Below are 347,301 nucleotides of genomic sequence, written 5' to 3' on the forward strand. Positions count from 1 at the left end.
AGATGAGGGCGTCCCGAGGGGTGCGCCGGGCGTCCCTCTTGGTCTAGCCTGTGCGTTGTCGCGACCTCGGTGGGTGTGACCCGTGCGGGCAGAAACGTCGACCTTCAGCGAAAGGACGAAGACATGTCGCGATCTTCCTCCACCTTTTCGTTTGTGGTTCCCTCTTGGGCGCTGATCCCTAGGGTTCCTTCCTGTACCTCTCCGACCTGTGTCCCGGGCTTTGCCACCTGGTCGAGTTGGGGATCCGGGTCGGAGGGTGACCTCCGTGCCGAAGTTGTTCACCGGGACAGCACGGTCGACGGCGAGCAGCGGTTCACCGGGCGCGTGCAGGCGGGGTTCCCACGGTGTCCGCCACGAGGCCGAATGGTCGCCCGCGACGGCTGTCCGCACACCGATCCTGGCCTCGGCGTCTGACAGCTGAGCACCGGTCCCGATCCGCTCGGAGGATGAACGGCATGCACCCCAACCTGCTCCGGCTGGATGACCTCGCCGTGCACGTGGCCACCGACCCGCATGTCCAGGCGGTCCTGGGCCTGGGCTCGGCCGGGGTCCAGACGCACCGGTTCGACGACCACTCCGACATCGACTTCTTCCTCATCACCGACACCATTGACACCAAGGACCGGTACCTGCAGGACACCAGCTGGCTTCAGGGTTTCGGTGGCCAGGTCGCCTTCAGCTTCGTCAACGACCCGAACGGGAGAAAGGCGCTCCTGGCCGACGGGCTGTTCCTGGAGTATGCGATCTTCACCCCGGAGCAGCTCGCCGCCCTGCCGGTCACCGGGGCGCGTGTGGTTTGGTCACGTGGACGGGTGGACCCGCTCGCCCTCGGGGCGGCCTTGCCGGCCGCCACCGCGATGGACACCGTGGACTTCCACCTCAACGAGGCCCTGACCAACCTCTACGTCGGTCTGCACCGCGAGCTGCGGGGTGAGCACCTGGCCGCCATGCGGTTCATCCAGGTATACGCCGTCGACCGCGTCCTGGCGCTGGTGCGGCTCGACCCCGCCACGGAGCTGGACCACCCGGACCCCTTCGAGGCGACCCGCCGCATCGAGAATGCCTCTCTACCCGGAGGTCTCCCGCTGCACCAGATGATCCGCGGCTACACGGACAACCTCAACGCCGCACGAGCAGTCCTGGCATGGCTCACCACTCACCACGACACCGCCCCCGCCATCGTCGCAGCGATCCGGGAACTGACCACGACGCTCGAAACCCGGAGCCAGACCGACAACGCATAGTGCCACCTGCGGCATGAGCGCGCGTCTTTCGGGCTCGAGAAGGCCGAGGTGCAGGAGGATGCACGCATGGCATGGTGGACCCGGTTTTGGCGAGCTGACAGCAGCAGGGAAGCGAACGGCTCCGTCCTTCACGATGCGGATTGGGCTGTGTGTGTAGACGGTGTCGCCCGTCAACACCTGGAGGAAGACATCGCCAACCGGTGGCTGGGCCTGACACGGCCGGCTATCCACTTCACCACCGCCGGTGAAGGAAACGACCCGCTCGTGCGGCTCGGGGGACGGCCGCTGGCGCCGGCAGACTTCAGCTGGCCGGTATGGGAAGGCCATGGACCCCTCAGCTATATCGCAGGCCTTGACCTGCAGGCGGTCGCCAGGGCAGGACTCGAACATGGCCTGCCTCTGCCGGACACGGGCTGGCTGCACTTCTTCTACTTCGACGGCTCCTACGACAACTTCGACTCCGTCGTCGGCTCCTGGGACCCGGCCAGCCTCGCTGGAACCCGTGTCATCCACGTCCCTGGCGATGCTGCGCCACTAGCGGAAGCGGTACCCCCGGATGGAGTGCTGGAATTCGGTCAACGCAACCTGGCCGGACAGCAGGTCCTCACGTTCCCAGGCTGGGAGCACCCGGTGCTGCGCAAAGAGTTCCGGCCACCAGGTGCTGACCACCGCCGGTGGATGTCGCACCCGGTGAATAGCGACGTCTTCACCGAGGCCCTGTCGGACCTCTACCCCGACGGACCACGTCACCAACTCGGCGGATGGGCAGACCCTGTCCAAGGCCCGGTCGAGCTCGAGGCGGTAGAGGCAGCCGGTGGGACACCCGTCATTGAGTCAACTACTGCCGACGAAGACGCCGCGCTGCGATGGAACCTGCTGCTGCAGATCGACACGGACGACGACGCCGAGATGATGTGGGGCGACTGCGGAATGCTCTACTACATGACCGACGCAGGCCATGATGAGCGCATCACCCCAGAGCGCACCTCTTTCACCTGGCAGTGCAGCTAGGCACGCAGACCTGATTTTTGGCGTGGCATTGAGATCGCGGAGGGCGGCACTAGCGCATGGACAGCCCCGGTGCTAGAAAGTTCCGTCCGCCGTTGACGGCGACGACGTTCAGAGGCCGGGCCTGCACGCGGCCAGCCTCGACGACCGGCTCCTGGCAGGTTGAAGACCTGGAGCGCCTGGGTCCCAGATCCGTGAAGTTCCACGCTGGCTGATGCTTGTCGGCCTGCTACATTCTGCTGCAGTTCTCGTCTTCAACAGGGGGATGAGGCTTGAGGGGTAGGAGGTTCTTTACAACATGTTGAGGCGCGCTCGACGCATTCTGCTCGCGACTACTACTGGCGCTTTCCTCTTTGCGGCTGTAAGCCCGCAGGCACACGGCGTGCCCGTGCGTTGCCACGACGACCCGGGCGGTCCGCCCGTCGTGATGTCTGTTCCGGTTGAGTGGGAGCAGGCCGACACGGGAGCGTCGGCGCTTGGGGGAGATGTCGAGAACGAGATTCAGTGTGGAGGGATTCCTGGACGGCTTCTCCTCTCCTCGACTCGCGTCAACACTTCCGCGTTCACCGTCAAGAAGGGTGCAAGCATCCACGAGCAGCGTGGCCAGTCTTGGTTCATCCAGCGCGACTACTCGGGACACGGTGGCGCTTACTGGAAGCTGTTCAGTAATCTCGGGAAGCGGGTCGCGACTCTCGCCGTTGACGGGCGGATTCTGCGTGGGTGAGGTGGCGAGGGTCTCGTACTCAATCGATGACGGTGTCACTGTTCATCGTGTTGCCTGGGGTGGGCGCCTGTTCACCTTGGTAGGCAGCATGCGATCCGGATTTACCTTCTTGGAGGCCGCGGACCAAGAGAGCATTGGGGTCAGCTTTTACGCTAGGACTGACTCTCTTGGCCGCATTGTGATCGAGGCGATCAGACCAGGCATCGCTTCAGGTGACGACGAGTTGATTGCTAAGGTTATCTCATCTGTCGCTGATGGAACTCAGTGGGTTGTCTCTCCGGTGCCCACGCCTCGCGGGCAGGTGATTTCATCTCTGTGCACGTCTTTGATTAACCTTCCTCCCTCCCTCGTGGCGCCCCTTGACGAGAATGAAGACGGCGCGTTAGACGACACTTCTCTGGTCGAAGAAGCATTAGGGTGCGATGGTGAAGAGGCTAATATGCGACGGCTGCGCTTTTGGCGACTCGAAGAGTCGCTAGTGGTCGCTGTGGCACCAGTCGAGGGAGCCACCTTCCTCCTCCTGCAGGTGATAGACGGGCAGGGATTGCTGACGGGGGAAGTTCGCGTCTCGGCCGATCACCACTCACCTCCAACGTACTACCGGTCGCGGTTCGATCCGCTTAGTAGTGGCGAGCAGCCTGATGAGGAGTTGCAGTCCCTCTTGTCGAAGGTACGAGACTCGCTCTGGGAGGGTGCGGAGTAGAAAGAATACCCTGGCCTTCCACTCGCCCGCGCAAGGTGCCTATCGACCTTGTTGCCGCGTGCTCGTCGCGTCGGCATGTGAGACCTGGGTGCTGCCCACGGCTCACCGATGAAGTTTGCGACGAGAGCAAGGCAGCCGCCGCGGGGTGGTTAAAACGATGAGCAGCGCGGGAAAGAGCAAGCGCGGTTCGCCGGGGGCGGCGGCGATGGAGCATCGCCCTGAGCGGAGAGGAAACTCGCAGCCCTTTCCCTTTCTACCCACTCCTCGGCGCGCCTGACTCGCGAGCCGTCCTCGGCGTATCCACCGGCCAGGGGCCGCAGCCAAGCATCCGGACATCGGCGGATCCGGTCTGTCACGACCGCCTGGACAAGTCGACCGTCGAGGTTGCGGTCTGCCCCGCGATCCTGATCGGGCCGCGATCAGCCTCTTAGACCTTGCCGCTGCCAGATTGAGTGCCTGGCGGGCGCACGCCGAACGCGCCGTCCGGCCCCTCAGGTCGGGTGTGAGCTCCGGTCCCAGGGGCCGGCGAGGCCCGCAAACTCGGCACCGCGGTAGGTCGGATCCAGCGAGGCGGTCGGGGTCGAGAACCCGAGATGCCACTTCACGGCACAGCTGAGCCGCTCGGCTGCGTCCTCGATGTCCCTGCCCCGGTAGCAGGGGTCGAGCAGGACAGCCCGCAGGTAGCGGGGTGGTGACGACCTGACCGTGGACGTGCGCTTCGACATACCTATCGAGGGGCCACGTCGCTGGAGCGCATCAGCCGGACCGGGCGGCAGACCGCGCCCGTCCCGGTCACCGCGTCGGGCTCGAAGACGGAGTCGAGGAAGCTGAACGTGCACCTGCCGGAGACCTCATCCCGCAGCCGGAGGTATGCCGGCCCGAACCGGACGGAGCCGCCGTAGGGTCGTCGTCGACGTTCAGGGCACCGTAGACGGGCGGCTGGCCGGGGGCGGCGCCGTCGTAGCGTCGGTCGAAGAGGCGGCACTCCCAACGCCAGCGGTCGCCACTCTCGTGGGCCGTCCGGCCCCCGTTGGAGATTCCCGTCTCGAACTGGCTGCGGTAGCGCCCGTCCCGGGCGATCGCCTCACCTGCGTTTCGTCGAGCGGACCGTCAGTGCACTCGGGCTGCCGGCCGGGCAGCGGCTCGTCCCGAGGGGCTCATGTCCTGGGTAGCCGCGCTGGACAATGGTCAGGCTTCGAACCTCTGCCAGGTGCCCTCAGAGACCACCTCGACGGCGCCGTCGACAACTCTGATGGCCGTCTCCTCGTCGATGGCGTAGGCGGGCACCCCGACCTCAGCTGCCCAGCGCTCCGCGTGGGCCAAGGTGTTGGTCGGGAAGGCGTCCAGGTGGGGGAAGATCGCGAAGTCCACCACCCCGAGGGTGCGGTCGTCCGACGCCGACGGCCACTCCACGAAGCGGTTGCCGATGCGCGGCGTCATCACCATGCTGCCGGCACTGACTCCGACCCACACCGTGTCGGGCAGCGATGGCAGCAGAGCGGCCAGGCCAGACTCGCGCATCCAGTGGCACAGGTACGTCGCGTCCCCACCATCGACCAGGAGGACGTCGGCCTCCCGGACCCAGGAGACCCAGCGCTGTGGGTCGATGGTGCTCAACGCGGTGAGCTCGAGGACTCCTACTGACGCCCAGCCCAGGCCCGAAAGGTGCTTCGACCGGTCACCGGCAGCCACGAGGCCCTGCACGGAGGTCGGACCGCACATCGGGTGACCCCATTGCGCCGTCGGGATGACGAGGGCACGACACTGAGCGACAGGCCGGTCAAGTAGGGTCTCAAGGCTGGAGCGGATGCTCGCGTTGGTGACACCGCCCGATGTCAGCAGCAGCTTCACAGTGCCTCCAAGGTCGCCGCGCAGAAGGTGGATGCCCCTGTAGACCGGGCCCCTCACCGTGACTCATCGTAGGCACGGACGGAGTCGTGAAGGATGTCCACGCTCTGGCTGTGCTCCGGTGAGTTCTGCTCCACTCGTGCGGGGCCAGGCTCGACGACCTTGCCGGACGCTCGACGACGGACCCGGAGGGCACATGGGTGACGTCTCTCACCTCAGCGCGTGACCGGCTCACAGCCCATTGCCGCGCGGGAGCGAACCACGGCGAGCGCACGAGACGTCGTGCACCGGCCGCCGAATCTCACCGATAGCTCGTACACCCGATGATGTGGCCTGCCGTGCGCGGCGTCAGGAGGCGAAGCTGCCGACCCGCTCCGCCAGCGCATCCTCGAGCAGCGTCACCAGAGCCTCGAGCTGCACGTCAGAGGAGTCCTGGATGTCTACGTCGGCACCGTCGAGTGCTCGGGCGGCCAGTCCGGCCTTGCTGTCGATCAGCTCCGCGATCCGGGAGTCGAGGGTCTGCGCAGCGATGATCCGCCAGGCCGTGACCGGCTCGTCCTGGCCGATGCGGTGAACGCGGTCGATGGCCTGGGTCTGCTCGGCGTCGGTCCAGGACAGCTCGGCGAGGACGATGTTCGAGGCGACCTGCAGGTTGATGCCGACGCCGGCAGCCGTGAGGGAGCACACGATCACGGCCACGTCGGGGTCGTGGGTGAAGGCGTCGATCTGCTGCTGCCGCACCGATGCCGACTGGTCACCGCGGACGGAGGCGTAGCGGATGCCTCGCTTGGCGAAGGTCGCCTCGGCCGTGTCCATCACATCGATGTGCTTGGCGAAGAGCACCACCTTGCCCGCGCTGCGGGCGAGCTGGGCGGCATAGTCGGCCGCGAGCCCGGCCTTGGCCTGACCGATCCGTCGCATCATGGAGAACACGTTCTCGTCGGACTTCTTGGACGTCTTCCGTGCCCGTTCCCTGGCCGCCACCTGGCGCACGAGGGCGTGGTCGACCTCGCCGGTGACGATCTCTGGCCGCGACGCCAGCGCCCGGTCGTACTGGGCGACGAGGCGACGGGCCAGGCTCTGCTCGGCCGCCCGGATGGAGCGGCCCGCCTCGTCATCGATCTCGACCGGGACGTCGGCCACGCGCCGCGCGGGCAGGTCGGCGGCGACGTCGACCTTGCGCCTCCGCACGATCCCCCGGTCGACGACGGCGGCGCGGGCAGCGGGGGAGAAGCCTCGGTCGGCCGGGGTGAGGCCGTTCTCCTCGAGGGCCAGCATCAGCTCCCCGACCGGCTTGGTCTCGTCGATCCAGCCGAGGAACCGCCAGATCGCGGTGAAGTCCTCGATGTCGTTGATCAGCGGTGTCCCCGTCAGGGCCATGAGCAGCGCGTCGGACCTGCGCGAGCGGATGCGCTCGGACAGGTGCAGGACGTTCTGGGACCGCTGGGACCGGGGGTTCTTGATGTAGTGCGCCTCGTCGACCACCATGCCTCGCAGGCCCAGCTCGCCGAGCCAGCCCACGTGCCGGTCGAGGACCTCGTAGTTGACGATGATGATGTCCGCGAAACCGTCGATCGTGTCGCCGTCGCCGTGCACGACTGTCGCCGGATGGTTGGGCGTCCACAGGGCGGCCTCGCGTGCCCAGTTCATCTTCACGACGTTCGGCACCACGACGAGCAGCGGGTAGGCGTCAGCAGCCTCGGCAGCCAGCAGCGCCTGGGCGGTCTTGCCCAGGCCGGGCTCGTCGGCGAGCAGGAACGTCCGGTGCCCGGCGGCTGCCGCCGCGACCAGTCTCGCCTGGTGCGGCATGAGGTCAGGCCCTCCGGTCGTGCCGGTCGAGCCCGGGTGCGGCAGGTCCATGCACGACATCGCGCCGCCGTCCTCGAAGGACCTCAGCAGCGGCTCGATGAGCTCCCAGCCGACGAGGCGGCGCGGCTTGACGGCCTGCCGGGCGGCGGCCGAGTAGTCCGGGGGGAGGAAGGGGTTGGCGAGCTGGCGGGAGACCACCGACCGAGGCACCACCCGACGCTGCTCGGCCGCCGTGGGCTGCACCTGCTCGGGAGGCTCCACCGGCTCAGCGGGCTCGTGCGGGACCTCGATGCCGGCAGCCTCGAGCAGCTCACGCCGCAGGGACCGGGCGCGGTCGGAGACGACGGCGTCGTCGGCGAGCAGGCCGAGCAAGGAGGTGTCGCGCGCCGCGGTGGTCGCCAGGATCGTGGCGATGCCGTCGAGGCGCTTCAGCTCCTCCGCGCGGTTGGGACCAGGCCTGGATTCGTCGCCCATCACGCGGGCTCGCTCCTCGCGCACGAGGAGCCCCACCACCTGGAACTTGGTCCTGGTCGACGGCTGGGCGCGGCCGCGCTGCACCGCGGACTCGACCTCGCGCACGACCCTGGCCAGCACCGGGATGATGCCGTCGTTGTCGTGGCGGGGCCGGCGGCGGGCGCGCGTGCGTGAGCCGTTGTGGCGTTGGGCTCCTCGAGCCACAGAATCCTCCTCGAAAGCGGTCGGCCATGCGCGGTGCCTGCACCGAGCCCCCACCGCGCCCCGCGGTGGGGCGAGGCCGTCTGCACAGCCTCGGCTGGGACGTCGACGTGGGCCGCGAACTGGTCCAGCGGATCTTCACGAGATCGACGCGACGGACGTGTTCAGCCACCTGACGCCTCCCAGCCTACCGCCTCCCGGAGGCGGCACGCGCCACGGCCACGCTCCGGCACGTCACGTGGCGTGGCCGCGCCGAGAGCGCGCGGGCGGGGCCTTCGCCGAGGAGCAGGTCCGGGGAGGCGCGTCGGTGACGCGTTGAGACCGGTGCTCGAGGGTCGACTCAGCGCGGGATGCTGAGACGAGCCTGGTCCGGGACCTGCGAGACCGGGCTGCCGGGGGAGACCGCGCGGTGCGGGCGGGTGCGGCGCGACCGGCCGGGGCGACGCAGCGACGGGCCACCCAGGACGACCGGCACCATGGCGAGCGCGTGCTGGTCATGGGAGGTGGGCTGGGGGTTCTGGGTCGTCGTCATGCCTTCCAGTGTGCCGACGACAAGACTATGCGTCCAATGAACAGGTGACATATCACCTTTGCTCTGGAAGCATAGATAGATGGATCTCCGTCACCTTCGCTGGTTCCAGCACGTGGCCGACGGCGACACCCTGACCGAGGTCAGCGACCTCGAGGGGGTCAGCCAGTCCGGCCTCTCGCGCGCGCTCAGCAGGCTCGAGGTCGAGGTCGGCACACCCCTGCTGCGCCGCTCGGGCCGCACCCTGCGCCTGACACGGGCCGGTCTGGACTTCAAGCGGCACGTCGACGTGGCGGTTCATGCCCTGGACGACGGGTTCGCCGCTGTCCAGCAGCTCCTGGACCCCGAGTCGGGGACCGTCAGCCTCGCGTTCCAGCCCTCGCTCGGGACCTGGCTCGTGCCAGGCCTGGTGCGCTCGTTCACCCGGGCGCACCCCGGTGTCGAGGTGGAGCTCACCTCCAAGCACGACAACGAGCTGGACCCGGCGGTGGGCGGGCGCACCGGTGTCGAGCTGGAGCTGACGACCCGCCCGCCCCAGGACCAGACCGTCCGGTGGACCGTGCTCGTCCGCGAGACCCTCCTGCTGGCGGTCGGGCCCGAGCACCCGTGGGCGGGCCGGTCTGAGGTCGACCTGGCCGAGGCTGCCGACCAGGTCTTCGTCGCGTCCCACCCGATGTCACACCTGTGGGAGGCCACCCAGGACCTGTGCCGGCGCGCCGGGTTCACCCCGCGGGTGGGGTTGGCCTGCGAGGACCTGCCCACCACGAGGGCCTTCGTCGCAGCCGGGCTCGGGGTGGCCGTGCTCCCGGTCCCGGACGCCTGGGTGCCCACCCACGAGGGCCTGCGGCTGCTGGCACTGCGCAACCCCGGCGCCTACCGAGACGTCGGCATCGCCTGGTCGACGGAGCAGCCGATGCTGCCCTCGGCCCGGCTCCTCCTCGACCACGCCGTGGGCGAGGTGGGGACAGGCAGCCGGCGCTGAGGCTCAGACGCGCCGGGCGAGCTCGGCGCCCCAGGCGCGGGCGCGCTCCACCTCCCCGACGAGCAGCGGACCCTCCATCCCGTCGACCCAGAACATCTCCGGCTCGACGACGATCTCGTAGCCCAGGTGCCGCAGCTTGCGAGCGGCGGCGCGGCTGGCGGTGCCGGGGAGGTTGGGGTGGCGCACGTGGGTGTCGAAGGTCGCGGCGAGGCGCCCGCTCGCGACCGTCCCGGCATCCAGCCATTCGCGGACGCCGGTGCCCAGCTCGGCGCCACCGCGCTCGTGCGCGTCCTCACGGGTGCCCGGCCGGCTCAGGCCGAAGGCGTGAGTGGGTGCACCGACGACCAGCAGGTCTGCGTGCACCTGGTCCAGGGGCGGGGCCGAGGCGACGGGCACGACCGTCGAGGTCGCCCCCGCGCCGAAGCCGTCACCGATCGCCTCCGCGATCTGGCGGGTGTTGCCCCAGGCGGACTCGTACACGACGAGCACCGTGGGAAGGTCGCGCCCTGGCAGGGTGTGCGGCCGGGAGTGGGTCTGCGTGAGCGTGGTCGGCATGGTGCACCTCCTCGTGCACCCTCCAGCCCATCACCAGCGGATCTGCGCCGCTGCGACCTGGGTCACCTCGCGGGTGTCTGGTGCGTCACCCCGGCCGCAGGGGTATGACGCACACCGTGGTCGCGCCATAGTGGGACCATGGGAGAGCACCACCCCGAGCGCCGGGACGCGCGCAGCTACTACCGTTTCCCGCTGCCCGAGGACGCCCGTGACAGCGTCACCCTGCTCCGGCTGGAGCCGGCCTCGGACGGGCGGCTGCGCATCCACCTGCACCGTGGGATCAACCAGGCCGCCTTCGGTATGCGGTTCGCCGGCCTCTCCGAGCCGCGCTGGCAGGCCGTCGCCGAGCCGACGCGGACGCTGGTCACCCCGACCCCGGGCGCCCCGGGGCTCACCGGCCCCGAGACGGTGCTCGCCGACCTGGGCAGCTTCCTGGCCGGGGTCGTCCTCGGCGACGGGGGCATCTACCCGTGGTACCTCGAGGGCCTCATGCGCAACGAGCAGTGGCTGCTGCACCTGCGCCAGCTCTGCGTGCTGCACGAGCGGCTCGCGCCGGTCCGCACCAGCCCGGTCGCCGACGACCCACGCGTCGTGGCCCGCGTGGGGGAGATCGTCACCGCCGCCGAGCCGCACGCCCAGGCGCTGCTCGGGTGGCTGCAGCAGGCGCGCGAGATCCGTGAGGAGGCTCGAGCCACCGCCGAGGCCGAGCTGCACGAGCGCAGGGTCCGGGCGGTGCTGGACCACCTGGCCGGACCCGCACGGGAGGACGCGCGCTCGCGACCCAACCCCGAGCTGCGCCGGATCAGGACGCCCTAGCCGCCAGCCGCCGGGGCACCTCCGCCAACGCCAGCCGCACCCACGTCCGCACCTCCTCGGTGACCGGCCGGGTGAGCAGGCCCGCGTCGTCCACCCACTCCATACCCTCGTCGACGGAGGGGACGGGCAGGTCCGCGTCCGGGCCGACGCCGTCGGGGACGGCGAAGTAGATGAGGTCGATGTGCTGGTGCCCGGGGGAGATGTCCTCCACCTGGACGCCCTCGGGGCGCAGGAGCTGGAGGGGGGACCCCGGAGCGTCGTGGTCGATGCCCGGTGCCCCCACGAGGCGCACCGCCAGCCCGGTCTCCTCCAGCGTCTCTCGGCGGGCGGCGTCGTCGGGCAGCTCGTGCGGCTCGATGTGCCCGCCCGGCGGCAGCCACAGCCCGAGCTTGCGGTGGGGGTGCAGCAGCACGTGACCGCGGTGCACCACGAAGGTCGCCACCGTGAAGTGCTTGGTGATGCCGTCCGGCGGCTCCCTGTCCTCGACGTGTCCCACGCGGGCGACGATAACCGTGCTGGTCCGCCGTGGTGCTGGCGGTAGGGTTGGGCGGCACACCGACCGCACAGCCACCGAGGAGCGCATCCGTGCCCAGCCAGATCACCGTCAGTGTCGCAGGCAGCGAGCGAGCGGTAGACCAGGGCACGACCGCTGGTGACCTCTTCGACGACGACCGCCAGGTCGTCGTCGCCCGGGTCGGCGGTGAGCTGCGGGACCTGGCGCACGAGCTCCAGGACGGCGACGTCGTCGAGCCGGTGCTGGTCACCGAGGACGAGGGCCTGGCGGTGCTGCGCCACTCGTGCGCGCACGTCCTCGCCCAGGCGGTGCAGCAGACCTTCCCCGAGGCCAGGCTGGGCATCGGCCCGCCGATCCGCGACGGGTTCTACTACGACTTCGACGTGGCCGAGCCGTTCACCCCCGACGACCTCAAGGCCCTCGAGCGGTCGATGCAGAAGATCGTCAACAGCGGTCAGACCTTCGCCCGGCGCGAGGTCTCCGACGACGAGGCCCGGCGCGAGCTGGCCGGGGAGCCCTACAAGCTCGAGCTCATCGGGCTCAAGGGCGGGTCCGCGGACGAGGCGGCCGAGGGCGCCGCCGTCGAGGTCGGCGGGGCCCAGCTGACGATCTACGACAACCTCGACCGCACCGGTCAGGTCGTCTGGGGCGACCTGTGCCGGGGCCCGCACGTGCCGACCACCAAGCTGATCGCCAACGGCTTCAAGCTCATGCGCAGCGCCGCCGCCTACTGGCGCGGGTCGGAGAAGAACCCTCAGCTCCAGCGCATCTACGGCACGGCCTGGGCGTCCAAGGACGACCTCAAGGCCTACCTGGAGCGGCTGGCCGAGGCGGAGCGCCGCGACCACCGCCGGCTCGGGGCGGAGATGGACCTCTTCTCCTTCCCCGAGGAGGTCGGGCCCGGCCTGCCGGTGTTCCACCCCAAGGGTGCGATCTTGCGGCGCACGATGGAGGACTACGTCTGGCAGCGGCACGTCGACGCGGGCTTCTCCTACGTCACCACCCCGCACCTGTCCAAGGAGGGGCTCTTCCACACCTCCGGCCACCTGCCCTACTACGCCGACGGGATGATGCCCGAGCTCGACGACGACGGGCAGGCCTACCGCATCAAGGCGATGAACTGCCCGATGCACAACCTCATCTACCGCTCCCAGCAGCGGTCCTACCGCGAGCTCCCGCTGCGCTACTTCGAGTTCGGCACCGTCTACCGCAACGAGAAGTCCGGTGTGCTGCAGGGCCTGACCCGGGTGCGCATGATCACCCAGGACGACAGCCACTCCTACGTGACCAAGGAGCAGGCGCCCGGGGAGATCCGCCACCTCCTGGACTTCGTGCTGGGGCTGCTGCGCGACTTCGGCCTCGACGACTACTACCTGGAGCTGTCGACCCGCGACGAGAGCGGCGAGAAGAAGGACAAGTTCATCGGCTCCGACGAGCAGTGGGCCGAGGCCACGGCCGTGCTGGAGGAGGTGGCCCGCGAGTCGGGGCTGGAGCTGGTGGCCGACCCCGGTGGGGCGGCCTACTACGGCCCGAAGATCTCGGTCCAGGCACGGGACGCCATCGGCCGGACCTGGCAGATGTCGACCATCCAGTACGACTTCAACCAGCCCGAGCGCTTCGGCCTGGAGTACTCCGCCGCGGACGGCTCCCGCCAGCAGCCGGTGATGATCCACTCGGCCAAGTTCGGTTCGATCGAGCGGTTCATCGGCGTGCTCACCGAGCACTACGCCGGCATGTTCCCGCCGTGGCTGGCCCCCGTGCAGGTGCTGGGCGTCCCCGTCGCCGAGGACTTCGACGACTACCTGCGCGACGTCGCCGGCCGGCTGCTCGAGGCCGGGGTACGGGTCGAGCTGGACCTCTCCGACGACCGCTTCCCCAAGAAGATCCGCAACGCCAGCAAGAGCAAGGTGCCCTTCATCCTCATCGCCGGCGGCGAGGACCGTGACGCGGGCGCGGTGTCCTTCCGCTACCGCGACGGGTCGCAGAAGAACGGCGTGCCGGTCGCGGACGCGGTGGCCGAGATCGTGGCGGCCGTCCGCGGCAGGATCCAGGTCTGAGGGGACCTGGCCGGGTATGGCGTCGCTGGGGGAGGAGAGCGCCCGCGTGCGGGTGCGCCGGCTGGGCGAGGACGAGGCGTTCCTCCTGGGCGCCCTGCACCTGCAGGCGCTGCGCCGGCGCGGCGTCGACCCGGCCGCGGCAGGCTCGGGCAACCACGTCCAGGCGCTGGGCGCAGCGTGGCGCTCCCGCTGCGAGGACCTGCCGGCGTGGGTCGCCGAGTGCGACGAGCGGCACGTCGGGCTGGCGGTGTGCCGGGTCCCGGTCCTGCCCCACGTCGGGCGGCCCCTGCCCGTGCTCGTGGCGGTCGAGGCCCTCGGCGCGCCCGGGCCCGAGCCGGTCACCCTGGCCCTGGTGCGGGCCGTGGTGACCTGGTTCGGGCGCGAGGGCTATCCCAGCGTCGACGTCTCCGATGAGGTCACCCTCCCCGGGCCCGTGCTCGACGCGGCTCGGGCCGACGTGCTCGGTCACCGTCGCGTGAGCCTGCCGACCCGTCCCTGACGGACAGGCCCTGCCCGGGTCACCCGGGAGCTGGGGCAGCGGCGGCACCCGCCAGGTGCACGAGGCGTAGCAGCCGCCTGCCGACGAGGACCGCGAAGACGGACCACGGCACCAGCGAGGCGACCGCGAGCACGACGCCGACGGTGCCGACGTTGGAGGGCACCGCCATGAGGGCCGCGGCCGCGAGCCCCCACAGCGACGTCGCACGCGAGAAGACGTCGCTGCGGTACATCAGGACCGCGAGCACGAGGAGCGCGACGAGGTTGAGCACGTAGTAGACGTCGAAGGCGGTGCCGGTCCAGGTGGCCAGCATCCCCTCACCCGTCGCCAGCAGGGCGGCCTGCCCCTGCGGGTCCGCCCCGGCGTGCGCCCGGGCGAGCAGGAGCATCTCGACGAAGCGGGGCGAGGCCAGGTAGGCCGCCATCCCGAGGGTGCCGAACCCCAGCGCGACCGCCACCGCCGACCGGCTGACCCGCCACAGGACGACGGCGAGGGCGAGGTAGAGCAGGAAGGTGAGCAGGTTGCTCACGACGTAGAGCAGGTCCAGCCCGAGCAGGCCCACGAGCGGCTGGCCGACCAGGACCTCGAAGGCCTCGGCGGCCGTCCGCGGAGGCGGCCACACCAGGAAGACGGTCACCTGGACCACGATCAGCGCCACCCCGGCCAGGGCCGCCCAGGCCCCGGTGCGGACGAGCCCGCGCCAGAGCCCCACGTCATACCCGACCTCTGCCGGCCCGACGCGGGGAGCAGCCGGGTCCGGAGCAGACCGGACGGTTCGTGCGGCGCTGGTGTGCGACCCCATGGCGGTCACCTTCCCTCGGCTACTACCCAGGGTAGTCGCCGCGCGGGCCGCCGGGGAGGGTCAGGCCTGCTCGAGCACGAACACCGGGATCAGCCGCTCGGTGCTCCGCTGGTAGTCCGCGTAGGGCGGGAAGGCCTCGACGGCGCGCTCCCACCAGGCGTCGCGCTCCGGGCCCCGGTCGAGCAGGCGGGCGTGCCGCACGTGCTGCTCGGTCCCGTCCTGCACCAGGACGTCACCGTGGGCGCGCAGGTTGTGGAACCACACCGGGTGCTCGGGCGCGCCGCCCTTGCTGGCCACGGCGAGGTAGCTGCCCCGGTGCTCCACCCGCATGAGCGGGACCCGGCGCAGCAGCCCGGTGCGGGCGCCGCGCATGGTGACGACGACGATGGGGCGCCCCTGGATGGTGGCCACGGAGGTGTCGCGGGCGGCGTCGACGGCGGCGAGCTGGCGCGCCACCCATTCGCTGCGCTCGGGCATGAAGCTCTCGGGGGCGCCGGACCGGAGGTCCGGCGCGGAGGGACGGACGGGATCGGGAGACAGGGCCATGGCGGGTGCAACAGCGGCCGGGGCGTCGCTCTTCCCCTGATCAGCGACCTGCGTAGGATTCCGGCATGAGCGACGCAGACTCGACGGTGCCGGAGGCCCGGGGACTGCCGGGTGCCGCCGACGGCTTCGAGCGGCTGTGGACACCGCACCGGATGGTCTACGTCAAGGGGGACCGTCCGGCCGCCGAGCAGGGCTCCGGGTGCCCCTTCTGCACCGCACCGGGCCTGCCCGACGAGGACTCTCTCGTGGTGCACCGCGGTGAGCACTGCTACGTCGTGCTCAACCTCTTCCCCTACAACCCGGGGCACCTGCTCGTCTGCCCCTACCGTCACGTGCCGCTCTACGTCGACCTCACCGAGGCGGAGACGACCGAGTTCACCGAGCTGACCAAGCGCTCGATCCGGGCGATCGGCGCCGCCAGCGGGGGACCGGCGGGGTTCAACATCGGGATGAACCAGGGGGAGGCGGCCGGGGCCGGGGTCGCCGCCCACCTGCACCAGCACGTGGTCCCGCGCTGGGAGGGCGACGCCAACTTCCTGCCGATCGTCGGGCGGACCAAGGCGCTGCCGCAGCTGCTCGAGGACACCCGTCAGCAGCTGCTGGCGGCCTGGCCGCAGGACTGAGCCACGATGCTCAACCGCTACGCCCGGGGGGCGTTCACCCGCATCTTCACGCCGCTGGCGCTCCTGCTCCTGCGCCTCGGCGTCCACCAGGACGTCGTCACGGCCGTCGGCACGCTCGGTGTCGTCGTGGGGGCCCTCTGGTTCTACCCGCAGGGCGAGCTGTGGTGGGGCACCCTGTTCATCACCGCTTTCGTCTTCGCCGACCTGGTCGACGGGACCATGGCGCGGATCGCGGGCCGGTCGAGCCCGTGGGGCGCCTACCTCGACTCCACCCTGGACCGCCTCGGCGACGCCGCGGTCTTCGGCGGGCTGGTCCTGTGGTTCCTCGGCGACGGCGACCGCCCGCTCGACGGGTGGCTGGCGCTGGGCTGCCTGGTCGCGGGCTTCCTGGTGTCCTACGCCAAGGCACGGGCCGAGGCCTGCGGTTGGGTCTGCGAGGGGGGCATCGCCGAGCGGGCCGACCGCCTGGTCGCCGTGCTGGTGACCACCGGCTTCACCGGGCTCTTCCTGCCGTCCTGGGTGCTGACGGTCGTGCTCGCCCTGCTGCTGCTGGCGTCCCTGGTGACGGTGGTGCAGCGCATGGCGATGGTGCGGCGACAGGCTGTGGCGGCGTGAGCCTGCGTCAGCTCCACCGCAACTACGGAGCCGTGCGGCCCGAGCTGGGCCGCGCGGCGCACCTGGCCGTCTCGGCCCGGGGCACCCTGTCCTACGCCGCCTACTGGGCCCGGCTCGCGAGCCTGCCGTTCCTGAGCCGGCGGCAGGTCGACGCGATGGTGCACGCCAAGGGGCTCGAGGATGTGCTCGAGGGTATGCGGCAGGGGCGCGGCCAGGTCTTCGTCCTGCTCCACCAGGGTCACTGGGAGCTCGCCGGCGCCTGGGCGGCGCACCGTCTGGGCGGGCTGGCGACGGTCGCCGAGGTCCTGCCCCCGCGACGCGTGATGACGCGGGTCACCAGCCGGGGCCGCGCCGCGGCGGGGCTCGACGTGGTGCCGGCGACCGGCGGGGCGGGCAGGCGGTTGGTCGAGGTGCTCCGCGGCGGGGGAGCGGTCGCGCTCCTGGCCGACCGCGACCTGAGCGACCGCGGCGTCCACCACCGGCGGGTGCCGGTCCAGCTGGCCGGGGTGCGGACGACGCTCGCCGCGGGACCGGCCGAGCTGGCGCTGGCCACGGGCGCCGAGCTGCGTCCGGTGAGCGTCGTGACGGGCGGGCGTCGGGGGCCCCGGCACCGGGTGACCTTCGGGCGGCCCTGCGTCGGCGGCCCGGGATCGCGGGAGGAGCGGGTCGCGGCCCTCATGCAGGAGTGCGCCGACGTCCTCGGCGAGTCCGTCCGGCGGCACACCAGCGACTGGCACCTGACCGCGCCCCTGGAGAGAGGCGCCGGATGAGGATCGGGCTGGTCTGTCCCTACGACCTCAGCCGCCCCGGCGGCGTGCAGGCCCAGGTCCTCGGCCTGGCCGAGGGCCTGCTGGAGCGGGGCTACGACGTGAGCGTGCTGGGCCCCGGCCAGCTGCCCGGGCCCGCACCTGGCCACGTCGTCAGCGCCGGGCCGAGCCGAGCCGTGCGCGCGAACGGCTCGGTGGCCCACCTGGCGGTCGGCCCCTCCGTGCCTCGTCGGGTGGAGCGGTGGCTCGAGCGTGCACGTCCGGACGTGGTCCACGTCCACGAGCCGGCCACCCCGGGGCTGGCCGTGACGGCGGTGCGGCGGGCACGGGCGGCGGGCCTGCCCGTCGTGGCCACCTTCCACGCCTCCCGGCCCGTGGGCCGGGCGGCCCGTGCCGGCGGCCCGCTGGTCCGACGCGTCCTCGGCCCTCTAGCCGTCACCTCCGCGGTCTCCCGGCAGGCCTGGCGGGTCGCCCACGAGCAGTACCACCTCGACCCGGTCATCGTCCCGAACGCCCTCGACGTCGGGTCCTACCGACGGCCCGACCCCCTTCAGGCACAGGGAGGCGACCCCCACGACGCGCCGCAGGGTGACCGCCGGCCGACGGTGCTCTTCCTCGGCCGCCGCGACGAGCCGCGCAAGGGCCTGCCCGTCCTCGTCGAGGCCCTGCCCGAGCTGCGGGCGCTCGTGCCGGGGCTGCGGGTGGTCCTGGCGGGGCCGGGCAGGGTCACCGTCGCGGGAGCCGACGACGTCGGCGAGGTGGACGAGTCCGGGAAGCGGGCCCTGCTGCATACCTCAGACGTGCTGGTCGCCCCGCACACCGGACGGGAGAGCTTCGGCATCGTGCTCGCCGAGGCGATGGCGGCCGGCACCCCCGTGGTCGCCAGCGACCTGCTCGCCTTCCGCGACGTCCTCGGGGACGCCGGGCTGCTCGTGCCCCCCCGCGACGCCTCCGCGCTGGCGCGGGCCGTGGCCTCCGTGCTGACCGACCCCGCCCTGGCCGCCGACCTGCGCCGACGGGGCGCCCGCAGGGTGCAGCGGTTCGACTGGCCGGTCGTCGTCGACCGGTGGGAGGAGCTCTACGACGGCTCCGTGTCCGGAGCACGCAGGGCGGGCTCGTAGACTGGTACGTCGCCGCCCGCGCACGGGCGGCCGGCCGGACACGGCACCACCACGACCCGTCCCAGCAGCGCCCCGGCGGCGCGCTGGCCGAACCTCCCGAGAGGCACCGATGAGCGAGCCCACCACGCACACCACCGGCACCACGCGAGTGAAGCGCGGCATGGCCGACATGCTCAAGGGCGGCGTCATCATGGACGTCGTCACCCCGGACCAGGCGAAGATCGCCGAGGACGCGGGCGCCGTCGCCGTCATGGCGCTGGAGCGGGTGCCCGCGGACATCCGGGCCCAGGGCGGCGTCTCGCGGATGAGCGACCCGGACATGATCGACGGCATCATCGAGGCCGTCTCCATCCCCGTCATGGCCAAGGCCCGGATCGGCCACTTCGTCGAGGCCCAGGTGCTGCAGAGCCTCGGGGTCGACTACGTCGACGAGTCCGAGGTCCTCACCCCGGCCGACTACGCCAACCACATCGACAAGTGGGCCTTCACCGTGCCCTTCGTCTGCGGTGCGACCAACCTTGGCGAGGCGCTGCGCCGCATCACCGAGGGCGCCGCGATGATCCGCTCCAAGGGCGAGGCCGGCACCGGCGACGTCTCCAACGCGGTGACCCACATGCGGACGATCCGGGCCGAGATCCGACGGCTGCAGGGGCTGGCGGAGGACGAGCTGTACGTCGCGGCCAAGGAGCTGCAGGCCCCCTACGAGCTGGTCAAGGAGGTCGCCGGCGCGGGCCGGCTGCCGGTCGTGCTCTTCACCGCCGGCGGCATCGCGACCCCCGCGGACGCGGCCATGATGATGCAGCTCGGCGCCGAGGGTGTGTTCGTCGGCTCGGGCATCTTCAAGTCGGGCAACCCCGCTGAGCGGGCCGCCGCGATCGTGAAGGCCACCACCTTCTACGACGACCCCGACACCCTGGCGCAGGTCTCCCGCGGCCTGGGCGAGGCGATGGTCGGCATCAACGTCGACGACATCCCCGTCCCGCACCGCCTCGCCGAGCGCGGCTGGTGACCACGGCGACCGACGAGCGGGCGCGCACCACCGCGCCGGGCGCACCAGAAGCCCGGGGCGAGCGCCCGCTGGTCGGCGTCCTCGCCGTCCAGGGTGACGTCCGCGAGCATCTGGCCGCCCTCGAGCTGGCCGGGGCCCGCACCCGGACGGTGCGGCGCCCGGCCGAGCTCACGGACCTGGACGGACTGGTCGTCCCCGGCGGTGAGTCGACCACCATCGACCGGCTCAGCCGGCTCTTCGGCCTGCACGAGCCGCTGCGCGCCCGGATCGCCGACGGGCTGCCGGTGTTCGGGTCCTGCGCCGGCATGATCCAGCTGGCCGACCGGATCCTGGACGGTCACGCCGAGCAGCAGACCTTCGGCGGCATCGACATGACGGTCCGCCGCAACGCCTTCGGGCGCCAGGTCGACTCCTTCGAGTCCGACCTGCACGTCGAGGGGGTCGAGGACGAGGGCCGCACCTTCCGGGCCGTCTTCATCCGTGCCCCGCGCGTCGAGGACCACGGGCCCGGCGTCGAGGTCCTCGCCCGCGTCGACGACGCGGTGGTCGCCGTGCGGCAGGGCAACCTGCTCGCGACGTCCTTCCACCCGGAGGTCACCGACGACCACCGCGTGCACGAGCTCTTCGTCCGGATGTGCGCGGCGGCACGGGTGGCCGACGCGCGCTGAGCGTCCCGCAGCGCGAGGACGGGAAACGGGATTCGGTGGTCCGTGGGCTCACGGGTAGAGTCGGAGGCCGTTCAGGTCCGGTCGAGGTAGGTGGGTGAGAGCTGATGTCGGGTCACTCCAAGTGGGCGACGACCAAGCACAAGAAGGCGGTCATCGACGCGAAGCGCGGCAAGCTCTTCGCCAAGCTGATCAAGAACATCGAGGTCGCGGCCCGCACGGGTGGTGGTGACCCGGCCGGCAACCCCACCCTCTTCGACGCGATCCAGAAGGCCAAGAAGTCCTCGGTCCCCAACGACAACATCGACCGTGCGGTCAAGCGCGGCTCCGGCGCCGAGGCCGGTGGGGCGGCCTACGAGGCCCTGACCTACGAGGGCTACGCGTCGGGTGGCGTCGCGCTCTACATCGAGTGCCTGACCGACAACAAGAACCGTGCTGTCATGGAGGTCCGCACCGCCCTGACGCGCAACGGAGGCTCGATGGCCGACAGCGGGTCGGTGGCCTACCTGTTCAACCGCAAGGGGCAGGTCGTGGTGCCCAAGGAGCAGGAGTCGGGCGAGCTGACCGAGGACGGGCTGCTGGAGATCGTGCTCGAGGCCGGTGCCGAGGACGTCCAGGACCTGGACGACGCCTTCGAGGTGCTCAGCGAGGCCGGCGACGTCGTCGCCGTGCGCACGGCCCTGCAGGACGCGGGGGTCGACTACGACTCCGCCGAGGTCACCTTCGTGCCCACGATGGAGGTCACGGTCGACGCCGACGGTGCCCGCAAGGTGATGAAGGTCGTCGACGCCCTGGAGGACTGCGACGACGTGCAGAACGTCTACACCAACGCCGACATCCCGGACGCGGTCCTGCAGGAGGTCGAGGCGGACTGAGCGTCCGCCCCGGCGGGGCGTGTCGCAGGCCGGTGCGTCCGCGGTCCCGGGGTAGCGTAGGACTCCGAACACCTGTCCACACACCGCCGCGCGGCGCCGCGAGGAGCGCGCGGAGGACGGCATACCGGAGGAGGCCCGCGTGCGCGTGCTCGGCGTCGACCCCGGCCTGACCCGGTGCGGCCTGGGTGTGGTGGAGGGCCTGCCGGGACGCCGGCTGCGCATGGTCGCGGTCGGGGTGGTGCGAACCCCCGCGACCGACGACCCGCAGGAGCGTCTGCTGTCGGTGCAGACCGAGATCGACCAGTGGCTTTCCGACTGGCAGCCGGAGGCGATCGCGGTCGAGCGGGTGTTCGCCAAGGCCAACATCAAGGGGATCATGGGCACCGCCCAGGCCTCCGCCATCCCGATGCTCGCCGCCGCCCGGCTCGGGCTGGCGCTGGGGCTGCACACCCCCTCGGAGGTCAAGGCGGCGGTGACCGGCAACGGCCGCGCGGACAAGGCGCAGGTGACCAGCATGGTCACGCGGATCCTGGCCCTGGACGTCGCGCCCCGGCCGGCCGACGCCGCGGACGCCCTCGCCCTGGCGATCTGCCACCTGTGGCGCAGCGGCGCCGACGACCGCCTCGCGGCCGCGGGAGGGGGCAGCGCCAACCTCATCCAGCAGGCGGAGCGCCGGGCCCGGGAGGCCGCGCCCAACCGGCTCGCCCAGCTGCACGCCCAGCACCGCACCGCGGCACGCTCCGCGGCCGCCAGGTCCGGCGCCGCCGGCGTCCGGGCCGGCGCCGCCCGCCCGACCACACCCTCAGGAGGAACCTCCCAGTGATTGCTTCGGTGCGCGGTCCGGTCCGCCACGTCGGCCTTGACCACGTCGTCGTCGAGGTCGGCGGCATCGGGCTGCTCGTGCACACCACCCCCGGCACGGCCGCCGAGTGCCGGACCGGGCAGGAGGCCACCCTGGAGACCAGCCTGGTGGTGCGGGAGGAGTCGCTGACCCTCTACGGCTTCCGCGGGGCGGACGCCAAGGCGCTGTTCGAGCAGGTGCAGACCGTCTCCGGCGTCGGGCCCCGGCTGGCACTGGCGATGCTCTCGGTCCACGCTCCCGACACGGTCCGGCGGGCGATCGCTCAGGGCGACCTGGCCGCCCTGACGAAGGTGCCCGGGATCGGGCGCAAGTCCGCCGAGCGGCTGGTCCTGGAGCTTAAGGACAAGATCCTCGCCGTCGGCGTCGACCCGGCCGACCTGTCCGTGCAGCCCGGCGGCGCGGCGGTCGACGACGGGGTCCTCGGCCAGGTCCGGGAGGCCCTCGAGGGCCTGGGCTGGTCGGCGAAGCAGGCTTCCGACGCGGTCACGAGGGTCACCGGGGCCCAGGACGCGCCGGCCGGTGTCTCCGACATCCTCCGGGCCGCCCTCCGGGAGCTGGGCCGGTGACGCAGGCCTTCGACGACGGGTCCCGCGAGGTCGACTTCGGAGCGGGGGAGGACCCTGGTGTCGGCCGCATGCTCGACCCGGGCTCCACCGACGACGAACGACGCGTCGAGGCGGCCCTGCGCCCCCGTCGGCTGGACGACTTCCCCGGCCAGCAGCGGGTGCGCGACCAGCTCGGCCTCGTCCTGGAGGCGGCCCGCCGCCGGCAGGCCCCGCCCGACCACGTGCTGCTCTCCGGGCCGCCCGGCCTGGGCAAGACGACCCTGGCGATGATCATCGCCGGCGAGCTGGAGCAGCCGATCCGCATCACCAGCGGCCCGGCCATCCAGCACGCCGGAGACCTGGCGGCGGTGCTGTCCTCGCTCGTGGAGGGTGAGGTGCTCTTCCTCGACGAGATCCACCGGATGTCCCGGCCCGCCGAGGAGATGCTCTACCTGGCGATGGAGGACTTCCGCGTCGACGTCATCGTCGGCAAGGGCCCGGGCGCCACCGCGATCCCCCTGGAGCTGCCCCCCTTCACGGTCGTCGGTGCGACGACGCGCGCGGGGCTGCTGCCGGCGCCCCTGCGGGACCGCTTCGGCTTCACCGGGCACCTCGACTTCTACGCCGCCGCCGACCTGGTCACCATCCTCACGCGCAACGCCGAGCTGCTGGGCATCGAGGCCGACGAGGCCGGCATCACCCAGATCGCCTCACGCTCCCGCGGGACGCCCCGGATCGCCAACCGCCTGCTGCGCCGCGTGCGCGACTGGGCCCAGGTGCACGGCCAGGGGCGGGTCGACGAGGCCGCGGCCCGGGCGGCCCTGGAGCTCTTCGACGTCGACGCCCTGGGCCTGGACAGGCTCGACCGCGCGGTCCTGGAGGCCCTGTGCACCCGCTTCGGCGGTGGGCCGGTCGGGCTCTCGACGCTGGCGGTGGCGGTGGGTGAGGAGCCCGACACCGTCGAGACGGTCGCCGAGCCCTACCTCGTCCGGGAGGGCTTCATGGTCCGCACCCCGCGCGGGCGGGCGGCCAGCCCCACCGCGTGGGAGCACCTGGGCCTGGCGGCGCCACGCGACGCGGCCGCCTTCACCGGTGCAGCCTCCGGCGGCGGACGGCTGGCGGGAGCCGACGCGCAGGAGGCCCTGCCGCTGGACGACGACCTGCCCTAGCGCGGCGACGGACACGACATACCTGGTCTTTGGTGGCGTCCCCGCGCTCACCTAGACTCCCTCCGGTGCCTGCGTCATGATCGGCGCGGGCCGGTGCCTGAACAGCGGCACCACATTCCAGACGAGAAGGTTCACCGATGACGCCACTGGCCACCGCCGCACCCGGGTCGGGTGGGGGCCTGTCCACCATCCTGCTCCTGGCGCTCCCGTTCGCGGTGCTGCTCTACCTGATGTTCACCCAGCGCAAGCGCGCGCGGGCGGTCGCGGAGGCGCAGGCCGGGCTCGAGGTCGGCCAGGAGGTCATGGCCGCGGCCGGCATCTTCGGCACGATCTCGGCCATCGAGGGGGACGTGGTGCACCTGGAGGTCGCCCCCGGTGTCGTCCTCCGGGTCGCGCGTCGCGCCATCGTGCCCGACGCGTCCCGCCCCGCCGGCGGCGCGCAGCCGGGGGAGACCGCCTGATGTCGCTGTCCACCCGGGGGTCGCGGCGCGAGGAGGACCTGCCCGGCCTGTCCGACCAGGGCGGCCGCCGTCAGGGCCGCGGCGCCGGAGGACGCGGCAAGAGCCGGGCCCGCCGCAACCCGCGCACCCGCGGCCCGGTCCGCACGCTCGTCACCCTCCTCGTCCTGACCATCGCACTCTTCGCCGGCATCGGCGCCGCCCACCTGTGGGCCACGCCCCAGGCGGCGCTCACCCCGCAGCTGGGCCTGGACCTCGCCGGCGGCCGCCAGGTGGTGCTCGCGCCCGAGACCGAGGACGGCGCCTCGATCGGCACCGAGCAGCTCGACCAGGCCATCGACATCATCCGGCGTCGCGTCGACGGCACCGGCACCGCCGAGGCCGAGGTCACCCGCCTGGGCCAGAACATCTCGGTCGCCATCCCGGGCAACCCGACCCCGTCGCAGCTGGAGGCCCTCAGCCGGTCCTCGCAGATGTTCTTCCGTCCGGTCCTCGTGGCCGCGCCCGCGTTCCCGGCCGGCGAGGAGCCGCAGGCGCCGCGCGAGCTGCCGCTGCCCTCCCCGCAGCTGCAGGAGCGCGTCGAGCAGCTCTCCCCGCCCGAGGACGCCGGGGACGACGCGCAGCAGACCGAGGAGAACCGCGGCGGCGAGAGCCTGCCCGCGCAGGCCACGACCGTCGAGAACCGCGGCGGCGCCGGCCTGCTCGCCGCCGGGGCCGACGACGCCGCCGAGACGACCGAGCCGGCACCGCCCGCAGAGGAGGCGCCGCCCGCCAGCAACCCCTCCGACCTCGCGCAGGTCACCCCCGAGCTGCAGCAGCAGTTCACCGAGAGCCAGTGCGGCGACGAGCTGTCCGACGCGGCCGCCAACGCTGCCAGTGACCAGCCGCTGGTCGTGTGCAACGCCGAGGGGACCGAGAAGTACATCCTCGGCCCGGCCGAGATCTCCGGTGGCGCGCTGGTCGACGCCACCTCCGGCCCCGAGCAGACGCAGGGCGGCGGGGTCACCGGCCGCTGGGAGGTCGTGCTGACCTTCGACGACGAGGGCGGCCAGACCTTCGCCGACGTCACCTCCCGACTCATGGGCTACCCCCAGAACTCCGCGCAGAACCGCTTCGCGATGGTCCTGGACGGTGAGGTCATCTCCGCGCCGACCGTCAACAGCGTCATCCCCAACGGCGTCGCCACGATCACCGGCGACTTCACCGTGGAGGAGGCGCAGACGCTGGCCAACCAGCTCAAGTTCGGCGCGCTGCCGCTGAGCTTCGACGTGCAGACCTCCGAGCAGATCAGCCCGACCCTGGGTGGTGAGCAGCTGCGCTGGGGCCTCATCGCCGGGGCCATCGGCCTGGTGCTCGTCTTCGTCTTCATGCTGGTGCAGTACCACGCCCTCGGGTTCGTGGCGATCGCCTCGCTGGTCGTCGCCGGGACCCTGGCCTACGGCGCGGTGACCCTGCTGGGCTGGGCCACGAACTTCCGCCTGACGATGGCCGGGGTCACGGGCCTGATCGTCTCGATCGGCATCACGGCGGACAGCTTCATCGTCTACTTCGAGCGCATCCGCGACGAGGTGCGCGCCGGACGGCCGCTGCGGTATGCCGTGGACACCGGCTGGGCACGGGCGCGGCAGACGATCATCATCTCCGACGTCGTCAACCTCCTGGCGGCCGGCGTCCTCTACTTCCTGTCCGAGGCGGGCGTGAAGGCGTTCGCGTTCATGCTGGGCCTGACCACGATCATGGACCTCGTCGTCGTGATGATGTTCACCCACCCGGTCGTCAGCATCCTGGCCAACTCGCCGTTCTTCGGGGAGGGCCGCAGGTGGTCGGGCATGGAGCCCGAGCGCCTGGGCGCCAAGCGCTCGGCCTACCTGGGCCGTGGCCAGATCCGCGAGCCCGATCTCGTCGCGCCGGGACGCAGACGGCATACCCGTGAAGAGCTGGAAGGCGGTGTGGTCTGATGTCGCGCTTCAGCCAGCTCGGTAACGACCTGTACTCGGGCAAGAAGTCCTACGACATCGTCGGGCGGCGCAACCGCTTCTACCTGATCTCCCTGGTGCTGACCGTGGTGTCGCTGGTCGGCCTCCTCGGCCTCGGCCTCAACTTCGGCATCGAGTTCCGCGGCGGCACCGAGCTGCGCGTCTCGGCCGTCCAGGACATGGACGGCTACGAGAGCCGCGCCGGCGACGTGGTCGACGCCGCCGCTCCGGGCGAGACGACGACCGTGACGCGGATCGGTGACGACACCGTGCGCGTCCAGACCGGGGAGATGGAGGACCTCGAGGCCGAGGAGCTGCGAGCCGACCTCGCCGAGGAGTTCGGCGTCCCCGTGGAGTCGGTGACCAGCTCGCTGGTCGGACCCTCCTGGGGCGAGACCGTCACCCAGCGTGCGCTGATCGCCCTGGGCGTCTTCCTGGCCCTGGTCACGGTGGTGCTCAGCCTCTACTTCCGCACCTGGAAGATGGCCGTCGCGGCGCTCGTCGCCCTCGTGCACGACGTCCTGTTCACCCTGGGGATCTACGCGCTGATCGGCATCGAGGTCTCGCCCGCCTCGGTCATCGGCTTCCTGACGATCCTGGGCTACTCGATCTACGACACGATCGTGGTCTTCGACAAGGTGCGCGAGAACACCGACCACGCCTTCGACACGCGCCGGATGACCTACGCCGAGGCCGCCAACCTGGCGGTCAACCAGACGATCGTCCGGTCGATCAACACCTCGATCGTCGCCCTGCTGCCGGTCGCGGTCATCCTGCTGGTCGGCATCACCCTCATCGGGCCGGGGACGCTCGTGGACCTGTCCTGGGCGTTGTTCATCGGCATCGCCGTCGGCACCTACTCCTCGATCTTCATCGCGACCCCGCTCCTGGTCCACCTGCGCCAGGGTGAGGCGGAGATCAAGAAGCACGACTCGTCGGTCACCCGGCGGGCCGAGCGCGCGGCGCGCCGCTCCGGCGGTGCCGCCGGTGCGGAGACGCACACCGAGGCCGACACGGTGCTCGGGCCCCCGTCCGTGGCCGACGAGGCCGAGCCGGCACAGGTCCCCGCGGGCACCGGGCCGCGCCCGTCGGAGACGGAGGGCGCGCAGGCGCGGGCGCAGGGACGCCAGCTGCACCCCTACGCCCAGCGCGGCCCGCGCAACCAGCCGCGGCGCAAGCGGCGCGGCTGAACCGGGCAGGTGCGGCACATGGACACGGACCCCCAGGCGCACCCCGCGCATGTCGACCGGGCCACCCAGGACCACGGGCTCGCCCGCGACGTGCTGGCCGGCATGCGGGACATCCCCGACTTCCCGATCAACGGCGTGGTGTTCAAGGACTTCACGCCGCTGCTGCTCGACCCGTCCCTGCGTGACCGCATCGTGGCCGACACGGTGCACCGCCGGCAGGGCAGGGTCGACGTGGTGGCCGGGATCGAGGCCCGCGGCTTCATCCTCGGCGCCATGATCGCCCACGCCCTCGGTGTCGGCTTCGTGCCCGTGCGCAAGGAGGGCAAGCTGCCCTCGGCCGTGCACTCCCGCTCCTACGCCCTGGAGTACGGCACGGCCACGCTGGAGATCCACCAGGACGCGGTCTCCAACGGGGAGCGCGTGCTGATCGTCGACGACGTCCTGGCCACCGGCGGCACCCTGGCGGCCACCTGCGAGCTCATCGAGCGGTGCGGAGCCAGCGTGGCCGCGATCGAGCTGGTCCTGGAGATCGGCTCGCTGCAGGGCCGTGACCGGCTCGAGCGCTACGACGTGTCGTCCATCCTCACGGTGTGACCCGCACAGTCGGGGGCCGGTGTCCCGCCGCGCGCGGTGCCCCGGGGACGGGGCCGGGCCGCACAGCGCGAGCACCTATGATCTCGTCATGAGCGACACGGCGCCGAGCTCCCCGACCACCCGGTCGGGTGGCGGGCTGCGCCCGCGCTGGGCCCGGCTCGGCGGCCGCTCCTCCACCACCAACCCTGCGCTCGAGCCGCTCCTGCGTTCCGTGCGGGCCACCCACCCCAAGGCCGACCTCAGCCTGATCGAACGGGCCTACGCCGTCGCGGCCCGGGCCCACCAGGGGCAGAAGCGCAAGAGCGGCGACGCCTACATCACCCACCCGTTGGCGGTGGCGACGATCCTGGCCGAGCTCGGCATGACCCCCTCGACGATCGCGGCGGCGCTCCTGCACGACACGGTCGAGGACACCGCATACTCCCTCGAGCAGCTGCGCACCGACTTCGGCGACGAGATCGCGATGCTCGTCGACGGGGTGACCAAGCTCGACAAGATGACCTACGGCGACGCCGCGCAGGCCGAGACCGTGCGCAAGATGGTCGTGGCCATGGCCCGCGACATCCGGGTGCTGGTCATCAAGCTGGCCGACCGGCTGCACAACGCCCGCACGTGGCGCTACGTCTCCGCGGAGTCTGCCGCGCGCAAGGCGTCGGAGACCCTGGAGATCTACGCCCCGCTGGCCCACCGCCTGGGGATGAACACGATCAAGTGGGAGCTGGAGGACCTGTCCTTCGCCCAGCTCTACCCCAAGGTCTACGACGAGATCGTGCGGATGGTGGCGCAGCGGGCGCCGGCGCGGGAGGAGCTGCTGGCCAAGATCCGCGCCGACATCGCCGAGGAGCTCAAGACCAGCAAGATCCGGGCGACCATCACGGGCCGGCCCAAGCACTACTACTCCGTCTACCAGAAGATGATCGTGCGGGGGCACGACTTCGACAAGATCTACGACCTGGTGGGCGTGCGCGTGCTCGTCGACTCGATCCAGGACTGCTACGCGGTGCTCGGCGCCCTGCACAGCCGGTGGAACCCGGTGCCGGGGCGGTTCAAGGACTACATCGCGATGCCGAAGTTCAACATGTACCAGTCGCTGCACACGACGGTCATCGGGCCCGAGGGCAAGCCGGTCGAGATCCAGATCCGCACGCACCAGATGCACCGCCGGGCCGAGTACGGCGTGGCGGCGCACTGGAAGTACAAGGAGCAGGCGCCCGACGGCACCAAGGCCCTGGCCGGCTCGGACGGGGCCCCCGGGGCGCTGGAGGGTATGCAGTGGCTGCGCCAGCTCATCGACTGGCAGCGCGAGACCGCCGACCCGGGGGAGTTTCTCGACTCGCTGCGCTTCGAGATCGGCTCGGCGGAGGTCTACGTCTTCACCCCCGGAGGTGACGTGATGGCGCTGCCCGCCGGTGCGACTCCGGTGGACTTCGCCTACGCCGTGCACACCGAGGTGGGGCACAGGTGCGTCGGCGGCCGGGTCAACGGCAAGCTCGTGCCGCTGGACTCCGAGCTGGTCAACGGCGACACGGTCGAGATCATCACGAGCAAGGCCGAGGACGCGGGCCCGAGCCGTGACTGGCTGACCTTCGTCAAGAGCGCCCGCGCCCGCAACAAGATCCGGCAGTGGTTCACGCGCGAGCGGCGCGAGGAGATGATCGACTCCGGCAAGGACCAGATCGCCAAGGTGCTGCGCAAGCAGAACCAGCCGCTGCAGCGGCTCATGTCGCACGACACCCTCACCGCCGTCGCGGGCGAGCTGAACTACAAGGACATCGACGGCCTGTTCGCGGCGGTGGGTGAGCACCACATCTCCGCTCAGCACGTCGTGGGGCAGCTGGTCTCGACGCTGGGCGGGGAGGACGGCGCCGAGGAGGACCTGGCCGAGGCGACCACCCCGCCGCGACGCGGTCGGGCGCAGGCCAAGACCGACCCGGGCGTCACGGTCGTCGGCACCGACGACGTCTGGGTCAAGCTGGCCAAGTGCTGCACGCCCGTGCCCGGCGACCCGATCATGGGCTTCGTCACCCACGGCCGTGGCGTGTCGGTGCACCGCACCGACTGCACCAACGCCGAGCAGCTCGAGGTCAAGCAGCCCGAGCGCATCCTCCCGGTGGCGTGGGCCCCGACGGCCTCCAGCCTGTTCCTGGTCAACCTGCAGGTGGAGGCGCTCGACCGGCCCCGGCTGCTCTCAGACATCACCAACGTGCTCTCCGACCAGCACGTCAACATCCTCTCGGCCTCCGTGCAGACCGGGCGCGACCGGGTGGCGCTGTCGAAGTTCACCTTCGAGATGGCCGATCCTTCGCACCTGGAGTCGGTCATCCGGGCCGTGCGGAGGGTCTCCGGCGTCCTGGACGCCTACCGCGTCACCGGCACAGCCTCCACCGACCCGCACCGGCGGGGGCGGAGCGCCTGACCCGACCGGGGACGGCGCAGGCACAGCCGACGCCCGACCGGGGACGGCTCAGGTACGGCATACGCCCGACCGGGGACGGCGCCGGTTCGCTCCGCGAGCAGACCACGTCCTCGGTGACCGCTGCGGCGTGCACCCGACGTCGCCGGTCGGGCTGGGGGCGTGCACCCGACGTCGCCGGTCGGTGAGGGCGGGGGTGGTGGGTCAGGCGCGGGGTGCCAGGAAGGCAGCCAGCGCCGCGGCGTAGGCGGCCTGGTCGAGCGTGCCGCAGATCTCCCGCGTGGAGTGCATCGAGAGCACCGGCGCGCCGAAGTCGACCGTCGTGGCCCCCGTGAGCGCCGAGGTCATCGGTCCGACGGTCGACCCGCAGGGCAGGTCGGAGCGCGTCACGAAGGTCTGCATCGGCACCCCGGCCTGCTCGCACGCCAGCGCGAACGCTGCCGCGCCGAGGGAGTCCGTGGCGTAGCGCAGGTTGGTGTTGACCTTGAGCACGGGCCCGCCGTTCATGAGGATCGGGTGCTCCGGCTCGTGGCGCTCGGCGTAGTTCGGGTGCGTGGCGTGCGCCATGTCGCCCGAGGCGATCACCGACCCGGCCAGGGCGCGCCAGTAGTCCTCGCGGGTGCCGCCGGCGGCCAGCACGATGCGCTCCAGCCACGCCGGCAGGAACGTCGACTGCGCACCGCGCTCGGACATGCTGCCGACCTCCTCGTGGTCGAAGAGCACGATGAGCGGGATCGACGGCGTGCGCCTGGTCGCGTCGGGGGCGGACTCCACCGCCTCGAGCAGCGCCCGCACGGCGGCGTAGCTCGTGGCCAGGTTGTCCAGCCGCGCGGAGGCGATGAGCTCGCCGTCGGTGCCGATGCGACGGGCGGGTGTCAGGTCGTGGGTCATCGCGTCGAAGCCGAGCAGGTCCTCGGCGTCGACCTCGACCAGCCCCGCCAGCCACTCGCGGAACGAGCGCCTGCCCACGCCCAGACCCCAGTGCGGGGCCAGGTGCTGCTGGTCGTTGAGCTGCAGCCCCTCGGAGCGCACCGTGCGGTCCAGGTGGATCGCCAGCTGGGACACCCGCAGCACCGGGTCGTCGGTGCGGAACAGCCGGTCGCTGAAGCCCCCGGGCGCCCCGGCGTCGCGCACGGTGACGCGGCCGGAAAGCCCCAGGTCACGGTCGAGCCAGGAGTTGGTCAGCGCACCGCCGTAGACCTCCACGCCGAGCATCTGCCACCCGGCACGCGTCCAGTCGGGCCGCGGCTTGATCCGCAGGTTGGGCGAGTCGGTGTGGGCCCCGACCACCCGGTATGGCGTCGCCGGGGTCCGCGCGTCGCCCACCTCGGCGGTGGACCAGGCCAGGAGGGACCCGCCGCGGCGCACGACATATCTGCCCGGTGCGGTCGGCGTCGCCTCGGTCTCGGCGAGCTCGGTGAAGCCGGCCTCGCGCAGGAGGGCGGCAGCGGAGTCGACGGCGTGGAACGGTGAGGGGGAGGCGTCGAGATAGCTGCACAGCCCGTCGGCGACCTGGGTCACGCGGGTAGCGGCCTCCGTCACGGGGGCGGTCACGACAGGTTGCCGCGTGCCGAGTCGAGCCAGAGCCGCTTGGTGGCCAGCTCGGCCTCGAGCGCTTCGGCCCGTCCGTCGTCACCGGCGGCCCGGGCGGCCGCCAGGTCAGACTCCAGGCCCTGCACCGCGCGCTCGAGCTGCTCGGCCATCGACTGGGCGCGGGCGGTCAGCTCGGGGTCCGACCGCTTCCACTGCTTGTCCTCGAGGTCGCGGACCTGCTGCTCGACGGCCCGCAGCCGGCCCTCGACCCGTCGGATGTCCGCACGCGGGACCTTGCCGGCGGCGTCCCACCGGTCCTGGATGCGGCGCAGCTCGGCCTTGGCCGACTCCAGGTGCTCCTCGTCGACGGTGATCGCCTCCGCCTCGGCGAGGAGAGCCTCCTTGACCACGAGGTTCTCGGCGTACTCCGCCTCCTCGGCGGCCACGACCTGGTCCTTGGCGTCGAAGAAGGTGTCCTGGGCGGCCTTGAAACGTGCCCACAGCGCGTCGTCGTCGGAGCGGGCGGCCCGTCCGGCGCGCTTCCAGTCCTGCATGAGGCGCTTGAACGCACCGGCGGTCGGGCCCCAGTCCTTGCTGGTCGCCAGCGCCTCCGCCTCACGCACGAGCTTCTCCTTGAGGGCCTTGGCCTGCCCGTGCTGCTCGTCGAGCTGGGCGAACCAGGTCTTGCGCTTCTTGTCGAAGGCGGTGCGGGCGTGGCTGAACCGCTTCCACAGCGCGTTCTCCACGTCCTTGTCCAGGCGCGGGCCGGAGCGCTGGTGCGCCTTCCACTCGTCGAGCAGCTCGCGCACCCGGCTGGACGCCTGCTTCCACTGCACCTTCGCGGGATCGGTGTCGGCCAGCGTCTCGGCCTCCACCACGAGCTCCTCCCGCCGCACCACGGCCTCGGCCTTGGCGGCCGCCCGCTGCTGGGCCTCCGCGGCCGACTTGGCCGCGACCGACTCGTCCAGGGCGGCGACCGTGGCCTCCAGGGCGGCGAGGTCGCCGACCACGTGCGCGTCGCCGATCTGCTCCTTCAGGTGCGCCAGCGACTGTCGTGCGTCGTGGGCGGAGACCTCGGTGTGCGCGAGGCGCTGGGCGAGGAGATCGGCCGAGGCGACCAGCTCGTCGTACTTCCGGGCGAAGTAGGCCAGGGCCTCCTCGGGCGAGGCGTCCGGGTAGGAGCCGACCTCGCGCTCGGTGCCGTCGGCCAGGGTCACGTAGACCGTGCCGTCCTCGCCGACCCGGCCATGCCTGACCGACTCGCTGGGAGCCGTCGGGGCGACGGACTCGGCGGGCGTCGCGGACGTGGCCGCCCCGGGGCCACCGGCGTCACCGGCCGGTGCCGGAGGGCGGGGGACCGCGGGCCTGCGCGCCGCCAGCATGGCGGGCGAGGGCGGGGTGGGGACTGGCTTGGGCGTCTGCTCGGACACGTGGTGGCCTCTCTCGACCGCGGGCTCGACCATCGGGGTCTGCTCGACTGACATGGCGTGGGACGACACTACCGAACCGAACCGAGCCGGGCGGTCGGAGGTCGGCGTAGGGTCGCCCTGTGTTCGTCCGCAGCATCGTCGCCGACGCCTTCGGCACCAACTGCTACGTCCTCGCCCCGGGCCCGGGCGAGGAGTGTCTCGTCGTCGACCCCGGGATCGGGGTGACCGACCGCGTCGCGGAGGTCCTCGCCGAGCACCGGCTGCGTCCGGCCGCGGTGCTCCTGACGCACGGCCACGCCGACCACGTCTGGTCGGTCACGCCGGTGTGCGGGGGCACGACAGCCGCCTACATCCACGGCGACGACCGCTACCGGCTGGAGGACCCGCTCGCCCTGCTCGGCGAGCCGGTCCGGGCGGCCCTCGAGCAGCAGTTCGGCCGGGCCGCGACCTGGCGCGAGCCCGAGACGGTCGTCGAGGTGACCGACCGGCAGACCCTGGAGCTGGCGGGGCTGCAGGTGGACGTCGCCCACGCCCCGGGGCATACCGAGGGCTCCGTGGTGTTCGGCCTGCCGGCCCTGCCGCACGGGATCCCCGCGGACGACCTGGACCGCACCGTGCTCTCCGGCGACGTCCTCTTCGCCGGGTCGATCGGCCGTACCGACCTGGCCGGGGGAGACCCCGCCGCCATGCAGCGGTCCCTGCGTGACGTCGTGCTGCCGATGGCCGACTCCACCCTGGTGCTGCCCGGGCACGGCCCGGCGACCACGATGGCCCGTGAGCGCACCACCAACCCCTACCTGCAGGGGCTTGCCGGCTGACCACGGTCGCCACGCCGGCCCGAGCGGGCACCTCGCGGGCCGCCCCTCCACTCACGACGCGTCGTTGCGAGAGCCACCTGATGCATCACGTGTTCCTGACAGCAAGGCGTCGCAGGTAGCCGGTCCGCTGGCCGGGAGGCCGCTCGGCCCTCGATACACTCGCCCGGTGATCACCCCCCGCACGCCGTCCGGTGTCCTCGAGCTGCTGCCCGCCGAGCAGATCGCCTTCCAGCGCATGCTGGACGCCATCCGCTCCGGCTACGAGCGGTTCGGGTTCCTGCCGATCGAGACGCCGGTCTTCGAGCGGTCCGACGTGCTGCTCACCAAGACAGGGGGCGAGACCGAGCGCCAGGTCTACTTTGTGCAGTCGACCGGGGCGCTGGAGAAGTCCCGCGAGGCGGACACGTCCGCCGAGGGGCCCGCGCTGCCCGAGATGGCGCTGCGCTTCGACCTGACGGTCCCGCTGGCCCGCTACGTCGCCGAGCACGAGCACCAGCTCACCTTCCCCTTCCGCCGCTACCAGATGCAGCGGGTCTACCGCGGCGAGCGGCCCCAGCGCGGCCGGTTCCGCGAGTTCTACCAGTGCGACGTCGACATCATCGGCAAGGACGAGCTGTCGGTCCGGCACGACGCCGAGTGCCCCGCGATCATCCACGCTATCTTCACCGACCTGGCGATCGGCTCGTTCACGATCCAGGTCAACAACCGCAAGCTCCTGCGCGGGTTCTACGAGGACCTGGGCATCACCGACGCCGAGCAGCAGGCGGCCGTCCTGCGCGAGGTCGACAAGCTCGACAAGCGCGGCCCCGACCACCTGCGCAGCACGCTGACCGGTGCGGGCTTCGGCCTGGCCGACGAGGTCGTCGAGCAGATCCTCGCCTTCGTGCAGGTGCGCTCCACGGGCCATGACGACGCCCTTGCACGTCTCGCCGAGGTCGAGCGCGGCTCCCGCGGCAGCGCCTCGCTCGCCGAGGGTGTCGCCGAGCTGCGTGAGGTGCTCACCCTCGTGCGTGCCCTGGGCGTGCCGGAGAGCGACTACTGCCTCAACTTCTCGATCGCGCGCGGGCTGGACTACTACACCGGCACCGTCTACGAGACAACGCTGGACGAGCACCCGCAGATCGGCTCGATCTGCTCCGGCGGGCGCTACGACAACCTGGCGGGCCAGTACACCAGGTCGCGCCTTCCCGGTGTCGGCATCTCGATCGGGCTGTCCCGCCTCTTCTGGCAGCTGCGCGAGGCGGGGCTGCTGGAGGCCTCGACGGGGGAGTCCACCGTGCAGGCGCTGGTGCCGCAGGTCGACGCCGAGCTGCTCGACGACCAGCTCGCCCTCGCCTCCCAGCTGCGCCACGGCGGGATCAACACCGAGGCCGTCCTGGACGGGGGCAAGCTCGGCAAGCAGCTGCGGTATGCCGATCGCGCCGGGATCCGTTTCGTCGCCATCCTGGGACGCCAGGAGGTCGCCGACGGCACGGTGACGTTGAAGGACCTGCGGCGGCAGGACCAGTTCACGGTGCCCCGCACCGAGGTCGTCTCGGCCCTGCGGGTCGAGCTCGCCCAGCCGCAGGTCTGAGCGGCCGGGCGGAAGCTGGAGGCGCGGGTGCCTCCCTAGCCCCCGGAGACGTCGACCGACAGGATGCTGATCGGCTGGGCCGGCGGGCTGCCGTTGGGGTCGTCGGTCTGGCCACCGGCCGCGGCCACGCCCTCGACGATCTCCATCCCCTCGGTGACCCGGCCGAAGACGCTGTAGCCGCCACCCTCGGTGGGCAGCTGGGTGTCGTCGTAGACGATGAAGAACTGGCCTCCGTTGCTGTTCGGGTCCGAGGTGCGCGCCATCGCCAGGGTGCCGGGCGGGTAGAGCCCGTCCGCCGGGGCGTTCTCGATGCCGTAGCCGTAGCCCGGGCCGCCGGCCCCGGTGCCGCTCGGGTCGCCGCACTGGAGCACGAAGATGCCCTGGGTCGTCAGCCGGTGGCAGGGGCTGTCCTCCCAGTAGCCCCGCTCAGCCAGGAACTCGAAGGAGGCCACCGTCTGCGGAGCGTCGGCGGCATACAGCTCCACGACGAGGTCCCCGCACGTCGTCTCGACCGTGGCGGCGAGGGTCGCGGGGTCGCCGCTCTTGGGCGTCGGCAGCTCCTCCGGCCCGAACATGAGGGGCTCGGCGGGTGGCTCGGGCGGGTCGGCGCATTCGAGCGGGCCGGCGGCCGACCCTGTGCCCGAGGGCGCGGAGGCGTCAGTGCCGGGGAACGTCGCCTCGCCGCCTCCGCAGGCGGAGAGCGCGAGGGTGGCGGCGGACAGGGCGAGCAGGGCGCGGCGCATCGTTCTCCTGGGCGGCTGGGGTGGCGAGGATGCTACCCCAGTCCCGGCCGGCCCGGCCGGGACTCACTCCATGGTGCGATGCAGGCTGCCCGCCCCGCCTCCGCCACCGCCGCCGCCACCACCGGCGCCACCGAGCAGGACCTGCGGCTTGGAGAGCAGGTCCTGGCCGGGGCCGGTCACCAGGCGGTGCGCCGGGGTGTCGGGCGTAGCCCCCGCGCCGACGGTCACGCCGGCGGTGAGGACCAGGGCGGTGACGAAGCTGCCCGCCGCCAGGCGGGTGAAGGTGGTGTGCATGGTCGTCCCTTCCGGTACGGGCGCCGGCGCACCGGCGCGGGCCCGCGGCGGCGCGGTCCCTGCGTTCACAGTGCGCCGTGGGGGTATCGGCCCGGCGCCGGTGCGGTATCGAGCGGGTATCGCCGGCATCGACGGGCTCGTGGGCCGGGTGCCGCAGGCGCGGAGGGGCCGGGGGAATGTGTTAGCGTACTAGCGCGTTAGCACACCCGGCCGCGCCTGGTCCTGGCCCTGCACCGCTCCCCACCTCCGGAAGGCTTCTCCAGAATGAAGCGACGCAGCACCGTCGACGACACCGCCCTCGCGCGGCTGTGCGACGTGCTGGCGCGCCTGGACGGTTCCGAGGCGGTCCAGAGCTTCCTGGAGGACCTGTGCACCCCCGCCGAGCTGGAGGCGCTGTCCGACCGGTGGTGCGTCGTGCCGCTTCTGGCCGAGGGTGTGTCCTACCGCCAGATCCACGAGCGCACCGGCGTCAGCGTCACCACCATCGGCCGCGTCGCCCGTCATCTCGAGGGCGGGGCGGGAGGCTATCGCGCCGCGCTCTCGGTCCGCTCGGCCGCAGCCGGCGGGGAGCCGGAGCATCTGGCCCGCTGAGCCCCGCCCCGCGACCGTGGCGCCCGACAAGACCGTGCGGTCACGTCCGCGCCCCTGACCATCCAGCACCCGTCGGGACCCCTGCCCGCCTCCCCGTCCGGAAGGACACCATGACCCCGCCCGCCCAGCCCCGCGAACGCCTCCGCGTGGCCATCCAGAAGTCCGGCCGCCTCGGCGAGCCGGCCCGCGAGCTGCTGGCCTCCTGCGGCCTGACGTGGCGCGAGAGCCGCGACAAGCTCTTCCTCTACGGCGAGTCGCTGCCCGTCGACCTGCTGCTGGTGCGCGACGACGACATCCCGGGCCTCATCGCCGACGGCGTGTGCGACGTGGGCATCGTGGGCCGCAACGTCCTCGTCGAGCACGGCCTGGAGCGCGAGGCGCAGGGACGCCCCGCCGACCTGACGGAGTGGCGCCAGCTCGGCTGGGGCACCTGCCGGCTCGACGTGGCCATCGACGACGCCGAGGAGTGGACCGGGCCCCAGCAGCTCGAGGGGCTGCGCATCGCCACCTCCTACCCGCGCACCCTGGGCCGCTGGCTGCAGGAGCACAGCGTCGACGCCGAGCCCGTGGTCCTCAACGGCTCCGTGGAGATCGCGCCCAGGCTCGGCCAGGCCGACGTGGTGTGCGACCTGGTCTCCACCGGCGGCACGCTGCGCGCCAACCAGCTCAAGCCGGTCACCACGATCCTGCACTCCGAGGCGGTCATCGCCGGTCCGTCGGCCACCCTGGACGACGGCCGCCAGGAGATTGCCGACCTGCTCATGCGACGCCTCGACGGGGCGCTGCAGCTCAAGGAGTCACGGCTGCTCATGCTGAGGGTCTCCCGCGACGGCCTGACCGACCTGCTGCCGCTGCTGCCCGACGGCCACGAGCCCACGATCACGCAGGTCGACGACCGCGACGAGGTGTCGGTCCAGGTGCTCGTGCACGGCTCGGTGTCCTGGGCCAAGCTCGAGCAGCTCAAGCACGCCGGTGCGCACAACCTCATGGTCCTGCCGGTCGAGGGGATGCTGGCATGAACGTGCTGACGTGGGCCGACCTGACCGCCCCGGAGCAGGCGGACGCCCTTCGCCGCGCCACCGCCGCGGCCGGTCCGGAGGTGACGGCCGGGGTGACCGAGATCCTGGAGCAGGTCCGCTCTGCAGGAGACGCGGCCCTGCGCGAGCTCACCGCCCGCCTCGACGGGGCGCAGCCGGAGGCCATCGAGGTGAGCGTCGCCGACCGCGACGCCGCAGCCGCGGGTCTCACCCCGGCCCTGCGGGAGGCCATCTCCGAGGCTGCCGGGCGCATCCGCGCCTTCCACGAGGCCGGCATGCAGCCCGGGTATGCCGTGGAGACCGCGCCGGGCGTGGTCTGCGAGCGCGTCGTCCGGCCGATCCGCAGGGTGGGCCTCTACGTGCCCGCCGGCTCTGCGCCGCTGCCCTCGACCGCGCTGATGCTCGGGGTCCCCGCCCAGCTCGCCGGTTGCCGCGAGGTCGTGCTGTGCACGCCGCCGCGTCCCGACGGCACCGCAGACCCGGCCGTCCTGACCGCCGCCGCCGAGTGCGGGATCACCCGCATCTTCCTGGTCGGTGGGGCGCAGGCGGTCGCGGCGATGGCCTACGGCACCGAGTCGGTGCCCGCCTGCGACAAGATCTTCGGCCCGGGCAACGCGTGGGTCACCGAGGCCAAGCGGCAGGTCTCCACCGCCGAGGGCGGCCCGGGGATCGACATGCCGGCCGGCCCCTCGGAGGTGCTGGTGATCGCCGACGCCGGCGCGGACGCCGAGTTCGTCGCCGCGGACCTGCTGAGCCAGGCCGAGCACGGCCCGGACAGCCAGGTCATCCTGCTGACCGACTCCCGGGAGCTGGCCGAGGCCGTCGCCTCCCAGGTCGAGGCGCAGGTCGAGGCGCTGCCGCGCGCCGACATCGCCCGCAAGGCGCTGTCGGCCAGCCGGCTCGTCGTCACCCCCGACCTGGAGACCGCGTTCGAGGTCTCCAACGACTACGCTCCCGAGCACCTCATCCTGTCCGTGCGCGACCCGCAGAGCTGGGTCGGCAGCGTGGACCGCGCCGGGTCGGTCTTCCTGGGCGACCACACGCCCGAGACCCTCGGCGACTACTGCTCGGGGACCAACCACGTGCTGCCGACGGCCGGCGCGGCCCGGTTCACCGGCGGCGTCAACGTCGCCGCCTTCCAGATCGCGATGACGGTCCAGCGCGCGACGCCCGAGGGCCTGGCCGCCGTCGGGCCGTGCGCCGTGGTGCTCGCCGAGGCCGAGCAGCTGCACGCCCACCAGCGGGCCGTGACCCGGCGGCTGGAGCGCCTGGCCCCGGCCGGGGAGGGACGATGAGCTCGGAGAGCCGGTCCCGGCCGGCGGCCGGTTTCCCCGCGCAGCTGGTCCGGGAGGACCTGCGCGGGTTCACCGGCTACTCGTCGGCCCGCACGAGCGCCCCCGGCGTCCCGGCGCGCATCTGGCTCAACGCCAACGAGTCCGGTGCACCGAGCGCGGCCGACCCCGGGGGCACCAGCCGGCGCTACCCCGACCCCCAGCCACCCGCCCTGGTCGAGGCGTTCGCCGACCTGTGGGCGACCACACCCGACCGCATGGTGGTCGGGCGCGGCAGCGACGAGATGATCGAGCTGCTGGTCCGGGCGCTGTGCCGCCCCGGCGGCGACGGGGTCGTCGTGAGCTCGCCGACCTTCGGGATGTATGCCGTGTCCGCGCGCCTGCACGGCGTCCCGGTCACCGACGTCCCGCAGTCCGACGACGGGCTGACCTGGCGGGTGGACACCCAGGCTCTGGCCCGGGCCGCCCGCGAGGCGGGGGCCCGCGTCGTCTTCGTCGCCTCGCCGGGCAACCCGACGGGCACCGTCGTGCCGCTGCGCGAGCTGGCGGCGCTGGCCGACGAGCTGGCCGACCAGGCGGTGGTCGTGGTCGACGAGGCCTACGGCGAGTTCGCCGAGCAGCGCTCCGCCGTGGCCCTGCTGGAGGAGCACCCGACCCTGGTGGTGCTCCGCACGCTGTCCAAGGCGCACGGGCTCGCCGGTGCCCGGGTCGGGATCGCCCTCGCCCACCCGGACCTCGCCCTGGTGCTGCGCCGCGTCCAGGCTCCCTACCCCGTCCCCGTGCCGGTGGCCCGGCTCGCTCTGGCCGCGCTCTCGGAGGAGGCCCTGGCCGCCACCCGCGAGCGGGTCAACGCGACCCTGCGGCGGCGGGACCGGCTGGGGCGGCGCCTGCGCGAGCTCGACGGTGTCCGGGCCGTCTACGCCAGCGACGCCAACTTCCTGCTGGTGCGCCACGACGACCCCGACGCGCTGCTGCATACCCTCGCCTCCGCCGGGATCGTGGTGCGCGACATGCGCCACCTGCCCGGCCTCGACGACGCCGTGCGGATCACGATCGGCACCGACGACGAGATGACCGACCTCGACTCCGCCCTCGACATCCCCCTGGGAGTGACCGACCGATGACCACCCGCCCCATCTGCTTCGTCGACCGCGACGGCACGATCATCGCCGAGCCCGAGGACTTCCAGGTCGACAGCCTGGCCAAGCTGCGCCTCGTCGACGGCGTCATCCCGGCGCTGCTGCGCATCCAGGACGCCGGCTACGACCTGGTCATGGTCAGCAACCAGGACGGGCTGGGGACCGACTCCTTCCCGCAGGAGCACTTCGACGCCCCCCACGACCTGCTCCTGCAGATCCTGAGCAGCCAGGGTGTGCGCTTCCGGGAGATCCTCATCGACCCGCACGCGGAGGGACCGGACGCACCGTGGACCCGCAAGCCGGGCATCGGCATGGTCGTCCACCTGCTCAAGGACAGGAGCGTGGACTGGGAGCGCAGCGTCATGGTCGGCGACCGGGAGACCGACCGCGAGTTCGGCACCAACCTGGGGATCCGCACCTACCTGCTGCCCCCCGCCGCCGGCACCGGCGTCGACCCGCAGGCGGCACCGGACCCTGCGGCCACCGCCACCCTCACCTGGGACCGGATCGCCCACGAGCTGGCCGTCCGGCCACGCACCGCGCACGTGGAGCGCAACACCGCCGAGACGCGGATCACCGTCGACGTGGACCTGGACCGCGCCGGGGGTGCGGACGCCGCCACCGGGATCGGCTTCTTCGACCACATGCTCGACCAGCTCGCCAAGCACGGCGGCTTCTCGATGACGGTCCGCTGCGACGGGGACCTGCACATCGACGACCACCACACGATCGAGGACGTCGCGCTGGCCGTCGGGGAGGCCGTCCGCACGGCGCTGGGCGACAAGCGCGGGATCGGCCGCTACGGCTTCACCCTGCCCATGGACGAGGCGCAGGCCACCGCAGCGGTCGACCTGTCCGGGCGCCCCTTCTTCCGCTACGAGGGCAGCTTCGACCGGCCGACGGTGGGGGAGTTCCCCACCGAGATGGTCGAGCACTTCTGGCGCTCCTTCGCCGACGCGATGCGCTGCACCCTGCACCTGTCGGTGACGGGGGAGAACACGCACCACCAGATCGAGGTCGGCTTCAAGGCCGTCGCCCGCGCGCTGCGGATGGCGCTGGCCCGCCAGGGTGACTCCACCGAGCTGCCCTCGACGAAGGGCGTCCTGTGAGCCTGCGCGTGGCGCTCGTCGACTCCGGCGGCACCAACATCGGCTCGGTCAGCTACGCCCTGGAGCGTCTCGGCGCGACGGCCCGCCTGACCGCCGACCGCGGCGACATCCTGGCCGCCGACCGGGTGGTCCTGCCCGGCGTCGGGGCCGCCGGGGCGGCCATGCGCCGGCTGCGCGAGCTGGACCTCGTCGAGGTGCTCCACGAGGTGCACGCCCCCCTCCTGGGCGTGTGCCTGGGTATGCAGCTGCTCTTCGGCCGCTCGGCCGAGGACGGCGGCGTGCAGACCCTGGGACTGGTGCCCGGGTCCGTGGAGCCGATCCGCGCCGACTACGGTGTCCGGGTGCCGCACATGGGGTGGAACGCGCTCACCGAGCTCGTCGACGACCCGTTGCTGGCCGGGATCGGTGAGGGGGAGCGCGCCTACTTCGTGCACTCCTACGCCGCCCCGGTCGGACCGTCCACCCTTGCCGCGACCACCCACGGGGACACCTTCACCGCCGTGGTCCGGTCGGGGCTGCGCTGGGGCGCGCAGTTCCACCCGGAGAGGTCGGCGGCCGTCGGCGCACGGCTTCTGCGAAACTTCCTCACGGAGGTCGACCGATGATGACCGACCTGCCCGACCGAACACGGAGTGATTCAGCTGTGAGCACCACCCGACCGTTCACCGTCTACCCGGCGATCGACGTGCGCAGGGGCACCGTCGTCCGGCTGCTCAAGGGGGACTACGACCAGGAGACCCGCTACACCGACGACCCCGTGACGGTCGCCGAGGGCTACGCCCGTGCCGGCGCCCGCTGGCTGCACCTGGTCGACCTCGACGCGGCGCGGGAGGGTCGCTACACCCTGGACGCGACGCTGGGCAGCATCGTGGACCGCACCGGCCTGATGGTGCAGACCGGCGGCGGGGTGCGCAGCGCCGACGACGTCCAGCGGCTGCTCGACGCCGGCGCCACCCGTGTCGTCGTGGGGTCCCTGGCGGTCCGGGACCCGGAGACCGTGGTGGGCTTCCTCGAGCGCTTCGGGCCTGAGGCCATCACCGTCGCCCTCGACACCCGCATCGCCGAGGACGGCACCTGGCGCCTGCCCGTCGACGGCTGGACCGACGTCGCCGAGCAGGACCTGGTCACCTGCCTGCACCGCTACGACGACTCGGGGCTGCGCCACGTGCTCACCACCGACATCGGCCGCGACGGCACCCTGGGCGGTCCCAACTTCCACCTCTACACAGCCCTGACCCGCTCGGCGCCGCAGCTGCAGGTGCAGGCCTCCGGCGGGGCCCGCAACGTCGACGACGTGCGCGCGGCCCGCCGCACGGGGTGCGCCGGGATCATCCTGGGCAAGGCGCTGCTCGAGGGCCGGCTGAGCGTCACCGACGCCATCCAGGAGGAGGGGCTGTGACGCTGGCCCGCCGCATCATCCCCTGCCTCGACGTCCGGGACGGCCGCGTCGTCAAGGGCACCCGCTTCCGTGACCACGTCGACATGGGAGACATCGTCTCCCTGGCCACCCGCTACGCCCGCGAGGGCGCCGACGAGCTCGTCTTCTACGACATCACCGCCAGTCCCGAGGGCCGCGCCGTCGACCTCGACTGGGTCACGCAGGTGTCCCGGGCGATCGACATCCCGTTCTGCGTCGCCGGCGGCATCCGCTCCGTCGACGCGGCGCGCGCCGTCCTGCACGCCGGTGCGGACAAGATCTCGGTCAACACCCCCGCCACCCAGCGCCCCGAGCTGGTCACCGAGCTCGCCGACGCCTTCGGCGTGCAGTGCGTCGTGGTCGGCGTCGACAGCCTGCGCGACGAGGACGGGGTATGGCGTATCCGCCAGCTCACCGGCAACCCCGACGCCACCCGGGCCCTGCCGGTGACCACCCTGGACTGGGTGCGCCACGTGCAGGAGCGTGGGGCCGGCGAGATCGTCCTCAACTGCATGGGCTCGGACGGCGTCAGGCAGGGGTATGACGTCCAGCAGCTCGCGGCGGTGCGGCAGGTGTGCCACGTCCCGCTCGTGGCCTCCGGCGGCGCCGGAGCGCCGGAGCACTTCGTCGAGGTGTTCCGGGACGCCGACGTCGACGGGGCCCTGGCGGCGACCGTCTTCCACAGCGGCGACATCGAGATCCCGGCGCTGAAGCGCCGGCTCGCCGAGGCCGGGGTGACCGTGCGCACCGTTCCGGAGCTGACGGCGTGAGCGTGGCGCTGCTCCCGGCCGGGACCACGGTGGACCACGTCGACTTCGCCAAGAGCGGTGGTCTGGTGCCCGGGGTCGTGCAGCACGCCCGCACCGGCCAGGTGCTCATGGTCGGCTTCCTCGACCGGGAGGCGCTGGAGACCACCCTGCGCACCGGGCTGGCGACCTTCCGCTCGCGCAGCCGCGGCACGAGCTGGACCAAGGGGGAGACCAGCGGCAACACGCTGACGGTCGAGCGGGTCGAGGTCGACTGCGACCGCGACACCCTCCTGCTGCACGCGGTCCCGGCGGGCCCCACCTGCCACACCGGCGACGCCACCTGCTTCGGCCCCGCCGCGGTCACCGGCTCGTTCGTGCACGAGCTCGACGACGTCGTCCGGGTCCGGGACCTCGAGCGGCCCGCTGGGTCCTACACCACGTCGCTGCTCGAGGGCGGCGTCCGCCGGGCGGCCCAGAAGGTGGGGGAGGAGGGCGTCGAGACCGCCCTCGCCGCGGTCGCCCAGGGCGACGAGGAGCTGCTCGCGGAGTCGGCCGACCTCGTCTACCACCTGCTCGTGCTGCTGCGCGCCCGTGGTCTCGGGCTGTCCGACGTGGAGCGGGTGCTGCGCGAGCGGCACGGCTGAGGCGGGGGCCAGGTGGGCTCGGCCGCGCCCACCCGCGTGCGGGGAACCGCGCGCACCGGCGTGCCGAGAAGCTGCGCCCACCCGCGTGCCGACAACAATGTCTCGCGCGGGTGAAGCTTCCCGCGTACGAGCGCTCTTTCCCCGCGCGGGGGAATCTTCCCGCGCACGAGCGCTCTCTCCCCGCGCGGGCACGTGTGTCTGCGCGAGAGGGTGGTCAGCGCGAGGGCGGCCTGCTGCGCAGACCGACCTGCGCGAGCTCCAGGTCCGCCAGCGCCCGCACCACCGCCCGGTCCCCGGACCGCCAGCCCTCGACCGGGTCCGGGTGCACCTGCCGCAGCCGGCGCGGGCTCTCGCGCACGAGCGCGCGCAGGGCCAGCAGCTCCTGGGTGCGCGGGTCGTCCAGGTCCCGCCCCAGGGCCGCCGCCCGCCGTGACCAGGACAACCGCACGACGCCCCACAGGAGCAGGACCAGCAGGACCGGCGTGGCGACCGACACGAGCGAGACGACCAGGGCCACCGTCCGCACGGAGGCCTCCAGGCGCTCGCCGGCCGCGACGAGGTCGGTGCCCACCCCGGCGGCGCCGGTGAAGGGTGACCCGAGCGAGCCGCCCACGACCGGCACCTCGACCACCCTGTCGGCCGCCTCGGTCATCCGGTCGCGCAGCGAGGTGCCGGCGTCCCGCAGCGGACCGGCGGGGGCGGCCAGCGTCATGACCAGCGCGTGGACCCAGCGGCCGACGAGGACCCACGCGACGACCCAGGCCAGGACGAGGAGGTCCGCGAGGACCTGACGGGACCGCCGGACGGGGGCATCGGCATACCAGCGCATGCGGCCAGTGTGACCCAGCAGGAGGTGCGGGCCGCGGACCTCCGGCGAGGCTGCCCCTCCGTCCCGCAAAGCCCTGGGATGATCGGCGGCGTGAGCTCGTCCGCACCGGCCCGGCCGCACCAGGCCCAGGCACGCCGCACGCCGCTGCGGCGCGCCGTCGACGGCTGGCTGGACCACCTGCGCGTCGAACGGGGCCGCTCCGAGCACACCCTGCGCGCCTACCGCCGCGACACCGACCGTTACCTGGCCTTCCTCGGGACCGCGGGGGTGTCGGCCCCCGAGGACGTGCGCGAGCAGCACGTCACCGACTTCCTCGCGCACCTGCGGCGCGGTGACGAGGAGCACCCGGCGCTGGCCGCCACCTCGGCCGCGCGCGCGATCGTCGCCGTCCGGGGCCTGCACCGCTTCCTCGCGGTGGAGGGGGAGGTCGAGGCGGACCCGTCGCGGGAGGTCCAGCCCCCGGCGCCCCCGCGACGCCTGCCCAAGGCGCTGCCGCTGGACGAGGTCGAACGGCTGCTGCAGGCCGCGTCGGTCGGCGACACCCCGGCCGCGCTGCGCGACCGGGCGCTGCTGGAGGTGCTCTACGGCTGCGGCGCCCGGGTGAGCGAGGCGGTCGGCCTGGACGTGGACGACCTGGAGCTGGGGCGTGCGGAGGACGGCACCGGGGGAGTGGTGCGCCTCTTCGGCAAGGGCTCGAAGGAGCGCATCGTGCCGCTGGGTCGCTACGCCCGGAACGCCCTGGACGCCTGGCTCGTGCGCGGGCGGCCGGAGATGGCGCGCGCCGGACGGGGCACCCCCGCAGTCTTCGTCAACGCCCGGGGCGGCCGGCTGTCGCGCCAGTCCGCCTGGACCGCCATCCGGGCCGCGGCCGAGCGGGCCGGCCTGCGGGCCGAGGTCTCGCCGCACACCCTGCGCCACTCCTTCGCCACCCACCTGCTGGACGGCGGCGCCGACGTGCGCGTCGTGCAGGAGCTGCTCGGGCACGCGTCGGTGACCACCACGCAGATCTACACCCACGTCTCGACCCAGCACCTGCGCGAGGTCTACGCGCAGGCGCACCCCCGGGCCCGCGGCTGACGCCAGGGCCGCGCCGCGGGCTGGTCGGCGGGATCGGGCGACCCTCGACCTCAGGTCGAGGTTGACGCACGGCCGGGTCATCGCCGTGCAGCCGTTAGTGTCTCCCTTGATCGGCGGGACGCCGACAGCGCAGATGCGATCGAGGCTGGAGAGATACGTGAACCGCGAGGCAACCGCGACGTACGAACGCCTGCCCGGCACCGAGGACACGGGTGTGGGCCAGGACGGGCCGACCGGCCGACCCCTGCCCGACTTCCCGGTCCCCGCGCCGCTGAACGGCCACGGCCCCGCACGCATCATCGCCATGTGCAACCAGAAGGGCGGCGTCGGCAAGACCACCACCACGATCAACCTGGGTGCGGCGCTGGCGGAGTACGGCCGCAAGGTCCTCATGGTCGACTTCGACCCGCAGGGCGCGCTGTCGGTCGGTCTCGGGGTGCGCACCCACGAGCTCGACGTGACCGTCTACAACCTCATGGTCGAGCGGGGCCACGACATCCGCGACGTCATCCAGACCACGCGGGTCCACAACATCGACGTGCTGCCCGCCAACATCGACCTGTCCGCCGCCGAGGTGCAGCTGGTGGGGGAGGTCGCGCGCGAGCAGATCCTCTCCCGGGTGCTGCGCCCGGTCCTCGACGACTACGACGTCATCCTCATCGACTGCCAGCCCTCGCTCGGGCTGCTGACCGTCAACGCCCTGACCGCCGCGCACGGCGTGGTGATCCCGCTGGAGTGCGAGTTCTTCGCCATGCGCGGGGTGGCGCTGCTCATCGAGACCATCGAGAAGATCACCGACCGGCTCAACCCGCGGCTGGAGATCGACGGCATCCTGGCCACGATGTACGACGGGCGGACGCTGCACTCCCGCGAGGTCGTCCGCAGCGTCGTGGACCACTTCCAGGACCAGGTCTTCCACACGGTCATCAGCCGCACGGTGAAGTTCCCCGACGCGACCCTGGCGGCAGAGCCGATCACCTCCTACGCCAGCACCCACGCCGGGGCCGAGGCCTACCGCCAGCTGGCGCGCGAGCTCATCGCGCGCGGCGGCGCGCCCTGACGGTGACCACCGCCCCGGCGGCGGCACCGCCGCCGGCCACCCCCGGCGGTGTGCTGACCCGCACGCGGGCCGGTTTCGAGGTGCACCTCGACGTCTTCTCCGGCCCCTTCGAGCTGCTCCTGGGACTCATCGCCAAGCACCGGCTGGATGTCACCGAGATCGCCCTGGCCAGGGTGACCGACGAGTTCGTCGCCTGGATCCGTGCCGCCCAGGCGGCGCAGGACGACTGGGACCTGTCCGAGGCCAGCGAGTTCGTGCTGATCGCCGCGACCCTCCTCGACCTCAAGGCCGCCCGGCTGCTGCCGAACGCCCGTGAGGACGACGAGGAGGACCTCGCCCTCATCGAGGCCCGCGACCTGCTCTTCGCCCGCCTGCTGCAGTACCGCGCCTTCAAGCAGGTCGCCGGCGAGCTGCGCCTGCGGATGGAGGGGGCCGGGCGGATCTTCGCCCGCGACGTGGGCGTGGAGGAGCGCTTCGCCTCCCTGCTGCCCGAGCTGGTCCTCACCGTCACGCCGGAGCAGCTGGCGATGATGGCCGGCCGGGCGATGATCCCCCGGCCGCCGCCCACCGTGGGCGTGGGCCACCTGCACGCGCCGCAGGTCTCGGTGCGCGAGCAGGCGTCCCTGGTGGTGCACCGGCTCCGCGAGCGCGGCACCGCCACCTTCCGCGAGCTCGTGGCCGACGCCGACAGCACGCTGGTCGTCGTCGCCCGCTTCCTGGCGCTGCTGGAGCTCTTCCGCGACACCGTCGTCGCCCTCGACCAGCCCGAGGCGCTCGGCGAGCTGACCGTGCGCTGGACCGGCCCCGACAGCGGTGACGTGGAGGTCGGCGACGAGTTCGACGAGGATGGGGGCACGACGAGCGATGGGTGAGCACGTGGACGACCAGCAGGGTGAGCCGGCGCAGCCGGCGGACGAGGGCGAGCAGGCCGTCGCCCTCGCCCTCGACGACCTCCCGGGAGGCGCCCGCGCGGCGGTCGAGGCGGTGCTGATGGTGGTCGACGAGCCGGTCACCGAGGAGGCGCTCGCGGCCGCGCTGCAGCTCTCCCCGCAGGACGTCGGAGCGGTCCTGGACGAGCTGGCCCAGGAGTACGCCCACGCCGAGCGGGGCTTCACCCTGCGGCGCCTGGGTGGCGGGTGGCGGTTCTACAGCCGCCCCGAGCACGCCCCGGTCGTGGAGCGGTTCCTCCTGGGCGGTCAGCAGGCCCGCCTCACCCAGGCGGCTCTCGAGACGCTCGCCGTCATCGCCTACCGGCAGCCCATCAGCCGGGCCCGCATCGGGGCGATCCGCGGCGTCAACGTCGACGGCGTCGTGCGCACGCTGCTCGCCCGTGGCATGGTGACCGAGGTCGGTCAGGACCCCCCGGCCGGGGCGGTCCTCTACGGCACCACCGACCTCTTCCTCCAACGCATGGGACTGGACTCCCTCGACGACCTGCCGGCGCTCGCCCCCTACCTGCCCTCGGCCGAGGTGCTGGAGGAGCTCGCCGCGGAAGGACTGGCATGAACGACGGACGCAGGAACGGCGGATCCGGGCGCGGCGGCGGCACGCCCCGCGGCGGCGGTCAGGGAGGCCGCGGCGGCGGCTCCCGGGGCGGCGGTCAGGGAGGGCGTGGCGACGCCCCCCGTGGCGGCGGGGCAGGACCGCGTGGCTCCGGGCGACCGACACGTCGCTCGACCGACGGAGGGACGGCCGGGCCGCGGCGGGCCGGGGCCGCCACGCCGCCTCGCCGGCGTCCGCAGCCGTCGGCGCCGACGCCCGACCTGGACGTGCACGACCCGGAGGGCGTGCGGCTGCAGAAGCTGCTGGCCGCCGCCGGGTTCGGCAGCCGCCGGGCCTGCGAGAAGCTGATCGAGGACGGCCGGGTCCAGGTCGACGGGCAGGTCGTGCGCGAGCAGGGGGTGCGCGTCGACCCTGCCCGGCAGGTCGTCCACGTCGACGGTGACCGCGTGGTCGTCGACTCCGACAAGGTCTACCTGGCCTTCAACAAGCCCGCCGGGGTGGTCTCCACCATGCAGGACGACGAGGGCCGGCCCTGCCTGGCCGACTACGTCGGGCACCTGTCCCAGCGTCTCTTCCACGTCGGGCGGCTCGACTTCGACACCGAGGGCCTCCTGCTGCTGACCAACGACGGGGAGCTGGCCCACCGTCTGCAGCACCCTGCCTACGGGGTGCCCAAGACCTACGTCGCCCAGGTGCACGGCGTCGTGGGCCGCGACGTGGGGCGCCGGCTGCGCGACGGCGTCGAGCTCGAGGACGGCCCGGCGAAGGTCGACTCCTTCAAGCTCGTCGACTCCCTGCCCGGGCACTCTATCGTCGAGGTGGTGCTGCACGAGGGCCGCAAGCACATCGTGCGGCGCATGCTCGACCAGGTCGGCTTCCCGGTGGAGATGCTCGCCCGCACCCAGGTGGGCCCGGTCCAGCTCGGCGAGCTGCGCCCCGGCCGTTACCGGGCGCTCGCGGCCGAGGAGGTCGCCCAGCTCTACCGGGCCGCCGGTCTCTGACCGGCCCCTGGGGCGTCCGGCGTGCCGCAGGTATGCCGTTAGGCTGGGTGGGTGCCTGCCTCCCCGATCACCATCGCCATCGACGGTCCCAGCGGCTCGGGCAAGTCGTCGGTCTCCAAGGCGGTCGCACGGACCCTTGGCCTGGCCTACCTCGACACGGGCGCGATGTACCGCGCGCTCGCCTGGTGGTGCCTGGAGCGTGGGACGGACCTGACCGACCAGGCCGCGGTCGCCCAGGCGGCCCGTGACCTGCCGCTGCACGTCGGCACCGACCCGGACGCCGCCGACGTCCGCGTCGACGGCACCGACGTCACCGAGGCCATCCGCCAGACCCGCATCTCCAGCCAGGTGTCCGCCGTCGCCACCAACCTGGACGTGCGCGCCGAGCTGCGCCGTCGTCAGCGCGAGCTGATCGACTCCCTCCGTGCCGAGCGCGGGGGCGTCGTGGTCGAGGGGCGCGACATCACCACGGTCGTCGCACCTGACGCCGACCACCGCATCCTCGTCACCGCCTCCGAGCAGGCCCGGCTCGCGCGCCGCGCCGCCGAGCTGCACGGGGGCACCGCCGAGGAGCACCTGGCCGCCACCCACGACCAGATCGTGCGGCGCGACCGGGACGACGCCACCGTGAGCGCCTTCTTCGAGCCCGCCGACGGCGTGACCGGCCTGGACACCTCCGACCTGACCTTCGAGCAGTCGGTGCAGGCCGTCCTCGACCTCGTGACCGGTCGACTGGCGCCGCAGCCGGCACCGCAACCCCATACCCCCGACCTCCAGGAGCACCGATGAGCCTGCCCGACGCACCCGCCAGCAGCGACAAGATCGCCGCCTACGCCCACCCCGAGCGGCTGGTCACCACCGAGTGGCTCGCCGAGCACCTCGGCGACGACGGTCTGGCCGTCCTGGAGTCCGACGAGGACGTGCTGCTCTACGACACCGGTCACATCCCGGGGGCCCTCAAGCTGGACTGGCACACAGACCTCAACGACCCATTGACGAGGGACTACGTCGACGGCGAGCGGTTCGCCCAGGTGATGGGCGAGCGCGGCATCGCCCGCGACACGACGGTGGTGATCTACGGCGACAAGTCCAACTGGTGGGCCGCCTACGCCCTGTGGGTCATGACGCTCTTCGGGCACGAGGACGTGCGCCTGCTCGACGGCGGCCGCGCCGCGTGGATCGCCGAGGGCCGCGAGCTGACCACCGAGGTGCCGGCCGTGGAGCCGGCGACCTACCCCGTCGTGGACCGCGACGACACGCAGGTCCGCGCCTTCAAGGACGACGTGCTGCAGCACCTCGGCCGCCCCATGGTCGACGTGCGGTCCCCCGGGGAGTTCTCCGGGGAGCTGCTGCACATGCCCGACTACCCCCAGGAGGGGGCCATGCGCGGCGGCCACGTCCCGGGGGCGCGGTCCGTGCCCTGGGCCCGGGCGGCCAACGAGGACGGCACCTTCAAATCCCGCGAGGAGCTGGAGGCCATCTACCTGCAGGAGCAGGGCCTGGACCCCTCCGACGACGTCGTGGCCTACTGCCGCATCGGTGAGCGCTCGAGCCACACCTGGTTCGTCCTGACCCACCTGCTCGGCTTCGACAAGGTCCGCAACTACGACGGCAGCTGGACCGAGTGGGGCAACTCCGTCGGCGTGCCGGTGGAGCGCTGAGGATGACGGAGCAGGACACGACCGACGCGCGCGCCGCCCTGCCGGCCGCCATGGCCGACCTGGCCGAGGACTTCCACGCGGTCAGCCAGAAGGACCGCCTGCAGCTGCTGCTGGAGCTGAGCAACGAGCTGCCCGGGCTGCCCGAGCGCTACGCGGGCCGCCTCGACCAGATGGAGCGCGTCGACGAGTGCCAGTCGCCGCTGTTCCTGGCCGTGGAGGTCGCCGACGACCCCGCGCGGACGGTGTCGCTCTTCTTCGACGCGCCGGCGGAGGCGCCCACGACCCGCGGGTTCGCCGGGATCCTGCACGAGGGGCTCGACGGGCTGCCCGCGGACGAGGTGCTCGCCGTCCCCGACGACGCGCCCTACCGCTTCGGGCTGGCCGAGGCCGTCTCGCCGCTGCGCATGCGAGGCATGGTCGGGATGCTCGGACGGATCAAGCGACAGGTCCGCCTGCGCCGCGAGGCGCTGGGCGCCGGTGGTCAGGCATGAGCGAGCCGCACGAGGACGCCGTCGAGGTCGAGTGGACCGGCGGGCTGGACCCCGATGCCGATGTGGCCCCCACCGAGGAGGACCTGCAGCTCGAGCGCGCCCTGCGCGCCGGTCTGGACGACTTCGAGCTCTCCGACGACGACCGCACGCTGGTCGAGACCGGCGAGCTGCCCCCGGGCGAGCAGGACGAGGCCGAGCTGCGGCCGGTCGTGGCCATCGTCGGACGGCCCAACGTCGGCAAGTCCAGCCTGGTCAACCGCATCCTCGGCCGGCGCGAGGCCGTCGTCGAGGACGTCCCCGGCGTGACCCGTGACCGGGTCGCCTACGACGCGGACTGGTCCGGCCGGCGGTTCACGCTCGTCGACACCGGGGGCTGGGAGGTCGACGCCACCGGCATCCACCTGCGGGTGGCCGAGCAGGCCGAGGTCGCCGTCGAGCTGGCCGACGCCGTGATGTTCGTGGTCGACGCCACCGTCGGCGCGACGGACACCGACGAGCAGGTCGTGCGGCTGCTGCGCCGCTCCGGCAAGCCGGTCGTCCTCGTCGCCAACAAGGTCGACGACCAGCGCTTCGAGGCCGACGCGGCAATGCTGTGGTCCCTCGGCCTCGGCCAGCCGTGGCCGGTCTCGGCCCTGCACGGCCGGGGCACCGGTGACGCGCTCGACGCCCTGCTCGACGTGCTGCCCGACACGACCTCGGTCCCAGGGGCCTACCCCCGCGGCGGCCCCCGGCGCGTGGCCCTGCTGGGGCGCCCCAACGTCGGCAAGTCCTCGCTGCTCAACCGGCTGGCGGGGGAGGAGCGCGTCGTCGTCGACTCCGTCGCCGGCACCACCCGCGACCCCGTCGACGAGCTGGTCGAGCTCGGTGGCAAGGTATGGCGCTTCGTCGACACCGCGGGCATCCGCCGCCGGGTGCACCAGACCCGCGGCGCGGACTTCTACGCCTCCCTGCGCACCCAGACCGCCCTGGAGAAGGCCGAGGTGGCGGTCGTGCTGGTCGACGTCTCGGAGCCGCTGACCGAGCAGGACGTACGCGTGGTCCAGCAGGTCGTCGACTCGGGACGGGCGCTCGTGCTGGCCTTCAACAAGTGGGACACCCTCGACGAGGAAAGGCGCTACTACCTGGAGCGGGAGATCGAGCGCGACCTCGTCCAGATGCAGTGGGCGCCCCGGGTCAACATCTCGGCCTCCACGGGGCGCAACGTCGCCAAGATGGTCCCCGCCCTGGAGACGGCGCTCGCCTCGTGGGACCGACGGATCCCCACCTCCCGGCTCAACGCCTTCTTCGGCGAGGTCGTCGCCGCGCACCCCCATCCGGTGCGCAGCGGCAAGCAGCCGAGGATCCTCTTCGCCACCCAGGCGGACACCCGCCCGCCGAAGTTCGTCGTCTTCGCCTCCGGCTTCATCGAGGCCGGCTACCGACGCTTCCTGGAGCGCCGTCTGCGGGAGCAGTTCGGCTTCGAGGGCACCCCGATCGAGATCTCGGTGCGGGTGCGCGAGAAGCGTTCGCGGCGCTGAGCACCGGCCCCGTGGCGCCCCCGGCGCTCAGGGGCGGACGGCGATTCGGTGCAGGGGTCACCATGCGTTAAGGTGATCCTCGCCCTTAGGGGCCTCGGGCTGTGGCGCAGCTTGGTAGCGCACTTGACTGGGGGTCAAGGGGTCGCAGGTTCAAATCCTGTCAGCCCGACCGAGAAGGTTGCAGACGAAGGCCCTGCCGGAGAGATCCGGCAGGGCCTTCGTCATCCCCGGTCGGCGGCCGCCCGCGCCGCGGCCACGTCGATCTTGGACTGGGTGAGCATCGCCTCGAACGCCCGGGCGGCCCGGGCCGGGTCCGGGTCGGTGGTGAGCCGGTCGAGCTCGGCGGGGTAGACCTGCCAGGACAGGCCGAAGCGGTCCTTGAGCCAGCCGCACGGGCCGGGCTCCCCACCGCCGGCCAGCAGCGCGTCCCAGAGGCGGTCGGTCTCGGCCTGGTCCTCCGTGCGGACGACGAGCGAGACCGCCTCGGTGAAGGTGAACTGCGGCCCGCCGTTCAGGGCGGTGAAAGGGCGGCCGTCCAGCTCGAACTCGACGGTCATCGTCGACCCCACCGCCTTGTCGCCCGGCGGCTGGGCGGGGTAGCGGTTGACCGAGACGACGCGCGAGCCCGGGAACACCGAGGTGTAGAAGCGGGCGGCCTCCTCCGCCTGGTCGTCGAACCACAGGCAGGTCGCGAGCGTGGTCATGGGTGCTCCTCTCGTCGGCCCCCGGGCGGGGGTGTGATGGTGGTTGGACCGTGAGCGGCGCCGGAAGTGATCGACGCCCCGGCAACTACACTGCGGCTATGACCACGGGTACGGGGGAGGCTCCGCAGACCCGGCGGGACGGCCCTGTCCCGCCGGTGAGCGGACGTGTGCTCACCCTGCCCAACGTGCTGAGCATCGTGCGCCTGATCGGCGTGCCGGTCTACCTGTGGTTGCTCGTCGAGGGCGAGCTGGCCTGGGCGGGCCTGCTGCTGGTCGTCTCGGGGTTCACCGACTACCTCGACGGCAAGATCGCCCGCCGCTACGGCCTGGTCACGCGCCTGGGCCAGCTGCTCGACCCCATCGCCGACCGGCTCTACATCGCGACCACGCTGCTGAGCCTGGCGTGGTTCGACGTCATCCCCTGGTGGCTGGTGGTCGTCCTGGTCGCCCGAGACGCTCTGATCCTGGCCATGTACCCCGTCGTGCGCGCCTACCGGCTGCCCATCCCGCCGGTGCACTTCACCGGCAAGGCCGCGACCTTCAACCTGCTGGCCGCCTTCCCCATGCTGCTCTTCGGCCACGTGGAGGGCTGGTGGCAGACGGCCGCCCTGGCGACCGGCTGGGCCCTGGCGTGGTGGGGCACGGTGCTGTACTGGGTCACCGGGTTCGTCTACCTCTGGCAGGTGCGCGCCATGGTCGGGCAGCGTCGCGCGCAGAGGAGCCGGGTATGAGGTTGCCCCGCGCCGGGGTCGCCGAGCGCAACCCCGACCCGGCGGCGTCGATGGCGCTGCTGGAGCAGGTGCTGGACCCGCCCGTGGGGCCGGGCTACCAGTCTGCCGCGGCCGCGCGCGAGGAGGAGGGCCTGCCGCCGTCCTCCGGCTACTCCACGGCGTTGATGTTCGTCACCTCGCTGGTGCTGGGCACGCTGGTCACGGTCTCGGCGGTGACGCTGCGGGCCCCCGACCCGGTCGCGGCGGAGACCCGGGCCCAGCTCATCAGCCGCATCGAGGCCGCCCAGCAGGCCGGCGACGAGACCAGCGAGCGGGTCGACGAGCTGCGCGCGCAGATCCTGGAGCTGGAGCAGGCCCAGGTGCGCAGCGCCCAGGGACCCGCCGCCGAGGGCGGTATCGCCGCGGCCAGCCTCCAGGTCGGCGCCCAGGCGGTGCGCGGCCCCGGGGTGGTCGTCGTCCTCCAGGACGCACTGCCTGGCGACTCCGGCAGCCCGGGCGAGCCGCAGAACCCCGAGCGGGTCAACGCGCGCGACATCCAGCTCGTGGTCAACGGGCTGTGGAGCGCCGGTGCGGAGGCGGTGTCGGTGAACGAGCACCGGCTGACCAGCACCTCGGCCATCCGCTTCGCGGGCGAGGCGATCATCGTCGACTTCCGCGGCCTGGCACCGCCCTACGAGATCAGGGCCATCGGGGACCCCGAGCGCCTGGCTCAGGAGACCTCCACGGGGATGACCGGTGCCTACCTGGCCGAGGTGCGCAACCAGCTCGGCATCCGCGCCGAGGTGACGACGCAGGAGGAGATCACGATCGGTCCCGCAGAACGTCTGACGACCCGGGTCGGGCGCGTCCCCGACGAGGCGACGGGGCAGGACCGATGATCCCGGTCCTGGGCCTGCTCCTGGGCGTGGCCGTCGGGCTCCTGGTGAGCCCGGAGGTGCCGCTGTGGCTGCAGCCCTACCTGCCGATCGCGGTCATCGCCGCGCTCGACGCCGTCTTCGGGGCGACCCGCGCGGCGCTGGAGGGCATCTTCAACGACCGCGTGTTCGTCATCTCCTTCCTGTCCAACGTCGTCGTGGCCGCGCTCATCGTCTTCCTCGGCAACCAGCTCGGGGTGGGGGCCCAGCTGTCCACCGGGGTCGTGGTGGTGCTGGGGCTGCGCATCTTCTCCAACGTCGCGGCCATCCGACGGCACCTGCTGGGAGCCTGATGACCACGCAGGACGCACCCGGACGCCAGGGGAGGACGGCGCGCCGTCCGCACGGCCCCGGGCCGACGACGGCCCAGGCCCGCCGGCGGTTCAAGGACCTGCTCGCCGGGGCCCGTCCCAACCGCGGTCAGGCGGTCGCCGCCGTGCTCCTGGCCCTCCTGGGCGTGGCCCTCGTCGCGCAGGTGCGCAGCACCGAGGAGGCGGGCCTGAGCCAGCTGCGGCAGTCCGAGCTCGTGGCGCTTCTCGACAACGTCTCCGGGCGGGTGGACGCGCTCCAGCAGGAGGTGGTCCAGCTGGAGGCCGACCGCCTCCGCCTGCAGGGCGAGCAGGGCGGCGAGGCCGCGGCCGTGGCCGCGCAGGAGCGCCTGGAGTCCTACGCGATCCTGGCCGGCACCGTCCCGGTGGAGGGGCCAGGGATCACCGTCTACGTCAACGACCCGGAGGGCGGGGTGACCCAGACCATGCTGCTGGACGCCATCCAGGAGCTGCGCGACGCGGGCGCCGAGGCGATCCAGGTCGGTCCGCACCGGGTCGTCGCCTCCACCTACGTGGGCACCGACGCCGAGGGCCAGGTGACTCTCGACGGGTCCCCGCTGCTGCCGCCCTACCGGATCGTGGCCATCGGTGACTCCCACACCCTCGCGGGCGCCATGGCGATCCCCGGGGGGTTCTCCGACAGCCTGCGCGGGGCCGGCGCCACGGTCGAGGTCGTCGAGACGGACTCCCTGCTCATCGACGCGTTGCGCACCGTCGAAGAGCCCCGTTACGCTCAGCCCGTCCCGTCAGACCCCGAGCCGTGAGGCTGCCCGGGTCGTAGGGTGGCCCCACCGACCTGGGCGCTCGCCAGAGGCGCCCGCCCGTCCTGTCACCGAGGAGAGCGATGAGCACGCTGAACTACCCCGACGACCTTCGTTACACCACCGACCACGAGTGGGTGCGCGAGCAGGGGGACGGGGTGGTGCGCATCGGCATCACCGCCTACGCCCAGGACGCCCTCGGCGACGTGGTCTACGTCTCGCTCCCGTCCGTCGGCGACACGCTCGCGGTGGGTGACTCCGTGGGCGAGGTGGAGTCCACGAAGTCGGTGAGCGACATCTACGCCCCGGTCGCCGGCGAGGTCACGGCGGTCAACGAGGCCCTGGACGCCACCCCCGAGCTGCTCAACTCCGACAGCTACGGCGAGGGCTGGATGTACGAGGTGCGCGTCGAGGACGCGGCCGCCCTGGAGGGCCTGCTCGACTCCGGGGCCTACCAGGCCCAGCTCGACTGACCCGACCCAGGACCGACCACCACCCCGACCCGCACCGCCGCCCGCCCGTCCTGCACCCGAGGGTCGGAGGGGAGGCTGCACTACAGTGGAGGCCGGTGGCCGCAGCAGCGGCCACCGGTCCCTTCCGTCCCTCGGACACCACGCACCACCAGGAAGGTCACCCGTGAGCGACCGCGACCGTGAGCACCACGACTTCGGCACCGATCCGACCACCGCGCGGATCCCGCACGGCGCCGAGGTGCCGCCTGCCGAGTACACCTTCGACGACGAGGCTCCCCGCCTGTCGACGGAGGACCAGCGCACCGTCGACGCGCTGCGTCCCGGCACGGCCCTGCTCATCGTGCTGCGCGGTCCCAACACCGGTGCCCGTTTCCTGCTCGACGCCGACGAGGTGAGCTCCGGGCGTCACCCGAGCAGCGACATCTTCCTCGACGACGTCACCGTCTCCCGCCGGCACGCGGTCTTCGCCCGCGACCCCGAGGGGTATGTCGTGCGCGACGTGGGCTCGCTCAACGGCACCTACGTCAACCGCCAGCGCATCGACGAGGCGGTCCTGCACCAGGGCGACGAGGTGCAGATCGGCAAGTTCCGCCTGGTCTACTACCTCGGGCGCTCGTGACCTCGACCGCCCGCGCCGACGCAGGCGGCGCCCACGGCATCTCCATCGGTGCCGTGCTGCGCCAGCTGCAACCCGACTTCCCGGACCTGACGATCTCCAAGATCCGCTACCTGGAGACCGAGGGTCTCATCACCCCGGAGCGGCGCTCCTCGGGGTACCGGCTCTTCGCCGACTCCGACATCGCCCGGCTGCGCTTCATCCTCACCGCCCAGCGCGACCGGTTCTGGCCGCTGAAGGTGATCAAGGACGCCCTCGACCGCCTCGACCGCGGCCTGGACGTGCCGGGACTGACCTCGCCGGGCGACGAGGCCCCGACGACGGGGGAGGAGGAGACAGGGGGCGAGGGGTCGGCCGTCGTCACGGACCTCAGCGCCGCGGCGCTGCGGCGCAGGCGCGCGATCCGCCTCACGCCGGCCGAGCTGCGGGAGCGCACGGGGCTCGACCGCGCTGCCTACGGCCAGCTCACCGCCTTCGGGCTGCTGCAGACCGACGGGTCGGGCCGCCACCAGGCCGACGACCTCGACGTCGCCACCGCCGCCGCCGTCCTCGCCCGCTCCGGGCTCGAGGCGCGTCATCTGCGCTCCTTCCGCATCGGTGCCGACCGCGAGCTCGGCCTGGCCCAGCAGATCCTCGAGCCGCTGCGCCGGCGCCAGGCGCGCGGTGCACCCGGCCCCGACCCGGACGACGTCGAGGCCGAGCTGCTCTCCACCATGCTGGCTCTGCACGTCGCCCTCGTGCGCTCCGGCCTGTCCCGCGGGCACTGACCCACCCCCGGGCCGCCCCCCCGAGGCTCGACGCGCGGGCGCCCCCGCTCCCAGCGATCGGGGGTACCGTGGGACGGGTGAAAGAGCTCGACGTGCTGGGCGTCCGGGTCGAGATGCCGACCAACAGTCCCATCGTGCTGCTCCGCGAGCGGGAGGGGCAGCGCTACGTGCCGATCTGGATCGGGGCGCCCGAGGCGACGGCGATCGCCTACGCCCAGCAGGGCGTGGAGCCGCCGCGGCCGCTGACGCACGACCTCATGGTCACGGTGATCCGCGAGCTCGGGCACACCCTGACCGCGGTGCACATCACCGAGGTCCTGCAGAACACCTTCATGGCCGAGCTGCACTTCGACGACGGGACGGTCATCTCGGCCCGGCCCAGCGACGCCATCGCCATCGCCCTCCGGGCCGCGACACCGATCCTGGCCCGCGAGGAGCTCCTCGACGAGGTGGGGGTCACGATGGCTGTCGAGGAGGAGGACGAGGTGGAGCGCTTCCGCGAGTTCCTCGACAACGTCTCGGCCGAGGACTTCGAGGAGTAGCGTGGAGGGTCACGGCGCGTCGGTCGTTGACCGGGGGGCACCCGCACCCTACGGTCGAGGTGTGCAGTTGATGCACATCAGTCACACGAGTCACACTGACCACATCCCCGAGGAGGACCGGTGAGCGCTGGCGCTGACGCCCCCGGCACGCAGGCCGAGGCCGGCCGGGACACCCGGCCCTCCCAGGGGGTCCTCTTCACCGAGGACATCCCCGCGCTGGACGAGTCGGTCGGCTACCGCGGCCCGACCGCCTGCGGGGCGGCAGGGGTGACCTACCGTCAGCTCGACTACTGGGCGCGCACCGGGCTCCTGGAGCCCTCGGTGCGCAACCCCAGCGGATCGGGGACGCAGCGGCTCTACTCCTTCCGGGACATCCTCGTCCTGAAGATCATCAAGCGGCTGCTGGACACCGGGGTCTCCCTGCAGCAGATCCGGGTGGCCGTGACCGCGCTGCGCGAGCGAGGGGTGCACGACCTGGCCCGGATCACGCTGATGAGCGACGGCGCGAGCGTCTACGAGTGCACCAGCGACGACGAGGTCATCGACCTCGTCCGCGGCGGCCAGGGCGTCTTCGGCATCGCGGTCGGCAGCGTCTGGCGCGAGGTGGAGGGCCAGCTGGCCGAGCTGCCGAGCGAGCGGGCGGGCGAGGAGCTGGCCGAGCACCCCGGCGACGAGCTGTCGGCGCGCCGCCGGGCCCGGCGCACCTCCTGACGGCGGGCCTGCGACGGCGGCGCCCACGGGGGTCCGCGCGGGAGAGTCGGGTCGGTGCGGGGCAGGGCACCTGCTAGGTTGGACGCTGCCGACGAGGCCGCGCGGGAGAGTCCTCCCCGGGTACCGGTGAGGCGCCGAAGGGGCATACTCCCCGACAAGCTCTCAGGCGTCCAGGACCGCGCGGATGAGGCAACTCTGGAAGGCGTCAGCGACTGGCCCGACAGAGGGGGAGCGCTGACCTGCGCCTGCCCGAGGAGCCGTATTGAGCACCGACACCACCCCCGCCCCCGCCGCCGACGCCGAGACGGTCGTCACCGACGACGCCTCGCCGCTGGGGCCCAGCACGCTGACAGACTTCGTGGGCCGCCACGTCGGCCCGCGCGAGGAGGACGTCGCCCGCATGCTGGGCACGCTGGGCTACGACAGCCTGGACGCGCTCGTCGAGGCAGCCGTCCCGCCGGCCATCCGCTCCACCGAGCCCCTGTCGATCGCGGCGGCCCCCTCCGAGCAGGCCGTCCTCGCCGAGCTGCGCGACCTGGCCTCCCGCAACCGGGTCCTGACCTCGATGATCGGCCTGGGCTACTACGGCACCCAGACCCCGCCGGTCGTGCTGCGCAACATCCTCGAGAACCCGGCGTGGTACACCGCCTACACGCCCTACCAGCCCGAGATCTCCCAGGGGCGCCTGGAGGCGCTCCTCAACTTCCAGACGATGGTCAGCGACCTGACCGGCCTGCAGATCGCCGGCGCCTCGCTGCTGGACGAGGCGACCGCGGCCGCCGAGGCGGTCGCCCTGATGCGCCGCAACAGCAAGGCCGCCCAGGACGCCGTGCTCGTCGTCGACCGCCACCTGCTGCCGCAGACGCTGGGGGTGGTCACCACCCGCGCCACCCCGCTGGGCATCGACGTCGTCGCGACGGACCTCGACCAGGTGGGCGACGCCGACGCCCTGCGCGCGGCGGCCGGTGACCGCGAGGTGATGGGCGTGATCGTGCAGTACCCCGGCGCCGACGGCCAGATCCGCGACTGGCGGGCCCTGACGGAGGCCGCGCACGAGCTCGGCGCCCTCGTGACGGTCGCGGCGGACCTGCTGGCGCTCACGCTGCTGACGCCCCCGGGGCAGTGGGGTGCCGACGTCGCGGTCGGCACCACCCAGCGGTTCGGCGTGCCGATGGGCTTCGGCGGCCCGCACGCCGGCTACATGAGCGTGCGCAAGGGCCTGGAGCGCTCTCTGCCCGGCCGCCTCGTCGGGGTGAGCAAGGACGCGGACGGCAACCCGGCATACCGCCTCGCGCTGCAGACCCGTGAGCAGCACATCCGCCGTGACAAGGCGACCTCCAACATCACGACCGCGCAGGTGCTGCTCGCGGTGATGGCGGGCATGTATGCCGTGTGGCACGGGCCAGAGGGCCTGCGCCGCATCGCGCTGGAGACGCACGCCAAGGCGCGCACGCTGGCGGACGCGCTGACCGCAGGAGGCCTGGAGCTGGCCGGTGAGGACTGGTTCGACACCCTCTCGGTCCGCGTCCCCGGCCGGGCGGCAGAGGTCGTCGCCTCCGCCCTGGAGCGCGGTGTCAACCTGTGGCAGGCCGACGGGGACACCGTCCTGCTGTCCACCGACGAGCTGACGACCCTGACCGACCTGCAGGCGGTCGCGGAGGCGTTCGGCGTGCAGGCCCCGTCGCAGGTCCGCACGGTCGACGCCCCCGCGTGGTCCGGGCTGGCCCGCGGCGAGGACCACCCCTACCTGACCCACCCCGTCTTCACCACCTACCGCAGCGAGACGGCCATGCTGCGCTACATCCGCAGCCTCTCCGACAAGGACTTCGCCCTGGACCGGGGCATGATCCCGCTGGGGTCGTGCACGATGAAGCTCAACGCGACCACCGAGATGGAGGCCATCACCTGGCCCGAGTTCGCCTCGCTGCACCCGTTCGCCCCGAGCGACCAGAGCGAGGGCATCCGCGAGATCGTCCGGCAGCTGGAGGAGTGGCTGTGCGAGGTCACCGGCTACGACCACGTCTCGATGCAGCCCAACGCGGGCTCGCAGGGCGAGTTCGCCGGCCTGCTGGCCATCCGCAAGTACCACGAGGCCAACGGTGACGACCAGCGCAAGGTCTGCCTCATCCCGCTGAGCGCCCACGGCACCAACGCCGCCAGCGCCGTCATGGCGGGGCTGCGGGTGGTGCCGGTCAAGACCGGCCCCGGCGGCGACGTCGACATGGAGGACCTGCGCGCCAAGGTGGCCGAGCACGGCGAGCAGCTGGCCGCGATCATGATCACCTACCCCTCGACGCACGGCGTCTACGAGGACACCATCACCGAGCTGTGCGAGCTGGTGCACGAGGCGGGCGGGCAGGTCTACCTGGACGGCGCCAACCTCAACGCGCTGATGGGCATCGCCAAGCCGGGCCGGTTCGGCAGCGACGTCTCCCACCTCAACCTGCACAAGACGTTCACCATCCCGCACGGCGGCGGCGGGCCGGGCGTCGGGCCGATCGGGGTGCGCTCCCACCTGGCGCCCTACCTGCCCAACCACCCGGTGGTCGGCGACGCCGGCCCCGAGACCGGTGTCGGCGCGATCTCGGCGGCGCCCTGGGGCTCGGCGAGCATCCTGCCGATCTCGTGGGCCTACATCCGGCTGGTCGGGGGTGCGGGGCTGACCCGTTCCTCCCAGGTGGCGGTGCTCAACGCCAACTACGTGGCCGCGCGCCTCCACGAGCACTACCCGGTCCTCTACACCGGAGCCGACAACCTCGTCGCGCACGAGTGCATCCTCGACCTGCGCGGCCTGACCAAGGAGACCGGCGTGACGGTCGACGACGTCGCCAAGCGGCTCATCGACTACGGCTTCCACGCCCCGACGATGTCCTTCCCGGTCGCGGGCACGCTCATGGTCGAGCCCACCGAGAGCGAGGACCTGGGCGAGCTGGACCGGTTCGTGGACGCCATGATCGCGATCCGTCAGGAGATGGACGCGGCGGCCGGGTCGGTGGAGGGCAGCGTCCTGCGCAACGCGCCGCACACCGCCCTGTCCATCGCCGGTGACTGGGACCACCCCTACGACCGCATGACGGCCGTGTTCCCGCAGGGTGTGGACCCCTCCCGCAAGTACTGGCCCTCGGTTCGCCGGATCGACGGCGTGTACGGCGACCGCAACCTCGTCACCACCTGCCCCGCACCCCGGGAGCACACGGACTGACCCTGCACGGGTGAGGTGAGGAGGGTCCGGTGCGCGTGCGCGTGCCGGACCCTCGTCATACCCGGCCGGAATGTGTTTGGATCTGCCCATGGGTCAAGAGGTCAGTCACAGCGATTTCACCCGGGAGCACCGACTGGCCTTCCGGGAGAAGGTCCTGCAGGACCTCGACGTCTTCGAGCGGATGCTGGAGGGCAGCCGCTTCGACTTCACCCGCCCGCAGATGGGCCTGGAGATCGAGCTCAACCTCGTCGACGAGCACACCATGGCCCCGGCCATGGTCAACCGGCAGGTGCTCGAGGAGATCCACGAGGGGGACTTCCAGTCCGAGGTCGGCCGCTACAACATCGAGATGAACGTGCCGCCGCGGCCGATGGCCGGGGACCAGGCGGTGCGGCTGGAGCGCTGGCTGTCGCAGTCGCTGCGGCGCGCCGGTGACGCGGCCCGCCCCCACGGCGCCCGGGTGGCGGCCATCGGGATCGTGCCCACCCTGCCCGCCTCGCTCTTCGACGGCCCGTGGATCTCCGACGGCGTGCGCTACCAGGCGCTCGAGGACGGGCTGCTGCGGGAGCGCGGCGAGGGGTTCGAGCTGGAGATCCAGGGCCCGTCGGGGGAGCGGCTCGACAGCTACCACGACGGCATCGGGCCGCTGTCCGGGTGCACCTCGGTCCAGCTGCACCAGCAGGTGACCCCCCAGGACTTCCCGGTCTACTGGAACGCCGCCTCGATCATCTCCAGCCTGCAGGTGGCGATGGGTGCCAACTCGCCCTACCTCTTCGGGCGCCGGTTGTGGGCCGAGACACGCATCCCGCTGTTCACCCAGATGACCGACACCCGCTCGGTGGAGCTGAAGTACCAGGGCGTGCGGCCCCGCGCCTACTTCGGCCGGGCCTGGATCACCTCGATCTTCGACCTGTTCGAGGAGAACGTGCGCTCCTTCCCGGCGCTGCTGCCCGAGGTCTCCGACGAGGACCCGGGCTCGCTGCTGGACTCCGGCGAGGTGCCGCAGCTCTCCGACCTCAAGCTGCACAACGGCACGGTATGGCGCTGGAACCGCCCCATCTACGACACGAGCCAGGGGGTGCCGCACCTGCGCGTGGAGAACCGGGTGCTGCCCGCCGGACCGACGGTCGTCGACATGGTCGCCAACGCCTGCTTCTACTACGGGCTGCTCGAGTCGGCCACCACCAGCGGACGCCCGATCTGGACGAAGATGGGGTTCGCGACCGCGGAGAAGAACTTCGACGACGCCGCCCGCCACGGGATCTCCAGCGTGCACACGTGGCCCGGGCTGGGGCGCATCCCGGTGGTGGACCTCGTCGCCGACCACCTGCTCGACGTCGCCGACGACGGGCTGGCGGCGCTGGGCCTGCGCCGCGAGGTGCGCAGCCACTACCTGTCGGTGATCGAGGGCCGGTGCCGGGCGCGCCAGAACGGCGCGAGCTGGCAGGTGAGCACCACCGAGGCCTTCGAGGCCGCCGGGTACGGCCGGGATGAGGCGCTGCGGGAGATGTTCCGTCTGTACGTCGACCACAGCGAGGACAACGTGCCGGTGCACACCTGGGAGGTGCCCACGGTGGAGCCCCAGCCGGGGGAGGGCGAGGACGCCTCCACCGACGAGCCGGCCGACCGGCGTGCCGACGACGTCGCCTGAGCGACGACGAGGTCGCCCCGGGCGACCCGACGGGGTCAGCGGCGCCGGTTCCAGGCCTCGATGACGGGGCTCTCGTGGTGGTGCCCGAGCACCCCGACCGAGCCGACCTCGAAGGTCAGCCGGTCACCGAAGCGGGGCGCCTGCTGCAGGTAGACGGCGGTGAGGATGCGCAGGGCGTGGCCGTGCCCGACGAGGCACACGTCTCCCTCGTGCAGCATCGGCCAGACGCGGTCCAGCACCCGGCTGGCGCGCGCGGCGACCTCCTCGACGGTCTCCCCGGGGGTGTCACCGGGGACGACCCCGTGCTCGAAGACCGTCCACGGGTAGCCGAGCTCCTCGCGGATGTCGGCGGTGGAGCGTCCCTCGTAGCCGCCGTAGTCCCACTCGACCAGGTCAGGGTCCAGCTCGTCGACCTCCAGCCCGGCCAGCTCGGCGGTCCGGCGCGCGCGCAGGAGGGGGGAGGCGCGCACGTGGACGAACTGCCTGCCGTCCAGGGCACGGACGATGTCGCCCGCAGCGGCCTCGCCCTCGGGCAGCAGGGGAAGGTCGGTCAGCCCGGTGTGCTGCCCCGAGCGGGACCACTCGGTCTCCCCGTGGCGCACCAGCACCAGGCGGCCGGCCGGGACGGGAGGTCGGGAGGAGGCCGGGGCGCGGCCGTCCGTGTCGGGAATAGGTCGGTCCGTCATGGCTGGCAGACTACGGCCCATGCCCTCCGACGCGACGCGCTCCGTGACCCTGACCCGCACCGGCCCGGGCACGTTCCTGGCCGAGAACGCACGGGGCGGCACCCTGACCCTGGCCGCCGGCGGTGCGGGCGCGACCGACTTCAGCCCCGTCGAGCTGCTGCTGGTCGGCATCGCCGGCTGCTCGGGCATCGACGTCGACGCCCTCACCTCCCGGCTCGCCGAGCCGCTGACCTTCACGATGACCGCCTCCGGCGACAAGGTGCGCGACGAGCACGGCAACCACATGGGCCCGATCACGGTGACCGTGTCCGTCGACTTCCCCGAGGGCCCGGACGGCGACCGGGCGAGGGACCGGCTGCCGGACGCCGTCGAGAAGTCGCGCGACCGGCTGTGCACGGTCTCGCGGACCGTGCAGCTGTCGGCACCGGTCACCTACGAGCTGCGCTGAGCCCGGGGTCGTCGGGGGCACCGTGACGACGGGGCGGCTGCGCCGCACCCTCGGGCTGCGGGACGCCGTGACCGTCGGCCTGGGGTCGATGGTCGGGGCGGGTGTCTTCGCCGTCTGGGGGCCGGCGGCCGGAGCCGCGGGCGGCTGGGTGCTGGCCGCGCTCGTGCTGGCGGCCGTCGTGGCCACCTGCAACGCGCTGTCGTCGGCCGCGCTCGCCGTCCGCCACCCCTCCGCAGGGGGCACCTATGTCTACGGCCGGGAACGGCTCGGGGAGGTCTGGGGCTACCTGGCCGGCTGGTGCTTCGTCGTGGGCAAGACCGCCTCCTGCGCGGCGATGGCCATGACGGTCGGCGCCTACCTGGCCCCGGGCGCCGAGCGGGTGACCGCCGTCGTGGCCGTGCTGCTGGTGACCGGGCTCAACCTCGCCGGGGTGCAGCGCTCGGTGTCGGCCTCGCGGGTGATCGTCAGCGTCGTGCTGTGCGCGCTCCTGGGCGTGGCGGTGGCGGCGGTGCGGCCCCGGGACGGGGGTATGGCGCTCGATCCCACGCAGGTGGCCGGGGGCGAGGTGGACGCCTACGGCGTGCTGCAGGCCGCCGGGCTGCTGTTCTTCGCCTTCGCCGGGTATGCCCGGATCGCCACCCTGGGGGAGGAGGTCCGACGGCCCGAGCGTGTCATCCCGCGGGCGGTCGTCCTGGCGCTCGCCGCGGTGCTCGTCCTCTACGCCGGGGTCGCGCTGCTGGTGCTGGGCGTGCTCGGGCCGGAGCGGGTCGCCTCGTCGCCGGCGGCCGTGGCGGACACCGCGGCCGAGGTCTGGGACCCGGCGTGGGTGTGGACGCTGCGCGTCGCGGCGGGGCTCGCGGCGCTCGGGGCCCTGCTCAATCTGGTCCTCGGCATCTCCCGCACGGCGATGGCGATGGCGCGCGACGGCCACCTGCCGGGCGGGCTGGCCAGGGTGAGCGGCTCGGGGGCCGTCCCGCGCGCCGCCGAGGCGGCCGTGGGCGTCGTCGTGCTGCTCGTCGTGCTCGTCGTCGACCTGCGCGGCGCGATCGGCTTCTCCAGCTTCGGCGTGCTGCTCTACTACGCGGTGGCCAACGCCGCGGCGTTCACCCTGCGCCGGGAGTGGGCCCCGGGTCAGGTGGTGCCCGTCGTCGGGCTGGTGGGCTGTCTCGCGCTGGCCGTGTCGCTGCCCGGGGCGTCGGTGCTGGGGGGCTCAGCCGTCGTGCTGGCCGGCCTGGCCACCTACGGCCTGCGTCGGCGGCACCGGGACGGGGGCGCTGCCGCCTGAGGGGCCCCCGGTCTCGTCGGTGGACAGCGGGGCGGTGTGCAGGTGGCCCGCCTCGCGCAGCTGCTGCATGACGGTGTGCGAGCCCTTGACCCCCATGAGGGCACGCGGGTGGATCGGCTGGCCGGTGCGCAGCACCGAGATGCGGCCCTGCGGCTCGAGCACGGCCAGCGCCACCTGGGAGGGGTGGCTGACGCCGGCCTGGCGCATCGCGCTCCACAGCATGGGCATCGTCAGCCCGTAGGTGTGCAGGGCCTCGGTGCGGACCTTGCCGGCCACCGCGAGCACGACCGCGCGGGCGCGTGGCGTGGGGCGGCGCAGCTGGGGGATGGGCAGGCGGCGCAGCCCGTGGAAGGCGACCTCGATGGCTCCCAGGGTCCCGAGGGCCAGCAGCCCTCCGGCCAGGGTCGGCACATGGCCCATCGTCGACCGCCCGACGATCGCGCCGAGCACGGTCACCACGGCCAGGTCGACGCTGCGGGGGCTGGAGTAGAGCCGTTGCCCCCACAGCCGCAGGACCGCGCCGAAGACGAAGTACATCGTCAGGGTGCTGACGACGACGCCGACGGCTCCGGCGGGGGTGATGCCGAGGTGGTACCAGAGGTCCTGCATGGTGAGCCATCGTGGCAGACGGGTCCGCTAAACCGGTGGCGGTCACGCCGCGCGGTGCCCGACACTGGTCCTCGTGACCGAGACGACGACGCAGACCACCGACCGGCCGGGGGGCACCGCATACCGCTGGGCACCCCTGTCCGAGGCCGACGTGCCCGCCTGGGCCGAGCTGGTCAACCACCTCGCCCGGGTGGACGGGACCGAGGAGTTCTACCGGGAGGAGGACCTGAGGGAGGAGCTGACGTTCAGCGGGTTCGACCCCGGGCGCGACAGCGTGGCGGTGTGGGACGGCGACGTCATGGTCGCCTTCACCACGGTCTCTGTCCCGCGGACCCCTGACCATGAGGGGTCGGGGCGCGGCTACCTCGACGGGGGTGTCCACGCCGACCATCGTCGCCGCGGTCTGGGCCGGGCCCTGCTGGACCGGATGGAGCCGCGCGCCGTCGAGCTGGTGGGGGAGCGCCACGGCACGGCACCGGCCTACCTCCGGGCCGGAGGCGGGCTGCACGGGTCCTCGGCGTCGGCGATGCTGGCCCGGCGCGGCTACCGTGTCGTGCGCTACTACAACGAGCTCGTCCGCCCGCTGGACGGCCCGGTGGAGGTCCCGCCCGTCGAGGGCGTCACCCTGGTCTCCCCGGGGGCCGAGCACGAGGAGGCGGTGCGGCTCGCGCACAACGACGCCTTCCGCGACCACTGGGGGTCGGGGGAGCAGTCGGCCGAGTCCTGGCACGAGCGGTGGACGGGGCGGGCGGCCCGCGGTGACGTCTCCACGGTGGCGCTCGACGTCGACGGACGGGCCCTGGCCTACGTGCTGTGCGCCGAGTGGGTGGACCGCGAGCTCTACGTCAACCTCGTGGGGACGGTCCGGGACGCGCGCGGCCGCGGGCTGGCGCGGGCCGCGCTGCTGCGCACCATCGACCTGGCCGCCCGCTCCGGCGCCTACGACACCATCGAGCTCGGGGTCGACTCGGAGAACCCCTCGGGTGCCACGCGCCTGTACGAGAACGTCGGCTTCACCCTCAAGCACCAGGTGCTCGCCATGCAGCGGGACCTGCCCCTCTGAGCACGGCGTGCCGGCCCCGTTAGGCTCGGCGCGTGAGCGAGGTCGAGGGTCTGCACAGCACGCTGGTCGGCGAGGGCGACGGCCCGGTCGTCGTCTTCCTGCACGGTCTCTTCGGCCGGGGGCGCAACTTCGGCACGGCGGCGCGGGATTTGCAGCCGCAGCTGCGGGGCCTGCTCGTGGACCTGCCCAACCACGGGCGCTCCGCGTGGACCGACCGGGTCGACTACACCCAGATGGCGGACGCCGTCGCGGACCACCTGCGCAGCGGGGTCGCCGCGGACGGCCCGGTGCACGTCGTCGGCCACTCCATGGGGGGCAAGACGGCGATGACGCTCGCGCTGGCCCACCCCGAGCTGGTGGACCGCCTGGTCGTGGAGGACGTCGGGCCCACCGGCACGGGGGAGACCAGCGAGTTCGAGCACCTGCTCGGGGCGCTGGCCCGCATCGACCTGGACGGGCTCGGGAGCATGGGCGACGCCGACCGGCAGCTGGCCGCGGACGTGCCGCAGCCGGCGCTGCGCGGGTTCCTGCTGCAGAACCTGCGCCGGGACGGGGACGGCGGGTTCGCCTGGCAGCCCAACCTGGAGGTGCTGCTGCGCGACCTGCCGGTGATCACCGGTGACATCCCGCGGCTGGGTGGCGAGGCCGTCTTCGACGGGCCGGTGCTGTGGGTGGCCGGCGGGGACTCCGACTACGTGACCGAGGAGGCCGAGCCGGTGATGCGCCGGCACTTCCCCCAGACCCGCCGGCTCACCGTCAAGGACGCCACCCACTGGGTGCACTCCCAGAAGCCCGACGTCTTCGCCCAGGTGCTGCGCCGGTTCCTCCTGCCGGACTGACGACCAGGCACCCCGGGGCGTGGGTCGCTAAGGTGGCGCCATGGCGCGCTTCGTCGACATCCACCCCGTGGATCCGCAGCCTCGCCTCGTCGCCCAGGTGGCCGACGTGCTGCGCGAGGGCGGCCTGGCTGCCTTCCCGACCGACGCCTGCTACACCCTCGGGGCCAGGCTCTCCGACGCCGGCGCCAAACAGCGCATCATCGACATCCGGCGCCTGGACGACAAGCACCACTTCACCCTCATGTGCGCCGACTTCGCCCAGCTCGGCCAGCTCGTGCAGCTCGACAACAGCGTCTTCCGCGCGGTGCGGGCAGCCACCCCCGGCGCCTACACCTTCATCCTGCCCGCTACCGGGGAGGTCCCCCGGCGCCTGCTGCACCCGCGCAAGCGCACGGTCGGCGTGCGCCTGCCCGACCACCGCGTCTGCCAGGCGCTGCTGGCCGAGGTGGGCGAGCCCCTGCTGACCAGCACCCTCCTCCTGCCTGGCGCGGAGGAGCCGCTGGCGTTCGGCTGGGAGGTCAAGGAGGCCCTCGACCACCTGGTGGACGTCGTGGTGGAGGGTGACCAGACAGGACAGGAGCCGACCACCGTGGTCGACTTCTCCGAGGGCTACCCCGAGGTGGTGCGGGTCGGCTCGGGCGACCCCGAGCCGTTCCGGTAGGACACCGCAGCCACCCGCGGTCCCTGACCCCCCTGCCCGGCGACGCGAAGGAGACGCGACCATGACGACGACGGCGACGACCACGCCCACCGTGCTGACGATCGAGACCAGCTCCCTGGGCGACCGCAGCTACCTCGTGCACGACGGTCAGGTGGCCCTCGTCATCGACCCCCAGCGCGACATCGACCGGGTCCTCGCACTGGCCCGGCAGGAAGGGGTCAGGGTCACCCACGTCTTCGAGACCCACATCCACAACGACTACGTCACCGGCGGCTACGCCCTGGCCCGGGAGACGGGCGCGGCATACCACGTCAACGCCGACGACGACGTCTCCTTCGACCGCGTCCCGGTCCGTGACGGGGACGTCGTGGAGGTCTCGGACATCCTCCGGCTGCGGGCGGTGCACACCCCGGGACACACCTTCACGCACCTGTCCTACGCGCTCGAGGGTGACCACCCCTACGTCTTCACGGGCGGCTCCCTGCTCTTCGGGTCCACGGGCCGGCCCGACCTGCTCGGGGAGGAGCACACCGAGGAGCTGGCGCGCCTGCAGCACCGCTCCGCCCACCGCCTCGCCGGGGAGCTGCCGGAGGCGGCCCAGGTGATGCCCACCCACGGCTTCGGGTCCTTCTGCTCGGCGACCCAGACCGAGGGCGACGCCTCGACGATCGGGAAGGAGCAGGAGAAGAACCCGGCGCTGCTGCTGACCGTGGAGGAGTTCGTCCGGCAGACGCTGGACGGGCTGGACCTCTACCCCGCCTACTACGCCCGGATGCAGCCGGCCAACGTCGCCGGCCCGGACGCGCCGCGGCTGGACCCGCCCGGTCGCGCGGACAAGGACGAGCTGCGCCGCCGCATCGAGGCGGGGGACTGGGTGGTGGACCTGCGCACCCGCACCGCGTTCTCCGCAGGACACCTGCCGGGGTCGTTCAGCTTCGGCCTGGACGGGCAGTTCTCCACCTGGCTCGGCTGGATGCTGCCGGCGGGGGTGACCGTGACCCTGCTCGCCGGGTCCGCCGAGGATGTCGCCGAGGCCCAGCGCGAGCTGTCGCGGATCGGCGTCGACGACCTGGCCGGCGCCGCGACCGGGGGCCCGGCCGACTGGACGGCGGGGGAGCCCGCCACCCTGCCGCTGGCCACCTTCGCCGACCTGGCCCAGGTGCGTCACCACCGTCCGGTGAGCGTGCTCGACGTCCGCAACCCCAAGGAGCACGCCGACGGGCACCTCGAGGGAGCGGTCAACGTGCCCCTCGGTCAGCTGGTCGACCGGCTCGACGAGGTGCCGGAGGGCGAGGTCTGGGTCCACTGCGCCAGCGGCTACCGCGCGACCATCGGGGCCTCGGTCCTGCAGGCCGCCGGCCGGGACGTGGTGGCCGTCGACGACTCCTTCGAGGAGAACGCCGGGTCGGCCGGGGTGCCCCTCGTCGAGGCGCCCGAGGAGGGGTGAGCGTTCGCCTCAGCCCTCGGGCTGCCAGGTCAGCGTGCCCGCCTCGGCCCCGAGCTGGCTGACCGACAGCTCGGTGATCGTGCGCTCGATGTGCTCGCGGCGCTCCACCGTGGGCCCGTCGGCGACGAAGTGCAGCGCGGGGGTGCCCCCGCCCTCCTCGACCCGGATGCGCACCGAGCCGCCCTCCCGGAAGGGGATGGTGTAGCCGTCCTGCTCGCGCAGCGTGCCACGGTGCTTGTTCGCCTCGTCGATGATGCGCTCCAGGAGCACCTGCGGGTCGGCGATCGACAGCGACGTGGTGCTGCGCTCGTGCGCCCCCTCGGGCGCGGCGTCGAACGTGTTGGCCATCCTCGATCAACTTCCTTGTCGTCGTACGGGACGTGGGCCCCCATCATGTCAGAGCGACCCCGCCGCACCGCGCAGGGGAGGGCAGGTGCTAGACAGTGGGACATGGCCACGACAGCACTCAAGGGAACCCCCGTCCGCACCGTCGGCGAGCTGCCGGAGGTCGGCAGCCCCGCCCCCTCCTTCGTCCTGACCGGGACCGACCTGACCGACTTCGCCAAGGAGGACCTGGCGGGACGCCGGGTCGTGCTCAACATCTTCCCCAGCATCGACACCGGCGTGTGCGCAGCGTCGGTCCGGACGTTCAACGAGCTGGCCGCCGAGCTCGACGACACGGTCGTGGTGTGCGCGTCCAAGGACCTGCCCTTCGCCCAGAAGCGCTTCTGCGGCGCCGAGGGCATCGAGAACGTGTCCGCAGCGTCGGCCTTCCGCTCCGGCTTCGGCGACGCGCTGGGGGTCACGATGGCCGACGGGCCGATGGCCGGCCTGCTGGCCCGGTCGGTCGTCGTCCTCGACGCCGACGGGACGGTCCTGCACACCGAGCTGGTGCCGGAGATCGGCCAGGAGCCCGACTACGACCGGGCGATCGCCGCGCTGGGCTGAGGCGCCTCGTCCCGCACCAGCTCCACGAGCACCTCGGAGTGCCGGCTCTGCGGGAACATGTCGAACAGCCTGGCCCTGCGGGCGCGGAGCGTGGGCATCGCGGCCAGGTCGCGCGCCAGGCTCGTGGCGTTGCAGGAGGAGTAGAGCACCCGCGGGACGCCGGAGGCCTCCAGCCACCCGGCCAGCGGCCCGATGCCGCGCCTCGGTGGGTTGACCACGACGCACGCGGGCGGCGCCTCGGCGGCCAGGTATGACGTCGCGTCGCCGACCTCGAAGCGCACCTGCCCCAGGCCCTGCCCCGCCGCGCTGGCGCGGGCGCTGGCGACGGCCTCGGCCGACCGCTCCACCCCCAGCACCGCACGGCCGGGCGTCGCCAGGTGGAGCGCGAAGCCTCCGACCCCGCAGTACAGGTCCCACAGCGTCTCGGGCCCGGCCTCCTCGACCCAGGCCCGGGCCTGGCGGTAGAGACCGGCCGCCACGACGGTGTTGGTCTGGAAGAAGCTCTGCGGGCGCAGCTGCAGGGTGACGTCGTCCAGGCGCATCGGCAGGGTCTGCGCCGGGGTCAGGACGATCTCCTCAGGGCCCTCCAGGACGGCCTTGTGCTCGGGCTGCAGGTTCACCGAGACCACCCGCGTGCCCGGCAGCGCGGCCACGAGAGGCTCCAGCAGCTCGCGGACCCGGGGCAGCTGGCCGGGGGAGCGGAGCACGAGCCGGACCATCAGCTCCCCGTCGGGGGAGGAGGTGACGAGGAGATGCTTGAGCTCGCCCTGCCGGGAGGGCACGTCGTAGGGCACCAGGCCCGAGGCCGACACCAGGTCGGCCAGCACGGGCACGGCCCGCGCGAGCGGGGGCTCGTAGAGGCCGCAGTGCCGCAGGTCGACACCGCCTCCGTCGCCGTCCAGGACGCCGAAGGTCGGCCTGCCCCGGGTGCCGGCGACGACCAGCTTGGCCTTGTTGCGGAAACCCTGCTCGGGCCCGGCGAAGGGGTCCGACCAGGCGGAGCCGGGCACGTGCTCACGCAGCGTGGTGGCCACGGCCTCCTGCGTGCGGGCCAGCTGCACCGGGTAGGGCACGCCCATCAGCGCGCAGGAACGGCATACCCCCGCGTCGAAGTAGTCGCACTGCACCCGCCCAGCCTAGGTGGCGCAGGTGTCAGGGCCGTCCGCCCGTGCGCATGGAGTCGAGCGACCACCGGCCGGCCCCGGTGAAGGCGAGCGGGAGGGACAGCGCCGCGTAGAGCAGCGCGGCCTCACCGGTGAGGCCTCCTGCGGAGGTGAGCGGCTCGTAGTCCAGGCGGAGGGCGACCTCGAGCACCCAGATGGCCATCAGGGAGGCCGCCACGAGGAACCCGGCGGGGCGGGTGAACAGCCCGACCGCCACGAGCACCGGCAGGGCGACCTGCCCGATCATGATCATCCACGCGAAGAGCTCGGGGGCCTGGCCACCCAGCACGTTGGCGTCGACCTGGCGCACGAAGGCCGGCATGTCGGCGGCCTTGGCCACGCCGTGCGGCAGGAGCAGCAGCAGCCCGAGCCGCAGCAGCAGGAGGCCGAAGTCGAGCCCCCGGCCGTGCAGCTCCTCCTCGCGCACCAGGTCGGCGTCCCAGTCGTCGTAGACCTCGCGGTGGTAGGGCGGGTCGTGCCGCTGGGGCGTGTCGTCGTGGTCCTCGCGCATGGGCGGTGCTCAGCCCCCGAGGGCGCCGCGGAGCAGGTCGGCGTCCTCCGCCAGGGCCTCGCCGCTGCGCGGCGCTGTGCTCGACATGTCGAAGTCGGCCGGGCTCGAGGCGGGGAAGACGTGCACGTGGGCGTGGGGGACCTCGAAGCCCTGGATGATGACTCCGGCCCGCTCGCCGCCGAAGACCTCGAGCTGGGCGCGGCCGATCCGTGCCGCGACGTCCATGAGGTGGGCCATGGTGGCGGTGTCGAGGTCGGTCCAGCGGTCGACCTCCTCCCGCGGCACCACGAGCGCGTGGCCGCGGGTCAGGGGGGAGACGTCGAGGAAGGCCGCGCAGACGTCGTCGGACCACACGACCTGACCGGGGATCTCGCCCTGGATGATCTTGGTGAAGAGGGTCGCCATGGAGGGCAGCCTAGAGCCGCTCGGACAGGAAGGTGACCGCCCGGTCGAGGTGGGGCTCGACCGGGGCCCCGACGAAGCAGTGGTCCGCCCCGTCGGTGACCTCCAGGGTGCTGTCCGCTCCGGACGCCAGCAGGGCGGCGTGCAGCCGCTCGCTCTCGCCGACCGGCACCAGGGCGTCCGCGCGCCCGTGCACCAGCAGCACCGGAGGCGCGGCGGGGTGCACCTGGGTGACGGGGGAGAGGGCCGTGACCAGCGTGGGGTCACCGCCGAAGGCGGCCGCCGGGTCACCGGCCGCGAAGAGCCCGACGATCCAGTCCAGCTCGGCGGGGCCGTAGAACAGCACCGCCGCCGCGACGTCCACGGGGCCGTCACCGACGCCCAGGGTCCCGAGCAGCCGGGCGTCGGGGTGGGGGGCGCTGCCGAGGAGGGCGACCATGGACGCCAGGTGCGCACCGGCGGACTCGCCCCAGACCCCGACCCGCGCCGGGTCCAGGCCCAGCTCGTCGGCGTGCCTGCGCAGGTAGCGCACCGCGGCGACGCAGTCGTGCACGCAGGCCGGGAAGGGCGCGTCCTCGAGCAGGCGGTAGTCGACGGTGGCCACTGCCATGCCGGCGGCGACCACCTTCTCGAACACGCTGTTCTGGCGCCACTGCAGGGGCAGGTATCGCCGGTCACCCTCCGTCCAGCCGCCGCCGTGGACCCAGACGACGACCGGCACCGGGCCCGACGCGTCCTCGGGCACGTGCAGGTCCAGGACCATCGGGCGGTGGCCGGGGACGATCGCGTAGGTCAGTCCCGTCCAGGACCGTGCGCCCGCGACACCGCGGCTGCTGACCGGCGGGAGGAAGGACGCCGGCGGGAAGGGACCCTCTCCCGGCGGCGCGAGGTCGACGATGTCCATGCCGGGAGGATCTCACGGCCCCACCGCGCGCCGACGGAAGCGCACGCCCGGGGGTACGGTGCGGGGACCGAGCACGGCCCGGACCACCGCAGGAGAGGAGCACCGTGGAGGAGCAGGGACCGCTGGCCCACCTCATACCCGCCCCGATCAGGTATGACGCGTCCCTGCGCCAGCGGGTCGCCGGGCACCTGGCGGGGCACGAGCGCCGTGCGGTGCCGCTGGGGGAGCGGCGGCACGCGGCCGTGGCGCTGCTGCTCGTGGACTCCGGCCCCGAGACGGCCAAGACGGTCGCGCGGACCGCCGACGGCAGCGTGGCGCACGACCCGCTGCTGCTCCACGACGGGCTGCTGAGCGCCGCGGGCGGCGCGGCCTTCGTGCTGTGCCGGCGACCGCTGCAGCTGCGCCGGCACGGGGGCCAGTACGCCCTGCCCGGCGGCCGGCTCGAGCCCGGGGAGGAGGTGGTCGAGGCGGCGCTGCGGGAGACGCACGAGGAGGTGGGCGTGGACCTCGGCCCGGAGTCGGTCCTGGGCCTGCTCGACGACTACGTGACCCGGTCCGGCTTCGTGATGACCCCGGTCGTCGTCTGGGGCGGCGAGGTCGAGCTGCGGCCGGACCCGGGGGAGGTCATGGCCGCCTACCGGGTCGGGCTGCACCAGCTGCTGCGCCGCGACTCGCCGCGGTTCGACCAGATCCCCGAGAGCGATCGACCGGTCGTGTCGGTGCCGCTGGGCGGCACGGTCGTCCATGCGCCCACGGCGGCGGTGCTGGTCCAGCTCGGCTGGCTCGGCCTGTCCGGTCGCCCCGACCCGGTGCACCACTTCGAGCAGCCGGTCTTCGCCTGGCGCTGACGGTGGCGCAGGCCGACGACCCTGCGCCTACGTGCGGGGCAGGTCGCGCAGCAGCCGCGCGTGGTGGTCCCGCCCGAACTCGTCGTACTGGTCCGGGTCGTGCCCCAGCCGCTCGCGCAGCCGCCACCGCGCGAGGCACAGCCCGCCCATCTCCGCCTCCAGCAGGCCCTCGTCCTCGGCCAGGGTGATGCCCCGGTTGAACCACCCCAGCGCCCGGGCCGTCTCGCCGAGCTCGACGCAGACCTCGCCCATGTACTCGTACGTGGAGGCCTGCCGGGGCCGGCTGCGCCGCAGCCGCTGCTCCAGCTCGTCGGCCTGGTCGTGCTCCCCGCGCCGGTGGAGCAGGTGGATGACCAGGCAGCGCGGGTCCAGGGCGACGGGACCGGGGCTGGCCGCCGCGCGCCGGTAGAGCTCGAGCGCCGCCTCGTCGTCGCCCGCCAGCTCGTGCTGCTCGCCGGCCTGCGTCAGGAGCTCGCGGGGGCTGACCTCGTCCAGCGGGTGCGGCTCGTCGGCCCACGTGCGGAAGCGCTCCGCGAGGTCGTGACGCTCGTGCGGCGTCGCCGTGCCGGCACCCAGGACGAGGTCGTCGAGCTGCTCCTCGGTCACCGGTTCACGCATGCTGACAGGGTATGCGGTCGCCCTCGGCCGTCCGGGTGCGCTTGGATGGCGGTATGAGCACCGACGCCGACCCGCGCTCCGCCGTCCCGGTCCACCTCATCCCCGACGGGTCGCTGCAGCCTGCCGACCCGACCCCCGGGATGGCGCGGCGGATGGCGGCGCACTCGGAGGGGATGTGGACCGGGACCGTCGACACCGAGCCCGGCGCCACGAGCGGGTGGCACCACCACGGCGAGCACGAGACCACCCTCTACGTCGTCTCGGGCCGGATGCGGCTGGAGTCCGGGCCGGACGGCCGGGAGGTGGTCGAGGCGGGCCCGGGGGACTTCCTGCGGGTGCCGGCCGGGGCGGTCCACCGCGAGTCCAACCCCTCGGACGAGACCGCCCGTGCGGTGATCGTGCGCTGCGGCTCCGGCGCGCCGACGGTCAACGTGGACGGGCCGGCGACGTGACCGCCAGGACCCCGGAGATCCTCGACGCGCTGCGGGGCCTGCGCCAGACCCGACGGTTCCTCGACACCCCCGTCGACCCGGACGACCTCGAGCGGCTGCTGGAGGTCGCGCGCTGGACCGGCAGCGCCAAGAACAGCCAGCCGTGGCACCTGGTGGTCGTCACCGACCGCGCGACCAACGAGACGCTTGCCGGCTACGGCGACTTCACCGCCTTCCTGGCGGGAGCGCCCGCCTCGATCGTGGTCGCCGTCGAGGGGGAGGGGCGCTCGGTCGCCTACGACGACGGGCGCCTGCAGGAGCGGGTGATGCTCGCCGCCGCAGCGCTCGGGCTGGGCTCCGGCACGGCCTGGTTCAGCAGCGCCGGGGCACGGCGGCGCGTGCGTGAGCTGCTCGGGCTGCCGCAGCACCTGGAGCCCTGGTCGGCCATCGCACTGGGCCGCACCGACACGACGCAGGCGCAAGCCGCCCCGCAGCTGTCCGGGCGAAGGCCGCTGGAGGAGATCGTCAGCTGGGGGCGCTACGGCGACCCGCGGCCGGAGGGCGACTGAGGGGAGGGGTGGCGGTGGTGGTGGCCGTCGGGGTGAACCGGCTCCCCTGGGTGCGTACTTGACATAATGTGACTTATCGGCGTTTGCCGGACCTTGCTGTTGCGCCATGACCTCTGCCACGGTGAGGCATGCCGATACGGCCGTGCGCACCGTCCGACCTGCCCGTCGCTGACGCGCCGTGGTTGCAGCCGGACGCCGGGCTCGGCGAGAGCCGCAGCCTGGTCGAGGAGGTCGACGGCCGTGTCGTGGCGGCGGGTCTGCGCGTGCGTTCCACCAGAGATGATGCCGACCTCGTGGAGCTCATGTGCGAGCCCGGGCACGGCGCCGAGCTGCTCAGGGCGCTCGTCGCCGCCGACGACCGTCCCGTGTGGCTGCGCGTCGTCCCCGGCACTCCGACAGCGCACGCCGTCGCCGAGGTCGGGCACGTCGAGGTGATGCAGAGCCTGCCACCGGCGGCGATCCCCAGCGGCGACCCTGACGTGCATGCCTGGGCGCACGGTCGCCTCGGGTCCGCCGAACGGGACGGCATCGTGCTGCGCCGCGGCACGGAGCTCACTCTTGACCAGCTCCTCGACCTGTGGATGGAGGCCTACCTGCCGGCCCACGAGAGCTTCGCGCCGGTCAAGGACGTCGCGGAGACCCGCGAGACGTTCCGCACCTGGTTCTCCCGGGGCCTGGACCGGGAGGCCACCTTCGTCGCCCTGGCCGGTGACGGTCGCGCCCTGGCCGGATCCATGATGACCTCCGAGATCGACGGGATCCTGGTGCCGGCGATGATCGAGCTGGCACCCGAGCACCCGTCGGGCACGACCGGCGCCGCCGCCTGCGTGGCCGCCACTCTCCTGGCCGTCAGCCCGCGGGCCGTGGAGCTCGAGGGTCACGTCGACCAGAGGCTCTACATGAGCGTCCTGGAGACGATCCCGCACCGCTCGGCCGGCGTGCTCACCCCGATGGACATGGTGCGGATCCAGGGCGTCGACGCACCGCGTCCGTGACGCCTGCCGTTCTCTACGGTTTTCGCTAGAGAACGGGCACCGGGGTCAGCGCCACCCGAGCGCCGGGGCCACGTCCCGGACGACGCTGGCGATGATGTGGGCGTTGTAGTCCACGCCCAGCTGGTTGGGCACGGTGAGCAGCAGGGTGTCCGCGGCGGCGACGGCCTCGTCCTGCGCCAGCTGCTCCACGAGCCGGTCGGGCTCGCCGGCGTAGGTCTTGCCGAAGCGGGCGCGACCACCCTCGAGCATCCCGACCTGGTCCTGGCTGCGCGTCTCCAGACCGAAGAACCGGCGGTCGAGGTCGGAGACCAGCGGGAAGACGCTGCGGCTCACCGACACCCGCGGCTCCCAGCCGTGGCCGGCCTCCTGCCAAGCCTGCCGGAACAGCTGGATCTGCTCGGCCTGGAGCTGGTGGAAGGGCACGCCGGTGTCCTCGGTCAGCAGCGTGGAGCTCATGAGGTTCATCCCCTGCTGCGCCGTCCAGACCGCCGTCGACCGGGACCCCGCGCCCCACCAGATCCGGCGCCGCAGCCCCGGGGAGTGCGGCTCGAGCCGCAGCAGGCCCGGCGGGTTGGGGAACATCGGGCGGGGGTTGGGCTCGGCGAACCCCTCCCCCTCGAGCACCTCCAGCAGCCGCGCGGTGTGCCGACGGGCCATGTCGGCGTCGCTCTCCCCCGCCCGCGGCACGTGGTCGAAGTGCTCGTAGCCGGCGATCACCTGCTCGGGCGACCCGCGGCTGATCCCCAGCTGCAGCCGCCCTCCGGAGAGGAGGTCCGCCGCGCCGGCGTCCTCGGCGAAGTAGAGCGGGTTCTCGTAGCGCATGTCGATGACGCCGGTACCCAGCTCGATCCGGCTCGTGCGTGCCGCGGCGGCCGCCAGCAGAGGGAAGGGCGAGGCCAGCTGTCGGGCGAAGTGGTGCACCCGGAAGTAGGCGCCGTCGGCGCCGACCTCCTCGGCGGCCACCGCCAGCTCGACGGACTGCAGGAGCGCGTCGGCGGCGGAGCGCACCAGCGACTGCTCGTGCGGCGTCCAGTGCCCGAAGGAGAGGAACCCGATCTTCTTCACACTGTCCTCAACGTCCTCACCTGCGGGACATTCCGGTGTTCGGCACGGGCGCGTCGTCGTGGCGCACCTCGAGCCCGAGCATGCCCGCCAGACTGCGCACCTCGCGCTCGACGGCCGCGGTCCGTGACCGGCTGAACGGCTCGTCCTCGTGCAGGGCGTGCACGACGAGCACCCCGGCGCGCCGGTCGGCCGTAGCGTCCAGCTTGCCCACGAGCCGGTCGCCGTCGAGCACGGGCAGGGCGAAGTAGCCCCAGCGGCGCTGCCGGGCCGGCTTGTACATCTCCAGCTGGTAGTCGAACCCGAAGAGCTCACCCATGCGGCGCCGGTCGAGGACCAGCCGGTCCAGCGGCGAGAGCAGCGCCACCCGGGGAGCCCATGGCGCGTCGAGGTATGCCGTGTCCACGCGCCAGGTGCCGCGGACCCCGTCCACGACGGCCTCCTCCCCCGTCTGACCGACGTCCGTCGGTTCGACCGGGCAGGCGGGTCCCTTGGCCCGGGCGATGCCGAGCGCGGCGAGACGCCGCCGGTCCCGCTCGGCCCAGGCATCCCCCAGCGGCACGGCCTCGACCGGCGGGTAGACCCGCTCGGCCAGGTCCCACTGCCGCTCACGCCCCTCGCGGGAGGCCACGGCGACGTCCCCGCAGGCCTCCATGACGTCGAGCATCAGCACGACGTTCTTGTCGTTGTTCCACCCGCTGGAGCGCCACGGCACGACCGTGGTGTCGGGCAGCGCCCGAGCCGGCAACGGCCCGTCGGAGCGAAGCCGCTGCAAGATGTCCTGCCGGCAGCCCGCGTTGGCCTCCAGCCAGCGGACGTTGCCCTCGTGCCAGCCCGGCACACCGTCGCCGCTGGTCCGCGCCGTCATCTCCGCCGTGTACAGCGCGACGTCCTCGGCCGGCCGCAGGAAGCCTCTCAGCTCCACGAGCCGGCCGTCGCCGACGAGCCGGTCGAGGTCCTCCGGCCGGTAGGAGCGTCCCAGCCGGCTCCAGCAGGCGAGGTCGGCGTTGGGCGCCACCCGGTCGGTCAGGTCCACCTGGACCGCCGAGAGGTGCCGCAGGACCCCCAGGAGGTCCGTCGGCCGGGGTGCGTGCAGCAGCTGCGCCCGGACTGCGACCCGGCGGGCGTCCCTGCGGCTGAGCTGCAGCATGCTCCGACCCTAGCGCCGGCCCCGGACCGGACCTGTCCGCGAGAGGTCAGGCCCAGCACGTCGGCACCGGGCCCGGTGTCCACACCCTCGCCAGGTGGCAGGTCGGCGTCCACAGCCGACCCGCGGGCCCTGGCACGGTCCCCGTCCACGGACGAGGCTTGGTGCATGAGCGAGAGGACGGCGGCACCGGCCAACGAGGTGCACCTGGTGGGCCGGGTGAGCGGGGAGCCCGCCGTCCGCTCGATGCCCAGCGGCGACGAGCTGGTGCAGCTGCGCGTGGTGGTCCCCCGGCCGGTTCGGCGCGGGGAGACAAGGCACCAGGAGGGCGCGCGCACGCAGGTCGACACGATCGACGTCGCCTGCTGGCAGGCCAGGGTGCGCCGCACCGCCGCCCGGCTCCCGGACGGACAGGGTGTGGAGGTCACCGGCAGCCTGCGCCGGCGGTTCTTCGCGACCGCCACGGGGCGCGCGTCCCGCTACGAGGTGGACGCGAAGAGCCTGCGGCGGGTCGACCTGGTGCCCTGAGGGCCAGGTGGCGCGGCGCTCACAGGACGCGGCGCACGAGCGGCACGCGCCGCAGCACCAGGACGAGCACGGTCGTCACGACGCCCACCACCACCGCGCGCACCAGCAGCACCGGCCACGCGGCCACCGGGTCCCCGAACAGCCCCGTGTCAAGGCCCACCAGGAGCACGAGGTAGTGCAGCGCGAAGATGCCCAGGGTCGCCGAGGCGACCGGCGCCACGGCACGCACGACGGGCGGTCGCGCCAGGCCGGCCAGCGCTCCCCCTGCCCGGACGGTCGTCTGGGCGAGCAGCACGACGAGGACGGAGAGCACGGCCACCGTGGGGCTGTAGTAGTGCGCGCCGACCCACTGCTCGAGCCAGGCCGGGGCGGCGGGGTTGCGCCACTGCCAGGTCAGCAGGGTCATCCAACCCACCACGACCGCGGCGGCGGGGAGCACCGTGCCGCGCGGGAGCCGCACCCCGCGCAGGGCCCACCCCATGAGGTAGGCACCCAGGTACGGGAGCCACCAGGTCCACGCCGTGTGGCTCAGACCCACCCGGGAGCCGTCCGGGCCCAGGGGCCAGGTCGACAGGACCGGCACGGCATACGCCGCCAGTGCTGCCAGCACCCACTCGCGCCGAGCGGTCCGCGCCACCCACGGGACGAGCAGCGGGGTGAGCAGCGAGAGCCCAAGCACGATCCACAGGAAGTACAGGTGCGGGGCGACCGCGCCCACCAGGACGTCCGCCAGCGCCGCCCGCGGCCCCCGCCACCACCCGTCGCGAGTCAGCGCGAGGTAGGCCACGTAGACGGTGTTCCACGTCAGGACGGCCGGCACGACCCTCCACGCGCGGCGACGCAGGTAGGCCGCGCTGCCCGGGAAGCGCGCCGGGTCCAGGCCCAGCGCGCCCGCGAGCATCACGAACACGGGCACGGCCCACAGGAACGGCAGGTCCAGCGCACGCGCGACCCACCCGTCGACGGTCGTGGTCGAGCCCGGTCCGGAGGCGGTGGCGCCCACCGTGTGGATGAGCACGACGCCGGCGATGGCCACCACCCGCAGCCAGCTGACCCAGGCGAGCGGGTGGGGGGGGGCGCCGTCATGGCCGCCACTGTGCCACGCGTCGTCCTAGCCTGGAGCCCATGAGCACCACGACTCCCCCGCTGACCCCCCACCTGCACGCCTCGGGCCGCTCGCGGCTGGTGGCCTACGACTTCGGCGCCCACCTGGCCGAGTGGTCCGTCGACGGGGTGTCCCGCGTGTGGCTCTCGCGGGAGGCGGTGCTGGACGGGTCCTCCCCCGTCCGGGGCGGTGTGCCGATCTGCTTCCCCTGGTTCGCCGGCGGACCAGACGGGGACCTGTCACCCTCCCACGGCCTGGTCAGGACCGCCGTGTGGCGTCCCGTGCCGGCGGAGCACGACGAGGTCTGGGCGTGGGAGATCTCCTCCGACGACGTCGCGGGCGCGCCCGGCGCCGAGCACGTCCCCGGGCCGTTCCGGGCCCGGTACGCGGTCAGCCTCCGCGGGGCCGAGGGGGCCGAGGAGCTGCATCTGGCGCTGCGTGTCACCAACACCGGCCACCGGGACTACCGTGCCGAGGCCGCCCTGCACACCTACCTGGCCGTGGAGGACGTGCGCCAGGTGCAGATCCTCGGACTCGAGGGGGCCGCCTACCTCGACAAGGTGTCGGGCCGGCGCGAGGTCCAGGACGGGCCAATCCGTCTGGACGGCGAGACAGACCGCATCTACGACCGCGCCGGGCCGGTGGTCGTCGACGACCGCGCGGCCCTCGGCCACCACGAGGTGCGCCCCGTCGGGGCCGCCCAGACGGTGGTCTGGAACCCGTGGGACAGGAAGGCCGCGGACCTGCCCGACCTCGGCGACGACGAGTGGCTGCGGTTCGTGTGCGTGGAGACCGCGGCCCGCGGCGAGCACGCCCTGGCCCTCGCGGCCGGCGACACGGTCGAGATCGCGGCGACGCTGAGCCACCACCACTCCCCCGCGTCGTGAAAGGCTGGAGGGCGTGACCGACAGACCCACAGACCCCGGACCCTCCGAGCGCGTCGTCGCCCAGGACGGAACCGGGCAGGAGTACCTCGAGGCCAGGCCGAGCATCAGCACCCCCGGCGCCCACCCCGACCAGGAGGGCGGCGTCGACCGAGGGATGCTCATCCTCGAGGGCCTGCGAGGAGCGGCCGCCTGGGCCTGGCGCTTCCTGCTGGTGATCGCCGCGCTGGCGGTGCTCTTCTACCTCGTCGGCAAGCTCTGGGTGGGCGTGCTGCCGCTCATCCTCGCGCTCATCGTCAGCACCGTGCTCTGGCCCCCGGTGCGGTTCCTGACCCGCCGCCGCTGGCCGGCGGGCCTCGCCTCGATGGTCGTCCTGCTCCTGGCGCTGGGCACCTTCCTGGGCAGCCTGGCAGCCATCGCCCCGGGCATCGTCTCGCAGGGTCAGGACATCGTCAGCCAGGCCAGCGAGGGTGTGCAGGTGCTGCGGGACCAGCTCGAGGGCCCGCCGTTCAACCTGCAGAACGAGCAGGTCAGCGGCTACCTCGACCAGGCCAGCACCTGGCTCCAGGACCAGGCCAGCAACATCGCCTCCGGGGTGCTCAGCGGCGTCGCCACCGCAGGCTCGCTGCTGGTGACCCTCGCCATGGTGCTGGTCCTGACCTTCTTCTTCCTCAAGGACGGCGTGCGGTTCCTGCCGTGGCTGCGCCGTTTCGTCGGCCCGACCGCCGGCCTGCACCTCACCGAGACCCTGTCGCGGATGTGGACCACGCTGGGCGGCTTCATCCGGGCGCAGGCCCTGGTGGCGCTGGTGGACGCGGTGGCCATCGGCATCGGTCTGCTCATCCTCGGCGTCCCCCTGGCCTTCGGCCTGGCCCTAATCACCTTCTTCGCCAGCTTCATCCCGATCGTCGGGGCGATCGCGGCGGGGGCCCTCGCCGTCCTCGTGGCCCTGGTCTCCGTGGGCTTCGGCACCGCGCTCTGGGTGCTGGTCCTCATCCTTCTTGTGCAGCAGCTCGAGGGCAACGTGCTCCAGCCGATCCTGCAGAGCCGCGCGATGGACCTGCACCCGGTGATCATCCTGCTCGCCGTGGCGGCCGGCGGCACGATCTGGGGCATCGTCGGGGCCTTCCTGGCCGTGCCGGTCACGGCGACGGCCGTCAGCGCCGTGCGCTACGCCAGCGAGCACCTCGACCTGCGCGCGGGCACCCTGCGGGCGGACGAGGTGCGGACCCTGACGCCCGAGGGGGCGCGCGCGGTGGCCCTCGCCGAGGAGTCGGCCCCGGTCTTCCGCCTGCGCGCCCAGGAGGCGCACCGCCGCATCGAGGAGGAAAGGGACGCGGCCCGGTCGGGGCCCGCCCTCGGGGCCGCGAGCCTCGCCGGTGCCGCCGGGATCGCAGCGGCGCTCAAGGAGCGGGTCATGCGCACCCGCCCGCCGTGGTCGTCGCAGGACAGCGGTGTGGAGGTCGACCCCGACCCCGCGGCGTCACCGGCGGACGCTGACGCCACCGCGCCCCAGGAGCCTGCGGCTACCGCACCCCCGGCGCAGGACCCCGGCGACACCGTGCCGCCGCCGCAGGACGCCGAGCGCGGTTGAGCGCCCAGCGCACGACGACGGCCGGCCGGGGAGGTTCTCCCCGGCCGGCCGTCGTCGTGTCGCCCCGGCTCAGCTGCCGGTGGCGTCGTTCCAGGCGTCCTTGACCTTCTCACCGGCCTGCTTGGTGTTGGCGGTGGTCTGCTCGGCGCGGCCCTCGGCCTCCATCTGCTCGTTGTCCGTCGCGTCGCCGAGGTGCTCCTTGCCCTGACCCTTGGCCCGGTCAGCGGCGTTCTCGATCTTGTCGCCAAGTCCCATGCTCACTCCTCATGCATCGTCGGGTTCGGACGTCCCACTGTTGTTCGACCCGCCCTGCGCCGCAACCTGAATCGTCGCCGAGCTGTGGGACGCTTCGCCCATGACGACGACGAGCGAGGTGCTGCGGGCCGATCCCGCGGTCGAGCGGACCCGCGGGCACCAGCGGGCGTGGGGCTGGTACGACTGGGCGAACTCCGCCTACGTGACGACGACCGGCACGGTGCTCATCAGCCCCTACCTGACCTCCCTGGCCCGCAACGACGCCTGCCCCGACCTGCCCGCGGGCCAGACCTGCGACGCCACGCTGTCGGTCCTCGGCCTGCCCGTCGCCGTGGGCTCGATCGCGCCCTACACGATCACCGTCGCCACGATCGTCTCGGCCGTGGTGCTGCTCTTCGTCGGGGCGATCGCCGACCGGCACCCGCGCCCGACCTGGCTCCTGGGCGGGCTCGCCTGGGCCGGTGCCACCGCGGCGTCCCTCATGTTCTTCCTCCAGGGCACCAACTGGCAGCTGGGCGTGCTGCTCATCGTCATCGCCAACCTGTGCCTGGGTGCCTCCACGGTGGTCTACGACGCCCTGCTCAACCGCATCGCCCATCCTGACGACCGGGACAGGGTCTCCTCGCGGGCCTGGGCCCTGGGCTACCTCGGCGGCGGCCTGCTGCTGGTGCTCAACCTGGTGGTGCTGCAGACCTACGAGAGCCTCGGCCTGAGCTACGGCATGGCGATCCGGCTCTCGCTGCTGTCCGCAGGCCTGTGGTGGGCCGTCTTCACGCTCATCCCGGTCATCGGCCTGCGCCGGATCCGGGGCACCACCGCCACCCCGGTGGAGCGCAGCGCCGGCGTCGTCGGCGGGACGGTCAGCCAGCTGCGCGACACCTTCGGTGAGCTGCGCCGCTACCCGCACACCCTGACCTTCCTGCTGGCCTACCTGTTCTTCAACGACGGCATCCAGACCGTGATCACCTCGGCCAGCCTCTACGGCACCGAGGCGCTCGGCTTCGACACCGCGCAGCTGACGATCACCATCCTCGTCGTGCAGTTCGTGGCCTTCTTCGGTGCGCTCTTCTTCGGCGTCGTCGCCGGGCGCGTCGGGGCCAAGAGGACGGTCCTGGCCGGGATCGTCATGTGGACGCTCGTCGTGGCCTTCGCCTACTTCGTCCCCCGCGGCGCCTTCACGGTCTGGCTGGTCTGCGCCGTGCTGATCGGGACCGTCATGGGAGGCACGCAGGCGCTGTCGCGCTCCCTCTACTCCCAGCTGGTCCCCCGGGGCCGGGAGTCGGAGTTCTTCAGCTTCTACCAGGCGATGGAACGGGGCACGAGCTGGTTCGGGACCCTGGCCTTCGGCCTGACCTACCAGCTGACCGGCTCCTACCGGCCGGCGATCCTGGTGACGATCGTCTTCTTCGTCGTCGGCGGGCTGATCCTGACGCGCGTGCGGATGCGCGAGGGGATCGCCGCGGCGGGCAACGAGCAGCCGCGCATCGTCTAGCGCGGCCGGCCGGCCGGGGCCCACGACCACGACGGCCCCGACCTGCCTGGGCAGGTCGGGGCCGTCGGGTATGCGGTGGGTCAGGCGCTGCGCCTGCGGCTCGGCTTCTCGCCGCGCCGGGTGCGGAGCAGCTCCAGGCGCTCCTCGAGCAGCTCCTCGAGCTCAGGGATGGAGCGGCGCTCGAGCAGCATGTCCCAGTGCGTGCGCTGGGGCTTGGACGGCTTGACGTCGGGCTCGGGCCCGTCGACGAGCTTGGCGTCCAGCCCGCAGCGGCACTCCCACAGCGGCGGGATCTCGGCCTCGACCGAGAAGGGCAGCTCGCTGACGTGACCGTCCGGGCAGACGTAGCGGGTGATCTGGCGCTCGCTGAACGTGACTCCCTCGTCGCTCTCGAAAGACAGCCAGCTCAGGTTGGTGCCGCGCAGGGACCTCTCAGCCATGTGCACTCCAATCGTGTCCAGGACACGGAGAATTCGTTCGGTCGGTCGTGTGACGTGACGTCACGGAGTAGAACGCGGTCCGTGGCCACGGTGTTCCCACCGGTGCACGCTGCAGGACCGGCCGTCACCGGACGGCGCGCAGAGGAGGGGTGACGTTCCATGATAGCCAGCCGTGGCGCGGGGAGCCAGTCGGACCGCGCCGCGCGCGGGACGCGCAGACCGGCGCGGAGGGCGGCGGCGCGGAGGCCGACACAGAGGCTTCAGGGCCCGAGCCGGGACGGCCCCTCCCCCGGTGCGGTGCCCGGGGCAGGTTCCTCGGCGACGACCTCGCCCTCGATGACCTGCCCCCTGCCCGGAGCCTCGCTGCGACGGGACCGGGCCGGTCCGCCCGGTGTCCCGCCCAGACGGAGGGCCTGCTGCGCCACCAGGACCTGCAGCAGGCGCCGGGCGAGCGGGCGCGTGAACGGCAGCACCAGGAGCAGTCCGACGACGTCGCTGAGGAACCCCGGCAGGATGAGCAGGAAGCCGCCGGCCATCACCAGGATCGCGTCCGTCACCTCGTCCGCGGGCATCCGCCCCGACTCCACCGCCCGCTGCAGGGCTCGCACGGTGCGCCCCGTCTCGCGACGGGCCAGCCAGGCGCCCACGAGCGCCATCGCGACCAGCAGCCCGACCGTCCACAGCAGCCCGATCGAGCGTCCGACGGCGACGAGGACCACGATCTCGAGCAGGGGCAGCAGGATCAGCGCGGCGAGCAGCCAGCGCAGGATGCCGGGCCGGCGTCGCGAGGTGGGTGCAGCGGTCACGTGTTCTCCTCCAGGTGGTGCCACCCGGTGGAACGCCCTGCGCGCCCGAGACGTTCCCGCAGCTGCCGGGCCCGGCGCTGCACACCCCATACCCCCACGCGCACCGCGGCCTCCCGCACGATCGACCGGTCCATCTTGGAGGTGCCCACCTCCCGCTCGATGAAGGCCACCGGGACCTCGACCACGCGCAGGCCGCGGTCGAGCGCGCGCAGCGTCAGGTCGACCTGGAAGCAGTAGCCCTGCGAGGCGACCGCGTCGGTGTCCATCGAGCCCAGCGCAGCCGCCCGGTAGACCCGGTAGCCCGCGGTGGCGTCGCGCACCGGGATGCCCAGGGCGAGCCGGGCGTAGGTGTTGGCGCCCACCGACAGGACCCGGCGGTCCAGCGGCCAGTTGTGCACCGATCCGCCGGGCACCCAGCGCGAGCCGATGACGACGTCCGCGTCAGCCGCGGCCGCCAGCAGCGCCGGCAGCTGCTCGGGCCGGTGGGAGCCGTCGGCGTCTATCTCCACCACGGCGTCGTAGCCCCGCTCGAGGGCCCACCGGAAGCCCGCGAGGTAGGCCGGGCCCAGGCCCTCCTTGCCGGGGCGGTGCAGCACGTGGACCTGCGCGTCGCGGGCGGCCAACCGGTCGGCGACCTGGCCGGTGCCGTCGGGACTGTTGTCGTCGAGGACCAGCACGTCGGCCGCCGGGACCGACGCCCTGATGCGGCCGACGATCATCTCCACGTTGCCGACCTCGTTGTAGGTCGGCACGCACACGCACACGCGCTCCACGGGGGGCCGGCTCGGGGTCACCGGGGCAGCCTACGTGCCGGGCGGGGCCCGGGCCGCCACAGCATCCCCAGCAGCACCACGAGCCCGGCGGCGGGCACGACCCACGGTCCGGTGCGCACGGCCAGGGTCTGCTCCGAGCGCAGCGGCAGCTCACCGAGCAGCGTGGCCTCGGTGTAGAGGCCGGTCCGCTGGTGCACCGTGCCGTCCGGGCTGATCAGGCCGGAGACGCCGACGTTGCTGATGTGCACGACCGACCGCCCGTGCTCGACGGCACGCACGCGCGAGGCGGCGATGTGCTGCACCGCCTGGTCGCCCTCGCCGAACCACGCGTTGCTCGTCGGCACGACGAGCAGCTCGGCTCCCCCGGTGACCACGTCCCGCACCGCAGGGTCGACGACCACCTCGAAGCAGATCCCGAGGCCGAGCTCTACCTCTCCCCCGTCGCGCAGCGGCACGGTCAGCACACCCGGCTCCTCCCCCGCGGCGAAGTCGGTGATCCGGTCCACCCACGGGCTCAGGTGGCGCATGAGGGGACGCAGCGGCATCACCTCTCCGAAGGGGGCGAGGTAGATCTTCTCGTAGGTCCCGTCCAGGCCCTTCCCGGGCAGATAGCTGAGCAGCATGTTGAAGGGCGCCGACCCGCCCTGGCGCGAGGTCGCCCCGACCAGCACCGGAGCGTCGACCGCGTCGACCGCCTCCATGATGCGTCGCTCGACCTCCTCCCCGTGCTCGGGGTGGAGGGGGTCGAGGTCGCTGGCGCCCTCGGGCCAGAGCACGACGTCGGGGTATGGCGCCGCGCCCTCCTCGATCTGCTCCGCCAGGTCCGTGGTCCGGTCGGTGTAGCGGCGCAGCATCTCTCCCCGGTCCGCCGTCAGGGTGCGGGTGTAACCCTCCGGGATGTCGCCCTGCACCGCCGCGACGCGCAGCGGCTCCCCGGCCGTGGGGCGGGGCACCAGCAGCGGCGCGAGCACGAGGGCCAGGAGGGCCACCGAGGCCGCCAGGGCCGCCCGGGGCCGGGCGTGTCGCGGGTCGGCCAGCCGCTGCACGGTCAGGGCCAGCAACCCGCCCGCCAGGGCCACCAGGAAGCCCAGGCCCGGGACGGCGACGAGGCTGACGGCGCCCAGCATCGGGGAGTCGGCCTGGCTGAAGCCCAGGCGGGCCCACGGAAATCCGCCGAAGGGGGTGACGGCGCGCCCGTACTCCATCAGGACCCAGGCGGCGGCCCCGACGAAGGGTCTGACCGCTCCCCCGCGCTGCAGCAGCGTCAGGAGCACCCCGAGAGCTGCCGGGTAGAGGGCGGAGGCGGCGCTCATCGCGAGCCACGGGGCCGCCCCGGCGTAGGTGGAGGCCCAGGTGAACATCGGGGTGAACCACGCCAGGCCGAGCACGAGCCCGCCTAGGCCCCCGACCCACCACCGCGCCCCCGCCGTGGCCAGCGCCAGGGCGCCGCAGCCGACGACGGCGAGCCACCACACGTCATACCCGGGAAAGGCCAGCCAGAGCGCCACCCCGCCCAGCAGGGCGAGCAGGAGGCGGTGAGGCAGCACGGGGCACAGCCTACGTGCGCGCACAGGGAAAGACCCCGGCACGTCGTGGCGGCACCGGTAGGGTTCGGTGCCGCGCCCGTACGCGGGGGTGCGGCCGGGCCCCGGCACCTTTGGGGCCGGTCCGTGGCGGCTGGCGGCCGTCCTCGGTTCCGTTGTCTACTCGGTGCGCGGGGCCCTGGCACCCCCAGGTACGTCTTCGACGTGTCACGGGGACGTCATGCAACGTAGGTCGGGCGGACACCCGCTGTCAACCCTCCCGCTGACCTGCTTAGACGCTTGAATGCGCTGGTCAGCGGCGGAGGAACCGGGGTGACCCGCGGGTCAGTTTCTCCTGATGTCGGCGTGTCACGCACGACACGCCGGGGCGGGTGGGGTAGGCGTCACACGACGCACCCTGGGAGCCACCTGTGCGCCGGGGGTCGGGGTGCCGGCGGCGCGCACGGGGTCGTGGCCCGCGTGACGAACCTCACGCGGGCGGGGGTACCACCACGGTCCCCCGCGCCCGTGTCGCCAGGACAGGCGGCTCCAGGACGTCCGCGGCCGACACGCCGCGCGAGGGGTCGTCGGCCCCGCGTGCGGTGACGAGCACCTCGAACTCCATCTCCCGGCTGCGGGACCCGACCCGGACGAGGCGTGCCCGCACCTCGAGGCAGTCGCCCGCCCGCACCGGCGCCAGGAACTGGACGTCGGAGTAGGACGCGAAGAGGCCCTCGTCCCCGTCGGTGCGGATGCACAGCTCGGTGGCCACGTCGCCGAACAGCGCCAGGCTGTAGGCGCCGTCGACGAGGTTGCCGGCGTAGTGGGCGTGCGAGAACGGCACGTAGCGGGCGTGGGTGACGCCCATGCCGACGACGGCCGGCCGCCCCGCCGGGGTGCCCTGGACGGACGGGGTGCTCATGCGCTGGTCCTCTCGGTCTGGCGGGCGCCGCGCGGCTGGTCACCGGTCAGGGCGTGCACGAGGTAGGAGGCGACCTCCGAGGGGGTCGTGCCCTTGCCGAAGATGCGGTCCACCCCCAGGGCGGCGGCCGTGCCCTCCTCGAAGCGGGGCCCGCCGGCGATCAGGAGCGGCACCGTGCCCGCGGGGTAGGCCTCCCGGAAGGCGGCGGACATCTGGGTGGTGTTGTGGATGTGCGCGTCCCGCTGGGTGACGACCTGGGAGACGAGCACCGCGTCGGCGTTCTCCTCCCGGGCGCGCTCGACGAGATCGGGCACGAGGACCTGCGCACCGAGGTTGACCACGTGGATCTCGGAGTAGTACTCCAGGCCCTTCTCCCCCGCGAACCCCTTGATGTTGAGGATCGCGTCGATGCCGACGGTGTGCGCGTCGGTGCCGATGCACGCACCGACGACCACCAGCGGGCGGCGCAGCCGCTTCTTGATCGTGGTGTTGACGTCCTTGGCCGACAGCAGCGGGAAGTCGCGCTCGACGACCTGCACGGCCGACAGGTCGACGAGGTGGGTGACGCTGCCGTAGACGACGAAGAAGGTGTGGCTCGGTCCCATCGCCTTGGCGTGCACCAGCAGCGCCGGCGACAGGCCCATCTTGCCGGCCAGCTGCAGGGCGGCGCCCTCGGCGCGCTTGTCGTGCGGGACCGGCAGGGTGAAGGAGACCTGCACCATGCCGTCGCCGGTCATGTCGCCGTAGGGGCGGACGACGGTGGGCTGCTCGCTCATCGGGTGCCCTCCTCCAGCATCGTGGTCGCGGGGTTGTCGTAGCCGTCGGCCCGTCGGGCGACCCCGTCCAGGCCCTTGCCCTGGTCCTTGGGTCGCTTCATCAGGCCGAAGGTGCCGTCGCCGATGGCCTCCAGCAGCGGGGTGGAACCGGACGCCTTCGCCACCTTCTCGTCGGTGATCTTCTCGAGCAGCTCCACGGCCTCGGAGAGGACCTGCCGGGCGCGGGTCTGGATGAAGCCGTCACGCGGCGGGTGGAAGTCCTCGGTGAGACCGCCGGCGGCGCGCTGCACGTAGCGCACGTTCTGCAGGGCCAGGTCGCGGTCGGAGAGGAACGGCGTGACGACGGCCTCGGTCATCATGCCCACGAGGAGGATGGACTGACCGGTCATCGCGCCGACGAGGTTGAAGAAGCCGTCGAGCAGGTAGCCCTTGAAGATGTCGCCGGTCATGTGCTTGGTCGGCGGCATCCACTTCAGCGGGGCGTCCGGGAAGAGCTGGCGGGCCAGCAGCGCGTGGGCCAGCTCCATCCGGAAGGAGTCGGGCAGGTCGGGGTTGATCTCGAAGGCGTGGCCCAGGCCCAGCTGCCAGTCCTCCAGGCCCGCCTCGCGACCGAAGTACTCGTTCATCAGCTGGGAGACGGTGACCGTGTGCGCGGCCTCGACGGCGTCGGCGGTGGTGAGGTAGTTGTCCTCGCCGGTGTTGATGATGATGCCGGCGCGGGCGTGGATCTGCCGCGAGAAGCGCTGGTCGACGAAGGTGCGGACCGGGTTGATGTCGCGGAAGAGGATGCCGTACATCGAGTCGTTGAGCATCATGTCGAGCCGCTCCAGGCCCGCGAGCGTGGCGATCTCCGGCATGCACAGGCCCGAGGCGTAGTTGGTCAGCCGCACGTAGCGGCCCAGCTCCTTGCTCACGTCGTCGAGCGCCGCCCGCATGAGGCGGAAGTTCTCCTGCGTGGCGTAGGTGCCGGCGAAGCCCTCGCGGGTGGCGCCCTCGGGCACGTAGTCCAGCAGCGACTGGCCGGTGGACCGGATGACGGCGATGACGTCGGCGCCCTCGCGCGCCGCGGCCTGCGCCTGCGGGATGTCCTCGTAGATGTCGCCGGTGGCGACGATGAGGTAGACCCAGGGCCGTTGCGGCGGGTCGCCCAGGCGTCCGACCAGCCGGTCGCGCGCCGCGCGCTGGCGGTCGATGCGCTGCAGCCCGGGTCGGACCGCGGCGCGGGCGGCCCGGCGGGCGCCGCTGAGCTCACCCTTCTTCTCCGGTATGCGGAAGCTCACCGAGCCGGCGGACGCCTTCTGGGCCAGGGTGAGCAGGTCGGGCGCCTCGTCGCGGCGCAGCGCGTCCCACACCGGGGTGGTCACGCCGTGCTCGAGACCGACCTGGTCGCGGACCGCGTCGACCAGGTGGTTGACCCACGGCACGCGCTCGTGGTCGGCACCGGCCAGCCCGGCCAGCCGCAGGGTGGCTCTCTCGACCGACACCGTGGTGTGGCTGCGGGCGATGTCGACGACGGGCCGACCGAGGCGGCGGGCCAGGGTGCGCGCCTTGCGCACCACCCTGGGATCGAGCTCCAGCCGCGGGGGCGGGGCGACGGTGGTGGGGCTCACTCAGGCTCCTTCTCGCTGGTAGGCGGTGACGCCGGCGACGACGGTGCGCCGCGCCACGGGCAGGGGGTGGTCGGGGGCGTCCAGGACGGGCAGGCCGGTGGCGGGGTCGGTCCGGACGGGGTGCCCGGAGCCGTCGTCCCAGACGACGTAGGTCGCCGGCGCGCCGACGCGCAGCTCGCCACCCTCGCGTCCGGCCAGCTCGTAGCCGGCGCGGGTGTGGGCCGCGACCGCCTCGGCGACGGTGAGGCGCTGGCCGGGGTTGTGGTGCCAGGCGGCGGCACGGACCGCCGCCCACGGGCCGAGGGGCGTCACCGGGCTGTCGGAGCCGAGGGCGACGTGCACCCCCGCGTCGAGGAGGGTGCGCAGCGGCACCGCCCGCAGCGCCCGCTCGACGCCCAGGCGTGCGGCATACATGCCGTCCTCCCCGCCCCAGAGGCCGTCGAACATGGGCTGCACGCTGGCCCAGATGCCGAGCTCGGCCATCGTGGCGACCACGTCGGGGTCGGGCAGCTCGACGTGCTCCCAGCGGTGCCGCACCGCGCGCAGCGCCTCGAGGCCGACCACGTCGGCCGCCGCGCGGAAGCCCTGGGCCATGGTCCGCAGGGCGGCGTCACCGATGACGTGACCGCCGGCCTGCAGGCCGGCGCGGGTGCACGCGACGGCGTGGTCGCGGACCTGCTCGGCCGTCAGGTAGCCGTAGCCCGTGTGCGGCTCCTCGGCGTAGGCCTCCTGCAGGTGGGCGGTGAAGGACCCGAACGACCCGTCGGCGCACAGGTCGCCGGCCAGGCCCAGCACGCCGAGGAACTCGGCCAGCTCAGCCGCGGTGGTGGAGTCGTCGGCCAGCTCGCCCCAGTAGGTGACGACGTCGGGCACGTCGGGCCGCTGCCCGGCCTCCAGGACGTGCCGAATGTCGTCGTGGCTCGTCAGGTGGGAGGCCCCGGTCTCGTGCAGCAGGGTCAGGCCCCGCCGGGCGGCCGTGCGCAGGGCCAGCTCGAGGTGACGCTCACGGTCCGCGGGGGTCATCGAGGAGGTGAAGGCGTTGGTCACGGCGGCGAAGGCGTCCCGGCGCACGACGCCCACGCCATCCCAGCCGTCGAGGTCACGGGCACGGGCGATCGTCGCCATCGCCGTGGAGACGCTGGCGGAGTGCGCGTCCACGCGCGGCATGTAGACGACCCCGCCGTAGGAGGCCCGGTCGAGCTCGGCGGAGGTGACGGGGCGCTGCTCGGCCCACCGGGTCTCGTCCCAGCTGTGCGCGTAGATCGGCCGGCCGCGGGTGCGCCGGGCGGCGTCCTCGACGAGCCGCAGCGCCTCGGCGACCGAGGACGTGCCGGACAGGTCGACACCGTCCAGGCCCTGGCCGGTCATGGTCAGGTGGACGTGCGCGTCGCAGAAGCCGGGGGTGACGAGGGCACCACCCAGCTCGACGACCTCGTCCACGGTGTCGCCCCCCGGGGCCTCGTCGTCGGGCCCGAGCCACGTGACCCGGTCGTCCTCGACGAGCATGGCGGCCGCCGCTGCTCCGTCGGCCGCCGCGACCACACCACCGCGCAGAAGAGTCCTCACGCGGGCCCAGTCTGCTCTGCCGCGAGGCGCGACTCAAAGAGGCCGCGCAGCGCGTCGTCGCCGCGCAGCAACGAGAGCGCGTAGTCGGCGTGCCCCGGCGTGTAGCCGTTGCCCACCAGCATGGTGACGTCGGCGGCCAGGCCCTCGGCCCCGAGCGCGGCGGCGGCGAAGCTGGTCGCCATGGAGAAGTAGATGACGGTGCCGCCCTGCGCGGTGACCATGATCGCCGGCTGCTCGCAGCCGGGGACGTCCACGCACACGACCGTCACGTCGACCGGTCCCCCGGCCTGCCGGACAGCGGCCTCCAGGCCCAGCGGCGAGCGCGCGTCCGCGACGGCGACCTCCTCGGCCAGGCCGGTCCCGCGCAGCAGCTCCGCCTCGCGCGCGTCCGGCACGACCGCCACCCGACGTCCGGCCCCGGCGTCGCGGGCCGCCGCGAGCGACAGCGACCCCGACTTGCCCGCGGCACCCAGGACGGCGACGGAGGGCACGTGCCCTCGCGCCACATACCCCTGGACCACGCGCTGCGCGAGCGCGGGCGCGCCGCACACGTCCATGACCATGAGGGCGAGCTCGGGGTCGAGGTCGTCGGGCAGGACCGCGGCGATCGAGCGGCCGAAGAGGATGGCGTGCCCCGACGCCGGCACCCGCTCGGACATCCCGTCCCACGAGGCCAGGCCGTCGGTGATGGCCAGCGGGGTCAGCGACAGCGAGACGAGGGTGGCGACCCGGTCGCCCACCTGCAGGCCCAGCGGGCTCTCCGGGCCGACCTGCGCCACCGTGCCGATGAGCATGCCGCCTGAGCCGGTGACGGGGTTCTGCATCTTGCCGCGCACGGCGACGATGTCGAGCACCTCCTGGCGCACCGCGCCCCCGTCGACGCCGTCCGCGCCCGTGTGCTTCTCGCGCAGCTGGCGGTAGGAGGCGGCGTCGAGGTTGAGCACCTCGACGTCGATGCGCACCTCGTCCGGGGCGGTCTCGGGCGAGGGGTCGAGCACGCGCGCGGCCTGCGGCAGCGTCACCCGCTCCCCCGTGGGGTCGAGCACGCGGTGCACCCCGAACGGGGAGTGCGTCACGGCGCGGACCGTCATATTTCCTCCTGAACGATCTTTTTTCGGGACATCTTGCGGTGAGACTTCACTTTGACAGGATGATGTCCGTATCCTGCCACGCATGAGTGTCGAGATCGAGCAGCCCTACCTCTACGCGCGCCGGGAGCTCGTCGAGCCCGACTGGACCCGTTTCCCCGGGTGGCGGGAGATCACCGCCGAGCAGTGGGCCGACGTGCAGTGGCAGCGGGTCAGCTGCGTCAAGAACATCCGCCAGCTGCGCACCGTCATGGGCGACCTCCTCACCGAGGAGTTCTACGCCGACCTCGAGCGCGACCAGGCCGAGCGCGCGACCATGTCGATGCTCGTCCCGCCGCAGATGCTCAACACCATGGTCAGCGAGGTGACCTGGGCCGACGGGCGCATGCCCGCCGCCGGCGAGGAGTTCACCCGCGCCTTCTACGCCGACCCGGTGCGCCACTACATGCTGCCGGTCTTCTCCGACCGGCGCACCGACTGGGCCTCCCACCCCTACGCCACGCGCGACTCGCTGCACGAGCACGACATGTGGGTGGCCGAGGGCCTCACCCACCGCTACCCGACCAAGGTGCTCGCCGAGATGCTCCCGACGTGCCCGCAGTACTGCGGCCACTGCACCCGCATGGATCTCGTCGGCAACTCCACCCCCCAGGTCACCAAGCTCAAGCTGGCGGGCAAGCCGGTCGACCGGCACACGGCGATGCTCGACTACCTGCGCGCCACCCCCGGCGTGCGTGACGTCGTCGTCTCCGGCGGCGACGTGGCCAACATGCCGTGGAAGAACCTCGAGGCCTGGCTCGACCAGCTGCTCGACATCGAGTCGATCCGCGACGTCCGCCTCGCGACCAAGGCCCTCATGGGTATGCCGCAGCACTGGCTCGCCCCGGATGTCGTGGAGGGCGTGGCGCGGGTCGCGCAGAAGGCCCGCGCCCGGGGTGTCGGCCTGGCCATCCACACCCACGTCAACTCGGCCCAGTCGGTGACCCCGCTGGTCGCCCAGGCCTCCCGCACCATGCTCGACGCCGGCATCCGGGACGTGCGCAACCAGGGCGTGCTCATGCGCGGTGTCAACGACACCGTCCCGCAGCTGCTCGACCTGTGCTTCGCCCTGGCCGACGACGCGATGATCACGCCCTACTACTTCTACATGTGCGACATGATCCCCTTCAGCGAGCACTGGCGCGTCTCGCTCTCGCACGCCCAGCACCTGCAGCACTCGCTGCTGGGCTACCTGCCCGGCTTCTCCACGCCGCGCATCGTCTGCGACGTGCCGTTCGTGGGCAAGCGCTGGGTGCACCAGGTCGACACCTACGACACCGAGCGCGGCATCTCCTACTGGCGCAAGAACTACCGCACCTCGATCGAGGGCGAGGACGTCGACGTCACCAGCGCCGAGTACGTCTACTACGACCCGATCGACACCCTGCCTGCCAGCGGCCAGGAGTGGTGGCGCCAGCACACCGCCGAGCACCACGACGGTGCCGAGCAGGCCGCCTACGAGCACGCGCGCGCCTCCCGCCAGGCGTCGGTCGACCAGCTCGGCTGACGGCATACCCCAGCCGGCCCGCGACCCCACCGACCGGTGCGGGTCGCGGGCCACGATCGTCCCGGCGTCTCGTCGGTGCTCGCGTGTAGATTCACGGGGCGTGACGACCTCCCAGCACCCCGCCGACGGCCACGACCTGATCCGCGTCCAGGGGGCGCGCGAGAACAACCTCAAGGACGTCAGCGTCGAGCTGCCCAAGCGGCGTCTGACGGCCTTCACCGGGGTCTCGGGGTCGGGCAAGAGCTCGCTGGTCTTCGAGACCATCGCCGCCGAGTCGCAGCGGATGATCAACGAGACCTACTCCACCTTCGTGCAGGGCTTCATGCCGACGCTGGCACGCCCGGACGTGGACCTGCTGGAGGGGCTGACGACGGCCATCATCGTCGACCAGGAGCGCATGGGGGCCAACATCCGCTCCACCGTCGGCACCGCGACCGACGTCAACGCCATGCTGCGCATCCTCTTCAGCCGGCTGGGCGAGCCCCGGATCGGGTCGGCCAAGGCCTTCTCGTTCAACGTCGCCTCGATGACCGGTGCCGGCGCCGTGACCCTCGAGAAGGGCGGTCAGCAGGTCAAGGAGCGCCGCGAGTTCAGCGTCGCCGGCGGCATGTGCCCCCGGTGCGAGGGCACGGGCAACGTGACCGACGTCGACCGCACCGCGCTCTATGACGAGTCGCTCTCGCTCAGCGAGGGCGCGCTGACGATCCCCGGCTACAGCATGGACGGGTGGTACGGCCGGATCTACCGGGGCTCGGGCTTCTTCGACCCTGACAAGCCCATCAAGGACTTCACCGAGCGCGAGCTGACCGACCTGCTCCACAAGGAGCCGACCAAGATCAAGGTCGACGGGATCAACGTCACCTTCGAGGGGTTGATCCCCAAGATCACCAAGTCCTTCCTGTCCAAGGACCGCGAGGCGATGCAACCCCACATCCGGGCCTTCGTCGACCGGGCCGTCACCTTCACCACCTGCCCCGACTGCGACGGCACCCGGCTCAACGACCGCGCCCGGTCCTCGAAGGTGCGGGGCATCAGCATCGCCGACGCCTGCCGGATGCAGATCAGCGACCTGGCGGCGTGGGTGCGCGAGCTCGACGAGCCGTCGCTCGCGCCCCTGCTCAAGGGGCTGCGGGAGACGCTCGACTCCTTCGTCGAGATCGGGCTGGGCTACCTCTCGCTCGACCGTCCCTCCGGCACGCTCTCGGGCGGTGAGGCCCAGCGGACCAAGATGATCCGGCACCTGGGGTCATCGCTCACCGACGTCACCTACGTCTTCGACGAACCCTCGATCGGGTTGCACCCGCACGACATCCAGCGGATGAACGACCTGCTGCTGCGGCTGCGCGACAAGGGCAACACCGTCCTGGTCGTCGAGCACAAGCCGGAGATGATCGGGGTCGCCGACCATGTCGTCGACCTCGGACCCGGGGCGGGCACCCACGGCGGCGAGGTGGTCTATGAGGGCTCCGTCCAGGGGCTGCGCGGCAGCGGCACGCTGACCGGACGGCACCTGGACGACCGCGCCCGCCTCAAGGACTCGGTGCGCGCGCCCGCCGGGACGCTGGAGATCCGCGGTGCCGCGACCAACAACCTGCAGGACGTGGACGTCGACATCCCCACCGGGGTCCTGGTGGCGGTCACCGGGGTGGCGGGCAGCGGCAAGAGCTCGCTGATCCACGGCTCGTTGGCACGGCGCGAGGGCGTCGTCGTCGTCGACCAGGCGGCGATCAAGGGGTCGCGCCGCAGCAACCCTGCGACCTACACCGGCCTGCTCGAGCCGATCCGCAAGGCGTTCGCGAAGGCCAACGGGGTCAAGCCCGCCCTCTTCTCCCCCAACTCCGAGGGCGCCTGCCCTGTCTGCAACGGGGCCGGGGTGATCTACACCGACCTGGCCATGATGGCCGGAGTCACGACGCCCTGCGAGGAGTGCGAGGGCCGGCGCTTCCAGGCCTCGGTGCTCGACTACACCCTGGGCGGGCGAAACATCAGCGAGGTGCTCGAGATGCCGGCCCTGGAGGCCGAGACGTTCTTCGGCCAGGGCGAGGCGCGCATCCCGGCCGCCCACACGATCCTGCAGCGCCTCGTCGACGTCGGGCTCGGCTACCTCACGCTCGGCCAGCCGTTGACCACGCTGTCCGGCGGTGAGCGGCAGCGCCTCAAGCTCGCCGCCCAGATGGGCGAGAAGGCCCAGACCTACATCCTGGACGAGCCGACCACCGGCCTGCACCTCGCCGACGTCGAGACCCTGCTGGCGCTCCTGGACCGCCTCGTCGAGGCCGGCCGGTCGGTCATCGTCATCGAGCACCACCAGGCGGTGATGGCGCACGCCGACTGGATCGTCGACCTCGGGCCGGGAGCGGGCCACGAGGGCGGCCGTGTCGTCTTCGAGGGGACGCCGGCCGACCTGGTCGCGGACCGCTCGACCCTCACGGGGCGGCACCTCGCGGAGTACGTCGGCGCCTGACACGACCTGCCGGACCTGGCCGTCCTCGCGGCCCCGTCTCGACGACCGTGAAGCGCCGGCGCCGTCGAGGAGGTGCTGAGGACGGTCGCCCGCCTCGGCTTGCTGCACGTGCCCAGCAGCGCCCGTGGCGCGCCTCGCTAGGTGCGTGCGATGGCGGCGGTTCTTCCCCGCACCACGTCGAGCAGGTCATCGGGGCTCACCTCGAGGTCGAACCCCCTCTTGCCCCCGCTCACCAGGATCGTCCCGTGCTCCAGCGCCGACTCGTCGAGCACCGTGGGAAGCGTTCTCTTCTGCCCGACCGGGCTGATCCCGCCGACGACGTATCCCGTGACCCGCTCGGCGACGGACGGCTCGGCCATCGTCGCCTTCTTGGCTCCCAGCGCCGCAGCGATGGCCTTGAGGTCGAGGAGCCGGTCCACCGGGACGATCCCGACGCCCAGACCCTTGTCGGTCTCCACCAGCAGGGTCTTGAAGACCTGCGCGGGAGGCACCCCGAGCGCCTCGGCTGCCTCTAGCCCGTAGCTCGTCGCCGAGGGGTCGTGCTCGTAGGGGCGCACCTCGTAGCGCACGCCCGCCCGGTCCAGCGACACGGTGGCGGGGGTGCCACCCGTCGTCCTCTTCCTGCCCACGAGGAGAGGGTATGGGTCGGCAGGCCGAAATGTGGGACCGGGTGAGGCAGGGTGGAGCCGGGTCAGGCAGGAGTGGGGCTGACGGTCACAGTGCGTAGTCGTCCGTCGGCAGGGACCCGAGCCGGTCCTCCCACGGGGTGGACAGCACGATCGTGGTGATGGTGGAGCAGGAGCCCTGCTGCCGGATCCGGGCGAGCAGCTCCTCGAGGTCCTGCGGGCGACCGACCCGGATGAGCAGCACGTAGTACTCGTCGCCGGCCACCGACCAGCACGCCACGATCTCCTCGATGTCCGCGAGCCGCTCGGGGATGTCGTCCGGTGCCGACGGGTCGAACGGCGTGACCGACATCAGGGCGGTCATGGGCAGGCCCACGGCCGGGTAGTCGATGACGGCACGGTAGCCCTTGATGATTCCCCGCTCCTCCAGCCGCTTGACCCGCTGGTGGACCGCCGAGGTGGACAGTCCGACCTGGCGTCCGAGGTCGGCGAACGAGATGCGCCCGTCCTGCGCCAGGGTCTGGACGATGTGGCGGTCGAGGGGCTCCATGGCCACAGCGTAGTTGTGCCGGCCTGCCGGATCCGTGCGTGTCAGAAGGGTGGGGGCTCGTCGGGGTCGCGGTGGGTCCAGGGGGTGTCAGGCACCGTGTCGGCCTCGGGTGAAGCGGCGTCGGTCGGGATGCCGAGGATCTCGGCGACGGTGGGGCGGTCGGGAGGTGGGCCGTGGCGGCGAATGCCGTGGGGGTTGGTGTGCGAGACCCAGACCCATCCGCCGAGGGATGGGTCGTGGTCGGTGGCGCCAAGGGCGTCGTCGGGGGCGGCCAGGGTGGAATGCGGGTCGCGGTGGGTCAGCGCGGCGTAGAGGGCCTGGCCGGCCAGGTCGAGGCGCTCGGCGTGGTCGTCCCGCTGGGAGGGATGCACCTGACGCTGGTCGGGGTCCAGAGGTGCGCGGGCGTCGAGGTACTGGCGGTAGTCGTGGGCGCGGGTGGTCTCGGACTGGCCGAGCAGGGTGGTCCACGCGACGTCCCGGTTGGCAGCCATCACAGTGCGCCACCAGCCCTTGGTCTTGAAGCCGTGGACGCGGCGGTCCTTGCAGTTGAGGTTGCTCTCGCTGGTCGGACCGCCTGCGGCGAAGGGGTGCTCGTGGTCCAGGTCGCAGCGGGCCGCGGGGATGCGGCTGCCGGGGGCGCGGGAGGTCACGTCGGCGGCACGGACCTGGCGACGCATGTCGGCATCGGGACGGTAGGAGGCGATGCTCCGCTCGATCAGCCGTCCGTCGGCGGGGTCGGTCAGCAGCCGGACCAGCGTCGTGCCCGGCGCCATGGCCAGCACCCGAGCGTGCTCCGGAGTGATGAACCCCTCTCCGGGAACCCCCAGGACCTGTCCGACCGCGCCCCGCCGCCCCCGTCGGTCACGCGGTGGATCGGTGTCTCGGGGTGGGCCGGTGCTTCCCGGTGGACACACGTCCGACATGCCTCGGCTCCTGCCACCGCGTGTCGCACATGTGTGCGACAGGAGGCGTCCTTCCACAGGAGTCCTCAGAGCGGGTCAGGCCCGCGCCCGCTCCCCCGCCCTGGACCGGCCCGACCTGTCCTGCCGCAGGGACACCGCATACCCGGCCAGCGTGAGCAGCAGCCCCGGCAGGAACCACAGCGGCAGGGGTGCAGGGGCCACCCAGACGGCATACCCCATGAGCACGAGCGCGACGGCGCCGGCGATCCGCCAGCGTCCGGCGCACAGCGCGACGGCGAGCGCGGCCATGACGATCACGGTCGGCAGGGCCAGGCGCAGCACTGCGGTGACGTCGGGGTCCGGCGGGCGGTCGAGGGGGTTCTCCTCCAGGGCGCTGTCCCAGAGCGGGCCGAAGAGGAGGGCCGCCGCGGCCGCGAACGTGACGAGCGCGCCGATCCACGCCATCCGTTCCCCGGGTCGCTCACGCAGCACGGCGTCACGCTAGCAGGGCCTAGCCTAGGGCCTCATGAGCGCACCCGCGGACCCCGGCACCACCCAACGCCTCCTCCTGCTCGACAGCGCGTCGCTGTACTTCCGGGCCTACTTCGGCATGAAGGACCTGCGCGAGGCGCCGGACGGGACCCCCACGAACGCCGTGCGCGGCCTGCTCGACATGATCGGCACCCTGGTCACGCGCTTCTCCCCCACCCATCTGGTGGCGTGCTGGGACAACGACTGGCGACCTGACTTCCGCGTGCAGGCGATCCCGACGTACAAGGCCCACCGCCTCGTGCCCGGCACGCAGGACAAGGAGGAGGCACCGCCCGAGCTCGAGGCCCAGGTGCCGATCATCCGTACCGCGCTCGAGTCGTTCGGGATCCCGGTGGTCGGCTCGGACGGCTACGAGGCCGACGACGTCATCGGCACGCTCACCCACCGGCACCGCGGACGCGGCCCGGTGGCCGTCGTCACCGGGGACCGCGACCTCTTCCAGCTCGTCGACGACGAGGCGGACGTGACCGTCGTCTACACCGCGCGGGGCGGGGTCCGCGACGCGGAGGTCGTGCGGGAGGCGGACCTGAAGGAGCGCTACGGCGTCGCCGGGGGTATGGCGTACGCGGACATGTCGATGCTGCGTGGCGACACCAGCGACGGGCTGCCCGGCGTCAAGGGCATCGGGGAGAAGACCGCGGCCCAGCTGATCGCGCAGTACGGCTCCCTGGCCGGGCTGCGCGAGGCCCTCGCGGCCGGCGACCCCGGAATCAAGGGCGCACGCCGGACCAACCTCGAGGCGGCCTCCGACTACCTCGACGTCGCGCCCCGGGTGGTCCTCGTCGCCCAGGACGCGCCGGTGCCGGACATCCCGCTCACGGTCCCGCGCGAGCTGGCCGACCCCGAGACCCTCCAGCAGCTGGTCGAGACCTACGACCTGGGCAACCCGGTCGGTCGGCTGATGAAGGCGCTCGACCTGCGCCCCGCATGACGGCCGCGGACGCCGACCGCACCGCCCGTCTGGGCCTGGGCGCGCTGGTGCTGTGCACGGCCGTCTTCCTCGGGGTATGGGGCTGGGCCTGGGCGGCCCTCCCTCCGGACGGCGTCGTCCACCACATCGGCCTCGACGGGCCCGACCGCACCGGGACCCGCGGTGGCATCCTGTGGCCGTTGCTGCTCCTGGGCCCCCCGCTGATGCTCGGGATCCGCTGGCTGATCGCGGTGGTGGTCCGCACCGGTGACGGCACCGGCCTCAACTACCCGCACAAGGCGTACTGGCTCGCCCCCGAGCGCCGGGACGCGTTCCGGCGCAGGGTCGTGGGCGAGCTCGACCTGGTCTGGGGTGCCACGCTCCTGCTGCTCGCGGGCGGGCTGGTGGAGGTCGTCCGGGTCACCGAGGACCGGGACGCGCCCTCGGTCATGTTCCCCACGCTCGGGGTCTATCTCGCCTTCGTCGGATGGTGGATGTGGTGGATCGTCAGCCGCTCCCGCCCGCCGCGGCGTCCTTGACGCTCCCGGTCAGCGCCGCTGCGGCTCGTTCGGCGGCCACTCGCCGTCGTCGGAGCCGTCGTCGTAGGAGTAGAGCAGCTCCTGCAGCCGCAGGTGGGCCTCCTCGACCCGGGGCACGTCGTGCAGCACCATCCCGGCCTTCTCCGTCGCGTCGGAGACCACGAGCGTGCCGCAGCCCAGCACGCGGTCCAGCACCCCCTTCTCCAGGGCGATGTCGTTGATGCGGTGCAGCGGGATGTCGCGGCCGTGCCTGGTCAGGATCCCGTGCCGGTGGCTGATCCGCCGGGTGGTGATGGTGAAGCGTTCGCTGCGCCAGCGGAGCACCGGCAGCCCCACCAGCCAGGCGGCGAGGCCGAGCGCGAGGGCGCCGGCGGCCCACATCGTCGGCGAGTAGGCGTCGGTGCCGCGCAGGAGCCACCACAGCAGGACGAGCGCCACCACGAGCAGCAGCGCCCACAGGCCGGCCACGAGGAGCACCTTGGGGTGCGTGCGCAGGCGCAGGACCACCTGCTCGCCCTCGGTCAGGTGGTCCTCCCGCGGCGCCATCTCAGACGACCCGCTCGAAGACGGCGGCCAGGCCCTGGCCGCCCCCGATGCACATGGTCTCCAGGGCGTAGCGGCCCTCGCGCCGGTGCAGCTCGTGGGCCAGGGTGGCCAGCATGCGGGCACCCGTCGCCCCGACCGGGTGGCCGAGCGAGATGCCCGACCCGTTGGGGTTGAGGCGGTCCCAGCCGGCCGGGTCGGTCATGCCCCACTCCGTGAGCACCGCCAGCGCCTGGGCGGCGAAGGCCTCGTTGAGCTCGATGAGGTCCATGTCGTCCATCGTCAGGCCGGCGCGCTCCAGCGCGGCGGCGGACGCCGGGACGGGCCCGATGCCCATCGTCTCCGGTGCCACCCCGGCGACGGCCCAGGAGCGCAGCGCGACCAGGGGCGTCAGGCCCTTGGCCTCGGCGGTCCGGCGGGTGGTGACGACGCAGAGCGCGGCGGCGTCGTTCTGGCCGCTGGCGTTGCCGGCGGTGACCGTGGCCTCGGGGTCCTGCCGCCCCATGATCGGCCGCAGCCCCGCCAGCGTCTCCAGGTCGGTGTCCGGACGGATGTGCTCGTCGCGGTCGACGACGGTCGTCCCCCTGCGCGAGGTGACCTCGACCGGGACCAGCTCCTCGGCATACCGTCCCTCGGCCTGCGCTGCCGCGGCTCGCTGGTGGGAGCGCACGGCGAGGGCGTCCTGGTCCTCCCGGGAGATGCCGTAGTCACGCCGCAGGTTCTCCGCCGTCTCGATCATCCCCCCGGGTATGGGGTGGCGCTCGCCCCCGGCGGTGGAACGCGCCCGGGCCAGCCGGTCGGCCAGCTCGACGCCGGCGCCCTTGACGCCCTGCCGCAGGAGCGCGTAGTGCTCGACCTGGCTCATCGACTCCGCTCCCCCGGCGACGACGAGCTCGGCTCCCCCGCTGGCGATCTGCGACGCAGCCGTCAGCACCGCCTGCAGGCCCGAGCCGCACCGCCGGTCCAGCTGCATCCCGGGCGCGGAGTCCAGGCCGGTGTTGAGGGCCAGGATGCGTCCGAGGGCGGGGATCTCACCGCTGGGGTTGGCGTTGCCGACGACGACGTCGTCGACGTCCCCGTCCTGCAGGCCGGTGCGCTCGAGCAGGGCCGCGAGCAGCTGGGTGCCCAGGTCGGCGGCGGACAGGGACGACAGGCTCCCCAGGAAACCACCCACAGGGGTGCGCACCGGTGAGCAGACGACGATCTCGGTCACGGTCGGGACTCCTTCGGTCGGGTCCGGCCAGCCTAGTCCCGCCGCCGGGCGGGACATCGTGGCCATACCGCGAGGCCCGCCGATCGCATAGCATCGTCGGGTGCGGTCCGGCGCCGGACCGCCCGTCGTCACCCGGGGAGCAGGGCCCCGGGGCGGCACGTGGAAGGGGCAGCACACCATGTCGCAGCGTCCATCCCGGCCGGAGCGCCGGAGCATCGGCACCCTCCGGCGCGCGACCGGGGCGGTGTGCGGTGCCGTCCTGGTCCTGACGGCCGGGCTCGCCGGCGCGGCCGCCTCCCCCTCGGAGCCGGGCATCCCCGGGGGTAGCAGCACCGCGGACGCGGCGAGGGCCAAGATCCGCCCGGCGGTCGCCGAGGAGCTGCGCAGGGACGGCGAGGCCACCGTCCTGGTCCGCTTCGCCGAGCGCCCCGACCTTGACGCGTTCGCGCAGATCGGGTCGTGGGAGGTGCGCGGCCAGGCCGTCTACGACGCCCTGGTCGACGCCGCGGAGTCCAGCCAGGCCGACGCGCGGGCGCGCCTGGACGCGGCCGGCGTCGACTACGAGCGCTTCGTCGTCAGCAACGCCCTCCTGGTGCCCGCCGGTGACCAGGAGCTGGTGACCTCGCTCGCGGCCGACCCCCAGGTCGAGGGGGTCTACGTGCCCGCGAGGTATGACGTGCCCGACCAGCTCACCGAGGAGAGCCGGTTCTCCCCGGCGGCCGTCGGCTGGAACGTGGCGGACGTCAACGCCGACGACGTGTGGACCCGGCTGGGCGTCGACGGCGACGGCATCGTCGTGGGCAGCATCGACACCGGTGTCGACCACACGCACCCCACCCTGCGCGACGCCTACCGCGGCCGGAACGCCGACGGCACCCTGACGCACGACCACAGCTGGTTCGACGCGGCCGGCACCGGTGCCGTCGCCCCGACGGACGGCAACGGGCACGGGACGCACACCACCGGCACGATGGTCGGCGACGACGGGGGCAGCAACCAGATCGGGGTCGCCCCGGGCGCCCGCTGGGTCGCCGCCAACGGCTGCTGCCCGAGCAACGCCGCGCTGATCGCCGCCGGCGAGTGGATGCTCGCGCCGACGAGGCGCGACGGGACCGACCCCCGGCCCGAGCTGCGGCCCCACGTCGTCAACAACTCCTGGGGCACCACGGAGCCGTCCACGGACCCCTTCATGGTGGACGTCGCCCAGGCGTGGGCGGCCGCCGGGATGTTCGCCGTGTTCTCCAACGGCAACTCCGGCCCCGGGTGCACCACCTCGACCACGCCCGGCAGCCTCGCGCAGAACTACTCCGTCGGCGCCTACGGTGCCGACCACCTCGTCGCCCCGAGCTCCTCCCGGGGCGCGGGCGAGGGGGGTGCGGTCAAGCCCGACGTCGCCGCCCCCGGTGTCGGCGTGCGGTCGGCAGCGCCGGGAGGCGGCTACGCCACGGGCAGCGGCACCTCGATGGCCGCACCGCACGTGGCGGGTGCGGTGGCGCTCCTCTGGTCGGCCGTCCCCGACCTCGTGGGCGACGTGCCGGCGACCCGGGCGCTGCTCGACGGCTCGGCGGTCGACTCCCCCGACGCGCAGTGCGGCGGGGCACCGGGCAACAACAACGTCTACGGCGAGGGCCGGCTCGACGCCCTCGCGCTCCTGACGGCGGCGGGGGTGGTCGTCCCCGAGGTCGCCCGGGTCGCCGGGACGAACCGCTACGAGACGGCCGCCCGGGTGGCCGACGCCTTCGCCCCCGGGACCGGCACGGTCTTCGTCGCCTCCGGCGCGGCCTTCCCCGACGCCCTCGCAGCGGCCGCGCGCGCGGGCAGCCTCGGCGGCCCGGTGCTGCTCACGGGTGCGGCGAGCCTGCCCCAGCCGACGCGCGTCCAGATGGAGCGGCTGCGTCCGTCCACCGTGGTGGTCGCCGGCGGCCCCGGCGCCGTGCAGGACGTCGTCCTGGACCAGATCCGCGCGCTCCTGCCCTCGGCGACGGTCACCCGGCGCTCGGGCACCGACCGCTACGGCACGGCGGCGAGCATCGCCGCGGACGTGCCCTCGGCCGCAACGGTCATGGTCGCCAACGGCCTCGCCTTCCCGGACGCCCTGGCCGGCGCCGCCGCCGCGGGGGCGCAGGACGCCCCGCTGCTCCTGACGCAACCCTCGTCGCTGCCGCAGGCGACCCGGGACCAGCTGGACCGGCTCGCCCCGGTCGACATCGTGGTCCTGGGCGGCCCCAACGCGGTGTCGGCCTCCGTCGAGCAGGAGCTCGCCGCCTACGGCCAGGTGAGCCGGGTCGCCGGCACCGACCGTTACGGCACGGCCGCGGCGCTTACGGCGGACCGCACGGACACCCAGGATGTCTACGTCGCGACCGGCGTGGACTGGCCCGACGCCCTGGCCGGTGCCGCCCGCGCCGCCGCCACCGGATCCCCGGTGCTGCTCACCCGGACATCCACGCTGCCCGTGGTGACGGCGGACGCCGTCGGGCGGCTGGACCCGGCGCGCGTCGTCGTGCTCGGCGGGACCGGCGTCGTCACCGACGCCGTGCTCACCGACCTGCGCAGGCCGCGCTAGGCGTCGCCCGGTCAGTCGAGCCGGTCAGCCGCCACCACGCCGCGCATGACGGCGTCGCTGGCCCTGCGTGCCGTGCGTGCCACCGAGGGCTCGGCGGCCTGGGCGACCTGCCCGAGCAGGTCGACCACCTGCTTGCACCGGCGCACGAAATCACCGGCGGACATGCCACCGTCGCGCAGCACCTCGTCAAGACCGCGCCCGGACGCCCAGCGGTGCACCATCCAGGCGATGCCGGCGTCCAGCTCGCGGTCGCCCTCGAGGTCGTGCGCGCTCTTGAGCGAGGTGACCTCGCGCCAGATGGCGCCCATCTCGCCGATGACCTCCTCCACGTCGACGGTCGGCATCCGCGGGTCGACCAGCTCGTCGCCGCGTGACTCGTGCACGAGCGCAGACACGGCCGCAGCCAGGTCGGCGGGGGCCAGCCGGTCCCACGAGCCACGACGGAGGGCCTCGGCCACCACCAGGTCCAGCTCGGTGTAGATCCGGCGCAGGCGCTGGCCCTCGAGGGTGACCTCCTGGCCGTCGGGGGTCAGGTAGCCCAGCTCGGAGAGCAGGTCGCAGATCCGCTCGAAGGTCTTGGCCACGGTGTTGGTGCGCTCGGCCACCCTCCGCTGCAGGTCGTCGGTCTCCTTGCGCAGCTGCCACCACCGCGCCGCCCACCGGGCGTGCTCCTCCCGGTCGGGGCAGGCGTGGCTCGGGTGGGCCGTGAGCTGGCGGCGCAGGTCGTCCACCCGCGCCTCCGCGCTGCGGTACGGCGTGCCGCCGTCGGACCGCGCGTCCGCGTCGGCACGGCCGGCACCGTCGGTCCCGCCCCGCGCGGAGCCGGCGCGCGCGTCATACCGGCGGCCGGGCATGGGCTCGCGGACCTTCTCGCGCATGGCCGCGGCAAGGTCCTTGCGCGCCTTGGGGCTGCGGGCGTTGAAGTGGCCCGGGACCTTCAGCGTGCCGATCACCTCGGGCACGTCCCTGAAGCCCGCGATGGTCAGCTGCTGCACGCTGCCGTTGGAGGTGAGCACGGTCCGCTCGAAGGCCGACCGGTTGCCCTTCACCGGCAGGACGACGGCCATCGTGCCCTTGCGCCCGCCCTCGAGCTGGATGACGTCGCCGATCGACAGCTCGTCCAGCGCCTCGCCGATGTCGGCGCGCCGCTGCGCCTGGCGGCGCCGCGCCTGCTTCTTCTCCAGCTCGCTCAGCTCGTGGCGCAGACGGCCGTACTCGCGGAAGTCGCCGCGGTCGCAGCTCATGGCCTCGGCATAGCCGTCGAGGGCCCGCAGGTTCTCCTTCACCCGGGTGGCCAGGCCGACGACGGAGCGGTCGGCCTGGAACTGCGCGAAGGAGCTCTGCAGCAGCTCGTGGGCGCGTTCGCGGCCGTACTGCGCGACGAGGTTGACCGCCATGTTGGAGCTGGGCCGGAAGGAGGACCGCAGCGGGTAGGTGCGGGTCGAGGCCAGGCCGGCGACCTCCATCGGGTCGACGCCGCGCCGCCACAGGACCACCCCGTGGCCCTCGACGTCGATCCCGCGACGTCCGGCGCGACCGGTCAGCTGGGTGTACTCCGCGGGCGTGACCGGAGCGTGCGTCTCGCCGTTGAACTTCACGAGCTTCTCCAGCACGACCGTGCGCGCCGGCATGTTGATGCCGAGCGCGAGGGTCTCGGTGGCGAAGACCGCCCGCACCCGCCCCTCGGTGAACAGCTCCTCGACGGTCTCGCGGAACAGCGGCAGCATGCCGGCGTGGTGGGCGGCGAAGCCCCGGGTCAGGCCCTCCACGAAGTCGTGGTAGCCCAGGACGCCCAGGTCGGCCGGGTCGACCTCCGCCGCCCGGCGGGCGACGCGGTCGCGGATGCGGCGCCCCTCCTCCTCCGGGATCAGGCGGGTCCCGCGGCCGAGCAGCTGCTGCACCGCGGAGTCGCACCCCGCGCGGCTGAAGATGAAGGTGATCGCCGGCAGCAGCCCCTCGCGGTCGAGGCGGTCGATGACCTGGGCGCGGCTGGCCACGCCCCCGGGCAGGACGCCGCGCTCGCCGAAGGGCACCGCGTCGTCGTAGCGGCGGCCCCGGTCCTCCCGCGGTCCGCGGTCGTCGCGTCCGCGACGTCCACCCTCACCCCGCCCCTCGCCCCGGCCACCGCGACGGGGCCCGGCGGGCCCGTGGGTGGCGTAACGTCCCCTGACGGCGCCGCGCCGGCCACGCGGCGCGCCCGCGTCCTCGCGGGACCACCCGGTGGAGCGCTCCGCCTGGGAGATGCGGTCGAGCAGCTCGGGGTTGACGCGGGTGGTGCCGTCGCGCCGGCCGTCGCCGCCCTCGGTCACGAAGAGGTCGAACATGCGGGTGCCGACCATCATGTGCTGCCACAGCGGCACCGGCCGGTGCTCGGCGACGATGACCGCCATGCTGTCCGCGTCGTCCTCGCCCCTGCCGCGGACCGAGCGCAGCCAGTCGCCGAACTCCTCGGCGTTGCTGACCGTCGCCGACAGCGAGATGACCTGCACCGACGGGGGCAGGTGGATGATGACCTCCTCCCACACCGCCCCCCGGAACCGGTCGGCGAGGTAGTGCACCTCGTCCATGACCACGAAGCCGAGCCCCTCGAGGGTGGGCGAGGCGGCATACATCATGTTGCGCAGCACCTCGGTCGTCATGACGACGACCGGGGCCTCCCCGTTGATCGAGGCGTCGCCGGTGAGCAGCCCGACGTTGGCGGAGCCGTGGCGGGCGACGAGGTCGTGGTACTTCTGGTTGGACAGCGCCTTGATCGGCGTCGTGTAGAACGCCTTGCGACCGGTCTCCAGGGCCAGCGCGACGGCGAACTCGCCCACGACCGTCTTGCCCGCGCCGGTCGGGGCGGCGACGAGGACGCCCGACCCGCCCTGGACGGCGCGGATGGCGTCGAGCTGGAAGGGGTCGAGCTCGAAGCCCAGGGACGTGGCGAACCGGCCGGCCGGTGAGCTCTCCCAGGCCGCTCGGGCGCGGGACATGGCGTAGCGCTCTGCGGGGCTGGACATGCCCTCCAGGCTATGCCAGCGGCGGGCCGATCACCTGCAGTGACGACGGCCGCACCTCGACGGTCAGCGGCAGCGCCCCGACAGCCTCCCCGTCGCCGTGGGCGACGACGTCACCGGGGCCCTCGACGCGCACCGACCGCGCGCGCACGATGTCGACGGCCTTGTTGCGGGTATGGCGTCCCTCGCGCACCTCGCTCAGCAGCCCCAGCGCCTCGCGGGGCCGGACCGGTCGGATGACCACGAGGTCGAGCAGCCCGTCGGTCGGGTCGGCGTCCGGCGCGATGTGCAGGCCGCCCCCGACGTAGGGCAGGTTGGCCGCGACGACGACGAGGGCGTCGACCTCGAAGGGCTCGCCGTCGATGGTGAGGCGGTAGTGCAGCGGCTCCTGCCGCGGCAGCAGGGCGATCTCCACCAGGGCGGCGACGGTGTAGCTCGCGGCCCCGAGGTGGCGGGGCAGGCGGGTCGCCCGGTGCGCGATGCGCGCGTCGAGGCCGCCGAGGAGGTTGCCGAGCACGGAGCGGCCCGCCTCGGGAAGGAAGAGGGTGTCCACCGGCCGCGGCTCGCACTGCAGCAGGACCTCGAGCGCGGCGTCACGGGCCAGCGGGACGCCGAGCGAGCGGGCCGCGTCGTTGCCGGTGCCGGCCGGCAGGATCCCCACCGCCGTGGCGGTGCCGGCGCACAGGTCGGTGGCCAGGCTCACGACCCCGTCGCCCCCGGCCACCGTCAGCACGTCCACCCCGTCGGCGACCAGGGCGCCACAGGCGGCGCGGGCCTCCTCCAGCGAGGAGGCGACCACCTCGACGACCTCGTGACCGTGCGCCCGCAGCCGCTGCACGGCCAGCGCACCCAGCTCCGCGGCGCCCCCGCGCCCCGCCCGGCGCCCGTGCGCGACGGCATACCTCATGACAGGGGGGTCGCCTCGTCCGGCGACAGGCCGGCGTAGCGGTCGGCCGGGTCCTCGCCGCGCCGGCGGCGCCGGCGCTCCAGGAGGAAGGCCACGCCCACGGCGCACCAGAAGAGGAAGAAGACCGGGGCCGCCATCGCCAGCATCGTCCAGGCGGAGGGGTCGGGCGTCATGAACGCCGAGAAGACGAGGATGGCGAAGAGCGTGACCCGCCAGCTGCGCAGCATGTTGCGCGCCGAGAGGATCCGCAGCTGGTTGAGCGCGACCAGCACGACCGGCAGCAGGAAGGCCAGGCCGAAGGCGAGCATGAAGTAGAGGACGAGCGAGAGGAACTCGGCCATGCCCGGGAGGTTGCCGACGCCCTCGGGGGTGAACCCGAGCAGGATCGCCACCAGCCGCGGGAAGGTGAAGGAGGCCAGGCCGGCACCGGCGAGGAAGAGCGGGATGCTGACGAAGAAGTAGGCCAGCGCGATCCTGCGCTCCTGCGGGCGCAACCCGGGCAGCAGGAAGGCCCACAGCTGCCACAGCCAGACCGGGCTGGCGAGCAGGATGCCGGTGAAGATGGCCACCTTGAGCTGGGTGGCGAAGGGCTCGGTGATGTTCTGGAAGCGCAGGGCGACCAGCTCGTCGCCGCGCTCGCGGGCGACCGCCTGCACGGGTGCGGCGATGACGTCGACGATGTCCTGGTAGAAGTACCAGCCGACCACCGACAGGGCGGCGATCGCGATGCAGGAGACCAGCAGCCGGTTGCGCAGCTCACGGAAGTGCTCGCCGAGCGACATCCGTGCGTCAGGGTTGGCCTGCCTCCTCGCGGCGCGCGCCATGGATGAGAGGAGCCCGGCGCTCAGGCGCGCGGGGAGCCGTCGTCGCCGCGCTCCTGGAGGCGGCGGTACTCCTGCTGGGCCGTGTCCTGGGAGGAGGCGTCGAGCCGGTCGGTGGTCTCGCCCGGCACGGGCGGCTCACCTGCCTTGCGGTCCTTGCGGGCCTCGTTGTCGTCCTTCATCTGGTCGACCTCGGACTTGAAGACACGCATCGACTCACCCATCGAGCGGGCGATGTTGGGGAGGTTCTTCCAGCCGAAGAGCAGGACGAAGGCGATGATCAGGACGACGACGTGCCAGATCTGGATGCGCATGGTGGAGGTCTTCCCCTTCGACAAGGACGGGCGTCCGCGCAGGACGGACACGTTCGCTCCTCAGTCTAGCCCTGCGCCCCCGGCGGGCCCGGGGGCGTCCGCGTCGAGCGCGGCGCGCGCCTGCCGGGCGACCTCCGTGGCCACCTCCTGCGGCGCGACCACACGCACTCCCCCGCCCTGGCGCCGGACCAGCCGGTGCAGCCAGCGCGGGTCACCGACCCGCATGCGGACCTCCAGCCGGCCCTCCCCCAGCTCGGTGACCGACTCCACCGGGAAGCTCTCGGCGACCCACGCCGAGCCGGGCGCCAGGTGCAGGGTGACGGCGAGGTCGTCGGGCGAGCCGAGGAAGGCCCCACGGGTCAGGTCACGCTCGGGCAGGTCGACGGGAGGGCTGGCCGGCTCGTCGAGCACCGTCAGGTCCTCGACCCGGTCCAGGCGGAAGAGCCGGACGCCGTGGGCCCGGTGGCACCAGCCCTCCAGGTACCACCGTCCGTCGACGGAGACGACCCGCAGCGGGTCGACGTCGCGCTCGGTCGTCTCGTCGCGGCTGGCCACGTGGTAGCGCAGGTGGACCCGGCGGCGCTCCGTCAGCGCCTCGCGGACGGCGGCGACGAGCTCCGCCGGCAGGGTCGGCTCCAGGTCGACGCTCACGTGTCCCGCGGCCTCGGCGGCGTCGCCGGCGGCCTGCTCCAGCTTGGCGAGGGCACGGTCCACCGCGTCGCTCTGCGCCAGGCCGGGCGTGGCCGCGAGGGCGCGCAGCGCGACAATCAGCGCCAGGGCCTCGTCCCGGCCCAGGCGCAGCGGCCGGGCGATCGAGTCGGCGTTGGAGACGTAGACGCGCCCGTCCTCCCACTGCGCGTCGATGAGGTCGTCGGGGTAGTGACCGGGCGTGCCGCAGACGAAGAGGACCTGGAGGTCGTCGACGACCTGCTGCTCGCTGACCCCCAGCTCGGCCGCGGCGCTGGCCAGGTCGATCCCCTGCCGGTTGAGCAGCCAGGGCACCATCGTCAGCAGCCGGCCGAGCCGGGAGGTGGCGCTCTCGTAGGTGCTCATCGCGTCTGCTCCTCGTGCGCGTCGACGACCGCCTGCAGGATGGCGCGGACCTGCTCGCGCAGCTCCGCAGGGCGCACGACGCGGACGTCCGGCCCGGCGGCGGCCACCTCCTCGGCCAGGGCGCGCAGGCTGCGGACCTGCACGTCGAGGACGTCCCAGCCCTCGGGCGCCGCGGCACCCGTGCCCTCCGCGGTCGTGGCGCCCCGGCGCAGCGAGGACGCCGCCCCCTCGCGCACCAGCAGCCTCGCCCGCTCGCCCGGCGCGGCCGCGTCGTCGCCGGAGGAGGCCCGGATCATCGTGAGGGCGTCGTGGTCCTGCGGCACGGCATACCCCCCGGGCCGTCCGGCCTTCCTCGGCACGCCGCTGACCCGGTCGAGGCGGAAGACCCGGGGGGCGTCGCGGTCGAGGTCGTGACCGGTGACGTACCACCGGCCGTGCCAGCTGGTCAGCGACCACGGCCGGACGTGCCGCTGGGTGAGGTCGCCGGTGCCACCCCGGTAGTCGAAGCGCAGCGGCGTGCGGGACAGCACCGCGTCGCGGACCGGTTCGAACGCCGGCTCGCTGGTGTGCAGCAGCGGCTCGATGCCGGCCACCGACGCCTCGTCGCGGACCACACCGGCCGCCTCGAGCTTGCGCAGCGCCTGCGCGGCGGGACCGGCCAGGCTGGCCTGGCTCCACGACCGGCTGGCCAGGCCGACGACGGCCAGCTCGTCGGCCTCGAGGGCCAGCTCGGGCAGGGCGTACTCCCGCTCGTCGATGCGGTAGCCCGGCTCGTCGTCGAAGAAGGGGTCGATCGGCTCGGTGCGCAGCGGGATGCCCAGCGCGCGCAGCTCGTCCTTGTCGCGCTCGAACATGCGCTCGAAGGCCTCGTCGTTGTCGCTGTAGGCGGGCACCGCCTCACGGATCCGGGCCTTCGACAGCGGCTGACGGGTCGACAGCAGCGCGATGACCAGGTTGAGCAGCCGCTCGGTCTTCGCCGCCGCCGGGGACGGCCCCTTCGATGTCGCCTTCGCCATAGGGCGCCACGCTACCCGACCCACTAGACACCTGTGCGACACCGACCCACCCCCCGGCCATCGCCTACCCTCGACCCGTGATCCAGTTGCGTGACGGCAGGGTCGTCGAGATGCTCCCCGGCTGGCCCGGCGTGGTGGCCGTCGCGGTCGACGTCGCCGACCTCGGCACGGTCCGCGCCCTCGCCTACCCCGACGTCGTCGGCACCCCGGAGCCCGGCGACCGGGTGCTGCTCAACGTCACCGCCCTCGAGCGCGGCCTGGGCACCGGCGGGTATGCCGTGGTCGTGGCGGTCCCCGACCGCCCCGACGCCTGGCCGTCCCGGGAGGGGGACGACGCCGGCCACCTCGTCAAGGCGCGCTACACCCCGCTCCAGACCATGGTCCTGGGCGCCGACGACCCGGAGGGCGCGCACCACGCCCGGCTGCAGGACGCCGACGACGTCGAGGGCATGCCGGTCGTCGCGGCCGACCTGCACTCGGCGCTCCCCGCCGTCCTGGCCGGCATCCGCGCCGAGCGGCCCACGGCGCGCGTCGCCTACGTCATGACGGACGGCGGCGCCCTGCCGGCCGCGTTCTCCCGCTCGGCGGCCGAGCTGCGCGCCGCCGGCTGGCTCGCTGCCGTCCTGACGGCGGGCCAGGCCTACGGCGGTGACCTCGAGACGGTCACGGTCCACAGCGCCCTGCTCGCCGCCCGCCTCGTCGTGGGCGCTGACGTCGTCGTGGTCGCGCAGGGCCCGGGCAACCTCGGCACGGACACCCGCTGGGGCTTCTCGGGCGTGTCCGCCGGGGAGGCGCTCAACGCGGCCGCGGTGCTGGGCGGGCGCCCCGTGGCCTCGCTGCGGGTCTCGGAGGCCGACCCGCGCCCCCGCCACCGCGGCCTCTCGCACCACAGCGCGACCGCCTACGGCCGGGTGCTGGCCCGCCCCGCCGACGTCCCCGTGCCGGTCGGCCCGACCGGTCGCCCGGCGACCGACCGCTGCCTGGAGGCGCTCGGTCCCCAGGTGGCCGACCTGACCCGGTCGGCACCGCACCTGCGTCCGGTCGAGGTCCCCGTCGACGGGCTCCTGGACGCCCTGGCCGAGACACCGGTGCGCCTGAGCACCATGGGACGGGGCCTCGAGCAGGACGCCGCCTCCTTCCTGGCCGCGGCGGCCGCGGGCGTCCACGCCGCCAGGCTCACCCTCTAGGGTGGGGCGATGCCGCGCCCCGACGTCGACCTCACCGCATACCTCGAGGAGCTCCTGGAGCGCGTCCACGACGACGACCACGGTGAGCCGCACGAGCTGCCGGTGCTCGCGTCCGCGGACCTCGACCGCACCGCGGTGGCCCTCGTCGACGTCGACGGTCAGGTCTGGCGTGCCGGTGACGCCGACCACCGCTTCCCGATCCAGTCGATGAGCAAGGCGGTCGTCTACGGGCTGGCGATCGACAGCGTGGGCATGCAGGAGGTGCTCCGGCACATCGACGTCGAGCCCTCCGGCGACGCGTTCAACCGGATCAGCCTCGACGACGGCTCCAACCGCCCGGCCAACCCGATGATCAACGCGGGGGCGATCACCGCCCACTCCCTCGTCGAGGGCCCCGACGCCGCCGAGCGGTTCGTGCGGATCCGCGAGCTGCTCTCGGCCATGGCCGGGCGCGAGCTGCACGTCGACGAGACGTGCTACGCCCAGGAGATCGAGTCGGCCCACCGCAACCTGGGCATCGCCCACCTCGTCAAGGCGCTCTCGGAGCTGCCCGACGAGCCGCACGACGTGGTCGACGGCTACACCCGGCAGTGCGCCCTGGAGGTGAGCACGGTCGAGCTGGCGCGCATCGGGGCCACCCTGGCCAACGACGGCGTCGTGCCGGGCACCGAGGAGCGGGTGCTCAGCTCCCGGGCGGCACGGCACGTGCTCGCGGTCATGCTGACCTGCGGCATGTACGACTCGGCCGGCGACTGGGTGTCCTCGGTCGGCATCCCGGCCAAGAGCGGCATCAGCGGCGGGATCATCGGCTCGGTGCCCGGCCGGTGCGGCATCGCGACCTACTCCCCCCGCCTCGACGTGCACGGCAACTCCGCGCGCGGCATCGCCGCCTTCGAGCACCTCACCGTCGACCTCGACCTGCACGTGCTGCGCCCCCGGCACCGCGACGGGTGACGGGGGCGCTCGCGCGTCCGGCGGGGCGGGAGGCTCAGCCGGTGGGGGGTGCCGGGATCAGCGCACGTCGACGAGGTCGACGACGAAGATCAGCGTCTCCCCGCCCTTGATGGCGCCGCCGGCGCCGCGGTCGCCGTAGCCCAGGTGCGGCGGGATGGTGATCTTGCGACGGCCGCCGACCTTCATGCCGAGCAGCCCCTGGTCCCAGCCCTGGATGACCTGGCCGACGCCGACGGTGAAGTCCAGCGGCTGGCCGCGGTTCCACGACGCGTCGAACTCCTCGCCGGTGGACCAGGCGACGCCGACGTAGTGGGCGGAGATCTGCCGGCCCGCGGTGGCCTCCTCGCCGGAGCCGACCTCGATGTCCTCGACGACGAGCTCGCTGGGCGGGGTCTCGCCGGGGAAGTCGATCTCGGGCTTGGCCTTCTTGACCTGGCCGAAGGGTGAGTCGCTCATGGGTGTCCTCCTCGATGGATGGGTATGGGGCGGGCGCTCAGTAGGCGCCGAGGATGTCGACCACGAAGACCAGCGTCTCCCCGGCCAGCTCGTGGGCCGGCGGCGCGGTCGCGCCCTCGGTGTCCTCGGGGGCCTCGCCGTAGGCCTGCTCTGCCGGGATGACGAGCAGGACGCGGGAGCCGACCTTCTGGCCGACCAGGCCCTCGTCCCAGCCCTGGATGACGTTGCCAACGCCGATCGGGAACTGGGTGGGCTCGCCGCGCTGGTAGGACTCGTCGAAGACCTCTCCGTCGGAGAACTTCACGCCGGTGTAGTGGACCTTGATGGTCTGGCCCGCCTGCACCTCGGCGCCCTCGCCCTCGATGAGCAGCTGGGTGACCAGCTCGGAGGGCTCCTCGGCGTCCTCGGGGATGGTGATGGTGGCCGCGTTCTCGCCGTCGGCCTCGACCTCGGGCAGGCCCTCCTCGGGCTCGACGGCCTCGCCGGTCGCCTCGGTCAGGGGCGCGGAGGAGTCGACGATCTCCATGTAGAACACCAGCGTGTCCTGCGGCCCGACCTCGAGCTGGGGGTTGCCGTTGGAGCCGAAGCCGGCCTCGGCCGGGATCGTCATCAGCAGCGTCTCGCCCACCGAGCGGCCGGGCAGCTGCTCGAGGAAGGCCGGGAAGAGCAGCTCGTTGTTCAGGTCGATCGTGACCGTCTCGTCGGTCTCGAAGGTCGACGCGAACGGCTCGCCGTCCGCGCCGTTGAGCGCGACGTAGCGGACCTGGACCTCGTGGTCGGCCTCGACCTCGTCGCCGTCACCCTCCTCGACCGTCTCGACCTCCGTGGAGCCGACGACGAAGGGCAGCTCGCTGTCGGCGAAGGCCTCACCATCGCGCTGGATCTGCGGCTCGTCACCGCTGGTGTCGACGGACAGCTCGGAGATGTCCCCGGTCGGCGCCATCGAGGTCGCCGCGGCGTCGTCGGTCGTGGCCGTCTGGTCGGCGGTGTCGCCGTCGCTGCCCTCGGTGCTGCACGCGGACAGGAGCAGGAGAGGGGCGGCGGCCAGGGCGGCCAGCCGCAGTCGGGGAGAACGCACGCGCGATCCTTACGTCGAGGTCAGATCTGGTCGGCGGAGCTCGCCGTGCAGGCGGTCCGACCGGCACAGCCTAACCACCCCAGCCTGGGCATCCGGTGTGAGCCGCCCGGGCCCTCACCGGTCGGCCGCGCGGCGGATGTGCTCGATGAGGTCGTCGACGCGCTCGTCCACGCTGGCGAAGGGGTCCTTGCACACGATCGTGCGCTGCGCCGAGTCGTTGAGCTTCAGGTGCACCCAGTCCACGGTGAAGTCGCGCCGGTGGTCCTGCGCCGCCCGCACGAAGTCGCCGCGCAGCCGGGCCCTGGTCTGCGGCGGCTCGTGCATGGCCCGCGCGACACGGGCGTCGTCCACGAGCGTGCGCGCCGCGCCGGAGCGCTGCAGGATCGGCACCAGGCCGCGCCGGGGGTGGACGTCGTGCCAGGCCAGATCCAGCTGCTGGAGCCGCTCGTCGTGCGGCTCCAGGCCGTGCCGTGCGGCGTAGGAGTCGAGCAGCTTCTTCTTCATCACCCACTCGATCTCGGTGTCGACCAGCCCCAGGTCGTCGGTCTCGACCGCGTGCAGTGTGCGCTCCCACAGCTCCAGCACGTCGCGGTAGGGCGGGAGGTCGGCGATGCCGGCCGCCCGGGCGTGGCGCTCGGCGAGCTCCAGGAGCGTGCGCTGCATACCCAGGGCGGTGATCGTCCCGCCCCGGGCGAGCGGGACGGCCCGCCGGCCGGTCGGGTCGCGGCTGATGTCGCGGATGGCCTGGACCGGGTTGGCCAGGGCCAGGTCCGGCACGACGGTGCCGGCCTCGAGCATCCGCAGCACGAGGTCGGTGGTGCCAACGCGCATCAGCGTGGTCGTCTGGCTCATCGTCGAGTCACCGACGATGACGTGCAGGCGCCGGTAGCGCTCGGGGTCGGCGTGCGGCTCGTCGCGGGTGTTGATGATCGGGCGCGAGCGGGTGGTGGCCGAGGAGAGTCCCTCCCACATGTGGTCGGCGCGCTGGGAGACGAGGTAGGTGGCCCGGTCCCCCACCACGTGCAGCCTCCCGGCCCCGCTGACCAGCTGCCGGGTGACCAGGAACGGCACCAGCGTGTCGGTGATCCGCTCCAGGCGCGGGGTGCGGGCGATGAGGTAGTTCTCGTGGGAGCCGTAGGAGTTGCCGCGGGAGTCCACGTTGTTCTTGAGCACGTAGACCGTGGCGTCGAAGCCCTCCTCCGCCAGGCGCTGCTCGGCGTCGTCGGCCAGGTCCTGCACGATGAGCTCGCCGGCCTTGTCGTGGGCGACGAGGTCGAGCAGGTCGGTGCACTCGGCGGTCGCGTACTCCGGGTGCGAGCCGACGTCGAGGTAGAGGCGCGAGCCGTTGACCAGGAAGACGTTGCTGGAGCGCCCCCACGCCACGACCTTGCGGAAGAGGTAGCGCGCGACCTCCTCGGGCGACAGGCGGGAGGTGCCGCGGAAGGTGGCGTTGACGCCGAACTCGGTCTCGATGCCCATGATCCGGCGGTCCACGGGTCAGCCCTTCCCGCCGGAGGGCGTCAGGTGGGCCTCGACCTCGGTCACCGGGACCCGGGAGAAGGCCCGGCGCGGCCGGAACCGGTCGAGCAGCGCGACCTCCAGGTCGCCCGCCCCGAGCTCGCGGCCGCCGGCCCGGCCGAGCTCCTCCACGGCCCGCCGCAGCACCGTCGCGAGCTCCGCGGAGGCGTCGAGCCCCTTTGACAGGGCGGCCGTCAGCGCCTCGGCGGCCCCGCCCATGGCGACGAGGCCGGGCTCGTCGGTGACCGAGCCGTCGTAGGTGAGCCGGTAGAGCTGGTCGGCGGCCGGGTCCGTGCCGACCTGGGCGACGGTGATCTCGACCTCGTAGGGCTTGCTCTCGGTGGTGAAGACGGTGCCGAGGGTCTGCGCGTAGGCGTTGGCGAGCGCGCGCGCCGTGACGTCGCTGCGGTCGTAGGCGTAGCCGCGCAGGTCGGCGTACCGGATCCCGGCCACCCGCAGGTGCTCGAACTCGGTGTACTTGCCCACGGCGGCGAACCCGATCCGGTCGTAGATCTCGGACACCTTGTGCAGGGTGCGCGAGGGGTTCTCGGCGACGAAGAGGATCCCCTCGCGGCAGCTGAGCACGACCACGGAGCGGCCGCGGGCGATGCCCTTGCGCGCGTAGTCGGCCCGGTCCTTCATGAACTGCTCGGGCGAGACGTACATGGGGATCGTCACCGGGCACCCCCCGGGTTGTCCCGGCGGGCCGCGACGAGGTCGGTGACGACCTGCTCCAGCGTGCCGGCGTCGACGAAGCGGGTGCCGTCGGCGGAGACGACGGCACAGGTCGGCCAGATCTGCCGGCCGAGGTCGGGGCCGCCGGTCCCGGAGTCGTCGTCCGCGGCGTCGTAGAGGGCCTCCACCGCGGTGCGCACGGCCTCCTCCTGCGCCAGCGCGGGACGCCAGAGCTTCTTGAGGGCGCCGCGCGCGAAGAAGGCGCCGGAGCCGATGCTGTGGTGGGCGCTCTCCTCGTAGCAGCCGCCGGCCAGGTCGTAGGAGAACAGCCGACCGGTCCCCCCGGTGAGGTCGAAGCCGGCGAGCACCGGCAGCACCGACAACCCCCGGAAGGCGTTGCCGAGGTTGCCGCGGATCATCGCCGAGAGCCGGTTGGCCTTGCCCTCCAGCGACAGCAGCGTGCCCTCGATCTTCTCGTAGTGCTCCAGCTCGACCTGCAGCAGCCGCACCAGCTCGACGGCGATGCCGGCCGTGCCGGCGATGCCCACCACGGAGTAGTCGTCGGCGGCGAAGACCTTCTCCATGTCGCGGTTGGCGATGACGTTGCCCATCGTGGCGCGGCGGTCACCGGCCATCACCACGCCGTCCGCGCAGGTCAGCGCCACGATCGTGGTGCCGTGCGGGAGGTCGACGCCGCCGGGCGGGCCCGGCTCCCCCGGCGCGGCGCCCGGCAGCAGGTGCGGGGCCTGCGCCCTCAGCAGCTCGGTGAACGAGGACCCTCCCGGGCCGTGCACCAGCTCGCGGCTCACTGGCCGCCCTTCTGCACGAAGCCGTGCACGAAGTCGGTGGCGTTGGTCTCCAGCACGCCGTCGATCTCGTCCAGGAGGGAGTCCAGCGCCTCGTCACGCTCGGCACCCTGCGCCTGCGGGGCGGCCGGGGGCGGAGTGGGCGCCTCGGGCTCGGGCGCGTCGTCGTCGCGGCGCCGGGAGCGGTACTGCTGCGAACCTGCCATGTCTCGATCCTCTCAGACGTCCTCGCTCGCCAGCTCGGTGAGGAGGGTGGCCGTGCGGGTATGCCGTTCGAGCAGCCCGGAGATCCGCTCGCGGGTCGCGGCCGTGGGCTCGGGCACCTGCACGCGGCGCAGCCGGCCGCGCTCGTCGAGCATGACGACCGAGTCCCAGGAGGCGGCGCGCACGTCGTCGCCGTAGCGCCGCACGCACTCGCCGCGGAACCAGGCCCGCGTGTCCTCCGGCGGCTCGGTGACCGCCGCGGCCACCGCCCCCTCGGGCATCAACCGCTCGAGCCGTCCCGCGGCGCGCAGCTTCTGCGCCAGACCCCGCTGCGGGTCCAGGTCGTGCCACTGGATGTCCATGGCGGCCAGCCGCGGGTCGCCCCAGCCCGCTCCGCTGCGCTCCCGGTAGCGCTCCAGGAGGGACAGCTTGGCCACCCACTCCACCTGCCCCGCGCACTCTGCGGGGTCGCGGCGCAGCGCGTCGAGGACCTGCCGCCAGCGGGTCAGCACCTCGGTCGTGTCGTCGTCGGGCCGCCACGCGTCGTGCCCCGACGCGACCGCGCGCTCGACCGCCTCGAGGTAGGTCTCGAGCACGTCCACCCCGGTGAGCCGTCGGCCGTCGACCGTCTCGACCGTCGCGCGCAGCGTCGGGTCGTGCGAGACCTGGCGGACCGCCTGCACCGGGTCGGCCAGGGCCACGTCGGGCACGCCGTCGGGGTGGGTCTCGACCAGCCGGAGCACCGCGCTGAGCGAGCCGACGGCCAGCAGCGTGGTGACGTCGGCCATCGTCGCGTCCCCGACGATGACGTGCAGCCGCCGGTGCACGTGCGGGGTGGCGTGCGGCTCGTCACGGGTGTTGACGATCGGGCGCCGCAGGGTGGTCTCCAGGCCGACCTCGGCCTCCAGGTAGTCGGCGCGCTGGCTGAGCTGGAAGCCGGGTCGCTCGCTGACCTGGCCGAGCCCCACGCGTCCCGCACCGGCGATCACGGGACGCGCGACGAGGAAGGGGATGAGCTGGCGGGCCAGCCGCTCGAAGGGGATGCTGCGCGGCACGAGGTAGTTCTCGTGGGTCCCGTAGGAGGCGCCCTTGCCGTCCACGTTGTTCTTGTAGAGGCGCACCTCGCGCCCCTCCTGGGCGAGGGTCCGCAGCGCGGCGAGGCCGACCAGCTCGCCGGCGCGGTCGTAGCGCACCGCCTCCCGCGGCGAGGTCACCTCCGGCGAGGAGTACTCCGGGTGGGCGTGGTCGACGTAGAACCGGGCACCGTTGGACAGCACCGAGTTGGCGACCGTCGGGTCCTCGACGTCCGTCAGCTGCGAGACGTCGGCCAGGGCACGGGCCATCTCGTAGCCCCGCGCGTCGCGCAGCGGCGTCTCGTCGGCATAGTCCCACCCCGAGCCCGTGGGCATCGCCGCCCGCGGCCCCGCGCCGGCGGCGTAGGCCCGCACGACCTGACCGGAGAGCAGCATCGGCGTCAGCAGCTCGCCGCGCGCGTCCACCTGCGTGCTGGTGATGCCCAGCTCGGTCTCGATGCCCATCACGCGGCGGACGCTCATGGCCTCACCCTACGAGCCGGGCGAGGACGGACTGGACCAGGGCGCCGTACTCGCGCACGACCGCCTCCTCCTCGTCCGGGCCCCGGTCCAGCAGGCGGATGGTCCGCACGCCGGCGGCCAGGCCGATCATCAGGCAGGCCAGCTCCTCGGCGTGCCGGACGTTGTCGCCCTCCAGCGGGAAGCGGCCCAGGAAGCGGTCGCGGAAGTCGGCCAGCGCGGCGGCGCGGTCGGGTGCGTCGTGGAGCAGGTACATCGCCCGCAGCCAGGGCTCGGCCGCGTCCTCGTCGCGACGCTGCAGCATCCGGCGGACGAGCAGCTCACCCATCCCCTCGAGGGGGGTGTCGGGCAGCAGCGGGGAGGGTTCGGCGGGCGTGGCCAGGGCGTAGAGCTGCTCCTTGGACCCGGCGATCTTCATGACCAGCGCCGGGCTGACCCCGGCCTGGGCGGCGACCTCGCGGATGGTCACGGCGGCGTACCCGCGCTCGCCGAAGAGCCTCCGGGCGACCTGCAGCACCGCCTCGCGCGTGTCCGTGCCCCGGGTGGTGCTCATCCCCGCTCCCTGCCCAGCACGGCGGGCTCGCGCGGCACCCCGGTCTCGAGGTCCACGTCCAGGGTGGCCGAGGTGGAGTGGACGGTGAGCGCCCGCGACCGGGTCCTTCCGGTGGCGTGGTCGACGGCCGTGAGGACGTAGCGGCCCGGCGGTGGCAGGCCGATCTCGTAGGCGCCGTCGGGGCCGGCGGTGGTGGTCCCGACGTACTCCCCGGAGTGCCGGATGAGCGAGATCATCGCCCCGCCCAGCGGATGGCCCGCGTCCGTCACGTGCCCGGAGAGCAGCAGCCGACGGGTCATGGTCACCGGCGTCGCCTCGCCCGACTCCAGATGGACGAGGCTGGACTGCGGTGCCCAGCCGTCGGCGGAGACCACCAGGAGGTAGTCCCCCGCGTCGGGCAGCGCGAGGGCGAAGCGTCCCTCGTTGTCGGTGCGGCCCCAGTCCACGTGGCGGCCGTCGGGGTGCAGGACGGTGGCCACCGCCTGGCGCAGCGGGCGCCGCTCGGGCGAGAGCACCCGGCACCGCACGAGCAGCTCGGGCAGCTCGCCGTCCACCTTGACGTGCGTGCGCTCGCCCGTGGGCGCGGGCGCACCGGCCCGGTCGGCGACGACCTCGCGCACCCGCTGGGGACGGCGGATGAACGCGGCGATGAACCCACCCCCCAGCGCCGCGGCCGCACCCGCCCAGAAGACGGCCTGGTAGGCGCCCAGCGTCGGCGCGGTCACCCCGCCCGCCGTCGTGAGGGTCGAGGCTGCGAAGACGGCCGCCACGACCGCGGAGGCCGAGGAGGTGCCGATCGAGCGGAGCAGGGTGTTCAGGCCGTTGGCCGACGCGGTCTCGGTGATCGGCACCGCCCGCATGATCAGGGTCGGCATCGCGGCGAAGGCCAGGGCCGTGCCCAGCGAGGCGACGCCGGAGGTGACCATGACCTCGGCCACCGAGCCGTGCAGCAGCGAGCGGGCGATGAAGCCCACCGCCATGACCAGCGAGCCGGAGATGAGCACCACCCGGGGGCCGTAGCGGCGGATGAGAGCGGCCGAAACCGGCGACATGGCCACCATGAGGATCCCGCTGGGCAGCATCCACAGGCCGGTGGCCACGACGGACAGCCCGAAGCCGTAGCCCGTCTCGACCGGCATCTGCACCTGCTGGACCGAGGTGAGGAAGTTGGCGAACATCGCGAAGCCGACGAGCACGGAGGCGGAGTTGGTCAGCAGCACCGTGCGCCGCATGGAGGTCCGGATGTCCACCAGGGGCTGGCCGGTGCGCAGCTCCCACGGCACCCAGGCGGCGAGCACCAGCCCGGCGGCGGCGAGCAGCGACAGCGTCAGCGGGGACAGGAAGCCCCACGAGCCGGCCTTGCTGACCGCCAGCAGGAAGCAGGTCAGCGCGACCGAGAGGAGCGCGGCGCCGACGTAGTCGAAGCGGCCTCGCGTCCGCACCGTCGACTCCGGCACCACGAGCAGGACCGCGACGAGCATGACGACCGCGAAGCCGCCGGAGACGTAGAAGAGGGTGTGCCAGTCCCAGCGGTCGTAGATCACGCCGGCGAGCGGCATACCCACCGCTCCCCCGATGCCGAGCGTCGCCGACATCAGTGCCACGCCCGAGCCCACCCGGTCGGCGGGCAGGTGGTCGCGCATGATGCTGATCCCCACGGGGACGAGGCAGGCGCCGAGGCCGGTGAGTCCGCGGCCGAGGATGACCACGGAAAGGCTCGTGCTCAGCGCGGCCACGACCGAGCCGATGATCACCGACCACATGCAGATGACGAGCATGAGCCGCTTGCCGAACATGTCGGCCAGCCGCGAGACGATGGGCGTGCCGACGGCGGCGGTGAGCAGCGTGACCGTGACGAGCCAGGAGGCGTTGTCGCTGGTCGTGCCGAGGATCTCGGGGAAGTCCGGCAGCAGCGGCAGGACCAGCGTCTGCTGGAGCGAGACGAGCGTGCCGCACAGGGCGAGGACGGCGATCACGAGGCCGGTGGAGGGGGTCTGACGGGCCGCCGCCGACTGGGGTGAACGCATGTTCACGATGATACGTCGTGCGAGCATGTCGTCGTGACCAAGCCGGCCGTCTTCCTCGACCTCTTCGTCGTCCTCGTCTTCGCCGCGGCCGGACGGGCGAGCCACGACCTGTCCGGCGACGTGCTCGGCGTGCTGGCCACCGCCTGGCCGTTCCTCGTGGGTATGGCGCTGGGCTGGGCCGGCGCGGCCCTCCTGCCCGCCCCCGTCCGGCGCTGGTGGTTGGACGGGTTCGTGGTGTCGCTGTCGGCGCTGGTCGTGGGCATGCTCCTGCGCTGGGCGACCGGCGAGGGCACGGCGCTGCCCTTCGTGATCGTCGCCACGGGCATCCTGGTCGGCGGCCTCGTCGGCTGGCGGGCGGTCGCGGCGGTCGTGGCGCGACGCTCTCCCGACCGGGACCGCGCCACCGCCTGACCACGACCCACTCACGTGAGTGGCGCGTGCACGCCATACCCGCTGTGACCGTGCATGACCCACTCACCTGAGTGGCCCGTGCATGGCCTGCGGCCGGACGGCGTGCATGGCCCACTCACCTGAGTGGCCCGGGCGTGGGGCCATCGCCTGTGGACAAGCTGGAGGGCGGGGTCGCTAGAACCGGCACCCTGGACCGGATGACGCCCTTCCGACCGGACCGGCCCTTTCTCCACCACGAAGGGGTGCAGGCCGGGATCTCGCGCCGGCGCCTCGCCTCGGACGAGTTCCGGCGAGTCCTGCCCGGGATCTACGTCGCCGCGGTCGTGCCGCTCGACGCTGCGACGATCGGGAGGGCGACGCTGCTGGCGGCGGGGCCGAGGGCCTTCCTCTCGCACTTCCAGGCCGCTCGGCTGCACGACGGGGTCGTGCCGGAGACGGACGTGCTGCACGCCAGCGTCCGCGGGCACGCCCACCGCTCGCGCCGCCCGGAGCTCCAGGTGCACCGGTCGTGGCGGACCCCGTCGGCCTTCCGGGGACTACCGGTCACCTCCGCCGAGGACACCTTCGTTGACCTCGCAGCACACCTGCCTCTGGTGGACCTTGTCGTCCTCGGCGACTCGCTCGTGCGGAAGAACCGCACGACCCCCGAGCTGCTCGTTCACGCCTCCGGCGCCGCCCCGGCCCAGCTGAGGCGTCGGGCGGTGCGAGCAGCCCGGCTGGTCCGCCAGGACGTGGACTCACCGATGGAGACACGCTCGCGGCTCCTCGTCGTGCTCGCCGGGCTTCCGGAGCCGGAGGTGGACGTCTGCTTCCTCAGCAGGCACGGCGACCTCCGTCGCAGGCTCGACATGGCCTACCGCAGACACCGTCTGGCCCTGGAGTACGACGGCCGCCAGCACGCAGAGTCGCAGGCGCAGTGGGAGTCGGACGTCGCCCGACGGGAGGAGTTCGACGGTGCGGGCTGGCGCATCATCACCCTTCTCGCCAAGGACATCTACCGAACACCCGGACGGACCCTGGACCGGATCGTCGCGGCGATGCAGCGGGCCGGATGCATCCGCCGACGCTCGACGCGCGCTGGCGGCGTCACTTCCCCGGTCACGACGCGCTCCGGTGAGTGGCCCGCGCACGCCATACAGGCCGAGGTCACGCACGGCGCCCTCACGTGAGTGGCGCGTGCACGGTATGCCGTCGCGCCGACGGTCCGCCTACAGGTAGTGACCGGGCGTCCCCTGCTCCACCGACCGGCCCGGGTGCGTGCCGGAGGCGTCGCCGACGAGGGTGCGGATGTAGACGATCCGCTCCCCCTTCTTGCCGGAGATGCGCGCCCAGTCGTCGGGGTTGGTGGTGTTGGGCAGGTCCTCGTTCTCCTTGAACTCGTCGAGGTAGGCCCGCTCGAGGTGGGTCAGCCGCAGGCCCTCCTCGCCCCGGGTCAGCAGGTCCTTGATGGCCAGCTTCTTGGCCCGGTCGACGATGTTGTGGATCATCGCGCCGGAGGCGAAGTCCTTGAAGTAGAGCACCTCGTGGTCACCGCCCTGGTAGGTCACCTCGAGGAAGGCGTTCTCCGGGCGCGCCGCGTACATCCGCCCGACGACGGCCTCGATGAGCGCCGCGACCGTGGCCTGCCGGTCGCCGCCGTGGTCGGCGACCTCCTCGGTGTGGAGCGGCACGTCGGGCGTGAGGTACTTGGTGAAGATGTCCCGGGCCGCGTCCGCGTCCGGGCGCTCGATCTTGATCTTCACGTCCAGGCGGCCGGGCCGCAGGATGGCCGGGTCGATCATGTCCTCGCGGTTGGACGCACCGATGACGATGACGTTGTCCAGGCGTTCCACGCCGTCGATCTCCGCCAGCAGCTGCGGCACGATCGTGGTCTCGACGTCGGAGGAGACGCCTGACCCGCGCGTGCGGAAGAGCGACTCCATCTCGTCGAAGAAGACCACCACCGGCCGCCCGTCCGCCGACTTCTCCCGGGCCCGCTGGAAGATCGAGCGGATGTGCCGCTCGGTCTCCCCGACGTACTTGTTGAGCAGCTCAGGGCCCTTGATGTTGAGGAAGTAGCTCGACTCGTACTCCTGGCCCAGCCGCTCGGCGGTCTGCCGGGCCAGCGAGGCCGCGACGGCCTTGGCGATCAGCGTCTTGCCGCACCCGGGCGGGCCGTAGAGCAGCACGCCCTTGGGCGCCCGCAGCTGGTGGGCGGCGTAGAGGTCGGCGTGCAGGAACGGCAGCTCGACGGCGTCGCGGATCTGCTCGATCTGCCCGGTCAGCCCGCCGATGTCGTCGTAGGAGATGTCCGGCACCTCCTCCAGCACCAGCTCGGCCACCTCGGGCCGCGGGATCCGCTCGGTGACGAAGCCGGTCCGGGAGTCCATGAGCAGGCCGTCGCCGAGACGCACCTTCTCCTCGCGCAGGGAGCCGGCCAGACGGCATACCCGCTCGTCCTCGCCGCGCACGATGACCACCACCCGGTCCTCGCCGAGCAGCTCCTTGGCGATGACGACCTCGCCGGCGCGCTCGTAGCCCCCGAGCGCGACGACCGCCTGCGCCTCGTTGAGGAGGACCTCGCGGCCGGGCCGCAGGTCGGCGGTGTCCACCTCCGAGGAGACGTGCGTGCGCACCCGTCGGCCGGCGACCGAGAGGTCCACGGTGCCGTCGCCGACCAGCCGGAGCACCTGGCCGAAGGTCAGCGGCGGGCTCGCCATGGCGTCGAGGTCCTCGCGCAGGCCCATGATCTGGCTGCGCGCGGTGCGGAGCGTGTCGGCGAGCTGGTCGTTGTGCGCCTTGAGCTCGCCGACGCGCGAGGTGAGCGTGCGCACCTGCTCCTCGAGGTGGCGCTCCCGGAAGGGGCGCTCGCCGGGGCTGCTGCTGTGGGTCGGTGATGTCACCGGGCCTCCTGACCGTGGTCGGGCTAGATTCCCAGCGTATGAGACGTCCACCGCTGCGCCGACCGCCGGTCGTCACCTGCGCCCTGGCGGGCCTGGCGCTCGCGGTGTCCGGCTGCGACGCCGGCACGGGCACGACGTCCGCTCCGACGACCACCCGGTCACCCCCAGCCACCCCGACGGACGGACCCATGGACGACGACACCGACACCGGGAACGGACCCACGACCGGCACCGAGGACGCACCGGAGGGCACGAGCGAGGCCACCGCGGGGGGCACCCAGCAGGTGCTGACGGCAGGCGCCCTGCTGACCAACGGCGACTCGGGCGCCGTCGTGCGCCTCGCCCCCGGCGAGGAGGTGGTCCTGCGGCTGACGCCCCCCCTGCAGGGCGGCACCCCGCAGGTCAGCGACGCCGAGGTGCTCGAGGTGGTGCCGGTCCAGCACTTCGCCGACCCGGGGTATGCCGAGTTCGAGCTGCTCGCGCAGGCCGCCGGTCGCGCGAGGGTCGAGGTGCGCGGCGCGGGGGCCGACGGCCCCGTGCTCCTGCTGCTGGTGGAGGTGCAGGGACGCTGACGTGCGAGGGCCCCCGCCACGCGCGGTGACGGGGGCCCTGCGGGACGTGCGGGGGATCAGCCCTCGAACCGGAAGTCGGCCCGGTGCTGGGTGCCGTCCTCGAGGGTGATGATGAGCTGACGACAGGTGCCGGCCCAGGACTCGTCGGTCTTCCAGTTGTACTGGTAGCGGTCCTGGCCCTTGCTGTAGGTCAGCCCACGGTTGCCCGTGGCGCTCGTGGGGAAGGTCGGTGCGTACTGCACCGGCTCCAGGGTGTCGCAGCTGATCTGCTGGCTGGACGGGCTGTGGGCGTCCCGCAGCACGTCAAGGCCCAGGTCGCCGCCGAGGTTGAATTGGACCGGTGCCGCCGACCCGGCGTCGACCACGTTCAGCGAGTCGCCGGAGTACTTCGCCCCGACCAGGCCCGCACCGGGTGCGTCGCAGTGCGGGGGCACGTCGAACGCCTCGGTGTTGTCGTCGCGGTTGGTGGTGCCCTGGACCGCGCTGTAGCCCAGGCCGCGCCGGGCGAACGCCGACCAGATCGTGCAGCTGTCGCCGCCGCCGAGCGCGGCGTCGGCCGCGAGGATGCCGTCACGCCCGGCGAGGAAGCCCGGGTAGCAGCCCTGCAGCTTCAGGCCGTCCATGACGTACTGCATCGCCCGGGTGTTGCCCGCGGTGTCCCACGCGGCATAGATGTCCGCGGTGAACCCGTGCTTGTCGATCAGGTCCCAGTTGAGGTCCCACAGGGTCGCCGCCCACGCGTGACCGACCCCGTGCGGCGCCGCCAACGAGCCGCCGTCGACCCAGCCGCCGGACTTGATGCGGTCGTAGGTGAAGGGCTGGACCGCCATGTCGCGGGTGTAGGGCGCCGGGCGGATGCCGGCGCCGTGCCGGTCGTCCTGGAAGAGGGCGTAGGGGCCCATGCCGCGCGGCTGCTCCGGGTCGTCGAGCACAGGGTCGAGAAGCATCGTGATCGCCAGGTAGTCGCTCCAGCCCTCACCCATCTGCTCGTGGCCCGACAGGCAGTTGATGCCCGGACCGCCGGTCAGGCGGTTGGAGACGCCGTGGCCGTACTCGTGGATGATGATCCCGTTCTCCAGGTCGCCGTCCCGGATCCCCGGGTGGCTCGACATCTTGTGCACCGACGCCGCGGTGGTGCCCGCCGCGACCTGGGCGCGGATGGCCTCGCCGTCCTCCTGCGTCACCGAGATGGCCGGGATGGCGACGGCCGGGTCCATGCTGCCCGACAGCGTCGGGGCCGGGGCCTGCGCCTCGTCGTGCGCGATGACGACCGCCACCGCCCCGCCGTCCTCGGCGTTGCGCACCTGGTCGTACGGCGCGCAGGTGTCGGTCCGGAAGGTCACCACGACCGCGCCGGGCGCGGCGAACGGCACGCAGGTGTCGTCCACGACCACGGCCGTGCCGGGGTAGCCGGCGTTGGTCGGCGCCGGGGTGAACCGGGCGTAGTTCGCGCCGTAGGTCGTGGCGTCCGTCCCGGTGCCCAGGGTCAGCCCGTTCTGCGGGCCGAACTGGTTGCCGGGCCACAGGTACATCTGCATCCGTGGGCGACCGCCGTCCGCGGCGGGAGTGGAGAAGTTGGCGTTGTTGGCACCACGCCCGTCGGCCGCCTCGGCCCGCACGTCGTCGCCCCCGGCACCGTCCCCGGTGTAGTTGGTGACCTGGAAGTTGCCCGACGCCTCGTCGAAGCCGTAGCGGGCCAGGACGTCGTGGATGACGTTGTTGGCGTAGAAGAGGTTGGTCACCGCGGCGTCGCGGTAGGTCTGGGCGTGCTCGGTCAGGTCCATCGCGAAGTCGAGGTCCAGGCCGGCCCCGCCGTCCGGGCTGCTGCCCGGGTCGGGCTGGTTGTCGGCGTCCTGGTCGGTGTAGGCGTGGACGTTGTTGCCCTGGGTCGTGGTGTGCTCCGCACCCGGCACGCCGTCGGTGTCGTGCCAGCCGAACGGGGAGGAGTGGGCATCGGCCGGCTCGGTGACCAGCACCCGGTCACCGTCGTTGGGGCTCTCCCGGGGGAACGCCAGGACCCGGTAGCTCGAGCCGTCGGCGACCGGGTCCGGCGACCCGAGCGCGACGCCGGCGACCGCGGCGCGGGAGGCCGGGGCGGAGAACTGGTGCGGCGCCCTGGCCAGGTGGGTGAGGTCGCTGGTGGTGTGGTGGTCGGTCCAGTCCTCGACCTGCAGCGTCTCGCCGGTCTGCGCGTCGACCGTGACCTGCCAGAGCGAGGCCGAGGCGTCCTCGTCGATGACGAGCTCCCACGCGAGCCGGAGGCCGTCCGGGGTCGGCTGCCAGACCAGGCGCGCCGGGACGTCGTCCTCGGCGGCGGCCGACGACAGCACGGTCGCCTGCTCGGGGCCGCCCTCGCGCTTCTCGACCTTGGGGCGCGGGGCCTCGATGTCGAGCTCGTCGGTGGCCGCGCTCATCGCGCCGGCCGCGTCGAGGGAGGTGGCACCGCCGGCCTCGCGAAGGTCGGCGACGAGCGACTGCGCGACGTGCAGCACCTCGCCCGCGGCGGTCACGCTGACGGTGGCGACGCCGCCGAGCACCTCACGGCCCTGGTGGTGCTGGACGAGGTTGACGTAGGTCACGCCGTTGTGCTCGGAGGTGTGCTGGGACATGACCTGCAGGTCGGCGACGTCGGCGGCGGCGACGCCGTACTCCGAGGCCTTCAGGCGCAGGAAGTCCTTGGCGACCTCCTCCGCGGGCGCCGACGTGGGCTCGGTGAGGAAGAACGCGCTACCGGTGCCGGGTGGCGCCTGCTCGGCCTCCGGGACGGCCAGGGCACCTCCCGGGACCATGAGGGCGAGCGACAGGGGGACGCCGAGGCCGGCGGCCAGCAACGGGGTACGTCGCATGGAGGCTCCTTGGGGCAAGGGGGACGGCGGCGGCCACCCGTGCCAGGGGGCATGACGGAGCCCGCCTCCTCTCGACCTTGAGGGAGGTGGGCCCGGTGGGAGGACGCCGTCGCGTGGACTCCTCGAACCTACGCACCAGGGCCTCTGCAGGGGGTCAAGCCTCGGTCAGCGTTCGGTCAAGATTGGCCCTCTGGCCGGTCAAGACCGGTCCGGCCCAGGCGGGGTCAGGCCTCGGGTATGTCGTCGCGCGCGGTGGCGGTGGCGCGCGCGTCGCGCACGGTGCGGCGCAGACGCTTGTCGGACACCGGGCGCTCGCCCAGCTCCTCCGGCCCCCACTCCTCCTCGACGACGGGGGTGTAGTCCTCGCCGTAGGCACCGGGGGCGGGACGCTTCTTGCGCAGGTGGGCGTCGACGCCCGGGGCGAGCCGGCGCAGGGTGAGCAGGAAGCCGGTGTGGCCGTGCATCCGGTGCTCGGGCCGCACCGCCAGACCCTCGAGGTGCCAGCCCCGGACGAGCGACTCCCACGCCTGCGGCTCGGTCCAGCCACCGGCGCGGCGGGCCGCCTCGGCGACCCGGGACAGCTGGGTGGTGGTGGCCACGTAGCAGATGAGGACGCCACCGGGGACGAGTGCGTCGCCGACGACGTCGAGGCACTCCCACGGGGCGAGCATGTCGAGCACGACCCGGTCGACGGTCCCCGGTTCCAGCGTCTGCGGCAGGGCCTCGACGAGGTCGCCGACCGTGACGGTCCAGGCCGGGTGGTCCTGCCCGAAGAACGCCCGCGCGTTGGCCCGTGCGATCTCGGCGAAGTCCTCGCGCCGCTCGAAGCTGTAGAGGGCTCCGGTGTCGCCGACGGCCCGCAGCAGCGACAGCGACAGCGCGCCCGAGCCCACGCCCGCCTCGACGACCGTGGCGCCGGGGAAGATGTCGGCGAAGGTGACGATCTGGCCGGCGTCCTTGGGGTAGACCACCTGGGCGCCGCGGGGCATCGACAGCACGTAGTCGGAGAGCAGCGGGCGCAGGGCCAGGTAGTCGACGCCGGAGGTGTGGCGCACGACGCTGCCGTCGGGCGCGCCGATGACGTCGTCGTGGCTGATGTGCCCACGGTGGGTGTGGAAGTTCTTGCCGGGCTCGAGGGTGATGGTGTGCAGCCGACCCTTGGGATCGGTCAGCTGCACCCGGTCACCGGGGCGGAAGGGGCCGCGGCGCAGGTCGGCGCCGGTCGCGGGGGTCGTCACCGGGTCAGTCTACGAGCGCGCGGAGGCGCGTCCTGCCCGGTTCAGGTCCGTGGACGCGACGGCGCCCCAGGGCCGGCCGTCGTCGTCGAGCAGGCAGACGACCCCTGCACCGGTCGCGCGCATGACCTCGAGCACCTGCTCGAAGAGCGTGTCCGGGCCCGCCCGCACCGCCCAGCCCTCCGGCATCCGCAGCGCGACGGCGGACGCGGGGACGCGTGCGCGGTCGGCGTCGGGCACCGAGGCCATGGTGGCCGGATGGACGAGTGCCTCCGGCTCGCCACCGTCCGGTTGAACCACCCACAGCTGTGCCTGCTCCCAGGGCACCTCGGCCAGCGGGGTCTGCGGCGCCACGACGGCGACGGGACGGGCGACGTCCCCGAGCCGGAGCCGGGCGGCGGTGCGTCCGTGCCGGCCGGCACGGACGGCCTGCCCGGCCCCCTGCCACAGGAACAGGGCGATGATGAAGACCCACGCGAAGCGGGTGATGCTCACACGCTGCCCGTCGAGGACGAGCGGCGACAGGCCCCACAGCACGACGAGGACCGCCACGGCTCGCCCCGCCCAGCCGGCCACCCACGTCGCGGTGCTGCGGTCGCCCGTGATGCGCCATGCCAGCGCCTCCAGCAGGAACCCGCCGTCGAGCGGCAGCCCCGGCACGAGGTTGAAGATCGCGACGAAGGCGTTGGCCCAGGTGAAGGCGAAGGCGAGCAGCAGCGGCACCCCGCCGTCCAGCACGCCCATGAGCCACCAGCCCAGGAGCGCCAGGACGCCGTTGGCCAGCGGCCCGACGACCGCCACGGCCGCGCTGCGGGCGGGAGTGGCCCCCGCGGCGTCGTGGGCGGTGTGACCGCCCCAGAAGTCGGCGACGACCCGGGAGACGCGGAAGCCGACGCGCTGGGCGACCAGGGCGTGCGCGGCCTCGTGGGCGAGCACCGACAGCAGGAGCAGCAGGGCGAAGAGCAGCGCGACGACGTAGGAGAGCAGCCCCAGCCCCACGATGGCCTCGACGGTCGGACCGAAGACGAGCACGATGACGGCGGCGACGAGGAACCAGCTGCGCCCGATGTAGACGGGCACACCGGACAAGCTTGCGATACGCCACCCGCGGCTGCTGCCCGTCATGCTGCGCAAGCCTATGCCCCAGCCTGCACCGACGACGCCACCCGCACGGTCGGTCGCCGGACCTGTCGGAGCCGGGACGTACAGTGACCGACCATGGAACCCGCCCTCTCCCCGTCGCGGGCGGCCGACTTCATGCAGTGCCCGATGCTCTACCGCTTCCGGGTGGTCGACCGGCTGCCCGAGCCGCCGAGCGCCGCGGCGGCCCGCGGGACGCTCGTCCACGCGGTCCTCGAGGAGCTCTTCGACCTGCCCCCGCACGAGCGGACCAGCGAGAACGCCACCGGCCTGCTGCCGGCCGCGTGGGCGCGCATGGTGGAGGCCGAGCCCGGCCTCGCCGGACTCCTCCACGTCGAGGAGGGCGCGAGCGTGACGGTCGAGGACTGGTTCGAGCAGGCGGCGGCCTTCGTGGAGCGGTGGTTCACCCTCGAGGACCCGACCGTCCTGGAGCCCGCCGAGCGAGAGCTCTACGTCGAGGCCAAGGTCGACGACGTCACGATCCGCGGCTACGTGGACCGGCTGGACCGCGCCGCCGACGGCCGGCTGCGGGTGGTCGACTACAAGACCGGCCGCGCGCCGTCGGAGACCTTCGAGGCCAGGGCGTTGTTCCAGCTCAAGTTCTACGCCCTGGCGTTGTGGCGCAGCCGTGGCGTCCTGCCCGCCCGCCTGCAGCTGGTCTACCTGCGCGACGGGCAGGTGCTGTGGATCGACCCGACCGAGGAGGACCTGCTCGCCACCGAGCGCAAGATCCGGGCGCTGTGGAAGGCGATCGAGCTGGCCGCGACCACCGGGGACTGGCGTCCGCGGACGGGTCGCGCCTGCTCGTGGTGCGCCCACCAGGCGGTCTGCCCCGCGTGGGGAGGCACCCCTCCCCCGCTGCCGGAGGACGCGACGCTGCGCGCGCTCGACCCCCGTTCCACCGGCCGCACCGACAAGCGCGCCGAGGACGCGGACTGACCCGGCTCCCGCCTCAGCCCGTGGGGCCGCCGTCGTCGCGACGGCGCAGGTAGCGCTCGAACTCCCGGGCGATCGCGTCGCCCGAGGCCTCCGGCAGCTCGACCGTGTCCTGGGCGTCCTCGAGCTGGCGGACGTACTCCGCGACCTCGTCGTCCGTGGACGCGAGCTCGTCGACCCCGTGCTCCCACGCCCGGGCCTCCTCGGCCAGCGCCGTGTCGTCGATGACGCAGTCGAGCAGCTCCTCGACCCGCCCGAGCAGGGCCAGGGAGGCCTTCGGCGAGGGCGGCCCACCCGCGTAGTGGGGCACGGCGGCCCAGCACGACATCACGGGCAGGTCCAGCTGCTGCGCCTCGTCGGCCAGCACGCCCACGATGCCCGTGGGCCCCTCGTAGGTGCTCGGCTCGACGTCGTCGAGGCTCTCGAGCAGGTCCGGGTCCTCGGAGGTCACGCTCACCGGGATGGGCCGGGTGTGCGGCACGTCGGCCAGGAGCGCACCGAGCACGACCATCATCTGGGCACCCTGGTGCACGGCGTAGGCCAGGATGTCGACGGCGAAGGAGCGCCAGCGCACGGACGGCTCGATCCCCATCACGAGCAGGACGTCGCGGCCCATGGGGGTGTCGCGCGCGAGCAGGATGCGGGTGGTGGGCCAGCGCACCGTGCGACGCCCGTCGACCCGGACCGTCTGCGGGCGGTTGACCTGGAAGTCGTAGTAGTCCTCCGGGTCGACCGCCGCGACGACCTCCGCGTCCCAGACCGACGCCAGGTGCTCCACCACGGCGGAGGCGCTCTCCCCCGCGTCGTTCCACCCCTCGAACGCCGCGATCACGACGGGGTCGCGCAGCTCGCCGGTGTCGCGCAGCTCGATCATGCTCACCTTTCCCGCAGGGGCGGCCCGCTCCTGCGGGACCGCACGTGCTCACCCTACGTCTCCGGCGGCTACCGTGGGGCCGTGCCGACGTTCTCCGAGCCCAGCCCCGCCCTGCCCGCCGCCGTGCTCTGGGACATGGACGGCACCATCGTCGACTCCGAGCCCTACTGGATGGCCGAGGAGGAGGCGCTGGTCGCCGCCGCCGGCGGCACCTGGCGGCACGAGGACGCGCTGGAGCTGGTCGGCAACGACCTGCTGGTCTCCGCGCGCATCATCCTCGAGCGCTCACCGGTCACGGGCTCGCCGGAGGAGGTGGTCGCGGCCCTGCTGGGCGGTGTCTCCGCCCGGATGCGCGAGACGCTGCCCTGGCGTCCCGGCGCCGCGGAGCTGCTGGCTGAGCTGGGGCGCCTGGGTGTCCCCTCCGCCCTGGTGACGATGTCGTGGACCCAGCTGGCCGACGTGCTGGTCGAGCGGCTGCCCGAGGGCACCTTCGCGACGGTGGTCACCGGCGACCAGGTGCGGCTGGGCAAGCCCCACCCCGAGCCCTACCTCGAGGCCGCCCGCCGGCTGGGCGTCGACCCGGCGGACTGCGTGGCGGTGGAGGACTCCCCCACCGGCGCCGCGTCCGCCACCGGTGCGGGCGTGCCGACGGTCGTCGTGCCGCACATCGTCGAGGTGCCGCCGATGCCGGGAGCGGTGCAGGTGCAGAGCCTGGCCGGTCTCGACCCGGCCGGCCTCACCGCGCTGGCCCGTTCGGCCCGGGCCCGGCACGACCGGGCCGCCAGCGAGGACCTCAAAGCCTGACGCCGAGCAGCGCGTCCACGGCCTCGGGGACGAGCGGGGACGCCGTCTGGCCGTCCAGGACGGCCCGCGCCCAGGCGTCGACCTCCGCCAGCGCGCGAGGGCTGCCCAGGTCGTCCGCGAGGGCGGCGCGCATCCGCGCCACGGTCTGCGCCCCCAGCTCCGCCGGGTAGCCGGCGGTCGCCCGCCCGGCGGCCTCCCGCCAGACCCGGAGCCGCTCCTGGGCCCGCTCGAGCAGCTGGGGGGTCCACTCCCACTCCGACCGGTAGTGCTGCGCGAGCAGAGCCAGCCGGATGGCCATCGGGTCCACGCCCTGGACGCGCAGGGCGGAGACCAGGACGAGGTTGCCCTTGGACTTGCTCATCTTCTCGCCCTCGTAGGCCACCATCGCCTGGTGCACGTACGCCTGGGCGAAGGCCGCGCCGCCCTGGAGCGCGGCCGCCTGCACGGCGCTCATCTCGTGGTGGGGGAAGATCAGGTCGGTGCCGCCGCCCTGCACGTCGAAGCTGCTGCCCAGGTAGCGCTGGGCGATGGTCGAGCACTCGATGTGCCAGCCGGGGCGCCCGCGTCCGAGGGAGCCGCCCTCCCAGTGCGGCTCGCCCTCGCGACCGGCGCGCCACAGGAGGGGGTCGAGCTCGTCGCGCTTGCCCTGGCGGTCGGGGTCGCCACCCCGCTCGGCGAAGACGTCCATCATCTGGGCGTGGCTCCAGCCGGACACCTCGCCGAACGTCGGCTGCGTCGAGAGGTCGAGGTAGAGGTCGACCCGGCTCGCGCCCTCGACCGTCACCTCGTCCTCGGGCACGGCCACCGGGTAGGCCGTGCCGTCGGCGACGAGCTGCTCGATGGCGGTGACGTCGTCGGGGATGCCCTCGACCGCCCCGACGTAGTGGTCCGGCGGGATGACCCGCAGGGCCTCCATGTCCTCGAAGAACAGGTCGATCTGGCTCCAGGCCAGCTCCTGCCAGTCGACCCCGTCGCGCTGCGCCCGCTCCAGCAGGGGCTCGTCGACGTCGGTGACGTTCTGGACGTAGAGCACGTCCAGGCCGCTGTCGCGCCATACCCGCTGCAGAAGGTCGAAGGTGACGTAGGTCGCGGCGTGCCCCAGGTGCGTGGCGTCGTAGGGCGTGATCCCGCAGACGTAGAGGCGGGCGGTGCCGTCGGCCGGGCGCGTGCGGACCCGCGAGCCGGTCGCGGTGTCGTGCACCGTCAGGGGGCCGCCCCGCTGCTCGAGGGCGAGGGCGGGGACGTCGACGGGTGACCAGGTCTTCACGACGCCACAGCCTAGACGTCGCCCCGGCGGCTCCCTGCATCCGCATCCGCGTCAGCCAGCACGCCCGCCCGCGCGGGTGCTGCGCGGGTCGCTCGTCCTCGGGGTCTCACCACAGCGGCCAGGGCAGCGGGTAGCGGTCGCCCGGCGGCAGCGGCATCGCCCCCTCCGCGAGCAGCGCGGCCGCGCGGGAGCGCAGCGCCTCCAGCTCGCCGGGCTCCAGGAGCGTCGTCAGGGAACGCGGGCTCGCGTCCTCCAGGGCGGCCTGCAGCCTCGTCAGCGCCAGCAGGTCCTCCTGGCGCAACGGGGCGCCCGCCCAGCCCCACAGCACGGTCCGCAGCTTGTCGTCCTCGTGCAGGCAGAGGCCGTGGTCGAAGCCGCGCAGCCTGCCGGCGACGTCCAGCGTCAGGTGGGCGGCCTTGCGGTCGGCGTTGTTGAGCACGACGTCCAGGACCGCCATCGAGCGCAGGGACGCGTCGTCCGCGTGGGCGACCACCACGTCCTCCCCCTCGGGGCCGCTGCCGGACACCACCGCCAGCCACGCGTCGGTCACGTCGGCCGGTGCCAGCACCTCCACCAGGCCCGCTGAGGGGTCGGCGAGCCGGTCGGGCTCCTGGGTGACCCACCACTGCAGGGACCCCGGTCCGAGCGGGGCGTCCTCCCGCAGCACGGTGGGCGGGACCACGTCCCAGCCCCCGGCGCGCGAGACCAGGTATGCGGCCACCTCCCGGGCGGCAAGGGTGCCGGGCGGGAAGTCGCGCAGCGGGCGCTCGCCGCGCACCGGCTTGTAGACGGCGCGGTGCCCCGTGGGACGGCCGGCCGGGTCGGTGAGGTCGACGAGCAGGGTGAGGTTGGAGGCCTCGGTGAGCACCCCGAGCGGCTCGACGGTGCTGCCGTGCAGGACCTCGAGCGCCTCGTCGTCGTCGAGCAGGTCGGCCACGTGCGTCGAGGGTCCGGCGCCTCAGCGCCGGTAGCCGTTGGCCCGCGGGCAGATGTGGCCGGAGGGGTCCAGCGGCTGGCCGCAGAACGGGCAGGACGGCCGCCCGCCCTCGATGGCAGCCCCGCACCGGATGGCGAAGGCGCGGGCCCGGGCCGGCTCCAGCACGACGACGAGCGACTGCGGCGGCAGACCGGTCCACGGCCAGTCCTGCTCCGGGTCGAGCTCGACCAGCTCGTCGGGCTCGGGCCGGTCGTGCGCCTCGAGCACCACACGGTGCCGCCCGGCGTCCCACGCCACCGAGAGCCGCTGGATGCGGAAGTCGTCGTCGAAGGGGGTGTCCATGGGGGCGGTGTCGACGAACGCCGCGGCGGCCTCCTCCGAGCCCTCCACGGGCGCGACCTGGTCGAGCAGCTCGGCCAGCGAGGTGCCCAGCAGACGCACCTGCTCCTTCTCCAGCGACACGGTCGTGCGGCGCTCGCCCTCGCTGGCCTGCAGGAAGAAGGTGCGCTGGCCGGGCGGGCCGACGCTGCCGGCGACACATCGCTGCGGGGGGTCGTAGACGGACTGCGGCATGGGCCCCACCCTACGGCTGCCCGGGCCGTCCGCCGGTGGCACCTGCTCCCCCGCCGACCTCGGCGTCACCCCCGGGTCCGTCCGCGGCCAGCCGGGCGGTGAGCGCCGAGAGGTCGACCGGGTCGCCGCCGGTGTCGTTGGTGCGCAGCACGAACGGCCGCCGCGGGGTGCGGTGCACGATGCTCACCGAGGCCGGGTCGATGACGATGCGCTGGAACTCGTCCAGCGGGGTGGCCAGGGCGTCGGCCAGCACCGCCTTGATGACGTCACCGTGGCTGACGGCCACCCAGACCGCGCCCGGTCCGTGGTCGGCCTCCAGCCGCTCGTCCCAGGCCCGGACCGCCGCGACCGCCCGCGCCTGCATCTGCGCCATACCCTCGTGGTCGAAGTCGGGCGAGGCGGGGAAGGTGACGCTCGAGGGCGTGTCCTGCACCTGACGCCAGAGCGGCTCCTCGGCCAGCTCCCTCAGGGGCCGGCCGGTCCAGGCGCCGTAGCGGGCCTCCCCCAGGTCCTCCTCGGTGTGCAACGGCGCGGGCCGGTCCGCCGGCACACCGGCGACCACGGCGGCGGCGGTCTCGCGGCAGCGCTGCAGCGGGCTGGTGACCACCGCGACCACCCCTGCCGGCCCGAGCCGGGCGGCGACGCGGGCTGCCTGCTCGGCGCCCGTGGGGTCGAGGCCGAGCCCCGGGGTCCACCCCGCGAGGACGCCGTCGGCGTTGGCCTTCGTGCGCCCGTGGCGCACCAGGATGCAGACGGCCATCAGGACGACGCGCCGGCCGGGGCGGGGATGCTGCCGTCGGCCACCAGCCTCCCGTGCGCCTCGACCGCGACCTCCAGGGCCTGCATCCGCGCGGCGGCGTCCTTGCCCCAGGGTGCGACGGTCAGCGTGCTGATGCCCGCCTCGGCGTAGCGCCGCATGCGCTCGGTGACGCGGTCCACATCGCCGAGCAGGGAGGTGTCGTCGACGAACTGCGGGGGCAGCGCCGCCGCGGCCTCGGCCCACCTCTTGTCGAGATAGAGCTCCTGGACGCGCGCGGCCTCCTTCTCATAACCCATGCGACCGGCGAGCTGGTTGTAGAAGTTCTGCTTGCGGCTGCCCATGCCGCCGACGTAGAGGGCCGGGTAGGGGCTGACCACGCGGGCACACTCCTCCAGGTCCTCCCCCGTGGCCATCGCCACGGTGGCGCTCGTGTCGAAGGCCGCCGGCGGTTCCTGCCGCCTGGCCAGGCCGGCCTCGAGGTGGCGGCGCTGCTCGACAAAGTAGTCGGGCGCGACGAAGACGCCCAGCCAGCCGTCGGCGATCTCGCCGGCCAGCTCGAGGTTCCTCGGGCCCACCGCGGCCAGGTAGAGCGGGATGCGGCGTCGGTGGGTGGAGGTCAGCCGCAGCGGCTTCCCGGGGCCGTCCGGCAGCGGGAGCGTGAAGTGCTCCCCCTCGTAGGCGACGGGCTGGTGGGAGAGCGCGAGCCGGACGATGTCGGCATACTCCCTGGTCCGCGCCAGCGGCTTGTCGAAGCGCACGCCGTGCCAGCCCTCCGAGACCTGGGGCCCGCTGACCCCCAGGCCGAGGCGGAAACGACCGCCGGAGAGGCTGTCGAGCCCGGCGGCCGCCATCGCCGTCGCCGCCGGTGTGCGCGCCGGGATCTGCATGACCCCGGCACCCAGGCCGATCTGCTCGGTCCGCGCCCCGATCCACGCCAGCACGCTGACCACGTCGGGACCGTAGGCCTCGGCGGCCCACACCACGTCGACCCCGAGCTCGTCCGCCCTCAGCGCGAGGGCGAGGTTCTCCTCGTCACGGCCCTGCCCCCAGAAGCCGCACGACAGCCCCAGACGCACCTCTCAGCCCCTCGGGCTCTCGTCGACGTCGAACTCCTCGTCGTCCAGCCCGAGATACTGGTCGTCAGACTCGTCGTCGTCCTCGTCCTCCTCGAAGCCGTCGTCGTCCTCGTCGTCGAAATCATCGTCATCGTCATCATCATCGTCGTCGTCGACGAGCTCCTCGTCGTAGACCTCGAGCGGCGTGACCTCGCCGTAGGCGTCCATGAGCGCGTCGTCGTAGGCGCTGAAGGCCTCGGCCACGCGCTCGTAGGCCGCGATGACCGCGGGGTCGTCCTCACCCCGGCGGACCGCGGCGGTCTCCAGATGGGTCTCGAGCGCGGCGACGAAGGCGGAGAGGGCGGCGCGGGGGTCAGCGGTCATGAGCAGACCGTAGCGCGAATCGCCGACACCCGTCGGCAGGGGCGTGCCGAACGCCCGTGGGACTGCCTATGCTGTCGCTCACCATGGTGGAGTACGAGTTCAGGGAGCTCCGTTTCCAGCGCGACAGCAGCTCGGCAGAGGTCCGGCAGGCGCTGACGGAGGCGGCCGAGTACGGCCACTGGGAGCTGGTCCGGGTCACCCTTTTCTGGGGTGGCGCCCGCCGGGCCACGCTGCGTCGCAAGATCATCCGGGTGCGCCGCACCGCCTGAGTCGGCGGGCGCCCCCTGCCCGTGCTGGGCGCTCAGCAGTCCGCGACGAGTTGGCCCAGCACCCGCGTGCCGAAACGGATCGAGTCGACCGGCACCCGCTCGTCCACGCCGTGGAACATGCCGACGAAGTCCAGGTCGTCGGGCAGGCGCAGCGGCGCGAAGCCGTAGCCGGTGATGCCCAGCCGGGACAGGTGCTTGTTGTCGGTGCCGCCGGACAGGCAGTACGGCAGCACGTGCGCGCCCGGGTCCTCCTTGAGCAGGGTCCGCTTCATCGACTCGACGAGCTCGCCGGAGGAGGGGGCCTCCAGCGCGACGTCCTTGTGCACGATCTCGACCTCGACGTGCTCGCCGGCGAGCTCGCGGATCGTCGCGAGCAGCTCCTCCTCGTGACCCGGCAGGAAGCGGCAGTCCAGCGAGGCGCTCGCCTTCTGCGGGATGACGTTGTGCTTGTAGCCCGAGGTCAGCATCGAGAAGTTGGCGGTGTCGCGCAGGGTGCCCTCGACGAAGCGCCGGGCTCCGCCCAGCCGACCCAGCAGCTCCTCGAGGTTGTCCTCCGACCAGGTGCTGCCGACGATCTGGGCGACCCCGTCGAAGAGCTCGCGGACCGAGGCGATGTAGGTCCGCGGCCACGGGTGGGCGTCGATGCGGGCGATGGCCTCGGCGAGCCGGACGATGGAGTTCTCCTCGTTGGGCACCGACCCGTGGCCGGCCCGGCCGCGGGCGTGCAGGCGCAGCCAGGCGATGCCCTTCTCTGCGGTCTGCAGCAGGTAGGCGCGGGTGGGGGCGCCCGTGGCGGCGTCGGGCAGGGTCACCGAGAACCCGCCGACCTCCGAGATCGCCTCCGTGCAGCCCTCGAACCACTCCGGGTGCTGTGCCACGACGTGCCCGGCACCCTTGTCGCCCCCGGCCTCCTCGTCGGCGAAGAAGGCCCAGACGATGTCCCGCGGGGGCTTCTCCCCCGACCGGGCCAGCTGGCGCAGGGTCGCGATCAGCATCGCGTCCATGTCCTTCATGTCGACCGCGCCCCGGCCCCAGATCATACCGTCGCGCTCCTCGGCGGCGAAGGGGTCGACCGACCAGTCCGCCGCCTCCGCGGGCACGACGTCGAGGTGGCCGTGGAGCACGAGGCCCCCGCGTCCCGGGTCGCGTCCCTCGGTGCGCACGACGACGCTCGCCCGTCCCGGGTCGGACTCCGTCAGCTGCGGGTCGAGCCCGACCTCCTGCAGCAGGCCCATGACGTACTCGGCCGCCGCGCGCTCCCCCGGCCCCGTGCCGTCGCCGTAGTTGCTGGTGTCGATCCGGATGAGCTCCTTGCAGATCCGGACGGCCTCGTCCTCGGCGGTGGTGGTCATGGGCGTGCTGGGGGTCTGCGTCATACCCGCCACCCTAGATCCCGGCGCGCGACCGCGGACGGGGGTATGCCGTGCTCCCCGCCCGCGGTCGCGTCGCCTCAGGTGCTGGCCTCGGCGAACAGCTCGAGGTGGTTGCACTCCCGGCAGCGGAACGCCCGGACCACCAGCTTGGGGGCGCCCATGCTCGAGAACCCGCCGAACAGGCCGGTGTCGCGGGCGCCCTGGACCCACCGCACGTAGCCCTTGGAGCTCTCGCCGGTGTCGGCGAGGTAGCCCTCGTCGAGCAGGCCCTCGGCCCCGCACGCGGTGCAGCGGGAGCGGGCTCGCTCCCAGCCGGACCGCCCCTCCCCGCCGAGGCGCAGGTGCCCCTCGGGGGTGCGTGGGTCCGGACGCGGGTCGGGGCTCGCCGGCCCGCTCATCCGGCCTCCCCGGCGGCGAGCTTGGACTCGACGCAGCTGACGAACTGGCCCAGCAGCTTGTCCGACACCGACTGCATCACCCCGCGCCCGAACTGCGCCGGCTTGCCGGTGATGTTGAGCTCGGTCAGGACGTCCGCCCGGGTGCCGCTGCCGTCGGGGGCCAGCTGCACGGTGACCTTGGCGCCGGCGTTGCCGAGCCCGCGCAGGCCCTTGCCAGTGCCCTCGATGACCGCCCGGTGAGCGCCGTCGTCGCGCTCGACGAACCGCCCCTTGCCGTCGTAGGTCACGGCGATCGGGCCGAGCTTGACCTTGACGTTGCCGGCGAAGGACTCGTCGTCGGCCTCGGTCACCGTCGCGCCCGGGAAGCACCCGCCGACCGTCTTGAGGTCGGTGAGCAGCGCCCAGGTCTGCTCCGGCGGCGCCTCGACGGTGAAGCTGTGCTCCAGCTGCATGGCCACCGGCTCAGCCTCCCGCCGCCGCGAGGACGGCACGCCGGGCGAGCACGCCCGCGACGTGGCGCCGGTAGTCGGCCTGGCCGTTGAGGTCCGAGGGCGGGTCGGTGCCCTCGCCGACGCGGGCGCAGATGGCCCCGAGCGCCTCCTCGGTCGCCGGCTGCCCCGCGAGCGCCTGCTCGACGGCGGCGGCGCGCAGCGGCCGGGAGCCCATGTTGGTCAGACCGACCTTCGCCTCGGCGATCGTCCCGCCCTCGGCCCGGACGGCGGCTGCGACGCCGACGATGGCCCACTGGTGGGAGACCCGCACGAACTTGGCGTAGTGGCTGCCCCACCCGGTGTGCTTGGGGATCACCACCGCGGTGAGCAGCTCGCCGTCGCCGATCGCGGTCTCGAAGATGTCGACGAAGAACTCCTCGGCCCCGACGGTCCGCTCCCCGGCCGTGCCCCGGATGACCATCCGGCCGTCGAGGGCCAGCACCGGCGCACCTACGTCCCCGGCGGGGTCGGCGTGGGCGAGCGCGCCGCACAGGGTGCCGCGGTGCCGGATCTGCGGGTCGGCCACCTCGGAGACGGCCTGGTGCAGCAGACGCAGGTGCTCACTGACCAGGGGCGAGTCCAGGACGTCCTGGTATGTCGCCCCCGCGCCGATGCGGATCGCGTCACCCTCGTCGGTGATGCCCTTGAGCTCCTCGATGCCGGAGATGTCGACGACGACGCCCGGGGCGTTGAGCCGCATCCGCAGGACGGGCAGCAACGACTGCCCGCCGGCCAGGACCTTGGCGTCGTCACCGTGCTCGGCGAGCAGGGCCACCGCCTCCTGCACCGTCGCCGGTGCGGCGTAGTCGAACTCCACGGGGATCACAGCTGGCCACCTTCCGTGCCGGGGTTGTCCTGGTTGGGCGCGTCCTCCTCGAAGTGCGGCATCGCCGACTCCTCGGTGGCACCACCTCGACCACCGCCGTGGATGGCCCGCCACACACGCTCAGGGGTGCACGGCATCGTGATGTCCTGCACGCCCATCGGCCGCACCGCGTCGACGATGGCGTTGACGACCGCCGGTGTGGAGGCGATGCAGCCGGCTTCGCCGACGCCCTTGGCGCCCAGGTCGTTGGACGTGGCCGGCGAGACGGTGCGGTCGGTCACGAAGCTGATCGTGTCGGCCGACGTCGGCAGCGTGTAGTCGACGAACGACCCCGAGACCAGCGTCCCCTGGTCGTCGTAGACCGCCTCCTCCCACAGCGCCTGCGCGATGCCCTGCACCAGACCGCCGTGCACCTGTCCGTCGACGATGAGCGGGTTGACGACGTTGCCGATGTCGTCGACGCAGACGTAGGAGCGCATGGTCGTCTCGCCCGTCTCGGTGTCGACCTCCATCGCGCACAGGTGGGTGCCGTGCGGGAAGGAGAAGTTGACCGGGTCGAAGGTGGCGTCGGCGTCCAGGCTCGGCTCCATGCCGTCCGGCAGGTCGTGCGCGGCGAAGACCCGCAGCGCCAGGCCCGCCAGGCCCAGGCCCTCCTGGTCGGCACCGGCGCCCCGGACGGTGAACCTCCCGTCCGAGAACTCCAGGTCGTCGACGTTGGCCTCCAGCACGTGCGCGGCCAGCGGCTTCGCCTTCTCGATCACCTTCTTGGCGGCCATCACGACGGCCTGCCCGCCGACGACCAGGGAGCGCGAGCCGTAGGTGTCGAGCCCGCGCGGGCTGATCTGGGTGTCGCCGTGGAGGACCTCGACGTCGTCGAAGGGTACGCCCAGCTGGTCGGCGACGATCTGGCTCCACGCCGTCTCGTGGCCCTGGCCGTGCGCCGAGGACCCGGTGATGACCTCGACCTTGCCGCTGGGCAGCATCCGCACCGAGGCGTGCTCCCAGCCGCCGGCACCGTAGGACAGGGCGCCCAGGACCCGGCTGGGTGCCAGGCCGCACATCTCCGTGAAGGTGGAGATGCCCAGGCCCAGCTGCACCCGGTCGCCGCTCTCGCGGCGCCGTGCCTGCTCGGCCCGCAGCTCGTCATACCCGAAGAGCTCCTTGGCCCGCTCGGTGGCCGCCTCGTAGTTGCCGGAGTCGTACTCCATACCGGCGACCGTGCTGAACGGGAACTCGTCGTGGCGGATCCAGTTCTGCTCGCGCAGCTCGAGGGGGTCGCGGCCCAGCTCCGCGGCGAGCTCGTCCATGAGCCGCTCGATCGCGAAGGTGGCCTCGGGACGTCCGGCCCCGCGGTAGGCGTCGGTCCACGTCTTGTTGGTGAAGATGTTGCGGCACTCGAAGCGGTAGGACTCGAACTTGTAGATCGAGTTGAACATGAAGGCGCCGAGGATCGGCACGCCCGGTGTGACCAGGCCCAGGTAGGCGCCCATGTCGGCGAGCAGCTCGACCTTGAGGCCGGTGACCGTGCCGTCCCGCCGCGCCGCGAGCGTCAGCTTCTGCCACTGGTCGCGCCCGTGGTGGGCCGAGAGCAGCGACTCGCTGCGCGTCTCCGTCCACTTGCACGGCTTGCCGGTCTGGCGGGCCATGAGGAAGGTGATGATCTCCTCGGGGGTCACCTGCAGCTTGCCGCCGAAGCCCCCGCCCACGTCCGGGGCGATGACCCGCACCTTGGACTCCGGAACACCCAGGGTCAGGGCCAGCATGAGGCGCAGGATGTGCGGCACCTGCGTGGAGGTCCACATGACGAACTGCTCCCCGGTGGGGTCCACGACCGTGGAGCGCGGCTCCATGAAGGAGGGGATGAGGCGCTGCTGGCGGTACTCCCGCTCGATGAGCACCTCCGCGTCGCGGATGGAGTCCTCGACGTCGCCACCGGAGCCGGCCTCGGCCGAGTCGAAGACCCAGGTGGCGCTGACGTTGGTGCCCAGCTCGGGGTGGGCCAGCACCTCGTCGGCCGCGGCCTTCTTCAGGTCCACGACGGCGGGCAGCTCCTCGTAGTCGACGTCGACCAGCTCGGCGGCGTCACGTGCCTGAGCCGCGGTGCGCGCCGCCACGACCGCCACGACCTCGCCGGCGAAGGCGACCCGGTCGACCGCGACCGCCGGGTGCGCCATGCACTTCTGGTCGTCGGTGATCGGCCACGCGCACGGCAGCTCGCCCTGGTGGTCCTTGAGGTCGCGTCCGCAGAGCACGGAGATGACGCCCGGCGCCTGCTGCGCCGCGGACATGTCGACGTTGGTGATCCGGGCGTGCGCGTAGGGGCTGCGCACCATGGCCAGGTGCAGCATCCCGGTCAGCTGCATGTTGTCGGTCCACCGGGTGCGGCCGGTGATGAGGCGCTGGTCCTCCTTGCGCCGGCGGTCCTTGCCGACCTCGCGGACGGCGGCCGTGGGCTCCTCGGTCACGGTCATGCCTGCTCACCCCCGGTGGCGGTGGCGCCGGCCGCCTGCAGCACGGCCTTGACGATGTTGTGGTAGCCGGTGCACCGGCACAGGTTGCCCTCCATGTGCTGGCGGACGTAGGCCTCGTCCGGCGAGGGGTTCTCCCGCAGCAGGTCCGTGGCCTGCATGATCATGCCGGGGGTGCAGTAGCCGCACTGCAGGGCGTGGCAGTCGCGGAAGGCCTCCTGCAGGGGGGTGAGGGTCTCGCCGTCGGCCAGGCCCTCGATCGTGGTCACCTCGTGGCCGTCGGCCTGGACCGCCAGCACGTTGCACGACTTCACGCTGCGCCCGTCGAGGTGCACGGTGCAGGCCCCGCAGTTGCTGGTGTCGCAGCCGACCACGGTGCCGGTCTTGCCCAGCGACTCCCTCAGGTAGTGGACGAGGAGCGTGCGGGGCTCCACCTCGTCGGAGTAGGTCACGCCATCGACTCTCACGGAGATGCGGGTCATCGGTTTCCTCCACGGGGAACAGGGGACGTCGTCGTCCCTTGGCATCCTTGCCTGCCGCAGGCCACTCCCGCAAGGGGTGCTCGAGCCCGGTCAGAAGAGCACGAAGCAGCTCACGCCGAAGAGGATGAGGAAGCCGAAGAGCGCGAAGCTCATGAAGTTGTTCTCCGCTGCGCTCGGTGCCCGGTCCTCAGGCACCCACTCGTCGGCTGCAGCCCACGTCGGCCGGTGCTCTGGGTCCGCGTCGTGCATGCTGCTCATGACATGGCTCCGATCCGGTTCAGCTCGGTGACGGTCGCGACCGTGAGGATCGCGAAGACGATCGTGATGAAGACGGTGTAGGTCCAGCGCTGCGGGTGGTCGGCCCGCCAGAAACGACGCAGGCTGATCACCCCGTTCGCCGCCGCGACCAGGCACAGTGCCAGCCCGACAGGGGCAGCGACCCACCCGGACAGGCTCAGCAGCGGGACCAGGACCGGGACGGCGACGTAGGTGATGAGGCAGCGCAGTGCCGAGATGACGACCGAGATCCGGAAGGTGCGGTGCGCGCCCTCGCCCGACCTGAGGTCGACCGCGCGGACCCCCAGCACCCGGCGCATCACCCGGTCCGCAGCAGCGTCCGAGCGGAAGCCGCTGCGGGCGGCCGGCCCGAGGACGTCGGGTGCCACGTCGGCGCGGGCTGACGAAGTGGTGGCGCTCACCCGTCCTCCTCCCGGGTCTCCTCGCGGCCGCCCGACCGCGCGTCACGCACCAGCTGGCGAGCACCGAGCAACGCCGACGCCAGTCCGAGCCCCCCGACGACGGCACCGACGAAGAAGCCCCAGTAGAGGGGACCCATCCGCACGGACGGGTCCTCCGCCCCGATCGTGCTGCCGATGAGGATCCCGAAGAACGGAGCCAGCATCGCCACGATGATCCCGCCGGCCACCGGCCAGAACCCGCGTGGCGTGGGGACCAGACGCACGGGCCTGCCCGGGGGCGCCGGGGTGTCGTCGTAGACGAGCTCCTGGCCGTCCCTCTCGGTCGTGGGGTCGGTACTGGTCATCGCGGGTGCCCTTCTGCGCGGTCGTCGACGACGGACATGCCGTTCCTGGCGGACGGGACGGTGGAGGTCGGGTGCTCCGCGGTGCTGCCGGCACCGGCGGAGAACCGGTCCAGGGCACCCATCAGCGGGCCGATGATGTCCATCGGCAGCGGGAAGACCACCGTGGAGTTCTGGTCGGCGCCCAGCTCGAGCAGGGTCTGCAGATAGCGCAGCTGCAACGCCGCGGGTGCCTCGCTGAGCGTCCTCGCCGCGTCGCGCAGCTCCTCGGAGGCCTCGAGCTCGCCATGGGCGCTGATCACCTTGGCCCGGCGCTCGCGCTCGGCCTCTGCCTGACGGGCCATCGCCCGCTGCATCATCTCCGGGATCTCCACGTCCTTGATCTCCACCACGTCGACGTCGACGCCCCACGGCACCGCCTGCTGGGCGATCGACCGGTAGAGGTCCTCGTTGAGGTCGGCGCGGTGAGCCAGGAGGGTGTCCAGGTCCGCGCGCCCGACCACCGAGCGAAGGGTGGTCTGGGCGAACTGTGAGGTGGCCACGGCGTGGTTCTCGACCGCCATGACCGATCGCACGGGATCGCACACCTTGAACATCACGACCGCGTTGACGCGGGCCGTCACGTTGTCACGGGTGATGACCTCCTGCGGCGGGATGGTCAGGGTGACCACGCGCTGGTCGACCCGTACCGACCGGTCGAAGAACGGCAGCATCACGACCAGGCCGGGACCCAGGGCCCCCCGCAGGCGGCCCAGGCGGAAGACCACGAGACGTTCGTACTCGCGGACCACCTTCAGGGACGCGATGAGGAGGGTGACCAGCAGCGCGACGACGACGATGACGACGACGACGGAGCTAGGCATCCTCGCGCACCTCCCTCCGGTCGGAGGCGTAGCGGGTCCGACCCAGCTCGAGAGGGACGGGCGCGAGCGTCGGGCCCGGCCCGTCGTCGGCCCGGCGGTCGGAGCCGTAGGTCGTCCGCCGGCGCTGCAGGGTCTCCAGCGCGGCGGTGCGCTCCTCCAGGTTCTCGTCAAGCGACCTGAAGAGGACGCCCTCCGGGTCGACGGGGCTGCGACGCAGGTGGGACCACAACGGCAGACCTCCGAGGGCCACCAGCAGCCCGACACCCAGCAGGAGGAGCTGGCTGGTCCACTGCTCGACGGCGAGGATCGTCGCCACCGGGAAGAGCACGGCCAGGACCGCGACGGCGCAGGCGATGCCGCGGTGGAACCGCGCGGACTCCGAGGAGGGCCAGGAGTCGACGGCCCGCCCCAGCTCTCGGCCGTCGTCCGTGGTCGTGCAGCTGTCCTTGACGGGGCAGGCGTTGCAGACGCTGGGGCGGCCGCGGTAGCGCATGACCCGGTTCTCCGGGTCGAACGACTGCGGCCAGAGCCACTGGTCCTCGGGACACAGCCAGGCGTCATGGTCCTCGTGGTAGGTGAAGCCCGAGGTCTGGTGCTCCTCGTTGAAGGCGTGGGCGCGCCTGGCGAGCAGGTCGATCCCGTAGGCGACCAGCAGGAGGACGAGGGAGTACCCGCCCGCGAGCCAGCCGGAGAGCTCGATCGCGCTCACGACGGTGTCCCCTCCTCGTCCTCGCGGCGACGGTCGGAGGCATACCGGCTCGGTGGCAGCTGCGCCGTCTCCTCGCCGCCGGCCGGGGTGCCGACCGGCACCGCGGCCCGCCCCGTGCGGTCCTCGAGCGCCGAGGCGCTCTCGACGACGAAGAGGGTCTCCGGCTCCATGCTGGTGACCGTGGCCCGGACGCCGTACCGCACACCGAGCCAGGTGATCCAGATGAACGGCACGATGCCGCCGATGAGGAAGAGCACGTCGCCGGGCATCCGCATCCACTCGATGACGAGGTTGCCGGGCTGGGTGAGGTAGGCGAGGGTCCGAGCCTCGTAGTAGCCCTGGTTCACCGAGGCCCACAGCTGCATCGTCCCCAGCGGGAGGAGGGTGGCGAACATCATCCAGGCCAGACCGATGTTCAGCGACCAGAACGAGAGCCGCGCCAGCCGGTCGGGCCACCTGTCCGGCGGGATGATGTACCGCAGCGCGAACATCGCCAGACCGACGGCCATCATGCCGTACACGCCCATCATGGCGCCGTGGGCATGGTTGGCGGTGAGGGCAGTGCCGATCTGGTAGTAGGAGACGATCGGCAGGTTGACCAGGAAGCCGAAGACACCCGCGCCGAGGAAGTTCCAGAAGCCGACGGCGACCAGGAACATGACGGCCCAGCGGTGCGGGAAGGGCGCGCTGGAGCGAGACTCCTGCCGGGCCCCCAGCTGGAGGAACGTCCAGGCCTCGATGGTCAGGAACGTCAGCGGGATGACCTCCAGGGCGGAGAAGACCGCGCCGAGGGCCATGTGCTCGACCGGGGTGCCCGAGAAGTAGAGGTGGTGCATGGTGCCGATGACTCCGCCGGCGGAGTAGAGGATGACGTCGAGGAAGATGATCTGGATGGCGATCTTGCGGCGCACCACGCCGAGCATGACGAACAGGTAGGCGACCATCACCGTGGTGAACAGCTCCAGGAAGTCCTCCACCCACAGGTGCACGACCCAGAAGCGCCAGAACTCGGCCACGGTCAGGTGAACGGTGTTCATCGCCAGCAGGCCCACGGCGTAGAAGGCCGGGATCGCCAGCGCGGCATAGGTGAACAGCCAGGGCATGTTGAACTTGGACTCGGTCCGCAGACGCGACCGGATCGCGCGCACGATGATGAGGAACCACAGGAACAACCCGATCACGAGAAGGATCTGGAAGAACCTGGGGAGGTCGAGGTACTCCCACTGCTGGGAGAAGAAGATCGACCCCTCGGCCCAGTCGGGACCGTAGATGCTGATGGCGGTGCCGCCGAACATCCCGGCCACGACGAGCGCCAGGGCGCCCAGCAGGCCGTAGGACAGATAGTGCTGTCCCTTGGGCTCCCGGCCCGAGATGATCGGGGCGAGGAAGATCGCCGAGGCCAGGAAGGCGGCGGCCGTCCACAGCAGCGAGAGCTGCACGTGCCAGGTGCGCGCGAGGTTGAACGGGAAGATCTGGGCCAGGTCGAAGCCGAAGAAGCCCTCGAGCTCGACCCGGTAGTGCTCGACCGCTGCGCCCACCGTGGCCTGGATGAGGAACAGGACGGAGACCACCAGGAAGAACCAGGCCGTGGACTTCTGCGCAGGGGTGATCCCGACCTCCCCCGGTTGGAGGAACCTCAGGCTGGAGGTGTCGTTGCCCTTCCATCCCAGGTTCGAGCTCCACCGGCCGTAGATCCCGAACAGGATGCCCAGACCCGCCAGCAGCGCGACCAGGGAGATGCCTGACCAGACGAGGATGTCGGCGGTGGGGTGGTTGTCGACGCGGGGCTCGGGTGGCCAGTTGTTGGTGTAGGAGTAGTCCAGTCCTGGCCGTTCGGCCGCGCTCGCCCACGCGGTCCAGCTGAAGAAGGCGGTGAGGTCGTGGATGTCCTCGGGATCGGTGATCTTGTCGGCCACCAGCCCGTGCTTGGTCGTCGGCTCCCCGAAGAACTGCGCATAGTGGTCGGTGATGCTCTCGAAGGCGCTGACCTGCTCGGGGGTGAGCACGAGAGTGTCGCTGCTCTCGTCGTACCGGTTGGTGCGCTGCATCTCCACCGTGGCGGCCTGAGGGTCCTGCACACCGGCCTGCACGAGCTGCTCGTGGATGTGCACGCTGCTCAGCCGGAGGTACTCGGCCGTGTAGTCAGGGCCGAGGTAGGCACCGTGGCCGACGATCGAGCCGTACTGCTGCAGCCCCCGGGTCAAGAAGATGTTCTGGCCATTGGTGATCTCCTCACCCGTGTAGACCACCTCGCCGGCCTCGCCGACCACCTGCTGGGGTTGCGGCATGGACGCGGTGTAGGTCCGGTAAGCCAGGACACCCATCACGAAGAAGCCGAAGATGAAGACGAGCGCGACGCCCTGGACCCAGCCTTTGGAGATGGCCAGCTCGTTGCGCCCGGGCTGCCGGGCTTCCCGATTGTCGATCATCACCATGGTCTGAACCGCCCGTCCGAACGGCGGGACCACACCGTTCCCACCGGCCTCATGAGTTTGCTCTGACCTCAGGAACAGTAGCCCAGAATCCCGTGGCGGGGGGGTTCTTGTGAACTCTTTTACGCGTGGATCTGGAATTCTTTACCTTTTACTGACCTTCGCCGCTCCCGTGCGCGCCGTGGATCGGGCCCTCGGTCTCCGACAGCGGCTCCCCGCCGCCACCCCAGCGCTCTGCGACGATCTCGGCGGCGATGCTCACGGCCGTCTCCTCCGGGGTCCGCGCCCCCAGGTCGAGGCCGATCGGGCTGCGCAGCCGCGCCAGGTGGTCCTCGTCGAGCCCGGCCTCGCGCAGCCGGGCCAGGCGGTCCTCGTGGGTGCGGCGCGAGCCCATGGCCCCCACGTAGGCCAGGTCCGGCGCGCCCTCGCCGAGCAGGACCTCCAGGAGGGGGACGTCGAACTTGGGGTCGTGCGTCAGCACGCACGCCACGGTCCGTGCGTCGAGCCGGCCGGCGGCGATCTCCTGCTGGACGTAGCGGTGCGGCCAGCTCACCACCACCTCGTCGGCCTCCGGGAACCGGGAACGTGTCGCGAAGATCGGCCGGGCGTCGCAGACGGTGACGTGGTAGCCGAGGAAGGAGCCCACGCGGGCCACCGCGGCCGCGAAGTCGATGGCGCCGAAGACCAGCATCCGCGGCCGTGGGGCGTAGGAGGCGACGAACACCCGCAGCCCCTCCCCCCGCCGCTCGCCCTCCGGGCCGTACTCCAGGGTCGACGTGCGCCCCTGCGCGAGCATGCCGCGGGCGTCGTCGGAGACCGCGGCGTCGAGCCGGTCGGTGCCCAGGGTGCCGGAGGACGGCTCGCCCTCGGGGCGCAGCACCAGGTGGCGCCCCAGCAGGTCCGGGTCGGGATGGGCGACGACGGTCGCCACCGCGACGGGACGGCCGGCCAGGATGTCGCCGGCCACCTCGCCGAGCTCGGGGAAGTCGTCCCGGGAGACCCGCTCGACGAAGACGTCGAGGATGCCACCGCAGGTCAGGCCCACCCCCATCGCGTCGTCGTCGGAGACGCCGTAGCGCTGCAGCACCGGCGCGCCGGAGCCGATGACCTGCTGCCCGAGCTCGTAGACCGCTCCTTCCACGCACCCGCCGGAGACCGACCCCACCGCCTCGCCGTCGACCCCGACGAGCATGGCGGCGCCGGGCTGCCGGGGCGCCGAGCGCCAGGTGCCGACGACGGTGCCCAGGGCGACCGTGTCTCCCGCCTCCCACCAGGCCAGCAGCCTGTCCAGCACGTCACGCATGTCTCAATATCCCATGCCGTTCGCGCGCCTCGGCGACGGTGTCGAGCACCTCCTGGAAGGTGGCTAGGGAGTGCCCCGCGACGAAGTCGTCGACGTAGGGCAGGCAGGCGACGATGCCCGCCTGCACCGGGGCGTAGCCCTCCTTGCCCCGGTGCGGGTTGACCCAGACGACCCGGTGCGCCAGGGCGCCGAGCCGGCGCATCTGCTCCCCGAGCAGCTCGGGCCGCTCCCGCTCCCAGCCGTCGCTGAAGACCACGATCACGGCGCCACGGGCCATGCCGCGGCGGCCCCACCGCCCGACGAAGGCCCCGACCGACTGCCCGAGCCGGGTGCCGCCGGACCAGTCCGGCACCGCGTCCCCCGCGGCCAGCAGCGCCCGGTCGGCGTCGCGCTCGCGCAGCGCCCGGGTGACGTGCGTCAGCCGGGTGCCCACGGTGAAGACCTCGGTGGTGCGGGGCGCCGCCTGCACCATGCGGTGGGCCAGGCGCAGCAGCGAGTCGGCGTAGGCGCTCATCGAGCCGCTCACGTCCACCAGCAGCACCACCCGCCTGGCCCGGGTCGCGCGGCGACGGAAGCGGATGCGCGACGGCTCGCCGAGGTTGCGCAGGTGCGTGCGCACGGTGGCCCGCCCGTCGACGGCGCCGCGGTGGCTGGGGGTGTGCCGCCGGGCCCGCCGCACCGGTGGGCGCGGGCGCAGGGTGGCGAACTGCCGGCGCACGGCGGCCCGCTCGGCCGGCGACAGGGTCGCGACGTCCCGATGGCGCAGCACCTCCTCGGTCGAGGCCACCGCGGCGACCATCTGGTCGGACGGCTCACCCCGGCCTCCCGACGGGTCCGGCTCGTCCAGGGCGGCCTGCAGGGTGGAGGTGCGGGGCGGCTCCTGGCCGCTCACCGCGTGCATCGGGCGGCCGCCGAACCAGCCGGTGAACACCCGGTCGAACGGCTCGACGTCCGCCGGGGAGGCGGTCAGGGTGCCCCGGCCCGCCCAGTAGACGTGCTCGCGGCTGTCCAGGCCGACCGCCGCGCACGCCGCCAGGAAGGTCCGCTCGCGGTCGGCCGTGACCGGCAGCCCCGCCGCGCGGCAGGCACGGGCGAACCCCCCGAGCGTCTGGCCGATCTCCCAGCCCTCGACCTCGGTGCCCTCCGCCCCGGCGCCCGTGCTCACGGCATACATCTCAGCGTGTCAGCGTCCGCTCCAGGGCCATGCGCACCCGCTCGGCGTCCTCGCGGTACTTCACCGCGGCGCCGAGCGTGCGGGCCGCCGTCTCGGGGTCGAGCCGGCTGGCCCCGAGGGCGTGCAGGGCGCGCGCCCAGTCGAGCGTCTCGGCGACGCCGGGCGGCTTGACGAGGTCCTCGTCGGTGCGCAGCTGCTGCACCAGGGCGACGAGCTGCCCGGCCAGCGCCTCGTCCACCTGCGGCAGCCGGGTCCGCACGATCGCCAGCTCGCGCTCGAGACCCGGATGCTGGATCCAGTGGTAGAGGCAGCGCCGCTTGAGCGCGTCGTGCAGCTCGCGGGTGCGGTTGGAGGTGAGGACGACGTAGGGCGGGGTCTGGGCGCGCACCGTGCCCAGCTCGGGAATGGTCACCGTCCACGTGGAGAGCACCTCGAGCAGGAACGCCTCGAACTCGTCGTCGGCGCGGTCGACCTCGTCGACGAGCAGCACGCAGGGCGCCTCGCGCAGAGCCCGCAGGACGGGACGCGCCAGCAGGAAGCGCTCGTCGAACAGGTCCGCCTCCAGGTCCTGGCCGGTGACCGCGGGGAACGCCCCGGGGACGGCGGCCGCGGCCGTCTCGACGGCCCGCAGATGCAGGATCTGCCGCGGGAAGTCCCAGTCGTAGAGCGCCTGGCTGGCCTCGATCCCCTCGTAGCACTGCAGCCGCACGAGCGGAACCTCGAGAAGCTCGGCGAGCGCCTCGGCCAGCGCGGTCTTGCCGGTGCCCGGCTCACCCTCGAGCAGGAGCGGTCGCTGCAGCGAGTGCGCCAGCCACGCGACGGTCGACAGGCCGTCGTCGGCGAGGTAGCCGGTGCCGGCCAGCCCGGCGCGCAGGGACCCGGGATCGGCGAGGACGTCGGCGGCAGGCATGCCGCGAGTCTAGGGAACGTCCACGTCGGCGCCCGTGGCCAGGTCCCCGCACTCCACCAGGTATGGCGCGGCGCGCCGCAGGTAGGCCCGCGCGCCCGCGTCGCCGCGTGCCTCGTCGAGGACGGCCTGCCAGTGGTCCCGGCCGAGCAGGACCGGGTGCCCGGGGCGGCCGTCGTAGGCCGCCCGGGCGAGGACGTCGGACCCGCCTGCGGCCGACGCCAGGACCCGGCCCACCACGCCCGGGCCGACGTCGGGCAGGTCCACGAGGTGCACCAGCACCCGGCCCGGGACGGTGCGGCCCCGCGTCACCAGCGCGGTGAGCCCGGCACGCAGGGACTCGCCCATGCCCTGCTCCCAGGTGCCGCACCGCGTCGCCGACACCCTCGGGTCGCCGAGGCCGTGCAGCAGCGCCTCCACGTCCTCGGCCACGGCGCCGGTCACGACCAGGACCTCGGGGCAGCCTCCGTCGAGCAGGTCGCGGACCGCGCGCAGCACCCACGGGCCGGATCCGGTGTCGACGAGGGCCTTGGGCCTGCCGTAGCGGCGTCCCGCGCCCGCGGCCAGCAGCAGGCCGGTCGTCGCGTGCGCTCCGTGGGCGGGAGGGGTCATGCCGCCCAGTGTGCCGGGCACAATGGCCTCATGAGCATCCCGGTGGACCTGGCGGCCCTCGGCGAGGCGCTCGCGCGCCACGACGTCGCCTACCTGCTGACCTCAGGCGACGGCCGGCCGCACGTCACCCAGGTGGTCCCCCGCCTGGTCGACGGCGCGCTGGTGCTGGCGGAGCCGGGGCGCACCGCCCGGCGGGTGGTGGGCCAGCACCCCGCGGTGTCGCTGCTGCTCCCGCCCCGGGACACCGGCGGCCACACGCTCATCGTGGACGGCGAGGGTGCGCTCGCTGACGACGGCGCGCTCCGGGTGACCCCGTCACACGCGGTGCTGCACCGGGCCTCCTTCGTGACGGGCACGGTCCCCGGCGGGCACGACAGCGGCTGCGGCAACGACTGTCGTCCCGTCGGCTGACCGGGCCGCCCGCCCGGCCGTCTGCCTAGAGGACGTCGTCCGCGGGGCCCCCGGGGACCGGCCGCTGCTCGTCCGGCAGCAGCCGCTCGGCCTCCTGCTCGACCGTGTCGTCGACGTCCCGCTCGTCGTCGGGCAGCACCTCGTGCGGGACGGCCAGCTCCTCGGCGCGGTCGTCCTCAGGCACCAGGTCACGGGGGTCGACCAGCTCCCCGTCGGTCGTGTCGCGCGCCTCATCCCGACCGTGCGGGCGTCCGGGCTGACCACTCATCGTCGTTCCTCTCCGGTGGCTGCTCGATGGGTCATCCCCAGTCTGGCCGCGACCGGCCCACGAGGCACCTCGAGACCGCCGGACGGTGCGGCGCCGGTGGGGCGGTGCCGGTGGGGCGGTGCCGGTCGGCGGCACCACGTCATACTGGCCACGAGGAGGCAGGGATGGGCACACGGCACGCAGCGTCGGCACAGGAGGACCTGTGCGTGGCGCGGGTCCCGCTCTTCTCCGGCCTGACCCACGACCAGCAGCTGGAGGTCGCCGCGGTCGCCAGGCCGACACGGGTCGACAGGGGTGAGCAGCTCTACGCCGCCGGCTCGGGGATCTCGCAGCTGGTCGTCGTGCACACCGGGCGCGTGAAGATCTCGCGGCTCAGCGCCGACGGCCACGAGCAGATCGTGCGGGTGCTGGGCGCGGGCGACTTCGTGGGTGAGTCGGCCTTCCTCACGGGCGCCCGTCCCGACCACGTCGCGACGGCGCTCGAGCCAGGCAGCATGTGCGTCTTCCGCCACGCCGACCTCGACCGGCTGGTCCGCGAGCACCCCAGCATCGGGCTGCGGATGCTGCAGGGCGTCAGCCGTCGGCTCGACGAGACCGAGACCCGGCTGGCCTCGGTCATCTCCGGCGACGTCTCCTCGCGCCTGGCGGGTTACCTGCTGTCCCTGCCGGCCACCTACGGCCCGCACGGCCCGACGGTGACCCTCCCTCTGCCGAAGAAGGACGTCGCCTCGCTGCTGGACACCACGCCCGAGTCGCTGAGCAGGCAGCTGCGCAGGCTCGGCGACTCCGGGGTCATCGCGCAGCACGCCGGGCGCCGGGTCACCCTCACCGACGTCGACGCCCTCACCCAGCTGTCGGCTCCCGTCTGAGGACGGACGTCGGCTTCGTCACAATCCTCCCAATCGGCTGCGACATGCCGTAGTATTTCCTGCGTAGCTGCCTCACCCGAAGGGTCCTCACCTCATGCGTGCACGTGTCTCCACCTCCGCCGTCGGCCTGGCGCTCGCCCTCACCGTCTCGCTGTCCGCGTGCTCCACCGGTGCGCAGGAGCAGGCCTCCCCCGCCGGGGGGTCTCCCTCGCCTGCGGCGACGGTCGACACCGACCAGCTCCTGGCCGAGGTCGGCCTGGACGGCAGGTCCGGGCAGGAGATCGTCGAGGAGCTCGAGCGCAGTCCCGAGCCCCGTCCCCTCGCCGTCGGCGCCTCCGTGCGCGAGGACCACGTTCTCGTCAGCGACGGCACGCAGGAGGTGGCCGTCCCCCTGCCCGAGGACGCGTTCTACGTCTCGGTCGCACCCTTCGTCGAGGAGACGCACGAGTGCTTCTACCACTCGCTGGCCACCTGCCGCGGCGAGCTCGCCGGCGAGGAGGTGTCGGTGCTCATCAGCGACGGCGACGGGCAGGTCCTCGTCGACGAGACCGTGACGACGGGAGCCAACGGGTTCACCGGTTTCTGGCTCCCCCGCGGGATCGAGGGCGGCACGATCGAGGTCACCGCCGACGGCCTCGAGGGCAGCGTCCCCCTCGCCACGACGCCGGGCAGCCCCACCTGCGTGACCACCCTGCAGCTCGCACCCGTCGAGGCCTGACGCGGGTATGGAGCGTGCCGCGCGCACCCGGCCCAGCGCCCGGTGCCCCATCCGTCCCGGCGACGCCTGCAGCCTGTGCATGCCGGGCGTGACCGGACCGCAGGACTGCGGGCTCGTCTACCTCGTCCAGGACGACCCGGAGATGGCTGCCGAGCTGGCCGCTCGGCGCAGCAGCGTCGCACAGCAGGAGCGTCTCGCGTCCGGCCGGTAGCGCAGCCGCCATCCCGCGGACCCGGTCGGTCCCTGAGCGCCGGCCGGGCCGGGCAGGCCACGCCGCTCGAGGCGCCGACGCAGCATCCTGGCCGCCCGCCCGGTGACGACCTCCTCGTCACCGCCTGAGCAGTCCCTGCGACCAGCCTCTCACCGGTCCCGCTCGACCATGTAGGTCACCAGGTCGCGCACGAACCACCGGGCCGGTGTGCCGGGCAGTCCCGCGAACGCCTCCTCGAAGCTCTGCGCCGCCGCCCGCGCGATGCCGCGGCCGAACTCGTCGGCGAACGCGACGCTGCCGTGGTCGTGCATCAGTGCCACGATCTGCTCCACCTGGTCCGACGAACGCTGCGCGGGCGGCAGAGCGAGGAAGCGCCGCACCCGTTCGCGGTCGGCCGGTGCCGCGGCCGCGAGCAGGTGGATGAGCACAAGGGTGCGCTTGCCCTCCCGCAGGTCCCCCAGGGCCTCCTTGCCGTAGACGGCCTGGGAGCCGACGAGGTTGAGGACGTCGTCGCGGATCTGGAAGGCGGCCCCGAGGAAGAAGCCGAACCGGGTCATCGCCGCCAGGTCGACCGCTCCCCGCGATCCGATGAGTGCTCCGACCCGCAACGGCAGCAGGGTCGTGTACCAGCAGGTCTTCTGCAGGATGAGGTCGAGGTAGTCGTCCGGGCAGAGGTCGGTGCGGCCGTCCCGCATCCACCCCAGCTCCCGGGCCTGCCCGCTGACCGTCTGCCGTGCCATCACGTCGAACTCGGACCAGACCCGGGAGGCCAGGCGCGTCCCGAGGAGCCGCTCGTTGTCGCGCAGCGCGCCCAGCGCGACGACGGCGAGCCCGTCGCCGGCGTTGATCGCACCGGCCCGGCCGTAGCGCCGGTGCAGGGTAGGTCGCCCGCGGCGCAGCTCGCTGTCGTCCTCGACGTCGTCATGGACCAGCATCGCGGTGTGCACGAGCTCGATCGCGGCCGCCGAGGGCATCGCCTCCTCCTCGCGGCCACCGTAGGCAGCGCAGGTCGCCAGGCACAGGGCGGGTCGCAGACCCTTGCCTCCCCGACCGAGGTAGTCACCCGCGGGCGTGAGCAGGTAGGGGGAGAGCGCGTCGTCGTCCAGGTAGGCGGCCGCGGCGCTGCGGGCCGCGCCGCCGAAGGAGGCCAGCCGCTCGCGGAACTCCGCGGACGTGCTCATGGGCCGTCCTCGGCCGGCGACGTCCGCACGTGCAGCAGCAGGGGTAGGCACTGGCGTGGCGTGGCTGTGCTCGTCACCACCCCGTGGAAGTGGCCCGGCGGTGTGCCGGCGGGCACACGCACCTGCACCCGGACCTCCACGGAGCCCCCGGCGGCGACCTCGATCCCGGCGCTCGACGGCACCCCGACCGTCGGGGCCGGGAGGAGGTGCCCCTCCGCCGAGGTCAGGCTGCTCACCCGCACGCGAGCCCGGACCGGGGCCGTCGTGGGGTTGTGGATCCAGAGCGACCCCCCGGTGCTGCTCCCGGCGGGCACGGCCGGCAGCTCGAGCGCCTCCGCGGGCTGCGGCCCCGGTGCGGGCCCGCCGACGGCGGGCAGGTCGAGGGTGCGCGGACCGTCCCGGTCGGCCAGGTAGCGGTCCACCGTCGCGATGCAGCGCTCCGCCACGGCGCTGGCCGAGGCGAGCCCCAGGACCTGCACCCTGTCGACGATCTCGCCCGCGACGGCGGCCGTCCCCGCGAGGCCGCCGCCGACACCGCGCTGCCTGCTCACGGGACGTCCCCGCCCGCCGGGCCGCCGAGCGTCGCGGCCCGCACGGCCCGGGCCGCCAGCACCCCCGACCGCACCGCCGCCTCGAGGCAGCCGGCGTCGAGCCCGCAGGCCGTCCAGTCCCCCGCCACCACCAGGTTGGCCACCCCGGTGGCGCCGGGGGCCATGCGGTGCCGGCCGCTGCCCGGCAGGGACTGCACGTAGCGGTCCGAGGGGTCGGTGTTCGCCCGCAGGTACTGCGCGTCCAACCGGTCCGGTCCGACCCGGCCCTGGCCGTCGTGCAGCAGCTCCCAGCGGAAGCCCGCGCCGTCCGCCGCCGCCGGCCACAGCACCCGGACCTGGTCGTCGAGGAAGCGGGTCAGCGTCTGGCGGACGTGCCGCTCCCCGGTCGCGTGGTCTGGGACGTCGGGCATGGTCCCGCAGAAGTAGGCCAGGCCCTGCGGTGCGGGGGCCGGCCAGTCCTCGCGAACCAGCAGGTGCGGCATCGACGCCCAGGTGTCGAAGGTGTCCCCGAACCCGCTCAGGGTCACCCCCGCGGGCCCCTGCCAGCCCAGCGCGCTCTCGGGCTGCTCCAGCCACAGCTGGGCGGACATGGTGGCCACGGTCGCGACCTCGCGGCACATCGCCCCCCACGCCGGTATGCGGTCGAGGAGCTCGGCGGCGACGTGCGGCACCATCCCGAGCGAGACCGCCAGGACGGCGACGTCGAAGTCACGGCCGGCCTCCAGCAGCTCCCGGCCTACGCCGGGCGCCGCGGCGCCGCCGGCGGGGTGGGTCTCCAGGTCCGGTCCCGGGTCGCCGTCCAGCTGAGAGACCACCGGGCCCGCCGGCCAGCACGGCAGACCGTGGTGGCGCACGAGGGGCTCGTAGTCGACCCGGCCGGGCGCCAGGTCCGCCTGCCGGGCCAGGTCGACCGACGCCACCCGCCGCCCGTCCGGCCCGAGGTGCACCTGGTCGAGCCTGCGGAAGAAGCGGAAGCGCACCCCTCTGCGCACGAGCGCCTGGTAGAGGGGGGCGAAGACGACGTCACCCATCCCGGCCTGCATCCGCCAGAAGACCGCGCCCTTGGCGTCGAAGAGCATGCGGCCGGCCAGCTGCAGCCCCAGACCCGCGGCGAAGCGTGGACGGGATCGGTCCCCTCCCTCGTAGGCCAGGGCGAGGTCGTACATGCCGCGCACCACGGGCGAGTCGAGCGTGGTGGGCGCGGCGCCGTGGAGCGCGAGCCACTCCCGGTAGTCGAGGTGGTCGATCCGCTCGTACCCCTGCCCGGACAGCAGCCCGTCGGCGAGCATCCCCAGCAGGGTTGTCGACACCAGGTCCACCAGCTCCCAGGTGCGCCACGCTGCCGGGCTGGCGCGCACCGTGGCCCGGAGCTCGTCCCGCACCGTCACAAGGGTCGTGGTCAGGGGCGCGGACCAGGCCTCGTCGAGGTCGTCGCTGCCCAGCAGGGCTGCCGCCCTCTCGGCCAGGACGGTCAGCGCGGCCAGGGAGGTCAGGGCACCGGCCCGGACGGCCAGGCCGGGGTCGACCGCCGCCGCACCGCGGGGCCGGGGCGAGGTGCTCAGGTAGGGCTCGGTCGGGCGCGCCCGCGCACCGGTCACCCCGTGGAAGTCCGCGAGGAGCCGCAGCCCGCGCACGGCGACGTCGAGCGGACGCAGCGGGCGGTCCTCCGCGCCGGGCTCGCCCGGCAGCCGCCCGTCCCCCGTGAACCGGGTGACGAAGGCCTCGGGTCCGGCCGGTCCCCCGACGTCCACCAGGCCCACGTCGCCGGACGGGACGAACGCGTCGCGCCAGGTGCTGATCGGGCAGCCGGGGTCGGTGGTGGCCCGGTCCAGCTCGCCGTAGACCTCGCGCAGGACGCGGAAGGTCGCGTCGTAGTAGCCCAGGAGCACGTGCAGCCCGTGCTCCTCGACCCGGCCGTGCTCGCCCCTGCTGCTGGCGCCCTTGCCGCCCAGGCGCCAGCCCCGCTGATAGACGGTGACGGACTCGAACCGGTCGCGCCACGCTCCCGAGGTCAGCTCCCAGGCGGTCGTCAGCCCCGCCATCCCTCCCCCGAGGATCACGACGCGGTCCCGGCCCATGGTCAGGGGGCGAGGACGTGGTCGGCGGCCTCGGTCTCCGGTGAGCTGTAGGTCGCGGGGACGGCCGCGCGGGCGCCGACGAGGGTCTCCCGCCACCCGGTGGGCCGGTCCTGCGGCGGCAGCTGCGCCAGGTCGACCGCGGCCCGCAGCCGGGACACCGCCGCCCCCTGCTCGGTGGCCAGGGCGACGGCGGCGAGCAGGTTGGGCACCGCCTCCGCCGCGCCCAGGCCGCGCGCGAGGGCGAAGGCGGCACGGCGCCGCAGGATCTCCGGCACGTGCAGCATCTCCCCGGTGCGGTGCGCGGTCGCCAGCGCGTCGTCGACCAGCTCTACCGCCCGCGCCAGGTCGCCGGCCTGAGCGCTCATCGCGGCGAGGGAGGACAGCATCGAGGCCAGGAACGCCTCGTGCCCCATCATCCGCAGGGTCTGCACGGTGCTGGCCAGGTATGCGGGGTCCGGCGCGCCGTCCGGCGGCCCGGCGAGATAGGCCGACCCCAGGACCATCCAGTAGGCGTAGCCGTGGCGTTGCCCGACGGCCAGGATGTCGGCGGCCACGGCCCGTGCGGCCTCGGGGTCGCCCTGGAACTGGCGGATCCAGGCGATGTAGGTCTTGACGAAGCCGATGGTGAAGGGGCCGCGGGGGAAACCCAGCGCCTCCGCGCGCCGGATGGCCTCCGCCTCGTGCCGGGCCGCCACCGCGGGCTCCCCCCGCAGCGCCGCGACGCAGGCCAGGCCGACCTCGGCCGCGGCGCACGGGTCGTTGGGCAGCGGCCACCAGGCTGCCAGGTCCTCGCCCTGCTCCTCGCGGCTGCGCAGGCCCTGCACCGACCGTTCGAAGTAGGACTGGGCGGTCGGCAGGTGGCCCAGGTAGAGGTGGGCGTAGCCGGCGCAGCCGTCCACCTCGGGCTGGAACCAGGACAGGGCGCGGTGGCGGGTCATGGTCAGCAGGCGCTCGGCGAGGCCGAGGGCCGTGGGGACGTCCCCGTTGGTCAGGCGGTAGGAGTAGATGCCCACGACCGAGGCGAGGACCTCCGGGCGGGTCCCCAGCCCCTGGGCGAGCTGCTCGGCCCGGTCGTGGTCGTCCTTGACCTCGGGTGCGGCATACCCGCGCAGGGAGGAGACGCTGAGGATGCGGAGCATCCGCGCACCGAGCTCACCGAGGTCGCGCTCCTCCGAGGCATCCATCTCGGCGTAGAGCTCGAGGGCACGCGTGGCGAGCCGGGTCGCCTCCTGGTGGGCGCCGCGGGCCTGGGACGCCTGCGCCGCCACGAGGTAGAGCGCCGCCGCGCGGTCGGCCAGGCCGGCCAGGTCCAGGTGGGTGGCGACCAGCGCCGGCTCGGTGCCGGAGGCGGCCATGACGTCGGCCACGGCCGCGTGGGTGTCCTGGCGCACGTCAAGGACCTGCGTCTCGTAGGCCGCGTCGCGCATGAGCGCGTGCCGGAAGCGATAGGTCCCGGCAGCGGGCGTCGTCTCGAGGACCCCTCGCTCGAGCAGCAGCTCCAGCTGGTCGGTGACGGCCGGCTCGTCCCCCACGACGGCGGCGACGACCGAGGCCCGGAAGACGGGGCCCACGGTGGCCGCGACCTGCACGATGCGTCGGTCGACCCCCGGCTCCTTGAGCCGCCAGGTGAACAGCTCCTGCAGCCGGAGCGGGATCGGCTCGGTGCGGTTGTGGGTCAGGGACGAGCGGGTGAGCTCCTCCAGGAACAGTGGGTTGCCCTGGGCCTGCCCGACGATCTCGGCACGCTCGGGCTCGGGCAGCTCGGCGCCGGAGCCGGCGCTGAGGTTGGCGACGAGCCGCAGGGAGGCCTCCTCGTCCAGGCGCCCCAGCTCGATCTGCACCACCTGCTCACGCCACGGGACGGTGTCGGGTTCGCGGGTGGTGACGACCGTCAGCAGGGCGGGTGGCGGTTGCTCGGTGAGCCGCCGCAGCAGCTCGAGGGTCGTCGGGTCGGCCCAGTGCAGGTCCTCGACCACGAGCAGGTGGGGGTCGCGGGCCGCGAGCGCGGCCAGCCACTCCACCAGCCGTTGCTGGGTCAGCTCGAGCACAGCACTCGGGTCGAGCTCCAGGGGCGGGTATGCCGTGGAGGCCGGCAGCTGCAGCAGCGGCCCGAGCACGGGCACGAAGGCGGGCAGGTCGAGCCCCAGCCCGGCCAGGTGCTTCTCCAGCGCGGCTGCGGAGGGAACCGCCTCCGCGGACTGGTCGCCGGCGCCCACGGTCCTGGCCAGCATGCGGGCGACCGGCCACAGCGGCACGTTGGAGTAGTAGGGCAGGCACCCCGCGCCGACCACCCGGCCCCCGCGGGCCTGGACCCGGTCGAGGAGCTCGACGACGAGCCGCGACTTGCCGATGCCGGCCTCGCCGCCGAGGAGGAACACCAGTCCCGGCGCCTCCCGTTGCTCGAGCAGCGTGTCCCAGGCCGCCGTCAGGCGTGCCGCGGGCTCCTCGCGGCCGACGAGGCCGGCCTGGCGGTAGCGGTCGGCGGTGAACCGGGCGGCGGCGTAGCGGGGACGCTCGACGGCGAAGATCTCCACGGGCCGGGTGATGCCGCGCAGCCGGTGCTCGCCGAGGGACCGGGTGAAGAAGTCGGCGTCGACCAGCTCGTGGGTCACGTCGCTGACCACGACCATGCCCGGCTCCCCCGCCCCCTGCACGCGGGCCGCGAGGTTGGGCGTCACCCCCAGGATGGAGTCCCGCGACAGGACGTCGGTGCCGGTGTCGGTGCCGGTGATGACGACCCGGCCGGTGTGGATGCCGACCCGCAGGTCCGCCGACGCCCCGACGCGGCGCTGCAGCTCGGCCCGCCCGTCGCGCATCGCCACGACCATGTCGAGCCCGGCCAGGACCGCGCGCCGGGCGTCGTCCTCGTGCACCTCGGGGTAGCCGAAGCCGGCCAGGACCCCGTCCCCGTAGAACTGCACGAGCGACCCGCCGTAGCGCCGCACGGCCGCGCCGACCGCAGCCCGGTAGAAGGCGAACAGGTCGCGCATCTGCTCGGGCTCCACCTGCTCCGAGAGCTGGGTCGAGCCGACCAGGTCGGAGAAGAGCAGCGTCATCAGCGCCCGCTCCCCCCACGGGCCGGTCTGCCGGGCGGCGATGCGCTGCAGCACCGAGGCGGCTCTCTGGTTGTCCGGGTCGACCGCCCGGACCTCCTCGGCGGTGGCGCGCGCCTGCTCGAGGTCACCGGCGCGCAGCGAGACCTCCGCCCAGCTCACCAGGCGGTCGAGCAGCGAGCCCAGCCGGGACTCCGCGGACGTGCCTGTCTCGACCACGCCTCATACCTCTGTCGACCGCGACACGTAGAGCTGGACAGGCACGGGCGCCCCGCCCGGAAGGGTCACCTCTCCGACGTAGAGCCCGGGCGACCACGCGGCCGCCTGGACCTGCAGCCGGACCGCGTGCCCCTGACCGAGCGGCTCGACCGTGGTGGTGACGGCTCCGGCCGGGATCCGGGCCGCCCCCGCCTCGATCGCGACCAGGTCCGAGACCACGGGTGCCGGCACCTCCTGGCCAGCGGGGACGCCGAGCGGGATGACGGTGCCCTCGACGCCCGCGGGCCTGGCGCCGCCACCGCCGGTGAACGCGTGCGCACGTGCTGCGGCGCCCCCACCGGTGCGCCCGGGCGGGGCGATCCCCCGCTCCAGACCCTCGTCGGCGACCTGGGCCAGCGCGGTGATCCCGTGCATCCAGGCCTGCGACCAGTCCTTGGCCAGCTGGGAGAAGATCCGTCGCTGGTGACGGGCCAGGTCGGCGGCCCGGACGTCCGGGCGCATGGCCTCCCCCGCCATCTCGTCCAGCAGGCTGACGTAGGTCCGGCTGGAGTCTCCCAGGAAGTCGATCCACTCCTCGGCCGGCTCGAGCCACGAGCAGTTCATGGTGGTCCCGGGCGTATGTGGCTCCTCCTCGCCGCCCGCCGGCCTGCTGCTCTGCCCGCCCTCGACGGCGGCCCGCACCCAGTCGGTCCAGAAGGGGCACACCAGGCGCGCCAGGTCGTCCCAGAGGTCCTCGCGGAAGCCGACGATCTTCAGCGCCCGGACCTGGCGCACGCCGCCCACGTCGACGACCGACAGGAAGCCGCGGTCGACGTCGATCTGGTCGTCCAGGCTGAGCGCGAGGTCGTAGGTCATCCCGGCCGAGCGCCCGCTCTCGCACCAGTAGTCGCAGTGCAGCAGCGTGTCGACCCGCCGGACGAGCTGGACCTCCTCGTGGAAGATGCCGTGCCAGTGCTCGTCCCCGCGCGGCGGAGCAGGCAGGTCGACGGGGGCCTGCGAGCCCACGACCTCCATCCCCTTGAACAGCATGGGGCCGCGCCTGGGCCAGCTGCGGGGGTCGACCCAGTCGGCCACGTCCGCGAAGGCGGCGTCGGTCTCGAACTCCGAGTAGACCCACGTCGCCCGCAGTCCGCCGACGTCCACCGTCCGCACGGTGCACACGTCCTCCCCCACGAACGCGGTCTCGTGGTGCGGCAGCGCCTGCCCGGACGGTGTCGTGGAGAACGGGACGGCCTCGCTCGTGGACAGCTTGAGGTCGTCCAGGAGACGGTCGGCCTGCACGCCGGAGCGGGCACCGGCCACGGAGGCGGCGAGCTCGCGGTACTGCGGCTCGGCCGACTCCCAGTCCGGGAACCCGCCTCGGGCCAGATCGCCCAGGACGCCGACCCGGGCGGAGACCGGCACCTGCTCCAGCGACGCCCGCGCGAGGGTGTGCAGGGCCTGACCGGTAGGTGCACGCCGGAAGCCGGGCGGCAGGTCGGGGTCGCGGACCCGCGCGTGCAGGTTCAGCAGCGCGGTGTGGTGCTCCTCCACCGTCGTCCAGCCGGAGTCGTCCTCGAGGCGCTCGGCCATCATTCACCCACCTTGTCGTGAACCACCGAGTGGGCCTGGTCCCCTGCACAGGATCATGCCGATCCCTGCAGTCTAGGGACGTGAGGGGTGCCGCGTCGATAGTCCTGCGGGTCCGCGCTCGACCGGGGCCCCGGCAGGCACGCGAAGACCCCCGGCCGGAAGGCTCGGGGGTCTCGTCCTGCGTCGGTGTCCGGAGGGGGACTTGCCCACATGGGACACACACCCTGGACATCCAGATCGGAGCGTAACGCAGGTCAGAGGAGCATGCGAGGCACACCCATCTCGACGGCACTCGGGTGAACCCGCGCCGCGGACCGACGTCATGCCATGACGGGCGGGAGTCCCTCACTCCCCCCGTCCGCTCCCCAGTGACCCGTCGCTCCATGGCATGACGTCACGACCCGTGACGTACCTGGCTTGGGAACGCACAGGTCCGTGACATCGCTGTACCGCCGATGTCCGGATGCTTGGCTGCGGCCCCCCTGAGTCCTCAAGCGGCTCCACGATGCCAGACCGGCCAGACAAGGTATGACCCTGACACCCGAGTCATCACTTGGTTAGATTCAATACAAGAGCGGCGTCATCACCGTACGGTATATGCATGACAGACCGTGGTGCGGAGTCGACTGGCACTACTTCCGGCTCTCCGGCAGACGGTAACCGGCCGGCATTGAATGATGTCGCGTCCTCGCAGCCCCTGGTCGAGACGCTGAAGAACGCTCACACCCGTGTCCGCGAGGCCGAGAACGCGTTATCGGAAGCAGTCCGCGAGAGGGACCAACTGGTTCGTAAGGCGGTAGAAGAGGGCCTGTCAAAAGGTGCCGTTGGTCGCGCTCTAGGAATCACCAGACAGGCCGTATACGGCCTATTGCGCCGCACACCACAGGCGCATGGGACGGCTACGGACGAGCGGAGTCCCGATCTCCTTGCTCTGCGGAGGCAAGCCAAGGCGGCTACGTCGTGGCTCAGCGTCGCCATTCAGCAGACTGAGCGAGCCGAGTCAGAGGAAGTGGATGGGATGGTAGACGGGATGCTTGCCGTCCTTGCCCTGTATGTTGCAGCGAGTTGCGCAATCCGCGCATTGGGTGACGACCACCCTGCAGTTCAGCAGTTCCTTGGGGATAAGGAAGTCGGGCACGAGCCACTAAAGAACAGTCGCGACCTGCTGGCGCATTTTGATGCCTATGTGGCCGGTGACGGGAATCTTCAGCGCGCCGAGATCGACGGCCAGCGCCGACCTAACCCCCCGGACGCGAGACCCCCGCTTATGCCGATGTGGGGCGGTGGTCCCGAACAGCAGCTCACATTTATAACGAAGACTTGGGTGCGATCCGATGACGGGAAAACACTCCTCCTAGATGGGGAACCGCTCCGCCAGGCGGGGGTGCCATGCATGGAAACACTTGACATCACCATTGACCTTCGAGATTCGCTCCGTGCGACAGGGGAAATCGTTGGTGAATGCTGCAAGGGGGCCGGTTTGGCCGACCGTCGGGACGTCCGAGACCTACTGGCTAGGGCTGCTTCCTCGGCGGACGGCTAGCGGCCACCACTCTCAGCGGACACTGCGGTTGCCGGCTGAAATGTTGTCTCACCCTCCGTTGCTGCCCCTCAAGTGAACGAAGAGTTGCGCTAAAACGAGTGAGGTTGGCCTGATCGGGCTTGAACGTGAAGTCTTTATTGGCCATATCCCGGGCACAATCATCACACAAAGAACCGCGCTTGCCTCGACCTGTTGACAAGCATGATGTGACCGGCGCCGACAGATTATCGGTGACTCGGCTGAGTCTCAACTTCGAGGAGGCGTTACCTGTCGACTTCACGGCGGCGATCTTGCGGCCAGCGCCCTGTGGTACCAGTCCGACGATATGTGGCGGAATGACCCGCAGTTGGGCACCTACACGGGCAGGGCATCGCCAGCCAGTCCGCGGAGCGTCGTAAGGTGGTCCCGCCCAGCCCATCAGACTACAACCGAGACGCGGGAGACTGGATGCCTAGAGCTAGAGCTCGTGGGGGGTACGTCGGAGTTCGGGTCACCGCCGACGGGCTGGCCGTGGAGTCTCCGGGTGGTGGCCTCGAGTTGGTGGGCTTCGAGAGCTACGTGCGTCGAAACACTCACGAGCGTCCCTTCGCCGTGGTGAACGACTTCATCGGTACCTCCGTGGCGCTCGCCCTCGGGGTACCCGTTCCGCCAAACGCGATCCTTGAGTACCGGTCCGAGAGGGGGCATCTTTCTCTCGCCTACGGCAAGGGTGGGATGACTACTCCGCCACTCACCTCCAGCGCACTCAAGGAGGCGGTCAAGGGGGACCCGTGGGCTGCCACCGGGATCGTCGTACTGGATCAATGGATCTTGAACGAGGACCGGTACGAGAACGTCCTCCAACTCCCGGGACGCGAGCTGGTGGCGATTGACCACGACAACGCGCTCCTGGGGCACGAGAACCCGCTTGATCCCACCGCGGCGCTGCTCGCATCCCGGGACCGAGTCCTCACCCGTCACGAGCTCGTCGAGCATCTGCCCTCCTGGGACAACGTGCTGGGATGGGTTGCACGCGCCAAGGCCATCACAGACGCGGAGCTGAGACGTATGTGCCTGCGCTGCTACGACTCCGACCTGGTCTCGGCTAGCCTGCGAGACGCGCTGGCAGACTTCCTGATCTACCGGCGGCAGTCTGTCGGTGCGATGATGGAGACTCTGCGGAAGAGCTACTCGGTCTTCACCGACGACCTGCTGACCAGCGAGGAGGCTGACCCCGATGACGACGGCGACGTCGCCCCAATGGTACCTGGTCAAGTTAATCCCTGACCTCTACCGAAACGAGCCCAAGAACGTCGGGCTTATTGTCACACGCGGCCGCGAATACCATGCCCGCTTTGTGGGCGAGCGCGACGACCTGAGCATTGACCGGCGTCGGATACCGGGAGCGGCGCCTGACCGTGAAGTTTACGAGGCTTGGATTCAGTACCTTCGCGATCGGGCGGCTGCAGGACAACTCGAGCGCAGTATCGAGCGCATGCATGAACGTATTGAATCGTTTACAGTCGAGCGCCGCGGACGCATCCTGGGACACGATTCGACTCCATTGCCCGTTCTGGTGGAGCAGATCTTCCCGCGGCTTGTCACAACGCCGGACGAGCCGGCCACATCGACATCGCTTGCCAGAGCAGCCAAGGCAGCCATTGACCAAGTGGCCGTGCAGATCACCGAGGATGTGGACCTCGACCTGACGGATCGTCTGGGTGTAGAGCACGAGGTGCACTTCGACTTCAAGGCCGTCAACGGTCACATCACCTTGATGGATCGCCTCACCCTTGACTCGCGCCCGCGCATGCGAGCCCGGAACACGCACGACCTCATGTTCAGGATCGATCTCGCGCGAGACGGCGGCTTTGACCGGTTCATAGCGATGCATAAGGAACCGGCAAGCAACGCGGACATGGAAGAGCTAGAGCGCGTCAACGCCTATGCATACCTGTTGAACGTTGATGAGCCAAACGCAGCTCAGAACTTGGCGGACCAGCTCGGTGTTGGGCTCATAGGAGACGTCCGCGGGTCCGGCAGCGTTCTCTGACCCGTGACCCCTGGGTTCAGTCGACTTGCCCCGACAAGGTGATGGGCCGAGAGCCTTGGGCGCACGCGAGATCCACTATCTCCCCCGGGGGGAAGACACGGTGTGGAATCCGACACGGTAGGCGAAGGGTTGCAGCACCCCCCGTGGGGTGCCGCCAGACGCGCGCACCTGCCGCGGGTCGTACGGACCCTGGTACACGGGAAGGGAGACTTCTCCTATGAAGAACTCCTCCCGGATGACCGCCGCCGAGGTGGTGCAGATCGTCGCCTGGCTTCACGCCAACGGGGTGGTCTATCAGGTCAACGGCGGATGGGGTGTCGATGCGTTGGTCGGACGGCAGACTCGCTCCCACCAAGATCTCGACGTGTTCATCGACGAAGATCACGAGGCCGAGTTCATGGCCTGGCTCACCTCCCGCGGCTATCGGGTCACCGAGGATTGGCGACCAGTCCGCGTGCAGCTATCGAGTCACTCAGGGCAAGTAGACGTCCATGCAATGCGCTTGGACCCGGCCGGCAACGGAGTCCAGCAAGGTCTGGACGGCGAGGTGTACCTCCACCCTTCTGAGCAGAGAGTTACCGGCCTAATCGACGGCCAAGCGGTCGTCGTGGCCAGTGCCGGGCGAGCCCGCGAGCTTCGAAGGGGCTATCCCATGCGTGCCGTAGACCTCCACGACCTTGCCGTACTCGACGAGCTGTAGGCATCCTGTTCTGCCGCCGGTCGGATGCGTCGGGAACTGGCTTGAGATGTGGCGCGGAACACTCCTTGCCCGATGGAGATCGTCATCGGTAGACGTCCGCGCGGTGCTCGATCGCAATGATGGTCACGTGCGCATCGATCCGGTAGATGATCCGGTACGAGCCCCGTCGTGCGCTGTGCAGCCCCTCGAGGTCGAAGCGCAAGGCCTTGCCGACGCGCTGGGGAGTGCTCGCGAGGGGACCGTAGATGAACTCGATGGCCGCCGTGGCCACCTTCTCGGGCAGTCGCTGCAGGGCGCGCTTGGCCGTCGGCGTCCACGCGACCTCGTACTGCTCCACCATCAGACGCGCAGCGTCGCAAGGACGTCTTCCTTGCTGAGGACCTCGGCCTCGCCGGCCGCGAGCTCGGCAAGACTGTCTCGGACCTGGGTGATGAGCTTGGGCCGGCTCACGACCTTCAGCGTCTCCTCCAACGACTCGAGGTCATCGGCGCTGATGACCACCGCCGCCGGCTTGCCGTGACGAGTGATCACGACCCGGTCATGCTCCCGCTCGACCTGGTCCACCACCTCGGACAGTCGATTCTTCACATCCCGCAGGGCCATCGAAGCATCTACAGTCATAGCCACAAGTGTAGCCACATCACGCCTCAGGTCAATACCCTGACGCGAAGATTCAGGTGCGCGGTCCCGGGCAAGGCGTCTGGAGAGTGACCTCATAGCCAAGGGCTTTGAGCTGGGCGACGGCACGGTTCTTAGCGCGCTCCGGGCGACGCCGGGTGTAGTAGTCGCTGCCGAGGTCCTCGTAGACCTCACCGGTGCTGAGCATGTGCCAGATCACTGTGAGCATTGCATGTTGAATGGCGACGTTCGCCTTCATCGGCCCTCTTCGGCTGGAGATCCGTCGGTACTTCGCACCGAGATAGGTCGGGGTCCTGGCTGCCGCGAACGCTGCCGCGCCCAGGGCGCCCTGAAGGTAGGGATTGCCTGGGTCTGGTCCGGGACGACTTCACCTTTCCTGCGGACTCGTTGTTGCCGGGCGTGGTGCCGGCCCAGGAGGCGAGGTGGTTCGCCGTCGGGAACTGGGCCATGTCGGCTCCGGTCTCGGCGATCACGACGTCGGCGGTCAGGACGCTGATTCCGGGGATCGTGGTGATCAGGTCCCTTGCGGCGCGAAAGGGTTTGATCAGTTCCTCGATCCGCTCGGTGAGCTGGTCGATCGCGGTCGTGTGCTGGTCGATCAGGTCCAGGTGAATGCGGGCCATGAAGGCGTGGTGCTCTACGAAGCGTCCTTGGAGTGCCTCGGTCAGCGCGGGGATCTTGATCCGCAGCCGTCGCCGGGCTAGGTCGGCCATGAGGACCGGATCGCGTTCGCCCTCGATGAGGGCTTCGAGCATCGCCCGGCCCGAGACACCGAGGATGTCCGAGGCCACGGAGGAGAGCTTGATCCCGGCATCCTCCAACAGTTTCTCCAACCGTTGGACCTCCCGTGAACGCTCGCGGATGATCGCCGTCCGGGTCCGCGTCAGGTCGCGCAGCTGTCGCACCGGCTCGGGTGGCACGAACGAGCCACGCACGAGGCCATGGGCTCCCAGCTGCGCCAGCCAGGTCGCGTCGCTGACGTCGGTCTTGCGCCCGGGCAGGTTCTTCACCTGGCGTGCGTTGACGAGCAGCACCTCGACACCGTCCAGGTCCTCAAGCAGGTAGTAGAACGGCTTCCAGTAGTCGCTGGTGGCCTCCATCACCACGCAGGTGACCTGCTCGGCGGCCAGGTGCTCTCGCAGGGCGAGGATCTGGCGCGTCATCGACGACCAGGTGCTGACCGTCTCGATCGCCTTCCGCCGTCCCGTCCCGGCCACCCGGACGCAGACCTTGGCGTCGGTCTTCGAGATGTCCATGCCCGCGCAGCGGGTGTGCATGACTTCCATCCTGGAGCTCCTTCTCCTCACGACGCCTGGCGAGAACCATCGTTCGTCGTGTGGAGGGCAGGGATGTTCGGAAGTCTGACGCGCGGGCTCGCTGGCACCAATCCACGGGAGTCAAGCGACATGCGACGGCTTAGGGTGGGTGTGGGCAGGCCGGGGTGTTGGAGCGCTCAGCGACTCCTGTGACCCCCGGTCTGCCTTGTGGTTGGTGGCCCGGTAGTAGCGCTTCTTCGGCGCCTTGCTGGGGACCTGGTACTTCTCGGTGACGATGCGTTTGCCCTCGGCCTGGGTCAGGGCGTGCCGTCGACGTCGCAGATCTGGTACGGCTGCCCGGTGCGCCAGCAGGTCGCGATCCGGGTCAGCAGGATGGTCGCCAGGTGGCACACTGCCGAGTCGTGGTGGCGGTGGTCGGCAGCCATGAGCCGGGCGTACTTCGCGGCCAGCTGGGGGTCGAGCTTGCGGGCCTGATCGGCGGCCATCCACACCGCCTCGCGCAGCAGCGGGTCCCCGGCCTTGGTCAGCCCACCGGTACGTTCGGAGGTGCCGGACTGGCTGACCTTGGGCACGAGGCCGGAGTAGGAGCGGACCGCGGCCAGGGAGGTGAACCGGTGCGGGTCGCCCAGGCGGCCGGCGATGATGCCGGCCAGCACCGGCCCGACGCCGGGAGCGGAGCGGACGATGCCGGCCGGGTCGGCCTCGGCGTAGAGGTTGGCGATCCGCTCGTCCAGGTCGCTGATCTGCGCGGTCAGGGCGATGGCCTGCTCGGCCTCGACGGCGATGTCGGCGGCCAGCTCGGCGAAGTCGATGCCGTCGCCGTCCCACAGCCGCAGCGATTCCTGGGCGGCGGCGATCAGCTCGGCGGCCTTGCCCTCGCGCCAGTGGCCGCGGGAGTAGCGGCGCAGGAACCGGGCCAGTCGGGCCTGCCCGAGGCGGATGACGACGGTGGGGTCGGCGTAGCGGGCCAGGAACGCCAGCGTGGCCTTACCGTAGTCGGTGCCCTGCGCGTCGTACCAGCCCGGGCCGAGCAGCTCGAGCTGGGCGTCGAGGCGGTTGAACACCGCGGTGCGTCGCTTGGCGATCGAGGAGCGCTGCTTGACCACCCGGCGCAGCGGGTCGGCCGGTCCGTCGCCGACGTGCTCGCGTAACCCCTCGGGGTGCAGCAGCGGCAGCCGGGCCAGGACCACCGAGTCCAGCCGGTCGTTCTTGGTGTGCTTGGAGAAGTACTCGCGCAGGTCCGCCGACTGGGTCGTGGGCACCATCACCACCTTCACTCCGCGGCGGCGGAACCACGCTGCGACCGGGATCCAGGCGTTGCGGGTGGGTTCCATCACGACCGTCAGCTCGCCCGGGTCGCGGCCGATGTCGGCCCACAGCCGTTCCAGCTCCACGGTGCGGGAGAAGAACTTGCGCCCGCGCCACACCAGCCTGCCGTCGGGGCCGGCCAGCGACGCCACGTGCGCCGCCCGGCAGGCAAGGTCGATTCCCAAGGTCATGCCCACGTCCAGCTCCTCTGCTCGTGATCGGGTCATCCACCTCGATGAGGAGTCGGCTGGGCCCAGACATTCTGCAAGTAGGAGTCCCCAACTGTGTGGGGCTTCAAGTTCCCGAACAGGGACACCGCTCACCATCGAGAGCCCCTGCGAGGGCCTCTCAGTACAAAGGGATCACCGGGTGTCCCAGCCGCTAGATCAGACCCCCGCAGGGATGCCAATCAACCTAAATGCCGCACCCCGTGGGCCCGCCGCTACGCTCGTCCCATGGCTCGTGGGGAGGCCGGCGGGGTCCTCGACGTCAGACTGCTCGGCAGGGTGGCCGTTCGCACCGCAGCAGGGTGGCGCGACGACTGGCCACGTCCGGCCGCCCGACGCCTGGTGGCCCTCCTGGCCATCTCCCCCGCCCGGTCGGCCCCGCGGGAGGTGATCGCCGACCGCCTGTTTGGCCATCTGCCGACGGACCGGGCCCTGCGCAACGTGTCCAAGGCGCTGAGCCAGGCACGGACCGTGGTCGGCCCCGGGGTGCTCCTGGGCGATTCCGTGACTGTCTGGATCGCAGGGTCGGTGGAGGTGCGCACCGACCTCGCTCGCGACACCGAACTGGCGCAACGTGCCCTGGATTCTCCGCCGCCGAGTGCGGTCTGGCCAGAGCTGCGCGCCGTGCTGGCCCGGGCCGACCAGCTGCTGTCCGAGGACCTCTACGAGGACTGGGCTCAGGAGGAGCGGCGCGCCCACGGGGTACTGGCCGGGGAAACGGCGCTCGCGCTCGCCCGCAGCAGCGGGCGCGAGGCGGACTGGAGCCGGGTGCTGGCCGACGACCCGTGCGACGCCGAGGCCTGGGAGGCGGTGCTGACCGCCGCGGCCGCACGCGGCCCGGTCGAGCTCGACACCGCTTGGGCCGAGTGCCGGCTCGTCCATGCGCAGGAGCTGCGGCGGCCGCCCCCGCCCCCCTTGCGCCGCCTCGCGGAGGGCCGGGAGGAGCGCGGGGAACGCGCGGACGGACCCGACCTCACTGTGGGCCACGAGGCCGAGCTGCGGTGGCTCGCGGAACGGGTGCCGGCCGCGGCCCGGGGCGGGGAGAGCTGGTTGCTCCACGGGCCGGCGGGGATCGGCAAGACGCACCTGCTGCGAGGGGCGGCCCGTGACCTGCGCCACCAGGGGTGCCTCGTCCGGTGGGCCACCTGCGTGGCGGACGACAAGGGAGGACCTTTCGCGCCACTGGTCTCGGCGCTGCGGCTCGGGCACACCGGATCCCGTCCCGTGATCCAGGCCCTGGAGCGGGGTCGCCCCGGCAGCCCGCAGGGCTGGTCCGCGGTCCGCCTGGCCGACGACGTCGCCGCCGTGCTCGACGCGTATGCCGAGCCGCTGGCCCTGGTCGTCGACGACGTGCACTGGGCAGACGCCGCGCTGCGGTCGCTGCTGTCCCGGCTCTGTACGTTCACGAACGGTCGGAGGTGGAGCCTGCTGCTGGCCGGCCGCAGCGACGAGAGCGACCACCCGCTGCCCACCGTGCCGTCGACCACCGCGACGTTGCGCATCACGCCGTTGACCTCCCAGGAGACCGCTCGCCTGGCACGCCGGCTGATCGACCAGGACCGTGCCACCGACCCGGTGGCCTCGGAGTCGGTCGTGCAGAGCCTGGTGGCCCGCAGCGGCGGCAACCCGTTCTTCCTGACCGAGCTGGCACGGGGCGCGGGCGGAGCCCCCGTGGCGGGAGGGGACATTCCGGAACGGATCCATGTCCTGCTGCGCCGGCGGCTGTCCCCGCTCAGCACCACCTCACGCCAGGTGCTGGAGGTGCTCACGCTGGCAGCTGAGCGAGCCACCGTCCCGCTGCTGGTACACGTAGTGGGTGAGCAGGAGGTGGACCGCGCTCTTGGCGAGCTGCGGTTGCACTCGCTGCTCGACCCCGTGTCTCCCGCCCCGCGGCCGGTCCATCCGCTGCTGCGCGAGGTGGTGGTCGCAGACCTGACGGCGGTGCGTGCCTGTGAGCTGCACGACCAGCTGGCGCACGCCCTGGGACACCTCGCCGGGGAGACTGGGCGGCGTGACCTGGAGGAGGCCGCCGCCGGCCACACGCTCGCCGCCTGGACCGCATACCCGACCGGGGAGAGGGCGCCCGGCGCCGCCGCCGCCGGGTTGACCAGCGGTGGCCGCGTGCTGCGCGCCTTCGCCCCCGAGGCGGCCGCGAGGATCCTGGAGGAGGCCCTCGCGGCCTTCGCCGACAGCACTGCCGAGGCCAGGCGAGACCTGAGGGCCGCTGCCGTGGACGGCTGGCTGGACCTGGGACGGTGCCGCCTGCTGCTCGGCGACCCGGAGGGTGCGGAACGGGCTCTGCGGGCAGGGCTAAAGCTGGCCGAGCAACCGCTGGAGCGCGCGCGATGCTACCGCCGGCTGGCCGGCCTGCACTACCGCACCGGACGCATGGCGGAGACGGCCGGAGTGCTCGAGGTCGGCCTCCTGGCGGTGACCGACGAGCTGGCCCGCGCGGTGCTCGAGACCGAGCTGGGGTGGACACTGCACCGGCGCGGTCGCGCCTTAGAAGCGCTTCCGATCCTCGAGCGTGCCACCAGGGTGTTCGAGGACGGGGGCAGCTGGGACCTGGCGGCCTGGTCCCTCGACTACCTCGCCATGACCCACGTGGCTCTCGGGGCCCCGGAGCACGGCTTGGCGCTCCTGGACCGGGCGCTCGCCCGGGACGGGGTGGGTGCCGACCACCACCGGCGCGGGGTCATCCTGATCCACCGAGGCCGGGTGCTCCTGCAACTGGGCAGCCTCGACGCGGCCTTGGGTGCCGTCGAGGAGGGCATCCGGATCCTCCGCCGCAGCCGGGACAGGTATGTGCTCAGCGTCGGCCTGCGCATCGCCGCCGACGTCCACGAGGCCCGCGGCGACCCGGCCGGTGCCGTCCGGGCCCGGACGGAGGAGCTGAACCTCCTCCGCGGCACGGCGAATCACCGGCACGCAGCCGTGGCGCAGGCGCACCTGGCCAGCCTCTACCGCAGGCTCGGACGCCCGGAGGAGGCCGACCGGGCCGCGCGTGCCGCCCAGGACGCGGTGGAGCGATCGGCCGACCCCGACGTGGCCGAGGAGGTGGCGCGACGCCTCGCCGACGGGAACACGGCGGGAACACCCGACTCCTAGCGTCCGGTCATCCGGCACCCGCCGGGAGAGCGAAGGAGGAGTCTGATGAGCATCATCCAGGGGCCACAGTCCGTCGAGGAGACCAGGCAGGTGCTGGAGGCCTACGCGGCCGAGCACGACACGTCGCTGATCGCGCCGGACGCGGTCTTCCACGACGTCGCCTCGGGGAAGGACTACGTCGGCCGTGAGGCCATCGCCACGATGCTGCACCACGTCTACCACGTCGCCCTCCAGGCGCGGGCGGAGGTGGTGCGCACCACCGTGGGAGAGGGAACCGCGGTCCTCGAGGGGTTCGTCGTGGGCACGCACACCGGGGAGTTCGCCGGTGTGGCCGCGACGGGGCGGCAGGTGCGCGTCCCGCTGGTCGTCAGCTACCGCATCGCTGACGGCTACGTGCAGGAGGCCGACGTCTACCTCCTGGTGTCGAACTTCCTGCAGCAGGTCGCCTGACGCCGGGCGCACGGGACACGGAGAAAAGATCATGGTCATCCGGCTCGTCGCACCCGTCGTTCTCCTGAGCGGCCTCGGTCTGGTGTTCCCGACCGCGGTCCCCGGGACCCCACCCCCCTCCTGGACCCACGAGCGGGTCCTTGAGTGCGAGGAGGGAACGGTGCACACCTACCTGACCCCTGCCGGTATCGGCACTCCCTTCCACGTCGTCGGCACGGACGAGGTCATCATCCCCATGCATGTCGAGATCGTCCTACCATCGGGCGAGGGTCCATTTGTGACCATCGACATCCCAGGGTTCGACGCCGAGGACCCGGACGCCGTCCACTGCTGGTATGTGGATCCGGCCGGTCTCGAGGTGGACCTCTGGGGAGTCCGCCGCTAGAGGCAGCCAACCCTGACGCGGACCCGTAGACGGGGCCAGGGCCTGGGCGGCAGGGTGCATCGGTTTGCGGGCCGATATGGACTCTCACCCGCTCGAGGTACGGAGCTGACGAAGATGCGCTTGGACCCGCGTCCACAACGCGTGCGCCTAGGGCTCGCAGGGTCGACGGTGACCTCTCCCACGACCTTGACACCTCGCCCAAGGACATTTCGATCGCCGCCGATCCCGGGCAAGGCCCGGTTCGCAGGCGGATGACGATCCTCATGGTGCTGGGGTCGATCTCGAGCGGGGGATCATCTTCTTGCAACAGGCTGAAGAGCACCCCGAGGACTAGTCCTCCCCGTCACCGCTGCCGCGATCGTTAACGCAGATCTGACCATCGCGTGGGGGTTCAAGTCGCCGATCGTCGAAAATTGCCGCGTTTCCGCTGGCCAGGGCCATGACTTGTGTCCGGAGGGGGACTTGAACCCCCACGCCCGTTAAGGGCACTAGCACCTCAAGCTAGCGCGTCTGCCATTCCGCCACCCGGACAGGTGGTGCCACCTCGCTCGTGGGGAGCGGGGCAACGACGGACAAGATTAGCACGCTCAGGAGGGTGTTCCGGACACCTCCACCCACGCCGGCGGCGGGGCCGCGGACAGCCCGGGGTCGTCCGCGGAGAAGGTCCGGACCGGTCCCGGCGGGGTCGTCGGGCCCTCGAAACGGACGGTCACCCGGCCCAGCCCGCTGCCCCAGACCCAGCCGCGCCCGTGCTCCTCGTGGACGACGTCCTGCCCCGTCGACCAGCCCTCGCGGCGCCGGCCGGACAGCGGTGACGCGGCGGCTCGCGCGGCGGCGGCGGCCAGGTCGTCCCCCGGCTCCGCCCCGCCACCCACGTCCGGCAGGTCCAGGGTCGCTTCGGGGTAGGCCAGACCGCCCTCGAGCGAGAGCTCCTCCTGGGCGTGCCCGGTCAGCCCCGAGACGCCGAGCCCGAGCAGGCGCAGCCCCTGGCTCACGTCGAGCCCACCCAGCAGACGCACCCCCTCGCGCAGGATGACGGTCGCGTCACCGGTGGCGAAGGGCAGCGACGCCGAGCGTGTGACGGTGGTGAAGTCGTGCGAGCGTGCCTTGACCGTGATCGTGCGGGCGAAGAGGGACGAGGCACCCAACCGCCGGCCCAGGCCCTCCGCCAGCCGCGCCAGCTCGGCCTCGAGCAGTGTCCGGTCGGTGACGTCGGTGTCGAAGGTCTCCTCCGAGGAGATGCTCTTGGCCTCCCGCTGCACCACCACCGCGCGGTCGTCGTCGGCGCGCGCGAGCCGGTGCAGCGAGGCCCCCTGCGCGACGCCGAAGATCGCCACCAGGTCGCTCTCGCTCACCCGGGCGAGGTCCCCGACCGTCTCCACCCCGAAGGTCCGCAGCCGGGCCGCGGTCGCCGGCCCGACGCCGGCCACGGCGCGGACGGGGAGGGGGTGGAGCACGTCCAGCTCCTGCCCGGGACGCACGACGGTCGTGCCTGCCGGCTTGTCCATCTCGCTGGCCAGCTTCGCCAGCATCTTCGAGGTGGCCACCCCTACCGAGGCGGTCAGCCCGCCGGTCGCCTGCGTGATCTCGGCCAGCAGCCGCCCGCACCACTCCTCGAGCCGCCCCTGCTCCCACCCGGGTGGGTCCACCGCGGCGGCGAGGTCGACATACGCCTCGTCCACCGAGACCTGCTCGACCAGGGGGGAGCGCGAGCGCAGGATCTCCATCACCACCCGCGAGGTGGCGCGGTAGGCCTCGAAGCGGCCGGAGAGGAAGGCGGTGCCGGCCGGGCAGCGGCGCCGGGCCTCGACCATCGGCATCGCCGAGCGCGCACCGTAGACGCGGGCCTCGTAGGACGCGGTCGACACCACGCCCCGCCCGCCCAGCCCCCCGACCACGACGGGCCGGCCGCGCAGCGAGGGCTTGTCGCGCTGCTCCACGGCGGCGAAGAAGGCGTCGAGGTCGAGGTGCATGATGCACCGCCGGGGGTCGGACGCCATGCGGATACTGTGGCACGCCGCCCCGCCCGCCCCTGCCCGTCCCGGTGCCGGAGGACACCGACCGCCCGCGCGTGCGTCCCCGGGAGGCCCTCACTATGGTCGGGAGCATGACTCTCGAGCGCCCGTCCGCACCCCACCCGCACGAGCACCTGCCCTCGGCCCCGGCCGAGCTGGAGGTCACCAGCGAGGACTTCGCCGACGGCCAGCCACTGCCCGAGTGGGCCGGCTTCGGCTACGGCAACACCTCCCCCCAACTGTCGTGGAGCGGCGCCCCGGAGGGGACGAGGTCCTTCCTGGTGGTCTGCCACGACCCGGACGCGCCGGTCATCGGCGGCTTCCACCACTGGGCCGTCGTGGGGATCCCCGCCGAGGTGACCTCCCTGGAGCGCGGCGCGGGTGCGTTCGGCCAGCAGCTCGGCGGCGGCGCCGTCACCCTGGCCAACGACTACGGTACGCGGGACTTCGGCGGCTGCGCACCCCCGGAGGGGGACGGGGCCCACCGTTACGTCTTCACGGTGTGGGCGCTGGACACGGACAACACCGGTCTGGACGCGTCGACCTCGGTGGCCAAGGCACAGTTCTCCACGCTGGGCAACGTCCTGGCCCGCGGCTCGATCACCGGCACCTACCAGCTGTGAGGCTGGACTGGGTCCCCGCCCTGGAGCGCCCCGACCTCCTCGCCGCCCCGGTCCGGCGTGCTCTGGAGGGTATGGCGCAGCAGGGCCCGGTGGACGTCGCCGGCGTCAAGGTCGCCGAGATCGACCCCGACCTGGCCGACACCGCGGCGCTCGTGGAGGCCAGCGGCATGCCGATGGACGACATGGCCAACTGCATCGTCATCTCCGGCCAGCGGGCGGGCGAGGAACGCGTGTGCGCCGCGCTGGTCCTGGGCACCACCCGGGCCGACGTCAACCGCACGGTGCGCAAGGCCCTGGACGTGCGCAAGTGCTCCTTCCTGGCGACGGACGAGGCCGTCGAGCGCACGGGTATGGAGTACGGCGGCATCACCCCGCTCGGCCTGCCCGACGGCTGGCGCGTGCTCGTCGACGCCGCGGTGCTCGACCGCGACGCCGTCGTCATCGGCTCGGGCGTGCGCCGCTCCAAGCTGAGGATGGGCGGGCGGACCGTCGCGCACCTGCCCGCAGTCGAGATCGTCGACGGCCTGGGCCTGCCGGCCTGAGACGTGCGGACGGTGGGTCGACGCCGTCAGGAGGCGGGACCGCCGCGCGGGCGAACGGCCCAGAACGCGACGGCGGAGGCGGCGGCCACGTTGAGGGAGTCCACTCCCCCGCCCATCGGGATCGTCACGACAAGGTCGGCGGCCCGGACGGTCCGGGACGACAGACCGTCACCCTCGGTCCCCAGGACGAGCGCGAGCCGCTCCGGGGGCGCGGCCTCGAGCTGCTCGAGGGGCACGGCGTCCTCGGACAGGGCCAGCGCGGCGACGGTCAGGCCGAGGTCGCGCAGGGCGTCGACCCCGTCCGGCCACGGGTCGATCCGTGTCCAGGGGACCTGGAAGACGGTGCCCATCGAGACCCGGACGCTACGGCGGTAGAGCGGGTCGGCGCACCGGGGCGTGACCAGGACCGCGTCGACGCCGAGCGCGGCGGCGGACCGGAAGACGGCCCCGACGTTGGTGTGGTCGACGATGTCCTCGAGCACGGCCACCCGCCGCGCGCCCGCCAGGACGCTGTCGAGCGACGGCAGCTGCGGGCGGTGCATCGCGGCGAGCACGCCGCGGTGCAGGTGGAAGCCGGTCATCTCCTGGGCCACCGCCGGCGCGGCGACGTAGACCGGCGCCCCCTGCTCCTGCGCCGTGCGCAGCAGGTCGGGCCACTCCTGCACCCACCGGGGCGTCATCAGCAGGGAGCGCAGCCGGTGCCCCGCAGCCAGGGCACGCCGGATGACCTTCTCCGACTCGGCCATGTAGAGCCCCCGCTCGGGCTCGACGACACGGCGCAGGGCGACGTCGGTCAGGGAGAAGTAGTCACGGAGCCGCTCGTCCCCCGCGTCGGGCACCCAGGTGCACGACCCGGGCAGGTCCGGAGGGACCGCATACCCCGCGCTCACGTGACCAGCAGGTAGCCGATGGCCACGACGCCGATGGTGACGATGACGGTGCGCAGCAGCCACGGGGCCAGCGCCCGCCCGACGCGCGCACCCACGACCCCACCGAGCAGGGAGCCCACGGCGATGGCCAGCACGACCCACCAGTCGATCACCGAGGGCTCGACGAGGAGGAAGACCACGGCCGCCACGAGGTTGACGATCAGGCCCAGCACGTTCTTGATGCCGTTGATGGTCTGCACGCCGTGCGGCAGCAGCACGCTCATGACGCCGACGAGGATGACGCCCTGCGCCGCCCCGAAGTAGCCGCCGTAGACCCCGGCGACGAGGATGCCGGCGACCAGGGCGACCCAGCGGCCGGGAGTGAGGGCGTGGCTGGTGTGGTGCCGCCGCGCCCAGCTGTTGATGCGCGGCCCGAGGATCACCAGGAGCACGCCGAGGAGGATGAGGGCCGGCACGATCGCCTCGAAGGCGGCGGGCGGCAGCACGAGCAGCAGCAGGGCCCCGATGACCGACCCCAGCAGCGAGACGGGTGCCAGGCGCGCCAGCATCGAGCCCAGGCCGCGGATCTCGTGCCGGTAGCCCCAGGCGCCGGACATCCCCCCGGCGACCAGGCCCAGGGAGTTGGAGACGTTGGCGGTGACGGGCGGGTAGCCGAAGAACAGCAGCGTGGGGAAGGTGACGAGCGTGCCCGAGCCGACGATCGTGTTGATCATCCCGGCCCAGAACCCGGCCAGAGCGATCGCGGCGAACTCCCAGCCGGTCACCCGCGCACGTCGCCAGCGAGGGCAGGCTGCTGGTCGAGGGCCTCCGTGGGCGGCAGGGCCCGGGCGGCGAAACGCTCCCCGTGCCGGTCCACGACCAGCGGTATGCCGAAGGTGCGAGAGAGGTTGTCCGCGGTGAGCGTCACCTCGATCGGGCCGGCCGCGACGACCTCGCCCCCGCGCAGCATGAGGATGTCGGTGAAGCCCGGCGGGATCTCCTCGACGTGGTGCGTGACCAGGACCATCGCCGGTGCCTCGAGGTCGTGCGCCAGCAGGCTCAGGCGCCCGACCAGGTCCTCCCGTCCGCGCAGGTCGAGGCCGGCGGCGGGCTCGTCGAGCAGCATGAGCTCGGGGTCGGTCATCAGCGCGCGGGCGATCTGGACCCGCTTGCGCTCACCTTCCGACAGCGTCCCGAAGCGTCGCTGCGACAGGTGGGCGACGCCGAGCGCGCGCAGCAGCTCCTCGGCCCGGCGCTCGTCGGACTCGTCGTACTGCTCTCGCCAGCGTCCCAGGACGCCGTAGGCGGCGGTCACCACGACGTCGCTGACCCGTTCCTCGTCGGGGATCCGGTCGGCGACCGCGGCGCTGGAGACCCCGATCCGCGGGCGCAGGTCGAAGACGTCGACCGTGCCGAGCACCTCGCCCAGGACACCGGCAACCCCGGTCGTGGGATGCATGCGGGCGGCGGCGAGCTGCAGCAGCGTGGTCTTGCCGGCGCCGTTGGGTCCGATGACCACCCACCGCTCACCCTCCTCCACCGACCAGGAGATGTCGCGCAGGAGGTCGGCGTTGCCACGGCGCACGCCGACACCGGCGAATTCGAGGACATCGCTCATGATGGGGGCCACTCTAGCCAGCCGGTCGTTGCCTACCATCGGCGACATGCCACACCAGGAGCTGCCCGCGTGCGTGCGCGTCTCGTTGTGGGCCACCGCCGTCCTGGGCGGACGCCTGCCCGCCCCGGACCTGCCGCGACGTGCCCTCCCCGACATCGACGAGTGCCTCGGCCTGGTCGAGACGGTGCGGGTCTGGGCCGACCTGGGCGAGCGCACCGTGCTCGTCGCGCTCCCCCGCCCCGGTGACCTGACGGGTATGCCGCAGGGCCCGGCCGAGCTCGCTGCGCACGCCTCGCGCGCCGAGGAGTGTGTCTTCGTGCCGGGCGTCGGGGGTGCCCTGGTGCCCGACCTGGAGGTCTTCGGTCCCGTGGGGGACGAGGGGTGGCTGTCCCGGTGGACCCGCTACGACGCGCAGCCGGTGGCGACCCACCGGATCGAGGCGCTCGACCTCGGCCAGACGGAGCTGGCGCTGCGGCAGGAGCTGGCGGTCCTGACCGAGGAGCTCGGGCGGGCCGGGGCGCCGCCGTTCGGCGCGGTCGCCGAGCGGGGAGCAGCCGGGGCACGGGCGGCCGCGGGCGGGGCGTTGCTGTGGGGTCTGCCGGAGGGCCTGCCCGGGCGCGCGCTGCGCGTGCTGCAGCTCGCCGGCACGGTGCTCAGCCTCGCCGACGCCGGCCTGGGCACCGCGACGGCGTCCGTCGACGCGTCCTCGGTGAGCCGCCGCAGCGAGGTGCTGCGGCGGTTGCAGACCTCCGCCTCGCGTGCGCTGTCCGACGCCGCCAACGCCGCGGCCCTCCACCTGGCCTACCGCTCCTGAGTCGGCCTAGCGGGTCAGCCCGGGCCGTGCCTGCTGCTCGTCGGTTGCGGGGCCCAGCGCCTGCGTGACGGCCGCGAGCGCCTCCCTGGCGTCGCCGAAGAGCATCCGGGTGTTGGCGCGGACGAAGAGCGGGTTGGCCACGCCGGCGTAGCCGCTGGCCATCGAGCGCTTGAGCACGACCACCTCGCGCGCTCGCCACACCTCCAGCACCGGCATGCCTGCGATCGGTGACCCGGGCTCCTCGACAGCGGCCGGGTTGACGGTGTCGTTGGCGCCGACGACCAGGACCACGTCGGCGTCCGGGAGCACGGCGTTGGCCTCGTCGAGGTCAAGGACGATGTCGTAGGCGACCCGGGCCTCGGCCAGCAGCACGTTCATGTGCCCGGGGAGCCGGCCGGCCACCGGGTGGATGCCGAAGCGCACCTGGGTGCCCGTGGCGCGCAGGCGGGCCGTGAGCTCGGCGACGGCATGCTGCGCCCGCGCGACGGCCATGCCGTAGCCGGGCACGACGACCACCGACCGGGCGGTGCGCAGCAGGTCGGCGACCTCCGCCGGGCTGCTCTGCCGGTGCTCCCCCGCGACGTCCGAGGCCTCGGGGAGCACACCTTCGCTGCCGAACCCGCCGGCGATGACGGACAGGAACGAGCGGTTCATTCCCCGGCACATCAGATAGCTGAGGATGGCGCCGGAGGAGCCGACGAGGGCGCCGGTGATGATGAGCAGGTCGTTGCCCAGCAGGAAGCCGGCAGCGGCCGCGGCCCATCCGGAGTAGCTGTTGAGCATGGACACCACGATCGGCATGTCGCCGCCGCCGATGGAGGCCACGAGGTGCCAGCCGAGGCCCAGCGCCACCGCGGTCATGAGCAGCAGCGGGAGGACGCCGTGCGTTCCGAGGAACCACCCCAGCAGGAGCGCCGAGGCGACGAGCGCGAGCAGGTTGAGCAGGTGCCGGCGCGGCAGCACGAGCGGGTTGGCCGAGATGCGGGCGCTGAGCTTGAGGGCCGCGACGACAGAGCCGGAGAAGGTCACGGCGCCGATGAGGACCCCGAGGAAGACCTCGACGAGGTGGGTCGCCGTCTCCGCGCCGCTGCCGGCCGGTGGCGGCGCGAGGTAGGCGTTGTAGCCGATGAGCACCGCCGCGACACCGACGAAGCTGTGCAGGGTGGCGACGAGCTGCGGCATCCCCGTCATCTGCACCACCCGGGCGCGCCACAGCCCCACGGCGGCCCCGGCGGCCATCGCGAGGCCGATGAGGACGAGGGTCAGCCCGGGCCGGGCGGCGCGCTCGGCCGCCAGCCAGACGGTCGCCGCGAGCGCGAGCGCCATACCCGTCACCCCCAGGGTGTTGCCCCGGCGTGCCGTCTCGTGCCGGGAGAGGCCCGCGAGGGAGAGCACGAAGAGGACGGCGGCCACGAGGTAGGCGCCCTGGACGAGGTGCCCGGTCATGCGGCGTCCTGGCGGGTGAACATGCGCAGCATCCGCCCGGTCACGGCGAACCCGCCGACGACGTTGATGCTGGCCACGACGGTCGCGGCCAGCGCGAGGGTCCGGACGAGCAGGTCCTCGCTGCCCACCTGCAGCAGCGCCCCCACCAGGATGATGCCGCTGATCGCGTTGGTCTCGGCCAGCAGGGGCGTGTGCAGCGCGGAGGTGACGCTGCGGATGACGTAGAACCCCACGATGACGGCCAGGACGAAGACCGTCAGGTGGGCGACGAGCTCAGGCGGGGAGACGCCGGCGAGGAGTCCGAGGAGCACGACGGCCAGGCCCGTCGCCACGGCTGTCCGGCGGGGGGCGCTACGCGCGGCCGCGGGGCCGGCGGGCGGCGGGGCCTGGCCCGCCGTCGGGGCCGCGGCGTCGTCCGGGGTGCTGGCCGGGGCGGCGGGAGTGCCCGCCGAGACCCTCACCGGCGGGGGCGGCCACGTCACCCGGCCCTGGTGGGTCACCGTGAGCGCGCGCTGCACCTCGTCGTCGAGGTCGAGGACGAGGCGGCCGTCCTGCCCCGGCGTGAGCAGCGCGACGAGGTTGGCCACGTTGGTGCCGTAGAGCTGGGACGCCTGGGTCGGCAGCCGGGCGGGAAGGTCGGTGTAGCCGACGACCCTGACCCCGTTGTGGGTGGTCACCACCCGGCCGGGCTGCGTCAGCTCGCAGTTGCCGCCGTTGCGGGCGGCCATGTCGACGACGACGCTGCCCGGGCGCATCCGGGCGACCGTCTCGGCGCTGACCAGGCGTGGCGCCGGGCGTCCAGGGACCAGGGCGGTGGTGATGACGATGTCCGCCTCGACGCACTCGCGGGCGTAGACCTGAAGGACCCGCGCCTGGAGGTCGGCGTCCAGCTCGCGCGCGTAGCCGTCCGCGCCGGCCGTCCGGTCCCCGAGGGGGACCGCCACGAACTCGGCGCCCAGCGAGCGCACCTGCTCCTCGACCTCGGGTCGGACGTCGAAGGCGCGCACGACCGCCCCGAGGCTGACGGCGGTGCCGACCGCGGCGAGCCCGGCGACGCCGGCGCCGATGACGAAGACCCGCGCGGGCGGCACGGTCCCGGCGGCGGTGACCTGGCCCGTGAAGACGGAGCCGTACTCGTAGGCGGCCTCGACGACGGCGCGGTAGCCGCCGATGTTGGTCATCGAGGAGAGGACGTCGAGGGACTGGGCCCGCGAGATCCTCGGCACCGCGTCGAGCGCGAGCGCGGTCACCCCCTGCTCGGCGAGGGACTCGAGGAGCTGGGGGCGGTGCGCCGGGCTCAGCTGGGCGGCCAGCACGGCACCGGGCCGCAGCAGCGCCACCTCCTCGGTGTCCGGTGGCAGGACCCGCACCACCAGGTCGGCGCGCCACGCCGCCGTGCCCGGCTCGACCGAGGCACCGGCGCCGGCGTAGAGCTCGTCCGGGAAGTTGGCGCGCTCCCCCGCGCCGGCCTGGACGACCACGTCGTGCCCGAGCGCCAGCAGGCGGCCGACGGTCCGGGGCGTGGCGGCCACCCGGGTCTCGCCGGGGGCCGACTCCTTCGGTATGCCGATCAGCACGTGGGCTCCTTCGCCTGGACGCCGACGATGGTTGCTCAGAGCCGCGGGGGCCGACCCTCCACCGCGGCGCGGTAGACCTCGAGCGTGCGCTCGGCGATCGAGGACCAGGAGAAGTCCTCCACGGCGCGGCGCCGGCCCGCCTCGCCACGACGCCGGGCCTCGTCGAGGTCGGCCAGTGAGGCCACCAGGGCGTCGCCGAGGTCGGCGACGAAGCGGTCCTCGTCCACCGGCGTGCCGGTGCCGTCGGTGACCTGCTCGATCGGGACGAGCCAGCCCGTCCCGCCGTCGACGACGACCTCGGGGATGCCGCCGGTGGCCGTGGCCACCACCGGCAGCCCGCAGGCCATCGCCTCGAGGTTCACGATGCCCAGCGGCTCGTAGACCGACGGGCAGACGAACACCGAGGAGTGCGACAGCACGGCGACCACCTGGTCGCGCGGCAGCATCTGCCCGATCCACACCACCGGCGCCGCCGCGGGCCCACGGTCGGAGCGCAGCTCGTCCACCAGGGCGATGACCTCGCGCTCGATCTCGGGGGTGTCGGGGGCTCCGGCGAGCAGCACGACCTGCACGTCGTCGTCGAGCCGGCGCAGGGCCCGCAGCAGGTAGGGCAGCCCCTTCTGCCGGGTGATGCGCCCCAGGAAGACCACGGTCGGGGCGTCCGGGTCGAGGCCGTGCGAGCGCACGACCGTCCGTGCGTCCTCAGAGGTGTCGCGCTGCCACCGCTCGGAGTCGATGCCGTTGTGCACGACGTGCACGCGGTCGGGGTCGACGGAGGGGTAGGCGGAGAGGATGTCGCGGCCCATGCCCGCCGAGACGGCGATGATGGCGGCCGCGCCCTCGTAGGAGACCTTCTCGGCCATCGAGGAGATGCCGTAGCCGCCGCCGAGCTGCTCGGCCTTCCACGGCCGCAGGGGCTCCAGGGAGTGGGCACTGACGACGTGCGGGATGCCGGCGAGCAGGCCACCCAGGTGACCGCCGAGGTTGGCGTACCAGGTGTGGCTGTGGACGAGGTCGGCTCCCCCGGCCGCGACGTCGCGGGCCATGAGCAGGTCGACCCCGAGCGTGCGTAGGGCCCCGTTGGCCTCCTCGAGGCCGGCGGGCACCGCATACCCCTGGGTGCCGGGCTCCTCCACCGGCTCGTCGAAGGCGCGCACGTGCACCTCGACCCCGTCGAGACCGCGGAGGGCCCGCGTCAGCTCGGCGACGTGGACACCCGCCCCTCCGTAGATGTTCGGCGGGTACTCACGGCTCAGGATGTCGATGCGCACGCCCTCAACCTAGCCAGAGGGCCGCTCCCCTCGCCAGACCAGCGCGGATGCCCCTAGGTTGGGCACATGGCGCAACGAGGCAGGCAGAAGGTCCTGGCGATCGTCCTGGCGGGCGGCGAGGGCAAGCGGCTCATGCCGCTGACCGCCGACCGCGCGAAGCCGGCGGTGCCCTTCGGCGGCATCTACCGCCTCATCGACTTCGCCCTGTCGAACATCGTGAACTCGGGCTACCTCAAGATCGTGGTGCTGACGCAGTACAAGTCGCACTCCCTGGACGCCCACATCACCAAGACCTGGCGGATGTCGACGCTGCTGGGCAACTACGTCGCCTCGGTGCCGGCGCAGCAGCGGGTGGGCAAGCACTGGTACTCCGGGTCGGCCGACGCGATCTACCAGAGCCTGAACCTCATCCACGACGAGCGGCCCGACATCGTGGTGGTGGTCGGTGCCGACCACGTCTACCGGATGGACTTCGCCCAGATGGTCCAGCAGCACACCGAGACCGGTGCCGCCTGCACGGTCGCCGCCATCCGGCAGCCGATCTCGCTGGCCGACCAGTTCGGTGTGATCGACGTCAACGAGGACGACCCGCGTCGCATCCGTGAGTTCCTCGAGAAGCCCGAGCACCCCCGTGGCCTGCCCGACAGCCCCGAGGAGGTCTTCGCCTCGATGGGCAACTACGTCTTCACCGCGGACGCGCTGGAGGAGGCGGTGCGGGCCGACGCCGAGCGCGAGGGCTCCAAGCACGACATGGGCGGCGACATCGTCCCGGCCTTCGTCGACCAGGGCGACGCGTGGGTCTACGACTTCAAGGACAACGACATCCCGGGCGCCTCGGAGCGCGACCACGCCTACTGGCGCGACGTGGGGACGATCGAGTCCTACTACGACGCGCACATGGACCTCATCTCGATCCACCCGGTCTTCAACCTCTACAACGAGGCGTGGCCGATCTACACCAACTACGGCCCGCACCCGCCCGCCAAGTTCGTGCACGGCTCCGGCGACCGCATCGGGCACGCGGTCAACTCCGCGGTCTCCCCCGGGTGCGTCATCTCCGGCTCGACCGTCAGCGACTCGGTCCTCTCGCCCCGGGTGAAGGTGCACAGCTTCAGCCACGTCACCCACTCGGTGCTGATGGACCGCGTCGAGATCGGTCGCTCGTGCCAGATCCACCGGGCGATCATCGACAAGGGCGTGTTCGTGCCGGCCGGGGTCCACATCGGCGTCGACCGCGAGGAGGACCTCGCGCGCGGCTTCACCGTCACCGACTCCGGCATCACCGTCGTCGGCAAGGGCACGGTCATCGAGGGCTGAGGGCGCTCGCAGCTCAGTCGTCGATCTGTGCCCTGCCCTCCCGCTGCAGCGCGGCCAGCCCGTCCCGCATGGCCTGCACCCGCTCGGGAGGGTGCCCGGTCCAACCGGTCAGCTCTGCGACCACCCGCAGCGGGTCCCGGGACCGGTAGGAGCGGGTCGGGTTGCCCGGGTACCTCTTGTCCGTGACGTTGGGGTCGTCCTCGATGTCGCCCGTCGGCTCCACCACGTAGATCCGGCCCGGCCCCTCACCGGCGGACAGCTCCGCGCCCCAGGTCGCCGCATCCAGCGTCTCGGTGAGGTAGACGTGGTTCATCACGCGCCCGCCCTCGAAGTTCGACTCCCGCCCCGGCATCACCAGGTCGCCGACCGCAAGGTCTGCCTTGGTGCCGTGCAGGTAGACCCCGGCCCGGTACACCTCGAACGGCACCGGCTCTGCGCCCTCGCTCATGCCGGTGCTCAGCTCCTCCGGGTGAGGGTGGACTCCTTGTGGGCCGCCCGCTTGGAGCTGGAGGCGGACTCCACGACGTAGGCGGGCTCCTCCTCGCTGGCGGTGAACTTCTGCCCGTCGAGCTGGAAGTCGGACGTCCGTCGCTCGACCACCGTCCCCTCGGTCCGCCCCTGCGGTGTGTTCCAGACGACCCGGTCGCCCTTGCTGAACGCCATGGACCCCATCGTCGTCGCCTCCGGCCCGCGCGTCGACCGGGGACGACCGCAGGTGCCGGACCGTGGTGCCGACATCCCGGGCCTGTGCCATCGTGTCGCAGCAGGAGGCCGTCCGGCCGCGCTCCTCCGAGGAGGTCTGGACCCATGGCGTTGAGCTTCGTCGACGCGCCGACCCCGGCAGAGTGGGACGCGCGGATCGCCGCGACCCCCAACGGGGGCAACATCTTCCAGAGCCACGCCCTCGGCGAGGTCAAGCGGATGGCCCGGTGGGAGCCGCGCTACGCGGTCTCGCACGGCGTGGCCATGACCCTCCACGCCAAGCGGGCGCCCGGGTTCGGCACGGTGTGGTACCTGCCCAAGGGGCCCTGCGTCGCGGACGCCGGGATGCTCGGACCGATCGTCGGCGACCTGCGCGCCGCCGCCCGCCGCGAGGCGGTGGTCTTCGTGCGCACGGAGCCGGAGATCCGTGAGACGCCGCAGGCCGTCAGGGCGTTGGAGGAGATGGGCCTGGTGCGCACCGAGCCGGTCCAGCCCTCCTCCTCCACGGTGCTCTTCCCGCTGCCGTCGTCGACCGAGGACCTGCTCGCCGCATACCCCTCGAAGATGCGCAACCAGGTGCGCCGCGCGGTCAGGGACGGTGTCGAGGTGGTGCACGCGCCGGACGACGACACCACCTACGAGCAGATGTGGGGCCTGTGGGAGGGCGTTATCCGCGACCAGGGGCTCGGGGTGCGCGGCAAGGACTACTTCGTCAGCTCCTGGCGCACGATGGTGCGTGCCGGGGTGGCCCAGCCGGTCATCGCCTACCACGACGACCGCCCCATCGCCTGGGCGCTGGCGACCTGCCTGGGGAAGGTCGCCGCCTACAAGGAGGGCGCGAGCCTGCGGGAGCGCCCGGTTCGCGGGGCCAGCGAGCTCGTGCAGTACGAGGCGATGCGATGGGCCGTCGAGCGTGGCGCCCGCGTCTACGACCTCGTCGGCACCCCGCACTCCACCAGGGTGGACGACCCCTCGGACCTGCGGCACAACATCGGCGTGTTCAAGCGCAACTTCCACAAGGAGGTCACCGACTGGGTCGGCGCCTGGGACCTCGTCCTCCGCCCACGCAGGTATGCGGTGTGGGAGCGGGTCGGTGAGCGCGTGGTGGGCAGGCTGCAGCGGCGCGAGCCCGGTGACACCTTCTGGTGAGCAGCGCGGTCAGAACCCGGTGGCGTGGTAGCCGCCGTCGACGTGCACGATCTCCCCGGTCGTGGCCGGGAACCAGTCCGACAGCAGCGCGACGCAGGCCTGGGCGGCGGGCACCGGGTCCTTGACGTCCCACCCCAGCGGCGCGTGCTCACCCCACCGGGCGAACTGCTCGAACTCCGGGATCGACTTGGCGGCGGTCGTGGCGATGGGGCCGGCGGAGACGAGGTTGGCGCGGATCCCCCTGGGCCCCAGGTCGCGGGCGAGGTAACGGTTGGTCGCCTCGAAGGCGGCCTTGGCCACCCCCATCCAGTCGTACATCGGCCAGGCGTACTGGGCGTCGAAGGTGAGCCCGACGACGCTGCCGCCCTCGCTCATGCGGGGCAGGCACGCGGCGGCGAGCGCCTTGAGCGAGTAGGCGCTGACGTGGACGGCCGTGGAGACGTCCTCCCACGGGGCCTCCATGAAGTTGAAGGCGCCCCGCGGTGCGAAGCCGATGGAGTGCAGGACCCCGTCGAGGTGGTCGGTGTGCTCACCGACGCGGTCGGCGAGGGTCGCGAGGTGCTCGGTGTCGGTGACGTCCAGCTCGATGACCGGCGCCGGCTTCGGCAGCCGCCTGGCGATGGTCTGGGTGATCCGGAAGGTCCGCCCGAAGGAGGTCAGCACCACCTCGGCGCCCTGCTCCTGCGCGAGCCGGGCGACGTGGAACGCGATGGAGCTGTCCATGAGGACACCGGTGATGAGCAGCTTCTTGCCGTCCATGAGCATGGGCAGACTCTAGTCGTTGCCCCCGGCGGTTCCCGGCAGCGGCGTGGCCGGGGTCAGTGACCCATCCCCAGGCCGCCGTCGACGGGGATGACGGCGCCGCTGACGTAGGCGGCGTCGGGCCCGGCGACCCACCGCACCACGCGGGCGACCTCGTCGGCCGTCGCGAACCGGCCGGCCGGGATGCTGGCCCGGTAGGACTTCTGCAGGTCCTCCGAGAGCTGCTCGGTCATCTCGGTCTCGATGAAGCCCGGAGCCACGACGTTGGCGGTGATGCCCCGGCCGCCCAGCTCGCGGGTGATCGAGCGGGCCAGCCCGACGAGGCCGGCCTTGGACGCGGAGTAGTTGGTCTGGCCCGCGCCGCCGAGCAGGCCCACGACCGACGAGATCAGCACGATCCGGCCGTGCCGGGCCCGGATCATGCCCTTGACCGCACGGCGGGCGCAGCGGAAGGCGCCGGTGAGGTTGGTGTCCAGCACGGCGTCGAAGTCCTCGTCGCTCATCCGCATGAGCAGGCCGTCCTTGGTGATGCCGGCGTTGGCGACGAGGACCTCCACCGGGCGCCCGAGGATCTCCTCGGCCTCGGTGAAGGCCCGGTCCACGGACGCGGTGTCGGTGACGTCGCACACGACGCCGCGCAGCCCCTCCGGAGGCTGCCCGCTGCGGTGCGTGACCACCACGTCGTGGCCCGCCTCGGCGAAGCTGCGCGCGATCGCCAGGCCGATCCCGCGGTTGCCGCCCGTGACGAGGACGGCCTGGGGCTGGGGGGCTGCGGTGGTCGAGTCGTTCACGGGGACACCGTAGTCGTATCGTGGACAGGTGCCCACCACCCCGTCACGCTCAGGCTCCGGGCGCCGCCCGGTGCAGGCCGTGACGACCGCGCGCCTGTCGGTCGAGGAGGACCGGCACCGGCGGATGCGCAACTACCTGGTGGCCATGGGTCTGCGCATCGCCGGGTTCCCCGTGGCGGTGTGGCTGCTGCTCAACGGCTACGTCGCGCTGGGTGTGGTGCTCGCCGTCCTCGCCACCGTCATCCCCTCGATCGCCGTGGGCGTCGCCAACGCCGTCGACCGCCGGGGCACGTCCACGCAGGACGCCACGCCCGTCTCCCCCGTCCAGGGCCTGGGCCCCGCGCCCCGGGCTACCGAGGAGACACCCGCGCCGTCGGAGCCACGCGGCGAGCAGATCCGGGGCACGGTGGTCTCGAGCCGGGAGACGCCCCACTCCGACCCGGCCTCCCCCGGGCGGCACGGGCCCGCCGACGCGGACGGCCACCGGGAGGCCTCGTGATCGGCGCCCACGCGCGCCGCGCGGCCGACGGGCTGGTCTGCAGCGCCAAGGCGTGCCGCAGCGCCGCCACGGACGCGGTCGTGTGGCGCAACCCCTCGCTGCACACGGCGGACCGGCGCAAGGTGTGGCTGGCGTGCGAGGAGCACCGCGACCACCTGCGCAGCTTCGTCCAGGTCAGGGGCTTCCTCATCGAGGTGGTCCCGGTGGAGGCGCTGACGGAGGCTGACGGCTGACGTGCTCCGGGTCCTGAGGCGTCCCCGGTGGATCGCCTATCTCCTGCTGGCCGTGCTCTTCGGCGTGCTCGCCAGCGGCCTCGGCCTGTGGCAGTGGGGTCGCTACGAGGACAAGGCGGACCGGCGCGACCTCGTCGAGGCCAACTACGGCGCACCCCCGGTGGCCCTCGAGGAGGTCCTGCCCGGGCCCGGCAGCGACCTCCCGCCGGGGGACGAGTGGCGGCGCGTGCGCGCGACCGGCACCTACGACGCCGACGCCGAGCACCTGGTGCGCAACCGGCCCCAGCAGGGCGTCTTCGGGTATGAGGTGCTCGTGCCCCTCGTGCTCGCAGACGGCACGGCCGTCGCGGTCGACCGCGGCTGGGTGCGTTCGGGGCAGACGGCGGCCACCCGCCCGGAGGTGCCACCGCCCCCGGCCGGCGAGGTGACCGTCACCGGCTGGCTGCGTCCCTCCGAGCCGGACCTCGGTCGCGACCTGCCCGCCGGTCAGCTGGCCTCCATCGACCTGAGCGGGCTGGAGGAGGCCACCGGCCTGGACCTCGTGCAGGCCTACCTCATCCTGGAGTCGGAGGACCCGCCCGCCGAGCGCCCGGCCGCGCTCGCCGCCCCCGACACCCGCCTGGGGTCGCACTTCGCCTACGCCCTGCAGTGGTGGATCACCGTGCCGGTCGGGGTCGTCCTCGTCCTGGTCATGGCCCGCCAGCAGGCGCGCGACGAGACCGGTGAGCCCGCCCGGCAGACCCGGCCCCGCAAGGTGCGCATCTGGGACGAGGAGGACGTGTAGCCTAGCGACGTCCCCGGGGCCGCACGTCCGCCGGCGGACCCACCGGGCACGGGGCGCGCGAGCCGTGCTGGCACGATGGGCGCATGGATCTCGGACTCGCCGGCCGCGTCTACGTCCTGACCGGAGCCTCGCGCGGGCTCGGGCGGGCCACCGCCGAGCAGCTTGTGCGCGACGGGGCCGACGTGGTCGTCTCCTCGCGCTCGGCCGAGGCCGTCGAGCGGGCCGCGCGCGAGCTGTGCGAGGTCGGGCCCGGCACCGCGGTCGGCGTGGCCGCGGACCTGGCCGACGAGGACAGCGCCGAGGTGCTGCTCGCTGCCGCCGACGACCACTACGGGCGGCTGGACGGCGTGGTCGTCAGCGTGGGCGGACCGCCTGGCGCGACCGCCTCTGCGGCCACCGACGAGCAGTGGCGCACCGCCTTCGACAGCGTCTTCCTCGGTGCCGTGCGGCTGGCCCGCACGGCGCTGGAGCACGCCCGCGCACCTCTCGCCGTGACGCTCGTGCTGTCGACGTCGGTGCGGGCCCCGCTGGCCGGGCTGGCGATCTCCAACGGGCTGCGGCCCGGCCTGGCCATGGTCGCCAAGACCCTGGCCGACGAGCACGGACCGCGCGGCCACCGCGTCAACGTCCTCCTGCCGGGGCGGTTCGAGACCGACCGGGTCACAGAGCTCGAGGCCGGCGCGGACGACCCCGGGGCCCTGCGGGAGCGGATGGCCGGTGCCGTCCCGCTGCGCCGCTACGGCCAGCCCGAGGAGTTCGGCGCCGTGGCCGCGTTCGTGACCTCGCCGATGGCCTCCTACATGACGGGGTCAGTGGTCACCGTCGACGGCGGGTCCACCCGCGCCCTCTGAGGCCGGCCTTTCCGCCGGCCCCTGCCGCAGCGCCTCCAGCGCGTGGGCCAGGGTCACCGCGTCCCAGGGACCGACGTGCCGCGTGCCCCCGACGAAGAACGTCGGCGTGCCGCGGGCACCGCTGGCCTCGGCGCTGGCGACGTCGTCACGGACGCGGGCGGCGACCCCGGGGCTGTCCAGGTCACGCACGAACCGGTCGACGTCCAGGCCCAGGTCCCGGGCGTAGCCGAACAGGTCGTCGGGGTCGAGGGCGTCCTGGTGGCTGAACAGCAGGTCGTGCATCGGCCAGAAGCGCCCCTGCAGGTCGGCGGCGACTGCGGCCCGGGCGGCCAGGTCGGCGCGCGGGTGCACGTCGTGCAGCGGCAGGTGCCGGAAGACGTAGCGCAGCTCGGTGCCAAACCGGCGGCGCAGCTCCTCGGCCACCCCGGTGGCGCGGGCACAGAAGGGACACTCGTAGTCGCCGTACTCGACAAGGGTCAGCGGCGCGTCCACAGGCCCGCGCAGGTGGTCGACCTGCTCGTCCACGGGCCGGGCCAGGCGGCGCGGCAGGTCCGCGTCCCCCTCACCGCGCCAGACCGCCGCGAGCCGGAAGGTCACCCACGCCAGCGCGGTGGACAGGACGGCGGAGAGCAGCACGCCCACGGTCGCCTGGTCGCGCAGCGACGGGTCCTCGAACGCCAGCCCCACGACGAGCAGGGAGACGGTGAAACCGATGCCCGACAGCGCCGCCCCCCCCGAGCACGTGACCCGGCCCGACCCCGACCGGCAGCTGCCCGACGCCGGCCCGCACACCCAGCAGGGCAGTGACCCCGATGCCGACGAACTTGCCCAGGACGAGACCGACCACGACCGCCCACGTCAGGCGGGAGCTGAGGGCCTGCGCCAGGACGCCGTCACGCAGGTCCACGCCCGCGTTGGCCAGCGCGAAGACCGGCACGACGACGAAGCTCGACCACGGGTGCAGAGCCGCCTGCAGCCGCTCGTTGACCGAGATCGACCGCTCCAGCTCGGCGCGCGCCGAGCGCCCCACCTGCACCACCGGCGACTGGACGAAGGCGCGGACGCGCTCGGCGACCCCCTGGACCACCTCTCGTCGAGGGAGGCTGGCCCCGACGAGGAGCCCGCCGACCATGCCGGCGATGGAGGCGTGCAGCCCGGCCTCGAGGGTGGCGACCCACAGGGCGACCCCGACCACGGCGTAGGGCGCGGTGCGCCACACCCCCAGCCGGCTGAGCGCCGCCAGGGCCGCGCCGAGCACCGCCATCAGCACGAGGGCCACCGGGTCGAGGGCGCCGGAGAAGGCCACGCCGATGTAGGTCACCGCCACCACGTCGTCGATGACCATGAGCGTCAGCAGGAAGACGCGCAGCTGGGTGGAGACCCGGGGCCCGACCACCGCGAGCGCACCGAGCAGGAAGGCCGTGTCGGTGCCGATGACGGCCGCCCAGGCACGCGTGGCCTCCCCGCCCGGGGCGAGAAGGAGGTAGAGCAGGGCGGGCAGCACCATGCCGCCGACGCCGGCAAGCAGGGGTATGGCGACGCGCCGCCGGTCCGTCAGCTCGCCGATGGCCAGCTCACGCCGGACCTCCAGCCCGACGACGAAGAAGAACACGGCCATCAGACCGTCGTTGACCCAGTGGGCCAGGTCCATGGACAGCTCGTACCCGCCGAGCCGCACCCCGGCCTCGGTGCGCCACAGCGCCTCGTAGGCCGCCGACCACGGGGAGTTGGCCCAGGCCAGGGCGAGCACCGTCGCCACGAGCAGCAGGCTCGCGCCGCCGGCCTCGGTGGCCAGGAAGGAGCGCAGCGGTGCGGACAGCTGGCCGACCAGCGCCCGGCGCGGGCGGCTCTGCCCGGCGGGGCGCCGGCTGTCGGGGACCCGCGTCATGTCGGCCACCTCCACGTCCGGGGACACCGCCGTGGCGGCTGGTGGACAGGGTAGTGCCGCGTGCCCGGCCCGTGCCGGGACAGGCCGGGTCGCTCAGTCGCGGAACTGGGTGTCGTGCAGGGCGCGGTAGAGACCGCCTGCCGCGAGCAGCTCAGCATGGGTGCCGCGCTGCACCACCTCGCCGCGGTCCAGGACGAGGATGAGGTCGGCGTCACGCACCGTGGAGAGCCGGTGCGCGATGACGAACGACGTGCGCCCGCTGAGCGCCTCGTCCAGCGCCCGCTGCACCGCGGCCTCCGACTCGCTGTCCAGGTGGGCGGTCGCCTCGTCCAGGACGACGACCGCCGGTGACTTCAGCAGCAGCCGGGCGATCGCCAGCCGCTGCTTCTCCCCGCCGGACAGGCGGTGCCCGCGGTCGCCCACGACCGTGTCCAACCCGTCGGGCAGGCGCGCCACCAGGCCGTCGATCCGCGCTGCCCGCAGCGCCTCCCAGATCTCGGCGTCGCTCACGTCGGGCCGGGCGTAGCGCAGGTTGGTGCGCACGGTGTCGTTGAACATGTGCGCCTCCTGGGTCACCACCCCGACGGTGCGGCGCAGGGAGTCCATCGACGCCCGGCGCAGGTCGACCCCGCCGATAAAGACGCTGCCCCCGGTGGGGTCGTAGAGCCGGGCGACCAGCGCGGTCAGGGTGGTCTTGCCCGCCCCCGAGGGGCCGACGAGGGCCACCATCGCACCGGCCGGGACGTCCACGTCGATGTCGCGCAGCACGGCGTGGCCGTCCAGCGTCTCGGTCTCGGGACGCTGCTCGAGGGAGGCGATCGAGACCTGCTCGGCCGCGGGGTAGGCGAAGGACACGCCTTCCAGCCGCACCCCGACCGGGCCGTCCGGGATCTCCTCGGGCTCGTCCGCCTCGCGCACGAGCGGCTGCAGGTCGAGCACCTCGAAGATCCGCTCGAAGGAGACCAGGGCCGTCATGATGTCGACCCGGACGTTGGACAGCGCGGTCAGCGGTGCGTAGAGCCGGGAGAGCAGGGCCGCCATCGCCACCAGCGTGCCGGTGGTCAGCTCGCCCGCCACGGCCATGAGCCCACCCATCCCGTAGACCAGCGCGGTGGCCAGCGAGGCCACCAGCCCGAGCCCGGCCATGAAGACGACGCGGTTGACCGCGATGGACACGCCGGCGTCGCGCACGCCCGCCGCGCGCACGGCATACTCCTGGTCCTCCTCCGCCGGGCGGCCGAAGAGGCGCACGAGCAGCGCGCCCGCCACGTTGAAGCGCTCGGTCATCCGCGTGTGCATGTCGGCGTTGAGGGTCATCTGCCGCCGGGTCAGCTGCGAGAGCCGCGCACCCATGAGGCGGGCAGGGACGAGGAAGACCGGGAGCAGCAGCAGCGCCAGCAGTGTGATCTGCCAGCTCATGGTGAGCAGCGCCGCCAGGATGAGCAGCATCTGCACGAGGTTGCTCACCAGGCCGGACAGGATCGAGGTGAAGGCGCTCTGGGCGCCGATGACGTCACTGTTGAGGCGGCTGACCAGGGCCCCGGTCTGCGCGCGGGTGAAGAAGGCGATGGGCTGGCGCAGGACGTGCGTGAAGACCTCGGTGCGCAGGTCGAGGATCAGCCCCTCCCCGATCCGTGACCCGAGCCAGCGGGTCACCACGGTCACGACCGACTCCAGGACCGCGATCGCGGCCACGAGCAGGCCCAGCCGGACCACGACGTCGCGCGCCCCCTGGTCCACGCCGTCGTCGATGATGCGCTGCAGCAGCAGCGGAACCGCGGTCACCAGGGCACCGGCGATGATCGTCAGGACCAGGTATGCGGTGATCTCGCGCCCGAACGGGCGTCCGTAGCGGGCCACCCGGCGCGCGGTCCCCGAGCGCAGGTGGTGGTCGCGGACCGACGGGTCCTTGGTGAAGCTGCGGATCGACGCACCGCCGCGCATGCCGACATGCATCGTCATCGTGGGCTCCTCCTCAGGCCAGGGCGACCAGGTCCTCGTAGCCGCGGCCCCACAGGTCCTCCACCCCGTCCGGGAGCAGCAGCACCTTCTCCGGCTCCAGGGCGGTGACCGCTCCCTCGTCGTGGCTGACGAGGACGACCGCACCCTCGTAGGAGCGCAGCGCGGCCAGCACTTCTTCCCGCGAGGCGGGGTCGAGGTTGTTGGTGGGCTCGTCGAGCAGGAGCACGTTGGCCGCCGAGACGACCAGGATGGCCAGCGCCAGGCGGGTCTTCTCGCCGCCGGAGAGCACGCCGGCGGGCTTGTCGACGTCGTCACCGGTGAAGAGGAAGGAGCCCAGGACCTTGCGGGTCTGCGTCTCGTCCAGGTCCGGCGCGGCGGACTTCATGTTCTCCAGCACGGTCCGGTCGACGTCGAGCGTCTCGTGCTCCTGGGCGTAGTAGCCCAGGCGCAGCCCGTGCCCGTGGACCACCTCGCCGGTGTCGGGGGCGTCGATGCCGGCCAGCAGGCGCAGGAGCGTGGTCTTGCCGGCGCCGTTGAGGCCGAGGACGACCACCTTGGAGCCGCGGTCGATCGCCAGGTCGACGTCGGTGAAGATCTCCAGCGAGCCGTAGGACTTGGACAGCCCCTCGGCGGTCAGGGGCGTGCGCCCGCAGGAGGCCGGGGTCGGGAAGCGCAGCCTGGCCACCCGGTCGGTCGCCCGCTCGGCCTCCAGCCCCGAGAGCATCCGCTCGGCCCGGCGCGCCATGTTCTGGGCCGCGACGGCCTTGGTCGCCTTGGCGCGCATCTTGTCCGCCTGGGCGAGCAGGGCGGCGGCCTTCTTCTCGGCGTTGGCGCGCTCGCGGTGACGGCGCCGCTCGTCGGCCTCGCGCTGCTGCAGGTAGGCCTTCCAGCCCATGTTGTAGACGTCGATCACCTGGCGGTTCGCGTCGAGGTAGAACACCTTGTTGACGACCGTCTCGATGAGCGCGACGTCGTGGGAGATGATCATCAGCCCGCCGGCGTAGGCGCGCAGGTGCTCGCGCAGCCAGACCACGGAGTCGGCGTCGAGGTGGTTGGTGGGCTCGTCCAGCAGCAGCGTCTCGGCCCCGGAGAAGAGGATGCGGGCCAGCTCGATCCGGCGCCGCTGGCCGCCGGAGAGCGTGCGCAGCGGCTGACCCAGCACACGGTCGGGCAGGCCCAGCGAGCTGGCGATGGAGGCAGCCTCGGACTCCGCGGCATACCCGCCCCGGGAGGTGAACTCCCCCTCGAGGCGGCCGTAGCGGCGCATCGCCTTCTCCCGCACCTGCCCGTCGGCGCTGCCCATGGTCTCCTCGGCGGCACGCATGTCGCGGATGACCGTGTCCAGGCCGCGGGCGGAGAGGATGCGGTCGCGGCCGAGCACGTCCAGGTCGCCCGTGCGCGGGTCCTGGGGCAGGTAGCCCACCTCGCCGGTGCGGGTGATCGACCCGGCCGCGGGCTGGCCGCCGCCGGCGAGGACCTTGGTCAGCGTCGTCTTGCCGGCGCCGTTGCGCCCGACCAGGCCGACCCGGTCACCCGGACCCACGCGAAAGCTCACGTCGTCCATGAGCAGGCGCGAGCCCACACGGATCTCGACGCCCGAGGCGGTGATCATGGCGGGCTCCTCCCGGTCGGCGCGCAGCACCGCACGACGGGCCTGCGGTGGTGGGGTGGGGTGGACCCGCGCGGCGACGCGGTGCGGGCGGCAGGTCCGCTGGATAGTCTACGCGCTAGGCGTCCGGTCGACCGACGGGCGCAGGACCGGCGCACCACGGAGGCAGCATGACGTTCAGGGAGAACGCCAACATCGGCGCGGGCCGCGCGAGCCGCGGCGGCGGGGGTGGTGGCGGGCTGGCGGTGGGCGGCGGCATCGGCACACTGCTCCTGGCCCTGGTGGTGATGCTCTTCGGCGGCGACCCCGGGGCGATCCTGGGCGGTGGGCAGCAGACCCAGCAGGGCAGCACCCAGGGCGGCGACCTGGACGAGTGCACGAGCGGCGCCGACGCCAACGAGAACGTCGACTGCCGGATGAAGGCGACGATGCTCTCGCTGGAGGACTACTGGACCTCGGCCTACCCCGAGGCCGACCCCACGAGCGCGACCCTCTTCAGCGGGTCGGTCGACACCGGCTGCGGCCAGGCCTCCAGCGCCGTCGGGCCGTTCTACTGCCCGCTCGACCGGAAGATCTACCTCGACACCTCCTTCTTCTCCCAGCTGGAGAGCCAGCTGGGCAGCGACGGCGGTAACTTCTCCCAGATGTACGTCCTGGCCCACGAGTACGGACACCACGTCCAGAACAACACCGGCGCCCTGCAGGCCTCCCAGCAGGACCGCCAGGGCCCGGAGTCCGGTGCCGTGCGGGTCGAGCTGCAGGCCGACTGCTTCGCCGGCGCCTGGGCCGGCAACGCCACCCGCACCCGCGACAGCGACGGCAACCTGCTGCTGGAGCCGCTGAGCCGCGAGGACATCGAGTCTGCCCTGTCGGCGGCGGCCGCCGTCGGGGACGACTCCATCCAGGAGCGGATGCAGGGACAGGTCACCCCGCACACGTGGACCCACGGCTCGTCCGAGCAGCGCATGGGCTGGTTCATGCGGGGCTACGAGTCGGGCGACCCCAACCAGTGCGACGTGCTCAACGCGGGCAGCGTCGACGACTACTGAGCGTCCCGCGAGCTCGGGTGTGAGGCACGTCATACCCAACACAGGGAATGGCTTGGCATAACGCGAGGTTGCTGCCTGCGGTGCCGCGGTCGACCGCGGCCCGGGCCGGCCACCGGCCCGCGACCGTCCCGTCCTTCCTCGCGAAAGGCTGCCTCGTGCTGTCTCGTCTTCCCCGGGTGTCGTTCGGCACCCAGGTCCTCGTCGGCCTGGTGCTCGGCGTCGTGCTCGGCCTCGTGGCCCGCTCCATGGGCGCCACCGGCGACAACCCCAACTGGCTCTCGGAGACGCTGAGCATTATCGGTTCCTCCTTCGTGACACTGCTGCGCGCGATCGTGCCGCCGCTGGTGTTCCTGGCGATCGTCTCCTCCATCGCGAACCTGCGTGAGGTCACCGGCGCGGCCCGCCTGGCCTGGAACACCCTGCTCTGGTTCGCCATCACGGCGCTGGTCTCCGTCGGCATCGGCATGGTCGTCGGCTGGGTCGTCGACCCCGCCCGCGGCGCCGGTGTCACCGCCGCCGACGCGGCCGCGCCCGGGAGCACCGGGTCCTGGCTCGACTTCCTCACCGGGCTGATCCCGGCGAACGTGCTCGGGCTGAGCGCCCGCGGCGGCGACGAGGGCGCGGTCTCGCTGTCCTTCAACGTCCTGCAGATCCTCGTCGTGGCGATCGCCGTCGGCATCGCCGTGCTCAAGGTCGGCAAGGAGGCCGAGCCCTTCCTGACCTTCACCCGCTCGGCCCTCACCGTGGTGCAGAAGGTCCTGTGGTGGGTCATCCTGCTCGCCCCGCTGGCGACCGTCGGCCTGCTCGGCAACGCCGTCGTCTCCTACGGCTGGAACACCATCGGCTCCCTCGGCCGCTTCACCGTCGCGGTCTACGTCGGCCTGGCACTCGTCCTGGCCGTGCTCTACCCGGTGCTGCTGGGCGTCCACGGCCTGTCGGTCAAGCAGTTCTTCACCGGGGCCTGGCCGGCGATCCAGCTCGCGTTCGTCTCGCGCTCCTCGATCGGCACCCTGCCGGTCACCCAGGCGGTCACCGAGCGCAACCTCGGCGTGCCGCGGGCCTACTCCTCCTTCGCCGTGCCGCTGGGCGCGACCACCAAGATGGACGGCTGCGCCGCGATCTACCCGGCGATCGCCGCGATCTTCGTCGCGCAGTTCTTCGGCGTCAGCCTCGGCGTCACCGACTACCTGCTCATCGCCTTCGTGTCGGTGATCGGCTCGGCGGCGACCGCGGGGGTGACCGGCGCCACGGTCATGCTCACGCTGACCCTGTCCACGCTGGGCCTGCCGCTCGAGGGCGTCGGCCTGCTGCTGGCCGTGGACCCGATCCTCGACATGGGCCGCACCGCCACCAACGTGGCCGGCCAGGCGCTCGTGCCGACGATCGTCGCCAAGCGTCAGGGCATCCTCGACGAGGACGCCTACAACGCCTCCCGCCGCGGCGAGCCGTGGCGCGAGACGGGTGCGGACGAGGCGCGCGAGGTCGTCCCGGCCACCGCCTGAGCAGCCGCACCGCGCGTCCGGCCCGGGCGCGCACGCACGAGGGCCGCCGGCACCGGGCCGGCGGCCCTCGGTGCGTCCTGGTCAGGCGTTGACGACCTCGACCAGCACGGCCCGCGCACGGCCCACGGCGTCGTCGAGCACCGCGCGGCGCGGGTCGGGCAGGTCGGGCAGGTCCCTGCGGGGTATGCGGTGCAGCCGGCCGAGCGCGCCCGTCGCCAGCTCCTCCAGCGCCGCGGCGGTCAGACGCCGGTCTCCGCCCAGCACCAGTCCCCCGACCTGCCCCCCGGCCGCCTCCCCCTCGGCGAGCACGCGTGCGGCGTGGCCTGCGACCGCGTCGACGAGGACGTCGGCCTGGTTGGCGCGCCGCCGGGCGAAGCGCTGCTGGGACCAGCCCCCGGCCGCCGTCCGCGACTGGACGTGGCGCGTGCCCACCTTGTGCGCGAGGAGGCTGCCGTCCGGGGAGACCACCGCCGCGGCATACCCGCCCCGGCGCACGAGGACCACGAGCAGGGCGGGCGGGCGCGCCCACTCCCCCGGCTCCCACGCCGCGCCGGGCGGGTCGTCGACCGGTGCGTCGGTCCACGAGGTGAGCCTGGCCCACGAGCCGTCGGCGGCCGTGAGCAGGCACGACGACGGGGAGGTGGCCCGGTCGGTCGACCGAGCCACCTCCCCGTGCGAGGCGGCGAACCGCCGGACCCATCCGTCGAGGCGCTCGGGGGCGACCCGGACGGCGGTCATGTCCAGCAGGTCAGGTGCGAGCCGCTCAGACGTTGAAGCCGAGGGCGCGCAGCTGCTCGCGGCCGTCCTCGGTGATCTTGTCCGGGCCCCACGGCGGCATCCAGACCCAGTTGATGCGGTGGCTGGGCACGAGGCCCTCCAGCGACTGGGCGACCTGGTCCTCGATGACGTCGGTCAGCGGGCAGGCCGCGCTGGTCAGCGTCATGTCGATGACCGCGTGGGCCTGGGGGTCGACGGTCACGCCGTAGACGAGGCCGAGGTCGACGACGTTGATCCCGAGCTCGGGGTCGACGACGTCGCGCAGCGCCTCCTCGATGTCGGCGACGTTGGGCGGCTGGGGAAGGGTGGTCTCACTCATCGTTCCTCCATGGTGGGGGCTGAGGGGGTGCTGGTGCTCGCCGACGAGATGTCGGCACCCGCACGGGCGAGCGCGTCGAGGTAGGCCGACCAGGGCAGCAGGGCGCACTTGACCCGGGCCGGGTAGCGGGCGACGCCGGCGAAGGCGACGCCGTCGCCGACCTGCTCCGGGTCACCCGGGTCGGTGCCCTTGCTGGTCAGCATGGCATGCAGGTGCCGGTAGGTGGTGAGGGTGTCCGCGAGGGGGCGGCCGAGGCACTCCTCGGCCAGGACCGAGGCGGACGCCACGGAGATCGAGCAGCCGAGGGCGTCGTAGGAGACGTCCTGCAGCACCGGACCGGCGCCGTCGGGCCCCTCCACGAGGTGGACCCGCAGACTGATCTCGTCGCCGCAGGTGGGGTTGACGTGGTTGACCTCCACGTCGTAGGGCTCGCGCAGGCCGGCGTGCTGCGGGCGCCGCGCGTGGTCGAGGATGAGCTCGCCGTACAGGTCCATCAGCCGGCCACCCCGAAGATCTGCGGCGCCCGGTCGAGCGCCGCGGCGAAGGCGTCGATCTCCTCGGGCGTGGTGTAGACCGAGAAGCTGGCGCGGGTGGAGGCCGGGACGCGCAGGCGGCGGTGCAGGGGCCAGGCGCAGTGGTGGCCGGTGCGGACCGCGACCCCGGCGTCGTCGAGGACCTGCCCGACGTCGTGCGGGTGGATGCCGTCGACGACGAAGGAGACGGCACCGACCCGGTCGGCCGGGTCGGTGGGGCCCAGGACCCGCACCCAGGGGCGCTCGGCCAGGACGGCCAGGGCGTGGCGCACCAGGCTCTGGTCGTGCGCCTCGACCCGGTCCATCCCGAGCGCGGTGAGGTAGTCCAGCGCCGCGGCCAGGCCGACGGCCTGGGCGGCCATGGGGACCCCGGCCTCGAACTTCTGCGGCGGCGGTGCCCAGGTGGACCCCTCCATCCGCACGACCTCGATCATCGACCCTCCGGTGAGGAAGGGTGGCATGGCCTCGAGCAACCTCCGCCGGGCCCACAGGACGCCGACCCCCGAGGGGCCCAGGGTCTTGTGGCCGGTGAAGACCAGCGCGTCCACACCGGACTCCGGGGTGGTCAGGCCGGTGATGTCCAGGTGCGGGGCGGACTGGCAGGCGTCGACGAAGACCAGCGCACCGACGGCGCGGGCCGCGGCCACGACGGGCGCCAGGTCGACGTGGGTGCCGAGCACGTTGGACACGTGCGTCACGGCGACGACCTTGGTGCGCTCCCCGACGACGGCGGACGGGTCCTGCAGGTAGCCGTCGTCGGTCACGCCGACCCACCGCAGGGTCGCCCCTGTGCGGCGGCACAGCTCCTGCCACGGCACGAGGTTGGCGTGGTGCTCCATCTCGGTCACCACGACCTCGTCGCCCGGGCCGAGCCGCAGCCGGTCGGCCCACTCCTCGTCGACGCCGTCCAGCGCGCCCGGCGCGGCCGCGTTGGAGAAGGCGTAGGCGAGCAGGTTCAGGCCCTCCGTGCCGTTCTTGGTGAAGACGACCTGCCCCGCGTCGGCACCGAGGAAGCGGGCGACCGTCTCCCGGGCGCCCTCGAAGGCCTCGGTCGCCTCCTCGGCCAGCTGGTGGGCGCCGCGGTGGACGGCGGCGTTGTGCCTCTCGTAGAACTCACGCTCGGCGTCGAGGACGACGCGCGGCTTCTGCGAGGTGGCACCGCTGTCGAGGTAGACGAGGGGCCGGTCCTCGCGCACGGTGCGCGCGAGCAGGGGGAAGTCCGCCCGGATGCGGGCGAGCTCCTCGGTCCCGAACGGCTCGGCGGCCTGCCGGCCCCACGTCATACCCTGATCCTCCCTCAGACGCCCGCGGTGAGGTAGCGGTCGTAGCCCTCGTTCTCGAGCCGGTCCGCCAGGTCGGGGCCGCCGGACTCGGCGACCCGGCCGTCGACGAAGACGTGGACGAAGTCGGGCTGGATGTAGCGCAGGATGCGCGTGTAGTGCGTGATGAGCATGACGCCCAGGCCGGTGGTCTCCTTGACGCGGTTGACGCCCTCGGAGACGACCTTGAGCGCGTCGACGTCGAGGCCGGAGTCGGTCTCGTCCAGGATCGCGATCTTGGGCTGGAGCAGCTCCATCTGGAGGATCTCGTGGCGCTTCTTCTCGCCGCCGGAGAAGCCCTCGTTGACGTTGCGCTCGGCGAAGGAGGCGTCCATGCGGAGGTTCTCCATCGCGCCCTTGACGTCCTTGACCCAGGTGCGGAGCTTGGGGGCCTCGCCGTCGACCGCGGTCTTGGCGGTGCGCAGGAAGTTGGAGACGGTGACGCCCGGCACCTCGACGGGGTACTGCATCGCCAGGAACAGCCCGGCCTGGGCGCGCTCGTCGACGCCCATCGCCAGGACGTCCTCGCCGTCCAGCAGCACCTGGCCGCCGGTGACGGTGTACTTCGGGTGGCCGGCGACGGCGTAGGCCAGCGTCGACTTGCCCGAGCCGTTGGGGCCCATGATGGCGTGCGTCTCGCCGGACCTGATGGTCAGGTCGACGCCGCGGAGGATCTCCTTGGGGGCGTCGTCGGCCTCGACGGTGACGCGCAGGTCGCGGATCTCGAGGGTGGTCATGCGTGCTCCTTCGTGCGGGAGGTCAAAAGGGGTATGGGGTGTGCTGGGACGGGTCAGTCGGCCAGCGTGACGTAGACGTCGTCGCCGTCGAGGGTGACCGTGTGGACCGCGATCGGGGCGGTGGCGGGCAGCTGCTTGGGCTCACCGGTGCGCATGTCGAACTGCGACCCGTGCAACCAGCACTCGATCAGCCCGTCCTCGACCTCGCCCTCGGCGAGCGAGACGTTGGCGTGGGTGCACGTGTCGTCGAAGGCGTGGACGGTGCCCTCGGAGTCGCGGGCGATGGTCACCCGGCGACCGCCGATGTCGGCCACGACCGCGCCCACGTCGGGCAGGTCGTCGACGCTGCAGACGTGGACCGCCTCACCCGTGCGCAGCTGCTCGCTCATGCGCTCGCCGGCTCCAGGCCGATCGTCAGCTCCAGCTCCTCGTCGATCGCGGCCATGAGGGTGTCCACGACCTCCGGGACGCCGATCTTGGCGATGATGTCGGCGAAGAAGCCACGCACGACCAGGCGGCGCGCCTCGTCCATCCCGATGCCGCGCGACATCAGGTAGAAGAGCTGCTCGTCGTCGAAGCGACCGGTCGAGCTGGCGTGCCCGGCACCGGCGATCTCCCCGGTCTCGATCTCCAGGTTGGGGACCGAGTCGGCGCGGGCGCCGTCGGTGAGCACGAGGTTGCGGTTGAGCTCGTAGGTCTCGATGCCCTCGGCCTCCTTGCGGATGAGGACGTCGCCGACCCACACGGTGCGCGCCGTGTCGCCCTGCAGCGCACCCTTGTAGGTGACCAGGGAGGTGCAGTGCGGCGCGTTGTGGTCGACGAAGGACCGGTGCTCCAGGTGCTGCCCCGCGTCGGCGAAGTAGACGCCGAGCAGGGTCGCGTCGCCGCCGGGGCCGGCGTAGCGGACGTTGGAGTTGACCCGCACGATGCTGCCGCCGAGCGTGACGGCGATGTGCTTGTAGGTCGCGTCGCGGCCGACGAGGGCCTCGTGCTGGCCCAGGTGGACCGCGTCGTCGTCCCAGCGCTGCAGGGTGACCACGGTCAGCTGCGCCCCGTCGCCGACGATGACCTCGAGGTTGCCGGTGTGGTCGGCGCTGCCGGTGTGGTCGAGCACGACCAGGGCCTTGCTGTGACGACCCGCCTCGAGCACGTAGTGGGCGTTGCTGCGACGGCCCGCACCGTTGCCGTGCACCCTCACGCGCACCGGCTCGGCATACTGCGCCTCGGCGGGGATGCTGAGGTGGAGCGCCTCGGGGGTGTTGGCGCTGGCCACGGCGGCGCCGCGGTCCTCGGGCACCAGCACGGTGCCGCGGGGTGCCTCGCCCGGGGCGAGGGAGCCGCGGATCGCCTCGGCCGGGGCCTCGACCTGGAAGTCGGCCGCGTGGTCGCCGGTGGTGTCGGTCGGGCTGTCCGACAGGACGTTGCCGAGCCGGTCGACCGGGGTGAAGCGCCACTCCTCCTCACGGCCGGTCGGCAGGCCGAAGGCGTCCGCGTCGAAGGACCGCTGGCGCGCGGCACGCGACTGGTCGGGGATCCGGTGGTCGCCGCCCAGCTGGCCGGCGGGGTCGACATGGGTCTTCTCGGTGTTCTCGTCGATCAGAAGCGACATCAGCCGACGGCTCCTTCCATCTGCAGCTCGATGAGGCGGTTGAGCTCGAGGGCGTACTCCATGGGCAGCTCACGGGCGATGGGCTCGACGAACCCGCGCACGATCATCGCCATGGCCTCGGTCTCGGACAGGCCTCGGGACATCAGGTAGAACATCTGGTCCTCGGACACCTTGGAGACGGTCGCCTCGTGGCCCATCTGCACGTCGTCCTCGCGGACGTCGACGTAGGGGTAGGTGTCGGACCGGGAGATCTGGTCGACCAGCAGCGCGTCGCAGACCACCGAGGACCTGCTGTGGTGGGCACCCTCGTTGATCTGGACCAGGCCGCGGTAGGACGAGCGGCCGCCGCCACGGGCCACCGACTTGGACACGATGGTCGAGGAGGTGTGCGGCGCGGCGTGCACCATCTTGGAGCCGGCGTCCTGGTGCTGGCCCTCGCCGGCGAAGGCGATGGACAGCGTCTCGCCCTTGGCGTGCTCGCCCAGGAGGTAGACGGCCGGGTACTTCATGGTGACCTTGGAGCCGATGTTGCCGTCGATCCACTCCATGGTCGCGCCCTCGTCGCAGGTCGCGCGCTTGGTGACCAGGTTGTAGACGTTGTTGGACCAGTTCTGGATCGTCGTGTAGCGCACGCGGGCGTTCTTCTTCACGACGATCTCGACGACGGCGCTGTGCAGGCTGTCGGTCTTGTAGATCGGTGCGGTGCAGCCCTCGACGTAGTGCACGTAGGAGCCCTCGTCGGCGATGATCAGCGTCCGCTCGAACTGGCCCATGTTCTCGGTGTTGATCCGGAAGTAGGCCTGCAGCGGGATCTCGACGTGCACGCCCTTGGGGACGTAGATGAACGAGCCGCCCGACCACACCGCGGTGTTGAGCGAGGCGAACTTGTTGTCACCGGTCGGGATGACCGAGCCGAAGTACTCCCGGAAGAGCTCCTCGTGCTCGCGCAGGCCGGTGTCGGTGTCGACGAAGATGACGCCCTGCTCCTCCAGGTCCTCGCGGATCTGGTGGTAGACGACCTCGGACTCGTACTGCGCGGCGACGCCGGCGACGAGGCGCTGCTTCTCGGCCTCGGGGATGCCCAGGCGGTCGTAGGTGTTCTTGATGTCCTCGGGCAGGTCCTCCCAGCTGGTGGCCTGCTTCTCAGTGGACTTCACGAAGTACTTGATCGTGTCGAAGTTGATGTCCGACAGGTCGGCGCCCCAGTGCGGCATCGGCTTCTTGTCGAACAGGCGCAGGCCCTTGAGGCGGGTCTGCAGCATCCAGTCGGGCTCGCTCTTGCGGCCGGAGATGTCGCGGACGACGTCCTCGCTCAGGCCGCGCCGTGCGGAGGCGCCGGCCTCGTCGCTGTCGGCCCAGCCGTACTCGTAGCGCCCGAGGTCCTTCAGACCCGGGTTCAGCTCCTCGATGTTCGTGCTCATCGCGTTGACCTCTCGTCGGCGGGGTGGTCGGTGGTGCGGTCGGTGGTGCGGGGTATGACGTAGGGGCGGGCCTTGGCGCGCTCCTCGTCGCTCGGGGGGCCGGTGCCCACGGCACCGGTCGGGACGAACGTGGTGCAGACATGCTCGCCGCCGGCCAGCGTGGCCAGCCGCTGCACGTGCACGCCGAGGATGCGCGAGATCGCGTCGGTCTCGGCGTCGCAGAAGTGGCGGAACTCGCTGGCCACCGACCGCACAGGGCAGTGGCCCTGGCACAGCTGGATACCGGCGAGCCCGGTGCCCTGGCCGACCGGTCGGGCCGAGGCAGCATACCCCTCGACCGACAGGGCGGCGGCCAGCGCCTCGGCGCGGGCGTCGACGTCGTCGGGGTCGGCCCCGGTGTCGGCCAGCTGCTGCTCGACGGCGGCGCGCAGCCGGGTCTCCAGGACCGACATCTGCTGGTCGGCGAAGCTCTCGACCGCCTGCTCCCCCACCGTGTCGGCGAGGTAGTGCAGGGCCGCCGTGGCGACGTCGTCGTAGGTGCTGCGGAACTGGTCCTGGCCCAGCGCGGTGAGCACGTAGGAGCGGGCGGGACGGCCGCGGCCGCGCTTGGCGCGGGCGGGTGCCTCGTACTCGGCGATGACTCCCGCGAGCTCCAGCGCGTCCAGGTGACGGCGGACCGCGGCCGGGGTCAGGCCCAGCTCCTTGGCGAGCGTGCTCGCGCTGACCGGGCCCTGCTCCCCCACGGCTCGACGCACCCGGTCCCGCGTGCGGGACTCGCTGTGCATCTCGACCAAATTCACTACTCCATTGTGACCTATTTGCAGGACAGGTCCAAAGGCAGGGTGGCCTAACCCCTCCGCGGGCGGTGTGGGGACGGGGTGCCCCGGCGGGGCAACTAGAGTGCGGACCGTGCATCCCACCCCGTCCGAGGCGCTCGTCATGCAGGACGTGACCCGTCGCTTCGGCACCGTGAACGCCCTGCAGGGGCTGTCCTGGAGCGCCCGCGCCGGGGAGGTCACGTGCGTGCTGGGGCCGAACGGGGCCGGCAAGACCACGTCGGTCGAGATCGCCACCGGCCTGCAGCGTCCCGACTCGGGGACGGTGCGCGTGCTGGGCGAGGACCCGTGGCGGGCCGACCCCGAGCACCGGGCCCGGGTCGGGGTGATGCTGCAGGACGGTGGCCTGCCCCAGTCGGTCCGCCCCGTCGCGCTGCTGCGCCACCTCGCACGCTTCTGGGGCCGACCCGCCGACCTCGACGCCCTGGTCGCGCGGCTGGGCATCGACGGCTTCGCCGGCACCACGGTCCGGCGCCTGTCGGGCGGCCAGCGTCAGCGGGTGGCCCTGGCCGCGGCTCTGGTGGGGCGACCCGAGGTCGCCTTCCTCGACGAGCCGACGGCGGGCCTGGACCCGCACTCCCGACGCGAGGTGCACGCCATCGTCCGTGAGGCCGCCGGGGCGGGCACCGCGGCCGTGGTCACCACCCACTCCTTCGACGAGGCCGAGCGCCTGGCCGACCACGTGGTCGTGATCGCCTCCGGCCGGGTCGTGGCCGACGGCACCCTCGCCGAGGTCGCGGGCGAGGACGGCCTGGAGCAGGTCTACTTCGCCCTCACGGACGGGGGCGCGCGATGAGCGACCCGGCCGCCCGGGCCGGGGTCGAGGGCGCAGCCGACGACGAGGCCACCGGGCGTACCGCACCGGCCGCACCGGCCACCGGGCGTGCGGCACCTGCCCGCACCCGGGTCCTGGCCCAGGCGAGGTTCGAGGCCGTCGGGCTGCTGAGCCACGGCGAGCAGCTGCTCGTCTCGATCGTCCTGCCCCTGCTCGCCCTCGTCGCCCTCGCGCTCGTCGACTACCCCGAGCTCGCCGTGGGTCCCTGGGACGGTGCGCGGCGCATCGACGTGCTCACCCCCGGGGTCCTCGCGCTGGCAGTGATGTCGACCGCGTTCACCGGACAGGCCATCCTGCTGGGGTTCGAGCGGCGCTGGGGCGTGCTGCGGCTGCTGGGGACCACCCCGCTGGGCCGGGGCGGCCTGCTCGCCGCCAAGGCCCTGTCCGTGCTGGCGGTCCTCGCCGTCCAGCTCGTGGTCATCGGCGCGGTCGCGGCGCTGCTGGGCTGGCGGCCCGACCCGTTCGGGCTGGTCGTCGCGCTGGTCACGGTGGTCCTGGGCGCGACGGTGTTCGCGCTGCTGGCCGCCTGCCTCGGCGGGACCCTGCGCGCGGAGGCGGTGCTGGCCCTCGCCAACCTCGTGTGGGTGCTGCTGGCGGCCGGGGGCGGGGTGCTGCTGCCCGCCCGGGTCCTGCCCGAGCCGTTGGCGCTCCTCGTCGGCCTGCTGCCCTCGGCCGCGCTGGGTGACGGCCTGCGCACCGCGCTCGTCGACGGTGGGGTGGACCTGCGGGCGTTCCTGGTCCTGCTCCTCTGGGGCGTGCTCGCGGCCGTCGTCGCCCGCCGCTACCTGCGCTGGTCGGACTGACCGACCCGTCGCCCCCGCCCGCCTGACCCGACGACTCACGACGCGTCGTTGTCAGGACGTCGTGATGCATCGTGCGTTCTCGACAAGAACGCGTCGTGAGTGGCCGCAGGGCCGGCTGCGGTCAGGCGTCGGTGAGGACGTCCTGGCGCGCCGTGCGGCCCGCTGTCTCCCCCGCCGGGCGGGAGACGGCATACACCTTCTCGACCGCGAGGGTGATGACCGCGGCGAGCGCGGCGGCGCCGGCCATGTGCAGACCCACCGCGAGCACAGGGACCCCGTTGAAGAACTGGTAGTAGCCGAGCGCCGCCTGGGCCAGGAGCAGCGCTCCCAGCAGCAGCAGGACGCGGCGCACCGGGGCGGGCCAGCCCCGCCGGAGCGCCACGGCGAGGGCCGCCAGCGTCGCGGCCACCATCACGTAGACGGGCACGACGTGCACGCGCGTGACGACGTAGGGGTCGAAGGCGTGCCGGGCGACCTCACCGGCGTCCCCGGAGTGCGGGCCGGTGCCGGTGACCAGCGTGCCGAGGTAGATCGTCAGGGCGCCGCTGACCGCGATCGTCCCCGCCAGGCCGCGCGCCAGGCCGCGCTCGGGACCTCCGAGCTGGCCGGCGCGCTCGGAGACGGCCACCTGCTCCAGCGACACCCGGCGGGTGCGGGCGACCAGCACCGCGGCGAGCGCGACGAGGACGGTCGAGATCACGAAGTGCACACCGACCACCCAGGGGTTGAGGCCGGTGCGCACGGTGATGCCGCCCACGGCCGCCTGCAGGATGATGCCCAGGCCGATCGCGACGGCGATCCGGACGAACGACGGGTGGCGGTCGCGGGTGCGCCAGACGGCCAGGAAGGTCAGCACCGAGATGGCCACCAGCAGGAAGGTCAGGGTCCGGTTGCCGAACTCGATGTAGCCGTGGACCCCCATCTCCGGGGTGTTGGTCCAGGAGGCGTCGGTGCACCGTGGCCAGGTCGGGCACCCCAGGCCGCTGCCGGTGAGGCGCACCGCTCCCCCGGTCACGATGAGGAGGGCGTTGGCCAGCATGGAGGCCCAGGCCGTGGCGCGGACCCACCCGGTCACGGTGGTCGGCATCAGGAACGCGCGGACCGCTCCGCCACCCCTGGGGCCGGGGCCGGCCGCCGTCGGGGTGGTCGAGGTCGGGGACGTCATGCGGGTCCTCCTACAGCGGCAGGGGGAGGTACAGGAGCGGGTCGACCGCCACGCCCAGGAACAGCAGGGTCAGGTAGCTGATCGAGTAGTGGAACAGCCGCATCGCCCCGAGGGCCTTGCCGGTGACGCCGCGGCGGGCGCGCCCCAGGAGCCGGTGGGACTCGACGACGAAGAGCGCGCCGGAGACCAGGGCGACCACCGTGTAGATCCAGCCCATGGGGGCCACGGGCACCAGGGCCAGCGAGGTGAGCACGGTGACCCAGGCGTAGACGACGATCTGCCGGCCGACCGCGACGTCCTCGGCCACCACCGGCAGCATCGGCACGCCCGCGGCGGCGTAGTCCTCGCGGAACCTCATCGACAGCGGCCAGTAGTGCGGGGGCGTCCAGAAGAAGACCACCAGGAACAGGATGAGCGCCGCCCAGGACAGCGAGTCGGCCACGGCCGACCACCCGATGAGCACGGGCATGCACCCGGCGACCCCGCCCCAGACGATGTTCTGGCTGGTGCGGCGCTTGAGGATGATCGTGTAGAAGACGACGTAGAGCGCGATCGCCCCGAGCGCCAGCCAGGCCGACAGCCAGTTGACGACCAGCCCGAGCCACAGGACGGAGGCGACGCCGAGGACCGCACCGAAGAGCAGCGCCGAGCCCGGCGTGACGGTCCCCGTCACGAGGGGGCGGTTGGAGGTGCGGTGCATCCGCGCGTCGATGTCGCGGTCGAGGTAGCAGTTGAGGACGTTGGCCGACGCCGCGGCCAGGGTGCCGCCGACGAGGGTGGCCACGATGAGCCAGATGGGCGGTATGCCGCGCTCGGCGAGGAACATCACCGGGAAGGTCGTGACCAGCAGCAGCTCGATGATGCGGGGCTTGGTCAGGGAGACGTAGTCGCGGACCACGTCGCGCCAGCCCCGCGCTCGCGGGTCCCCGTCGCGGACGTCGACAGGAGCGTCGGGCGCGGGGCGCGGGTCGAGCGAGGTCACGGTGTCCTTCGGGTGGCGGCGTCGTCCGGGGGGACGCTGGCGTGCCTCGATGGTACTCCGTGGCAGGTGCCCGACCCGAACCGCGCCACCCCTCCCTGACGAGGCAAGAGTCTGCAACGAGGGCGGCACGGAGGACGAGCGGCTAAGGTCGGGGCTAGGCCGTCCGGACCCGGCTACGGGCCGAGAGCGGCGCACCCCGTCCCCGCACCCGTAGGAGCATTCGTGAGCGACACCGCCCCCGCCCTGACCGCCGACCGCGACGCCAGCCTGGCCAGGCCGACGGCCGACGCGGTCGGCTGGACCGACGTGGACGTCCGCGCCGTCGACACGGTGCGGGTGCTCGCCGCGGACGCCGTGCAGAACGTCGGCAGCGGCCACCCGGGCACCGCGATGAGCCTGGCCCCGCTCGCCTACCTGCTCTACCAGAACGTCATGCGGCACGACCCGTCCGAGCCGCACTGGCTGGGGCGCGACCGGTTCGTGCTCTCGGCGGGTCACTCGAGCCTGACCCAGTACATCCAGCTCTACCTGTCCGGCTACGGCCTCGAGCTCGACGACCTCAGGGCGCTGCGCAGCTGGGGCAGCGCGACCCCGGGCCACCCCGAGGTGCACCACACCACCGGCGTGGAGATCACCACCGGGCCGCTCGGCTCGGGCCTCGCCTCCGCGGTGGGTATGGCGATGGCCCAGCGCCGCCAGCGCGGGATGCTCGACCCCGACGCGCCCGAGGGGCAGTCGCCCTTCGACCACCACGTCTGGGTCATCGCCTCCGACGGCGACATCATGGAGGGCGTCTCCTCCGAGGCCAGCTCCCTGGCCGGCCACCAGGAGCTGTCGAACCTGACCGTCGTCTACGACCAGAACTTCATCTCCATCGAGGACGACACCGACATCTCCTTCAGCGAGGACGTCGGCAAGCGCTACGAGGCCTACGGCTGGCACGTGGAGACCGTGGACTGGCGTCAGGGCGCCGGGGAGAGCGGCGACGCGGTGGACACCCGGGGCCAGGGCCCCTACACCGAGGACGTGGACGCGCTCCACGCCGCGCTCCAGGCCTCCCGCGAGCGCACCGACAAGCCCACCCTCGTCATCCTCCGCACGATCATCGCCTGGCCCGCGCCCGAGGCCCAGGACACCGGCGCCTCCCACGGCTCCGCCCTGGGCGAGGACGAGGTGGCCGCGACCAAGAAGATCCTGGGCTTCGACCCGGCCGTCTCCTTCCCCGTCGAGGACGCCGTGCTCGAGCACACCCGCTCGGTGGTGGAGCGCGGCCGGCAGGCCCGCGCCGCCTGGCAGGAGCGCTTCGACGCCTGGCGTGCCGCCAACCCCGAGCGCGCCGCGCTCCTGGACCGCCTGCAGGCCAAGCAGCTCCCCGAGGGGCTGGAGCAGGCCCTGCCGACCTTCGACGCCGACGCCAAGGGTATGGCGACGCGCAAGGCCTCCGGAGAGGTGCTCTCGGCCCTGGCCGACGTCATGCCCGAGCTGTGGGGCGGCTCCGCCGACCTGGCCGGGTCCAACAACACCACGATGAAGGGCGTGCCCTCCTTCGTGCCCGACGGCAAGGCCACCGAGATGTTCCCGGGCCACCGCTACGGGCGCACCATGCACTTCGGCATCCGCGAGCACGGCATGGGCATGATCCTCAACGGCATCGCGCTGGAGGGCCTGACCCGGCCCTACGGCGGCACCTTCCTGGTCTTCTCCGACTACATGCGCCCCGCCGTGCGGCTGGCCTCGATCCAGCAGCTCCCGGTCGTCTACGTGTGGACCCACGACAGCATCGGCCTGGGCGAGGACGGCCCCACGCACCAGCCGGTCGAGCACCTGGCGGCGCTGCGCGCCATACCCGGGCTCGACGTCGTCCGCCCGGCCGACGCCAACGAGACCGCGGTCGCGTGGCGCACCATCCTGGGGTCGGTCGACCACCCGGCCGCGCTGGCCCTCACCCGGCAGAACGTCCCCACCTTCGACCGCTCGGTGATGGCGTCCGCGGAAGGTGTCGCGCGCGGTGGCTACGTGCTGGCCGAGGCCGAGGGTGGCACCCCCCAGGTGGTCCTCATCGGCACCGGCTCGGAGGTGCAGCTGGCCGTCGAGGCGCGCGAGACCCTCCAGTCCGCCGGCATCCCGACCCGCGTGGTGTCGATGCCCTGCCGCGAGTGGTTCGACGAGCAGGACCAGGCCTACCGCGACGAGGTGCTCCCGCCGCAGGTGCGGGCACGCGTCTCGGTCGAGGCAGGGGTGTCGCAGGGCTGGCGCGAGCTGGTCGGTGACGCCGGCCGCATGGTCAGCCTGGAGCACTTCGGGGCCTCCGCCGACTACGAGACCCTCTACCGCGAGTTCGGGATCACCGCGGAGGCGGTCGTCGAGGCCGCCCGCGCCTGCCTCGACGCCGTCTCGGGCGGCGCGGACGCGGCCCCGGCCACCACCACCCCGCACGAGCCGACCGGCGAGGAGAGCACCCTCGGTGACGCCGGCGAGGGCGGCACCCGATCCACCGACGAGACGCAGAAGTGAGAGAGGCAACGATGAGCGACCAGAACCAGGGCAAGCCGACCCCGTCCCCCACCGAGGTAGCGACGGCCGAGGAGACGCGAACCGCGCTGCACGAGCTTGCCGACGCCGGTGTCTCCGTCTGGCTGGACGACCTCAACCGCCCGATGATCCAGGACGGCGACCTGGCCACCTACATCGACCGCGGCGTGCTGGGCGTCACCACCAACCCCACGATCTTCGCCACGGCGCTGTCCGAGGGCGAGGCGTACACCCCCCAGATCAAGACGCTGGCCGCCGGCACCACCGAGGAGGCGGTCTTCGCCCTCACCACGGAGGACGTGCGCAACGCCTGCGACGTGTTCACCCCCGTCTTCGAGCGCACCGGTGGCCTGGACGGGCGGGTCTCCATCGAGGTGGACCCGCACCTGGCCAAGGACACGGCCGGCACCGTCGAGCTGGCCAAGCGGCTGTGGGCCGAGATCGACCGGCCCAACCTCCTCATCAAGATCCCGGCGACCGTCGAGGGGCTGCCCGCGATCAGCCAGACGCTGGCCGAGGGCATCAGCGTCAACGTCACGCTGATCTTCAGCCTGGACCGCTACCGCGGGGTGATGAACGCCTACCTGACCGGCCTCGAGCAGGCCCGGGAGCGCGGCAAGGACCTGTCGTCCATCTACTCGGTGGCCTCGTTCTTCGTCTCCCGCGTGGACGGCGAGATCGACAAGCGCCTGGAGGCCATCGGCACCGACGAGGCCCTGGCGCTGCGCGGCAAGGCCGGGCTCGCCAACGCCCGGCTCGCCTACCAGGCCTTCGAGGAGGTCTTCTCGACCCCGCGCTGGCAGAACCTCGCCGACGACGGCGCCAACGTCCAGCGCCCGCTGTGGGCCTCGACCGGGGTGAAGAACCCCGACTACCCGGACACGCTCTACGTGACCGAGCTGGTGGCGCCCCACACGGTGAACACCATGCCGGCCAAGACCATGGAGGCCACCGTCGACCACGGGAAGATCAGCGGCGACACCGTCAGCGGGTCCTACGCCGAGGCGCAGCAGGTGCTCGACGACCTCGCCCGCGTGGGGGTGTCCTACACCGAGGTCGTGGAGCTGCTCGAGACCGAGGGCGTCGACAAGTTCGAGACGTCCTGGCAGGAGCTTCTGGACACCGTCTCGGAGGAGCTGGCCAAGCACCAGGAGGGCGCGTGAGCGCCCTGACGGTCGAGGCCCTCGGCGCCGCCGCAGACGCGGTCGAGCAGCACCTGGGCCCCCTCGTGGAGGAGCGTTTCGCCTCCCGCCTGTTCGCCCAGGACGCCACCCTGTGGGGCCCGGAGGCGGAGTCCGAGGCCGCGGTCCGCCTCTCGTGGGTGGGTCTGCCCCGGTCCTCCCGCCCGCTGGTCGGCGAGGTGTCGGCGCTGCGGGAGCAGCTGCGCGAGCGCGGTGTCAGCCGCATCGTGCTCTGCGGGATGGGCGGCTCCAGCCTGGCGCCGGAGGTCATCTGCGCGACCGCCGGGGTGCCGCTGGTGGTGCTGGACAGCTCCGACCCGGACATGGTGCGCGCCGCGCTCGAGGAGGACATCAGCGCCACGGCGGTGGTGGTGTCCTCCAAGTCCGGGTCCACCCTGGAGACCGACTCGCAGCGCAGGGCCTTCGTCCAGGCCTTCACCGACGCCGGCATCGACCCCACCGAGCGTGTCGTCATCGTCACCGACCCCGGGAGCCCCCTGGACGAGCAGTCCCGGGCGGACGGCTACCGGGTCGTCAACGCCGACCCGGACGTCGGCGGACGCTACTCGGCCCTGACCGCCTTCGGGCTGGTTCCCTCGGGCCTGGCCGGTGCGGACATCGCGGCCCTGCTGGACGAGGCCGAGGAGGTCGCCGACCTGCTGGCCGACGACGACCAGGGCAACCCGGGCCTGCGCCTGGGCGCCGCGCTGGGAGGCACCGAGCCGCTGCGCGACAAGCTCCTCTTCGCCGACGCCGGGTCGGGCATCTCCGGCCTGGCCGACTGGGCCGAGCAGCTCATCGCCGAGTCCACGGGCAAGGAGGGCACGGGTGTGCTCCCGGTGGTGGTGCCGGCCCACGCCGGACCCACCGACGGGCTGGAGGACACCACCGACTGCACCGTCGTGGCCCTCATCGCCGACCCGGACACCGACCTGGACGGCGACGACGGCCACGACGAGAGCGGCACGGCGCCGGCGGGAGCGGCGGCCGGCTCGCAGGTGAACGTCGCCGGCCCCCTGGGGGCGCAGTTCCTCCTCTGGGAGGTCGCGACGGCGGTCGCCGGACGCCTGCTCGGCATCAACCCCTTCGACCAGCCCGACGTCGAGAGCGCCAAGCAGGCCGCCCGCGACATCATGGAGCAGGGGGCCGGGGAGGGCGACGACCCGGTGGCCGTCGACGACGCGGTCGAGATCCGCGCCGGCAGCTGGCTGCCCCCCGGCACCTCGACCCTGCAGGAGGCCGTGGAGGCCCTGACGCGGCAGCTGGACCCCGCGCGCGGCTACCTGGCCGTGATGGTCTACCTCGACCGGCTCCGCCTCGCCGGCCTCGCCTCGGTGCAGGCCGACCTGGTGCGCCGCACGGGCCGGCCGGTCACCTTCGGCTGGGGCCCGCGGTTCCTGCACTCCACCGGCCAGTACCACAAGGGCGGACCCGCCCAGGGTGTCTACCTGCAGGTCACCGGTGCGCCGGAGCAGGACCTCGCCGTGCCCGGCAAGGACTACACCTTCGGGGAGTTCATCACGGCCCAGGCCGCGGGCGACGCCGCGGTGCTCGCCGAGCACGGCCGGCCCGTCCTGCGCCTGCACCTCACCGACCAGGCGCGTGGCCTCGAGCAGCTGCGCGCGGCACTGGGCTGATGCCCGGCACCCCGGCGGAGGTCACACCCGACCTCAACCCGCTGCGACATCCTGACGACAAGCGGCTGCCGCGGATCGCGGGACCGTGCAGCATGGTGATGTTCGGCGTGACGGGTGACCTCGCCCGCAAGAAGCTCATGCCGGCCATCTACGACCTGGCCAACCGCGGGCTGCTGCCGCCGGGCTTCTCCCTCGTGGGCTTCGCCCGCCGGGAGTGGGCCGACCAGGACTTCGCCAAGGTCGTCCACGACTCGGTGCGGGCCCATGCCCGCACCGAGTTCCGGGAGGAGGTCTGGCGGTCCCTCGCCGAGGGGTTCCGGTTCGTGCCGGGCGCCTTCGACGACCCGGACGCGTTCCGGCTCCTCGCCCGCACCGTGCACGAGCTGGACGAACAGCGGGGCACCGGGGGCAACCACGCCTTCTACCTGTCCATCCCGCCGGCCTGGTTCGGGCCGGTGTGCGACCAGCTGCAGGCCAGCGGGCTGTCCGACCCCCGGCCGGGCACCTGGCGGCGCGTGGTGATCGAGAAGCCCTTCGGCCACGACCTGGCCAGCGCCCAGGAGCTCAACGCCATCGTCGAGAACGTCTTCCCGCCGGACTCGGTCTTCCGCATCGACCACTACCTGGGCAAGGAGACGGTGCAGAACCTGCTGGCGCTGCGCTTCGCCAACCAGATGTTCGAGCCGGTGTGGAACAGCCACTACGTGGACCACGTGCAGATCACCATGGCCGAGGACATCGGTATCGGCGGCCGGGCCGGCTACTACGACGAGGTCGGTGCCGCCCGCGACGTCATCCAGAACCACCTGCTCCAGCTGCTCGCCCTGACCGCCATGGAGCCACCGATCGCCTTCACCGCCGACGCGGTGCGCGCGGAGAAGGAGAAGGTGCTCGCCTCGGTGCGCCTGCCCGAGGACCTCACCACGAGCACCGCGCGGGGGCGGTACACCGCGGGCTGGCAGGGCGACGAGAAGGTCCCCGGCTACCTCGAGGAGGACGGGGTCGGGGCGGGGTCCACCACCGAGACGTATGCCGCGGTCAAGCTGTGGGTGCACACCCGGCGGTGGGCGGGGGTCCCCTTCTACCTCCGTGCAGGGAAGCGGCTGGGCAAGCGGGTGACCGAGATCGCCGTCATGCTCAAGCGGGCGCCGCACCTGCCGTTCACGGACACCGCGACCGAGGAGCTGGGCCAGAACGCGGTCGTCATCCGGGTCCAGCCCGACGAGGGCGTGACCATCCGCTTCGGCTCCAAGGTGCCCGGCAGCCAGATGGAGGTGCGGGACGTGACCATGGACTTCGGCTACGGCGCCAGCTTCACCGAGTCCAGCCCGGAGGCCTACGAGCGGCTCATCCTGGACGTGCTCCTCGGCGAGCCCCCGCTCTTCCCCCGCCACGAGGAGGTCGAGCTGTCCTGGAAGATCCTGGACCCCATCATCGACAGCTGGTCGCGCAGCCGCTCCGGGCCCGACGACTACCCCGCCGGGACCTGGGGCCCGGACGACGCGGACGAGCTGCTGCGCCGCGACGGCCGTGAGTGGAGGCTCCCGTGATCCGCGACCTGCCGAGCACCTCGACCAGCGCGGTCTCCAAGGAGCTCCTGCGCCTGCGCAACGAGGTGGGCGCCATGGCCATGGGCCGCGTCCTCACCCTGCTGGTCACCGTGGACGAGGACCAGGCCGACGCCGCCATCCGCGCGGCCAACGACGCGACACGGCAGCACCCGGCGCGGATCCTCGTGCTCGTCCTGGCCAACAGCCGTGGCAGGGGCCGCCTCGACGCCCAGATCCGGGTGGGCGGCGACGCGGGCGCCAGCGAGATCGTCGTGCTGCGCCTCTACGGCGACCTCACCCGCCAGGAGGCGTCCGTCGTCACCCCGCTGCTGCTGCCCGACTCCCCCATCGTCGCCTGGTGGCCGGGCGAGCCGCCCGCCGACGTGGCCGGCTCGCCGCTGGGGCAGATGGCGCACCGGCGGATCACCGACGCCACCGTCTGCCCCAGGCCCGCGACCCAGCTGAAGCGCCGGGACCGCCACTACGCCCCCGGGGACAGCGACCTCGCGTGGACGCGCATCACCCGGTGGCGGGCGCTCCTGGCCGCCTCGCTGGAGTCCGCACCCTTCGAGCCGGTCACGGGGGCGGCCGTCACCGCCGAGCCCGACCACCCGGGAGCGGCCCTGCTCGCCGGCTGGCTGGCGGCCATGCTGCGGTGTCCCGTCACCCGTGTGCGCAGCGCCGCCGGCAGCGGCCTGGTCAGCGTGCGCCTGGAGCGCGTCTCGGGTCCGATCGACCTGGTGCGCACCGAGGACGGCACGGACACCGCCACGCTCAGCCGTGTCGGCAGCCTGCCCCGTCTCGTGGCCCTGCACACCCCCTCGTTGGCGCAGACGCTGGCCGACGAGCTGCGCCGGCTCGACCCCGACGAGGTCTACGCCGTCGCTCTGCGCGAGGGGCTGCCTCTGGTCAGCCGCGGGTCCACCCGGAGCCGCGCCGCGCAGGCGGGCGACGTGCCCGCCGGGCCGGAGGACGTCGACACCTCCGACCGTGCGAGCGTCTCGAGCCGCGCCCTGGGACGTCGCTCCCCCTCGGAGCGGGCCGCCGACGAGGCCGTGCAGGCCCGCGTGGAGGAGGCCCTCGAGACGGCCCGGGCCGGAGAGGTCCGGACCTTCCCGGACAAGGGCGCCGTCGCCCGGACCGTCGTGGACGAGCTGGACCGCCGGGTCCACGACGCCGTGGCCACCCGCGGACAGGCCCACCTCGTGCTGACCGGTGGCTCCATGGGAACGGCCGTCATGGAGGACCTGGCCGGGCGCGCGCGGTCCGGCGACCTGGAGCGTGCCGTCTGGCAGCAGGTGCACCTGTGGTGGGGCGACGAGCGGTTCGTGCCCGAGGGGCACGAGGACCGCAACGACGCCCAGGCCGACGACGCCGGGCTGGGCGACCTGCCCGTGCGCCGCGAGCACGTCCACCGGGTGCCGGCCGGGTCCGACCCCGAGCAGGCCACGGAGGCCGCCGCACGGTATGCGGCCGAGCTGGCCCGGCACGCACCGGAGGGGTCGGGCGTCCCCGAGCTCGACGTCGTGATGCTGGGCGTGGGGCCGGACGCCCACGTCGCCTCGCTCTTCCCCGGCCGTCCCCAGCTGGGGGTGGAGGACCGCACCACCGCAGCCGTGGGGGACTCGCCGAAGCCGCCGCCGACGCGGGTGACGCTGACCCTGCCCGCCCTGGCGCAGGCCTCGGCGGTGTGGCTGCTGGTGGCCGGTGCGGACAAGGCCGAGGCCGTGGCGCTCGCCCGGGGCACGCGGGACGACCCCCAGGTGCCCGCGTCCTGCGTCCGCGGACGGCACGAGACCGTGTGGTGGCTCGACGAGGCCGCCGCCGCCTCGCTCGACCAGGTCTAGGGGACCGGCGGCTCAGCCCTCGGCGGAGCCGCCGCCCACGCCGCGGCGGCGCATGGCCTCCAGGGCCTCCTCCAGCAGCGCGGCGCCGTCGGAGTCGCTCCGGCGCTCCTTCACGTAGGCCAGGTGGGTCTTGTAGGGCTCGATCCGGGGCGCCTCCGGCGGGTGGGCCGGGTCCGTCCCGGCGGGCAGCCCGCACCGCGGACAGTCCCAGGTCTCCGGGACCTCGATCTCCTCGCCCCGGGCGAAGCTGGGTGTGGTCTCGTGGCCGTTCGCGCACCAGTAGCTGACGACGATGCGCGGCGCGGTGTCCCCCCGTTCGGACTCTCCCATCGGGCCCGAGCCCACCCTGCTGCCGCGGATCGCGTTGGTCCCTGCCATGCGGTGCCTCCTTCATACCCCTGTGTCGGCTGCGTCGGCGACGGACCCGGACACAGCCGTGTTCCAGGTGGGCAGAGTAACCCGGCAGACCCCGTGCTCACCAGGGTCGCGCCGTCACCGGCGCGGCGGAGGAGCTGTGCCGGTCAGCCGAAGCGGACGAGCAGGCCGAGCCCCACGATGACCGTGATCCACACGAGCGCGACCGCGACGGTGATCCGGTTGAGGTTGCGCTCGGCCACCGACGACCCGCCCAGGCTGCTGCTCATGCCACCCCCGAACATGTCGGACATGCCGCCCCCGCGCCCCTTGTGCATGAGGATGAGCAGCACGAGGAAACAGCTGGTGATCACCAGCAGGGCGTTCAGGAACCAGCGCACGTAGTCCACGCGGGACACACCTCGTCATCGGGTCGGAAAGCTTGTCTGTCGCCCCGCGGCCGCGAGGGGCCGCGGGGCGACGTACAGCCTAACCCAGGCGGTCCGGCGCGCCCGACGCGGCGCGCGGCCCGGTCACCTCAGGCGGAGCCACCGTGATGCTGGCGGTAGCGGCAGATCGCGGCGAAGTCGTCCACGACGAGCGAGGCACCCCCGACGAGGGCCCCGTCGACGTCCTCCTGCGCCATGATCTCGGCCACGTTGGCGGCCTTCACCGAGCCGCCGTAGAGGATGCGCAGCCCGTCGGCGACCTGGTCGCCGACCAGCTCACGGACGGTGCCCCGGACCGCCGCGCACACCTCCTGGGCGTCCTGCGGCGTGGCCACCTCGCCGGTGCCGATCGCCCACACGGGCTCGTAGGCCACGACGACCCGGGAGACCTGGTCGCCGTCGAGACCGTCGAGGGCGCCGGCCAGCTGTCCCACGACGTGCTGGACGTGCCTGCCGGCCTGCCGGACGTCCAGGGGCTCACCGACGCACAGGATCGGCGTCAGACCGTGCCGCAGCGCCGCCCGCACCTTGGCCGCGACGACCCGGTCGTCCTCGGCGTGGTACAGGCGTCGTTCGCTGTGCCCGACGGCGACGTAGGTGCACCCGAGCTTGGCCAGGAAGGCGCCCGAGATCTCGCCGGTGTAAGCCCCCTCGTCGTGCTGGGAGAGGTCCTGCCCCCCGTAGCGCAGGTCGAGGTTGTCACCCTGGACCAGCGTCTGGACCGACCGCAGGTCGGTGAAGGGCGGGAGGACGGCGACCTCCACCGCGGCGAAGTCGTGCCGGGCGTCCTTGAGCGTCCAGTCGAGCTTCTGCACCAGGTGCGTGGCCTGGAGGTGGTCGAGGTTCATCTTCCAGTTGCCCGCCATCAGGGGCGTGCGCGGGGTGCTCTTCGTCTGCGCCATCAGTCCTCCAGCACCGCAAGGCCGGGGAGCTCCTTGCCCTCGAGATACTCCAGGCTCGCCCCGCCGCCGGTGGAGATGTGCCCGAAGTCGTCGTCGGCGAAGCCGAGGTCGCGCACGGCCGCGGCGCTGTCACCGCCACCGACGACCGTCATCGCGCCGTCCCTGGTCCGGTCGACCAGAGCCGTGGCCACCGCCTTGGTGCCCGAGGCGAAGGGAGCCATCTCGAAGGCGCCCATCGGGCCGTTCCAGAACACGGTGCGGGCGTCGGCGAGGGCCTGGGTGAAGAGCTGCTCGGACTCCGGCCCGATGTCCAGGCCCATCATGTCGGCCGGGATCGCGTCGGCCGCGACCACCTCGTGACGGGCGTCGGCCGAGAAGGCGTCGGCCACGACGACGTCGACGGGCAGGACGATCTCCACGCCCTTCTCCGCGGCGGTCTCGAGGTAGCCGCGGACCGTGTCGACCTGGTCCTCCTCCAGCAGGCTGGTGCCGACCTCGTGGCCCTGCGCGCGCAGGAAGGTGAACACCATGCCCCCGCCCACGAGCAGCTTGTCGGCCACCGACAGGAGGGACTCGATGACACCGAGCTTGTCGCTGACCTTGGCACCGCCGAGGATGACCACGTAGGGCCGCTGCGGGTCCTCCCGCAGCCGCCGCATGACGTCGACCTCGGCGTGGACCAGGCCGCCCGCCGCGTGCGGGAGCAGCCGAGCGACGTCATACACCGACGCCTGGGCGCGGTGGACGACCCCGAAGCCGTCGGAGACGAAGGCGTCGGCGAGCCCGGCGAGCTGCCGGGCGAACTCGGCGCGCTCGCCGTCGCCCTTGGCGGTCTCGCCGGCGTTGAAGCGCAGGTTCTCCAGGACGACGACGTCACCGTCGGCCATGGCGCGCACCGCGGTCGTGGCCCGCTCCCCCACCGTCTCCTCGACGAAGGTCACCGGTCGACCGAGCAGCTCGCCGAGCCGCTCGGCGACCGGTGCGAGCGAGTAGCGCGGGTCGGGCTCGCCCTTCGGACGGCCCAGGTGGGCGGTCACCACGACCCGTGCGCCCGCCTCCGCGAGCGCACGGATCGTCGGCACCGAGGCCCGGACCCGGCCGTCGTCGGTGATCGTCGTGCCGTCGAGGGGCACGTTGAGGTCGCTGCGGACCAGCACCGTGCGGCCCGCGAGTCCGCCGAGGTCCTCCCCCAGCTGCTCGATCGTGCGCATCAGGCTCAGAGCTTGGAGCCGACGAGGGCGACGAGGTCGACGAGACGGTTGGAGTAGCCCCACTCGTTGTCGTACCAGCCCACGACCTTGACCTGGTTGCCGATGACCTTGGTCAGGCCGGCGTCGAAGATGCACGAGGCCGGGTCGGTCTCGATGTCCTTGGAGACGATCGGGTCCTCGGTGTAGCGCAGGATGCCCTTGAGCGGGCCCTCCGCGGCCTTGCGCATCGCGTTGTTGACCTCCTCGACGGTGGTCTCCCGACCCGCCTCGAAGGTCAGGTCAGTGGCCGAGCCGGTCGGCACCGGCACCCGCAGCGCGTAGCCGTCGAAGCGGCCCTTGAGCTCGGGGAGCACCAGCGCGACGGCCTGGGCCGCACCGGTCTTCGTCGGCACGATGTTCAGGGCCGCTGCACGCGCACGGCGCAGGTCCTTGTGCGGCCCGTCCTGGAGGTTCTGGTCGGCCGTGTAGGCGTGGATCGTCGTCATCAGGCCACGCACGATCTCGAACTCCTCGTGCAGGACCTTGGCCATCGGGGCCAGGCAGTTGGTCGTGCAGGAGGCGTTGGAGATGATCGTGTGCGCGGCGGGGTCGTAGTCGTCGTCGTTGACCCCGAGGACCAGGGTGAGGTCCTCGTTCTTGGCCGGCGCCGAGATGATGACCTTCTTGGCGCCGGCGTCGATGTGGGCCTGCGCCTTGGTGGCGTCGGTGAAGATGCCGGTGGACTCCACGACGATGTCGGCACCCAGGTCGCCCCAGGGCAGGGCCGACGGGTCCTTCTCGGCGAACGCCTTGACCGCCTTGCCGTTGACCCGGATCTCGTCCTCGGTCGCGCTGACCTCGCCGTCCAGTCGGCCCAGGATCGAGTCGTACTTGAGCAGGTGGGCCAGCGTCTCGTTGTCGGTGAGGTCGTTCACCGCGACGATCTCGATGTCGGCTCCGGACGCCAGCACGGCCCGCATGAAGTTGCGGCCGATGCGCCCGAATCCGTTGATGCCTACGCGAACGGTCATGGAAGAACCTTCCCTCGTCAGGTGGCGGGCGCGCGGGTGCGCGCCGCTGGTGGTCGACGACGTCGTCAGCCACCAACCTATCGGCCCTGCCGCGACCCTTCCAAAGGAGGGGGCACCCTGCCGGAGGGGCTCAGTCCTCGAGCATGTCGGCCGTGAGGTTGGCCTCGGTCCCCTCGATCCCCAGGTCCTCCGCGCGCTTGTCCGCCATCGCCAGCAGGCGGCGGATGCGTCCGGCGACGGCGTCCTTGGTCATCGGCGGGTCGGCGAGCTGGCCCAGCTCCTCCAGCGAGGCCTGCTTGTGCTGCAGCCGCAGCTCGCCGGCCACCCGGAGGTGCTCCGGGACCTCCTCGGCGAGGATCTCCAGCGCCCGCTCGACGCGGGCGCCGGCGGCGACCGCCGCCCGGGCGGACCGGCGCAGGTTGGCGTCGTCGAAGTTGGCCAGGCGGTTGGCCGTGGCCCGCACCTCGCGGCGCATCCGCCGCTCCTCCCACGCCAGCACGGCGTCGTGCGCGCCGAGGCGGGTCAGCATCGCCCCGATGGCGTCGCCGTCGCGGATCACGACCCGGTCCACCCCGCGCACCTCGCGCGCCTTGGCCTGGATGCCGAGCCGGCGGGCGGCCCCGACGAGCGCCAGGGCCGCCTCGGGGCCCGGGCAGGTGATCTCCAGCGAGGACGACCGCCCGGGCTCGGTGATCGAGCCGTGGGCGAGGAAGGCCCCGCGCCAGGCCGCCTCCGCGTCGCAGACGGCGGCGCCGACGACCCGGGGCGGCAGGCCGCGCACCGGACGGCCGCGGTGGTCGATCAGCCCGGTCTGCCGGGCCAGCGACTCCCCGTCGGAGGTGGCGCGCACCACATACCTCGTGTGCTTGCGCAGCCCGCCCGGGCTCATGACCATCAGCTCGCTGCTGCTGCCGTAGACCTCCGCCATGAAGGCGCGGAGCCGGCGCGCGCTCTGGGCGGTGTCCAGCTCGGCCTCGATGACGATCCGGCCACCGACGATGTGCAGCCCGCCGGCGAAGCGCAGCATCGTCGAGACCTCCGCCTTGCGGCAGCACGTCCTGGTCACCGGGAGCCTGCTGAGCTCGTCCTTGACCTTCGCGGTCATCGCCACAGCCGTCAACCTCCTGGTGCGCTCGGGCGGGGTGGTGGTCAGTGACCCTGGCTGGTTCCCACCCGCGTGCGGCAGGCTACCTTGTCCGCGGCTCATCGACGTCCTCCCGGCCGGGTCCGTGACGCTGCGCCCGCGACCGGGAGGGGCGCGGCGCTCATGGGGTCCGCACCCCCAGCACGTCGCGGTAGGCGGCCGCCAGGCGCAGGGTGTCGTGCAGGCCGGGAGACCTCGCGCTCCCCACGTCGGTGACGACCAGGCGGGCCCCGAGCAGGTCGACCGCGGCCTGCAGCGCCTCCCGCTCGGCCCGGGTCCGCACCACCTGCGGGTCGGCGATGACGTGGTCGAACGTCAGGCCCGGCGCGTGCTCGACGACCGTGTGGACGTGCTCGGCGACCGTGTAGCCGCTGGCCTCGTCGTCGGTGAGGCTCACGTTGAGCGTCAGCACCCGGACGGCCGGGGTGTCCTGCAGCGCCTGGCGCAGGTCGGGGACGAGCAGGTGCGGCATCACCGAGGTGAACCACGAGCCTGGGCCCAGGACGACCACGTCGGCCAGCTTGATCGACTCGAGCGCCTCCGGACAGGCCGGGGGTGCCTCCGGCAGCAGCCGGACCCGCACCACCTTGCCGGGGTGCTTGGCGACCCGCGACTGGCCACGGACCGAGATCTCGGTCGGCTCCCCCATGTCGTCGGGCACCAGGATGCCGGCCTCGATGTCGAGCGGGACGAGGGACATCGGCAGCACCCTGCCGCGGGTGTTGAGCAGGCGGCCGACGAGGTCCAGGCCGCGGACGTGCTCGTCCGGCAGGAGGTCCCACAGCGCGGTGATGAGCAGGTTGCCCAGAGCGTGCCCGCCCAGCTCTCCGTGACCGCGGAACCGGTGCTGCAGCACCGCGGACCACTGGTGGCCCCACCCGGTGTCCTCGCAGAGCGCGGCCAGCGCCATGCGCAGGTCACCCGGTGGCAGGATGTCGAACTCCTGGCGCAGGCGACCGCTCGAGCCGCCGTCGTCCGCGACGGTGACGACGGCCGTGATGGCCTCGGTCATGTGCCGCAGGGCCTGCAGCGAGGCGGACAACCCGTGACCGCCCCCCAGCGCCACGACGCGTGGTGCGCTCATTCCCGGCCCAGGTCCCGGTGAAAGGTGGTCAGCTGCACGCCCACGTCCTCCAGGTCGGCCAGCCGCAGCGCCAGCTCCTCGGCGATGGCCACCGAGCGGTGCTTGCCGCCGGTGCAGCCCGCCGCCACGGTGACGAAGCGTCGTCCTTCGGCCAGGTAGCCGGCCACCGCCGTGCGCAGCATTCGCTCGGTGTGGTCCAGGAAGCTGCCCGCCAGGTCCTGGCCGAGCACGAAGTCACGGACGGCGCCGTCCTTGCCGGTGTAGGGACGCATGGCCGGGTCCCAGTACGGGTTGGGCAGGAACCGCAGGTCGAGCACGGTGTCGGCGTCCAGGGGGATGCCGTACTTGAACCCGAAGGACATGACGGCCAGGCGCAGGCGCACCTTGACCCCGGTCTCGATGAGCGAGTCCACCTTCGCGCTGAGCTGGTGGACGTTGTAGTTGCTGGTGTCGACCACGACGTCGGCGTTGGACCGCAGGTCGGACAGCATCCGCCGCTCCCGGCGGATCCCGTCGAGCAGCAGTCCCTCCCCCTGCAGCGGGTGCGGCCGGCGGACCGCGTCGAACCGGCGCACGAGCGCCTCGTCGGAGGCGTCCACGAAGACGACCCGGGGGCGCCAGCCACGCTCCGCGAGCGCCTGGAGCGCGGTCGACAGCTCGGTGGTGAAGTCACGGCTGCGCACGTCGACCACGGCCGCGACCTTCTGCCGCTGCGGGTCGTCGGCGGTGACCTCCATCAGCTCCACGATCATCGAGGGCGGCAGGTTGTCCACGACGTACCACCCCCGGTCCTCCAGGACGTCGCCCGCGGTGGTCCGGCCGGCGCCGGACATGCCGGTCAGGATGACGACGTCGTGGCGGCGGCTGCCGTCGCCGGTCGTCTCGGGCGGCAGCTCGGCGGTGCGGTCCTGGGGGGTCACGGTCCACCTGTCGTCTCGGGGGGCTGGCGGGCGGCACGGCCCGCGGAGGAGGTGGGCACCGGCGGTGGACGCCTCACTCCAGGACCTCGCCGGTACTCAGGTTAACCGCCGGGCCCGGCTCGGTGCCGTGGAGGCGGGCGACGACGGCCGTGGCGACCGCCGCGCCGATCCCCGGCACCTCCTGGAGGTCCTCGACGCTGGCCCTGCGCAACGCCTTGACCGACCCGAACCGGGCCAGGAGCGCCTGCTGGCGGGCCTTGCCCAGACCGGGTATGCCGTCGAGCTGGCTGGTGGTCATCGACCGTGAGCGTCGCTGCCGGTGGAAGGCGTTGGCGAAGCGGTGCGCCTCGTCGCGGACGCGCTGCAGCAGGTAGAGGCTCTCGCTGGTGCGGGGCAGCACGACGGGGTGGTCCTGGCCGGGCACCCAGACCTCCTCCAGCCGCTTGGCCAGCCCGACGACGGCCACGTCCTGCACCCCGACCTGCCGCAGGGCGGCCTGCGCGGCGTTGACCTGCGGCAGGCCACCGTCGACGACCACCAGGTTGGGCGGGTAGCGGAACTTGGCGCTGCGCGCGTCGTCGCCCGCCGGCGCCCCTGCCGCGTCGGCGGCCCCTCCCCCCGGAGGTCCGGGCTCGGGCAGCGCACGGCTGCCGGCCGAGAGAAGGTGACGGAACCGCCGGGTCAGCACCTCGTGCATCGCGGCCGTGTCGTCGCCGGTGCCGTCGCGCACGATGAACCGGCGGTACTCGGACTTGCGTGCCAGACCGTCCTCGAAGACCACCATGGACCCGACGACGTCGCTGCCCTGGACGTGGCTGATGTCGAAGGACTCGATGCGCAGCGGCGCCTCCTCGAGCTCCAGCATCTCCTGGAGGTCCTGCAGGGCCTGGGAGCGCAGCGTCAGGTCGCCCGAGCGGGCCACCTTGTGGCGGGCCAGGGACTGCTCGGCGTTGCGGGCCACGGTCTGCATCAGCGTGCGCTTGTCGCCGCGCTGGGGCACCCGCACCCGCACCCGCGACCCCCGCAGCCCGGTGAGCCACGCCTCCAGCTCGGCATGGTCGGCGGGGGTGACCGGGACGAGCACCTCGCGCGGCACGTCCTCGCCGCGCTCCCCGCCGTAGACCTGCTGCAGCAGGTGCTCGACGATCGACCCGAGGTCCTCGGCCCCCTTCTCCGAGACCCAGCCCCGCTGCCCGCGGACGCGGCCACCACGCACGTGGAAGACCTGGACAGCCACCTCGAGCTCGTCGTCGGCCAGGGCGTAGACGTCGGCGTCCGTGGCGTCGGGCAGCACCACGGCAGAGCGCTCGAGCGCCCGCCGCAGGGCACCGACGTCGTCGCGCAGCCGGGCCGCGGTCTCGAAGTCGAGCTCGGCGGAGGCGTCCTTCATCTGCCGCTCGAGGCGCCGGACGAAGCGCTGGGTGTCGCCGGCCATGAAGTCGCAGAAGTCCTCGGCGATGTCACGGTGCTCCTCCGCGCTGACCCGGCCCACGCAGGGCGCCGAGCACTTGTCGATGTAGCCCAGCAGGCACGGCCGACCGCTCTGCTCGGCCCGCCGGAACACACCCTTGGAGCACGTGCGGACCGGAAAGACCCGCAGCAGGGTGTCGAGGGTCTCGCGGATCGCCCACGCGTGCGCGTAGGGCCCGAAGTAGCGGGTCCCGGGCCGCTTCGCACCGCGCATCACCTGGGCCCGGGGGTACTCCTCCCCCATGGTCACCGCGAGGTAGGGGTAGGACTTGTCGTCGCGGTACTTGACGTTGAAGCGGGGGTCGAACTCCTTGATCCAGGAGTACTCGAGCTGCAGCGCCTCGACCTCGTTGCGCACGACGGTCCACTCGACGCTGGCCCCCGTCGTGACCATCTGGCGGGTCCGGGGGTGCAGGGCCCCCAGGTCCTGGAAGTAGGAGGAGAGCCGCGAGCGCAGCGACCGGGCCTTGCCGACGTAGATAACCCGGCCGTGCTGGTCGCGGAACCGGTAGACGCCGGGCTCGGTCGGGATCTCGCCGGGGCGCGGACGGTAGCTGGCGGGGTCAGCCACGGATCTGGAGGTCGTCCCCGTCGCGGGTCACCGTCAGCGCCCGCAGGCCGGTCGGGGCAGGGCCGCCGACCACGTCGCCCGTCGCCGGGTCGAACTCGCTGCCGTGGCAGGGGCAGACGAGGACACCGTCGTCGAAGGAGGACGTCGCGCAACCCTGGTGCGGACAGGTGGCGTCGAAGGCCCGGTAGTCGTCCTGCGAGGGGTGGGTCACCACGACCTTGGCGTCGCCGTAGTAGGTGGCTTCGCCGACGGCCGTGTCGGCCACCGGGACGGTCACGGTCCCGTCGTCGGCCACGGTGGGCCCGGTGGCCTGCCCGTCGCCGCTGCCGCAGGCGGTCAGGGCCGCCGAGGCCGGGGCCAGCGCGGACAGCCCCGCCGCGGCACACAGCACCGTCCGGCGGGAGGCGCAGCACGAGCCGCCCGTGCCGCCGGAGGTCACCGGCGACCCGCCCCGCGCGGGGCCGGTGTCGGTCGGCTGGTCGGGCATCGGCCCCTCCTCAGGCGCTCGTGCGGCGTCGGTCGGCGGCGACGCCGTGACCGCGTCGGTCGGACTCGAGCAACGGTGCGAGGAAGGCCCCCGTGTGGCTCGTCGGGTGGTCGGCGACCCGCTCGGGCGTCCCCTCGACCACGACCGTACCGCCGCCGCTGCCGCCCTCGGGGCCCATGTCGACCAGCCAGTCGGCCGACTTGATGACGTCGAGGTTGTGCTCGATGACGATGACCGTGTTCCCCTTGTCGACCAGGCCCTGCAGCACGCCCAGCAGCCTGTTGATGTCCTCGAAGTGCAGACCGGTGGTCGGCTCGTCGAGCACGTAGATGGTCCGGCCCGAGGAGCGCTTCTGCAGCTCCGCCGCCAGCTTGACCCGCTGGGCCTCGCCGCCGGACAGCGTGGTGGCCGGCTGGCCCAGGCGCACGTAGCCCAGGCCGACCTGGACCAGCGTGGTCAGGTGGCGGCTGATCACCGGCACCGCCGCGAAGAACTCGGCCGCCTCCTCGATGGGCATGTCGAGGACGTCGGCGATCGTCCTGCCCTTGAAGTGCACCTCGAGGGTCTCGCGGTTGTAGCGCCGGCCGTGGCACACCTCGCAGGGCACGTAGACGTCGGGCAGGAAGTTCATCTCGATCTTGAGCGTCCCGTCGCCCGAGCATGCCTCGCACCGACCGCCCTTGACGTTGAACGAGAAGCGGCCGGGCAGGTAGCCCCGCACCTTGGCCTCGGTGGTCTCCGCGAAGAGCCGGCGGACGTGGTCGAAGACACCCGTGTAGGTCGCGGGGTTGCTCCGCGGCGTCCGGCCGATCGGGCTCTGGTCGACGTGCACCACCTTGTCGAGGGCGTCCAGCCCCTCCACCCGCCGGTGCCGGCCCGGGACGTGGCGCGCGCCGTTGAGCTGGTTGGCGAGCACGTGGTAGAGGATGTCGTTGACCAGCGTGGACTTGCCCGATCCGGAGACGCCCGTCACCGCGACGAGGTTGCCCAGCGGGAACGAGACGTCGACGTTGCGCAAATTGTTCTCCCGCGCGCCGCGCACGGTCACGACCCGGCCGTCCTGGGGCCGTCGCTGCGCCGGCACGGGGATGGACCGGCGGCCCGAAAGGTACTGGCCCGTCAGCGAGGTGGGGTGGGTCCGCAGCCCCTCGACCGAGCCGCTGTGCACCACGTGGCCGCCGTGCTCCCCCGCGCCGGGGCCGATGTCGACGACCCAGTCGGCCATCCCGATGGTGTCCTCGTCGTGCTCGACGACGATGAGCGTGTTGCCGAGGTCGCGCAGCCGCGTCAGGGTCTCGATCAGCCGGTGGTTGTCGCGCTGGTGCAGCCCGATGCTCGGCTCGTCCAGGACGTAGAGCACGCCGACCAGGCCCGAGCCGATCTGCGTCGCCAGCCGGATGCGCTGGGCCTCCCCTCCGGAGAGGGTGCCCGCCGGGCGCGCCAGGGACAGGTAGTCCAGGCCCACGTCGAGCAGGAAGCCCAGGCGCGCGGCGATCTCGCGGTTGACCTGGGCCGAGATCGCCTGCTCCCGCGGCGTCCACTCGACCGAGGCGAGGAACTCGGCGCACTCGTCGATCGGCATCTCGCAGACCTCGGCGATGCTGCGGCCACCGATGTGCACGGCCAGGATCTCCGGCTTGAGCCGGGCCCCTTTGCACGCCGGGCACGGCACCTCGCGCATGAAGCCCTCGTAGCGCTCGCGGCTGCTGTCGGACTCCGTCTCGGAGTGCTTGCGCTTGATGTAGGGGATGACCCCCTCGAAGCCGGTGGAGTAGCTGCGCTCGCGCCCGAAGCGGTTGCGGTAGCGGACGTGGACCTTGTGCTTGTAGCCGTGCAGGATCGCGTCCTTGGCCCGTCCGGGCAGCTGGCGCCAGGGGACGTCGAGGGCGAACTTCAGGTCCTCGCCCAGCCCGCCGAGCACCCGCTGGTGGTACTCGTTGAGCCCGGCGGTGGTGGACCAGGGGATGATCGCCCCCTCGAGGATCGAGGTGTCCTCGCTGCGGATGACCAGCTCGGGGTCGACCTCGAGCTCCGAGCCGATGCCGGTGCACTCGGCGCACGCCCCGAACGGGCTGTTGAAGGAGAAGCTGCGCGGCTCCAGCTCGTCGACGCTCAGCGGATGCTCGTTGGGGCAGGCCATCCGCTCGGAGAACCGGCGCTCCTGGGGCAGGGGACGCCCGTCGGCGTCGACGGGGGCCGGGCGCCCCGAGGCCGTCTCCTCCCCGGGCGAGGCCGGGGCGTCGGGGAACTCCGCGACCACGAGCCCGTCCGCCAGGCGCAGCGCGGTCTCGACGGAGTCGGTGAGCCGCCGCAGGTGCGCGCTGTCGGGCGAGCCGTCGGGCGTCTGCCTGGCGACGAGGCGGTCGACCACCACCTCGATCGTGTGCTTCTTCTGCTTCTCCAGGGTGGGCGGGGCGGACAGCTGCACGACCTCGCCGTCGACCCGCGCCCGGGCGAAGCCGGAGGCCTGCAGCTCGGAGAACAGGTCGACGAACTCCCCCTTGCGGCCGCGCACGACGGGGGCCAGCAGCTGGAAGCGCACCCCGTCAGGCAGCTCGAGGAGCCGGTCGACGATCTGCTGGGCCGTCTGGCGCTCGACGGGCTCGCCGCAGACCGGGCAGTGCGGGCGACCCACCCGGGCGAAGAGCAGGCGCAGGTAGTCGTAGACCTCGGTGATCGTGCCGACGGTCGAGCGAGGGTTGCGGTTGGTCGACTTCTGGTCGATCGACACCGCCGGGGACAACCCCTCGATGAAGTCGACGTCGGGCTTGTCGAGCTGACCCAGGAACATCCGCGCGTAGGCCGACAGGGACTCGACGTAGCGGCGCTGGCCCTCGGCGAAGATCGTGTCGAACGCCAGGCTGGACTTGCCCGACCCCGACAGCCCGGTGAAGACCACCAGCGAGTCGCGCGGGATGTCCACGGAGACGTCCTTGAGATTGTGCTCGCGGGCACCCCGCACCTCGATCCGGTCGTGGCGCGGACGGACGGGCGCAGGCGTGTTGACGGGAGTGGTGGGCACGGGTCAACTGTAGGTCGCTCCGCCGACACACCCGAACCAGAACGACCTTTCATGCACACCCATGCATATGTATGCTGCTCCCACTCCTTCGTCGGGCAGCGCCGCCCGCACGTTCCGTCCGGCGCCCCTGGTTGCCCAGTCCAGATCGGGATCCCCATGTCCTCGACGACGTCCACCAGCCCTGCCGTCCTCGGCCCACCGGGTCAGGGACTCTACGACGGCGCCCACGAGCACGACAGCTGCGGCGTCGCGTTCGTGGCCATGCTCGACGGCGTGCCCCGGCACTCCGTGGTCGAACAGGCCCTCACGGCGCTGCACAACCTCGACCACCGCGGTGCCGTGGGCGCCGAGGAGAACACCGGGGACGGTGCCGGCATCCTCACCCAGCTGCCCGACGCCTTCCTCCGCGCGGTGCTGCCCTTCGAGCTGCCCGAGCCCGGCCGCTACGCCGCGGGCATCGTCTTCCTGCCCGGCGACGGCACCGACCGCCAGGTGCAGGAGCAGGTGGAGCAGGTGGTCGCGGGCTCGGGCCTGCGGGTCCTGGGTTGGCGCGACGTGCCCGTCGTCAGCGAGATGATCGGGCCGACGGCCCTGTCCGTGATGCCGGTGATGCGCCAGCTGGTAGTGACCGGCGACGGCGCCGCAGCGCACGAGACCGGGCTGGACCTCGAGCGCAGGGTGTGGCTGTGCCGCAAGCGGATCGAGCGGAGCACGACGGCATACCCCGTGTCGCTGTCCACACGCACGATCACCTACAAGGGCATGCTCACCACGGACCAGCTGCCGCGGTGCTTCCCGGACCTGCTCGACGAGCGCTACGCCAGCGCCGTCGCGGTCGTGCACTCCCGCTTCTCCACCAACACCTTCCCCTCGTGGCCGCTGGCGCACCCCTACCGGGTGATCGCCCACAACGGGGAGATCAACACCGTCAAGGGCAACCGCAACTGGATGAACGCGCGCCAGTCGCGGCTGGAGAGCGAGGTCTTCCCAGGCCCTCTGGCCGACGCCCTGCCCATCTGCACCCCGGACGCCAGCGACTCCGCGACCTTCGACGAGGTGCTGGAGCTGCTCCACCTGGGCGGGCGCTCGCTGCCGCACGCGGTGCTGATGATGATCCCCGAGGCGTGGGAGAACCACGCCACGATGGACCCGTCCGTCCGCGCGTTCTACGAGTACCACTCGATGCTCATGGAGCCCTGGGACGGCCCGGCCAACCTGGTCTTCACCGACGGCACCGTCGTGGGCTCGGTGCTGGACCGCAACGGGCTGCGCCCCTCCCGCTGGTGGGTCACCGACGACGGCATGGTCGTCCTCGGCTCCGAGACCGGCCTGCTCCCCGTCCCGGACGAGAAGGTGGTGCGCAAGGGCCGCGTCAAGCCGGGCCGGATGTTCCTCGTGGACCTGGAGCGCGGGGAGATCGTCGACGACGACGCGCTCAAGCGCGACCTCGCCGCACGGCAGCCCTACCGAGAGTGGCTGGACGCCAACCTCGTGCGTCTGGAGACCCTCCCCGAGCAGGTGCACGTGCGGCACACCCACGCCTCGGTCGCCCGGCGCCAGCAGATCTTCGGCTACACCGAGGAGGAGCTGCGGGTGCTGCTCGCACCGATGGCGCAGACCGGCACCGAGCCGATCGGGGCCATGGGCACCGACACCCCGATCGCGGCCATCTCGGACCGGCCCCGCCTGCTCTTCGACTACTTCGTCGAGGCCTTCGCCCAGGTCACCAACCCCCCGCTGGACGCCATCCGCGAGGAGATCGTCACCTCCCTGGGCGGTTCCACCGGGCCCGAGCCCAACCTGCTCGAGGAGACCCCCGCGCACGCCCGTCAGGTCGTCCTCGACTTCCCGGTCATCGACAACGACCAGCTGGCCCAGCTGCGCCGGCTGACCATCGAGGGCCACCACGACCTCGGTGCCACGGTCGTCCGGGGCCTCTACCGCGTGGACGGCGGCGCCGCCGCGCTCGAGGCGCGCCTGACCGAGATCTGCGCCGAGGTGGACGCGGCGGTGGCCGACGGTGCGTTCTTCGTGGTCCTCTCCGACCGGCACGCCGACCGGGAGCAGGCGCCGATCCCCTCGCTGCTGCTCACCAGCGCCGTGCACCACCACCTCGTCCGCAACAACACCCGGACACGCGTCGGCCTGCTCGTGGAGGCCGGTGACGTGCGGGAGGTGCACCACGTGGCCACCCTCGTGGCCTACGGCGCGGCTGCGGTCAACCCCTACCTGGCGATGGAGACGGTGGAGAACCTCTGCTCGGCCGGCCAGCAGCTCGACGGGCTCGACCCGGACGTCGCGATCCGCAACCTCATCAAGGCCCTCGGCAAGGGCGTGCTGAAGGTGATGTCCAAGATGGGCATCTCCACCATCGCCTCCTACCGCGGCGCCCAGACCTTCGAGGCGGTGGGGCTGTGCCGCGAGCTCGTCGGCCGCTGGTTCACCGGCACGACGAGCCAGATCGACGGCGTCGGGCTGGACGTCCTGGCCCAGGAGGTGGCGCTGCGGCACGCCACCGCATACCCCCTCTCGGGCATCAGCCCCTACCACCGCACCCTCGAGGTCGGCGGTGAGTACCAGTGGCGGCGCGAGGGCCCGCCCCACCTGTTCAGCCCCGAGGCCGTCTTCCGGCTGCAGCACTCGACCCGCGAGCAGCGCTACGACATCTTCGAGCAGTACACCCGGCTCGTCGACGACCAGTCGGAGCGGCTGATGACCCTGCGCGGCCTGTTCTCCCTGCGACCCGACCGTGAGCCGGTCGACCTCGACGAGGTCGAGCCGGTCAGCGAGATCGTGAAGCGGTTCGCCACCGGCGCGATGTCCTACGGCTCGATCAGCCAGGAGGCGCACGAGACCCTCGCGATCGCGATGAACCGGCTGGGCGGCAAGTCCAACACCGGCGAGGGCGGCGAGGACGTCGAGCGCCTGCTCGACCCCGAGCGCCGCTCCGCCATCAAGCAGGTGGCCTCCGGCCGGTTCGGCGTGACCTCCGCCTACCTGGTGCACGCCGACGACATCCAGATCAAGATGGCCCAGGGCGCCAAGCCGGGCGAGGGCGGCCAGCTGCCGCCCGGCAAGGTCTACCCGTGGGTGGCCAGCACCCGGCACTCCACGCCGGGCGTGGGGCTGATCTCACCACCCCCGCACCACGACATCTACTCGATCGAGGACCTCAAGCAGCTCATCCACGACCTCAAGAACGCCAACCCCCGGGCCCGCATCCACGTCAAGCTGGTCAGCCAGGTCGGCGTCGGCACGGTGGCCGCGGGCGTGGCGAAGGCGAAGTCCGACGTGGTGCTGATCTCCGGCCACGACGGCGGCACCGGCGCGAGCCCGCTGACGTCGCTCAAGCACGCCGGCACCCCGTGGGAGCTGGGCCTGGCCGAGACGCAGCAGACGCTGCTGCTCAACGGGCTGCGCGACCGGATCGTGGTCCAGTGCGACGGCCAGCTCAAGACCGGTCGCGACGTGCTCGTCGCCGCGCTGCTCGGGGCCGAGGAGTTCGGCTTCGCGACCGCCCCCCTGGTCGTCTCCGGCTGCGTGATGATGCGGGTCTGCCACCTCGACACCTGCCCCGTGGGCGTCGCCACCCAGAACCCCGAGCTGCGCGCGCGCTACACCGGCAGGGCCGAGCACGTCGTCACCTTCTTCGAGTATGTGGCGCAGCAGGTCCGCGAGCTGCTCGCCTCGCTCGGCTACCGCAGCCTCGACGAGGTGGTGGGGCGGGCCGACCTGCTCGACACCAGCGCCGCCGTGCAGCACTGGAAGGCCCAGGGGCTCGACCTCTCGCCGGTCCTGCACGTGCCCGCCCTGCCGGAGGGCGCGGCCCGCCGGAGCGCGGCCGCGCAGGACCACGGGCTGGACGTCGCGCTGGACAACCTGCTCGTCGAGGCCGCGCGGCCCGCGCTCGAGCACGGCACCCCGGTCCGCGCCGAGTTCCCCGTCACCAACGTCAACCGGACGGTCGGCACGCTGCTCGGCCACCACGTCACGGTGGCGGCCGGCCCCGACGGGCTGCCGGACGGCACGGTCGACCTGACCCTCACGGGGTCGGCGGGGCAGTCCTTCGGCGCCTTCCTGCCCCGCGGCGTGACCCTGCGCCTGGTCGGCGACGCCAACGACTTCGTCGCCAAGGGCCTCTCGGGCGGCCGGGTCGTCGTGGCGCCCCCGCCGTCGGCGCCCTTCGCCGCCGACGAGCAGGTCATCGCCGGCAACGTGATCTGCTACGGCGCGACGTCCGGCCAGGTCAACCTGCGCGGCACGGTCGGCGAGCGCTTCTGCGTGCGCAACTCCGGCGCGACCGCGGTGGTCGAGGGGGTGGGCGACCACGCGCTGGAGTACATGACCGGCGGGCGCGTACTCATCCTCGGTCCCACCGGCCGCAACATCGGTGCGGGCATGTCCGGGGGCACGGCGTTCGTGCTCGACCTCGACCCCGACCTGGTGAACCCGCTGGCCGCCGCGAACCGCGACCTGCACCTGACGCCGCTGGCGCAGACCGGGCACGTGGACGAGGTGCGTGCCCTGCTCTCCGAGCACCTGGACCTCACCGGGAGCACCGTCGCGCAGGGCCTGCTGGCCGACGGCTCCTGGGCCGACCGCATCAGCGTCATCACCCCCCGCCAGTACGCCAGCGTCCTGCGCATCCGCCAGGAGGTCGAGGAACGCGGCGAGGACCCCAACGGCCCGCACGCCTGGCAGCTCATCCTGGAGGACTCCCGTGGCTGACCCCAAAGGCTTCCTGACCCACCGCGAGCGGGAGAACCGGCCCAGCCGTCCCGTGCCGGTCCGCATCCAGGACTGGAAGGAGGTGCACGGCGAGCAGGACACGAAGGTGCTGCAGCGCCAGGCCGGTCGCTGCATGGACTGCGGCATCCCGTTCTGCCACACCGGGTGCCCGCTGGGCAACCTCATCCCGGAGTGGAACGACCACACCCGCCGGGCCAACTTCGCCGACGCCATCGAACGGCTGCACGCGACGAACAACTTCCCGGAGTTCACCGGGCGGCTGTGCCCGGCCCCCTGCGAGACGGCCTGCGTGCTGGGCATCAACCAGCCGCCGGTCACCATCAAGCAGATCGAGGTCTCGATCATCGACCGGGCCTTCTCCAACGGTCGCGTCACGCCGCAGGAGCCGGAGTGGCTCAGCGGCAGGACCGTCGCGGTGGTCGGGTCCGGACCGGCCGGGCTGGCCGCCGCCCAGCAGCTGGGCCGGGCGGGGCACACCGTCGTCGTCCACGAACGCTCGGACGCCGTCGGTGGCCTCCTCCGCTACGGGATCCCCGAGTTCAAGATGGAGAAGTCGGTGCTCGACCGGCGCCTGGTGCAGCTGCGCGGGGAGGGGATCCGCTTCGTGACGGGCATGACGGTCGGTGGCGACGGGCCCGACGACCTGTCCCTGGCAGACCTGCGCGAGCGTTTCGACGCCGTCGTGCTGGCGACCGGGTCCACCGTGCCGCGGATGCTCGACGTGCCCGGTGCCGACCTCGACGGCGTCCACGCGGCGATGGACTACCTGGTCCCCGCCAACCGCGAGGCCCTCGGGTCCGAGCGTGGGATCGACGCCGAGGGCAAGGACGTCGTGATCATCGGCGGCGGCGACACCGGGGCCGACTGCCTCGGCACGGCCCACCGTCACGGTGCCCGCAGCGTCACCCAGCTGGAGATCCTGCCCACGCCCCCCGCGGACCGCCCGGCCTCCCAGCCGTGGCCCACCTACCCGATGCTCTACAAGGTCTCGGAGGCCCACGAGGAGGGCGGCGAGCGCGCCTACGGCGTCTCCACCGTGGAGGTCCTGGGCCAGGACGGCCGGGTCAGCGGGCTGAGGCTCGCCGACGCCCGCTTCGTGGACGGCCGCGTCGAGCTCGTCCCGGGCACCGAGCGGGAGATCCCGGCCCAGCTGGTCCTGCTGGCGATGGGGTTCGTGGGCCCCGACGAGACCGCGGCCCCCGCCGACGTCGTCCCGCGCACCACCCGCAACACCTACGAGCGGGACGCCTCCTTCGCCACGCCGCTGGAGGGTGTGTTCGCGGCGGGTGACTGCGGACGTGGGCAGTCGCTCATCGTCTGGGCCATCGCCGAGGGACGGGCGGCGGCGGCCGCTGTCGACCGCTACCTCACCGGGACGACGACGCTGCCCGCACCGGTCCGACCGACCGACCGTCCGCTCACGGTCTGACCGGCTCCGCCCGCCCCGTCCGGGCCCGCCCGGCACGGGACCGGCCTGCGTCACCAGGTATGCCGTTCCCGCCTCCGGAGGGGTGGGAACGGCATACGCTGAGGATGGGCCGGACGGAGCAGGCAGCCCGGCGCAGGTGCACGGCCACCGGAAGGAGAGGCCGGGATGGACACGCTGTCGGCGACGGGGAGAGAAGACCACCTGCCCGGTGAGGACCGGGTCCTGGTCGTCGGTGCCGGACCGGTCGGACAGACGGCAGCCCTCCTGCTGGCGCGGCACGGCATCCCCGTGACCGTGCTGGAGGCCCGGCGGGCCCGGGACACGACCGGCAGCCGGTCCCTGTGCCAGCAGCGCGACGTGCTCGACGTCTGGTCGTGGTGCGGCGCCGGGGCGATCGTGCGGGAGGGTCTCACGTGGACGCGCACCCGCACCTTCTACCGCGACGTCGAGCTCGCAGCGGTCGAGACGCGCGATCCCGGGGCGAGCCCGTTGCCGGCCTTCGTCAACATCTCCCAGGCCCGCACCGAGGCCGTCCTCGACGCGCTCCTGGCCGCCTCACCCCTCGTCGACGTGCGCTGGGGCTACGAGGTGGAGGCTCTCCAGGAGGGCCCCGACGGTGTCACTGCGGTGGCTCGCACCGCCCGGGGAACGCAGCGGGTCACGGGCAGGTATGCGGTGGCCTGCGCGGGCGCACGGGGCCGGACGGTGCGCGGCTCGCTCGGAGTGAGCTTCCCGGGGCGTACCTACGAGGACACCTTCCTGGTCGCCGACGTGCGCACCCACCTGCCGGGATGGGAGGAGGAGCGCCGGTTCTACTTCGACCCGTCCTGGAACCGCGGACGTCAGGTGCTCATCAACCCCTGCCCCGGCTCGGTGCTGCGCATCGACTGGCAGGTCGACCGGGAGGTGGACCTGGCCCAGGAGCAGCAGGAGGGCAGCCTGCACCGCCGCATCTCCCAGGTCGTCGGTGGCCGACCCTACGAGCTGGCCTGGGCCTCGCTCTACCGGTTCCACGCCCGGGTCGCCTCCCGTTTCCGCGTGGGACGGGTCTTCCTGGCCGGCGACCTGGCCCATCAGTTCTCCCCCTTCGGCGCGCGGGGGCTCAACGCCGGCGTCGCCGACGTCGACAACCTGGCCTGGAAGCTCGCCGCCGTCCTGCAGGGGTGGGCACCGCCCCGGCTGCTGGACAGCTACGAGCACGAACGGACCGGCGCCGCGCGCGAGAACGCCATCGTCACGGCCGCGACGATGGACTTCCTGATCCCCCGGTCCGAGGCGGACCGGGCGCGGCGCCGGGCGGTCCTCGAACGGGCGGTGCACGACCCGCGGGCCCGCCGGCAGGTCGACTCCGGCCGCCTCTACGAGTCGTTCTGGTACGTCGACTCGCCGCTGACCACGCCGGACCCCGGCCGACCGTGGCCCGGGCGCCCCACCGTACCCGGGTGCCCGGCCCCGGTGCCGGGGGTCATCGTGCCGGACAGCGAGGTCGTCGGCCCCTCCCTGCCGCCGGACACCGGCGTCGGGGCCGGGCCCGTGCGTCTGCGGGACCTCGTCCGCGGCCGGGTCTCGGTGCTCACCGCCGACCCGGACCGGGCCGCGGCCGCCCTCCGGGCGCTGCGTGGCGCCCTCCCCCCGAGGACACCGGTGGGCGCCGTGGACCTGTCCGGGCTGGAGGGGGCCCGTGCGGTGCAGGAGGCCCTGGAGTGGGAGCGGGGAGACCTGTGGCTCGTCCGGCCGGACGCGCACCTGGTGGCCCGGACCAGCAGCGTCGAGGGCCTGGTCGCCGCCGCGAGGACGCTGCTCTGCCTGGACGAGCCGCTCGACCGCCGCGGTCCCTCCGGGGTGGCGCCGGGCCCGCCGGGTGGTCCGTAGACTCGCCGCATGAGTGCAGACTCCGAGGACCGCGGTCACGTCTCGCCCGGTGCCGCGCCGTGGCGGCTCGACCTGCCCGGCGCGGTCGTGCACAAGCTCAGCGTGTCCGACATGGACAACAACGTCTACCTGGTCGGCTGCACCGTCACCGGTCAGCGCCTGCTCGTCGACGCCGCCGACGACGCGCCCCGCATCCTCGACCTGCTCCGCGAGACCGCACCGCAGGCGGACCCCGACGGGACGCTCCTGGGGCAGGTCGTGACCACGCACCAGCACTGGGACCACCACCGGGCGCTGGCGGCGGTCGTCGAGGCCACCGGTGCGACGACGCTGGCCGGTGCCGAGGACGCCGACGCCCTGCCGGTACGGGTCGACCGGCGCCTGGCCGACGGTGACACCGTGGCGGTCGGCGACCTCCGTCTCGACGTCGTCGGGCTGCGCGGGCACACCCCGGGGTCGGTGGCGCTGGCGCTCACCGCCGGGGGTGACGTGCCGCGGACGGTCATCCTCACCGGCGACAGCCTCTTCCCGGGCGGGCCGGGCAGGACCCCGGACCAGGCCGCCTTCACCTCGCTCATGGACGACCTCGAGGCGCGCGTCTTCGGGATGTACGACGATGCGGCGCTCGTGCTGCCCGGGCACGGCGACAACACCACCCTGGGGCAGGAGCGGCCGCACCTGGCCGGCTGGCGGGCACGAGGCTGGTGACGGCTCCCACCCCGACCCCGGCCACCGCACCCGGGGTCCACCCCGTCGTGCTCGTCCTGCTGGCCGTCGTCTCGGTCCAGTTCGGCGGCGCGCTGGCGGTGACCCTGCTGCCGCTCGTCGGGGTCTTCGGGTCGGTGGCGCTGCGTCTGGGCCTGGCGGCGCTCATCCTCGGCCTGGCGATCCGTCCACGGCTGCGCGGACGCAGCCGGAAGGACTGGGCCGTCGTCGGCCTGTTCGCGCTCGCGCTGTCGGCGATGAACCTCACGTTCTACGGCAGCCTCACCCGGCTGCCGATCGGGGTCGCCGTCACCATCGAGTTCCTCGGGCCCCTGGCCCTGGCCGCCGTGCTCTCCCGCCGCGCCCGGGACCTCGTCGCGGTGGCGGCAGCCCTCGTGGGTGTCGTCCTCATCTCCGAGGCCCTCACCACCCCCTGGTCCGAGCTGGACCTGGTCGGCATCGGTCTCGCCGCGGCTGCCGGCGCCTGCTGGGCGGCCTACATCGTCCTGAGCCGCCGGACCGGGGCCCGGTTCGCCGGGCTCGACGGCATCGCCCTGTGCATGCTCATCGGCACCGTGCTCACGCTGCCGGTCGGGCTGGCCACCGCAGGGTCTGCCCTGTGGCAGCCGGAGGCGCTGGTCAAGGGCCTCGGCATCGCCCTGCTGTCGTCCGCGATCCCCTACAGCCTCGAGCTCCTCGCGCTGCGGCGCCTGTCGCCCGGGACCTTCGGGGTGCTGCTGAGCCTGGAGCCCGCCGCGGCCGCACTGGCGGGGCTTCTCGTGCTCAGCCAGGTGCTGTCCCTGGTGCAGGTCCTGGGGATGACGCTGGTGGTCGTGGCGAGCGTGCTGGTGCTGGGCCGCAGGGGGTCACCCGCGACGCAGGCAGAGGCCTAGCGGTCCTCTCCCGGCCGGTCGCCCTGCTCGCCGCCGGGCCCGGGGTCCCCCGGCGCGGAGCTGTCGCCGCCGGGACGCCGCTGACGGTCCTCGTGCCGTTGCTGGGTCTCGCCGAAGAGGCTGACGTCGTCCAGGTGGAGGTCGTGCTCCTCGCGTCCGCCGACGGACGCGGGCACCCGGGCCCGGCCGCGGGTCTTGGCCAGGCTGGCGATGGCGGTGACGCCGAGGATCACCACGATGGCGCCGAGGGAGAACCAGATGGGGATGTCCCACACCGGCACGTGCTCGCCGCCGTTGATGAAGGGCAGCTCGTTCTCGTGCAGGGCGTGCAGGATGAGCTTGACGCCGATGAAGGCCAGGAGCACCGCCAGCCCCAGGCCCAGGTAGACCAGACGCTTGAGCAGGTCGCCGAGCAGGAAGTAGAGCTGGCGCAGGCCCATGAGGGCGAACACGTTGGCCATCAGCACCAGGTAGGGCTCCTGGGTGAGGCCGAAGATCGCGGGGATGGAGTCGAGCGCGAAGAGCAGGTCGGTGGTGCCGAGCGCGAGGATGACGATGAACATCGGGGTCAGCACCCGCTTGCCGTTCTCCACCACCCGCAGCTTGGTGCCGCCGTCCCAGGACTGCGTCACGGGGAAGCGCTTCTCGATGGCGCGCAGCAGGGCGTTCTCCTGGAACTCCTCGTCCTCCTCGTCGGCGTGCCCGATGTTCTCCTTGGCGAGCTTGACCGCCGTGTAGATCAGGAACGCACCGAAGAGGTAGAACACCCACGACCACTGGTTGATCGCCGCCGCGCCCACGAGGATGAAGATCGCCCGCATGATCAGAGCCATGACGATGCCGACCATCAGGGCGTACTGCTGGTACTTCCGCGGCACGCCGAACTTGGCCATGATGATGAGGAAGATGAACAGGTTGTCGACCGACAGGGAGTACTCCGTCAGCCACCCGGCGAAGAACTCACCGGCCAGCTGGCCACCGTTCGTCACCAGCACCCCCAGGCCGAAGAGAACGGCCAGCGCGACGTAGATCGACAGGGCGATGCTCACCTCGCGCCGCGACGGCTCGTGCGGACGACGCCCGAGCACGAGCAGGTCGAAGGCGAAGATCACGGCGACGATGACGAGGGTGAGGATCCACACCCACGAGGGGACGGTCATGCAGGCACCTTCCGGTCAGGCTCGACGGACCGGAGGTCTCTCCCGCACCGCGGACCCGAGGAGGGTCTGTTTCCGGTGCCGGCTCCCCGGGTCCGGCCGCCGCAGCGGTCCGGGCCGTCCTGACGAGGACGCCGCCGGGGATACTCCCCTCCGATGGACGCCGACCATTCTCGCACAGGCAGGAGCGCCCGGCCGCCGGACCGGACCGCGCCCGGGAGGATCAGCCGGTCGCCTCCCGCATCTGGCGCAGCTCCTTCTTCAGGTCCCCGATCTCGTCCCGCAGGCGGGCGGCCAGCTCGAAGTGCAGGTCGGTCGCGGCCTGGTGCATCTGGTCGGTGAGCTCGTGGATGAGCTGGGCCAGCTCGGTGGCGGGCAGACCGTCGGTCGCCCGGCGGTCGAGAGCCGAGCTGCCGACCGACGCGGCCGCGCCGCGTCCCCGGCCGGTGCCCCGGCTCTGGCGCCGGCCGCTGCCCATGAGGGCCTCGGTGTCGGCGTCCTCCCGCTCGAGCAGGTCGGTGATGTCGGCGATCTTCTTGCGCAGCGGCGTGGGGTCGATGCCGTGCTCGGCGTTGTAGGCGAGCTGCTTCTCGCGCCGCCGGTTGGTCTCCTCGATCGCCTCCTCCATCGACGGGGTGACGGTGTCGGCATACATGTGCACCTGACCGGAGACGTTGCGCGCGGCACGGCCGATCGTCTGGATAAGGGACCGGGCCGAGCGCAGGAAGCCCTCCTTGTCCGCGTCCAGGATGCTCACGAGGGACACCTCGGGCAGGTCCAGGCCCTCGCGCAGCAGGTTGATGCCGACGAGCACGTCATACTCCCCCAGCCGCAGCTCGCGCAGCAGCTCCACGCGGCGGAGCGTGTCCACCTCGGAGTGCAGGTAACGCACCCGCACCCCCTTGTCGAGGAGGTAGTCGGTGAGGTCCTCGGCCATCTTCTTGGTCAACGTGGTGACCAGGACCCGCTCGTCCTTGGCGGTGCGCTCGCCGATCTCGTGCAGCAGGTCGTCGATCTGTCCCTTGGTGGGCTTGAGCACCACCTGCGGGTCGACCAGCCCGGTGGGCCGGATGATCTGCTCCACGACGCCGTCGGACTTGGCCAGCTCGTACTCCCCCGGCGTCGCCGACAGGTAGACCGTCTGCCCGGTCCGCTCGAGGAACTCCTCCCACTTCAACGGCCGGTTGTCCATCGCGCTGGGCAGGCGGAAGCCGTGGTCCACGAGGGTGCGCTTGCGCGACATGTCGCCCTCGTACATGGCCCCGATCTGCGGCACGGTGACGTGGGACTCGTCGATGACGAGGAGGAAATCCTCGGGGAAGTAGTCGAGCAGGCAGTTGGGCGCCGTGCCGGGCGCGCGGCCGTCGATGTGGCTCGAGTAGTTCTCGATGCCCGAGCAGGAGCCGACCTGGCGCATCATCTCGATGTCGTAGGTCGTGCGCATGCGCAGACGCTGGGCCTCCAGCATCTTGCCCTCGCGCTCGAACCTGGCCAGCTGCTGCTCGAGCTCGGTCTCGATGCGTGCGATGGCCCGCTCCATCCGCTCCGGGCCGGCGACGTAGTGCGAGGCGGGGAAGACGTACATCTCCTGCTCCTCGCGCACCACCTCGCCGGTGAGCGGGTGGAGCGTGTAGAGACGGTCGATCTCGTCGCCGAAGAACTCGACGCGGACGGCCAGCTCCTCGTACTGCGGGATGATCTCGACGGTGTCGCCCCGCACCCGGAAGGTGCCCCGGGTGAAGGCCATGTCGTTGCGGGTGTACTGCATCCGGACGAACTGGCGCAGCAGGTCGTCGCGCTCGACGGTCTGCCCCACCTTGAGCCGCACCATCTGGTCGACGTACTCCTGAGGGGTGCCCAGGCCGTAGATGCACGACACCGAGGCCACCACGACGACGTCGCGGCGGGTGAGCAGGCTGTTGGTCGCCGAGTGCCGCAGCCGCTCCACCTCGTCGTTGATGGAGGAGTCCTTCTCGATGTAGGTGTCCGTCTGCGGGACGTAGGCCTCGGGCTGGTAGTAGTCGTAGTAGGACACGAAGTACTCGACCGCGTTGTGCGGCAGGAGCTCGCGGAACTCGTTGGCCAGCTGGGCGGCCAGCGTCTTGTTGGGCGCCATGACCAGGGTCGGGCGCTGGACCTGCTCGATCAGCCAGGCCGAGGTCGCCGACTTGCCGGTGCCGGTCGCGCCCAGGAGCACCACGTCCTGCTCCCCGCGGTTGATCCGCGCGGCGAGGTCGGTGATGGCGGCGGGCTGGTCACCGCTCGGCTCGAAGTCCGAGACGACGCGGAAGGGGTTGACCGTGCGCTGCAGGTCGGTCGTGGGTCGCATACCTCAACGCTAACGCCCGGCACCCACAGACCCTTCCCCCGCCGGGACGCGACCCCGACCGGCTCAACCCCCGGTGGTGGCCCGGTCTGCGCGCCGCTGGTCGTGCAGGAGGTCGGCCCAGGTGCGCGCCAGCACCGGCGGCAGCCCGGGCCTGCCCAGCACCTCCTCCAGCGCCGCCAGCTGGGCGCCCGTCCACCGGAACCTCGGGGTGGCGCGGCCCACGACGAGGGCCAGCGCCTGTCCACGTCCGGCCACCCCGGGCGCCCGGTCCAGGTATGCCGGGACGAGCGGGTCGGTGAGCTCGCGCTGCTCGGGCGACCACAGGCCCCGGGCCAGGGCGACGATCTCCCGGTTGGACGTGCCCTCCGCGGTCAGCCGGTGCAGGGCCGCAGCCTTCGCGTCCGCACGGGGCACGGCGGCGGAGGCGGCGAGCGCCGCCAGCCGGGCGAGGCTGCTGCCGTCCCGGCCGAGCTCCTTGCGCACCGGGCCGTCGACGTCCTCCCCGAGGGTGGCGAGCCGCACGAGTGCGTCCCAGCGGTGCGTCGGGGCCAGGGGTCCGCGCGGACCGCCGTCGGCGAGCCAGGCGCGCAGCAGGTGCCGGTCGTGCGCCGTGGCGACGACCGTGCCCGTCGCGGTCTGTACCACGGCCTCCGGCGCCCCGGACCGGTCCAGGACGGCGCGGGCCACGGCGCAGAGGCGCTCGAGCAGCGCCGGGACCTCGGCCGGGACGGCCAGGGCCTCGACGACGCCCACCGCCCGGGACAGGACGTGCTCGAGCGCGAGCGCCGCCCGGTCCTGCGGGAGGTGGCGCTCCACCAGGGTGACGAGGTCGTGCACCGGGAGCTCTGCCCGGGCGGCCTCGTCCAGGAGCGTGGCCCACACCATGATGCGGGGGTGCTCGTCGGGGACGCGGGAGAGGCGGTCGGCGACCAGCTCGCGCGAGCGGTCGTCCAGGACCACCCTGGCGAACGTCTCCCCCGTGCTGTTGGGCACCACGAGGTCCGCCTCCGGCAGCGCGACGACGTCGCCGGCCAGGTCGACGACCTGCTCCCACGCGGCGACGAGCCCGCCGTCGGGGGACGGGCGGTAGCCGTGGACCCGGAGCCGGTGAGGTCGGGCACCCTCCCGCCGGAGGAACGGCATACCGTGCCCCTCACCGCCCCCCGGACGGAGCACGCGCACGGTGTCGTGGCCGGTGGTCCGCAGCCAGTCCTGCGCCCAGCCGCGCACGTCACGGTCGGTGGCCGACCCCAGGCTCTCGACCAGGTCCTCGAGCGTGGCGGTGCCGAACCGGTGCCGGCTCAGATGCCGGTCGACACCTCGGAAGAAGGTCTCCTCCCCCAGCCAGAACGCCAGCTGCCGCAGGCAGGAGTTGCCCTTGGCGTAGGAGATGGAGTCGAAGTTGTTGAACGCCGTGTCCACGTCGGGCACGTCTTCGGGACGGGGCGCCACGGGGTGCGACGTCGGCCGGCCGTCCGCCGCGTACCCCCCAGCCTTGCTGGAGATGTCGAACTCGGCGAAGGCGCTCTCGCCCGGCAGCGCCGCGCCACCGACCAGGAAGCCCATGTAGTCGGCGAACGACTCGTTGAGCCAGGTGTCCTCCCACCAGCGGAAGGTGACGAGGTCGCCGAACCACATGTGCGCCATCTCGTGGGCGATCACCCTGGCACGGCGCCGGGCGAGCGCGGGCTCGGTGACCGCGGGGGGCAGCATCTCGTCGCGGAAGGTGACGCACCCGGGTGTCTCCATGGCGCCCCAGTTGTGGCCCGGGACGAACACCTGGTCGTAGGTGCCGAACGCGTAGGGCTCGGTGAAGCGGCCGGCGTAGTCGTCGAAGGCCGCCTCGGTCACGGTCCGCAGCTGCGGGAGGTCCCGGTCGAGATCCGGCTGCTGGGAGGGGCGGCAGTGCCACCCGAACTCCTGCCCCGCGTGCTCCCAGGTGCGGGAGGCCCAGGCGCCCGCGCACACCGCGACCAGGTAGGTGGCGACCGGCGGGATGGGGCCGAACCGCCAGGTCCCGCCCGCGTCCGGGCCGGAGCACGTGCCGTTGGACAGCACGCGCCATCCGTCCGGAGCCGTGACGGAGACGGTGAAGGGGGCCTTCAGGTCCGGCTGGTCGAAGCAGGCGAAGACGCGTCGGGCCACGTCCATCCCGCCGTAGCAGCCGACGTAGACCTCACCGTCGACCGGGTCGACGAAGCGGTTCATCCCGTCACCGTCGGTGACGAACGGCAGCCGCGCCTCGACCACGGCGACGTTGCGCTCCCCCAGGTCCGAGAGGTGGACGCGGTCGTCGCGGTAGCACGTCGACGGCAGCTCCACGCCGTCCAGCCACACCCGCACCTCGCGGGCGTGCTGCAGGTCGAGGAAGGTCGCGGTGCCGGCGTCGGCGGAGAACGTCACGGTGGTGCTCGCGACGAACGTCTCCTCGGCCCGCAGGTCGAGGTGGACCTCGTAGGAGACCTCCCGGACGGTCCGGGCGCGGGCACGGGCATCAGGCAGGGTCAGCGGCACCCGCCGACCCTACCGGCGCCGCGGGTATGCCGCCGCCGCGGAGATGCGGAGGAGCCCGGCCCCCGAGGGGGCCGGGCTCCTGCGTCGAACGGTCTGGGGCGGAGCCCCAGCGGGGGTGCACGGGGGCGGAGCCCCCGTGCGATCAGTTGCCGGTCAGCTTCTCGCGCAGCGCGGCGAGCGCCTCGTCAGAGGCGAGCGTGCCGGTGCCCTCGTCGACGGTCTCGGAGGAGTAGGACGCCGTCGCGGGAGCGACCTCGACGCCGGCCTCGGAGTCGGCCTCGGCCGCGGACTCGACCTGGGCCTTGTGGGCCTCCCAGCGGGCGTGGGCGTCGGCGTACTCCTTCTCCCACTTCTCGCGCTGGGACTCGAAGCCCTCGAGCCACTCGTTGGTCTCGGGGTCGAAGCCCTCGGGGTACTTGTAGTTGCCCTGCTCGTCGTACTCGGCGGCCATGCCGTAGAGGGTCGGGTCGAACTCCTGCGCCACGGCCTCGTTGGCCTGCTTCAGCGACAGCGAGATGCGGCGACGCTCCAGGTCGATGTCGATGACCTTGACGAAGACCTCGGCACCGACGGTGACGATCTGCTCCGGCAGCTCCACGTGGCGCTCGGCCAGCTCGGAGATGTGGACCAGGCCCTCGATGCCGTCCTCGACGCGCACGAACGCACCGAACGGCACGAGCTTGGTGACCTTGCCGGGGACGACCTGCCCGATCGCGTGGGTGCGGGCGAAGGTCTGCCACGGGTCCTCGAGGGTCGCCTTCAGCGACAGCGAGACGCGCTCACGGTCCATGTCGACGTCCAGCACCTCGACGGTGACCTCGTCACCGACCTCGACGACCTCGCCGGGGTGGTCGATGTGCTTCCAGGACAGCTCGGAGACGTGCACCAGGCCGTCCACGCCGCCACCGAGGTCGACGAACGCACCGAAGTTGACGATGCTGCTGACGACACCAGAGCGGACCTGGCCCTTCTGCAGCTCCTTGAGGAAGGTGGTGCGGACCTCGGACTGGGTCTGCTCGAGCCAGGCGCGGCGGGACAGGACCACGTTGTTGCGGTTCTTGTCCAGCTCGATGATCTTGGCCTCGATCTGCTTGCCCACGTAGGGCTGCAGGTCGCGGACGCGGCGCATCTCCACGAGGGAGGCGGGGAGGAAGCCGCGCAGGCCGATGTCGAGGATGAGGCCGCCCTTGACGACCTCGATGACGGTGCCGGTGACGACGCCGTCCTCCTCCTTGATGCGCTCGATGGAGCCCCAGGCGCGCTCGTACTGGGCGCGCTTCTTGGACAGGATCAGGCGGCCTTCCTTGTCCTCCTTCTGGAGGACCAGGGCCTCGACCTCGTCGCCGACCGAGACGACCTCGGACGGGTCGACGTCGTGCTTGATGGCGAGCTCGCGCGAGGGGATGACGCCCTCGGTCTTGTAGCCGATGTCGAGCAGGACCTCGTCCCGGTCGACCTTGACGATGACTCCCTCGACGATGTCGCCGTCGTTGAAGTTCTTGATCGTTGCGTCGATCGCTGCGAGCAGCTCCTCCTCAGAACCGATGTCGTTGACAGCGATCTGGGAGATGGCCTTCTCGGCCGTGGTGGCAGTCATGTAGTAGGGGCTCCGATTGTGGACAATGGATGAAGATGGACGTTGGTGCAGGTGGCACGACCGCAGGCACGCGTGAGCGCACGCGACGCGCCGGTCAAGCCTATCGGGGCGATGCCCCGCGGTCAAAGCCGTGGCCTGGGAGACTGGGGCCGTGACCCCCGCCCAGCCTCCTCCCCCGTCCCCCGACCGGGTCTCCCGCCGACCGGTCGCGCACGAGGAGGCGGTGCGGGCCGGACGCGGATGGTGGGACGCCGAGGCGGACGACTACTACGCCGAGCACGGTCGCTTCCTGGGCGACGCCAGCCTGGTGTGGGGCCCGGAGGGGTGGACCGAGGAGGACCTCGGGCTCCTGGGGGACCTCCGCGGGCTCGACGTGCTCGAGGTGGGCGCCGGTGCCGCGCAGGGTGGCCGCTGGTGCGCCTCCCGCGGGGCGCGGGTCGTCGCCACCGACGTGTCCGCCGGCATGCTCGGGGTCGCACGGCGGATCGACGCGGGCACCCCGACCGGCCCCCACCCGCCTCCCGCGTACGTGCAGTGCGACGGCGCCCGGCTCCCCTTCGCCGCCGCCAGCTTCGACCGCGTCGTCACCGCCCACGGCGTGCTGGCCTTCGTCCCCGACCTGGTCGGTGCGCTCACGGAGTGGGCCCGCGTGCTGCGACCGGGAGGGCGCTGCGTCTTCTCCCTGCCGCACCCGGTGCGCTGGGCCTTCCCCGACGTGCCCGGTGACGAGGGCCTGAGGGTGACCCATTCCTACTTCGACCGCCGCCCGTACGTGGAGGAGACCGACGAGGGCGTCGTCACCTACAGCGAGCATCACCGCACCGTCGGCGACCTCGTCCGGGCGGTGACCGCGGCGGACCTGCGCCTGGTCGACCTCGTGGAGCCCGGGTGGCCGGCTGGGCGCGAGCACGTGTGGGGGGGATGGAGCCGCCGCCGGGGCGAGCTCCTCCCCGGCACGGCCATCCTCGTGTGCGACCGCCCTTCGGAGGCCGGCGCGCGGCCGTGACCTGCGACGGGGACGAGGCGGACGAGGCCTGGAGCACCCAAGGTCACGATCCGGACACGGTCCGGCGAAGGTCTGTCGAGGAGGCACCGGTTCGCTTATGCTCCACCCCAGCCATGCACCGCCGCCGGTGCGTGGAGTCTTGCCCGTGACCCCAGGCTGGAGGAGCAGTGCCGCCCACCACCCCCTACCGGGAGCGTCCTCGTGCCCGGAGCCCCCTGCACCTGCTGGGGCTCCTGCTGACGACGCTGTTCGTCTTCTCGGTGTTCGCCCCGCTCTCCGCGACCGCGCAGGCGCCCGACGACCCCTCGCAGGTCAACGTCGAGGAGCACGACCAGAACATCACGGTCAACGTGCGCAACGACAACGAGCCGGTCCCTGACGTCCGCGTGGTCGTCAGCGGCGGCGGCTACGAGGCCGAGGCCACGACCAACGAGCGGGGTCAGGCCCGGGTCGGGGTCCCGACGACCGACACCTACGAGGTCCTCCTCGACGAGGAGAGCCTGCCCGAGGGCATCACCGTGACCGGGGACAACCCGCTCAGCGTCGAGTACGGCTCCCAGTTCTTCCAGCCCGGCAACTTCTTCCTGGGTGAGGGTGAGCGGCAGACCGCCAGCTTCTTCTCCCAGTTCGTCGAGCGCCTGATGAACGGCGTCAACTTCGGGCTCATGCTGGCCCTGGCCTCGATCGGCCTGTCGCTGATCTTCGGCACGACGGGCCTGACCAACTTCGCGCACGCGGAGATGGTCACCTTCGGTGCGGTGATCGCGCTGACCTTCAGCGTCTTCGTCGACTGGCCGATCTGGCTCGCGATCATCATCGCGGTGGTCGCCAGCGGCGCCCTGGGCTGGGCCGTGGACGCCTCGATCTGGCGCCCCCTGCGCAGGCGGGGCATCGGTGTGGTGCAGCTGATGATCCTCACGATCGGTCTGTCCCTGGCGGGTCGTTACGTCTTCCAGTACTTCATCGGTGGTGGGACCCTCCAGCTGCCCGGCGCGGGCGGCACCCGGCACCAGATCATCGGGCCGATCCGGCTGAGCACCATCGACATGGTGAGCATGGGTATCAGCCTGGTGGTGCTGCTCGGTGTCGCCTACTGGCTGCAGCGCACCCGCACGGGCAAGGCGACCCGGGCGGTCGCCGACAACCGGTCCCTCGCGGCCGCGAGCGGCATCGACGTGGAGGCCGTCACCCGGATCGTGTGGGTCGCCGGCAGCGCCCTCGCCGGCCTCTCCGGCGTGCTGTGGGCCTACTTCCGCCCGGGGATCAAGTGGGACATGGGCGTGCAGATCCTGCTGCTGATCTTCGCCGCCGTCGTCCTCGGCGGCCTCGGCACCGCGTTCGGCGCCCTGCTGGGCGCCCTGGTCATCGGTGTCCTCGTCGAGGTGTCCACGCTGTGGATCCCCTCCGACATCAAGTACGTCGGCGCCCTCGGCGTCCTCATCATCATCCTCCTCGTCCGGCCCCAGGGACTCCTGGGCCGACGGGCCCGCATCGGATAACGGAGGGACTGCGATGGACTGGGGCCAGATCCTCAACAACACCGCGAGCTTCATCCTCTCGGCCGAGACCATCGGCTTCATGCTCGCCGCCATCGGCCTGGCGATCCACTTCGGCTACGCCGGCCTGCTCAACTTCGGGATGGCGGGCTTCATGGCGATCGGCGCCTACGGCTACGCGATCTCGATCCTGTCCTTCGGCCTGCCCTGGTGGGCGGCGATGGGGGTCAGCGTCCTCGGCGCGGTGGTCTTCGCGGTCGTCCTGGGCATCCCCACCCTGCGGCTGCGTGCGGACTACCTGGCGATCGTGACCATCGCCGCCGCCGAGATCGTCCGCCTGCTCTTCCAGACCCAGCTCTTCGACAGGTGGACCAACTCGGCCGACGGCCTGGGCGGCTACCACGAGAGCTTCCGGGCCGCCAACCCCCTGCCGGCCGGCACCTACGGCTGGGGTCCGTGGTACTACACCGACCAGGGCTGGTGGGCCAGGGTCTTCGGCCTCGTGCTCGTCGCCGTCGCCGTCCTCGTCGTGTGGCTGCTCATGCGCAGCCCGTGGGGGCGGGTGCTCAAGGGCATCCGCGAGGACGAGGACGCGGTCCGCTCGCTGGGCAAGAACGTCTTCCTCTACAAGATGCAGGCGCTCATCATCGGCGGGGTGATGGGCGCGCTCGGTGGCGTGGTGATCGCCCTTCCCTCGGCGGTGATCCCGCAGTACTACCTGCCCAGCCTGACCTTCTTCGTCTGGACCGCCCTGCTGCTCGGCGGCGCCGCGACGATCTTCGGCCCCGTGCTGGGCGCGGTCCTGTACTGGGTCCTGATGGCCTTCCTCGCCGGTGTCCTGCCCGCCATGGCCAACGCCGGCTACCTGCCGATGACCGCCACCCAGGCCGGCAACCTGCGCTTCGTGGTGGTCGGTGTCGCCCTGATGCTCCTGGTCGCGTTCCGGCCACAGGGCATCCTGGGGAGCAAGAAGGAGATGACCTTTGTCAAGTAACGAGCACCCCGCCGCCCCCTCCCCCCGGGAGCCCCAGGAGGACGGCCACCGGGACGACGCCGAGGTCACCGACCACACGGGTGACTTCGGCGACGACCGGTCCTCCGGCGACACGCTGGACGTCGCACCCACCCACGAGGTGCACACCAGCCACGACCTGGCGACCGGGCCGCCCGCCCCGGGTGTCGGCAAGAAGGACCCGATCCTGGTCGCCGACCACATCTCGCGCTCCTTCGGCGGCATCAAGGCCGTGGACGTCGAGCACCTCGAGATCCCCCGCAATGCCATCACGGCGCTCATCGGCCCCAACGGCGCGGGCAAGACCACCCTGTTCAACCTGCTCTCCGGGTTCGACCAGCCGGACAGCGGTGAGTGGTCCTTCAACGGCCGCTCCCTGGCCGGTATCCCCGCGTGGAAGGCAGCCCGCCGCGGCCAGGTGCGCACCTTCCAGCTGACCAAGGTGCTGCAACGGCTGACCGTCCTGGAGAGCATGAAGCTCGGCGCCACCGGGCAGACGGGTGAGCGGATGCTCGCCAGCATCTTCCCCTTCCTCTGGCGCGCCCAGGAGAAGGACATCGAGGCCCGTGCCCTGGAGCTGCTGCAGAAGTTCAAGCTCTACGACAAGCGCGCCGACTACTCCGCGGCCCTGTCCGGCGGGCAGCGCAAGCTGCTGGAGATGGCGCGCGCCCTGATGACCGACCCGGAGTTCGTGCTGCTGGACGAGCCCATGGCCGGTGTCAACCCGGCCCTGGTCCAGTCGCTGCTCGACCACGTCATCGACCTCAAGAGCGAGGGGATGACCGTGCTCTTCGTCGAGCACGACATGCACATGGTCCGGCACATCGCCGACTGGGTCGTGGTCATGGCCGAGGGGCGCATCGTCGCCGAGGGGCCTCCCGACGTGGTGATGTCCGACCCGGCGGTCGTCGACGCCTACCTGGGCAGCCACCTGGACCAGGACATCGGCGTCATCACCGGCCGTTACGACGAGGAGGGCAACCGCATCTCATGAGCACCACGGACACCGACCTCGAGCCGGCCGACCGGCCCGCCGCGGACTCCCGCGAGCTCGTCGTGGAGGCGCGCGACGTCACAGCCGGCTACCTGCCCGGCATCGACATCCTCACCGACACCAACCTGCAGGCCTACGACGGCGAGCTGATCGGCATCATCGGCCCCAACGGGGCCGGCAAGTCGACGCTGCTCAAGGCCATCTTCGGGCTGGTCAACGTGCGGTCGGGCACCATCTCGCTGCGCGGCGAGGACATCACCAACCTCAAGGCCAACAAGCTCGTGGCCAAAGGCGTCGGCCTCGTGCCGCAGACCGAGAACGTCTTCCCGACGCTCACCATCCGGGAGAACCTCGAGATGGGCGCCTACCAGCGTGCCTCCCAGGTCAGGGAGAGCCTGGACTTCGTGATCGACATCTTTCCCGCCCTCGGGGACCGGCTCAACCAGGTGGCCGGTTCGCTCAGCGGCGGCGAACGGCAGATGGTCGCGATGTCGAGGGCGCTGATGATGCGCCCCGACGTCCTGCTGCTCGACGAGCCGTCGGCCGGACTGTCGCCGGTCCGGCAGGACGACGCCTTCATCCGCGTCTCCTCGATCAACCAGGCCGGGGTGACGGTCATCATGGTCGAGCAGAACGCCCGGCGCTGCCTGCAGATCTGCGACCGCGCCTACGTGCTGGACCAGGGCCGCGACGCCCACACCGGCACGGGCCGCGAGCTGCTCAGCGACGAGAAGGTGATCGGCCTCTACCTGGGCACGCTGGGGCAGGAGGACGCCTCCTAGCCATCCGTCGCTGCTGCGCGGGCACAGCCGCACGAGGGCCCCGGGACATGGTCCCGGGGCCCTCGCCCTGTCTGCACATCCGCCCACGGCACTGCACGTCAGCCCGCACGACGAGGGCCCCCGGGACGGTGACCGTCCCGGGGGCCCTGCGCGGTGCGCGGGTCCGGCTCAGTTGAGGCGGACCAGCTGGTTGTTGCCGTCGTACTCGAAGATGCCGATGGTCGCCTCGGTCGGGTCGCCCTTCTCGTCGAAGGTGATCGGGCCGGACGGGCCGTCGTAGTCGACGACGCCGCCGTCGACGATGATCTGCGCGGCCTCGGCGAAGTCCGTGGCCGTCTCACCGCCACCGGTGCCGCCGGAGACCTCCTGCATCTTGGCGGCGATGTCCGGGCCCTCCACCGAGTTGGCGGACAGCGCGGCCAGGGCGGCCAGGATCACGGCGTCGTAGGACTCGGCCGCGTAGTTCCAGTTGGCGAGCTCCTCGTTGCCCTCGGCGGTCCAGACCTCGTTGAGCTGGCTCTCGAAGTCGTCCTCCAGGTCGGGGCCCGGCTGGGTGCCCTTGGAGCCCTCGAGCAGGCCCGGGTCGAAGTCCTCGCTGTAGTCGGCGATGTTGCCGTCGACGAAGTACAGCTTGCTGGTGTCGAAGCCCGCAGCGTCCAGCGCGGGGATGATGGTCTTGGCCTCCTCGAAGGTGATCAGGGCGATCGCGTCGGGGTTCTGGGCCATGACCGAGCTGATCTGGGCGTCGAACGTCGTGTCACCGGCGTTGTAGGACTCGCTGGCCACGATGCTGCCGTTGGCGGCCTCGAAGGTCTCCTTCAGCTGGGCCTCCAGACCGGTGCCGTAGGCGTCGTTGAGGTAGATGACGCCCAGGTTGACCACACCGTCCTGGGCGATGAGGTTGCCCAGCACCTCGCCCTGGAGCAGGTCCGAGGGCGCGGTGCGCCAGTAGAGGTTGTTGTCGTCCCAGTCGGTGAAGTCCGGCGAGGTGTTGGCCGGCGAGATCATCAGCCGCTCGGCGGCCACGACCTCGTCGATGAACAGCTTGGACACGCCCGAGGACGCGGCACCGACGATGACGTGGGCGCCGGCGTTGAGCAGCTGCGGCACGGTCGTCGCGTAGGCACGGTTGTCGGGGTCACCGGAGTCACCGAGGGTGACGTTGACGGTGATGCCCATGTCGGCGTCGTTGATGTGCTTCTCGGCGAGCAGGACGCCCGCCTCCTCCGGCGGGCCGAGGAAGGCCAGCGCGCCGGTCTGGGGCAGGACGGTGCCGACCTCCAGCGTCAGGTCACGCTCTCCGGCCTCACCGGTCGACTGGGTTTCCTCGGTCTCCCCGGGGGCGGCGGCGTCGCCGGTGTCCTCGGGGTCTTCTCCTCCACCGCCGCAGGCCGCCAGCACAAGAGTGGCAGCAGTCACAGCAGCGATCCCGCGGGCGGTCACGGACGCTCGAGAGCGAAGAGAGGTTGGGCTCATGGTGCTCCTCTTGTCGTTGTGGCAGCGACGATGCCGCCACGGTGTGCCCTGAACCTAGGGTGCCCTCCCGCCCCTGGCAAGGGTGCCGCGCCCGATCGTTCCCACATCGTTATCTAGCGTCACAGGGGCGACGCCGAGACCGCGGCGGCCGCTTCCGGCGCTGGTCAGGGCGGTGGGGGCCGATCCTCAGTGCGCCGCGTCGTGCCAGGTCCGGCCCACGCCCACGCTCACGTCGAGCGGGACCTGCAGGTCCGCGGCGGAGCCCATCTGCTCGCGCACGACCTGCTCGACCCGCTCCTGCTCCCCGGGGGCCACCTCCAGGACCAGCTCGTCGTGGACCTGGAGCAGCATGCGGGAGCGCAGGCCGGCCTCCTGCAGGCCGCGCTCGGTCCGCAGCATGGCCACCTTGATCAGGTCCGCCGCCGATCCCTGGATGGGGGCGTTGAGCGCCATCCGCTCGGCCATCTCGCGGCGCTGCCGGTTGTCGCTCACCAGGTCGGGCAGGTGGCGCCGACGCCCCAGGATCGTCTCGGTGAAGCCGCTGCGCCGGGCCTCGGCGACGACGTCACGCAGGTAGTCGCGCACCCCTCCGAACCGCTCGAAGTACTCGTCCATGAGGCCCTTGGCCTCGCCGGTGGAGATGCCCAGCTGCTTGGAGAGCCCGAACGCCGACAACCCGTAGGCGAGGCCGTAGCTCATGGCCTTGACCTTCGAGCGCATCTCGAGGGTGACGTCCTCGGGGTCGACCCCGAAGACCCGGGACCCGACGAACCTGTGCAGGTCCTCCCCGGTGCGGAAGGCCTCGATCAGCCCCTCGTCCCCGGACAGGTGCGCCATGATCCGCATCTCGATCTGGCTGTAGTCGGCCGACATCAGCGACTCGAAGTCACCCTGCCCGTCACGGCCGACGACGAAGATCTCCCGGATGCGCCGACCCTCCTCGGTGCGGATCGGGATGTTCTGCAGGTTGGGCTCGGTCGAGCTCAGCCGGCCGGTCGCCGCGATGGTCTGCTGGTAGGTCGTGTGGATGCGCCCGTCGTCGGCGACCGACTTGATCAGCCCCTCGGCGGTGATCCGCAGCCGGGTCTTGTCCCGGTGGCGCAGCAGCGCCTCGAGGAAGGGGTGCTCCGTCTGGGCGTAGAGGCCCGCCAGGGCGTCGGCGTCGGTGGTGTATCCGGTCTTGGTGCGGCGCGTCTTGGGCAGGGCCAGCGTGTCGAAGAGCACGGTCTGCAGCTGCTTGGGGGACCCGAGGTTGACCGTGTCGTCACCGATCGCGTCCCAGGCGTCCTGCTGTGCCTGCGTCATCGCGTCGGCGAACTCGCGCTCCAACCGCTGCAGCCCGTCGACGTCGACCGCGATCCCGGCCCGCTCCATCCGCCGCAGCACGCCGACGAGCGGCAGCTCGACGTCGCGCAGCAGCGCCTGCTCCTCGTCGTCGGCCAGCTCGGTGTCCAGCGCCAGCGACAGGTCGTGCACCGCCCTGGCGTGGACCATCGCGGAGCGGGCAGCCGCCGCCTCGGCCGTGTCGTCCGCACCGAAGGCCAGCTCCAGCTGTCCCTGCGCCTCGGGCTCGTCGTCCAGGCGCAGCTCGCGCCGCAGGTAGCGCAGCGCCAGGTCGGCCAGGTCGTAGGAGCGCTGGTCCGGCCGCACCAGGTAGGCGGCCAGAGCCGTGTCGCTGACGATGCCCTCGACGGGCAGGCCACGTTCCTCCAGCGAGCGGACCTGGCCCTTGGCCTCGTGCAGCACCTTCTCGCGCGCCGGGTCCAGGAGGAACCCCGCCAGCGCGGTCTCGTCGTCAGGTCCGAGGTCGACCAGGTCGACGAAGGCCGCCTGCTCCGCGCCGGCCAGGCCCACGGCCGTGGCCTCCCCCGGGCCGGCGGCGGTCCTCGGTGCGGCGTGCACCACGACGGCCGTGCGCGACCCGGCACCGGCATACCGGTCGAGCCAGGAGGCGACCTCACCCGCGGGGAGGGCCTGCCCCTCGACCTCGATGCCCTCCTCGGCCTCGGTCTCGGCCGACTCCAGGGTGCTGAAGAGCCGGTCCCGCAGGACGCGGAACTCCAGCCCGTCGAAGACGCGGTGCACCTCCTCGCGGTCCCACCCCCTGGCCTGCAGGTCGTCGACGCCGACCTCCAGCGGCACGTCGCCCACGAGCTGGTTGAGGCGGCGGTTGCGCAGCACCTGGTCCAGATGGTCGCGCAGCGCCTGCCCGGCCTTGCCCGTGAGCTGGTCGGCGGCGCTGACGATGCCGGACAGGTCGCCGTGCGCGGCCAGCCACTTCGCCGCGGTCTTGGGGCCCACGCCGGGGACGCCGGGCAGGTTGTCCGAGCTCTCCCCCACCATGGCGGCGAGGTCGCTGTAGCGCTCGGGCCGCACGCCGTACTTCTCCTCGACCTTCTCGGGCGTCATCCGCCACGTCTCCGAGACCCCCCGGACCGGGTAGAGCAGCAGCGTCCGGTCGTCGACGAGCTGGAAGGCGTCGCGGTCCCCCGAGAGGATGAGCACCTCCATGCCCTGGGAGCGGGCCTGCCCGGTGAGGGTGGCGATGATGTCGTCGGCCTCGTAGCCGTCGACCTCGACGTGGGTGATGCGCAGCGCGTCGAGCACCTGCTTGATGAGGTCCACCTGCCCCACGAACTCGCTCGGGGTCGCCGCCCTCCCGGCCTTGTACTCGGCATACTCCTGCGTCCGGAAGGTCTGGCGCGACCGGTCGAAGGCCACCGCGACGTGGGTGGGCGCCTCGTCACGCAGCACGTTGATGAGCATCGAGGTGAACCCGTAGACCGCGTTGGTGCTCTGCCCCGTCGTCGTGGAGAAGTTCTCCACGGGCAGGGCGTAGAACGCGCGGTAGGCCAACGAGTGTCCGTCCAGCAGCAGCAGTCGACTCACGCATGGCAGCCTATGTCCCATGCCCGACACCTCCGCTCCCCTCCCCCTGTCCGCGATCCCCGGGATGTCCTCCGGGCAGCCCGGTGGCACCCTCTCGGAGCGGATGGGTATGGAGTTCCTCGAGATCGCGGCGGAGCGTACGGTCGCGCGGATCCCCGTGGCGGGCAACACCCAGCCCTACGGCCTGCTGCACGGTGGCGCGTCGGCCGTGCTGGCCGAGAGCGTGGGCTCGGTGGCCGCCGCGGTGCATGCCGGCGCCGACCGGATCGCCGTCGGGGTCGACCTCAGCGCCACGCACCACCGCGCGGTGCGGGAGGGCTGGGTGACCGGCGTGGCCACCCCGCTCTCGCTGGGCCGGTCGGTGGCCAGCTACGAGATCGTCGTGCGGGACGACGACGGCCGGCGCGTCTGCACCGCACGCCTGACCTGCATGCTCCGGGACAGGGCCCCCGGCGCCTGACACGCCGGTGAGGCCGGGGGCCTGTGGGCCGGACCGGTCGGAGGGCGCCGGGCCCGGCCACCTACGCTGTGCGCCATGGATGGTGGCTTCCCCGGGCTCGGCACCCTGGTCAACGTGGTCGCCGTGCTCCTGGGCGCGGTGCTGGGCATGCTCGCCGGCAACCGGCTGCCCGAGCGCGTGCGCGCGGTCGTCACCGACTCCCTCGGTCTCGTCACCCTCCTGGTCGCCGGGCTCTCGGCCCTCGAGGTGACCTCTCCGGCGCTCGAGGAGGCCGTGGGCGGCGGCGTCCCGGTCCTGATCGTGCTGGGCAGCCTGCTGGTCGGCGGCATCGTGGGTGCGCTCCTGCGCATCGAGGAGCGGCTGGAGTCGCTGGCCGGCGTGGTGCAGCGGTGGGTGCACCGCCGCCACCTTCCGGTCGTCGACGACGACCGTGACGCGGGGCACGCTCAGCGCGAGCGCTTCATCGAGGGGTGGCTGACCGCCTCGCTGCTCTTCTGCGTCGGACCCCTGACCATCCTCGGGTCGCTGTCGGACGGGCTCGGCCGGGGCATCGACCAGCTCGTGCTGAAGTCGGCGCTCGACTTCTTCGCCTCGGTGGCCTTCGCCTCCACCTTCGGGCTGGGGGTCCTGCTCTCGGCGGCCTCCGTGGCGGTGGTGCAGGGCTCGCTGACCGTGCTGGGCGTGACCCTGGGCGAGGTGGTCCCCGAGGCGCACGTGGCAGCGCTGACCGCGACCGGGGGCCTGCTGCTCGTCGGCATCGCGCTGCGCCTGCTGGCCGTCCGGCAGATCCCGGTCGGAGACCTGCTGCCGGCGCTGGTGGTGGCGCCGCTCCTGGTCAGCGTCGTGGCGCAGCTGCGCTGACGCCGCGTCCCCGGCTCACTTCTTCGCGGGCATCCCGGCGATCACGGCGTCGGCGACCTCGCGCATCGACAGACGGCGGTCCATGGCCGCCTTCTGGATCCAGCGGAAGGCGTCGGCCTCGGTCAGCTTGAGCTGGGTCATCAGCAGGCCCTTGGCCCGGTCGACGCGCTTGCGGGTCTCGAAGCGCTCCCCCAGGTCGGCCACCTCGGCCTCCAGCGCCTTGCGCTCGGCCCACCGGGCGCGGGCGATGTCGATGGCGGGCAGGACGTCCGCGGCGCTGAACGGCTTGACGACGTAGGACATGACCCCGGCGTCGCGGGCGCGCTCGACGAGGTTCTTGTCGCTGAAGGCGGTCAGCATGATGACGGGGGCCAGCCCGTCACGACCGATCTGCTCGGCGGCCGAGATGCCGTCGATGCCGGGCATCTTGATGTCCATGACGACCAGGTCCGGCTCGGTCTCCTTGACCAGGGCGACCGCCTGCTCACCGTCGGCGGCCTGGCCGACGATCTCGTGCCCGGCCTCGACCAGCATCTCCGCGAGGTCCATCCGGATCAGCGCCTCGTCCTCCGCCAGGACGATCCGCAGCCCGTCCTCGGAGCGCGTCTCCTGCGAGCCTGCCTCCTGCTCGGCGGGTTCCGGTGTCTCGTCCGCTTCGACGGCGACGGCCTCGTCGCCGTCGCCGGGGTCCGTGGGCTGGGTGCTGGCGTCGGTCACGTGCAAAGCCTATCTGTGTTCTCGAGCCTCCGACCACGTCGGAGAGGTCTGGTCGTGTGCCGGGAGCGGGACTCGAACCCGCACGCCCTCGCGGGCAGAGCATTTTGAGTGCCCCGTGTCTGCCGTTCCACCACCCCGGCGGGCAGGGTCGTCTGGACCACGGGACAGCATACCCGCGGGCCCGCGGCCCGGACGCGGCACGTCGCCGCCCCCGGCCTAGACGACCGGGTCGTCCTGGTAGGCGGGCGCGTTGCCGTAGATCGCGTCACCGACGCGGTGCAGCCGCAGCGCGTTGGTCGTGCCCGACACCCCGGGCGGGGAGCCGGCCACGATGACGACGAGGTCACCCTTCTCGCACCGTCCCTCGCGCAGCAGCGCGTCCTCCACCTGCATGACCATCTGGTCGGTGTGCCAGACGAAGGGCACGAGGAAGGTCTCCACGCCCCAGGTCAGGGCCAGGCGCGAACGGGTGGCCTGCTCGGTGGTGAAGGCCAGCATCGGCACCGCGGGACGCATCCGCGCCATCCGTGTCGTCGTGTCACCGCTCTTGGAGAAGGTCACGAGGAACTTCACCGTCTCCAGGGAGTCGGCCAGCGTGATCGCGGCCCGCGTCACCGCGCCGCCGGGGGTCTTCGGCTTGGTCGTGATCGGCAGAATCCGGTGCAGCCCGTGGTCCTCGGTGCTCCCGATGATCGTCGCCATCGTCTCCACCGCCCGGATGGGCCAGGCACCGACGGAGGTCTCGCCGGAGAGCATGATGGCGTCGGCCCCGTCGAGGACCGCGTTGGCGCAGTCGCTGGCCTCGGCCCGCGTGGGGCGGGGGTTCTCGACCATGGACTCGAGCACCTGGGTGGCGACGATGACCGGCTTGGCCTTCTCGCGGCACAGCTGGATGGCGTCCTTCTGCACCAGCGGCACCTGCTCCAGCGGCAGCTCCACGCCCAGGTCGCCGCGGGCCACCATGACGCCGTCGAAGGCGTCGACGATCTCGGCGAGGTTGTCCACCGCCTGCGGCTTCTCGATCTTGGCGATGACGGGCAGGACGCGCCCCTCCTCGTCCATGATGCGCCGGACGTCGTCGTAGTCGGCGGCCGAGCGGACGAAGGACAGCGCCACGAAGTCGACCCCGGAGCGGACCGCCCAGCGCAGGTCCTCCTCGTCCTTCTCGGACATGGCGGGCACGCTCACCGCGGTGCCGGGCAGGTTGATCCCCTTGTTGTTGGACACCACGCCGCCGACCACCACCTCGGTGACCACGTCGGTCTCGGTCACCGCCACCGCCCGGAGCATGACCTTGCCGTCGTCGATCAGCAGGTCGTCACCCGTGCTCACGTCGCCGGGGAGCCCCTTGTAGGTCGTGCCCACCGTGTCCTTGTCGCCGCGCACGTCCCGGGTGGTGATCGTGAACCGGTCGCCGGGGGCCAGCGTAACCGGGCCGCCGGCGAAGGTGCCGGTGCGGATCTTGGGGCCCTGCAGGTCGGCGAGGATCGCCACCGCGTGGCCGGTCTTGTCACCGGCCTTGCGCACGCGCAGGTAGCGCTGGTAGTGCTCGTCGTAGGTGCCGTGGGAGAGGTTCAGGCGAGCCACGTCCATACCGGCCGTGACGAGAGCCGTGATCTGCTCGGGGGAGTCGGTCGCAGGACCGAGGGTGCAGACGATCTTCGCTCGACGCATGGGACAACCCTAAGCCTCCCCGGCCCGTGCGACGGACGCCCACCCCGCCACCGTGTCAGGAGGCCGCCGGTGCGCCCTCCGGGCGCAGGGCACCCCTGGCCGGGTAGTCGCCGACGCGTCCTCGCCACACGTACAGAGCCACGCCGAGGCCGAAGATCGCGACGGACACCCAGACGTTGACCCGCTGACCCAGGACGAGCTGGGCAGGGTCGGTACGCATGATCTCGAAGAAGAACCGCCCGAGGGTGTAGCCCATGAGGTAGAGGGCCAGGACCTGACCACGCGCGAACCGCAGCCGCCGGTCCAGCAGGAGGATGACCACCGCGACGATGAGGCACCACAGCGACTCGTAGAGGAAGGTCGGCTGGAAGGTGCCCAGGACCACCGCCTCGCCCGAGGGGTCGCGCACCGCCTCGCCGCCGGACATCCGGTGGATCTGCACGGCCCAGGGGGCGTCGGAGGGTCCGCCGTAGAGCTCGTTGTTGAACCAGTTTCCCCAGCGGCCGAGCGCCTGGGCCACGAGCAGGCCGGGGACCATGGCGTCCCCCAGGTCGAGGAAGGACAGCCCCCGGCGCCGCGCCGCCCACCAGGCACCGAGCGCGCCCAGGGCGACGGCGCCCCAGATGCCCAGCCCGCCCTCCCAGATCTTGAACGCGTCCCAGATGTTGCCGTCCTCGCCGAAGTACGGCCAGGGGCTGGAGACCACGTGGTAGATCCGGCCGCCGAGGATGCCCAGCACGATCGTGGGCACCGCGATGTCGTAGATCTCCTGGCCCGTCCCGCCGCGCGCCCTGGAGCGGTGCGAGGTGAGCCACAGCGCGGCGAAGATGCCCAGCAGGATCGACAGCGCGTAGCCGCGGACGGGCAGCGGGCCCAGCCACCAGACGGACTGCTCGGGGCTGGGGATCGCGGTGACCAGGGCCGTCGGGAGCGCGACTCCCCCGGGCAGCATCAGGAGTGCGCCTCGAGGATGCTGTCGAGCGCGCCGGGGTCCTGCATGAGCCGGCTCATCTCCTCGTTGCCGATGGTGGTGCCGTTGACCACCATCGTGGGGGTGCCGGTGACGCCGTCGCGGTTGGCGCGCTCCTGCATGGCCTCGACGTAGTCGGCGTGGGTGTCGTCGGCGACGCACTGCTGGAAGGTCTCCAGCTCACCTCCGGCGAGGCCGGCGTCCTGGGCCCACTGCACGAACTGCTCGTCGGTGTAGCCCTGCCCCTCCTGGCCCATGTTGGCGTAGACGGAGGCGTGGAAGGGCACGAACACCCCGGCGTCGTCGGCGCACAGGGCCGCGTTGGCCGCCCGGGTCGAGGAGTCGTTGCCCAGGGAGCCGTCGAGGAAGGACATGATCTGGAAGGTGAGGTTGACCTCTCCTGCCTCCGCCTTCTCCGTGAGCTGGTCACCGACCGAGTTCTCCAGCCGGCCGCACCAGGGGCACTGGAAGTCCTCGTAGATGCGCACCTGCGCCACGTCTGCGTCCACGCCCGGTCCGACGCTGACGCCCCCGCCGTCGGGCAGCGTGCTGGAGCTGCCCGTCGCGTCCAGGCCCCCGCCCCGGGTGGCGGCCCACACGAGGACACCGATGAGCACCACGAGCAGCACGACGACCCCACCGATCAGCGCCAGCGGCGGGCCGCCCCTGCTGACCTGCTTGACCTCGGGAGCGGGCGGACGTGGCATGGTCATCGACCTTTCGTGAGCAGGGCGTCGAGGGACAGCGGGGTGCGCGGCCGGACGACCAGCCACGCGCCGAGCGCGAGCAGGCCGACGTCGCGCAGGATCTCGGACAGGTAGCGGGTGTCCTCGGGGTCCACCGGTCCCCCGGTCCCGAAGCAGCCGCAGTCGATCGTCAGGCCGCGCGCCCACGCCGAGACGATCCCGACGATGAAGACGGCCATGAGCAGCGAGCCGGCGACCGCGGCGGCGCGGGTCAGCAGCCCCGTCACCAGCAGCAGCCCGGCGGCGATCTCGACGACCGGCAGCATCGTCCCCACGAACCGGGCGACGTCGTAGCTGAACAGCTGGTAGGCGAGCACGCTCTGCACCGAGCCGGTGATGTCGACGATCTTGATCGTCCCGGCCACCACCAGGACACCACCCAGCACGAGTCTGGCGACCAGCCCCACCACGCCGGGCCAGGCGGGGCGCCCGCGCGCTCCCGGGTATGCGGTGCCGCTGGCCGTCACCGTCGAGGGGCCCGCGCCGCCGGCCGGACCCTCACCGGCCCCGGGCGTGCTCATCGGCCGTCGCCCCCGGGACGTGGCGGGGTCATCGCCGCACCCCCCGGGCCAGCTCCGCGGTCAGCTCCCGCAGCCTGCCGAGGGTGGGGTCCTCTCCCACGGTCCGGACCAGGGCCGACCCCACGATGACGCCGTCGGCGAACCGGGCGACCTCGGCGGCCTGCTCGCCCGTGCTCACCCCGAGCCCGACGCACAGCGGCAGGTCGGTCACCGCCCGGGTGCGCTCGACGAGGGCGGCGGCGCTGCCGCCGACGGAGGTCCGGGCGCCGGTCACGCCCATCGTCGAGGCCACGTAGACGAATCCCCGGCACGCCTCCGCGGTCATCCGCAGGCGGTCGTCGGTCGAGCTCGGCGCGACGAGGAAGACGGGGTCGAGGCCGTGCTCGTCCGCCGCGGCACGCCATACCTGCGCCTCGTCGGGGATGAGGTCCGGGGTGATCATGCCGGCGCCGCCCGCCGCGGCGAGCTCGGCGGCGAACCGGTCGGGGCCGTGACGCAGGACCGGGTTCCAGTAGGACATCACGACCGGAACGGCCCCGGCCTCGCGCACCGCCCGCACCACGTCGAAGACCTGCGCCAGCCGGAAGCCGTTCGCCAGCGCCTGGCTCGCGGCCTGCTCGATCACCGGGCCGTCCATGAGCGGGTCGGTGTAGGGCACGCCGACCTCGATGACGTCGGCACCCGCCGCGGCGACGGCGCGGACGGCGGCGACTGATGTGTCGAGGTCCGGGTAGCCGGCCGGCAGGTAGGCCACCAGCGCGGCCCGCTCCTCGGCACGGCACCGGGCGAAGACGTCGTCGAGCGCGCTCACCAGCCGCTCCCCTCCGCCTCGGCGACGGGCTCGTCGGCCTTGAGCTGCTCGGCCTCGACCAGGTCCTCGGCGTCGACCAGGCCGAACCAGCGGGCAGCGGTGTCCACGTCCTTGTCGCCGCGGCCGGAGAGGTTGACCACGACGACCGGGGGCCGCTCCGGGTCTGGGTTCTCCTCCGTCAGCCGACGCCCGACCCGCAGGGCGCCGGCGAGGGCGTGGGCGCTCTCGATCGCCGGGATGATGCCCTCCGTCCGGCACAGGAGGGCGAAGGCGTCCATCGCCTCGGTGTCGGTCACCGGGGCGTAGGTGGCACGACCGGTGTCGTGCAGGTAGGCGTGCTCCGGCCCGACCGACGGATAGTCCAGCCCGGCCGAGATCGAGTGCGTCTCCCGGGTCTGGCCGTCGTCGTCCTGGAGGACGTAGGTGGCCGCGCCGTGGAGCACGCCCGGCACACCGCCGGAGAAGCGCGCGGCATGGCGGCCGGACTCGACGCCCTCGCCGCCGGCCTCGAAGCCGTGCAGCCGGACCTCGGGGTCGTCGCGGAAGGCGTGGAAGATGCCCATCGCGTTGGAGCCGCCACCCACGCAGGCGCACACGGCGTCGGGCAGCCGCCCGGTACGGGCCAGGATCTGCTCCCGGGCCTCGACGCCGATGACCGAGTGGAAGTCGCGCACCATCGTGGGGAACGGGTGGGGGCCGGTGACCGTGCCGAGCAGGTAGTGCGTGTCCCCCACGTTGGTGACCCAGTCGCGCATGGCCTCGTTGATGGCGTCCTTGAGGGTGGCGCTGCCCGTCGAGACGGGCACCACCTCGGCGCCCAGCAGGCGCATCCGTGCCACGTTGAGCGCCTGCCGCCGGGTGTCGACCTCGCCCATGTAGACCACGCAGTCCAGGCCCATGAGCGCCGCGGCGGTGGCGGTGGCCACCCCGTGCTGGCCGGCGCCGGTCTCGGCGATGACGCGCTTCTTGCCCATGCGCACGGTGAGCAGCGCCTGGCCGAGCACGTTGTTGATCTTGTGCGAGCCGGTGTGGTTGAGGTCCTCACGCTTGAGGAAGACGCGGGCGCCGCCCGCGTGCTCGGCGAACCGCGGCACCTCCGTCAGCGGGCTCGGGCGCCCGGTGTAGTCCCGGTGCAGCCGCGCCAGCTCCTCGCCGAAGTCGGGGTCGCCCAGGGCGTCGTGCCACGCCCGGTCCAGCTCCTCGAGCGCCGCGACGAGGGCCTCCGGCACGTAGCGTCCGCCGAAGCCGCCGAAGCGTCCGGCCGGGGCGTTCACGACCGGCCCTCCTGGCCGCGGTGGTGGCCGGCCCCGTGGACCGCGGGGTGCGAGGCCGCCGCGAGCAGCTCGGCGACGGCCTCGCGCGGGCTGCTGCCCGTGACCAGGGCCTCCCCCACCAGCACCGCGTGAGCGCCGGCCTCGGCGAGCGCCATCACGTCCAGCGGGCCGCGCACACCGGACTCGGCCACCCGGACGACGCCGTCGGGGACCCCGGGCGCCAGCCGGGCGAACGTGCCGCGGTCCACCTCGAGGGTCTTGAGGTCGCGGTTGTTGACGCCGACGATACGTGCGCCGGCGTCCAGGGCCCGCTGCAGCTCCGTCTCGTCGTGCGCCTCGACGAGCGCGTTCATCCCCAGCGACTCGACACGCTCCAGCAGCCCGACGAGGACCTCCTGCGGGAGCGCGGCCACGATGAGGAGCACGAGGTCGGCCCCGTGCGCGCGGGCCTCCCACACCTGGTAGGGGTCGACGACGAAGTCCTTGCGCAGGACAGGCACGTCCACCCGCGCCCGCACCGCGTCGAGATCGGCGAGCGACCCGCCGAAGCGACGCCTCTCGGTCAGCACGCTGATGACGCTGGCCCCGCCCGCGGCGTAGTCCGCGGCCAGGGACGCGGGGTCGGCGATCGCGGCCAGCGCGCCCTTGCTGGGGCTGCTGCGCTTGACCTCGGCGATGACGTGCACGCCCGCACGCGGGGCGAGGTGGGCGTAGGCGTCGAGCGGGGTGGGTGCTCGGAGCGCCTGCTCCTTCAGTGCCTCCAGCGGCAGTGCCGAGCGCCGCTCGGCCAGGTCCTCCCGGACCCCTTCGATGATCTCTTCCAGCACGGTCGACACCTCCCCAGCGTAGACGTCGTGGTGGGGTGCTCCGTCCTCCGGGTGCCTCGGCGGGCGGGCGGGCCCCGGTGCCTCAGGAGCCGGCGTGACGGTCCGCGGAGCCGATGCCCGCCTTCGCCATGGCGTACCACCCGAGGGCACCGAGGAGGAAGACCACGACGCCGCCCCACATCAGCTCGACCGGCCCGAAGACCGCCGCGTAGCAGGCGACCGCCGCGGCGAGCAGCATGACGGCCGTCCCGGTCCAGGCGGCGGGGCTGTGGCCGTGGTCTTCGTCGTGCATGGAGGAGCTCCTCGGGTTCGGGGGCCGCAGGCCCGGCTGTCGTCCGGCCTCATTGTGCCAGCCTGCCGCCGCGACCGGGTCAGAGGTCGGTCGGGTCCCGGCCCTCGGTGAGGTCCCGCCAGTCGGCGGCCGCCTGCCGCCGCTCCGACTCGGCGTCGTCGCCCGCCGGACCCGGGAGCTCGCGGCCGACGCCGGCCGGACCGGCCGCGGACGACTCTCGCGCGGCGGCCCGTCCCGGGCGGGGCGTCGGACGCCGCCCGGGCCGCACGACCGGCAGCGTGCCGAGGCAGGTGACGACCGCCGCGAGGACCGCCACCCAGAGCCAGCCCGTGGGCGTGGCCGAGACCACTGCGCCCCCGGTAACCGCCCCCGGGCCCTCTCCCCCGGTCGCCCCGAGCACGCCGAGCGTGACGCCGGCGGCGACGGCAGGGGCGGTGAGCGCGGCGACACCGCGCGCCCCCCGCAGTCCGGCCAGCCCGGCCACCACGGCCAGCGCGCCGGCCAGCGTGACCGGGGCCAGCCACGGCACCAGGTCGGCTCCGACGACCGAGCCCCGGGAGCGTGGGGCGCCCTCGGCGACCTCCACGACGGTGCGCACCCACGGCTGGGTGGTTGCCAGCAGGAGCAGGCCCGAGCCCAGGAGGGCCAGGACCGCCCGTGCCCGCCGGCTCACCCGAGAGGGTCCCCGCTGCGCTGCTGCGCGGTCCACGACTCGTGCATGCGGGTGTAGACGCCCCCGCGCCCGACGAGCTCGCGGTGATGGCCGACCTCCACGATGCGTCCGCGGTCCACGACCACCACCAGGTCGGCCGCCTCTGCGGTCGAGAGACGGTGCGCGATCGCGACGGACGTCCGGCCCCGCGTCAGGCCCTCCAGGGCGCGCTGCACGCGGACCTCGGTCGAGGGGTCGACCGCGCTGGTGGCCTCGTCGAGCACCAGCAGGTCGGGGTCGGCCAGGTAGGCGCGCGCGATGGCGACCAGCTGGCGCTCACCCGCGGACAGTGACTCCCCCCGCTGCCCGACGTGGGTGGCGAGCCCGTGCGGCAGCCCGTCCACCCAGGAGTCCAGGCCGAGCTCGGTGACGGCCAGCGCGATCTCGTCGTCGCTGGCCCCTGGCCGGCCGAAGCGGATGTTGGAGGCCACGTCGTCGTCGAAGAGGAAGCCCTCCTGCGGGACCAGGACCACCCGGCTGCGCAGCGAGTCGAAGGCCAGCCGGCGCAGGTCCACCCCGTCCAGGAGGACCCGCCCCTCCGTGGGGTCCATGAGCCGGGTGAGCAGCTTGGCCATCGTGGTCTTGCCCGAGCCGGTCTCCCCGACGATCGCGACGCGGGTGTGCGGTGCGATGCGCAGGTCGACGTCGCGCAGCACCGGTTCGCCACCGGGGTAGGCGTAGGTGACGTCCTCGAACTGGACGGTGATCGGGCCCCGTTGCTGGTGCACGCCGCCGACGCCGGGGTCGGACACGTCCGCCGGGGTGTCGATGACCCCGATGACGCGCCGCCAGCCGGCCACCGCGTTCTGCAGCTCGTTGAGGATCTCGGTGGCCATGAGGACCGGCTGGGTGAAGAGGTTGACCAGGAAGAGGAAGGCGAGCAGCTGTCCGAGCGTGATGTCCCCGCGGACCGCCAGCACCGTCCCCGCGGCCAGGACGACGGCGGTGGTGATCCCCGCGAAGCCCTGGCCCGAGACGAACGCCATCACCGAGCGCACCTGGGCACGGATCGCCGAGCGCCGGTGCTCCTCGATCGCCCGGTCGATGCGCGCGGCGGTGCGGTCCTCCACGCCGTAGGCGCGGATGGTCAGCGCACCGACGATCGACTCGCTGATCGCACCGAGCATGTCGCCGACCCGGGTCCGGACGGCGCCGTAGGCGCGCCCGAGCATCGGCTGGAAGCGCCGCACGAGGAAGACCAGCGGCACGAAGCACAGATAGACGACCAGGGCGAGCACCGGGCTGTAGAACAGCATGAGCAGGGTCGCCAGCATGATCTGCGCCGTGGAGATCAGCAGCATCAGCCCGCCGAACTGCACGAACATCGAGATGGTGTCGACGTCGCTGGTCACGCGGGAGACGAGGGAGCCGCGGCGCTCGGTGCTCTGGGTCAGCACGGACAGGTCGTGGATGTGCCGGAACGCCCGCAGGCGCAGGGTGGCCAGCCCGGACTCCGCCGCCGTGAAGAGCCGGACGTTGACCAGGTACTGCGCCAGGCTGGTCACCACGACGGCTGCCCCGGCGACGAGGATCGCGCGCAGCACGAACCCCAGGTCGGGACCGCCGTCGGCCAGGATCCCGTTGTCGGTGGTCTGCTGGACCACGAACGGGATGAGCACCCGCCCCAGCGTGGCCACCACGGCCAGCACGACCGTCAGCCCCAGCCCGCGGCGCAGCTCGGGCGAGAGCTCCAGCCCGCGCCTCAGCGTGGCGAGCGTGCCCAGGTCGCTCTGGGCCTCGATCCGGCTGCTCATGAAGCTGTCCTCGCTCACGCGTCCTCCTCCGCACGCTCGACGGCGGCGCGCTCGGCGGCCTCACGCGCATAGGCGTGGACCAGGTCGGCATACCCCCCGCACCGGTCCACCAGGTCCTCGTGGGAGCCGCGGTCGACGACCCTGCCGTGCTCGACGTAGACGACCTGGTCGGCCAGCATGATCGTGGCCATCCGGTAGGCGACGACGAGCACGGTCATCCCGGTCCGCGCCTCGCGCAGGCCGGCCAGCACCGCCTGCTCGACGGAGGGGTCGACGGCACTGGTCGCGTCGTCCAGCACGAGCAGGCGCGGCTGCCGCCAGATCGCCCGCGCCAGCGCGATGCGCTGGCGCTGGCCGCCGGAGAGGTTGCCGCCGCGCTCGCCGATCACGGTGTCCAGGCCGTCGGACATGGCGCGCACGAAGCCGTCGGCCTGCGCGATGCGCAGGGCCTCCCAGACGGACGCGTCGGTGGATCTGTCGTCCTCGCCGAGGGTCACGTTGCCCCGGACGGTGTCGTCGAACATGAACGTCTGCTGCGCGACCACGGTCGCGGTGGCCGGGATCACCCCGCGGGCGAGCTCACGCACGTCGGTGCCGTCCAGCAGCACCGTGCCGGTGCCGGGGTCGATGAGCCGGACCGCGAGGTTGACCAGGGTGGACTTGCCCGACCCCGTCGGTCCGACGAGCGCCGTGGTCGACCCCGCCTCCACCTCGAGGGACACCTCGTGGATGGCCGGCTCCTGCTCGCCGGCATGGGTGTAGGTGACGTGCGACATCGCGGACCGCGCCGGTCCACCCCCCGCGGGCAGCCGGGCCGGGCCGTGCTCCATCGCCCCCTCGGACCGCAGCACGTGCTGCACCCTGTCGTGGCCCACGACGGAGCGCGGGAGCTCGGCCAGGACCCACCCGAGGGCGCGCACGGGGAAGGCCAGCAGCGAGAAGAGGTAGGCCATCTGCACTACCTGCGCGGCGTCCAGCTCGCCGCGCGAGACCTGCCAGGTGCCGACCCCCAGGACCGCCAGGGTGCCGAGCGTGGGGATGGCCTCGATGACCGGCTCGAAGGTCCCGCGGGTGCGGCCGACGAGGATGAGCGCGTCGCGCAGCTCGTGGGTGGACCCGCGGAAGCGCTCGGTCTCCTCGTCCTCGCGGCCCATGGCCTTGACGACCAGGCCGGCCTCGAAGGACTCGTGCGCGACCTCGGCCACCTCGGCGCGCAGCTGCTGGGCGCGCGTGATCCGCGGGGCCATGAACTGCTGGAAGACGAGGTTGGCCGCGAACAGGCCGGGGAAGACCAGCAGCCCGATGAAGGCCAGGAACGGGTCGACCACCACCATCATCACGCCGGCGATGAGGAGCATGAAGATCACGCCGATGGCCATCGGCAGCGGGTTGAAGACCTGCCAGGTGGCCTCGATGTCGGCGTGCGCGTTGGACAGCAGCTGCCCGGAGGGGTGGGCGTGGTGCCAGGACAGGGGCAGGCGCAGGTACTGCCGGGTGACACGGCGCCGGTAGCCGGCCTGCAGGTTGAAGCCGGCCACGGTCGCGTAGACCCGGCGCAGGATGACGCCGACGACGTTGACCACGAGCACCGCGAGGAGGACCCCCAGGATGGTCCACAGCCCGGCGGCGGTGACCACCCTGCTCGTCACCGCGGGCTCGATGACGTGGTCGGTGACCCAGCCGATCGCGCCCGCGGTGCCGACCGTCGCTGCCGCCCAGAGCATGGCCCCGAGCACGGCCACGGCGAACGGGCGCGGCTGGTCCTTGATGCCGCTCCAGACGACCTTGAGGCCCCGGCGCAGGACGGCACGGTTGGCCGTGGGCCGGGGCACGGGTTGGCTGGCGACGGACATGCTGAGGACGGACCTCCGCGGCGAGAGGGTGGAAGGGGGATGCGGTGAGCCATCTTGTCACGCCCGTCCGGGGTCGGCGGTCACGGTCGGACGTGGTGAGATGGAGATATGCAGCCCGTGACCGCGATGCGCCGACTCTTCGCCGACACCGCCGCCTCCCTGGGGCCCGACGCACCCACCCTGTGCGCTCCGTGGACGGTGCGCGACCTGCTCGCGCACGAGATTCTCCGGCAGTCGCGGCCGGACGCCCTTCCCGGGATCGGGCTGCCGGTGGACGCGCTGCGACGGCGCACCGCGACCGTGCAGGCCTCCATCGCCGACGACGACTTCGCCCGCCTCGTCGACCGGGTCCGGCAGGGTCCGCCGCCGTGGTGGCCCACCCGGGTCCCCGCGCTGGACAACCTGGTCAACCTCGCCGAGCTGGCGGTGCACCAGGAGGACATGCTCCGGGCCCGACCCGGCTGGTCGCCCGGGCCGTCCACCCACGACGAGGCGACCATGGAGGAGCTGTGGACCGCCTTCCGGCGGGCCGCGCCTCTGGCCTACCGGTCCGCGCCGGTCGGCGTGGTCGCCGTCGCCCCCGGCCACGGGCGGGTGGCCGTGCGACGTCCGCGCGCCACCTCCGGCACGGTCGTGCTGCGCGGGACGCCGCTCGAGCTGCTCCTGCACGCCTTCGGCCGTGACCGGGTCGCGCAGGTGCGGGTCGAGGGCTCCGAGGCCGACGTCGCCGCCCTCGCCGGCCACTCGCGTGAGTTCTGAGCGGCCCCCGGACGGGTCTGCTCCCCTGCGACCGGAGGTGCGCACGACCTTCGACGCGCTCTGGCCCGGGCTCAGCGCCCGGCTGCTCACCGTCGCGCGCGAGGGTCGGGAACCTCGTCGTCCGGTGCTCGTGGGGGTGGACGGGCGCAGCGGGTCCGGCAAGACCGACCTCGCGGCCGGCCTGGCCGAGGCGGTCCGCGAGCTGGGCCTGGGGTGCGCCGTGGTGCACCTGGACGACCTCTACCCGGGCTGGTCCGGCCTCGCTGCCTCGCTCACGCCGCTGTGCGCCGACGTCGTCGCGCCCCTGACCCGGGGGCAGGACGGGGCCTACCTCTCCTGGGACTGGGACGCCTCTCGCCCGGGGCCCCGACGGAGGGTGCCGGCGCGCCGGGTGGTCGTCCTCGAGGGTGTCGGGGTGCTCGCCGCACCGTGCGCCGCAGACCTCGACCTGCGCGTCTGGCTGGAGGCTCCCGCCTCCGTCCGGCAGGCGCGCGCCCTCGACCGCGACGGTGACGTCTTCGCGCCGCACTGGCAGGAGTGGTCCGACCAGGAGGACGCGCTGTTCGCCGCGGGCAACCCGCCCGCCGACGTCGTGGCCGACACCGTGACGTCGACGGTGCGCTGGGCCACACTGGGCCCATGAGCCCCGTCCGCGAGCCCGGCCGGCGTCCGGGAGGGCGTCTGCTGGGGCGGGTGCGCGGCCAGGTCGGCCGGGAGGCGACGGTGGCCAGGCTCGTGCGGCTGCGGGCGCGGGCCTGGCTGATCGTGCAGGCGGGCGTCGGCGCCGGGCTCGCCTGGTGGGTGGCCAAGGACCTCCTCGGTCATCCCCTGCCGTTCTTCGCGCCGGTGACCGCGCTCGTGTGCCTCGGGCTGACCTACGCCTCACGGCTGCGGCGGATCGTCGAGCTCACGATCGGCGTGGCGATCGGCATCCTGACCGGTGACCTGTTCGTGCACGCCTTCGGTTCCGGCGTCTGGCAGATCGTCGCGGTGTGCGTCGTGGCCATGTCCGTCGCGGTCCTGCTCGGCGGCGGTCAGCTGCTCATGATGCAGGCCGGGATCCAGGGAGCCATCCTGACGACGCTGGTGGCGGGCGAGGGAGAGGCGCTGAGCCGCTGGCTCGACGCCGTCGTCGGCGGCGGGGTCGCCCTCGTCATCGCGATGGTCGCGCCGGTGCGCTCGACCACCGAGCGACCCCGCCAGCGCGCGATCACGATCGTCGGCCACCTCGCCGAGGTGCTGACCGAGACCGAGCAGGCGCTGCGCAACCGGGACCAGGACCGTGCCACGGCGGCGCTGGCCCGCGCGCGTGAGCTCTCCGTGGAGCTGGAGGTGCTGCGCGAGTCCACGAGCGAGGCCTTCGCCGCCGCGCAGCTGGCCCCGCTGCTCTCGGGCGTGCACAAGGAGGACGTCGCGGAGATCCGGGCGCTGCAGGGACCGCTCGACCTCGCGGTCCGCAACGTGCGGGTCCTGGCGCGCAGGGCCGAGCTCGCGGTGGAGGAGCACGAGTTCGTCCCCGGCACCTACACCGACATGGTGGGTGACCTGGCCCAGGCCACGGCCACGATCCAGGAGCAGCTCGAGCAGCACGGACCGTTGTCGGCCGCCCGGGAGGACCTGGTCGTCCTCGCCCGGCGGTCGACGTGGGCCCACCCGCGCGCGGGGCTGTCCGCCGAGGTCATGCGGGCCCAGGTCCGCTCCACCGTCGTCGACCTGCTGGTGCTCTCCGGGGTGCCGCTGGCCGAGGCGCGGCGCCGGGTGCCTGCGACCCGGGAGGAGTACGACCCCGCCTCCCCCGACGACGGGGGCGACCTGCCGCCGCCCCGCGCGCGCGGTCGACGGCCCTAGCGACCGCCCCGCCCGCCTGCTCAGGCCCCGGTGCCGCGGTGGTGGTGCTCGATGAGGGCGGCCAGCCGCGAGGCCTCCTGCTGCGCCCGCCGGCCGTCGGAGCGCTGGATCGCCATCACCGCCAGCTCCTCGGTGTCGGTCAGCTCGAGCACGGCCCACGGCGCTCCGCCCGAGAAGCCGACCCGCAGGATCTGGGCCCACTCCAGCTCGCGCGTGCTGACGAGGTTGACCACGCGCAGCCCGGCCGGGCTGGGCACGGCACGGATGACGGCATACCTCCACAGGAAGGCGGCCCCCAGCACCCCGAGGAGACCGATCGCGACGCGGTTGAGCAGGTGCAGCTCGGGCGACTGGCCCAGCGGCATCGGGGAGAGGAGCGCGACCGCGCCGAAGACGAGGACGCAGGCCACCGCCATGCCCCGCGCCACCCACGCACCCACCACGGGCCGGAAGGTGTCGTAGGGCGCGCGGCGCGGCTGCGGGGAGGTCACCTGACCAGCGTACGGTCCTCCTCGGTGAGGGGCGGACCCCCTCCCGTGGGGGCCTCCACGCGCGCCGCCCGGCGCCACACCACGAAGCCCCACAGCACGAACGCGCCGTAGACGGCGTAGAGGACCGCCGAGGGGTAGTAGCCCGAGTGCCACAGCAGCGGGACCCCGACGACGTCGACGGCGATCCACACCAGCCAGAAGTCCACCCACCCGCGGGCCATCGCGTAGGTGGCCAGCATCGAGCCGACGAAGATCCAGGCGTCGGTCCAGTAGTACCACCGGGGGGCCGGCCAGCCGGCGCCGACCTCGGCGAAGACCCACTGCGTCAGCACGACCAGGGCCGCCGCGCCCAGCAGGTATGCGGTGCGCTCGCGGACGGTGGCCCACCGCGGGGTGATGGCCGGCTCGTGCCTGCCGCGCGTCCTGCGCGAACGCTGCCAGGCCCACCACCCGTAGAGGCTGGTCAGGACGAAGAAGACCTGCCGCGCGGCCTGGCCGAAGAGGCTGTGCTCCTGCGGGTTGGCGAACCACACGCCCATGAAGACGGTGAAGAGCAGCAGGTTGCCGACGATGCCGACCGGCCAGGCCCAGACCGTGCGGCGCATGCCCAGGACGGCCGAGGCCAGGCCGAAGGCGTTGCCGACGACCTCGCGCCAGGCGATCGAGTGCCCGGCGACGGTGAGCCGGGCGTCGAACAGGTCGTTCCAGACCTCCACGGGCACCTCCTCGGTCAGGGTCGGACGGCCGGGCGGGGTGTTCGCAGCAGCGCCCGGCCGCGAGGTTCAGGCGGTGCGGTGGCCGGCGCACGCCTCGCGGGCGAGCCGGCGCAGGTCGGCGATCCGGCCCGCGGCGTCGTCGGCGCCGTAGACGGCCGAGCCGGCGACGAAGACGTCGGCCCCGGCCTCCACGCACCGCCCGATCGTGTCCTGGGAGACGCCTCCGTCGACCTGGACCCAGATCTCACCTCCGCGTCGCCGGACGGCCTCGCGGACCGCTGCCACCTTGGGCATCTGGTCGTCCATGAAGGACTGCCCGCCGAACCCGGGCTCCACGGTCATGACCAGCACCATGTCCACCTCCGCGAGCAGGTCCTCGTAGGGCTCGAAGGGGGTCCCCGGCTTGAGCGCGAAGGCGGCCCGCGCGCCGGCCGCGCGGACCGCGCGGGCGGTCGCGACCGGGTCGGCGGCGGCCTCGACGTGGAAGGTGACCGACCGGGCGCCGGCCTCGGCGTAGCCGGGGGCCCACCGGTCGGGGTCCTCGATCATGAGATGGCAGTCCAGCGGCACGGGGCTGACCCGTGCGAGCGCCTCCACCACCGGCTGCCCGAGCGTGAGGTTGGGCACGAAGTGGTTGTCCATGACGTCCACGTGCGCCCAGTCGGCGTCGGCGATGCGCCCCAGCTCGCGCTCGAGGTTGGCGAAGTCGGCGGCGAGGATCGAGGGGCTGATCTGCAGGTGCGGCTCCGGCATGCGGCTCACCCTAGTTCCGGGCGGTCACCGGCGCCGCAGCAGGGCGACGAACATGCCGTCGGTGTCGTGGCGGTGCGGCCACAGCTGGGCCCACGGGCCCTCCCCCGTGCCCGGCAGCGCCGTCCCGGAGCGGTCCCGCAGCCACGGCCGGACGTCGACGAGGTCGACGTCGTCGCGCCTCTTGAGCACGTCGCGGACGACCAGGTGCGTCTCGGCGATGTGCGGCGAGCAGGTGGACCAGGCCACGAGCCCTCCTGGCCGGACGGCGTCGAGGGCCGAGCGGAGCAGGTCGCGCTGCAGCGGCCCGAGGTCGGTCAGGTCCGCGGGCGTGCGGCGCCAGCGGGCCTCGGGGCGGCGGCGGAGGGCACCCAGCCCGGTGCAGGGAGCGTCGACGAGGACGCGGTCGTAACGCCCCGGCTCCTCCCGTCCCACCTCCCGGCCGTCCCCGACGGTCACCTCGACGTCGGCCCCCGAGGAGAGCGGGCCGGCGAGCGTGCCCCGCACCAGCTCGGCGCGGTGAGGGCTGACCTCGTTGGCGCGCAGCGACACGCCGCGCTGCACGGCCAGGGCCGCGAGCAGCCCGGCCTTGCCCCCGGGTCCGGCGCACAGGTCCAGCCATCGCTCGTCCGGCCCGTGGAGGGGTGCGTCGGCCAGCGCCAGCGTCAGCAGCTGGGAGCCGGCGTCCTGGACCGCCGCCCGGCCCTCGCGGACGGCGGCGAGGTCACCGGGGTCGCCGGCCGGCAGGGTCCAGGCCGTAGGCGCCGACGCCGAGCGGACCGCGCCGGCAGCCAGCAGCTCCTCGTCCGGCACGAGGCCGGGCCGGGCGACCAGCGTCAGGGGGCCGGGACTGTTGTGGGCGGCGAGGAGGCTGGGCAGCTCCGCCGCGGCCTCCGGGTCGTCCCCGCCGTTGGCGACGAGGGCGGCGCGCAGCGCCCGCACGACCCACTCCGGGTGGGAGTGCTCCAGGGCCGCCCGGGCCAGCGGGTCGTCCACCTCGGCCGTCAGCAGCTCCACCCAGGCGTCCCGGTCCCGCTCGGTGACCCGGCGCAGCACCGCGTTGACGAAGCCACCCGCCCCCTGGCTCACCTGCTGGCGGGCCAGGCCCACCGTGGCGCTGACGGCGGCGTGGTCGGGCACCCGCATGCCGAGCAGCTGGTGGACGCCCAGCCGCAGCACGTCGAGCACCGGAGGGTCGATCCGCACGGCCGGACGGTCGGCCGCGTGCGTGATCACCGCGTCGTAGAGCCCCTGCATCCGCAGGGTGCCGTAGGTCAGCTCCGTCGCGAAGGCCGCGTCGCGCCCCGACAGACGCGCCCGGCGCAGCGCGCGTGGCAGCTCGAGGTTGGCGTAGGCGGCGTCCTCGTGCACGGCGCGCAGGACCCGGTATGCCGTCTCGCGCGCCGGGTCGGTGCGGCGGGCCCGCTGGGCCGGGGTCTGGGCCGAGCGCTGCCGGGGGCCGGACCGGCGGCCCGAGCCTCCTCCGCGGCGGTCGCCGCCGGCGCGGGCTTGGCGCCCGCCCTGCTCACCCATCGAACCGCTCCCCCGGCTCGGGACGCACGCCCCGGGCCCAGTCGGACGCGGCCATGACCTTCTTGCCGTGCGGCTGGACCTTGCCCAGGCGCACCGGCGCGGTCCCGGTGCCGACCAGCACCTCGCGGCGGCCGGCGACCAGCTCCCCAGGGGCGAGCGCCGTCAGGTCGTCCCCGGCCGCGTCGGCGGGCGGCGCCGGGTCGACGGGCAGGACCTTGAGGCGCTCCCCGCGCCACGTGGTCCAGGCGCCCGGGGCCGGGGTGCAGCCGCGCACGAGCCGGTCGACGGCGAAGGCCGGCCGCGTCCAGTCCACCCGGGCGTCCTCCACCTCGATCTTGGGCGCCAGGCTGACGCCCTCGGCCGGCTGGGGCTCGGGCACGAGCTCGCCCCGCTCGAGCGCGTCGAAGCTCGCCACCAGCAGGCCGGCACCCGCGGTCGCGAGCCGACCGAGCAGGTCACCGCTGGTGTCGCGCGGCCGGACCGTCTCGGTCAGCCGCCCCAGCACCGGCCCGGTGTCCAACCCCTCCTCCAGCACGAAGGTGACGGCACCGGTGACCTCGTCACCGGCCATGACCGCGTGCTGGACGGGTGCGGCGCCCCGCCAGGCCGGCAGCAGCGAGAAGTGCAGGTTGACCCAGCCGTGCCGGGGCAGGGACAGCAGCTCCGGCGGCACCAGGGCCCCGTAGGCCACGACGGCGCAGACGTCCGGCGCCCATGCCTCGAGCTGCTCGCGCACCCCGTCGTCGCGGAGGCGGGACGGGGCCAGGACGGGGACACCGGCCGCCTCGGCCGCCTCGCGCACCGGCGACGGCCGGGAGCGCCGGCCCCGGCCCGCCCGGGCGTCGGGCCGGGTCAGGCAGCCGACCACCTCGTGCGAGGAGGCCAGCAGCGCCTCCAGCGAGGGGCGGGCCACGTCCGGGGTGCCCGCGAAGACGACCTTCACCTCATACCTCCACCCCGCTCAGACGTCGTCCCGCTCCTCGGAGATGGAGCCGCGGAACTCGTCGACGTCGTTGATCTGCAGCTCGGCGATCTCCTCACCCTGGGCGAGCAGCAGCTCGTGCCGCTCACGACGGCGGCGGTTCTGCTCGACGGGGTCGGGCACCGGCGCGGCCGCGATGAGCCGCTGGGTGTAGTCCTCCTGGGGGTTCTCCATGATCTGCTCACGGGGCCCCGCCTCGACGACCTTGCCGTTCTGCAGGACGACGACCTTGTGGGCCAGCAGGTCGATGACCGCCAGGTCGTGGCTGATGAACAGGCAGGCGAAACCGAACTGTTCCTGCAGCTCGGCGAAGATCTTGAGCACCCGCGCCTGCACCGAGACGTCCAGGGCCGAGGTCGGCTCGTCCGCCACGAGCAGCTCGGGGTCGAGCGTGAGGGCCCGGGCGACACAGATGCGCTGGCGCTGCCCGCCGGACACCTCGTGCGGGTAGCGGTTGTAGACCTCCCGCGGCAGGTGCACGGCCTCGAGCAGCTCGTGCACCTTGTCCTGACGACTCTTGCGGTCGCCCACGTTGTGCACGACGAGCGGCTCGGCGATGCACTCACCGATCGGCAGCCGCGGGTTGAGCGAGGCGGCCGGGTCCTGGAAGATCACGCCGATGCGCTTGCGCAGGGCCTTCTTGTCGCGCTTGTTCATCCGGGTGATGTCCTGCCCCAGGAGGCGGAACTCCCCGCTCGCGGCCGGGATGAGGCCGAGGGCGCACCGGCCGATCGTCGACTTGCCCGAGCCGGACTCCCCGACCAGGCCGACGATCTCGCCCTTGCGGACGTCGAAGCTGACGTCGTCGACCGCGCGGAACGGCGGCTTGCCCAGGCGCTGGTACTCGATGACGAGGTTCTTCAGCTCGATCGCCAGCGGCGCCTGCGCGTCGACCTCCTCGTTGACGCGGATGCCCATCTGGCCCCGCCCCGAGCCCATCCGCGGCACCGACCCGAGCAGCATCTTGGTGTAGGCGTGCTGCGGCCGCAGCAGCACCTCCTCGACGGTGCCGCGCTCGACGATCTCGCCCTTGAACATGACCGCGACCCGGTCGGCCATGTCGGCCACCACGCCCATGTTGTGGGTGATCAGCAGGATGCCCGTGTTGAGCTTGTCCTTGAGCGAGCGCAGCAGGTCGAGGATGTCGGCCTGGACGGTCACGTCCAGGGCGGTCGTGGGCTCGTCAGCGATGATGACCTTGGGGTCGCAGCTGATCGCCATCGCGATGACGACGCGCTGGCGCTGCCCGCCGGAGAGCTCGTGGGGGTACTTCTTCATCTGCCGGGCGGGCTCGGGGATGCCGACCATCTCCAGCAGCTCGACCGCGCGGTCGAGGGCCGCCTGCCCCCGGGCGACGTGGTGCAGCTCCATGGCCTCGACCATCTGCGTGCCGATGGTGAGCACCGGGTTGAGCGCCGTCATCGGCTCCTGGAAGACCATGGCCACGTCGTTGCCGCGCAGGCGCCGCATGGTGCGCTCGGTCAGCCGGCCGACCTCGCGGCCGGCGACGTTGACGGCCCCGCCGATGGTGGCGTTGCGCGGCAGCAGGCGCATGGCCGTCATGGAGGTGACGGACTTGCCCGAGCCGGACTCGCCGACCAGGGCCACGACCTCGCCGGGCCGGACCTTCAGGTCCACCCCCTTGACGGCGTGGACGCTGCCGAACTCCGTCTTGAACCGGACGTCGACGTCGTCGAAGGCGAGGACGACCTCCTCACCGTCCGTGGGCGTGCCGGTGCCGGTGTAGACCTGGCCGGTGTAGCTGTCGGTGGGGCTGGACATCAGTCGGCGGTCCTGTTCTGACGGGGGTCGAAGGCGTCGCGCAGGCCGTCGCCGAGGAAGTTCACGGACAGCGCGATCGCGAGGATGATCATGCCGGGCCACCAGAAGAGCCACGGCCGGGACTGGAAGCTGGTCTGGTAGGTCGAGATCAGCAGCCCCAGGGAGGTGTCGGGCGGCCGCACCCCCCAGCCGAGGAAGGACAGGGCCGACTCGGTGAGGATCGTCGCGGCGATCGCCAGCGTGGCGCTGACGATGATGGTGCCGATGGTGTTGGGCAGGATGTGCTTGAAGATGATCCGCCCGGACCCGGTGCCGATGGCCTCAGCCGCCGTCACGAACTCCCGCTCGCGCAACGAGAGCACCTCACCCCGGACGAGCCGGGCCAGGCTGGTCCAGCCGATGACGCTGAGCAGGAAGGCCAGGGGCCAGATGCCACCGTTGGCCATCTTGCCGAAGACCGCGGCCAGCACCAGCGCCGGGATGACGATGAACAGGTCGGTGATGCGCATGAGGATGGCCTCGAGCCAGCCGCGGTAGTAGCCCGCGATGGCGCCGATGACCACACCGATGACCGTCGAGACGAGGCCGACGGTGAAGGCGACGATGAGTGAGCGCTGCGTCCCGCGCATGGTCAGCGCGAAGTAGTCCTTGCCCGCGTTGTCCTGACCGAAGGGGTGCTCGCCCCACGCCGGCGGCCACAGGCCGAGGGTGGGACGGCCCTGGTTCTCGACCAGCGCCCCCTCCCAGTAGTTCTTGCCCCACCAGCCCGGGATGACCCCGTAGCCGATGGAGGTGAAGGCGAAGACCGTGATGGCCAGCAGCCCGATGAGCGAGACCATGGCGCCGCGGTGGCGCAGGAAGCGCCGGCGGACCAGCTGCCCCTGGGAGTAGGACTTCTCCGACAGGTCGATCTGCTTCTCGACCGAGTAACCCGCGTCGGGGCCCTCGCCGAGGTCGCTGACGTCGTCGGCGGTGTCCGGGTCCTGCGGTGCGGCCTTGTCCTGCGGGAAGGGGACGGGCGAGAGACCCTCCCGGCCGGAGCCGGGGACCGGAGGCCGGTCCTGGTCGGGCCGGTCGCCCTCCGGCGGCGTGGTGTCGTCGGGCTTGTCGTTCATCGGGTGGTCCTAGCTGTACGGGCCGCACGGGCGGCCTGCGACGGGAGAGCGGTCCTCACGGCGGGGCTCACCGCCGGATCCGCGGGTCGAGGAAGGCGTAGGCGATGTCGGCGAGCATGTTCATGAAGACGGCGGCGCCACCGGCCACGAGGTAGTAGGCCATGACGGGACCCGGGTCGACGAAGTTCAGGCCGGTGCGGAACATGTCGCCCAGGCCCTTCCACCCGAAGACGGTCTCGGTGATGACGGCCCCGCCGAGCAGGTTGGCGAAGTCGAACGCCACGATCGTGGTGATCGGGATCAGCGCGTTGCGCAGGGCGTGCTTGGAGTAGACGACACGGTCCGACAGGCCCTTGGACCGGGCGGTGCGGATGTAGTCCTGGTTGATCGTCTCCAGCATCGAGGCGCGGGTGTAGCGGCTGTAGGCCGCGATCGAGATGAGTGTCAGCACGATCGTGGGCAGGACCAGCTGCACGCCCCAGTTGTAGAGGAAGATGTAGAAGTTGCCCTCGAGCCGCTCGAAGGGGATCCGCGAGTCCCCGATCGTGCTGATCGGGCGCGGGGCGACCTGCAGGAAGGCGTTCCAGTTGCGCAGCAGCTGGTCCATGAAGACGAGGAAGGCGAAGGCCAGGGCGGTGCCGGTGCAGACCACCATGGCGACCCTCTTCTCGAAGCCGCCGAAGAACCAGCCGATGGCGGCGCCGACCGCGGCGGCCAGGGCGGCGAGCCCGATGACGCGCAGCCAGGTCGGGTCCTGCATCAGCGGCCCCGTGGCGAAGTAGGCGACGACGCCGGTCGCGACGGTCGCCAGGCCGGCGTAGAGGATCCGGCGCTGCTCCAGGCCCACGGTGAGCGTGAGGAAGAACGCCAGAGCGACGAGCCCGCCCAGCACGATGAGCGGGAGCCCGAGGGCCGGCTGGCGCCACCAGCCCACCTGGTCGAAGAGGAAGACCGCCGCGAAGACGACGATGGCGGTCGCCAGGAAGGTCAGCGCCTGTCGCCGGATGTCACCGCCGAGGACGGAGGCCACCAGGAGGGCGAAGACCAGGGCGACCACGGCGATGGCTGTCGTGCTCAGCGCCGGGTCGGCGATCCAGTTGTTGAACCGGATGGCGCCGAAGTCCTTGAGCAGCACCGCTGCCCAGAACACCGGCAGGGAGAAGAAGAGGAAGGCGAAGAAGGTGATCGCGTAGTCGAAGCCGGAGTACTGCCGGATGGCCGAGAGCACGCCGAGCGCCACACCGATGACGATGGCAAGGACGACCGAGAGGGTCACCAGGCGAAGGCTGGCCCCGGCGGAGCTGAGCAGCAGGGTGTTGATGTTGGCGCCGTCACGGGAGGTGCCGAGGTCGCACTGCAGCACCAGGCACTTGCTGGCTCCCCCGAGCCAGGTCAGGTAGCGCTGCCACCACGGCATGTCCAGGTTCATGTTCTCGATGCGCGCCGCGATGAGCTGGTCGCGGTTCTCGGCGCGCGTCTCGCGCAGGTCCTGGAGCGGGTCGCCGGAGTTGATGGTCGCGAAGTACATCAACGCTGATCCCAGGAGCAGGACCACCGCGGAGATCGCTATCCGGCGGAGGATGAACTGGAGCACGGGAGAGTAAACCTTCCTGCGGGAGCCACCGTCGGCGGTGGCTCGTGACCGAGGCAGACTAACCGACGGGTAGCGGCGTTGGCCACGTTCACGGGCAAGGGAGCGTCACCGCAGGGCGGTTGACGTCGGGTGAGGGGGTCCGGGCGCAGAGCGGGGCGGGAGGGCATCATGCCCTCCCGCCCCGTACTGGCGACCGGCACCGGCAGCTCAGCTACCGGTGGTCGGCCGGGGAACGGCCTGGGTCAGTTGGCGCGGACCCACTGCTCGGCGTTCCACGACACACCGGTCTGGACCGAGGTGTGGCGCACGTTCTCCAGCGAGGAGTCGTAGCCGACGACGCCCGGGTGGGCGAAGACCGGGATGCCGTAGAGGGTGTCCCACAGCTCCTTCTCGATGACCTTGATCTGCTCCAGGTGGACCGCCGGGTCGTTGGAGGTGGCCAGGACGTCCCAGGCCTCGTCGACCGTCTCGTTGGAGTAGCCGCCGTAGTTCTGGCCGCCGTCCGTGGAGTAGATCGGCTGACCCGAGGCGATCTGCCCCGAGCCGGCCCACGCGAAGAGGGCGACCTCCCAGTCACCGGTCTCCAGCGGACCGCCCTGCTGGAAGAAGGTCGGGTCGCCGGCGTCGACGATGTTGAAGCCGGCCTCGTCGCAGGACGCCTTGATCGTGGTGACCTCGTCGGTGCGGCGCTGGTTGGGCGCCGAGTAGCCGATGCGGACCTCGACCGGGGTCTCCAGACCGGCCTCCTCCAGCTTGGCCGCGGCACCCTCGATGTCGACCTCGTCGTAACGACCGTCGTAGGCCGCGTCGAGGACCTCCTGGTAGTCGTCCTGGAAGGGGAACTTCTCGCGCAGGTTCATGACCTGAGCCTCGGGGTTGATCGGCTGGATCAGGTTCTGCACGATCTGCTGGCGCGGGACGCACATCGCGAACGCCTCGCGGGCCGCCAGGCCACCCTCGTCGTCGGAGAAGACCGAGCCCTCCGCGAAGTTGAAGTCCAGGTGCTCCCAGGTCATCTCGTCGCCCTGGAGCAGGCTGACGGTGTCGCCCATGTTGTTGAGCTGGTCGACGGTGTCGACCGTGGCCTGCGGCTCGATGACGTTGATGTCACCGTTCTGCAGGGCCTGCACGTGGGTCTCCGGCGCGGCGAACTTGAACACCAGGTTGGCCGTCGCCGGCGGGGTGCCCCAGAACTCCTCGTTCGGGACCAGGCCCAGGGACTGGTCCTTCTCCCAGACCGAGCCCTGCAGGGTGTAGGGACCGCTGGAGGGGACGATGGCCTCGTCGGCGATCTCGTAGTCGTTGAACACCCAGCCGGTGTTCCAGAACTCCGAGGCCTGCCCGACGGTCTCGCCGTCGCCGTCGATGATCGCCTGGGTCAGCTCGGCCGGGTCGAGGCCGGACTGCTCGGCCACGACGTGGGCCGGCTTGGCGGCGGAGACGACGAGCTCCCAGTCCGGGTAGGGCTCGGGGTAGACGACGGTGAAGGTCTTGCCGTCGACCTCGGCCTCGGGGACCTCGGGGACGTACTTGCCGAAGGTGTCGGACACCGGGTCGAAGCCGAGGGCCTCCGCACCGCCGAGGGCCTCGGGGTTGGACGACGCCCACTCCAGCAGGTAGTCGTTGGCCGTGACGGGGGTGCCGTCGGACCAGACCGCCTCGTCGGAGATCGTGTACTCGACGGTCAGCGGGTCCTCAGAGGTGGTCTCGTAGGAGCCGAACCACTCGTTGGGGTAGATCGCCCCGTCGGTGCCCCAGTACCAGAAGCCGCTCTGCACCTGGTTGTTGACCACGGCGTTGTAGGTCGAGTTGGTCGCAGAGGTGTCGCCGTTGTAGGCGTTGTACTGCTCCGAGCCGGTCGAGAACGAGATCTCGTCCTCGGCGGTGGTGACGTCACCCAGGTCGGCCTTGCCGGTCGAGCCGTCGCCCTCCCCGCCGGCCTCGTCGCCGGACGTGGCCGTCTCGTCGTCGGTGTCTCCGGTCTCGGAGTCGGTGTCGGTGTCACCACCCTGCTCGGCAGCGGTGGTGTCCTCCTCCGGGGTCTCGGTCTCGGACGTGCAGCCGGCCAGGGCCAGGGCACCGGCCGCAACGACAGCCATGGTCGCGCGCCTGATCTTCAATGTTCCTCCTAGTGAGAAGCTCGGACCGGGGGTCACGGTCCACGGTGGCCGCGCCCAGGTCGGCGCCGAGCCGGGGGGTTGCGCACTGAACATAGGCACGTGCCGGGGGCCTGGGCTAGCGATGTGTCCGCACGGTGACCCGATCGTTACGCATTTGAGACTTACTCGACCTGCCCCTACGTCAACCGGATGCGGTGACCATCGCCTCACCCGGCGCGGGACGTCGCCGCAGGTCAGAGCAGCCCGTCACCGGGGTCGAGGACGGCACGCACCACCTCGTCGGCCTTGCGGGCGCTGCGGGACGCACGCACGGCCCTGACCCCGGCGGCGAGGCTGCCCGGCGGGTCGCCGTCCCCGGCGTCCCCCTCCCGGACGAGGACCTGCGCCTCGTCGCGCTCGTCGGCGAGCGGGCGGCCGAGGACCACGTGGCCCGCCGCACCCAGGGCCTCCACGACCTCATCCACCGCCCGGGCGGGGCCGCGCACGGCGGCGTGGCGCCGGGCGGGCGGCAGACCCAGCGCCGTCCGGTCGGCGAGCTCCCGGGTGGCCAGCCCCACCGGGTCCCACCGGACCAGGGCCTCCACCGCCGGCACCCCTGCGTGCGGCGGGGCGCCGCACAGCACGACCCGGGCCGCTGACGCACCGCCGGCGCCCGTCGGCCGGACCAGACCCGCGGCCGCCGTCCAGCGCCGCAGCGCCTCCACACCGGCGTCGATGGTGGCGCGGTCCAGGAGCCGCCAGGCGTCCAGGAGGGCGACGGCGTGGTAACCGCTGGGAGCCCACGGCTCGGCTCCGGGCGTGGCGACCACCAGGGCCGGTGCGTCGTCGACCCGGGCGACCACGTGCTGGCCCCCCGAGCTGATGACCCGCACGGACGGGAAGGCTCGGCCCAGCTCCTCCGCAGTGCGCTGCTCGCCGAGCCCGGCGGAGCGCAGCCGGCTCGACCCGCAGCTGCGGCACGCCTGCCCGGCACGCGCCGGCGTGCCGCACCAGCGGCACGCCGGTGTGCGGCCGCCGCCGCCGATCCCCACCGGCCCCTCGCAGCGGCTGCACCGCACCGGCGCCCGGCACTCCTGGCACGAGAGCGAGACCACATACCCCTGCCGCGGCACCTGGACCAGGACCGGTCCGTGCTCGAGCCCCTCCCGCAGGGCCCGCCACGCCACCGAGGGGATGCGCGCGCTCCGGGCGGCCGCGTCACGGTCCTGCTGGTGGCCCTCGCCGGCCACCACCACGGCCGGGGCTACGGCACGGACGGTCCCTCGCGCCGCGCTGACGTCGGGCAGCTCCCCCCGCTCCACCCACGACTGCAGCTCCACGCTGCGGCCCAGGCCTCCTACGAGCAGTCCGGCGCCCTCGGTCCTGGCCCGCACCCGCAGGACCTCCCGCACGTGGGGATAGGGGGCGCGGGGCTCGTGGTGCAGGTCGTCGCCGTCGTCCCAGCACGCGAACAGCCCGGCGTCGCGGACCGGCGCCCAGGCCGCCGACCGTGTCCCGACGACGACGCGGGCGTGGCCGCGCAGCACCGTCAGGAACGCGCGGTAGCGCGCCTCCGGCCCCAGGTCGGCGGTGAGCTGGACGCACTCGCCCTCCCCCACCAGCGCCTCCACCTCGGGCACCAGCCGGGCGACGTCACGGTGGTCGGGCACGACGACCACCGCGCTGCGGCCGCTGCGCCAGGTGGCGGCCACCACCTCCGCCAGGGCCGTGGCCCAGCCCCGCCCGTGCGGCTGCGCGGGAAGCGCGAGCCAGGCCGCCGACGGCGACTCCCCCGCGGCGAGCCGGCGGAGCAGGGCGGGACCTGCCGGGTATGCGGCCCACGCGCCGCCGAGAGTCCCACGGTCGCGGGCGGTCGGGTCGGCGTCGGCAGGGTCGACCCGACCGTCCTCGGCGGGCCCTGGGGAGACGCCGCGCTCGGCCCGGGCGTGCCGAGGTGGGACGGCCAGCCGCAGGACGTCCGCCAGGCTGCCGCCGTAGTGGTCGGCGACCTCGCGCGCGGCCGCGGCCACGGAGGGCGTCAGCACGGGTTCGGGGCTGACCACCCTGCGCAGCGGTGCCAGCCGTCCCGTGTGCTCGGCGACGTCGTGCCGGGCGAGCAGGAAGCCGTCGTGGTCGCGCCCGGCGAACCGCACGCGCACCCGGGCGCCCGGGCGTGCCTCGTCGTCCAGCTCGGCCGGCACGAGGTACTCGAAAGGGCGGTCGAGGTGCGCCAGGGGTGTGTCGACGACGACCGTGGCCACCGGTGCGGCGGTCGCCGTCGGACGCTCGGCGACCGGGGCCCTGCTCGGCGCCCGGCGACGGGCGACCGGCACCGGGACCAGCGCCAGCTGCTCGCCGGCGTCCTCCGCGGCACCTGACCTGTCCGTCATCACACCGCGCGGCGGAGCTCCTCGACGCGGTCCAGCCGCTCCCACGTGAAGGGGTTGTCCACGCCGTCGGCCACGGTGCGGCCGAAGTGGCCGTAGGCGGCGGTCGGCCGGTAGATCGGCCGGAGCAGGTCCAGCTCGTGGACGATCGCCGCCGGGCGCAGGTCGAACACCTTCGTGACGGCGTCCTGGATGCGCTCGGTGGGCACGGTCTCGGTGCCGAAGGTCTCGACGTAGAGCCCGACGGGCTGGGCCGTGCCGATGGCGTAGGCGACCTGGATCTCGCACCGGCGCGCCAGCCCCGCGGCCACGACGTGCTTGGCGACCCACCGCATGGCGTAGGCGGCCGAGCGGTCGACCTTGGACGGGTCCTTGCCGGAGAAGGCGCCACCACCGTGCCGGGCCATGCCGCCGTAGGTGTCGACGATGATCTTGCGTCCCGTCAGACCGGCGTCACCCATGGGGCCGCCGATCGTGAAGATGCCGGTCGGGTTGACGAGCAGCCGGTAGCCGTCGGTCGTCAGGTCGACCCCCGACTCGTGCAGCTCGGCCAGGACCGGGCTGATCACCCGCTCCCGGATGTCGGGGGCCAGCTGGTCCTCCAGCGAGATGTCACGTGCGTGCTGGGTGGACAGCACCACCGTGTCGAGGCGGACCGGTCGGTCGTCCTCGTAGGCGATGGTCACCTGGGTCTTGCCGTCGGGCCGCAGGTAGTCCAGCTCGCCGCTCTTGCGCACGTGGCTCAGCCGCTCGGCCAGCCGGTGGGCCAGGTGGCCCGGGATCGGCATCAGCTCGGGGGTGTCGTCGCAGGCGTAGCCGAACATCAGCCCCTGGTCGCCCGCCCCCTGCACGTCGTAGGGGTCTGCGCCGCCGTCCTCGCGGCTGGCCATCGCGGTGTCCACCCCGACAGCGATGTCCTCGGACTGGTCGCCGATCGAGATCTCCACCCCGCAGGTCCGGCCGTCGAAACCCTTGTAGGAGTTGTCGTAGCCGATCTCCAGGATGGTGTCGCGCACGATCTTGGGGATGTTGGCGTAGCCGCTGGTGCGGACCTCGCCGGCCACGTGGACCAGCCCGGTCGTGACCATCGTCTCCACGGCCACGCGGGAGTGCGGGTCCTGGCGCAGCAGCTCGTCGAGGATGCTGTCGCTGATCTGGTCGCAGATCTTGTCGGGATGTCCCTCGGTGACGGACTCGGACGTGAACAGGCGGGCCATGGGTCTCCTCGCGGGTCGCAGCGGCTGCTGGCTCGAACCGGAAGTCTACGGTCCGCCTCCGACGGACCATCGAGGCCGTCCCGACCCGCGCGGTCCGGGGACGGGCGCCGCGGCTCAGGGCAGCTGCGGTACGACGGTGTCCCAGATCGCCTCGGCGACCGCCGTCTTGGTGACCGGGCCCACGGTCACCGTCTCCTCGGTGCCGGGCCTGAGGAGGTGGACCGTGCTGGTGTCCTCGCCGAACGTCTTGTCGGTGCCGACCTCGTTGGCCACCAGCAGGTCGCAGCCCTTGCGCGCGAGCTTGGCCCGGGCCAGGTCGAGGACGTCCCCGGTGCCGTCACCGGTCTCGGCCGCGAACCCCACGATGTAGGGACGGTCGTGCTGGCCACGGTCGCGCACCAGGCCGGCCAGGACGTCGGGGTTGCGCACGAGCTCGATGGTCGGCGCGCTCTCGTCCCCCTGGCCGTGGCTCTTCTTGATCTTGGCCTCGGCGTAGCGCGCGGGGCGGAAGTCCGCCACGGCGGCCGCCATCACCACGGCGTCCACGTCACCCGCGGCCACGGCCGCGGTCACCGCCTGCTGCAGCTCCAGCGCGGTGCCGACCGCGACCACCTCGCAGCCGTCGGGCACGGCCAGGGCGACGTTGGCCGAGACCAGGGTGACCCGGGCACCGCGGCGCGCGGCGTCGGCGGCGACGGCGTACCCCTGCTTGCCGGAGGAGCGGTTGCCCAGGAAGCGCACGGGGTCCAGCGGCTCGCGCGTCCCGCCTGCCGAGACCACCACGTGGCGTCCGGCCAGGTCCCCGCCGGTGCCGCTCCCGGGTGCGCCCGCCCCGCCCGGGACGGCCGCCAGGGCGGCCGCGACGATGTCCTCCGGGTCAGGCAGCCGGCCGGGGCCGGTGTCCGTGCCGGTGAGCCGCCCCGAGGCCGGGTCGACCACCGTCACGCCGCGCGCCCGCAGGGTGGCCACGTTGGCGACCGTGGCCGGGTGGTCCCACATCTCGGTGTGCATGGCCGGGGCCAGCACCACCGGGCAGCGGGCGGCCAGCAGCGTGGTGGTGAGCAGGTCGTCGGCCAGGCCGGAGGCGGCCCGCGCCAGCAGGTCGGCCGTCGCCGGCGCGACCAGCACCAGGTCGGCCTCCTGGCCGAGCCGGACGTGGTTCACGGAGGGCACGTCGTCCCAGACCTCGCTGGTCACGGGCCGACCGCTCAGGGCCTCCCAGGTGGGCGCACCGACGAAGCGCAGGGCCGCCGCGGTCGGCACGACCGTGACCTGGTGCCCCGCCTCGGTCAGCAGCCGCAGCACGAGGGCGGCCTTGTAGGCGGCGATGCCGCCGCTGACCCCGAGGACGACCCGCACCGTGTCGGGTCCCTGCCGTCAGTTCTCGGGCGAGCTGGTGTGCAGCTTGCCCTGGTCGATCTCGTGCAGCGCGATGGACAGCGGCTTGTCGGTGGCGTCCGCCTCGACGAGGGGCCCGACGTACTCGAGGAGACCCTCGGAGAGCTGGGAGTAGTAGGCGTTGATCTGGCGGGCCCGCTTGGCGGCGTAGATCACGAGGGCGTACTTGCTGTCGGCCCGCTCCAGGAGGCTGTCGATCGGCGGGTTGGTGATGCCGTCGGGGTGGGCGATGGTGCCGGTCACGTTCGTCACGAATCCTTTGCTGGGGTGGGGTCAACCATCAATGATACGAGGTGCTCGGCCGCCCGGGCGACATCGTCGTTGACGATCGTCACGTCGAACTCCTCCTGGGCGGCCAGCTCCTCCCTGGCGGTGCGCAGCCGGACCTCCCGTTCCTCGGGGGTCTCGGTGCCCCGGCCGACCAGCCGGGAGACGAGCTCGTCCCAGGACGGCGGGGCGAGGAAGACGAAGAGCGCCTCGGGCATGACCCCGCGGACCTGCCGCGCACCCTGCAGGTCGATCTCGAGCAGCGCCGGCCGCCCGGCGGCCAGCGCCTCCTGCACCGGCAGGCGCGGCGTGCCGTAGCGCGAGCGCCCGTGCACGTGGGCCGACTCGAGCAGCTGGCCCTCGCGCTCCAGCCGGTCGAACTCCGCCTCGTCGACGAAGTGGTAGTGCCGCCCGTCCACCTCGCCCGGGCGCGGCCGACGGGTGGTCGCCGACACCGACAGCCACACGTCGGGGTAGTGCTCGCGGACGTACGCCGCGACCGTCCCCTTCCCCACCGCGGTGGGTCCGGCGAGGACGACCAGACGCCGGCCCGACCCGGTGGGCGAGGGCCGGCCGTGGGCTGGGCGCGTGCTCAGCTCTCGCCGAAGCGCTCCAGGAGCTGGGCCACCTGGTTGGCGCCCAGACCCCGCACACGCCGGCTCTCGGAGATGCCGATCTCCTCCATCATCTGCCGGGCGCGGACCCGACCGACCCCGGGCATCGACTCGAGCAGCGCGGAGACCTTCATCTTGCCGACGACGTCGTTCTCCTTGCCCTGGTCGATGACTTCCTTGAGGGATCCCTGCGCGTTCTTCAGACGGTTCTTCACGGCGGCTCGCTCTCGGCGGGCCGCCGCCGCCTTGGCGAGCGCCTCGGCTCGCTGCTCGGGCGTCAGCTGGGGAAGGGCCACGCTCCAACTCCTCGGTCTGCGGTCTGCCGCGGACGAAGCGCCCGCTAGCAGGGAACCTACCGAGTGGGGAGGGCGTCTGCCAACCCGAAGGAGCCGGCGGGCGGGGTCGTGTCCCCGGGGTTTTTTGTGCAGGTCAGGAGCCCAACGCCCGCTGCAGCCGCGCCGACCAGTCGCGGGCGAGGGCGCGCAGGCCCTCGGGATCGGGTCCGGCGGAGGAAACCCCGCGGCTGATCGGCACCAGCACCCGCTCGCGCAGGGCTGCGAACGTCCGGGCGACATCCTCGGGCCCGGCGCCCTGGGCCCCCACCCCCGGCGCCAGCACGGGGGCGCCCGTCGCGGCGAGGTCGATGCCGAGCTCAGCGGGCGTCCTGGGCAGCGTGGCACCCACCACGAGGCCGATGTCGCCGAAGGGCATCAGCCCCGTGTTGTCGGCGGCGACGGCAGCGGCCACCCGCGCCGCGACCGGCGGGTCGCCGACGAGCTGCACGTCGGCTCCCTCCGGGTTGGACGTCAGGCCGAGCACCCAGACGCCACGCCCGCCGGCGCGGGCCAGGTCCAGCGCGGGCCGCAGGGAGCCGTAGCCGAGGTAGGGGCTCAGCGTCACGGAGTCGGCGGCCAGCGGGGCGCCGTCGGCCAGGTATGCGGTCGCGTAGGCGCCCATGGTCGAGCCGATGTCCCCACGCTTGACGTCCAGCACGGTGAGCACGCCCCGCTGCCGACAGGCCTGCAGCACCTCCTCCAGGACGGCCACGCCCGCCGACCCGTGCCGCTCGTAGAAGGCCGACTGCGGCTTCACCGCGGCGCACTCCCCGGTGACGGCGTCCAGCACCGTGCGGCTGAACGTGCGCAACCCCTCCGCCGAGTCGGGCAGCCCCCAGTCGGCCAGCAGGTGCGCGTGCGGGTCGAGACCGACGCAGAGCGGTCCCCGCTCCTCCATCGCGGCGGCCAGTCGGGCTCCGAAGTGCGGGCTCATGAGGGCTCCTGTGCGAGGTCGGTCCGGGACTGTGTCGGCGGGACGTCGTCGCCCGCTCGTGGGAGACCGGCCGCCACGGCGTCGCGGACGGTCCACAGCACCGAGGGGTCGGCCCACAGCGCACTGCCCAGCTGCACCGACGCCGCTCCCTCCGCGAGGGCGTCCAGCGCGGCGGCCGGGCCGTGCACGCCGCCCGCCGCGACCAGGGGCGCACCGGGCCAGCGCTGCTCCGCCGCGGCGACGCGCAGGGCTCGCAGGCCCGCGAGGCAGACCGCCGCGGTCGAGGGGCCGGACCACCAGCGCCGGGGGCCGAGCCGGACCTGCCCGGACACCACGACCGCGCTCGCGCCCCCGGCGACGGCGGCGCGAGCGCACGCCACCAGCGCGGGGTCGGTCGCCGACACCCGGGCCAGCAGCCGCTGGTCTCGGGGCGCAGCCTCCCGCACCCTGGACATGCAGCGCAGGACGGTCTGGTCGTCCGCCCCACGCAGGTCGACCTCCACGGCCATGACGGCGTCCCCCTCCAGGCTGCGGTGCACCTGCTCGACGACCGCCGCCAGGTCGCCCGTGGTCGTCCCCCTCACCACCAGGCAGCCACCGAGGCCGCGCGTCGCGGCCCAGCCCAGCAGCTCCCGGGCCGCGTCCACCGACACGGCGGTCGCGTCGTCGTGGTCCAGCCCGCCGACCCCGACCCGGTGCACGACCGAGCCGGGTGCCCGGGCCCGGCGCACCCCGGCCTCGACCGGACCGACGGGCACGGGGATGCCCGAGAGGTCGCCGAGACGTGCGAGGGCACGAGGGTCGCTGACGGCACCGACACCCAGCAGCACCGGTGGCAGCGGTGCGGGGCCCCGCGCGCTCACCGGGCCGGCTCCTCGACGAGCCACTCCCCCGGCACGACCGGGCCCTCCAGGCAGGGACGCAGCACGCGCCCCGCCCTCCCGGCCTGCCGTGGTCCTCGGCCGTCGTCGTGCACCAGCAGGTCGCACGCTCCGCACAGCCCGGTGCCGCACACCACGGCGGGGCCGTCGAGGTCGAGCGCGGCAGCCCGGACGGGCAGACCGCGCCGCAGGGCCTCCTCCGCCACGCCCCGCAGGAGCGGCACCGGGCCCGCGGCGTAGACGACGGCGGGGTCCGCCGCGGGGTCGTCCAGGACGCGCCGGAGCGTGGCCGGCAGGTCCTCCGGCAGCGCGAGCAGCACGGCACGGGCGTGGCGACGCAGGTGGACCAGGTCGAGGTGGAGGTCCGGGTCGGAGGCGCTGAGCAGGACGTGCACCGGGCAGCCCCGGTCCCGCAGGACCTCCACGAGCCAGCGCAGCGGCACCGCGCCTCCCCCGTGCCCGACGAGCAGGACGGGCACCGGCGCGGACGGTGCCGGGAACCCACGGCCCAGCGGACCGAGCAGCCTGACCCGCTCCCCGGTGGCGGTCTGGCGCTGCACGGGCAGCAGCAGGTCCACGCTCGCGCCGTGCACGGGGTCCACGTGCGCACCGGCCAGCCAGTGCACCTCCGGCAGGACCCGGCCGGTGGCCGGGTCGGTGGGCACGGCCACCAGCTGGCCGGGTCGGGCGTGGACCCACGGTGAGGCGTCAGGGACGGTGAGGCTCACGACGTCGTGCGCGCCGGCGGCGCGCACGCTCGTGACGACGGCCTCGGTCCCGACCACCTCGCCCGCCTCGCTCAGCGGGTGGACGGGTCGGCGCCGTCGCGGCCGAACAGGTCCAGGGCGGCCGCGTGCTCCTGCAGCGAGGCGACGCTCAGCGGCCCCGCGCGCATGGCCTCGATGCCGAGGACGGCGACGGCCAGCTGCTGCACGGTGGTGATGATGGGCTTGTCGAGGCTGGTGGTCGCCGCCCGGATGGCGTAACCGTCCGCGCGCGAGTCCCGCCCCGACGGGGTGTTGATCACCATGTCCACCTCGCCGGCCGTGATGCGGTCGACGATGGTCGGCTCACCCTCGGGCCCGGGGCCGTCGCTGTGCTTGCGCACCACCTCGGCGGGTATGCCGTTGCGGCGCAGCACGTCCGCGGTGCCTGCTGTCGCCACCACCGTGAAGCCCAGGTCGACCAGGCGCTTCACGGGGAAGATCATGGAGCGCTTGTCGCGGTTGGCGACCGACACGAACACCGTGCCCTGCGTGGGCAGGCTCGAGCCGGCGCGCAGCTGGCTCTTGGCGAAGGCCGCACCGAAGCCCGCGTCGATGCCCATGACCTCACCTGTGGACCGCATCTCGGGGCCCAGGATGGAGTCGATCGCCTGGCCGGTCTGGGTGCGGAACCGGCGGAAGGGCAGGATCGCCTCCTTCACGGCGAAGGGCGCGTCGGCGGGCATGGCGCCGCCGTCGAGATCGCGCGGCAGCACTCCTTCGTCGCGCAGCTCGGCGACGGTGGCCCCGAGCATCACCCGGGCGGCGGCCCGGGCCAGCGCCACCCCGGTCGCCTTGGCGACGAAGGGGACGGTGCGGCTGGCGCGCGGGTTGGCCTCCAGCACGTAGAGCACGTCCTGGGCGAGCGCGAACTGGACGTTGATCAGCCCGCGCACCCCGATGGCGTCCGCCAGCCGGCGGGTCGCCTCACGGACCTCCTCCAGCTCGCGCCGCCCCAGCGTGAAGGGCGGCAGCACGCACGCCGAGTCGCCGGAGTGGATGCCGGCCTCCTCGATGTGCTCCATGATCCCGCCGACGTAGAGGTCCGTGCCGTCGAAGATCGCGTCGACGTCGATCTCGACCGCGGTGTCCAGGAACCGGTCCACCAGGACCGGGTGCTGCGGGGAGGCGTGGGTGGCCCGCCCCACGTAGGCGGCGAGGGTGTCGTCGTCGTAGACGATCTCCATCCCCCGGCCGCCCAGCACGTAGGAGGGACGCACGAGCACCGGGTAGCCGATCTCGTGCGCGACCCCGAGGGCCTCCTCCACGGAGAAGGCGATGCCGTGCCGCGGCGCGGACAGACCGGTCTCGGCCAGGATGCGGCCGAAGGCGCCGCGGTCCTCGGCGAGGTGGATGGCCTCCGGGGAGGTCCCGACGACCGGCACCCCCTCCGCCTTCAGCGCCGCGGCGAGTCCCAGCGGGGTCTGGCCACCGAGCTGGACGACGACCCCGGCCAACGGGCCGGCCTGGCGCTCGGCGTGCACGACCTCGAGGACGTCCTCCAGGGTGAGCGGCTCGAAGTAGAGCCGGCTGGAGGTGTCGTAGTCGGTGGAGACCGTCTCGGGGTTGCAGTTGACCATCACGGTGTCGAAGCCGTGCTCGCGCAGGGCGAGCGAGGCGTGGACGCAGGAGTAGTCGAACTCGATGCCCTGGCCGATGCGGTTGGGCCCCGAGCCCAGGATGATGACGGCCGGCCGCTCCCGAGGCGCCACCTCGGTCTCCTCGTCGTAGCTGGAGTAGTGGTAGGGGGTCAGGGCCACGAACTCCCCCGCGCACGTGTCGACGGTCTTGTAGACGGGCCGCACGCCGAGCGCGTGCCGCACCCCCCGCACCACGGACTCCGAGAGCCCGGTCAGCTCGCCGATCTGCGCGTCCGAGAAGCCGTGCCGCTTGGCGCGGCGGAGCAGCTCGGGGGTCAGCCGACCGCCGGCGGACGCGCGGGCGTGGGAGCGCACCTCCTCGGCGACCTGGTTGAGCAGGGCGATCTGGTCGAGGAACCACGGGTCGATGCCGGTCGCCTCGTGCACCTCCTGGACCGAGCACCCTCCGCGCAGGGCCTGCTGCACGAGGACGAGGCGCCCGTCGGTGGGGGTGCGGGCCTGGTCGAGGAGGGCGCGCGCCATACCCGCCGACGGTGCCTCCTCCTCCCGCCAGTGGAAGGAGGAGGACGAGCGCTCGACCGACCGCAGCGCCTTCTGCAGCGCCTCGGTGAAGTTGCGGCCCAGGGCCATCGCCTCGCCGACCGACTTCATGGTGGTCGTCAGCGTGGGGTCGGCGGCGGGGAACTTCTCGAACGCGAACCGCGGCACCTTGACCACGACGTAGTCCAGGGTCGGCTCGAACGCCGCCGAGTACCAACGGTCAGCCTCGCGCAGCTCCTCGCCGGAGGCGGTCCGGGGGGTCCCCGGGGGGCGAAGCCCCCCGGACGAGGTGATGTCGTTGGGGACCTCGTCGAGGGTGTAGCCCAGCGCCATCTTGGCGGCGATCTTGGCGATCGGGAAGCCCGTGGCCTTGGAGGCCAGCGCCGAGGAGCGGGAGACGCGGGGGTTCATCTCGATGACGATGACCCGTCCGTCGGCGGGGTTGACGGCGAACTGGATGTTGCAGCCGCCGGTGTCGACACCGACCTCGCGGATGACGGCGATGGCGATGTCGCGCAGCTGCTGGTACTCCACGTCGGTCAGGGTCATGGCCGGAGCGACCGTGATGGAGTCCCCGGTGTGCACGCCCATCGGGTCGAGGTTCTCGATCGAGCACACGACCACCACGTTGTCGGCGTGGTCGCGCATGATCTCCAGCTCGTACTCCTTCCAGCCGAGGATGGACTCCTCCAGGAGCACCTCGGTGGTCGGGCTGTCCTGCAGCCCGGCGCCGGCGATGCGGCGCAGCGTCTCCTCGTCGTGGGCGAAGCCCGAGCCGAGCCCGCCCATCGTGAAGGAGGGCCGGACCACGACGGGGTAGCCGAGGTCCTCGACCGCGGCCAGGACCTCGTCCATGGTGTGGCAGATCGAGGAGCGGGCGACCTCCGCGCCGCAGCGCTCCACCACGCCCTTGAACAGCTGACGGTCCTCGCCGAGCTGGATGGCCCGCACGTCGGCACCGATGAGCGGGCAGCCGTACCTCTCCAGGACGCCCGCCTCGTGCAGCGCGATGGCGGTGTTGAGCGCGGTCTGCCCGCCCAGGGTGGCCAGCACCGCGTCGGGGCGCTCCTTGGCGATGATCGACTCGACGATCTCGGGCGTGATCGGTTCGACGTAGGTCGCGTCGGCCACGCCCGGGTCGGTCATGATCGTCGCCGGGTTGGAGTTGACGAGGACGACCCGGACGCCCTCCTCGCGCAGCACCCGGCAGGCCTGCGTCCCGGAGTAGTCGAACTCGGCGGCCTGGCCGATGACGATCGGGCCGGACCCGATGACCAGGACGCTCCTGATGTCCTCACGCCTGGGCACGGTGGTCCTCCATCAGCTGGGTGAAACGGTCGAACAGGTACTCCGCGTCGTGCGGGCCCGCGGCGGCCTCGGGGTGGTACTGGACGGAGAAGGCCGGGACCTGCTCGCAGCGCAGGCCCTCGACCACGTCGTCGTTGAGGGCCACGTGCGAGCAGCGGACCGGTCCGTACGCCGTGTCCGCCGGCTGGTCGGTGGGCACGCCCTCCGGCCAGGCGATCGCGAAGCCGTGGTTGTGGGCGGTGACCTCGACCTTGCCGGTCGAGCGGTCCAGGACGGGCTGGTTGATGCCGCGGTGGCCGAAGGGGAGCTTGTAGGTGCCCAGGCCCAGGGCCCGTCCCAGCAGCTGGTTGCCGAAGCAGATGCCGAAGAAGGGCAGGCCCGCGTCCAGGACCTCGCGCAGCAGGCCCACCTCGTGGTCCGCGGTCGCCGGGTCGCCGGGGCCGTTGGAGAAGAACACGCCGTCGGGCTCGGTGGCCCGGACGTCCTCGAAGGTGCTCGTGGCCGGCAGCACGTGCACCCGCACGCCGCGGCTGGCCAGCAGCGCCGGCGTCGTCCCCTTGATGCCCAGGTCGAGGGCGGCGACGGTGAAGCGGGTGGGCACGCCCTCGGGGGGCGAGACGACGTAGGCCTGGTCGGTGCTGACCTCGGCGGCCAGCGCGGAGCCGGCCATCCGCGGCGCCTCGGTCACGGTGCGCAGCAGCTCCTCGTGGGGGCGGCGGGCGGCCGGGCCGGAGAAGATGCCGACCCGCATCGCGCCGCGGTCGCGCAGGTGCCGGGTCAGCGCGCGGGTGTCCACGCCGCTGGCGCCGACGACGCCCGCGTCGCGGAGGGCGTCGGCGAGGTCGCCCTGGGAGCGCCAGTTGGAGGGGCGCAGGGCGGGGTCGCGGACGACGACCCCGGCCGCCCAGATCCGACGGCTCTCCATGTCGGCGCTGTTGACGCCGGTGTTGCCGATGTGCGGGGCGGTCATGACGACGACCTGCCGGTGGTAGGACGGGTCGGTGAAGGTCTCCTGGTATCCGGTCATCCCGGTGGAGAACACCGCCTCGCCGACGGTCTGCCCGACGGCCCCGTAGGCCTCGCCGCGGAAGACGCGTCCGTCCTCGAGGACGAGCACCGCCTCCTGCGGCACGCCCGGCGCGCCGCCCTGGTCCGCCCGGTCCTGCACCGGGTGCTGGGTCATGCTCACAGCTCCTCCTCGGGAACGTCCTCGGTGCCCCAGACCAGGCCCTCGCGGGCGGTGACCCGGCCACGCAGCATCGTCAGGTGCACGGCGCCGACCAGGTCGCGGCCGTGCCAGGGGTTGTTGCGCGACAGCGACCGCGACAGTGTCGCGTCGACGGTGGTCTGCCGGTCGGGGTCGACGAGCGTCAGGTTGGCGGGGGCCCCGGCCACGACGCCCTGCCCCTGGGTGCCGAGCCGCGCGATGCGGGCCGGGGCGCTCGACATGGCCCTGGCCACGTCCGCCCAGCCCATCCGGCCGGAGCGGACCATGACCGTGCTCACGACCGGCAGCGCCGTCTCCAGGCCGAGCATCCCGAACGCCGCGTCGACGAACGCGTGCTCCTTGTCCTGCCGGACGTGGGGGGCGTGGTCGGTGGCGACCACGTCGATCGTGCCGTCGGCGAGCGCCTCCTGCAGCACCTGGGCGTCCTCGGTGGGGCGCAGCGGCGGGTTGACCTTGTAGACCGGGTCGTAGCCGGCCAGCAGGTCCTCGGTGAGCATCAGGTGGTGCGGCGTCACCTCGGCGGTCACGTCGATGCCCCGCCCCTTGGCCCAGCGGATGACCTCGACGCTGCCCGCCGTCGAGACGTGGGCGACGTGGACCCGGGAGCCGGTGTGGCGGGCGAGCATGACGTCGCGCGCCACGATCGTCTCCTCGGCGACGGCGGGCCAGCCCGGCAGCCCGAGCCGGCCGGACAGCTCTCCCTCGTGGCAGCAGGAGGTCGCGCCTGCCAGGCGCGGGTCCTGGCTGTGCTGGGAGACGACCCCGTCGAAGGCCTTGACGTACTCCAGCGCCCGGCGCATGAGGCGCGCGTCGTGCACGCACCGGCCGTCGTCGGAGAAGACCCGCACCCGGGCGCGGGACCGCGCCATGAGGCCGATCTCCGCCAGCTCCTCCCCGGCCAGCCCCTTGGACACCGCGCCCACCGGGTGGACGTCGACGTAGCCGGCGCGCCGGCCCAGGTCGAGCACCCGCTCGGCCACCTCGGTGTTGTCCGTGACGGGGTCGGTGTTGGCCATCGCGAAGACCGCGGTGAAGCCCCCCGCCGCGGCGGCCTGCGACCCCGTGGAGACGGTCTCGGCGTCCTCCCGGCCGGGCTCGCGCAGGTGGGTGTGCAGGTCGACGAGGCCCGGCAGCAGGACCAGACCGTCGGCCGACAGCCGCTGCGTGCCCGCGGGGGCGTCGGCCGAGGCGTCGGAGCCCACGGCGGCGATGCGGCCGTCGACGACGAGGACGTCCTGGGTGCCCTGGCCGAGGACGTCGGCACCCCGGACGAGGACGGGTCGGGTGGTGGTGCGTGCGGTCACTGGTCGCTGCCTTCCCCGGCGAGGAGGTGGTAGAGGATCGACATGCGCACCGCCACGCCCGCCGAGACCTGGTCCAGGACCAGGGAGCGGGCCGCGTCGGCGGCGTCGGCGGAGATCTCCAGGCCACGGTTCATCGGGCCCGGGTGGCAGATCACGGCGTGGTCCTGGAGCAGGCCCAGGCGCCGCTTGGTGAGGCCGTAGGTGACCGCATACTCCTTGGCGGTCGGGAAGTAGCCGCCGCTCATCCGCTCGCGCTGGACGCGCAGCATCATCACGGCGTCGGCGGTGGGCAGCACCGCGTCGAGGTCGTAGGAGGTGGCGAAGCCGTCGGTGCCGGACCAGGTGTCGATCCCGCTGGGCATCAGGGTGGGTGGGGCGACGAGGGTCACCTGCGCGCCCAGCCGCTGCAGGCACAGCAGGTTGGAGCGCAGCACGCGCGAGTGGGTCAGGTCACCCACGATGACCACGTGCCGTCCCTCGAGGTCCCCCAGCGCCCGCCGCATGGAGTAGGCGTCGAGCAGCGCCTGCGAGGGGTGCTCGTGCGTGCCGTCGCCGGCGTTGACGACCGAGCAGCCGACCCAGTCCGCGATCTGCATCGGGGCGCCGCTGGCCGGGTGGCGCACGATCATCATGTCCACGCCCATGGCGTCGATCGTCAGCACCGTGTCACGCAGGCTCTCCCCCTTGGACACCGAGGTGCCCTTGCCGGTGAGGTTGATCGTGTCGGCGCTGAGCCACTTGCCCGCGATCTCGAAGCTGCTCCGGGTGCGGGTCGAGTCCTCGAAGAAGAAGTTGATGATGGTGCGGCCGCGGAGCGTGGGCAGCTTCTTGACGTCGCGGTGCTGCACCTCGTGCATCGACACCGCGGTGTCCAGGACGGAGAGGATCTCCTCGCGGGACAGGTCCGCGACCGACAGCAGGTGCTTCACTCGCCCTCCCCCTGCCGGTCCGCGGGGCCGGCGATGCGCACGCCCTCGGCGTCGACGCCGTCGTGCTCGGCCAGGCGCACCATGACCCGCTCGCTGTGCGAGGTCGGCAGGTTCTTGCCGACGTAGTCGGCGCGGATCGGCAGCTCGCGGTGGCCGCGGTCGACGAGGACGGCCAGCCGCACCGCCCGGGGACGGCCCAGGTCGGCCAGCGCGTCGAGGGCCGAGCGCACGGTGCGGCCGGAGTAGAGCACGTCGTCGACGAGGACGACGACCTTGCCGTCCACCCCGTCCCCCGGGATGTCCGTCGGCTCGACCGCCCGGGTGGGCTGGGAGCGCAGGTCGTCGCGGTACATCGTCACGTCGAGGGAGCCGACCGGGACCTCGGTGCCCTCCACCTGGCGGAGGGCCTCGCCCAGGCGCCGCGCCAGGTGGGCGCCGCGGGTGGGGATGCCGAGCAGGAGGAGACCCTCGGGTCCCTTGTTCGCCTCGAGGATCTCGTGCGCGATACGGCGCACGGCCCGGTTGATGTCGTCGCTGCTCAGGACCAGACGTCCTGGGCCAGCGTGCTGGGCAGCACTCACAGCCCGTCTCCTTCCCCGCCTCGCAGGACGGTGGTTAAAGGATGATGTTCGGTGGCGCTCACTGTAGTGCACGTGTCCGGGCACCCTGCGCCGGCCCCTGCCCGCCGTGGTCTACCGTCTGGACCGTGAGACTCCTGCCGGGGCTGGCGGTGCTGCGTGCCTACGAGCGCGGTTGGTGGCGGCCCGACCTGGTCGCCGGCGCCACGGTCGGCGCCATGCTCGTCCCCCAGTCCATGGCGTATGCCGAGCTGGCGGGGATGCCTCCGGTCTACGGCTTCTACGCGGTGATCGCCCCGTTGGTGCTCTACGCGCTGGTGGGCACCAGCCGCCACCTCGGCGTCGGCCCCGAACCGGGCACGGCCATCCTCGCCGCGACGGGGGTCGGGGCGGTCGCGGCCGGTGACCCCGACCGTTACCTGGTGCTCATGGCGGGTCTGGCCCTGGTGGTCGGGGCGATGGCCGTGCTCGGGTCGGTCGCCCGGCTGGGGTTCATTGCCTCGGTGCTGTCCAAGCCGGTGCTGGTCGGCTACATCACCGGGGTGGGGCTGACCCTGCTGTCCAGCCAGGTCGCGGCCTTCACGGGCGTGGCGATCGGGGCCGACCGGTTCTTCCCGCGCGTCGCCGAGCTCGCCCGCGAGCTGGGGTCCGTCGACGTCGCCACCCTGGCCGTGGGGGCCGGATCGCTGGGGGTGGTCCTGCTGCTGCGCCGGTGGGCCCCTCGGGCCCCCGGTGCCCTCGTGGCCGTCGGCGTGGCGACGCTGCTGGTCTGGGCTCTTCCGGGTGCCCAGCCCGCCGTCCCCCTCGTGGGTGCCGTCCCCCAGGGCCTGCCGTCACCGGCCCTGCCGGGGATCTCCCTGGCCGACGTGCTGGCGCTGGTCCCGGTGGCCGCCGGGATCGTCCTGGTCGGCTTCACCGACAACGTCCTCACGGCCCGGTCGATCGCGGCACGGCACGGCTACCGGATCGACCCCAACCAGGAGCTCTTCGCCCTGGGCGTGACCAACCTGTCCGCCGGGGCCCTGCAGGGCTTCCCGGTCTCCTCCAGCGCCAGCCGGACCGCGGTGCCGGCGGCCCTGGGCAGCCGCACGCAGGTGGTCTCGCTGACTGCCGCCGTCCTCGTGGTGGCCACGCTGCTCTTCCTCGGCCCGGCGCTGGGGCAGGTGCCCCGGGCCGCGCTGGCGGCGGTCATCGTGGCGGCGGCGCTGTCCATCATCGACGTCCCCGGCTACCGCGCCCTGTGGCGGGTCAGCCGCTCCGAGGCCCTGCTGGCGGTCGTCGCGGCGCTCGGCGTCATCGTCTTCGACGTCCTCGTCGGGGTGCTGGTGGCGGTCGCCCTGTCCGTGGTCGTGGCGCTGGGCCGGATGGCCCGCCCGCACGACGCCGTGCTCGGCGACCGGCCCGAGCTCGACGGGTGGGTGGAGGTGGACGCCTACCCCGATGCCCGGGTCGAACCGGGCCTGCTGGTCTACCGCTTCGACGCCCCGTTGTTCTTCCTCAACACCGACCGCTTCCGCAGCCGGGTGCTCGACACCCTGGAGCGCAACCCGGGCGAGGAGGAGTGGCTGGTGCTCGACTTCGAGGGGGTGGGCGAGCTGGACGCCACCGCGCTCGACGGTCTCGCCGACCTCACGGCGTCCCTGGCCGGCCTCGGGCTGCAGCGGGTCGCCGTCGCCCGGGCCAACCAGCCGGTGGTGCGACGGCTGCGCCGCGTGGCGCTGCTCGCCCCCGAGGGGCCCCTGCACCACTACCCGACGATCAACGCCGCGGTCCGGGACTTCCGGGCCTCGCGGGACGCCGGCTGAGCGGTCCGGGCAGCCGCCCGCACCGCGCCCCGTCCGCGTCAGACGAGCGTGCTCTTGACCTCGGAGACGCGCGCCAGCAGGCCGTTGACGAAGCGCGGCGAGTCGTCGGTCGACAGCGCCTCGGTCAGCGCCACCGCCTCGGAGATCGCCACGCTGTCGGGGACCTCGTCGTTCCAGACGACCTCCCACACGCCCAGGCGCAGGGCGGCGCGGTCGACGGCCGCCATCCGCTCCAGGGACCAGCCCTGGGAGTAGGTGGTCAGCGTCTCGTTGATCTGCGACCAGTGCTCGAGCACACCCCGCACCAGCTGCACGGCATACTCCGGCAGCGGGTGCTGGGTCGTCGGCGCGGCCAGCCGCTCCTCGAGCAGGGTGCCGACATTGACGCCGCGCTGCTCGGACTCGAAGAGCAGCTCCAGGGCCCGCTTGCGCGCCTTGGTGCGGGCCGCCACGTCAGTTCACGCGGCCGAGGTAGGACCCGTCGCGGGTGTCCACCTTCACCTTGGTCCCGGACTCCAGGAACAGGGGCACCTGGATCTCGGCGCCCGTCTCGACCGTCGCCGGCTTGGTGCCACCGGTGGAGCGGTCGCCCTGCAGACCCGGCTCGGTGTGCGTGATCTCCAGCACGACGGAGGCGGGCAGCTCGACGTAGAGCACCTGGCCGTCGTGCTGGGCGATCATCGCCCGACCGTTCTCCAGCAGGAACTTGGCGGTGTCGCCCATGACCTCCGGGGAGACGTGGACCTGCTCGTAGGTCTTCTCGTCCATGAAGATGTAGTCGGTGCCGTCGTTGTACAGGTACTGGAAGTCGGAGCGGTCGACCGTGGCGGTCTCGACCTTGGTGCCGGCGTTGAAGGTCTTGTCGATGATCTTGCCGGAGGTGACGTTCTTGAGCTTGGTGCGGACGAACGCCGGGCCCTTGCCGGGCTTGACGTGCTGGAACTCCAGCACCTGCCACAGGCCGTTGTCCATGTCGAGGACCATGCCGTTCTTCAGGTCGTTCGTCGAAGCCACTGCGTGTCGCTCTCTCTCGGGGGGACGGTGTGTGTCGGGGACGCGGCGGCGCCCAAACCTGGTCAAGTCTAACGGCGACCGGCGGGGGCCCCCGCCGCGTGCGCGGCAGCGGCGCCGGCCGGCCCCGCTCAGCGGACCGCGTCGTAGGCGGCGCGCAGCAGGCTCTCGTCGGGCGCGACGAGCCGCGTGGGCCGGGCCAGCCCCTCGAGGACGACGAGGCGCAGGGTGGACCCGCGTGACTTCTTGTCCCGCGCCATCGCGGCGCGCAGCCGGTGCCACCGGTCCGGTCCGGGGTATGCCGTGGGCAGACCCACGGCCGCCAGCACCGTCCGGTGCCGCCCCAGGAGGGCCGCGTCGAGCAGCCCGGCCCGGTGGGCGAGCTCGGCCACGTAGACCATGCCGACCGCCACGGCGTCGCCGTGGCGCCAGCGGTAGTCCTCCACCAGCTCGACGGCGTGGGCGAAGGTGTGCCCGTAGTTGAGGATCTCCCGCAGCGAGGCCTCGCGCAGGTCCGCGGCCACGACGTCGGCCTTGACCCGGACGGCCCGCGTGACGAGCTCGACGGCGAGGGCGGGGTCGGCCGTGGGGTCCGCCGCGGCCACGGGGTCAGCCTCGACGAGGTCGAGGATGACGGGGTCGGCGATGAAGCCGGCCTTGAGCACCTCGGCCAGGCCGGAGACGTAGTCGGCCCGCGGCATCCCCGCCAGCCACGCCGGGTCGCACAGCACCGCCCGCGGCGGGTGGAAGGCACCCACGAGGTTCTTGCCCTCGGCGGTGTTGATGCCGGTCTTGCCCCCGACCGCCGCGTCGACGACCCCGAGCAGGGACGTGGGCAGCAGGACCGAGTCCACGCCGCGCAGCCACGTCGCGGCCGCGAAGCCCGCCAGGTCGGTCACCGCTCCCCCGCCGACCCCGACGACGAGGTCGTCCCGGGTGAACCCCTCCTGGCCGAGGCGGGCCCACAGCGAGACGAGCACCTGCGCCGTCTTGGCCGCCTCGGCGTCGGGCACCTCGGCCACCACCGGCACCGCGCCCGCGTCCGCGAGCACGGTGACGGTCGCGGTCACCAGCGCGTCCCGACCGGGCTGGGCGACGACCAGCACGCGGCGGCCCGGGCGGGCGTGCTCGCCCAGGCGCTCGAGCGCACCCGGGCCCACGTGCACGGCATACCCCGGCTCACCGCCGACCTCGATCGTGCGGGTGGCGACCTCGGTCATCGCGCCTGCCCCAGCGCCTGCAGGACCTCGTCGGCGATCTGCTCGGGAGTGCGGTCTCCCGTCTGGACGCGCACCGTCGCGAGAGCCTCGTAGACGGGGCGCCGGGCGTTCATCAGCCGGGTCCAGGCAGCCCGCGGGTTGACCACGAGCAGGGGCCGCGAGGCGTCGAACCCGACCCTCCCGGCGGCGTCGGCGATGGTCACGTCCAGGAAGACCACCCGGTGGTCCCCCTCCCGCAGCGCCGTGGCGATGGCCTCCTGCATGACGGCGCCGCCACCGAGGGCGACGACCCCGTGCTCCTCGGCCAACGCCCGGACCACCTCGACGCGCTCGAGCTCGCGGAAGCGCGCCTCTCCCTCCCCGACGAAGATGTCGCTGACCGAGCGGCCCGCGGCCTCCTCGATGGCGGTGTCCGTGTCGTGCAGGCCCACGCCGAGACGCTCGGCCAGGACCCGTCCCACCGTCGTCTTGCCGGCGCCGGGCGGGCCCACGAGGACCACGACGGGGCTCATGCGCCGGTCTCCTTCGCCTCGGCGGCCGCGTCGACCGTCGCCGGGGAGCGGAGGTGCTCGGGGACGGCGGCGAGGTATGCCGCACGGTTGCGGGCGACCTCGGCGACCGAGTCGCCCCCGAACTTCTCCAGCACGGCGTCGGCGAGCACGAGCGCGACCATCGCCTCCGCGACCACCCCGGCCGCGGGGACCGCGCAGACGTCGGAGCGCTGGTGGATCGCCGTCGCGGCCTCACCGGTCGTGGTGTCGACCGTGCGCAGGGCGCGCGGCACGGTGGAGATGGGCTTCATCGCCGCGCGCACCCGCAGCACCTCACCGGTGCTCATGCCGCCCTCCGTGCCCCCGCTGCGCAGGGAGAGCCGGTGGACCAGCCCCTCGTCGTCGGCCTCGATCTCGTCGTGGGCCTGGCTGCCGCGGCGGGCCGCGGTGCGGAACCCCTCGCCCACCTCGACGCCTTTGATCGCCTGGATGCCCATGAGCGCGGCCGCGAGCCGGGCGTCGAGGCGCCGGTCCCAGTGCACGTGCGAGCCCAGGCCCGGCGGCAGCCCGTAGGCCAGGACCTCGACCACGCCGCCGAGCGTGTCCCCGTCGCCCCGGGCGGCGTCGACCTCGGCCACCATGGCCGCGGACAGCCGGGGGTCGAGCGTGCGGACCGGGTCGGCGTCGACGGCCGCGACGTCGTCGGGGCCGGGGAGCTGCTCGAGGGTCGGCGCGTCGGCGTCGAGGTCGGGGACGCCGGCCCGGCCGATGCTCACGGTGTGCGAGACGAGGCGGATGCCGGCCGCCTGCTCCAGGAAGGCGGCGGCGACGGCGCCGAGGGCCACACGGGCGGCCGTCTCGCGGGCGGAGGCCCTCTCCAGGACGGGGCGCGCCTCGTCGAAGCCGTACTTGGTCATCCCGACGAGGTCGGCGTGGCCCGGGCGCGGGCGGGTCAGCGGCCGGTTGCGGGCCAGCTCCTGGGGCGCCCCGACGTCGTCGGCCCTGGTGATGGCTTCCTGGGGCACCGGCTCGGGGCTCATCACCGCCTCCCACCTCGCCCACTCGGTGTTGGCGATCTGCAGGGCCAGCGGCGAGCCGATCGTGACCCCGTGCCGCATGCCTCCGAGGAAGCTGAGGCGGTCGGCCTCGAACTTCATCCGGGCGCCCCGTCCGTAGCCCAGCCGGCGGCGCGCCAGCGCGCCCTCCACGGCGGAGCGGTCCACCCGCACGCCCGCGGGCAGACCCTCGAGGACGGCGGTCAGGGCGGGGCCGTGGGACTCTCCGGCGGTCAACCAACGCAGCATGGGCACAGATTCTCCCACGGTGCCTACAGCAGCCCGCCCACCGCCTGGGGTGCCAGGAGCAGCCCGAGGAGCGCCCCGACCATCATCGGCGGCCCGTAGGCGAAGTCACCCTTCCAGCTCACCCGACGGGCGAGCAGCAGCAGGACGGCGAGCAGGCCGCCGACGAGGAAGCCGGCGTAGATGCCGGCCACGGTCTCGGCCCACCCGAACCACCCGAGCACCCCGCCCAGGACGACCGCGAGCTTGACGTCGCCCAGCCCGAGCGCCAGGGAGCCCCGGGCGAGCGAGAGGAGCGCGAGCAGCAGGTAGAAGCCGCCGCTGCCGAGGGCGGCCAGGACGGAGCGCAGCCAGGGGTCGAGGCCGCCGCCGACGAGCGCGGCCAGGGTGATTCCGCCCACGAGCACGCCCATCGTGGGCCACATGATGCGGTCCGGCAGCCGGTGGACGTCCAGGTCCATGGCCGCCAGGCACACGCAGGACAGCGTCACCAGCAGCAGCGTGCCGGTCAGCACGACCGCGACCGGCCAGCCGGGCACGGCCGGGTCCTCGACGAACCAGACCCGGTGGAGCACCAGGCCGGAGACGACGCCCAGGACGATCGGCACCCACCAGCGACGGCCGGGATGGGGCACGTCGTCCTCGTCGGGCTTGCGGTAGGTGGTGGCCTCGAGCCAGCGGCCGACCGGGATGCCCAGGACCGCGACCAGGACACCGAGGAGCACCGGCACCCACACCTGCGTCACGCGGTCTCCGCCCCCTCCGTCTCCAGCGCCGCGCGCATCGCGCGCACCGGGCCATTGTGCCCCGTGAGCAGCTCGACCTGACGCACGGCCTGGTGGAGCAGCATGTCCGTGCCGCGGACCACCGGGACCCGGCCGGCGGACGCGGCGCCGACGGCCGCGGCGAAGCGGCTGGGCCAGGGCCGGTAGACCACGTCCATGACCACGGGGGCGCTCGCCCCGTCGGGGACCACCAGCGCGCAGGGGTCGGCCCCCGGGGGGAGCGTGCTGACCACGACGTCCGCGACCGCGGCGTCCAGCACCAGCCGGGTGCCGTGCAGGGGCAGCACCCGCACGTCCGTCCCGAGCCGGGCGGCGAGCTCTGCGGTCCGCCCGCGCAACCCCTCGCGGACGACGAACGTCACCTCGCGGGCCCCCATCTCGTGCAGGGCGACGAGCGTGGACCTCGCCGTGGCCCCGCCCCCGAGGACCACCGCCCGCCGCGGCTGCTGCAGCCCGGCCTCCACCAGTGCCTGGACGACCCCGTGGACGTCGGTGTTGTCCGCGAGCCAGCCCGAGCCGGCGCGCACCAGGGTGTTCGCGGCGCCGGAGAGGGCGGCGGCCGCGCCGACCCGGGTCCCCACGGCCAGCGCCTCCTCCTTCAGCGGCATGGTCACCGCCAGCCCCGCCCAGTCGTCGGGCAGCTGCTCGACATGGCCCCGCAGCCCGCCGGGCGCGACCTGCGTGGCCTCGAAGGACCACCAGGTCAGCCCGAGGGCGTCGTAGGCGGCGCGGTGCAGGACCGGCGACAGCGAGTGCGCGACCGGGGACCCGACGACGCCGGCACGGCGTGCCCGGTGCGGGGCCGCGCTCAGCACTGGTCGGGGTTGTCCGCGCACCACTGCTGGAAGAGGGCCACGTTCTCCTGGTGACCGGCGAAGTCGTCGGCGAACCGGGTCTCGCCGGTCGAGGGGTCGACCGTGACGAAGTAGAGCCACTCCCCCGGCTCGGGGTTGAGCGCCGCCCGGATGGCTTCCTCGCCGGGACTGTTGATCGGCCCGGCCGGCAGGCCCGGGTGGACGTAGGTGTTGTGCGGGTCGTCGTTCTGCCGCTGCTCGGTGGTGGTCCCCGCCAGCCCGCGCTCCTGGTAGATGAAGTGGACCGTGGAGTCCATCTGGAGGTAGCCGTTGGTCTCCGGGTTGGGTTGGAGACGGTTCTCCACGACCCGGGCGATCTTGGGCAGGTCCTCGGAGAACATGCCCTCGCCCTGGATGATGCTCGCCTTGATGATGACCTCGCGCAGCTGGTCCTCCGGCACCCCGATCTCGGAGTAGGTGCGCTTGCCGAGGTCGACCATGGCCCGCAGCTGCTCCTCGGGGGTGGCGTCCTCGGCGAACTCGTAGGTGCTGGGGTAGAGGAAGCCCTCCAGGTCGCCCTCGGCCGCCTCCGGCAGCCCGAGGGTGGCAGGGTCGACGGCCTCGTAGTCGGCCACCTCGTGGCCGGTGGCCTCGGCGAGGACGGCGAAGGTCTCGGCGACCCACAGCCCCTCGCGGACCGTCACCCCGTTGATCTCGCGGTAGTTGCCGTCGAGCAGGCGGGCCAGGGCGGCCTGCGAGCTCATCTGGTTGGCCATGCGGTAGGTGCCGGGCTGGATCGAGCTGGACCGCGGGTCGGCCTGCAGCGCCGCGGTGAACGCGCCCGAGGAGGCGACGACGTCCTCGGTGGCCAGGATCTGGGCGATCTGCCCACCGCCGGCACCGGGCGGGATCTCCACGAGGACCTCACCGCTGCCGGCGCCCTCGTAGTCCTCCGCCTCGGGCTCGCCGAGGGAGACCTCCGGCAGCATGTCGCCCACCCAGCCGAAGGTGTACACCGACGCCGTGATCACGAGGACCGCGGCCGTGAGCAGCGCGAGAACGGTACCGAGCGGGTTGCGGCGCCGACGGCGGCGGGGACGGAACATCGGGGTCTCCGGATCGACCGGGTCCAGCACGTCGGCCGCGAGCGACTCGTCGTGCTCCGGAGCGCCGCGCAGGCCGAGCAGGTCGCGGTCGAAGGAGCGCGACCGGTCGCGCACGTCGTGCTCGTCCCAGTCCTCGTGCGGAGGCTGACTCATGCGTGTCCTTTACGTCGGTCCGGACCGCCGGGTCCGGGGCTTGCGCGCCCGCAGGGGGACGCCGGCTGGGCGGCCGGCACGTCGGGCGTCGAGCACCGCCTGAAGAATGAGGACGGCTGCGGCCTGGTCGACCACCACTCGCTGGTCGCGGCTCCGGACACCGCTGCGGTGCAGGTTCCGGTGCGCGTCGACCGTCGTGAGGCGCTCGTCATACAGCCGCACCGGCACCTCCAGACGCCGCTGCAGTGAGTCAGCGTAGTCGCGCGCGCGCCGCGCGGCCAATCCCTCCTGCCCCGAGAGTGTCCGGGGCAGCCCGACGACGACGCCCACGGCGCCCCTGGTCGAGACCTCCTCGGCGATCTCGTCCAGGTCGCTGCCCCGCGCGTGGTCGCGGGCCAGGGTGGCCACCGGGTGGGCCAGCAGCCCGACGGCGTCGCTGGCGGCCAGCCCGACCCGCGCCTCACCGACGTCGACCCCGAGCAGGACGCCGGTGGCGGTTTCGCCGCCACGGGCGGGGGCTGCCCGGGCGGCGGTGTCCTCACCGCCCGGGCCTGCAGGACGGTCGCTCACGCCCTGAGCTCGTCCTCGATGCGCCGCAGCGCGTCCTGGGTGCGCGCGGGGTCCTGCCCGCCGCCCTGGGCGAGGTCGTCCTTGCCGCCACCACCGCCACCGAGCGTCTGCGCGGCGACCTTGACCAGGGCACCGGCGCGCACGCCCCGGCTCCGGGCCGCCTCGTTGGTGGCGACGACGACGTTGGGCCGCCCGGAGGCGGTCCCGGTGAGGGCGACGACGACGGGACGGTCGGTCCCGAGGCGCCCGCGCAGGTCCGTGACGAGCCGTCGCAGGTCGTCACCCCCGACACCGTCCCCCAGGTCGTGACCGAGGAAGGTGACGCCGGCGACGTCGCGGGCACGCTCGGCCAGGCCACCGGCGGCGGCCAGCACCTGCGCAGCCTTGGCCCGCGCGATCTCCCGCTCGGCGTCCTTGAGCCGCGCCATGAGCTGGGCGACCCGCTCGGGCACCTCGTCCGGCCGGACCTTGAGCGTGTCGGTGAGCTGGTTGAGGATGACGTTCTCCCGCGCCAGGTGCCCGTAGGCGTCGGCGCCGACGAGGGCCTCGACCCGGCGCACGCCGGAGCCGATCGACGCCTCGCCCATGATCTTGACCAACGACAGCTGCGCGGAGTTGAGCACGTGGGTGCCGCCGCAGAGCTCCAGCGACCACGGGCCGCCGACGGAGACGACCCGCACCACGTCGGGGTAGCGCTCGCCGAACAGGGCCATCGCCCCCATCTCACGGGCCTCGGTCAGCGACATCTCGGCCGCGCTCACCTGCAGGTCGTCCATCAGCCGCTCGTTGATCCGGGCCTCGACCGCGGCCAGCTCGTCGGCGGAGAGCCCGCGCGTGGAGCGGAAGTCGAACCGCAGCCGGCCGGGCGCGTTCTCCGAGCCCGCCTGGGTCGCCGTGTCCCCGAGCGTCTCGCGCAGGACCTTGTGCACGATGTGCGTGGCCGTGTGCGCGCGCGAGACCGAGGCGCGCCGCAGCGTGTCGATCTCGGCGCTGGCGGCCTGCCCGACGGCGAGCTCGCCCTCGACCAGGCGGCCGCGGTGGACGATCAGGCCCGGGAGCGGCCGCTGCACGTCGGTGACCCGGACCACGGCCCCGGAGTCGAGCCGGATCAGGCCGTGGTCGGCCAGCTGGCCACCGGCCTCGGCGTAGAACGGGGTCGCCCGCAGGACGAGCTCGACGTCCATGCCGTCCTCAGCGTGCTCGGGCGCGAGCGCGAGGCGGTCGACCTCCTGCCCGTCGGCAAGGAGCCCGACGAGCGGTGCCTGCCCCGCCATCTGCTCGTAGCCGGTGAACTCGACCTCGCCGCCCAGCCGGTCGGCGAGGGCGCGGTAGGCACCGGAGCCGCCGTGCCCGGACCTCTTGGCCCTGGCGTCGGCCTTGGCGCGCTGGCGCTGCTCGGTCATGAGCGAGCGGAAGCCCTCCTCGTCCACGGTCAGGCCCTGCTCGGAGGCCATCTCGAGGGTCAGGTCGATCGGGAAGCCGTAGGTGTCGTGCAGCTGGAAGGCCTCGTCCCCGCCCAGGCTGGAGGAGCCGGCCTTCTTGGCGCGGGCGACCGCGGTGTCCAGGATCGTGGTGCCGCTGGCCAGGGTGCGCCGGAAGGCCTCCTCCTCGGCGTAGGCCGTCTCGCTGATCCGTCCCCAGTCGCGCTCGAGCTCGGGGTAGGAGGTCCTCATCACGTCCTTGCTGACCGGGAGCAGCTCGGGCAGCGCCGCGTCGTGCACCCCCAGCAGGCGCATGGAGCGCACCGCCCGGCGCAGCAGCCGGCGCAGCACGTAACCGCGCCCCTCGTTGCCCGGCGTGACCCCGTCGCCCATGAGCATCAGGCCCGAGCGCACGTGGTCGGCGACGACACGGAACCGGACGTCGTCCTCGTGGCCGGCCCCGTAGGAGCGTCCGGAGAGCTCCTCGGCGCGCTCGATGACGGGATAGACCTCGTCGATCTCGTAGAGGTTGTCGACCCCCTGCAGCAGGTAGGCGACCCGCTCCAGCCCCATGCCGGTGTCGATGTTCTTGCGGGGCAGCTCGCCGGTGATGTCGAAGTCCACCTTCGAGCGCACCTCGGAGAGCTCCTCCTGCATGAAGACGAGGTTCCAGATCTCCAGGAAACGGTCCTCGTCCACCACCGGGCCGCCGTCCGGGCCGTGCTCGGGGCCGCGGTCGACGTAGATCTCGCTGCAGGGGCCACCGGGGCCGGGGACCCCCATGTGCCAGTAGTTGTCCGCCAGCCCGCGGCGCTGGATCCGCTCCTGCGGCAGGCCGGCGACGCGGTGCCACAGGTCGGCCGCCTCGTCGTCACCGTCGAGGACGGTGACCCAGATCGAGCCGGGGTCGAAGCCCAGGAAGCCGTCGTCCTGGGAGCCCGTGATCAGCTCCCAGGCGTGGGAGATCGCCCCCTCCTTGAAGTAGTCGCCGAAGGAGAAGTTGCCGTTCATCTGGAAGAAGGTGCCGTGTCGGGTGGTCTTGCCGACCTCCTCGATGTCCAGCGTGCGCACGCACTTCTGCACACTGGTGGCCCGCGGCCAGGGTGCGGTCTGCTGCCCCAGGAAGTAGGGCTTGAACGGCACCATCCCGGCGTTGACGAACAGCAGGTTGGGGTCGTCGTAGACCAGCGGTGCGCTGGGCACCACCGTGTGGCCCTTGCTCTCGAAGAACCTCAGCCAACGACGGCGGATCTCGGCGGTTTCCATGGTCTCCTCAGGGTGGGGACGGACTGAGCCACTCTAGCCGCCGCCGCTGCGCCCTTCCTGACCCCAGGCCGGTAGCCGTGACCCTGCGCAGGGGCGGGCGCGGGCGGCCGGGCGTCAGCGACCGCGCACGATCCGCCGGAGCTCGGCCCACCGCGCACCGAGCCGCTCCTCCCACCCGCGGCCCGTCGGGCGGTAGTAGTCGACGTCGGCCTCGGCCAGGTCGTCGGGCAGGAACTGCTGCGGCCCGACGCCCGCCGGCTCGTCGTGGCTGTAGCGGTAGCCGTCCCCGTGCCCGAGCCGGGCGGCCCCGGCATACCCGCTGCCGCGCAGGTGCGCCGGGACGGGGCCGCCCCGGCCGGCGCGCACGTCGGCGACGGCGGCGTTGACCGCCGCGTAGGCCGCGTTGGACTTGGGCGCCAGGGCGTTGTGGATGACCGCCTGGGCCAGCACGATGCGGGCCTCGGGCATCCCGATCTGGGCGACCGCGTGCATGGCGGCCACGGCGGTCTGCAGGGCGGTGGGGTCACCCAGACCGACGTCCTCGCTCGCGGCGATCACGATGCGCCGGGCGATGAAGCGCGGGTCCTCGCCGGCCTCGAGCTGACGGGCGAGGTAGTGCAGCGCCGCATCCACGTCGGAGCCGCGCATGGACTTGATGAAGGCGCTGGCGACGTCGTAGTGCTGGTCGCCGGCCCGGTCGTAGCGCACGGCGGCGTGGGCCATCGCCGCCTCCACGGTCCCCAGGGCGATCGCCGCCGGCTCGTCCTCGGCTCCCGCAGGGCGCGCGTCCGCCGCCACCCCGGCGGCCGCCTCGAGCGTGGTGAGGGCCCGCCGGGCGTCGCCGCCGGCCATCCGCACGAGATGCTCGAGGGCCTCGTCGGCGAGGGTGAACTCCCCGGCCAGGCCGCGCTCGTCGGCCAGGGCCCGGCCGACCACCCCGCGGACCTGCTCGTCGGTCAGCGGCCCGAGACGCACGAGGACCGAGCGGGACAGCAGCGGGGCGATGACCGAGAACGACGGGTTCTCCGTGGTGGCCGCGACCAGGATGACCAGGCGGTTCTCCACGCCGGGCAGGAGCGCGTCCTGCTGGGCCTTGGTGAAGCGGTGGATCTCGTCGAGGAACAGGACGGTCTGGCGCCCGTGCAGCGAGCGGTCGTGGACCGCCTGGTCCATCACGGCACGCACGTCCTTGACGCCGGCGGTCACCGCGGACAGCTCGACGAAGCGCCGGTCAGCGGCGGTGGCGACGAGGTGGGCGAGGGTGGTCTTGCCGGTCCCGGGAGGGCCCCACAGGATGGCCGAGAGCGGCCCGGCGAGCCCCCCGGCACCCTCGATGAGCCGGCGCATGGGCGAGCCGGGGCGCAGGACGTCCTCCTGCCCGGCCACCTCCTCCAGCGTGCGGGGGCGCATCCGCACCGCCAGGGGCGGGCGCAGGTCACCGCGGTCGCCGCTGTCACCCGCCGCCGCGCTGAAGAGGTCTGAACCGCTGCTCGCCGACACCATCGCAGGGTACCCAGGCGGTCCCCGGGTCGGGCAGCCAGGAGCCGGGCGGACGAGTGACCTCTGGCCGCCCATCCCGGGACCTTCGTCCCTACTACACGCAGTCGTACTACGTGCAGTATGAGTACCGGAAGCCCAGACCCGGACTTCCGGACCGGTCCGGTCGGACCGGCCCTCTTCTCGATCCGGGCATGACCCGGAGGAGGTTTGACATGGCACAGCGTCTTCGCCTTGTCGGGATCATGCTCATGGTCTTCGGCCTGGTGTTCTTCATCGGCTCCGGCGTGGCCTTCAGCATGTACCAGGACGGCAAGCACTCGCTGCAGAGCTTCAGCGAGGTGCAGGGCGTCGAGCTGAGCTACAACGAGGACGGCCAGCTCACCGACCGTGGCGAGACCGCGGCGGCCGAGGGCATCATGACGATGCTCGAGGACGAGTGGGGCTACCCGGTCTCCGACCGCGAGATGGACCCCGACGACCCGCTGGTCAACACCGCGAGCGAGTACATGTACCAGATGGCCACCATCACCCACCACGTCATCGACGGCACCTACCCGGTCACCCTGACCGAGGACCAGCTGGTCGACGGCGACGGCAACGCGCTGACCGAGGTCACCGTCAACGGCGAGACCGTGGCGGTCCCCGACCCGTTCCCGGCCGAGGGCTGGACGGTCGAGGTCAACGGCGACGGCCGCTACTGGAACGACTTCGACCGCACCAGCCCGGTCGACGCCGCCGCCCGTCCCCTCATCTGGACCGGCACCGTCCACGGCCTGACCGGCGAGCTGGGTGTCGGCACCGTCACCGCCTCCGCCCTCAAGCTGGCCCTGGGCCTGGTGGCCCTCCTCGCCGGCCTCGGCGCCATCAACCTGCTCACCGGCGCCGGTCTCTTCTGGGCCGCCGGCCGTCGCGAGGCCCCGGTCACCCCGGCGCCCGTCGAGCAGCCGGAGCTGGAGCGCATCGCCTGAGCCTGGTCACTCTCGGGCACGCTCCTGAGCCGGGTGCGGAGAAGCTCCGCACCCGGCTCGTCCGTGCGTCCCCCGGCGTGGCCCGGCCGCCCCTGACCTAGCCTTGGGCCGACCCGCGCCCCTCCCCCCAAGGCAGGACCTCGATGGCCCCACCCCTGCCCGCCCGCAGCACGCGGGTGGACCGCGCCACCCTCCTCGAGCACGCCGGCGACGACCCCTGGGTGCGCTGGGCCCTGGCCGACCCCCTGCCGGGCGAGGCGTTCGTCCACGAGGGCGTGGCGGTGGTGCAGCGGACGGGCCACCGGCCCGGTCTGTGGGTCGCCCCGCTGCGACCGGACCACCCGGTCGACCTGGTGCCCTCCGGCGAGGCGCTGTCGGAGGAGGCCGGGCGGGTGGCCTCCGCGCTGCGGTCGGTCGTGGCCACCGGTGTCCTTCAGGTATGGAGTGCTCGCTCGGCCTCGGTGCCGGCCGAGCACGCGGCCCTGGGTCGGGCGCTCCTGCCCCTCACGGACCAGGGCGGGGACTGGGAGTGGATGTGGACCACGACAGCGCCGGACGTGGACCCGCGCGAGCAGCGGCTGCACGTGCTCGACGACCTCGCGGACGCCCACGAGCTGCGGGCCTTCGCGCACCAGCACAACCCGCGCGTGTGGACCCGCATCGGCGAGGGTGCGGTGGCGCGCTGGCTGGGCGTGCGCGACGACGACGGGTCGCTGCTGGCGGTGGGCGGGGCGGAGCGCGAGGACTCCGGCGTGCCGCACCTGGCGGGGATCCTCACGGCCAGGCACGCCCGGGGCCGCGGCTGGGGCCACGTGGTCTCGGCCGCGCTGACCCGCTGGGCGGTCGAGCAGCACGGGGTGGCGACGCTGGGGATGTTCAGCGACAACGACGTGGCCCGTCGGCTGTACCGACGGCTCGGCTACCGCACGGCACGGCGGTGGTGCTCGCGGCACCTCAGCGACGGCTGACCGACCACCCCCACGAGCGGGGCGGCCGGTCGTCGCGCGTCAGCTGTGCCGGGGGCTGACCTCCTCGGCACCCTGCGGCGCCGGCGCAGAGGGCTCGGGCCGGGCGTCGACACCCGCCTCCTTGCGCTGCTCCGGCGTGATCGGGGCCGGCGCCTCCGTGAGCGGGTCGAACCCGCCGCCGGACTTCGGGAAGGCGATGACGTCACGGATGGAGTCCGTGCCCGCGAGCAGGGCCACGATGCGGTCCCAGCCGAAGGCGATGCCGCCGTGCGGCGGCGCGCCGTACTTGAACGCCTCGAGCAGGAAACCGAACTTCTCCTCCGCCTGCTGCTCGTCGAGGCCCATGATGGCGAAGACCCGCTCCTGCACGTCCCGCCGGTGGATACGGATGGAGCCGCCGCCGATCTCGTTGCCGTTGCACACCAGGTCGTAGGCGTAGGCCAGGACGGCGCCGGGGTCGGACTCCATCGTGTCCAGGAACTGCGCCTGGGGTGAGGTGAAGGCGTGGTGCACGGCCGTCCAGGCCCCGGCACCGACCGCGACGTCACCGGCCTCCACGGCCTCCGACGCCGGCTCGAACAGCGGGGCGTCGACCACCCAGACAAAGCTCCACGCGTCCTCGTCGATGAGCTCGCAGCGCCGGCCGATCTCCAGGCGGGCCGCCCCGAGCAGCGCCCGGGAGGCCTTGGTGGCCCCGGCCGCGAAGAAGACGGCGTCACCCGGCCGGGCGCCGACGTGCTCGGCCAGCCCCGCCCGCTCCCCCTCGGAGAGGTTCTTGGCCACCGGGCCGGCCAGCTCGCCGTCCTCGCCCACGGTCACGTAGGCCAGGCCCTTGGCGCCGCGCTGCCGGGCCCACTCCTGCCAGGCGTCGAACTGCCGCCGCGGCTGCGAGCCGCCGCCGGGCATCACGACCGCGCCGACGTACTCGGCCTGGAACACCCGGAAGGGGGTGTCGGCGAAGTAGCCGGTGCACTCGACGATCTCGAGGTCGAAGCGCAGGTCGGGTTTGTCCGTGCCGTAGCGTCGCATGGCCTCGGCGTAGGAGATGCGCGGGAAGGGGGTGCTCAGCTCGATCCCCCGGACACCCCAGACCGCCTGGGCGATCTGCTCCCCCAGCTCGATCACGTCGTCCTGCTCGACGAAGCTCATCTCGATGTCGAGCTGGGTGAACTCCGGCTGCCGGTCGGCGCGGAAGTCCTCGTCGCGGTAGCAGCGCGCGATCTGGTAGTAGCGCTCCATGCCCGAGACCATGAGCAGCTGCTTGAACAGCTGCGGGCTCTGGGGCAGCGCGTACCAGCTGCCCGGCTGCAGGCGTGCGGGCACGAGGAAGTCACGCGCGCCCTCGGGCGTGGACCGGGTCAGCGTCGGGGTCTCGATCTCGACGAAGTCGCGGGAATTGAGCAGGTCGCGCGCGGCCGCGTTGACCCGCGAGCGCAGACGGAGGTTCTGCCCCACGGCGCTGGCACCGGGGCGGCGCAGGTCGAGGTAACGGTGCTTCAGCCGCGCCTCCTCACCCACGTTGACGCGCTCGTCGATCTGGAAGGGCAGGGGCGCGGACTCGCTGAGCACCTCGATCTGCGCGGCGACCACGTCGACCGCGCCGGTGGGCAGCTCGGGGTTGACGTCCTTGTCCGCGCGCGGGGTGACCTCGCCGACGACCTGCACGCAGTACTCGCTGCGCAGGTCGTGCGCGGTGCCGGTGAGGACCTCGTCACGGGCGACGACCTGGACGACGCCGCTGGCGTCACGCAGGTCGATGAAGGCGACCCCGCCGTGGTCGCGGCGGCGGGCCACCCAGCCGGTGAGGGTCACGGTGGTGCCGGCGTGCTCGGGGCGCAGGGTGCCGGCGTCGTGGGTGCGAAGCATGGTGTCTCCTCTCGGGTCGCGACCGCTGAGGAGATGCCCCCAGCGGTGACGACAGGGCAAGCCCTGTCAGGTGTGGGCGGGGGCCAGGTCGCGGTGCCACCACACCTTCGCCAGGAGACGATGTCCTGGCCTCTCGTCGGTCCGCCGCACGCGCGGTGCACGGGTGGGCCGCTCCCGACCCGGCGGGGCGTCACACCCGCCCCCGCGCACGAGGACCCAGTCTACGGGCCGCCCGGAGCGACGCGCACACGGTTTCCCCACGGGACCGGCGGCGAGGTGCACACTGCGGGGTATGACGCTCGCGCAGGAGGCCCGCTCCCCCACCCGCCGACGGACCGCCGGGCCGGTGCTGCGGCTCGTGGCCGCGGCACTGCTCATGGGCGGCTGGGCGGTCCACCTCGTCACCTCCTTCGTCGGGGGCTACGAGACCGTGCCATGGCTGACGCTCGAGCACGAGAAGCACCAGGTCACCTCCATGACGGTGGTCAGCTCCGACCCCGCGCCGGGAGGTCCGTGGTGGACGGCGACGGATCCCGGGACCCTTTCCGACCCCGCCACGGAGGGTCAGCCGTGGAAGGTGGTCTACACCGTGGCCGACGGGCAGCGCGTGCGTGTGGCCGACCCTCACCACGGCGCGTTCGGGCCGCCCAGCTCCACCAGCGGGTGGAGCTCGGAGCCGACCGGGGAGGAGCTGCGCGACACGCTCCTGGCGCGCGACCTGCCCGCCGTGGGGACCGCTCGCATGCCCCCCGCCTGGCACGTCAGCCAGGTGAGCGGGCTCGCCCTCGCGCTCGGCACCCTGGCTCTCGTGGTGGCCGGCCCCCGCCCGGTGCACGGCAACCGCTGGTTCTGGTTCTGGCTGGTCCAGATGCCCGCCGGGCTGGGCGTGCTGGCCTACGCCGTCTACGAGCTCGGGGGGCATCGGCACGCTCGGGCCGCGGGCGGCCTACGCGTGGGCGGCGGGTGGGGCGTGCTGTACCTGCTGAGCGGCTACGTCGTGGTCAGCGTGGTCGGCGGCCTGCTCGCCCTGCTGCTCGGGACCACCGTCGTCCCGCTCTGACTCTCCTCGCCACGCCTCAGCTGCGGCGAGCGTGCAGCGCCAGCACGGAGAGCATGAGCGGGCCGTTGTGCACCTGCCCGCCGAGCACGGCGCGGACGGCGTCCTGCAGGGGGACCCAGCCCACGGGCATACCGACCTCCTCGTGCTCACGCTCGTGCCGCTCGTCCTCGGCGACGTCCGAGAGACCCGTCGCCAGGAACAGCGTGATGCGCTCCCCCAGGCTTCCGGGCGAGGGGGTGAAGGTGAGCAGCTCCTCCCACCTCTGGGCGCGCAGGTCGGCCTCCTCGGCCAGCTCGCGGCGGGCCGCCTCCAGCGGCGGTTCGCCCTCGACGTCCAGGAGCCCGGCCGGCAGCTCCCAGTCCTCCGCGCCGACGGGGTGCCGGTACTGCCGGATCACCAGGATCTCCGGCTGCCCACGGTCCTCGCGGACGGCGAGGACGACCACGGCTCCGGGGTGCTCGACGTAGTCGCGGACCGCGACTCCGCCCTCACCCAGGTCCACGCGGTCGGTACGCACGTCCCAGACCCGCCCGCGGTGGGACACCTCGGTGCCCAGCACCGGCCTGCTTCCCGGCAGGTCGTGCAGGTCGGCAACCCCGAGGCGCGGCGCGTCGAGCGTCATCGCCGGCTCAGACCGGCAGCTCGTGCTGGTGCTGGCGCCCCTCCACCTCGACCAGCCGCTGGCTGCGCTGCTGGTCCAGCGCCGCCGCGACCAGGCCCGCGAACAGCGGGTGTGCGTGGTCGGGCCGGGACTTGAACTCGGGGTGGGCCTGGGTCGAGACGTAGTAGGGGTGCACCTCGCGGGGCAGCTCGACGAACTCCACCAGGGTGCCCTCCGGGGAGGTGCCGGAGAAGACCAGGCCGGCCTCGGTGAGCTGGTCGCGGTAGGCGTTGTTGACCTCGTAGCGGTGCCGGTGGCGCTCGGTCACCTCCGTGCCGCCGTAGGCCTGGGCCACCACCGAGCCCGGCCGCAGCGCCGCGGTGTAGGACCCCAGGCGCATGGTGCCGCCCAGGTCTCCGGCGCCGTCGACGATGGCCTTCTGCTCGGCCATGGTGGCGATGACCGGCTCCGGGGTCTGCGGGTCGAACTCGGTGGAGCTCGCGCCCTCGATACCGGCGACGTTGCGGGCGTGCTCGATGACCATCGCCTGCAGGCCCAGGCAGATGCCGAGCGTCGGCACCTGCCGCTCGCGGGTCCAGCGCAGCGCGCCGATCTTGCCCTCGATGCCCCGGACGCCGAAGCCTCCCGGCACCAGCACCGCGTCGACCCCCTGCAGCGCGCGGCTCGCGCCCGCCTCGGTCTGGCACTCGTCCGAGGCGACCCAGCGGATGTCCACGCGGGCGTCGTGCCGGAAGCCCCCGGCGCGCAGCGCCTCGGTCACCGACAGGTAGGCGTCGGGCAGGTCGACGTACTTGCCCACGAGCGCGATCTCCACGCGGTGCTCCGGCTCGTGCACGCGCTCGAGCAGCGCGTCCCAGGCCGTCCAGTCCACGTCGCGGAACGGCATACCCAGGTGGCGCACGACGTAGGCGTCGAGCATCTCCCGGTGCAGCACCTTGGGGATGTCGTAGATGCTGGGGGCGTCGATGCAGGCGGCGACCCCGTCGGCGTCGACGTCGCACATCAGCGAGATCTTGCGCTTGATGCCGTCGGGGATCTCCCGGTCGGCCCGCAGCACCAGCGCGTCGGGGGTGATGCCGACCTGGCGCAGGGCTGCCACCGAGTGCTGGGTGGGCTTGGTCTTCAGCTCCCCGCTGGGCGCCAGGTAGGGCACCAGGGAGACGTGCAGGAAGAAGCAGTTGGCGCGGCCGATGTCGTGGCGCACCTGCCGGGCAGCCTCGAGGAAGGGCAGGGACTCGATGTCGCCGACGGTGCCGCCGATCTCGGTGATGATGATGTCGGGGGCTTGGCCGTCGGCGGGGGCCGCCGCGGCGCGCATCCGGGCCTTGATCTCGTTGGTGATGTGCGGGATCACCTGGACCGTGTCCCCGAGGTACTCACCCCGCCGCTCGCGGGCGATGACGTCGTTGTAGACCTGGCCGGTCGTGACGTTGGACCGGCCGGAGAGGTTGGTGTTGAGGAACCGCTCGTAGTGGCCGATGTCCAGGTCGCACTCGGCACCGTCCTCGGTGACGAAGACCTCGCCGTGCTGGAAGGGGTTCATGGTCCCCGGGTCCACGTTGATGTAGGGGTCGAGCTTCTGCATCGTCACGCGCAGGCCGCGCGATCGGAGCAGGAACCCCAGGCTGGAGGCCGTCAGGCCCTTGCCCAGCGAGGAAGCGACGCCCCCGGTCACGAAAATGTGCTTTGTCGTCTCCACCACGGGCTACCAGTCTACGTGACGCCCGGGGCGCACCGGACGAGGGACACCCGGGTGTCGCGCGCCCGCGCTCATCCGGGCTCCGGCGGTCGGTATGCCGTCAGCGCCGCCCGCACCGCGTCGGCCTGCGTGGGCAGCTGGGCGGCACGTTCGAGCGACCGCCGTCGCAGGTCCTCGCGCAGCGCCGGCTCGTCGAGCACCCGGGCGAGGGCGTCGGCGAGCGCGCGTGCCCGGTCACCGCCCGTCCCCCCGTCCACCAGCAGCCCCGCGTCGCCGAGCACGGTGGAGGTGCCGCCGACGTCGGTCGCCACCACCGGCGCCCCGGCGTGCAGCGCCTCCTGCAGCCAGACCGGCTGACCCTCCCACCGCGCGGAGGACACCACGACGTCGGCCGCGACCAGCAGGTCGGGCAGGTCGGCGCGGTGCCCCACCAGGCGCACGTCCGTGCGCTCGTGGGTGGCGCTCACCCGCGCCTCGAGGGCCGGGCGCGCCGGTCCCTCCCCGGCGACGACGAGCACCGGCAGGGCACGCTGCCCACCCCTGGCGAGGATGCCGTCCGTGAGCAGGTCGACGGCCTCGACGAGGGTGGCCTGGTCCTTCTGCTGGCTCAGCCGGCCGGCGTTGACGACCAGCGCGACGTCACCGTCCGCGGCCAGCCCCAGACCCCGGCGGACCCTCGCGCGGACGACGCGACGCTCCTCCTCCGGCACCGGGTCGGCGGAGGGGGCGGGCACGACGGCCAGGGCCGGGTGCGCGGCACCGGCGCGGTGGGCCCGGTCGACGAGGTCCGGGGAGACGCACAGGACCTGGTCGGCCCCGTGGGCCACGACCTGCTCCAGCACGGCGTAGACGGCCCGTGCGGCGCGCCCCTCGGGCGGGGCGTTGTGCGTGGTCACCACCAGGCGTGGGCGTGGTGCCCGGCCGACCCGACGGGCGGTGACCGTGAGGGCCCCCGCGCGCAGCCCGTGCGCGTGCACCACGTCGGCCCCGTGCATCAGACCGCGCAGCAGCCGCACGGCGCGGCGGTCGCGGACCGGGTGGGGCCGCGAACCGACCGGCACGTCGACGTAGGTCACACCGGCCGCAGGTGGGCCGAGCCGGTCGGCGACGGAGGGCGGGCAGGCCACCACGACGCGGTGCCCGTCAGCGGCGAGTCCCCCGGCGAGGGCGCGGACGTGGGAGCCCACACCACCGGCGACCAGGGCGGTGACCAGCATGATCTTCATGACCTCAACCTCTCGACGACGTCCTTCCAGGCCCGTGGGGCGAGGAGGCGCACCCCGGCCGTGGACAGGGCCAGCACGAGCGTGCCGGCCCCGGCGGCCCGGCCCAGCACCTCCAGCCAGCCGCTCCCGGTGCCCGGCAGCAGCAGCTCCGCGGCGAGAGCACCGACCGCCGCACCCCCGAGCGCCCCCGCTCCCCCGCGCAGCACACCCCGCACGGCCGGCCCGCCCCAGGCCCGCACGACCTCGACGACGAGCAGCATCCCGGCGACGGACATGCCCACGCTCGAGCCCACGGCCAGCAGCAGCAGGGTGTCGCGGGCGTCGGCCCCGACGGGCACGAGGAGCAGGGGCAGCAGCGCGGCGACCGCCCAGCCCGCGGAGGCGGCGGCAGCGGCCCGCCGCGGTGAGCCCACCGCGTAGAGAGCCCGCGTCCCGACGGCGACGAGCGCGTAGCCGACGAGGCCGGGGGCCAGCGCCGCGAGCGTCAGCGGCAACGCGTCCAGGGCGTCGCGCCCGGGTCCGTCGGCTCCGGCGTCGAGCAGGAGGAAGGCGGCGCCGACGTGGTCGCGGACAGCGACCAGCACGGCGGCGGCGACGACCGCGGCCGTGACGGAGAGCACGAGGGCCCGGCGCAGCACCCCGGTGGCCTCCTCGCGGTGACCGGTCAGCCGGGGGAAGGCGACGGTGGCCAGCGGCACCACGAGGACGGCGTAGGGCAGCAGGTATGCCGTCTGGGCATAGGTCCAGACCGTGATGGTCGCGACACCGTCGGCGGCGTTGGCCAGGAGCAGGATGACGACCGCGGCCAGCTGCTGGGCCCCGACCACGGCGACGCCGGCGAGCGCCAGCGCACCGGCGCGCCGGCCCGTCCCCTCGGGGAAGCGCCACGTCGGGCGCCAGCGCACGCCCAGGCGCGCGGCCGGCAGCAGCAGGGGCAGGGTGAGCGCCGCGACGCCGACCGTGGTGCCCCCGGCGAGCAGCCAGACGGCCTCGGCGGGCAGCGTGCCCAGCGGCACGTCCGGCTCGTGCAGGGCGGCGAAGACGACATAGACCCCGATGACGACGACGCTGGACAGCAGCGGCGCCACCGCCGCGGCCAGGAACCGGCGGTGCGCCTGCAGGACGCCGGTGAGCACGATGCCGACCCCGTAGAGCACCACCTGGGGGGCGAAGAGCACGAGCATGAGCCGGGCAGCCGCCAGGGCGTCCTGCGGGTCGCACCCCGCCGGGGTCCCGAGCAGCCAGAGCGTCACCGGGCCGGCCGCCAGCGCGACCAGCGCCGCGAGCGGCAGCAGGACCGTCAGCGACCAGGTCAGCAGCGCCGAGGCGGTGCGGTCGGCCCGCTGCTCGTCGCCGCGCTGCAGGTGCGCCGACACCAGCGGGACCGCGACGGCCGCCAGCGCGCCCCCGGCGGCGACCTCGAACAGGACGTTGGGCACCTGGTTGGCCGTCATATAGACCTGGCCGACGCAGGTGGCACCGACGGCCTTGGAGAAGACGAACCACCGCACGAGCCCCACGGCCCGGGCGACGAGGGTGACGGCCGCCACCACCCCCGCGGCCGCGAGGAGCCCCTGGCGCGACAGGCGCGGGCTGGGCGCGACGGGCGCGGGGCCCGCCGTCACGTCGGTCTGCCCCACCGGTCGAGCTCGCGCAGGACGGGGGTCGACTCGATCACGCGCGTGAAGCTGACCCGCTCGCTGGCCAGGGTCAGCGCCACCACCGCGGCCAGCGCCGTCGCCCGTCCCCGACCGCCCAGAGCCTGCGCGGCGGCCAGGCCGACGGCGGCGCCGAGCGGGTTGGCCCCGGTGTCACCCAGCATCGAGGCGCCCCGCAGGTCGTCGCGCAGGACCACGAGGCCGCCTCCCAGCACGGCACCGGCCGCCGGCCGGCCTTCGACGGCCAGGGGCGCACCCAGCGCCAGGAACACCTTCAGCGCCCGCCCGGGGCGCAGGTCGAACAGGTTGGCCAGGTTGGCCGCGCCCGCGACGAGCGCTGCCCCCGCGAGGGTGGAGGACGTCATGCCCCTGCCGTCCCGGTGGTCCGACCAGGCGCAGGCGAGCAGCCCGGAGCCTGCCAGGGCGGCGACCTTCAGCACGCCCGTCGTCGGCTCCCCGGCGGCCAGGGCGCGCAGGTGGCCGCGCAGGCCCTTGGCGGCGGTGGCGGACCCGGTGAGGTCGTCGACCGCCCCGGCGAGCGCCGCCCCGGCGGTGGCCAGAGCCGCAGGCGGGTCGACAAGCACCAGCGGCACCGTGGCGCCGGCGGCCAGGGCGACCCCGTCGGTCAGCGTGACCGTGGCCCCGGTGTGGTTGGTCCGCTCCCAGCGGGCGCTGCCCCCGGGCAGCCGGCCCGTGCGGTGCAGGCCCCGGACCGCGGCGGTCGTCACCGCCGCAGCACCGGCCGTGGCGAGAGCGCCCGTCGCCGTCACGGTGCCGCGGTGCTCTGAGCGGGGTCCCCGGGGTCGGAGCCCTCGCCGGAGCCCGTGTCGTCCTGCTCGCCGGCGCCCGGCGTCCCGTTCTGCGGCAGGGGCACGCTCACGGTCCCCTCCCGCGCCGGCGGAACCGTCGGCACGGGTGCCTCGGCCAGGCGGCCCAGTCCGTAGTGGCCGACCTCGTCCTCCAGCTGCCACGCGAGCGCCAGCGCGGCGGCCAGCTGGCCGGAGAGGTGCTCGATGTTGTCCACGGTCGAGACCTGGTCCGCGAGCCCCCGGTCGGACCGGACGGCCGCCACGAGGGGGTCGAGGTTGTCCTCCCCCTCCGCCGCACGCTCCTCCGTCCCGGCGCCGGTGACGACCAGCGGCACGTCGAGGTCCGCGAGCGCGTCGACCAGGTCGAGCCGGGTCACGAGGTCCTGCTCCCCGTCCGGCTCCTGCGCCTGGGCCGCGTCGAGGTCGCCGTCCACGACCAGCAGGGCGTCGGGAGGACGACGGTCGGTGAACTCGTCGGCGGTGCCACCCCGCCAGGTGAACTCGACCAACCCGGCGTCCTCGAGCTCGGCGCCGGCGCCGAGCCAGGCCCCGAGCTGCCCCGGCTGGTCCGCCCCCGCCAGGACGGCCGCCATGACCGTCGCGGTGGTCGGCAGCTCACCGTTGCGCGGCTCGGGGACCTCGAGGGTGAGCGCCAGGTCGCCGAGCAACCCGTCGTCCGGGGTGGGGCTCGCCCACGCCTCCGTCACCTCGGCGGTCAGTGTCACGCGCCCACCGGCCCGGCCGACCTGCCGCTCGAGCTGCTCGAGGGTGTTGCGGTCGGCGCCGGGGAAGATGACGACGCCGACGCGGACGCCCTCCAGGGTCCGCTCGAGCGCCGGCCCCGCGAGCCGACCGAGCGCGGCCTCGCGGGCCTCGGCGCGCTGGTTGGCCACGTCGACCTCCCCGCGCAGGTCGGTGCGCTCCTGACGGAGCTGGCCCACCTCGCTCTCCAGCGTGGAGGACAGCCCCTCGCGCAACGGTCCTGCCCCCAGGACGATCCCCACGGCCAGGGCGATGAAGACGGCCACCAGCGAGACGACGTGATAACGGAAGTCGATCAACTAGAACAGTCCCTCTATCCAGGCCAAGACATCGTCCCATCGTACGGCGAGGACGCCGAAGAACGCCCGGCCCCCGGGTGTGACCGCCAGGGCCGCGACCAGCGCCAGCAGACCCGCGAGGGCCAGCCACACCAGGGACAGGCTGGAGATGCGGGAGCGGTAGAGCAGGCTGACGCCCTTGGCGTCGACGAGCTTGCTGCCGACGCGCAGGCGGGTCAGGAACGTGCTCGCCATACCCTGGCGCCCCTTGTCGAGGAACTCGACCAGGGTGGCGTGCGTGCCCACCGCCACGATGAGCTCGGCCCCCTTGTCGTCGGCGAGAAGCATCGCGATGTCCTCGCTGGTGCCGGGCGCCGGCAGCACGACAGCGTCGGTGATGCCCAGCGCCTCGACCCGCTCCAGGCCCGGCGCCCGGCCGTCCCGGTAGGCGTGGACGACCAGCTCCGCACCGGAGGTCAGCCCTGCGTCGGAGACGGAGTCCATGTCGCCGACGATGAGGTCGGGCCGCAACCCCTGCTCGAGCAGCGCGTCAGCCCCGCCGTCGACCCCGATCAGCACCGGCCTGGCCTCACGGATGAAGGGCCGCAGGGTCTGCAGGTCCTCCTTGTAGTGGTAGCCCCGCACCACGACGAGGGCGTAGCGCCCGGTGAGGTCGGTACGCAGCTCGGGCAGCCCGATCCCGTCGATGAGCAGCTCACGCTCGGCCCGCACGTAGTCCATGGTGTTGTGCGAGAACGCCTCGATCTGGTCCGAGAGGTTGGCGCGGGCGTCCTGCAGCTGCGCCTCCACCAGACCGGGGGTGAGGCGCACACCGCGGGCGACCACGTCACCCCCGACGACGACCTGGTGCCCCTCGACCGTGCCGGGCACCCCCTCGGCGAGCCGCATGACCTCGGGACCGCACATGTCCACGACCGGGATGCCCGCCTCGAGCAGGATCTCCGGGCCACGGTTGGGGTAGATGCCGGTCGTGCTGGGGGCGGCGTTGACCACGGCCGCCGGCCGGCAGGCCACGAGCGCGTGGGCGCTGACCTGGTCGAGGTCGTCGTGGTCGATCACGGCGATGTCCCCGGGCTGGAGGCGCTTGGTGAGGTCCTTGGTGCGGGCGTCGACGCGCAGCGGCCCCCTGACGGGCCCTGAGGGCTCGCGGTGCCCCCTCCGGGCGCGTCGCAACGTCGTCATCCGGCCATCGTCGCACGTCGGGACAGCAGTTCCCGGGCGTGCTCGAGCGCGGCGTCCGAATCGGCGACGCCGCCCAGCATGCGCGCCAGCTCGGCCTCGCGCTCCTCCCCCTCGACGGCCACCACGCCGCTGCTGGTGACCTGTCCGTCGGTGCTCTTGCGGACCACGAGGTGCCGGTCGGCGTACGCGGCCACCTGGCCCAGGTGGGTGACGACGATGACCTGGGCGCCGCCGCGGGCCAGCCGGGCCAGCCGGGCGCCCAGGTCGAGGGCGGCGCTGCCGCCGACGCCGGCGTCGACCTCGTCGAAGACGTAGGTCGGCACGCCGCCGTCACCGCAGACGAGCTCGAGGGCCAGCATCACCCGGGACAGCTCACCGCCGGAGGCGGCGCGGGTCACCGACCGGGCAGGGGCCCCGGGGTTGGCCGCGAGCCGGATCTCGACCTCGTCCAGCCCGTGCCGCCGCGGCGCGACCAGACGCCCGTCGGCCAGCGGGACGACGGTCGTCGCGGCCCCGTCCGCCGCCGACGCGTCCCCGGCCGTGCGCGGCTCCACGTGCACCGACACCTGCGCGCTGCCCATCGCCAGGTGACCCAGCTCGCGGGTCACCTCCTCCCCGACCCGTGCCGCCGTCGTGCGCCGGGCCGCGGTCAACGCCTGCCCGGTCGCCCCCACCTGGTGCCGCAGCCGCTCGGTGGCCCGCTCCAGCTCGGCGAGGTCGTCCTCGGAGACGTCGATCTCGGCCAGCTCGGCCGAGAAGGAGCGCGCGAGGTCGAGCATGGCACCGGTGGTGCCGCCGTACTTGCGCAGCAGGGTGCCCAGGTCGGCACGCCGCTGGTGCACCTCGGCGAGCCGCTGCTCGTCGACCTCGACCCCGGACCCGTAGGAGGCCAGGTCGGCGGCCAGGTCCGAGCTGAGGTAGGCGACCTCGTCCAGTCGTGCGCGCAGCGAGGCCAGCTCCTCGTCGTGGGAGGAGGCGGGTCCGAGCGCCGCCCCCGCGGCACCCAGCAACCCGGTGACGCTGGGCTGGTCCTCACCCGGGTCGTCGGCACCCACGAGCGCGTCGTGCGCGGTCAGCGCGGCGGAGCGCAGCTCCTCGGCGTGGGTCAGCCGCTCGGACTCGGCCCGCAGCAGGTCCTCCTCCCCTTCCTCGGCCTCCACCGCCGAGATCTCCTCCAGGGCACCGCGCAGCATCGCCACCCGCAGCCCGCGCTCCGCCGAGGTGCGGGTCAGCTCCTCGAGCCGCGCGCGGGAGGTGCGCCACGCCCGGTATGCCTCGTCGTAGGCGGCCAGAGCCGTCGCCACGTCCTCGCCCCCGGCCGCGTCGAGCAGCACGCGGTGCTGGTCGGCGTCGCGCAGGCGCCACTGGTCGGCCTGCCCGTGGACCGCGACCAGATGCTCGCCCACCTCGGAGAGCACGGCCACCGGGGCGCTGCGGCCGCCCACGTGGGCGCGGGACCGCCCGCCGGCGGCCACCGAGCGGACCAGGAGGAGCCCGTCGCTGGCGTCGCCGCCGGCCTCCTCGACCCGCTGCGCGGCGGGGTGACCGGCCGGCACGTCGACCTCGCCCTCGACGACCGCCTGGCGGGTCCCCGCACGCACCATGCCGGCGTCGGCCCGTGCGCCCAGGAGCAGTCCGAGGCCGCTGACGACCATCGTCTTGCCCGCTCCGGTCTCACCGGTGATGACGTTGAGACCCTCGGCCAGCTCCAGCTCGGCGTCCTCGATGACGCCGAGACCTTGGATGCGGATGCGGCGCAGCGTCATCCGGCCTCCTCGGCGGCACGGCGCGGGGCGAGCCGCGCACCGTCCGCCGGGTGGTGGGCGGGACCCCGCCAGCCGGTGACCGGGAGCGCGAACTTGGCCACGAGCCGGTCGGTGAAGGGCTCGACGGTGAAGCGCACCAGCCGCACCGGCGTCGCGGACCGTCGCACCTCGATGCGGGCGCCCGGCGGCAGCTCGACCGTGCGCCTGCCGTCGCACCACATCACCCCGTGGACGTGCGAGTGCGGCACCACCTCGACCGCCAGCCGGGTGTCGGGGCCGAGCACGAGAGGACGGGCGAAGAGGGCGTGGGCGGAGATCGGCACCAGCAGGAGCGCCTCGACCTGGGGCCACACGACAGGCCCTCCCCCGGAGAAGGCGTAGGCGGTCGACCCGGTGGGCGTGGACATGACGACGCCGTCGCAGCCCCAGGTGGACAGCGGCCGGCCGTCCACCTCGACGGCGACCTCGAGCATGCGCTCGCGCGCGGACTTCTCCACCGAGGCCTCGTTGAGCGCCCAGTTGGAGGCGACCACGACGTCCTCGTGCCAGACGTCGACCTCGAGCGTCATCCGCTCCTCCACGTGGTAGCGACCCTCCACGATGCGCTCGACGACCGTCTCGATGTCGTCCCGCTCGGCCTCGGCCAGGAACCCGACCCGCCCCATGTTCACGCCGAGCAGCGGCGTGCCCGCCGGCCGTGCGATCTCCGCACCGCGCAGGATGGTGCCGTCGCCGCCGAAGACCACCACGAGCTCGCAGCCCGAGGCGTCGACGCTGGACGGGACGGGCGACTTGGGGCTGGCGACCTGGTGCGGACCGACCACCTCGTGCGTCGGCGGGACCTCGGGGACGACCTCGACCTCGATGTCGTGCGCACCGAGGCGCTCGGCGAACTCCTCGGCCAGGTCCGGGACCTCCGGGCGCGTCGGATGGGTCACGAGCATGATGCGACGGGTCACCGGTCCTCCTCCTGGCTCAGGTCGTGGCACCGCAGCGCCAGCTCCTCGGGTGCGAGGCCCCAGCCAATCATGCCGGGCCGAACGGGCCGCAGCCACAGCAGGTACTCCACGTTGCCGGTCTCCCCCGTCACCGGTGAGCGCTCGAGCCCGAGGACCGCCAGGCCGTGGTCCCGGGCCGTTGCGACGACGACGCCGAGGGCCTGCTCGCGCGAGGCGGCAGAGCGCACGACGCCGTCAGCGGCCAGGCCGGCCCGCCCGACCTCGAACTGCGGCTTGACCAGCAGGACGACCTCGGCGTCCTCCTCGAGGAGCGCCGGCAGGACCGGGACGACGTGCCGCAGGGAGATGAAGGAGACGTCGCAGACGACGACGCCGACCCGTCCACCGACGGAGGCTGTGTCCACCTCCCGCACGTTGGTCCCGGAGAGCTCGGTGACGCGGGCGTCGGTCGAGATGCTGGGGTCCAGCTGACCGTGGCCGACGTCGAGGGCGACCGCGTGGACGGCCCCGTGCTCGAGGAGGACCTGCGTGAACCCGCCGGTGGAGGCGCCGACGTCCAGGCACCGTCGACCCTCGACCTGCAGGCCCATCGGCCGCCACGTGACCAGGGCGTGGTGCAGCTTGACCGCGCCGCGCCCCACCCATCCCCGGGTGATCCACGCGGACGCGGAGCCCTCGTCCGCGGGGGTGACGACGATGTCCTGGCCCTCGCCGACGCGGGAGGAGGACCTGGTGGTCATCGTGCCGTCGAGCAGCACCCGGCCGTCGCGGACGAGGGCCTGCGCCTGCGTGCGCGACCTGGCGAGCCCGCGGGCCACCATCGCCGCGTCCAGGCGCGCCGTCACTGTCGCGGACCGGGACGGGCCTCTCCCGGCGGCACGGGTGGCGTCGGTGGCCCGGTCAGGCGGGCCTGCAGGGCGCGGTGGGCCGCGGCCGCGGCCTCCGCCTCGGCCTGCGGGCCCTCACCGAGCGCGCGGTCGAAGGCCGCCAGGGCGTCGTCGACGGCACGGTCCCCTGTCACCGGGCGCGCGAGGTCGAGGTCAGGGTCGAGGTCGTCCATCAGTCGCTCCACAGGAACCGCAGGTCGGGGATGGTCGCGGCGACGTGGTCAGGGCGCAGCTCACGCGGCGCGTCCTCGGCCTCGGCGCGGGAGGACACCCCGGTCAGGACCAGCGCGCTGCGCAGGCCGACGGCCGCCGCCCCGGCGATGTCGGTGTCCAGCCGGTCGCCCAGCATGAGGCACTCCTCGAGGTCCAGACCCAGACGCTCCACCGCGATCCGGTATGCCGGCGCGTGCGGCTTGCCCACCACCTCGGGCAGCGTTCCGGTCGCATGGGCCACCGCGGCCACGAGGGACCCGTTGCCCATGGCGAGCCCGCGCTCGGTCGGCAGCGTGGCGTCGTCGTTGGTGGCCACCCACGCCGCCCCGGAGCGTATGGCGTAGACGGCCTCGGTGAGATCGGTGACACCCACCTGCGGTCCGTAGCCCTGCACCACGGCGGTCACCGCCAGCGGGTCGCCCGACCTCGCTCGTTCGCGGACGTCGGCCGGCGATGCCCACGGCAGACCCACCTGGTCGAGCGCGGCCCCCACGCCGACGCCACCCACCGCGAGCACGGTCGCACCACCGTCCAGGCTCAGCTCCCCGCGGTCTCGCCGGCCCGACAGCACCTCCGCCGCGACCTGCGAGGCGTTGAGCACCTCGCCCGCCTCGACCGGCACGCCGAGCCGGGAGATGTGCGCGGCCACGTCCTCGGGAGGGCGGGAGGCGTTGTTGGTCATGAACAGCAGGCGCACCCCCGCCGCCCGCGCGTCCAGCAGTCCCTCGACGGCGCCCTCGCAGGCCTGGTCGCCGCGGTAGACGACGCCGTCGAGATCGCAGAGGATGCCCCGCAGCGTCACCGCCCGGGGGTCCCGTCCACGGAGGAGGACTCACCGGCGTCCTCGTCGTCCGGCCCCTCACCCAGGTCGATGAGCTCAGGCTCCTCGTCGGCCCCCAGGAGCTCGGCCGCGTCCGTCTCCCCGAGGGAGTCCGCCTCGGCGGCGAGGCGGTACCACTCCTGCGCCTCTGCCGTCCTCCCGTCCGCCTCGAGCGCCGCGGCGTAGGCGTAGCGAAGACGGGCCGCCCACGGCGCCTGCGGGCTGCCCGCCCGGGCCAGGTCACGCAGGTGCTGCACCGCCGCAGCGGTCTGGCCCAGGTCTACGCGCGCGCCAGAGACCACGATCGCCATCTCCACGCGTTCGGCAGGCGCCAGCCGGGTGGCCTCCGGGCTCGAGGCGAGGTCGAGCGCCCGCTCGGGCCGTCCCAGTCCCCGCTCGGCGTCAGCCATGAGTGGCAGGAGGTGATCGAGGCCGGACAGCCGGCGCGCCGTGCGGAACTCGGCCAGCGCCTTCGTCCACTCACCTCGCCGGTAGTGCACGACGCCCAGCGTCTCCCGCACCCCCGCGACCCGCCCGGCACGCTTGGCCGCAGCCTGGGCGTGCGCCAGCGCGGTGTCGAAGTCCTCCTCGTCCAGCGCCCGACCGACAGCGACCAGGTGCCGGGCCGTCCCCTCGGCGTTGTCCTTGCTGAGCGTCAGCAGCTCCGCACGGAGCACCTTGTCGAGCTGGCGCGCCTCGATGTCCTCGGGGATCTCCGGCTCGCGGGTCCGGGCCGGGCGGTCCTCGCGTCCTCGGTAACCCCCGGCGGTCCGGTCGTCTCGTCCCCGGTACCCGCCCTCACGATCGTCCCGTCCTCGGTACCCGCCCTGACGGTCGTCCCGTCCTCGGTACCCCCCCTGACGGTCGTCCCGGCCCCGAGAGCCACCCGCCCCACGGTCCTCCCGTGGCCGGTCGTCGCGGCGGGCCCGGTCGTCGCGGCCGCGGCCGGGTCCACGACCGGTGCGGTCGTCGCGCCCACCCCCACGGGGACGCTCGCCGTCACGACGCTCACGACGGTCATCGCTCACGAGACACAACCTTCCTCGACACTGCTCGGGGTCCAGACATGCGAATGGGCCCCGACCGACACCGTGGTGTCGATCAGGGCCCACTCTAGAAGTTGAGTCCGGCGGTGTCCTACTCTCCCACACCGTCTCCAGTGCAGTACCATCGGCGCTGTCAGGCTTAGCTTCCGGGTTCGGAATGTGACCGGGCGTTTCCCTGACGCTATGACCGCCGTAACACTATCGAGTTCTTCGAACCATCCCGGGCCCACGCCTGGTGGGGGGTGTTCGTATCTCGAGAGACCGTACAGTGGACGCGTAACATCTTTGTTGTTTAAGTTATCGGCTTATTAGTACCGGTCAGCTCCACACATTACTGTGCTTCCACATCCGGCCTATCAACCCAGTAGTCTAGCTGGGAGCCTCTCACCCCTAAGGGGCATGGAAACCTCATCTTGAAGTGTGCTTCCCGCTTAGATGCTTTCAGCGGTTATCACGTCCGAACGTAGCTAATCAGCGGTGCTCTTGGCAGAACAACTGACACACCAGTGGTTCGTCCATCCCGGTCCTCTCGTACTAGGGACAGCTCTCCTCAAGTTTCCTACGCGCGCAGCGGATAGGGACCGAACTGTCTCACGACGTTCTAAACCCAGCTCGCGTACCGCTTTAATGGGCGAACAGCCCAACCCTTGGGACCGACTCCAGCCCCAGGATGCGACGAGCCGACATCGAGGTGCCAAACCATGCCGTCGATATGAGCTCTTGGGCAGGATCAGCCTGTTATCCCCGGGGTACCTTTTATCCGTTGAGCGACGGCGCTTCCACAAGCCACCGTCGGGTCACTAGTCCCGACTTTCGTCTCTGCTCGACATGTCTGTCTCACAGTCAAGCTCCCTTGTGCACTTACACTCGACACCTGATTGCCAACCAGGCTGAGGGAACCTTTGGGCGCCTCCGTTACCTTTTAGGAGGCAACCGCCCCAGTTAAACTACCCACCAGGCACTGTCCCTGATCCGGATCACGGACCGAGGTTAGACATCCAGAACGACCAGAGTGGTATTTCAACGATGACTCCACGAACACTGGCGTGCCCGCTTCACAGTCTCCCACCTATCCTACACAAGCCGTACCGAACACCAATACCAAGCTATAGTAAAGGTCCCGGGGTCTTTCCGTCCTGCTGCGCGTAACGAGCATCTTTACTCGTAGTGCAATTTCGCCGAGTTCGTGGTTGAGACAGTGGAGAAGTCGTTACGCCATTCGTGCAGGTCGGAACTTACCCGACAAGGAATTTCGCTACCTTAGGATGGTTATAGTTACCACCGCCGTTTACTGGCGCTTAAGTTCAGAGCTTCGCCTTACGGCTAACCCGTCCCCTTAACGTTCCAGCACCGGGCAGGCGTCAGTCCGTATACATCGTCTTGCGACTTCGCACGGACCTGTGTTTTTAGTAAACAGTCGCTTCTCCCTGGTCTCTGCGGCCGTCGACGCTAACCCGTGAAGGGTTTCACGCCTCGGGCCCCCCTTCTCCCGAAGTTACGGGGGCATTTTGCCGAATTCCTTAACCACGATTCACTCGATCGCCTTGGTATTCTCTACCTAACCACCTGAGTCGGTTTGGGGTACGGGCGGCTCGAACCTCGCTAGGAACTTTTCTAGGCAGCATAGGATCACCCTACTTCCCGCATACACGGTCACCATCAAGCCTCGGACACTGCTGGGGCGGACTTACCACTCCCCGGTCCTGCGCTCTTGGACGTGGACTACCATCGCCACGCGGAGGCTACCTTCCTGCGTCCTTCCATCGCTTACCTACTACACGCTCGGGTCACGCGTTCCACCCCCCAGCACCTCACCCGAAGGTGAGATACAGCGGGAGGCTTCAGGCGCTTAGCATCACGTGATTCGGTACTGGGCGGTTCTTCGCCGGTTCCGGAATATCAACCGGATGTCCATCGACTACGCCTGTCGGCCTCGCCTTAGGTCCCGACTTACCCAGGGCAGATTAGCTTGACCCTGGAACCCTTGGTTATTCGGCGGAGGAGTTTCTCACTCCTCATTCGCTACTCATGCCTGCATTCTCACTCGTGTCGCGTCCACACCTCGATCACTCGGATGCTTCACTCGCGACACGACGCTCCCCTACCCAGCAACACGCCTGGACCCACCCCACGAAGGGACAGGCCGAGCACTGTGTCACTGCCACAGCTTCGGTGGTGTGCTTGAGCCCCGCTACATTGTCGGCGCGGAATCACTTGACCAGTGAGCTATTACGCACTCTTTCAAGGGTGGCTGCTTCTAAGCCAACCTCCTGGTTGTCTTCGCAACTCCACATCCTTTCCCACTTAGCACACGCTTAGGGACCTTAGCTGGTGATCTGGGCTGTTTCCCTCTCGACTACGAAGCTTATCCCCCGCAGTCTCACTGCCATGCTCTCACTTACCGGCATTCGGAGTTTGGCTGACGTCAGTAACCCGGTGGGGCCCATCAGCCATCCAGTAGCTCTACCTCCGGCAAGAAACACATGACGCTGCACCTAAATGCATTTCGGGGAGAACCAGCTATCACGGAGTTTGATTGGCCTTTCACCCCTACCCACAGCTCATCCCCTCAGTTTTCAACCTAAGTGGGTTCGGGCCTCCACGCGGTCTTACCCGCGCTTCACCCTGGCCATGGGTAGATCACTCCGCTTCGGGTCTAGACCCAGCGACTCACACGCCCTGTTCGGACTCGCTTTCGCTACGGCTACCCCACACGGGTTAACCTCGCCACTGAGCACTAACTCGCAGGCTCATTCTTCAAAAGGCACGCCGTCACCAGTCCGCAGACCAGCTCCGACGGATTGTAGGCACACGGTTTCAGGAACTATTTCACTCCCCTCCCGGGGTACTTTTCACCTTTCCCTCACGGTACTTGTCCGCTATCGGTCACCAGGGAATATTTAGGCTTAGCAGGTGGTCCTGCCAGATTCGTACGGGATTTCTCGGGCCCCGTACTACTTGGGAGATGCGATACGGAGTCGAGGACATTTCGACTACCGGGGTGTCACCGACTCTGCCGGGCCTTTCCAGACCCTTCGTCTATACCCTCGATTTCTTACTCCGCACCAGCGTGGTAGCACTGGTACACGCAATCCCACAACCCCCGATCTGCAACCCCTACCAGGTATCACACAGACCAGGTTTAGCCTCTTCCGCTTTCGCTCGCCACTACTCACGGAATCACATGTTGTTTTCTCTTCCTGTGGGTACTGAGATGTTTCACTTCCCCACGTTCCCTCCACGCACCCTATATATTCAGGTGCGGGTGACAGGCGATGAAGCCTGCCGGGTTTCCCCATTCGGAAATCCTCGGATCAATGTCTGGTTATCGACTCCCCGAGGCTTATCGCAGATTCCTACGTCCTTCTTCGGTTCCTGGTGCCAAGGCATCCACCGTGCGCCCTTAAAAACTTAAAGCCACAAAGATGCTCGCGTCCACTGTACAGTTCTCAACATACGACCAGGCCCACCCCGGAAACACTCGCCCACCAGCACACACCCACCACCTCCCCCTCACAGAGAAGACAGCAGCTGCGGGTCTGGACGAACCCGGGGCCCCGGACAACCAAGGAAACCCAGCACCTCCCACACACCATGCCTCAACGGCACAGCCCGTGACAGGGCCCGATCCCTCAGGACCCAACAACGTGTCAGCACCACACCCACCACGCACCACCCAGCTTTCCCCACCCCGAAGGGCCGTACTCA

The 347,301-nt window shown here is 72.8% G+C and carries 322 protein-coding genes, 3 tRNA genes, 2 rRNA genes, 2 pseudogenes and 1 riboswitch; of the genes and pseudogenes, 129 read left to right on the forward strand and 200 right to left on the reverse strand.

All coding sequences use genetic code 11. From position 1 onward, the window contains the following. The first annotated feature begins 446 nt into the window (after nt 1-446). From K330_RS20395 to K330_RS23680, 3 genes are all read left to right on the forward strand, one after another. Complete coding sequence (locus K330_RS20395) at nt 447-1,244, forward strand: hypothetical protein (protein ID WP_156875635.1); 798 nt, start codon at nt 447-449, stop codon at nt 1,242-1,244. 66 nt (nt 1,245-1,310) lie between these two features. After that, complete coding sequence (locus K330_RS0109585) at nt 1,311-2,255, forward strand: YwqG family protein (RefSeq protein WP_084617389.1); 945 nt, start codon at nt 1,311-1,313, stop codon at nt 2,253-2,255. A 713-nt stretch (nt 2,256-2,968) separates the two neighbouring features. Next, nucleotides 2,969-3,679, forward strand: coding sequence for a hypothetical protein (locus K330_RS23680; protein ID WP_156875766.1), 711 nt, complete (start codon nt 2,969-2,971; stop codon nt 3,677-3,679). 792 nt (nt 3,680-4,471) lie between these two features. On the opposite strand, the gene K330_RS24675 is transcribed toward K330_RS23680, so the two are convergent. From K330_RS24675 to K330_RS0109605, 4 genes are all read right to left on the reverse strand, one after another. Then, on the reverse strand, nt 4,472-4,759 hold the full coding sequence (locus tag K330_RS24675) for a DUF3626 domain-containing protein (RefSeq protein WP_084617421.1): 288 nt from the start codon (nt 4,757-4,759) through the stop codon (nt 4,472-4,474). A 108-nt stretch (nt 4,760-4,867) separates the two neighbouring features. Next, nucleotides 4,868-5,530: a Type 1 glutamine amidotransferase-like domain-containing protein gene (locus K330_RS0109595; protein ID WP_029202514.1), complete on the reverse strand. Its 663-nt coding sequence runs from the start codon at nt 5,528-5,530 to the stop codon at nt 4,868-4,870. 345 nt (nt 5,531-5,875) lie between these two features. Then, the gene (locus K330_RS0109600) at nt 5,876-8,014 is read right to left on the reverse strand and encodes a DEAD/DEAH box helicase (RefSeq protein ID WP_022921618.1); all 2,139 of its coding nucleotides are present in this window, start codon (nt 8,012-8,014) and stop codon (nt 5,876-5,878) included. A gap of 337 nt (nt 8,015-8,351) precedes the next feature. Further along, nucleotides 8,352-8,543, reverse strand: a complete 192-nt coding sequence (locus tag K330_RS0109605; protein ID WP_022921619.1) for a hypothetical protein — start codon at nt 8,541-8,543, stop codon at nt 8,352-8,354. A 79-nt stretch (nt 8,544-8,622) separates the two neighbouring features. On the opposite strand from K330_RS0109605, the gene K330_RS20410 reads away from it, so the two are divergent. After that, complete coding sequence (locus tag K330_RS20410) at nt 8,623-9,522, forward strand: LysR family transcriptional regulator (protein ID WP_022921620.1); 900 nt, start codon at nt 8,623-8,625, stop codon at nt 9,520-9,522. A gap of 3 nt (nt 9,523-9,525) precedes the next feature. On the opposite strand, the gene K330_RS0109615 is transcribed toward K330_RS20410, so the two are convergent. Continuing rightward, entirely contained in the window at nt 9,526-10,077 is a 552-nt protein-coding gene (locus K330_RS0109615; protein ID WP_022921621.1) for a flavodoxin family protein, read from the reverse strand. 138 nt (nt 10,078-10,215) lie between these two features. Here K330_RS0109615 and K330_RS0109620 point away from each other — a divergent pair, with 138 nt between their 5' ends. Continuing rightward, nucleotides 10,216-10,893, forward strand: a complete 678-nt coding sequence (locus K330_RS0109620; protein WP_022921622.1) for a hypothetical protein — start codon at nt 10,216-10,218, stop codon at nt 10,891-10,893. On the opposite strand, the gene K330_RS0109625 is transcribed toward K330_RS0109620, so the two are convergent. After that, the gene (locus K330_RS0109625; protein ID WP_022921623.1) at nt 10,880-11,389 is read right to left on the reverse strand and encodes an NUDIX hydrolase; all 510 of its coding nucleotides are present in this window, start codon (nt 11,387-11,389) and stop codon (nt 10,880-10,882) included. The two genes, K330_RS0109620 and K330_RS0109625, sit on opposite strands and share 14 nt — an antisense overlap. 89 nt (nt 11,390-11,478) lie before the next feature. Here K330_RS0109625 and thrS point away from each other — a divergent pair, with 89 nt between their 5' ends. Both thrS and K330_RS0109635 read left to right on the forward strand, forming a co-directional pair. Then, a complete protein-coding gene (gene thrS / locus K330_RS0109630) occupies nt 11,479-13,464 on the forward strand; it encodes a threonine--tRNA ligase (RefSeq protein WP_022921624.1) in 1,986 nt (661 codons plus the stop codon). A gap of 16 nt (nt 13,465-13,480) precedes the next feature. Next, nucleotides 13,481-13,963, forward strand: a complete 483-nt coding sequence (locus K330_RS0109635) for a hypothetical protein (RefSeq protein WP_022921625.1) — start codon at nt 13,481-13,483, stop codon at nt 13,961-13,963. Between the two features lie 19 nt (nt 13,964-13,982). Here the strand turns inward: K330_RS0109635 and K330_RS0109640 are convergent, their stop codons facing one another. Then, entirely contained in the window at nt 13,983-14,765 is a 783-nt protein-coding gene (locus K330_RS0109640) for a hypothetical protein (RefSeq protein ID WP_156875767.1), read from the reverse strand. A 60-nt stretch (nt 14,766-14,825) separates the two neighbouring features. Further along, a complete protein-coding gene (locus tag K330_RS0109645) occupies nt 14,826-15,311 on the reverse strand; it encodes a nitroreductase family deazaflavin-dependent oxidoreductase (RefSeq protein ID WP_022921627.1) in 486 nt (161 codons plus the stop codon). 65 nt (nt 15,312-15,376) lie between these two features. Between K330_RS0109645 and K330_RS0109650 the strand changes: the two genes are divergently transcribed. The 15 genes from K330_RS0109650 (at nt 15,377) to K330_RS0109720 (ending at nt 30,196) form a co-directional block, all read left to right on the forward strand. Further along, a complete protein-coding gene (locus tag K330_RS0109650) occupies nt 15,377-15,934 on the forward strand; it encodes an HIT family protein (protein WP_022921628.1) in 558 nt (185 codons plus the stop codon). 6 nt (nt 15,935-15,940) lie between these two features. Beyond that, the gene (gene pgsA / locus K330_RS0109655) at nt 15,941-16,549 is read left to right on the forward strand and encodes a phosphatidylinositol phosphate synthase (protein ID WP_022921629.1); all 609 of its coding nucleotides are present in this window, start codon (nt 15,941-15,943) and stop codon (nt 16,547-16,549) included. After that, nucleotides 16,546-17,319 (forward strand): LpxL/LpxP family acyltransferase, encoded by a 774-nt coding sequence (locus K330_RS22710; RefSeq protein ID WP_022921630.1) that lies wholly within the window; start codon nt 16,546-16,548, stop codon nt 17,317-17,319. Before pgsA ends, K330_RS22710 begins: the two co-directional genes overlap by 4 nt. Beyond that, nucleotides 17,316-18,437 (forward strand): glycosyltransferase family 4 protein, encoded by a 1,122-nt coding sequence (locus K330_RS20420; RefSeq protein WP_022921631.1) that lies wholly within the window; start codon nt 17,316-17,318, stop codon nt 18,435-18,437. The genes K330_RS22710 and K330_RS20420 overlap by 4 nt, the downstream gene beginning before the upstream one ends. Nucleotides 18,438-18,546: 109 nt before the next feature. Further along, the gene (pdxS, locus tag K330_RS0109670) at nt 18,547-19,446 is read left to right on the forward strand and encodes a pyridoxal 5'-phosphate synthase lyase subunit PdxS (RefSeq protein ID WP_022921632.1); all 900 of its coding nucleotides are present in this window, start codon (nt 18,547-18,549) and stop codon (nt 19,444-19,446) included. 68 nt (nt 19,447-19,514) lie between these two features. Further along, complete coding sequence (gene pdxT, locus K330_RS20425) at nt 19,515-20,114, forward strand: pyridoxal 5'-phosphate synthase glutaminase subunit PdxT (RefSeq protein WP_040658021.1); 600 nt, start codon at nt 19,515-19,517, stop codon at nt 20,112-20,114. A 104-nt stretch (nt 20,115-20,218) separates the two neighbouring features. Beyond that, nucleotides 20,219-20,986, forward strand: coding sequence for a YebC/PmpR family DNA-binding transcriptional regulator (locus tag K330_RS0109680; RefSeq protein WP_022921634.1), 768 nt, complete (start codon nt 20,219-20,221; stop codon nt 20,984-20,986). A 139-nt stretch (nt 20,987-21,125) separates the two neighbouring features. Further along, the gene (gene ruvC, locus K330_RS20430; protein WP_022921635.1) at nt 21,126-21,809 is read left to right on the forward strand and encodes a crossover junction endodeoxyribonuclease RuvC; all 684 of its coding nucleotides are present in this window, start codon (nt 21,126-21,128) and stop codon (nt 21,807-21,809) included. Continuing rightward, complete coding sequence (ruvA, locus tag K330_RS0109690; protein WP_022921636.1) at nt 21,806-22,414, forward strand: Holliday junction branch migration protein RuvA; 609 nt, start codon at nt 21,806-21,808, stop codon at nt 22,412-22,414. Before ruvC ends, ruvA begins: the two co-directional genes overlap by 4 nt. A gap of 68 nt (nt 22,415-22,482) precedes the next feature. Further along, the gene (ruvB, locus tag K330_RS20435; RefSeq protein WP_084617426.1) at nt 22,483-23,562 is read left to right on the forward strand and encodes a Holliday junction branch migration DNA helicase RuvB; all 1,080 of its coding nucleotides are present in this window, start codon (nt 22,483-22,485) and stop codon (nt 23,560-23,562) included. Nucleotides 23,563-23,699: 137 nt separating this feature from the next. After that, a complete protein-coding gene (gene yajC, locus K330_RS0109700) occupies nt 23,700-24,023 on the forward strand; it encodes a preprotein translocase subunit YajC (protein WP_022921638.1) in 324 nt (107 codons plus the stop codon). Next, nucleotides 24,023-25,978: a protein translocase subunit SecD gene (gene secD, locus K330_RS20440; RefSeq protein WP_022921639.1), complete on the forward strand. Its 1,956-nt coding sequence runs from the start codon at nt 24,023-24,025 to the stop codon at nt 25,976-25,978. The genes yajC and secD overlap by 1 nt, the downstream gene beginning before the upstream one ends. Further along, nucleotides 25,978-27,186, forward strand: a complete 1,209-nt coding sequence (secF, locus tag K330_RS20445) for a protein translocase subunit SecF (RefSeq protein ID WP_022921640.1) — start codon at nt 25,978-25,980, stop codon at nt 27,184-27,186. Before secD ends, secF begins: the two co-directional genes overlap by 1 nt. Before the next feature lie 18 nt (nt 27,187-27,204). After that, the gene (locus K330_RS0109715; protein ID WP_022921641.1) at nt 27,205-27,780 is read left to right on the forward strand and encodes an adenine phosphoribosyltransferase; all 576 of its coding nucleotides are present in this window, start codon (nt 27,205-27,207) and stop codon (nt 27,778-27,780) included. An 88-nt stretch (nt 27,781-27,868) separates the two neighbouring features. Further along, complete coding sequence (locus tag K330_RS0109720) at nt 27,869-30,196, forward strand: RelA/SpoT family protein (protein WP_022921642.1); 2,328 nt, start codon at nt 27,869-27,871, stop codon at nt 30,194-30,196. Nucleotides 30,197-30,397: 201 nt separating this feature from the next. Here K330_RS0109720 and K330_RS0109725 read toward each other — a convergent pair whose 3' ends face one another. Together K330_RS0109725 and K330_RS20450 are read right to left on the reverse strand one after the other, a co-directional pair. Then, complete coding sequence (locus K330_RS0109725) at nt 30,398-31,747, reverse strand: M18 family aminopeptidase (protein WP_084617393.1); 1,350 nt, start codon at nt 31,745-31,747, stop codon at nt 30,398-30,400. Continuing rightward, nucleotides 31,744-33,210, reverse strand: a complete 1,467-nt coding sequence (locus K330_RS20450; RefSeq protein ID WP_229665816.1) for a DUF349 domain-containing protein — start codon at nt 33,208-33,210, stop codon at nt 31,744-31,746. The genes K330_RS0109725 and K330_RS20450 overlap by 4 nt, the downstream gene beginning before the upstream one ends. Nucleotides 33,211-33,275: 65 nt before the next feature. Between K330_RS20450 and K330_RS0109735 the strand changes: the two genes are divergently transcribed. Continuing rightward, on the forward strand, nt 33,276-33,974 hold the full coding sequence (locus K330_RS0109735) for an MBL fold metallo-hydrolase (protein WP_022921645.1): 699 nt from the start codon (nt 33,276-33,278) through the stop codon (nt 33,972-33,974). Nucleotides 33,975-34,140: 166 nt separating this feature from the next. Further along, nucleotides 34,141-35,547 (forward strand): histidine--tRNA ligase, encoded by a 1,407-nt coding sequence (gene hisS, locus K330_RS0109740; RefSeq protein ID WP_022921646.1) that lies wholly within the window; start codon nt 34,141-34,143, stop codon nt 35,545-35,547. A gap of 35 nt (nt 35,548-35,582) precedes the next feature. Here hisS and K330_RS0109745 read toward each other — a convergent pair whose 3' ends face one another. Both K330_RS0109745 and K330_RS23685 read right to left on the reverse strand, forming a co-directional pair. After that, a complete protein-coding gene (locus tag K330_RS0109745; protein ID WP_022921647.1) occupies nt 35,583-36,290 on the reverse strand; it encodes a peptidylprolyl isomerase in 708 nt (235 codons plus the stop codon). Nucleotides 36,291-36,353: 63 nt separating this feature from the next. Beyond that, nucleotides 36,354-36,584, reverse strand: a complete 231-nt coding sequence (locus K330_RS23685; RefSeq protein ID WP_022921648.1) for a hypothetical protein — start codon at nt 36,582-36,584, stop codon at nt 36,354-36,356. A gap of 264 nt (nt 36,585-36,848) precedes the next feature. On the opposite strand from K330_RS23685, the gene K330_RS0109755 reads away from it, so the two are divergent. The 9 genes from K330_RS0109755 to hisIE all read left to right on the forward strand — a co-directional run bounded on the left by K330_RS0109755 (nt 36,849) and on the right by hisIE (nt 44,562). Further along, nucleotides 36,849-37,175 carry a YerC/YecD family TrpR-related protein gene (locus K330_RS0109755; protein WP_022921649.1) on the forward strand — a complete coding sequence of 109 codons (327 nt, stop codon included), beginning with the start codon at nt 36,849-36,851 and terminating at the stop codon, nt 37,173-37,175. Between the two features lie 110 nt (nt 37,176-37,285). Next, entirely contained in the window at nt 37,286-38,194 is a 909-nt protein-coding gene (hisG, locus tag K330_RS0109760; RefSeq protein WP_022921650.1) for an ATP phosphoribosyltransferase, read from the forward strand. Further along, nucleotides 38,191-39,507 (forward strand): histidinol dehydrogenase, encoded by a 1,317-nt coding sequence (gene hisD, locus K330_RS0109765; protein WP_022921651.1) that lies wholly within the window; start codon nt 38,191-38,193, stop codon nt 39,505-39,507. The genes hisG and hisD overlap by 4 nt, the downstream gene beginning before the upstream one ends. After that, complete coding sequence (hisC, locus tag K330_RS0109770; protein ID WP_022921652.1) at nt 39,504-40,628, forward strand: histidinol-phosphate transaminase; 1,125 nt, start codon at nt 39,504-39,506, stop codon at nt 40,626-40,628. The genes hisD and hisC overlap by 4 nt, the downstream gene beginning before the upstream one ends. Continuing rightward, nucleotides 40,625-41,752 (forward strand): bifunctional histidinol-phosphatase/imidazoleglycerol-phosphate dehydratase HisB, encoded by a 1,128-nt coding sequence (hisB, locus tag K330_RS0109775; RefSeq protein WP_022921653.1) that lies wholly within the window; start codon nt 40,625-40,627, stop codon nt 41,750-41,752. Before hisC ends, hisB begins: the two co-directional genes overlap by 4 nt. Next, nucleotides 41,749-42,357, forward strand: a complete 609-nt coding sequence (hisH, locus tag K330_RS0109780) for an imidazole glycerol phosphate synthase subunit HisH (protein ID WP_022921654.1) — start codon at nt 41,749-41,751, stop codon at nt 42,355-42,357. The genes hisB and hisH overlap by 4 nt, the downstream gene beginning before the upstream one ends. A gap of 38 nt (nt 42,358-42,395) precedes the next feature. Then, the gene (hisA, locus tag K330_RS0109785; RefSeq protein ID WP_029202521.1) at nt 42,396-43,151 is read left to right on the forward strand and encodes a 1-(5-phosphoribosyl)-5-[(5-phosphoribosylamino)methylideneamino]imidazole-4-carboxamide isomerase; all 756 of its coding nucleotides are present in this window, start codon (nt 42,396-42,398) and stop codon (nt 43,149-43,151) included. After that, the gene (gene hisF, locus K330_RS0109790; protein WP_022921656.1) at nt 43,148-43,939 is read left to right on the forward strand and encodes an imidazole glycerol phosphate synthase subunit HisF; all 792 of its coding nucleotides are present in this window, start codon (nt 43,148-43,150) and stop codon (nt 43,937-43,939) included. Before hisA ends, hisF begins: the two co-directional genes overlap by 4 nt. Beyond that, the gene (gene hisIE / locus K330_RS0109795) at nt 43,936-44,562 is read left to right on the forward strand and encodes a bifunctional phosphoribosyl-AMP cyclohydrolase/phosphoribosyl-ATP diphosphatase HisIE (protein WP_022921657.1); all 627 of its coding nucleotides are present in this window, start codon (nt 43,936-43,938) and stop codon (nt 44,560-44,562) included. Before hisF ends, hisIE begins: the two co-directional genes overlap by 4 nt. A gap of 214 nt (nt 44,563-44,776) precedes the next feature. Here the strand turns inward: hisIE and K330_RS0109800 are convergent, their stop codons facing one another. Continuing rightward, on the reverse strand, nt 44,777-45,391 hold the full coding sequence (locus K330_RS0109800) for a hypothetical protein (RefSeq protein WP_022921658.1): 615 nt from the start codon (nt 45,389-45,391) through the stop codon (nt 44,777-44,779). A 78-nt stretch (nt 45,392-45,469) separates the two neighbouring features. Between K330_RS0109800 and xerD the strand changes: the two genes are divergently transcribed. From xerD to K330_RS0109850, 10 genes are all read left to right on the forward strand, one after another. Then, nucleotides 45,470-46,468: a site-specific tyrosine recombinase XerD gene (xerD, locus tag K330_RS0109805; protein WP_022921659.1), complete on the forward strand. Its 999-nt coding sequence runs from the start codon at nt 45,470-45,472 to the stop codon at nt 46,466-46,468. 133 nt (nt 46,469-46,601) lie between these two features. Beyond that, nucleotides 46,602-47,528: a ParA family protein gene (locus K330_RS0109810; RefSeq protein ID WP_051145552.1), complete on the forward strand. Its 927-nt coding sequence runs from the start codon at nt 46,602-46,604 to the stop codon at nt 47,526-47,528. A 2-nt stretch (nt 47,529-47,530) separates the two neighbouring features. Beyond that, the gene (locus K330_RS20455; protein ID WP_022921661.1) at nt 47,531-48,400 is read left to right on the forward strand and encodes a segregation and condensation protein A; all 870 of its coding nucleotides are present in this window, start codon (nt 47,531-47,533) and stop codon (nt 48,398-48,400) included. Between the two features lie 4 nt (nt 48,401-48,404). Then, on the forward strand, nt 48,405-49,034 hold the full coding sequence (gene scpB / locus K330_RS20460; RefSeq protein ID WP_040658027.1) for an SMC-Scp complex subunit ScpB: 630 nt from the start codon (nt 48,405-48,407) through the stop codon (nt 49,032-49,034). Then, nucleotides 49,031-50,032 (forward strand): pseudouridine synthase, encoded by a 1,002-nt coding sequence (locus K330_RS0109825; RefSeq protein ID WP_022921663.1) that lies wholly within the window; start codon nt 49,031-49,033, stop codon nt 50,030-50,032. Before scpB ends, K330_RS0109825 begins: the two co-directional genes overlap by 4 nt. A 51-nt stretch (nt 50,033-50,083) precedes the next feature. Continuing rightward, entirely contained in the window at nt 50,084-50,821 is a 738-nt protein-coding gene (gene cmk, locus K330_RS0109830; RefSeq protein WP_022921664.1) for a (d)CMP kinase, read from the forward strand. Beyond that, a complete protein-coding gene (locus tag K330_RS0109835; RefSeq protein WP_022921665.1) occupies nt 50,818-51,693 on the forward strand; it encodes a sulfurtransferase in 876 nt (291 codons plus the stop codon). Before cmk ends, K330_RS0109835 begins: the two co-directional genes overlap by 4 nt. Before the next feature lie 2 nt (nt 51,694-51,695). Then, nucleotides 51,696-52,184 (forward strand): SufE family protein, encoded by a 489-nt coding sequence (locus K330_RS0109840; RefSeq protein WP_029202523.1) that lies wholly within the window; start codon nt 51,696-51,698, stop codon nt 52,182-52,184. Further along, on the forward strand, nt 52,181-53,701 hold the full coding sequence (gene der, locus K330_RS0109845; protein WP_051145553.1) for a ribosome biogenesis GTPase Der: 1,521 nt from the start codon (nt 52,181-52,183) through the stop codon (nt 53,699-53,701). The genes K330_RS0109840 and der overlap by 4 nt, the downstream gene beginning before the upstream one ends. Nucleotides 53,702-53,796: 95 nt before the next feature. Further along, nucleotides 53,797-53,870: transfer RNA gene (locus K330_RS0109850), tRNA-Pro, on the forward strand. Nucleotides 53,871-53,922: 52 nt separating this feature from the next. On the opposite strand, the gene K330_RS0109855 is transcribed toward K330_RS0109850, so the two are convergent. Continuing rightward, nucleotides 53,923-54,405: a VOC family protein gene (locus K330_RS0109855; RefSeq protein WP_022921667.1), complete on the reverse strand. Its 483-nt coding sequence runs from the start codon at nt 54,403-54,405 to the stop codon at nt 53,923-53,925. Between the two features lie 98 nt (nt 54,406-54,503). Between K330_RS0109855 and K330_RS0109860 the strand changes: the two genes are divergently transcribed. From K330_RS0109860 to K330_RS20470, 11 genes are all read left to right on the forward strand, one after another. After that, the gene (locus K330_RS0109860; protein WP_051145554.1) at nt 54,504-55,136 is read left to right on the forward strand and encodes a CDP-alcohol phosphatidyltransferase family protein; all 633 of its coding nucleotides are present in this window, start codon (nt 54,504-54,506) and stop codon (nt 55,134-55,136) included. Then, nucleotides 55,133-56,014: a DUF881 domain-containing protein gene (locus tag K330_RS0109865; protein ID WP_022921669.1), complete on the forward strand. Its 882-nt coding sequence runs from the start codon at nt 55,133-55,135 to the stop codon at nt 56,012-56,014. Before K330_RS0109860 ends, K330_RS0109865 begins: the two co-directional genes overlap by 4 nt. After that, on the forward strand, nt 56,011-56,343 hold the full coding sequence (locus tag K330_RS0109870) for a small basic family protein (protein WP_022921670.1): 333 nt from the start codon (nt 56,011-56,013) through the stop codon (nt 56,341-56,343). Before K330_RS0109865 ends, K330_RS0109870 begins: the two co-directional genes overlap by 4 nt. Next, a complete protein-coding gene (locus K330_RS20465) occupies nt 56,343-57,143 on the forward strand; it encodes a DUF881 domain-containing protein (RefSeq protein WP_022921671.1) in 801 nt (266 codons plus the stop codon). Before K330_RS0109870 ends, K330_RS20465 begins: the two co-directional genes overlap by 1 nt. An 80-nt stretch (nt 57,144-57,223) precedes the next feature. Then, the gene (gene gcvH, locus K330_RS0109880) at nt 57,224-57,613 is read left to right on the forward strand and encodes a glycine cleavage system protein GcvH (protein ID WP_022921672.1); all 390 of its coding nucleotides are present in this window, start codon (nt 57,224-57,226) and stop codon (nt 57,611-57,613) included. A gap of 163 nt (nt 57,614-57,776) precedes the next feature. Further along, complete coding sequence (locus K330_RS0109885; protein WP_022921673.1) at nt 57,777-58,232, forward strand: FHA domain-containing protein; 456 nt, start codon at nt 57,777-57,779, stop codon at nt 58,230-58,232. After that, a complete protein-coding gene (gene ftsR / locus K330_RS0109890; RefSeq protein WP_022921674.1) occupies nt 58,229-58,996 on the forward strand; it encodes a transcriptional regulator FtsR in 768 nt (255 codons plus the stop codon). The genes K330_RS0109885 and ftsR overlap by 4 nt, the downstream gene beginning before the upstream one ends. Before the next feature lie 77 nt (nt 58,997-59,073). Continuing rightward, a complete protein-coding gene (locus K330_RS0109895) occupies nt 59,074-59,538 on the forward strand; it encodes a bifunctional nuclease family protein (RefSeq protein ID WP_022921675.1) in 465 nt (154 codons plus the stop codon). Between the two features lie 120 nt (nt 59,539-59,658). Then, the gene (locus K330_RS0109900; RefSeq protein WP_022921676.1) at nt 59,659-60,249 is read left to right on the forward strand and encodes a MerR family transcriptional regulator; all 591 of its coding nucleotides are present in this window, start codon (nt 59,659-59,661) and stop codon (nt 60,247-60,249) included. A gap of 92 nt (nt 60,250-60,341) precedes the next feature. Continuing rightward, nucleotides 60,342-60,438: riboswitch (glycine riboswitch) on the forward strand. Between the two features lie 142 nt (nt 60,439-60,580). After that, the gene (gcvP, locus tag K330_RS0109905) at nt 60,581-63,451 is read left to right on the forward strand and encodes an aminomethyl-transferring glycine dehydrogenase (protein ID WP_040658030.1); all 2,871 of its coding nucleotides are present in this window, start codon (nt 60,581-60,583) and stop codon (nt 63,449-63,451) included. 88 nt (nt 63,452-63,539) lie between these two features. Further along, entirely contained in the window at nt 63,540-65,102 is a 1,563-nt protein-coding gene (locus K330_RS20470; protein ID WP_022921678.1) for a glutamate-cysteine ligase family protein, read from the forward strand. Nucleotides 65,103-65,137: 35 nt separating this feature from the next. Here K330_RS20470 and K330_RS0109915 read toward each other — a convergent pair whose 3' ends face one another. Then, nucleotides 65,138-65,788, reverse strand: a complete 651-nt coding sequence (locus K330_RS0109915; protein ID WP_022921679.1) for a histidine phosphatase family protein — start codon at nt 65,786-65,788, stop codon at nt 65,138-65,140. Between the two features lie 19 nt (nt 65,789-65,807). Between K330_RS0109915 and K330_RS0109920 the strand changes: the two genes are divergently transcribed. Beyond that, nucleotides 65,808-66,236, forward strand: a complete 429-nt coding sequence (locus K330_RS0109920; protein WP_022921680.1) for an OsmC family protein — start codon at nt 65,808-65,810, stop codon at nt 66,234-66,236. Nucleotides 66,237-66,258: 22 nt separating this feature from the next. Beyond that, nucleotides 66,259-67,521: an APC family permease gene (locus tag K330_RS0109925; protein WP_022921681.1), complete on the forward strand. Its 1,263-nt coding sequence runs from the start codon at nt 66,259-66,261 to the stop codon at nt 67,519-67,521. On the opposite strand, the gene K330_RS20475 is transcribed toward K330_RS0109925, so the two are convergent. Further along, nucleotides 67,447-68,130, reverse strand: coding sequence for a YetF domain-containing protein (locus K330_RS20475; RefSeq protein ID WP_022921682.1), 684 nt, complete (start codon nt 68,128-68,130; stop codon nt 67,447-67,449). The two genes, K330_RS0109925 and K330_RS20475, sit on opposite strands and share 75 nt — an antisense overlap. Nucleotides 68,131-68,203: 73 nt before the next feature. On the opposite strand from K330_RS20475, the gene K330_RS0109935 reads away from it, so the two are divergent. From K330_RS0109935 to K330_RS20480, 4 genes are all read left to right on the forward strand, one after another. Then, a complete protein-coding gene (locus K330_RS0109935) occupies nt 68,204-69,193 on the forward strand; it encodes a GNAT family N-acetyltransferase (RefSeq protein WP_022921683.1) in 990 nt (329 codons plus the stop codon). A gap of 32 nt (nt 69,194-69,225) precedes the next feature. Further along, nucleotides 69,226-70,032: an alpha/beta fold hydrolase gene (locus tag K330_RS0109940; protein WP_022921684.1), complete on the forward strand. Its 807-nt coding sequence runs from the start codon at nt 69,226-69,228 to the stop codon at nt 70,030-70,032. A gap of 40 nt (nt 70,033-70,072) precedes the next feature. Beyond that, entirely contained in the window at nt 70,073-70,693 is a 621-nt protein-coding gene (locus K330_RS0109945; RefSeq protein WP_022921685.1) for an L-threonylcarbamoyladenylate synthase, read from the forward strand. Nucleotides 70,694-70,754: 61 nt separating this feature from the next. Then, nucleotides 70,755-72,140, forward strand: a complete 1,386-nt coding sequence (locus K330_RS20480; RefSeq protein ID WP_022921686.1) for an MBL fold metallo-hydrolase — start codon at nt 70,755-70,757, stop codon at nt 72,138-72,140. Nucleotides 72,141-72,149: 9 nt separating this feature from the next. On the opposite strand, the gene K330_RS0109955 is transcribed toward K330_RS20480, so the two are convergent. Next, entirely contained in the window at nt 72,150-72,488 is a 339-nt protein-coding gene (locus tag K330_RS0109955; protein ID WP_022921687.1) for a hypothetical protein, read from the reverse strand. A gap of 102 nt (nt 72,489-72,590) precedes the next feature. On the opposite strand from K330_RS0109955, the gene tpx reads away from it, so the two are divergent. Continuing rightward, nucleotides 72,591-73,088: a thiol peroxidase gene (gene tpx / locus K330_RS0109960; protein WP_022921688.1), complete on the forward strand. Its 498-nt coding sequence runs from the start codon at nt 72,591-72,593 to the stop codon at nt 73,086-73,088. Here tpx and K330_RS20485 read toward each other — a convergent pair. The 4 genes from K330_RS20485 to K330_RS0109980 are packed head-to-tail and all read right to left on the reverse strand — an operon-like array spanning nt 73,058 to nt 76,068. Further along, entirely contained in the window at nt 73,058-74,215 is a 1,158-nt protein-coding gene (locus tag K330_RS20485; protein WP_022921689.1) for a methyltransferase domain-containing protein, read from the reverse strand. The two genes, tpx and K330_RS20485, sit on opposite strands and share 31 nt — an antisense overlap. Nucleotides 74,216-74,240: 25 nt before the next feature. Next, nucleotides 74,241-74,762, reverse strand: a complete 522-nt coding sequence (locus tag K330_RS0109970) for a DoxX family protein (protein ID WP_022921690.1) — start codon at nt 74,760-74,762, stop codon at nt 74,241-74,243. A gap of 9 nt (nt 74,763-74,771) precedes the next feature. Then, on the reverse strand, nt 74,772-75,167 hold the full coding sequence (locus K330_RS0109975; protein WP_022921691.1) for an HIT family protein: 396 nt from the start codon (nt 75,165-75,167) through the stop codon (nt 74,772-74,774). A gap of 10 nt (nt 75,168-75,177) precedes the next feature. Then, nucleotides 75,178-76,068: an alpha/beta hydrolase gene (locus K330_RS0109980; RefSeq protein WP_022921692.1), complete on the reverse strand. Its 891-nt coding sequence runs from the start codon at nt 76,066-76,068 to the stop codon at nt 75,178-75,180. A gap of 104 nt (nt 76,069-76,172) precedes the next feature. Here K330_RS0109980 and K330_RS0109985 point away from each other — a divergent pair, with 104 nt between their 5' ends. Continuing rightward, nucleotides 76,173-76,916: an NUDIX hydrolase gene (locus K330_RS0109985; RefSeq protein ID WP_022921693.1), complete on the forward strand. Its 744-nt coding sequence runs from the start codon at nt 76,173-76,175 to the stop codon at nt 76,914-76,916. 27 nt (nt 76,917-76,943) lie between these two features. Here the strand turns inward: K330_RS0109985 and K330_RS0109990 are convergent, their stop codons facing one another. Further along, a complete protein-coding gene (locus tag K330_RS0109990; protein WP_022921694.1) occupies nt 76,944-77,534 on the reverse strand; it encodes a tetratricopeptide repeat protein in 591 nt (196 codons plus the stop codon). A 53-nt stretch (nt 77,535-77,587) separates the two neighbouring features. Between K330_RS0109990 and K330_RS20490 the strand changes: the two genes are divergently transcribed. The 3 genes from K330_RS20490 (at nt 77,588) to K330_RS0110005 (ending at nt 79,529) form a co-directional block, all read left to right on the forward strand. Next, nucleotides 77,588-77,986: a cupin domain-containing protein gene (locus K330_RS20490; RefSeq protein WP_022921695.1), complete on the forward strand. Its 399-nt coding sequence runs from the start codon at nt 77,588-77,590 to the stop codon at nt 77,984-77,986. Beyond that, entirely contained in the window at nt 77,983-78,534 is a 552-nt protein-coding gene (locus K330_RS22715) for a nitroreductase family protein (RefSeq protein WP_022921696.1), read from the forward strand. The genes K330_RS20490 and K330_RS22715 overlap by 4 nt, the downstream gene beginning before the upstream one ends. 128 nt (nt 78,535-78,662) lie before the next feature. After that, the gene (locus K330_RS0110005; RefSeq protein ID WP_022921697.1) at nt 78,663-79,529 is read left to right on the forward strand and encodes a hypothetical protein; all 867 of its coding nucleotides are present in this window, start codon (nt 78,663-78,665) and stop codon (nt 79,527-79,529) included. A gap of 45 nt (nt 79,530-79,574) precedes the next feature. Here the strand turns inward: K330_RS0110005 and K330_RS0110010 are convergent, their stop codons facing one another. Both K330_RS0110010 and K330_RS20500 read right to left on the reverse strand, forming a co-directional pair. Beyond that, a complete protein-coding gene (locus K330_RS0110010; RefSeq protein WP_022921698.1) occupies nt 79,575-80,594 on the reverse strand; it encodes an LLM class flavin-dependent oxidoreductase in 1,020 nt (339 codons plus the stop codon). A 16-nt stretch (nt 80,595-80,610) separates the two neighbouring features. After that, on the reverse strand, nt 80,611-81,741 hold the full coding sequence (locus tag K330_RS20500) for a DNA glycosylase AlkZ-like family protein (protein ID WP_022921699.1): 1,131 nt from the start codon (nt 81,739-81,741) through the stop codon (nt 80,611-80,613). Between the two features lie 165 nt (nt 81,742-81,906). Between K330_RS20500 and K330_RS0110020 the strand changes: the two genes are divergently transcribed. Further along, nucleotides 81,907-82,266 (forward strand): single-stranded DNA-binding protein, encoded by a 360-nt coding sequence (locus tag K330_RS0110020; protein WP_022921700.1) that lies wholly within the window; start codon nt 81,907-81,909, stop codon nt 82,264-82,266. A gap of 19 nt (nt 82,267-82,285) precedes the next feature. Here the strand turns inward: K330_RS0110020 and K330_RS22720 are convergent. Beyond that, nucleotides 82,286-83,314 (reverse strand): annotated as a pseudogene (locus K330_RS22720) (acyltransferase); the annotation flags it as partial. 77 nt (nt 83,315-83,391) lie between these two features. Between K330_RS22720 and K330_RS20510 the strand changes: the two are divergent. Together K330_RS20510 and K330_RS20515 are read left to right on the forward strand one after the other, a co-directional pair. Then, a complete protein-coding gene (locus tag K330_RS20510; protein ID WP_022921702.1) occupies nt 83,392-84,258 on the forward strand; it encodes a D-hexose-6-phosphate mutarotase in 867 nt (288 codons plus the stop codon). 13 nt (nt 84,259-84,271) lie between these two features. After that, nucleotides 84,272-85,849 (forward strand): AI-2E family transporter, encoded by a 1,578-nt coding sequence (locus K330_RS20515; protein ID WP_084617401.1) that lies wholly within the window; start codon nt 84,272-84,274, stop codon nt 85,847-85,849. Between the two features lie 69 nt (nt 85,850-85,918). Here the strand turns inward: K330_RS20515 and K330_RS0110040 are convergent, their stop codons facing one another. Then, nucleotides 85,919-86,104 (reverse strand): CsbD family protein, encoded by a 186-nt coding sequence (locus K330_RS0110040; protein WP_022921703.1) that lies wholly within the window; start codon nt 86,102-86,104, stop codon nt 85,919-85,921. A 100-nt stretch (nt 86,105-86,204) separates the two neighbouring features. Between K330_RS0110040 and K330_RS0110045 the strand changes: the two genes are divergently transcribed. Beyond that, nucleotides 86,205-87,596, forward strand: coding sequence for an MFS transporter (locus tag K330_RS0110045; protein WP_022921704.1), 1,392 nt, complete (start codon nt 86,205-86,207; stop codon nt 87,594-87,596). Nucleotides 87,597-87,676: 80 nt separating this feature from the next. Here the strand turns inward: K330_RS0110045 and K330_RS0110050 are convergent, their stop codons facing one another. From K330_RS0110050 to kdd, 9 genes are all read right to left on the reverse strand, one after another. Beyond that, nucleotides 87,677-88,036: an RNA polymerase-binding protein RbpA gene (locus K330_RS0110050; RefSeq protein WP_022921705.1), complete on the reverse strand. Its 360-nt coding sequence runs from the start codon at nt 88,034-88,036 to the stop codon at nt 87,677-87,679. Nucleotides 88,037-88,296: 260 nt separating this feature from the next. Then, the gene (locus K330_RS0110055) at nt 88,297-88,842 is read right to left on the reverse strand and encodes an FxsA family protein (RefSeq protein WP_029202530.1); all 546 of its coding nucleotides are present in this window, start codon (nt 88,840-88,842) and stop codon (nt 88,297-88,299) included. After that, nucleotides 88,839-89,636 (reverse strand): polyprenol monophosphomannose synthase, encoded by a 798-nt coding sequence (locus K330_RS0110060; RefSeq protein ID WP_029202531.1) that lies wholly within the window; start codon nt 89,634-89,636, stop codon nt 88,839-88,841. The genes K330_RS0110055 and K330_RS0110060 overlap by 4 nt, the downstream gene beginning before the upstream one ends. Next, on the reverse strand, nt 89,633-91,162 hold the full coding sequence (gene lnt / locus K330_RS0110065) for an apolipoprotein N-acyltransferase (RefSeq protein WP_022921707.1): 1,530 nt from the start codon (nt 91,160-91,162) through the stop codon (nt 89,633-89,635). The genes K330_RS0110060 and lnt overlap by 4 nt, the downstream gene beginning before the upstream one ends. Before the next feature lie 466 nt (nt 91,163-91,628). Next, entirely contained in the window at nt 91,629-92,060 is a 432-nt protein-coding gene (kal, locus tag K330_RS0110070; protein WP_022921708.1) for a 3-aminobutyryl-CoA ammonia lyase, read from the reverse strand. Next, complete coding sequence (gene kamE / locus K330_RS0110075; protein ID WP_022921709.1) at nt 92,057-92,836, reverse strand: lysine 5,6-aminomutase subunit beta; 780 nt, start codon at nt 92,834-92,836, stop codon at nt 92,057-92,059. Before kamE ends, kal begins: the two co-directional genes overlap by 4 nt. After that, a complete protein-coding gene (kamD, locus tag K330_RS0110080; RefSeq protein WP_022921710.1) occupies nt 92,833-94,446 on the reverse strand; it encodes a lysine 5,6-aminomutase subunit alpha in 1,614 nt (537 codons plus the stop codon). Before kamD ends, kamE begins: the two co-directional genes overlap by 4 nt. Next, nucleotides 94,447-96,012 (reverse strand): amidohydrolase, encoded by a 1,566-nt coding sequence (locus tag K330_RS0110085; RefSeq protein WP_022921711.1) that lies wholly within the window; start codon nt 96,010-96,012, stop codon nt 94,447-94,449. It lies immediately after the preceding gene. Beyond that, a complete protein-coding gene (gene kdd, locus K330_RS0110090; protein ID WP_229665814.1) occupies nt 96,009-97,088 on the reverse strand; it encodes an L-erythro-3,5-diaminohexanoate dehydrogenase in 1,080 nt (359 codons plus the stop codon). Before kdd ends, K330_RS0110085 begins: the two co-directional genes overlap by 4 nt. Before the next feature lie 97 nt (nt 97,089-97,185). On the opposite strand from kdd, the gene K330_RS20520 reads away from it, so the two are divergent. Beyond that, the gene (locus K330_RS20520) at nt 97,186-98,646 is read left to right on the forward strand and encodes a KamA family radical SAM protein (RefSeq protein ID WP_022921713.1); all 1,461 of its coding nucleotides are present in this window, start codon (nt 97,186-97,188) and stop codon (nt 98,644-98,646) included. Between the two features lie 100 nt (nt 98,647-98,746). Continuing rightward, nucleotides 98,747-101,110 carry an ATP-binding cassette domain-containing protein gene (locus K330_RS0110100; protein WP_022921714.1) on the forward strand — a complete coding sequence of 788 codons (2,364 nt, stop codon included), beginning with the start codon at nt 98,747-98,749 and terminating at the stop codon, nt 101,108-101,110. A 137-nt stretch (nt 101,111-101,247) separates the two neighbouring features. On the opposite strand, the gene ybaK is transcribed toward K330_RS0110100, so the two are convergent. The 4 genes from ybaK to K330_RS20530 all read right to left on the reverse strand — a co-directional run bounded on the left by ybaK (nt 101,248) and on the right by K330_RS20530 (nt 103,680). Next, a complete protein-coding gene (gene ybaK, locus K330_RS0110105) occupies nt 101,248-101,739 on the reverse strand; it encodes a Cys-tRNA(Pro) deacylase (protein WP_022921715.1) in 492 nt (163 codons plus the stop codon). Nucleotides 101,740-101,824: 85 nt separating this feature from the next. Beyond that, nucleotides 101,825-102,286: an Lrp/AsnC family transcriptional regulator gene (locus K330_RS0110110; RefSeq protein ID WP_029202534.1), complete on the reverse strand. Its 462-nt coding sequence runs from the start codon at nt 102,284-102,286 to the stop codon at nt 101,825-101,827. Nucleotides 102,287-102,327: 41 nt separating this feature from the next. Then, entirely contained in the window at nt 102,328-103,059 is a 732-nt protein-coding gene (locus K330_RS22725) for an HNH endonuclease signature motif containing protein (protein ID WP_156875769.1), read from the reverse strand. A gap of 225 nt (nt 103,060-103,284) precedes the next feature. Continuing rightward, nucleotides 103,285-103,680, reverse strand: coding sequence for a hypothetical protein (locus K330_RS20530; protein WP_022921718.1), 396 nt, complete (start codon nt 103,678-103,680; stop codon nt 103,285-103,287). A gap of 34 nt (nt 103,681-103,714) precedes the next feature. Between K330_RS20530 and K330_RS0110130 the strand changes: the two genes are divergently transcribed. Together K330_RS0110130 and K330_RS0110135 are read left to right on the forward strand one after the other, a co-directional pair. Further along, nucleotides 103,715-104,671 (forward strand): 5'-3' exonuclease, encoded by a 957-nt coding sequence (locus tag K330_RS0110130; RefSeq protein WP_022921719.1) that lies wholly within the window; start codon nt 103,715-103,717, stop codon nt 104,669-104,671. Next, nucleotides 104,668-105,189, forward strand: coding sequence for a hypothetical protein (locus tag K330_RS0110135; protein ID WP_022921720.1), 522 nt, complete (start codon nt 104,668-104,670; stop codon nt 105,187-105,189). The genes K330_RS0110130 and K330_RS0110135 overlap by 4 nt, the downstream gene beginning before the upstream one ends. 9 nt (nt 105,190-105,198) lie before the next feature. Here K330_RS0110135 and K330_RS0110140 read toward each other — a convergent pair whose 3' ends face one another. Beyond that, on the reverse strand, nt 105,199-105,735 hold the full coding sequence (locus K330_RS0110140; protein ID WP_022921721.1) for a PH domain-containing protein: 537 nt from the start codon (nt 105,733-105,735) through the stop codon (nt 105,199-105,201). 1 nt (nt 105,736) lies between these two features. Further along, nucleotides 105,737-106,945 (reverse strand): acetyl-CoA C-acetyltransferase, encoded by a 1,209-nt coding sequence (locus tag K330_RS0110145; RefSeq protein WP_022921722.1) that lies wholly within the window; start codon nt 106,943-106,945, stop codon nt 105,737-105,739. Between the two features lie 178 nt (nt 106,946-107,123). Between K330_RS0110145 and K330_RS22730 the strand changes: the two genes are divergently transcribed. Continuing rightward, nucleotides 107,124-109,511, forward strand: a complete 2,388-nt coding sequence (locus K330_RS22730; RefSeq protein WP_022921723.1) for a cell wall-binding repeat-containing protein — start codon at nt 107,124-107,126, stop codon at nt 109,509-109,511. Nucleotides 109,512-109,522: 11 nt separating this feature from the next. On the opposite strand, the gene K330_RS0110155 is transcribed toward K330_RS22730, so the two are convergent. Genes K330_RS0110155 through K330_RS0110180 form a run of 6 tightly spaced genes read right to left on the reverse strand, consistent with a single transcriptional unit; the run spans nt 109,523 to nt 116,621 of the window. After that, entirely contained in the window at nt 109,523-112,513 is a 2,991-nt protein-coding gene (locus tag K330_RS0110155; RefSeq protein WP_022921724.1) for a DEAD/DEAH box helicase, read from the reverse strand. A 10-nt stretch (nt 112,514-112,523) separates the two neighbouring features. Further along, nucleotides 112,524-113,417, reverse strand: a complete 894-nt coding sequence (locus tag K330_RS20540) for a diacylglycerol/lipid kinase family protein (protein ID WP_022921725.1) — start codon at nt 113,415-113,417, stop codon at nt 112,524-112,526. Further along, nucleotides 113,414-114,241, reverse strand: coding sequence for a twin-arginine translocase subunit TatC (gene tatC / locus K330_RS0110165; protein ID WP_237740629.1), 828 nt, complete (start codon nt 114,239-114,241; stop codon nt 113,414-113,416). Before tatC ends, K330_RS20540 begins: the two co-directional genes overlap by 4 nt. Before the next feature lie 20 nt (nt 114,242-114,261). After that, entirely contained in the window at nt 114,262-114,552 is a 291-nt protein-coding gene (gene tatA / locus K330_RS20545; protein WP_084617434.1) for a Sec-independent protein translocase subunit TatA, read from the reverse strand. 60 nt (nt 114,553-114,612) lie between these two features. Beyond that, nucleotides 114,613-115,605, reverse strand: a complete 993-nt coding sequence (locus K330_RS0110175) for a helix-turn-helix transcriptional regulator (RefSeq protein ID WP_022921728.1) — start codon at nt 115,603-115,605, stop codon at nt 114,613-114,615. Continuing rightward, on the reverse strand, nt 115,602-116,621 hold the full coding sequence (locus K330_RS0110180) for a helix-turn-helix transcriptional regulator (RefSeq protein WP_022921729.1): 1,020 nt from the start codon (nt 116,619-116,621) through the stop codon (nt 115,602-115,604). Before K330_RS0110180 ends, K330_RS0110175 begins: the two co-directional genes overlap by 4 nt. A 77-nt stretch (nt 116,622-116,698) precedes the next feature. On the opposite strand from K330_RS0110180, the gene K330_RS0110185 reads away from it, so the two are divergent. Beyond that, on the forward strand, nt 116,699-117,808 hold the full coding sequence (locus K330_RS0110185) for a DUF3866 family protein (protein WP_022921730.1): 1,110 nt from the start codon (nt 116,699-116,701) through the stop codon (nt 117,806-117,808). Between the two features lie 9 nt (nt 117,809-117,817). Beyond that, the gene (gene glsA, locus K330_RS20550; protein ID WP_022921731.1) at nt 117,818-118,762 is read left to right on the forward strand and encodes a glutaminase A; all 945 of its coding nucleotides are present in this window, start codon (nt 117,818-117,820) and stop codon (nt 118,760-118,762) included. A gap of 57 nt (nt 118,763-118,819) precedes the next feature. Here glsA and K330_RS0110195 read toward each other — a convergent pair whose 3' ends face one another. The 9 genes from K330_RS0110195 to K330_RS0110235 all read right to left on the reverse strand — a co-directional run bounded on the left by K330_RS0110195 (nt 118,820) and on the right by K330_RS0110235 (nt 127,632). Then, the gene (locus K330_RS0110195; RefSeq protein ID WP_022921732.1) at nt 118,820-119,218 is read right to left on the reverse strand and encodes an FKBP-type peptidyl-prolyl cis-trans isomerase; all 399 of its coding nucleotides are present in this window, start codon (nt 119,216-119,218) and stop codon (nt 118,820-118,822) included. Nucleotides 119,219-119,255: 37 nt separating this feature from the next. After that, nucleotides 119,256-120,296, reverse strand: coding sequence for an FKBP-type peptidyl-prolyl cis-trans isomerase (locus K330_RS0110200; protein ID WP_022921733.1), 1,041 nt, complete (start codon nt 120,294-120,296; stop codon nt 119,256-119,258). A 114-nt stretch (nt 120,297-120,410) separates the two neighbouring features. Then, nucleotides 120,411-121,790, reverse strand: a complete 1,380-nt coding sequence (gene pafA, locus K330_RS0110205) for a Pup--protein ligase (RefSeq protein WP_029202537.1) — start codon at nt 121,788-121,790, stop codon at nt 120,411-120,413. A 3-nt stretch (nt 121,791-121,793) separates the two neighbouring features. Then, complete coding sequence (gene prcA / locus K330_RS0110210; RefSeq protein WP_022921734.1) at nt 121,794-122,492, reverse strand: proteasome subunit alpha; 699 nt, start codon at nt 122,490-122,492, stop codon at nt 121,794-121,796. After that, nucleotides 122,489-123,298, reverse strand: coding sequence for a proteasome subunit beta (prcB, locus tag K330_RS0110215; protein ID WP_022921735.1), 810 nt, complete (start codon nt 123,296-123,298; stop codon nt 122,489-122,491). The genes prcA and prcB overlap by 4 nt, the downstream gene beginning before the upstream one ends. After that, nucleotides 123,295-123,501, reverse strand: a complete 207-nt coding sequence (locus K330_RS0110220; protein WP_022921736.1) for a ubiquitin-like protein Pup — start codon at nt 123,499-123,501, stop codon at nt 123,295-123,297. The genes prcB and K330_RS0110220 overlap by 4 nt, the downstream gene beginning before the upstream one ends. 12 nt (nt 123,502-123,513) lie before the next feature. After that, nucleotides 123,514-125,055, reverse strand: coding sequence for a depupylase/deamidase Dop (gene dop / locus K330_RS0110225; protein ID WP_022921737.1), 1,542 nt, complete (start codon nt 125,053-125,055; stop codon nt 123,514-123,516). A gap of 4 nt (nt 125,056-125,059) precedes the next feature. Further along, on the reverse strand, nt 125,060-125,605 hold the full coding sequence (locus tag K330_RS0110230) for a TetR/AcrR family transcriptional regulator (RefSeq protein WP_022921738.1): 546 nt from the start codon (nt 125,603-125,605) through the stop codon (nt 125,060-125,062). Further along, nucleotides 125,602-127,632, reverse strand: a complete 2,031-nt coding sequence (locus K330_RS0110235) for an MFS transporter (protein ID WP_051145571.1) — start codon at nt 127,630-127,632, stop codon at nt 125,602-125,604. The genes K330_RS0110230 and K330_RS0110235 overlap by 4 nt, the downstream gene beginning before the upstream one ends. Nucleotides 127,633-127,665: 33 nt before the next feature. On the opposite strand from K330_RS0110235, the gene K330_RS0110240 reads away from it, so the two are divergent. After that, nucleotides 127,666-128,043, forward strand: coding sequence for a DUF3054 domain-containing protein (locus tag K330_RS0110240; protein ID WP_022921740.1), 378 nt, complete (start codon nt 127,666-127,668; stop codon nt 128,041-128,043). Nucleotides 128,044-128,240: 197 nt separating this feature from the next. After that, nucleotides 128,241-129,212 carry a DUF559 domain-containing protein gene (locus K330_RS20555; protein WP_156875770.1) on the forward strand — a complete coding sequence of 324 codons (972 nt, stop codon included), beginning with the start codon at nt 128,241-128,243 and terminating at the stop codon, nt 129,210-129,212. Between the two features lie 39 nt (nt 129,213-129,251). On the opposite strand, the gene arc is transcribed toward K330_RS20555, so the two are convergent. Next, nucleotides 129,252-130,976 carry a proteasome ATPase gene (arc, locus tag K330_RS20560; RefSeq protein ID WP_084617404.1) on the reverse strand — a complete coding sequence of 575 codons (1,725 nt, stop codon included), beginning with the start codon at nt 130,974-130,976 and terminating at the stop codon, nt 129,252-129,254. Between arc and K330_RS0110255 the strand changes: the two genes are divergently transcribed. Further along, the gene (locus K330_RS0110255; RefSeq protein WP_156875771.1) at nt 130,964-131,497 is read left to right on the forward strand and encodes a hypothetical protein; all 534 of its coding nucleotides are present in this window, start codon (nt 130,964-130,966) and stop codon (nt 131,495-131,497) included. The genes arc and K330_RS0110255 overlap by 13 nt on opposite strands. 56 nt (nt 131,498-131,553) lie before the next feature. On the opposite strand, the gene K330_RS20565 is transcribed toward K330_RS0110255, so the two are convergent. The 3 genes from K330_RS20565 to K330_RS22735 form a co-directional block, all read right to left on the reverse strand. Further along, complete coding sequence (locus tag K330_RS20565) at nt 131,554-134,343, reverse strand: M36 family metallopeptidase (RefSeq protein WP_084617406.1); 2,790 nt, start codon at nt 134,341-134,343, stop codon at nt 131,554-131,556. Between the two features lie 224 nt (nt 134,344-134,567). Beyond that, nucleotides 134,568-135,581, reverse strand: a complete 1,014-nt coding sequence (locus K330_RS0110265; RefSeq protein ID WP_022921745.1) for a tRNA (adenine-N1)-methyltransferase — start codon at nt 135,579-135,581, stop codon at nt 134,568-134,570. Nucleotides 135,582-135,590: 9 nt separating this feature from the next. Then, nucleotides 135,591-136,658, reverse strand: coding sequence for a site-2 protease family protein (locus K330_RS22735; RefSeq protein WP_051145559.1), 1,068 nt, complete (start codon nt 136,656-136,658; stop codon nt 135,591-135,593). Nucleotides 136,659-136,796: 138 nt separating this feature from the next. On the opposite strand from K330_RS22735, the gene K330_RS20575 reads away from it, so the two are divergent. Continuing rightward, nucleotides 136,797-137,657 carry a RecB family exonuclease gene (locus tag K330_RS20575; RefSeq protein WP_022921747.1) on the forward strand — a complete coding sequence of 287 codons (861 nt, stop codon included), beginning with the start codon at nt 136,797-136,799 and terminating at the stop codon, nt 137,655-137,657. Nucleotides 137,658-137,670: 13 nt separating this feature from the next. On the opposite strand, the gene K330_RS0110280 is transcribed toward K330_RS20575, so the two are convergent. Next, entirely contained in the window at nt 137,671-138,528 is an 858-nt protein-coding gene (locus K330_RS0110280; protein ID WP_022921748.1) for a PAC2 family protein, read from the reverse strand. Nucleotides 138,529-138,609: 81 nt separating this feature from the next. Between K330_RS0110280 and K330_RS20580 the strand changes: the two genes are divergently transcribed. Beyond that, nucleotides 138,610-139,332, forward strand: coding sequence for an HAD family hydrolase (locus tag K330_RS20580; RefSeq protein ID WP_022921749.1), 723 nt, complete (start codon nt 138,610-138,612; stop codon nt 139,330-139,332). Here K330_RS20580 and mshC read toward each other — a convergent pair. The 6 genes from mshC to K330_RS24050 form a co-directional block, all read right to left on the reverse strand. After that, the gene (gene mshC / locus K330_RS0110290) at nt 139,322-140,599 is read right to left on the reverse strand and encodes a cysteine--1-D-myo-inosityl 2-amino-2-deoxy-alpha-D-glucopyranoside ligase (RefSeq protein WP_022921750.1); all 1,278 of its coding nucleotides are present in this window, start codon (nt 140,597-140,599) and stop codon (nt 139,322-139,324) included. The genes K330_RS20580 and mshC overlap by 11 nt on opposite strands. Before the next feature lie 106 nt (nt 140,600-140,705). After that, nucleotides 140,706-141,536, reverse strand: a complete 831-nt coding sequence (locus tag K330_RS0110295) for an SCO1664 family protein (protein ID WP_022921751.1) — start codon at nt 141,534-141,536, stop codon at nt 140,706-140,708. A gap of 21 nt (nt 141,537-141,557) precedes the next feature. Next, nucleotides 141,558-142,109, reverse strand: a complete 552-nt coding sequence (locus K330_RS0110300) for a DUF3090 family protein (RefSeq protein WP_022921752.1) — start codon at nt 142,107-142,109, stop codon at nt 141,558-141,560. Between the two features lie 10 nt (nt 142,110-142,119). Beyond that, entirely contained in the window at nt 142,120-142,869 is a 750-nt protein-coding gene (locus K330_RS0110305; RefSeq protein ID WP_022921753.1) for an MSMEG_4193 family putative phosphomutase, read from the reverse strand. Further along, nucleotides 142,869-143,945, reverse strand: a complete 1,077-nt coding sequence (locus K330_RS20585) for an LLM class F420-dependent oxidoreductase (protein ID WP_022921754.1) — start codon at nt 143,943-143,945, stop codon at nt 142,869-142,871. Before K330_RS20585 ends, K330_RS0110305 begins: the two co-directional genes overlap by 1 nt. A gap of 3 nt (nt 143,946-143,948) precedes the next feature. Next, nucleotides 143,949-144,308 (reverse strand): hypothetical protein, encoded by a 360-nt coding sequence (locus K330_RS24050; protein ID WP_022921755.1) that lies wholly within the window; start codon nt 144,306-144,308, stop codon nt 143,949-143,951. Between the two features lie 68 nt (nt 144,309-144,376). Between K330_RS24050 and K330_RS0110320 the strand changes: the two genes are divergently transcribed. After that, complete coding sequence (locus K330_RS0110320; RefSeq protein ID WP_022921756.1) at nt 144,377-144,577, forward strand: DUF5703 family protein; 201 nt, start codon at nt 144,377-144,379, stop codon at nt 144,575-144,577. Nucleotides 144,578-144,609: 32 nt separating this feature from the next. Here the strand turns inward: K330_RS0110320 and K330_RS0110325 are convergent, their stop codons facing one another. The 16 genes from K330_RS0110325 to K330_RS0110400 form a co-directional block, all read right to left on the reverse strand. Beyond that, the gene (locus tag K330_RS0110325; protein ID WP_029202541.1) at nt 144,610-145,953 is read right to left on the reverse strand and encodes a M20/M25/M40 family metallo-hydrolase; all 1,344 of its coding nucleotides are present in this window, start codon (nt 145,951-145,953) and stop codon (nt 144,610-144,612) included. Nucleotides 145,954-146,027: 74 nt separating this feature from the next. Next, the gene (locus K330_RS20590) at nt 146,028-146,348 is read right to left on the reverse strand and encodes a hypothetical protein (protein WP_202804520.1); all 321 of its coding nucleotides are present in this window, start codon (nt 146,346-146,348) and stop codon (nt 146,028-146,030) included. After that, nucleotides 146,345-146,800, reverse strand: coding sequence for an SRPBCC family protein (locus tag K330_RS20595; RefSeq protein WP_084617436.1), 456 nt, complete (start codon nt 146,798-146,800; stop codon nt 146,345-146,347). Before K330_RS20595 ends, K330_RS20590 begins: the two co-directional genes overlap by 4 nt. 10 nt (nt 146,801-146,810) lie before the next feature. After that, on the reverse strand, nt 146,811-147,665 hold the full coding sequence (locus K330_RS0110340; protein ID WP_022921758.1) for an FAD binding domain-containing protein: 855 nt from the start codon (nt 147,663-147,665) through the stop codon (nt 146,811-146,813). After that, nucleotides 147,662-150,136, reverse strand: a complete 2,475-nt coding sequence (locus K330_RS0110345) for a xanthine dehydrogenase family protein molybdopterin-binding subunit (RefSeq protein WP_022921759.1) — start codon at nt 150,134-150,136, stop codon at nt 147,662-147,664. The genes K330_RS0110340 and K330_RS0110345 overlap by 4 nt, the downstream gene beginning before the upstream one ends. Further along, nucleotides 150,133-150,615 (reverse strand): (2Fe-2S)-binding protein, encoded by a 483-nt coding sequence (locus K330_RS0110350; protein ID WP_022921760.1) that lies wholly within the window; start codon nt 150,613-150,615, stop codon nt 150,133-150,135. The genes K330_RS0110345 and K330_RS0110350 overlap by 4 nt, the downstream gene beginning before the upstream one ends. A 90-nt stretch (nt 150,616-150,705) precedes the next feature. Beyond that, nucleotides 150,706-150,873 carry a hypothetical protein gene (locus tag K330_RS23905; protein ID WP_022921761.1) on the reverse strand — a complete coding sequence of 56 codons (168 nt, stop codon included), beginning with the start codon at nt 150,871-150,873 and terminating at the stop codon, nt 150,706-150,708. After that, entirely contained in the window at nt 150,870-151,313 is a 444-nt protein-coding gene (locus K330_RS0110360; protein ID WP_229665813.1) for a hypothetical protein, read from the reverse strand. The genes K330_RS23905 and K330_RS0110360 overlap by 4 nt, the downstream gene beginning before the upstream one ends. Then, nucleotides 151,310-151,657: a hypothetical protein gene (locus K330_RS20600; protein WP_022921763.1), complete on the reverse strand. Its 348-nt coding sequence runs from the start codon at nt 151,655-151,657 to the stop codon at nt 151,310-151,312. The genes K330_RS0110360 and K330_RS20600 overlap by 4 nt, the downstream gene beginning before the upstream one ends. After that, a complete protein-coding gene (locus K330_RS0110370; RefSeq protein WP_022921764.1) occupies nt 151,654-152,517 on the reverse strand; it encodes a slipin family protein in 864 nt (287 codons plus the stop codon). The genes K330_RS20600 and K330_RS0110370 overlap by 4 nt, the downstream gene beginning before the upstream one ends. Further along, nucleotides 152,510-153,226, reverse strand: coding sequence for a hypothetical protein (locus tag K330_RS0110375; RefSeq protein ID WP_022921765.1), 717 nt, complete (start codon nt 153,224-153,226; stop codon nt 152,510-152,512). The genes K330_RS0110370 and K330_RS0110375 overlap by 8 nt, the downstream gene beginning before the upstream one ends. Further along, the gene (locus K330_RS0110380) at nt 153,223-155,655 is read right to left on the reverse strand and encodes a nitric-oxide reductase large subunit (RefSeq protein WP_040658052.1); all 2,433 of its coding nucleotides are present in this window, start codon (nt 155,653-155,655) and stop codon (nt 153,223-153,225) included. The genes K330_RS0110375 and K330_RS0110380 overlap by 4 nt, the downstream gene beginning before the upstream one ends. 154 nt (nt 155,656-155,809) lie before the next feature. Then, on the reverse strand, nt 155,810-156,961 hold the full coding sequence (locus K330_RS0110385) for an XdhC family protein (protein ID WP_022921767.1): 1,152 nt from the start codon (nt 156,959-156,961) through the stop codon (nt 155,810-155,812). Then, the gene (locus K330_RS0110390; RefSeq protein ID WP_029202543.1) at nt 156,954-158,126 is read right to left on the reverse strand and encodes a vWA domain-containing protein; all 1,173 of its coding nucleotides are present in this window, start codon (nt 158,124-158,126) and stop codon (nt 156,954-156,956) included. The genes K330_RS0110385 and K330_RS0110390 overlap by 8 nt, the downstream gene beginning before the upstream one ends. 10 nt (nt 158,127-158,136) lie before the next feature. Continuing rightward, a complete protein-coding gene (locus K330_RS0110395) occupies nt 158,137-159,045 on the reverse strand; it encodes an AAA family ATPase (RefSeq protein WP_022921769.1) in 909 nt (302 codons plus the stop codon). Nucleotides 159,046-159,054: 9 nt separating this feature from the next. Further along, nucleotides 159,055-159,654 (reverse strand): nucleotidyltransferase family protein, encoded by a 600-nt coding sequence (locus tag K330_RS0110400; RefSeq protein WP_022921770.1) that lies wholly within the window; start codon nt 159,652-159,654, stop codon nt 159,055-159,057. Between the two features lie 30 nt (nt 159,655-159,684). On the opposite strand from K330_RS0110400, the gene K330_RS0110405 reads away from it, so the two are divergent. Then, on the forward strand, nt 159,685-160,065 hold the full coding sequence (locus K330_RS0110405; protein WP_022921771.1) for a hypothetical protein: 381 nt from the start codon (nt 159,685-159,687) through the stop codon (nt 160,063-160,065). 25 nt (nt 160,066-160,090) lie between these two features. Here K330_RS0110405 and K330_RS0110410 read toward each other — a convergent pair whose 3' ends face one another. Next, nucleotides 160,091-160,333: a hypothetical protein gene (locus K330_RS0110410; protein ID WP_022921772.1), complete on the reverse strand. Its 243-nt coding sequence runs from the start codon at nt 160,331-160,333 to the stop codon at nt 160,091-160,093. A gap of 164 nt (nt 160,334-160,497) precedes the next feature. Here K330_RS0110410 and K330_RS0110415 point away from each other — a divergent pair, with 164 nt between their 5' ends. The 3 genes from K330_RS0110415 (at nt 160,498) to K330_RS24595 (ending at nt 162,131) form a co-directional block, all read left to right on the forward strand. Next, complete coding sequence (locus tag K330_RS0110415) at nt 160,498-161,202, forward strand: Crp/Fnr family transcriptional regulator (RefSeq protein ID WP_022921773.1); 705 nt, start codon at nt 160,498-160,500, stop codon at nt 161,200-161,202. 94 nt (nt 161,203-161,296) lie between these two features. After that, the gene (locus tag K330_RS0110420) at nt 161,297-161,920 is read left to right on the forward strand and encodes a CueP family metal-binding protein (RefSeq protein ID WP_022921774.1); all 624 of its coding nucleotides are present in this window, start codon (nt 161,297-161,299) and stop codon (nt 161,918-161,920) included. Between the two features lie 7 nt (nt 161,921-161,927). Next, nucleotides 161,928-162,131, forward strand: a complete 204-nt coding sequence (locus tag K330_RS24595) for a DUF6767 domain-containing protein (protein WP_022921775.1) — start codon at nt 161,928-161,930, stop codon at nt 162,129-162,131. 149 nt (nt 162,132-162,280) lie between these two features. Here the strand turns inward: K330_RS24595 and K330_RS0110430 are convergent, their stop codons facing one another. From K330_RS0110430 to K330_RS0110450, 5 genes are read right to left on the reverse strand one after another with little or no spacing between them, the layout of a single operon-like run. Next, nucleotides 162,281-163,312: a polyprenyl synthetase family protein gene (locus tag K330_RS0110430; protein ID WP_022921776.1), complete on the reverse strand. Its 1,032-nt coding sequence runs from the start codon at nt 163,310-163,312 to the stop codon at nt 162,281-162,283. Beyond that, nucleotides 163,309-163,863: a hypothetical protein gene (locus K330_RS0110435; protein ID WP_022921777.1), complete on the reverse strand. Its 555-nt coding sequence runs from the start codon at nt 163,861-163,863 to the stop codon at nt 163,309-163,311. Before K330_RS0110435 ends, K330_RS0110430 begins: the two co-directional genes overlap by 4 nt. Beyond that, on the reverse strand, nt 163,860-165,941 hold the full coding sequence (locus tag K330_RS0110440) for an NAD(P)-binding protein (RefSeq protein WP_040658012.1): 2,082 nt from the start codon (nt 165,939-165,941) through the stop codon (nt 163,860-163,862). The genes K330_RS0110435 and K330_RS0110440 overlap by 4 nt, the downstream gene beginning before the upstream one ends. A 2-nt stretch (nt 165,942-165,943) precedes the next feature. After that, on the reverse strand, nt 165,944-169,213 hold the full coding sequence (locus K330_RS0110445; RefSeq protein WP_022921779.1) for an ATP-binding protein: 3,270 nt from the start codon (nt 169,211-169,213) through the stop codon (nt 165,944-165,946). Between the two features lie 3 nt (nt 169,214-169,216). Beyond that, complete coding sequence (locus K330_RS0110450) at nt 169,217-170,788, reverse strand: hypothetical protein (protein ID WP_022921780.1); 1,572 nt, start codon at nt 170,786-170,788, stop codon at nt 169,217-169,219. A 2,080-nt stretch (nt 170,789-172,868) separates the two neighbouring features. Here K330_RS0110450 and K330_RS0110455 point away from each other — a divergent pair. From K330_RS0110455 to K330_RS0110465, 3 genes are all read left to right on the forward strand, one after another. Then, entirely contained in the window at nt 172,869-173,594 is a 726-nt protein-coding gene (locus K330_RS0110455; RefSeq protein WP_156875772.1) for a hypothetical protein, read from the forward strand. Continuing rightward, the gene (locus K330_RS23695) at nt 173,545-174,360 is read left to right on the forward strand and encodes a hypothetical protein (RefSeq protein ID WP_156875773.1); all 816 of its coding nucleotides are present in this window, start codon (nt 173,545-173,547) and stop codon (nt 174,358-174,360) included. The genes K330_RS0110455 and K330_RS23695 overlap by 50 nt, the downstream gene beginning before the upstream one ends. Before the next feature lie 217 nt (nt 174,361-174,577). Then, on the forward strand, nt 174,578-175,060 hold the full coding sequence (locus K330_RS0110465; RefSeq protein WP_029202545.1) for a nucleotidyltransferase domain-containing protein: 483 nt from the start codon (nt 174,578-174,580) through the stop codon (nt 175,058-175,060). 82 nt (nt 175,061-175,142) lie between these two features. Here the strand turns inward: K330_RS0110465 and K330_RS0110470 are convergent, their stop codons facing one another. The 4 genes and pseudogenes from K330_RS0110470 to K330_RS20615 form a co-directional block, all read right to left on the reverse strand. After that, on the reverse strand, nt 175,143-175,400 hold the full coding sequence (locus tag K330_RS0110470; protein WP_022921783.1) for a type II toxin-antitoxin system RelE family toxin: 258 nt from the start codon (nt 175,398-175,400) through the stop codon (nt 175,143-175,145). Further along, the gene (locus tag K330_RS0110475) at nt 175,400-175,663 is read right to left on the reverse strand and encodes a type II toxin-antitoxin system Phd/YefM family antitoxin (RefSeq protein WP_029202546.1); all 264 of its coding nucleotides are present in this window, start codon (nt 175,661-175,663) and stop codon (nt 175,400-175,402) included. Before K330_RS0110475 ends, K330_RS0110470 begins: the two co-directional genes overlap by 1 nt. A 70-nt stretch (nt 175,664-175,733) precedes the next feature. Further along, nucleotides 175,734-176,985 (reverse strand): annotated as a pseudogene (locus K330_RS20610) (IS110 family RNA-guided transposase). A gap of 287 nt (nt 176,986-177,272) precedes the next feature. Beyond that, a complete protein-coding gene (locus K330_RS20615; protein ID WP_229665812.1) occupies nt 177,273-178,475 on the reverse strand; it encodes an IS110 family RNA-guided transposase in 1,203 nt (400 codons plus the stop codon). A 264-nt stretch (nt 178,476-178,739) separates the two neighbouring features. Between K330_RS20615 and K330_RS0110490 the strand changes: the two genes are divergently transcribed. The 3 genes from K330_RS0110490 to K330_RS0110500 are packed head-to-tail and all read left to right on the forward strand — an operon-like array spanning nt 178,740 to nt 182,454. Further along, on the forward strand, nt 178,740-181,619 hold the full coding sequence (locus K330_RS0110490; RefSeq protein ID WP_156875774.1) for an ATP-binding protein: 2,880 nt from the start codon (nt 178,740-178,742) through the stop codon (nt 181,617-181,619). Between the two features lie 45 nt (nt 181,620-181,664). Beyond that, on the forward strand, nt 181,665-182,069 hold the full coding sequence (locus tag K330_RS20620; RefSeq protein WP_022921786.1) for an ester cyclase: 405 nt from the start codon (nt 181,665-181,667) through the stop codon (nt 182,067-182,069). 31 nt (nt 182,070-182,100) lie between these two features. Continuing rightward, nucleotides 182,101-182,454, forward strand: a complete 354-nt coding sequence (locus tag K330_RS0110500; RefSeq protein ID WP_022921787.1) for a hypothetical protein — start codon at nt 182,101-182,103, stop codon at nt 182,452-182,454. A gap of 447 nt (nt 182,455-182,901) precedes the next feature. On the opposite strand, the gene K330_RS0110505 is transcribed toward K330_RS0110500, so the two are convergent. Together K330_RS0110505 and K330_RS0110510 are read right to left on the reverse strand one after the other, a co-directional pair. Then, nucleotides 182,902-182,985, reverse strand: a tRNA-Leu gene (locus K330_RS0110505). Nucleotides 182,986-183,041: 56 nt separating this feature from the next. After that, nucleotides 183,042-184,454, reverse strand: coding sequence for a DNA polymerase IV (locus tag K330_RS0110510; RefSeq protein ID WP_022921788.1), 1,413 nt, complete (start codon nt 184,452-184,454; stop codon nt 183,042-183,044). A gap of 107 nt (nt 184,455-184,561) precedes the next feature. Between K330_RS0110510 and K330_RS0110515 the strand changes: the two genes are divergently transcribed. Further along, entirely contained in the window at nt 184,562-185,092 is a 531-nt protein-coding gene (locus K330_RS0110515) for a YbhB/YbcL family Raf kinase inhibitor-like protein (protein WP_029202547.1), read from the forward strand. Continuing rightward, nucleotides 185,089-185,634 carry a YbaK/EbsC family protein gene (locus tag K330_RS0110520; protein ID WP_022921790.1) on the forward strand — a complete coding sequence of 182 codons (546 nt, stop codon included), beginning with the start codon at nt 185,089-185,091 and terminating at the stop codon, nt 185,632-185,634. Before K330_RS0110515 ends, K330_RS0110520 begins: the two co-directional genes overlap by 4 nt. Nucleotides 185,635-185,660: 26 nt before the next feature. Here the strand turns inward: K330_RS0110520 and K330_RS0110525 are convergent, their stop codons facing one another. Genes K330_RS0110525 through K330_RS20625 form a run of 3 tightly spaced genes read right to left on the reverse strand, consistent with a single transcriptional unit; the run spans nt 185,661 to nt 188,121 of the window. Further along, entirely contained in the window at nt 185,661-186,524 is an 864-nt protein-coding gene (locus K330_RS0110525; RefSeq protein ID WP_373288746.1) for a TrmH family RNA methyltransferase, read from the reverse strand. Next, nucleotides 186,521-187,288: a sulfite exporter TauE/SafE family protein gene (locus K330_RS0110530; RefSeq protein ID WP_022921792.1), complete on the reverse strand. Its 768-nt coding sequence runs from the start codon at nt 187,286-187,288 to the stop codon at nt 186,521-186,523. Before K330_RS0110530 ends, K330_RS0110525 begins: the two co-directional genes overlap by 4 nt. Further along, nucleotides 187,285-188,121: an ABC transporter ATP-binding protein gene (locus tag K330_RS20625; protein ID WP_051145578.1), complete on the reverse strand. Its 837-nt coding sequence runs from the start codon at nt 188,119-188,121 to the stop codon at nt 187,285-187,287. The genes K330_RS0110530 and K330_RS20625 overlap by 4 nt, the downstream gene beginning before the upstream one ends. A gap of 46 nt (nt 188,122-188,167) precedes the next feature. Between K330_RS20625 and K330_RS0110540 the strand changes: the two genes are divergently transcribed. Beyond that, nucleotides 188,168-188,935 (forward strand): hypothetical protein, encoded by a 768-nt coding sequence (locus tag K330_RS0110540; RefSeq protein WP_156875775.1) that lies wholly within the window; start codon nt 188,168-188,170, stop codon nt 188,933-188,935. 6 nt (nt 188,936-188,941) lie between these two features. Here the strand turns inward: K330_RS0110540 and pntB are convergent, their stop codons facing one another. From pntB to glgA, 3 genes are read right to left on the reverse strand one after another with little or no spacing between them, the layout of a single operon-like run. Continuing rightward, nucleotides 188,942-190,381: a Re/Si-specific NAD(P)(+) transhydrogenase subunit beta gene (pntB, locus tag K330_RS20630; RefSeq protein WP_022921795.1), complete on the reverse strand. Its 1,440-nt coding sequence runs from the start codon at nt 190,379-190,381 to the stop codon at nt 188,942-188,944. Further along, the gene (locus K330_RS0110550) at nt 190,378-191,958 is read right to left on the reverse strand and encodes a Re/Si-specific NAD(P)(+) transhydrogenase subunit alpha (RefSeq protein WP_022921796.1); all 1,581 of its coding nucleotides are present in this window, start codon (nt 191,956-191,958) and stop codon (nt 190,378-190,380) included. Before K330_RS0110550 ends, pntB begins: the two co-directional genes overlap by 4 nt. Nucleotides 191,959-191,993: 35 nt before the next feature. After that, nucleotides 191,994-193,229: a glycogen synthase gene (glgA, locus tag K330_RS0110555; RefSeq protein ID WP_022921797.1), complete on the reverse strand. Its 1,236-nt coding sequence runs from the start codon at nt 193,227-193,229 to the stop codon at nt 191,994-191,996. Nucleotides 193,230-193,295: 66 nt separating this feature from the next. Between glgA and glgC the strand changes: the two genes are divergently transcribed. After that, nucleotides 193,296-194,546, forward strand: coding sequence for a glucose-1-phosphate adenylyltransferase (gene glgC, locus K330_RS0110560; protein WP_022921798.1), 1,251 nt, complete (start codon nt 193,296-193,298; stop codon nt 194,544-194,546). A gap of 13 nt (nt 194,547-194,559) precedes the next feature. On the opposite strand, the gene arr is transcribed toward glgC, so the two are convergent. Both arr and K330_RS20635 read right to left on the reverse strand, forming a co-directional pair. Beyond that, nucleotides 194,560-194,994 (reverse strand): NAD(+)--rifampin ADP-ribosyltransferase, encoded by a 435-nt coding sequence (gene arr, locus K330_RS0110565; RefSeq protein WP_022921799.1) that lies wholly within the window; start codon nt 194,992-194,994, stop codon nt 194,560-194,562. 8 nt (nt 194,995-195,002) lie between these two features. After that, nucleotides 195,003-195,209, reverse strand: a complete 207-nt coding sequence (locus K330_RS20635; protein ID WP_029202549.1) for a hypervirulence associated TUDOR domain-containing protein — start codon at nt 195,207-195,209, stop codon at nt 195,003-195,005. Nucleotides 195,210-195,353: 144 nt separating this feature from the next. On the opposite strand from K330_RS20635, the gene K330_RS0110575 reads away from it, so the two are divergent. After that, nucleotides 195,354-196,397, forward strand: coding sequence for a lipid II:glycine glycyltransferase FemX (locus tag K330_RS0110575; RefSeq protein WP_022921801.1), 1,044 nt, complete (start codon nt 195,354-195,356; stop codon nt 196,395-196,397). A 9-nt stretch (nt 196,398-196,406) separates the two neighbouring features. On the opposite strand, the gene fabI is transcribed toward K330_RS0110575, so the two are convergent. Beyond that, nucleotides 196,407-197,162, reverse strand: a complete 756-nt coding sequence (gene fabI, locus K330_RS0110580) for an enoyl-ACP reductase FabI (protein WP_022921802.1) — start codon at nt 197,160-197,162, stop codon at nt 196,407-196,409. A 53-nt stretch (nt 197,163-197,215) separates the two neighbouring features. Next, nucleotides 197,216-197,950 carry a beta-ketoacyl-ACP reductase gene (fabG, locus tag K330_RS0110585; RefSeq protein ID WP_022921803.1) on the reverse strand — a complete coding sequence of 245 codons (735 nt, stop codon included), beginning with the start codon at nt 197,948-197,950 and terminating at the stop codon, nt 197,216-197,218. 28 nt (nt 197,951-197,978) lie between these two features. On the opposite strand from fabG, the gene K330_RS20640 reads away from it, so the two are divergent. The 4 genes from K330_RS20640 to K330_RS0110605 all read left to right on the forward strand — a co-directional run bounded on the left by K330_RS20640 (nt 197,979) and on the right by K330_RS0110605 (nt 200,317). Beyond that, a complete protein-coding gene (locus K330_RS20640; RefSeq protein ID WP_156875776.1) occupies nt 197,979-198,449 on the forward strand; it encodes a DUF3099 domain-containing protein in 471 nt (156 codons plus the stop codon). Then, entirely contained in the window at nt 198,446-198,682 is a 237-nt protein-coding gene (locus K330_RS0110595) for a hypothetical protein (protein ID WP_022921805.1), read from the forward strand. Before K330_RS20640 ends, K330_RS0110595 begins: the two co-directional genes overlap by 4 nt. Nucleotide 198,683: 1 nt before the next feature. Then, nucleotides 198,684-199,466, forward strand: coding sequence for an SURF1 family cytochrome oxidase biogenesis protein (locus tag K330_RS0110600; protein WP_022921806.1), 783 nt, complete (start codon nt 198,684-198,686; stop codon nt 199,464-199,466). Between the two features lie 83 nt (nt 199,467-199,549). Then, entirely contained in the window at nt 199,550-200,317 is a 768-nt protein-coding gene (locus tag K330_RS0110605) for an SDR family oxidoreductase (protein ID WP_022921807.1), read from the forward strand. Here the strand turns inward: K330_RS0110605 and K330_RS24300 are convergent. From K330_RS24300 to K330_RS0110620, 4 genes are all read right to left on the reverse strand, one after another. Beyond that, entirely contained in the window at nt 200,276-200,998 is a 723-nt protein-coding gene (locus K330_RS24300; protein ID WP_420329251.1) for a DsbA family protein, read from the reverse strand. The genes K330_RS0110605 and K330_RS24300 overlap by 42 nt on opposite strands. Next, on the reverse strand, nt 200,880-202,205 hold the full coding sequence (gene nhaA / locus K330_RS24305) for a Na+/H+ antiporter NhaA (RefSeq protein ID WP_420329250.1): 1,326 nt from the start codon (nt 202,203-202,205) through the stop codon (nt 200,880-200,882). Before nhaA ends, K330_RS24300 begins: the two co-directional genes overlap by 119 nt. A gap of 93 nt (nt 202,206-202,298) precedes the next feature. Continuing rightward, on the reverse strand, nt 202,299-204,161 hold the full coding sequence (locus K330_RS0110615; protein ID WP_029202551.1) for an ABC transporter ATP-binding protein: 1,863 nt from the start codon (nt 204,159-204,161) through the stop codon (nt 202,299-202,301). A gap of 19 nt (nt 204,162-204,180) precedes the next feature. Further along, entirely contained in the window at nt 204,181-205,779 is a 1,599-nt protein-coding gene (locus tag K330_RS0110620; RefSeq protein WP_029202552.1) for an ABC-F family ATP-binding cassette domain-containing protein, read from the reverse strand. Between the two features lie 167 nt (nt 205,780-205,946). On the opposite strand from K330_RS0110620, the gene ypfJ reads away from it, so the two are divergent. Both ypfJ and K330_RS0110630 read left to right on the forward strand, forming a co-directional pair. Next, nucleotides 205,947-206,825: a KPN_02809 family neutral zinc metallopeptidase gene (gene ypfJ, locus K330_RS0110625; RefSeq protein WP_022921810.1), complete on the forward strand. Its 879-nt coding sequence runs from the start codon at nt 205,947-205,949 to the stop codon at nt 206,823-206,825. A gap of 155 nt (nt 206,826-206,980) precedes the next feature. Next, the gene (locus K330_RS0110630) at nt 206,981-208,327 is read left to right on the forward strand and encodes a dicarboxylate/amino acid:cation symporter (RefSeq protein WP_029202553.1); all 1,347 of its coding nucleotides are present in this window, start codon (nt 206,981-206,983) and stop codon (nt 208,325-208,327) included. A gap of 81 nt (nt 208,328-208,408) precedes the next feature. Here K330_RS0110630 and K330_RS0110635 read toward each other — a convergent pair whose 3' ends face one another. Genes K330_RS0110635 through K330_RS20655 form a run of 9 tightly spaced genes read right to left on the reverse strand, consistent with a single transcriptional unit; the run spans nt 208,409 to nt 215,842 of the window. Next, on the reverse strand, nt 208,409-209,065 hold the full coding sequence (locus K330_RS0110635) for an acVLRF1 family peptidyl-tRNA hydrolase (RefSeq protein WP_022921812.1): 657 nt from the start codon (nt 209,063-209,065) through the stop codon (nt 208,409-208,411). Nucleotides 209,066-209,090: 25 nt separating this feature from the next. Then, the gene (locus K330_RS0110640) at nt 209,091-209,423 is read right to left on the reverse strand and encodes a metal-sulfur cluster assembly factor (RefSeq protein WP_022921813.1); all 333 of its coding nucleotides are present in this window, start codon (nt 209,421-209,423) and stop codon (nt 209,091-209,093) included. Beyond that, nucleotides 209,420-209,917, reverse strand: a complete 498-nt coding sequence (gene sufU / locus K330_RS0110645) for a Fe-S cluster assembly sulfur transfer protein SufU (RefSeq protein WP_022921814.1) — start codon at nt 209,915-209,917, stop codon at nt 209,420-209,422. Before sufU ends, K330_RS0110640 begins: the two co-directional genes overlap by 4 nt. Further along, complete coding sequence (locus K330_RS0110650; RefSeq protein ID WP_022921815.1) at nt 209,917-211,239, reverse strand: SufS family cysteine desulfurase; 1,323 nt, start codon at nt 211,237-211,239, stop codon at nt 209,917-209,919. Before K330_RS0110650 ends, sufU begins: the two co-directional genes overlap by 1 nt. Before the next feature lie 14 nt (nt 211,240-211,253). Further along, nucleotides 211,254-212,012: a Fe-S cluster assembly ATPase SufC gene (gene sufC / locus K330_RS0110655; RefSeq protein ID WP_022921816.1), complete on the reverse strand. Its 759-nt coding sequence runs from the start codon at nt 212,010-212,012 to the stop codon at nt 211,254-211,256. 53 nt (nt 212,013-212,065) lie between these two features. Continuing rightward, the gene (locus tag K330_RS0110660; protein ID WP_022921817.1) at nt 212,066-212,401 is read right to left on the reverse strand and encodes a non-heme iron oxygenase ferredoxin subunit; all 336 of its coding nucleotides are present in this window, start codon (nt 212,399-212,401) and stop codon (nt 212,066-212,068) included. After that, entirely contained in the window at nt 212,398-213,621 is a 1,224-nt protein-coding gene (gene sufD, locus K330_RS20650) for a Fe-S cluster assembly protein SufD (RefSeq protein WP_022921818.1), read from the reverse strand. Before sufD ends, K330_RS0110660 begins: the two co-directional genes overlap by 4 nt. Then, nucleotides 213,621-215,042, reverse strand: coding sequence for a Fe-S cluster assembly protein SufB (gene sufB, locus K330_RS0110670; protein WP_022921819.1), 1,422 nt, complete (start codon nt 215,040-215,042; stop codon nt 213,621-213,623). Before sufB ends, sufD begins: the two co-directional genes overlap by 1 nt. Further along, nucleotides 215,039-215,842, reverse strand: coding sequence for a helix-turn-helix transcriptional regulator (locus tag K330_RS20655; protein WP_229665811.1), 804 nt, complete (start codon nt 215,840-215,842; stop codon nt 215,039-215,041). The genes sufB and K330_RS20655 overlap by 4 nt, the downstream gene beginning before the upstream one ends. Nucleotides 215,843-215,981: 139 nt before the next feature. Here K330_RS20655 and K330_RS0110680 point away from each other — a divergent pair, with 139 nt between their 5' ends. Then, nucleotides 215,982-216,674: an ABC transporter ATP-binding protein gene (locus K330_RS0110680; RefSeq protein ID WP_040658058.1), complete on the forward strand. Its 693-nt coding sequence runs from the start codon at nt 215,982-215,984 to the stop codon at nt 216,672-216,674. Continuing rightward, nucleotides 216,671-217,516, forward strand: coding sequence for an ABC transporter permease (locus K330_RS0110685; RefSeq protein ID WP_022921822.1), 846 nt, complete (start codon nt 216,671-216,673; stop codon nt 217,514-217,516). The genes K330_RS0110680 and K330_RS0110685 overlap by 4 nt, the downstream gene beginning before the upstream one ends. 121 nt (nt 217,517-217,637) lie before the next feature. Here K330_RS0110685 and K330_RS20660 read toward each other — a convergent pair whose 3' ends face one another. Together K330_RS20660 and K330_RS0110695 are read right to left on the reverse strand one after the other, a co-directional pair. Then, nucleotides 217,638-218,681, reverse strand: coding sequence for a COX15/CtaA family protein (locus tag K330_RS20660; RefSeq protein ID WP_022921823.1), 1,044 nt, complete (start codon nt 218,679-218,681; stop codon nt 217,638-217,640). Between the two features lie 10 nt (nt 218,682-218,691). Next, the gene (locus K330_RS0110695; RefSeq protein WP_022921824.1) at nt 218,692-219,663 is read right to left on the reverse strand and encodes a heme o synthase; all 972 of its coding nucleotides are present in this window, start codon (nt 219,661-219,663) and stop codon (nt 218,692-218,694) included. Between the two features lie 222 nt (nt 219,664-219,885). Here K330_RS0110695 and tkt point away from each other — a divergent pair, with 222 nt between their 5' ends. Genes tkt through pgl form a run of 5 tightly spaced genes read left to right on the forward strand, consistent with a single transcriptional unit; the run spans nt 219,886 to nt 228,410 of the window. Continuing rightward, a complete protein-coding gene (tkt, locus tag K330_RS20665) occupies nt 219,886-222,177 on the forward strand; it encodes a transketolase (RefSeq protein ID WP_022921825.1) in 2,292 nt (763 codons plus the stop codon). An 11-nt stretch (nt 222,178-222,188) separates the two neighbouring features. Continuing rightward, nucleotides 222,189-223,358, forward strand: coding sequence for a transaldolase (tal, locus tag K330_RS0110705; RefSeq protein ID WP_022921826.1), 1,170 nt, complete (start codon nt 222,189-222,191; stop codon nt 223,356-223,358). Then, a complete protein-coding gene (locus tag K330_RS0110710; RefSeq protein ID WP_022921827.1) occupies nt 223,355-225,013 on the forward strand; it encodes a glucose-6-phosphate isomerase in 1,659 nt (552 codons plus the stop codon). The genes tal and K330_RS0110710 overlap by 4 nt, the downstream gene beginning before the upstream one ends. Further along, nucleotides 225,013-226,563 (forward strand): glucose-6-phosphate dehydrogenase, encoded by a 1,551-nt coding sequence (zwf, locus tag K330_RS0110715; protein ID WP_022921828.1) that lies wholly within the window; start codon nt 225,013-225,015, stop codon nt 226,561-226,563. Before K330_RS0110710 ends, zwf begins: the two co-directional genes overlap by 1 nt. Further along, nucleotides 226,560-228,410, forward strand: a complete 1,851-nt coding sequence (gene pgl / locus K330_RS23910; protein ID WP_169448541.1) for a 6-phosphogluconolactonase — start codon at nt 226,560-226,562, stop codon at nt 228,408-228,410. The genes zwf and pgl overlap by 4 nt, the downstream gene beginning before the upstream one ends. A gap of 12 nt (nt 228,411-228,422) precedes the next feature. Here the strand turns inward: pgl and K330_RS0110725 are convergent, their stop codons facing one another. The 11 genes from K330_RS0110725 to uvrA form a co-directional block, all read right to left on the reverse strand. Next, nucleotides 228,423-228,788 (reverse strand): RNA polymerase-binding protein RbpA, encoded by a 366-nt coding sequence (locus tag K330_RS0110725; protein ID WP_022921830.1) that lies wholly within the window; start codon nt 228,786-228,788, stop codon nt 228,423-228,425. A gap of 143 nt (nt 228,789-228,931) precedes the next feature. Continuing rightward, nucleotides 228,932-229,174, reverse strand: coding sequence for a preprotein translocase subunit SecG (gene secG / locus K330_RS0110730; protein ID WP_029202556.1), 243 nt, complete (start codon nt 229,172-229,174; stop codon nt 228,932-228,934). Nucleotides 229,175-229,302: 128 nt separating this feature from the next. After that, nucleotides 229,303-230,115 carry a triose-phosphate isomerase gene (gene tpiA / locus K330_RS0110735; RefSeq protein WP_022921832.1) on the reverse strand — a complete coding sequence of 271 codons (813 nt, stop codon included), beginning with the start codon at nt 230,113-230,115 and terminating at the stop codon, nt 229,303-229,305. Continuing rightward, nucleotides 230,115-231,326, reverse strand: a complete 1,212-nt coding sequence (locus tag K330_RS0110740; RefSeq protein ID WP_022921833.1) for a phosphoglycerate kinase — start codon at nt 231,324-231,326, stop codon at nt 230,115-230,117. Before K330_RS0110740 ends, tpiA begins: the two co-directional genes overlap by 1 nt. A gap of 5 nt (nt 231,327-231,331) precedes the next feature. Beyond that, nucleotides 231,332-232,336: a type I glyceraldehyde-3-phosphate dehydrogenase gene (gene gap / locus K330_RS0110745; RefSeq protein ID WP_022921834.1), complete on the reverse strand. Its 1,005-nt coding sequence runs from the start codon at nt 232,334-232,336 to the stop codon at nt 231,332-231,334. A 130-nt stretch (nt 232,337-232,466) separates the two neighbouring features. Continuing rightward, nucleotides 232,467-233,447 carry a DNA-binding protein WhiA gene (gene whiA / locus K330_RS0110750; protein ID WP_022921835.1) on the reverse strand — a complete coding sequence of 327 codons (981 nt, stop codon included), beginning with the start codon at nt 233,445-233,447 and terminating at the stop codon, nt 232,467-232,469. A gap of 154 nt (nt 233,448-233,601) precedes the next feature. After that, nucleotides 233,602-234,564, reverse strand: coding sequence for a gluconeogenesis factor YvcK family protein (locus K330_RS0110755; protein WP_022921836.1), 963 nt, complete (start codon nt 234,562-234,564; stop codon nt 233,602-233,604). Next, nucleotides 234,561-235,484, reverse strand: a complete 924-nt coding sequence (rapZ, locus tag K330_RS0110760) for an RNase adapter RapZ (protein WP_022921837.1) — start codon at nt 235,482-235,484, stop codon at nt 234,561-234,563. The genes K330_RS0110755 and rapZ overlap by 4 nt, the downstream gene beginning before the upstream one ends. Nucleotides 235,485-235,557: 73 nt before the next feature. Beyond that, on the reverse strand, nt 235,558-237,525 hold the full coding sequence (gene uvrC / locus K330_RS0110765; RefSeq protein WP_022921838.1) for an excinuclease ABC subunit UvrC: 1,968 nt from the start codon (nt 237,523-237,525) through the stop codon (nt 235,558-235,560). Then, the gene (locus K330_RS0110770; protein ID WP_022921839.1) at nt 237,518-238,012 is read right to left on the reverse strand and encodes a Rieske (2Fe-2S) protein; all 495 of its coding nucleotides are present in this window, start codon (nt 238,010-238,012) and stop codon (nt 237,518-237,520) included. The genes uvrC and K330_RS0110770 overlap by 8 nt, the downstream gene beginning before the upstream one ends. Nucleotides 238,013-238,022: 10 nt before the next feature. Next, a complete protein-coding gene (gene uvrA / locus K330_RS20675) occupies nt 238,023-241,034 on the reverse strand; it encodes an excinuclease ABC subunit UvrA (protein WP_022921840.1) in 3,012 nt (1,003 codons plus the stop codon). A 156-nt stretch (nt 241,035-241,190) separates the two neighbouring features. Here uvrA and gltB point away from each other — a divergent pair, with 156 nt between their 5' ends. The 5 genes from gltB to K330_RS0110800 all read left to right on the forward strand — a co-directional run bounded on the left by gltB (nt 241,191) and on the right by K330_RS0110800 (nt 250,682). Beyond that, on the forward strand, nt 241,191-245,762 hold the full coding sequence (gltB, locus tag K330_RS0110780; RefSeq protein ID WP_022921841.1) for a glutamate synthase large subunit: 4,572 nt from the start codon (nt 241,191-241,193) through the stop codon (nt 245,760-245,762). Beyond that, the gene (locus K330_RS0110785; RefSeq protein WP_022921842.1) at nt 245,755-247,212 is read left to right on the forward strand and encodes a glutamate synthase subunit beta; all 1,458 of its coding nucleotides are present in this window, start codon (nt 245,755-245,757) and stop codon (nt 247,210-247,212) included. Before gltB ends, K330_RS0110785 begins: the two co-directional genes overlap by 8 nt. Before the next feature lie 165 nt (nt 247,213-247,377). Further along, the gene (locus K330_RS20680) at nt 247,378-249,084 is read left to right on the forward strand and encodes an FAD-dependent monooxygenase (RefSeq protein ID WP_022921843.1); all 1,707 of its coding nucleotides are present in this window, start codon (nt 247,378-247,380) and stop codon (nt 249,082-249,084) included. A 9-nt stretch (nt 249,085-249,093) separates the two neighbouring features. Next, nucleotides 249,094-249,792, forward strand: a complete 699-nt coding sequence (locus K330_RS0110795; protein WP_022921844.1) for an MBL fold metallo-hydrolase — start codon at nt 249,094-249,096, stop codon at nt 249,790-249,792. Then, on the forward strand, nt 249,786-250,682 hold the full coding sequence (locus K330_RS0110800) for an EamA family transporter (RefSeq protein WP_051145561.1): 897 nt from the start codon (nt 249,786-249,788) through the stop codon (nt 250,680-250,682). The genes K330_RS0110795 and K330_RS0110800 overlap by 7 nt, the downstream gene beginning before the upstream one ends. Here the strand turns inward: K330_RS0110800 and K330_RS20685 are convergent. From K330_RS20685 to rpsA, 4 genes are all read right to left on the reverse strand, one after another. Continuing rightward, complete coding sequence (locus tag K330_RS20685) at nt 250,679-251,842, reverse strand: TerC family protein (RefSeq protein WP_022921846.1); 1,164 nt, start codon at nt 251,840-251,842, stop codon at nt 250,679-250,681. The two genes, K330_RS0110800 and K330_RS20685, sit on opposite strands and share 4 nt — an antisense overlap. Before the next feature lie 220 nt (nt 251,843-252,062). Further along, complete coding sequence (gene uvrB / locus K330_RS0110810; protein WP_022921847.1) at nt 252,063-254,168, reverse strand: excinuclease ABC subunit UvrB; 2,106 nt, start codon at nt 254,166-254,168, stop codon at nt 252,063-252,065. Nucleotides 254,169-254,231: 63 nt separating this feature from the next. Then, on the reverse strand, nt 254,232-256,682 hold the full coding sequence (pepN, locus tag K330_RS20690) for an aminopeptidase N (RefSeq protein ID WP_051145562.1): 2,451 nt from the start codon (nt 256,680-256,682) through the stop codon (nt 254,232-254,234). Between the two features lie 142 nt (nt 256,683-256,824). After that, the gene (gene rpsA, locus K330_RS0110820; RefSeq protein ID WP_022921848.1) at nt 256,825-258,279 is read right to left on the reverse strand and encodes a 30S ribosomal protein S1; all 1,455 of its coding nucleotides are present in this window, start codon (nt 258,277-258,279) and stop codon (nt 256,825-256,827) included. Nucleotides 258,280-258,430: 151 nt separating this feature from the next. Between rpsA and K330_RS0110825 the strand changes: the two genes are divergently transcribed. From K330_RS0110825 to K330_RS0110845, 5 genes are all read left to right on the forward strand, one after another. Continuing rightward, on the forward strand, nt 258,431-259,285 hold the full coding sequence (locus K330_RS0110825; protein ID WP_022921849.1) for a class I SAM-dependent methyltransferase: 855 nt from the start codon (nt 258,431-258,433) through the stop codon (nt 259,283-259,285). 167 nt (nt 259,286-259,452) lie between these two features. Beyond that, a complete protein-coding gene (locus tag K330_RS0110830) occupies nt 259,453-260,784 on the forward strand; it encodes a branched-chain amino acid ABC transporter permease (RefSeq protein WP_022921850.1) in 1,332 nt (443 codons plus the stop codon). Nucleotides 260,785-260,797: 13 nt separating this feature from the next. Continuing rightward, complete coding sequence (locus tag K330_RS0110835; RefSeq protein ID WP_022921851.1) at nt 260,798-261,775, forward strand: branched-chain amino acid ABC transporter permease; 978 nt, start codon at nt 260,798-260,800, stop codon at nt 261,773-261,775. A 139-nt stretch (nt 261,776-261,914) separates the two neighbouring features. Continuing rightward, on the forward strand, nt 261,915-262,787 hold the full coding sequence (locus K330_RS20695) for an ABC transporter ATP-binding protein (RefSeq protein WP_051145581.1): 873 nt from the start codon (nt 261,915-261,917) through the stop codon (nt 262,785-262,787). Next, complete coding sequence (locus tag K330_RS0110845) at nt 262,784-263,569, forward strand: ABC transporter ATP-binding protein (RefSeq protein ID WP_022921853.1); 786 nt, start codon at nt 262,784-262,786, stop codon at nt 263,567-263,569. Before K330_RS20695 ends, K330_RS0110845 begins: the two co-directional genes overlap by 4 nt. A gap of 168 nt (nt 263,570-263,737) precedes the next feature. Here K330_RS0110845 and K330_RS0110850 read toward each other — a convergent pair whose 3' ends face one another. Together K330_RS0110850 and polA are read right to left on the reverse strand one after the other, a co-directional pair. After that, nucleotides 263,738-264,988, reverse strand: coding sequence for an ABC transporter substrate-binding protein (locus K330_RS0110850; protein ID WP_308423441.1), 1,251 nt, complete (start codon nt 264,986-264,988; stop codon nt 263,738-263,740). A gap of 243 nt (nt 264,989-265,231) precedes the next feature. Continuing rightward, nucleotides 265,232-267,934, reverse strand: coding sequence for a DNA polymerase I (gene polA / locus K330_RS0110855; protein WP_029202562.1), 2,703 nt, complete (start codon nt 267,932-267,934; stop codon nt 265,232-265,234). A gap of 19 nt (nt 267,935-267,953) precedes the next feature. Here polA and K330_RS0110860 point away from each other — a divergent pair, with 19 nt between their 5' ends. Continuing rightward, nucleotides 267,954-268,394 (forward strand): PaaI family thioesterase, encoded by a 441-nt coding sequence (locus K330_RS0110860; RefSeq protein ID WP_022921856.1) that lies wholly within the window; start codon nt 267,954-267,956, stop codon nt 268,392-268,394. 75 nt (nt 268,395-268,469) lie between these two features. Further along, entirely contained in the window at nt 268,470-269,255 is a 786-nt protein-coding gene (locus tag K330_RS0110865) for a DUF554 domain-containing protein (RefSeq protein WP_022921857.1), read from the forward strand. Nucleotides 269,256-269,270: 15 nt separating this feature from the next. Here K330_RS0110865 and K330_RS0110870 read toward each other — a convergent pair whose 3' ends face one another. From K330_RS0110870 to K330_RS0110930, 13 genes are all read right to left on the reverse strand, one after another. Beyond that, nucleotides 269,271-269,972: an ANTAR domain-containing response regulator gene (locus tag K330_RS0110870; RefSeq protein ID WP_022921858.1), complete on the reverse strand. Its 702-nt coding sequence runs from the start codon at nt 269,970-269,972 to the stop codon at nt 269,271-269,273. A gap of 57 nt (nt 269,973-270,029) precedes the next feature. After that, nucleotides 270,030-270,112 (reverse strand) — tRNA-Leu (locus K330_RS0110875). A 76-nt stretch (nt 270,113-270,188) separates the two neighbouring features. Further along, the gene (gene pyk / locus K330_RS0110880) at nt 270,189-271,646 is read right to left on the reverse strand and encodes a pyruvate kinase (RefSeq protein WP_022921859.1); all 1,458 of its coding nucleotides are present in this window, start codon (nt 271,644-271,646) and stop codon (nt 270,189-270,191) included. 55 nt (nt 271,647-271,701) lie between these two features. Next, the gene (lgt, locus tag K330_RS20700; protein WP_022921860.1) at nt 271,702-272,598 is read right to left on the reverse strand and encodes a prolipoprotein diacylglyceryl transferase; all 897 of its coding nucleotides are present in this window, start codon (nt 272,596-272,598) and stop codon (nt 271,702-271,704) included. Then, complete coding sequence (locus K330_RS0110890) at nt 272,598-273,323, reverse strand: DsbA family protein (RefSeq protein ID WP_040658015.1); 726 nt, start codon at nt 273,321-273,323, stop codon at nt 272,598-272,600. The genes lgt and K330_RS0110890 overlap by 1 nt, the downstream gene beginning before the upstream one ends. A gap of 2 nt (nt 273,324-273,325) precedes the next feature. Next, the gene (locus K330_RS0110895; protein ID WP_084617410.1) at nt 273,326-273,883 is read right to left on the reverse strand and encodes a MauE/DoxX family redox-associated membrane protein; all 558 of its coding nucleotides are present in this window, start codon (nt 273,881-273,883) and stop codon (nt 273,326-273,328) included. A 28-nt stretch (nt 273,884-273,911) separates the two neighbouring features. After that, nucleotides 273,912-274,694 (reverse strand): tryptophan synthase subunit alpha, encoded by a 783-nt coding sequence (gene trpA / locus K330_RS0110900; RefSeq protein ID WP_022921862.1) that lies wholly within the window; start codon nt 274,692-274,694, stop codon nt 273,912-273,914. After that, nucleotides 274,691-275,968, reverse strand: a complete 1,278-nt coding sequence (gene trpB, locus K330_RS0110905; protein ID WP_022921863.1) for a tryptophan synthase subunit beta — start codon at nt 275,966-275,968, stop codon at nt 274,691-274,693. The genes trpA and trpB overlap by 4 nt, the downstream gene beginning before the upstream one ends. Beyond that, nucleotides 275,965-276,804, reverse strand: a complete 840-nt coding sequence (gene trpC / locus K330_RS0110910; protein ID WP_022921864.1) for an indole-3-glycerol phosphate synthase TrpC — start codon at nt 276,802-276,804, stop codon at nt 275,965-275,967. The genes trpB and trpC overlap by 4 nt, the downstream gene beginning before the upstream one ends. Nucleotides 276,805-276,877: 73 nt before the next feature. Next, on the reverse strand, nt 276,878-277,087 hold the full coding sequence (locus K330_RS0110915; RefSeq protein ID WP_040658016.1) for an HGxxPAAW family protein: 210 nt from the start codon (nt 277,085-277,087) through the stop codon (nt 276,878-276,880). A 79-nt stretch (nt 277,088-277,166) separates the two neighbouring features. Continuing rightward, a complete protein-coding gene (locus K330_RS22740; protein ID WP_022921865.1) occupies nt 277,167-277,760 on the reverse strand; it encodes a Trp biosynthesis-associated membrane protein in 594 nt (197 codons plus the stop codon). Continuing rightward, nucleotides 277,757-279,553, reverse strand: a complete 1,797-nt coding sequence (locus K330_RS0110925; RefSeq protein WP_029202568.1) for an ABC transporter ATP-binding protein — start codon at nt 279,551-279,553, stop codon at nt 277,757-277,759. The genes K330_RS22740 and K330_RS0110925 overlap by 4 nt, the downstream gene beginning before the upstream one ends. Nucleotides 279,554-279,567: 14 nt before the next feature. After that, on the reverse strand, nt 279,568-281,406 hold the full coding sequence (locus K330_RS0110930) for an ABC transporter ATP-binding protein (RefSeq protein WP_022921867.1): 1,839 nt from the start codon (nt 281,404-281,406) through the stop codon (nt 279,568-279,570). 108 nt (nt 281,407-281,514) lie between these two features. Here K330_RS0110930 and K330_RS0110935 point away from each other — a divergent pair, with 108 nt between their 5' ends. The 3 genes from K330_RS0110935 to K330_RS20715 are packed head-to-tail and all read left to right on the forward strand — an operon-like array spanning nt 281,515 to nt 284,013. After that, a complete protein-coding gene (locus tag K330_RS0110935; RefSeq protein WP_022921868.1) occupies nt 281,515-282,165 on the forward strand; it encodes a TIGR03085 family metal-binding protein in 651 nt (216 codons plus the stop codon). A gap of 37 nt (nt 282,166-282,202) precedes the next feature. Then, nucleotides 282,203-282,808 carry a nucleoside/nucleotide kinase family protein gene (locus K330_RS20710; protein WP_022921869.1) on the forward strand — a complete coding sequence of 202 codons (606 nt, stop codon included), beginning with the start codon at nt 282,203-282,205 and terminating at the stop codon, nt 282,806-282,808. After that, on the forward strand, nt 282,805-284,013 hold the full coding sequence (locus tag K330_RS20715) for an FUSC family protein (RefSeq protein ID WP_022921870.1): 1,209 nt from the start codon (nt 282,805-282,807) through the stop codon (nt 284,011-284,013). The genes K330_RS20710 and K330_RS20715 overlap by 4 nt, the downstream gene beginning before the upstream one ends. Before the next feature lie 20 nt (nt 284,014-284,033). Here the strand turns inward: K330_RS20715 and K330_RS20720 are convergent, their stop codons facing one another. The 23 genes from K330_RS20720 to pyrR all read right to left on the reverse strand — a co-directional run bounded on the left by K330_RS20720 (nt 284,034) and on the right by pyrR (nt 311,363). Next, nucleotides 284,034-284,504, reverse strand: a complete 471-nt coding sequence (locus tag K330_RS20720; protein ID WP_022921871.1) for a PH domain-containing protein — start codon at nt 284,502-284,504, stop codon at nt 284,034-284,036. Then, a complete protein-coding gene (gene pnuC / locus K330_RS0110955) occupies nt 284,501-285,220 on the reverse strand; it encodes a nicotinamide riboside transporter PnuC (protein WP_022921872.1) in 720 nt (239 codons plus the stop codon). The genes K330_RS20720 and pnuC overlap by 4 nt, the downstream gene beginning before the upstream one ends. Before the next feature lie 66 nt (nt 285,221-285,286). Further along, on the reverse strand, nt 285,287-285,973 hold the full coding sequence (gene rpe, locus K330_RS0110960; protein ID WP_022921873.1) for a ribulose-phosphate 3-epimerase: 687 nt from the start codon (nt 285,971-285,973) through the stop codon (nt 285,287-285,289). 24 nt (nt 285,974-285,997) lie between these two features. Then, on the reverse strand, nt 285,998-287,503 hold the full coding sequence (locus tag K330_RS0110965) for an RsmB/NOP family class I SAM-dependent RNA methyltransferase (protein ID WP_022921874.1): 1,506 nt from the start codon (nt 287,501-287,503) through the stop codon (nt 285,998-286,000). Further along, a complete protein-coding gene (fmt, locus tag K330_RS0110970; protein ID WP_022921875.1) occupies nt 287,496-288,446 on the reverse strand; it encodes a methionyl-tRNA formyltransferase in 951 nt (316 codons plus the stop codon). Before fmt ends, K330_RS0110965 begins: the two co-directional genes overlap by 8 nt. An 18-nt stretch (nt 288,447-288,464) precedes the next feature. Continuing rightward, complete coding sequence (locus tag K330_RS20725; protein ID WP_022921876.1) at nt 288,465-290,267, reverse strand: ABC transporter ATP-binding protein; 1,803 nt, start codon at nt 290,265-290,267, stop codon at nt 288,465-288,467. After that, nucleotides 290,267-291,382, reverse strand: a complete 1,116-nt coding sequence (locus tag K330_RS20730; protein ID WP_022921877.1) for an ABC transporter permease — start codon at nt 291,380-291,382, stop codon at nt 290,267-290,269. Before K330_RS20730 ends, K330_RS20725 begins: the two co-directional genes overlap by 1 nt. A 67-nt stretch (nt 291,383-291,449) precedes the next feature. Next, nucleotides 291,450-292,976 carry an ABC transporter permease gene (locus K330_RS0110985; protein ID WP_022921878.1) on the reverse strand — a complete coding sequence of 509 codons (1,527 nt, stop codon included), beginning with the start codon at nt 292,974-292,976 and terminating at the stop codon, nt 291,450-291,452. Nucleotides 292,977-293,218: 242 nt separating this feature from the next. After that, nucleotides 293,219-295,075, reverse strand: a complete 1,857-nt coding sequence (locus tag K330_RS0110990) for an ABC transporter substrate-binding protein (RefSeq protein ID WP_022921879.1) — start codon at nt 295,073-295,075, stop codon at nt 293,219-293,221. Between the two features lie 254 nt (nt 295,076-295,329). Further along, nucleotides 295,330-297,465, reverse strand: coding sequence for a primosomal protein N' family DNA-binding protein (locus K330_RS0110995; protein ID WP_022921880.1), 2,136 nt, complete (start codon nt 297,463-297,465; stop codon nt 295,330-295,332). Next, nucleotides 297,465-298,679, reverse strand: a complete 1,215-nt coding sequence (gene metK, locus K330_RS0111000; protein WP_022921881.1) for a methionine adenosyltransferase — start codon at nt 298,677-298,679, stop codon at nt 297,465-297,467. The genes K330_RS0110995 and metK overlap by 1 nt, the downstream gene beginning before the upstream one ends. Before the next feature lie 114 nt (nt 298,680-298,793). After that, nucleotides 298,794-300,038: a bifunctional phosphopantothenoylcysteine decarboxylase/phosphopantothenate--cysteine ligase CoaBC gene (gene coaBC, locus K330_RS0111005; protein WP_022921882.1), complete on the reverse strand. Its 1,245-nt coding sequence runs from the start codon at nt 300,036-300,038 to the stop codon at nt 298,794-298,796. Nucleotides 300,039-300,056: 18 nt separating this feature from the next. After that, a complete protein-coding gene (gene rpoZ, locus K330_RS0111010) occupies nt 300,057-300,320 on the reverse strand; it encodes a DNA-directed RNA polymerase subunit omega (protein ID WP_029202573.1) in 264 nt (87 codons plus the stop codon). Nucleotides 300,321-300,325: 5 nt separating this feature from the next. Then, the gene (gene gmk / locus K330_RS0111015; protein WP_022921884.1) at nt 300,326-300,859 is read right to left on the reverse strand and encodes a guanylate kinase; all 534 of its coding nucleotides are present in this window, start codon (nt 300,857-300,859) and stop codon (nt 300,326-300,328) included. A gap of 77 nt (nt 300,860-300,936) precedes the next feature. Continuing rightward, on the reverse strand, nt 300,937-301,254 hold the full coding sequence (gene mihF / locus K330_RS0111020; RefSeq protein WP_022921885.1) for an integration host factor, actinobacterial type: 318 nt from the start codon (nt 301,252-301,254) through the stop codon (nt 300,937-300,939). 133 nt (nt 301,255-301,387) lie between these two features. Next, on the reverse strand, nt 301,388-302,227 hold the full coding sequence (gene pyrF / locus K330_RS20735; protein ID WP_022921886.1) for an orotidine-5'-phosphate decarboxylase: 840 nt from the start codon (nt 302,225-302,227) through the stop codon (nt 301,388-301,390). Then, a complete protein-coding gene (locus K330_RS0111030; protein ID WP_022921887.1) occupies nt 302,224-303,090 on the reverse strand; it encodes a beta/alpha barrel domain-containing protein in 867 nt (288 codons plus the stop codon). Before K330_RS0111030 ends, pyrF begins: the two co-directional genes overlap by 4 nt. After that, the gene (locus K330_RS22745) at nt 303,087-303,893 is read right to left on the reverse strand and encodes a ferredoxin reductase domain-containing protein (protein ID WP_022921888.1); all 807 of its coding nucleotides are present in this window, start codon (nt 303,891-303,893) and stop codon (nt 303,087-303,089) included. Before K330_RS22745 ends, K330_RS0111030 begins: the two co-directional genes overlap by 4 nt. 14 nt (nt 303,894-303,907) lie before the next feature. Next, on the reverse strand, nt 303,908-307,321 hold the full coding sequence (gene carB, locus K330_RS0111040; RefSeq protein ID WP_022921889.1) for a carbamoyl-phosphate synthase large subunit: 3,414 nt from the start codon (nt 307,319-307,321) through the stop codon (nt 303,908-303,910). Beyond that, nucleotides 307,308-308,504 carry a glutamine-hydrolyzing carbamoyl-phosphate synthase small subunit gene (gene carA / locus K330_RS0111045; RefSeq protein WP_084617414.1) on the reverse strand — a complete coding sequence of 399 codons (1,197 nt, stop codon included), beginning with the start codon at nt 308,502-308,504 and terminating at the stop codon, nt 307,308-307,310. Before carA ends, carB begins: the two co-directional genes overlap by 14 nt. A gap of 2 nt (nt 308,505-308,506) precedes the next feature. Continuing rightward, nucleotides 308,507-309,853 (reverse strand): dihydroorotase, encoded by a 1,347-nt coding sequence (locus tag K330_RS0111050; protein ID WP_022921891.1) that lies wholly within the window; start codon nt 309,851-309,853, stop codon nt 308,507-308,509. After that, nucleotides 309,850-310,782: an aspartate carbamoyltransferase catalytic subunit gene (locus tag K330_RS0111055; RefSeq protein ID WP_022921892.1), complete on the reverse strand. Its 933-nt coding sequence runs from the start codon at nt 310,780-310,782 to the stop codon at nt 309,850-309,852. Before K330_RS0111055 ends, K330_RS0111050 begins: the two co-directional genes overlap by 4 nt. Beyond that, a complete protein-coding gene (gene pyrR, locus K330_RS0111060; RefSeq protein ID WP_022921893.1) occupies nt 310,779-311,363 on the reverse strand; it encodes a bifunctional pyr operon transcriptional regulator/uracil phosphoribosyltransferase PyrR in 585 nt (194 codons plus the stop codon). The genes K330_RS0111055 and pyrR overlap by 4 nt, the downstream gene beginning before the upstream one ends. Before the next feature lie 125 nt (nt 311,364-311,488). Here pyrR and K330_RS0111065 point away from each other — a divergent pair, with 125 nt between their 5' ends. Continuing rightward, entirely contained in the window at nt 311,489-313,165 is a 1,677-nt protein-coding gene (locus tag K330_RS0111065; RefSeq protein WP_022921894.1) for a SulP family inorganic anion transporter, read from the forward strand. Between the two features lie 38 nt (nt 313,166-313,203). Here K330_RS0111065 and nusB read toward each other — a convergent pair whose 3' ends face one another. The 11 genes from nusB to K330_RS0111120 all read right to left on the reverse strand — a co-directional run bounded on the left by nusB (nt 313,204) and on the right by K330_RS0111120 (nt 324,783). After that, nucleotides 313,204-313,617 carry a transcription antitermination factor NusB gene (gene nusB, locus K330_RS0111070; protein WP_022921895.1) on the reverse strand — a complete coding sequence of 138 codons (414 nt, stop codon included), beginning with the start codon at nt 313,615-313,617 and terminating at the stop codon, nt 313,204-313,206. A 1-nt stretch (nt 313,618) separates the two neighbouring features. Continuing rightward, nucleotides 313,619-314,179 (reverse strand): elongation factor P, encoded by a 561-nt coding sequence (gene efp / locus K330_RS0111075; RefSeq protein ID WP_022921896.1) that lies wholly within the window; start codon nt 314,177-314,179, stop codon nt 313,619-313,621. A gap of 128 nt (nt 314,180-314,307) precedes the next feature. Continuing rightward, a complete protein-coding gene (gene aroB / locus K330_RS0111080) occupies nt 314,308-315,396 on the reverse strand; it encodes a 3-dehydroquinate synthase (protein ID WP_022921897.1) in 1,089 nt (362 codons plus the stop codon). Next, nucleotides 315,393-315,908 (reverse strand): shikimate kinase, encoded by a 516-nt coding sequence (locus tag K330_RS0111085; protein WP_022921898.1) that lies wholly within the window; start codon nt 315,906-315,908, stop codon nt 315,393-315,395. The genes aroB and K330_RS0111085 overlap by 4 nt, the downstream gene beginning before the upstream one ends. Then, nucleotides 315,905-317,191, reverse strand: coding sequence for a chorismate synthase (gene aroC, locus K330_RS20745; protein WP_022921899.1), 1,287 nt, complete (start codon nt 317,189-317,191; stop codon nt 315,905-315,907). Before aroC ends, K330_RS0111085 begins: the two co-directional genes overlap by 4 nt. 23 nt (nt 317,192-317,214) lie before the next feature. Further along, on the reverse strand, nt 317,215-317,934 hold the full coding sequence (locus K330_RS20750) for a prepilin peptidase (protein ID WP_022921900.1): 720 nt from the start codon (nt 317,932-317,934) through the stop codon (nt 317,215-317,217). Further along, complete coding sequence (locus tag K330_RS0111100; protein WP_022921901.1) at nt 317,931-318,788, reverse strand: shikimate dehydrogenase; 858 nt, start codon at nt 318,786-318,788, stop codon at nt 317,931-317,933. The genes K330_RS20750 and K330_RS0111100 overlap by 4 nt, the downstream gene beginning before the upstream one ends. Beyond that, entirely contained in the window at nt 318,782-320,026 is a 1,245-nt protein-coding gene (mltG, locus tag K330_RS0111105; protein WP_022921902.1) for an endolytic transglycosylase MltG, read from the reverse strand. Before mltG ends, K330_RS0111100 begins: the two co-directional genes overlap by 7 nt. A 9-nt stretch (nt 320,027-320,035) precedes the next feature. Beyond that, the gene (ruvX, locus tag K330_RS0111110; protein WP_029202576.1) at nt 320,036-320,509 is read right to left on the reverse strand and encodes a Holliday junction resolvase RuvX; all 474 of its coding nucleotides are present in this window, start codon (nt 320,507-320,509) and stop codon (nt 320,036-320,038) included. 83 nt (nt 320,510-320,592) lie between these two features. Next, entirely contained in the window at nt 320,593-323,283 is a 2,691-nt protein-coding gene (gene alaS, locus K330_RS0111115; RefSeq protein WP_022921904.1) for an alanine--tRNA ligase, read from the reverse strand. Between the two features lie 114 nt (nt 323,284-323,397). Next, nucleotides 323,398-324,783: a replication-associated recombination protein A gene (locus K330_RS0111120; protein WP_229665810.1), complete on the reverse strand. Its 1,386-nt coding sequence runs from the start codon at nt 324,781-324,783 to the stop codon at nt 323,398-323,400. Between the two features lie 212 nt (nt 324,784-324,995). On the opposite strand from K330_RS0111120, the gene K330_RS0111125 reads away from it, so the two are divergent. Beyond that, nucleotides 324,996-325,751 carry a hypothetical protein gene (locus K330_RS0111125; RefSeq protein WP_022921906.1) on the forward strand — a complete coding sequence of 252 codons (756 nt, stop codon included), beginning with the start codon at nt 324,996-324,998 and terminating at the stop codon, nt 325,749-325,751. A 143-nt stretch (nt 325,752-325,894) separates the two neighbouring features. Next, nucleotides 325,895-326,719, forward strand: a complete 825-nt coding sequence (locus K330_RS22750) for a GNAT family N-acetyltransferase (RefSeq protein WP_022921907.1) — start codon at nt 325,895-325,897, stop codon at nt 326,717-326,719. A 39-nt stretch (nt 326,720-326,758) separates the two neighbouring features. Here K330_RS22750 and aspS read toward each other — a convergent pair whose 3' ends face one another. Next, nucleotides 326,759-328,585 carry an aspartate--tRNA ligase gene (gene aspS / locus K330_RS0111135; protein ID WP_022921908.1) on the reverse strand — a complete coding sequence of 609 codons (1,827 nt, stop codon included), beginning with the start codon at nt 328,583-328,585 and terminating at the stop codon, nt 326,759-326,761. Nucleotides 328,586-328,877: 292 nt separating this feature from the next. Here aspS and K330_RS0111140 point away from each other — a divergent pair, with 292 nt between their 5' ends. Then, nucleotides 328,878-329,645: a hypothetical protein gene (locus tag K330_RS0111140; RefSeq protein WP_022921909.1), complete on the forward strand. Its 768-nt coding sequence runs from the start codon at nt 328,878-328,880 to the stop codon at nt 329,643-329,645. A gap of 16 nt (nt 329,646-329,661) precedes the next feature. On the opposite strand, the gene K330_RS20760 is transcribed toward K330_RS0111140, so the two are convergent. From K330_RS20760 to K330_RS0111215, 15 genes are all read right to left on the reverse strand, one after another. Further along, entirely contained in the window at nt 329,662-330,267 is a 606-nt protein-coding gene (locus tag K330_RS20760) for an NUDIX domain-containing protein (RefSeq protein ID WP_022921910.1), read from the reverse strand. Between the two features lie 7 nt (nt 330,268-330,274). Continuing rightward, complete coding sequence (locus tag K330_RS0111150; RefSeq protein ID WP_022921911.1) at nt 330,275-331,969, reverse strand: CTP synthase; 1,695 nt, start codon at nt 331,967-331,969, stop codon at nt 330,275-330,277. A gap of 68 nt (nt 331,970-332,037) precedes the next feature. Then, nucleotides 332,038-333,192 carry a glycosyltransferase family 4 protein gene (locus K330_RS0111155; RefSeq protein ID WP_022921912.1) on the reverse strand — a complete coding sequence of 385 codons (1,155 nt, stop codon included), beginning with the start codon at nt 333,190-333,192 and terminating at the stop codon, nt 332,038-332,040. Then, a complete protein-coding gene (locus tag K330_RS20765) occupies nt 333,189-334,832 on the reverse strand; it encodes a lipid II flippase MurJ (protein WP_022921913.1) in 1,644 nt (547 codons plus the stop codon). The genes K330_RS0111155 and K330_RS20765 overlap by 4 nt, the downstream gene beginning before the upstream one ends. Beyond that, entirely contained in the window at nt 334,814-335,578 is a 765-nt protein-coding gene (locus K330_RS0111165; protein ID WP_229665809.1) for a hypothetical protein, read from the reverse strand. Before K330_RS0111165 ends, K330_RS20765 begins: the two co-directional genes overlap by 19 nt. A 38-nt stretch (nt 335,579-335,616) precedes the next feature. After that, the gene (locus tag K330_RS0111170; protein WP_022921915.1) at nt 335,617-336,720 is read right to left on the reverse strand and encodes a copper transporter; all 1,104 of its coding nucleotides are present in this window, start codon (nt 336,718-336,720) and stop codon (nt 335,617-335,619) included. Then, entirely contained in the window at nt 336,721-337,902 is a 1,182-nt protein-coding gene (gene steA, locus K330_RS0111175; protein WP_022921916.1) for a putative cytokinetic ring protein SteA, read from the reverse strand. Next, the gene (gene recN, locus K330_RS0111180) at nt 337,899-339,668 is read right to left on the reverse strand and encodes a DNA repair protein RecN (protein WP_022921917.1); all 1,770 of its coding nucleotides are present in this window, start codon (nt 339,666-339,668) and stop codon (nt 337,899-337,901) included. The genes steA and recN overlap by 4 nt, the downstream gene beginning before the upstream one ends. Beyond that, nucleotides 339,665-340,627: an NAD kinase gene (locus tag K330_RS0111185; RefSeq protein WP_022921918.1), complete on the reverse strand. Its 963-nt coding sequence runs from the start codon at nt 340,625-340,627 to the stop codon at nt 339,665-339,667. Before K330_RS0111185 ends, recN begins: the two co-directional genes overlap by 4 nt. Beyond that, nucleotides 340,624-341,472, reverse strand: a complete 849-nt coding sequence (locus K330_RS0111190) for a TlyA family RNA methyltransferase (protein WP_022921919.1) — start codon at nt 341,470-341,472, stop codon at nt 340,624-340,626. The genes K330_RS0111185 and K330_RS0111190 overlap by 4 nt, the downstream gene beginning before the upstream one ends. Beyond that, nucleotides 341,469-341,687 (reverse strand): hypothetical protein, encoded by a 219-nt coding sequence (locus K330_RS0111195; RefSeq protein WP_022921920.1) that lies wholly within the window; start codon nt 341,685-341,687, stop codon nt 341,469-341,471. Before K330_RS0111195 ends, K330_RS0111190 begins: the two co-directional genes overlap by 4 nt. Further along, the gene (locus K330_RS20770; protein WP_040658018.1) at nt 341,687-342,529 is read right to left on the reverse strand and encodes an HAD-IIA family hydrolase; all 843 of its coding nucleotides are present in this window, start codon (nt 342,527-342,529) and stop codon (nt 341,687-341,689) included. The genes K330_RS0111195 and K330_RS20770 overlap by 1 nt, the downstream gene beginning before the upstream one ends. Further along, nucleotides 342,526-343,224, reverse strand: a complete 699-nt coding sequence (locus K330_RS20775; protein ID WP_084617418.1) for a tetratricopeptide repeat protein — start codon at nt 343,222-343,224, stop codon at nt 342,526-342,528. Before K330_RS20775 ends, K330_RS20770 begins: the two co-directional genes overlap by 4 nt. A gap of 447 nt (nt 343,225-343,671) precedes the next feature. After that, a 5S ribosomal RNA gene (rrf, locus tag K330_RS0111210) occupies nt 343,672-343,788 on the reverse strand. A gap of 93 nt (nt 343,789-343,881) precedes the next feature. After that, nucleotides 343,882-347,010, reverse strand: a 23S ribosomal RNA gene (locus K330_RS0111215). Nucleotides 347,011-347,301 lie beyond the last annotated feature (291 nt).

Source organism: Ornithinimicrobium pekingense DSM 21552 (genome assembly GCF_000421185.1).
GTDB lineage: Bacteria > Actinomycetota > Actinomycetes > Actinomycetales > Dermatophilaceae > Ornithinicoccus > Ornithinicoccus pekingensis.

Coding starts and splice junctions, on each gene's coding strand:
- K330_RS0110300 (WP_022921752.1), bottom strand. CDS start 142,109: ATGCCGCAGTCCGTCTACGACCCCCCGCAGCGATGTGTCGCCGGCAGC.
- K330_RS0109840 (WP_029202523.1), top strand. CDS start 51,696: ATGACGGAGCAGGACACGACCGACGCGCGCGCCGCCCTGCCGGCCGCC.
- glsA (WP_022921731.1), top strand. CDS start 117,818: ATGCCGCGCCCCGACGTCGACCTCACCGCATACCTCGAGGAGCTCCTG.
- K330_RS0109870 (WP_022921670.1), top strand. CDS start 56,011: ATGATCCCGGTCCTGGGCCTGCTCCTGGGCGTGGCCGTCGGGCTCCTG.
- K330_RS0109635 (WP_022921625.1), top strand. CDS start 13,481: ATGGCGTCGCTGGGGGAGGAGAGCGCCCGCGTGCGGGTGCGCCGGCTG.
- K330_RS0109650 (WP_022921628.1), top strand. CDS start 15,377: ATGAGCGACGCAGACTCGACGGTGCCGGAGGCCCGGGGACTGCCGGGT.
- hisD (WP_022921651.1), top strand. CDS start 38,191: ATGAACGTGCTGACGTGGGCCGACCTGACCGCCCCGGAGCAGGCGGAC.
- K330_RS0109975 (WP_022921691.1), bottom strand. CDS start 75,167: ATGGCGACCCTCTTCACCAAGATCATCCAGGGCGAGATCCCCGGTCAG.
- K330_RS0110795 (WP_022921844.1), top strand. CDS start 249,094: ATGAGTGCAGACTCCGAGGACCGCGGTCACGTCTCGCCCGGTGCCGCG.
- glgC (WP_022921798.1), top strand. CDS start 193,296: ATGGCGCAACGAGGCAGGCAGAAGGTCCTGGCGATCGTCCTGGCGGGC.
- K330_RS20635 (WP_029202549.1), bottom strand. CDS start 195,209: ATGGCGTTCAGCAAGGGCGACCGGGTCGTCTGGAACACACCGCAGGGG.
- K330_RS0111195 (WP_022921920.1), bottom strand. CDS start 341,687: ATGGACGACCTCGACCCTGACCTCGACCTCGCGCGCCCGGTGACAGGG.
- dop (WP_022921737.1), bottom strand. CDS start 125,055: ATGAGCGTCCGCCGCGTGATGGGCATCGAGACCGAGCTGGGCATCACC.
- tpiA (WP_022921832.1), bottom strand. CDS start 230,115: ATGGCGCAGACGAAGAGCACCCCGCGCACGCCCCTGATGGCGGGCAAC.
- K330_RS0109720 (WP_022921642.1), top strand. CDS start 27,869: ATGAGCGACACGGCGCCGAGCTCCCCGACCACCCGGTCGGGTGGCGGG.
- K330_RS20600 (WP_022921763.1), bottom strand. CDS start 151,657: ATGACCAGTACCGACCCCACGACCGAGAGGGACGGCCAGGAGCTCGTC.
- K330_RS0110575 (WP_022921801.1), top strand. CDS start 195,354: ATGGCGTTGAGCTTCGTCGACGCGCCGACCCCGGCAGAGTGGGACGCG.
- K330_RS0110635 (WP_022921812.1), bottom strand. CDS start 209,065: ATGACCGCCGTCCGGGTCGCCCCCGAGCGCCTCGACGGATGGGTCCGG.
- metK (WP_022921881.1), bottom strand. CDS start 298,679: ATGGCCCGCCTGTTCACGTCCGAGTCCGTCACCGAGGGACATCCCGAC.
- zwf (WP_022921828.1), top strand. CDS start 225,013: ATGCCCGGCACCCCGGCGGAGGTCACACCCGACCTCAACCCGCTGCGA.
- K330_RS0109860 (WP_051145554.1), top strand. CDS start 54,504: ATGACCACGGGTACGGGGGAGGCTCCGCAGACCCGGCGGGACGGCCCT.
- pntB (WP_022921795.1), bottom strand. CDS start 190,381: ATGACCGGGCACCTCGTCCAGGGCGCCTACCTCGTGGCCGCCGTCCTC.
- K330_RS20410 (WP_022921620.1), top strand. CDS start 8,623: ATGGATCTCCGTCACCTTCGCTGGTTCCAGCACGTGGCCGACGGCGAC.
- K330_RS0110320 (WP_022921756.1), top strand. CDS start 144,377: ATGCTGTCGCTCACCATGGTGGAGTACGAGTTCAGGGAGCTCCGTTTC.
- recN (WP_022921917.1), bottom strand. CDS start 339,668: ATGACGCTGCGCCGCATCCGCATCCAAGGTCTCGGCGTCATCGAGGAC.
- secF (WP_022921640.1), top strand. CDS start 25,978: ATGTCGCGCTTCAGCCAGCTCGGTAACGACCTGTACTCGGGCAAGAAG.
- K330_RS20680 (WP_022921843.1), top strand. CDS start 247,378: ATGGACACGCTGTCGGCGACGGGGAGAGAAGACCACCTGCCCGGTGAG.
- K330_RS20555 (WP_156875770.1), top strand. CDS start 128,241: ATGACGCCCTTCCGACCGGACCGGCCCTTTCTCCACCACGAAGGGGTG.
- K330_RS0110410 (WP_022921772.1), bottom strand. CDS start 160,333: ATGAGTGGTCAGCCCGGACGCCCGCACGGTCGGGATGAGGCGCGCGAC.
- K330_RS0110465 (WP_029202545.1), top strand. CDS start 174,578: ATGAAGAACTCCTCCCGGATGACCGCCGCCGAGGTGGTGCAGATCGTC.
- yajC (WP_022921638.1), top strand. CDS start 23,700: ATGACGCCACTGGCCACCGCCGCACCCGGGTCGGGTGGGGGCCTGTCC.
- K330_RS0110510 (WP_022921788.1), bottom strand. CDS start 184,454: ATGGCGTCCGACCCCCGGCGGTGCATCATGCACCTCGACCTCGACGCC.
- K330_RS24050 (WP_022921755.1), bottom strand. CDS start 144,308: ATGACCGCTGACCCCCGCGCCGCCCTCTCCGCCTTCGTCGCCGCGCTC.
- secD (WP_022921639.1), top strand. CDS start 24,023: ATGTCGCTGTCCACCCGGGGGTCGCGGCGCGAGGAGGACCTGCCCGGC.
- K330_RS0110130 (WP_022921719.1), top strand. CDS start 103,715: ATGAGCGCACCCGCGGACCCCGGCACCACCCAACGCCTCCTCCTGCTC.
- K330_RS0110140 (WP_022921721.1), bottom strand. CDS start 105,735: ATGGCGCCGCGGGAGGACCACCTGACCGAGGGCGAGCAGGTGGTCCTG.
- K330_RS0110930 (WP_022921867.1), bottom strand. CDS start 281,406: ATGTCCGTCGCCAGCCAACCCGTGCCCCGGCCCACGGCCAACCGTGCC.
- K330_RS23905 (WP_022921761.1), bottom strand. CDS start 150,873: ATGAGCAGCATGCACGACGCGGACCCAGAGCACCGGCCGACGTGGGCT.
- K330_RS0110040 (WP_022921703.1), bottom strand. CDS start 86,104: ATGGGACTTGGCGACAAGATCGAGAACGCCGCTGACCGGGCCAAGGGT.
- K330_RS0110685 (WP_022921822.1), top strand. CDS start 216,671: ATGAGCGACCCGGCCGCCCGGGCCGGGGTCGAGGGCGCAGCCGACGAC.
- K330_RS0110755 (WP_022921836.1), bottom strand. CDS start 234,564: ATGAGCGCACCACGCGTCGTGGCGCTGGGGGGCGGTCACGGGTTGTCC.
- K330_RS0109835 (WP_022921665.1), top strand. CDS start 50,818: ATGAGCCTGCCCGACGCACCCGCCAGCAGCGACAAGATCGCCGCCTAC.
- pyrF (WP_022921886.1), bottom strand. CDS start 302,227: ATGAGCCCGCACTTCGGAGCCCGACTGGCCGCCGCGATGGAGGAGCGG.
- pgsA (WP_022921629.1), top strand. CDS start 15,941: ATGCTCAACCGCTACGCCCGGGGGGCGTTCACCCGCATCTTCACGCCG.
- K330_RS0110420 (WP_022921774.1), top strand. CDS start 161,297: ATGCGTGCACGTGTCTCCACCTCCGCCGTCGGCCTGGCGCTCGCCCTC.
- xerD (WP_022921659.1), top strand. CDS start 45,470: ATGATCGGCGGCGTGAGCTCGTCCGCACCGGCCCGGCCGCACCAGGCC.
- K330_RS20660 (WP_022921823.1), bottom strand. CDS start 218,681: ATGACGTCCCCGACCTCGACCACCCCGACGGCGGCCGGCCCCGGCCCC.
- K330_RS0110915 (WP_040658016.1), bottom strand. CDS start 277,087: ATGCACGACGAAGACCACGGCCACAGCCCCGCCGCCTGGACCGGGACG.
- K330_RS0110045 (WP_022921704.1), top strand. CDS start 86,205: ATGACGACGACGAGCGAGGTGCTGCGGGCCGATCCCGCGGTCGAGCGG.
- K330_RS0110325 (WP_029202541.1), bottom strand. CDS start 145,953: ATGACGCAGACCCCCAGCACGCCCATGACCACCACCGCCGAGGACGAG.
- K330_RS0110405 (WP_022921771.1), top strand. CDS start 159,685: ATGAGCATCCCGGTGGACCTGGCGGCCCTCGGCGAGGCGCTCGCGCGC.
- K330_RS23695 (WP_156875773.1), top strand. CDS start 173,545: ATGACGACGGCGACGTCGCCCCAATGGTACCTGGTCAAGTTAATCCCT.
- K330_RS0110305 (WP_022921753.1), bottom strand. CDS start 142,869: ATGGCCGTCTGCATCCTGGTGCGCCACGGGCGCACGAAGGCCAACGCC.
- K330_RS0110865 (WP_022921857.1), top strand. CDS start 268,470: ATGGATGGTGGCTTCCCCGGGCTCGGCACCCTGGTCAACGTGGTCGCC.
- K330_RS0110395 (WP_022921769.1), bottom strand. CDS start 159,045: ATGCCTGCCGCCGACGTCCTCGCCGATCCCGGGTCCCTGCGCGCCGGG.
- hisG (WP_022921650.1), top strand. CDS start 37,286: ATGACCCCGCCCGCCCAGCCCCGCGAACGCCTCCGCGTGGCCATCCAG.
- K330_RS0109865 (WP_022921669.1), top strand. CDS start 55,133: ATGAGGTTGCCCCGCGCCGGGGTCGCCGAGCGCAACCCCGACCCGGCG.
- K330_RS0109990 (WP_022921694.1), bottom strand. CDS start 77,534: ATGCGTGAACCGGTGACCGAGGAGCAGCTCGACGACCTCGTCCTGGGT.
- sufU (WP_022921814.1), bottom strand. CDS start 209,917: ATGGACCTGTACGGCGAGCTCATCCTCGACCACGCGCGGCGCCCGCAG.
- K330_RS20480 (WP_022921686.1), top strand. CDS start 70,755: ATGACGACGACGGCGACGACCACGCCCACCGTGCTGACGATCGAGACC.
- sufB (WP_022921819.1), bottom strand. CDS start 215,042: ATGAGCACGAACATCGAGGAGCTGAACCCGGGTCTGAAGGACCTCGGG.
- K330_RS0109800 (WP_022921658.1), bottom strand. CDS start 45,391: ATGCGCTGGTATGCCGATGCCCCCGTCCGGCGGTCCCGTCAGGTCCTC.
- K330_RS20730 (WP_022921877.1), bottom strand. CDS start 291,382: ATGAACGACAAGCCCGACGACACCACGCCGCCGGAGGGCGACCGGCCC.
- K330_RS0110990 (WP_022921879.1), bottom strand. CDS start 295,075: ATGGCTGTCGTTGCGGCCGGTGCCCTGGCCCTGGCCGGCTGCACGTCC.
- K330_RS0110620 (WP_029202552.1), bottom strand. CDS start 205,779: ATGATCACCGCCTCGGGCGTCGAGATCCGTGTGGGCTCGCGCCTGCTC.
- ruvB (WP_084617426.1), top strand. CDS start 22,483: ATGCTCGACCCGGGCTCCACCGACGACGAACGACGCGTCGAGGCGGCC.
- K330_RS0109640 (WP_156875767.1), bottom strand. CDS start 14,765: ATGGGGTCGCACACCAGCGCCGCACGAACCGTCCGGTCTGCTCCGGAC.
- kamE (WP_022921709.1), bottom strand. CDS start 92,836: ATGAGCGAGCAGCCCACCGTCGTCCGCCCCTACGGCGACATGACCGGC.
- K330_RS22725 (WP_156875769.1), bottom strand. CDS start 103,059: ATGGCGCCGGGCACGACGCTGGTCCGGCTGCTGACCGACCCCGCCGAC.
- K330_RS0110640 (WP_022921813.1), bottom strand. CDS start 209,423: ATGAGTGAGACCACCCTTCCCCAGCCGCCCAACGTCGCCGACATCGAG.
- K330_RS20615 (WP_229665812.1), bottom strand. CDS start 178,475: ATGACCTTGGGAATCGACCTTGCCTGCCGGGCGGCGCACGTGGCGTCG.
- K330_RS22730 (WP_022921723.1), top strand. CDS start 107,124: ATGTCGCAGCGTCCATCCCGGCCGGAGCGCCGGAGCATCGGCACCCTC.
- sufC (WP_022921816.1), bottom strand. CDS start 212,012: ATGACCACCCTCGAGATCCGCGACCTGCGCGTCACCGTCGAGGCCGAC.
- K330_RS0109605 (WP_022921619.1), bottom strand. CDS start 8,543: ATGACGACGACCCAGAACCCCCAGCCCACCTCCCATGACCAGCACGCG.
- K330_RS20420 (WP_022921631.1), top strand. CDS start 17,316: ATGAGGATCGGGCTGGTCTGTCCCTACGACCTCAGCCGCCCCGGCGGC.
- K330_RS0110490 (WP_156875774.1), top strand. CDS start 178,740: ATGGCTCGTGGGGAGGCCGGCGGGGTCCTCGACGTCAGACTGCTCGGC.
- K330_RS20685 (WP_022921846.1), bottom strand. CDS start 251,842: ATGACCGTCCCCTCGTGGGTGTGGATCCTCACCCTCGTCATCGTCGCC.
- K330_RS0110500 (WP_022921787.1), top strand. CDS start 182,101: ATGGTCATCCGGCTCGTCGCACCCGTCGTTCTCCTGAGCGGCCTCGGT.
- K330_RS0110680 (WP_040658058.1), top strand. CDS start 215,982: ATGCAGGACGTGACCCGTCGCTTCGGCACCGTGAACGCCCTGCAGGGG.
- K330_RS20620 (WP_022921786.1), top strand. CDS start 181,665: ATGAGCATCATCCAGGGGCCACAGTCCGTCGAGGAGACCAGGCAGGTG.
- carA (WP_084617414.1), bottom strand. CDS start 308,504: ATGACCCAGCACCCGGTGCAGGACCGGGCGGACCAGGGCGGCGCGCCG.
- K330_RS0109585 (WP_084617389.1), top strand. CDS start 1,311: ATGGCATGGTGGACCCGGTTTTGGCGAGCTGACAGCAGCAGGGAAGCG.
- K330_RS20540 (WP_022921725.1), bottom strand. CDS start 113,417: ATGAGGTATGCCGTCGCGCACGGGCGCCGGGCGGGGCGCGGGGGCGCC.
- fabI (WP_022921802.1), bottom strand. CDS start 197,162: ATGCTCATGGACGGCAAGAAGCTGCTCATCACCGGTGTCCTCATGGAC.
- K330_RS0110725 (WP_022921830.1), bottom strand. CDS start 228,788: ATGGCAGGGACCAACGCGATCCGCGGCAGCAGGGTGGGCTCGGGCCCG.
- tal (WP_022921826.1), top strand. CDS start 222,189: ATGAGCGACCAGAACCAGGGCAAGCCGACCCCGTCCCCCACCGAGGTA.
- K330_RS20475 (WP_022921682.1), bottom strand. CDS start 68,130: ATGCAGGACCTCTGGTACCACCTCGGCATCACCCCCGCCGGAGCCGTC.
- K330_RS0109955 (WP_022921687.1), bottom strand. CDS start 72,488: ATGGCCAACACGTTCGACGCCGCGCCCGAGGGGGCGCACGAGCGCAGC.
- K330_RS0109810 (WP_051145552.1), top strand. CDS start 46,602: ATGCGATCGAGGCTGGAGAGATACGTGAACCGCGAGGCAACCGCGACG.
- K330_RS0110925 (WP_029202568.1), bottom strand. CDS start 279,553: ATGAGCAGCCGGATCGAGGCCCAGAGCGACCTGGGCACGCTCGCCACG.
- gltB (WP_022921841.1), top strand. CDS start 241,191: ATGTCCTCGACGACGTCCACCAGCCCTGCCGTCCTCGGCCCACCGGGT.
- K330_RS0109855 (WP_022921667.1), bottom strand. CDS start 54,405: ATGACCACGCTCGCGACCTGCCTGTGGTTCGACGACCAGGCGGAGGAG.
- tatC (WP_237740629.1), bottom strand. CDS start 114,241: ATGGCGCGCGCCGCGAGGAGGCAGGCCAACCCTGACGCACGGATGTCG.
- K330_RS20760 (WP_022921910.1), bottom strand. CDS start 330,267: ATGACGCTCGACGCGCCGCGCCTCGGGGTTGCCGACCTGCACGACCTG.
- gap (WP_022921834.1), bottom strand. CDS start 232,336: ATGACCGTTCGCGTAGGCATCAACGGATTCGGGCGCATCGGCCGCAAC.
- K330_RS20725 (WP_022921876.1), bottom strand. CDS start 290,267: ATGTCCAGCCCCACCGACAGCTACACCGGCCAGGTCTACACCGGCACC.
- K330_RS0110475 (WP_029202546.1), bottom strand. CDS start 175,663: ATGGCCCTGCGGGATGTGAAGAATCGACTGTCCGAGGTGGTGGACCAG.
- K330_RS0110220 (WP_022921736.1), bottom strand. CDS start 123,501: ATGGCAGGTTCGCAGCAGTACCGCTCCCGGCGCCGCGACGACGACGCG.
- K330_RS0110380 (WP_040658052.1), bottom strand. CDS start 155,655: ATGATCGACAATCGGGAAGCCCGGCAGCCCGGGCGCAACGAGCTGGCC.
- aroC (WP_022921899.1), bottom strand. CDS start 317,191: ATGCTGCGTTGGTTGACCGCCGGAGAGTCCCACGGCCCCGCCCTGACC.
- K330_RS0110835 (WP_022921851.1), top strand. CDS start 260,798: ATGGACTGGGGCCAGATCCTCAACAACACCGCGAGCTTCATCCTCTCG.
- K330_RS20490 (WP_022921695.1), top strand. CDS start 77,588: ATGAGCACCGACGCCGACCCGCGCTCCGCCGTCCCGGTCCACCTCATC.
- K330_RS20575 (WP_022921747.1), top strand. CDS start 136,797: ATGGAACCCGCCCTCTCCCCGTCGCGGGCGGCCGACTTCATGCAGTGC.
- K330_RS0110280 (WP_022921748.1), bottom strand. CDS start 138,528: ATGATCGAGCTGCGCGACACCGGCGAGCTGCGCGACCCCGTCGTGATC.
- K330_RS0110895 (WP_084617410.1), bottom strand. CDS start 273,883: ATGAGCACGCCCGGGGCCGGTGAGGGTCCGGCCGGCGGCGCGGGCCCC.
- K330_RS20590 (WP_202804520.1), bottom strand. CDS start 146,348: ATGAGCGGGCCGGCGAGCCCCGACCCGCGTCCGGACCCACGCACCCCC.
- K330_RS0110020 (WP_022921700.1), top strand. CDS start 81,907: ATGAGCGAGAGGACGGCGGCACCGGCCAACGAGGTGCACCTGGTGGGC.
- K330_RS0110440 (WP_040658012.1), bottom strand. CDS start 165,941: ATGGGCCGGGACCGCGTCGTGATCCTCGGGGGAGGGATGGCGGGGCTG.
- K330_RS0109745 (WP_022921647.1), bottom strand. CDS start 36,290: ATGCGCCGCGCCCTGCTCGCCCTGTCCGCCGCCACCCTCGCGCTCTCC.
- K330_RS0110230 (WP_022921738.1), bottom strand. CDS start 125,605: ATGAGCACCACCCGGGGCACGGACACGCGCGAGGCGGTGCTGCAGGTC.
- K330_RS20520 (WP_022921713.1), top strand. CDS start 97,186: ATGAGTGTCGAGATCGAGCAGCCCTACCTCTACGCGCGCCGGGAGCTC.
- K330_RS20465 (WP_022921671.1), top strand. CDS start 56,343: ATGACCACGCAGGACGCACCCGGACGCCAGGGGAGGACGGCGCGCCGT.
- K330_RS0109620 (WP_022921622.1), top strand. CDS start 10,216: ATGGGAGAGCACCACCCCGAGCGCCGGGACGCGCGCAGCTACTACCGT.
- K330_RS0109645 (WP_022921627.1), bottom strand. CDS start 15,311: ATGGCCCTGTCTCCCGATCCCGTCCGTCCCTCCGCGCCGGACCTCCGG.
- der (WP_051145553.1), top strand. CDS start 52,181: ATGAGCGAGCCGCACGAGGACGCCGTCGAGGTCGAGTGGACCGGCGGG.
- K330_RS0110995 (WP_022921880.1), bottom strand. CDS start 297,465: ATGACGGACAGGTCAGGTGCCGCGGAGGACGCCGGCGAGCAGCTGGCG.
- K330_RS0110660 (WP_022921817.1), bottom strand. CDS start 212,401: ATGAGCGAGCAGCTGCGCACGGGTGAGGCGGTCCACGTCTGCAGCGTC.
- K330_RS0110605 (WP_022921807.1), top strand. CDS start 199,550: ATGGATCTCGGACTCGCCGGCCGCGTCTACGTCCTGACCGGAGCCTCG.
- K330_RS20470 (WP_022921678.1), top strand. CDS start 63,540: ATGGGTCAAGAGGTCAGTCACAGCGATTTCACCCGGGAGCACCGACTG.
- K330_RS0111140 (WP_022921909.1), top strand. CDS start 328,878: ATGACGCTCGCGCAGGAGGCCCGCTCCCCCACCCGCCGACGGACCGCC.
- aspS (WP_022921908.1), bottom strand. CDS start 328,585: ATGCTTCGCACCCACGACGCCGGCACCCTGCGCCCCGAGCACGCCGGC.
- pyk (WP_022921859.1), bottom strand. CDS start 271,646: ATGCGTCGAGCGAAGATCGTCTGCACCCTCGGTCCTGCGACCGACTCC.
- arr (WP_022921799.1), bottom strand. CDS start 194,994: ATGAGCGAGGGCGCAGAGCCGGTGCCGTTCGAGGTGTACCGGGCCGGG.
- K330_RS0109825 (WP_022921663.1), top strand. CDS start 49,031: ATGAACGACGGACGCAGGAACGGCGGATCCGGGCGCGGCGGCGGCACG.
- K330_RS0110135 (WP_022921720.1), top strand. CDS start 104,668: ATGACGGCCGCGGACGCCGACCGCACCGCCCGTCTGGGCCTGGGCGCG.
- K330_RS0109920 (WP_022921680.1), top strand. CDS start 65,808: ATGCCCTCCGACGCGACGCGCTCCGTGACCCTGACCCGCACCGGCCCG.
- K330_RS20715 (WP_022921870.1), top strand. CDS start 282,805: ATGAGCCCCGTCCGCGAGCCCGGCCGGCGTCCGGGAGGGCGTCTGCTG.
- K330_RS0110175 (WP_022921728.1), bottom strand. CDS start 115,605: ATGAGCACCTACGAGAGCGCCACCTCCCGGCTCGGCCGGCTGCTGACG.
- uvrB (WP_022921847.1), bottom strand. CDS start 254,168: ATGCGACCCACGACCGACCTGCAGCGCACGGTCAACCCCTTCCGCGTC.
- K330_RS0109980 (WP_022921692.1), bottom strand. CDS start 76,068: ATGGACATCGTCGACCTCGCGCCGCCGGGAGAGGGTCCCTTCCCGCCG.
- K330_RS0109970 (WP_022921690.1), bottom strand. CDS start 74,762: ATGCGCGAGGACCACGACGACACGCCCCAGCGGCACGACCCGCCCTAC.
- hisB (WP_022921653.1), top strand. CDS start 40,625: ATGACCACCCGCCCCATCTGCTTCGTCGACCGCGACGGCACGATCATC.
- K330_RS0110180 (WP_022921729.1), bottom strand. CDS start 116,621: ATGGCGAAGGCGACATCGAAGGGGCCGTCCCCGGCGGCGGCGAAGACC.
- K330_RS0110935 (WP_022921868.1), top strand. CDS start 281,515: ATGCAGCCCGTGACCGCGATGCGCCGACTCTTCGCCGACACCGCCGCC.
- K330_RS0109615 (WP_022921621.1), bottom strand. CDS start 10,077: ATGCCGACCACGCTCACGCAGACCCACTCCCGGCCGCACACCCTGCCA.
- sufD (WP_022921818.1), bottom strand. CDS start 213,621: ATGTCGCTTCTGATCGACGAGAACACCGAGAAGACCCATGTCGACCCC.
- K330_RS0110615 (WP_029202551.1), bottom strand. CDS start 204,161: ATGCATGTCGGCATGCGCGGCGGTGCGTCGATCCGCAGCTTCACCAAG.
- K330_RS0110005 (WP_022921697.1), top strand. CDS start 78,663: ATGCCGATACGGCCGTGCGCACCGTCCGACCTGCCCGTCGCTGACGCG.
- K330_RS20625 (WP_051145578.1), bottom strand. CDS start 188,121: ATGAGCGATGTCCTCGAATTCGCCGGTGTCGGCGTGCGCCGTGGCAAC.
- K330_RS23685 (WP_022921648.1), bottom strand. CDS start 36,584: ATGCACACCACCTTCACCCGCCTGGCGGCGGGCAGCTTCGTCACCGCC.
- K330_RS0110860 (WP_022921856.1), top strand. CDS start 267,954: ATGCCCGACACCTCCGCTCCCCTCCCCCTGTCCGCGATCCCCGGGATG.
- gcvH (WP_022921672.1), top strand. CDS start 57,224: ATGAGCACGCTGAACTACCCCGACGACCTTCGTTACACCACCGACCAC.
- lgt (WP_022921860.1), bottom strand. CDS start 272,598: ATGCTGCCCGGGGGAGTCGCGCTCCCGACGGCCCTGGTCACCGCGATC.
- K330_RS20565 (WP_084617406.1), bottom strand. CDS start 134,343: ATGCGACGTACCCCGTTGCTGGCCGCCGGCCTCGGCGTCCCCCTGTCG.
- K330_RS0110345 (WP_022921759.1), bottom strand. CDS start 150,136: ATGACCGTGACCGAGGAGCCCACGGCCGCCGTCCGCGAGGTCGGCAAG.
- K330_RS0109945 (WP_022921685.1), top strand. CDS start 70,073: ATGGCGCGCTTCGTCGACATCCACCCCGTGGATCCGCAGCCTCGCCTC.
- ypfJ (WP_022921810.1), top strand. CDS start 205,947: ATGACGTTCAGGGAGAACGCCAACATCGGCGCGGGCCGCGCGAGCCGC.
- K330_RS0110965 (WP_022921874.1), bottom strand. CDS start 287,503: ATGGGTGAGCAGGGCGGGCGCCAAGCCCGCGCCGGCGGCGACCGCCGC.
- tatA (WP_084617434.1), bottom strand. CDS start 114,552: ATGCGCATCCAGATCTGGCACGTCGTCGTCCTGATCATCGCCTTCGTC.
- K330_RS0110400 (WP_022921770.1), bottom strand. CDS start 159,654: ATGACCCCTCCCGCCCACGGAGCGCACGCGACGACCGGCCTGCTGCTG.
- K330_RS20510 (WP_022921702.1), top strand. CDS start 83,392: ATGAGCACCACGACTCCCCCGCTGACCCCCCACCTGCACGCCTCGGGC.
- alaS (WP_022921904.1), bottom strand. CDS start 323,283: ATGGAAACCGCCGAGATCCGCCGTCGTTGGCTGAGGTTCTTCGAGAGC.
- K330_RS20450 (WP_229665816.1), bottom strand. CDS start 33,210: ATGTCAGTCGAGCAGACCCCGATGGTCGAGCCCGCGGTCGAGAGAGGC.
- K330_RS0110890 (WP_040658015.1), bottom strand. CDS start 273,323: ATGCCACGTCCGCCCGCTCCCGAGGTCAAGCAGGTCAGCAGGGGCGGC.
- K330_RS0110540 (WP_156875775.1), top strand. CDS start 188,168: ATGCCACACCAGGAGCTGCCCGCGTGCGTGCGCGTCTCGTTGTGGGCC.
- hisC (WP_022921652.1), top strand. CDS start 39,504: ATGAGCTCGGAGAGCCGGTCCCGGCCGGCGGCCGGTTTCCCCGCGCAG.
- K330_RS0110255 (WP_156875771.1), top strand. CDS start 130,964: ATGAGACGTCCACCGCTGCGCCGACCGCCGGTCGTCACCTGCGCCCTG.
- K330_RS0110195 (WP_022921732.1), bottom strand. CDS start 119,218: ATGAGCGACTCACCCTTCGGCCAGGTCAAGAAGGCCAAGCCCGAGATC.
- K330_RS0109915 (WP_022921679.1), bottom strand. CDS start 65,788: ATGACGGACCGACCTATTCCCGACACGGACGGCCGCGCCCCGGCCTCC.
- K330_RS0110515 (WP_029202547.1), top strand. CDS start 184,562: ATGACTCTCGAGCGCCCGTCCGCACCCCACCCGCACGAGCACCTGCCC.
- K330_RS0110350 (WP_022921760.1), bottom strand. CDS start 150,615: ATGACCCGCATCTCCGTGAGAGTCGATGGCGTGACCTACTCCGACGAG.
- pdxS (WP_022921632.1), top strand. CDS start 18,547: ATGAGCGAGCCCACCACGCACACCACCGGCACCACGCGAGTGAAGCGC.
- K330_RS20395 (WP_156875635.1), top strand. CDS start 447: ATGAACGGCATGCACCCCAACCTGCTCCGGCTGGATGACCTCGCCGTG.
- aroB (WP_022921897.1), bottom strand. CDS start 315,396: ATGACCGAGGTCGCCACCCGCACGATCGAGGTCGGCGGTGAGCCGGGG.
- rpe (WP_022921873.1), bottom strand. CDS start 285,973: ATGCCGGAGCCGCACCTGCAGATCAGCCCCTCGATCCTCGCCGCCGAC.
- K330_RS0110740 (WP_022921833.1), bottom strand. CDS start 231,326: ATGCGCACGATCGAGCAGCTGGGGGAGGACCTCGGCGGACTCGCGGGC.
- kal (WP_022921708.1), bottom strand. CDS start 92,060: ATGAGCACCCCGTCCGTCCAGGGCACCCCGGCGGGGCGGCCGGCCGTC.
- K330_RS0110155 (WP_022921724.1), bottom strand. CDS start 112,513: ATGTCCAGCCCCGCAGAGCGCTACGCCATGTCCCGCGCCCGAGCGGCC.
- mltG (WP_022921902.1), bottom strand. CDS start 320,026: ATGAGTCAGCCTCCGCACGAGGACTGGGACGAGCACGACGTGCGCGAC.
- K330_RS22750 (WP_022921907.1), top strand. CDS start 325,895: ATGGCCCCACCCCTGCCCGCCCGCAGCACGCGGGTGGACCGCGCCACC.
- K330_RS0111085 (WP_022921898.1), bottom strand. CDS start 315,908: ATGAGCCCCGTCGTGGTCCTCGTGGGCCCGCCCGGCGCCGGCAAGACG.
- tpx (WP_022921688.1), top strand. CDS start 72,591: ATGGCCACGACAGCACTCAAGGGAACCCCCGTCCGCACCGTCGGCGAG.
- K330_RS0110650 (WP_022921815.1), bottom strand. CDS start 211,239: ATGACGTGGGGCCGGCAGGCCGCCGAGCCGTTCGGGACCGAGGAGCTC.
- K330_RS0110385 (WP_022921767.1), bottom strand. CDS start 156,961: ATGCGTGACGTGCTGGACAGGCTGCTGGCCTGGTGGGAGGCGGGAGAC.
- K330_RS0110415 (WP_022921773.1), top strand. CDS start 160,498: ATGGGCACACGGCACGCAGCGTCGGCACAGGAGGACCTGTGCGTGGCG.
- K330_RS0110050 (WP_022921705.1), bottom strand. CDS start 88,036: ATGGCTGAGAGGTCCCTGCGCGGCACCAACCTGAGCTGGCTGTCTTTC.
- rpsA (WP_022921848.1), bottom strand. CDS start 258,279: ATGACTGCCACCACGGCCGAGAAGGCCATCTCCCAGATCGCTGTCAAC.
- K330_RS0110470 (WP_022921783.1), bottom strand. CDS start 175,400: ATGGTGGAGCAGTACGAGGTCGCGTGGACGCCGACGGCCAAGCGCGCC.
- K330_RS0109755 (WP_022921649.1), top strand. CDS start 36,849: ATGAAGCGACGCAGCACCGTCGACGACACCGCCCTCGCGCGGCTGTGC.
- K330_RS0110370 (WP_022921764.1), bottom strand. CDS start 152,517: ATGCCTAGCTCCGTCGTCGTCGTCATCGTCGTCGTCGCGCTGCTGGTC.
- K330_RS0110845 (WP_022921853.1), top strand. CDS start 262,784: ATGAGCACCACGGACACCGACCTCGAGCCGGCCGACCGGCCCGCCGCG.
- K330_RS0111125 (WP_022921906.1), top strand. CDS start 324,996: ATGGCACAGCGTCTTCGCCTTGTCGGGATCATGCTCATGGTCTTCGGC.
- K330_RS0111155 (WP_022921912.1), bottom strand. CDS start 333,192: ATGAAGATCATGCTGGTCACCGCCCTGGTCGCCGGTGGTGTGGGCTCC.
- K330_RS20500 (WP_022921699.1), bottom strand. CDS start 81,741: ATGCTGCAGCTCAGCCGCAGGGACGCCCGCCGGGTCGCAGTCCGGGCG.
- K330_RS0109715 (WP_022921641.1), top strand. CDS start 27,205: ATGGACACGGACCCCCAGGCGCACCCCGCGCATGTCGACCGGGCCACC.
- K330_RS24595 (WP_022921775.1), top strand. CDS start 161,928: ATGGAGCGTGCCGCGCGCACCCGGCCCAGCGCCCGGTGCCCCATCCGT.
- K330_RS0110430 (WP_022921776.1), bottom strand. CDS start 163,312: ATGAGCACGTCCGCGGAGTTCCGCGAGCGGCTGGCCTCCTTCGGCGGC.
- K330_RS0110110 (WP_029202534.1), bottom strand. CDS start 102,286: ATGGAGCCCCTCGACCGCCACATCGTCCAGACCCTGGCGCAGGACGGG.
- K330_RS0109680 (WP_022921634.1), top strand. CDS start 20,219: ATGTCGGGTCACTCCAAGTGGGCGACGACCAAGCACAAGAAGGCGGTC.
- K330_RS0110770 (WP_022921839.1), bottom strand. CDS start 238,012: ATGCCCGACCAGCCGACCGACACCGGCCCCGCGCGGGGCGGGTCGCCG.
- K330_RS0110450 (WP_022921780.1), bottom strand. CDS start 170,788: ATGATGGCCGAGCGCCTCGAGGACGACTCCGGCTGGACGACGGTGGAG.
- K330_RS0110235 (WP_051145571.1), bottom strand. CDS start 127,632: ATGCGTTCACCCCAGTCGGCGGCGGCCCGTCAGACCCCCTCCACCGGC.
- K330_RS20595 (WP_084617436.1), bottom strand. CDS start 146,800: ATGCAGCTGGAGCACAGCTTCACCGTCGAGGCGCCGCCGGAGCAGACC.
- nhaA (WP_420329250.1), bottom strand. CDS start 202,205: ATGACGCGGGTCCCCGACAGCCGGCGCCCCGCCGGGCAGAGCCGCCCG.
- steA (WP_022921916.1), bottom strand. CDS start 337,902: ATGACGACGTTGCGACGCGCCCGGAGGGGGCACCGCGAGCCCTCAGGG.